Raw genomic sequence first — 461,373 nt, 5'->3', positions numbered from 1 at the left:
CCTGACGATGAGCAGCAGCACCCTGTTCTCCACCCACAACTACCTGGAGGACTGGCGCACCTGCGCCAGCCACGCCCTGGAGGCCGCCCGCCGCACCGGCGACCGCATCGGTGAGGCGGCGATGCTCCAGTCCCTCGGCTCCCTGGAGATCTACCAGAACAGGTACGCGGCGGCGGAGGCCTGGCTGAACCCCGCCCAGCAGCTCTTCGACGAACAGGGCGAGGAGCACGGGCTCGCGCTCGTACGACGAAATCTGGCTCTGTGCGGGCGGTTCCGGGGCGAGTTGGGGCCGGCCCTGCGCCATGCCGAGGAGGCGCTGCGCGGCTTCAGGAAGGTCGGTGATCTGATGTCCGAGAGCTACGTCCTCGGCCTGATGGCGCAGATCGAACTGGAGTCCGGGCGGGTGAGTGAGGGCATCATCCTGAGCGCCGAGGCCGTCTCGATGAGCCGTGCGGCCGGATTCCTCAGGGGCGAGGCGCAGAACACCTACCGGCTGGCCGAGGCCCAGATGCGTAACGGCGAACCCGCCAGGGCGGCGGAGCACTGCCGGACCGCACTGGGGCTGTCCCGCGTCGAAGGCGACACCGTCGGCGAAGTGTTCGCGCTGCGGGGGCTCGGGGAGGCGCTGTGGAGGCAGGAGCTGCTCGACGACGCGCAGAGCTGTCTTCAGGACGCGCTGCGCGTGGCCGAGGACCTGGCCGACCGATTCCTTCAGGCCAGGATCAGGGTGGATCTCGGCGTCATCCTCGTCGCGCGGGGGGACGGGGAGGGCGCGGGGATGCTCGGCCGGGCGCGGGCGGTCTTCACGGATCTCGGCGCCGACGCCTGGCAGCGCCGCGTCGGCCGCCTCGGCGACGCGGCACGGGCCGCGGGCCCCGGCAGCCCCGTACCGGTCGCCGAACTCGCCCGGCTGCTCGACAACTGAGGGGGTGGGCGCGGGACGGGGAACCCGGCATGTGAGCCCGTGTGCCCTGTGTGCCCGTGCTGCCCGTGCAGGCGGGTGTGGACCCGCCTGCCCGCGTGCGGACGAACGCCGGCCCGGTCCGCGACGGGGGCGCGGGCCGGGCCGGCGGGCTTGTGCGAGCGGTTACGACCAGGGCTGCTCGTCCTGCGTCGTGGCGCCGCCTCCCTCGCCGGGGGCGCTCCACGGCTGCTCGGCGGCGATCCGGAAGCCGTCCGGTGTGGCCGGGCCCGTGGTCACGGCGGCTGCCATGCCGGCCAGCAGGAGCGCGGCGGTGCACAGGGCTCCGATGGTGGCGGGAACCGTCTTTGTGGCGAGCATTTCCAACTCCTCGTCAGGCTTTGCGGGTGCGACAGGAGTAACGCTAGGCGCTCCTATTTTTGAAGCGATATCAGTTCAATTTCGAACCGCCCTCAAATGCTTGGAAAAATAGTCGACGAGGTCCGCCTCGTACGGTTCCAGATAGAAATGATCGCCAGGGAAAACGCGATGGGTGAACGACGACGTGGTGAGTTCCGCCCAGGATCTGAGTCCGTCGAGGCCGCATCGCGGATCGCTGATGCCCGCGCAGGCCACGATCGGGGTGTCGAGTGCCACCGGGTGGTGTGGCCTGCCCGTCTCCAGGACCCGGTAGTCCGCTCTCAGGGCCGGCATCAGCAGCTCCCTGAGGTCCGGGTCGTCGAAGACGTCCAGTTGCGTACTGCCCAGCCGCCGGAGCGACTCGATGATCGCCTCGTCCCCGTCATGGTGCACGGTCGTCGGTTCCACGCGGTGTGGCGCCGGCCGGCCCGAGACGACGAGGAGCGCGGGATTCACCCCGTGCTCCGCCGACAGCTTGGCCGCGACGGCGTACGCCACCGCGGATCCCATGCTGTGCCCGAAGAGTGCGAGCGGACGGTCGAGGAGGCCGAGCAGCGCGCCGGTGATCCGCTCCGCGAGTTCGTCCATCGACTCGATGACCGGTTCGGCGATCCGGTCCTGCCGGCCCGGGTAGCGGGCGGCGAGCAGTTCGACGTCCGGTGGCAGCAGCCGCCGCCAGCCCCGGAACATGCTCGCGGTGCCCCCGGCGTGCGGGAAACACGCCAGCCGCAGGGCCGGTTCGGCCGTGCCCCGCAGCCGCCGGAACCAGAGCCCATCACTTCTTTCCGCGGTAATGCCCATAAGAAATCCCCTCCGGCGCCGAATCATAGTGAAATCCTCGAGCCGCAGGCCGTCACCCCCTGCATATCGAAGAAATATAGCCACGCCCGGAATGCTTCGCCCCGAGACCCGACTGATGAGCAGCTGCGGGCGGCCCGTCCGCATCCAGGGAATATGGGGTAATCCGTGGGATCCACAACAGAAGATCGCAGCGGTGGTCAGGCAGCCCCCGGGAAGACCGTCTGGCCGGGACACAGCGGCGTCGGCGGGGTGAGCCTGGCCGTCGAGCGGGCCAGGCCGGCCGAACGCTCGGCGGAGGCCGCTCGCCATGCACTCGCACGGTGGTCGAAGGCCCCGACGCAGGCGTTTCCGTACGCCGAAGTGCTCGCCCACTACCGGGCCGTAGGGCGCAATCACGCCGACGACGACCTGCTCGCCGAGCTGCGTACCGTCGGTGAGAAGCTCACCGTGAGCGCCCCGGCGTACGGGGAGGAGCGGCTGCTCGCGGACTGGCTTCCGATGACGTACGACCGGACGGACGGCGACTACGACTCGTACATCGGGACCGCTGTCTTCGACTCGCTCGTCGAGCAGGCCGGTCCCGGACGCCGGGCCGAGGCCATCGACGGCTTCACCGCGGTGGCCGTCGCCGACCTCGTGGCGATCGAGGCGGAGGCGCTGGCGACCGCGCCCGACGACGTACGCGCCTATGCCCGTACGCGGGCCGCCGCCCGCACGCTCACCCGGATCGCGGACTATCTTCCGCGCGCGGCGGCCGAGTCGGAGGACCTGGCGCAGCTGCGTACGGCGCTGACCGGACAGAGCGCCGCCGACACCCTGGCCGCCGTCGCGAGCAAGGCCGCCCAGTCGACGGCCGAAAGCTTCCCCGTGCTCTACCGGAAGGCTGTGGAGCTCACGCTGATCCCCACCACCCGGCTGCACGACGAGCTGATGTTCATCCGCAGCATCCAGATCTTCGAGGGCATCTACCAGCAGGTCGCCCGCGACGTCGAGGCGGCGGCAGCGGCGCTGGAACTCGGCAACGTGCCGGCCGTCCTCGAACTGCTCGCCGACGGGGCCGCCCGGATCGAGGCCACGCCCATCCTGTACCGCGTCCTGACCGGTATGCCGATCGACTCGTTCGCCATCATCCGCGCCTACACGGACGGCAGGAGCGCCATCCAGTCACGCTGGTACCGGCAGGTGGAGGCCTTCTGCGTGCCCGGGCAGCCGATGCCGACGGGCAAGAGGATCCCGGCCGTGGTCGTCGAAGGGCCCGGCTTGGACGCCACGTTCGCCTCGCGCGCCGCGAGTCTGCCGGCCGACCGCGCGGCACAGGTGGCCGAGGCCATGGAGCGGCTGGACAAGGCGTGGGGGGCGATGAAGCGCAACCACTGGGGGCTCACGCTGAAAATCATCGGCGACGTGCCCGGCACGGGTGGCACGAGCGGTGCCTCCTATCTGAAGACCGCCGCGCAGGTACCGCTCTTCCCGCGCCTGCGCGACGAATCCGGAACCGATGCCCCCGAGGACACCACGTCCGAAGAAGGAGTCAACTGATGGACGACGCACAGCGCCACAACCATGAGCTGCGCCAGAAGATCATGGGGTACATCGTCTCCCGGGCCATCCACGCCGTCTGCGAACTCGGCATACCCGACCTGCTCGGTGACCGCCCGCAGCGCATCGCCGAACTCGCCGCCGGGACCGGCGCCGACCCCGACGCCCTGCACCGGTTCCTCCGCGTCCTCGCGGCCGAGGGCATCCTGAACGAGGAGCAGCCCGGCACCTTCGGGCTGACACCCATGGGCGCCCTCCTCCGTACCGACACCCCCGGCTCCCTCTCCCATCTCTCCAGCCTGATGGCCGGCGAGGCGTACGAGGCCTGGGGAGCCGCGACCCACGCGCTGCGCACCGGACGGCCCGGCTTCGACGAGGTCTACGGCAGTCCGTACTTCGAGTGGCTCGCCGCCCATCCCGAGGCCGCCCGCACCTTCAACGAGGGACAGGCGGGTCTGGTGACCCTGCGCCTCCTGCCGCTCCTGGAATGGGACTGGAGCGCGGTCGGCAGCGTCGTCGACGTCGGCGGCGGCAACGGCACCCTGCTCACCGACCTGCTGCACGGCAACGACCGGCTGAAGGGCGTCGTCTTCGACCTCCCGCACGTCCTCGACGAGGCACGGCAGGCCCTGGCCGACGCCGGACTCGACGGCCGCGCGGACTGCGTCGGCGGCAGCTTCTTCGACGAGGTACCCGCAGGCGGCGACGTCTATGTCCTGGCCCAGATCCTGCACGACTGGGACGACGAGAGCGCGATACGGATCCTGGAGTCCTGCCGCCGGGCCATGGGCGGACAGGGCCGGCTCCTCATCCTGGAACAGGTCGTGCCCGACGACGGGTCCCGGCATCCGGCCGCGCTGCTCGACCTCCACATGCTGGTGCTGCTCGGCGGTCGGGAGCGTACCGAGTCGGAGTGGCGTGCCCTGCTGGACCGGGGCGGTTTCGACACCGCCGACATCCACCGGGGAGCCAGGGCCGCGCTCATCGAAGCCGTCCCTCGCTGAACCCTGGCTCACCCCCGGCCCGGTCCTCGCGCTGGGCCTTTGACCAGGCATTCATCCAGGGGGGACCTAGGTCCCCCCTGGAAAAGGGGGGACAGGCCCAATGATCCCGGAGCGGTCGCAGGACAGACTGATGCCTGCAGGGACCAAGAGGTTCCGAACCGAGGAGGCCCGGATGACGACACCCGCACCGCCCAAGCTCTGGCAGCCGCCACTGCGGGGGCTGGCCCTGGCGGCACAGAAGGTGCCTCAGCTCGCCCTGTTCGTCCTGATGGTGATCTCCCTGGTCTATCTCGGCCTCGGCGTGGGCGTCCTGCTCCTGCCGCTGGTCGTGGCCGCCGTGAGGAAGCTGGCGAACCGGTCCCGGAGGCTGGCCCACGTCTGGTCGGGAGTCAGGATCGCGGAGCCGTACCGTGAACTGCCGCCGGGGGAGCCCGGCTTCTTCGGCCGGTGGCGACGCTGCAGGCAACTCCTCTCCGACCCCGCCACCTGGCGGGACATGCTGTGGACGATCGCCGACCCCGTCGTCGGCACCGTCCTCGCCCTCATGCCGGCGGCGCTGCTCGTCTACGGACTGGAGGGCCTGGTCTTCCCGTTCGTCTGGGACGACCTCGTGTCCGCCGGATACGACGACCACTACGCAGGACTGATCCATGTGCACGGCGAGTCCGGTCTGCGCACCTGGCTGATGCCCCTCGTCGGCATGATGTTCATCGGGCTGGGACTGTGGGCAGGACCCAAGCTGGTCACGGCCCACGGCCGCTTCACCCGCACCCTCCTCGGTCCCCGCCAGAGCGCCGAACTCGCCGCACGCGTAGGTCATTTGACCCGCACCCGGGGCGCCGTCGTCGACAGCCAGGCGGCGGAGCTCCGCAGGATCGAGCGTGACCTCCACGACGGGGCGCAGGCCAGACTCGTCGCGATGGGCATGAACCTCGATGCCGTCGAACAGCTCCTGGACTCCAACCCCGAGGCGGCGCGCGCCCTGTTGATGGAGACCAGGGACTCGTCCTCCAAGGCGCTGAGCGAACTCCGCGACCTCGTACGGGGAATCCATCCACCGGTCCTCTCCGACCGGGGTCTGGGAGACGCCGTGCGGGCCCTGGCGCTGGACAGTCCGCTCCCTGTCGATGTGGTGGTCGACCTGCCCGGCCGGCTGGACGCCCCCGTCGAGTCCGCCGCGTACTTCGCCGTCAGTGAACTGCTCACGAATGTGGCGAAACATGCGAAGGCCGGAAGGGTATGGATCGACATCAGGCACGACCGGGACGCCCTGCGCATCAGCATGACCGACGACGGGGTGGGTGGCGCCGCGGCATCCGCGGGAACGGGGCTGCGCGGAATTGAGAGTCGCATTGCCGCATTCGACGGCATACTTGCCGTGAACAGCCCTCAGGGCGGACCGACGATGGCGACGATGGAGATCCCGTGCGCATTGTTCTCGCCGAAGACCTCTTCCTCCTGAGGGAAGGGCTCGTGCGCCTCCTGACCGCCCATGGATTCGAGATCGCCGCCGCCGTGGACACCGGACCCGCCCTCCTGGACGCCCTGATCGAACACCGGCCGGACATCGCGCTCGTCGACGTACGGCTCCCGCCCACCTTCACCGACGAGGGGCTGCGCGCCGCCATCGAGGCGCGCAGCCGGATCCCGGGCCTCCCGGTGCTCGTGCTCTCGCAGTACGTGGAACAGCTCTACGCCCGTGAGCTGCTGGCGGACGGTTCGGGCGGGGTCGGCTATCTGCTCAAGGACCGCGTCTTCGACAGCCGCCAGTTCATCGACTGCGTACGCCGGGTGGCCGCGGGCGGCAGCGCGATGGACCCCGATGTGGTGGCGAAGCTCCTGGCGGGCAACGCCTCCGACGCCCCCCTGGGCCGGCTCACCGCACGCGAACGCGAAGTTCTCGGACTGGTGGCGGAGGGCCGCTCCAACGCCGCCATCGCCGGGCGGCTCGGTGTCAGCGAGAAGGTCGTCACCAAGCACACATCGAATGTCTTCACGAAACTCGACCTCGTACCGTCCGACGACGACAATCGCCGCGTTCTCGCCGTCCTCGCCTATCTGAATTCCTGACAGCTCTCGCTGTATAGGCGCCGTATAGCCCGCGCGGGCATGCTGCGCCCGATGAGTCATGACCTCATTCGGGGAAATCAGAGAAATCAGAGAAACCAAATGAATGGGCCGGTCGGTCCGACAGGGAGTGTCAGAATCATGCGAGCCGGATCGCCAGAATTCGAAGGAATGGTCGGCAGGCTGCGGCGCCACGCCGACGAGCTTCCCGACCGGGACGCCGTGCTGTTCTTCCGCGGGGCTGCCCAGGACCACGCGCCCGAGCGGCTGGACTACGCCGGCCTGGACCGTGCCGCCCGCTCCACCGCGGCCTGGCTCCAGTCCCGTTGCCGCCCCGGCGACCGCGTCCTGCTGCTGCACCCGCAGGGCCTCGACCTGGTGAAGTCCTTCGTCGCCTGTCTGTACGCGGGGCTCGCCCCGGTCGTCGTCCCGGTGCCGGGCGGCCACGCCCACCAGGCCGAGCGGACCGCCCGGATCGCCGTCGACTGCGCGGCGTCCGTGGTGCTGACCGACAGCGTCAGCCTGCCCGACGTCCAGGCCTGGCTGGACCTGCCCGGAACTCCCGCAGTGGAATACGCCGTGACGGACGAGGGCGACCTCGCCCCGGCCGAGAACTGGACCGACCCGGGCGTCGGTCCCGACGACGTGGCATTCCTGCAATACACCTCCGGATCGACAAGTGATCCGCGCGGAGTGATCGTCAGCCACGCCAACATCGCGCACAACATCGGGGAACTCACCGACGCGCTCGGTTGGGACGCGGACATGCGCTTCTGCGGCTGGGTCCCGATGTTCCACGACATGGGCCTGATCCTGACCGTGCTCTCCCCGCTCTACCTCGGCACCACCACGGTCCTGATGACCGCCACCTCCTTCCTCAAGCGGCCCTCCATGTGGCTCCAGTTGATCGACCGGTACGACGTCCAGATCAGCTGTGCCCCCAACTTCGCCTACGACCTGTGCGTCCGGCGGCTGACCGACGAGCAGATCGCCGGACTCGACCTCTCCCGCTGGGTGTGCGCGGCCAACGGCGCCGAGCCCGTCGACGCCGCCACCATGGAGCGCTTCGCCCGCCGCTTCGCTCCCGCCGGATTCCGCTACGAATCCTTCGCTCCCGCCTACGGACTGGCGGAGACCACCCTCCTGGTCTCCGGAACCCCGACCGGCCGCGCACCCGTGCTGCGCCAGGTCGACCCGGCCGCCCTGGAGAAGCACCGCATGGTGCCGGTCGGGGAGGAGGACTCCGTGACCCTGGCCGGGTCCGGGCAGGTCGCCGGCATGGACGTACGGATCGTGGACCCCGGCTCGCTGGACGAGCTCACCGACGGCTACATCGGCGAGGTGTGGGTGCGGGGCCCCTCCATCACCCAGGGCTACTGGCAGCGCCCCGAGGCCACCGAACGCCTCTTTTGCGCCACCACCACCGACGACGACGGCGGATTCCTGCGGACCGGGGACCTCGGCGCGCTCCTCGACGGGGAACTCTTCATCACCGGCCGGATCAAGGAAATGCTCATCGTCCGGGGCCGCAACCTCTACCCGCACGACATCGAACGCGAGGTCGGCGCACTCGACCCGGCCTTCGAGGGCAGGACCGGCAGCGCCTTCTCCGTCCCGGGCCCGGCGGGTCAGGGCGAGGAGATCGTCGTCGTCCAGGAGATACGGGCCGGGCAGACCGACCCCGGCCGGCTCAGCGGTCTCGCGGCGCACGTCAAGGACACCATGGGCCGCAGCCTCGGCGTGAAGGCCCCGCACGTCGTGCTGGTCAGGCCCGGCCAGGTCCGCCGCACCACCAGCGGAAAGATCCAGCGCTCCCTGATGCGGGAGCTGTACCTGTCCGACCAGCTCACCCCGCTGTACGCCACCGAGAGGCAGGCATGACGACCGACCCGAACACGGTGGACTTCGAAGCCGACGTGAACGCCGCGGACTTCGACGCCGAAGCGACACGTGACTGGCTCATCGAACTCGTCGCCGACTACCTCGAAAGGCCACCGGCGGTCATCCCGCCCGACGCCTCACTGATCTCGATGGGCCTCGACTCCGTCTACGCCGTCGCCCTCTGCGGCGATCTGGAGGACCGCTTCGGTCTGGAGCTCGACGCGGCCCTGGTGTGGGAGCACCCCACGGTCGACGCCCTTGTCAGCCACGTCCGGGCCCAGCTGGCCACCGCGGACACCAACGGTCGTACCTGAGAGAGCAGAGAGATTCGATGACACGGCACATCGCCCCCAGGATCGCGATCGTCGGCGCCGGTATCGGCGGACTGACCGCCGCGCTGGCCCTGACCCGCCGAGGATTCCGGGTGACTGTCCACGAACAGGCCCCCGAACTCCGTGAGGTGGGTGTCGGACTCCATCTGGCCCCCAACGGCAGTCGGATCCTCCACCGTTTCGGCCTCGCGGACGCCCTTCACCAGATGGCCGTACGCCCCGAGGCGCTCGAAGTCCGGCGATGGAGCGACGGAGAGGTCCTCACCCGACGCCCGATGGGTGACGCCTGGGAGACCGAGTTCGGCGGCCCGCACTACACCGTGCACCGCTCCGATCTGCACGCACTGCTCGCCGCCCGGCTCCCGGCGGACTCCCTGCGCCTGGACAGCCGGTGCACCGGTTACGCCGAGGACCTCGACGGCGTGGAACTCCACTTCGCCGACGGATCCACCGCACGGGCGGATCTCGCGATCGGCGCCGACGGCGTCAACTCCCTCATGCGCGCTGCGGTTTCGGGCGGACAGGACCTCCTGGTGCCGACCGGGACCTGCGCGGTGCGCGGGCTCGTCCCCATGGACCGGCTGCCCCGGCTCAACGCCCAGGACATGTACGTGTGGGCCGGTCCCGGCGGTCGCATGCTCACCGCCCCGGTGAGCGCGGGGCAGCAGCTGTCCTTCGTCGCCGTGATCCCCGAGAACGACGAGGAGCAGCGGCGCGAGTCCTGGAGCAGGCCGGCCGAACTGGACCTGGTCGCCAAGGCGTTCCAGGGCTGGGACCCCACCGTGCAGGAGCTGGTCGACGTCGCGGACAAGGCCGGCCACTGGACGCTGTGCGACCGCGAGCCGCTGACCCGCTGGAGCACCGCGCGCACCACGCTCCTCGGTGACGCGGCCCACCCGATGCTTCCGCATCACGGCCAGGGCGCCAGCCAGGCCATCGAGGACGCCGTCGTCCTGGCGGCCTGTCTCGCCGATGCGGGGGAGACCCTGAGTCCGCAGGACATCGCCGCGGCACTGCGGCGGTACGAGACGGTCCGCCTGGCCCACACCACACAGGTCCAGCTGGGCAGCCGCGACAGCGGCTCGCAGCGCCTGGGCGGCGGCCCGGCCGGTCTGCAGGCCCGCAAACAGTCCGGCCAGGAGATGAAGGCGCTCGTCGCCGACACCTCCTGGATCCAACGTCACGACGCGGAGGCGGCGCTCGCCGAACAGCCCGCCGCCTGAACCGCTCCCCTACGCACCACGCGCCCGTGCCCCGCACATCCCACACCCTGGACGAGGAGTCCCCATGTCACGACCGCACCGCTGGGCCGACCGGCTCCTGAAATTACCGGGAGGAAGGAAGGGCAAGTGGCTGACGCTCATCACCTGGCTGATCATCGTCGTCGCGTCCGTGCCCCTCGCCGGACAGCTCTCGGAGATCGAGAAGGACGAGCTGACCATCGAGCTCCCCCGAGGGGCCGAGTCCACCGATGTCGCCGGGCTCGCCGACCGGTTCGCCGACGGCAAGCTCTCCCTCGGCATCGTCGTCTACGTACGGGACAGCGGGCTGACCGCCGAGGACAAGGCCAAGGTGGCCTCCGACATCAAGGAGTTCGCGAGCTTCGCGGCCGGCGAGGTCGGGCCGGCCAGGCCGTCCGACGACGGCAAGGCGCTGACCGCGTTCGTGCCTCTCGACAAGGAGGACAGCACCGCACTCGCGGACAACGCGGAGAAGGTACGGGACCGGGCCACCGCCGACCGGCCGGACGGCCTCGAAGCCAAACTCACCGGCCCGGCGGGCAACTCGCTGGACGCCGCCGACGCCCGGGAGTCGACCGGCCGCGCGCTGACCCTCATCACGGTCCTCGTCGTCGCCGCCCTGCTCCTGATCACGTATCGCAGCGCCATCCTGTGGTTGCTGCCCCTGCTCACCGTCGGCGTCGCGTTCCTCACCACGCAGGCCGTCTCGTACCTCCTCGCCAAGGGCTTCGGGCTCACCGTCGGCGGGGGCAACGAGATCGTCGTGACGGCACTGCTGTTCGGTGTCGGCACCGACTACGCGATGCTGCTGCTGGCCCGCTACCGCGAGGAACTGCGGGTCCACGAGGACCGGCACGAGGCCATGCAGACCGCGGTCCGCAGGGCCGTCCCCGCGATCGCCGCGTCCGCGGCGACCGTCAGCATCGGGCTGCTCTGCCTGACGCAGGCGGACGTCGGCTTCAACTACACGCTCGGCCCTGCCGGGGCCATCGCCATCATCTGCGGTCTCGCCGCGATGACCACGCTCTTCCCGGCCGTCCTGGTGATCCTCGGACGTTGGGTTTTCTGGCCCAATGTGCCGCGCGCCGGAGTGGCCGTGAAGAACGCCAACCACCGCCTGTGGGACCGTGTCGGCGGCAGGATCTCCCGCCGTCCGCGCCTGGTGTGGATCGGCTCCGCCCTGGTCCTCACCGTGCTGGCCCTCGGCTCGCTCGGCCTGAAGACCGGTCTCGACGACGAGCACCTCATCGTCGGCAAGCCCGGCTCGATCGCCGGCCAGGAACTCCTCGCCGACCACTACCCGGCCGGCCAGAGCAGGCCCGCCGAGGTGATCAGCAAGGCCGGGGCCGCACCCGCGGTCGCCGCCGCGCTGAAGGGCATCGACGGGGTTGCCGAGGTCGCCGCACCCGAGAGGTCCACGGACGGCACTCTCGCCAGCACCCGGGCCGTACTGAAGGACAGCCCGGACAGCGCGGCGGCGGCCCGTACGGTCGACCGCATCCGCACCGCCGTGCACGCCGTCCCCGGCGCCGACGCCCAGGTCGGCGGCCCCACCGCGATGGCACAGGAGAAGACCGAGGCGCAGGCCCACGACCGCAAGGTGGTGATCCCACTGGTGCTCGCGGTGGTCTTCCTCATCCTGGTCGTCCTGCTCCGGGCCCTGGTCGCGCCCCTGCTGCTGATGGCGACCGTGGTGCTGTCCTACTTCGCCGCCCTCGGCATCAGCTGGCAGCTGTTCCAGCACGTCCTGGGATTCCCGGCGGTGGACATCCAGGTCATGCTGATCGGCTTCCTGTTCCTGGTGGCACTCGGCGTCGACTACAACATCTTCCTCATCCACCGGATCCGCGAAGAGGTCGGTCACCGCGGCCACCGTGCCGGCGTACTGAGCGGACTCACCTCCACCGGCGGCGTCATCACCAGCGCCGGCGCGGTGCTGGCGGCGACGTTCGCCGCTCTCACCACGGCCCCGCAGGTGGCGTTCATCGAGATCGGCATCGTCGTGGCCATCGGTGTCCTGATCGACACCTTCCTCGTGCGGTCCGTCCTCGTCCCGGCCCTGGCCCTGGACGTCGGCCGTACCTTCTGGTGGCCGGGCCGCCCCGTCGGCACGGACACCGCACCGCCCGCGGCGGGCGAACAGCCCACACCGGCCGCGGTACCCGCGGGCAGCCGAGGCGGTGGCGTATAGCCCGGATATAGCCAAGGGCCGGAAGGTGGGGGCCTGTTCAGCCGGACGACTCCGGCGGGCAGTTCCGCTCAGCCTTCCGGCCCTTCGCGTTCTCCGGTCCGACCGGCGCGGCGGCCGCCCTACCCACCGGGAGCCGCAGCATGCCACCGACCGATCGGACCCTGCCCCTCTCGGCGAGCCAGCAGGCGCTGTGGCTGGCCCACCGGCTGGCGCCCGAGAGCGCCGCCTACACCATCGTGCTGCCGGTACGGCTGCGGGGGCCGCTGGACGGCGACGCGCTCTCCGCGGCCGTTCGCACCGTCGCGGCCAGGCATCCCCTGCTGCGTTCGGTATTCGCGGAAGGGGACGGCGAGGGTGCGGGCGGGGAGCCCTACCGCACCGTGCTCGACAGCCCGGGCCAGGACGTCCTCATCGTCCGGGAGCTGCCGGACGCCACGGACGCGCACCTGCACGCGCTGGCCCGGGAGTGCGCTCAGGCGGCCTTCCGGATCGACGTGGAGCCGCCGTTCCGTGTCACGCTGCTGCGGCGGGACGCGCAGGACGCGATGCTGGTCATTGCCACCCACCACATCGTCAGCGACTACGCCTCGCACCACCTGATCCTGCGCGAGCTCCTCACCCTGCACCGGGAGTTCGCCGACGGCTCCGCCCCGGACCCCGTATCGGCGGGCGCCGGCCCGGACATCCATGCCGAGCAGGTGGCGGCCGAACGACGGCTCCTCTCCTCGGCCCGGGGCGCCCGGGGAGCGACGTACTGGCGCCAGGTGCGCGTCGGCGCACTCCCCGCCGAGCTGCCGACCGACCGGCCGCGCCCCGCCACCCAGGGGTTCCGCGGGGCCACCCATGAACTCCCGTTGCCCGCGGGCACGGTCGAGCGGCTGACGAAGGCCGCACGCTCACTGGACGTCACACCGTTCGCCTTCCTCCTCGGCGTCTTCCAGGCCACGCTCTACCGCCATTCGGGACAGCCGGACGCCCTGGTCGGCTGCCCGATGTCCACCCGCGGCGCGCTCGGAGCGGGCCGCCGGACCGAGGCCGCGGTGGGGTACTTCGTCAACACCGTCCCGGTACGCGGGAGTTTCCGGCCCGGCGACCGCATGCGCGACGCGGTCCTGGCCGCCCAGCGGCAGCTCGTCCAGGGCCTGGCGCACGCCGGACATCCGGGCGCCCTGCTGGCCGCCGCGCCGGCCCGGCGCACGCCGCCGTTCCGTACCGCCGTCACCCTGATCGCCACGGACCGCACGGAGCCGCGGCTCGGCCCCGTACGCGCCGACGGCGAAGGGGACGCCCGGCCGTACGAAGGGCTGACCGTCGCCCGGATCGGAGTCCCGCAGCAGGAGGGGCAGTTCGACCTCATGCTGCGGATCGAGCAGAGCGGAGACACGCTCGACGCGGTCTTCAGCTATGACACCGACCTCTTCGACGCCGGCACCGTCGAGCGGTTCGCCCAGCGTTACGCGCGGCTGCTCGACCGTGCCACGGACGATCCCGGAGCGGAAATAGAAGCCATCGCGCTGGTGGACCGCGCCGACCTCGCGGAGCTGCTGGCCATGGGGTCAGGGACTGTATAGAGCGGCTATAGGGCACGCCTTCATCATTTGTATGCCGGACGATCCGCGGTGGCGAAGGGTAAATCGTGGCAGAAGAACGTCTCAAGGGAATACTCTCGACGATAGGTAATACGCCGCTGGTGGAACTGGAAAGGCTCGTCCCCGGATTCGGCGGCAGGGTATTCGCCAAAATGGAGCGGTTCAACCCGGGCGGCAGCATCAAGGACCGCTCGGCGATCAGCATGCTCCTGGAGGAGATCCGCAACGGCGGGCTCCAGCCCGGCCGTTCGGTCGTGGTCGAGTCCAGCTCCGGGAATCTGGCCATCGGGCTGGCCCAGGTCTGCGGCTACTTCGGCCTCCGCTTCGTCTGTGTCGTGGACGCCAAGACCACCGACCAGAACCTCGCCGTGCTGAAGGCGCTGCACGCCGAGGTCGAGGTGGTCACCGAGGCCGACCCGGTCACCGGCGAGTTCCTGCCGATGCGGCTGCGCCGGGTACGGGAACTCGTGGCCGCGCTGCCGCACTCCTTCTGGCCCAACCAGTACGCCAACCCGCTCAACCCCCGTGCCCACCGCTCGACGATGCGCGAGATCGCGCAGGCGCTCGACGGCCGGGTCGACTACCTGTTCTGCGCGGCGAGCACCACCGGGACGCTGCGAGGCTGCGGGGAGTACATCCGCGAGCACGGCCTCGGCACCAAGGTCGTCGCGGTCGACGCGGTCGGCAGTGTGCTGTTCGGTCCGCCGACCACCACCGAGCGCCGGCTGATCCCGGGCCACGGCGCTTCCGTACGTCCCGCCCTGCTGGACACCAGCACACCGGACGAGATCGTCCACATCACGGACCTGGAGTGCGTGACCGGTTGCCGACGACTGTCCCGGCGCGAATCGATCCTGGCCGGCGGCTCCTCCGGGGCGACCGTCGCCGCGCTGGAGAAGCTCAGCCCGTCCATCGAGGACGGCGCCACCTGTGTGCTGATCTTCCCCGACGGCGGCGACCGCTATCTCGACACGATCTACTCCGACAACTGGGTACGCGAGAACTTCGGTGACGTCACCCATCTCTGGAAGGACAAGGAAGGCCAGGTGGCACAGGAATGCTGATTGTCCGCAAGAGCGAGGTGAGCGGCATTCTCGAAAGCCGCTCCGCCGAACTGATCGACCTGGTGGCGAACGCGTACCGGCTCCATGACGAGGGGCGCACCTCACTCCCGCACTCCACCTTTCTCCGATTTCCCGATGCGCCGGCCAACCGCATCATCGGACTGCCCGCATTCATCGGTGGCGACAGCCCTTCCGCCGGAATGAAATGGATCGCGTCCTTTCCCGGGAACATTCGGACGGGCGTCGACCGCGCGAGCGCGGTGATCGTGCTCAGCTCGCTGCTCAACGGGCACCCGCAGGCGGTGATCGAGGCCTCGCTGATCTCGGCGAAGCGCACCGCGGCCGGCGCGGCGCTCGCAGTCGGACTGCTGCTGCCCGACGATGGCGCGGGCACCACCGGCGTCACGCTCATCGGCTGTGGGGTCATCAACGCGGAGATCCTGCACTTCCTCAGGACCCGTCTGCCCTCGCTGACCGAGGCGACCGTGTACGACCAGGACCCGGTACGGGCCGCCGCCTTCGTCCGCACGGCCGAGGAGAAGGCCCCGGGCATCACCGTGACCGTGGCCCGCGAGCAGGCGCAGGCGCTGGCCGCGCACTCGCTCGTCTCGCTGGCCACCACCTCCGCAGAACCGTATCTGCCGGTCGACGCCTTCCGCCCGGGCTCGACGGTCCTCAACGTCTCGCTGCGGGACATCCGTCCACAGACGCTCCTCGACGCGCAGAACGTCGTCGACGACGCCGACCATGTCTGCCGCGAGCGGACCTCCCCGGATCTGGCCCAACAGCTCTCCGGGAACCGCGACTTCATCGACGCGTCCATCGGGGAACTGGTCGGCGGCGCCACGTCGTTCCGCCGCGACCCCGAACGCACCGTCATCGTCTCGCCGTTCGGCCTCGGTGTGCTCGACCTCGCCGTCGCCCAGCTGGTGTACGAGGAGGCGCAGAAGCAGCAGCTCGGCGTCGCCGTCGACGACTTCCTCACGGCAGCAGAAGCCGCACCCGCAGCGGTACCCGAGGCCTCGGGTCGCTGACCCCGATTCCGCAGACGAGAAGGAGGCCACCGATGGCCGAAGAGCAGAGCGACGACCGGACCTACCTCGTCGTCCACAACGACGAACTCCAGTACTCGATCTGGCTCGCCGACCGGGAACTCCCCGCCGGCTGGCACCGGGAGGGGACCCGCGGCACCCGTGCCGAGTGCCTCGCCCGGATCGAGGAGGTCTGGACCGACATGCGCCCGCTGAGCCTGCGCCGGCGCATGGAAGAGCAGCACAGCGCCGTCTGACACCGGCGCACGCAGGCAGCAGGAGCGGGAGCGACGGCGAGGGGTCGCGGCAGGTATGCGGCGGCCCCTCGCCCGCTGCGCCGGCCCAGAGGTGAAGAGGAGCAGGGGTGGAATCCCAGATGTGGCCGCGGACGTCAGAGACCGACCGTTCCGGTACGGAGCTGTTGCCCGCGCGATTCGAACTGCAGGCGGCCAGGACCCCCGACGCCCTCGCCGTGCTCTCCGGTCGGGACCGGCTCGGTTACGCCGAGCTCGACCGGAGGTCCAACCGTCTCGCACATGCCCTGCGCGACCGCGGTATCGGCCCCGAGGACCTCGTCGCCGTCTGCCTGCCCCGCGGCGTCGGCCTCGTGGTGGCGCTCCTCGCCGTCTGGAAGGCCGGCGCGGCGTACGTACCACTGGATCCCGGGCATCCGCGCGCCCGCCTGGAATGGGTCCTGGGCGACACGGCGGCGCGTGTCGTCATCACCGACGGGCCCACCGCCCGGGGCGCCCTCCGCGACCTGCCCGTCGCCGCCCTGTGCCTGGACGAGGAGCGGGACCGCATCGCCGCGCAGCCCGCGACCGCCCTGCCGGGGCCCGTGTCCCCGGCGGCAGCCGCGTATGTCATCTACACCTCGGGATCCACCGGCCGCCCCAAGGGCGTCCTCGTCGACCATGCGGGCATCGCGAACCGCGTCGGCTGGACCGTCCGCAGACACGGCATCGGCCCGGACGACCGGATCCTCCAGAAGACCACGATGAGCTTCGACGCCGCGGGCTGGGAGATCTTCGCCCCGCTGACGGCGGGCGGCACCGTCGTCATGGCCCCCGAGGGCGCCGAACGCGACCCCGCGCTACTGCTGCGGGCGGTGGCCGAACAGCGCATCACCGTCCTCCAGGTGGTGCCCTCCGTGCTGCGGCTGCTCGCCGACGAGGACGGCTGGGCCCACTGCACGGAACTGCGGCTGCTGTTCTGCGCGGGAGAGCCCCTGCACGCGGACCTCTGCCGACGGCTGCCCGACCGCATCCGCGCCGGAATCTGGAACACCTACGGCCCCACCGAGTGCTCCATCGACGTCACCGCCCACCCCGTCCACCCGGACAGGGAGCAGGGCCCCGTACCCATCGGCCGCCCCATCGACTCCATGCGCGTCCTGGTGCTCGACACGGCCGGGACACCGGTGCCCGTCGGAGTGCCGGGCGAACTGTACGCGGGGGGCCCCGGAGTGGCCCGCGGCTACCTGGGGCGCCCGAGGGCGACCGCCGCGAGCTTCGTCCCCGACCCCTACGGCGCGGCGGGCGAACGGCTGTACCGCACGGGCGACCGGGCCCGCTGGCGCTCGGACGGAGTGCTGGAGTACGTCGGCAGGGTGGACCACCAGGTCAAGATCAACGGCACCCGTGTCGAACCCGGCGAGGCCGAAGCGGCGCTCGCCGCGCACCCCGGTCTCAGCGGTGCGGTCGTCACCCCGTTCAAGGCCCCCGACGGCACCGCGCGACTGGCCGCGCACGTCGTCCCCCGTGCCGAACCCGTGCCCGCCGCCGAACTCCGGGCCTTCCTCCGGGGCAGCCTCACCGAGGCCCTCATCCCCTCCGTCTACGTGACGGTCGACGCCTTCCCGCTCAACGCCAGCGGAAAGGTCGACCGAAGCGCCCTGCCCGACCCCAGTACGGTCGACGACGGGCCGGCGGCGGTCGGGCCCCGCACCGACGACGAGCGGCTCGTCGCCCGCGTCTGGGCCGAACTGCTCGGCACCGGCACGGAAACCGTCGGCGCACACGACGACTTCTTCCGCCTCGGCGGCACCTCGCTCCACATGACCCGGCTGCTCGGCCGTCTCACCGCCGCCACCGGCCGCCGCATCGAACTCCGCGACCTCTTCACCGCCACCACCGTCGCGGAACAGGCCCAGCTGCTCGAACGCGGCGCCCCGACCGACGACGCGGCCACGGTCACGGCGGCCGGCCGGGACGCGCCGCTCCCGCTGTCCTTTGCGCAGGAACGCATCTGGTTCCTGGACCGGATGAACCCGGCGAGCGCCGAATGGGTCACTCCCGTCCTGCTGCGCCTGCCCGCCGGCACCACCGCGGAGGCCGTCCGTACGGCGCTGCGCGCCCTGGCGGACCGGCACGAGATCCTCCGTACGCGGTACGTCACCGAGCACGGCGAACCCCGCCAACTGGCCGACGCCCGCAGCGCGGTGGACTTCCAGGTGTTGGACGCGGGCCCCGAGGGCCCGGCCCCGCACCTGACGGCGCAGCTGGCCCAGGGCTTCGACCTGGAGCAGGGCCCGGTCTGGCGGGCCCGGCTGATCCGCACTCCCGGAGAAGAGGCCCTGCTTGTCCTGACCATCCATCACATCGCCTCGGACGGTTGGTCGTCGGTTCTGCTGGAGAATGACCTCCGCGCGCTCTGCCTGACGCCCGAGGCGGAGCACCTTCCGGAACTTCCCCTGCAGTACGTGGATTTCGCCGTCAGGCAGCGGGAGCAGTCCGGCGACGAGGAGAGCGCGCGACAGCTCGCCCACTGGCGCGAGGCCCTCGACGGACTCGCCCCCCTCGATCTCCCCACGGCCCACCCCCGGCCCGCCGAACGCGACATCAGCGGCTCGGTGGTCGGCTTCCATGTCCCGCACGGCGTGACCAAGCAGGCACTCGCCCTCGGCCAGCACCACGGGGCCACCCCCTTCATGACCCTGCTCACCGCCTTCTCCGCCCTGCTCTCCCGGTACACGGGCAGCGAGGACATCGCGGTCGGCACACCGGTCTCGGGCCGCACCAGGCCCGAGAGCGCCGGGGTCGCGGGCTGCTTCCTCAACAACCTCGTGATCCGCTGCGATCTCGGCGGCGACCCGACGTTCACGGCGGCGCTGGAGCGGATACGGGACACGGTCCTGACCGCCTTCGCCCACCAGGACCTCCCCTTCGAACGCCTCGTGGACGCCTTCGGCGACCGTGACCGCTCACGCACCCCGCTCTACCAGGCCGCCTTCGACCTGCTCGACGAAGGCCAGACCGGATCCGCGCTCAGCGACAGCGACCTGGCTCTCCTCGGTGACAGCTGGCGGACCGCCAAGACGGACCTCACGCTCTTCGTCCACCTGGAGCCGGGCGGCGGGGCGCGCTGCCAGATCGAGTACGCCACGGCGCTCTTCGAGCGGGGCTGGGTGGAGAATCTCGCGGCCGGCTTCGTACGGCTTCTCGACGCCCTGGCGAGCGCCCCGTCCGGACGTATCTCGCAGGCTCCGCTGCTCGGCGCCGCCGAGCAGGCCCTCGTCGCACCTGCCGCCGTGGACGACGCCGGGCAGGCCAGGACGATGCACGAGGTCTTCGAGGAGCAGGCCGCGGCGACCCCCGGTGCGGTGGCCGTCGTCGCGGGTGACACCGAGCTGACGTACGGCGAGCTGAACGCGCGGGCGAACCGGCTGGCCCACCGCCTGAGGGCGCTGGGCGCCGGACCCGAGGCCCTGGTCGGCGTGTGCCTGGAGCGCGGCCCCGAGCTGGTGCCCGCCCTGCTCGGCGTCCTGAAGTCGGGCGCCGCGTACGTTCCGCTGGACCCGGCGCATCCCCTGGATCGCTGGGAGTTCATCCTCGGTGACACGGCGGCCTCTCTCGTGGTCACCACCTCGGAGTTCGCCGAGCGGCTGGGGCGGATCCACTCCGGGACCCTGATCGTCCTCGACGAGGACGCGCCGCAGGAACGGGGTGAGGCGGACGCGGAGCCGTCGAACCCGGCGCCGCTGCCGGCCGGCCCGGACTCGACGGCGTACGTCATCTACACCTCGGGCTCCACCGGGCGCCCGAAGGGCGTGTGCGTGAGCCACACCCAGGTGTGGCGGCTGCACGCCATCGCCCGCAGGCACTACGCGTTCGGCGCGGACGATGTGTGGCCGCTGTTCCACTCCTATGCCTTCGATGTGTCGGTGTGGGAGCTGTGGGGTGCGCTGGCGCACGGTGGGCGGCTGGTGGTGGTGCCGTTCGATGTCGCCCGGTCGCCGGACGACTTCCTCGATCTGCTGGTCCGGCACCGGGTCACGGTGCTCAACCAGACGCCTTCGGCCTTCCGGTCGCTCGTCGGCGCCGCGGGGTCGGGCGACCCGCGGATCGATCAACTGGCCCTGAGGGCAGTGGTGTTCGCCGGGGAGCGGCTGGAGTTCGCCGAGCTGGCTCCGTGGGTGGAGCGGCTGGGTCTCGACCGACCGCAGCTGCTGAACATGTACGGCATCACCGAGACCACGGTCCACTCGACGTACCACCGCATCGCCGAGGACGACCTGACAGCCGGTGGCAACCCAGTCGGGCGCCCGCTCGCCGATCTGCGGATCCATCTGCTCGACCGCCACGGACAGACCGTGCCCGTCGGCGTCACCGGCGAGATCCATGTCGGCGGACCCGGCGTCGCCCGTGGCTACCTGGGGCGGCCGGGACTCACCGCGGAGCGTTTTCTGCCTGATCCGTTCGGTCCGCCCGGCGCGCGCTTCTACCGCAGCGGCGACCTCGCCCGGCGCAATCCGGACGGCACCCTGGACTTCCTGGGCCGTATCGACGACCAGGTGAAGATCCGCGGCTATCGCATCGAACTCGGCGAGATCCAGGCCGCCCTGGCCGATCGGCCGGCCGTCCGCGACGCGGCGGTCGTGGTACGGGAGGACCGGCCGGGCGACCGCCGCCTTGTCGCCTACGTGGTCATGGCGCCCGACGCCTCCGCCGACGGCGGCGAGCTGCGGGCGGCCCTGGCCGACCGCCTGCCGCCGTACATGGTGCCCGCGGCGTTTGTCGTGCTGGACGCCCTGCCGCTGACCGCGAACGGCAAGCTGGACCGGCGGGCCCTGCCCGCACCGGAGCAGCAGAGCCTCCACACGGGCGGGGACTATGTGCACCCCCGCAGCCAGGCCGAAGAGGCCGTCACCGACATCTGGGCCCAGATCCTGCACACCGAGCGGATCGGGGTCCACGACAACTTCTTCGAGCTCGGCGGGAATTCCCTGCTCGCGCTGCGGCTGGTGGCCGCGGTCCAGGAGCAGTTCGACATCGACCTGCCGGTGCGCAAGGTCTTCGACATGCCCTCGGTGGCCCAGCTGGCCGCCGAGGTTGAGACACAGCTCAGAGCGGACATCGCGCGGCTCGACGACGCCGCACTGCTGACGGACCCGATGCTGGCGGAGGAACGAGAGATATGAGCGCCGGAGAGACCGAGAAGTCCGCCACCGCCGTGGAGGCGGCCCGCGAGGAATTGCTGCGGCAGCGGCTCGCCGGGCGCCGCTCGGCTTCCCGCGCGGGTATTCCGCGCGCCGACCGCGAAGGCGCCCTGCCGCTCTCCTTCGGGCAGCAGCAGCTCTGGTTCCTGAGCAGCCTCGACCCGGAGAGCCCCGAGTACCTGGTGCCGGTCCTGCGCCGCCTGCGCGGACCGCTCGACCTCGGCGCCCTCCATGCCGCGTACACCGAGATCGTCGCCCGGCACGAGATCCTGCGCACCCGCTACCGCCTGGAGAACGGCGAACCCGTCCAGGTCGTCGACCCGCCGGGCACCCCGGACCTCCCGGTCACGGACCTCGGCGCGCTGCCCGCGGCCGCACGCGAGCAGAAGGCCGCCGACCTGGCCGCCGAAGCCGCCGCCGCGCCCTTCGATCTGGCGGGCCAGTGGCCGGTCCGCGCCCGGCTGATCCGGCTCGCGGAGGACGATCACCTGCTGGCCGTGGTGTTCCACCACATCGCGTGCGATGCCTGGTCCATCCAGGTGTTCGAGCGTGAACTGGGCGCGCTCTACGGCGCGTTCGCCGCCGGCCGCCCGTCCCCACTGACCGCACTTCCCGTGCAGTACGCCGACTTCGCCGCGTGGCAGCGGAGCCGTATCGCCGGTCCCGAGCTCGACCGCCGCCTCGGCTACTGGCGCGGTCTCCTCGCCGACAGCACACCGGCCGAGCTCCCCACTGTCCGGCCCAGGCCGCCGGTGCGGGACTGGCGGGGCGCTGCCGTACCGCTGGAGCTGCCGGAACCCCTGGCCGCCGGGCTGCGCGGCCTGTCCAAGGAGCACGGCGTCACCCTCTACACGACGCTGCTCGCCGCGTTCCAGGCACTGCTGTCCCGCTACACCGGACGCGACGACGTCGCGGTCGGCACCGTCGTCTCCGAGCGCACCCGCCCCGAACTCCAGAACGTCATCGGCTACGGGATCAACTCCCTGGTGATGCACGGAACCTGGCAGGGCGAGCCGACGTTCACCGAGCTGATCGCCGCCGCGCGGAGCACGGTACTCGGCGCCTTCGACCACCAGGAGGTGCCCTTCGCGCGCCTGGTCGACGAGCTGGCGCCGGCCCGTGACACCTCCCGCACCCCGCTGTTCCAGATCGCCTTCACCCTGCACGAGGCGGCGGACGGCGCGCTGGACCTGCCCGGAGTCGCCACCTCGGTCGTCGAACTCCCCTGGCTCACCGCGAAGTTCGACCTCGCGCTGCAGATCGAGGAGACAGCGGGCGGCAGCCTGCGCGGCCAGCTGGAGTACGCCACCGCGCTTTTCGACCAGCCGTGGATGGACGGCTTCGCCGCATCCTTCCTGCGCCTGCTCGACGGCCTGGTCGCCTCCCCGGACAGCCCCGTCACCCGGCTGCCGCTCCACGGCGAGCGGGAGAGCGCCGTCGTGGCGCCGCCCGCGGTGCGGCCGGCCGGTGACGCGCGGCCTATGCACGAGGTCTTCCAGGACCGGGCGGCCGAGAACCCCGCCGCGGTCGCCGTCGTCGCCGATGACGAGGCACTGTCGTACGGGGAACTCAACGCCCGCGCCAACCGGCTCGCCCACCACCTCAAGGCGCTCGGCGTGGGCACCGAGGATCTGGTCGGCGTCTGCCTCGGACGCGGCAGCCACCTCGTCCCCGCCCTGCTCGGCGTGCTGAAGTCCGGCGCTGCCTACGTTCCGTTGGACCCCTCGCACCCGGTCGACCGGTGGGGGTTCGTCCTCGGCGACACCGGGGCGCCGGTCGTCGTCACCACCTCGGAGTACGCCGAGCGGCTTGCGAGCGTGTACGCGGGGCGGATCGTCGTCCTCGACCGCGACGCGGTCGCGATCGCGGCCGCGTCCGAGGCGAACCCCGCCCCCAGCGCGGCAGGCCCGGACGCGCTGGCCTACGTCATCTACACCTCGGGCTCCACCGGGCGCCCGAAGGGCGTGTGCGTGAGCCACACCCAGGTGTGGCGCCTGCTCGCCGTCGGGGACCGGCACTACGGCTTCCGCACCGACGATGTGTGGCCGCTGTTCCACTCCTATGCCTTCGATGTGTCGGTGTGGGAGCTGTGGGGTGCGCTGGCGCACGGTGGGCGGCTGGTGGTGGTGCCGTTCGATGTCGCCCGGTCGCCGGACGACTTCCTCGATCTGCTGGTCCGGCACCGGGTCACGGTGCTCAACCAGACGCCTTCGGCCTTCCGGTCGCTCGTCGGCGCGGCGGGGTCGGGCGACCCACGGATCGATCAACTGGCCCTGAGGGCAGTGGTGTTCGCGGGGGAGCGGCTGGAGTTCGCCGAGCTGGCTCCGTGGGTGGAGCGGCTGGGTCTCGACCGACCGCAGCTGCTGAACATGTACGGCATCACCGAGACCACGGTCCACTCGACGTACCACCGCATCACCGAGCACGACCTGACGGCGGGCGGCAACCCGGTCGGGCGCCCGCTGGAGGATCTGACCATCTACCTCCTGGACCGCCACGGGCAGGTTACGCCGGCCGGAGTGCCGGGCGAGATCCACGTCGGAGGTCCCGGCGTCACCCGGGGCTATCTCGGCCGCCCCGCGCTCACCGCCGAGCGTTTCGTCCCCGACCCGTTCGGTCCGCCCGGCGCGCGTCTCTACCGCAGCGGCGACCTCGCCCGGCGCAACCCGGACGGCACCCTGGACTTCCTGGGCCGTATCGACGACCAGGTGAAGATCCGCGGCTACCGCATCGAACTCGGGGAGATCCAGGCCGCCCTGGCCGCCCAGCCCGGCGTCCGCGACGCCGCCGTGGTGGTGCGCGACGACGACGCCGTGGGCCGACGGCTGATCGCGTACGTCGTACCGGAGGCCGGACGCGCCCCCGACGGCGGCGCACTCAGGGCCGCCCTGGGGGACCGCCTGCCCTCCTACATGGTCCCCGCAGCGTTCGTCGTGCTGGACGCCCTGCCGCTGACCGCGAACGGCAAGCTGGACCGGCGCGCCCTGCCCGCACCCGAGCAGCACAGTCTCCACACCGGCGGGCAGTACCTCGCACCCCGCAACCCTCTCGAGGAGCAGATCGCCACGGCCTGGTCGCAGGTCCTCGACGGCGACCGGATCGGTGTCCACGACAACTTCTTCGAGCTCGGCGGGGACTCGATCCGTGCGGTGGTGCTGGTGGGTGCGCTGCGGTCGGCGGGTGTGGATGTGTCGGTGCGGGATGTGTTCGAGTTCCGTACGGTTGCCGAGCTGGCGGCGTCGGTGGGTGGTCGTGGGGTGGTGGAGCGGGAGCGGCCGGTGGAGCGGTTCGCGCTGTTGTCGGCCGCGGACCGGGAGCGGGTGCCTGTCGGGGTGTCGGATGCGTATCCGATGTCGCAGGTGCAGCTCGGGATGCTGGTGGAGATGCTGGCCGACGAGGAGCAGCACAGCTATCACAACATCACGCTGTTCCGGATCCGCGACGAGCAGCCGTTCGACGCCGACGCTCTGCGTGACGCGGCGGCGCTGGTCACGAGCCGGCACGAGATGCTGCGTACCTCCTTCGCCGTCTCCGGCTACTCCGTGCCGATGCAGCTCGTCCACGAGCGGGCCGATGTCCCCGTCGAGGTGCGGGATCTGCGGAAGCTGGACGCCGAACGGCAGCAGGCGGAGCTGGAGGCGTACACCGCGAGCGAGCGCGCCGCCGTCTTCGACACCACGCAGGCCCCCATGATCCGGATCTCGGCCCATGTGATCGACGACGGCAGCTGGTGGTTCGGGCTCACCGAATGCCACTCCATCCTGGAGGGCTGGAGCTTCCACTCCCTGCTCATGGAGGTGCTGGCGGCCTACCGCACCCTGCGCGACGGCGATCTGCCCGCGCCCGTCGAACAGCCCGCCGTCCGGTACGCCGACTTCATCGCCGCCGAGCAGCGCTCGCTGGCCTCCGTGGAGGACCGTGCCTACTGGCACGACGTCGTCGACCGCCATGCGACGTTCTCCCTCCCGGCCGCCTGGGCGGGTGACCAGGACAAACCGCGGGAAAACTACCGGGTGCGCATTCCCTACCAGGACCTCGACACCGGTCTGCGCGCGCTGGCCGCCGAGGTCGGTGTCTCGTTGAAGAGCGTGCTGCACGCCGCCCATCTCAAGGTGATGAGCATGCTCACCGACGAGCCCGCCTTCTTCACCGGCCTGGTCTGCAACGCCCGGCCCGAGGCGGAAGGCGCCGACCGGGTCTACGGCATGTACCTCAACAGCCTGCCGTTCGGCTACGACCGCACCGCCGTCACCACCTGGCGCGACCTGGTGCGCCGCACCTTCGACCGCGAGGTCGAGCTCTGGCCGCACCGGCGGTTCCCGATGCCCGCCATCCAGCGCGAGAAGGGCGACGGCGCCCGGTTGCTCGATGTCCGCTTCAGCTACCTGGACTTCCACCAGGTGGACACCGAACTCGTCGACTTCGGCGCGAGCATCGACGACTCACTCACCGAATTCGCCCTCGCCACCCTGGCGGTGGGCGGCCATGTGGTGCTGATGTCGCACACCCACGTCATGACGCGGAAGCATGCCGACCGCCTCGCCGGGATGTACCGGGCGGTGCTCGAAGCGATGGTCGCGGACACCGACGGGGACGCACGCGCGACCTTCCTCCCCGAGGGCGAGCGGGAGCTGCTCGTCGAGGAGTGGAGTGCCACCGCCCCCCCGGTGACCGTCTCCGCGACGGTCCCCGAGCTCTTCGAGTCCTGGGCGGTCCGCACCCCCGACGAGACTGCCGTCACCTACGGCGAGGACCGGCTGACCTACGCCGAGACCGACGCCAGGGCCAACCGGCTCGCCCATGAGCTGCGCGCGCTCGGAGCCGGCCCTGAGTCCGTGATCGGAGTCCTCCTCGACCGCGGTCCGGAGCTGATCGTCTCCCTGCTCGCCGCATGGAAGGCGGGCGCCGCCTATCTGCCGCTGGACCCGGGCCAGCCCGCGGCCCGTACCGCCAGGATGCTGGGCGCCGCGGGCGCCCGGCTCCTGGTGACCGCGACGGCCCACAGCGACCGGCTCGCCGACGCCTTCGAGGGTCACCAGGTCGTCCTGGACCGGCCGGAGGCGTCGGCCTCCATCGACCGTCGCCCCGCCACCCGGCCGGAGGTCTCCGCAGACCTCGACCGGCTGGCCTACGTCATCTACACCTCGGGCTCCACCGGCGTCCCGAAGGGCGTGCAGATCACCCACCGGGGCCTTTCGAACCACATCGGCTGGGCCGCCGACACGCTGGCGGCACGCGGCACCGGAGGCGCCGCCCTCTTCTCCTCCGTCGCCTTCGACCTGGTCGTGCCCAACCTCTGGGCGCCCCTGGTCACCGGCCGCCGGGTGCACATCCTGGCGCAGGACTTCCCGGTCGAGGACCTCGGCCCGCTGCTGCACGAAGCCGGCCCCTTCAGCTTCCTCAAGCTGACCCCCGGCCATCTGGAGATCATCGCGCACCGGCTCGACGACACCCGGGCCAAGGAACTCGCCTCGGTCGTCGTCGTGGCGGGCGAGGCCTTCCCGGGGCGCAGCGCCGACCACTGGCTGCGCCTCCTCGGCCCCGGCCGGCTCATCAACGAGTACGGGCCCACCGAGGCCTCCGTCGGCAGCACCGTCTTCCCCGTCGACGTGGAGCGCCCGGGCGGCGCCGAGACCGTGCCGATCGGCAGCGCCCTCCCCGGCGCGACCCTCTACGTCCTCGACTCCACGCTGTGCCCCGTCCCCGTCGGCGTGCCGGGAGAGCTCTATGTGGGGGGTGCGGGAGTGGCGCGCGGGTACGCGGCCCAGCCGGGCCTCACCGCCGAGCGCTTCGTACCCGACCCGTTCGGACCGCCCGGCGCCCGGCTCTACCGCACGGGCGATCTGACCCGGATGACCGAGGGCGGCGTCGTCGAGTTCCTCGGTCGGATCGACGAGCAGGTGAAGATCCGCGGCTACCGTGTGGAGCTCGGCGAGATCCAGGTCGTCCTGGCCGAACACCCGGCCGTCCAGGAGTGCGTCGTCGTCGCCCACCGTTCGGCGACCGGTGATCCGCGGCTCGTTGCCCACTACGTGCCGGCCGACGGCCGGGCCCCGGCCACGGCGGAACTGGCCGCCCACTGCGGCGCACGGCTGCCCGCCTATATGACGCCCACCGCGTTCCTCGCGCTGGACGCCCTGCCGCTCAACCGCAACGGCAAGGTCGACCGGCGGGCCCTGCCCGCACCCGACGAAGCCTCGTTCGGCCATGGCGAGCGGGCGTACGTCGCACCCCGCAACCCTCTCGAAGAGCTGCTGGCGACCGCCTGGTCGCAGGTCCTGGAAGCCGACCGGATCGGTGTCCACGACAACTTCTTCGAGCTCGGCGGCCACTCGATCCGTGCGGTGGTGCTGGTGGGTGCGCTGCGGTCGGCGGGGGTGGATGTGTCGGTGCGGGATGTGTTCGAGTTCCGTACGGTTGCCGAGCTGGCGGCGTCGGTGGGTGGTCGTGGGGTGGTGGAGCGGGAGCGGCCGGTGGAGCGGTTCGCGCTGTTGTCGGCCGCGGACCGGGAGCGGGTGCCTGTCGGGGTGTCGGATGCGTATCCGATGTCGCAGGTGCAGCTCGGGATGCTGGTGGAGATGCTGGCCGACGAGGAGCAGCACAGCTATCACAACATCACGCTGTTCCGGATCCGCGACGAGCAGCCGTTCGACGCCGACGCTCTGCGTGACGCGGCGGCGCTGGTCACGAGCCGGCACGAGATGCTGCGTACCTCCTTCGCCGTCTCCGGCTACTCCGTGCCGATGCAGCTCGTCCACGAGCGGGCCGATGTCCCTGTCGAGGTGCGGGATCTGCGGAAGCTGGACGCCGAACGGCAGCAGGCGGAGCTGGAGGCGTACACCGCGAGCGAGCGCGCCGCCGTCTTCGACACCACCCGCGCACCCCTCATGCGCATCGGCGCCCTGCTCGAGACCGACCGGAGCTGGCGGCTCACCTTCACCCAGTGCCACGCCATCACCGAGGGCTGGACCTTCCACTCCCTCGTGATGGAGATCCTGGACACCTACCGCACCCTGCGGGACGGAAACCGGCCCGTGTCCGTCGAGCCCCCCGCCGTCCGGTACGCCGACTTCATCGCCGCCGAACAGCGCGCCCTCCAGTCCGCCGACGACCGCGCCTACTGGCACGACCTCGTGGCCCGCCACCCCAAGTTCACCTTTCCCGCCGCCTGGGCGGACACCACCGCGCCGCGCGCGGACTACCAGATCCATGTCCCGCACCGGGACCTGGAGCCGGGGCTGCGCGCACTGGCCGCCGAGGCCGGCGTCTCACTGAAGAGCGTGCTGCACGCCGCCCATCTCAAGGTGATGAGCATGCTCACCGACGAGCCCACCTTCTTCACCGGACTCGTCTACAGCGCCCGGCCCGAACTCGAAGGCGCCGACCGGGTCTACGGCATGCAGCTCAACAGCCTGCCCTTCCCCTTCGAGCGCACCGCCGCCACCTGGCGTGAACTGGTGCGGCAGACCTTCGACCGCGAGGTCGAGCAATGGCAGTACCGGCGCTACCCGATGCCCGCCATCCAGCGCGAAGCGGGAGACGGACAACGGCTCATCGATGTGCTGTTCACCTTCCAGGACTTCGACCAGATGGACACCGACCTCGTCGACACCGACGCCGGTGAGGGCGACGACTCCACCGAATTCGCGCTCGGAGTGCCCACCACCCCCGGCTACTTCACCCTGCGCACCCACACCCACGCACTCTCCCGGCACCACGCCGACCGGCTGGCGGGGATGTACCGGGCCGTGCTGGAGGCGATGGTCGCCGACTCGGACGGAGACGCACGGGCGACCTGTCTGCCACCGGGCGAGCGGGAGTTGCTGCTCGACACCTGGAACGGCGCACCGCTCACGCTCGCCGCGGGCGACGGCTGTGTACACGAGGTCTTCGAGTCATGGGCAGCCCGTACCCCCGAAGCGATCGCCGTCTCGCACGGTGACGAGCGGCTCAGCTACGCCGAGGTGAACACCCGGGCCAACCGGCTCGCCCACCAGTTGCGCGCCCTCGGCGCGGGCCCCGAGTCCGTCGTCGGTGTGCTCCTGGAGCCGGACATCGACCTGTTGCCCGCCCTGCTCGGCGTCATGAAGTCCGGCGCCGCCTATCTGCCCCTCGATCCGACCCAGCCGACGGGCCGCCTCGCCTACATGCTGAGCGACGCGGGCGGGCCCCTCGTCGTGACCCGCAGTGCACACACCGAGGCGGCGGCAGGGGCGCGCGGACTCGTCCTCATCGACACGGACGCCGACACCCTGGCCGGCCTGCCGACCACCGACCCGGAGCCGCTCGCCGGACCCGACAACGCCCTGTACGTCATCTACACCTCGGGCAGTTCGGGGCGGCCCAAGGGCGTCACCCTCACCCACCGCAATCTGCTGCGGCTCTACGCGGCCACGGCCGACCGCATCGACCTGGACTCCTCGCAGGTCTGGGCGCTGCTGCACTCGTACGCCTTCGATGTCTCCGTCTGGGAGATCTGGGGCGCGCTGCTGCACGGCGGCCGGGTGTCCGTGGTGCCACCGGCGGTCGCCCGTGACCCCGAGGCACTGCTCACCCTGCTCGCCGAGCAGCAGGTGACGACGCTCTCGCTGTCACCGGTGGCCTTCCGCGCGCTGATCGCCGCGGCGGGCGGCGACAAGGCGCGCCTGGACGCCCTCGCCCTGCGCACCGTGGTCTTCGGCGGGGACGGCCTCGACGTGTCCGACCTCGCTGAATGGCTGGCCCATCAGGGGCTGGAACGTACCGTGCCGATCCAGGCGTACGGACCCACCGAGACGACCGTCCACGTCACCTTCCGCCGGGTCACGGCCGACGATGTCGCGGCCGGCGGCGCCGTGCCGCTCGGGCGGGCCGTGGACGACACCCGGGTCTACGTCCTGGACGGCGAGGGGCGGCTCGCCCCCGTCGGGGTTCCGGGCGAGCTGTATGTGAGCGGCGCGGGTCTCGCCCGCGGCTACGCGAACCGCCCGGCGCTGACCGCCGAACGCTTCCTGCCCGACCCGTACGGTCCGTCCGGCGCGCGGATGTACCGGACCGGTGACCTGGCGCGCGTACGGCAGGACGGGGAACTGGAGTTCCTGGGCCGCGCCGACGAGCAGCTGAAGATCCGCGGCTATCGCATAGAGCCCGGCGAGATCCAGACGGCGCTGACCGAGCACCCGCGGGTCCGCGAGGCCGTCGTGGTGGCCCGGCAGTCGGAGCGGGGCGACCGCCGCCTGGTCGGCTACGTGGTCCCGGTCGGGGCGGACGCCCCGACCGCCGCCGAATTGGCCGCGCACTGCTCGGAGCGGCTGCCCGCCTACATGGTCCCGTCGTCGTTCGTGCCGATGGCCCGGATCCCGCTCACCGTCAACGGCAAGCTCGACCACGCCGCACTGCCCGCCCCCGACCGCTCCTCCGGCTGGTCGGACCGCGCATTCGTGGCGCCGCGCACCGACGTCGAGCGGCAGCTCACCGAGATCTGGTCCCGGGTGCTCGATGTGGAGAAGGTCGGCATCCGCGACAGCTTCTTCGACCTGGGCGGCGACTCCATCAGTGTGCTCCGGGTGATGGCCGAGGTCCGCGAGGCCGGGCTGCCCGTCACGCTCCGCGCCCTCTACCGGGCCGGGACGATCGAACAGCTCGCCGCGTCACTGGCCACATCCGCTCCCCGCATCCGGCCCGCCCCGAAGGGGGCTGTCGCGGAGGCCATGGAGCTGCACGGAGTACCGGGGGCCAGCCTCGCGGTGCTCCGGGACGGCGAGCTGGTCGCGCTGGAGGCGTACGGGGTGGTGGGCGCCGGTTCCACGGACCGGATCACCCCCGACACCCCGTTCAAGGTGGCGTCGGTGAGCAAGCACATCACCGCACTCGGCGCACTGACGCTGGCCGCCCAGGGTGTCATCGACCTGGACGCCGACATCAACAGCTGTCTCACCGGCTGGCGCGCGCCCTCCTTTGGCGAAGAGGGCCATCAGGGCGGCGTTGTGACGGTACGTCACCTGTTGGCGAATGTGTCCGGGCTCGCCCTGGAACCGGCCCACGACCCCTATCTCCCCGGCGACGCCGTGCCCGGCGTCCTGGACGCGCTGCACGGCCGGCCGCCTGCCCGTACCCCCGCCGTCCGCTTCGAGCACACGCCGGGGAGTGTGTTCCGCAAGAACCGGCTCAACTACCTGATCCTGGAACAGCTGATGACCGAGGTCACCGGCGCCCCCTTCCCCGAACTGATGCGCACCCTGGTCCTTCAACCGCTCGGCATGGTCCGCAGCGCCTACGACTGGGCCCATCACGCGCGCTCCCGCCGCCCCGTGGCCCTCGGTCACGACGCGTCCGGGCAGCCCGTGCCGCCCGGGCTGCCGATCCACCCCTCGGTCGCCGGCGGCGGCCTGTGGACCACAGCCGGCGATCTCGCCCGGGCCGCCGCCGAGATCCGCCGCGCCCACCTCGGGCAGGGCGCCGACCTCCTCACCCAGCCACTCGCCCAGCAGATGCTGACGCCACATCAGGACGCCCTGTACGGACTGTCCACCGTCGTCGACGCCACAGGCGACGACATCGAGTACGGCGCCTTCGGCGAGTTCGAGGGCTACTGGGCGATGAGCCTCACCCGCATCAAGGACGGCGACGGGCTGATCGTGCTCACCAACGGCGACTCAGGCCGCGAGGTCGGCCGCGCGGCCATCGAATCCCACCGGAGCGACTCCTCGTCCTTCGGCGGCCAGTGGTGACCGAGGCCCTCAGGGCCGCCCGTTCACCCGGACCTGCCACAACCGACAGAAGGGATCACCCTATGCCCGACGTACGCCATCTCATCTCCATCGACGATCTGACCGATGAGGACCTGACGTCAATCGTCGCCCGGGGCGCGGACTTCTCCGCGGGCCGCGCCACCGGGGACCGCCCGCTGGCCGGGCTCGTGGCCGGCATCTACTTCGCCAAGACCTCGACCCGTACCCGTACCGCGTTCTCCAGCGGCGCCCTGCGCCTGGGCGCGCAGATCGTCTCGTACGGCCCCAACGATCTCCAGACCAACACCGGCGAGACCACCGAGGACACCGGGCGCGTCCTCGCCGGCATGCTCGACCTGCTGGTTGCCCGCACCGCCGCCGACCCCGCCGAGATGCGCAGCTGGGCGTCGCAGGGCGGAATGTCCGTCGTCAACGCGATGAGCGCCGACGAGCACCCCACCCAGGCGCTGACCGATCTGACCACGCTCCTCGGCCGGTTCGGGCGGATCGAGGGACTGCGCGTGCTGTACGTCGGCGAGGGGAACAACTCCGCGGCGGCCCTGGCGCTCGCCCTGCCGAGGTTCAGGAACATCACCCTGGAGCTGCGCACCCCGCCCGGGTACGGACTCGCCGCCGCGACCCTCGCCCGCGCCCTCGCCACCGCGGAACGCACCGGATCCACCGTCGTGGAGCGGCACGACATGGAGGCGCTCCCCGAGGATTTCGACGCCATCTACACCACCCGGTGGCAGACCACGGGGACCAGCAAGCCCGACCCCGACTGGCGGGAAGTCTTCGCGCCCTTCCAGGTGAACTCCACGCTGTGGAAGGGGAGTCCGGACGCGGTGTTCCTCCATGACCTGCCCGCGCACCGGGGCGAGGAGGTCACCGCCGAGATCCTCGACGGACCGGCGTCGATCGCCTTCCAGCAGGCCGAGAACAAGATGCACAGTGCCATGGCCGTCCTCGAATGGTGCCGCACCGGCCCCGTCGGCAGCCCGGCGACCGGTCTCACGGTGGAGGGCGGCGCGGGAGCCAGGGCCGTGGCCACGGCCGGATGACGGCGCCGCCGGGTGAGCAGGACACCGGGACGGCCGACTCCGCCCCCGTCCAGCCCCTGCGCCGCAACCGCGACTTCGTCCTCCTGTGGGGCGGCGTCGGGGCCACACTGCTCGGCGCCCGCGCCTGCTATGTCGCGTACCCCTTCCTGGTCCTCTGGTACACCGGATCGGCGAGTGACGCCGGACTGGTCGGCTTCGCCGCGCTCCTGCCCAATCTGCTGGTGCAGCTGCCCGCGGGGGCGCTCGTGGACCGCTGGGACCGCAGGCGGCTGATGATCCTCTGCGATCTGGGCTCCCTGCTGGCCACCGCGTCGGTCGCCGTCGCGGTGGCCACCGGCCGGATCGACCTCGGCCATCTGGTGGCCGCCTCCTTCGTCAGCGGCAGCCTGGCCGTCTTCCACCAGCTCGCCGAACGGGCCGCGGTGCGCCACCTCGTACCGCTCGGACAACTGCCCGTCGCCCTCACCCAGAACGAGGCGCGCTGGCGGGCCGCCGGACTGCTGGGGCAGCCCGTCGGCGGGGCGCTGTACACCGTGGCGCGCTGGTCACCCTTCCTCTTCGCGGCCACGGCCCATCTGCTGTCGCTGATCTCGCTCCTGCTGATCAGAAAGCCGTTCCAGGGCCCGCGCGACACCGCACCGCGTCGCCGGCTCGCCGTCGAAGTCGCCGAAGGGTTCACCTGGACCTGGCGGCGTCGGTTCCTCACCACCCTGGTCGGGCTGATCGCCGCGACCAATCTGCTCTTCCAGGGCATCAGCCTCGCGGTGATCCTCATCGTGCGCGACGGCGGAGGCTCGGCCGCGCTCCTGGGAACGATCACCGCTGTCGGCGGGATCGGCGGGACGCTCGGCGCACTCGGCGCGACGTGGTGGACCCGGCGGGCGCCCCTGCGCACCGTGGTCATCGGGAGCATCACCGTCTGGGCCGCCGTCGTTCCCCTGCTGATCGTGGTGCGCGCACCGGTGGTGATCGGTGCCCTCCTCGCCGTCATGGCGTACGCGGGCGGACTCGTCAATGTGGTGGGCGGCGTCTACCAGGTGTCCGTCACCCCCGACGAGATGCAGGGGCGCGTCAGCAGCGTCCTCACCCTGATCGCCTCCGGCGCCGGCGCGCTCGGCGCGCTGGGCAGCGGCTTCCTGCTCGACGGGCTCGGAGTGACCGGCACTCTCGCCGGGATCGCGGGCTGCATGGTGCTCCTCGCCGCAACAGCGCTGGTCACTCCGGCACTTCGGCGCCCCGACCCGGCACCGGGCGAGGACATCTCGGCGGTATAGGCCCGGTATAGCGCCTCTTCCTAGTTTCTGGACCATCAACCTCCTCCCGGCGAAAGGGAATTTCCCATGACTCCGCCCATCGACCGCCGTCAGGCCCTCCGTACCTCCGCCGGGGCCCTCCTGGTGGCCGGCCTCGCCACCGTGGGAACGGCCACCACCGCGTCCGCCGCCCCCGTCCGGCGGAAGTACACGGGAATCCCGGAGATCCCGAACGTCCCGGGCATGAACGGGGACCCCCGATCCAACGAGTTCTGGTACGTGTTCGACCAGGAACTCTGGTACCACCGGACGCCCGAGGTCATCGCCGCCAACGAGAAGCTCGGCGAGGTGCTCGGCGAGGACCCCGAGGTCGCCATCATCCAGGCGTACCTCGCCCACCGCAGCGCGGGCACCTACCCCAGCGGCTTCCGCACGCTCGTCACCCCCCTCAAGGAAGCGCTGACCGTCCTCTCCGACGCCCAGTGGAGCGTCATCGACCGCTACTACCCGCACACCGACCTGGCCAGCCTCACCAAGGCGTTCGCCGACTTCGGGCAGGGCGTCCTCTACGACCCGCGGCTGTCCGAGGGCCAGCGCAGCCACACCATGAACGGCAACCCGCCGGTCGGCTTCCACGCCTGGCACTGCTACCTGCGCGCCATGCAGCTCCTCGGCATCGACTCCCGCCGCTGGGCCGTGATCGACCCGCTGATCGGGCTGTCCTGGGAGATCCAGTCGATCGTCAAGCCGAAGCCCGACGTCATCTACCCGCCGCTCGACGCCAAGGTGCTCCGCCGACTGACCGCGAAGTGGCTCAGCCGCAGCCCCGGCGAGTGCGACACCGCCTTCGAGACCTTCCCGTACCCGCAGGGCGTCAGCTGACCCACCCGACCGCGCTCCGAGAGGCAGAATCATGCGAACGGCACAGACGGAACCGACCGCACCACCTGAGGAGAGGACCGGAGTCTGGCTCATCGGCGCCCGCGGTTCGGTGGCGACGACCGCGGTCGTCGGAGCCGTGGCGATCCGGGCCGGACTGGCCCGGCAGACCGGCTGTGTCGCCGCCCTGCCCCCCTTCGCGGAGCTCGGCCTGCCCGACCTCGGCCGACTGGTCTTCGGCGGTCACGACATCGACGAGACCCCGCTGGTCAAGCGGGCCGAGCAGCTGGCGGACGCGGGAGTCCTGCCGTACGCGCTCCTCGGCCCGCTGGCGGCGGACCTCGCCGAGGCCGACGCCGAGATCCGGCCGGTCGGCGGTGGTGCTGCCGCCGGGCGGCAGGACCTGCTGATCGAGACGCTCGCGGCGGACATCGACTCCTTCCGGCGCCGCGCCGGACTCGACCGTGTCGTGGTCGTCAACGTCGCCACGACCGAACCCCTCGCGGAACCCGACCCGGCCTGCGCCTCGACGGAGGCACTGGACGCGGCGCTCGCGGCGGGGGAGTCACCCCTGCCCTACAGCGCGGTGTACGCCTACGCCGCACTGAAGTCCGGCTGCGCGTATGTCGACTTCACCCCCTCGGCGGGGGCGCGGCTGCCGGCACTCCACGAGTACGCCGTCGCTGCCGGGCTGCCGTATGCGGGCAGCGACGGCAAGACCGGGGAGACCCTCGTCAAGTCCGTCCTGATGCCGATGTTCGCGCGACGGGCCCTCGCCGTGCGCTCCTGGTCCGGCACCAATCTGCTCGGCGGCGGCGACGGAGCGGCACTCGCCGAACCCTCCCGCGCCCGCAGCAAGGTCGAGTCCAAGCGGCGCGTGCTCGACGAAGGGCTCGGCCACCCGGTCGAGGGCGGGGTGCACATCCACCACATCGCCGCGCTCGGCGACTGGAAGACGGCCTGGGACCACATCGTGTTCGACGGGTTCCTCGACGTGCGGATGACGATGCAGTTCACCTGGGAGGGCTGCGACTCGGCGCTCGCGGCGCCGCTCGTCCTCGACCTGGCCCGGTTCATGGCTCTGGCCCACCGCGCGGGAGAGAGCGGGCCCGTGCCCGCCCTCGGCTTCTTCTTCAAGGACCCGGTGGGCTCCACGGTCCACGGCCTGGAGGAACAGTTCACGGCCCTGGTGGACTGGGCACGGGCCGCCGCAGCGGTGCGGGTGTGAGCGGGTACGCGAGGCGGCGCCTGCCCTCCGCGGGAGCCGTCGCCCGGCTGGTACGGGCTCCCGCCGCGCTCACCGTCCCCGGCGATGTGCTGGCGGGGGCCGCGGCCGCGGGAGTGCGGCGCGGGCCCCGGACAGTGGGGCTTGCCGCCTCCTCCGTCTGCCTCTACTGGGCGGGTATGGCGCTCAACGACTACGCCGACCGCGGCCTCGACGCCGTGGAACGCCCCGAGCGCCCGATCCCTTCCGGAGAGGTCTCGCCCGGACAGGCCCTTGCCCTCGCCACCGGTCTCACCGCCGCCGGGATCGGACTCGCCGCGCTCGGCGGGGGACGCGCCGCACTGCCCACCGCCGTATCGCTCGCCGGGGTCGTCTGGGCATACGACCTCGCCCTGAAGTCCACCCCGGCCGGGCCCGCCGCGATGGCGACCGCCCGGGGGCTCGACGTGCTGCTCGGCGGCGCGGGCAGCGGACGGACCCGGGCCGCGCTCCCGGCGGCCCTCACAGTGGCCGCGCACACGTTCGCCGTCACCGTGCTCAGCCGGCGCGAAGTCAGCGGTGCGAGCAGGGCCGTTCCCGCCGCGACGCTCGCCGCGAGCGGGGCGGTCACGGCGGCGGCCGTGGCGTACGGCAACCGGGCCGCGCCGGCACACCGGGCGGTCAGCCGCACCCTGGCCGCCGCCTACCTCAGTACCTGCGGACTCGCCCAGTACAGCGCCGCCCGCACCCCGACCGCCGCGAGCGTACGCCGGGCCGTGGGCGCCGGGATCCACGCCATGATGCCGCTCCAGGCCGCGCTGACCGCGGCGGCCGGCTCCACGGCCGTGGCCCTGCCGGTGGCCGCGGCACTGCCGCTCGCCCGACGACTGGCCCGGAAGGTGTCGCCGACATGACGAGGACCGCGCTGCGCTTCGCGTACGGAACCAACGGCTTCGGCGACCACCGGATCGGCGACGCCCTGCGAGTCCTCGCGGACCTCGGCTACGACGGGGTCTCGTTGACCCTCGACCACCACCACCTCGACCCGTACGCACCGGACGTCGCCGCGCGGACCGCCCGGGTCAGGAAGGTGCTCGACGGTACCGGTCTCGACGTGGTCGTCGAGACCGGCGCCCGGTACCTGCTCGACCCGATGCGCAAGCACCAGCCGACCCTGGTCTCCACCGAGGGCCGCGCCCACCGCGTCGATCTGCTGCGCAGGGCGACCGAGATCGCGGCCGGTCTCGGCGCCACCACCGTCCACCTGTGGAGCGGCGCCGCCCCCGATGACGTCCCGGCCGTACCGGCCGACGAGGCGTGGAAGCGGCTCGCCCAAGGGTGCGCCACCGTGCTGGAGCACGCCGGACGCGCGGGAGTCGACCTGGCTTTCGAACCCGAACCGGGCATGCTGGTCGCCACGTTGCAGGACTACCACCGGCTGGTGGACCTGCTGGGCGGGCACGACCGGTTCCGGCTCACCCTCGACATCGGGCACTGCCGCTGCCTGGAACCGCACCCCGTCGTGGAGTGCGTGCACCGTTCGGCCGACCGGCTCGCCCATGTCCAGATCGAGGACATGCGGCGCGCGGTGCACGAGCACCTTCCCTTCGGGGACGGCGAGATCGACTTCCCGCCGGTTCTGGCCGCACTCGCCGATGCGGGCTACCGCGGCCTGGTGTCGGTGGAACTGCCCCGGCACAGCCACGCAGCGACCCTTCAGGCGCGCCGCAGCATCGCGTTCCTGCGGGAGGCGGCGGCCGCCGCGAGGACCGTACGCCCGCCGGAGCTCGTGTCCACCCCCACCCCCGAACCCCGACTCATGAAGGGCGCGGTACGCCCATGACGCTCTCGGACACCACCACACCCACCGGAGCCGTCCATGACCGGCGCACCGTCCGGGCTCTGCTCGGTGCGCTGGACGCCGCCCTCGACCCGGACCGCCGGGAGCGGCTCGCGCGGGACACCGCGGCCGTCGCCGCCGACCCGGCCGCGCTGGACACCCGGTTCCCCTCGGCCGGCCGCGTCTACGGGCGGCTCCCGCTGCCGGACCGGGCGCTGCCCGACCGCGCGGGCTGGGCCGTCGAGGACGCCGTGCGTGCCGCACTGCTGCTCGCCGTCGCCCCCGACCGCACCGCCACCGAGACCGCCGCCCGGTATGCGCAGGGCGATGCCGCCGAGAGGCGCGGGGTATTGCTGTCCCTGCCCTATCTGCCGCTCGGCGGCGCCGCGGCCTCCCTCACCGACGACGCCCTGCGCAGCAACGACACCCGGCTGATCATCGCCGCACTCGGCCCGTACGCCCGCGCACATCTCGATCAGCACCGCTGGCGCCACGCCGTACTCAAGTGCCTGTTCACCGAGATACCGCTGTCCGTCGTCGCCGGGCTCCACGAGCGCAAGGACGTCGAACTCGCCCGGATGGCGCAGGCGTTCGCCGACGAGCGCCGCGCCGCGGGCCGCCCCGTGCCGGCCGATCTCGTCCTTCTCGTCCCGGACCGCGGCCGCGACCGATAGCCACCACCTACTCGCAGGAGCCCGCACATGCGGATTTTCGACCCGCACATCCATATGACCTCACGGACCACCGACGACTACCGGGCGATGTACGACGCGGGTGTCCGCGTCTTGGTCGAACCCGCGTTCTGGCTCGGCCAGCCCCGTACCTCGCCGGCGAGCTTTAGCGACTACTTCGACGGACTCCTCGGCTGGGAGCCCTACCGCGCCGCCCAGTACGGGATCAGGCACCACTGCACCATAGGCCTCAACCCGAAGGAGGCCAACGACCCCCGCTGCACCCCCGTGCTCGACCTGCTGCCGCGCTTCCTCGCCAAGGACGGCGTCGTCGCCGTCGGTGAGATCGGCTTCGACACCGTCACCCCCGCCGAGGAGCACGCCTTCGCCGCGCAGCTCGCCCTCGCCGTCGAGCACCGGCTGCCCGCACTCGTGCACACCCCGCACCGCGACAAGGCGGGCGGCACCGCCCGGTCGCTGGCCGTCGTGGCGGAATCCGGCATCGACCCGGGCTTCGTCGTGCTGGACCACCTCAACGAACTGACCGTCGGTCACGTTGTCGAAACCGGGTGCTGGATGGGCTTCTCCATCTACCCCGACACCAAGATGACCCCCTCCCGCATGGTCGAGATCCTCCAGCGGTACGGCACCGAACGGATGCTGGTGAACTCCGCGGCGGACTGGGGACACAGCGATCCGCTGCTCACGCGCGCCACCGGCGAGGCGATGCTCGCCGCCGGTTTCGACGAGGCGGACGTGGACCGTGTCCTGTGGCAGAACCCGACCGTCTTCTACGCACAGAGCGGCCGGCTCGACGTCGACGCCGGTGGGTCCGCGGAGAGCGGCGGTACCCCGGCGAACCCGACGTCCCCGGCGGCGGGCCTGTACGCGGGCAACTCCGTTGCCCGGGGCGGCAGCTGAGGACACCGGGACCATGAGACTGTGCCATCGCGACGGGACCGACGTCCATCTCGCCTACTGCACCAATGTGCACCCGGCGGAGGATCTGGCGGGTATCACCGCACAGTTCGACCTGTACGCCCTTCCGGTACGGGAACGCCTCGGCGCCGCCACCCTCGGACTGGGCCTCTGGCTGTCCGACACCACCGCCGCCGCACTTGACACCGACCCGGCCGCCCTCGCCCGCCTCGGCGCCGACCTGGTTGCCCGCGGCCTGGAGACGGTCACCTTCAACGGTTTCCCGTACCGCGGCTTCCACGATCCGGTCGTCAAGCATGCCGTGTACACCCCCGACTGGTCCGACCCGCGCAGACTCGACCACACCCTGCGCCTGGCCCGTATCCTCGCCGCCCTGCTCCCCGACACCGCCACCCACGGCAGCGTCTCCACGCTCCCCTTCGCCTGGCGCACCCCCTGGCCGACGGAACGCCATGACGCCGCCCTGCGCCAACTCGACCTGCTGGCCGCAGGGCTGAAGCAGATCGAGGCCGACACCGGCCGCGTCATCCGGGTCGCCGTCGAACCCGAACCCGGCTGTGTGACCGAGACCGTGCGGCACACGGCCGCCGTCCTCGCCGCCACGGATCCCGAGCGGATCGGGGTGTGCCTCGACGCCTGCCACCTCGCCGTGGCCCACGAGGACCCCGACGAAGCCCTCCGCGCCCTGGCCGTCCACGAGGTCCCGGTGGTCAAGCTCCAGGCGTCCGCCGCCCTGTGCGCCGACCGGCCTCACGACCCCGCAGTCCGGTCCGCCCTGGCCGAGTTCGTCGAACCCCGCTTCCTGCACCAGACCAGGGAGCAGGCGCCCGACGGCTCCGTGCTGGGTCGCGACGACCTCGACGAGGCTCTCGCCGAGGACGGCGGACTGCCCGGCCACCGGCCCTGGCGGGTCCACTACCACGTCCCCCTGCACACCGAGCCGGCGCCGCCGCTCAGCAGCACCCGGCCCGAGCTCCGCACCACCCTCCGCACGCTGTTCGCGGGGGAGCGGGCGCTCACCGGCCATGTCGAGGTGGAGACCTACACCTGGACCGTGCTGCCGGAAGGCCGGCGCCCCGCCGGACCCGATGGCCTGGTCGACGGGATCGCCGCCGAACTGGCATGGACAAAAGCCGAGTTGAACGCACTCGGCCTCACGAGTGCTGAGGAGCACCACTCATGACCGACCGACGCAGAAAGGTCGCCGTGCTGTGCACGGTCGGCCTCACCCCGCGGCTGCTGCCGCACATGCCCCATCTCCGGGCCATCGGCGAACAGGGCTTCGCCGCCGCGCTGGACACGGTCTTCCCGGCCGTCACCGCAACCGTCCAGGCATCCCTGACCACCGGCAGCCTGCCCAACGACCACGGCGCGGTGGCCAACGGCTGGTACCACCGTGACCAGGGCGAGGTGCTCATGTGGCGTCAGCACAACGCCCTCGTCCACGGCGAAAAGGTGTGGCACGCCGCCCGGGAGAGGAACCCGGACCACACCACCGCGTACCTCTGCTGGTGGTGGGCGATGGGCGCCGAGGTCGACACCGTCCTCACCCCGCGCCCCGTCTACCACTACGACGGCCGCAAGCAGCCCGACTGCTACACCGTCCCGGCGGGCCTGCGCGACGAACTAGCCGCACTGCAGGGTGACTTCCCCCTCTTCAACTACTGGGGCCCGACTGCCGGCATCGCCTCGACCAGCTGGATCGCGCAGGCGTCCCGCTACGTCCTGGACCGCCGCAGCCCCGACTTGACCTTCATCTATGTCCCGCACCTCGACTACGACCTCCAGCGCTACGGCCCCGACAGCCCGCAGGCCGTCCGTGCGGCCCGCGAGGCGGACGCCGCGCTCGCACCGCTCCTGGACGACCTGCGGGACCGCGGCACCACCGTGATCGCGCTGAGCGAGTACGGGATCGCCCCGGTGCGCCGACCCGTCGACATCAACCGGGTGCTGCGCCGCGAAGGGCTGCTCTCCGTCTATGTGCAGCGCGGCATGGAGTATCTCGACCCACACACCTCCCGGGCCTTCGCCGTCGCCGACCACCAGGTCGCCCATGTGTATGTCGCCGACCCCTCCGACCTGCCGCGGGTACGGGACACGCTCAAGGCCACCGCGGGTGTCGACACGGTCCTCGACCGCATCCAGCAGGCCGACTTCGGCATCGACCACCCGAACGCGGGCGAGCTCGTGACGGTCGCGGAACCGGACGCCTGGTTCACGTACTACTACTGGCTGGACGACGACCGCGCCCCCGACTTCGCCCGGGGCGTCGAGATCCACCGCAAGCCCGGCTACGACCCGGCCGAGCTGTTCTTCGACCCGGCCGATCCGATGATCAAGGCCAAGGCGGCGCTGACGCTGCTGCGCAAGAAGGCCGGCATGCGGGCCCCGATGACCGTCGTGCCGATCGATCCGCACTGTGTACGGGGGAGCCACGGCCGGCTTCCCGACGACGACCGGGATGCCCCGATGCTGCTGTGCTCGGAGCCCGCAGTGGCTCAACAGCGCTACCACGCCACCGAGGTCAAGCGGCTGATCCTGCGCCTGCACGGCTGGTCCTGACGCGTCACCGACGCCCCTGCTGCCACAGGGGCGTCGGCGAAGTGTCCGCACCGCACACGCGTATGCGCGGCAGACGGCGGTTCGACGAAAAGTCCTAGGAGGCGGCGGGCTCCGATGCGGGCTGCTCCTGGGCGAACAGCCGGACCAGCGACAGGAAGCGGTAGTGCAGTCGCTCGTCGGTGCAGACCCCGCTGACCTCGATCAGCCGGGCGTCGGCCAGCGCCTCGAGAACCCATTCGGCCCGCTCCTCGCACACCCCCAGCACCTCGGCGGCCTCCCGCGCGCTGAGCCCGGCCGCACAGCCTCGTGCCAACTCCCGGAAAGCCCGGCGTGATTCGACGTCGAGCGCGGCGTGCCCGAGCCGCAGGGAGGCCCGCAGATCGTGGCCGCCGAGCCGCAGCTCGCTCAGCCGGTGCTCTTCGGGTGCGAGTCTGGCCACCAGCCGGGAGAGCCGCCAATGGGGGTTGGCCGTCAGCCGGGTCGCGGCGATGCGCAGCGCGAGCGGAAGCCGGTCGCAGAGCTCGACCAGCCGGGCCGCCGCCTCCGGCTCCGCCGCCACCCGGACGGCGCCGACGAGCCGGGCGAGCAACCCGGTCGCCTCGTCCGGGTCCGGCAGCCCGAGGTGGACCAGGCGGATGCCCTCCAGGCCGCTCAGCGGACTGCGCCCGGTGATGATGGTCCGGCACAGCTGCCCGCCCGGCAGCAGGGGTCGGGTCTGCCGGTCGTCCTCCGTGTTGTCGAGGACGACGAGCACACGGCGCCCCGCCAGCCGGCTCCGGTACAGCTGGCTGCGCTCGTCCAGCGAGACCGGCAGATCTCCCTCGGGAGTGCCGAGCGCGTGCAGGAACCAGCCCAGCACCTCATGCGGGTCCTTGGCCCGCCCCCGGGCGTCGCGCAGGTCGACGTAGAGCTGTCCGTCGGGGAAGTGCTCACGGCTCAGCTGGGCGGCATGCACGGCGAGCGCCGACTTCCCGATGCCCGACATGCCGGTGATCACGGCCCGGTGCGGGTGCGCCGCGTGCGGGCGGAGCAGGGCGGTCACTTCGGCGAGCTGTTTCTCGCGGCCGTGGAAGTCGGTGGTGTCCGACGGCAGCATCGCGGGCACGAGTCCGTTCCAGCTGTGGGAGGACGACGACAGGACGGCGGCTCCCGCGGCGGGCCCGCCCAGGTCCCCGGTGAGGATCGCGTCATGCACCGTACGCAGCGCCTGCCCGGGGTCGATCCCGAGTTCCTCGCGCAGCGTGTGCCGTCCGGCGCGGTAGACGGCGAGCGCCTCCGCCTGCCGTTCGCTGCGGTAGAGGGCGGTCATCAGCTGGGCGCGCAGCCGTTCCCGCAGCGGATGGCGGGCCACCAGCGGCGTCAGCTCCGCGATCAGCGCGGCGTGCGAGCCCATGGCGAGGTCGGCCTCGATGCGGCTCTCCAGGGCGGCCATGTAGGCCTCCTCCAGCCGGGGCAGCTCGATCTCGCCGAGGAAGTCGGTGGTGTTGGAGAGGGCCGGCGCGCTCCACAGACTCAGCGCGTCCCGCAGATCCCGGGCGGCCTGCTCGAACCGTCCGCCGCTCAGCGCCCGGGTCCCGATGCCGGCCAGCCGCTCGAACTCCGCCCAGTCGAAACCGGCGGGGCCGATGTCCAGCCAGTAGCCGGGACCGCGTCGTTCCAGCCGGATCCCGGGACCGAGCCGCTTGCGCAGCCGGGAGATGTACGTGTAGATCTGCGCGCTCATGGTCGCGGGTGGCTCCCAGCCCCACAGGAGGGTGCTGAGCCGGTCGTCGGTGACCATATGCCCGCGAGCCAACAACAGGGCGGCGAGGGTGGTGCGTTGTTTGGTGCCGTCGAGCGGGATGTCGGCACCGTCGACGGACGCCTCCACCGGGCCGAGGATGCTGAACTTCATGTGTTTCCCCCGTTCCGAGCCGCGCGCGGAAACGCGACGGCTGTTGTGGGGGACGCTAGAAGGGGGTGGTGTTCACGGATTATCGTTTCGATTTCGCGGCCTGTGGCGGCGAGTGGAACGACCCTTCTCGGCCAACGGCGGTGCCCGCTCCCGACCCGCCCGCACCCTTCGATCCGGGCCGCCGTCGCCGCGGACTCCCGGGCGGGCGTGGCGGATGCTCGCCGAGGACGGGCACACCGGCGGTCTGCCGGCCCGAGGATCCGTCACGCCGTCCCGATGGGCAGCGGGAACCGGACGTGCCCGATCGAAGTGGCGCCCGCACGGGCCGGCTCCGGGGCGGTCACCGCTTCAGGGCGGTCTCCAGCCACTCCAGGACCTCGGGCGTCACCGGGTCGGTGATGTCCGCGAACTCGTCGTGCTTCTTGAGGAACTTGGCCACGTAGGGGCAGACCGGCACGATGCGCTTTCCGGAGGCGCGTACGTCGGTCAGGGCCTGCTCCACGAGGATGGAGGCCAGGCCCTGACCTGCGAAGGCGTCGTCGATCTCGGTGTGAAAGAAGACGCGCTGTCCGTCGCGGTCGCGGTAGGCGGTGAGGCCCGCGCGTTTGCCGTCGACCAGAACCTCGTAGCGGTGCCTGGCGTCGACTCTCTGAACGGTCGGCTCGGATGCATGCTGGGTCATGACGGGCCTTTCGGTGTCGTACGTCACTCAGTGTGCAGGATTCTTGCGTGGTGCGATCCGGGCGTTCGGAAGGCCCGGCGCGGCAAGGCGGCCGCCGTCGTAACCGTCGACACTTCCGAAGCGATCGGAGGCGTTCTCCCACGCTGCCCGCGCTTCGACGATGTCCTCGTGGCTGCGACCGATGAAGTTCCACCACATGACGATCTGTTCCTGGAACGGTGTGCCGCCCAACAGCACCACGCGGGCCCGGCAATCCGTCTCGTTCGTCAGAGTCAGGGAGTCGCCTCCGGTGCCGATGTATCCCAACTCGGCCGGGTGCAGAAGTGTTCCGTCGACGCGGACGTCCCCTTCGTCGACGAGCAGCCCGTGCTCGAAGCCGGGATCCACGCGGAGGCCGGTCGTCGAGCGCGGGTCGAGAACGAGTTCGGCGCCGAGCAAGGGCGTGAAGGTCGGCACCGGAGAGGTGTCACCCGCCAGCGACCCCAGGAACACCCTGATGTCGGCTCCGTCCACCCGGACCCGTCGCGGGACGTAGTGCTGGAAGTCACGTCCGGTGTGCCGGTGTTCTTCGGGCAGGGCCACCCACAACTGGACGCCGTGCAGCGCGGTGGTGCGGGTGGTGGAGACCTCCGAGTGGCTGATGCCGTACCCGCTGGTCATGAGGTTGAGCTCTCCGGGCCGGACGAGCGCGTGGCTGCCGAGGCTGTCGCGGTGCTCGATCTCTCCGCTGAACAGCCAGCTCACGGTCTGCAGACCGGTGTGTGGATGAGGAGCCACGTCCATGCCACCCGTGTCGGCGACGTCGTCGGGGCCGTAGTGGTCGACGAAGCACCAGGCCCCGATCAGCGTCCGCGCCCGCTGCGGCAGCGTGCGCCGTACCGTCATCGCGCGCGGCCCGCCCAACGGGACGTCCCGCGCGGACAGCACATCGACGTGCTGCACGGCAGGCTCACCGTGGCCTGTCGCCCCCCGGCGCCGTTCGACCGGATCCACTTCGACATCACTCACCGTACGCCCCTCTCATCCGAGAATGATTTCACATTCAACTATTATGCCTGATACTAAGTCCATGTCCCCGCACACGCACGGCAGAGGAGCGAGGGCCGGAAGCGGCCTCGGAGGAGTCCACATTGAGTGACACGACAGCAGACCTGGCAAGCCGACGGGTCTACATCGACAAGCAGAGCCCCAAGGCCTATCGCGCACTCGTCGGGACGGCCGACGCGGTCCGCGCGGCCGCCGCCGAGGCGGGAATCGACCGCAGCCTGGTGGAGCTGATCAATCTCCGCGTGTCGCAGATCAACGGCTGCGCGTACTGCCTCAGCGTGCACACCGGGGCCGCGCTGCGCGCCGGCGAGACGACGCAGCGCTTGGGCGTGCTGGCAGCCTGGCGCGACGCCGAACTGTTCACGGTCCGGGAACGCGCGGCACTCGCCCTTGCGGAGGCGACCACCGAACCCGCGAACGCCGTCGAGCAGGAGAGGGCCTACGCCGCGGCCCGCCAGGTCTTCACCGAGGAGGAGATCTCCGCGGTGATCTGGGTGGCCATCACCATCAACGCCTTCAACCGGGTCTCCATCCTGAGCAAGCATCCCGTGCGGGGAATCCCCTCTCAGTGATCCGGCAGGTGCGCCGGACCGAGGACATCGCGCAGTTGGGTGCGGCCCGTGATGCCGAGCTTGGGAAAGATCTTGTGCAGATGAAAGCCGATGGTACGCGGAGACAGATAGAGCCGGGCGCCGATGTCCCGGTTGGTCAGGCCCTCCGCGGCCAGTTGGGCGATCTGGAGCTCCTGCGGCGTCAGGTCGGCCACCGCTTCGGGCGCCGCGGAATCCGCCACGGCCACGCCCGTCGCGCGGAGTTCGGCCGTGGTGCGCTCGATCCAGGGGCGTGCGTCGAGCCGTTCGAAGATCCCGAGGGCGGTGCCGAGAACGGGGCGTGCCTCCGCTGCCCGTCGGCGCCGCCGCAGCCACTCGCCGAAGTCCAGCTGCGCGAGGGCGTGCTCGAAAGGCCATCGGAGGCAGGCCGGGTCGGCGAGCGCCGCACGGAAATGGGGCTCCGCGTCCTCCGAATCGCTCAGCAGGGCCGAGGCACGATGCACGATCGCGTCCAGGCGGGCGGAGCGGGACGCCCCCAGGGTCTTCTCTGCGGCCCGGAGCACGGAGCGGGCGTCGTCCGCCTGGCCGGCGCGGACGGCTGCGGCGGCAAGATCGGCGAGGTGGTACAGGGAAGCGTGGTAGTGCACGGGTGCGGGGTGGAAGTCCTGGGTGAACACGCGCCGGAAGTGCTCGTACGCCGCCTTGTGGTCGCCCTCCGCAAGGGCTGCCATGCCGAGCGCGTGGCAGTGACGCACATACAGGCTGCGGGAATCGAGCAGGTCGATGCCGCGGACGGCATCGCCGGCCTGAGCACGCGCGGCCTCGTGGTCCCCGCGGGCGGCGTGCAGCGTGGCCCGCAGGATCGATGATCCCGTGGTGACGTTGTCCGCGCCTGCCTCTGTCGCCATCCAGAAGGCGTCGTCGGCGGCGGATCGGGCCGCGGTCCAGGCTCCGCTCTCGAACAGTGCGAGGGCGAGGGCCTGCGCGACGGTGCAGTTGGTGCCGGCCGTCGCAGCCCGTCGCAGATGGTCCAGGGCCTGGCCGAGCAGGCGTACGGCCTGGTCGGTCTCGTCCAGGATCCAGGCTGTGGCGCCGAGCATGATGAAGTCGGACAGGGAACCGTCCTGCAGTGTGGTCACTGCATGGGTCAGGCTTTTCAGAGCCTCCTCCCGGTCCGTGAACGGGTGGCTGACCACCTGTGGCCAGAGGCTGTCGACCCTGTTCGACGGCGGCGTGATGAGGCCGCCGATCCGCTGGATTTCGGTCCGGTAGAACGGGGCGCCGGAGTTGTACGCCGGGGTCGATGCCGTTTCCAGCGCGTCCAGAGCCAGGGCAGGCGCCTGTGCGGCCATGGACTCGGCCACGGGCAGCAGAAAGGCCAGGGAGTCGTCGTGCCGGAGCGTCACGGCCAGGGACCACCCGCCGCGCAGGGACGCCTCGCCGAGGAGCTGGGCGTCGTCCGTCAGGGTGTCCACTCGGGCCGCGATCTCACCGACCCACTGCGGATACCCGGCGTACATGGCCGACGCGGCAGCGGCGAGCAGGCGCCTGGCACGCTGATCCGGCTCCGACGTGAGTTCCGCGGCGCGTTCCAGCGCTGTGGCCGCGGCCGCGTATCCGCCGCGACGACGGGAGCGTTCCGCGCTCTCCGCGAGAGCGCCGGCGACCTGTTCGTCCGGGCCGAGCGCGGCTGCGGCGAGATGCCAGGCACGGCGATCGGGTTCCTGTGCGAGCGCGGCGGCGAGCGCCAGGTGGGCCTCGCGGCGCCCGGCGAACGAAGCGGCCTGGTAGATCGCGGAGCGAACCAGCGGATGACGCAGACGCACGTGACCGCCCTCGACGCGCACCAGCCCCGCCTGCTCGGCGGGCCTCCACACCTCCGGCCCGTCCAGGCCGGGCACGGCGTGGAGAACGTCCGAGAGCTGGGTGCTGCCGGCTGCCGCCGCCAGGAGCAGGACCCGGCGTGTGTCGTCCGGCAGGGTGGGCAGGCCGGCGGCGAACAGGTGCTCCAGTTGGGCGGTGAGGGGGAGCGAGTCGATCGAGCCGACTCCGCGGCTGCCCAGGTCCTCGGCGAAGGCTCGCGTGAGCTCGATGAGGGCCAGTGGGTTCCCGGCCGCCTGCCGGAGAATCCGGGACCGGACGCGATCCCGCGGTGGATGCGGCTGCGCGTCCAGGAGGAGCCCCGCGGCGGCTCGGTCCAGGGGGCCTGCGGCCAGATGCGGGAAGTCGCGGTCGAAGCGCGCCGGCACCGCTTCATCCCGTGCGGCGAGCAGCAGGGTGATGCGTTCGCCTTCGAGGCGCCGGGCGATGAACGCGAGTACGTCCAGCGAGCCGACGTCCAGCCACTGTGCGTCGTCGACGGCGATCAGCAACGGTCGTTCCGTCGCCGCGTCCGAGAGCAGCGTCAGCACGCCGACCCTGATCAACAGCGGGTCCGGCACCTGTGAGTCGTCGGTGTCGTCCGTACCGAATGCGCGGAGCAGGGCATCGCGCTGCCGCGGGGGAAGCCGGTCGACGCCGGGGAGTACCGGGCGCAGCAGTTGGTGCACCCCCGCGAAACCGAGGTCCTTCTCGCCTTCGCTGCCGCGTACCCGGAGCACGCGCCGGCCGCCGGCCACGGCGTGCGAGGCCGCCCATTCCACCAGGGCGCTCTTGCCCGCTCCCGGCTCGCCGGTCAGTACGAGCACCTTCGGGCCGTGGTCGTCCTCGGCGTCGATCAGTTGCGCGATCCGCGCCAGTTCACGATCCCTGCCCAGGACCTCCCGCGTGCGTGCCGGGTCGGTGCCGAAGTCCATGCTTTTCCTTGCCGTCCAATCATCCGCCTGCCGAACCGGTGCGGAAGCGAAATGCCTGCTCATCGCTCTGAAGACATCCTGCCAGGACCGATTTCGGCATGACTGGTCACATGACAGAAGCGTCCCTGCCTGCGCCCTGACAGCATCCATTCATGGGCGTGGGACGTGAGAGCTGCCGACCTGTCGTCCAGCGAAATCGGTAGGCCGTGGCGATCGCGTCCATGGTTCGGGGGATCGGAGTGCGATGACGGAATCCGACGTGAAGGGCGCGGCAGCCGCCGGTGAAGGAATCGACCCCGGCGGCCCCGAGTCGATTGCCGCAGTGGTGATCGGCCGGGAGGCGGAGGTCGACCGGATCCTGCGGTCCCTCGACGTACGTGATGGCCTCCCCCAGGCTCTTCTCCTGCTCGGCGAGGCCGGATCCGGCAAGTCCCGGCTGCTCCGGGTTGCCGCGGAGACAGCCGAACGACGCCGCACCCGGGTCCTGTCGGCGCAGGGCTGGGGCTCCGAGGAGCCGCAGGCGTTCTCCACCCTGCATCAGCTGCTCCTGCCGGTGCTCGGCGCGCTCGACGCTCTGCCGGAGCACCAACGGCGGGCGCTTCGCTCCGCTTTCGGGCCGGCCCCGGAGGCCGGACTGCCGGAGATCAAGGCACTGGGCGCCGCGGTCCTGACACTCCTGGGGCACCTCGCGCAGGCACGCCCGGTCCTGCTGACCGTGGACGATCTGCAGGACTGCGATCGCGCGTCCCTGCATGTTCTCTTCTTTGTGACGCGACGCCTGATGAACCAGGCCGTGACCGTGCTGTTCACCGCACGCGGCGAGGCTCCCCCGGCCGGGGTCCCCGCGGATCTTCCCGTCCTGTCGCTCGGCCCGCTGTCGGACCGGGCGTCGGCCCTGCTTCTGGATGCGCAGCCAGGCGCACCCGCGGGAAGGGCCAGGCTGGACCTGCTCCGGCAGGCGGAGGGGAACCCGCTGGCGGTCGTCGAGCTGAGCCGGGCGGCGTACGGCGCAAGTGGGCCGGCAACGGCCGGCGCGGACCCGCGGCAGACCGCGCGGATCCAGCAGATGTTCGCCGCACGACTGGGCGAGCTCCCCGAGGAAACACAGCGCGCCCTGCTGTACGCCGCGGCCTCTTTACAGGAGGACGAACTCGTCACCGTCATGGCCGCATTGGGCGCCCACGACCTCACCGTGTGGGTCCGGGCGGAGGAAGCCGACCTGATCACCATCGCCGACGGCCGTCTCGCGTTCCGCAACCCGCTGATCCGCACCGCGGCATTCCACCGGTACGCCGCGAAGCAGCGGCAGCAGGTCCACCGGGATCTCGCCGCCGCACGAGGCCAGGTCCCCGCGCGTCGGGCCTGGCACCTGGCCGCAGCAGCCATCGGCCCGGAGGAAGCGGTGGCCACGGCCCTGGAGGAAGCCGCCACCCAGGCCGCGCAGACCGGAGACTGCTTCGCCTCGGCGAAGGCACTGGAACAAGCCGCGCGCTTCAGCGCCGGTGTCCACGACCGGGCTCGGCCTCTGGCCGGAGCGCTGGCCGCCGCGAGCGACGTCGGGGACCCGGAATGGGTGCGCGACCTGTACGAACGATTCACCCGGGTGAACCGCGACCCGGAACTGCTGTGCATCGCAGCCTGCGCCATGAGTGGAGCGCTGTCACTGCTCTCGTTCCAGCGGGAGGCCTTCGACCTCCTGCTCGACGTGTGGCAGCGCACGCCGCCGAGCCGTGCAACGACCTCCTTCGCACTGGCCGCGGTCGCCGCGGGGATCTCCCGCCAGTCCGGGCTGCCCGAGCATCGGCTGCGGTTGCCACGACTGCTCGACCACGCGGTCCGGGCAGCTCAGGCCGAGAAGGACCGGTGCGCACAGCAGGACGGGTTCTTCCACGAGCTCTCCGGGCCCGAGGTCCTCGCTTCCCTGGAGGCCGCCGTTTCGGTGGGAATCGATCCTGCCCTGCGGGACGGCAGCGACGCGCTGCGAAGGTTGACCGCCCCTCTCTCCGAACCCCTCGACGGTGCGCGCCGGCTGACCCGTCTGCTGGCGACCGCCTCGGTCGCCCACCACGTCGACGAGTCGGAGCTGTGCGCGGAGAAGTACCGGCAGGCAGGAGCCCTCCGTGGCACGCGGGGAACGCTGGGGCCGCGCGCATGGACGCTCGCGGCCCAGGTGGACACCCTCGTGAGCATCGGGCGGTGGGCCGAGGCCGAGGCGGTGATCGAGGAGGGCCGGTCAGCCGCCGCCGTCCACCGGTTGACCCGTGTCGACATGGACCTCGAAGCCCTGGAGGTGACCCTCCGCGCGCTTCGCGGCGAGACGATGCCGGACATCCCGTTCACCGGGCCCCACTGGCGCTCCGTCAGTCTGGACGAGAACCGGTCCACACACGCCAGGATGCTGCGGGCCTGCGGTCTGACCGCGATCGTCCTCGGGGACGGCGACCGGGCCTTCCGGCACTTGCGGGCGTTGTTCGGGGAGGACGGCTCACCCCTTGATCCCTTCCTGTCACCGCGCTCCATCAGCGAACTGGCTGCCGCCGCCCAGCGCATCGGCCGGCAGCAGGAGGCGGCGCGCATCCTCGGGGACGTACGGGAACGCCAGGGTGCGCGACCGACGACGCGGATGACGCTCCTGATGCATCATGCGGCGGCCCTCGTGAACGAGGATGCCGACCCCGAGCACCACTTCCGGCTGGCCCTGGTCAATCCGGAGGCGGAGAAGTGGCCCCTGGAGCGGGCCCGGGCCCGTCTGCACTACGCGATCTGGCTGCGCAGGCGCAGAAGGCCCCTGGAGGCCCGAGTGCAGCTGACCGCGGCGCTGGAGGTCGCGGCCCGGCTCGACGCCCGGCACCTAGCCGCGTCGGCTCGCGGCGAGCTGCGCGCGACCGGGGTGGCCCAGGCTCCCGCGTCGGCCGATCGCCTGGCCGAACTGACGGCCCAGCAACAGCAGATCGCCCGGCTGGCTGCGAGCGGACTGTCGAACCGCGAGATCGGCGAACGGCTCTTCCTTTCGCCGCGTACCGTGGGCTCGCACCTCTACAACGTCTATCCGAAGCTCGGCATCAGCAGCCGCCACCAACTGCGGGACCTCCTGCACGACAGGTGACGGGCAACGAACCAGAACCCCGAGGGGCCGCGCGAGAGGCGAACCGGATGCAGTCGGACCCCGAGGGGCAAGCGGGCGGAAGGCCCCCGTCGGCCGTGACCCTCGATCCGCTGGTGCAGCGGCTCGTCGACGCGTCCACGGCACCCCCCTTCCTGCACGAGCTGGGACCGGTCGACGGCCGACAGGCGTTGCGGGAATCTCAGATCCACCTGGTCGACGACTTCGAGGTGGACGCCACCTTCCACGTGGCGCCCGTGGGGCCCTCCGGCCTGGTCGGCTTCTGGATCTTCAGGCCGTTGGACCTCACCGGCCCTCTTCCCACGGTGCTCTACGCCCACGGGGGCCGGTGGATGCTGGGAGACGCACAGACCCACGCACGGCTCGTCAGCGAGCTCGTGCGGGGCGCGGGCGTGGCCGCTGTCGTCCCCGAGTACAGCCGTACTCCCGAGGTCCGCTACCCCGTGGCCCTCGAGGAGTGCTACGCGCTGATGACCTGGGTGGTCCGGCAGGCCGGCGCACTCGGGCTCGACGCCGACCGGCTGGCGGTCGGCGGAGACTGCGCCGGCGCCACCGTGGCCACGGCGCTCACGCTGATGGCGAAGTCGCGTGGCGGCCCGAGGGTGCGCGCCCAACTGCTGTACTACCCGCTCACCGACTCCCGCTGCGACAGCCCCTCCCAGCGGCAGTTCGCGACGGGCTATCTGCTCACCCGGGAGGCGCTGCGCTCGTACTGGCAGCAGTACGCCGACGATCCCGGGCAGCGGGACGAGCCGGCCGCGTCCCCCGTGCGTGCGAGCGTCGCGGAGCTCGCCGGGCTGCCACCGGCGCTGGTGATCACGGCGGAGGCCGACGTGACACGGGACGAGGGAGAGCGGTACGCGGACCGGCTGCGTCGGGCCGGCGTCGAGGTGACCTCAGCCCGATTCCTGGGCACGGTCCACGACTTCGTGTCGCTGACCGCGTTGCGCGACAGCCCGCCCACGCGGGCGGCCGTGCTGCTGGGAGGATCCTTCCTTCGCAGCCACCTGAGGTGAGGGCGGCTGCCCGCTGTGCCCGGCCAGGACGGAGTAGGTGGGGCCGGACCAGTCGGCCGACTGATGCGTCCGCCACCTGGGCGAAGGCACGCTGGCCTGTATGCCAACGAGTTTCGGTTCCTTCGCGGGAGACGGTGTCCACGTCCATGACTCCGCCACGCGGCGACGCCCGCGTCGGGTGCTGTGCACGAGCACCGTGCCCCTCAGCGAGAGTATGGACTTCTGGCACGACGCCGTCCTCGCGCAGCTCGTGGGGATGGACATCTCCGCGGAAGGGGGAACGTACGCCGCCACCATGCGTACGGACCACCTCGGCGACCTTCAGATCAGCACGGTCGAGTGCGATCCCGGAGTGGTCCACCGGGCCCCGCGCTTCATCGCCCGCGGCGACGGCCACGAGGTGTTCGTCGCCGTACTCACCCGGGGCCTCGCCCAGGTCGAGCAGGATGACCGCGCCACGGAGCTGCGACCGGGCGATGTCGCGTTCTTCGAGACCATTCGCCCCTTCCGTACACGGTTTCCCCAACGGTTCCAGTTGAAGATCTTCGCCGTGCCGCGAAACCTCCTGGGCCTGGCGGAGGCGGACCTCAGGCAGATCACGGCGAGGTCCATGCGCCCGGAGACCGGGCTGGCGGCCCTGCTCTCGCCGTTCATGTCGCGCCTGGCGGACACGTCCGAGTCGTACTCCCGGTCCGCCGCCGAGCAACTGGCCGGCAGCGCGGTGGACCTGCTGGCCGCGGCGGCGGCGCAGCAACTCGGCGCGGAGCCGACGAGCCTGCCCGGCGCCGACCGCGTCCTGCTGCTGCGCATCCACCGGTTCATCCGCTGGCATCTGGCGGAACCGGACCTCACCCCCGAGGCCGTCGCACGGGCCCATCACATCTCGGTGCGGTATCTGCACCGGCTGTTCGAGGGGGAGGGTACGACCGTCAGCCGTCGGATCCGTGAGCTGCGCATGCAGGAGTGCCGCCGGGAGCTGACGGCCACCGCCTCGCAGGGCGCCGGCGTGGGAAGCGTCGCCCGCCGCTGGGGATTCACCAGCACGTCCCATTTCGGACGGGCCTTTCGCCGGGAGTACGGGACGTCGCCGACCGAGTGGCTGCGACACGAGCAGGGCCGACGCTCCGTCGAGGGGGACGAGTGACATGCCGGTCCGAACGCCGCTGACGGACGGTGCGCCGCCGATGGACCTGTCCACGGAGACCGTCGGGCCCGCGGACAGGGTTCCGGCCTGGAAGCGGGCCCTTTCGCGGACCTACGTCGATCTGGACCTGGTCGTCCGGGAAGACCCGCGGTCCTGGAAGGGGTCCCTCAGGGCGGACCGGCTGGGATCGCTTCAGGTCGCCACCGAGGAGTCGGACCCCGTGAAGGTCCTTCGGACCCCGGAGGGCACGGCGGCGGACGGCCGCGCGTACATGTTCGCCCGCGTCCAGCTGGAGGGTTCGGCGTTGCTGTCCCAGGACGGCCGCGCCGCGCAGCTGCACCCGGGAGTCCTGGCCTTCTACGACGCGAGCCGACCGTTCACCCTTGTCCTGCCGGAGCCGCACCGGGCCCGTGTCCTGATGGTTCCCCGCGCGATGCTGAGGCTGGACGAGGCGGAGATGCGCCGGGTCACCGCGAGGGCGGTCGGCGACACGGCCGACAGACCGTCAGAACTGATTCTGCCGCTCCTGTCCGGGCTGGTGGGGGAGATCGGATCCGCCTCGCCCCAGGTACGCGAGCGACTCGCGCGCACCGTTACGGGTCTGCTCTCCACCCTGGCCGAAGGCCTGGTGGACACGGACGGGCGGCCCGCGGCCGAGGCGGGGCCGGTCACGGTGCTGGACCGGATCAAGGCCTCGGTCGAGTCGCGCCTCGGCGAGCCCGAGCTGTCTCCCCGGATGCTCGCCGACGAGCACCACATCTCCCTGCGCTACCTGCACAAGCTTTTCCACGCGCAGGGCACCACGGTCAGCGGCTGGGTACGCCAACGGCGACTCGAGGCGTGCAGGGCCGAACTGGCCCGTCCCGGCGCGGCCGACCTGACGATCTCGGCTATGGCCGCCCGTTGGGGTTTCATCAGCCCGGCCCACTTCAGCCGCGCCTTCCGCCAGGCCTACGGGGTGTCCCCGACCCAGTGGCGCGCGAGCGCCGGCACGCGGCAGCGGCGAACGGCCGACCGGGACCGTTCGGTCCGAGAGCCTGCCGGGTGACCTCTGATCGGGCGGCCCGCCCTGACTCGCACGCTTCCCGCGTTGCCGAAATGTCCTGGTAGCTCTTTCCCTAAGCTCTCAGCTTCGTTCGAGCAGGGGAGACCCCATCCGAGGACCTTCCACCGCCTTGGAATCGTACGCACCAGACCGCGTCAGCCATCTGATCGAAGGTCACCCGACAGGCTCTGAGGTGTACGACCGGAAACGAGAGCGGGCCCCGGACCACGATCCGGGTGCGGGGCCCGCGCCCCTTCACGACTGCGGCCTGGTCCAGGCGGCGTTCGAGGCCGAGAGGCGATGCCCGGCCACGGAAGTCGCCGTGAGCAGCACCAGCACCAGGCCCAGGGTGGGGGCGAGTCCGGCGTGCCGCAGGAGCACGGCACCGGCGAGGGCGCCGAGGAACATGGCGAGGACGGACAGGATCCGCCGACCGGGCCGGGGAACCGGCCCGGCAGAGGCGGAGTCCGCGGCCAGTCCCGTCAGGGTGAGGGTCAGGACGGTCGTGGTCATGTCGGGGACGCCGAGGCGCCGGGCGACCGCGTTCTGCAGCCCCATGGCGAGGCCGAGAAGCACGATCAGGGTGTACTCGACCGCGGTGGTCACCTTGCCGTGCGAGACCACCGTCGCGACGACGGCCGCAGCCACGAGCGCCGCCTGCAGTGCGGTGGCCGAGGTCAGCAGCCGCCCGCGGTGTGCCGCGAACCGGGTGCCGAATCGCCCTCCCGCCAGCGCGCCGACGAGGAAGGAGGCCAATGAGACGATGGAGGCGAGCGCGGACAGGCCCTCGGCACCCGCGAGGGCGAATCCCAGGAACACCACGTTCCCGGTCATGTTGGCGACGAAGACGTGCCCGAGCCCCAGATAGCTGACGGCGTCGACCAGGCCGGTCACCACCGTCATCATCAGCATGAGCGGCGGCAACGGGCCGTGCCGGTCCCCCGTGGGCGGAGCCAGCGTGCCGGCCACGTCAGTCAGCAGCTTGCGCATACCGAGTTGTTCCTTCCTTGACCGCGGGACGATGCAGTACCACACGGGTGAGCAGTCCGCTCACCGGACCGGCCACGATGGCCACGACCGGGACCCACAGGGGCCAGGGGGCCAGCCCGAGGGCGTGGTCGGCCGACCAGCGGCCTGGACCGGTGAGCGCCAGGACCACGGAGGCGACGACGAGGACCATCGGGTACTCGTAGCCGTCGTTCTGGACCCAGAGCCCGTTGTGCCGTTTGACGGTGCCGGCGACCGTCATCACCCCCATGGCGGCCATCGCCGCCGCAGGTGTGAGCAGACCGGCTGCCAGGAACAGGCCGGCACCGATCTGGCTGCCGCCCGCGGCGAGCGCGGTGAGCCGGCCGCCTCGGAAGCCGTCGTGGCGGAACTCCTCGGTTCCGCCCGCCAAGCCGTTGCCGCCCAGCCGGAAACTGATCTTCTGCACTCCGTGTCCGGCGATGAGGAGACCCACCACCAGCCGGAGGACCAACAGTCCGGTGTCCATTGCGTTCCTGCCCGCTCCTGACGTTCCGTCGATGCCCGGGTGATGAGGTCAGCCGGCAGCGTGAGCGCCGATGACGGCCTGCGCGTAGACGACCCCGAGGCCGTAGGCACCGGCGTGCTCCTTCACGACCTCCGTGACGGGGACGTACGTCTCCGTCCGCGCCCAGTCGCGCTGGAGCTCCAGCAGCACCTGCACCCAGGTCACCGGAATCGCGCCGCCCTGGACCATGCGCTGGATGGCGTGCTCGTGCGCCTGCGGGCTGACACCACCGGACGCGTCCGTGACGACGTAGACCTCGTAGCCCTGGGAGAGGGCGGACAGCGTGGGAAGCACGACGCAGACCTCGGTCCACAGGCCGGCGATGACGATCTTCTTACGACCGGTCGCCTTGACGGCTTCGACGAAGGGGACGTCCTCCCAGGCGTTCATCGAGGTGCGGTCGATGATCTTCTGGTCCGGGAAGACCGCCGCGAGCTGCGGCAGGATCGGGCCCGAGAACGACTCGGCGGCCACGGTGCTCAGCACGACGGGGACGCCGAAGACCTTGGCGGCCTTCGCCAGGCCCACGGTCGAGTTGATGATCGCGGTGCGGTCGCCGCTGGCGGCGGCGAAGAACATCTGCGGCTGGTGGTCCACGAACAGCACCGCGCAGTTGTCGGGGGTCAGCAGGTCGGGGCTGGGGACCGCGGTGACCTCGGAGATGTCGACCATGAGAGAGCCTTTCCATGAGAAATGTGATCGCGGACAGACGTCCGCTGCTGAGAACAACCGTCCGCAGGACGGCGCGAGGTGGGGGGTGGTGTCCCGGGAGGGGCGGCTCGTGAGCGGGCCTCTCCCGGGAGATCAGAGCGAGAAGCAGGGGTCGAAGACCGTGCTCTCGGTATCCGGGGCCAGGCCTCGACGGGCGCGCCACTGCCGGTGCTGCTCGGACTCCGCGACGGCCTGGCCGAGCAACTCGGCCTGGCGGGCGCCCGACGGGCCGATACGCGGCGTGGCCCGGTAGCCGCCGAAGTGCGCGACCGGGCTCCACTCGGGGCTGACCGGCGGCAGCTCTTCGTCGAGGCCCTCGTACTCGGCGGCGGCGTAGACGATCCGGCCGCCGACGACCGTCAGCAGGGATTCGATGTGCGCGATGTCCGGCTCGGGCACGGCGAAGTAGTCCTCGGACAGGACCGCGAGGTCGCCGAGACAGCCCGGGCGCAGGACGCCCTTGACGCCCTCCTCGCCGGTCAGCGCGGCACCGGCTTCGGTGAACATCGACAGCGCCGTCCGCCGGTCCACGCGGTTGTGCGGCGGGCGCACGACCAGGTCGCCGACGGTGCGACCGGTGACCAGCCAGTGCAGTGCGACCCACGGGTTGTACGTGGAGACCCGGGTGGCGTCGGTGCCGGCGCCGACGGTCAGGCCGCGCTCCAGCATGGCCCGGATCGGAGGGGCGTCCGCGGCGGCGCCGGTGCCGTAGCGGCGAACGAACGCCTCACCCTGGAAGGACAGCCGGTTCTGCACGGACATGGCGCCGCCGAGGGCGGCGATGCGATCGAGGCTGTCCGCGGAGACGGTCTCCGCGTGGTCGAACAGCCACCGGTTTCCGGCCGGGAAGAGTCCGTCCGCGGCAAGTTTCTCGAATATCGCGAGATCGCGTCGGATGGTGTCGTCGTAGGTGGCGTGCAGCCGGAATCCCCAGCCGTTCTCCATGAGCAGGCGTACGGCCTTCTCGAACTCTGCCTCATAGCCGGGGGCGAGTTCCGGGCGCGGCTGGGCGAAGTTCTCGAAATCCGCTGCCGCCCAAGTGAGATTCTCACCCGCACCGTTGAGGCGCAGCCATTCGTCCCCGTCCTCGGGGCGGGCCATTTCGATCCAGCGGGCGAGGTCGTCGATTTCCTGTCCGGCGGTCTGCGGGAAAAGATGATAGGCGATGCGCAGCGACAGTTGACCGGCCCTGGCCAGTTCGACGACCGTGCTGTAGTTGTCGGGGAAATTCTGGAATCCCCCCGCCGCGTCGATTGCCGACGTGAGCCCGAACCTGTTCAGTTCCCGCAGGAAATGGCGGGTGGAGGTCTTCTTGTCCTCACCATCCAGCACCGGGGCCTTGGCCAGAGTCGAGTAGAGGATCAGGGCACTCGGGGCGGCCAGCAACATGCCCGTGGGCTCGCCGTCCCGGCCCCGTACGATCTGGCCACCCTTCGGGTCCGGGGTGTCCCTGGTGTATCCGGAGGCCTTGAGCGCCGCCCGGTTGAGCACCGCCGACTGGTACAGGTGCAGAACGAACACCGGGGTGTCCGGCGCGGCGGCGTTCAGCTCGGCGACGGTCGGCAGCCGCCGTTCGGCGAACTGCTCGGCCGACCAACCCCCCACCACCCGCACCCACTGGCCCTTGGGCGTGCGGGCCGCCTGCTCACGCAGCATCGCCAGACCCTGTCGCAGCGTGGGGACGCCGTCCCAGCGCAGCTCCAGCACGTAGTTGAGCCCGCCCCGGATGACGTGCAGGTGGGAGTCGTTGAGGCCGGGGACCACCCGGCGGCCGAGGGCGTCGACCACTCTCGTGGCCGGGCCGACATGGGGAGCCACGTCCCTGTCGTCGCCGACGACCGTGATGACGCCGTCCCGGACGGCGATCGCCTCGGCCTGCGGCCGGACCGGGTCTCCGGTGTGAATCTTCGCGTTGCGAACCACGAGGTCCGCGGCGTTGTCGGTGGCGCTGGGAACCAGCCCACCGACCGGCATCGTGGACACCTTCGACAACCTCCTGCGGGATGAAACAACGTCGATTTCCGTCTACATCGACGTCCGACCTCGGCGGCAGCGACGGGCGCGAGAGAGCCGGGGCACGCCAAATCACTGCGCCCACGCGCCATCAGGCCGAATCCCCGGTGGGCTTTCCGCTCCATGCGCAAGCCCGAACCCCGGCAGCCCGCAACTGCTCTGCCGGCAGGCTATTTCGAGCCGAAGCGCCTGTGTGTCCCGGCAGTGCACTGGAGGCGTTCCGGGAGTGCACTGCCTCGCCCAGGTCTGTTCCGTAATCCCTGGCGGGCGCACGACGACAGCTGCGGCACCTCGCCGCGTTGCCGGAACACCCGAATACACCCAGTATGAGGACGCCCCTCCGCCCTGCGATGCACCCCATCCGACGCCGCGCGCTGATCCACCAGGGACTTCGGGACAGCCCTTGGACCGACCGGCAAGACGTGCACTTCGAGGCCGGCTCCGGTGCGTTGGTGGTCAATCTCCGCCGCCCTCAGGGTTTTAGCGTGGTCAGGGACGGCCCCGCAGATCTATATGTCCGGCCCGGATTCGCCTCGCCGGAGAGACCGGCGCATCACATGAAACTCAGGAGACTCACATGTCCGACGTCGTGGAGCCGGTCCAGCCGGTGCTGGAGCCGGCGGCAGCCGCGTTCGCCGAGGCGACCGCCAATCCGCCCTACCTCTTCGACCTGCCGCCCGCCGAGGGGCGCAAGGCGGTCGACGAGGTGCAGTCCGGCGAGATCGACAAGCCGCAGACCGACGAGGAGTGGATCACTGTCCCGGGCGGTCCGACGGGCAGTGTCCGCGCGCGCATCGTCAGGCCCGCCGGCGTGGAGGGGTCCCTGCCGGTGATCCTCTACATCCACGGCGCCGGCTGGGTGTTCGGCAACGCGCACACCCACGACCGCCTGGTGCGCGAACTCGCCGTCGGCGCCAGCGCCGCCGTGGTCTTCCCCGAGTACGACCTCTCCCCGGAGGTCCGCTACCCGGTCGCCATCGAGCAGAACTACGCGGTCGCCCGATGGGTCGTCCAGCAGGGTACGTCCAAGGGCCTCGACGGCACCCGGCTGGCCGTTGCCGGCGACTCCGTCGGCGGCAACATGACCGCCGCACTGACGCTGATGGCCAAGGAGCGCGGCGACGTACCGCTGGTCCAGCAGGTTCTCTTCTACCCGGTCACCGACGCGAACTTCGACACCGGCTCCTACCACCAGTTCGCCACGGGCTACTTCCTGCGCCGCGACGGCATGCAGTGGTTCTGGGACCAGTACACCACCGACGAGGCCGAACGCGCCCAGATCACCGCCTCCCCGCTGCGGGCCACCACCGAGCAGCTCACCGGGCTGCCGCCGGCCCTGGTCATCACCGGCGAGGCCGACGTACTGCGCGACGAGGGCGAGGCCTACGCCAACAAGCTCCGCGAGGCCGGCGTCCCCGTCACCGCCGTCCGCTTCCAGGGCATCATCCACGACTTCGTCATGCTCAACGCCCTGCGCGAGACCCACGCCGCCCAGGCCGCCATCACGTTGGCCATCAGCGCCCTGCGCACCGCGCTCCACGCCGGCTGACACCGCGCTCCATGCTCATTTCCGAGAACCACCCGACAACAAGGAGAACAACCCGAGCATGACCACAAACCCGACCCCCACAGCCGTTCTCGTGCACGGAGCCTTCGCGGACGCCGCCAGCTGGACCGGGGTCATCGCGGAGCTTCAGAACCACGGCATTCCCGTGGTCGCGCCGCCGAACCCGCTGCGCGGCCTGGTGTCCGACGCCGCGTACATCGCTTCCGTGGCTGCTCAGATCGAGGGTCCGGTAGTGCTTGTCGGCCACTCCTACGGCGGTGCGCTCATCTCTGTGGCAGGCACCGTGGAGAACGTCGTCGGGCTGGTCTACATCGCGGCCTATGTCACCGAAGAGGGCGAGAGCCTCGGCGAGTTGCAGGGCCGCTTCCCGCTCTCGCCGCTCGTCAGCAACCTGAAGGAGATGACATACCCCGTGGAGGGCGCTGAGCCTGCGGTCGAGGTCACCATCAAGGCCGAGGCGTTCGGGGACATCTTTGCCGCCGACGTCCCGGCCGCCGTCACCAAGGTTCTGGCGGTGACGCAACGTCCTCTGGCCGCCTCGGCGTTCACGGAGACCGCCTCGGCCGCCGCGTGGAAGACCAAGCCCTCCTGGGCTCTCGTCGCCGGCGCGGACCAGGCGATCAACCCCGAGGTCGAGCGCTTCGGCGCGAAGCGGGCCGGGGCGACGATCGTCGAGATCGAGGGCGCCTCCCACGCCGTGGCCGTGTCCCGGCCCGAGGAGGTCGCCGAACTGATCCGCGATGCGGTACGCGCGACGAGCTGACGAGGCGACAGGTGGCGTATACGGCCGTGCGGCCGAACTCTCCGGACGGGGAGTTCGGCCGCACGGCCTTCGGTCTTGGCGCAGCGTGAGATCCCGCTGCGGGCTTCTTCACCGGCGCGGCACCGTGACCACCACGACCAGGACTGCCAGTAGCGCGCCGGCGGCGAGGGCAGGGGCCGGGGAGCAAGCGGCCACCAGGATGCCGACCGCGGCGACGGGATACGGAATCCACTCGGCCGCGGTTCTTTGGTGGGGTCGCAGGTGGACGGCCCAGACGGTGATCAGGAAGACGGCCGCGGGGACGGTGACCGCCGCGCCGGCGGCCAACGGCGAGGCGTCCGTCGAACGCGTGACGTGATCGGCGTACGCGGCCAGGCCGGCTCCCTCGGCGGTCGCCGAAGCGAAGATCAGGTAGTGGCCGTAGGCCCAGATGAATCTCCTGCGGTGGGCCCGGTGCGTCGTAGCGAGCAGGGTGTGCGCGGGTCTGGCGAAGTACAGCCACCACATGGCGTAGGCCATGAACAGGCCACCGGCCGCCACCGCGTACAGCGAACCGGTGCCTTGGTGCCGGTCGAAGGCGCCCCGGACGGCGACGGTGGCCGCCGCGACTGACTCCCCGAGGACGATCAGGGTGAAGAGTTCATAGCGCTCGGCAATGTGGCGCGGATGCCATGGGGTCATCCCGGCGGACTGCGCCCACACCGGGACGGAGACCTCGGCGACGATCATCACGACCATGCCCGGCAGCCGCGCCGAGGCCGGGAGACCGAGCAGTCCGACCCACCCGATCTGGCACATCGTCACCCCAACGGCGAAGCGCAGAGTGGTCGGCCGCCGAGCGGGGTCGGACCACGCGGCACGCAGCCACAGGGCGGCCAGCGCCGTGCGCAGCACGACGTATCCGGCCGTGATGACCCGCAGATCACCCTCCTCGAACGCGCTGGGAACACCGGCGGCGAGCACGAGCGACCCGGTGATCTGGACCAACACCGTCAGCCGGTACGGGAGGTCGTCCGGGTCGTAGGCGGATGCGAACCAGGTGAAGTTCATCCACGCCCACCAGATGGTGAAGAAGATCAGCGCGAAGCGCAGGACTCCGGTGGCGTACTCCCCATCGTTCAGCGCCTCGTGCAGACTCCCGGACGCCTGCGCCACCGCGATGACGAAGCACAGGTCGAAGAGGAGTTCCAGCGGGGTGGCGGACCTGTGCGGCTCGCCGGGGTCGCGGCCCGGCATGGTGCGCCATCGCCTGGGTGCCGGGTCGGTGTGGGCGATCGGTGGGCGGTTCAGCGGAGGGCTCCGAGCGCGGCCTCCACCGTCCGGTGGAAGGTGGGATACGTGTACATCATGTGCTGGAGGCGGTCGACGGGTATTTCGGCGTGGACGGCCACGTTCAGCCCGTAGAGCACCTCTCCTCCCGCCGGCCCCGCCGACGTCGCGCCGACCAGTACCCCCCGGTCGGTGTCCTCGACGAGCTTGATGAACCCCTCATTGCCCGGCCCGTGGATCCACCCCCGCGTGGAGGAGGAAAGGGGCAGCACGCCGGTGCGCACCCGCAGCCCCTGCTCCCGTGCCTGACTCTCCGTCAGTCCCACGGCGCCGATCTCCGGGTCGGTGAAGGTGACACGGGGCAGCGCCCGGTAGTCGGCATCGGGACCGGGCCGGCGGAGTATGTCCCGAACCGCGATCTCGGCCTGGTACATCGACACGTGGGTGAAGGCACCCCGGCCGGTGATGTCACCAACCGCCCACAGCCCGTCCGCGGCCCGCATCTGCCCGTCCGTGTGCACGACTCCCGCGGTCGGATCGAGCCCCACCGAGTCGACCGCCAGCGGAGCAAGGTCGGCGTGACGCCCGGCGGCGACCAGCAGTCTTTCGGCACGCAGCGGCTCCCCGCCCCCTTCCAACCGGATGGTGAACGCCGTGCCGTCATGGCCGACCTGCCGCACCCGAGCGCCTGTCAGGACGGTGACCCCGTTCGCCCGCAGAGCCTGCGCCGCCAGCTCCCCAGCCTCCGGCTCCTCCTGTGACAGCAGCCGTTCCTGCCCCTCGATCACCGTGACCACACACGTGAAGCGGGCGAAGACCTGCGCGATTTCGACGCCGATGGCGCCTCCGCCGAGCACGACCATCGACTCCGGCAGCTCCTTGGCCGCCACGGCATCCCGGTTGGTCCAGTACGGCGCTCCCTCGAGGCCTGGCACCGGAGGGATCCGGGGCTTCGTGCCGGTGGCCAGCACGACACCGCGCCGGGCCTCGAAGGTACGGTCGCCGACCGCCACCTGGCGCGGCCCTGTGAGGCGACCTGCTCCCCGGACGAGCCGACCGCCCTTGGCCGCGAGCCGGTCGACCGCGACCTGGTCGTTCCAGCCATCGGTCGCCTCGTTGCGAATACGCCCGGCGACGCGGCCCCAGTCCGGAGTCACGACCACCTCACCGGCGAGAGCAGGGATGCGGCCCGCCTCGGCGAGCAGATTCCCGGCCCGGATCATCATCTTGCTGGGCACGCACGCCCAGTACGGACACTCGCCGCCGACGAGTTCCGCCTCGACCCCGACCACGTCGAGTCCGGCCTCGGCCAGCGTGCCCGCGACGTACTCGCCGCCCGGCCCCAGCCCGACGACCACCACATCCACCTGCTCGCTCGTACTCATGTCTCTCCTCGCTCCCGGCTCAACGGGCGTGGGTTGCCCGGCCGAGGCTAGAGCGGCAGGGCAACCGCCCATGCCTGCCAGTGCACGGGGTCCTGCCCGAGAGCGAACGCCTCGCACATGCGGCGGACACAGTGCGCCGGCAGGTGTCACCACGTGCGCTACCGGTCAATGCGCCCTGCGGCAGGGCACCTAGCGTCACTCGGGTACACGCAGCACGGCATCGCAGGAGGCGGACCATGACCAGCAGTTCCAAGCCCTTGAGCAGCAGCCAGCCGTGGCTGCATCAGAAGGGCGAGGTGATCCAGGAATTCGGCACCGTCAAGCAGTTCCCGATCGGCCTGTCCTACGAGGCGCGGATGTACTCCTGCCAGCGCCTGAACAAGGTTTTGGCGGATACCCAGATCCTCTACGGCCTCTACAAGAAGCATCACTGGCTGATGCGCGGCGCGACCTTCTACCAACTGCACCTGGTCCTGGACAAGCACGCGGGGGAACAGCTCGAACTCGTCGACACCATCGCCGAACGCGTCCAGTCCCTGGGCGGCGTCGCGTTGGGCGACCCCAGGCACGTAGCGGAGATCACGTCGATCCCGCGTCCTCCGGACGGCGTGGAGCAGGTGCCGGCCATGCTGTCACGGCTCCTCGAGGCCCATGAGGCCATTCTCATCGACGCCCACGCCGCCGCTGCAAGGACGGCCGAGCTGGGGGACGACGGCTCCAACGACCTGCTCGTCTCCCAGGTGATCCGCACCGGCGAGCTCCAGGCATGGTTCCTGGCCGAGCACCTGGTCGACACGCCACTGGTCCGCGCCTGAGAGCCTGTCGGACGGAAGCGACGGGGAGACGGCCGCACGCGGCATCCCGCACCGGGCCCGGGACGGACTGGTGACCCGGCCGCCGCGGGGTGGTCCCGCTGCCGAAGGACTGTCCGTCCCCGCCGGGGTGGTCACGGGGATGGGTGCCGCCTCCGGCGGGATCACCCTGCCGGCCGGGTCCGCAGGCGAGGAGCAAATGTTTGCGGAAAGATTCTGCAACGCCTTGCGGTCGTGGTGGCTGCCCTGCTTGACTCGCCTGCCGACAGCCACAGTTGCCGGTCGGCCGGAGAGGAACACCCATGAGCGCCGAGACCGATGTCCTCGTCCTGGGAGGCGCGGGCGTCGACACGATCGTGTACGTGCCGGAGCTGCCCCTCCCGTACGCCGACAGCTACATGATCCGCCCGGGGATCGAGACGCGGGCGGGGCAGACCGGGGACTTCGTCGCGTTGGGGGTGAGCGCCCTGGGCCTGCGCGCGCATCACCTCGACATGATCGGCGACGACCACGCAGGTGACCTGATCCGGGCGCTGCACCGCGACCGTGGCATCGCACTCACCGAGGTTCCGCTGCCCGGCGGTACCAAGCGCGCCGTCAATCTCGTCGGCCCCGACGGGCGACGGTTGTCCCTGTACGACGACAGCCGGTCGCAGGAGGGGGACAGGCTGCCCGCGGCGACGGTCCGGTCCCTGGCCACGGCGAGCCGTCATGCCCATGTCTCGATCACCTACCCGTGCGCCTTCGCTCTTCCCGTGCTGCGGGAGGCCGGAGTGACGATCTCGACCGACCTGCACAACTGGGACGGCGTCAACCCCTACCACGAGCCGTTCGCCCACGAGGCGGACCTCGTCTTCGTCTCCGCCGTCGCCCTGGCCGACCCGGAGCGGACCATGCGACGGGTCGCCGAGCGGGGACGTGCCCAGGTGGTCGTTGCCACGGCCGGAGCCGAGGGCGCCCATCTGCTGGCCGACGGCGAGATGACCCGGATTCCGGCCGTCACGCCCCCGGGGCCGGTGGTGGACTCCAACGGCGCCGGTGACGCCTTTGTGTCCGGCTTCCTCCTCGGGTGGCTGGGCGGCGAACCGCCGCAGCGGTGCGGCCTCTACGGTGCGGTGGCCGGAGCCCACGCCTGCACGGTGGAGTCGACGCGAACCGACCCGATCGGCCGTGACGAACTCCTCGCCCGTGTCGCGGAGTCGGAGGGTGCGAAACGGGGCCACGGGCGGGACCGTCAGTCCCAGGGTGTCTCCGGCGGGCGGGCTGGTGCCGGGCCGAGGGTGGTGGTGCCCGGACTGGAGCGGTGACCGAGACCGGTGCGGTAGGCGTCCATGGCTGCTTCGGTGCGGCCCTCGCTGCGCAGCAGGTCGCCCAGGAGCCGGCAGATGTCGGCGAGGTCGCCCGCCGCTCCGGCACGTTCGAGCAGGGAGAGCGCGGTGACATAGTGCTCCTCGGCGGCCTCGGCGTCACCGGATTCCTCGGCGATCAGGCCGAGCAGTCGATGGGCTCCGCCCGCGTGGACCGCGCCGCGGTCGGGGTGGAGACCGCCGAGCAGGTCGCGCAACAGGGCCGCGGCCTCGTCGGCCTTGCCGCGGCGGCGAAGTACATCGGCGAGCTCCACCTCGACCTGGGAGGTGTAGAGGGCGGCGCGCTTGGAGATCAGCATGGAGTGCGCGGTGCGCAGTTCGCTTTCCGCCTTCTCCAGGTCGTCGTGCTGGGCGTGGACGTAGCCGCGCATCCAGTGGCAGTGGGCGAGTTCGGTGCGCATCTGCAGTTGCTGGTAGAGCTCGGCCGCCTTGGCGAGCGCGGCATCGGCGGCTGCTGCCCGGCCCTCCGCGATGAGGGTGCGGGCCACCGAGCGGTGCATGGAGGCGACCAGCGCGGGATCGGAGACCTGCGGAGCCAGCGCCAGAGCCAGATCGGCGGCCTGCGCGGCGCGGGCGTGCGCTCCCAGGTCCATGTAGGGCGCGATGGAGGCGGTGTAGAGCTGGAGCAGGGCGCCGGGGTCCTGCAGGCCCGAGGTGTTCAGTTCGTCGAGGGCGCTTTCCAGCAGGTAGCAGGAGTAGCGAAGTTCGCCTGCGAGGAAGTGGGCGACCGCCCGGCCGCGTACCGCTCGGGCCCGCTCGGGCAGGGGTGCGTCGGCGAGTTGCTGCTCGGCGGCCCCGAAGTGGGCACGCGCATCGGCGAGTTCACCCGTCTCCAGGGCGCATTCACCCAGGCCGGTGAGGGCAGTGGCCTGTTCGGTCCGCAGGCCGTACTCCTCGGCCCGGGCGAGCAGCCGCTCGTACTCCACGGCCGCATCGGCCGCGTCTCCGGTGGCCAGGATCCGCTGCGCGTCGGCCAGGCGAAGCCGGAGCGCGGTGGCGAGATGGCTGGGGCGCCCGGTGGCGAGCTCCTCGTACGAGACGTCGAGCCGCTCGGCGAGGTGGCGCAGCGCCGCCTCGGAGGGCCGGACCTTTCCGGCCTCCAGGGTGGAGATGTACGCGGCCGTGTAGGAGGGCTCGGCCAGCCGGCGCTGGGTCAGCTCACGCTCCTTGCGGAGCCGCTTCACCCGTTCGCCGATCACGAGAGGGGCGTCCTGGCCCACCGGGCGGTCAGGCCGCTCCGGTACGCCGCGCGCGGGGGTTCCCGCTGCCTCGTCGGCCGCGGCTGCCCGGCCGGTCCCTGACATCGTGCCTGCTCCTCCGCTGTCGGCTGCTCGGTACGGGTGAACGTCCCACGCGGCAGCAAGGACGGATGTGTGCACGGTTCGTTTCCCATGGCCGGATTCTTCGGTGGGATGTGCAAGCGCAACCTTAGGGCTCGCAGAGAATCAACGTGTTGCTTCCGGCGATGCGGCTCGTTGATGTGGTATGGGCATAACGCAGGAGATTCGAGATCAACTGAGTGCGAAGTTCGGGGTGTTGTTCCCGCATCTGGACGAGCGGCAACAGCGTCTGCTGATGGGAGCCGAGGCCCGGCTCCTGGGACACGGCGGGATCCGGGCCGTCGCCCGGGCAGCCGGGGTCAGCGAGGCGACGGTCCGCAAGGGCGTCTATGAGCTGGAGGCTGGCGAAGGGCCCCTGGGGCGGGTCCGCCGGCCCGGCGGCGGACGGAAGAAGGCCGCCGACCTGGACGCGGGACTGCGTCCCGCACTTCTCGCCCTGGTCGAGCCGGACATGCGCGGGGACCCGATGTCGCCGCTGCGGTGGACGACCAAGTCGACCCGGAACCTGGCCGGCGAGCTGACGCTTCAGGGACACAAGGTCAGTGCCGACACGGTCGGTGACCTGCTGCGGGAGGCGGGCTTCAGTCTGCAGGCCAACTCCAAGACCGTCGAGGGCAAGCAGCACCCGGACCGGGACGCCCAGTTCCGCTACATCAACGACCGGGCCAAGGACCACATCAGCTCCGGAGATCCGGTGATCAGCGTGGACAGCAAGAAGAAGGAACTGGTCGGCCAGTACAAGAACGCCGGGCGGGAGTGGCAACCGGGGGGCGAGCCGGTCAAGGTCAAGACGCATGACTTCCTGGACCGGGAGGGGCCCGGCAAGGCGATCCCGTACGGGATCTACGACATCGCGGCGAACACCGGCTGGGTCAGCGTCGGCACCGACCACGACACCGCCGCGTTCGCGGTGGAATCCATCCGCCGCTGGTGGCAGGCCCGCGGCCGACACGATTACCCGCACGCCACACGGCTGCTGATTACCGCCGACGCGGGCGGTTCCAACGGCTACCGCACCCGCGCCTGGAAGAGTGAACTCGCTGCCCTGGCCGCCGAGACCGGCATGGACATCACAGTCTGTCACCTACCGCCGGGCACATCGAAGTGGAATCGGATCGAGCACCGGCTGTTCTCCCACATCTCCATGAACTGGCGCGGCAGGCCCCTGAGCAGCCATGACGTCATCGTGGAGACGATCGCGGCGACCACCACCCGCACCGGACTGACGGTCGAGGCCCGCCTCGACACCGACAGCTACGACACCGGCGTGAAGGTCAGCGATGCCCAGGTCGACGCGCTGGCGATGAGCCGGCACCGCTTCCACGGCGACTGGAACTACACGCTCCATGGCGATGCCTGCCCGCCCCCACGCCAGGGCGCGGGCATGGAGACCGAAGCGCGGTCGCCCGAGCTCCCGAATGACGTTGCCGCCGGCTCGCTCCGTGACCCGGAGCTGACCGGCATGACCGATCCACAACTGGACGTTCTGGTCAGCGCGTTGATCCCAGCACTGGCACGACGACGAGAGCAGACTCGCCGCGAACGCCGGGGCGGTGAGCGCCAACGAGCACGCGGTGCGGGCGCCAAGGACAAGCTCTCCGACGAAGACCGCATCCTGGCCACCGTGCTCAGCCTTCGCAAGATTGGTACCCACGACCTGCTCGCCCAGCTCTTCGGCGTCACCGGGAGCACCCTCACGCGGGCAGTCCAGGAAGTACGGCCCCTCCTGGCCGAGCGCGACCACGCGATCCCGCCTTCAACCGCCAGGTTCCGCACCCCGGCAGACGTGGCCGCCCACCTCGGCAAGTACGGCAGCCGACCCCCATCAGAGATCAAACCAGCATGTTGATTCTCTGCGAGCCCTTACGACCTGGTGCACGACAGCGAGCGGGCTCCCGGCGTCATGCGACTTTGCCTCCGGCGTTGTCGTCGGTCGACGACGCTCCTTCCCCGAGCTCTCAGCTGCGTTCGAGCAGGGGAGGCCCCATCCGCCTCCTCCTTCGCCTTGGATTCGAAGCCGCATGACGCCGCTCGTTCATCCACTCTCCAGCGCGCACCAGGTCGTTATTCATCGGTGGTCGCCCCTGCCAGGGAGCTCCTCTTGATACGGGATTCAAGGGCCCGTCCGGCCCGCTTCCGGCCTGCCGGGCGGCGCGACGGAAATGCGGGAGGATCCCGGAGTCGATGCGGAGACCGCGACCTGTCCGCCCGGCCGTCCACGCATCGGTGGGGACACCGAATGGCGTCGCGCGGGCGCGTACCTCGGGGATTGCGTCCATACTGAAATGGCTACGGCGCGTATCGCCGAGCAGCCGGGCAGCCCCCACCTGTCGCCGACGCACCGGGGTGGATCTCATGGACTCCCCATCCTCCGCGGCACGCCCCGACGGGCCGGCCGGGCGCCCGACGACGTCCCGTGATCGCGCCATCGCCGCGGCCCTGCGCCGCCTGAATCGCCATGTCGACTTCAGCACCTGCACCGCCTATCTGCTGACGGAGGACGACCGGGCGCTGGTGGCCGCGATGATGGTCGACACCACCATGAGTTTCACGGTGCCCTCGGGCATTGCGGCGGACGACAGCAACTTCTCCGCGGCGCGAGCGCATCAGTCGGGGAGGGTGGTGCTGTTCGAGAACTCGGAGCTGCGGGAGCTTACCCGTCGGGTTCCCGCGCTCTTCCTCACCAACCCCTACCCGATGATGGTCGCCTCCGCGCCGGTACGGACCGACCGGCACCGGTTCGGTGCCGTGACCATGCGGTGGGTGCCGCCGAGGCCGGTCGCCGACGAGACGCTGGACTACCTCCGGGTTGTCGCGGAGGACCTGGCTGTCGAGCTGCAGGACCTCGCACAGCAGGGCGTGTCGATGAAGGCGCCGGACCTCCCGCTTTTCATCTCCGCGCTGCCGCACGGCAACGCCCCCACGGAGAGGAGTGGGGGAGCGGAGTCGCCGACCGTCCCCGTGCCGACCAGCAGTATGTTCCTCTACCAGCTGCAACGGCTCGCCGCCGAACTCACGGCCGCGGTGCACATCCGGGACGTACTCGCCGCCGCCGAATCCCAAGTGGTGCGGCCCTTCGGCGGCCGGGCGGTGATGCTGTGCCTCGCCCAGCAGGGGCGGCTGCATGTGATCGGCGCCTCGGGGTTCTCACGCGAGGCGGTTCACCGGGTGGAGGGGACGCTGCTCTCCCGCCACACCCCGGAGACGGACACGATCCGCTCGCTCGAGATCCGGTCGTTCCGGTCCGCCGAGGCACTGCGGGACGCCTATCCGGATGGCGATCCCGACCCGGAGGTCCAGGCCCGCGCCTACCTCCCCCTCGTCTCCAACGGTCGGGCCATGGGCTGCTGCGTCCTGGAATTCCCGGAACCCGCGCGCCCCATCGCGCCCGAGGAACTCGCCGTCCTGGCGATCATGCTGGAGCAGGTGGGCCAGTCCCTGGAGCGGGCCCGCTCGTACGAGATCGAGCACGCGCTCACCCAGACCCTGCAGCGCAGTCTGCTGCCCCGCAGCCTCCCGCATCTGACCGAGGTGGTCGCCACGGCCCGCTATCTCCCGGCGACCGAGGGGGCGGAGGTGGGCGGCGACTGGTACGACATCGTCCCGCTGCCCGGCGGCGGAATCGGCCTGGTCATCGGTGACGTGGAGGGCCACAGCCTGGAGGCGGTGGCGGTCATGGGGCAGCTGCGCAGCGGCGTCCGGGCGTACGCCACCGAGGGGCACGACCCGGCCACCGTGCTCGAACGGAGCAACCGGCTCCTGTCCGGGCTGGACACGGATCTGTACGCCACCTGCTGCTGCGTCTGGCTCGATCTGCAGACCGGGACCGCCGCCACGGCGACCGCGGGCCACCCGAGTCCGCTCCTCGTCGGCGTGGGAGGGCGGAGCATCACCGGACCGCTGCCCGTCGGACCTCCGCTGGGCGTCGACCCACTGGCGCGGTACGAGCAGAGCGATGTGCAGCTGGAGCCGGGCTCGGTACTGGCACTGTTCACCGACGGCCTGCTGGACGCGCGGCTCCTCGGATCGGACGCGGCGATGGCGAAGCTCGGCCGGGTGCTCGCCGACCACAGCGGAGACAACCTGGAGGTACTCGCCGACCGCATTGTCGCGGACCGCCGCGAATGGCGGGTGCTCGCCGACGACGCGGCTCTGCTGCTGGTGCGGTACGAGGGAGCGCAGTCCCAGGGACACCGGCGGACGGCGCGGATGTCGGTACAGCGACACCACCTGCAGGGAGTCGCCCAGGTCAGAGTGTTCCTGCGGGACCTGCTGCGTCAGTGGGACAGGGCGCAGCTGCAGGAAACCCTGGAACTGGTGACGACCGAGGTGGTCACCAACGCACTGATCCACGCCGACAGCGAAGTGGACCTGAGGCTGCGGGAGTACCCGGACCGTATCCGCGTCGAGGTCCGCGACAGTGACCCGCATCCGCCCGTCCCCACGGCGATCGTCGCGGAGGAGGAGACCAATCAGGAGGCCGAGTCCGGGCGCGGACTGCTGATCGTCGACGCGCTCGCCGGCGACTGGGGAAGCTCGCCCGCGGGGCGTGGCAAGACCACCTGGTTCGAGATCGCTCTTCGGGCTGAATGACGAGGTGCCGCCGCGCCGTCCGGCGGCGTTGCGGCTTTACGGCGTCGCGTCGAGGTCGCGGGCGAGGAGTGTGGCCAGTTCCTCGATCGCGGCTTCCGCACCCTCGCCGTCCGCGGCCAGCACCATCGAGTCGCCGTGCTGGGCCCCGAGGGCGAGAACCGAGAGCAGGCTCCGGGCGTCGACCGGGCTCTGGCCGTCCCGGCCGATGGTCACCCTGACCGGTTGCCGGGTGGCTGCCTGGACGAACAGGGAGGCCGGACGGGCGTGCAGTCCGCTGCGGGAGCCGACGGCGACGGTGCGCTGGTGCATGGTGATCTCTCTTCCGTGTGGTGGTGGGAGGCGGAGTCCGTCAGGCGGCGACGGATATCCGGGGTTCGCCGGCCGCCGGGGCGGGCGTCGGCGCGGTCCTGCGCATCCCCTTGAGGAGGACGACCAGGGTGGTCGCGACCGCCGTACCGACGGCGATGGCCAGCAGGTAGAGGAACGGGCTGCCGATGAGCGGCACCACGAAGATGCCACCGTGCGGGGCGCGGAGTGTGCAGCCGAAGGCCATCGACAGTCCACCGGTGACCGCGCCGCCGACCATGGCCGACGGGATCACCCGCAGAGGGTCGGCCGCCGCGAACGGGATCGCGCCCTCGCTGATGAAGGACGCGCCCAGTACCCAGGCCGCCCGGCCGTTCTCCCGCTCGGTCCTGCTGAACAGGCTGCCGCGCACGGTCGTCGCGAGGGCCATGGCCAGCGGCGGCACCATGCCGGCCGCCATGACCGCAGCCATCACCTTGAGGCTGCCGGGCGTCGGGTCGGCCAGGCCGCCGACCGCGAAGGCGTACGCGACCTTGTTGAGCGGACCGCCCATGTCGAAGCACATCATCAGGCCGAGAACGACGCCCAGGATGATCGCGTTCGATCCGGAGAGCCCGTTGAGGCCGTCGGTCAGAGCCCGTTGGAGCGAGGCAATCGGCTTGCCGACGACGATGAACATCAGGAAGCCGACGACGGTCGAGGCGACCAGGGGGATCACCAGCACCGGCATGATGCCGCGCAGCGTGGGATGGACCTTCACCCGTTGGATCGCCATTACCACCGCACCGGCCAGCAGACCCGCGGCGAGACCGCCGAGGAAGCCCGCGTTGATGGTGAGGGCGATGGCACCGCCGACGAAACCGGGGACGAGCGCGGGCCGGTCCGCCATGCCGTACGCGATGTATCCGGCCAGCACCGGCACGAGGAAGGCGAATGCCGCGGTGCCGATCTGGTTGAGCAGAGCGGCCCAGCTGGCGGTCTCGCCCCAGACGAAGTGGTCGGCGACGGACTTGGCGTTGGCGATCTCGTAGCCGCCGATGGCGAACGACAGCGCGATGAGAAGGCCACCGGCGGCGACGAACGGCACCATGTAACTGACGCCGGACATCAGGTAGGTCCGCAGCCGGATCCCGAAGTGCGCGTGGTCGCCGCCGGACGGAGTGCCGTCGTCCTGCGGGCCGGTGCCGTCCGAGACAGTGCTGATCTCGCCGCGCGCTGCCTTCTGCCGGGCTTCGGCGATCAGCTCGGCCGGCCGGTTGATCCCCGCCTTGACCCCGGTGTCGACGAGAGGTTTGCCGTCGAAGCGCGCCTTTTCGCGCACCTCGACGTCGTGGGACCAGATGACCGCGTCGGCGGCGGCGATGACCGCGGGGTCCAGCCGCTCGAAGCCGGCCGAGCCCTGCGTCTCGACGGTGAGTTCCACGCCTTCGGCGCGGGCGGCGGCCTCCAGGGACTGCGCAGCCATGTAGGTGTGGGCGATGCCGGTCGGACATGAGGTGACGGCGACGATCCGGAAGGGTTCGGCGGCGGGGGCGGCCGGGGCGGTTCCTGCGGTCGCTACGGGCTCCTCGGTCGCCGCAGCGTCCGGCGCCGACTCGTCTGCCGCGGCCTCTTCGCCGCGGATCAGGGCAGCGGCCGCACCCGCATCGCGCTCCGCGCGCAGTGCGCCTGTGAACTCCGGGTCCATCAGCCGTCGTGCCAGGCCGGAGAGGATGCTGAGGTGGTCGTCGTCCGCCCCGGCCGGAGCCGCGATCAGGAAGATCAGATCGGCGAGGCCGTCCGCAGCGCCGAAGTCGATGCCACGCTCGCTGCGGCCGAACGCGAGGGTCGGCACGGAGACATGCTCGCTGCGGCAGTGCGGGATGCCGATGCCGCCGTCCAGACCGGTCGGCATCTGTGCCTCACGGGCGGCGACGTCTGCGAGGAAGCCGTCGAGGTCGGTGACGCGGCCGGCCGCGACCATCCGCTCGGCGAGCGACCTGGCGGCGTCGTTCTTCGTCTCGGCGGGAAGATCGAGATCGACCAGTGCCGCGGTGATCAGTTCACTCATCGCGGGGCTCCTTGCTCGGGGACCGTCCTGTGGGCGGTGCGGGGGGACGTGGGGCGGTGCGGGGTCGTTCGCGGAGGCGCGGCGGTCACGGCGCCGGCTCCTTCAGGGGGCGGTCCAGGGGGATGTCGGGGGTCGTGGTGACAGCCGACAGGTCGAGATCGGCGGGGGTCGGCATGACGCTGCCGGGGAGCTGTACGGCCGCTGCCCCATGGGCGACCGCCGCGGCGAGCGCGGCCGGGCCGCTTCCGCCCGCGGCGAGGAAGCCCGCGAGGGAGGCGTCACCCGCTCCGACGTTGCTGCGGACCGACTCCACCCGGGCGGTGCCGAAGTAGGTGCCCGTGCCGTCGACCAGCAGCTGTCCGTCGGCCCCCAGGCTGGCGAGCACGGCTCGGGCACCGCGCTCACGCAGCTCCTCGGCCGCCTTCACGGCGTCGCCCACCGTGGCCAGCGGGCGGCCGACCGCTTCGGCGAGCTCCTCCGCGTTCGGCTTGATCACATCGGGCCGCTCCCGCAGGGCCGCGGTCAGCGCGGCTCCGGAGGTGTCGAGGGCGATGCGGACCCCGGCGCGGTGGCTCCGGGCGACCAGCTCGGCGTACCACTGCGGGGGCAGCCCGCGCGGCAGACTGCCGCAGCAGGCGATCCAGTCCGTGCCCGCCGACCGGATCCGTACCGCTTCCAGCAGGGCCTCCGCCTCGGCGCCGGTGAGCTGCGGACCGACGGCGTTGACCTTGGTGAGTGTCCCGTCGGGCTCGACGAGCGTGACGTTGATACGAGTGCTGGCGACGATCGGGACTCCGGCCGCCTCGATGCCGTGCTCGCCGAGCAGCCGGGTGAGCAGTGCGCCCTCCGGCCCGCCGAGCGGTGCGACGGCGACCGTACGGTGGCCGGCCGCGGCGACCGCGCGCGAGACGTTGATGCCCTTGCCGCCGGGGTCGACACGGTCCGTCGTGGCCCGCAATACGGTGCCGCGGGTGAGCCCGGGCAGCTCGTACGTACGGTCCAGGCTCGGGTTGGGGGTGACGGTGAGGATCATGTACGTACTACTTCCGTGCCCTGGCTCTCGATGGCGAGGGCGTCGTCGGGACCGAGCCCGGTGTCGGTGATGAGCAGATCGACCTGGGCGAGATCACCGAAGCGCGCGAAGTGCTCCTGGCCGAACTTGGCGGAGTCGGCGAGCAGCACGACCCGCCGGGCGGCGGAGATCATGGCGCGCTTGACGGCGGCCTCGGCCAGGTCCGGCGTGGTGAGACCGCCGTTCGGGGAGAAGCCGTTGGTGGCGAGGAAGACGACGTCCGCGTTGACCTCGCGATAGGCGTTCAGCGCCCAGGCGTCGACGGCCGCGCGGGTACGGTGCCGGACCCGGCCGCCGACCAGGTGCAGCGCGATGCCCGGGTGGTCGGCGAGCCGGACGGCGACCGGCAGCGCGTGGGTGACCACGGTGAGGTGGGCGTCCAGCGGGATGACCGCGGCCAGCCGGGCGGCCGTGCTGCCCGCGTCGATGATCACGCTGCCGTCGACGGGGAGTTCGCCGAGCGCGGCGGCCGCGATGCGTTCCTTCTCGTCGATGGCCACCGCATCGCGTTCGGCCAGATCGGGCTCGAAGTCGAGTCGCCCGGCCGGGATCGCACCGCCGTGGACGCGCCGCAGCAGCCCGGCCCGGTCGAGGGCCTTGAGGTCACGCCGCACGGTCTCGGCGGTGACCTGGAACTCCTCGGCCAGGGACACCACGTCGACCCGGCCGCTCTCGCGGGCGAGGCGGAGGATTTCCTGCTGCCGCTCCGGTGCGTACATGTTGTTTTGATTCCGATCCATGCCCGACTGTGTGGTTTCGCCGTCAGGTTACGGCCATGAGGCGGCGATGTAAACAGACTCGGGCAAGAAGTGGGTGCGAACGGGCATGTGCGGGCACGTCCGCGGCCGCCGGCCGGGAGCTCCCCGGTCGGCGGCCGCAGACGCCTTCCCCGTTCGGGCCCGGGTGTGGGTGCGGGTGCGGGTGCCGGCCGACCGGCCCATGGGGGAGCTCCGCAGGGCTGCCTGTGGCCACCGGCTCGCGGCACGGCACGAACGGCAGGGCGGGCGGGACCAGGGCGGCCGGAGCGTCTGGCGCAGGATGCTTGCGGTAACGCTGTACACGGCGGTCCCGGCGCCGTCGGCCATGGCGGTGCGCAGCCCGTCGCCGCGCGGCCCCTCGATGCCGGAGCCCGCGACGGCGATCGGGACGGCGAGGCAGACCGCGCCGCCGATCCGCCGGCGCGGCGCGGGCCATGGTGGAGGCGTTGCCCTGCTCCTTGGCGTCGACAGTGGCGGCGACCCGGATGCCCGTCCACGCAATGCCCTGTCCGATGCCGGAGGCGATCAGCGTGAGTGCGACCGGCGACCGCACCGCACCCGACGTCGGTGGAGATCCCGAGGGCGAGCGCCCGAGGTTCCGGCGGCGCCGACGGGCAGCCCCGTGAGCAGCTCGGTCCGGGGCGCGGGCGGGTGGTGATCCGCTCGCCGATCTGCGTACCCGCGGCGATCGACAGCGACGGCACCAGGAAGGCGGACACGTCTGGAGGGCGGTGAAGTCGTGAACGCTGCGGAAGGGGACGGTCGGGAGGTACGGCAGGGCTCCGAAGGCCCCCTGGGCGGAAGGTGATCGCCATCCCGGCCGCCGGACTGCAGGTTGCGGAACAGGCGCAAGGGCATGCCCCTCCCGGGGCGTCGATCGTATCGATCACCCGGGGCTCCTGGCCGCGGGCGCCGCGGAGGTCCTGCGGACGCCGGTTCCTGCTCCGCCAACTCGGTACGTTCTCGGGTGACTTCACGGCCCGTCCGGCCCTTACTGGTCTCGTACAGGTTCGTCGGCCATACTGCCCGCCGTGGAGCAGCGCATAGATCCGAACACTCAGCCCGCGTACGCCGCAGGGACAGACCCGGCGTACATACCTGGTCTCACGGCCCCCCTCGCCGTCGGGACGCCCGAGGCGGACCAGGAGAAGACCGAGGAGCCGGCGCCCGAGGGTGCCGTCCCTGACGACGCCCTTGCGGAGGGTGCCCCCGAGGGCTCCGCCGCCGATTCAGGCTCGGAGGACGCAAAGGACGGGGAGCAGGAGGAACACGAGAAGGACGAGAAGGGCGAGAACGGGCCCGTATTCGAGGTCAGCGACCGGCGGGGTTCGATCACCGCGGACCGTGACGGCATCCGGTTCCGGCTGGACGACCAGGAGGCCGAGTTCCACTGGGACGAGGTCGGTGCGGTCGAGGTGAAGGTCCCCCGGTTCGGGCGCCGGTTCACCGTCACCGTCCATGTGTCGTCCCGCCGCTGGTTCAACGCCGAGGTCGAGGCGGCCGCCAGAAGCAGTCTCAAGGCGTGGGCGGAAGAACTCGACGTGGTGCTCGACGCCTACTTCGAGGAGTAGCCCGGGGCGGTGGCGAAGGGCCGGCCGGAGGCGCGACCGGATCAACCCCGGCGCGGCCCGGGGCGGCGTACCCGGCCGACGGGGCGGATTGCCCCCGGATCCGGTGCGACGTCACCGAGACGCGGATCTGGGCCGCCCCGTCGTCACGGGCAACATGCCCCGAGCGCTGCAACACGGGTGAGGGACCGACCTCCACGGCCGGCCCCTCACCCGCGATGCGTCCCTACCGGCCGGCGCCGAACCGGGCCATCGGCTCGATGAGTTCATGCTCCTCGTCTGCCGGATGCGGGACCAGCGCATCGGCGAGCAGATCGGATCCCAGAACTCCCGTTCCCACCCCCACCAACCCACCAGCAGGACTCACTCCCGCACGCCACCACTCACTTCGGCTCAGTAAACCGACAGCAGCTCGCAACCCCGTGCAGCACATCGAGTACGTACGGCCAGGCGGCCGCGCCGAGTGCCGCGTCGGCGGCGGGCGAACCGCCGTACAGGAATCGGTCGGACACCGGTGCAGGGCCTTCGCCGGGAAAGCGCGGGCGGTGTCCGGCATCGGCGTGAGTGACCACCCGTACCGGCCGTCCGGCCGTGCGACGCCGGGCGGCCAGCTCCTGGGCGGAGCTCAGGGACGGCCACATCGCATCGTCGCCACCCGCGACGATCAGCAGGTCGGCGGCGGACCGTTCCACCGGGATCGTGGCCGCGTCGACACGGTCGGCGAAGGTTTGCCGACTGCGTTCGTACCAGCCGAGGACGGCGACCGGAGTGCCGTCCGGTTCGGTCTGCGTCCAGCTGTCGTCATAGGGGACGAAGGGCAGCGGCTTGCCCCTCCAGGTCCAGGACGACCGGTACGGGTGAGTCCGACCGTCCCGCCCGGGTCCGACATTGGCCCAGGTCAGCGACGTGGGGGAGAGTGCCACCACGGCATCGGTCCCGGGGTGCAGCACCGAGAGATGCAGCGCAGCCTCCGCGCCCTTGGAGGTGCCCAGCACCCCGATGCGCCGCGCCCCGCGCGACCGGAGCAGCTCGGTCGCGGACACGAACGTCTCCAGCGGGACCTCGCAGATCCCGGGCGGCTGCCCGGCGCCGCCGAACCAGCGGACCGACAGGGCGGTCAGGCCCTCCCGCGCCAGGATCCGGCATCGCTCGTCCTCGATCCGTCCACTGGACCCGGCAAGGACGAGGACACCGGTATCGCCGCCCCGTGCGGGCGCGGCGAGGAACCCCTCGCACGCGCCCCCGCGCACACCGTCGTGCGGAACGGTGAGCGCGCGTTCGATGACGCGCATCCGCCGGTCAGGCGTCGGTGAGAACCACCGAGCGGGTCAGGTGACGGGGGCTGTCCGGGTCGATGCCGGCCGCCTCGGCGCGGGCGATCGCCAGACGCTGTACGCGGACCAGCTCGGCCAGCGGGTCCAGGCCGCTCGCCACCCAGCGGGCGCCGGTCGACGTGACCTGCTCCTCAAGGCCCTCGGGGGCGGGACCGAACACCCAGGTGGCGGTGCCGGTGGTGGCGATGCTGATCGGACCGTGGCGGTACTCCATCGCCGGGTAGGACTCGGTCCAGGAGAGCGACGCCTCCTTCATCTTGAGCGCGGCCTCGTTGGCGAGACCGACCGTCCAGCCCCGGCCGAGGAAGGTGAACTGGGTGCACTCCAGCAGCCCTTCGGGCAGCGGCTCGGCCAGTGCGGTCTCCGCGTCACGGACCACGGCGTCGGTGTGCAGGCCGAGGTGGGCGCGGAGCAGCGTGAGCAGCGTGGTGGCGAACCGGGTCTGCACCACGGACTGCTCGTCGGCGAAGTCGAGGACGACGACATCGTCGGCGGACGTCATCACCGGGGTGTTCGGGTCGGCCGTGATCGCGACGGTGCGGGTGACGCCACGGAGGCGGTCGAGCAGCTCCAGCACCTCGGTCGTCGTGCCCGAGCGGGTGAGCGCCACGACCCGGTCGTAGCTGCGGCCGAAGGGGAACTCCGATGCGGCGAACGCGTCGGACTCGCCCTGTCCGGATTCCTCGCGGAGTGCGGCGTACGCCTGAGCCATGTAGAACGAGGTGCCGCAGCCGACGACGGCGATGCGCTCGCCCGTGGCGGGCAGGGCGGCCGACTGGTTCTGTGCCAGGTCCGCGGCGCGACGCCAGCACTCCGGCTGGCTGGCAGTCTCAATCTCGACAAACGACACTTTTGCACTCCGTATGGGTGTTGGGATGCTCGTTCACGCACGTTATACACGTTCTGCGATCATTATCAAGCATTCTGCTTGCATAGGGCTTGACTGATCGGCGCCTTGTGCGACCCTTGCGCATGTCCGGTGACATTGCCCAAGGGGATGGGCGTTCGAATCCCGGGCCCGTAAGGAGAGTTCACTTGTCCAGGGATGCTCGGTGGGACGCGCTGCTTGAGCTGGTCGGCAAACACGGCCGGGTGGAGGTCGAGGACGCCGCGACGACGCTGGACGTCTCGGCCGCGACCATCCGTCGTGACCTGGACCAGCTCGCCGAGCAGCAGTTGCTCACCCGAACCCGCGGCGGCGCCGTCGCGCACGGAGTCTCGTACGAATTGGCGTTGCGCTACAAGACGGGACGCAACGCCCCGGAGAAGCAGGCCATCGGCCGCGCCGTGTCCGAACTCGTGGCGGTGGGCGAGGTGGTGGGACTGACCGGGGGCACCACGATCACCGAGGTCGCCCGCTCGCTGGCCGTGCGTTCCGACCTCGTCGGTGACACCGGCCCCGGGGCCGGTGGGCAGCCGACCCTGACGGTGGTGACCAATGCCCTCAACATCGCCAACGAGCTGGTGATACGGCCGCAGATCAAGATCGTGGTGACCGGCGGAGTGGCCCGGCCGCAGTCGTACGAGCTCACGGGGCCGCTGGCCAGTGGCGTGCTCGGCGAGATAACGCTGGATGTCGCCGTGCTGGGCGTCAACGCGATCGACACCGAGCGCGGGGCGTACGTCCACCACGAGGGCGAGGCCAGCATCAACCGGCTGCTCGCCGAGCAGGCACAGCGGGTGGTCGTGGCCGCCGACTCCTCGAAGATCGGCAAGCGTGCCTTCGCCCGGGTCTGCGATCTCAGCCAGGTCGACTTCCTGGTCACCGACACCGGCATCACTGACGACGCGAAGGCCCGTTTCACCGAGGCCGGCGTCACGGTCATCGCTGTGTGAAGGTGACGCCGGCCCGTCCGGCGGTGACGCCGTCCCGCGGGATCAGGCGCGGGGCGCGGTCCACTGCTGGTCGGCCCTGCCGGTGCAGTCGCGCAGTTCCACACGGTGCCCGGTCTCGTTGCCGCCCGGGGCGTACAGGCACTGGCCGGTCGCGTCGTTCACGATCGAGCCCTGTGCGCCGTACGTCCAGGTCGTCAGCGGTCCGGGAGCGCCCGCACAGGTCGTGATCGTGACCGGGACCTTCTTGTCGTTCCCCGCCGCCTCGGGCGCGGCGGTCAGGCAGAAGTTGTTCACCAGGCGCAGCGTCCGATCGGCGCCGTGCACCCAGCCCTGATCGGTGCGCCGGTGGCACGTCTCGACGACCGCGGCCCGGTTCTCGTCGGCGGCCAGATCGGCGTCCTCGGCCCATTCGAGCTGGGCGTGGTCCACGCCTTCCACGTCCAGGCAGTTGCCCGCCCGGTCGGTCACCGCGTCCCGGGTGGAGTTGCCGATGCCCAGCACCTGCTCGCCGCCGTCGGGACCGATCGTGCTGGTGACATTGGCGCAGTCGCCGTTGTTCTCGGGCCGGGTGGCCGTGCCGGTGACCTGGGTGTTGTTCAGGCTCGTGGCCTTGGGAAGACCGAAGGCCGCCGCGCTGTAGGGCTGTTGCACACAGGTGGAGCGGGTCATGCTCCACTCGTAGTACTCGACCCAGTCGACCATGCCGGCCGTCTTGATCCCGGTCGCCGGAGTCAGGATGCTGCCCAGCTTGAACGAGGTGTGGGCGGTGGTGTCCTCGACGGTGGCGCCGAACCAGCCGCCGCCCTCCGAGGCCACGTTGAACGTGTAGGTGTGACCGGCCTTCCACGGCACGTTCATCCGGCAGCTGTAACCGGTGCCCTCACCGCCGAAGTCCTGGCACCAGCTGCCCTTGCTGCCGGGCTTGGCCTGGTTCACGTCCCAGACGGAGAAGAGGAACAGTTGGTCCTCGCCCCCGTTGTCCTGCATGCCGATGTAGCCGCCGTTCCCCTGGTTGAAGCCGAACTGATGCGACCAGAAGGTGTGCGAGGTGAAGCCGGGGTCGGCGGTGACCGTGGTACTCCACGTCACGGACGACAGGTCCGGGGTCCCGGCGGGGAAGGTGTAGTGCGTGTATGTGCCGGGGGTGTCCCCCCAGCCGTCCTCATTGGCGTCCGCCGTGGCCGCCGTGGACATTCCGATACCGGCTGCAAGTGCCAGTGCCGCGACGGCACTTCCGGCGATGCGGCTGAGCCGGCCGAAGCCGGACTTGGGCGTGCGAGAGCTCATACGGGCTTAGCCGCCTCTGCTTGAGAATGTTGGGAGCTGTGCTCGTCAGTGCAAGTTCGAGCACGAGGTCGCATCCTGGACCCGTGATGAACCCGCTGGCAAGGGGTTCGGCGATCTCATCGAGGTGCTTACGCGCCCGTTTCGCATCCTCGCCGTGCCCCGCTCCGCACCCCAATGGGGTTGTATCGGGCCTTCTCTAGTACTTTTCGATGTCTATAGATGTTCGTTACCTGTGTGAAATGAACAACTCTTGCCATCGAGGCGCACTGTCGTGAACTATGTGGCTGTCGCCGCGAGGGAGCAGCGGCCGCACCGTCACCGGTGTGTGCCGCAGCCGTGATCGCGGGACACTCCCCCTTGCTCCATCAGCCCTGGAGGTGCCTGTGACGATGGCAGATGCGCCGGTCTCATCCGTGCGGTCGCCGGTGCCGCAGCCCCGTGACCCCGATGACGCGGACTCACCCGCCGGGAAGAAGCGAGCCAAAGGCCGAATACGGCAGCCGCTGCGGTACCGACTGAAGCGGGACAAGGCGCTCCTGCTGTTCTGCCTGCCGGGCGTCCTGTACTTCGTGCTCTTCTTCTATCTGCCGCTCGCGGGCAACGTCATCGCCTTCCAGGACTACCAGCCGTTCCTGGGCTTCAAGCAGAGCCCGTTCGTCGGTCTGGCCAACTTCACGGCGCTGCTTTCCGAGCCGGAGTTCTGGAGCGCGGTCTCCAACACGCTGCAGATCACCGCGATCCAGCTGCTCCTCTACTTCCCGGCCCCGATCGCGCTGGCGCTCCTGCTCAACTCGCTGATCAGCGAGAAGATCAAGCGCTTCATCCAGACGATCGTCTACCTCCCGCACTTCCTGTCGTGGGTGGTCGTCGTCGCGATGTTCAAGCAGGTGCTCGGCGGTGCGGGTTCGGTTACCACGCTCCTGATGGAGCACGGGGTCAACATCGGCAATGTGATGACGGACCCCGGTACCTTCAAGCTGCTGATCACCGCCCAGGCCATCTGGAAGGACTGCGGCTGGGGGACGATCATTTTCCTGGCGTCGATCGCCTCGATCGACATGGGCCAGTACGAGTCCGCCGCCATGGACGGCGCCGGCTGGCTCCGCAGGATCTGGCACATCACCCTGCCGGGTATCCGGCCGGTGATCCTCATGCTCCTGATCCTGCGGCTCGGCGACATCCTCTCGGTGGGATTCGAGCAGATCATCCTGCAGCGCGACGCCGTCGGGAAGGACGCCGCCGAGGTCATGGACACCTATGTCTATTACCACGGGGTCATCGACGGTGACTGGGGGATGAGTACGGCCGCCGGCCTGATGAAGGGCGTCATCGGATTCGCCCTCATCCTCGCCGCCAACAAGCTGGCGCACCGCTTCGGTGAGCAGGGAGTGTACCGATGAGTCAGCAGACCTTTGCGAGCCGGCTGCGCACCGCCGGGTCCGGCCCGCGCGCCACCGCCCGCGGCCGCGCCTCGTCCGGCCGTCCGCCGTGGATGGAGCGTCCGCACTGGTACGGGCAGGGAGCGAAGGCAGCGGCCCTTGTCGTCCTGACCGTGATCGTGCTCTACCCGTTCGTCCTGGCCATCGGCACCAGCCTGGCCGGCCGCGAGGAACTCAACGCCAACGGCGGCTACGTCCTGCTGCCGAAGCACCCGACGCTGGAGGCGTACCGGGTCATCCTCTCCGGCGGGGTCGTCACGCAGGCCGCCGTGGTCTCCATCTTCATCACGCTGATCGGTACCGCGCTCAGCCTGGCGTGCACGGTGCTCATCGCGTACGGCACCTCGCGCCCCGGCACGGTCCTCGGCAAGCCGATCCTGCTGCTGGTACTGGGCACCTTCCTCTTCGCCCCCGGCATCATCCCGACGTACCTGGCGGTCCAGCAGTTCCAACTGCTCGACACCTACGCCTCGCTGATCCTTCCCGTACTTCTCAACGCGTTCAACATCGTGGTCGTCCGCTCCTTCTTCCAGAGCATTCCCGAGGAGCTGTACGACGCCGCGCGGATCGACGGCGCGGGCGAGGTGACCGTCCTCTTCCGGATCGTCCTCCCGCTCTCCAAGGCGGTCCTCGCCGTGGTCGGCCTCTTCTACGCGGTCGGCTACTGGAACAGCTTCTTCAACGCGGTGCTCTACCTCAACGACTCGGGCAAGTTCCCCATCCAGGTGATCCTGCGCTCGTACGTCCTGAACGGTCAGAGCATCAACGCACAGGCCATGGGCGTGCATGCGATTCCGCCCGCGACCTCGCTGCAGATGGCTGTACTGATCATCGCGATCGTGCCCATCTTCTGCGTCTATCCCTTCCTGCAGAAGTTCTTCGTCAAGGGCGTCCTCACCGGGGCGATCAAGGGCTGATCCGCCCGTCGCAGCCCCCTCTCCCCCCGCACGTCACATACTTCAAGGAGCACCATGTCCACCAACTTGTCCAGGCGCGGTTTCATGGGCGCGGCGGGGATCGCCGGTCTGACCGTGGCAGGCCTGTCCTCCCTGACCGCGTGCGGCAGCGGCGCCACCGTCAGCAAGGGTGGCGCCAAGGCGTCCGCCAAGCTGAAACTCCCGACATACGTCGCCGCGCAGACCGCCCCCGCTGACCTCGCGGGCAATGCGGCCGGACTGGACGCCACGTACCTGCGCTACCCGAAGAAGCTCACCAAGTCGGTGGCCAAGGCCCCCGGCGACGGCAGCCGCATCACGGCGCTGACCGAGACCTTCACGACGCCCGCCCCGCCGCAGGCCAAGAACGCCTACTGGCAGGAGCTGAACAAGCGGCTCGGCGCGCAGTTCGACATGACGATAGTCGTCGACCAGGGCGTCGACGCCTACCTCACCAAGTTCAACGCCATGATCGCCAGCGGTGACATCCCCGACCTCGTGTGGTTCCCGCCGAACCAGGGCCTCCAGCACGTTCCCGAACTGCTGGACGCCAAGTTCCACGACCTCACGCCGCACCTGTCCGGGGATGCGGTCAAGAAGTATCCGAACCTGGCCAACCTGCCCACCACCGCGTGGAAGACCGCCGTCATCAACGGCAAGATCCGCGGCGTCACCGTGGCCTACGGCTCCATGGGACAGGTCTACGTCGTCAACCGGGACTTCTGGAAGCCGGTCGGCGGCGCCGAGTTCACCAGCGCCGAGGACTTCCTCGCCAAGGGCAAGGAACTGCTCGACGCCAAGCGCAACAAGTACGTCCTCGAGCCAGCGTACGTGAACCACGTCGGCATGTTCGGACAGTGGTTCGGTGCGCCCGCAAGCTGGCGGCTGGAGGGCGGCAAGCTCACCCACATGTACGAGACCGAGGAGTACCAGGAGGCCCTGGCGTTCGGGGTCAAGGTGGCCAAGGCCGGTCTCTTCTGGCCCGACCCCAACCTCTCCACCACCATGGAGAAGATGGCGCAGGGCTCGCTCGGCGCCTACGTGCAGTCCTTCCCCAGCTTCCTGGTGGACACCAAGACGTATGACTTCCCCTTCGGCATCATCGTGCCGTTCGCCGCCAAGGCCGGCGCGAAGCCGAAGTACAGCATGGGCTACGGCTCGGTCGGCTACACCGCCATCTCCAAGAAGGCTGACGACAAGCGGGTCAAGATGCTGCTGGGAGTCCTCGACTACCTCGCCGCCCCGTTCGGCACCGAGGAGCGTCTCTTCCTCGACAACGGCATCGAGGGCAAGCACTTCACCCGCACTTCCGACGGCGACGTCAAGCTCACCGCGAAGGGCAACGCCGAGGCGGTCACCACCGCCATGCCGCTGGCCTTCCTGGCCAACGGACCTGAGTACGTGTACCTCCCGGGCAACGCGGAGACAGCCGGTCGGATCCACGCCTGGCAGCAGGAACTGCTCAAGATCAACCAGTCGAACCCGACGAGCGGTCACTTCTCCGACACCTACACCCGCAAGTCCGCCTCGCTCACCACGGCCATGAGCGACTGCCAGAAGGACATCATCGCGGGCCGCAAGCCGATCTCCGCCTACAAGGAGGAGCTGCGCAAGTGGCGTTCCGGCGGCGGCGACCAGATGCGTGCCGAGTACGAGGCATCGATCGCCGGTAAGTAGTCTCCGCCCGCACCACCCGTACAGACAGAAGGGACCCCCGTGTCAGACCTGCGACTCGGCGTCATCGGGCTCGGCCTCCGCCGCTCCATCGCGATGTCCGCCCACCACCCCGGACAGGGTTCGGCGATCACCGCCGTCTGCGACCTCGACCCCGAGGTGCGGCAGCGCGAGGCCGAGCGCTTCGGCACCGATGTCGCGGTCGAGGACTACAAACTGCTCCTCGACCGGGACGACCTCGACGCGATCATCATCGCCACCCCGGACGACACCCACGAGGTCATCGCCATCGATGCCCTGCGGGCCGGCAAGGCGGTCTTCGTCGAGAAGCCGCTCGGTATCACCGTGGAGAGCTGCGACAACGTCCTGCGCGCCGCGTACGAGACGGGGACCCGGCTGTACGTCGGTCACAACATGCGCCACATGGGCGTCGTGCGGCTGATGCGCGACATCATCGCCCGCGGTGACATCGGCGAACCGAAGGCCGTGTGGGTGCGGCACTTCGTCGGCTACGGCGGTGACTACTACTTCAAGGACTGGCACGCCGACCGGACCCGCACCACCGGACTGCTGCTCCAGAAGGCCGCACACGACATCGACGTGCTGCACTGGCTGGTCGGCGGCTACACCCGCCGCGTCAACGCCCTCGGCGACCTCCTCGTCTACGGCGACCTGCCGCGCCGCGAGGCGGACACCCCGCGCCCGGACAACTGGCTGCGGGAGTTCGACTGGCCGCCGACGGCTCGCAAGGACCTGCATCACATCGTGGACGTCGAGGACGTCTCGGTGATGAACATGCAGCTCGACAACGGCGTCGTGGCCGCCTACCAGCAGTGCCACTTCACCCCGGACTACTGGCGGAACTACACCGTCATCGGCACCGAGGGCCGGCTGGAGAACTTCGGCGACAGCCCCGGTGACGAGGTCAAGGTCTGGAACACCGGACCCAGCGGATACCGTGCCGAGGCCGACATCACCTACCGGGTGCCGGAGGCCGATGGCTCGCACGGCGGCGGTGACACCCGGATCATGGAGGAGTTCTGCCGGTTCGTCCGCGACGGCGGTGTCACCGACACCTCTCCGGTCGCCGCCCGGATGAGCGTCGCCGCCGGGGTCCTCGCGACCCGCTCGCTGCGTGAGGGCGGTGCACCGTACGACGTGCCGGCCCTCGACCCCGAGCTGATCGCGTACTTCGAACGCGGTCAGGTCCGCTAGTGCTGTGACCAGCAAGCATGGCCGGTCACGGCACTAGTAGACCGTCGCAGCTAATTTTTGGGATAGAGGTGGCGCAGTTTGATGCGTGCGTCGTGGGTGGTGAACTGCCAGTCGACCTGACGTTGGTCGGTGTTGGTGGCGTTCTGCCAGGCTGAGAGTTCGGTGTTGAGGTTGTCGAGGTTGCTGATCCGGCGGTCGAGGCATTGCCGGGTCAGCGCGGAGAGTTCGATCTCGGCGATGTTGAGCCATGACCCGTGTTTGGGCGTGTGGTGGATCTCGAGGCGTTGGGCCAGGGCGAAGGCCTCTTCTGGTTCGAATGCCTCGTACAGTGAGGCGATGCCGTGGGTGTTGAGGTTGTCCATCACCAGCACCACGGCCTTGGCGTCGGGGTAGTCCACGCTCAGTAACTGTTTGACCTGGCCGGCCCAGTCGATCCGGGTCCGCTGGGACAGTGCCTGGACTCGACGCCATCCGCGCAGGGGTTCGGCCCACACGAAGATTGAGCACGTGCCGCGGCGGATGTACTCGCTGTCCTGGCAGGCGTCGTGACCAGGGCGGGCCGGGAGCGGGTCGCGGGCATGGTCGAGGAGTTGGTAGGGCTTCTCGTCCATGCACACCACGGGACGTGCCGGATCGTAGGGCCGGGCATAGACGGCCAGCACGTCTTCCATCCGGGCCGCGAACTCCGCGTTCGCTCGTGGCGGGATGGTCCAGCACTTTCTCAGGTGAGGACGCAGTTCCGTTTTTTTAAGACCCGCCCGATGGTGGAGTGGTCCAGGTCGGGGATGTCCTCGACCAGCGCGACGTGCTTCTCCAGCAGCCGCAGCGACCACCGGGTATAGCCCTGGGGTGGTTGTGAGCACGCCATCGCGATCAGCCGGGCTTCGACCTCACCGGTCACCGGCGAGGGCACCGGCGGGAGGTCGCGCTTCTTCCGAGCAATCGTGGCGTGCACATCGCCACCGGTCTCGGTGAAACGCTTGGCGACCAGCCGCAACGTCTCACCGGAGACGCCGAGCCGGGCCGCGATCACCTCCTTGGTGTCCACCTCACCCACCGAGCTGTCCAGCGCAAGCAGCACCCGCGCACGCATGATCATCGAGGCTCCACGAACACCTGTCGTGGTCACCCGGACCAGATCCTCACGATCCTGCGCGGTCAAACTGACCGGCCGCTTCTTCTGCGAACCCATGACAACAGTCCTATCTGGCAAAGGGGAAGGAATCTGCCAGACACCAACCTCCCAGTCAGGTGCACCATAACTAAGCGGCGACACGCTACTAGGAACACCCGGCCGGAAGCCGTGGGGACCTCCGGCGACAGTGCTGTCAGGCACCGTCGCCGGAGGTCTCTCTGCGTCTGTTTTCAGCCATGCTCGGTGGGTAATCGGCCCCTTCCTGTTTGGCGGCCGCTCGATCGGTCATGGCCGCGAAGCGTGACACCGTCGGGTGAAATGAGACCGAACATCCGGAAGATGTCGTACGGGGGTGAGGGGGTCCGGTCCCGTACCGTCACCGCCGCACCGCGACCGGTGCGAGCGAAGGGCGACTTCGCGCCAAACGGAAACCTCGGTGGCCGAGTTCGAACGCGTTGCCGGATCGCGGTCGGCATAATCGCGTCCATGTCGATCACGGGCGGAGACTTCGTCGAGCTGGGCCGGGACCTGTACGCATGGCTCCCGCCGAAACGGGGCTGGGGCCTCGCGAACTGCGGCCTCCTGACGTCAACGCGTGGCGCGATCTGGATCGACACCCCGTACGACCCCGTGCTCGCCGGCCAGTTCCTGGCGGAGTCCACGAAGCGGCTGCCCGACGGCGCCGCCATCGACCGGGTGATCGTCACCCACGCCAACGGGGACCACTTCTGGGGCGCGGGCGTACTCCCGGACGCGGAGATCATCGCGACCCGCGAGGCCCGGGAGCACATTCACTACGAACCCACCCCGAAGCAGCAGCACGCCCTCGTCCAGGGAAGCGATCCGGCCACCGCGCTCGGTGAGTACCTCAAGCGCCACTTCGGCCCGTTCGACTGGTCACGGACCGAACCCGTGCAGCCGACCACGTACTTCACCGGCGAACTCGAACTGACCCTGGGGGAGTACCCCGTCCAGGTGACGTCTCTGCCACCCGCCCACACCGCGGGCGACCTGATCGTGCACCTGCCCTCGCAGCAGACCGTGTTCAGCGGCGACGTCATCTTCGCCTCCACGCCGGAGCAGCCGGGCGACCACCCGGTGCACTGGGCGGGCCCCCTCTCCCACGTGATCGCCGCCTGCGAACAGGTGCTGGCCACCGGCGCCGAGACCATCGTCCCGGGCCACGGTCCGGTCCTCGACCCGGCCGGCGTGCGCGCGCACATCGGCTACCTCGAACACGTAAGGGAGCGCGCCCACGCCCTCCACGCGGCCGGGGTGCCCGCACTGGAGGCGGCCCGCCGGGTGATCGCCGAGGGGCGCCACCCCGAACTCGGCCTGCCCGAACGCCTTGTGGTGACGATCGGCAGCGAGTACCGGCAGCTCGACGGCTCGGAACTGCCCGGCGTGCTCCAGGTGATGACCGATGTCGCCGTCGTCGCTCAAGAAGTGGAGCAGTCCCGTGGGGCGGCAGACCACGAGGGGTGACACCCGGATCTCCCGCCGCCCGGGCGGGGAGGCCGACCCGACCACAGAAATACGGTGACGGCATGGCATGGATCGTCGCGCTGACAGCCGTCGTCACCGCCGTGGTGGCCGTGGTCCGCTCCCAGAACGCGGCCCGGGACGCCCATGTGGCGTGGGCCCGCGCCGAGCTGGCCGAACGCCAGGCGAAGGCGGCCGATGCCCGTACCGTCGCCCTCACCGACGAGATCCGGCAGCTTGCCCGGAAGCGGATACCCGCCGCCGCACTCGCCCTCTCCCACCCCAGCGCGCCGGTCCCCGGGCTGCGGGAGGCGGCCGAGATCGACGGCGGATCCGCGACTCTCCTGACCGAGGCGGTGCAGGCCGCACGCGCGGCGGTCGTCGAGGAGCGGCAGCGCGTCGACGCGGCCGCACGCGCGGCGATGCGCGGCACCTCCGCCAAGATCCAGTCGCTGCTCAACCAGTCCCAGCAGCTGCTGCACGAACTCCAGCACGAGTACGACGACCCGCGGATCCTGCAGCTGGACTTCCGTAACGAACTGGCGCTGCGCCGTACCCAGGCCACCGCGGTGCTCTGCGACGCCTGGCCGGGGCTGGCCCGGCAGAACTCGCCGCTCGTCGAGATCGTGCTCGGCGCCCAGTCCCGGGTCGCGGGCTACGAACGGATCAAGGTCGCCAACCATCTGCGCGACGAGTGGCTCGCCGTCGTCGCCCGCGCCGCCGAACCGCTCGCGATCGCCCTCGCGGAGCTGCTGGCCAACGCCACCGCCTACTCGCACCCCGACACCGACGTCCAGGTGACGGTCCAGCAGAGTGGCGGCCGCGGCGCCTTCCTGGTGATCGACGACGCGGGCATCGGCATGGACGACGACGCGCTGGAACGAGCCCGAGCCCTGCTGGCGGGCCCGTCCGAAGTCCTCCTGACCGAGCTGGGCGATCCGCCGCAGACCGGCTTCGCCGTCGTCGGCCGGCTGGTCGTGCAGTACGGCTTCAGCTGCCACATCGAGGCGTCACCCTTCGGCGGGATGCGGACGATTCTGAGAGTGCCCGCCCACCTCCTGACGGTGCTGCAGGACGACCCCAGCCTTTCCGTCCTCGCCCCGAAACCGGTGCACGCGCACACTGCGGCGCCGGCCACCGCCGAGCCCTCGGCCCCCGCTGCGGCCGAGCCGGAGCCAGTCGTCGAGGTACGCACCGAGCTGCCCAGCCGGCGCCGCCGAGCGCCCCGCCCGGCAGGGGTACGGTCCACGCCCGCGGCGCCGGTACCCCCGGCCGGCCCGCCGGCGCCCCGTACCCCCGAACAGGCCGAGGCGTCCTGGGCGGCGCTCCAGCAGGGCACCCTCAGCGGCCGAAGCGCCCCCGCCCCGGCCGCCCCACCGGCATCGGAGCACGACGAAGACCCGAACGCCCGGAACGCCAGGAACGACGAAGGAGACGACGAGACGTGAGCAGCACCCCTACCCCCACCACCGGTGACCTCGCATGGGTGCTGACCCCTCTGCTGGAACTGCCCGGAGTGCAGCACGCCGTGGTCGCCACCGGCGACGGGCTCGTCGAAGGAGCCTCGCCCGGCCTGGACCGGGCGTCCGGCGAGCGGGTCGCCGCCATGACCGCCACCCTGCACGCCGCGGCCCGCGCCTTCACCACCGCGTTCACCGATGTCGAGACCCCGCAGCTGGCCCAGACGGTGGTCGAGTCCGACCAGGGCTTCGCCATCGTCGTACCGGCAGGGAAGAACACCACGCTCGCCCTGTTCGCCGAACCCGGGGCCAGGCTGGGCGACATCGCGTACCAGATGCAGGTGCAGGTCAACGCGCTGACCCGGGCGATGAACGCACCCGCCCGCCAACCGGACACCGCCGCCCGGCCATGAGCCCCGGCCCAGAACGCCGCCTGATCCCCGCCTATCTGGTCACCGGTGGCCGGACCCGGCCCACCGGACCCGCACTCGACCGGCTCGCCGTGCTCGTACGCACCGACACGGCCCTGCCGCCGGACACCGGCTCGGAACAGCGCAGGCTGTGCGAGCTGCTGGAACCGGGCGCGCTCACCGTCGTCGAATGCGCGGCCCACCTGGACCTCCCGGTCAGCGCCACCGTCTTCCTGGCCACGGACCTCGCGGCCTCCGGACACCTGCACACCCGACCGCCGATCCCCAGTGCCGGGGGGACCGACCGGTCGCTCGTCGAGAGGCTGCTCGTTGGACTCCGCTCCCTCCACTGACCGGACCGGCATCGGCTATCTGCCGCCTGCCGCCCAGACCCTGATGAAGCTCGTGGTCACGGGTCCCTTCGGCGTGGGCAAGACAACCCTGATCCGTACGCTGTCGGAGATACCCACGCTCCACACCGAAGAGGCGATGACCCAGTCCAGTACCCGGCTGGACGACACCGCCGGGCTGCCGGACAAGACGACCACCACGGTCGCTGTCGACTTCGGCCGGCTGACCGTCCAGGACGACCTGGTGCTCTACATGTTCGGCACCCCTGGACAGGAACGGTTCCTCCCGCTCTGGGAGGACATCGCCCGCGGTGCCCTCGGCGCCCTCGTCCTGGTCGACACCCGCCGGCTCGGCGACTCGTTCGCCGTCATGGACATGGTCGAGGAGCAAGGACTGCCGTACGCCGTCGCCGTCAACCGCTTCCCCGACGCCCCCGCCCACACCGACGAGGTCCTGCGCAAGCACCTCGACCTCCACCCCGACACCCCGTTGCTCCAGTGCGACGCCCGCGAACGCCGCGGCAGCATCGACGCCCTTATCGCCCTCGCCGAGCACGTGCTGACCCGCCTGCCCCAGCCTCAGGACCTGTCATGACGTCCCCCGCCCACTCCGCGCGCCCGGCCCGCTCCGTACAGCCGCCGCAGCCGCTCGCGCTGTACGGCCCCGACTTCGCCGCCGACCCGCACAGCCACTACCGGCAGCTGCGCGCACACGGCCCGCTCGCCCCCGTCCGGATCGCCCCGGGCATCGACGCCCTTCTGGTCACCGACTACCAGGCGGCCGTCGACCTGCTTCGCGACACCCACACCTTCACCAAGGACCCCCGCGCCTGGCAGGCCACCGTCCCCGCCGACTCACCGGTCCTGCCGATGCTCGGCTACCGGCCCACCGCACTCTTCAGCGACGGCGACGTGCATGCCCGCTACCGCGACACGATCAACGACAGCCTGGCCCTGATCGAACCGCACGTCCTGCGGGCCGAGGTCGCCCGGGTCGCCCGGCAGCTCATCCGGGAGTTCGCGGCCACCGGCAGCGGCGACCTCGTCGCCCAGTACGCCCGACGGCTTCCGCTGCACGTCTTCACCACCTGGTTCGGCGTACCGCCCGAGGACAGCGAACGGATCGTCGACGGCATCGGCGGCATGTTCAACTCCGCCGAGGACTCCGCGGCCGCGTACGCCGACCTCGTCACCGTCGTCACCGAGCTGGTCGCCGAACGGCGTGCCCGCCCCGGCCGCGACCTCACCTCGTACTTCCTCGGCCACCCGGCCGGCCTCGACAACGACGAGACTGTGCGTCAGATCACTCTGGTCATGAGCGCGGGCCACGACCCGACGACCAACCTGATCGGTAACGCGCTGCTGCACATGCTCACCGACGCGCGCTACGCCGGCTCGCTGCACGGCGGAGCGATGACGGCCCACGAGGCGATCAACGAAGTCCTGTGGCAGGACCCGCCGCTGGCCAATTTCGCCGCCCACTACCCCCGCCACGACACCGAGTTCCACGGCGTCCGGCTGCGCGCCGGGCAGCTGCTCCTGGTCTCCTTCGCCGGGGCCAACACCCAGTCCCCGCCCGCCCCTTCGGACCCCGGCGTGCGCTCCGGAGGCAGCGCCCATCTGTCCTGGTCGGCGGGGCCGCACCGGTGCCCCGCGAAGCAGCCGGCACTGCTCATCGCGATGACCGCGATCGAGCAGCTGACCAGCCAGCTGTGCGATGCGGAACTGGCTGTTGCGGCGAGTGAACTGATGTGGCGGCCAGGTCCGTTCCACCGCGCGCTGGTGCATCTCCCGGTCCGTTTCACCCCGCTCGACGTGACCGGCGACACGGCGCTCTCGGCCCCGTCGGAGGTGTCGATCAGCCGATGACCCGTGTCGGTGGTACGCCGAACGGGTGAGGGGCGCGAGAATTGCCCGATGAACAGCGAGCGCAGCCGGCGCAACGCCGACCGAAGCACAGACGGGGTGGTCCGGTGAGCAGGTACGACAGGTATGACGTCACGGACGAGCAGTGGGAGGGACTGGCCCAGGTCGTACCGCTGCGCAGCCGCAACGAATGGCCGTCACGGGTCGACCACCGCGCGGTCCCCGACGACCACGAGACCGTCGAACAGCGCCGCATGGTCGTGCTGCGGGTGCAGGTCTTCGCGGACGCGCGCGAGGTGGCCGAGTATCTGGTCGCACAGATCCCGGTCCTGCTCGATCTGACCAGTGCCGAGACCGATGTGGCCAAGCGGATCCTGGACTTCACCAGCGGTGTGGTCTTCGGGCTCGGCAGCGGAATGCACCGCGTCGACCGGAACGTGTTTCTTCTGTCGCCGGCCGGCATGGAGGTCGAAGGGGTCGCGGCCGCGGGCGTCCCCCGATCGTAGGAAGGTCGCGCGGGCGGAACGGTTCACCGGTCGACGGCGTGCGTACGGTCCGCTCATGACTGCACGCTGCCCGGAAAACCCGTGGGCGACCCCAGAGGCATCAGCCGCCCGAGAAGTCCGAACCGAGGCTGTCCGAACCGAACCTCCCCGAAACGGTGCGGTCCGTTCCGCCGGCCCCGTCGTCACCGAACTGCGGCTCTCCGCCTTCGCCGCGCACCGTGGCACCGTCCTCCCGGTGGGCCCGCTCACGCTGTTCGCGGGGGCAGGTGGCAGTGGGAAGTCCAGCGCGCTGCGGGCGTACGAGGCGCTGGCCCGGCTGGGTGCGGGCGACCCGCTCGACGAGGTGTTCCCGGATCCGGCGGCGTACGTACCCGAACGGGCCGGTCCCGACGCCCAGGGCCGCCGCGGCTTCCGGATCGGCTGCACGACGACCGGCCCGGCGGGACCGGTCCGGCTCGACCTCGCCGTGCAGGCCGAGCCCACCCTCCGGATCGTCGGCGAACGGCTGACGGGCGGCGACGAGGCGCTGCTGACCACCGCGCTGCGCGACCCCAGGGGCTCGACCGTCCAGGCGGCCTGGCACACGGCCGGCACCGTCCCGGTGACCCGGGCGCCACTGCCGGACGACCTGCTCGGCACGGCGCTGCTGCCGCTGCGGGTCGCGGGCACGACCGAGGGACAGTTACGGGTCCTCGCCGCCGCCGAACAGATGGTCGTGGCCCTGCGCTCCGTCTTCGTCTGCGAACCGCAGCCGCAGCGGATGCGGGCGCCGGTGCCCGGCGGGGAGGACCGGTTGCGCCGGGACTGCGACAACCTCGCGGCGGTACTGGAACGGACACACACCCAGTGCGCACAGCGGCATGCCCGGCTGGTTGCGGCGGCCGCTGCCGGATGCGCGGGGACGGTGAGGGGGCTGGGTGTCGAGCGGGTCCCGGACGGGTTGCTGCGCGCCGTGGTGGAGCGCGATGGCGGTCACCTCACCCCGGTCGGGCGGCTCGGTGACAGCGAGTTGAGGTATCTGGCGCTGGCCCTGGTCCTGCTCACCGGCCCCGGGGTGCTGGCCATGGACGCCGCGGCGGAGGTGCCGTCGGCCATGCAGACGCTCACCGTCCTGGTCGACGGGCTGGACCGGGACCTGGACGGACGGCAGGTGGCGGAACTGCTGGCCCTGGCCGCGTCGGTCGGCTCGACCGGGCACCTCAGGCTGGTGGGGACGGTCGCCGAGGCGGCCGCCGCACGGGCCCGTGGGACCGCCGGTGCGACGGTGGTAGACCTGGGACCGTGAACGGACTCGATGTACAGACACTGCAGCGACGGCTCGCCGCGTTCGCGGCCGCCCGTGACTGGGAGCAGTACCACACCCCGAAGAACCTGGCGGCGGCGCTCAGCGTCGAGGCGTCCGAACTGGTAGAGATCTTCCAGTGGCTCACGCCGGAGCAGTCCGCGCAGGTGATGGAGGTGCCCGAGACGGCGCATCGGGTGGCGGACGAGGTCGCGGATGTGCTCGCGTATCTGCTGCAGTTCTGCGAGGTGCTGGGCATAGATGCGCTGGCGGCGCTGGCGGAGAAGATCGACAGGAACGAAGCGCGCTTCCCGGTTCCGAAGCCTCCAGAACCTCAAGATCGTCACTCTTCGGAGTGATCGACTTCTCCACAGTCGATTTCGTGTCCACAGATTTCCGAAATCCCCTGGCCTTTCGGTACCGCTCCCTTCACTGTGGGTAATGGATGAGGTGAGCGGGTTTTCGTTCGGACGGGGGCGACGTATGGAAGCGGAGCGGCTCATAGAGGTAAGTCGGCGGGCTCTGGCGCAGAGCCGGGGCGCGCCGTCCATCATGGCGGAGGCCTGGCAGGTCCAGGCGCTGGCCCAGGCGATCGGCGAGCACCTGGCGGCCCACGGGCCGAAGGCGCTGCGGGGTGAGGCACGGGGGCTCGGCGAGATCGGGGGAAGCGGCGGCGGGGCGCCGGACCATCCGGTGGTGCGGACCGGCACGGCGCGGGCCTCGCAGCTTGCCGGGGTTGCCGATCCCCGGGCGGCCCTGACCGGCCTCGGCGCGCTGCTGGGGGAGATGGGGATGGCTCTCGTCGCGGTGGCCTGTGACACCGGCGAGGAGAGCCTCTACTGGCAGTGCATCGAGGCGATCGATGCGGCCGACGAGGCGCTGGACCGGGTGCACGGCATGCTCCGGCTCCTCGTCGAGCAGGACCGGGAGCAGGACCGGCAGCGGGAGCGGGAGGGTGCGTACGGTGTGGTGCGCGGACCGGCGGGCTCGGCGGCGGGCCAGGCGTGACGTGACGGCGCGAGAATGAGGCTGGGGCTGGACCTGCTCCGCGTTCCCTCATGACAGGGCGTGCCGACCTTCGAACGCCACAACACCACAGGTGGGCGCGACACATGCTGCGCCCACCCGTGAGCCGGACGGCTCTGGTCGTCGATGGCGCTCTGGCATGTGGCCGCGGGGACCCCCGGCGCGGTATGCACGCCTGACGCCCTTTCCCGCCCGGTGGTCCTCGTGGCGGCCCATCTGACTGAATGGGCGGATTGTCCGCTGCCGCGACCGAGTGGCGCGCCTTGCTATATAGTCCGCGCCTCGTTCCCCCACGTCAGGCGGGGGGCCAGCAGAGGGGCACGTAGATGAAGAGGCGGGTCGGGCTTGTCGGGGTGGTTGCGCCCCTTTGTTTTGCGGCCGTTGGCTGCTCCGCCGTGGGCGGGGAGGATGCGCAGCCGGCCGCGGTGAAGTCGGCAGCGGCATCCGCATCCGCGGCTGCATCGGAGAAGGCGCCCGTATCGCCCGAGACCCCCGGCGACTTTCTCGACCTCGCCGAGAAGGCCATGGCGGCGCAGCACGGATGGACCTTCGCCGTGCGCGGGAAGGAAGGGCTCACCCTGCAAGGGCAGCAGCCCAGCAATGCGTCCTATACGGCCACCGTGCGGCGCACCAGTGATCCCGAGGCGCTCCAGTCGCATGGGGTCATCATCAGCAGTAAAGGGCAGCGCAAGCCCGAAGAGGTCTTCGTAGTCGGCGGTAAGGGGTACGTGAAGGAGGGCGACGCAGGCACCTGGAAGCACGGGGCCCTCTCTGATCCGGTGATCGCGAACAAGGTCGAGGATCCCGTCGCCGCCGTCCAGACGTTCCGGACCTACCTGAAGCAGGGGGGCGTCACCCTCACCAAGGCGGACAGCCACGGCAAGGTGCGGCTCCAGGTGCGGGTGGCCTCGCCGCGCAAGGTGCCCGAGGTGCAGGACCGTGCCTATGTGAAGTCCGCGGTACGGGAGGCGGAGCCCGTCCTCGACCAGCTCCGAGGGGCCGGCGTGGCGGTGGACAAATCTCAGGTCACCCTGTCCCGGCTGACCGAGACGCTGACGCTGGATGCCAGGACGGGGAAGGTGGCAGCCCACGCGTTCCGGTTCGCCTTCCTGATTCCGAACGGCGGGCAGAACATCACGTACACCCAGGACGTGAGTGAGGAGAACCGCGGAGTGTTCGGCGGCAGCATCGCCCTTCCCCCGGGAGTGAGTTGACGGGTCGGGGTGGCCGCGGACGGGCCGCCGGATTCCGGGGCGGGGGCAGCGCGAACAGCGGACTGCCCCCGCGGCCGAATACACCCGTCACAGGTCGACCGGCGCACTCATCTGCAGGTTGAGGCAACGACCGCGTCGGCCGGCCGGGTCGGTCGACAGGCCCCCACGGCTTACCACTGTGGCTCGCTACGAGAGTTGCGGCATCACGTCGGACGCGATCAATTCCAAGTGGTCCAAGTCGTCAAGGTCCAGCATCTGCAGGTACATCCGCTGTGAGCCGACGGCCCGGAACGCCGAGATGCGCTCGACGACCTCCGCGGGAGACCCGGCAAGACCGTTGGCCTTCAGCTCGTCGACGTCGCGGCCGATGGCTTCCGCCCGGCGCTTCACCTCCGCGTCGGTCTTGCCGACACAGGCGACGAGGGCGTTGGAGTAGACGAGGTCGTCCGCCCTGCGCCCGCAGGCTTCAGCCGCCGCACGCACGCGCTTGAATTGCTGCTCCGTGTCGGCAAGGGACGCAAACGGAATGTTGAACTCGTCGGCGTACTGAGCGGCAAGAGCGGGTGTCCTCCTGGCTCCGTGACCGCCGATCAGGACCGGCACCCTGGCCTGGGCCGGCTTGGGCAGCGCGGGGGAGTCCGAAAGCTGGTAGTACGTCCCGTCGAAGTCGAATCGCTCACCGACGGGGGTGTTCCACAGCCCGGTGACGACCGCGAGCTGCTCCTCCAGGCGTCCGAACTTCTCCTTGGGGAACGGGATGCCGTAGGCCGCATGTTCTTCCGCGTACCAGCCGGAGCCGAGACCCAGCTCCACCCGTCCGCCGGACATCTGGTCGACCTGCGCAACCTGGATCGCGAGGACACCGGGGAGGCGGAAGGTGCCGGCGGTCATGAGGGTCCCGAGGCGGATCCGCGTCGTCTCGCGCGCGAGACCGGCAAGCGTGATCCAGGCGTCAGTAGGTCCTGGGAGGCCGTCCACGGCTCCCATGTGCAGATAGTGATCCGAGCGGAAGAAGGCTCCGTAGTTGAGTTCCTCGGCTGCCTTGGCGACGCGGAGCAGCGTCTCGTAGGTCGCCCCTTGCTGTGGTTCTGTGAAGACACGAAGATCCATGCATCCATCATGCCCGTGGGGTAGTCACGGACTCGCCTCGAACCGCTGTCGCACACGCATCACGGCGTGCGGAGGGCACGGTCCTCAGGCGTACTCAGGCCGTTTCTCCGCGATCACCTCGCTACCCGGAGGAGGACCGCTAGCGTGGGTCATACAGACACCTGCGCGCTCCTCGTCACCGACACGCGGAACGCCCTGATCGCGATCGCGTCCGGCTGTCGTGGTATCCGGGCCTCCTGCGGTTCCCGGCCGACGAGGACCGTGTGGCCGCGACCCACGCACGCACCCGTGCAGGTGGTCGACCGGAGGGAAGTGAGCAGCTGTGCAACCCGCCCGCCCGCTGGCCGCCGCGCTCGCCGAAGGAATCGTCCTCCTCGACGGCGGTCTCTCCAACCAACTGGAGGCGCAGGGCTGCGACCTGTCCGACGAACTGTGGTCGGCCCGCTTGCTGGTCGACGAGCCACGGCAGATCGAGGCCGCGCACCGGGCGTATGTGCTGGCGGGTGCGCAGGTGCTCATCACCTCCGGCTACCAGGCGACGTACGAGGGGTTCGCACGGCGGGGGATCGGCCCGGACCGGGCGACGGAGCTCTTCGCCTCCAGCGTGGAGCTGGCCCGGCGGGCCGGTGCGGCGGCGGACCGGGAGGTCTGGGTCGCCGGCTCCGTCGGTCCGTACGGGGCGATGCTCGCGGACGGCAGCGAGTACCGCGGGCGGTACGGCCTCTCGGTCCGGGAGCTGGAGCGCTTCCACCGGCCCCGGATCGAGGCGCTTGCCGCCGCCGGCCCCGATGTGCTGGCGCTGGAGACGGTGCCGGACACCGATGAGGCCGAGGCGCTGCTGCGGGTGGTCGACGACTACGGGCTGTCGGTCTGGCTCTCGTACAGCGTGGCGGGCGACCGGACCCGGGCGGGGCAGCCGCTGGAGACGGCGTTCGGGCTTGCCGCCGGGCACGACCGGGTGGTGGCCGTGGGGGTGAACTGCTGCGATCCGGCGGACGCGGACCGGGCGGTGGTGACGGCGGCCGAGATGACCGGGAAACCGGTCGTCGTCTACCCGAACAGCGGGGAGCAGTGGGACGCCGAGGGCCGGGGATGGACCGGTGGTGCCACGTTCGACCCTCGCCGCGTGCGGGGCTGGCAGGAGGCCGGTGCGCGGCTGGTCGGCGGTTGCTGCCGGGTCGGTCCCGGACCGATCGCGGAACTGGCCGGGCTGATTGCGGCGGGACGGACGGTCGGGGGGCAGGGAGCGGGTCGGCGCGTGGCACGGACCGTGGGACGGGAGGGGCGACAGAACCTTAGGAACCACGAAAATGCCTGGTCGGGGGCAGTGATCCAGACCATACTCGGACGTGTGTTCCTGACCATCAGTACGACCGGCACCCCTGAGCGCCCCGCGACCGACCTCGGCTTCCTGCTGCACAAGCATCCCGAGAAGGCGCAGACGTTCTCCACCTCCCACGGCACCGCGCATGTCTTCTATCCCGAGGCATCCGCCGAGCGCTGCACGGCCGCCCTGCTGCTGCAGGTGGATCCCGTGGCGCTCGTGCGCCGGGGCAAGGGCAAGGGCCGCGGCGGCGCTCCCGACGCGGCGCTCGCGCAGTACGTCAACGACCGGCCGTACGCGGCGTCCTCACTGCTCTCCGTCGCGATGAGCACCGTGTTCAAGTCCGCTCTGAACGGCGTGTGCCGGGCCCTGCCCGAGCGTGCGGCGACGCCCCTGCCGCTCAGGATCGAGGTGCCCGCGCTCCCGGCGCGCGGTGGCGCGGAGCTCGTGACGAAGCTTTTCGGTCCGCTCGGCTGGACGAGCGTGGACGCGGTGGCCGTACCGCTGGACGAGCAGTTCCCGGAGTGGGGCGACTCGCGGTACGTACGACTGGTGCTGGAGGGCGAGTTGCGGCTCGCGGACGCGCTGCGGCAGCTGTACATCCTGCTGCCGGTGCTCGACGACGCCAAGCACTACTGGGTCGCGCCCGACGAGGTGGACAAGCTGCTGCGGGCCGGTGACGGCTGGCTGGCCGACCACCCGGAGCACAAGCTGATCACCAGCCGCTATCTCTCCCGGCGCTGGGGGCTGACCCGGCAGGCGATGGAACGGCTCGAACTGGTACGGCTCGCCGAGCTGGACGACCTGGCGGTGGAGTCCGTCGACAACGCCGTGGACGAGACGACGGACACCGAGGAGAAGCCGGTGCCGCTCGCCGAGCAGCGGCGGGCAGCGATCGTGGAGGCGCTGCGGACCGCCGGGGCGACCCGGGTGCTTGACCTGGGCTGCGGACAGGGCCAGTTGGTGCAGACACTGCTGAAGGACGTGCGCTTCACGGAGATCGTCGGCGTCGACGTCTCGATGCGCGCCCTGACCATCGCCTCGCGCCGGCTGAAGCTGGACCGGATGGGCGAGCGGCAGGCCGGCCGCGTCACGCTGAGGCAGGGCTCGCTCACGTACACCGACAAGCGGCTGGGCGGGTATGACGCGGCCGTGCTCAGCGAGGTCATCGAGCACCTCGACCTGCCGAGGCTGCCCGCGCTGGAGTACGCGGTGTTCGGCTCGGCCCGGCCGCAGACGGTGCTCGTGACGACGCCGAACGTGGAGTACAACGTCCGCTGGGAGAGCCTCCCCGCCGGGCACGTGCGCCACGGCGACCACCGCTTCGAATGGACCAGGGCCGAGTTCCGGGGCTGGGCGCAGGAAGTGGCGCAGCGGCACGGGTACGGAGTCGGCTTCGTGCCGGTGGGACCCGACGACCCCGAGGTGGGGCCGCCCACACAGATGGCCGTGTTCACGAAGACCGCCGAGGACGACACGAAGAAGAAGGAGGCGAAGGCAGCATGACCGAAAACGACACCGAGAAGAGCACCGACGCGCACCGCACGCTGCCGGTGACCGACCTCTCCCTCGTCGTGCTCATCGGGGCCAGCGGTTCCGGCAAGTCCACGTTCGCGCGCAGGCACTTCAAGCCCACCGAGATCATCTCCTCGGACTTCTGCCGAGGGCTCGTCGCAGACGACGAGAACGACCAGAGCGCGAGCGGTGACGCCTTCGACGTCCTGCACTACATCGCGGGCAAGCGGCTCGCCGCGGGACGGCTGACCGTCGTCGACGCCACCAACGTCCAGGCCGAGAGCCGCAGGCAGCTGGTGCAGCTGGCCCGGACCCACGACGTGCTGCCCATCGCGATCGTCCTCGACCTGCCCGAAGAGGTCTGCCAGGCGCGCAACGCCACCCGCCCCGACCGCGCCGGCATGCCCCGCCACGTCGTCCAGCGCCACCGCCGCGAGCTGCGCCGCTCGCTGCGCGGCCTGGAGCGCGAGGGTTTCCGCAAGGTGCACATCCTGCGAACCGAGGAGGAGGTCGACCACGCCGACGTGGTGCTGGAGCGCCGTTACAACGACCTGCGTCATCTCACCGGGCCTTTCGACATCATCGGTGACATCCACGGCTGCAGCTCCGAGCTGGAGACCCTGCTCGGCAAGCTCGGTTACATCGACGGCGCGCACCCCGAAGGGCGCACGGCGGTCTTCGTCGGCGACCTCGTCGACCGCGGCCCCGACAGCCCCGGCGTGCTGCGCCGCGTCATGTCCATGGTGGCGGCGGGCGACGCCCTGTGCGTGCCGGGGAACCACGAGAACAAACTCGGCCGCTACCTCAAGGGCCGAAAGGTCCAGCACACCCATGGGCTCGCCGAGACCATCGAGCAGCTGGACCGCGAGGACGCCAGGGATCCGGCCTTTCGCGAACAGGTACGGGAGTTCATCGACGGGCTCGTCAGTCACTACGTGCTGGACGAAGGGAAGCTGGTCGTCTGCCACGCCGGGCTGCCCGAGAAGTACCACGGGCGCACTTCCGGACGGGTCCGCTCGCACGCGCTGTACGGGGACACCACCGGCGAGACCGACGAGTTCGGCCTGCCGGTGCGCTACCCGTGGGCGGAGGACTACCGCGGCCGCGCCGCCGTGGTCTACGGCCACACCCCCGTGCCCAGCACATCCTGGGTCAACAACACCCTCTGCCTGGACACGGGCGCGGTCTTCGGCGGGAAGATGACCGCGCTGCGCTGGCCGGAGCGCGAACTCGTCGACGTACCGGCCGAGAAGGTCTGGTACGAGCCCGCGAAACCGCTCGTCACCGAGGCCCCCGGGGGCCGCGAGGGCCGTCCGCTCGACCTGGCCGATGTGCAGGGCCGACGGATCGTGGAGACCCGGCACATGGGCCGCATCTCGGTGCGCGAGGAGAACGCCGCGGCGGCGCTCGAAGTGATGAGCCGGTTCGCCGTCGACCCGCGGCTGCTCGGCTACCTCCCGCCGACGATGGCGCCCACCGCGACCTCCCACGAGGAGGGCTTCCTGGAGCACCCCGCCGAGGCCTTCGCGCAGTACCGGGCCGACGGGGTCGCCCAGGTCGTGTGCGAGGAGAAGCACATGGGCTCGCGGGCGGTGGCCCTGGTCTGCCGTGACGCGGACGCGGCCCGCGAGCGGTTCGGGGTCGAGGGCCCGACCGGGGCGCTGCACACCCGCACCGGACGGCCGTTCCTCGACGACGCCGCCCTGACCGAGGTGATCCTCGGCAGACTGCGCACGGCCGTCGCCGCCGCAGGACTGTGGGAGGAGTGGGACACCGACTGGGTGCTGCTCGACGCCGAGCTGATGCCCTGGTCCCTCAAGGCGGGCGGGCTGCTGCGCTCCCAGTACGCGGCGGTCGGCGCCGCGTCCGGTGCCGTACTCCCCGAGGTCGACGCGGCTCTGGCGGCAGCGGCGGCCCGTGGTGTCGACGTCGCCGACCTGGCCGCCCGTCAGCAGGACCGGACGGCCGACGCGGCGGCGTTCACCGACGCCTACCGTCGCTACTGCTGGTCCACCGAGGGCCTCGACGGGGTGCGGATCGCCCCGTTCCAGATCCTCGCCGTGCGGGGTCGCTCGCTGGCCGCCGTACCGCACGACGAGCAGCTTGCCTGGCTCGACCGGCTGGTGGAGCACGACCCCACCGGCCTGCTCCAGGTCACCCGGCGGCTCGTCGTCGAAACGGGTGACGAGGCATCGGTCCGCGCCGGCATCGACTGGTGGCTGGAGACGACCGGCCGCGGCGGCGAAGGCATGGTCGTCAAACCCCTTGCCGCGCTCGTGCGGGACGAGAAGGGCCGGCTGGTCCAGCCGGGCATCAAGGTGCGCGGCAGGGAGTACCTCCGGATCATCTACGGCCCCGAGTACACGCGTCCGGAAAATCTGGAGCGGCTGCGCTCCAGGTTCCTGGGCCACAAGCGGTCGCTGGCGCTCCGTGAGTACGCGCTCGGTCTCGAGGCCCTGGACCGGCTGGCCGAGGGCGAGCCGCTGTGGCGGGTCCACGAGGCGGTGTTCGCGGTGCTCGCCCTGGAGTCGGAGCCCGTCGACCCGAGGCTCTGACCGCAGCCGGAACGCGCCGGGATGCGATGCCGGACCCGGCATCGCATCCGGTGGCGAGTTCGGTGGCGATTCGCCGGGTGAACGGCGCTCCGCGCGGTGAGGATGGAGGCATGGGATTCCATGTCGACTCCGAGGCCGGGCGGCTGCGCCGCGTCATCCTGCACCGCCCCGATCTGGAACTGAAGCGGCTCACCCCCAGCAACAAGGACGCGCTCCTCTTCGATGACGTGCTGTGGGTGCGCCGCGCCCGGCAGGAGCACGACGGTTTCGCGGACGTCCTGCGCGACCGCGGGGTGGAGGTGCACCTCTTCGGCGATCTGCTGCGTGAGTCCCTGGACATCCCGGTGGCCAAGCGGCTCGTCCTCGACCGGGTCTTCGACGAGAAGGAGTACGGCCCGCTCGCCACCGAACACCTGCGGGCCGCCTTCGAGGAGCTGCCCACCGCCGAGCTGGCCGAGGCGCTGGTCGGCGGGATGACGAAGCGGGAGTTCCTGGAACGGCACAGCGAGCCGACATCCGTCCGCTTCCACGTCATGGACCTGGACGACTTCCTGCTCGGTCCGCTGCCCAACCACCTCTTCACCCGGGACACCTCCGCCTGGATATACGACGGCGTGTCCATCAACGCGATGCGCTGGCCGGCCCGGCAGCGCGAGACCGTCCACTTCGAGGCGATCTACCGCCATCACCCCCTCTTCACCGGCTCCGAGGCGGGAGCCTTCCACCACTGGTCCGAGGGGCAGGACGACTATCCGTCCACCATCGAGGGCGGCGACGTCCTGGTCATCGGGCAGGGCGCCGTCCTGATCGGGATGAGCGAGCGCACCACCCCGCAGGCGGTGGAGATGCTGGCCCGCGGACTCTTCGACGCAGGTTCCGCCCGGACGATCGTGGCGCTCGACATGCCCAAGAGACGGGCGTTCATGCATCTCGACACGGTGATGACGATGGTCGACGGCGATACGTTCACCCAGTACGCGGGGCTGGGCATGCTCCGCTCGTACACCATCGAGCCCGGCAGCGGACCGCGGGAGCTCAAGGTCACCGACCATCCGCCCGAGCACATGCACCGGGCCATCGCGGCGGCTCTGGGGCTGGACTCGATCCGGGTCCTCACGGCCACCCAGGACGTGCACGCGGCCGAGCGCGAGCAGTGGGACGACGGCTGCAATGTGCTGGCCGTCGAGCCGGGCGTCGTCGTCGCGTACGAGCGCAACGCCACCACCAACACGTATCTGCGCAAGCAGGGCATCGAGGTCATAGAGATCCGCGGCAGCGAACTCGGCCGGGGCAGGGGCGGTCCTCGCTGCATGAGCTGCCCCGTGGTCCGCGATGCGGTCTAGTGCTGAGCACGGGGGAGCGTGCGACCGAACGGGGGAACACGGGACCGCGCGGGAGTACGGAAGGCGGCACAGCCGCGCGGGGTCTGTATAGCAATGCGCACTCTCGTATAGACTTCCAGAGAACTGTACGCGCGACCCTCGCCCGACCCAGGAGCAGCCACCATGGCCATAGACCTCGCAGGCCGCCACTTCCTCAAGGAGCTGGACTTCACGGCCGAGGAGTTCCGCGGCCTGATCGACCTGGCCGCCGAGCTCAAGGCGGCCAAGAAGTCGGGTACGGAGGTGCAGCGGCTGCGCGGCAAGAACATCGCGCTGATCTTCGAGAAGACCTCGACCCGCACGCGTTGCGCCTTCGAGGTCGCCGCCGCCGACCAGGGGGCCTCGACCACGTACCTCGACCCCTCGGGTTCGCAGATGGGCCACAAGGAGTCGGTGAAGGACACCGCCCGCGTGCTCGGCCGGATGTTCGACGGCATCGAGTACCGCGGTGACAGCCAGGCGGCCGTCGAGGAGCTCGCGGCGTACGGCGGGGTCCCCGTCTTCAACGGGCTCACCGACGACTGGCACCCGACCCAGATGCTCGCCGATGTCCTCACGATGACCGAGCACAGCGACAAGCCGCTGGAGCGGATCGTCTTCGCCTACCTCGGCGACGCCCGCTTCAACATGGGCAACTCGTACCTGGTCACCGGTGCGCTGCTGGGCATGGACGTCCGGATCGTCGCCCCGAAGTCCTACTGGCCGGCCGAGGGGATCGTCGCGCAGGCCCGCAAGCTCGCCGAGGCCAGCGGTGCGACCGTCACCCTCACCGAGGATGTCGCCGAGGGCGTCCGCGGCGCCGACTTCGTCGCCACCGATGTGTGGGTCTCCATGGGCGAGCCCAAGGAGGTCTGGGCCGAGCGCATCACCGCGCTCGCGCCGTACGCCGTCACCACGGACGTCCTGAACGCCACCGGGAACGCGGATGTGAAGTTCCTGCACTGCCTCCCGGCCTACCACGACCTCGGCACCAAGGTCGCCCGCGAGATCCATGCCGCCCACGGGCTGACCGAGCTGGAAGTCACCGACGAGGTCTTCGAGTCCGCGCACTCGATCGTCTTCGACGAGGCCGAGAACCGGATGCACACGATCAAGGCCGTCCTGGTGGCGACCCTGGCCGCCGGCTGACGGGTCGCCGCCCGAGTTCTGCATGAAAATGCGCCCGATTGGGTGAACATGCAGGCAATTGGTTACTATGGTTGCACTTGGTGGGGTTCGAGCTCGCGGGCTCGAACCCCATCGTTGTGTCTGACGCGTTCCCCCCACGGAGCCGACCGGAGCCCCCTCACCCGCTCCGCGCGCACGCCCCCCACATGCTCCACCAGAGAAGAGATCATCCCCGTGAGTCCGTTCCGCCCGCAGAGCCTGTCGCCCCGGCCGGGACTGCGCATCAAGAGCCCCACCCAGCTGGTCGCCGAATCCGGCGCCGACCTGGAGGGGCACGGCCTCAAGCGCACCATGGGGCTCTTCCAGCTCGTGTGCTTCGGCATCGGCGCCATCGTCGGAACCGGCATCTTCGTCGGCCTCTCCGACAGCGTCGCCGAGGCCGGTCCCGCCGTCGTCGTCTCCTTCGTCCTCGCCGCGATCACCTGCATCTTCACCGCGTTCTCCTTCGCCGAGCTGGGCGGCGCGATCCCGGTCTCCGGCAGCTCCTACTCCTTCGCCTACGCCACCCTCGGCGAACGCACCGCGTTCCTCGTCGGCTGGTGCCTGCTGCTGGAGTACGGCGTGTCGGTCTCCGCCGTCGCGGTCGGCTGGAGCCAGTACGTCAACGAGCTGCTGAACAGCATCGTCGGCTGGCACCTGCCCGCCGCCCTGTCCGCCGGGCCCGGCGACGGCGGCGTGATCAACCTCCCCGCCGTCGTGGTGATCATGATGGCCGCCACCCTCCTGGTGCGCGGCGTCCGGGAGAGCGCGGGCGCCACGGCCGCGATGGCCGTCCTCAAGATCGGCATTCTGATCGCCTTCTGCGCCATCGCGTTCACCGCGTTCGAGGCAGGACACCTCTCACCGTTCGCCACCCACGGCGTGGCCGGGATCACCTCCGGCGCCTCGCTGGCGTTCTTCTCGTACATCGGCTTCGACGCCATCACGACCGCCGGCGAAGAGGTCAAGAACCCCCGCCGGAACATCCCGATCGCGATCATGATCTGCATCGGCGTCGCCACCCTGCTCTACTGCACGGTCGCCCTCACCGCCATCGGGGCACTGGGCCCGGACGCCGTCTCGAACAAGCCGGCCGCGCTCTCGCTGATCGTCGACCAGGTCACCGACTCGACCGTCGGCGGCGGCATCATCGCCTTCGGTGCGGTCGTCGCCATCGCGTCCGTCGTGCTCGCGGTGATGTACGGGCAGACCCGCATCCTGATGTCGATGTCCCGCGACGGCCTGGTCCCGCGGGTCTTCGAACGCGTCTCGCCGCGGACCGCGACGCCCGTCGCCAACACCTGGATCGTGGCCGTCGTCTTTGCCGTTCCGGCGGCCTTCGCCTCCCTCGACGCGGTGGTGAACCTGACCACCATCGGCACGCTCGCCACCATGGTGGCGGTCAATGTCGCGGTGATCGCGCTGCGCCGCAGCCACCCCGGGCTGAAGCGTTCCTTCCGGGTGCCGCTCTACCCGGTCAGCCCGATCCTGGGCGTCGGCTTCTGCCTCTATCTGATGTACGGGACGGGCTGGGCGACCTGGGTGCAGTTCGCGGTCTTCCTGCTGGTCGGCGCGGCGGTGTACGCCTGCTACGGGCGACGCCGGTCCCGGCTGGCCGGTGCGGACCGGGCCTGAGAGCGCCCGCCGGTCACGGCGCTAGTGCTGGGGCTGATGCGACGGCAGGGTGAACCAGACCGCCTTGCCGTGTTCCGTCGTGCGATGGCCGCAGGACGAACTGAGGGTGCGGATGAGCAGCAGGCCCCGGCCGTGCTCCTGCCAGGGGTCCGGTTCGCTGCCCGGACCGGGCCGGGAGAGATCGCCCGGCGGAGCCGGGTCGCGGTCGTGGACCTCCACCTGCCAGCCGGTCTCCAGAATCTCCACCACCAGCTCGATCGGATCGTCGCCGGCGGTGTGCTCCACGGCGTTGGCGACCAGTTCGGCGGTGAGGAGCTCCGCGGTGTCGAGGGAGTCGGCCGAGGCGCCGATGTCCGTCAGCGCCGTACGGATCAGGGCGCGGGCGATCGGCACTGCCGCCGTCGAGTGCGGCAGTGCGATACGCCAGGAGGCGGGGATCGGTGCATCGGGGGGCACAGCAGGATTCCGTTCCGGAGGGCACGACTTTCTGGAGCTCAAGACTTCTCGGTTTCAACCATACGAAGTGCAACGACGCAGACAAGGGGCGGGCGACCGGTACGAATGGGACCTTCGCCACTTCGCCCTCACCGTCGTCCTATTGCGTGCTCGTGACGGGAGTCACGGATAGGTGATAAATTCGAGGGCAGGTAGCAGCCCGACGGCTGAAGGGGACCACCCTCCATGAGCCCGTTTCCCAGCTCCGCGCCGCGCACGGAGCACTGGCGCCATCTGCGGCTGACGACGGACGACGGCGTCGCCACCGTCACCCTGGCCCGCCCCGAGAAACTCAATGCGCTCACCTTCGGCGCCTATGCCGATCTGCGCGATCTCCTTGCCGAGCTGTCGCGCGAACGCTCGGTGCGCGCCCTCGTGCTGGCCGGCGAGGGGCGCGGCTTCTGCTCCGGCGGCGACGTCGACGAGATCATCGGCGCCACCCTGGCGATGGACACCGCGCAGCTGCTCGACTTCAACCGCATGACCGGACAGGTCGTACGGGCGCTGCGTGAGTGCCCCTTCCCCGTCATCGCAGCCGTCCATGGGGTCGCCGCAGGCGCCGGCGCCGTCCTCGCGCTGGCCGCCGACTTCCGTGTCGCCGACCCGTCCGCCCGGTTCGCCTTCCTCTTCACCCGGGTCGGACTCTCCGGCGGCGACATGGGAGCTGCGTATCTGCTGCCGCGCGTCGTCGGTCTCGGCCATGCCACCCGGCTGCTGATGCTCGGCGAGCAGGTCCGCGCCCCCGAGGCGGAACGGATCGGGCTGATCAGTGAGCTGACCGAGGAGGGGCAGGCCGACACACGCGCCGCGGCGCTCGCACACCGCCTCGCCGAAGGACCCGCCCTCGCCCTGGCCCAGACCAAGGCGCTGCTCACCGCCGAACTCGACATGCCGCTCGCCGCCGCCGTCGAGATGGACGCCGCCACCCAGGCGCTGCTGATGCACGGCGACGACTACGCCGAGTTCCACGCCGCGTTCACGGAGAAGCGGCCGCCGAAATGGCAGGGCAGGTAACGCGATGCGGTACGGCATGAGGCGGATCGCCGTCATCGGCGGCGGTCCCGGCGGACTCTACGCCGCGGCGCTCCTCAAGCGCCTGGACCCGGAGCGCTCCATCACCGTCTGGGAGCGCAACGCCCCGGACGACACGTTCGGCTTCGGCGTCGTCCTCTCCGACGAGACGCTCGGCGGCATCGAGCACGCCGACCCCGTGGTGTACCGGGCGCTCCAGGCCGAGTTCGTGCGCTGGGACGACATCGACATCGTCCACCGCGGCCGGACCCAGACATCCGGCGGCCACGGCTTCGCGGCGCTGGGCCGCCGACGGCTCCTGGAGATCCTTCATGAGCGCTGCCAGTCGCTGGGGGTACGGCTCCGCTTTCGCGAAGAGGCCCCGCCCGTCGCCGAACTCGCCGCGACGCACGATCTGGTGATTGCCGCCGACGGGGTGCACAGCGCCACCCGCGAGGCGTACGCCGACACCTTTCGGCCCACCCTCACCGCCCACCGCAACCGCTACATCTGGCTCGCCGCCGACTTCGCCCTCGACGCCTTCCGCTTCGAGATCGCCGAGACCGAACACGGCGTGATGCAGCTGCATGCCTACCCCTTCTCGGCCGGTGCCTCCACCGTCATCGTCGAGATGCGCGAGGAGGTCTGGCGCGCGGCCGGGCTCGACACGATGGACGCCGAAGCCTCGACGGAACGCTGCGCCAAGATCTTCGCCGATGTCCTCGGCGGCCGCCCGCTGCGTTCCAACAACTCCTCCTGGCTCACCTTCCGTACCGTCGTCAACGCCCGCTGGTCGCACGCCAACACCGTCCTCATCGGCGACGCCGCCCACACCGCACACTTCTCCATCGGCTCCGGCACGAAACTCGCCGTCGAGGACGCCCTCGCGCTGGCCGCCTGCATCGAGGAACAGCCCGACCTGCCCGCCGCCCTCTTCGCGTACGAGGCCGAGCGCCGCCCCGTCGTCGAATCGACCCAGCGCGCCGCCGCGGCCAGCCTGCGCTGGTTCGAGGAGCTCGGTACGTACGTCGACCAGGCGCCCCGCCAGTTCGCCTTCAACCTCCTCACCCGTAGCCGGCGCGTCACCCACGACAACCTGCGGCTGCGCGACGCCGGATTCACCGCGGCCGTCGAGGAGGAGTTCGGCTGCGCCCCGGGCACCCCGCCGATGTTCACCCCGTTGCGGCTGCGCGGTCTCGAACTCCGCAACCGTGTCGTCGTCTCGCCGATGGACATGTACTCGGCGGTCGACGGCGTTCCCGGCGACTTCCACCTCGTCCACCTGGGCGCCCGCGCGCTCGGCGGCGCCGGGCTCGTCATGACCGAGATGGTGTGCGTCAGCGCCGAGGGCCGCATCACCCCCGGCTGCGCCGGCCTCTACACCCCCGCACAGGCGGCGGCCTGGACCCGGATCACCGACTTCGTCCACACCTCGGCGCCCGGCACGGCGATCGGCATCCAGCTCGGCCACTCCGGCCGCAAGGGCTCCACCAAGCTGATGTGGGACGGCATCGACCAGCCGCTCGACGCGGGCAACTGGCCCCTGTCCGCCGCCTCCCCGATCCCGTACGCGGAAGGAGTCAACCAGGTCCCGCACGCGCTGGACCGGGCCGGACTCAAGGTCATCCGCGCCCAGTTCGCCGCGGCCGCCCGGCACGCCGTCACCTGCGACTTCGACCTGCTCGAACTCCACTGCGCGCACGGCTACCTGCTCTCCGGCTTCCTCTCGCCGCTCACCAACCGACGCACCGACAGCTACGGTGGACCGCTGTCGAACCGACTTCGCTTCCCCCTCGAAGTCTTCGACGCGGTCCGCGCCGAGTGGCCCGACGACCGGCCCATGACCGTCCGGATCTCCGCCACCGACTGGGCAGACGGCGGCACGACGGCCGAGGACGCCGTCGAGATCGCCCGCGCGTTCGTCGCGCACGGTGCCGACGCCATCGACGTCTCCACCGGCCAGGTCGTCCCCGACGAACGCCCCGAGTACGGCCGCTCGTACCAGACCCCGTACGCCGACCGGATCCGCAACACCCTGGTCGTGCCCGTCATCGCGGTCGGCGCGATCTCATCCTGGGACGACGTCAACTCCCTGCTGCTGGCGGGCCGCGCCGACCTCTGCGCCCTGGCCCGCCCGCACCTCTACGACCCGCACTGGACCCTGCACGCGGCGGCCGAACAGGGTTACGCCGGACCGGGCGCACCCTGGCCGCTCCCGTACCGCGCGGGCAGCCGCACACCCCCGACAGGTCGCACGGACGCACCGAAGCCGCGGCTCACCCTGGGGTGAGCGTCAGACACTCGTGGCGCCGGCACGGATCCGGATGCGGGGAGCCGCGCCAGTGCCCGGTTCTCTCGGCGCTTACCACGTCCGCCGGCACGGTGGCCATCGCCTCCGACACCTCTCGGGTCTCGTCCCCGTACCACCCGCTCGGGGCCTCGTCGTACCGGCGGAGAACCGCGGGGCCGCGGACCGGGGGCGGCCGGAAGGAGTGCAGATCGCGGGTGGCCATATCGATCGTGATGCAGGCGCCGGTATGCCGACCCCGACCCCGACCGATGACCGTCACTCCCTCGTACCCCATGCCGGCGTAGCCACCGATCACGTACACCTTCGAACCGTTCCGGAACGACTTGGTGCCGGGCCGCAGTTCCTGACCGCCCTCCCCGAACCGCCGGAAGCGCACCACATTCGCGGCGATCAGTCGGACCGGCCCGCGGACCTCACCGGACTCGGTCGTCCCTCCTCCGCGCCGGCGTCCCGCGCACTGATCAGCAGCCGGTCCGACACGGGCCGGAACCCGATCCGCTGATACACGCCGTTGCTCGTCGGATTGGCGAGATCCGTGAACAGCACCACCTCGTTCGAGCCCGCCTCCCGCGCCGCCCGGCTGACCTCGGCCGTCACCGCCGCCGCATACCCGCGGCCCCGGTGCTCCGGCGGTGTGTACACGGGCGCCACCCGTACCGAACCCGCGACCTGCAAGGAGACACCGGCCATCGACACCGGGACCCCGCCGATCTCCCAGAGCGTCAGCCTGCCGGCCGCCGTACGCTCGTCCACCATTCGCTCGGCGCGCGCGTTCGGCTGGCCGACGTCTGCGGCGAACGCACGATGCCAGGCAACCAGGAGGGCCCGGTCGGCGGTCGTCGCGGACCTGGGGCCGCCCGGCGGTGCGGGTGAGGGTGGGATCAACTCGCCGAGTCGGTAAAGTCGTTGCTCCTTGTCGACCCGGTGGCCGGGCCACTCGGCGGCCAGCGCATCGGCCGTGGCCCGGTCCGCGTTGACAGTGGTCAGCGGGAACGCGGTGGTCAGCGGACCGACAGCCTCCGGGGCAACGACGCCGAGCAGGGGTGGGTGCGGCGGGGTCTGCACCAGGGTTCCCGCCACCTCACCGTCCGGCCCGCGCCACCAGCCCAGCACCGGGGCGCCGTCGCCGTACGCCTGAGCGCCGCTGCTGCGCAGCGTCGCGGCGATGGTCAGCACCAGGGTGTTCTCGGCGGGCCGACCGGCCAGCCACGCACCGGCCGCCTTCAGGAACACATCGGCATCGTCAGTGAAGGTCCAGGTCATGGTCCATGATGGCCGGTTGGGTCCTTGCCGTGCACACGTTTTACGAGCCGCCCGGCCCGCCCCGTACGAACTGCGCCCCCGCGTCCCGCAACCGGGCGTGCAGCAGCTCGAACACCTCCGCCGACCGGCCCCCGGGCCACTCCTTCGGCAACAGCTCCTCCGGCAGGCCGGGATCGGCGTACGGCAGCTGCCGCCACGAGTCCAGGGCCGCCAGATAGTCGCGGTAGGCCGTCTCGGGATCAGGGGCGCCGGTGCGTGACTCCCAGGCCCGCAGCACCGGTTCGTGCTGCTCCAGGAAGTCCACGTGGAGCCGGGCGATCGCGTCGAGGTCCCACCAGCGCGCCACGGACTCCCGCGTCGCGGCGAAGCCGAGGTGTTCCCCGCGGAACAGGTCCACATACGGGGCGAGTTCCAGCCGCTGCAGCGTGTGCCGAGTCTCGTCGTACAGCGCGGCGGGTGCGATCCACACCCCCGGCGCCGCCGTGCCGAAGCCGAGCCGCGCCAGCCGCGAGCGCAGCAGGTGCCGCTTGTGCCGTTCCGCTTCCGGTACGGAGAAGACGGCGAGCACCCAGCCGTCCTGGAGCGGCGGCGACGGGTGCGCATAGATCCGCCGGTCACCGTCGTCCAGCAGCTGGCGGGCGTCGGACGACAGCGCGTACCCGGCCGCACCGCTCACGGTACGCGCGGGGACGAGCAGCCCGCGCCGCTTCAGCCGGGAGACGGAGGAGCGTACGGACGGGGCGTCGACACCGAGGACGGACAGCAGCCGGATCAGTTCGGCCACCGGCAGCGGTGCATTGCCGGGGGCGCGACCGTACGCGCCGTAGAGGGTGACGATCAGGGATCTGGGGGTGTGCTGCTCGGCCACGTGATCACTCTAGGTCCCGTCCGCCGGTCCGGTCCCCGTCGCTCCGCAGCCGGAACCGCTGCAGTTTGCCGGTGGCGGTCCGGGGGAGCGCCGGCACGAATTCGATGACGCGCGGGCATTTGTGGGGGGCGAGTTCACTTTTCATGTGTGTGCGCAGCTCGTCGGTCGACGCTCCGCCGCCCTCGCGCAGCACCACGTACGCCACCACGATCTGCCCGCGCAGCTCGTCCGGATGCCCGACCACCGCCACCTCGGCGACCTCGGGATGGCGCAGCAGGGCGTCCTCGACCTCGGGACCCGCGATGTTGTACCCGGAGGAGATGATCATGTCGTCGGCTCGCGCGACGTAGTGGAAGTAGCCGTCGCTGTCACGCGTGTACGTGTCGCCGGTGAGGTTCCAGCCGTGCTGTACGTACTCCGACTGGCGGGTGTCGGCGAGATAGCGGCAGCCGACCGGGCCGCGGACGGCGAGCAGCCCCGGCTCCCCGTCGGGCACCGCGCGGCCGTCCCGGTCCAGCACGCGCGCCTCCCAGCCGGGCACGGGAATCCCGGTGGTGCCGGGGCGGATCACGTCGTCGGCGGCGGAGATGAAGATGTGCAGCAGTTCGGTGGCGCCTATGCCGTTGATGATGCGCAGGCCGGTGCGCTCGTACCAGGACTGCCAGGTCGCCACGGGCAGGTTCTCGCCCGCCGACACACAGCGCCGCAGCGCGGCGAGATCGTGCTTGTCGAGGTGGTCGAGCATCACGCGGTAGGCGGTCGGTGCGGGTGAACAGGACCGAGACGCGGTGGGCGGCCAGCGAGGGCAGCAGCTGCCGCGGACCGGCCTGTTCCAGCAGCAGAGCCGACCCCCCGGCCCGCAGCGGGAAGACCACCAGACCGCCGAGCCCGAAGGTGAAGCCGAGCGGCGGACTACCCGCGAACACGTCGTCGGGACAGGGCTGCAGGACGTGGCGGGAGAAGGTGTCGGCGATGGCCAGCACATCGCGGTGGAAGTGCATGCAGCCCTTGGGACGTCCGGTGGTGCCCGAGGTGAACGCGATCAGCGCGACATCGTCCGCGGCCGTGTCCACAGCGCGGTAGGGTCCCGGCCGCCCCTCGGCCAGGTGCAGCAGATCGTCGGGGCCGTCACCTCCGTACACCGTGATCCGCAGCCCCGGTACCCCGGCCTTCACCAGGTCATCGACCGAGCGGATGTCGCACAGCGCATGACCGACCTGGGCCATCGAACAGATGGTGGCGAGCTCCTGGGCCCGCTGCTGGGCCAGTACGGTCACCGCGATCGCGCCCGCCTTCAGCACGGCCAGCCAGCAGGCGGCGAGGTGGGGCGTGGTGGGGCCGCGGAGCAGAACCCGGTTGCCGGGGACGATCCCCAGATCGGAGGTCAGGACATGGGCGATCCGGTCGACCCGGTCCTGGAGGTCCCGGTAGCTCCAGGTTGCGCCCTGGGGCGTATGGAAGGCGGGGCGGTCGGGGCCGAAGCGGGCGACCGTGCCGTCGAGGAGCTCGGCGGCGCAGTTCAGCCGGTCCGGATAGTTCAGCTCGGGGAGGTCGAAGACCAGTTCCGGCCACTGGTCCGGTGGTGGCAGATGTTCCCGGGCAAAGGTGTCGAGGTGCGCTGAGGTCTTCGGGTCCATAACGGATCGCCCCCTTGTCGCCCTTGGAGCGTATCGTTTGAATGACGGTAGTCAACAGTTCGCGATAGGGGACAGGAGAGGCGCCGGTATGACGGCATTCTCACTCGATCCGGCACAGACCGCCTGGTGCGAAGAGCTGCGCGCCCTGGCCGAACAGGAGCTGCGCCCCCTCGCCGAGAAGGGCGAACCGGGGCACGTCAACCGCCCGCTGATCGCCGCCCTCGGTGAACTCGGCCTGCTCGACCGCCTTTTCTCCTCCGGCGCCCTCGACCTCTGCCTGCTGCGCGAGTCCCTCGCCCGCGGCTGCACGGAGGCCGAGACCGCGCTGGCCCTCCAGGGACTCGGCACATACCCGTTGGTCCAGGCGGGTACCCCGGCCCACCGGGCGCGCTGGCTTCCCGAGGTGCGGGCCGGGCGTGCGGTCGCCGCCTTCGCACTGAGCGAGTCCGGCGCCGGCTCCGACGCCGCGGCGCTCGCCCTGGCGGCCGAGCGCGCCCCGGACGGCTGGCGGCTGACCGGTGAGAAGCGCTGGATCTCCAACGCCCCCGAGGCCGACTTCTACACCGTCTTCGCCCGTACGACACCAGGCGCCGGAGCCCGCGGCGTCACCGCGTTCCTCGTCCCTGCCGACCGCCCGGGACTGACCGGCACCGCCCTTGACATGCTCTCCCCGCACCCGATCGGCGCCCTCGCCCTCGACGGCGTGCCGGTCACGCCCGACGATGTGCTCGGCGAACCCGACCGCGGCTTCGGGGTCGCCATGAACTCCCTCAATCTGTTCCGTCCCAGCGTCGGCGCGTTCGCCGTCGGCATGGCCCGCGCCGCCCTCGACGCGACCCTCGCCCACACCGCGCAACGCACGGCGTTCGGTGGTCCGCTGAAGGAGCTGCAGGCCGTTTCCCACCAGGTCGCCGAAATGGCCACCCGCACGGAGGCCGCCCGGCTTCTCGTCTACGCGGCCGCGGCGGCGTACGACGCGGGGGAGCCCGGCGTACCGGGCCGGGCGGCGATGGCGAAGCTGTACGCCACTGAGGCGGCGCAGTACGTCGTCGACACGGCGGTCCAGCTGCACGGCGCCCGCGCGCTGCGCCGCGGCCATCTGCTCGAACACCTCTACCGGGAGGTGCGTGCCCCGCGGATCTACGAGGGCGCCAGCGAGGTCCAGCGCACGATCATCGCCAAGGAGCTGTACGCGGCGGCGACGGAGACAGCGATGGGGGCCGCGCATCGGACGCCGGATTCGCACCGGACGCCGACCGTGAATCAGGAGCCTGCCGTATGAGCCCGATCCACCGGATCAACCCCGCCGAACTGTCCCCGCCCACGGGCTTCTCGCACGCCGTCACGGCCACCGGCAGCCGCCTGGTCCTCCTGGCCGGGCAGACCGCCCTCGACCGGGACGGCAAGGTCATCGGCGCCACGCTGCCCGAGCAGTTCTCGACGGCCCTGACCAATCTGCTCACCGCGCTGCGTGCGGCGGGGGGCTCCCCGGCCGACCTGGCGCGGGTGACCGTCTACGCCACGGATGTCGCCGACTACCGCGCCCACGCCCCCGATCTCGGGCGGATCTGGAAACGGCTGGCCGGCCGCGACTACCCGGCGATGGCAGTCATCGGGGCGGCGAGGCTCTGGGACGAACAGGCACTCGTCGAGCTCGACGGCATCGCCGTACTGCCGTGAACACACCGTGCGGGCGTGACGTGGCGCCACGCCCGCACGGCAAGCGCATCAGTACGGCTGCACCAGCACATGTGCCGCACCCGGGATGCCGACCTTCAGCAGCTCGTCCTCCTCGGGTGTCGTCGCGGCGCCCATCTCCTGCTTGAGCACGGCACGCGACATGGACTGCACCCACATGGCCCGGGGCCGGCGGCGCGCCTCCCAGGTGGCGAGGGCGGCGGGCACATCGACCTCGCCGTCCAGGGACTCGGCGAGCACGGCCGCGTCCTCGACAGCCATCGCCGCACCCTGTGCGATGTGCGGGGTGCTGGCGTGCGCGGCGTCACCGGCCAGGACCACCCGGCCGACGTGCCACGGCTCCTCGACCGTCACCTGGGAGATCCGCGAATACACCACGGAGGCCGGGTCGGTGACCGTGGCGAGCGCCTCGGCGACCGGCCCGGAGAAAGCGGAGAGCCGCTCCGTGAGCTGCTCGTGCGCGCGCTCCGGATCCGGCCGGAAGTCCTCCGCCTCGGCGAACACCGCTCCCAAATACATCAGTTCGTCCGTGATCGGGGTGAGCAGCGCCTTGGCGTCCTTGCCCGCCGCGCCCATCACCACACCCTGCACATGCGGCTGACGGGGCACCGTCACACGCCAGTTGGCGAATCCGGTGTACTCGGGGGTGTAGCGGTCGCCGTACAGCCGCGTCCGCAGCGGCGAGCCGATCCCGTCGAAGCCGACCACCAGGTCCCAGCGGCCGGTGGAGCCGTCGGAGAGCGTGACGTCCACACCGGAGCCGTCGTCGGACAGCTCCGTGATCGTCGTACCGAAGCGGATCGTCGCCCCGGCCGCCGTGGCGGCGGCGCCGAGCACCTGGGCCAGCGCGGGACGCGGGATGCCGTTGTTGGACGGGGCATCACCCATCCGGGGCTGCGGTATCCGGGCGACCGTCCCCCCGGCCGGGTCGGAGATGGTCAGGATCTCCCACTCGAACCCCGCCTTCAGGCAGTCGTCGAGCACCCCGATCCCCCGCATGACGTGCAGGGCGTTGGACGGCTGGATGATGCCGACACCGAGGGCCTCCAACTCGTCGCGGAGCTCGGCCACCTCGACGGTGTGACCGCGCCGGGCGAGGGCGGTGGCGAGGGTGAGTCCGCCGATGCCGCCGCCGTGAATCAGGACGCGCAGGGGTGATGTCATCTCAGTTCTCTCCAGTGCGAGAAGGGTGAAAGGAACGGACCGGTCAACCGACTGCGACGGGCAGCGCCATCAGGTGCCACGTGGCTGAGCGCGCTGAAGAGCCCCAGATCGACCGTGATCAGATCCGTGCAGTAGGTGTACACGGCCTTCTGCTGCATTGTCGCCCTTGTCCACCAGGGAGCGTTGGGCGGGCAGTTGGGTGATCGCCTGGCGGACCTGGGCGACCCCGTCCCTGACCTCCGCCGGGGCGTCGTCGGTGACCACATCGGAGAGCGACTGGAAGGAGTCGATCGCCTTGTCGGTCAGCTCGCGCTGCCGTTCCAGCGTGTCGGTGGCGCCTTCGCGACAGGCTTTGAGCCGGCGCTCCTCCTGCGAGCCCAAGTGAACCGAGCGGGGGCGGTCGGCGCGGCGCGCCGTACGGGTGAAGTGCGACCGGGGATATATCTGTAATTGGTGCCCTTCGCCCGTCATGTCGCGCAGCGGCCCCGGACGCCCTCCGGGACCCTGTGACCACGCTCATCGTCTGCCACTTCGTTCTCGCCGCGTGCGCGCGCCCGCTGGTGCGGCGACTGGGCAGCCGCGCCTTCGTCGTTCTCGCGCTGCCGCCCGCCGCCGCAACGGTGTGGGCGGCCACACAGTGGAACACCGCCGCGTCCGGCGGGTCCGTCACCTCGTCGTGGCCGTGGATGCCGGCGTACGACGTCTCCGTCGACCTGCGCCTGGACGCGCTCGGCGAACTCATGGTGCTCCTCGCGGCCGGGGTCGGCGCGCTCGTCCTGCTGTACTGCGCCTCGTACTTCTCCGACGACACCCCGCAGCTCCCCGCGTTCGCCGGGAACCTGCTCGCCTTCGCTCGCCCTGGTCCTCGCCGACGACCTGATCTCCCTCTATGTGTTCTGGGAACTGACCACGCTCTTCTCCTTCCTGCTGATCGGGCACAGCAGCGAGCTCAAGCACAGCCGCCGGTCCGCGCTCCAGGCCCTCACTGTGACCACGCTCGGCGGTCTCGCCATGCTTGTGGGCTTCCTGATCCTCGGTCAGGCGGCGGGCACCTACCGGATCTCCACGATCGTCGCCGACCCGCCGGGCACGAGCCTCGCCGTCCAGGTGGCCGTGGCGCTGATCCTGTGCGGGGCGCTGTCGAAGTCGGCGATCTGGCCGTTCAGCCTCTGGCTGCCGAACGCCATGGCCGCTCCCACCCCCGTCAGCGCCTATCTGCACGCCGCGGCCATGGTCAAGGCCGGCGTCTACCTGGTGGCCCGGCTGGCCCCCGGCTTCGCCGACGTCCCCGTCTGGCGGCCCGTCGTCATGGTGCTCGGCTGCGCGACCATGCTGCTCGGCGGCTGGCGGGCGCTGCGACTGAACGATCTCAAACTCGTCCTCGCCTACGGCACCGTCAGCCAGCTCGGCTTCCTGACCGTGCTCGCCGGGGTCGGCAACCGGGACGCGGCGCTCTCCGCGGCCGTCATGATCCTGGGGCACGCCCTGTTCAAGGCCCCGCTGTTCCTCGTCACCGGCATCGTCGACCATGCGGCGGGCACCCGTGACCTGCGCAGACTCTCCGGCGTGGGCAGGACACTGCCGCACGTGTGCGCGGTCGCCGTGCTCGCCGCCGCGTCCATGGCCGCGCTGCCCCCGATGCTCGGCTTCGCCGCGAAGGAGGCCGCGTTCGACGCGCTGCTGAGCGGCGACAGCGCGGACCGCTGGGCGCTCGGCGTCACCGTCGCGGGATCCGCGCTGACGGTCGCGTACACCCTGCGGTTCGTCTGGGGCGCGTTCGCCCGCAAGCCCGGGGTCGACTCCACTCCGGTGCACCGGGTCGGCTGGGCGTTCCTCGGGCCGCCCGGCCTGCTGGCCCTCTGCGGTCTGGTGCTCGGACCGGGCGTCGGCTGGACGTACCGGCTGCTCAGTGCGTACGCGGACACGTTCCCCGCACCCGCGCATCCGTACCACCTCGCGCTCTGGCACGGATTCGGTACGGCCCTGCTGCTCTCGGCCGTCGCCGTGGCGGGCGGTGTGGTGCTCTTCGCGGGGCGGACCACGGTGACCCGGCTCTCCCGGCGGATCGCATGGCCGACCGCCGACCGGGTCTTCGGACGTCTGCTGCTCGGCCTGGAACGGATCTCGCTCGACGTCACCGGCTTCGTCCAGCGCGGCTCGCTCTCCGTCTACCTCGCCACCACGCTGCTCGTGATGCTCGCCGGGCAGCTCGCCGTGCTCGGGGTGGACCGGCCCTGGCGCGGTGCTTCGGCGCCGCGCGTCTGGGACGTACCGCTGCAAGGGGCGGTGGCGGCGCTGACCTGTGCGTCCGCGCTGCTCTGTCTCACCGTCAGCCGCCGCATGAAGGCCGTGGTGCTGGCGGGACTGACGGGGTACGGGACCGCGTTGCTCTTCGTCGTCCAGGGCGGCCCGGACCTGGCGCTCACCCAGTTCTGCGTCGAGACCGTGTCGATGATCGTGTTCGTGCTGGTGCTGCGGCGGATGCCGGTGCACTTCGAGGAGGCGGTCAGTACGTGGCGGCGCGCCGTACGCATCCCGGTGGCGCTGGCCGCGGCGGCGACCCTCGGCGTGGTGGTGTGGGTCGCGGCAGCCGCACGCACCGCAGACCCCGCCGGGGCGGCCATGGTCGAGGAGACCGCGCACCACGGGCTCAAGGACGTCGTCGCCACCATCCTGGTCGACCTGCGGGCCTGGGACACGATGGGGGAGTCCGCCGTGCTCGCCGCCGCGGCGATCGGCGTGACGAGCCTGCTCTATCTGCACCGCCGCGCGGACGGATCCGGGCTGCGCGAGGACGTACCCAGGCGTACGGCCTGGTCGCTGACGGCGCCGGGACTGACCGGGGTGCTGCGGGGCGACGAAGGGGCGCCGGAGCGGTCCTGGCTCGCGGCGGGGGCCACGCTCGCCCCCGAACACCGGTCCGTCGTCTTCGAGGTCGTGGCCCGACTGCTGTTCCACCCGATCCTGGTGCTCTCCGTCTATCTGCTGTTCTGCGCCGAGAACATGCCGGGCGGCGGGTTCGTCGCCGGACTCGTCGCCGGACTCGCCCTGATCACCCGCTACTTGGCGGGCGGCCGCTTCGAACTCGCCGAAGCCGCACCGCTGCAGCCCGGACTCTTCACCGGCCTCGGACTGTTCGTCTCCACCGGCGTGGCGCTGCTCGGCCTCGCCGAGGGCACGGTCCTGCACGCGTGGACCTACTACGGCAGACTTCCTGTGATCGGCGCGTACCACCTGGCCACGCCCGTACTCTTCGACTTCGGCGTCTACCTGCTGGTCCTGGGCGTGGTGCTGGACATCGTGCGCGCACTCGGCGCCAAGATCGACCGGCAGATCGAGCGGGCCGCCGCGGAGAAGGCGGCCGCCGCGGCGGGAACGGGACCGGAGCCCGAGGCGGGAGGTGCCGTCCGGTGACGGTCAGCGCCTCGCTCCTCGCCACGGCCGCCGTGCTCTGCGCCGTCGGCGGCATCCTCATGCTCACCCGCCCCCTCACCCGGATCCTGCTCGGCGCGGTGATCGCGGGCAACGGGATCAACCTGCTCGTCATCTCCGCCACCGGAAGGGCGGGGCGGGAACCCCTCCTGTACGGCGTGCCGCTCCGCCAGGTCACCGACCCGCTGCCTCAGGCCATCGCCCTCACCGCGATCGTCATCACCCTCGCCACCACGGCATTCCTTCTCGCGATGGCCTACCGCAGCCATCAGCTGACCGGTACCGACGAGGTCCACGACGACCTGGAGGACCGGCGCATCGCGCTGCGCGCCGAGGTGTTGGGGGAGCGGGACGAACTGCGCGAGCAGTACCGGTCCCTGTCCGAGCGCACACCGGAGGAACGCGCCCGCTACCGGGAGGAGCGGAGGCGTCTCCGGGCCCGGCTGCGCGCCGACCGCGCCCTCCAGGCCCGCGGCCGCGACGCCACCGGAGACCTCTGGCACGACGTGCTGGGCGCGGACCCCGAGGACTACGCCACGAAACGGAACACCGGAACGGACACCGACCGAGGAGACACCGGGTGAACGCACTCGTCCCACTGCCGGTGCTGCTGCCGCTCTGCGCCACCGGCCTGAGTCTCGCCTTCGGCACCCGGCTCAAACAGTTCCAGCGCTTCGTCAGCGTCGCCGTGCTCACCGCCGTGCTCGCGCTCGCCGTCGCCCTGATGATCTCCGCCGACACCCGGGGCCCGCTCAGCGTCCATCTCGGCGACTTCGCCCCGCCGCTCGGCATCACACTGGTCGCCGACCGGCTGTCCGGACTGATGCTGACCGTCTCCTCGGCCATCACCCTCTGCGTTCTGGTCTACTCCATCGGCCAGGGCATGGCCGACCGCGACGAAGAGACACCCGTGGCGGTCTTCCACCCCGCGTATCTGATCCTCGTCGCCGGGGTCTCCTGCACGTTCCTCGCCGGAGACCTCGTCAACCTGTACGTCGGCTTCGAGATCATGCTGGTGGCCAGCTTCGTCCTGCTCACTCTCGGCGGCACCGGCCCCCGCGTCCGGGCCGGTTCCACGTACGTGATCATCTCGCTCTTCTCGTCGATGCTGTTCCTCACGGCCATCGCCATGACGTACGCGGCCACCGGCACCGCCAACTTCGCCCAGCTGGCCGGGCGGCTGGGCGGACTCCCGCTCGGCGTACAGACGCTGATCCAGGCCATGCTGCTGACCGTCTTCGCCATCAAGGCCGCCGTGTTCCCGCTCGCCGCGTGGCTACCCGACTCGTACCCGACCGCACCCGCCCCCGTCACCGCCGTCTTCGCCGGCCTGCTCACCAAGGTCGGCATCTACTGCATGCTGCGAACGGAGACCCTGCTCTTCCCCGGTAACCGGCTCGGCGACCTGCTGATGGCCGCCGCACTCGCCTCGATGGTGATCGGCATCCTGGGAGCCGTCGCCCAGACCGACCTCAAGCGTCTGCTCTCCTTCACCCTCATCAGCCACATCGGTTACATGGTCTTCGGGATCGGTCTCGCCTCCCGCGACGCGTACGGCGGCGCGATCGTCTACGTCGCCCACCACATCACCGTCCAGACGACGCTGTTCCTCGTCGCCGGACTGATCGAGCGCCGCGGCGGCACCACCGAACTCACCCGGATCGGCGGACTCGCCAAGGCCGCCCCGCTGCTCGCCGCCCTCTTCTTCGTGCCCGCCATGAACCTCGCCGGGATCCCGCCGCTCTCCGGCTTCATCGGCAAACTCGGACTGATGCGGGCCGGTGTCGCCGACGGGAGTGTCTGGGCCTGGGTCCTCGTCATCGGCTCCGCGGTGACCAGCCTCCTGACCCTGTACGTGATGGCCAAGGTCTGGAACCTGGCGTTCTGGCGGGCCGCGCCACCCGGCCAGGCGGCGGACGGCACGGTCCTGGAGTCCGACGACGAGAGCGACAACGACGAGGACGCCGACGAGGGCCCGGACCGCATCCCCGGCACCGGCGACGAACCGGTCTTCCCCCGGCACCAGCCCGCCGGCCGCGCGGTGGCCGCCACCCTCCACGGCCATGCCGTCACCACCACGACGAAACTGCCGCGGCTGATGACCGCTGCCACCGCGGCGGCCGTCGCCCTCGGCCTCGCCTTCACCGTGCTCGCCGGACCACTGACCTCGTACACCGATCGCGCGGCCGCCGAACTCCTCGCTCGCACTCCCTACACCGAGGCGGTGCTCGGCCGGTGAAACGCTGGATCACCCTGCCCTACCGGAACGCGGAACTGCCGCCGCTCAGCTGCGAATTCGGCAGCCGTCGCCGGGTGCTCGACCTCCCGCTGATCGTCTGGCTCACCGCCATCTGGGTACTGCTCTGGTCCAGCCTGAACTGGGCCAATGTGCTGACGGGCGTGCTCGTCGCGGTGGCCGTCTGCCTGGCCTTCCCGCTGCCCCGCGTCGACCTGGGGCTCCGGCTGCACCCCTGGGGCATCGTGTTGCTCGTCGGCTATCTGCTCTACGACATGTACACCTCGGGCGTGAAGGTCACCCGGCAGATCTTCGTCGACCATCCGCACCGGGCCGCCGTCATCGCCGTACCGCTGCGCTGCCGCTCCGACCTGATGCTCGCGGCGACCGCCGTCGCCGTGTCGAACGTGCCCGGTGGATCGGTCGTCGAGGTGCGCCGCGCCACGGCCACCGTCTTCCTGCACGTCCTCGACGCCGACCGGCCCGCCGCGCTCGATGCGGCCCGGCGCTCGGTCTGGCGGCTGGAGGAGCTGACCGTACGGGCATTCGGCACCCGCGACGAGATCGCCCGCGTTGCCGAGCCACCCCCGCCGGCGCCGCAGCCCCCTGCCGCGGGAATGACCTCATGAGCGTCCCCGAGACCGTCGACCGGGCGCTCCTCACCGCCGCCGTCGTGCTGATCGTCATCGCCGGAGTGGGGCTCCTCACCCGTGTCTGGCGCGGCCCCTCGATGCTGGACCGCGCGATCTCGCTGGATGTCTGCGCCGCCCTCATCATCGCGGGGCTCGGCGCCAAGTCCGCCTTCGCCCGCGACCCCTTCTACTTCCCGATCATGCTGGTGCTCGCCTTCCTCGGGTTCACCGGATCGGTGGGCATCGCCCGCTTCATCGCCGTACGCGACCGGCCGAAGAAGACGTGACAGCGCAATGAAGGAGGCAAGTGAATCTCTGGCTCCAGATCGCCGACACGGTCGGCGCGGTCCTGGTTCTCATCGGCGCCGCCGTCTGTCTGCTCGGAGTGATCGGCATGCTGCGGCTGCCGGACGTCCTGTCGCGCAGCCACGCCGCGACGAAGCCGCAGAGCCTCGGCATGCTGCTGGTCCTCGCCGGGGTCGCGCTGCGACTGCGCAGCGGCATGGACCTCGCCACGCTCGCACTGATCGGGTTCTTCCAGATGATGACCGGACCGGTCGCCGCGCACCTGGTGGCGCGCTCCGCGTACCGGACCGGCCAGATCGACCACGGCGAGCTGCTCTTCGACGAACTCGACGCCCAGCTGACCGAGGAGAAATGACAGCTCCGGCGGGTCCCGGTCGGCGGGAGTGGCACCTCGTACGGACGCGGGCCCGCGCCGAGACCGTGCGCCCCGAACGCCCCGGACCCGGCCGTCAGTAGGGGGAGCGTCGTACCGAGCTGCGGCCGGCGGCGGACAGCAGAAAACCGATCGCGGTCCCGACGGCGAGACAGACGGCCGCCGAGCCGATCTTGGCGTTCACGGGGACCGATGTGGTGAAGGGCAGCAGCACCATGACGGCAGTGGCGAGGACGACGATGCAGACGAAGTACGGACCCGGCTGCGACGTCGCGACGATCAGCAGATGCAGCAACGCCGTCCCCGCCAGCGCCGCCAGCGCGGCCCCGGCGGCCAGCAGCCCCGTCGAGGCGTCGCCCAGCGCTCCGGCGCTCTTCGGCGCGAAGAGGGGCACGTCCAGGACCCCGCGGACGAGGAACACCCCGACGACGGCGGTGAGCGCGGCGATGACGGCGGTCATGGCGCCGCCCGCCCACAGCCGCGCCGCGTCGACACGGAGCCGGGGTGGTTTCGGGCGGAGGTATCCGGTCCGCTGCTGCGGCTGCCCGTAGCTGTTCTGCGAGTTCCATGCGTCCACGATCGGTTTTCTCCTCTCGGTACACGGACCCCGATCGTGGACCGGGCGCCCGGGGCCGGCGAGCGCACGCGGTCCGTGCGGGTGACGCACTTGAGGATCCCCTGACGTCCACGGGGCGCGGACGGGTCGACAGGGGTGTAAGCAGTAGACATGCGCGTGCGGCACAGAGACAACCGCCTCACCCCGTCCCGGCGGCTGAGCCAGGGACTGCTCGCCGTGCCGATCGCCACCATCGCGACCATCGCGCTGATCGACCTCAACAGCCCGGAGTCCATCCACCTCGGCCCGTTCCTCGTCGCCGCGCCCGCGGTCACCGCCTCCTTCGCCGGTCCCGGCCTGACGGCCGTCGTCGGAGCACTGGCCGTGGCGGCCCAGGTCCTCATAGCGGCTCTGCAGGGCGGCGTCGGGACACCGAACCACGAGGCCCAGATCGCCGCCGTCATCGTGATCTCCATCTTCCTGGTGGTCTTCCGCCATGCCCTCGACCGCCACGAGCAGCAACTGGACCGGGTGCGTTCGGTGGCCGTCATCGCACAACAGGTCCTGCTGCACCCGCTGCCCCACCGGATCGGCCCATTGAGCATCGCGTCCGTGTACATCGCGGCGGAGGAGGAGGCCCAGATCGGCGGTGACCTGTACGCCGCGGTGCCCGCCCCGGGCGGCACCCGCCTGGTGGTCGGCGACGTCCGCGGCAGCGGCCTGCCCGCCGTCGACGACGCCGCGGTGGTGGTGGGGGCGTTCCGCGGGGCGGCGTACGAGAACCTTTCGCTGCCCGGAGCCGTGGCGCACATCGCCAACGCCTCGTACTGGAACATGGCCCAGCTCGCCGAGACGGACCCGGAGTACGACGAATCGTTCGTGACCGCGCTGGTCCTGGACGTCAACGAGGACGACCACTGCGTCCGGCTGGTGAACTGCGGGCATCCCCCTCCGCTGCTGCTCCGCGACGGCCGGGTGCAGACGCTGGAGGTCAGGGAGCCCGCGCTCCCGCTGGGGTTCGGCATCGTGTCGGCGAACGAGTACGAGGTCGAGACCTTCGGCTTCCGCCCCGGCGATCTGCTGCTGCTCTACACCGACGGCGTCATCGAGGCACGCGACCGCAGCGGCGTCTTCTACCCGCTCGCCGACCGGCTCGCCACCTGGAAGGGCACCGGCCCCGACGCCCTCGTCGAGCATCTCCGGACCGACCTGCTGCGGCACGCCGGCGGGCACCTGGGCGACGACGCCGTCCTGATCGCGATCACGAAGGCGTCCGGCCCGGTCAGGGGAGCCGCAGCGAGTAGGTGATCCGATCCAGGTGGTAGTAGTCGGCGACGCATGTGGCCGGCCAGACCTTCCGCCCGTGCTGACGGAACGGTTCCACCATGCCGCCGACCGACAGCGGCATGTACGGGAGAACCCGGTCGCCCTCCGCCGCACGCGCGCGCATCCAACGGTCCTGGCGGTCCCACTTCACCGCCCGGGCGTGCATGTCGCGTTCGAGCTGACCCAGCGGGACGGCGAGCGCGAGGCACACGACGGCACACACCGCCGCACCGGCCGCCTGCACCGCACCGGTGCGCCGCACGCGCAGACCCAGGGCGAGTCCCACCAGCGCGCCGGCCCCGACGAGCTCCGCGACGTACAGCAGCAGGAAGTCGTTCCAGATCCGCGAGGAGGTCATCACGCTCGCGCCGAATGCGGGATACGCGACGACCGTGCAGAGATAGCCGGAGACCAGGAACGCGAGGACACCGGCGCAGGACAGCAGCGGCCAGCGCCTCGGCAGGACCACGCGCCGCCCACCGGGCCCCCTGATGAGCAGCCCCAGCAGGACCCCCGCCGCGACCGCCCCCAGATAGGCCCACGTGGTGAGGAGCGTTCCCAGGATGTGCCCGAAGCCGCGCAGGGACCCGAGAAGCGAGTCGGGCGCGAGGAAGGACAGTCCGTCCGTGTCGAATCGCTCCCGCCGGATCCTCGCGCCCGGCGACGTGTAGAGCACGAGCGTTCCGGTCACGGTCCCCGCCATGCCCGCCAGGCACCACCACCGCACACCGGCACGGCGCCGCCCGGCGAGGATCAGCAGAACGGCCGACAGGACGACGAGCACGACGACGGACGCCTCCTCCGACAGCGTCCCCATGCACAGACCCGTCACGAAAACGGCGACCAGCGCGCAGCGCCTCCCCCTGCGCGACCGGGCCCGGAGCAGCGGAACAGCCGCGGCACAGGCCAGAACCGGCGCCATGGTGTGCGAGACGGACGACGCGGGCCAGTAGAACGTCTTGTACGTGTTGGGCGTCGCGAACAGAAAGACGGCCGTCACCATCGACGCCACGAGCAAGGGGACTCCGCGTGGCGCCGTCACACCGCCCCGGCGCAGCGCCGATACGGTCACCGCCCACAGGATCCCCAGCGTGACCACACCGCTGACCAGCCCGAACCACTGGTGCCCCGCGACGCCGAACGTCCCGTACGCCCAGACCAGAACGGCGTTCGCGATCCGCCCGTTGTCCCCCAGATAGAACTTCCCGACCATCCCGGGGAGCCCCTCGTCCCGCACGACCGGCAGAAAGCACCACTCGTCCGCCCCGGGCCGGACCCACCGCCCGTACCACGCCGCCGCCCCGAGCAGACCGAGTGGCAGGAGACAGAGCGCAGCCGGCCAGAGCGTCCTCCACGCCGGTACGGGACGGGCGTTCGCCGTCCTGCCGGGTGCTGTCCGTACCCGTTCGCTCGACTGCTCCGGAAGGCCTGTCCGTGAGGCACCGGGGGCCGCCTCCCGCGCCGGGCCGGGGGCCGTCATCGTGCTTCTCGAACCGTGGTCATTGCCGCTATCTGATACGGGGAGGCGTGCGGCCCGGTCTCCGTACACGCAGAGCCCACGCACCTTCACCCGAATGGCGGATGCTGAAACCCGTCGCGGCGTCGAGGCTCCGCCCCCGGCCGCTTCCTTCGCGGACTACTGCCGAGTGACGCGGGCCAGCCAGAGAGTCGCCAGCAGGCAGAGCGCGGAGGCGGCGCCGAGCAGCAGCGGCACCGTGCGGATCCCCGACCATTCGATGGTCATGCCGAGCACCGGGCCCGCGGCGACACCGCCCGCCATCGAGGCGGCGATCACCAGTGCCCCGGCTCGACGGGCCTGCGGCGCCGCCCTGTTCAGCCAGGGCAGACCGGTCGGGAAGATCGGGGCGATGAACAGGCCGACGCCCGCGTATGCGTACGGGGCGAACTCCGGTGTCCAGGACAGCAACAGGCAGACCGTCATGCCTGCGCAGGACACAGCGATGAGGGAAGGTGCGGAGAAGCGCAGTGCGAGCGGTGCCACCAGGAATCGGCCGGCCGTCATCATCAGCCAGTAGACGGACGTGGCGGTGGCCGCGGCCCCCGCGCCGAAGCCGACCGTCTCCAGATGGGTGGGCTCCCAGCCGCCGACGCCCGCCTCGATGCCGACATGAAGGACGTACAACACCACAAAGGCGGCGAGTACGGTGCCCAGGCTGCGGTTGCGGATCCGGGCACCGGTGGACACCGGTGGTGCGTGGCCATCCGTCTCCGGTGCGCCGGTGTCCCGCACACCACCCAGGCACAGCAGCAGCGGCAGTGCGACGAGCGCGAAGCCGAGGAAGACGGCCGCGTAGCGCTCGGATCCCACCGCGCCGATCACCGCGGGGCCGAGGACGGCACCCACACCGAAATGGGCGTTGAGGATGTTCAGCATGGCGGTGGAGCGGCGGCCGAAGCCGGTCGCGAAGAGCTGGTTGAGCCCGTAGTCGACCCCACCGAAGCCGAGACCGGCCAGCAGCGCCATGGCGAGCGCCACCGGCCAGTCCGGCGCCATCGCGAAACCCGCGGCGCCGATGGCCATCAGCAGATACGAGCCGCCGAGGGTCCGGCGGTTGCCGATCCGCCCGTTCAAAGACCCGAACAGCAGGGCGCCGGTCACTCCACCCACGAAGTGTGCGCTCAGGGCGAGCCCGGCAGCCGACGGGGTGAGGTCGAATCTCTCGCGCAACGCCGGGATGGCGGGCCCGTAAAGGGCCTGGAGCGCACCGATGAGGACGAAGCCCACGCAGGACGCCACCACGGCGACGCCGCTGAAGACCGGTGTATCGGCGGCCTTCGATCCGGCCGGGCTGCGTTGTCGTGCTGTGCGGTCGGCCATGTCGACTCCCACGGTGCGGCGTTGCACAGGGTCCGGGCGGTGCGGCTCCCGCGTTCTCCGGGCTCGTTATCCGTGGCGGGTCACGGGAGTTCCCTCTCCGCGACAGGGGCGCTGCCGGGTTTGCGTACGACGACCACGCCGCGGGGTTCCAGAACGACTCGCGCCACCGGCCCAGGGGCAGGGCCGCCGGCCGTTCCGGCGAGCAACTCGCCTGACAGCGCGTTCAGTTCCACCGGCTCGTCCGTGCGGTTGACCAGGAACCAGTACGCGGCGGTGCCGGAGCCGCGGACCACCAGCTCGACCCGGCCCCGTACCGCTTCCGGCAGTTCGCTGGACACATCCGCTTCCCCGAGCAGATGCGACAGGACGTCCGGAAGGCCCTCCACGCCCAGCCGGGTGGACACATGGGTGGCCGAGCCCCGGCCCACGCGGCGCCGGGTGAGGGCGGGCCGGCCGGCCAGGTCACCCGTGCGGTAGGAGGACAGCACCTCGACGGCCGGGTCGGTGACGGTGATCCGGTCGGTCCACAGCGTTCCGGCACAGCCGTTGTCGAGCGCGACGCTCTGTCCGTTGGGCAGCGGCGCGAACTCCTCGATCCTGATGCCGAGCAGCTCGCGCAGCGCGCCCGGGTAACCCCCCAGCCAGACGTGGTCGTTCTCGTCGACGACACCCGAGAAGTAGGTGGTCACCAGGTGACCACCGCCCTCGACGTAGCTCGTCAGCTCCTTGGCGAGGGTGCGCGGCACCATGTAGAGGGTCGGTGCGACCACCAGATCGTAACCGTCGAGCGCGGCGCCCCGGTGGATGACGTCGGCCCGCACCCCGAGGCCGAGGAACGCCGAGTACCAGTCGAGTGCCTCCTGCCGGTAGCGCAGCCGGGAAGTCGGGTGGGAGTCCAGCTCGGCGCCCCACCACGACTCCCAGTCGAAGAGGATCGCGGCGCGGGCGGGCAGCCGCGACGACCCGACGACCTCGCGCAGTTCGCCCAGCAGGCTGCCGAGGCCGGCCGCGGCACGGAACACGTCGCTGTCGGCCCCGGCGTGCGGAACCATGGCCGAGTGGTACTTCTCGGCGCCCGCTGCCGACTGGCGCCACTGGAAGAAGCAGACCGCGTCCGCTCCGTGGGCCACATGGAGCAGCGAGTCGCGGGCCAGTGCACCGTCCCGCTTGGCGGTGTTGACGTCCTGCCAGTTGACGGCGCTGGTGGAGTGCTCCATCAGGAACCACGGGTGTCCGCCCGCGATGTTGCCGGTGAGGTTGGCGGAGAAGGACAGTTCGTCCAGGCCCTGCGGCCCCGGGTGGAGGTAGTGGTCGTTGGAGACGAAGTCCACCTCGGCGGCCCAGTCGGCGTAGTGCATGCCCTTGGTTTCGCCCATCACCATGAAGTTGGTGGTCACCGGCACGTCCGGGGTGATCCGGGACAGCAGGTCGCGTTCGGCCCGCAGATAGTCCTTGAGGGCGTCGGAGGAGAACCGTTTGAAGTCGATCTGCTGGGTCGGGTTGGGGTGCGAGGCGGCCAGCCGGGGCGGCAGTATCTGGTCCCAGTCGGAGTAGCGCTGGGACCAGAACGACGTACCCCAGGCGAAGTTGAGCGCATCGAGGGTGCCGTACCGCGCGGTCAGCCAGGTCCTGAAGGCGCGGGCCGCGTCGTCGGAGTAGTCGTAGATGTTGTGGCAGCCAAGTTCGTTGGAGATGTGCCAGGCCGCCAGTGCGGGATGGCCGGCGTAGCGCTCGGCCATGGCGGCGGCCATCTTCAGCGCGTACTCCCGGAACACCGGCGACGTGGGCCGCCAGTGCTGGCGGGCACCTGGCCAGACGGTCTCGCCGACCTCGCTGACCGGCAGGATCTCCGGGTGCAGCGTGGTCAGCCACGGCGGTGGAGAAGCGGTCGCGGTGGCCAGGTCAACGGCTATGCCGCCCGTGTGCAGCAGGTCCATGATCTCGTCGAGCCACTCGAAGTCCCATACGTCCGGGCCCGGTTGGATGCGGGCCCAGGAGAAGATGGCCAGCGACACGATGTTGACACCCGCGTCGCGCATCAGCCGGATGTCTTCGTGCCACACCTCGCGCGGCCACTGTTCCGGGTTGTAGTCGGCGCCGTACGCGAACCGCTGTGTGGGGGTGCCGGCCGGCCAGCGCAGCCAGCGGGGCGAGGGGGCGGGGGTCATCGTGCTCCTTGTGAGGATGGGGGGCGGGCGGCGGGTGGCAGCTCGGCCGCCACCCGCCGCCGGTGCGGCCGACGTCACTTGCCGACGTTGAAGCCCTGTTCGGTGCCGTATGCGCGGGAGGCGTCCTGCCACTGGGTGAGCCCGTCGGCCAGCCGGGTGCCCGAGGAATACGCCTTGCCCACCTTGTCGTTGAAGATGGAGTTCGTGTACGCCTGGAACGGCAGGTACGACCAGTCGTCCGCGACATTGGCCGCCGAATCGGCGAAGACCTTGTTGGCCTGCTGCCCGCCGAAGTAGTCGAACTCGGCGTCCAGGAACTCCTTGGACTTGAGGTCGGCCGTGGTGGCCGGGAACGCGCCGTTCTTGATGCGGGACTTCACACCGGCACCCGCGTCGGCGTACTCAAGGAAGGCGTACGCGAGGTCCTTCTTGCCGCTCTTCTCGGGAATGGCCAGCGAGCTGCCGCCGTTCTCGGCGCTCGCCGGGTCACCAGCCTTCCACTGGGGCAGCGGAGCGGCCCGCCAGGACCCGGCGGCGTCGGGCGCACCAGACACCAGGTTGGCCGGCATCCAGGCGCCGGTGGCAAGGGTGGCGATGGTGCCGTCCGACAGGCCCTTGTACCACTCGTCGCTCCAGCTGCTGACCGGTGCCAGCAGATCGTCGTCGAGGAGCTTCTGCCAGGTCTTGGTGTAGGTGGTGGTCCCCGCGTCGGAGAAGTCGATGGACACGTCCGTGCCCTTGACACCGTAGGGGCGTCCGCCGGCCTGCCAGATCAGGCTGGTGGTGAAACCGGCGTCGCCGGTGTCGTTGGCGATGTAGGCGTGCGGATCGGCCTTGTGCAGCTTCCGGGCCGCTTCGACGTACTCGTCCCATGTGGCCGGCACCTTGATGTGGTGCTTGTCGAAGACCTCCTTGTTGTAGAAGAGCGCCATCGGGCCGGAGTCCATCGGCAGCGCGTAGACCTTGCCGCCGTCCTCGACCGCGTTCCACGGGCCGGGCGAGTAGCTGTTCGCCAGCTTGCCCGCGCCGCGACCGGACAGGTCGGTGAGGGACTTGGCCAGCGAGAACTGACCCAGCGCGTAGTACTCGATCTGGGCGACGTCGGGCACGCCGGAGCCGGCCGAGATCGCGTTCTGGAGCGCTTTGTACTGGTCGTCGCCGGTACCCGCGTTGACCAGCTTGACCTTGACCTTGGGGTGCTCGGCCTCGAAGTCCTTGGCCACCTGCTTCAGGGTGGGCTCCCACGCCCAGACCGTGATCGTGCCGCCCTTTTCGAGCGCTGCCTGCGGGTCGCCCGCGCCGTCGGTGCCGGAGTCGGAGGAACCGCAGGCCGTCAGACCGAGTGCGAGCGTGAGCACGCAGGCCACTCCAGCGGCTCTCGCGGTACGGCGTGCTTTCTTGATCATCTGTGTTGTCTCACTTCGTTGTCGGTGAACAGCCGGGAACGAGAGGGAAGTCGGTGGTGCGGTTCACTCCTTGACGCTTCCGGCGGCCAGTCCCGACTGCCAGTGCCGCTGGAGAAGCAGGAATGCGGCGATCAGCGGGACGATGGTGAGGAGCGATCCGGTGATCACGAGGTTGAAGACGGGTTCACCGCCCGCGGTGGACGCCTGGTCGTTCCAGGAGCTCAGGCCCAGCGTGAGCGGGTACCAGTCCGGATCCTTGATCATGATCAGCGGCAGGAAGTAGTTGTTCCAGGTGGCGACCATGGTGAACAGCAGCACCGTGACGATGCCCGGGGCGAGCAGGGGGAGGCTCACGGTGAAGAAGGTGCGCAGCTCGCTCGCACCGTCGATGCGCGCAGCCTCCAGCAGCTCCACGGGGATCGCGTCGGCGGCGAAGACCCACATGAGATAGAGGCCGAACGGGGAGATCAGCGAGGGGATGATCACGGCCCAGGGCGTATTGGTCAGCCCCATCTGACTGAACATCAGGAATGTCGGGACGGCCAGCGCAGTGCCGGGGACCGCCACCGCACCGATGACCACGGCGAAGATCGCACGCTTGCCCGGGAAGTCGAACTTGGCGAGTGCGTAGCCGCCGAGCACGGCGAGGAACGTCGCTCCGCCCGCGCCCGCCACCACGTAGAGCAGTGTGTTCAGCAGCCACCGGACGAAGACGCCGTCGTCGTACGTCAAGGTGTCGCCGATATTGCTCCACAGCGCGAAATCGTCGTCGAACCACAGGCCGAACGAATGGAGCAGTCCCTGCTGGGTCTTGGTGGCATTGATGGCGAGCCAGATGAGCGGCACCAGTGCGTAGACCAGCATCAGGCCGGTGAGCACGGTGAGCAGGAGGCTGCGCCGGGGCCGACTGTCCGTGGACTTCGCGTGCGGCGTGCGCAACGCCGAGGCCCGGCGCGGGCGGAGGCCCTCCGACGGAGGGGCGGCGGTCGGTGCGGAGGCTCCCATCGTCACGCTTCCTTTCGCATGCCGCGCAGTTGCACGGCGTAGGCGATGATCATGGTGAAGATGCCCATGAGAATCGCCACCGTGGCCGCGTAGTTGTGCTGCTGGCCGGAGAAGGCCAGCGAGTAGGTGTAGAAGTTGGGCGTGAAGTACGTGGTGATCGCGTTGGGCGCCAGGTTCTGCAGGATGCTCGGCTCGTTGAACAGCTGGAAGCTGCCGATGATCGAGAAAATGGTGGCGACGACCAGGGCGCCACGGATGGCGGGAAGCTTGATCGCGGTGATGATCCGGAGCTGTCCGGCGCCGTCGATCTCCGCGGCCTCGTACAGCGAATGCGGGATCACCCGCAGCGCGGCGTAGAAGATCAGCATGTTGTAGCCCATGAATTCCCAGGTCACGATGTTGCCGATGGAGGCGAGGATCAGACCGGGGGAGAGCGGGTCGGGCAGCGAGACACCGAACGTGTCATTGATGTTGCCGACCAGCCCGAAGCGCGTGCCGTACATGAACGCCCACATCAGGGAGGCGACCACGGCGGGCACGGCGTACGGGAGGAAGATCGCGACACGGAAGAAGTTCCTGCCGTGCAGCCGGCCGCTGTCCACGGCCAGGGCGACGAGCAGCGCGAGTCCCAGCATGACCGGCACCTGAATCAGCAGGAAGAGGCTCACCCGGCCGAGGGCCGACCAGAACTGCGGGTCCTGCATCGCGCGGCTGTAGTTGTCCAGGCCGACGAACGAGGTGCCGCCGACGAGCTGGGCGCGGAAGAGGCTCAGGTAGACCGAGTACGCGATCGGCGCCAGGAACACCAGGGCGAAGACCGCGACGAACGGTCCGACGAAACCCCAGCCGACCCATGCTCGCCTGCGGTGGAGCCCCCGGGGCGGCGGGGCTGGGCGGCCCGCCGTGGCAGGCGGTGACAGCGTCGTCATGCGGTTTCCTCGCTGGTCGTACCGGGGGCCTGGAATCAGGCGGAAATGAGCGCAGATGTGCCAGGGCGAGAGGCGGGGGCGATGTGAGATGTTTACGTAAACATCGTGCGGTGAGATGCTTACACTCCTCTCGGAGGGCGTCAAGATTTACGTCGATGTCACTTGACCCGCCGAAGACGAAACGTGAGGCCACGGGTGGACCAGATGATCGGCAGCGCAGGCACGGGCGACCGGGCGGCGGCGTCGGGCCCGGCCGACGGGGCACGGCGGCGGCGGGTGTCCATGGCCGACGTCGCCCGGCGGGCCGGTGTGTCCTCGCAGACCGTCTCCCGGGTCTCCAACGGGCACCCCGGCGTCGTCGACACCACGCGGCGGCAGGTCCTCGCCGCGATGAAGGAGCTCGGCTACCGGCCGAACAGCGCCGCCCGCGCCCTGAAACGGGGCGAGTTCCGCACCATCGGCATCATCACGTTCTCGCTCTCCACCACAGGCAACGTGCGTACCCTCGAAGCCATCGCGACCTCGGCGGCCCAGCACGGCTACGCCACCACCCTTCTCCCCGTGGCGATCCCCACCCAGGACGAGGTCCGCGGAGCCTTCACGCGCCTCGGCGAGCTGGCGGTGGACGCCATCATCGTGATCATGGAGGTTCATCTGCTCGACGCGGCCACCGTGTCACTGCCGCCCAACGTCGGAGTGGTGGTGGCGGACTCGGACGCCGGGGACCGCTACAGCGTCGTCGACACCGATCAGGCCGGCGGCGCCCGGGATGCGGTGCGGCATCTGCTCGACCTCGGCCATGAAACGGTCTGGCATCTGGCGGGCCCCGAGGAGTCGTTCGCCGCGCAGCGCCGGACCGACGCGTGGCGGGCCACGCTTCAGGAGGCCGGCCGGGACGTACCGGCACCGCTGCGCGGTGACTGGTCGGCGGAGTCGGGCTACCGGGCCGGACTCCGTCTCGCCCAGGAGCCGCACTGCACGGCGATCTTCGCGGCCAACGACCAGATGGCGCTGGGGGTGTTGCGGGCGCTGCACGAGTCCGGACGGACCGTACCCGACCAGGTCAGCGTCGTCGGGTTCGACGACATTCCGGACTCCGGCTCGTTCGTACCACCGTTGACGACGGTGCATCAGGACTTCGCCGAGGTGGGCAGACGCTGTGTCGAGGGCGCACTGCGGCAGATCGGATCGGACGCGGAGGAGCGGGGCACGACGTTGGTTCCGACCAGACTGGTGATCCGCCGGAGCACGGCGAAGCCCCCGGCGCCGGCCGGCTGACGCATTCTGCCGCCGACTTGGTGCCAACCGGACGGTCCTCCGGGCGCCAAGCCGGTACGCGAGGGGTCGGGGCAGGCGACAGCCCCATGACCTGCGAGAGTGTTCCGATGCTTCTGAGCCCTGAGAAAACGTTGTTCGTTCGGGGTGCCACCCCCGTGCTCCTGCTTGCTGACGCGCCCATCCACGACGTCCTGCCATTCTTGACCGCACCCGACGGGGTGGTGCCCCGGTGCGAGGGATGGACCATCGTTCCCAAGCTCACCCTGTGTGTCGTGGACGGACCCGGGGAGCACGGACTCGTCGTTCCCGCCCTTGCCGCGCCCGTGTTCGACGGGACTGAAGGAAGCTCCGGGCCGGGTGACATGGCCGACTGGTGCGCGGATGCCGAGCAAGTCGGCGGTGTGATCGTCCTTTCCCTGGACCGGCTGCCCGAAGTGCTCGATTGGGCCCGCCTGTTGGGCTCGGGCACCACCCGCGGCGGCTTCTTGCCAAGCCTGACCTGACCTCATCCATGGCTGCATCCGAAGTCGAGTGGATGTCATGGACGTGAGGTCGCCGCCGGGGAAGTCCAGGACCTTCCACAGCTGTCCCAGGGGGACCGGCCGAACCGACCAAGGAACACGTTCAGAGCGAAGCCGTCGACGTCACCGGGAACAGCCTGGTCCCGGCGCAAAGTCCCAGAGAGCCCCGGGGGCGCATTCGCTTCGTGTGCCCGTTGCTACTTCGGGTGCCCGGGAGAGCGACCGGCACACCGGGTGCGCAACGTCGCAGAGCTGCTGCCTTCCCCGTTGCGATCCATGGGCGCCTCGAAGAGTGACAGCCATCGGGAGACCGCCGACGCCAGGCGGTCGTCGGCGGCAGAAGCCGGCGCGCGTCCGGCAAGCGGTTCCGGGCCACAGCGGCCACCCGTCCCACATGGCACAGGTCGTGGGGGATGGCGTCGGCCCGCCACAGGGCGTTCTCCTCGGAGAGCACGGCCATCCGGTGAAGATCGAGACGAGGGTGTGGTCGAGTCTCGCGGGGTGCGACGAGGGCCGCCACGAAGGAGCGCGCCCACGCGTCGTGGTGGCCCCACTCGCCCTGCGGGTGTTCGGCCACTCGCTTCGGTCCTCCCTGTGTCCTTTGCCATGAGGTAGGTGTCGGTCCGATTCAGGCTGCGGCGACGGATGTCCGGTCGTCGGCTCGTGCGGTGAGGGAGGCGGAGTAGCGGCGCAGGAGCAGGATGGCGGTGGTGGCGAGGCCGGTGAGCAGGCCGAGCCAGATGCCTACGGCTTCGAGGTTCAGCGCGTAGGCGAGGAGCCATGCCGCGGGCAGGCCGAACTATCGGCACGACGGTCACTAAGGGCTACCGACCTCTCCACGTGGGCTCTCGGGGCCAACAGCGGTTGCTGATAGTCGCTGTGGTTGCGGTACTTCTCTGCTGTACTGCTGGCCGAGGGGACGGACCGATGCGGGGTGGTGGAACCGTGAGTGCAGGCAGTCGCGGAGTGCTGGGAGTCGTGGGCACGGCAGCCGATGGAGTCGAGCAACTACGCACCGGCCTGGTCGAGCCGGCGATCGCCCTCGGCTGGCAGGTAGCCGTGACCCTGACCCCGAATGCCGGCCAATGGCTGCGGGCGAACGGTGAACTGGACCGGCTGGAAGCCGTAACTGGCCTGCCAGTCCGGGATACGCCTCGCCTACCGACCGAGGCTCGCCCACACCCGGTCGCCAACTGCTACGTCGTCGCCCCCGCAAGCGCGAACTTCGTTGCCAAGCTCGCGATGGGCATCGCCGACAACCAAGCACTGACGCAAGTGAGCGAGGCGCTCGGCACGATCGACGTTCCCGTCGTGGTGTTCCCGCGGGTCAACGAAGCACACGTACGGCACCCAGCGTGGGACGGGCATGTCGCGGCCCTACGGAAGGCGGACGTAGAGCTCATCCACGGTCCTGACGTCTGGCCGCTCTATGTACCCCGCGAAGGGCCGGCGGTTCGACAGCTGCCCTGGGCCGCGATCATGGAGTCCATCCAGCACGTGACGGCCAGGGCTGCTCGACACCCGCTTTAGGAGTTCTACCAACTGAACGGCCCGCCTGGGCGCCAAACCGATGACACAGCACGGTGAGTGGCCCAAGAGCCGCTCAGGAGCGATCGAGTGCGCTGACGTTGCCGTCAGACACTGCAGTCACCACAACTTGCTGATCGATGAGGCCAAGCGCTTAGAAGGCGCTTGGTGGGTTGGGTGTCATACCCCTGCTGACCTGCTCCTCTTCCCGTGCTTGGCGTCTCGTCGACCGGCCTTCGGCACGCATTCGACAGGCGGCAGAGGCCGGGCTAACAGCGCGTCTCGCAACCTTGGGCGGATAACAAAAGGCGTCCGGTGCGGTGCATCGCAAGGCGGCCGAACAGCGTCGCACTGGGCCGTACTCGGCTGATTGGCCAACGAAGCGAGGTGCCGGTGCCGTGCGTCGCGGGCATCGGAGGTCTTCGACCTGTGATCATGGAGCGTTCGTTGAAGGTCCAGGTCGTGGGGCGCCGCCGTGTGACGCTCGCGGGAACGCGCTGTAGGTGATGTGGTGAACTGGTTGGCCTCGCTGCCGACGGTGGTATTGGTTGTTGGCTGGCTCTTCCTTGCCCTACTGGTCGCGGCCGTGGCGCGGGTCGGCGTCCGGGCGCTCGTACCGGTCGGGGAACAGGATCGGGTGCCCCAGATTGCCATGCCCCTGATGCCTACACTCGGCGCCGCCTTCGCGATCTTTGCGGCACTCTCGCTGGCCAGCGAGGCCAGCTACCTGCGCGCAGCAGAGCAGTTGGTGAGCGACGAGGCGGCCGCAGCCTCCCGCCTGGCGTGGTCGGCGACAAGTCCGCGAGTCCAGTCGGAGCCGATCCATTCGGCACTGCTGGACTACCTGCAGGCCACGCGTGTCAGGGAATGGGAGGGCGCGGCAGCGGCGTCCGGTGACGACCCGGCCACCGCTCACGCGATCGCACGGCTGGAGCGGAGCGTGCGTGCCGAGGCGGCCCGGCCTGAGCTGGGAACCCCGGCGAGCACGGAGCTGCTGGTTTCCCTGGACAGCGTCACCAATAGTCGTCGCGCACGCGTTGCGGCTGCCTCGCGCGACGTACCCGCGCTCTACGTTGTCACGCTTGTGGTCGGCGGACTGGCCTTGATCGTGAACGCCGGCGCACTCACCTTCCGCAGCAGCCTGCGAACGTCACTGCTCGTTCTGGGCGTTGCGAGTGTGGTCGGGCTGAGCCTGGCGTTGCTCTTCGCACTCACCGCGCCCTGGAGTGGACCGCTCACCGTGAGTGGGCATCCACTCGACGTCATCATCGGGGACCTGAAGTCCGGCTTCTTCGAAGGCGGGTCTTAGGCGGTGGGCGGGATCAGTGCGCCGACGGCGAAGCTTGTTCGCGGCCCGGACGACGCCCCACGACGATCTCCAAGATCGACCCTTGGAGGCAGCCTGGCGGGCAACGGATGGCGGATCAATTCGGGTTAACCATCCGAGCCGAGCCACTAGATGCTCCTGGGGCACACCTGGGGGAAGGGGCCCCGGGAACGCCGCGGGATTTGAACCCACGCCCCCTTCGCCCCGAATAAGGTCCGAGCGAGAACTGCACCTGGCATGCCACACATCGGCCCAGGTCAACGCGTTGGCATGAGTTGGTGTGGCACTGCGGGCGGAAGATGCGGGGAGAAGATCTTCTCCCCGATTTCTCCCAGGTGCGCATCATCCGCCTATCGCTCTGCCGTCAGTAGTTTCGATCCACGGCGAGAGCCCGTTTTTCGTCGGCTTCCCCGATGATTGTCACGAAGATTGCCGGTAGCCGATCTTCCTCACGGCGACTATTGTGGATGGTTGTTATTGGAGACCTCCACTCCTAGGACGGCCGGTTTTTTGATGCGCGCTCTGCCGAGTGTGAAGCTCCTGCTGGGAGCGGCGTTCGGCCCTACGAGGTGCTGAAACACCGTTTGTGAACGAGCGCCTGTCTTTCGCTCCGGTAGTCGAAGGGAGAAAGTCATGCGTGGCAAGCGGTACCTCGTCCGGCTCAGCCCACTCCTCATCGCTTCTCTGGCGTTCCCAGCAGGTTTCGCCGCGGAAACGGCCAGCGCCTCACCCCCAGCCGCTGTGGCGGCATCGGCCCCCGCGAAGGCAGCGCCCACGACCATCGACCAACCGCGTTTCCCGGGTCAGCAGCAACAGCAGCAGGGCGGCCTGCCGTGCTTCTTCGATGGGCAGCAACAGCAGCAGGGCGGCCAGCAGCAACAGCAGGGCGGCCTGCCGTGCTTCTTCGATGGGCAGCAACAGCAGCAGGGCGGCTGGCAGCAACAGCAGCAGGGCTAGTTAGAGCGTGCAAGGCGCAGGATTGCCCTTGCTAGTAGCGAATCATGGGGTTGAGCTGCGCACTAGCGTCTAGCAGTGGGCGCGAGAAGACCCCAGTTCCGCTTGGAAACCGGGGTCGAGGGGCTCGCCCTGGGAGCTAGCGTCGGCCTGCCAATCCTGCAGGTCGACCACGTCAAAGACCTGGCCAAGGGCGGGCCCGACGCCCCATGGAACATGATCGCTCTGTGCCCGAACTGCCACGCTCTCAAGACCTACGGCGAGAACAGGGAAAAGCTCCGACACCTCCTCGCAGCTACAGCACGCCGCCTCCACGCGGCGAAGCTCAGCTAGCGCCTAAGCAAGAGGCCCCTGTCTTAAGGTCGTGCGAGGAGGCTGTGCACGACGGGAACGGGTTTCAAGACCGGGCAGCGGGAGTAACTGACGATGCACTGACCTGCGCTTACGCCCGAGGCAGCACCCCGGGCGTCTCGCCTGGCCCACACATGGCCCACGACTGGCCAGTCCAAGTCGATCACGTTCTGGGCCCGGCGTCGCAGGGCGCTGGCAGGTAGCCCACACTCTGAGCTTGGGAAGCTCGGGTGATCTAGGGATAATTGGTCGCTGACCTGCGGCGGAGCAGCTGCAGTGGGCTCTACGTCGATGCGTGGTCGCCCGTGATTCCCCGTGGTTCCCCGCCCAACCTGGCATGCGTGTGGCACGGACGTGGGCGCGATCAGGGCGCGGGCTTAACGGTGTGGCCCAGGGCGACCAACCCGAGCCCGATCACGAACAGGGTCGCGCTGCCGAACCCGAGACAGGCGACGAGCACCGCACCGCCCCCCAAAGTCTGGGTTGTCGGACCCATCCCGCCAGGCGCCCAAGTAGCAGGGCATGGATGCCAAGAACGATGCCTGTGAGGCAGAGCCCACCGACGATCACAATCAGCGGCAGAAGCATTATCGCGAATGACGTTGACACGGTTCCCCCTCCGTACCTCCAAACCCTGTTGGTCAGCTTAGAACTGAGAGAGGAGGGCGAAGACCCGGCGTGGAGCCCCAGCTGTCCGCAATCTTGAAATCCGTCGTGGGGCGAGTCACCGTGGGTTCAAACCCCACACCCACCGCGCACGTTGAAGGCCCCCGGACCAGCAACATCGGTCAGGGGCCTTCGTCATGCGCGGCGCCTGGTGGTGACCGCGATCCCCCGTGAGTTCCCGGTCTTATCGGACATGGGAGGGGCACGGCCACCTTCTGATCCGTAGCTCTATGTGGATCGGCCAGCGACAGCCATTCCGGACTCCTCATGGCCTTGGAGGCACGCTGCGGGTAGGGGTCGGCTGCGGGGGTTGCTGTACTCAGCTGCTGTACGCCTGCCCTGGAAGACGACCCCGCGAAGAGCCGGTCTACTCTCCTCGGATGAGCGACGCCCTTTGTTTCTGCCTCCTCTGCGCTCCGACAGAGTGGGGCGGCCCCGTGTCGGAGGAACGCGACAGCCGCGTAGCCAAGAACGTTGCGGACTTCGGCTGGCACGTCATGGGCGTGGCCGGCGGTGATGCCCCCGGCGATTGGGGCTACTCCATCGGTCTTTGGCACACACTCCGTAGTCCCGAGGTAAGCGTGTTCGGCCTGCCATCGCAGACTGCGATGCGCGTGGCGAACGCTGCTGGGGCAGCGATACGGGATGGCGACCCTCTCCAACCCGACCAGCGCCGGGGAGACGTACTCAACGGCTACGACGTGGCCGTCCGACCCGTCCATCCCAGCTGGTACCACGACTTCTTCGGTGCGGGCATCGACTTCTACCAAACCCCGCCACTGCCCATCACGCAGCTGTTCTGGCCGGACAAAGCAGGCCGGTTCCCCTGGGAAGAGGGAGTGGATGAGCGCTGCCGCACGGGGCAACCACTGCTCTGGATTCCAAAAGACGAGACCACCGGTCCGTGGGCTGCAATCACGTGAGGTCGGTGGACTCTCCATCGTCTGCGCGAGTCACCGTGGGTTGCCGGGCTATCGGGCACGGGTGGGGCACGACGGCACGCAGGCTTTGCGGTTGGTGCTCATCTTTATCAGGTCGATCACGGGGGTCTGTCAACGCCGGCCAACTGGCAGAAGCCCCCGGGCTGGTGGTCTATCCAGGTCCGCCGCTGACCGCTGCTGTCCACGCCTGTTGGTGTCAGACGTTGATGTCAACTGTGGAGTGTGAGCTTGACACGATCGTCGCAGGCCGGTCAGCGAATCACCTACTGTTGCTCGCACCTGCGCGCTTCCCGCCGGTCCCGGGCCTGCCTGTTGTCGTCCTTGATGGCCTGGATCTCTCTCCAGACACGGAGAGCGAAGCAACAAGCCAGTATTGCGACGGCCACGCAGCCGATCACCAACGAAGCAACTGAGGTCGTGTCGCGAAGGGCCACCCACGCCTCGATGCCCAGAAAGATGACACCGAGCTGGGCAAGCCGCCGCTTCATGGGCCTCCTCCACGGTCAGTCTCCTGTCGGAGACCGAGGACGTACATGCTCGCAGGTCGTGCTCCGACGTGAAACCCTCAGACGCTCCCAGCCGACCCCCAGAATCCTTGCCGTGCGCATTCGGTTCGGCCACCTCGGGCGGACGCGAGGAAGCTCAAGCCGTGGCCGCAGGAGCGTGTTTTCGTGGTGCGCGAAGCGCTGTCGGCGCCCTATCGCAAGGTGGTGGACATTGGCGCTGGGTGTGGTCCGCGACAGGGCGAGATTCTCGGGCTGGCGGTCGACGAAGTCGACTTCCTTGCAGGAGTGGTGCACGTCGTGCGGCAGGTGAAGTTGGTCGAGGCGCAGCTGGTGTTCGCTCCGCCCAAGGGCGGAAAGCTCCGCGATGTTCCGCTGCCGGACTCCGTGGCGTTCGCTGTCGCGGAGCACATCACTCAGCGACCGCCGCTCACGGTCACGTTGCCGTGGAAGGCGCCGCACGGGCCGCCGGTCACGGCGCCGCTGCTCTTTTACTCGCGGGAGCGGAAGCCGGTGAACCGGAACTACTTCAACATGCGCGTCTGGAAGCCGGCGCTGGTTGCCGCCGGTGTCATCCCGGCGCGCAAGCCGGGGCAGCGGTTCGCGGAGTCGCGCGAGCACGGGATGCACGCGCTACGGCACTTCTACGCTTCCGTACTGCTGGACGCGGGGGAGAACGTCAAGGCTCTGTCGGAGTACCTTGGCCACGGCGATCCGGGCTTCACCCTGCGGACCTACACCCACCTCATGCCGAACAGCCAGGCGCGAGCGAGGCAGGCCGTCGACAGCGTTTTCCGCGAGGGCGGAGACACCGACGACGGCCCACAGGCGGCCCAGGAGGAAGGAAAGGCATCCTGACCTGCGGCTGAATCAAATGTCGCGGAAGATCTCGATCTGCGCGCCCACCGAGTTGAGCCGTTCCGCCAGCTCCTCGTAACCGCGGTTGATCACATACACATTGCGCAGTACGGAGGTCCCCTCGGCCGCCATCATCGCGAGCAGTACGACCACGGCGGGCCGCAGCGCCGGCGGGCACATCATCTCGGCCGCGCGCCACCGGGTGGGGCCCTCGACCAGGACCCGGTGCGGGTCCAGGAGCTGGAGCCGGCCGCCCAGGCGGTTGAGGTCCGTCAGGTAGATCGCGCGGTTGTCGTAGACCCAGTCGTGGATGAGCGTCTTGCCCTGCGCCGAGGCGGCGATAGCCGCGAAGAACGGCACGTTGTCGATGTTGAGACCGGGGAACGGCATCGGGTGGATCTTGTCGATCGGGGCCTCCAGCTTGGAGGGCCGGACCGTCAGATCGACCAGCCGGGTACGGCCGTTGTCCGCCGGGTACTCCGTCGTGCGGTCGCAGTCGACGCCCATCTCCTCCAGCACCGCGAGCTCGATCTCCAGGAACTCGATCGGTACCCGGCGGATCGTCAGCTCGGACTCCGTCACCACGGCGGCGGCGAGCAGGCTCATCGCCTCGACCGGGTCCTCGGAGGGGGAGTAGTCGACATCCACATCTATGTGCGGGACACCGTGCACGGTCAGCGTCGTCGTACCGACGCCGTCGACCCGTACGCCCAGCGCCTCCAGGAAGAAGCACAGGTCCTGGACCATGTAGTTGGACGAGGCGTTGCGGATGACGGTCGTGCCGTCGTGGCGGGCGGCGGCCAGCAGCGCGTTCTCCGTCACCGTGTCGCCGCGCTCGGTCAGCACGATGGGCCTGTCCGGGGTCACCGAGTGGTCTATCCGGGCGTGGTAGAGACCCTCGGTCGCGGCTATCTCCAGGCCGAACCGGCGCAGCGCGATCATGTGCGGCTCGACGGTCCGGGTGCCGAGGTCGCAGCCGCCCGCGTACGGCAGCTTGAACTGGTCCATGCGATGCAGCAACGGGCCGAGGAACATGATGATGGACCGGGTCCGCCGGGCGGCGTCCGCGTCGATGGCGGCCATGTCGAGCCGGGCCGGCGGGACGATCTCCAGATCGGTGCCGTCGTTGATCCATCGGGTGCGCACACCGATGGAGTTCAGCACTTCGAGGAGACGGTAGACCTCTTCGATCCGGGCGACCCGGCGCAGCACCGTACGGCCCTTGTTGAGCAGCGAGCCGCAGAGCAGTGCCACGCAGGCGTTCTTGCTGGTTTTGACATCGATCGAGCCGGAGAGCCGACGCCCGCCGACGACCCGCAGATGCATCGGCCCGGCGTAGCCGAGCGACACGATCTCACTGTCGAGTGCTTCACCGATACGGGCAATCATCTCAAGGCTGATGTTCTGATTGCCGCGCTCGATGCGGTTCACGGCGCTCTGGCTGGTGGCGAGCGCCTCCGCGAGCTGACTCTGAGTCCAGCCCCGGTGCTGACGCGCGTCACGTATGAGCTTGCCGATGCGTACGAGGTAGTCGTCTGACATGGCGCCAGGTTATCTCAGATATGAGATGAAGATCGGATGGGGGTGTGGCATTCGGGTGACGGGTGTGGTGAGAGCAGGTGAGGAGGGGAAGGGTGGGGGATGGTGGGGGAGGTGGGCGATGACGGTGGCCACGCCGGCCCCGTCTCCGATTCCGGTACCTGCCGGCCGTTCCCATCGTCCACCCGGTGCGGCGGTCCGGCACGCGGGGTGCGTCCGTGCGGGTGGCACCGGAGCGCGCCGCGCATCCGTGCGGGTGTCACACCGCGGACAGCGCGATCCTGCCGTGGCGCGGCGGGTCTCGCCGAGTCGGTGCGCCCCGGCGGGGCGAGCGTCCGTGTCCGCCATCTCGTCCGCCGCGGCAGCGGGATCGCCGACGCTGTGGCGCGCGACTGCGTCGTGGCGCCCTGGTGCGACAGCGGTCGGGCGCAGTCTGTCCGGCGTCCTGCTTCCCGCCCCGCGGGCGTCGGCGCCGCGGCCCGGCGCCCGGGTCATGTGCCGGGCGGGAACGATCGGCTTCCATGGCGCCGAAAACAAAGACCGCCACCGCGTCCTCGAATGAGCCGAAGGCGGCACGCTCGTCTCCGTATTCAAAGAAGTAATAAATATCTGCGGACACGCAGCGCCACCGAGTAATGGGATGCCTTGCGCCCGCAACACTGTGAGGTCCACTCATCCGCGACGTGGAAGGTGCTCACTCCGGGAGAGCGAGGCGCCGATCGGCCGACCAGGAGTGATTGACATTGGAAAAGTCTGAATTGCTTACCGACGTGAACGCCGGCATCGATCACTCTGTGATGAAGAAACTGCCGGAGGTCACCCTGGCCTTCTGGATCATGAAGATCGCCGCGACGACGCTCGGCGAGACGGCCGGCGACCTGTTCGCCCAGACCCTCGGACTCGGCTACTTCCTCACCACGGTCGCGCTGTTCCTGGTCTTCGTTGTCACGCTGGTCGTGCAGCTGAGGTCCACCCACTACAACCCCTTCTTCTACTGGACCGTCATCCTGTCCACCAGCATGGCCGGCACCACGATGTCCGACTTCATGAACCGTGACGCCAGCGCCACATACCTTTCCGGCGGGACCACGTCGCTGGGCTGGGGGCCGCAAGGCCTGGGGCTGGGGTACCCCACAGGAGCCGCGATCCTGATCTCGCTCCTGATTGCCGTCTTCGTCATCTGGAAATTCACCGGGCTGACGTTCTCCATCCGCGACATCGTCACTTTCCGCGGCGAGGCTCTCTTCTGGTCGGCGATTCTCGTCTCGAACACGCTCGGCACTTCCATGGGTGATTTCCTGTCCGACAGCTCCGGACTCGGCTATGCGGGTGGCGCGCTTCTCGTGACCGGGCTGCTCACGGTGCTTCTCGCGCTCATGCGGGTGCCTGTCGTGCCGAACGTCCTGCTGTTCTGGATCGCGTTCGTGCTCACGCGCCCGCTCGGGGCCACTGTCGGCGATTTCCTCACCAAGCCTGTCGCCAAGGGGGGTCTCGACCTCGGGACGATGGGCTCGTCGCTCGCGCTCCTCGCGCTCCTCTTCGGCCTCGTGGCCCATGCCCGTGTGAAGGAGCGGAGGGGCGCCGTGCCACGCGACGAGGTCCTGGCCGAGGACTCCTGAGTGCGGCCGGGAGCCGGGTCGGGCGGCATCGTACGGGCAGCCGGGCATGACCGTTCAGCGGTGATGTACTAGAGTTATCTCGACATCGAGATATCTGCCGAAGGTGCACCGTAGCCACCGAACGGTAAGGGTTACCTAACTAAGCCTTACCTTAGCGGATGGTCGAGGAGCCGTAGGCGGCACCACGCGGCGCCCGCCGTAATGAGGCGCGGCGCGGTGGTACGCGCACATTGATGAAGGAGACTGTCGTGTCGGCGAACAGCTTCGACGCCCGCAGCACGCTGCGCGTGGGCGACGAGTCGTACGAGATCTTCAAGCTGGACAAGGTCGAGGGCTCCGCGCGCCTCCCTTACAGCCTGAAAGTGCTGCTGGAGAACCTGCTCCGCACCGAGGACGGCGCGAACATCACCGCCGACCACATCCGGGCGCTGGGTGGCTGGGACTCCCAGGCCCAGCCCAGCCAGGAGATCCAGTTCACGCCGGCCCGCGTGATCATGCAGGACTTCACCGGTGTTCCGTGTGTCGTGGACCTCGCCACCATGCGTGAGGCCGTGAAGGAGCTCGGCGGCGACCCGGCGAAGATCAACCCCCTCGCGCCGGCCGAGCTGGTCATCGACCACTCCGTCATCGCGGACAAGTTCGGCACCAACGACGCGTTCGCGCAGAACGTCGAGCTGGAGTACGGCCGCAACAAGGAGCGCTACCAGTTCCTGCGCTGGGGCCAGACCGCCTTCGACGAGTTCAAGGTCGTCCCCCCGGGCACCGGCATCGTCCACCAGGTCAACATCGAGCACCTGGCCCGTACGGTCATGGTCCGGGGTGGCCAGGCGTACCCCGACACCCTCGTCGGCACCGACTCGCACACCACCATGGTCAACGGCCTCGGTGTGCTGGGCTGGGGCGTCGGCGGCATCGAGGCCGAGGCCGCGATGCTCGGCCAGCCGGTCTCCATGCTCATCCCGCGCGTCGTCGGCTTCAAGCTGACCGGCGAGCTGAAGCCCGGCACCACCGCCACCGACCTCGTGCTGACCATCACCGAGATGCTCCGCAAGCACGGCGTCGTCGGCAAGTTCGTCGAGTTCTACGGTGAGGGCGTCGCCGCCACCTCCCTCGCGAACCGCGCCACCATCGGCAACATGTCGCCGGAGTTCGGCTCCACCGCCGCGATCTTCCCGATCGACGACGAGACGCTGAAGTACCTGCGCCTGACCGGCCGTGACGAGCAGCAGGTCGCGCTCGTCGAGGCGTACGCCAAGGAGCAGGGCCTCTGGCTCGACCCGGCCGCGGAGCCGGACTTCTCCGAGAAGCTGGAGCTCGACCTCGCCACGGTCGTCCCCTCCATCGCCGGCCCGAAGCGCCCGCAGGACCGCATCGTCCTCGCCAACGCCTCGCAGCAGTTCGCGCAGGACGTCCGCAACTACGTCTCCGAGGACGAGGAGTCCGGCAAGGAGTCCTTCCCGGCCTCCGACTCGCCGGCCTCCTCCAACGGTGTGCCGTCGCGTCCGACCACGGTCACGGCCCCCGACGGAACGACGTACGAGATCGACCACGGCGCCGTCACCGTCGCCGCGATCACGTCCTGCACCAACACCTCGAACCCGTACGTCATGGTCGCCGCGGCGCTCGTGGCCAAGAAGGCGGTCGAGAAGGGCCTGACCCGCAAGCCGTGGGTCAAGACCACCCTCGCCCCGGGCTCCAAGGTCGTCACCGACTACTTCGACAAGGCGGGCCTGACCCCGTACCTCGACAAGGTCGGCTTCAACCTCGTCGGCTACGGCTGCACCACCTGCATCGGCAACTCCGGCCCGCTGCCGGAGGAGGTCTCCAAGGCGGTCAACGAGCACGATCTGGCCGTGACCTCGGTGCTCTCCGGCAACCGTAACTTCGAGGGCCGGATCAACCCCGACGTCAAGATGAACTACCTGGCGTCCCCGCCGCTGGTCGTCGCGTACGCCATCGCCGGTTCGATGAAGGTCGACATCACCAAGGACGCCCTGGGCATCGACCAGGACGGCAAGCCGGTCTACCTCGCGGACATCTGGCCCACCGAGGCCGAGGTCAACGACGTCGTCGCCAACTCCATCGGCGAGGACATGTTCAACAAGTCCTACAAGGACGTCTTCGCGGGCGACGCCCAGTGGCAGGCGCTACCGATCCCGACCGGCAACACCTTCGAGTGGGACCCGCAGTCCACCTACGTGCGCAAGCCCCCTTACTTCGAGGGCATGACGATGGAGACCACCCCGGTCTCCGACATCACCGGCGCCCGCGTGCTGGCGAAGCTGGGCGACTCGGTCACCACCGACCACATCTCCCCGGCCGGTGCGATCAAGGCCGACACCCCGGCCGGCACGTACCTGACGGAGCACGGCGTCGAGCGCCGCGACTTCAACTCGTACGGCTCGCGCCGCGGTAACCACGAGGTCATGATTCGCGGCACGTTCGCGAACATCCGCCTGCGCAACCAGATCGCCCCGGGCACCGAGGGTGGCTACACCCGCGACTTCACCCAGGCAGATGCGCCGGTGTCGTTCATCTACGACGCCTCGCAGAACTACCAGGCCGCCGGCACCCCGCTGGTCATCCTGGCGGGCAAGGAGTACGGCTCCGGCTCGTCCCGCGACTGGGCCGCCAAGGGCACCGCGCTCCTCGGCGTCAAGGCCGTCATCGCCGAGTCGTACGAGCGCATCCACCGCTCGAACCTCATCGGCATGGGCGTCCTCCCGCTCCAGTTCCCGGAGGGCGCGGCCGCCGAGGCCCTCGGCCTCACCGGCGAGGAGACCTTCTCCTTCACCGGCGTGACCGAGCTGAACAACGGCACCACGCCGCGCACGGTGAAGGTCTCCACCGACACCGGTGTGGAGTTCGACGCGGTCGTCCGCATCGACACCCCCGGTGAGGCGGACTACTACCGCAACGGCGGCATCATGCAGTACGTGCTCCGCAGCCTGATCCGCAAGTAGGGTCCGGCAGCAGCAGGAAGGGCCGCATCCCGGTGACGGGGTGCGGCCCTTCGGTGTCACGCGGCGGTGGTGAGCGTGTGAATGCCGTGCAGCTGCGTCATGACGTCCCGCAGCGAGCGGCAGTTGCGCGGCCCCGCACCCGGCGCGGGTCGCGCCGTGCCATGACCGTCCTCCAGCGCGTCGGCCGTCGCCGACAGCGCACGCGTCACCTGCTCCACCTCGGCGGGCGACGGCCGGGGCACGCCGTGCTCGACCCGCAGCGCACACACGGTCGCCGCGTCGACGATGAGTTCGGCGGAGGCCGTCACGGCCGCCCAGTCGCGCTTCTTCCTGCCGTACGGGCCCGGCAGTTCGGCCGCCGCCGTCTCGGCCGCCGCCCGTGCCTCGGCGAGCGCGCGGTACGCGGCGTTCCGCAGGGCCAGACCCTCTGCGCCCGACCTGCGCGGGGCGTGCGCCCCTCCCGGTCCGGCCAGCACATGGTGCAGATACCGCTCCGTGCAGCGCAGGGTGACCGCGTATCGGTGCCCCACCCGCACTCTGGGATCGGCCAGCCGGGGAAGGTGCCCGACGAGCAGCACGATGGCGCAGGCCAGCGAGGTCTCCAGCAGCCGGGCGGGCGCGGCCTCCGTGTCACCTGCCGTGCGGACGAAGGAGAGCACCAGCACCGTGATCACGGCGGTCTGCAGACCGAAGTGCCGGACGGAGAACGGGACCAGCGCGGCGCCCACGACGACCAGCGCCACCGTGGCCGGAGCGCCGAGCCCGCCCCGCCGGCGAGAGCATGCTCCGCCAGGACCGGGACGGCGCGGCGGTGTTCCGCGTACCCGGGGCGGCAGCGCCGTGCAGCGTACGGTCGAAGACGACGGCGGCCTCCAGCAGCGCACAATCGAACGCCGCCCGCTCGACCGAGTCCGACACCGGGCTCGGCAACAGCCCCGCAGGACCGCCGGTCCGCACGGCGGCGGCCAGCCGACGGGGTCCGTCGGCGACCTCGCAGGGGACGGCCCGCCCCTCCCACAGCAGCGCGATGCTCGCTTCGCACAGCGCGACCGCCGCGCCGAAACGTTCGGCGAGTGGATGGCCCGCGGCGCCGCCCCGGCCGGGCCAGGGCAGCAGCCGCATCAGACGCAGCGCCTCGTCCGCCTGCTGCTGCGCGGCGACCAGCCTGCGACGCGCAGCGGCAGCATGCGGTCCGCCGAGCGCGTGGAGCGCGTCCGCCAGGGCGTCGAAGACGGCGGCGACCGCCTCGTGCTCGCCGCTCGACCGTGCGGGCCCGCCGTGCCCGGGAGCCCGCAGGACCAGCCGCAACAGCAGCAGCCAGATCGCGCCGGAGAGGAAGCAGAGGGCCTTGAACCAGGCAGGCCCCGGCATCGGCATCCCCATGCCGATCGTGGTGGTGACCAGCATCTGGAGGGCCGCCGCCGACCACAGCGCACCCACCGCGCTCAGCGCACCGGAGACCCACCCGACCAGGAAGAGCACGGGCACCGCGGCCCAGCGCCCGGCACCGTCGGCAACCAGGGCCCCGACGAGCAGCCCGAGCGATCCGGCCACGGCGGGCAACCCGATGCCCACCATCCCCTTGCGCCGGGTCCCCGGGCGGTCGTTGACCCCGGCGAGCATCGCCCCGAGTGCCGCGAGGACTCCCGGCCCCGGATGTCCCGTGGCGATACCGGCACCGAGCAGCGGCCCCGCGCCGAGCGCGCCGCGCACCATCGCGGTCCGCGGGACAGGGGCCGCACGCCGGCTCACGACGTGGGTGAGCCAGGCGGGTGCGGGCCGTCGGCCGGACCTGACACCTCTACGAGCCGGGACACGCACGGCTGACCTCCTCGTACACCGGCCGGACACAGATCCGGGGCTGTCGGGGCGGGCAACGGCGGCCGCATACGAGCGACCGTAACAGGGTGATTTGTCGATCGGACGACGGTGAGGTTTCAGCGATGTGATCACCGCGCGGCACCGACCGGAAGATGTGCACCCCCGGCTCGGTCCACCACCGCTCATGGGCCTCGGCGAGCCGCGCCGCCGGCTCCGTACGGCCGTGCCCCGTGCGCGACGGCGCGAAGCGGGCGGTGCCCGCGGTTCATGCGTGGGCTCCTTCCCGTCCGAGGGGTGCGGCCTTCGTCCTCGCGGCGGTCCGGGGCGGCAGCTGTACGAGACCGGCGAGCGCCAGGGCCACCAGGACCAGGTAGATCAGCCCGTGCCGGAAGGCGGTCGGCACACCGGCGGCGAGGCTGCCGTAGTAGACGATGCCGACGACGCCGGCCTCGAGCGCCCCGCCCACCTGCTGCGCCGTGGTGAGCGCCCCGGCGGCGGCTCCGGCGTGCTGCGGGTGCTCGCGCCGCGGGTGGTGGCGCGGATCGGCCGGCAGACGACCGGTGGCCGGTGGCGTACGGATCCGGGTGGTGGCCCGCGCGATCACGGAGACGACCGTGTGGCGACCGGCCGAACCTCAGATGTGCCTACTGAACTGCTTCAGAACGCACGGCTCTTGACGCCCTTGATGAAGGACATCCAGCCGGCCGCGCGGAAGACGAGCACCGGGCTGTTCGTGATCTTGCTGTCGCGCACGGGGACGAGGTCCGGAGCGTCGTCGGCCACCTCCACGCAGTTGCCGCCGTCCCCATTGCTGTAGGAGGACTTACGCCAGGTTGCCGTGGTCAGATCAGCTGCGGTAGTCATCGGTCGTATAGTCCTTCGCCGCCGATTCGATCAGGGCCAGGGATGCCTCCGGCGACAGCGCGGCAGCCCTGGCCAGATCGTATGCGGAACGGAACTGGTCCACCACCGCTGATTCCTCGATGAGTTGGCCGCCGTAGGCGCCTTCGGTGTACACGGCAGGTGGAGCATCGGTGAAGTGCATCAGTGTGACCGAGGTATCCAGGAACGGGGGCGCCCCGGCGGAGAACGGAAGCACCTGAGCGACGATGCGCGTGCGTGACCGGTTCTGCTCAGCGAGGTGCGTGAGTTGTTCAGCCATGACGGCGCCTCCGCCCACCAGTACGCGAAGAGCGGCCTCGTGGACAATGACCCACAGGATGGGAGCCGTTGGGGAATCGAGCAGCTGTGCCCGGTCCATTCGGGTCCTGACGTGCCCCTCGATGACGGACGGCGTGGTGAACGGCTGAGCGGCCTGAGTCAGAGCCCGTGCGTACGCCTCGGTCTGCAGAAGTCCCGGCACCACCAAGGACGAATACTCCTCGATCGACCTGGCACGCTCCTGGAGCTCCGCAGCATCGGCGAAGTAGCTTGCCACCTTGGACTTGCGCGCCAGCCGGCACAACCGTTCCAGATGCTCCCCGCTACCGAAAAGCTGGTCGAAGACGCGGGACATGTCGATCTGCGGCCGCCGATTCGCCGACTCGAACTGCCCGATGTAGGAGCCCGAGCAGAACACCTGCTCGCCCAGTTGCTCCTGGGACAGCCCGGCGGCTTCGCGCAGGCGGCGTAACTCGCAGCCGTAGAAGGCTCGCGGATTGGTGTACGGGTCCAGTTCCTTGGGTTGCGGCATGTGGCGGAATGTAGCCGGACACCAGGTCGCCGGACTCGGAAACGACGTGCCGGCCACCCCATCGTGGACGGCCCGGAATGCGATCGTGGATCAGCGGGTTTGCAACCTTCGAAACACGCGGCGCGGACAGTACAGAGAGCGGATGGCACCCATGGGCGAGTTGATCCTTATCCGGCACGGCGAGACCGAGTGGTCCCGGAACGGTCGGCACACGAGCCACACCGATCTGCCCCTGACCGACCTCGGCGAGCGTCAGGCCCGTGCTCTCGTGCCGCTGATCGCCGACCGGAAGATCGGGCTCACCCTGGTCAGCCCGGCCCTGCGCGCCCGGCGCACCGCCGAGCTCGCCGGCCTTGACTCGCCCCGTGTCACACCTGACCTGCGCGAGTGGGACTACGGCGGCTACGAGGGTGTGACCACCGTCGAGATCCACCGGAGCCGGCCCTCGTGGAACCTGTGGACCGATGGCGTCACCCCCGGCCCCGAGGCGCACCCCGGGGAGACGCCGGCTGAGGTGGGCAAGCGCGCCGACCGCGTGCTCACCGAGGTCCGTTCGGCCGCCGAACAGGTGGGGGACGCGGACATCGTTCTCGTTGCGCACTCCCACTTCCTGCGCGTGCTCACCGCCCGCTATCTGAGGCTGGCTCCAGCCGGGGGTGCCATGTTCCAGCTCGTCACGGGGGCCGTCTCGCGGCTCGGCACCGAGCATGGGCAGCCCGTCATCACCGCCCTGAACCTGGCCCTGCCCGAGAGTCTCTTCCACGCCGCCGTCCCGGAGTCGCCCGAGCAGGCCTGAGCACGTCCACGCCCTTCAGTCCATCGCGTCCGTCCCCATGTCGGCACGCATCGCGTCCCGCACCCGGGTCAGCGCCTCCAGCACCTGGGCGGCATGGTGCTCGTACTCCGGCATTCCGTGGAGGAGACCGTCGGCGACCGCGTCGCGCAGGTCACGGACCCGTCGGAAGTACCGAAGCGCAGGTTCGACGACTGCTCGTGGCGCGAAGACCTCGAACTGATAGCGCAGTTCGTAGCAGTCCGTGAAGCAGGCGCGGGCGGACCGGGAGCGCTCCTCCGCGGACCGGGACCTGTCCCGCGCGATCGACCAGAGCTCACTGCGCGCCTTGGCCAGAGCGGACAAGTAGGCGCTGTACAGGTCCCGTCGGCTCGTCCGCCACTCCCGCCTGGTCTCCCGCAGATCCCGGCGACGTTCGATGACCAGCGCCGAGCTGAGGGCGATGACCGCGCCTGCGACCGTGCTGACGACCGTTATCCAGCTCATCGCGGCAGCGTAGGAGAGGGGCGGGCCCCCTGAACAGACCCTCCTGTCGGATCCCGGCGCGCCGGTTCGGCGCTCGTGGCGGCACGTATATTCGGCTGGTACGACACAGCGATCAAGCCTGTGACGTGGGCTTTCGCGGCCCGGAGAACGAGTATGAACCAACGGCGAGGAGCAGGTAGATGACGGCAACCGCGCGCCCGAGCGTGCAGTACGAGGACGACCGGGTGCGGGTCACCCGCTGGGACTTCGAGCCCGGGACGCGTACCGGCCACCATGTCCATGCGTACGACTATGTGGTCGTGCCGGTCGTCGACGGTGTCATCAGTGCCTTCGCGCCCGACGGGTCGGTGACCGAGTCGCAGCTGCGGGCCGGTGAGTCGTACGCCCGCCCGGCCGGTGGTGAGCACGATGTCGTCAATACCGGCAGTGCCTGGCTGGCCTTCGTCGAGATCGAGCTCAAGGGGACATCGGCTGCGGCCGTGTCGTCCTGAGCCGGAGCGCCATGGCCGGGCCGAGGATGCCGTCCTCGTACCTCTTCGGGATCCGTCTTCCTGGGGGATCCGCTGCCGGAGCGACGGTTCCGGTGGCGGATCAGTCTGCGCGCGGCGGCTACCGGTCGGAGGTGACCGTCACCGACACCGGCGATGTGCCGATGCTCGGCTGGATGGTCGGCTGGACGCAGCCGGACGGCCGGCGCGTTGACAGTCTCTGGAACGGTGCAACGACCGTCCAGGGACAGGACGTGATGGTCCACAACGCGGACTGGAACGGATCGCTCGATCCGGGTGAGTCCTCGACCTTCGGATACGTCTCCTCGGGCGGCGAGCCCGATCCGACGACCGAGTTCGTCTGCACGGTGGGATGAACGAACGGCCGGTACCTCAACCGAGGTACCGGCCGTTCACAGGAGTGGAGAGGTCAGGAGATCAGCTCCACCTCCGCCAGCGTCCCCTCACCGTCCGGCACCAGGCGGTAGTGCGCGTACGTTCCCGCCGTGCCCACCGAGAACACCCGGGTCTGCTTGTCCCACGCGAACGACTGCCCGGACCGCTTGTCGAGGTCCTTCCACGTCGTGCCGTCCGTCGAGCCCTGCAGGACCCAGCCCGTCGGCGCCTTCGCCGCGGCGCCCGAGGTCAGCGTGTACTGGACCGCCTTCGTCGCCGACCCGACCGGGAGCTCCACCGCGCCGGTCACCGTCGCCGTCGTGGCCGACGTGTTGTCGAACAGCGCGCCTTCGCCCTTCAGGACGTCCTTCTTCGGCGACGGCACCTTGTCGTCCTGGGTGATCGACGTCGGGGCCGCGTTCTTGCCCGTGCCCCACGCCGACGGCTTGGCGCCCATGTCGAACTCCAGGACGCCGCCCTTGGCGAGCACCTCGTGCGGCAGCGACGTGGACGTCCACTTCTTGCCGTTGACCTTCAGGCCCTGCACGTAGATGTTCTTCGCGCTGTTCTTCGGGGCCTTGATCACGAGGTCGTGGCCGTTCTCCAGGTGGACGGTGGTCTTCGTGAAGAGCGGCGAGCCGATGGCGTACTCGCCACTGCCCATCACCAGGGGGTAGAAGCCGAGCGAGGAGAAGAGGTACCAGGCCGACTGCTCGCCGTTGTCCTCGTCGCCGTGGTAGCCCTGCCCTATCTCACTGCCCGTGTAGAGGCGGCCGAGGACCTCGCGGACCTTCTCCTGGGTCTTCCAGGGCTGCGACGCCGCGTCGTACATGTACGTGACGTGGTGCGCGACCTGGTTGCTGTGGCCGTACATGCCCATCCGTACGTCACGGGCCTCCGTCATCTCGTGGATGACACCGCCGTACGAGCCGACGAATTCGGGACCGGCCGTCTCCGGCGTGGAGAAGTACGTGTCGAGCTTCTTCGCCAGGCCGTCGCGGCCGCCGTACAGGTTGGCCAGACCGCGGCTGTCCTGCGGGGCTGTGAACGCGTAGCCCCAGCCGTTCGTCTCCGTGTAGTCGTAGCCCCAGATCCGCGGGTCGTACCTGTCGGAGGCGACGCGCCAGTCACCCTTGGCGTCCTTGCCCTGGAAGAAGCCCGCCTTGGAGTCGAACAGCTCGACATAATTGCGGGCCCGGTTCAGGAAGTACTCGGACTCCTCCTTGTACCGCTCCTTCTTCGTCTTCTTGTAGAGCGCCTGGCCCATCTGCGCGAGGCCGTAGTCGTTGAGGTAGCCCTCCAGCGACCAGGACAGACCCTCGTGCGTCGACGTGTTCGCGTAACCCGCGAACGGGGACGTCGCCATCCCCTTCCGGCCGACACCCGACATCGGCGGGACCACGGTGGCGTTCTTCAGGGCCGCCTCGTACGCCGCCTCACCGTCGAACTTCACGCCCTTGACGTACGCGTCCGCGAACGCGACGTCCGACGAGGTGCCGGTCATCAGGTCGGCATAGCCGGGGGAGGACCAGCGGGAGATCCAGCCGCCGTCCTTGTACTGCTGGACGAAGCCGTCGACCATCTCGCCGGCCTTCTTCGGCGTGAGGAAGGAGTACGCGGGCCACGTCGTCCGGTACGTGTCCCAGAAGCCGTTGTTGACGTACACCTTGCCGTCGACGATCTTCGCACCCGTGTGGGTGGGCGTGTCGGAGCCGATCTGCGGCGAGAACGGGCTGGCGTACCGGTCCTTGCCGTCGACCTGCTCGAAGCCCGAGTTCGGGTAGAGGTACAGGCGGTACATGCTGGAGTAGAGCGTCGTCAACTGGTCGGCGTTCGCGCCCTCGACCTCCACCCTTCCCAGGATGTCGTCCCAGGCCTGCTGCGCCCGGTCCTCGACGCTGCCGAAGGAGCGGGACGCGGGGATCTCGGCGGCGAGGTTCTGCTTCGCCTGGTCGATGCTGATCAGCGAGGTGGCCAGACGGAGGTTGACCGTACGGTCCTTGCCGGCGTCGAAGCGGAGGTAGCCCGTCACGTCGTCACCGCCGCCGCCCTTGAGCTTGCCGCTCGCCGTGACCGGGGCGTCGAAGACGCCGTAGACGAAGAGCCGGGTGGCGCCGGTGGAGAGGCCGCTCTTCACGTCGGAGAAGCCGGTGAAGGAGCTGGTCCCCGGGTCGAGAGTGAGTCCGCCGTCGTTGGAGATGTTGTCGAAGACGACGGACGCGTCGTCACCGGGATACGTGAACCGCATCCGCGCCGCGTGGTCGGTCGGCGTCATCTCGGCCTTGAGGCCGTTCTCGAACGTCACTCCGTAGTAGTGCGGCTTCGCCGTCTCGTTCTCGTGCTTGAACGGCAACGCGCGCGCCGTGCGGGAGGCGTTCGGGGTGTCCTTGGCCACCGACGGCATCAGCTGGAACGTCTGCCGGTCGCCCATCCACGGGCTCGGCTCATGGCTCGCGCTGAACGCCTGGAGAGTGGGCAGGTTGTCGTCGTTGTTGGCGCGCTGGTAGTCGTACAGCCAGCTCGTCGAAGCGGCGTTGGTGACCGGCGTCCAGAAGTTGAAGCCGTTCGGGACGGCGGTGGCGGGGAAGTTGTTTCCACGCGAGAAGCCGCCGCTGGAGTTGGTGCCCCGTACCGTCGACGCGTAGTCGGACAGGTGAGCCCGGCGCTTCTCCGGGGCCTTCGGGGCGAGCTTGATGTCGTCGATCCAGCCCTGGAACTTCGCCGGGCCCTTGGGGGAGTCGTACGCCACCAGGATCCGGTCGACGGTCTTCCCGGCCGCGACCGTGCCGATGCGCGAGGCGACCTTGTTCCACTGGTTGACGTACAGCCGCTTGGCGTCGGCCTGGCCCTGCGGGGTCAGCGGACCGCCGTGGCTGTCGGTGGCACCCAGATCGCTCAGGTACGTGCCGTCGGTGAACGCGAGGTCGACCGCCACATGCGTGGCCGGGTACGAGAGGTCCGTCTCGCCCATCTGCGGGAAGACGAGGTAGGAGAGCTCGGTGTCCCGGGTGACGGCCGTGTCGACGTCGAAGATCTTGTTGTACGAGTACGCCCGTCCGTCCGCCTTGTGCGTGCCCGCGTAGCGCAGAGCCTTCTTGCCCGTGAAGCCCGCGCCGGCCTTGGCCGTCGGGGAGCCCGACGGGCCGCGGTCGATCTGGCTGCGCATCTCGTCGGGCGCCGGCGTGCTGGTGTTGCCGTCGGAGAACTGGACGTCGGCGAGCTGGGTGATGTTGGAGGCGCCGTTGTTCTTCGTGATGTCCAGGCGGAAGTGCTGGTAGGCCGTGTCGGCCGTGATGTCGTACGACTTCGTCTGGAAGCGCTCGCTGAAGGACTGGTCGGTCCGGGAGTCGAGGTCCTTCCACGTCTTGCCGTCGGCGGAGCCCTGGAGTGTCCAGTTCTTCGGGTCGCGCTCGGCGGCGTCATTGGCCGAGGTGAGTGCGTAGGTCACGACCTTGACCGGTTCGGCGAGATCGAACTCCAGCCAGGCGGTGGGCTCGAAGGCCAGCCACTTGGTGCTGGACTCCCCGTCGACGAGGTTCTCCTTCACCTCACCGCCGCCGGTGTAATCGGCACTGGCGCGGACATCTGTGACCTTATCGGTGACATTGCCCGGTATTCCGGATGAGAAGCCGCCATCGATGCCCGACGACCGCTTCGTCCCGTCAAGCCCCTCCTCCACGGTATTGCGCCAGTCCGGCTGCTTTTCGTCTGCCTCGAACGAGGAGGTGAACGTCTGGTCTGCTGTGGGCCTTTCACCCCTTTCGAGGGAATGTGCCGACTGGGCGGCGGCCGCCGTCGGGGCGGTCACGACCAGGACCAGTGAAGCCGCAATGAGTGCGGCTGTGCGGCTTTGTCTCTTGCGAGAACCGTGTCGGGGCTGCATGCCGAGCCATTCCTCCCGAGGAAGTGCGCGTTGGACAACGTTGTCAGGGTGATGCGCAGGATCCAGTAGGGAGCCAAGTGGCGGGATGTGTCAAGGGTGTTGGGCACGAACGGCCGGGCGAATCGACCGTATTGCGGAAATCGTTACACCCGGACGAGGGCGCACGGGGCCCATGTATCCGCGAGGTCTCAACTCGGGAAAGACTGCCGCTCAAAGCTGCATTCGATCTTGCTCAGTTGGCCGCAAGTGGACTATACCTGTCGGCGTCTGCCCCGCCGTTTTCCGTGCGGGCTGACAAGGGGGGCCGGGGGAACGGTCGAGGGGATGCCACGAGGTGCATCCGCCGCTCGATCTCCCGAATCCCCCACTGCATCCGGCTAGCCTGCAAAATCAGCATGACCCAAGCGCAACTGACCGCGGTGGCGGGGCCCTTCGCCTGAGGCGAATTTCGACGGGCGACCGGTACACACCGCCTGAGTCCTGGAGAAGGCGAGGACTTGAGCATGGGATCCACCTCCGGCCACACGAATGAGGGCCTTGGCCGTCGCGACGTGATCAAGCGGTCTGCCGCACTCGGTCTGATCACCGTTCCGACAATGAGCTTCCTGTCGGCGTGTGCGAGTAGCGACAGCGGCACCGACGACTCGGTCAAGAAGGGCAAGACGAGCGCCAAGAACCCGCTCGGCGTCAATGAGACCGCTGCCCTCGACGTCGTCATCTTCGATGGCGGTTTCGGTCAGCAGTACGCGATCGACGCGGAGAAGAAGTACAACGCGGCCTTCCCGAAGGCCCCGAAGGTCAAGCACACCGCGACCCAGAAGATCCAGTCGCAGCTGCAGCCGCGCTTCAACGGTGGTACCCCGCCGGACCTGATCGACAACTCGGGCGCCGAGCAGATGGACATGGGTGTCCTCGTCGGCAAGAAGCAGCTGCTCGACCTGACGCCGCTGATGGACGCCCCGTCCATCGACGACCCGAGCAAGAAGGTCCGCGACACGCTGCGCCCCGGTGTCCTGGAGATGGGCCAGTTCGACGGCGACCCGGTCTGGATCATGTACTACGCGTACACGGTCTACGGTGTCTGGTACTCGCAGACCGCGCTGGACAACCTCGACGCGCAGTACCCCGAGAACTGGGACGACATGCTCGCCCTCTGCGAGAAGGCGAAGAAGAAGGGCATCGCCGGCTGGACGTACGCCGGTAAGTACCCCTACTACCTGCCGTTCTCGCTCTACCCGTTCATCGCCAAGATCGGTGGCCGGGAGGTTCTCGACAAGATCGACAACCTGGAGCCGAACGCCTGGAAGGACCCCGCGGTCAAGGCGGCGTTCGAGGCGTACTACGAGCTGTACAAGAAGGGGTACATCCTCAAGGGCACCCCGGGCATGACCCACATCCAGTCGCAGACCGCGTGGACCAAGGGCAAGGCGCTCTTCATCCCGAACGGTTCGTGGGTGGAGAACGAGGCGGCGCCCACCACGCCCAAGGACTTCAAGATGATGGTCTCGGCGCCGTCCAGCCTGGACGCGTCCGACAAGATGCCGTTCGGCACCATCTGGGCCTCCGGCGGTGAGCCCTTCGTCGTCCCGGCCAAGGCGAAGAACCCCGAGGGCGGCATGGAGCAGCTGCGCATCATGCTCTCCGAGGAGTCCTCGAAGAACTTCACCAAGCAGGTCAAGTCCCTCAGCGCCTTCAACGGTGGCACCGACGGTCTGACCCTGTCCACGGCCATGCAGGCCGGTGTCGACGCGCTGAAGAAGGCCGGCGACAACGTGGTGAACCCGCGCCTGCAGGACTGGTACGTGAAGCTCCAGAAGGAGCAGATCGGCGTCGCCGGCATCGGCGAGATGATGGCGGGCCGCGCGACCCCGGCCGAGGCCATCAAGAAGATCCAGGCCTTCGCGGACGCGGCGGCCAAGGACCAGTCCATCAAGCACTACAAGCACCAGTGAGCAACCGTCACCAGCGGCGGCACCCGCGGAAAGATCGGGGTCGGTAAACGATGCAGCACGGCAAGTACCGGTTCATTGTGGGGTTCTTGGCAGCCCCACTGGCGTTGTACGCGGTCTTCGTCATTTGGCCGTTCATCCAGTCCATCTACTATTCCTTCACGGACTGGACCGGTCTGAGCCCGGACTTCAAGATGGTCGGCTTCGACAACTACACCAGGATGCTGAAGGACGACATTTTCTGGAAGTCCTTGCAGCACAGCGTGTTGCTTGTGCTGCTGCTGCCGCTGGTGACGCTGGGCCTCGCGCTTTTCTTCGCCTTCATGCTCAATGTCGGCGGCCGGCGGCGGAAGAACGCCACGGTCGCCGGCGTGCGGGGCTCGGGCTTCTACAAGATCGCCTATTTCTTCCCGCAGGTGCTCTCGATCGTGATCGTCGCCCTGCTCTTCCAGTTCGCGTTCAACCCCAGTGACGGGATGCTGAATTCGACCCTGAAGGGCATCGGTCTCGGCTCCATCCAGCCGGACTGGCTGGGCGATCCGAGCCTCGCGCTCATCTGCGTCATGTCGGTGCTGATCTGGTCGACGGTCGGATTCTTCGTCGTCCTGTTCTCCGCCGGAATGGCGTCCATTCCGAAGGACTTCTACGAGGCGGCGCTCCTCGACGGCGCCAACCGCATCACGACGTTCTTCCGGATCACCCTGCCGCTGCTCTGGGACACGGTGCAGTCGGGCTGGGTCTACATGGGAATTCTGGCGCTCGGCGTGGAGGCGTTCACGGCCGTACAGGTCATGACCGTGGGTCCCGGTGGTCCCGACTACTCGACCACGGTCCTGCCGCTGTACGTGTACCAGACGGCCTTCCGTGACGGCCAGGCAGGATACGCAACAACGATCGGTGTCGGACTGCTCATCGTCACCATGGCCTTCGCGGCCATCGTGATGCGACTGGGCCGGCGCGAGCGGCTGGAGTTCTGATGAAGACCACTGACACCCCTCCCGCGCCTGCGGCGGACCGCGTGCCCGTGTCGACGGTGACCGTGCCCGGCGGCAAGAAGGAGAAGAGCAGCGAGGGCTCCGTCCTCAACGTCTTCTCGCACGGTGTGCTGATCATCTGGGCGATCCTGGTCGTCCTGCCGCTGCTCTGGGCGGTGATGGCGTCCTTCAAGACGGACGACTCGATCCTGTCGACGCCGTGGGCGCTGCCCGACAAGCTGCACTTCGAGAACTGGTCGCGCGCCTGGAGCCAGGCGCACATGAGCGATTACTTCTTCAACACGATCGTCGTGGTCGGCGGCTCGCTCATCGGCACGCTGCTGCTCGGTTCCATGGCGGCGTACGTACTGGCGCGGTTCGACTTCCCGGGGAACCGCTTCCTGTACTTCCTCTTCATCGGCGGGATGAGCTTCCCGATCATCCTGGCGCTGGTCCCGCTGTTCTTCGTGATGAACAACATGGGACTGCTGAACACGGTGCACGGACTGATCCTGGTCTACATCGCGTATTCGCTGCCCTTCACCGTCTTCTTCCTCACCTCGTTCTTCCGGACGCTGCCGACCTCGGTGGCGGAAGCGGCGATGCTCGACGGGGCGTCGCACACCCGGACGTTCTTCCAGGTCATGCTGCCGATGGCGAAGCCCGGCCTGATCAGCGTCGGTATCTTCAACTTCCTGGGGCAGTGGAACCAGTACATGCTGCCGACGGTGCTGAACACCGAACCGGATCACCGGGTGCTCTCCCAGGGCCTGGTCGAACTGGCCACCAGTCAGGGATACAAGGGTGACTGGTCCGGCCTCTTCGCCGGTCTGGTGATGGCGATGCTGCCGGTCCTCGCGGCCTACATCATCTTCCAGCGTCAGGTCGTCGCGGGCCTGACCGCGGGAGCCGTGAAGTAGCGGCCCGCCGAACACCGCATGGACGGACGAACCGTCCGTCGGCCCTGTGCCGACGGGCGGTTCGTCCGTTCTTCGTGTCCGCCCAGCGGGGTCTGTCCGCTCATCCGAGGCTCGGACTGCTCAAGGTCTTGACGGGGAGTGCCCCAAAACGCTCAGCTTAGAGTTCACATGTTAGAGAAAACGGTAGGAGTGAGAGAGTCGATGGAGACTCCGGGGTCGCAGACATCTCTGCATCGCGCCAACCTTGAGCGGGTCGTGCGTGCCGTACGTATGGCGGGTTCGCTCACCCAGGCGGAGATCGCCAGAAGCACCGGCCTCTCCGCGGCCACGGTCTCCAATATCGTTCGCGAACTGAAGGACGGCGGCACGGTCGAGGTGACCCCCACCTCGGCGGGCGGCCGCCGGGCCCGCAGCGTCTCCCTGAGCGGTGACGCGGGCATCGTGATCGGCGTCGACTTCGGACATACGCATCTGCGGGTGGCGGTCGGCAACCTTGCCCACCAGGTGCTCGCCGAGGAGTCCGAGCCGCTGGACGTGGACGCCTCATCGGCGGAGGGCTTCGGCCGGGCGGAACAGCTGGTCAAGAGGCTGATCGAGACGACCGGGATCGGCCCGGACAAGGTGATCGGAGTGGGCCTCGGCGTTCCCGGTCCGATCGATGTGGAGTCCGGCACGCTGGGCTCCACGTCGATCCTGCCGGGCTGGACGGGCATCAACCCGAGCGAGGAACTCGCGGCACGGCTCGGCGTGCCGGTGTACGTCGACAACGACGCCAACCTCGGGGCGCTGGGAGAGCTGGTCTGGGGGAGCGGCCGGGGGGTCAAGGACCTCGCGTACATCAAGGTCGCAAGCGGTGTCGGCGCCGGTCTGGTGATCGACGGGAACATCTACCGGGGGCCGGGCGGCACGGCCGGCGAGATCGGCCACATCACGCTCGACGAATCGGGTCCTGTCTGCCGCTGCGGCAACCGCGGATGCCTGGAGACCTTCACGGCCGCGCGGTACGTCCTGCCCCTGCTCCAGCCCAGCCACGGGCCCGATCTCACGATGGAGCGGGTGGTCCAGCTGGCCCGGGAGGGCGATCCGGGCTGCCGCCGGGTGATCGGCGACGTCGGGCGGCACATCGGCAGCGGCGTCGCCAACCTGTGCAACCTGCTCAACCCCAGCCGGGTGGTCCTCGGCGGCTCCCTCGCCGAGGCGGGGGAGCTGGTGCTCGGGCCGATCCGCGACTCGGTGTCGCGCTACGCCATCCCCAGCGCCGCCCGGCAGCTCTCGGTCCTTCCGGGGGCCCTCGGCGGCCGGGCGGAGGTGCTCGGTGCGCTGGCTCTCGTACTGAGTGAAATGGGGGATTCGACCCTTTTGGAGAGCACTCTGCCGGCGGCCACACCTGCCTTCACTTAGATAACGAATGGCACCGTTGTCATCTCGTTAAGAATTTACTCCTTGACGCTGACGTCGCGGCCGAGTTGACTTCCAGCCACCTCGGCCGCAACGCTGCGGCCTCGTCAGGGAGGCACACCCGCAATGAACGCAATGACGCGACGCATCGTCATAGGCACGGCCGCAGTTTCGATGGCCGTCTCCCTCGCAGCCTGTGGCAAGGCGGGCGACGACAAGAAGGGCTCGGCGGACTCGGGCAGCAAGACCAAGATCGGTCTGCTGCTCCCGGAGAACAAGACCGCTCGCTACGAGACGCTGGACAAGCCGCTGTTCATCGAAGCGGTCAAGAAGGACTGCGCGGACTGCGAGGTTGTCTACAACAACGCGGCCGGTGATGTCGGCCAGCAGAAGCAGCAGTTCGAGCAGCAGATAGCCGACGGCATCAAGGTCATCGCGATCTCCTCGGTCGACGCCGAGAAGTCCGCCGCGTGGGTTGCCGACGCACACAAGAAGGGCGTCAAGGTCGTCGCGTACGACCGCGCCATCGTCGGTGCCGACGCCTACGTCAGCCACGACAACGAGAAGATCGGCAAGCTCCAGGGCCAGGCCGTCCTCGACGCCCTCGGCTCCAAGGCGGCCGGCTCCAACCTCGTCATGATCAACGGTGACGAGAAGGACCCGAACGCCGGCCTGTTCAAGAAGGGTGCTCACGAGGCCCTCGACGGCAAGATCAAGATTGCCTACGAGGCGTCCGGCGAGTGGGACCCGAAGATCGCCGGCGAGAAGATGACCGCCGCGATCTCCTCGGTCGGCAAGGGCAAGATCAACGCGGTCTACTCCGCCAACGACGGCATGGCGGGCGGCATCATCACGTCCCTGAGCAACGCCGGCATCAAGGACATCCCGGTGGGTGGCCAGGACGCCGAGCTCCCCGGTATCCAGCGGATCATCGCCGGTACGCAGACCTTCACGATCTACAAGTCGCCGAAGCAGCTCGCCCCGACGGCCGCCCAGTTCGCTGTCAACCTGCTCCAGGGCAAGGACATCGGCGCCTCGGGCAAGACGGACGGCGTTCCCTCCACGCTGCTCGAGCCGACCGTGGTGAACAAGGACAACATCGAGTCCACCGTGGTCAAGGACGGCATCTACCAGGCCTCCGCGATCTGCGTCAAGGACATCGCCGCCAAGTGCACCGCACTGGGCATCAAGTAGTCCCTCCTCGCGCCAGGGCCAACAGGCCCTGGCGCGTACGGGTTTGATCCGCGCCGCACGGCGGAGTCCGCCCGCCCCATGACTGTCCGGCCCCGGCCGGCCCACACCCCGCTGCCGGCCGGGGCCGGACATTCTTCCCCCAGTACTTCCAGTACATCGACGCCGCCCCTCGTGGCGCGGCGTCTCCGCCGGTCAGGCGGCACATCCCCGCCGGTCAGGCGGCGAAGGAGATGGTTCACGTGTCACAGACGCCCGTGCTGGCGTTGCGTGGAGTCTTCAAGCGATTCGGAGCGGTCCAGGTCCTCTCCGGTGTCGATCTCGAAGTCCACGCCGGAGAAGTGGTCGCCCTGGTCGGCGACAACGGTGCAGGAAAGTCCACGCTGGTCAAGACGATCGCCGGCGTGCACCCCATCGATGAGGGCGTCATCGAGTGGGAGGGCGCGAAGGTGGACATCAACCGTCCGCACGACGCCCAGAACCTCGGCGTCGCCACCGTCTACCAGGACCTTGCGCTCTGCGACAACCTGGATGTCGTCGCCAACCTCTTCCTCGGTCGCGAGATCAAGAAGGGTGGCGTCCTCGACGAGGTCGCCATGGAGAAGCGGGCACAGGACCTCCTGTCCACGCTCTCCATCCGTATCCCCAGCGTCCGTATCCCGGTTGCCGCGCTCTCCGGCGGCCAGCGCCAGGTCGTGGCTATCGCCCGTGCCCTGGTCGGCAACCCCAAGATCGTGATCCTGGACGAGCCCACCGCGGCCCTCGGCGTCGAGCAGACCGCACAGGTCCTCGACCTGGTGGAGCGGCTGCGCGAGCAGAACCTCGGCGTCATCCTCATCAGCCACAACATGGCCGATGTGAAGGCTGTCGCCGACAAGGTCGCCGTGCTGCGACTCGGCCACAACAACGGCATCTTCCCTGTGGCGACGACCAGCCACGAAGAAATCATCGCCGCGATCACGGGCGCCACGGACAACGCCGTGACCCGTCGCAAGTCCCGCAGCGCGGAGGCATCCAAGTGAGCAAGATCAGCAAGACTTCGGCCGAGGTCCCGGCCCAGGCAAAGGCCACCGAGGCTCCCGTAGCAGCGGCCGGCGCAGTCAAGGTCGTCGACCCCCGCCTGCTCATCCGTGAGCAGGGCTTCAAGGGCTACTGGACCGAGTTCAAGCGCAAGGTGCGCTCGGGCGAGATCGGCTCGCTGCCTGTCGTGGTGGGCCTGATCGTCATCGGGATCGTCTTCCAGGTCGAGACCGGCAACTTCCTCACCTCGTACAACCTCGACCAGATCACGCTGTACGCGGCGGGCCCCGGCATCATGGCCGTGGGCATCGTCTTCGTACTGCTGCTCGGCGAGATCGACCTCGCGGTCGGTTCCGTCGCGGGTCTCGCGGGTTCGGTGTGGGCCGTGCTCGGCACGGACATGCCCGACTCCCTCGCCATCGTGGTCGGCATCCTGTCCGGCACGGTCATCGGCGCCTTCCACGGCATCGTCTTCGCCAAGATCGGCGTGCCCGCGTTCGTCGTGACGCTGGCAGGCTTCCTGGGCTGGGCCGGTCTGCAGACCTGGGTGATGGGCGACAAGTCCACCATCACCACCCCGCTCGGCAGCTTCGTCCGCGACCTGACCAGCTACTACTTCGCCGACGTCGCCGCCGCCTACGGTCTCGCCGTGGTCGTGATCGTCGCCTTCTACCTCGCGCAGCTGCGCGACTCGAGCCGCCGCAAGGCCGCAGAGCTGCCGCACCGCCCGCAGAGCGAGATCATCCTGCGCACCGTGCTGATCGCCGTCCTGTGCCTCCTCGCTGCGTACGCGTTCAACCAGGAGCAGGGCCTCCCGCTCTCCCTGGTGATCTTCCTCGCGATCCTGGTCATCACCGACTTCGTTCTGCGCCGCACCACCTACGGCCGTCAGATCTTCGCGGTCGGCGGTGGCATCGAGGCAGCGCGTCGTGCCGGTATCAACGTGTCCTGGATCCGCATCTCGGTGTTCATGATCTCCGGCACGCTCGGTGCGGTCGGCGGTCTCTTCCTGGCCTCCGCGACCGGCGGCGCCGACCGTTCGCTCGGTGGCGGCAACCAGCTCATGATGTGCATCGCCGCAGCCGTCATCGGCGGTACGTCCCTGTTCGGCGGACGCGGCAAGGTCTGGTCCGCGCTGCTGGGCATCCTGGTCATCCAGTCGATCGTCCAGGGCCTCAACCAGATGAACCTGTCGTCGAACGCGATCCAGTACATGATCACTGGTGGAGTACTCCTCATCGCCGTGATCATCGACTCGGTCTCGCGCAAGACCCAGAAGACCGCGGGCCGCGCCTGACCGCGGAACCCGCGCCTGTGCCCGGCACCCTTCGTGGTGCCGGGCACCTGCGTGTACGTATGTACGCACGCACCGATCCGCACCTGAAAACACCGCCCGATGACCGGGGCCCCGGACGGAACATTAGACTCAGCGGATCGGTACGCTCGACCAGCTCAAACGCAAGGAGGCACGGGTGGCTCTGCTGACCCGCATCGGTGGACCGCGTGACCTGGACCGGCTCACTCCCGAGCAGCTGGACCAGCTCGCCGAAGAGATCCGGACCTTCCTCGTCGACGCCGTTTCCAAGACCGGTGGCCACCTCGGCCCCAACCTGGGTGTGGTCGAGCTGACCATCGCCCTGCACCGGGTCTTCGATTCGCCGAAGGACAAGGTGCTCTTCGACACCGGCCACCAGAGCTATGTGCACAAACTGCTCACCGGTCGCCAGGACTTCACGAAGCTCAAGAGCAAGGGAGGCCTGTCCGGTTACCCCTCGCGCGCCGAGTCCGAGCACGACATCATCGAGAACTCGCACGCCTCCACCGTCCTCGGCTGGGCCGACGGACTCGCCAAGGCCAACGAGGTACTGAAGAAGGACGACCATGTCGTCGCGGTCATCGGTGACGGCGCTCTCACCGGCGGTATGGCCTGGGAGGCGCTGAACAACATCGCCGCCGCCAAGGACCGCCCGCTCGTCATCGTCGTCAACGACAACGAGCGCTCCTACGCCCCGACCATCGGCGGCCTCGCCAACCACCTCGCCACCCTGCGCACCACGGACGGCTACGAGCGCTTCCTGGCCCGCGGCAAGGACATCCTGGAGCGCACCCCCGTCGTCGGGAAGCCGCTGTACGAGACGCTGCACGGCGCCAAGAAGGGGCTGAAGGACTTCATCGCCCCGCAGGGCATGTTCGAGGACCTCGGTCTGAAGTACGTCGGCCCGATCGACGGTCACGACATCGAAGCCCTGGAGTCCGCGCTGCAGCGGGCCAAGCGCTTCGGCGGCCCGGTCATCGTGCACTGCCTCACCGAGAAGGGCCGCGGCTACACCCCCGCCCTCCTCGACGAGGCCGACCGCTTCCACGCCGTCGGCAAGATCCACCCCGACACCGGCCTCCCCATCGCCACCTCCGGCCTCGACTGGACGTCCGTCTTCGGCGAGGAGATGGTCAAGCTCGGCAAGGAGCGCAAGGACATCGTCGCGATCACCGCGGCCATGCTCCAGCCGGTCGGCCTCACCAAATTCGAGAAGGAATTCCCGGACCGGATCTACGACGTCGGCATTGCCGAGCAGCACGGCGCGGTCTCCGCGGCGGGCCTCGCCACCGGCGGACTGCACCCCGTCTTCGCGGTGTACGCCACGTTCCTCAACCGGGCCTTCGACCAGGTCCTGATGGATGTTGCGCTGCACAAGTGCGGCGTCACGTTCGTCCTGGACCGGGCGGGTATCACCGGCACCGACGGTGCCTCGCACAACGGCATGTGGGACATGTCGATCCTGCAGTGCGTGCCGGGCCTGCGGATCGCGGCTCCGCGCGACGCCGACCAGGTCCGCGCCCAGCTGCGCGAGGCCGTCGAGGTCGACGACGCCCCGACCGTGGTCCGCTTCTCCAAGGGTGCCGTCGGCCCGTCCGTCAAGGCCGTCGGCAAGGTCGGTGGCATGGACGTGCTCCGCAGGGCCGACACGGCCCGCCCGGACGTCGTCCTGATCTCGGTCGGCGCGCTCGCCCCGATGTGCCTGGAGATCGCCGATCTGCTGGACGCCCAGGGCATCACGACGACGGTCGTCGACCCGCGCTGGGTCAAGCCCGTCGACGAGGCCATGGCGCCGCTCGCCGAGCAGCACCGCGTCGTCGTCACCGTCGAGGACAACAGCCGGGCCGGCGGTGTCGGCTCCGCCGTCGCCCAGGCGCTGCGCGACGCCGGAGTCGACGTACCGCTGCGCGACTTCGGTATCCCGCCGCGCTTCCTCGACCACGCCTCCCGCAAGGAGGTCATGGCCGAGATCGGGCTGACCGCGCCGGACATCGCCCGTCAGGTGACCGGGCTCGTCGCCAAGCTGGACGGCCGCTTCGACAGCGGCGCCGACAGCCGCTCCGTGATCGAACCCGCGCGCGACTGACCCGTTCGAGCACGGTCCCCGCGACCGGCGAGCGATACGGCAGATGGGCCGGTCGGCCACCCTGTACGGGTGGTTCGACCGGCCCATCTGCGTGAAATCGCCCGGTGCGGAGCCTCCCGCGACCGATAAGGTCCCAATCATGGCGTACACGACGAGTGCGTGGAGGTACGCCGGTGACTGCCCAGCAGGACACACCACCCAGGAAGGGCGGACTGTTCCGGACCAAGACGGTCGAGCAGTCCATCCTCGATACCGAGGAACCGGAGCACGGGCTCAAGAAGTCACTCTCCGCCCTGGACCTCACGGTCTTCGGGGTGGGTGTCATCATCGGCACCGGCATCTTCGTCCTCACCGGCAAGGTGGCGAAGGAGACCGCGGGACCCGCCACGTCCCTCGCCTTCGTGGCCGCGGGCATCGTCTGCGCCCTGGCCGCGCTCTGTTACGCCGAGTTCGCCTCCACCGTGCCGGTCGCGGGGTCCGCCTACACCTTCTCGTACGCCTCGCTCGGCGAGCTGGTCGCCTGGATCATCGGCTGGGACCTGGTGCTGGAGTTCGCCCTGGGCACGGCGGTGGTGGCGGTCGGATGGTCCGGCTACGTCCGCTCGCTGATGGACAACGTCGGCTGGCACATGCCCGACGTGCTCTCCGGGCCGGATGCGGCACCAGGATTCGGCTTCGATGTTCTGGCCTTCGTCCTGGTGGTCGTCCTGACCGTCATCCTGGTGCTCGGCATGAAGCTCTCCGCCCGGGTCACGACGGTCGTGGTCGCCATCAAGCTGGCCGTTGTCATGATCGTGATCATCGCGGGGCTCTTCTTCATCAAGGCCGCCAACTACTCGCCCTTCATCCCGCCGGCGCAGCCGCAGCCGGCCGGCTCCGGACTGACCGCGCCGCTGATCCAGCTGATCTTCGGTTACGCGCCCACGAACTTCGGCGTCATGGGCATCTTCACCGCAGCCTCCGTCGTCTTCTTCGCCTTTATCGGCTTCGACGTCGTCGCGACGGCCGCCGAGGAGACCAAGCTCCCGCAGCGAGACATGCCACGCGGCATCCTCGCTTCGCTTTTCATCTGCACGGTGCTCTACGTCGCCGTATCGCTGGTGGTCACCGGCATGGAGCACTACACCGAACTGTCGGTGAGCGCCCCCCTGGCCGATGCCTTCAAGGCCCTCGGCCATCCTGTCTACGCGGGGTTCATCAGCTTCGGCGCGGCCGTCGGCCTGACGACGGTGTGCATGATCCTGCTGCTGGGTCAGACCCGGGTGTTCTTCGCGATGAGCCGCGACGGGCTGCTTCCGCGGTTCTTCTCCAAGACGCACCCGAAGTTCGGCACCCCGTACCGCCCGACCATCCTGCTCGGCGTGATCATCGCGATCGTCGCGGGCTTCACCAGCATCAACGAGCTGGCGACACTGGTGAACATCGGCACGCTCTTCGCGTTCGTCGTCGTCGCCCTGGGAGTCGTGGTGCTGCGCCGTACCCGCCCCGATCTGCACCGCGCGTTCCGCACCCCGTGGGTGCCGGTGCTCCCGATCCTCTCGGTGGCCGCGTCGGTGTGGCTGATGCTCAATCTGCCGGCCGAGACGTGGCTCCGGTTCGCCATCTGGATGGCCATCGGCGTGATCATCTACTTCACGTACGGACGCAGTCACAGCCGGATCAACCAGCCCGTCAGCCGGCCATAGTTCACGTGGATCATTCGGCACGCGACGGCGGCACCGGCCGCACCGTACGGGGGCCCACGCACCGCGCCCCGTACGCCTCCACCCGCAGCCGCAGCTCCCGGTCGGCGGTGACGACGACACAGGTGCGGGCTGCCGGACGGGACACGGCATCGGCGACCAGTTCGACGATCCGGTCGTCACCGCTTCCGGGCGCCGCTTCCACCCCGACCCCGGGACGCGATTCGACGCCCCGGGCCGCGCCCTCGACGACCAGGACCAACTCGACGGGACCGGGGAAGCCGTCCAGGCCGTCCGCGGCGAACGGGACCAGCGCATCCCGCAGCCTCTCGGCCGCGCCGCGCCGGTCCCGCCACCATCCGTCCGGTACCGACCCGACCACATTGGCCGCGTCGACGATCACCAGGGTCGGTTCGCTCAACATCCCCGAAGGGTGTCATGCACCGACCACGGCGCTGTCCGTCATCCGCCGGTGGCGGGGGACTTCTTCGCGGACTCCGGGATCGTGGCGTCCTCGCGGATCGCCTTCCACAACGTGTTGGCCTGCGGCTGCACCGCCACGACCCGGTTCGGATCCACCTTGTCGTATGCCACCGGGAGCATGATCGTCTCCATCGAGGCAGGATCGACGCCCTGCATGGAGCGGGCGAACTTCGAGAGCGACGTCAGCGAGGCGAGACCGTCGTCGGTCGTCAGCGACTTGGTCGCCGAGTTGGCGATCTTGTACGTGTTCGTCGGACTGCTCAGCAGATCCTGCGACTTGACCTCGCCCAGCAGCGCGAGGAGGAACTGCTGCTGGAGCCCGATCCGGCCCAGGTCGCTGCCGTCGCCGATGCCGTGCCGGGTGCGGACGTACGCGAGGGACTGGGTGCCATCGAGCTTGTGCGGGCCCGCGGTGAGGTCGAGGCCGGACGACTTGTCGTGGATGTCCTGCGGAACATCGACGGTGACGCCGCCTATCGCGTCGACCAGATCCTTGAACCCGGCGAAGTTGATCTCCAGGTAGTGGTCGATCCGCACCTTGGACATCTTTTCGACGGTCTTGACCACGCAGGCCGGACCGACCTGCGAGTAGACGGAGTTGAACATCACGCGGTTCGCCGACGGTACGACCGAGCCGTCGGCCTTCGTGCACTCGGGCCGGGTGACGAGGGTGTCGCGCGGTATGGACACGGCGACGGCCCTGGTGCGGCCCTCGGGAATGTGCACCACCATCGCGGTGTCGGACCGCGCACCGCTGACGCTGCCGCCGCCGCCCAGCTCCTTGTTCTCGGCACCGGCCCGCGAGTCGGAGCCGAGGACCAGCAGGTTCTGCCCGCTGGTGGGCAGCTTTTCGGGCCGGTCGTCGCCCAGTGCCTTGTTGATGTCGACGCCCTTGATGTTGCCGTCCAGCTTGCTGTACAGCCACCAGATGGTGCCACCGGCGGCGAGGAGCAGCACCAGTACGATACTGAGGGTGATCTTCAGGCCGCGGCGGCGCTTGCGCGGCGCTCCCCTCCGCTTCCGTCCGCCGTCGTGAGAGGGCGGACGACTGTCGAGCGGGCCCGGTGTCATGGCGTCGTGGCTCATCGTGGTCGAGTCCTCAATCTCATTGCCCGGGGTGGGCGGTGAAGTGCGTGGGACTCGGGTGGGGGGCATGACCGGTCCGTGAATGCATGACTGACCGAGCACTATAGAACAGAGAATCGTGCGAATGTATGTCTCGATGCCCGCCATCATGACGTGAGCACCTCGAACTACTATTCGCTCATGACTTGGTTGATCACGGGAGGGGCCGGCTTCATCGGTGCGCATGTGGTGCGCGCCATGCGGGAGGCCGGTGAGTCGGTCGCCGTGTACGACGACCTCTCGACGGGCGACCGGTCGCGGGTTCCCGCGGACGTGCCGTTCGTGCAGGGATCGACACTCGACGCAGCTCAACTGCGGCGAAGCCTGACGGACCTGTCGGTGCACGGCGTGGTCCACCTCGCGGCGAAGAAGCAGGTCGCCGAGTCCATCGAACGCCCCCTGTACTACTACCGGGAGAACGTGCAAGGTCTGCAGACGCTGCTGGAGGCGGTCGCCGACAGCGGCGTGCGTGCCTTCCTGTTCTCGTCCTCGGCGGCCGTCTACGGCATGCCCGATGTGCGGCTTGTGACGGAGGACACTCCATGTGACCCGATCAACCCCTACGGCGAGACCAAGCTGACCGGTGAGTGGATGGTGCGCGCCGCGGGGAAGGCGCACGGCATCGCCACCGCCTCGATGCGGTACTTCAACGTCGCCGGCGCGGCCACACCGCTGCTCGCCGACACGGGCGTGTTCAACCTGGTGCCCATGGTCTTCGAGAAGCTGACGCAGGGCGCGATCCCGGTCGTCTTCGGCGACGACTACGACACCGCTGACGGCACCTGCGTACGCGACTTCATCCATGTCGACGACATCGCCTCGGCACATCTCGCCGCGGCCCGTGCCCTCCTCGACCGGGAGCCGGGCACGGACCTGACGGTCAACATCGGCCGTGGCGAGGGCGTCTCGGTGCGCGAGATGATCGAGCTGATCGGTGAGGTGACGGGGTACGGGGCGAAGGCGGCTCCGGTCTCGGCGCCGCGCAGGGCGGGCGACCCGGCCAGGGTGGTCGCGTCCGCCGACCGGATCCGTGCCGAACTGGGCTGGTCCGCCCGGCACGACGCCCGCCAGATGGTCACGTCCGCATGGGAGGGCTGGTGCCTCAGGCACCCCGCCGCCGGGCGCCCGAACCAGGCGGCTGCTCCCGCTTAAACGATTCTCCGCTTGTTTATGATGTCTCGATCCGGAGCCCGTGCATCGCACGGGCCTGCTTCCAGGGAGGGTGACGAACAGCGATGCGCAGCGCCCCCCTACGCGAATCCAAGCAGCGGAACGAGTCGGCGACCGCGGACGCAGCAACGCTCGCCGACGTTCACGGCGGCCCGTGGCTGCTGACCGGACACGACGGCAGACTGACCGCCTATGTGCACACCGAAGGTGCGGTGCTGAGGTGGACGGAGACCGCTCCCGGTGGCCGACGGTGGGACGGACCCGACGTCCTTCCCGCGAAGGGCATCACCGAGCTCACGGTGGTGCAGGGGCAGAACCGGTACGCCCATCTGCTGGGGCGCCGGGTCCGCCCGCGGGCCGACGGCTGGTCGAACGTGGACATCATGTACGCCACGCAGTACCAGACGGGCCGCCCGCTGACGCAGTGGCGCTCGCTGGGCAATCCGTTCAAGGAGATCGCCCAGGCGGTGGAGGTCGGGGTTCCGGCCGGCGCCGTCACCAGTGACGGCGCGCTGTACGTCTGTGTCCCGACGGGACCCGGAGGAGTTGCCCTGCGCCGCGAGGACAAGCGGGGCCAGTGGCAGCCGTGGAGCCAGCTCCAGGCGGCCGGCGGCACCGACGCACCGGCACCCGCGGCAACCTCGTCCGGCCTGGTGGAGGTGCTCGTCCCCACCCGAACCGCAGCACTCCATCTCCAGCAGACCGAGCCGGGCGGCGCCCTGGTACGCGGCTACGACGTGGGCGCGATTCCCCTGCCGGGATCGGCGACCGCACTGGAGACGGCCCCGGGCCGGCTGACGTACTACTTGACGGACGCGCGGGGTACCGGTGTCGTCGCCTTCCGGGCAGGCAACTGGCCCGTACCGCTGGGCGGCAATCCGGGAGACGGGCGCATCGCCGCGCTCAGGACGACGGTGGACGGCTACGACTGCACGGTGCTCGCGCTCCGCGGCGTCGACGGGACGGTCAACCTCGGCGTCTGTCCGACCGAGGGCGAGCAGGGCGGCGTGTGGTGGACGGGCACCGGGATGCGCTGTGCCGGAGATCCCGCACTGGCTGTGGACGGTTACGGCAGGGCGGTCGTTGCTGCTGTCGGCTCCGACGGCCGTCTGGCCGTCGCACGGCAGCAGGACGGTCAGGGGCTGGCCCTCAGCGACTGGAGGCCGATGTGAGCGCCTCGGGTACGGAGAGGGTGACGATCGTCGTCTCGCGCCACCGGGAGGCCGTGGCGCTGGTCGCGGCCGAGACAGCCGGTGCCGAGATCAGCGTCCTGTGCCTGGCGGAGGACGACAGGGAAGGGCGCGCCACCCTGGACCGGGCGCTCAAGGAAGCGGGACGCCGCGGCTGCCAGGTCGGGGGAGCCCCGAGGACCGTCGGTGCGCAGGAGAGCGGCAGTACGGCCGGGCTGCTGCGGGAGCTGCGTGCGCTCCGCCCGCATCGGGTGCGTCTGCAGGATCCCGATCCGGTCCACATCGGGTACGACGCCGAACGCGACGTCCCCGTGTACGACGTGGATCCCGAGCATGCCGCCGCTGCGCTGACCGCTCTCTCCGCAGTCCGGGACCACCAGTTGGAATCGGGAACCCCGGTCCACGTCACCTGTCATCGTGCTGATGCGGATGAGCAACTCGGCGCGGCATCGGGGCTGCGCTACCCGCAGACGACGCACTGGCTCACCGAGGGATTCGACGGCAGGCTCTCCGCCTTCCTGCCCTCGGCGGCCGGCGTGGTGCGGTGGACCCAGTCCGAACCGGGCGGCGCCGCCTGGCAGGGGCCGGAGCTCCTTCCGGGCCCAAGGCTGATGCCCGGCCTCCGGGTGGTCCGGGATCTCCACGGATTCCCGCATCTCTTCGCGCTGCGCAGGACCCCGCTCAAGGACGGTGGCGACGACATCGCGATCGTGCGGGCCACCCAATACGGCACCGGACGTCCCCTCACCCCCTGGCACTCACTGGGCAGCCCGAATCCGGGCAACCGGTACAGGAGCCGCGCGATCGGGTTTCCGGCGGCCGCGTTCGATGCCACCGGCGGCCTCGTCGTCTTCGCGCGTAACTTCGGGCACGGCGTCAGCTACCGGCAGCAGGGGGCAGACGGCGCCTGGACCCCTTGGCAGCACCTGCGGGGCGTCCGTGTCGCGGACGAGCTCGTCACCGTCACCACCGGACAGGGTGAGGTCGAACTCTTTGCGCGGGCACGGGACTCCGCGGCGGTGGTGCGTTGGTACCGCACGGGACCCGATGGCACCTGGGCCGAGGACCGGGCCGTGCCGTTCTCGCCCCGTCCGGGATCGATGGCGGCCGGACCCGAACCGGGGACGCTTGTCTTCCGCGACCTTCGGACGAACGAACCGTGTCTCTGGTGGCCGGGCGCGACTGCCCCGGTGCCGCTCGGCGGCGCCGACGGTGGCGGACCGGTCACCGGCGCTCGCGGCGTCGAGGTGGACGGCTGGGCGTACTCCCTGCTCATCCGGTCCGGTTCCGGTGGCGCCTGCGCCGTCGGGGCGCATGCCGAGGGCCGGGCGGACGCGGGTGTGTGGTGGAACGAGCTCGGTGGGGAGTCGGTCCTGGTGCCTGCGGCTGTCCGGGATCGTACCGGCTTGGTTACTTTGGCGACGTTCACAGCTGGTGCACAGCTGGCCATTTCTCACCGAGAGTCACTTTCGAGCGGCTTCGACTTCGGTCGCTGGCACACAGCGTGAGATTCGCTTGTCAGTTGTGATCATTTTCTGTCACACCCGCCGGTCTAAACCTGTTCAGTTTTTGATAAAGTCTGCGAATCTTTCATGTGAAGGATCCGGGGGAGTCACATGAACACTTGGGCCCCCTGGACTACGAACGGATGGACGGGGGCCTAGTCGCTGTCGTTCTCGTGACTGAGGGGTTATGGCCAAGCTGTCCTTGCGCGCTGTCCAGAAGCTCACCTGCAAGAAGCGTGACGCCTGGTGGACGGTGATTCTGGTCGACCCGGTCGCAACCCGGGTACTGATCCGGATCGCACGGTTCGGATTCATCACTCCCAACGGGGTGACCTGGGGCGCTCTCTTCGTCGGCCTCGGTTCGGCGGGCTTCTTCCTCCGTGGCGACACGCAGTCCCTGATCATCGGCGCGGCCCTCTATCACGTCAGCTTCATCCTGGACTGCATCGATGGGAAGCTGGCCCGTCTCAAGGGCAACGGCACCGTCTTCGGCGGATGGCTGGACTACGTCTTCGACCGCATCCGAGTGCTGTTCTGCGCGCTCGCCCTGATGGGTGGTCAGTACCTGCGTACCGAGAGCGCCTGGTACCTGATCGCCGCGCTCGTCGTGGTCTTCCTCGACATGCTCCGGTACGTCGACGCCCTCCAGATCTACAAGATGCGCATGTCGATGCGTACGAAGATCGAGAAGGTCAAGGAGGCGGCCCGGCTGGAGGCCGAGCAGGCGCAGACGGTGGCTCCTCAGGAGCCGAAGGTCGTCTTCATGGAGGACCTGCTCCGCGAGAACCCCGGGGTCGAGGCCGAGATCCTCAAGCAGCAGGCCGACGGCGTCGTCGACCTGCACGCCCAGTTCCGCGACCGCTTCCCCTGGTACACCCGGCTGCGCCAGGCACTGTTGCGCAGCCGCGTGCGGCCGCACCTCATCAGCGGCATCGAGTTCCAGATGTTCATCTTCATCGTCGGGCCGCTCATCGGGCAGATCCTCTGGACCACCGCAGCCTCCGCGATCCTTCTCGGCCTCTTCGAACTCGTGATCATGTACAAGTTCTGGCTCTCCACCCGTGACTTCACCCGGGTCATGGAGGAGCTCGCCCCCGCCGCCACCCCGGGGGGCACCGTCGCGAACCATCTGCGTGCCGGCCGGCACCGCCGCGCCGCAGACCTCGACCAGGCGGCCGCCCCTGACCGTGGCGTCGGCGCGATACCCGTGGAGCAGCGCTTCCCGGCCCCCGAGCCGTACGAGGACCCGGGCTTCCAGCCTTACCCGGAACCCCACTTCGACGCCGGTTATCTCTACGGGAGCCCGAGCGACAGCATCTCCGCAGGACCGTCGGCCCCCCATATCCACCCGCCCCGGCCACATGCTGATGTGCACTGGGCGGAGGTCGAAGGGCCCCTGCGATGAACACTCCGGTCGCCTCCCCGCAATACCAGGTCTCCATCGTCATCGGGGCGTTCAACGCAAGTGCCACCCTGGGCCGCGCTCTGGAGTCGGCGTTGCGCCAGACCCATCCGCGGGTCGAGGTGATCGTCGTGGATGACGCCTCCACGGACGGCACGCTCGGCGTCGCCCAGGAGTACGCCGCGCGCGACCCCCGGGTCCGTATCGTCGAACGCACACACAACAGCGGTGGCGTCGGCGCCCCACGCAACAACGGCATCGCGGTGGCCACCGGCCACTACCTGATGTTCCTTGACGCAGACGACGAACTGCCGCACAAGGCCTGCGAGTCACTCCTGGAGTCGGCGCTCGCCACAGGCGCCGACATCACCGCGGGCCGTGCCCTGCGCGTGAACCTCGCCAAGGACGAGATCACGATCTGGCAGCCGCAGCTGTACGGCACCGATCGCACCGTCGAGGGCGGGCTGCGCGTCATGCCCGAGCTCTTCGAGGACCCGATCGCCGCGGCCAAGCTCTACCGGGTCGACTTCCTCCTGGACAACGGCATCCGGTTTCCCGAAGAGGTCTTCTTCGAGGACACCTACTTCTCCACGGTTGCCTGGTACTGCGCGCGGTCCGTCACCCTGATGGCCACCCCCGTGTACCGGTGGATCTGGGAACGGGAGACCGACGCTCCCTCCATCACCAACCGCCGCGGCGAGCTGCGCAGCATCCGCGACCGGGTGCTGGTGCACCAGTACGCCGACGCCTTCCTTATCCACAACGGTGCCGAGGACCTGCTGGCGCACAAGGCGGCGAAGTTCCTCTCGCACGATCTGCGGCTGTACACCCCGGAACTGCGCGCGGGTGACGAAACGTTTCGGAAGGGCTTCGCGGACCTCGTCGCGCCGTATCTACGCACTCTTCCGCCTGGCGTCTACGACCTGTGCGGACCGCTGGAGCGGGTCCGCGCCTTCAGCCTGCTCCACGGTCGCGTCGACCTGGCGCTCACCGTCTCGGACTACACCCAGCGACGCAGCGTGCTCAGCTCCGACCTGGTGGAACGAAACGGCAAGGTCTATTGGTCGGCGGCGCTGCTGGGCCGGCCGCACGCGGAGCGCTTCCTCGATGTCACCGACCTCGATCTGAGCGGCAACAGCCTTTCCGACTCCCGGCTGTTCAACCAGGCCACCCGGGCGGAGATACACGACGGCACGCTCCACGTCAGCGGCTACATCCGTAACCAGTTCGGCCGGGTCGGCCCCAAGGACAGACTGGAACTCACCGCCGTACTGCGCCGCCGCAGCACGAAGGCCGACCACACCTTCGACGTCACCGGGATAGACGTCGACGACGACTTCATCCACTACCACACCACCGTCGACCTGGACGCGACCCTCGGCAAGGCGGGCCGGGCCGGCAACTGGAACCTCTTCGTGCAGATCCGGCACGGCGGGGAGCGGGCCACCACCACGGTCTGCGTGACCGGACTCGACATCGAGCGGGAGCGCTACCGCGGCGACGGAGCGACGTACGAGATCTACGAAACGGTCAGTGGCAATCTCGCCCTGCGTCCCGAGACGGCCGAGCAGCAGGCGACCGACCGACCGCGCGGCACTCCCTGGCTCTGGTGGCAGGACAAGCCGGCCGTAGGGGTCGTGAACCGCAGGTCAGACAAATACGCGGCCGCCCTCGTCGTGCACTGCCACAACGACGAGTACAACCTCTACGAGTTCCTCAGCTCGCTTCTTGCCCAGCGCGAGTTCGCGACGACGCAGGTGATCCTCGTCGATGACGGGTCCACCGACGCGACCGCCGCGCAGCTCGCCGACTTCGCTGCGTTCCACGCCAATACCGAAGTGATCAGCCAGATCGCCCTGGGAGCTCGCTCCAGCTTCGACAACGGTCTGCGGTACGTGAAGGCGCCGTATGTGGCCTTCGCCCGTGCCCAGGACATCCTGGGCGAGAACAGCATTGGCCGGCTGGTCGCCGCCGCCCGCCGGGTCAAGGCCGATGTGGTGGTCGGGGACCAGGACAACTTCCCCGGCGCGCGCAGGTTCGGCGACGAACCGTGGAAACGGTACTTCGAGAAGGACGCCCCCCAGGCGGAACGGCTCGACGACATCCCATACGTGATCTTCTCCACCGAACTGGGCGGCAAGCTGTTCAAGACCTCGCTGCTGCGCCGGCACGGGCTGCGCAGCGGTTACGGCCCCGGCTTCGAGGGTGCCTGGCTCACCGTACCGGCGCTGCTGCACGCCCGTATCGTGACCACCGCACCGACGGCCACCTCCTTCGAACGCGACCCCCAGCGCCGGGACTCGATGTTCGACCTGGCCTGGAACGACCCGGTGAAGACCCAGGAACTGATCCGGCTCTGCCGCCACATCGTCCGGATGACGGAACGCCTGAACGTGCGGGCCGCCCGTCTCGCGATGCGATTCGTGGTCCGTACGATGCAGCCGCATCTGCGCAACATCCACCGGATCATGAGCCGTGCGGAGATCGCCGGGATCTTCCCTGTCCTCGTCGAGATCTATGAGCAGATTCCCGACGACCTGGTCCTCCAGTATGCGACCGCTCCCATGGCACAGCTTCAGCACCACGCCGTGCGGACCGGCAACTACGAGCTGTTCTGCGACCCGTACGCCAAACCGGCCTACCGCCCCGAGCTGCTCATCGACGACGCGGGCATGCACCGGCGCCTGGAGGAGGACCGCACCGAGACCACCCTGCTGCGAGTCGACCGCCAGAAGGCCGTCCTGGAGACCTTTGTCGTCGACGGCGAACACCTCAGGTTCGAGGGCCTGCTGGTCTTCTCGGGCGTCGACATCAGCCGACCGTTCAGCAACCGCATCGAACTCGTGCTGAGCGACGGTGTCGAAGAGGCACCCCTCACCGTCGAGCAGGTCTACCGGCGCGACCGCTGGAGGGCACGCAAGGAACAGGACTGGTACGCGGGCTGGCGCGCCGTCGCCCGCCCGGGAGACCTGACCCGCCTCTCCAACCGCGATCTGACCCTGCGGATGCGTGTCCACGACGGCGAGCGCCGGCACGACATGCCGGTCGAGGCCCGTCAGATGCTGCACCGCTTCAAGGGCGTGCAGCGTTCGGGCCGTGCCCGGGTGCGGATGACCGTCGGCAGCAACGAGACGGTGATCCTGCGCCGGGTCACCGGCCCGCTGCGCAAGGCGCGGTACGCGCTGGGCCGCTTCCGTGAGGAGCTGCGGAACTCGCTGCCCGGCCGTTCCGGCTGGCGCACCCGGCTGCTGTACTGGCTGACGTATCCGAAGCTGCACGGCAAGGATATCTGGATCATCGGTGAGCGCGAGGACACCGCGCAGGACAACTCGTACCACCTGTTCAAGTGGATCAGGGAGAACGAGCCCAGGCGCAAGGTGTACTACGCGATCAACGGAGACGCTGCGGACCGCGAGAAGATCGACCACCTGGGCCAGGTCATCGACCGGCTCTCCTGGAAGTACCGCGCCTACCTGCTCCACGCCACTCGGCTCATCAACGCCTACGACCTGGAGGCGTACCTTGGTTTCCCCGGCCTGTCCAAGCGGGCCTTCCTGCGCGGTTACGGCGATCTGCTGCGCTACAAGCGGGTGTTCTTGCAGCATGGCGTCGTCTACAACGATGTCGTCGGCTCCATCCATGCCCAGGTCACCAACGTCGACATGGTCCTCACCACCGGCCGCAGCGAGCGCGCCTACTACGCGGAGCACTGCGGCTACGGCTACGACCGGGTGGCCGCCACCGGCCTTCCGCGCTACGACGCGCTCAAGCCGGTGCACGGTCCGCGCAAGATCCTGGTCATGCCCACCTGGCGACGCGACATCGTGGCCCCCTCCTACAACAAGGCGGCCAAGCCGGAGATCCCCTTCGCGGCCTCCGAGTACTACCGGTTCTTCTCTGCACTGCTGCGCGACAAGCGGCTGCTGAAGGCGCTCCAGTACTACAACGTGGAGCTGGAGTTCATGCCGCACTACGAGATCAGGCCGTACCTGAAACACTTCCGGATCGACCACCCGTCCATCACGGTCTCCTCGACCGGACGGGACGTCCAGCTGGCCATGCGGGAGTGCTCGATGCTCGTGACCGACTACTCGTCGGTGTTCTTCGACGTCGCGTACATGGGCAAGCCGATCGTCTACACCAACTTCGACGACGAGGCGTTCTACAGCAAGCACTACAAGCGCGGCTACTTCGACCTCGCTCGCGACGGCTTCGGCCCGGCGTGCGGACGCGTCGACCAGGCGGTCGACGAGATCATCGCCTCCATCACCCGCGACTTCGAGGTCGAGCCCGAATTCCGCCGCCGCGCGGAGGAGTTCTTCGTCCTGCGCGACACGAACAACTGCGAGCGGGCCTTCGACGTGATCGATTCGATGGACGCCGCCGCGGGTGGCGATCCAGGCCGGATGTCCACCCCGCTCGTCATGGGGCGGCCCGAAGAGAACCAGCGTGAAAGGGCGTGACGACGTGCGGCATCTGAGGGTCTTCCTGGCTGGCGACTCCAGCGTGACCAGCCGTCCGCGGAGCATGGCACCGATGACCGGCTGGGGCCAGGTGCTCCAGATCTTCATCCAGAACGCCGAGGTGGTGAACGCGGCCCGAGCCGGAGCGAGTTCGCGCAGCTTCGTGGAGCGCGGCCGGCTCGACTGGATCCTGGAGAACATCGCCCCGGGCGATCTGCTGCTGGTCTCGTTCGGTCTGATCGATATGAAGCCCGGCGACGGCCGCTTCACGGAGCCGTTCGGCGACTACCAGTGGTACCTGCGTAAGTACGTGCTGGGCGCGCGGGCACGGGGGGCGCATCCGGTGCTGGTGACCAGTCACGAACGCCGGGTCTTCGACGATCACGGGAACATGCGACGTCCGCTCGGGCTCTACCCGACGGCCATGCGTGAACTTGCCGCGGGCCTGTCCGTACCGCTCATCGACCTCAACGAGTGGAGCGTCAACTGGTGGCGTCAGGCGGGGGCGGAAGGGACCAAGCAACTGTTCCTGTACATGGAGCCGGGCGAGGACCCCAACTTCCTCGAGGGCATCGCAGACAACACCCATCTCCGCGGCCATGGAGCCGTGGAATGCGCCCGGTTCGTGGCGGGGGAGATGTGCGCCCAGGGGGTACTGACCTCGAACCACTTCAGGAACCTCGAAGCGAAGGTCCCTGAGGCGGCCGTGGAGTTTCTCGACGACGAAGTCTTCGAGAAGTTGACCAAGTCTCGGGTGGGCGGTCGCGCCGCATCCGCGGAGATGAGTGAGGCCTTGTTGTGAACGACTGGTATCCACTTGTCCGTGCTTGGGTGACGCACCCCCAGATGCCACAGGTGGGCGGGACGCTCGAACTGTTCGCCGATATCGACCCGGCCCTGCCGGTCACGCCCGGCCAGGAGTTCGGCCTCGCCCTGTCCGTCACGCCAGTCGGCGGCGCCTACCGCACCTACGGCTATCTGCTCGACGACATGCTGGGCGACCACGCGAAGATGGTCCGCCACCAGGGCATGAGTCATCTGACGAACGGGCGGTACGCCACCTACGCGAGCGGCACGGACCCGCGCACGGTGAACTGCCTGGTCCGTATCCATGACGACGCCATCGAAGGAGCGGTGCTGCTGCCACGGGTGATCATTGGTCTGATGACGGCCCAGGGCGACAAGCTCATCCCCTCGACTGCGGTCTCGGACCTCGGGTTCCGGGTGCGACGCCACGTGCTGCGAGGACAGAGCATGGTGCTGCGACAGGGCGGCCGTGCGATGCTGCCTGCCGGCCACAGTCCGGTAGCCGGCCTGCGGTTCATCGGCGTCGGCATCGCCGGGCACGGCCTGCTCACCTGCGGAGCCGACGGGAGTGTCACTTATGAGGCCGACCCGGAGCACCTGGGGTACGACCGATTCGAATTGTGTTACGAGGACGACCGGGGGCACCGGGTGTGGTCGGAAGTGACGGTGCATATCGGAGGCTTCGGAGCCTCGCCCGGAGCGATAGCCGTTCAGCCGTGAATGTGGACCGTTCGGGTTTCCCTGTTCAGTTCAGCGTCACGGTCCCGGCCGGTGCGGAGAACAGGGAACCTCCGGTGCTCATCGATATATGCACCTCGTAATCACCCGGTACCGCGTTCTTCAGTGCAATTCCCTTGTAGCCTGACGTGGCGAAATAGGCGAAGTCATAGTTGCTGAAATCGCCGCGCCGGATGTGTCCGCGGATCGCTGCCGGCTTGCGTGACATGCCGAGTCGGAACGAATAGATGGTCCGGTCGCCACGCAGTACCAGGTAGTAGTTCGCGTGGCCGTGCTCCGCCGCTTCGATGCCATGGATGAAGAAAGTCCCCTCGACATGGAACGTGCGCTCCTTGAGCCAGGTGTTCTCCAGCGAGAAAGCCGTCTCCTGCGAGTACTGTCCGAGGATGGGACGCCGCAGCAGTCGCACCTTCTTCGTATCACCGATGAGCGATATCTCGGTCCCGCCGAAAGGCCGCCGCAGGTCGAAGGGACGGCGCGCGGCCAGCGCGGTACGCCGGTCTATTCCTTCGGCAGGGCTGGCCACTCGTACCGAAAGGTCGTATGCCCCGGCCGGGAGCTCATTCACCAGAATTCCTGAGGGGCTCTCCGGCTCGAATCCACCATTGGGATAGTCGCAGGCGAAGCGGTCGAAGTACAGGCTGTACAGATGCTTGGCCTCGGTGGATGCCAAGGGGAACTCCCAATGGCGGCCACCGGCCCCTTCCGCGACCAGGGTCTTCGTCAGGAAACCTTGCGAGTAAGGAGCTTCCCCCGGGATGAACGCATGCCCGGAAAGAAGCAGTCCGGCGCCGCGGATGTCCTGTTTGTTGAGCACCGCGATCAGTTGGTCGGACTGGCGCAGCTCCGTCAGGTAGATGCTCCGCTCCACCTCGTTGACCTGCGAATTTCCGTTCTCCACAAAGCCCAGCCGGGGCTCAGCGCCCTCGGTGAGGGAGGCCAGGACGCCGGTGACGAGCGGCAGGTTGTATCCGGACACCTCGCCGTGCTGGCGCACCATCGAGGAGTTCGTACGAATGAAGTTGAAGTTGGCGCACCCCCAGAACAGTTGGAGATGCGGATTGATCTCCTTCTCGTACTGTTCGTCGGCTTCGGAGGTGAACAGGTAGATGTTGTGTCCCTGCCCGCCGTACGCATTGAGCAGGCTGGGGATAGCACTGTTCAGCGAGTCGACGTTCTGCTGCGGCATCATTTCGCCGAGCATGTACCGGCCCGTTTCCGCCCGGTCGCGCACATAGTCGCCGATGAGGAACTGAGGTACGACCGTGACAATGTTCCGGTATCCGTACTTCAAACCGAAATAGAGGGCCGCACTTCCGCCCTTCGACACACCCAGCAGGCTGACCTGCTCACGCGTCAGGCCGAGCCCCGACATCGTTCTCTCGATCAGCCCGGCGACTGCCCCCTCGATACCGAAATCCATGTCCCGGCAGAGGTAGTAGCTGTAGTGCCCGTCGAACTCGTCACGGATCCAGAGGATGTTGGCGCGCAGATCGTTCAGTGATTTTCCGGCGAAGTGATAGCCGTTGGGTGCTGCGAAGCCCGAGAAGATGACGATCAGGTGGCGTGCGTCACCCTCTGCCGGGCGAAAGCGGTACTCCACGGGGAACGGACCCGAAGCGTCTGTGGAGGTCACTACACTCCGAGGGTCGATCGCCGCACGATTCGGCACGAGAGGAGGGATTGGTGCAGTCATCGAGATACCCTTGCCTGCTCTGCTGTGATTCCGGACACGCTTCCCGCGGAAGTGCGTTTGAGTGTATCCGTCCACCACTGTGCCAGTCGACCCCGAATTCAGGGTGGCCGCACTGCTCGGGCGATCTGCCGGTTGATAGCATCTGCACCGTCATATGGCGGATTTCTAAAGGTGAATCCAGGCACACATGCACGGCCCCGACCCCGCTCGGTGCCCGGAACAGGGGGCTTCGTGAACGGACGTTGGTCCGTACGAGTTGCGGCACTGGCCCTTGCGCCACTGCTGGCCGGGTGCAGTGCCCGGTCGGCCTCCGACACGGGGAGCAGTGGCCGGGACGGCGATGTACCCACGCATGCCTCGTCCCCGTCCGCCATAGACCCTTCCGCCCAACCTCTGCCCGACGGCGTCTCGTTCACCCAGTCGGTCCGGACGCTGGACGACGGCAGTCCGGTACGGACGAGCGTGCTGACGGTGGCCCAGGACGCAGCCGTGGACGTCGAGGGCGTGCACGGCGCCTCGGTCGCGACCACCGACACCGTCCGCGAGCTGGCACGCCGAGCGGGCGCGGTCGCGGCTGTCAACGGCACCTTCTTCGACTCGGACTCCGTCCGCTACAAGGGCGATCCGCTCGGCCTCTACATGTCCCGCGGCACGCTGCTGAGCGAGGCGGCGGGCGGCCGTACCGCGCTGATCCTTCCGGGCCCCGGAGAACGCCCCCGCATCACCGAGCTGCGCTCCGCCACCCACGTCACCTCCTCCGACGGCTCACGCGCCGTCGTGGACGGCACCGACCGGGTACCGGGCCGGATAGTCGGCTGCGGGGGAGTGGGCGGCGACCGGCTTGCCGGCACCGGCGCGCTGACCACGGACCCGCTCCCGGGGCGGATCTGCGAGGACTCCGACGAGATCGTCGACTTCCCCGCGCAGTGGGGCACAGCGACCCCGCACGCGGGGACGGGAAGCGTCGAGGCCGTCCTCGACGCCCGATCCACGGTGACCGGCGTACGCAGCCCCGCAGGGGGCGTGGTGCCTGACGGCGGCCGGACGCTGGTGGGCATCGGTTCGGGGGCCGACTGGCTGCGTGCGCACGCACGGCCGGGCCGGACTCTCACCGTGTCGTCCGTCCTGACCGACGCGCACGGAGTGCGGGTCGACGTGAACCGGGCCTCGGTCTTCGGGGCGGGCCCGGCGCTGGTCCGATCCGGCCGGATCTGGATCAATGCCGCGATGAACGGAGTCTCCGAGGGAGCGGTGCGCACCCGTTCGCCCCGCACCGTCGCCGGAGTCCGCGCGGACGGCACCCTGCTCCTCGTCGTGTTCGACGGGCGCAGGCCGGGCGTCAGCGAGGGCGTGACTCTGCCCGAGGCGGCGGACTGCCTGCGCTCTCTCGGCGCGGTTGACGCATTGAACCTCGACGGCGGGGGTTCGAGCACGATGGTGGTCAGGGACCGGGTCCGCAACAGCCCGTCGGACCCCGGCCGGACCGACGACCGCCGCCAGCGGAAGGTCTCGAATGCCATCGCGGTCATTCCCCGGAAGGGTCGCTGAGCGTCGCGCGACACGACGAACGGGCCGTACGGAGGTCTCTCCGTACGGCCCGCTGCCGTTGTCGACCAGGTACTACGCGGGAACGCTCGCCACACCCTGCGCCAGGAACTTCTTGCCGTTCACCCGCTCCGAGACGCCCTCACGGTCCAGGTACGGCGTGATGCCGCCCAGGTGGAAGGGCCAGCCCGCACCGGTGATCAGGCAGAGGTCGATGTCCTGGGCCTCGGCGACGACGCCCTCGTCCAGCATCAGACCGATCTCCTGCGCCACCGCGTCCAGGACGCGGTCGCGGACCTGCTCCTCGGACAGGACGACATCGCCCTGCTTGAGGAGCGCGGCGACCTCCGGGTCCAGCTCCGGCCGGCCCGACTCGTACACGTAGAAGCCGCGCTTGCCGGCCTTGACGACCGCCGCGAGGTTCTCGGAGACGGTGAAACGCTCCGGGAAGGCGCGGTTCAGGGTCTCGGAGACATGCAGACCGATGGCCGGGCCGACCAGCTCCAGGAGCACCAGCGGGGACATCGGCAGACCGAGGGGCTCGATGGCCCTCTCGGCGACATCGACCGGGGTGCCCTCGTCGATGACGTTCTGGATCTCGCCCATGAAGCGGGTGAGGATGCGGTTGACGACGAACGCCGGGGCGTCCTTCACCAGTACCGCGGTCTTCTTCAGCTTCCGTGCCACACCGAACGCCGTGGCCAGCGAGGCGTCGTCGGTCTGCTCGCCGCGGACGATCTCCAGCAGCGGGAGGATCGCGACCGGGTTGAAGAAGTGGAAGCCGACGACCCGCTCCGGGTGCTGCAGCTTCGAGGCCATCTCGGTGACCGAGAGGGACGAGGTGTTGGTGGCGAGGATCGCGTGCGCCGGGGCGACCGCCTCGACCTCCGCGAACACCTGCTGCTTGACGCCGATCTCCTCGAAGACGGCCTCGATGATGAAGTCGGCGTCGGAGAAGCCCTCGGCCTTGTCCAGCACACCGGTGACCAGGGCCTTGAGGCGGTTGGCCTTGTCCTGGTTGATCCGGCCCTTGCCGAGCAGCTTCTCGATCTCGGCGTGGACATAGCCCACACCCTTGTCGACGCGCTCCTGGTCGATGTCGGTCAGGACGACCGGCACCTCCAGGCGGCGCAGGAAGAGCAGCGCCAGCTGCGAGGCCATCAGACCGGCGCCGACGACGCCGACCTTGGTGACCGGGCGGGCCAGGGACTTGTCCGGGGCACCGGCCGGGCGCTTGGCACGCTTCTGGACCAGGTTGAAGGCGTAGATCCCGGAGCGCAGCTCGCCGCCCATGATCAGGTCCGCGAGGGCCTGGTCCTCGGCGTCGAAGCCGGCGCTCAGGTCGCCGTCCTTCGCCGCGGCGATGATCTCCAGCGCGCGGTACGCGGCCGGAGCGGCGCCGTGCACCTTGGAGTCGGCGATGGCCTTGCCACGGGCGACGGCCTGGTCCCAGGCGTCACCGCGGTCGATCTCGGGGCGCTCCACCGTGACCGTGCCGTTCAGCACGTTCGCGGTCCAGATCAGCGACTGCTCCAGGAAGTCCGCACCCTCGAAGAGGGCGTCGGCGATCCCGAGCTCGAAGACCTGCTTGCCCCCCAGCTGACGGTTCTGGTTCAGCGAGTTCTCGATGATCACCGAGACAGCGCGGTCGGCACCGATCAGGTTCGGCAGCAGGGCGCAGCCGCCCCAGCCCGGGACCAGACCGAGGAAGACCTCGGGCAGCGAGAACGCCGGCAGCGCCTTGGAGACGGTGCGGTACGAGCAGTGCAGACCGACCTCGACACCGCCGCCCATCGCCGCGCCGTTGTAGTACGCGAACGTCGGGACCGCGAGGCCGGAGAGGCGACGGAAGACGTCGTGGCCGCCCTTGCCGATGGCGAGCGCGTCGTCGTGCTTCTTCAGCAGCTCGACGCCCTTGAGGTCGGCGCCGACCGCGAAGATGAACGGCTTGCCGGTGATACCGATACCGGTGATCGCACCCTCGGCGGCTTCCTTCTCGACCTGGTCGACGGCGGCGTTCAGGTTCGCCAGCGACTGCGGTCCGAAGGTCGTCGGCTTGGTGTGGTCCAGGCCGTTGTCCAGCGTGATGAGGGCGAACCTGCCCGCACCCGCCGGGAGGTCGAGGTGGCGTACGTGCGCCTGCGTGACGACCTCACCCGGGAACAGCTCGGCTGCGCCCTTCAGAAGCTCAGTGGTGGAACTCACTTGTTGCCTCCGTCGAAGTTCGGGTTCTCCCAGATGACCGTCGCGCCCATGCCGAAGCCGACGCACATGGTGGTCAGGCCGTAGCGGACTTCTCGCTGCTCCTCGAACTGGCGGGCCAGCTGCGTCATCAGACGCACACCCGAGGAGGCCAGCGGGTGGCCGTAGGCGATGGCGCCGCCGTACTGGTTGACGCGCGCGTCGTCGTCGGCGATGCCGTAGTGGTCGAGGAAGGCGAGCACCTGGACGGCGAACGCCTCGTTGATCTCGAAGAGACCGATGTCACCGATCGACAGACCGGCCTTGGCGAGGGCCTTCTCGGTCGACGGGATCGGGCCGTAGCCCATGACCTCCGGCTCGACACCCGCGAAGGCGTACGAGACGAGGCGCATCTTGACCGGGAGACCGAGCTCGCGGGCGACGTCCTCGGCGGCGAGCAGCGAGGCGGTGGCGCCGTCGTTGAGACCGGCGGCGTTACCCGCGGTGACGCGGCCGTGCGCACGGAACGGCGTCTTCAGACCGGCCAGGGACTCCAGCGTGGTGCCCGGACGCATCGGCTCGTCGGCGGTGACCAGGCCCCAGCCCGTCTCGCCGGCCTCGGCGTTGGTGCGGCGCACGGAGACCGGCACCAGGTCCTGCTGGATCTTGCCGTTGGCGTACGCCTTGGCGGCCTTCTCCTGGGAGCGGACCGCGTACTCGTCGGCGCGGAACTTGGTGATCTGCGGGTACCGGTCGTGCAGGTTCTCCGCGGTCATGCCCATGAAGAGGGCGGACTCGTCGACCAGCTTCTCCGATACGAAGCGCGGGTTCGGGTCCACGCCCTCGCCCATCGGGTGGCGGCCCATGTGCTCGACACCCCCGGCGACGACGACGTCGTACGCGCCGAAGGCGATCGAACCGGCCGTCGACGTGACGGCGGTCAGGGCGCCCGCACACATGCGGTCGATGGAGTAGCCGGGCACCGACTGCGGCAGACCGGCCAGGATTCCGGCGGTCCGGCCCAGCGTCAGGCCCTGGTCGCCGATCTGCGTGGTCGCGGCGATGGCGACCTCGTCGATACGGGCGGGGTCCAGGTCCGGGTTGCGGCGCAGCAGCTCCCGGATGGCCTTCACGACGAGATCGTCGGCGCGGGTCTCGTGGTAGATGCCCTTCGGGCCCGCCTTGCCGAACGGGGTGCGGACGCCGTCGACGAAGACGACGTCCCGGATGGTACGAGGCACGATGGCTCTCCTCCAGGGTGCGGGATGGCACTGCTGCGGAGCACGCCCCAGAGGCGCGCCGCACCCCCTCATGCTACTTGTGAGTAACCAGACTGCCCACCCCCCACGGCGGGAGCGGCGAAGGTCACATGCGGGCGGGGCGGGCGCGCGGCCGTTGCACCCTCCATTGCCGGACGCGCCGGACGCGCCGGACGCGCCGGACGCGCCGGACGCGCCGGGCAGGCCGGACACGCCGCGCAGGCCGCGCAGGCCGGAAATACCGATCGCCGGGCGGGCTCGCGATGAGCCCGCCCGGCGATGGACGAGACGGCGCGGCCGCGGGCCGCTCAACCTGGCCCGAATTCGACCTAGGAAAACCGCTCAGGCGGCCTCGGCCAGCGCGCGGACCAGCAGCGGCGCCACCTGTTCGACCTGCCAGCGCCGCGCCCCGTACGAGGTGAGCACGTCCTCGACCGCGCCCGGTGTCGGACTCTTCGGCGGCTCCCAGCAGACGCGGCGCACTGTATCCGGCGTGATGAGGTTCTCCTGCGGCATGTGCAGCCGCTCGGCGAGCTCCGACACCGCGGCCCGGGCCGCCGACAGCCGGGCGGCGGCTGCCGGGTCCTTGTCCGCCCAGGAACGCGGCGGCGGCGGGCCCGCGAGAGGCTGGCCCGGCTGAGGGAGCTCGGCTTCGGGCAGCGCCTTGGCCCGGTCGACGGCCGCCTGCCACTGCTCCAGCTGACGCCGTCCCATCCGGTGACCGAAGCCGGGCAGGGCGGTCAGGGCCTGGACATTGGCCGGCAGCGAGAGGGCCGCTTCGACGATCGCCGCGTCGCCGAGCACCTTGCCGGGCGAGATGTCGCGGCGCTGCGCGACCTGGTCGCGGGCGTTCCACAGCTCCCGTACGACCGCCATCTGGCGGCGACGGCGGACCTTGTGCATACCGGACGTGCGGCGCCACGGGTCCTTGCGCGGGGGAGCGGGGGGCGCCGCGGCGATCGCGTTGAACTCCTCCTGCGCCCACTCCAGCTTGCCCTGACGGTCGAGCTCCCCCTCCAGGGCGTTACGCAGATCGATCAGCAGCTCGACATCGAGCGCGGCATAGCGGAGCCAGGGGTCGGGCAACGGGCGGGTGGACCAGTCGACGGCGGAGTGCCCCTTCTCCAGCGCGTAGCCGAGCACGCTCTCGACCATCGCGCCGAGGCCGACCCGCGGGAATCCGGCAAGCCGCCCGGCGAGCTCCGTATCGAAGAGCCCGGTGGGGGTCATCCCTATTTCGCGCAGACAGGGCAGGTCCTGGGTGGCGGCGTGCAGGATCCACTCACTGCCGTGCAGTGCCTCGCCGAGCGACGACAGGTCGGGGCACCCGACCGGGTCGATCAGCGCGCTGCCCGCACCCTCACGGCGCAGCTGCACGAGATAGGCGCGCTGGCCGTAGCGGTAGCCGGAGGCGCGCTCGGCATCGACGGCGACGGGGCCGGTGCCCGCGGCGAAGGCCGCGACCACCCGGGCGAGGGCGTCGTCGGAGGCCACCACCGGGGGAATGCCCTCGCGAGGTTCGAGCAAGGGGATCGGCGCCGGGGCGACGTCGTCCGGGGGAGCGCCCCCGGTGGTTCGCAGTGAAGTGTCTGCTGCGGTCTCTTGGGCGTCGGTCACGTGTCAAGGGTATCTGTGTATGTACGGCGCCCGTCGACGGAACGTTCCGTCGACGGGCGCCGATGAATGTAAACCAGCCGGGTCCGTATCTCGGTACACGCCGGCCGGCGTGCGGGGGTCAGTGGATGATGCCCGTGCGCAGGGCCACGGCGACCATTCCGGCGCGGTCACCGGTGCCGAGCTTGCGGGCGATGCGGGCGAGGTGGCTCTTGACCGTCAGGGCGGAGAGCCCCATGGAGACGCCGATGGCCTTGTTGGACTGGCCCTCGGCAACCAGCCGGAGCACCTCCACCTCGCGGCCGGACAGTTCGCGGTAGCCGCCCGGGTGGCTCGGGGTGCCGGGGGGCCGGCGGTGCATACGGGCGGCATTGGCGCCGATGGGGGCGACGCCGGGTCGGGTCGGGTGGCCGATATTGGTGCGCGTGCCGGTGACGACATAGCCCTTCACGCCGCCCGCGAGGGCGTTGCGTACGGCGCCGATGTCATCGGCGGCCGAGAGGGCGAGGCCGTTCGGCCAGCCTGCGGCTCGGGTTTCGGACAACAGGGTCAGCCCGGAACCGTCGGGCAGATGGACGTCGGCAACACAGATGTCGCGCGGGTTGCCGACGCGGGGACGGGCCTCCGCGATGGACGACGCCTCGATGACGTCACGTACTCCGAGGGCCCACAGGTGGCGGGTGACGGTGGAACGGACGCGGGGGTCGGCCACGACGACCATGGCCGTCGGCTTGTTCGGGCGGTAGGCGACCAGGCTTGCGGGCTGCTCTAGGAGAACGGACACCAGGCCTCCTGGGGAGTGGCGGGACGGCCCGGCTCGGGGATGAAGCCGGGGCGAACCGTGCTTGAAGGGTCATTGACCTCTTCGGCAGCAGACCCGTCCTCCTTTAGAGGAAGATCACGATTTCATGCGTAACAATTCGGGCAAATCGGACGGGCGATCGATTGTACGAAAAGAATGCCGGTAGCTGTGCGAAGGCTGTGACGCAGCGTCACGGACAGGGCCCGGCTGCCGGGACGCGCGTCACGGCCCTGTGCGGAATGCTCCGGCCGCCGGGACGAGTGTGCGGGATCCGGGCTACGGCACCGGCGGCGGGACGCTGCAGGCGGGACGGGGTGTCCGGGGGTACGGCGGCGCGACCGGGCGTACGGGACCGGGGGTGCGGATACGGCGGCGGGACGGGGCGTGCGGGATCCGGCTGCGGAGCGATGGGCCTCGCCGGCGTGGGAAGCCGGGGTGCCGAACCGGCGTGCTGGACCCCCTTCCGGCGGCCGACGGGCCGAACCTGCGTCCTGGATCCGGTGCCGGACCGGCGAGAAGGAAATCGGCACAACGGAATCCGTGCGACACGGAACCGGCGTACGCCGGATCCGCCTCCGCGTCCGCCCTGATCACCCACACGGCGCATCCGGCCTACGCACCCACATGGCGCATCCGGCCCGCGCATCCGGCCCGCGCCGCCGGGGCCGGGCCGCCGGGGCCGGCCCGTGGAGCCCGCCCGCGCAACCCCCGCTACGGCGCCTGCGGCCCGCGCCGCTGGGGCAGTGTCACCACTGCCGCGTCGGCCGGTCCCGACGGCGGCAGACCGGCGATCTGGCACAGCAGATCTCCCCACGCCGCCAGGTGCGCCGCCGTGTCCGGCACCCCGCCACGCCCCTCGCGCGGCGTCCAGGACGCACGGATCTCGATCTGGGTCGCCGGGCGCCGCTCGGCCAGCGCCCCGAAGTAATGGGAACCGGCGCGGGTGACCGTGCCGCCCGCCTCCCCGTACAACAGGCCCCGCGCCTCCAGCGCGCCGGTCAGCCAGGACCAGCACACCTCCGGCAGCAGCGGGTCGGACGCCATCTCCGGCTCCAGCTCGGCGCGTACCAGCGTCACCAGCCGGTATGTGCCCTGCCAGGCGTCATGCCCGGCCGGATCGTGCAGCAGCACGAGGCGGCCGTCGGCGAGATCGTCCTCGCCGTCGACGACCGCCGCCTCCACGGCGTATGCGTGCGGAGCGAGGCGCTGGGGCGGCCGGGTCGGCTCCACTTCCAGCTCGGGGCGGAGCCGCGCGGAGCGCAACGCTTCCACCGCCGACCGGAACGCGGGCGGGACGGAACTGCCCTCCGCACTGTCCTTGCCGTCAGCGCTGTCGGAATGTTCGGAAAATTGTCCCTGAGCCGGAGCCATGCGGGGAAGAGTAGGCGGAACCGGAGCCTCGTGCAGGGAGGGACACCCTGCGGGACTCGGCTCCTTACCGCTTCATGCGAAGATTCTGTGCGTGAGCGCCAACCACAGCCCCTCGGGCCAGCAGACGAAGACCTCCGCCACCCATGAGTCGGCGTTTCTGAAGGCATGCCGCCGCGAGCCCGTGCCGCACACGCCGGTCTGGTTCATGCGTCAGGCGGGGCGCTCACTGCCCGAGTACCTGAAGGTGCGCGAGGGCATCGCGATGCTCGACTCCTGCATGATGCCGGAGCTGGTCACCGAGATCACGCTGCAGCCCGTACGCCGCCACAAGGTCGACGCGGCGATCTACTTCAGCGACATCGTCGTCCCCCTCAAGGCCATCGGGATCGACCTCGACATCAAGCCCGGCATCGGTCCGGTCATCGCGGACCCGATCCGTACCCGGGCCGACCTGGCCCGGCTGCGTGACCTCACGCCGGAGGACGTCCACTACGTCACCGAGGCCATCGGGATGCTCACCGCGGAACTCGGGTCGACGCCGCTCATCGGGTTCGCCGGTGCGCCGTTCACTCTCGCGAGCTACCTCGTGGAGGGCGGCCCGTCCCGCAGCCACGAGCGCACCAAGGCGATGATGTACGGCGAGCCGGAGCTCTGGGCCGAGCTGCTCGACCGGCTGGCCGAGATCACCGGTGCGTTCCTGAAGGTGCAGATCGAGGCGGGCGCCTCGGCCGTGCAGCTCTTCGACTCCTGGGTCGGCGCGCTCGCGCCCGCCGACTACCGCCGCTCCGTGATGCCGGCCTCCGCGAAGGTCTTCGACGCGGTTGCCTCGTACGGTGTCCCGCGCATTCACTTCGGTGTCGGTACCGGTGAACTGCTCGGGCTGATGGGCGAGGCGGGCGCGGATGTCGTCGGCGTCGACTGGCGGGTCCCGATGGACGAGGGTGCGCGCCGGGTCGGACCGGGCAAGGCGCTCCAGGGCAACCTCGACCCGGCGGTGCTGTTCGCGCCGACGGCGACGGTGGAGGCGAAGGCACGCGAGGTGCTGGACGCGGCCGCCGGTCTGGAGGGTCACATCTTCAACCTGGGGCACGGCGTGATGCCGACGACCGACCCGGACGCACTGACCCGGCTCGTCGAGTACGTCCACACGCAGACGGCCCGCTGAACCGGTCACCGAAACGCACGCTGCTCGCCGTGAAACCCTCGGGTGCCACGGCGAGCAGTGCATACGGGGGCGCTACGGGCAGTTGATGGGCGGGTTACCGGAGTTCACCCGGCAGAAGTCGGCACCGGCCCCGCCGTCGACGTGCCGTTCACGGTCGGGCCCGACGAGCGGGGCGATGACGAGTGAGGCGGCGCGGAACGCGCGTGCAGAGTTTCGGATCACGCGATCGATTCAACTCAACGTGTCCGTTGCGTCGCAATCGGTGACCGTGGGGGATCGTCCGTCCGCCCGATGGCGGAGAGTGCCCTACACACCCGCCGCGCGCACGGCCTGGACCGTCTTGCGTGCCGCCACCAGGACCGGGTCCCACACCGGCGAGAACGGCGGGGCGTATCCCAGGTCGAGCGCCGTCATCTGCTCCACCGTCATCCCCGCGGTGAGTGCGACCGCCGCGATGTCGACGCGCTTCGCCGCTCCGTCCCGGCCCACGATCTGTACGCCGAGCAGCCGGCCCGTGCGGTACTCCGCGAGCATCTTCACCGTCATCGGCTGAGCGCCCGGGTAGTAGCCCGCCCGCCCCGTCGACTCGATCGTCGCCGTGACGAACCGCAGCCCCGCCGCGCGGGCGTCCTTCTCCCGCAGCCCCGTCCGGGCGATCTCCAGGTCGCAGACCCTGCTGACCGCCGTCCCGACCACGCCCGGGAATGTCCCGTACCCGCCGCCCGCATTGGAGCCGATGATCTGGCCGTGCTTGTTGGCGTGGGTGCCCAGCGCGATATGCCGGGTGCGGCCCGCCACCAGGTCGAGAACCTCGACGCAGTCACCGCCCGCCCAGATGTTGTCGTGCCCGACGACCCGCATCGAAAGATCGGTGAGCAGACCACCGTGCGGGCCGACCGGGAGGCCGGCCGCGCGGGCCAGCGTCGTCTCCGGTTCGACGCCGATGCCGAGCACCACCACGTCCGCCGGGTAGGTCCCCTCCTCCGTGGCGACCGCGGTGACCCGGCCGTCGGCACCAGTGATGATCTTGCTGACCCGGGCCCGGTTCACGGTCGTGATGCCCAGACCGTCCATCGCGTCATGGACCAGGCGCCCCATGTCGGGGTCGAGCGTCGCCATCGGCTGCTCCCCGCGGTTGAGGACCGTCACCTCGAAGCCGTGCTTCAGCAGCGCCTCCGCCATCTCGACGCCGATGTAACCGGCGCCCACCACGACCGCGCGCCGGCCGGGCGCCCGGTCCAGGGAGTCCAGCAGCGCCTGGCCGTCGTCCAGGGTCTGCACCCCGTGCACCCCGGCCGCGTCCATGCCGGGCAGCGCGGGGCGCACCGGCCGGGCACCGGTCGCGATCACCAGCTTGTCGAAGTCGGCCCAGTACGTCTCGCCGGTCTCCCGGTCCAGCGCGCGCACCCGCTGCCCGGCGACATCGATCTCCGTCACCTCGGTGCGCATCCGCAGATCGATGGCGCGGGCCCGGTGCTCCTCGGGCGTACGGGCGATGAGGTCGTCCCGCTGCTCGACGTCCCCGCCGACCCAGTAGGGGATGCCGCAGGCGGAGTACGAGGTGAAGTGGCCGCGCTCGAAGGCGACGATGCCCATCTCGTCCGGCCCCTTGAGCCTGCGGGCCTGGGACGCGGCGGACATGCCCGCCGCGTCCCCACCGATGACCACCAGTCGCTCCGCTGCCATGCCGGGTCCCTTCGAGCGTCGAGTCCGAAGGGTCCACGCTACGGCCCTCAGGGAGCGGACGGAGTCTCCGGAGGTACGGGGGCGTGCTCGGCCGCCCGGGGCGTGGCCCGCCGGGGGAGTCGGGTGCGCACCAGCCGCCAGAGCAGCAGCAGCGCGGCCGCGGCCGCCAGGAACGGCGCCGCCGCACCCACCGCCATCGCGATCCACTTCACCATGGTCACGAACGCGTGCCAGCCGCCGCCGAGCGCGTCCACGAACCCCGGATCGTCGTCGTCCGCGCCCTGAGCCGCCGACTCCGGCTCGGAGAGGTCGAGGGTGATCGTCGCCAGGGTGGTGCGGTCCTTGAGCGACTCCTGCCGGGCGAGCAGCGACTCCAGCTCTGCCTGGCGATTGCTCAGTTCCCCTTCCAGGGCGACCACATCGGCAATCTTCTCGGCCCGGTCCATCAGTTTCCGGACCCGGGCGACGCTCGCCCGCTGGGTGGCGATCCGGCTCTCCACGTCGACGACCTGATCGGTGACGTCCTTGGCCTCCGACGTACGGGACAGCAGCTTCCCGCCGCCCGCCAGCTTCCGCAGCACGGCGTCGTACTCGGCCTGCGGCACCCGCAGCACCAGGTGCGACGTCTCGCGCAGGTCGTCGATCCGGTCGGTGGACTCGTTCGCCACGAGCCCGCCCGCATCCTCCGCGACCGAACGGGCCGCCGCGGCGGCCTTCGGCACGCTCTTCACCTCCACGGAGAGCGAGGCCTTCCGGATGACATGGGTGGTGGTCAGCGCGGGGGACCCGGTCGACCGAGCCGGGCTGCCGTCGGTGGCACCCCGGTCCGACTTCCCGCCGGCGGAGTCGGCGCGCTCCGCAGGAGCTGCCGCCTTGTTGTCCGCGGAGTCCGCCATGCTCTTGCTGTCAGAGCTGTCGTCGGCGCCGCCGCAGCCGCTCAGCACGAGCAGCGCGGCAAGCATCCCGGCGGCGAGCACCGCGCGCGGACGACGGGTGGACGAACGGCTCGAATGACGCGCTCTCTGCATAACTGCTCCCCCTGGGCGGGTGGTTGATGGTGTCGGTTCGACGTGCGAGACGGGGGTGCGGGTTGCCCTTTACCGGTTTCGAAGCGGTCACGGTCAGGACTCGGAAGAGGTTTGAGAGAGTGGAGGCATGCAGCGTTCAACACACCGCGTGGACACAGGTACGGGTCATGTCGTCGTCATCGGCGGCGGCATCGCCGGACTCGCAGCCGCCCACCGGCTCATCGGCGCAGGACTGAGGGTCACGCTCCTGGAGGCGACCGACCGGCTGGGCGGCAAGCTCATGACCGGTGAGATCGCCGGCACCCGGGTCGATCTGGGTGCGGAGTCGATGCTGGCCAGACGACCCGAGGCGGTCGACCTGGCGCGCGCCGTCGGGCTCGGCGACCGGCTTCAGCCGCCCGCCACCGCCACCGCGTCGGTCTGGACGCGGGGCGATCTGCGGCCGATGCCCAAGGGGCATGTGATGGGTGTCCCGGGCGACCCCGCAGTACTCAGTGGGGTGATCTCCCCGGAGGGTCTCGCCCGCATCGCGCAGGAACGGGACCTCACGCCGACCGCGGTCGGCGACGATGTCGCGGTCGGCGCGTATGTCGCCGACCGGCTGGGCCGCGAGGTCGTCGACCGGCTCGTGGAGCCCCTGCTCGGCGGCGTCTACGCGGGCGACGCCTACCGGATCTCGATGCGCGCCGCCGTGCCGCAGCTCTTCGAGGTGGTCCAGGAGGGCGGCTCGCTGCTCGACGGCGTGCAGCGCATCCAGCGGCAGGCCGCAGCCCGGCAGCAGACCGGCCCGGTCTTCCAGGGCATCGACGGCGGCATCGGCACCCTGCCGGAAGCGGTTGCCGACGCCGTGCGCGCCGGAGGCGGCGAGATCCTCACCGCCACGCCCGTCCTGGGCCTGACCCGTACCGCCGACGGCTGGGACGTCCGCACCGACACCCGGGTGATCGCCGCCGACGGCATCGTCCTCGCAGCCCCCGCCTGGTCCGCGTCGACGCTGCTGGCCGCCGAGTCCCCGACCGCATCCGCCGAGCTCGCGGGCGTCGAGTACGCGTCGATGGCGCTGGTCACCCTGGCGTTCCGGCGCTCCGACGTGGCGGCCATGGGCGCCCTCGACGGGCGCTCCGGCTTCCTGGTACCGCCCGTCGACGGCCGTACGATCAAGGCCTCCACCTTCTCCACCCACAAGTGGCAGTGGGTCGCCGACGCCGCCCCCGACCTGTTCATCCTGCGCACCTCGGTCGGCCGGTACGGCGAGGAGGACCATCTCCACCGCGAGGACACCGAACTCGTCGACGTCTCGCTCCGTGACCTCGCCGACGCCACCGGACTCGCCGCGAAGCCGGTGGACACCGAGGTCACCCGGTGGATCGGCGGCCTGCCCCAGTATCCCGTCGGCCATCTGACCCGGGTCGCCCGGATCCGCGACGAGGTCGCCAAGCTGCCGGGCCTGCGAGTCTGCGGAGCGGTGTACGACGGGGTCGGCATCCCCGCCTGCATCGCCGGCGCCCACCGGGCCGCGGACGAGATCGTCGCGGACATCGCGGGCGGGACCGCGGGAGAGATCATTGCCACTGGGACCCTGGTTCAGGGCACACGGAGCGAGGCGGGACAATAGCCGTATGAGTGCGTCTGAGAAGATTCCGAACGCCGGTAAGAAGGCCAAGGACCTCAACGAGGTCATCCGCTACACGCTGTGGTCCGTCTTCAAGCTGCGCGATGTGCTGCCCGCCGACCGTGCCGGTTACGCCGACGAGGTCCAGGAGCTGTTCGACCAGCTCGCGGCCAAGGACATCACCGTCCGTGGCACCTACGACCTGTCCGGCCTGCGTGCCGACGCCGATGTCATGATCTGGTGGCACGCGGAGACGGCGGACGAGCTGCAGGAGGCGTACAACCTCTTCCGGCGCACCAGGCTGGGCCTGGCGCTGGAGCCGGTCTGGTCGAACATGGCGCTGCACCGCCCCGCCGAGTTCAACAAGTCGCACATCCCGGCGTTCCTCGCCGACGAGACGCCGCGCAACTACATCAGCGTGTACCCCTTCGTGCGCAGCTACGACTGGTACCTGCTGCCCGACGAGGACCGCCGCCGCATGCTCGCGGACCACGGCAAGATGGCCCGCGGCTACCCGGACGTCCGCGCCAACACCGTGGCCTCGTTCTCGCTCGGCGACTACGAGTGGATCCTCGCCTTCGAGGCCGACGAGCTGCACCGCATCGTCGACCTCATGCGTCATCTGCGGGCCTCCGAGGCGCGGATGCACGTCCGCGAGGAGGTCCCCTTCTACACGGGCCGCAGGAGGTCCGTCGCAGACCTGGTGGCCGGGCTCGCGTAGCGAGCGGGCTCCGACCACCCCAACCCGGAAGATCAGACGGCGGGCGCCGGCGCACGGCTGTGCGCTGCCTGCCGCTCCAGCGACACCGGGTTCGGCTTCGGGTTCGCCGAGGGCTTCGGCCTGCGGCGTTCCCGAGACCTGCGGGGAAGCGCACCGCCCTTCCCCGCAGGTCCCCGGCCTGCCTCCGTGTGGGCCGTTCGCATGTTCCCGCGGGGGCACGACGGTCCGTGCCGCCCCGCCGCACGAGCGTTCACCGGCCAGGAACGGCTTCGCCCCGTACCTCGTAGCCGACGGCCGGTGCGCCCGTTCATCGTCGCCGACCGGGCGCACCGTCGCTGTGCCCGCTCGTACGCGTCGGCCGGATCCTTGCTGCCGAAGACGAGATGAGCCATGGATCACCTGTGCGCCGAACCGCGGCGTGTCCGGTTCGGTCCGGTCACCGTTTCTGTCCCCCCGGCCGCCCCGGTCCGGACGAAGCCGAGCTGCCGTGTGACCGGCGCCGCCGCAGGTCCTCGCGGGAAGACTTCGGGACCGCCCCCTGTACACGGCATCGCCCATTCGGAGATCCTCGGTGACTGTGACCGAGAAGAAGAGCGATACAGCGTGGCCCGGGGGCATCAGCGCGATCACCCTGTTCGTCGAGGACCTGGACACGACGAAGCGTTTCTACCGGGAGGTCTTCGGGCTGCCGGTGACCTACGAGGACGACGACTCGGCCGTATTCGGCTTCGCGAACACCCTCATCAACCTGCTGAGGGCCCCTGCCGCGCACGAGCTGATCGAGCCCGCGCGCGTCGCGGCTGCCGACACCGGATCCCGACTCCAGCTCACCCTCACCGTGGACGACGTGGACGCGATGTGCAAGGAGTTGGCCACGCGTGGTGTGACGCTGCTCAACGGACCGATGGACCGGCCCTGGGGCATACGGACCGCCAGCTTCCGCGACCCCGGCGGCCACATCTGGGAAATCGCCGAGTGACCGGGGGAGGCACCGGCGGACATCGAGCGCGAGGTGCTGTTCGCGGCCCCGGCCGGCCACCTCACCGGCCGGGGTGTTCGCGTCAGAGGTGAGGGTCCCGGTGTGCTGTGCGGCCGTCGCCCGTGAGCGCGGCCCGCAGAGCCGGATCGTCGACGGCGCCGACCCCTCGTACGGCGACCGCCGCCAGCACGTCACGGTCCGCGCCGCCCGCCGGGGCGGCGTACGAGTCCAGCAGCCGCTGTCCCGTGGGAGAGGCCCAGGAGTCCCACGGATGGATCTCCAACCGGGCGATGACCAGGCAGCCGAGCGTCATGACGAGCGGCAGTCCGAACCAGACCCACTCGGTCGTCAACGGACCGCCGTGGCCTTGCTCCTGACCGGGCAGCAGCAGCGCCGCACCGGCCATCGCGACCTCCAGCAGCGCCGCGCCGCGCACCATGCGTACCGCCGATGCGAGGTCCGTCCGTTCGCCGCCGGGCAGGGCCAGACCCGCGGCGACGAGCCGGTCGGCGAGGGCGCGCACGGCATCGGCTGCGGCGGTGGCCGCACGTATCGGAGGGATCAGCGACTGCCCCGCCGGCCCGATGGCACGGATCACCGTCCGTTCGACCTCGTCCCGGCCCTCCGGGTCGACGACCGTCGCCCACCCGGTGTGGGCGAGGAACAGGCGCCTGCGCAGATGCATGGTGACGAGCGCGAGATCGGCGACCCGGTGCGGGCCACCGGCCAGGAACGCCGTCTCGTACAAGGTCAGTTCGACATCACCGGGGTCCCGGGCCCGGTCGACGGCTGCGGCGGCGAGGCAGAGCCGGAGGCAGGAGAGAGCCGCCGCACCCGATGCGACCAGCAGCAACAGAACCCAGAGCATGTCCGAGTTCTATGCGAGGCGGGCGGGGGAGCGCCATGGCCTGTTCAGTATTCGGAATTCGGACCCGCGTGCGAGGTGCCGGCGTCAGGAGCTGCTGCTGCAGCTCGACCCCCCGCAGCTGGATCCACTGCTGCTTGAACAACTGCTGCTGGAACAGCCGGAGCCGCCCGACCCGCCGCAACTGGATCCGGAACTGCCACCGCACCCGCTGCCCCCGCCCGGCGTACCGCTGGAGCTCCCGCAGCCGGAGCCGGAACCGCCCGAACCGGCGCACCACACCGTCGCGACGAAGTGGTCGTTGCTGCCGGAGGAGGAGTGAGAGGGCGACATCGGCCGCATCCTGCCGGCCGTCCGCATCCGTGCGGCCGCCGCCAACTGCGCCCGCAGTACGGGATCGGGCAGTGCGCGCAGCCCCAGATTCGCCACGAGGTGGGCGGGTTCGGCGGTGTAGGCATGGGCGGCGCGGTACTGCTCGGCGGCGTGCCGTCCCGCCCTGGTGATCCGGGCGCGGGCGACGCCCGCGCAGATCAGCCCGATCGGAATGCCGACGAACAGGGCGGGCAACACCTTGACGATGAAGGGAAGGGAGAAGTCGAGCTCGTCGGACTCCGCCATGAACTGTGACACCGTCACCGCCAAGGAGGCCGGGATGGCCAGCAGGCAGCCCAGCCCCTGGAACAGGCCCCAGCGGCGCCACTTCACGGTGGCCTCCGGTGCGGCCAGCAGTCCGCGGGCCGCGAGTCCGTCACCGATCTCCTGCACCGCCGGGTGCCGCATCACCGCATCCCGCAGGGTGTGCAGCGCACCGCTGGGGGCGGCGGCGTGTTCCTGGAGAACGGCTCGCTCCACCGGGTCGTGGGCGGTCGGCCGTTGGACGGAGACGATGCCGGGACCGCCGACCGCCAGACGTCCGTCCGTCTGCATGGCGGCGAGTGCGGTGTCCACGACCCTGCCGGGCCCACCGTTCAGGAATGCCACTTCGTAGAGGTCGTGGGCGGGGCCACCGGGGCCGCGCCGGGCCTTCGAGATCCCCACGATCAGGAGGGTCGAGGAGACCGCGACGGCCAGCGTCACCAGCAGGGCGACGATGTTCATTCCGGTCACCTCCCGACGAGCGCGGCGCGGGCGGCCCGTACCAGCCGGGTCGTGCGGCGGGGCGGCCTGGAGGCCGCGCGGTCCTGCCACCAGGTGGTCAGCCGGCGCCGGGCGGCGTCGTCGGTGGGGCGCCCGGCGATCAGCAACTGCTCGGCGAAGTCCAATGCGTCGCGCCGGTATCCGGCGGCCATGGGGCGGGTCCTGGCGTACGCGAGAAAGGCGCGCCGGAAGCCGTCCCCGAGGATTTCGGGCAGCTCGGGCGCTACCTTGGCGACGACATCGGCCCGCTTGGCGGCCAGCGCGCGGCTCTGGACACCGAGGCGGCGGGGGTCGAAGCCCTCGGGGGCGGGGGTACCGGCGACGAGGGCGGAGAGCAGCGCGGTCTGGGCGACGGCGGCGCGGTCGCGGGCGGCATCGGTCGCGGGCCCGGGGGAAGAAGCGGTGAGGTGCCCGGCGGTCCCGATCCGGGCGACACCGTCTCCGGACGTTCCGGCTCCCTGCCCCTGTCCGGGCCCCTTCTTCCCCGCCGCGTCCAGCGTGGCGCGGATGGCCGTCAGTTCGCCCGCCAGCTCCTGCGTGGGCGGGAAGTCGGCGTCGCGCTCCAGCAGTACGCCCGGCGGGTCGACCCGCGAGCGGAGTTCGGCGAGCACGTCGAGGACGGGCCGGGTCACCGGGTGGGCGTGCGTGTCGTGCCAGACGCCGTCCTTCTCGATGCCGCCCGCCACATGCACGTACGCGATCGCCTCCACCGGCAGCTCGTCGAGCGCTCTCGCGGGATCCTCGCCGCGGTTGACGTGGTTGGTGTGCAGGTTGGCCACGTCGATCAGTAGCCGGACCCCGGTGCGTGCGACCAGCTCGGCCAGGAACTGGCCCTCGGTCAGCTCCTCGCCCGGCCAGGCGATCAGCGCCGCGATGTTCTCCAGCGCCAGGGGCACCGGCAGCGAGTCCTGCGCGATCCGGACGTTCTCGCACAGGACGTCCAGCGCGTCCCAGGTCCGCGGCACGGGCAGCAGGTGGCCCGCTTCGAGCCCCGGCGACGCGGTACGTGTTCCCCCGGCCCGTACGAAGGCGATGTGCTCCGTGACCAGGGGTGTGCCCAGCAGCGTGGCCCGCGCGGCAAGGTCCGCGAGCCGGCCGGGGTCGGGGCGGTCGGCCCCGCCGAGCCCCAGCGAGACGCCGTGCGGGACGACGGTCACGCCGCGGGCGCGGAGCCGTACCAGGGAGTCGGGCAGATGGTCGGTGCAGAGGTTCTCCGCGACCGCTTCCACCCAGCCGATCCCCGGCAGTGCCTCCACCGCATCCGCGATCTCCGGCCGCCAGCCGATGCCGATTCCCAGTTCCATGGTGTCCCCCTCCTCCACTACCTGCAGGGGTGATGGCCCCGACGGGCAGCGCGCAATCCGAAGAGGGGGACGTTCAGAGCAGGATTTGAGGTTCCGGCCAGGGGGACCGTTGCGTGGACCGGTGCGGTCCCGCTCAGGGCATCGGCATCGTGGACGGACGCGAGGTGAAGGACTGGTCCCCGGTCGGCTCCGCGGGCACCGGCAGCGGCAGCACCCCGCCCCCGGACGGCGGGGGCGGCCCGGTCGGGCTGGCCGTCGCCGCGCCCGCCGCTTCGCGGGCGATCGCGTCGAAGTCGACGAAGCCGGTGCCCTCCAGCATGGTGATGTGGTCGAGCACGGTCTGGTTGGCGTCGGTCGCCAGCTGACGGATCAGCGAATTGCGGGTGGTGTTCCGGACCTGGGCGATCAGCGCGAAGACCCTGCCGTGCGCGGCCCGCAGCAGATTGGCGAACTTCCGCTCGTAGTCCTCGCCGCTCGCCGCTGTCAGCTCGCGCAGCCATCCCTGCTGCTGCTCGTTCGGCTGGTTCGGCAGTTCCACCCCGAGCTTGGCGGCCACGTCCCGGGCCCGGCGGTCCAGATCCGTGTGCCCGACCACCAGATGATCCCCGGCGGCCTTGACCGCCTCGCTCGGCGCGCGCTGGATGGCCTGCTGCCCGGCGGGCAGTTCCCACAGGCCGGCCAGGCGCACCTTCACGAGGAAGTCCCGGTCGGTCGCGGAGAGCGGTCCCCACTGCGTTGCGACGGACGACGCGTTGAGGTTGGCCTGACCGGTGCCGGAACGGTCGGCGTAGGACCAGACGGGGTAGGCGAGCGCGCCGAGCGTGGCGACAAGTGCCGCGATGATGAGGGCAGTTCCGTTGATGCGTCGCAACAAGGTTTCTCCCGGACCGAGGCGTGACGGCGTCGAATCAACCGTCCGGTTCCAACGACCGGCGACTGACTGGTCGTTCAAGATACTGGTCAGTAGTGCCGGTGACGGCAGTATCGGGAGATACGTATCGGCGCACCGAAGTGTTCAGCGGCGCAGTGCCGGATGGTCGGCGACCACCGTGCAGGATCCCGGGGCGATCTCCGTGAACCCGGCGTCACGCACCACCGGCAGTCCGCTCACGGTGAGTTCCGCCCAGCGGGTGGTGTCCGGGGTGGCGACGGAGAGCGGGAAGCCCGCCTCCCGCCACACCTTGCGCTCCGTATCCGACAGCTCCCACCAGGCGAGCTGCGCACCGTGCCCGGCCTGTGCCATCTCCTTGCCCGCGGACATGTCGAGCTCCGGGTTCAGCCAGAGCACCGGGCCGGACGAGTCGGGTGCGGCGGGCGGCTCGGGGTCGTCCAGGTCCGTCCCCGACACCTGGAGCTTCGCCAACTCCTTCGGCCAGCCGTCCAGCGGAACCGGCGGGAACACCCGCACCTCGGCGCTCTCACCCGTGACCGTGATGCCGGGCAGCGCGGACGCCTTGCGCCACTCCGCGCCGCGCGCCCGCCGCACCACCTTGCGGATCCGGGCGTCCTGCCAGTCGCGCATCACCTGCGCCCACTCGCCCTCGCCGACCGACCGCTCGTCGGAGAGCATGACGAGGACGGCGCGGGCGGCGGTGTGCAGCGCGTCGGTGCGGGCCGGGGGGTCGGTCTTCTCGATGTGCACCACCAGCGGAAGCACGTACTGCGGTGCCTCGTCGCGGCTGGTCGGCTCGGAGTGGAACGGGGAATCCGAGGGAGCCGGGGCGCCGGACGGGGACTGGGGTGCGAAGGTGTCGTTGCTGCTCACTCGTCCCAGTCTGCCAGTCGCCCGGCCCCGGCTCCTTGGCGGAATGAAACGGTCCGGGTGAGGATGCACCGCATGAAGAGCGATCTCTTTTCCAGCGAGAACATGGTCCAGCCAGCAACCGCCCCTGGAATGACCCTGCAGAACGCCAAGTCCATCAAGTACGCCGTCAACGGCGAGATGCACGCCCGCCAGGGATCGATGATCGCCTTCCGGGGCAATCTCCAGTTCGAGCGCAAGGGCCAGGGCCTCGGCGGCATGCTGAAGCGCGCCGTCACCGGCGAGGGGCTGCCGCTGATGGCGGTCCGGGGGCAGGGCGAGGCGTGGTTCGCGCACGAGGCCGCCAACTGCTTCATCGTGGACATGGAGCAGGGCGACGTCCTCACCGTCAACGGCCGCAACGTCCTCTGTTTCGACCCCACCCTCGCGTACGAGATCAAGACCGTGAAGGGCGCCGGGATAGCCGGCGGCGGGCTCTTCAACAGTGTTTTCAGCGGTTACGGCAAGCTCGGCCTGATCTGCGAGGGTCACCCGATCGTGATCCCCGTCACGGCGCAGCAGCCGGTGTACGTCGACACCGACGCGGTCGTCGGCTGGAGCGCCCAGCTCAGCACCTCGCTGCACCGCTCGCAGAGCATCGGCTCGATGATCCGCGGCGGCTCCGGCGAGGCGGTCCAACTGATGCTGCAGGGCGAGGGGTTCGTGATCGTCCGGCCCAGCGAGCTCAAGCCCGAGAAGGCGTCGGCCAACTGAACCTGACAGGAGTGGGCCGACGGTACGGCCTCGGCGGACCATGGGTGCTGCGCGGGGTCGACCTCGACCTGCCCGCACACACCCTGGTCCGGATCGAGGGCGCCAACGGCACGGGAAAGTCGACGCTGTTGAGGCTGATCTCCGGGATCGACGCCCCGACGGAGGGCCGCATCACCGGCCGACGGCCGCGCACGGCGTATGTCCCCGAGCGCTTCCCGGCGGCGCTGCCCTTCACCGCCGCCGGTTACCTCGTCCACCTCGGGCGGATCCACGGTCTGCGGACCCCGGAGGCGACCGGGCGGGCGCAGGAGTGGCTGGCGCGCTTCGGGGCCGCCGGCCACGCCCGTACCCCCCTGTCCGAACTCTCCAAGGGCACCAGCCAGAAGGTCGCCGTCGCCCAGGCGCTGCTCGCCGAACCGGAGCTCCTGGTCCTGGACGAGGCCTGGACCGGCCTGGACACGGCGGCCCGCGGCGAACTGGACCGCGCGGTCGCGGAACGGGTCACGGCCGGGGCCACCGTCGTCTTCGTCGACCACGATCCGCGCCGGCTGGCCGGGGCGGTCGACGTCACCCACCGGATCGAGGGGCACCGGCTCGTCCCTGTGACGGCGGCGGAGACCGGGGACGGGACGGCCGGGCCGCGGGTACGCATCGAGGTCCAAGGCGCGTTCGGGGCCGCCCTTCCCCCGGGGCTGCCCGGCGCACCGGTGCAGGAGCCCCGGACCGACGGAACCGTCCGGCTCACGGTCGCGGCCGTGCACTCCGACGCACTCCTGCGCGCTCTGCTCACAGCCCGCCCGTCCTGGCACATCACACACCTGTCGGCGGCAGCGGCACCCGAACCGGCGCCCCGGACCGAACCGTCAGAGGCCCGGCAGACACGATGACCGCCCTGATCCGCTACCAGGCCGCCCTGTTGCTCCGCTCCCAGCGCTGGCTCGCCCCCGTTCTCCTGTACGCCGTCTTCCTCGCCGTCGGAGTCCAGTCGGGGCAGCCCGTGCTCGACTCGCTCGGTTACGCCGCCGCCGCGCTCCTGCCCGTCACCGCCTGGCTCGTCCAGCTCTGTGCCACCCAGGAACCACCCGCCGCCCGGACCGTCGCCGCCGCGGTGGCGGGGCAGCCGCGGGTCCATCTGGCATCGCTGCTCACCGCAGTGGGCTCTGCCGGACTACTGGGCACGGCGGCCACCGCGATCGTGCTGCTGATCAGCGATCCGGCCAACGCCGACCACACCGTCCGCGTCCCGCTGCTGCCCGCCGCACTCGCCGGGCTGCTCGCCGCCGCCTGCTGCGCGCTGCTGGGAGCGGCGGTCGGCGCCCTGTGCACCCGCCCGGTGGTGCACCGTCGCGGCTGGTCGGTCGCGACCACCGCGCTCGCCGCCCTGCTGTCCCTGGTGACCACCGGATCGCCCGCGAAGTACGCGGTCACGGGACTGGTCACCGGTTCGCTGACCGGAGCGGTACACATCCCCGTCCTGCCCCTGATCTGCGCCGCCGCGGCGGCCTGCGCGGTGGCGGCGGTCGTCTGCAGGCTCACTTCGCTGCGCGGATGAGTAGGCTCCCAGGCATGGACGAGCGCCTGGACGAGCCGTACTGCGAGACGCCCGACACGAGGCCCGTGCCGGCGGATTCCGGTCCCCCGTACGCCGAATGCGTGCTGTGCCGGAAGCCGACCGAGTACCCGGAGTCGGTCAAGGGCATCACGCTCTGCCCGGTCTGCGAATGGCAGGAGGCACAGCGCACGGCCTGCTCCGGCTAGCTGCTGTCGTCAGGGGGTGTGCGGCGTCCGGCCGGCGTCCGGTCGGCTCCCCATCAGCTCGGAGACCTTCACGAAGCGGTACCCGCGCCTGCGCAGTTCCGGTACCACCTGGCCCACGGCCTCGGCCGTGACGGGGGCGGCGCTGCGCGTGCAGTGCATGACGACCAGGGACCCCGGCTTCACTCCGGCCAGCACCTGCTCGGCCACCGCGTTCGCGTTCGTCGCGAACGCGTCGCCGCTGACCACGTCCCACTGCACCGCCGTCACTTTCTCGGACGCCAGCGTGCGCAGCGCCGCATCGTCGTAGCAGCCGCCGGGGAAGCGGAAGTACGGCACCACATGGAGCGCGCCCGTTTTCCGGATCGCCCTGAAGGCCCGCTCCACGTCGGCGCGCATATCGGCCTTGCCCAGGACCGGAAGTCCGTAGCAGGGCGAGGTGAAGGCGTAGTGGCTGTAGGAGTGGTTGGCGATCTCGAAGAGGGGGTCGGTGCCGATGGACCGGGCCTGCGTCGGGTACTCGTCCGCCCACCGCCCCGTCATGAACACGGTTGCGGGCACCTTCAGGCGGCGCAGCAGCGCGATCAGCTCCGGGTTGTCGAAGTGCTCGCCCGCGGCTGCGCGCGGACCCTCGTCGGCTGTCATGTCGGCGTCGAAGGTGAGCGCCACGACCTTGTCCGTGGTGTTCCGCGCGCGTTTGAAGACCGGTGTCAGCCCGGCCCGGTCCGGTGCCATCGTGGGTGGCTGGTTCTCCGCGGGCGTGGGCTTCACGGACGGTGACGGCGGCGGGGTGGCGGACTGTGCCTGCCGGGGGGCGTGGGTGACGTGTGAACCCGCGCTCTTTGACAAGGTGTCAGCACCGCAGCCGATCAGAACAGTGCTCAGAGTGACACTCAAAGTGGCCACTGCGGTCAATTTTCGTACAGAGTTGGTCACTTATGGAAAGTAGTCGATCGTCCCGGGATGAGCCCGGTGCGGCGCTCCTCCGGATCGAATCCGTCCCCGGAATTGCCCGGCCCGTCGAGTCGCGCGCGGCCGTCGAGCAGGAAATCCGCGCGAGGCCGAGCAGCCGCCGCGCGGCCGCGCCTGCGCGCCGCGGACGGGGCCTTCACCGACCGGCAGCGGCCGACGCCCGCTCCGGTACGGGGGCGGCGGACCGCACCGCCCCCGTACCGCTCAGCGCCTCAGAGCCTGTCGGGTGACCTCTGATCGGGCGGCCACGCCCTGGCACGCACGCTTCCCGCGTTGCCGAAATGTCCTAGTAGCTCCTTCCCCAGGCTCTCGGCTTCGTTCGAGCAGGGGAGACCCCATCCGAGGACATCCCGCCGCCTTGGAATCGCACGCACCAGACCGCGTCCGCTATCCGATCGAAGGTCACCCGACAGGCTCTCAGCGCCAAGGACCCGTCACCGCGAATGTCGTCCCCGGTGTGTAGCAGTTCACGAACATCGTCGCGCCGTCCGGCGCGAACGTGACCCCGGCGAACTCGCCCCACTCCGGATTCTCCGCCGTCCCGATGTTCTGCCGGCCGCGCGCCATCGCGTACACCTCGCCGTGCCGCGTCACGCCGAACACATGCTGGGCGCCGTTGCCGTCCTCGCACACCATCAGCCCGCCGTCGGACGTCAGACAGATGTTGTCGGGGGACTCACCGGGCAACTGCACGTCCGTACCCGGACCGAAGACGACCACCAGCGTGAGGCGGCGCCGCTTCGGCTCGTACCGCCACACCTGCCCGAAGTGGTCGGCAGCCGAGCCCGCCGCGCTCTGCGCGAAGCTGGAGACGAAGTAGACCGACGAGCCGCCCCAGTAGCAGCCCTCCAGCTTCTGGGCGTGCGTGATGCCCTTCGGGCCGAAGTCCTGGAACCGGATCGGCGTTCCGGCGGCCTGCGGATCCGGTACGGGAACCCACTCGATCCGGTCGAAGCTCGCACCGGTCTCCTGGATGACCGAGAGGTCGGGGACACCGGGCACCCGCATCGCCTGCAGTTCGCCGCCGGCCCGTAGCGAGCCGGTGCCGCCGAGCGGTTTCTCCGGAAGGAAGCGGTAGAAGAGCCCGAACGGCTTGTCGAACGCGTCCTCCGTCTCGTACACGATCCCGTTGTTCGGATTGATCGCGATCGCCTCGTGCTGGAAGCGGCCCATCGCGGTGAGCGGCACGGCTCCGGTGCGGCGCGGGTCGGCGCCGTCCACTTCGAAGATGAAGCCGTGGTCCTTGGCGTAGCCGTTGGTGCCGGCCCGGTCCTCGGTCTCCTCGCAGGCCAGCCAGGTGTTCCACGGGGTTCGGCCGCCCGCGCAGTTCACCGCCGTGCCGGCGATGGCCACGCGTTCACCGAGGACCGCGCCCCGGCTGTCGAGCTCCAGCGCCGTGCAGCCGCCCTTGCCCATCGGGTCGTAGGTGAGGCCGTCGACGGTCGGGACCGGGATCTTCGCGGTGACCCGGTTCTCGTGGTTGCGGACGAGATGGACGCGGCCTCGGTGGCCGGTGAACGCCGCCATGCCGTCGTGGTTGCTGGGGACCCGGCCCTCGCCGGAGCGGAGCTGGTCGCCCTCCCGGGACAGGACGCGGTAGCGGAACCCCTGCGGCAGATCGAGCAGACCGTCGGGGTCGGGGACCAGCGGACCGTAGCCGCTGTGGCCACGGGCGGCCGCGGTGCCCGCGAAGAGTTCGGAGAAGGCCCCGGCGAAGGCGATCGAGACAGCGGTCGCACCGCTGCCTGCCAGGACCTGGCGTCGTGTTGCGAGTCGTCGAGACGCAGTTGATGACATGAGGCAACTCCCTGCTGGCGGACAGGAGAAGTGACCCGCATGTGTGTACCACGCGTTTCGTCGCGCGGGAACCATGCGGGTCACTGAGCCTCGTGCGCGTCACGGGCCCGCGGGGGCCCGTGGGATCACCCGCGGGGCCGCCCGTGCGGTCAGACGAGCGACGCGGTCAGCGTGATCGTCGTGCCCGTGAGGGCCTGGCTGACCGGGCAGTTCGCCTTGGCGTCCTCGGCGGCCTTGATGAAGCCCGCCTCGTCGAGACCGGGCACCTCGCCCTGCACGGTGAGGTGGATGCCGGTGATGCCGGTGCCGGGCTGGAAAGTGACCTCGGCCTGGGTGTTCAGCCGGGTCGGCGCGTTGCCGGCCGTGGTCAGACCGTTGGACAAGGCCATCGAGAAGCAGCTGGAGTGCGCCGCCGCGATGAGCTCCTCCGGGCTGGTCTTGCCGTTCGCCTTCTCCGCGCGCGACGGCCACGACACCGCGTAGTCCCCGATGCCGGAGGAGTCGAAGGTGACAACGCCCTTGCCCTCGATCAGGTTGCCTTCCCAGACCGTGTGTGCCTGACGCGTGGTTGCCATGCTGGATCCCTTCGGATGGGTGGAGTTACCGCACCCGAACCTACTGCGCCACCAGTCCCTTTGCGTCGCGCGCCAGCGCCGTCAGGCGGGAGATCGCCCGGAAGTACTTCTTCCGGTACCCCCCGTTCAGCATCTCGTCGCTGAACAGCCGGTCGAACGGGAGCCCCGACGCGAGCACCGGGACCTCCCGGTCGTACAACCGGTCGGCGAGCACGACGAGCCGCAGCGCCGTCGACTGGTCCGGCACCGGCTGCACGTCGGTGAGGCAGACCGCCCGGATGCCGTCCGTCAGCGCGCCGTACCGGCTCGGATGGACACGCGCCAGATGGTCGAGCAGCGACGGGAAGTCGTCCAGGCTGGCGCCCTCGGTGGCGTACGCGGCCCTCGTGACCTGCTCGTCGGAGTACGGCGCCGGTGCCTCGGGCAGCCCGCGGTGCCGGTAGTCCTCGCCGTCGATCCGCAGCGGCCGGAAGTGCGAGGACAGCCCCTGGATCTCCCGCAGGAAGTCGGCCGCGGCGAAGCGCCCCTCGCCGAGCTTGCCGGGCAGTGTGTTGGAGGTGGCGGCGAGCGCGACCCCCGCCTCGACCAGCCTGCTGAGCAGCGACGACACCAGAACGGTGTCACCCGGGTCGTCGAGCTCGAACTCGTCGATGCACAGGAGCCGGTGCCCGCTGAGCGTCTGCACGGTCTGCTGGAAGCCCAGCGCGCCCACCAGGTTGGTCAGCTCGACGAAGGTACCGAACGCCTTCAGCGAGGGAGCGGCGGGTGTGGCGTGCCAGAGCGAGGCGAGGAGATGCGTTTTGCCGACGCCGTACCCGCCGTCGAGATAGACACCGCGCGGCCCGGAGGCCGGTGCCGCCTTCCTGCCGAACCGCCACCACCCCTCAGAGGATCCGCTTCGCGCGCTCCCCTTCTTGCCCGCACCCGTCGCGTGCGCCCCGCCGAGCCCGTGCGCGAACTCGTCGAGAACCTTCACCGCGTCGGTCTGGCTGGGCTGGTCGGGATCGGGGACGTACGTGTCGAAGCGCACCGTGTCGAAGCGCGGCGGCGGCACCATCTCGGCGACCAGGCGGTCGGCGGGGACGTGCGGCTCAAGGGCGCACAGGGACAGCGGGGCCGTTTCGGCTATGGGGCTCTGCCCCGGCACGGCGGTGGATGACGACACAGCTCTCAAGCTTAAGCGCCGTGCGAGACTGCACGGATGCGACGCCTCTTCCCTGTGACCGACCCGACACCGGCTGCCGAAGGAGGGGAGTGGAGTCTGGACGAGCTCGCCGACGCCTATGCGTACCCGGCAGGTGACGGCCCCTGGCTGCGCGCCAACATGGTCTCCACACTCGACGGCGCCGCGCAGCACGACGGACGCTCGCAGCCGATCTCGTCCGACACGGACATGCGCATCTTCGGCACGCTGCGCGGGCTGGCCGATGTGGTCGTGGTGGGTGCGGAGACCGTACGGATGGAGGGGTACCGGCCCGCCAGGGCCCGGGACGCCTTCGCCGCGCGGCGGGCGGCGGCCGGGCAGGGACCCGCTCCGGCGATCGCCGTCGTCAGCGGGAGCCTGGACCTGGATTTCTCGCTGCCGCTCTTCGTCTCACCGCTCGTCCCGACCCTCGTGGTCACCGGGGCCGGTGCGCCGCCGGACCGGATCGAGGCGGCCCGGAGCGCGGGGGCCGAGGTGGTGATCGCGGGGGAGGGCTCCCGGGTGGACCCCGCCAGGGTCGTGCGGGAGCTCGCGGACCGCGGGCTGAGGCGGCAGCTGGCGGAGGGCGGGCCCCGGCTGCTCGGTCAGTTCGTGGCCGCCGGGGTGCTGGACGAGCTCTGTCTCACCCTCTCGCCCATGCTGACCGCCGGCGACGCCCAGCGGATCACGGGTGGCCCCTCGGTGGCGGTGCCGGAACGATTCACCCTCGCTTCGATGCTGGAAGAGGCCGGGTTCCTCTTCACTCGGTACCGTCGGATCTGACAATCGGCGGAATTTCCCGTTCCGGTTAGCTTCCGGTGGGCACAATGACTCACGCAGACCCCGTGCGAGTACGGGGAAGGATGGTTTCAGCAGCGGCCGTCGAGGGTCGATGAAGCAGAAGGGCGCCCGAGGTGTTCACCAGCGTTTTGATGATCGAGAAGCCCCTCACTTCCGAGGACGTCGAGTTCGTCACCACCCTGCACGGGGAGGAAGAGACCTCGTTCGTCGTACTGATGCAGCCACGCGGAGACCAGGCCGACGTACTGCTGCGCGCCATCGACGACGTGGCGATCGGCGAGCTGAAGGAAGCCGCCCGCGAGCTCGAGGAGCCGGAGGGCAAGGACGCCAGGCAACCCGCCGAACTGGCACTCGAGGTATCTCTCGCCGCCCTGCGCCAGGCAGGCTCGGAGGCCGTCGGACAGGTGGTCGAGGACCACCCGCTGGACAAGCTGAAGTCCGTCGTCGACGAGGCGGGGGCGGACGAGGTCATCGTGCTGACCGCCCCGCACTACGTGGAGGAGTTCTTCCACCGCGACTGGGCCTCCCGGGCCCGGCACAAGGTCGGCGTACCGGTGCTCAAGCTCTTCGCGCACAGCGAATAGGCTGGGGGCCACTCACAACGACTTCTGGGGAGACACACGCATGGCACCCGGTATTCCTGCCGCCATGGAACGGCCGCACTTCATCGGCATCGGCGGCGCCGGAATGTCGGGCATCGCACAGATCCTCGCCCGGCGCGGCGCGAAGGTCGCGGGCAGCGACGCCAAGGAGTCCGGCACGGCCGAGGCACTGCGGGCGCTGGGTGCGACCGTCCACATCGGGCACGCCGCCGCCCATCTGGCGGACGACGCGTCCTGCGTGGTCGTCTCCAGCGCCATCCGCGCCGACAACCCGGAGCTGCGGCGCGCCGCAGAGCTGTCGATCCCCGTCGTGCACCGCTCCGACGCGCTCGCCTCGCTGATGCAGGGCCTGCGTGCGATCGCCGTCGCGGGCACCCACGGCAAGACGACCACCACGTCGATGCTGGCCGTCGCCCTGTCCGAGCTGGGCCTCGACCCGTCGTACGCCATCGGGGGCGACCTCGCGGGCCCCGGCACGAACGCCAGGCACGGTGAGGGCGACATCTTCGTCGCCGAGGCCGACGAGAGCGACCGCAGCTTCCAGAAGTACGACCCCGAGGTCGCGATCGTCCTCAACGCCGAGCTGGACCACCACGCGAATTACGCCTCGATGGAAGAGATCTACGACTCCTTCGAGACGTTCGTCGGAAAGGTCGTTCCCGGCGGCACCCTGGTCGTCTCCGCCGACCAGTCCGGCGCGGTCGAGCTGACGCGGCGGGTCCGCGACCTGGCGTCGCTCAACATCGTCACGTACGGCGAGTCCGAGACAGCCGACGTACGGGTCCACAAGGTCACCCCGCGCGGTCTGACCAGCGAAGTCACGGTCGTCCTGAACGGCAAGTACCTCACCTTCACGGTGTCCGTCCCCGGCCGCCACTACGCCCTCAACGCGGTCGCCGCTCTCGTCGCCGGTGTCGCGCTGGGCATCCCGGCCCACAACCTGGCCTCCGCCCTCGGCACGTACACCGGCGTCAAGCGCCGCCTCCAGCTCAAGGGCGAGGCGGCGGGAGTCCAGGTCATCGACTCGTACGCACACCACCCCACCGAGATGACCGCCGACCTCGAAGCGATGCGCGGCGCCGCCGCCGACTCGCGCCTCCTGGTCGTCTTCCAGCCCCACCTCTTCTCCCGCACCCAGGAGCTCGGTACGGAGATGGGCCAGGCCCTCGCCCTCGCCGACGCCTCCGTGGTCCTGGACATCTACCCGGCCCGCGAGGACCCGATCCCGGGCATCACCAGCGCCCTGATCATCGACGCGGCGAAGACGGCCGGCGCCGATGTCACCGCAGTCCACGACAAGGCGGCGGTCCCGGAGGTCATCGCGGGAATGGCGAAGCCCGGGGACCTGGTTCTCACCATGGGGGCGGGCGACGTCACAGACCTCGGCCCGCAGATCCTGGACCACCTGTCGAGCTGAGGGAGCGACCGTGTCGTACGACATCGAGAAGCCGGACGAGGAATGGCGCGCGGAGCTGACGCCCGCCGAGTACGCGGTCCTGCGCCAGGCCGGCACCGAACCGGCCTTCGTCGGTGAGTACACCGACACCAGGACGGCCGGCGTCTACTCCTGCCGGGCCTGTGGCGCCGAACTGTTCCGCTCGGACACGAAGTTCGAGTCGCACTGCGGCTGGCCGTCCTTCTTTGATGCACGCAACTCAGACGCGGTGGAACTTGTGTCCGACCATTCACACGGCATGGTCCGCACCGAGGTCCGCTGCGCGAAGTGCGGCTCCCACCTGGGGCATCTCTTCGAAGGCGAGGGCTACCCGACCCCGACGGACCAGCGCTACTGCATCAACTCGATCTCGCTGCGGCTGACGCCGGGCGGGCAGTGACCGTGGTCGACTGACGATGGTCCGGCCGATGCCCGCACAGGGGGCCCTGTGCGGGCATCTTCGCGTTTCATCAAGCCGTGTGTCAGGGGGCGGGAAGAAACGGCGCCAACGTCGCAGCCACCGCAGCGGACCTCAGATAGGGAGCTGCACGGTGGAAGTCGAACGGGGCGATGCTGTCCGTCAGATCGAGATCCACCGACGGGAAGCGTTGCTTGAACGGACGGGGGATCGCGACGATGTCTCCGTGGTCGCTCAGGTTGACCCATCGGCGTACACCGGGCGGGCGTTGCCCGGTGCCGTCTGCCGGGGCCGGTGACAGCCGGTCGAAGACTCCGTGACGCAGGGCCAGCGGGGAGCCGAGTGTCAGGAACAGGTCGATCTCGATCTCCGGGTGGGCGTGGAGGGCCTCGTAGGCGACGACGCTCCCGAGGGAATGGGCGATCACCACGCGGGCCCCCGTGGAGGTGATGGTGCTCGCCACCTCTTCGCGGGCTGCGGCGCGGGCATCGGCGTCATCGAGATAGCGCACCACGTCGCGGAAGAAGGTGGCGATGAACGCGCGGGTCAGGCGGCCGTCGAGACTCAGACTCTCGGAGATCATGGCGACGAGTTGCCGGAGTGGAACGGCCAGCCGACCTTGAGCCGTTGCGGGTGGCGGCAGCTTCAAGTCCAGGGATTCGTCCAGTGATTTGGCCCAGTGAGTAATGCCTTCGGCCAGGTCCGGATGCTCGCGCACCAGAGCTTCGAGGTTGTCGGCACCCTGTGCGACGGGCCTGCCCTGGTGGAGATGGTGGGCGTAGTAGGAGTAGGTGACGGGGAGGTGCTCAGCGGTAGTGCCGAGGCCGACTGCGAGGTCCTTGGCCCAGACTGCCGAGCGCGCGGTGATGATCTCTCCCGGCGGAACGGCGGAGAGGAAGTGGCCCACGCCGTGTACGGCGACCATGGCAGTCATCGGAGGGTCGTCCTTCGGTCAGAGGTTGGCTCCGGGTACGGGAGGCGTCGGCCGTCCGGTGCAAGGTGGACGATGTCGGGACCGACCCCTATGTACAGGGCGCCGTCAGGAGCGACGACGATGGCGAACACGGTGTCGGGGAACCAGAAGACGTCGACCTGGCTGCCGCTTCTCAGGTCCCACAGACGTAGGGAGCGGTCGAGCCCGCCGGTGAAGAGGTGAGGGCGGCCGTCGAGGAGAACCGGTGCCGAGGTGAAGACCGCTCGGGTGTGGCCGTTCAGCGTGAACGTCCGTGTGGCATCGAGAGTGGTTACGCGTACCTCACCTTGGGCGTCACCGCTGGCGACGTAGGTCAGCCCGTCGATGTCCAGGGCGGCGACGGTGTGGACGGCGGTGGGGTGCCGGGTGAGGAGTTGTGGTCGCGGTGCACCCAGGAGGTGTGCGGACCGGACTTTGCCGGAGCCGTACCCAGCGAGGACGTGGGTGGGGGTGGCAGCCAGGCACAGGCATCGCTCAGCCATGGCCGAGGCGTGCACGACGCGTTCCACCTCTCGCGCCCATGACGGGTCAGAGATGTCGCCTTCCGGCAATACCGGTTCGGAGGGTGACAGCAGGGTTCGTTCAGCGCCTTCTGCCCAGGCAGGGTCACTGGAGTCGACGTCCGGTGACGGGGTCGCCCGGTTCACATGGGCGGCGTTCGACATCAAGACCTCGCCGCGGCCGGTTGCGTGGATGACGTAGCTGGTTCCACGTACTTCGGTGGTCGTGATTGCGGACGCGTCTCCAACGCCAAGACCTTCCTCAAGGTCCTCATCCGTCGTGTTCGTGTCCCACAGGGTGACCCCGTTGTATATGCACGAGGCGAGGACGCGCGGGTGTTCGCCGGTTTCTACGAGCGCGATTCCGGTGGCTGCGTCGGGCATCGGGTAGTCCGCCTGGTGCCAGAGGGCGACCCGCCGTTCGATACCACCGTCTGCCAACCACAAGACCATCGTTCCGTCCTTGCTGCACGAGATCAAACGGCCGTCGGGAAGGGCGGCCAGCGCGTTGATGGCGTGGGTGTGACCGGAGTAGCGTTGCGGCACCTCCCGCCTGGAGGCGTCTGTGACACGGACAGTCCCACCATTGCCTGCGGTGAGGATGCGAGTTCGATCGGGCCCGCACACCACGGCGATCCGGGTGATCGCCGTGGTGTGGCTGGCGACCTGCCGTCGGCGGCCGTTACCAAAAGTCGGGTTCAGCCGGGCGACACCGTCTGCGCTCGCACTGAGGATGTACGTGGCGTCGGCCAGTGGCACGGCAGCGAGATCGGTTACGGCGTCGGCATGAGGGTGGTCCTCGTTGAGGAGCTCAAGGCCCTCGTCGGTACCGACCCAAATGATTCCGTCCCGATCTCCTGCCACTGGTTCGGGGCCCTCTCCCAGGTCGAGATAGCGATAGCACGACATCCGTGCAGGGTTGTTGTGCGGTAGATCGACCTCTTCGCCGTCAATGCTCAGGACCTTGACCCAGTCGTCGTAGCAGGCAACGACACAGTCGCCCTTACCGTCGACCGGTACGCGGGACAATTGCCATACACGGCCATTGACGGCCGTCAACTCGGTGGTGGCCAGCGGTTCTCCGGTAGCGATTTCCCAGTAGCGGATCGTCCGGTCCTCTCCCGCGCTGGCCACTGCAGGTATCCCCTCGTACTGCAGGCCCGCCATGGACCAGATCGGCCCGCGATGTGCTTGGGCCGTCCAGAGGAGTTGGCCCGTGGACAGGTCCCACCCCCGCAGTTCGCCGCTGTCGCAGCCGGTCACGGCGAGCTGCGTGCTGTCGTCGACCGCCCCGGCGACCACACCGCCCACCGGAGAGCCTCGGTGATCCAGTTCGAGCGTCGTCGCCGCCGAGTCGAGGTCCCACAATCGGGCTGTGCCGTCCTGTCCGGCGGTAAGCGCGTGGGGCCGCCCGTTCATCTCAAGGGTCTTCAGGTCCCAGATCTTGCCGCGGTGACCGGTCAGTGTCGTCAGGAGGCCGGAGTGGAGCGACCGCCCAGCGGTCCAGAGAATGTGACGTCCTGCATCCCGTGCGAGGTCGGCGGCCAGGCGCCACTGCTGGTGCCGGGCCGCGTCGACGGCGAGGATGTCGCGGCGCTGCTCGGGCGGACTGTCGTGGTGGGCGCCGTACGAGGTCAGATAGACGGCTCCGTGCGGGCCGTGTTCACCGTGGTACAGCTCCTCTGCCAGTGGTGCAGGCGCCGCGTGGACTAGGTAGTCGCCGTCTTCGAGGAGTTCGCCGAGCTTGCCGGCGAGCGCGCTGTGGCGGGCGGCGTGCTGCAGCAGGTACGGCTCCGCGCTTTCCCACCGACGCCGGCCGGAGCTGCTCGTGCCCACGGTTGCGAGGAGGCGCTCCCAGACGGTGGACGCGTCCAGGACGGGGCGTTCGCGGAGGCGGTCGGCAAGACCTTGGTGGAAGAGCCGGTAGAGCGGTGTGCCTTCGCCGTCGACGTTGCGGCGGATGTAGAAGCGCGCGGCCCGCAGCAGTTCATCGGTGGTCGCCCGATCTTCTGCGGACAGTTCTGGTCCGGGGTTCGCCACGTGGGTCAGGAGGTCCTCGGGCATCCCCGCGCCCTCGGCCCAGGCCAGTGCGGCCAGCAACTCGTGAAGGCCGGGCCGGGGATCCCGGCGTAGGTGAAGGTCGAGAACCGCGTCGAGGCTATGGGGTACGGCACCGCCCAGTTCTGCGGCTTGAGCCGTCGTCCCAGGTGGTGTCCCCTGTTCCTGGAGGATCCGCAGGTAGAGCCCGGCGACGAGGAACTCGCCCCACTCGCGTGCCCCTCTCAACAAGGTGTCGGCCAGCGCGTTGCCCAGACCCTCGGCAGTCGGGAGCGAACACCATGGAGCTGTTCCGGGCACCAGTGGACGCAGCACACGTCGTACGAACTGGACCAGGTCCTTGCGGAGCCGTGAGGGCGGCACCCTGTCCAGGTCTGTCAGCCCACCCTGCGCACGCGCCGTTTCGATGAGTGGCCGCGGTGCCGCCTCCGGACGTGTCGCGACGAGCATCCTGCACAGCGGCCTCCGGTCCGTTCGCAGTCCGGAGGCCAGCGGCAGCAGCACGGTGCTCACGAGATCGGCCGGATACTCGGCTTCATCCACTGCGTCCATGACGAGGCAAGGCGGTTCGGGCTCGGCCCGCAGCGCGGTGATGAGCTGGTCCGTCGTCCATGTCGTGGCAGGGTCGGGGGCGTCGAGTCTCCACTGGGCGGCGAGCGAGTCACGAATCTCCTGTACGGTGCGTCGCCGTGCGTGCACGATCGCGAGACCGTCGGTGGCTTCGGGTATGTCGCCCCCTGAGGGTTGCCACAACTGCTCGGTGACCTCGTGAAGTACAGGATGTGCGGCGCACACGAAGGTACCCATCAGAGCGGACTTGCCGACTCCGGGTACGCCGGTGACGACGCGCAACGAGGGTCCCCGGCCTTCGAGCCACCCTGCCAGTTCCCGCAGTTCATCGCTCCGGCCCGTGAAGGACGGGGCTCCGAGGTCACCGAAGGCGCTGTCGGCGCCATGGGCCCGGATCACGAAGTGGCGGGCGTCGGCCACTTCATCGAGAAGCCTGTACACGGCAGGATCCACGCCGGCGATCCGGTGTGTGCGGGCCGGCTCGTATCCAGGATTGGGGAAGAACTTCAGGTGGGGGAGATCCGCACCGACCGGGGCCAGTGGCCGTTCGACGGTTTGCTCGTGCCCGGCCGTGCTCCGGGACTCCACATGGCGGGCTACCTCGCGGCAGAACCTACCGATCGGGATGTACGGCATCGACGCGTCGAGCTTCAGAGCTCCGGAGGCGAATCCGCTGAGTACTTCGTTGACGGCGACACTCAGACGGCCGTCGTAGGCGCTCTGGTCAGAGTGGCAGGCGGCGATCACCCAGACGCGACGGCGTTCCGGCCGGACCAGCGACCGCAGGTGCTCGGTCACCACCGCCCCGGAGTGGCACAGGTCGAGGATGAGAAGAACGGCCGGAACGCCCGTGCCGTCCGCTGCCCGGGCCTCCGCCATGTTGACCCAGCGGGTGAGCGGCTCGGTGAGATGGCCGTCTCCGCCTACTGCCTGTATGTCGTAGCCGTTGCACATGGGCTCCCCATGTGCAAGGAGATGGATGACGGTGAAGTCGGCCTTGCTCCTGACCGCGTGCGTGAGCGCATCCTCCAACGCGGCGGCAGTGGACACGGGGTCGTGTTCGGGCTCCAAGAGAACGTAGCCGTACTGCTTCTCCAGCGTCTCGCGCACCCGTCGCGTGTGCGAGTCCGCAAAGTGGAGCGGTTGCCACGGCGGGGGCGAATCCTCGGCGGGGTCCACGGCCGGTCCTTCGACCCCGACCACCAACGCCTGATGCCGCATTGCACATCCCGCCCCGTCAACTCCCGCGCACGTTCGATGCATTGTGCCAGCTGAAGGCGGCTTCGAGACGGAATCCATCGGAGCTGGATCACTCCGGCCGCTTCGGGCCCTCCACCGCTGGAGAGGTAGGGCCACGGCTGGCTCCGAACGTGAGTTGAACCCCCGTAATACGCGTCATACGATAACGGTATGGCGAAGATGCGGATCAGTATCAGTCTTGAGCAGGAGCAGGCCGAGCGGATCAGGCAGCACGCGGAGCGGGCCGGTTTGGATGTCTCGGCCTATCTGGTACATGCCGCGACGTGGCAGATGGCTGAGAGTGATGCCATAGAGGAGCAGTTCGCCGGGGTGGACGCGCTGATCGCCGGGGCGGAGAGGGAGGCTGGTGAAATGACCGGCGAGTCTGCTGCGGAGCCGGTGGAGCTGACGGAGCAGGAGCGCAGGGAGATCGAGGAGGCCCTCGGTCTGGTTCATGGCCGGGACCGCCAGGGGCGCCGTCCTGGGCACGCCGCGTGAGCGCTCGGGTGCCGGTCTACGACTCCGGCATGCTCATCGCGCTCGCTGACCGCAAGGCGAAGGCGGTGGCGCTCCACGAAGGGCTGCGGACCGCCCCGCACCGGGCGCTGGTCCTCGGGCCGGTTCTCGCGCAGGTGTGGCGGCCGCGTCCGGCGCTGGTGCACTCCCTGTCCGGGGTGCTCAAGGACTGTGTCGTACCGCAGGCCCGTACGTCCGAACCGCCGATGCGCGAGACGAAAGCGGGCCGCCCGGAGTGTCTGGCCTGCGCGACCGGTCCGGATCTGGCCGACTGGCGGCGTATCGGTACCGCCTTGGGGCAGGCGGTGCTGCCGCCGAAGAAGCGACCGGACGCCGTGGATGCATGGGTGGTGCTTGCTGCGGCCCGGCACGGCAGTGCGGTCATTTTCACCAGTGACCCGGACGACATGCGGGCATACCTGGAGGTCCTGGCGCCGACGGACGTGCACATCGTTCCGGTGTGAGTGTGACTGTAGAAGGCTCTTGTGACTCATGGGGTGACAGAGGTGCGGGTGGCCGTCCTTCTACGACCCGAAGGACTCCGACGCGGTCGAACTGATCCAGGACCGCAGCCACGGCATGGTCCGCACCGAGGTCCGCTGCGCCCGCTGCGGCTCGCACCTGGGCCATGTCTTCGAGGGCGAGGGCTACCCCACGCCGACCGACCAGCGGTACTGCATCAACTCGATCTCGCTGCGCCTGGCACCGGACGAGGGCTAGGGGACCCGCAGGCCCGAGTCCTGTCCGGTCGATCTTCGTGGATCAGACTGCGGCGTCCGGTGCGGTGCATCGCAAGGCGGAGGATCGTCCTCGTACTGGGCGTACTTGGGCGACTGAAGACAACGCGGCGAGGTGCCGTGCCGGACGCCGCGGGCCCACGAAGATCGGCCGGACAGGGCCTGGTCTCGACCTTCCTACTCACTGGGTGGCGACCGCTCCGGCCACGGGGCCGCGGGAAGATCCGAGCGCGACCCGTCAGCGACACCGGCGGGCGTTGAGCCGGGCGGCCTGGCGCGTCAGGTAATCGCGCTCGGCGAGGTTGGGTGCCTTGTGGGCCGCCTCGGCGTACAGCCGTGCCGCCAGCGCCAGGTCGCCGCCGCGCTCGTGGAGGTACGCCGCCACCGCGGCGTGGCGGGGCAGTGAGTCGTTCAGCGCCGCGAGCGCCGCCAGCCCGGCGCGCGGTCCGTCGGCCTCGCCGACGGCCACTGCGCGGTTGAGCCGGACGACCGGGCCGTCGGTCAGGCGCGCGAGTTCGTCGTACCACTCGACGATCTGCACCCAGTCGGTCTCCTCGGCGGTGGGCGCGTCGGCGTGGAGTGCCGCGATGGCGGCCTGGGCCTGGAACTCGCCCAGCCGGTCGCGGGCGAGGGCCGCCTGCAGGATCTCGACGCCCTCGGCGATCGAGTCGGTGTCCCACCGGCCGCGGTCCTGCTCGGCGAGCGGCACCAGGCTGCCGTCGGGCGCGGTCCGGGTGGCGCGCCGGGCGTGGTGGAGCAGCATGAGGGCGAGCAGCCCCGCCACCTCGGGGTGGTCGATCGCGGCCGCGAGCTGCCGGGTGAGCCGGATGGACTCGGCGGCGAGGTCGATGTCGCCGGAGTAGCCCTCGTTGAAGACCAGGTAGAGGACGCGCAGCACGGTGGCGACGTTGCCGGGCTGGTCGAACCGCACGCCGGAGACGGTGCGCTTGGCACGGCTGATGCGCTGCGCCATGGTCGCCTCGGGCACCAGGTAGGCCTGGGCGATCTGGCGGGTGGTCAGCCCGCCGACGGCGCGCAGTGTGAGCGCGACCGCGGACGACGGCGTCAGTGACGGGTGGGCGCACAGGAAATAGAGCTGGAGCGTGTCGTCCATCGCGGGCGCGGGCCCGGGCGCCGGCTCCTCGTCGACGAGGTCCTCACGCCGGCGGCGGGCGGCGTCCGCCCGGGTCGCGTCGAGGAACCGGCGCCAGGCCACGGTGACCAGCCAGCCCTTCGGATCCCGCGGAGGGTCGGCCGGCCAGACGCGGACCGCCTCGACCAGCGCGTCCTGCACGGCGTCCTCGGCCGCCGCGAAGTCGGCTCCGCGGCGGACGAGGATCCCGAGCACGCTCGGCGTGAGGCTCCGGAGCAGGGCCTCGTTCATCGGGGAGGTCACTCAGTGATGGTGGGCGGGCAGGCCAGGAACGGGCGCACTTCGAGCCACTCGTGGATCGGCTTGCCGCCCGCACCGGGGGCGGCCGACAGCTCCCCGGCCAGTTCGACGGCGCGCTCGTAGCTGTCGACGTCGATCACCATCCAGCCGGCGATGACGTCCTTGGTCTCGGCGAACGGTCCGTCGGTGACCGGCGGGCGCCCCTCACCGTCGTACCGGACGAACGTCCCCTCGGGGGCGAGCGCCTGACTGTCGACGAACTCGCCCGTCTTCTCGAGCCGGGCCGCGAAGTCGTTCATGTACTGCACGTGCGCCGAGATCTCCTCCGGTGTCCACCGGTCCATGGGCACGTCGTTGACCGCAGTCGGGGCGCCTCGGTAGTGCTTGAGCAGCAAGTACTTGGCCATCGTGTTTCTCCTCGGTGCTGGTGCGACCCATTGTGGTCGCGTTCACCGCGGGGACGGAGCCAGTCACGGGTTCTCGACATCGCCGTCCGAATTCTTTTTGGCTTTCGTCAGGCTCGCTGGAAGTCGGCGAGCCGCGTTCACCCCGTCCCACGGACCCCGACCGACCAGCGGTACCGCATCGACTCGATCTCGCCGCGCCTGGTACCGGACGAGGGCTGACCCCCTCCGAACAGGCGGGGTACGGCTGCGGGAGCAGGTCTGCCCGCCGCCGGTCAGTCGTCCTCGGTGTTCTCGGGGCGCAGCAGCGGGTGGGCGACGCCGGGAAACACCCGTGCCCTGACCACCGGCTCGGCCGCCCCGCCCTGGACCACCGTCTCGGCGACACCCCAGGGGCGGCCGCGCAGGACGACGGTCAGCGTGTACGAGGACGAGCACCCCATGCAGTCGTACCGGTCGGCCCAGGTCTCCACATCCGTGACGCTGCCGGGGTAGCGCGCCACGTGCCGGTGCCGGGCATGGCAGCGGGCGCACGTCTCGCCGGGCTCGCAGGTCCCGCCGCAGGGGCACGGCACGTCGAGCGAGTCCGCCGGGCGCCAGCGCTGCGTGAGGACGGCGTCACGGGTGGCGCCCATGTCCTTCATCGCCTTCAGATTGCGGGCGGCGACGTTGTACGACTCGCCGGTGGCGGCCATCCGGTCGCGGATGACGTCTTTGCGTCCGCGGTTCGTCGTCATCGGTTCCTCATCTGTTCCTACGGGGGTCACGCAGCCCGCAAGGAGGTCCACGAGATCGGCAGGGCTCCACGGTACCCGGCGCCCCGGGCGGTCCGTGCCAGCCGCCCGGCCAGGAGCGGACGCTCAGGACGGGGACGGTTCGGGGGTGAGCGCCTCACGGCCGATCCTGCTGCCCTTGCGGCATCCCACCGATCGACCGTGGTGGCGCTGCCTGCGGCGGCTTGATCGCAAGCCGATGCCGCAGGTGTCCGGACCGCCGGACACAAGATGTACCGGGCAGGCTCTCATGCCCCGTCGCCCGGAACTCCGTACAATTTGATCCCGAACGATATCGTCGATCCAACGCGTCGCAATGGCGTCGAAGGAGTGTGCTTGTGCCCGGCCAACGATCCATCACCGAAGCCGAGAAGCTGGCAGGCGCGAAGCTGGGCGGCATTCCGGTCCGGCACGAGCAGATGGCCGTGGTGGCCAATATCTACCGCGCGGCCTCCGCGGTCCGGCAGCACCTGGAGAACTCGGTGCTGCGCGGCTCCGAGCTGACCTGGACGGCGTTCGTCGTGCTGTGGGTGGTGTGGATCTGGGGCGAGTCCGAGACGCGGCACGTGGCGGAGGAGGCGGGCATCTCCAAGGGGACCCTCACCGGGGTTTCGCGCACTCTGGAGGCGCGGGGGCTGGTGCGGCGGTCCGGGCATCCCACCGATGGGAGGCTGGTGCTGCTCAGCCTCACGGACGAGGGCGAGGAGCTCATGCAACGCGTGTTTCCCCAGTTCAACGAAGAGGAGGCATTTGTCACCGAGCAGCTCAGCGACGAGGAGTGCCGCAGCGTCGCGGACGGGCTGCGGCGGGTCGTGCTCCAGGTCGAGGAGCAGGGCGAGGAGCGTCGCCTCGCCCTGCTGGACGGCGCGGAACCCGCGCCGCGCCGCAGCGGACGCCGCCCCAAGGCGTGAACCAGGGCTCGTGAACCAGGGCTCGTGAACCAAGGCTGAAGCCGGGTCCGCGGGGAGGCCTCACGGTGATGTCAGCGGCGGCCGCGGGCGGCGCGGACGAGGGCGTCGAAGAGCCCCTGCTGGGCCGGGTCCTGGTGGGCGGTGTCCTCGGGGTGCCACTGCACGGCGGCGAACCAGCCGTGCAGGCCCGGGAGTTCGAGGGCTTCCACGGTCCCGTCGACGGCGCGGGCGGCGACCGTGAGGCCGACACCGGTACGGTCCACCCGCTGGTGGTGGTAGCAGGACGCCTCCACCTTCTCGGCCCCGGTGGCCTGCCCCAGGAGCGAGCCGCGCTGGATTGCCACCGGGTGCACGACGTGGCGGTGCTCGCGCTGCGGGCCGCCCATGTCCTGCTCCAGGGTGCCACCCAGGGCGACGTTGACGACCTGCAGGCCGCGGCAGACCGCGAGCGTCGGCAGGCCCGCGTCCAGGGCTTGGCGGGCGACTTCCAGGTCGAAGCCGTCCTGTTCGTCGTCCACGTCGTAGACGCTGTCGTGGGCCTCGCCATCGCTGTAGCGGTGCGGGGCGAGGTCGCCGCCGCCGGGGAGCAGGATGCCGTCGAAGCGGGTGAGCCGGGCGGCCACCTCGGCGGGGTCGGCGGTGCCGCCGGGCGCGTGCGGGTGGATGGTTGCGGGTTCGCCGCCCGCCCGCCACACCGCGTCGACGAGCGCCCGGGCGTTGACCTCGGCGGCGTACCGCAGGGCGGAGGTGGACGCGGAGAAACGGGCCGGAATGGCGATGAGCGGTCTCACAGCTGGATCCAGGTGGTCTTGAGTTCGGTGTACTTCTCCAGGGCGTGCGCGGACTTGTCGCGGCCGTTGCCGGACTGCTTCATCCCGCCGAAGGGCACGGTCAGTTCGCCCTCCTCGTAGCAGTTGACCCAGACCGTCCCGGCCTTCAGGGCGCGGGAGACCCGGTGCGCGGTGGACAGGTCGGACGTCCACAGCCCGGCCGCGAGACCGTACTCGGTGGCGTTGGCGAGCGCGACGGCCTCGTCGAGGTCCTCGAAGGTGAGGACGGACAGCACCGGGCCGAAGATCTCCTCCCGGGCCAGCCGCATGCCGGGGTCCACCCGGTCGAAGACGGTGGGCCGCAGGAAGCTGCCCCCGGACTCGGCCAGTGTGCGGTCGCCGCCGGTCCGCAGCCGGGCGCCCTCGTGGAGGCCGGTCCCGATGTGGTCCCGTACGCGCTCCAGGTGTCCCTCGCCGACCAGCGCGCCCATCTCGGTGGCGGGGTCGAGGGGGTCACCGACGCGCAGTTTCCGCGCGCGCTCCACGATGGCCTCGGTGACGCGTTCGGCGACGGAGGAGTGGACGAGCAGTCGCGAGGGTGCCGTGCACATCTCGCCCTGGTTGAAGAAGATGCCCCAGGCGGCGGTGGCCGCTGCCTTCTCCAGGTCGGGGGCGTCCGGGAGGATGATGTTGGGCGACTTGCCGCCCAACTCCAGCCAGACACGCTTGAGATTGGAGTCGGCGGCGTAGCGCAGGAAGTGCCGTCCCACGGCGGTCGACCCCGTGAAGGCCAGGACGTCCACGTCGGGGTGCAGGCCGATCGCCCGCCCAGCGGTGGGGCCGTCGCCGGTGACGACGTTCAGGACACCCGGCGGCAGTCCGGCCTCGGTTGCGAGGCGGCCCAACAGCAGGGCGGACAGCGGGGAGTTCTCGGAGGGCTTCAGTACGACGGTGCAGCCGGCCGCGAGTGCGGGCGCGACCTTCCAGGAGGCGAGCGTCAGGGGGAAGTTCCACGGCACCACCGCGCCGACGACGCCCGCCGGCTCCCGGGTGACGAGCGCGAGCGCGTCCGGGGCGGTGTGGGGGGACTCGTCGGTCACCTTGTCGGCCAGTTGTCCGTACCAGCGGAAGGTGTTGATCGCGGCGCGCAGCTCGATGGCATACGCGTCCGTGATGGGCTTGCCCATCTCCAGACTGATGGTGAGCGCGAGCCGGTCGCGCTGCTCCTCCAGCAGATCGGCGATCCGCAGCAGCGCCCGGCCGCGGTCGGCGGGCGCCATGCGCGGCCAGGGGCCGGAGTCGAAGGCCCGGCGGGCGGCGGCCACGGCCGCGTCCACCTCCGCGTGGCCTCCGTCGGCGACCTGGGTCAGCACCTGGCCGTTGCGTGGAGAGACGACGGTGTAGCTCCCACCGCCACCGGGTTCGTCGGCGCCGTCGATGTGGTGGACCCCGGACAGTTCCAGCTCCTCGGCTCGGCGCAGCCACTCCTCATGGGTGACATCCAGCATGGGTGGCCTCCAGGTCCCATCCAATACATTTGGGTTCAAACGATATGGCCGAGCGCGGCCCCTCGCAAGGGTTCCCGGGAGGCGGGTTCCACGTATCATTTGGATCCATACGATTGACCGGTCGGGGTGATCCGGCGGGTCCATGGACAGAGGAACGGAGCGCCCATCGTGCGAGCACTCGTCATCAAGCACGACCATGTGACCGAGCCCGGGCGGGTCGGGGACCGCCTCGTCGAGCACGGATACGAACTCACCACCGTGACGGTCGTGCCCGAGTCCCGCCATCACGCGCCGAATGCGGAGTTCGACTTCCCCGACGTCGATGGCTGGGACCTGATCGTGTCCCTCGGCGCCCCCTGGTCGGTCTACGACGACTCGGCCGTCGGCAGCTGGATCGACGGTGAGCTCGCGCTGCTGCGCAAGGCCCACCACCTCGGCATCCCGGTCCTCGGTGTCTGCTTCGGCGCCCAGGCGCTCGCCACCGCCCTCGGTGGCTCGGTGGAAGCCTCCCCGCGGCCCGAGATCGGATGGACGGAGGTCGAGACCGAGGTTCCCGGCCTGGTGCCGCCGGGGCCGTGGTTCCAGTGGCACTACGACCGCTGCGTCCTGCCGCCCGGCGCCGTGGCGCTGGCCCGCAACACCGTGTGCACGCAGGCCTTCCGGGCGGGGCGAACGCTGGGCGTGCAGTTCCACCCCGAGGTCACCCCGGCCATGGTGCGGGGGTGGATCGACCTCGGCGGCGCGGAGCAGTGCGTACGGCACGAAGTCGACCCGGACGAACTGCTCGTACGCAGCCGCGCCATGGAATCCGTCGCCCGTGCCAATGCCCGCTGCCTCGTCGATGGCTTCCTGGACCAGGTGGCCCACGCCGCCGACTGATGTGGGCGTGCTGATGCGCGTCCTGCGGGATGGGGCAGCACCGGCGCTGTACCGACAGCAGTTCACAACCCCCGCGGCGCGCGCCCGGGGCCGTTCGCCGGGGGCGCGCCGCGGGGGAGGGCGGATCAGGCGGTCACGGCCGCCTTGCCGCGCACCCCCCGTGCCGCCACGGCGCCCAGGACCAGGACCGCCGGGACGCTGAGCGCGAGCCAGGTGGCCGTGCCGGGGTCACCGCCGATGAGCGTCGTGAAGTTGGCGAGGATCAGCCAGATGGCGCCCGCGATGCCGAGCGCGCCGAGGGCCGGGGCGATCAGGGTGTTCCAGGGGCGGGTGTCGAGGCGCTCGCGTCGGAAGAAGACGATCACCGAAACCGAGGTCAGGAAATACAGGAGCATGATCCCGAGGACGGCCACTCCGCTGAACCAGGAGAAGAGCGTCAGCACGGGGTCCTTGCCCAGCAGCGCGAACGGGGCGACCAGCACCAGCGCGATCGCGGTCTGTACGGTGCCGGCCGCCCAGGGGGAACGGCGCTGGTTGAGCGCACACAGCTTGCGGGGCAGCAGCCCCTCACGGCTGAGCGAGAACAGGTAGCGGTTGGCCGAGTTGTGGAAGGCGAGGATGCCCGCGAAGAGCGAGGTTGCGAGCAGGATCGGCAGTACGTCGTAAGCCCATCCACCGAACTGGTCGGCGACGGGATTGAAGACGAACGCCGTGGCGTCGCCGCTCTCCAGTGCCTTTCCGGCGGCTGCGGTGGCGTGCGAAGCACCGTAGGAGGAGATGAGCATCCAGGAGGTGAAGGCGAAGAAGCCGGTGACGACGGCGACCGACAGGTAGGTGGCCCGGGGGACGGTCTTGCGCGGTTCGCGCGCCTCCTCGCCGTAGATCGCGGTGGCCTCGAAGCCGAACATCGATGCCACGGCGAACATCATCGCCACTCCGGGAGCCCCCTGCAGGGCAGCCTTCGGAGAGAAGCTCTGGGTGAAGCCGAGCCCTTCGGGGCCGCCGCCCTTGAACAGGGTGACCAGCGCGAAGACGAGCAGGATGCTGAACTCCGCCAGGACGAAGACCGCGAGGACCTTGGCGCCCATCTCGATGCCGGCGGCGCCGAGCGCCTGGACGACCACCATCGTGGCCAACGTCCAGACCCACCACGGCGTGTCCAGGCCCGCGTAGTGCGAGACCAGACCGCTCACCAGCTCCCCGTACAGCCCGTACATGGCGGCCTGGATGGTGCAGTAGGCGAACAGGGCCACGCCCGCGCTGCCGGATCCGGTGGTCCGGCCCAGACCCTTGCCGATGTACGTGTAGAAGGCGCCCGTGTCCACGACATGGCGGCCCATGGCGACGAAGCCGACCGAGAACAGCAGGATCACCAGACCGGCGGCGACGTACGCGGCGGGTACGCCCGCTCCGTTGCCGAGGCCGACGGAGATGGGGGCGGCTCCGGCGATTCCGGTCAGCGGGGCCTGCGCGGAGAGGACGAAGAAGAGGATGCCCAGGACGCCGAGGGCGTTGGGCTTGAGCTTGCCTGCGGTGGGCGCGTCCTGCACGGTCTGTTGCCTTGCGACCGTTTGACTGTCCACTCGGATCACCTGCCGGGGAATGAGGAGAGGGTGGTTTGTTTCAGGCCAAACGAGTTGCCTCATCCTGGGCGGGAACTATCCGTTTGGCAAGGGGTTGAAGTGGATTCCCGCCGCACTGCCGGCTTCTGACGGCGCCGAAAACGAAGCGGCATCGGCGAGGCGGGGCGAGCGAGCCCCTGAAACACACCGCTCCTCACGTGCGGTGCACGCCTCCTCGCGTACGGCGACGGCTGCGGTGCGGAATCGAACGAGGCCCTGGACGCCGAGCGTCCAGGGCCTCGCGAGGTGCCGGTGGGGATCAGACGTCCCTCGCGGCGCCCCCGTCGGTGTCGAGCAGCCGCAGGAGAGCCCTCAGCTCCTCCAGGGCGGCGTCGGTGACCGTCGGCTCGTCGAACACGAGCTGGTGCAGGACGAGGCCGTCCAGAGCGGCGAAGACCAACCGCATCAGCGCCGGGTTCGCATCACCCGGCAGGATGCGGGTGAGCTCGCGCTGGGTGGCCTCGAAGTACTCGTCGTACAGCGCACGCAGCGGTGGCAGCAGCTCGGGCCTGCGGCGGGATTCGAGGAGCAACTCGTACTGGAACACCTGGATGTCCGGATCAGCGGTGACCATCTCCGACAGCCCGGTCGAGAAGTCCGTCACCTTGCCGGTGCCGGGCTCCAGCGCGCTGGAGCTCAGACTGGTGCGTACGGCGTGGGTCAGCGCCTCCTCGATGAGGGCGTCACGCGAGCCGAAGTGGTGGACGACCAGGCCGTGGGTGACCCCGGCCTCCTCCGCGACCGCGCGGTAGGTGAGTTTGCGCAGACCACCGCGGGCCACCACCCGCACGGCGGCGCCGAGCAGGGCTTCGCGGCCCGCGCCGTAGTTCACCCGCTTGCGGGGTTTGGCCCGCTTGCCTTCGCCCTCGTCTTCGGTGGTCTCGGCGGATCCGGTCATGTCAGGGACCCTACCCGCCGGTTGTGGGTGGGTGTACACGCGTCATGCGGTGCTCTCAGCGCTTGGGCGGGCGGACGCCGCGGAACTCCCAGTCGCCGCCGAGCGCGGTGGACAGCACTTCCTCGGACTCGGTGGGCTGGGCGCCGACGTCGGTGCGGATGGGGGTGGGGCCGGCGACGATGTGGTTGGTGAGCCGGCCGAGGCCCTCGACTTCGACCTCGACGACGTCGCCGGGCTGTACGGGGCGGGAGTTGGCCGGGGTGCCGGACAGCAGGACGTCGCCGGGGTGGAGGGTGATCGTGCGGGCGATGTCGGCGACGAGGTAGTGCATGTCCCACTCCATCTCGTCGGTCGAGCCGTCCTGGACGACCTCACCGTTGACGTAGGTGCGCAGATACTTGCCGTGGAAGTCCCAGTCGGTGACGAGACCCGGTCCGAGGGGGCAGAGGGTGTCGGAGCCCTTGACGCGGAGCATGGAGCCGGCGTCGGTGTCGCGGAAATCGTGCAGGCCGTAGTCGTTGGCGACGGTGTAGCCCGCGATGTAGTCGCCCGCCTCGGCCGGGGAGATGTTGCGCGCCGTCCTGCCGATGACGATGGCGACCTCGCCCTCGTAGTTGAGCCATTTGCAGCCCTCGGGGCGGACGACGGCGCCCTTGTGGGAGTTGAGGGCGGAGGTCGGCTTGTGGAAGTAGGTCGGGGTCGGGGTGAGGTCGATCCGGAACTCGTCGACGCGGCTTCGGTGGTTGAGATGGACGGCGACCACCTTCGACGGCACGACCGGCGGCAGGTGCTGGGCGTCGTCGATCTTGACGCGGCGGCCGTCGCCGGCGACGAGCTCGTCTCCGTCACGGAGGGTCTCGACGGCGGCTCCGTCGAGGAGGATGCGGCGGTACTCGGGCATGGCGGGCCTTTCTAGGAGCGGCTGTGCGGGGTGCGCGGGGAGGGAGACACGGGCAGGCCGGTGCCGGTCCAGCCGTCGGCGGGGCGGTCGAACCAGAGGTGAACCTGGCCGGTGCCGATGGAGTTCTCGTACTCGCCGTACTGGCGGCCCTCGGCCGTGCACGCGCCCTCACCGAGCGCGCCGGCCATCATCAGGTAGTGGAAGAACTTCGCCTCGGGCTTGTACTTCCAGAACTCGTTCATGGTGTCGAGGACCTTGTCGTGGCGGCCCTCCTTGAACCAGGCGATGCGCTCGTGGTCGGCCTCGCGGGCCTCGGCGGTGAAGACGTGGGCGGGGTCGCTCGCCTCGTGGTCGCGCAGTTCGCGCAGCGGCCAGAAGGTATGGGAGAGCGCGCCGGAGGCGATGAGGAGCACCCGGCGGCCGGGCGTGGCCGCGATGCCGTCGGCCAGTGCCCGGCCCAGCCGCAGGTGGTCTTCCATGTCGCCGGTCTGGCAGACCCCGATGGTCACCCACTTCTTGTCGGGAAGGCCCTCGCCGAGGAACTTCCAGAGGTTGATGGTGGCGTAGTAGATCGGCAGGTAGGCGTCGTCGATCGCGGTGATCCAGGTGCCGTGCTGGTCGGCGAACTTCTCGATGTTCCGGGCGAGTTCGGGGTCGCCGGGGAAGTCGTACGGCATCCGGCACATGCCGCGCGGCAGTTCCTCGGAGGTGAAGAGCCCGGCGCGGCGCTGCTGGGCGGTGACGACGAACTCGACCGTGGTGGCCCAGTGCGAGTCGAGGACGACGACCGTGTCGTAGGTGTCGCGCTCGAAGACTTCGCGGCGCAGCTGCTGCAGCCCGGTGACGAGGGTGATCTCCTTGCCCTCGTTGAGGTCGAGCCGGTCGGCCTCCGGCAGCACGATGGTGGGGACATGGGCGAGCAGGCCCGCCCCGACGATCTCACCCATGGTTCCGCCATCCCTTCGGTGCGGTGACGGTGTTCTTGAGGTCGCAGTAGAAGTCGAAGCTCCAGGTGCCGCCCTCGCGGCCGACTCCGGACTGGCGGGAGCCGCCGAACGGCGCCTGCAGATCCCGTACGAAGAAGCAGTTGACCCAGACCGTGCCCGCGACGAGCTGCGCGGTGACGCGCTCGGCGCGCTCGTGATCGCCGGTGGCAAGGGTCGCGGCGAGACCGAAGCGGGTGTCGTTGGCCAGCGCGACCGCCTCCTGCTCGGTTGCGAAGGTCTGGAGGGTCAGGACCGGGCCGAAGACCTCCTCCTGGACGACCTCGCTGTCCTGGGCGACGTGGGTGAGCAGGGTCGGTCGGTAGTAGAGGCCGCCGAGGTCTGTGTGGGGTGCGCCGCCGATGGCCGCGCGTGCGCCGGCCGCCAGCGCCCGCTGCACGAAGCCGTCGATCTTCTCCAGTTGGCGGGGGTGGATGTTGGGGCCGAGGTCGGTGGCCTCGTCGCGTGGGTCGCCCTGCTCGAGGGTGGCGGCCTTCTGCGCGAACCGCTTGGTGAACTCGTCGGCGACCGACTCCTCGACGAGGATGCGGGTCGCGGCCAGGCAGACCTGTCCGGCGTTGTCGTACTGCTCCACGGCGAGGTCGACGGCGAGGTCGAGGTCGGCGTCGGCGAAGACCAACAGGGGTGACTTGCCGCCGAGTTCGAAACTGGTGGGCACGAGGTTCGCGGCGGACGCGGCGCCGATGGCCTTCGCGGTCGGTACGGAACCGGTGAAGCTGATCCGGCGTACATCGGGATGGGAGACGAGCGCGTTGCCCGCCTCGGCGCCGTAGCCCTGCACGACGTTGAGCACACCGGCCGGCAGGCCCGCCTCGGCGGCGATGTCCGCGAGGAGCGATGCCGTGAGCGGGGTCCACTCGGCGGGCTTGAGGATGACCGTGTTCCCGGCGGCGAGCGCGGGGGCGATCTTCCAGGTGGCCAGCATCAGTGGGGCGTTCCACGGGGTGATCAGCACGCAGGGGCCGGCCGGGTCCCAGCTGACGCGGTTGGTGTGGCCGCGTGTCTCGAATTCCTCGTGCTCCAGCTTCAGCAGCCAGTCGGCGAAGAAGCGGAAGTTGTGCGCCACGCGCGGCATCACGCCGCGGCGGTGCGAGCGCAGCAGAGCCGCGTTGTCGTGGGTCTCGACGATCGCCAGGTCCTCGATGCGCTTGTCGACACCGTCGGCAATGGCGTGCAGGATGCGGGCCCGCTCGGCGCGCGCGGTGGCGGCCCAGCCGGGGAAGGCGGCCTTCGCGGCGGCGACAGCGGCTGCGGCTTCCGTCGCGGTGCCCCGGGAGATCTCGCCGAGGGCGCTGCCGTCGATGGGCGAGACATCGGTGAAGGTCTCGGCGGAGGCGATGCGCTCGCCGCCGATCCAGTGCCGGGTGTCGACGGTGACCCCGGCCACGGCGAGGGTGTGTTCGGTCATGTCCGGTCTCCAAGTGGTCTGGGGCGTAGAGGGGTTATTCGGCTTCCGAGGTGCCGGACTCCAGCAGCGTGCCGCCGTCCCAGACGACGCCGACCTGGCGGTAGTAGGCGGCGATCGGTTCCCGGATCTCCAGGCGGGCCAGCTCCTCGGTGGGGGCCTCGAACAGTTCGAGATCGGCGTCGCCGGTCCAGGGCTGCCCGGCCTCGAAGGACGCCGCGCCGGTCTCGATCAGCTCGTCGAGCGCGAGCCCCTTGCCCTTCTCGACGGAGGGCAGCCAGCGGTGGTGGGCCATCGGATGGCCGTTGACGAAGCCATTGGTCCCGGACGGCTCGCGCAGGGTGACCACGGCCTGGGCGAGCCGCCGGTCGGCCGCGGCGAGCGTGGCGCCGAAGCGGGCGCCCGCCTCGATCCGCGGGGCAGGCCCGTACGGGTGGGGGCGCGTCTGGTGGATGGAGCCGAGCTTCTTCGGGTAGCCCTGGTGCAGTCCGCGGGCTATCGCGAAGTCCTTGTCGACCCAGATGTACACGCAGCGGGAGTATGTCCGTCCCTTGTAGGAGCAGCGGACGACCGCGAAGGCCTCCTTGTACTGGGAGAGCACCGGGTCGAGCAGCTCCTGCCCGCTGGTCGAGCAGGACTGCCAGTCGGCCCAGATCAGCGCGACGGCACCCGGGTCCTCTTCCGCCAACTCCAGGGGTTCTGGGAGCAGTTCGCGCACGCGGGCGGGATCGGTGCGGTACTCGACGGTGAGCAGGTCGCCGGAGTAGCGCCAGGGCGGCGAGGGGATCAGCGACGAGTCGCCGGTCGCCGTCTTGGGATGGAAGTAACCACGGACACTGGCCATGACAGATGTTCCTTACGAGGTGAGGGCAGGCTGCTTGAGCAGCTGGGCGCGGTAGCGAGCGGCGCCGGTGGTGGCGGCATGGCCGCCGAGGGCGACGACGCCGACCAGGCGGCCGTCGGCGTGGTAGCCGACCAGGACGTCGCCGTCCGGGTCGCCGTCGAGCACCCGGACATCGCCGATGCCGAGCAGCGGGGCGCCGAAGGACTGCAGCCTGAACTCGTGCTGGTCGCTCCAGAAGGTGGGAAGCGGCGCGAAGGGCTCCGCCTCGGCGTCGGCCCCGGTGAGATGGGCGACGAGGCTCTTCGCGGCATGCTTGGCGGTGTCGCCGGGGATCGACCAGTGCTCGACGCGGCGGGGGACGTCGTCGTAGCGGGCGTTGGGGAAGCGGGCGACATCGCCGACCGCGACGACGTACGGGAGATCGCCGACGCGCAGCTGCTCGTCCGTCAGCACACCGTCGCTCAGGTCCAGGCCGTTGCCGTCGAGCCACTCGGTGTTGGCGACCGAGCCGACGGACTCCACGACGACGTCGGCCGCAAGGACCGTCCCGTCGCTCAGGACGACTCCGGTGACCCGGTCCTCGCCCTCGAAGCCCAAGACGCCGGTGCCGAGTGCGAAGCGCACCCCGCGCTCCTCGTGCCGCTTGTGCAGCGCGCGCGCCAGTAGTTCCCCCAGTGGGCGCAGCATCGGCAGCGGTTCGGGGTCGACGACGGTCACCTCGGTGACGCCGAGGCCGACGGCGGTCGCGGCGACCTCGCAGCCGATGAAACCGGCGCCGACCACGACCACGCGTACGCCGGGCCGGGTCAGCTCGTCCCGCAGCCCCTGGGCGTCGGCGAGCGTGCGTACCGTATGGCGGCCGCTGTCAGGTCCGCAGGGGCCGTCGCAGCGCAGCCGTCGTGGCCGCATACCGGTGGCCACGACCAGGCCGTCGAAGGCCAGTTCCGTGCCGTCGTCCAGGACGACGACGCGCTCGGCGAGGCGGGCGGCGGTGACGGAGGTGCCGAGCCGCCACTCCACGTCGGCGGTGCTCGCCCGCGGGGTGAAGGCGAGGGACTCGAAGGGCGCCTTGCCGGCGAGCACCTCCTTGGAGAGCGGGGGCCGGTTGTACGGCATGTGGGGCTCGTCCCCGATGACCGTGATCGTTCCGGTCCAGCCGGCTGCGCGCAGCTGCTCGGCCGCGCGCAGGCCGGCCATTGAGGCGCCGACCACGACGATGCGTTCCGTGGTCATGTCAGTCCTCGATCCGGATGGCCTGCAGCGGACAGACGTCCGCGGCTTCCTCGACCTCGTCGCGCAGCGCGTCGTCCGGGTCACAGACGTAGGCCAGGCGCCCGTTGTCGTCGAGCTGGAAGACGTCGGGGGCCGAGAAGACGCACTGGCCGTGGTCCTGGCATTTGTTCATGTCGACGACGACCTTCATGGCCGGTCCTCCTGGATGTGAGGGGCATCGGGGCGCAGATGGCGGGGGAGGAGGGCCCGGCCCGCGGCCGGGCCCTCGGCCAAAGGGGCCCGAAGAGCCCCCTACTCGTTTGGCTTCAAACAAGATAGGGACGAGTCGGACCCTGGTCAACACCTATCCGGATGGATAAATTCTTTGGTCCAGGCTCTTGCGGGAAGGCGGCGGCAGTCCATACCGTTCGACGCCAAACGACAAGCTCGGGCGCCGCCCCCGCTTCTGGTCCCCGGCTCAGCGCCCCCGCCAGGCCGTCACCGGACCGGCAGGACATCGGGCCGTCGGCCATCACGCCCGTTCACATCCGCCGAGGAGACATCGGTGAGCGCTCAAGACACCCCAGAAGTCCGCCGGCACATGGATCGGCTCGCCGCCGACGGCATCGACGTGGTCCGGGTGACCTACCCCGACCTCATCGGCACCGACCGTGCCCGCGACGTCCTCCTGGACCACCTGCCCTCGGCCTGTGAACACGGACTGGCCTTCTGTCGTGCCGTGTACCACACCAGTCCTCAGGGCGACGTCGTCCCCGTGCCGGGCGGACTGGATGCCGGGCTGCCGGACATCGCCGTACGACCCGACCTGGACGCGGTCCACGTCCTCCCGTGGGAGCCCGGCGTCGCCTGGTGCCTCGGCGACACCACCGACCCCGCCACCGGCGCGCCCAGCCCCGAGTCACCGCGCGACCTGCTGCGCGCTGTCCTGGCCCGATGCGCACAGGCCGGACTGCGCCCCGTCGTCGGCCCCGAGCTGGAGTACTTCCTGCTCGACGGGGCCCCGGGAACGCCGAGTGGCTGGCGCCGCTACGCGCAGGCCGCCACGGGTGTCATCTACACCGCCGGGCTGCGTGCCGACGCCGACAACCATCTGCTGCGCACACTGCGGCAGTTGCGTGACCTCGGAATCGGTGTCGTCACGGGGAACCACGAGTTCGACGCCGGGCAGTTCGAGATCAACCTGACGCACTCCGAGGCCATGGATGCCGCCGACCGCGCCTTCCTCTTCAAGTCGGCGGTCAAGGAGCTGGCCCGTAAGGAGGGGAAGCTCGCGACCTTCATGGCCAAGCCGTTCAACGACGCGGGCGGCTCGGGCTTCCATCTGCACTTCTCGGGCGAGGATGCCCAGGGCCGCAATGTCTTCGACGACCCGTCCGGAGCCTTCGGGCTGTCGGACACCGGGCGCCATGCCATCGCCGGCATCCTGGCTCACGCCCCGGCCCTGGCCGCGCTGCTGAACCCGACCGTGAACTCGTACAAACGGTTCGGACCGGGCACCCTCGCTCCCTGGCTGATCGACTGGGGCCTGGACAACCGCAGTGCCATGGTCCGCATCCCGCCCGAGCGCGGTTCCGGCGCCCGTCTGGAGGTGCGGCTCGGCGACGCCAGTGCCAATCCGTATCTGGCGATCGCCGCCCTCTCCGCCGCCGTACTGCTCGGCGTACGGGAAGGCCAGGAGCCGCCGGCCCCGCTGGAGGGCTACGGCTACGACCCGCGGAAGTCCCAGATGCTGCCGATGAGCCTGCCCGCCGCGCTCGACGCACTGGAGGCCGACGAGGCCCTGATCGAGATCCTCGGCAAGGACTTCACCGAATCCTTCCTCGCCTACAAGCGTGACGAGCTCGACCGCTTCAACCGCCATGTCACCGACTGGGAGTTCACCGAGTACTCCTACCACCTCTGATCGATCCGCACCGCCCACAGGAGCACCGCATGCCGAACCCCTTCGACCCCATGCCCCTCGACGAGGTCGACCTCGCCGACAACGACAACTTCCTGGACGGCGTCACCCCGTGGCGCATGTTCCACACCCTGCGCCACGAGGACCCCGTGCACTGGCAGCCCGAGGAGGCCCCCAACTCCGGCTTCTGGGCCGTCACCCGGCACGAGGACATCGCCACGGTCGACCGCGACGCCGAGACCTTCACCTCGACGAAGTTCGTCAACCTCGAGGAAGTCGACGACGACCAGATCAAGAAGCGCGCCTCGATCCTGGAACTGGACGGCGTCCGCCACCGCGCGATGCGCAGCCTCCTGCAGCGCCAGTTCGGCCAGGGTGTCATCAATCAGTACACCGATTTCCTGCGGGGCCTGACGGCCAAGACTCTTGACACAGCCCTGGCCAAGGGCACCTTCGACTTCGTCGCCGACGTCTCCGCGGACTTCCCCATCAACGTCCTGGCCCGCCTCCTGGACGTACCGCCGGAGGACAACCAGCAGCTCATCGACTGGGGTAACCGGATCATCGGCAACACCGACCCCGACTACGCCGATGTCCTCCTGCACAGCGCGGAGAGCGAGAAGTACCGCGACCTGCCCTTCCGCTCGCCCGCGTCCATCGAGGTCTTCGAGTACGGCCGCGAACTTGCCCGCCGACGCCGCGGCGGCACCGGCACCGACCTGGTCTCCAAAATCGTCAACGAGACCCCACGCGACGGCATCCCGCTGTCCGCGCAGGACTTCGACAACTACTTCCTGCTGCTGGTGGTGGCCGGCAACGAGACCACCCGGCACACCATCTCGCACTCCATGCTCGCGCTGATCCAGCACCCCGAGCAACTGGCCAGGCTCCAGGCCGATCCCTCTCTGATCCCGAACGCGGTCGAGGAGTTCCTGCGCTGGGCGTCGCCCGTCTACCACTTCCGTCGCACCGCGACCCGCGACGTCGAACTCGGTGGCAAGCAGGTCAAGGAGGGCGACAAGGTCGTCATGTGGTACGCCTCCGGCAATCGCGACGAGAAGGTCTTCGGCAACCCCTACGACTTCGACGTCACCCGCGCCGACAACGACCACGTCACCTTCGGCAAGGGCAGCCCCCACCTGTGCCTGGGCAACCTCCTCGCCCGCACCGAGATCCGCATCATGTTCGAGGAGCTCATCCCGCGCCTCGCCGGCATCCGTCTGGCGGGTGACGTGCCACGCGTCCGCTCCAACTTCGTCAACGGCATCAAGAAGCTCCCGGTCGAGGTCACCCTCGCCTGACGGTTCATCGGACGGGCGGGCGGGCCGCACGGCCCGCCCGCCACACCGCCGGAACTCCGGGACGACGGCCTGCCGGGGCCAGCTTCCGCGAACGCTTCCCCCGGGACAACTTCAGGCAGCAAACTCACCCTCATGGCCTTCGTCTTGATCAGTGCACCTTGACCGGAGCACATGATCAGGCAAAGGCCGCCTCAGCGTCCAGAGAATGCCCAGGTGAGAGGCATAGTTCGAGGTGCATTTCGATACCGGTGTGCTGTGACACGGCCGCTGGACAGATTGCCACCGGAGTTGGCCTGGGCGAGGGTCGGTAAGGTAGCGATCTTCGGGCCGCTCAGCTCCCGGAGTCCTAGAGGCGACTGTCAATGAATCTCCGCCCCATGACTGCTCGTTCCGATACCGCGATACACCACGTGTGGCGGCTTCCTGTTGCCGACGCCGTGCGGGGGTACCGAGCCCTCTGGTGGAGCGTCGGGCCCGACGGGCAGCTTGCGGTCCTGTTGGTCCACCGGCGCTACCTTGATCGCAACCGCTACCCCAAGGGGTGGATCGGGCAGAGGCCGGACATCCCGTTCACCGGTGAATTGATCACCATCACAGCGCAGGAGGAACGGCGCACCCTTGTGAAGGACATTCGGATTCGGCCCAGTCACTTGGCCCTGCTCCCGGATTCCCGATTCCTGCTGGTGAGCGGCCGTACGTTCCGGAACGAGACCGAGGGCCCCTGGGCGCCCAACGCTGTGGTGTTCTCCCCAACAGGTACACCTGAGGCCGAGTTCTGCGTCGGTGATGACATTCCCGCCCTGGCCACCGACGTCCACGGAGGCATCTGGACGGCTTACGGCGACGAGGGCATCTACGGCGGCCACCCCGAGTCAGGAGCGGGCCTCGCGGGCTGGGACACCCAGGGCCAGACCTCCTGGGCTCCCAAGGGTCGGCTGCCCGACCACCCACTGGAAGGCTGCACCGCCGCGACCGAGAACGAACAGGTATGGCTCGTCTGGTACTCCGGCAGCAGCAGAGGCGGCACCTTCCTGACACGGATCACTCCGTCCACCGGCGACGTCGCCAGCTACCGCAGCCCCGTCCCCGCCCCGGACGGATTCGCGGTCCGCGGCAACAGGGCAGTACTCACCCGCCGAGACCACAACAAGCGGTCCGTTGAACTCATACGTGCCGAGCTCAACGGCACCACCTGGGTAGCAACCAGCCGCCGTCGGCTGCGGGTGCCCGGTCGAGTCGTCCTGCGCTGCGGCCAAGGCCGCGACGGTTCCCTCTGGCTCCGCGCAGGCAGCACTTGGCTGCGCATGGAAGCATGAACACCCCGACAACATCTCAGAGCCTGTCGGGTGACCTCTGATCGGGCGGCCACGCCCTGGCACGCACGCTTCCCGCGTTGCCGAAATATCCTCGTAGCTCCTTCCCCAAGCTCTCAGCTTCGTTCGAGCAGGGGAGACCCCATCCGAGGACATTCCGCCGCCTTGGAATCGCACGCACCAGACCGCGTCCGCTATCCGATCGAAGGTCACCCGACAGGCTCTCAGCCGGTCTCAACTTCGATGGCACGGTCCAGGTTCGACGTCACAGAACACCGGAGGTTAAAGAACAAGCTCAGTCCACCGGCCCGCCCGCCACATAGATGACCTGGCCGGAGACGAACCCTGCGCCGGGGCTCACGAGGTAGGACGCCGTATGGGCGATGTCCTCCGGCTGACCCACTCTGCCGACCGGAATGGACTGCGCCGCGTTGCGCTGGAACTCCTCGAAGCCGAGGCCCAGCCGACGGGCCGAGGTCCTGGTCATGTCGCTCACCACGAAGCCCGGGGCGATCGCGTTGGCGGTGATCCCGTGCCGGCCGAGCTGCAGGGCGAGTGACTTGGTGAAGCCGAGCAGACCTGCCTTCGCGCTGCCGTAGTCGACACGGGCGGCGTCGCCGACCGCGGAGATGCTCGACATGGTGACGATCCGCCCCCAGCCGGCCGCGATCATATGGGGGGCGACGGCCCGGGTGACGAGGAACGGGCCGCGCAGATTGACCCCCAGGACAGCGTCCCACTGCTCCGTGGTCATCTCCACGAGGTCGGCACGGGGACCGACGCCGGCGTTGTTGACCAGCACCGTCGGGGGGCCCAGCTCTGTGGCGACCCGGGCGACGGCGGCGGTCACCGCCACTTCGTCCGCGACGTCGGCGGCGACCGCCGTCGCGGCCCCGCCGTCGTCCTTGATGGCCTGAACGGTGCCCGCGCAGTCCGCCTCGTCCAGGTCGATCACACCGACCGCCAGGCCGTCGCGGGCCAGCTGCCGGGCCACCGCGGCACCGATGCCGCGTGCTGCGCCGGTGACAATGGCTGTACCTCGCACCTGAGTTGTGTTTGTCATGGGCTCAAGTTCACGACATGGGCGCGCTGCTGCCAACCGAATTGGCCCGGGTCCTTCACGATCGGCTGTGCCAGGCCGGACGGCGGGTGCTCCACCACCGCAGTCGGGTGGCCAACAGTCCCCTGGGCGCGCACCGGGTTGTGATCAATCTGCGGGATTTTCCTTCGCGGCGGGGAATGATCCGGTGCATCATTTTGCGTGACGAGAGTGCAACTGATAGACGCGGACCGGGAGTTCGTCGAGCCGTACGTGCCGATCGGCGAGTGCGGCCCTACCCCGCTCGGCTCCGACAACAGTTCGAGGGCGTGATCTGGAGGCTCAGCGGGGCAGGGAGGACGGTGACGGCCGCCGTGGTGACGGGCGCGGAACTTCTGGGCCCCGCGGCTTACCAGGGGCCGTGGTAGACCAGGCCCAGAGCCAAGGCGGCCGCCGCGGTGGCGAGGAACACGATCCCGCCTATGATGTTGCGGGAGCCCACCCGCAGGTGGGCGATGATTGCGCCGATGAAGTACAGCACGAGGCCGGAGGCGGCGAGGGTTCCCAGGAGCGGCACGGCGAGCCCGGCCAGCAGCCCCACGGTGCCCGCTGCCAGCAGCATGCCCAGCACCGGTACCCACTTCCGGGGCACGCCCTTCATGTCCGCCTGGGTCTTGGGGTATTCGTGGCCGATCAGGTAGGTGACGGCGGCGGCACCGTTGAAGACCGCGCCGAGGATGGTGACCGTGACGTAGGCGGTGAACACGATTTCTCCGTTTCTGTGGGGAATGATGTCGCTGGGCGCTCCGTTGTGGGATGCCGTTCTCCTGGATGGCGAGCCAGCGACTCGATGTGTGACTTCGGTTGGCGGCCGGGCGTGCCAGTGGTCTCGAACGCCTGATAACCGTTGAGTATCACCGCGCGATGGTGCTGTCGGGGGCTGGGATGCTTCCTGTGCGCCGATGATTGTCCCGGGTCGCCCCGGCACGACCCCAAAACGGGCAACCGGCCGTACGCGCTACTCCTGGAGCGCGGATGGTGTTGTGATCAAGGGGCGGCCAGGATGAGGTCTTTGATCCAGATCAACGAGGCGCGCAGGTGCAGGCCGTCGAGGTAGCTGTCTGGGGCCTTGTCGTATCGGTGGCGATGCCTCGCCGGGCCTTGAGCTTGTTGATCAGGCGATCCTCCTCGGCGGCGGCCTTCTCCAAGGCGGTGAGGACATCCTCGCCCAGGTGCATGCCGGCGGCGTCGTGGGTGAGCGCGCGCGGTGGTGGAGTCGACGCTGACCACGGACAGGTGTACCCCGCCCCGCTTCGCAGCCTTTGTGACCAGGCCCTCCAGCAGAGCCTCGAACGCTCCTGCGTCCCGCCACTGCCGGAAGGGGTTGTGCACGGTCGACCAGGCGTCGGACTCCTGTGGCATCTCCCGCCACTGCCCGCCCGTCTTGAATCGCCGGATCACGCCCTCGAACTGCTGCCGCAGCCGCTCGGGGTACGGGCCGTACTCGCCGATCGGCAGGCAGGGCTCGAAGAACTCCCACCCCGCATCCGACAGTTGCACTCGCGTCATACAAGATGATCTACAGGATCACGACCCCGGCACGAGGGCGAATCCACAGATTGATCCCAACTGGATACGCACCCCAGGGCGTGTATCGAAGGTGCCGCCATGTGCCTGAGCTGTGTGTGCGAAGGATGAGCGCAACTCGGTGGCGTCCGGAGTGGAAATCAGGAAGGCTCGCGCGCATGGTTTCGGTAGTGCAGAACGTGGCGATTGACTGTGAGAATGCCTACGAGCTGGCCCGGTTCTGGAGCAGGGTGACTGGCCGTCCACTGCATCCGGAGGGCAAACCGGGTGACCACGAGACTCAGGTGCTGCTGGCGGAGGGCCCAGTGCTGCACTTCAACCAGGTGCCCGAGTCCAAGAAGATCAAAAACCGGATCCATCTGTGTTTGCGCCCTGAGACCTCGCGTGAGCAGGAGGTGGAACGGCTGCTGGGCCTCGGCGCCACCTTTGTCACCGATCACCGGAATCCCGATGGCTCTGGCTGGGCAGTCCTTGCCGACCCCGAAGGCAACGAGTTCTGCGTTCTTCGCAGCGAGTCCGACCGAGCCGCGATGAATTCCTGACGCTCACACGCCATCCATCCTGGCCGGTTTCGTATGACAGCTGGTCACGGCCACTCGTTGATGGCCGCGATGCGAACGGTCGCCTCGTAGCGGACCGGGCCTTCCCGGCCCGATGCGGGGCACACGGATCGCCTTCAGGACGGGCTCGAACTGCGGGGAGTCGCCACGCTGCCCGGCCGTGATCACGATGGGCATGGGTTTCTGTCCCTGCTCGACTGCGAGGTGCAGCTTGGTGGTCAGTCTGCCTCGTGAGCGTCCGAGGCCGTGGTCGTCCGGTTCGGTGGCGATGCCGCCGGGCGGTTCTTTCTGCAGGTCCCCCTTTTGCGTGCCCCGGCGGCGTGCTGGTGGGCCCGGCAGACGGTGGAGTCGACGTTGATGTCCCAGGTGATCAAGTCCTTCGCGTCGGCCTGGGCCTGGAGCTGACAGTGTTCCGCTCCTTGTAGAGGTCAGCGTCGTGGCTGACGGGCCGGCCTCCTGCGGCGCCCTTGTTCTTGCGCTTGGCGGCCTGGTCCAGATCAGCTGCGCGCCTCTTCGGCTGTCGGCGCCGGTGGGCCGCCGGCTGTGATGCGGGCCAGCAGCATGCGGGCTTCCCGAAAACGGGGGTGGTCCGGATGCAGAAACCGCTCGCAATCGGTCAGCGCCTCACGGACTGCCGCTTCTGCCTCGCTTCGGCGCCCCAGACCATGCAGGGCGACGGCCGTGCCTATACGGAGGCTCCCGCTCTGGCTCCGATCCCAACATGGGGCGAACCGGAGCGCCTCGGTGAGCGCTTCGTCGTACCGCCCCTGACCATTCAGGCTGTGCACCAGGCCGCAGTGCAGAGCAGCGACCGTGCTCCCTTCGGCTCGGGGCAGATTCCCCCGGGCGATGGCCTCGGCCTCCTCGTAGCGGGCTTGCCCGCACAAGGCGTCGACCAGGTTGTCCAACACGCACAACTCGATGTCCCACACCGGTGCCAGATGCTTGAGGCGAGTCAGGTCGCGCAGTATGTCCAGCCCCTCAGCCTCCGCCTCTCCGTAGCGCCCCTCGCTGTTGAGGACCAGCATGTGGTTGCTCCGGATCATCAGCAGCAGCGCCCGCCCGGGCCCAGCCATCTCATTCAGCTCTGCCGTGAGAGATTCCAGCTCGGCCAGCACCTGCGCCCCGCGCCCGTGGGCACAGGAGGCCGCCGTGGCCAGGGCCTTGGCGCGCCACGCCACAGCGAGCTTTCGACCTCGCCTGCGCAAACGCCCCGATTCCGCCTCGAGTGCTCTGGCCCCGGCCTCGACCTCCTCGTACTTGCCTTCCCGCCATAGCTGATGGAGGCGCTCCAAGGCGGCCTCTTCCCGCGAGCGGCCCCGTATCATCCGTGCGATCTTCACAGGCCGTGAGGTTACGTGAAGGTGCCCGACCAGGACAGATTCGGCTGACATCGAAGGCAAAGGTGGGGCCCACCGCCTCGAAACGGACGGCGAGCCCCAAAGTGAACGGTATGGACGGTTAGGGCCTGGCTGGGGTTGTGATCTGGATCAGGGAGCGGGGCGTGGGGCATGCGAGCGTGCGTGCCATGCCCCGCGAGCCAAGATCACAACCCGATATGCACCCTAGGACCGCCGCACCCGCGCGGTCAGCCGGTTTCCCAGCCGTCTGCCGAATGTGCCCGGCCTGTTCCAGGCCCGGAACGCCTCCGCCGTGCGGCTGCTCCCCGCATACTCGGCAGCCTTCTCCACCGCCGTCACCTCGCTGCCGGAGAGCCCTCGCACCACCGGACGCAGTACCTCCTCCAGCAGCGCGGCCCGAGTCTCGTTCCAGGCCCGGCCCGCGTGCGGGTGGGCGCTCCAGACAGTGAAACAGTCGGCCACGTATGCCGGGTCGGAGCGCAGCCGGGCCAGGATGTCGCCGTGGCGGGCTGCCCGGCCGTAGGCCGCGATCAGGTCCGCGTCGTCGCTGTGAACGAATGCGTACAGCTCCGCGTCGGGCCGGTCCTGCGCGAGCAGGCTCTGGGCAAGGGCGCCGTAGGCGTGCTCCAGCACAGTGGGCTCCACCGGTTCGGCGCGGGCGCGCAGAGCCCTTGCACGGTCGGGCCAGCCGGGCGCCGACTCACCGGACCTGACGTCGCGGGCGAACTCCAGTAGTTGCAGTGCACCGCGGACCCGTGTGCCGATCTCCTGAGGGAAGCAGCGCAGCAGATCGTGGGCGAGTTCCGCCGCCTCCTCGTCGTCGCAGGGGGCGTGGAGTGCCGCGTCGACGAGCTGGGACCACGTACCGGCCGTCCGGTGCGAGTCCGAGCCGGACTCGCCGAGCAGGAGCCGTGCCTCGCCCGCCGTCGGGGTGGCGTCGCCCCAGATCAGCCCGACGGCGGTGCGCAGGACCAGCGGCTCCGCAAAGGGCGAGAATCCGGCGGCGCGCAGCACCGTGTGCAGCGACATGATGCGGTCGGAGCCCTGCTCCTTCGCGCGGGGCGCCTCGGCGCACATCCGCAGATGCGGCAGTGCCTGTGCGCCGGTGAAGGGGAGGGCAACGCGAGTGAGGAGCTGCTCGGCGGCGGAGGGCGCGCCCAGGGCGAGTTGATCGAGTTCGCCGAGGAGCGCCGTGCGGACGTCGAACTGTTCGTCCAGGAGGTCGAGCAGTGCGGGGGCGCCGGGCGGCGCCGGAGCTGCGAGCAAGGTCCGTGCCATGTGCCGTGCGACGGAGGGGAGCTGGTCCGTGAGATCCATGTCGAGCAGCCGGGCGATCCGGAGCAACTGCACGTGGCGTCCGATGGTCGCTCCACCCGTGGATTCCGTCGCTTCCGAGGTCAGCTCGGCGAGCAGGTCCGGGCCGAGCACGTCGGCCAGTTGCTTCACCGCGGCGGGGTCGGCGAACGCCGAGCGCGGCGGGAGCGCGAGCGCGGCGTCGCTGCGCCGTACCGCCTCCGTCACCAGCAGTGCGGCGATCGGTGCCGTGGTGGTGGCAGGGGCACGTCCTTCGAGCGCTGCCAGCAGCCGGGCCACGGACGCCGACTCGGCGGCGCTGCGGTCGTCGGCCGGTGCCGTGAGCGCGGTGGTCAGCCGGTGCATCTGCTGTTCGTCCAGCGCGTACGGTCGCTGGGCGGCCCAATCAGCCGCTGCGGACCGTCCGTTGGGACCGAGCGTGATGCCCGCGTGCAGAGCGGTGAAGGCGAGTGGTCCTGCGGCGAAGGGTTCACCCGGCAGCGCGGCAGCTGCCCGGAACAGTTCCGGTGCGCGGCTGCGCCAGACCCGGGCGACGGTCTCCGCCCAGGCGTCGTCCACCGGACCGTCCGGAGCGTGGCCGGCGCACGTGTGCACGCGATAGCCCGGGTCGGTCAGCTCGTGTGCGTCGTCCGGGAGTACGCCGATGACCTGGTGCGGTGAGTGCGTCGGGCGGCGGGTGTACGTGGTGAACGTCAGCCGCTGGGCGTGCTCCGGCGGGAGTACGGCTCCGGCCAGCGCGATCCACCGGGCCACGTCCGCGCTCTGCCGCTCCACGAGGACGAGCTGCGCCGACGACGGTTTCTCGCTCACGCGGCGCAGATCGGCGAAGACCGTCGCGAGCCAGGGGCTGCGGGAGACCGCGAAGTCGTTGAGTGCCTCCTGCCCGAAGGCGGCGGACGCGGGCAGGGCGGATATGCGGTCCGGTGTACCGCTGTCCGGTGTGGTCGAAGCCCAGCCCGGCGATCGCCACGCCGTGATCGGGAGCGCGTCGCCGGGCAGGCGCGTGCCGGCCGGAAGGTGCACCGCATGCGCGTGGAAGCGACCGGCTCCGGAACCTCCGAGCGCCACGGTGCGGCTCAGCAGATGGCTGCCGTCGGACAGCTCACTGAAGCTGAACGTCTCGGGAAAGGACCGGAGTTCGACGTTCGTCGGATGATACGGAGCCCCGGCCGGAGGCTCGTAACCGAGCAATTGCTCCGCCTCGGTCAGCACCGGCGTGGGTATGCCGCCACCGACCGCGGTGAACCGTGCGCCGACTCCGTCGTCACCCGCAGAGGCAGAGGTGTAGTGCAACTGCGCGAGGCTCATGGGCCGGCCCTCTTCGTCCTTGCCGCGTACGTCCCCGTGCGCCAGCACACCCCGCCCTCGTCGGCCGTCGTCAGAGACCGGCTGTACGGGCACGGCGACGACCCCGGCGGGAGCGGTCCGCAATCGTGGGAGCGACGCTATCAAGGTGCGGCGGTGCCGCAGGCACCCTGCCGAAACGTGATCTCAGTAACTTCCGCGGAGGTGTTCAGTCCAGCGGCTTCCCTCGCGTCGGCCCGACGAGCGCCCTCAACTCCGGTACGTGATCAGCGCTGGACGGCGTACGCGACGAAGCCGGTCCAGGCGGCGGGGGAGAGGGTGAGCCGGGGGCCTTCTTCGACCTTGGAATCCCGGACGTGGACGGCGTTGGGGCAGGTGGCGACCTCTACGCAGTCGTCTCCGGATCCGCTGCTGTAACTGCTCTTGAACCAGGCCAGGTCTGTGGTACTCATACCGCTCCTCGTGTCCGCTCCAACAGACTCGTGGACTCCTTCAGGGAGAGAGCCTGTGAACGCATCCTGGCATATCGCATCTGGAGCGTGCTGACGACGGCAGGGTCGGAGTGGAGGTGACCGCTCTCCTGCCCCTCGGAGTAGGCGAACCACTTGTGGTCAGGGGTCTCCAACAGTCGGATGGGGCCGTGCAGACCGGCGTGGTGCTCCTGCACCTGCGGCATGATCTGCAACTCGATATTGCGCCGCCGGGCCAGTCCTTCGATGTGGTCGATGAGTTCCCGGGTGACCTCGACTCCGCCGGTGTGTCGTCGGAACAGGTGCTCTTCGAGGATGAAGCTGTACGCGGTGTTGGGGCGTTCCGTCAGCAGAGCCTGCCGTTCGGCGCGGGCAGTCATCCGAGCCTCGATCTGTTCGTCACCCAACGGCGGAAGCTGGTCCCTGAACAGCGCTCTTGCGTATGCCTCGGTCTGCAGCAGGCCGGGAATCAACCGGCATTCGTACGTGTACAGAGTGGCTGCGTCCGCCTCAAGCTGCGCCCAATGGTGGAACCACTTCGCCAGCCCCCGCCGCCGTGACAAGTGTTTTGCCGCCGCCTTGATCACCCCGAACGCTTCCAGCACCTCCTCCGCCCGTTCGACGAACGCGGGCGGTGGGAACCGGCGCCCCTGTTCGATCGAGGCGACCGTCGGCACCGAGTACCGCACCCTCGGGGCGAACTCCTCCTGCGTGAGCCGTGCCCGTTTACGGAAGACCTTGACCACCTCGCCGAACGCCTTCAGAGTGTCCGAGGGCTCCGGCTCCCCGTCCGCGCCCGTCGTGCCGCTCGTGCCACCCGCGCCGTCCGCCATGTTCCGGCCACCTCCCGTGCCCGCCCGTACCGGTTTGCAACGCGCCCATGGTCACGGGCTGTTACGCGTACTGTCCACACTCTGTACTCGTACGCCGACTCAGCGTACGAGTTTCTGACCTGGTGGGACCGTCCTCCCGGCCGTCAGGGTGGGCGCATGGAAGCACTCGCGTCCCCGCAAGCGCCGTTCACCGTGCGTGTGTTCGTGCAGCGATTCAGTTCCACGCCCCGAGGTGCCCGGCTCGCCCGGCAGCTGGCTCTGCACCAACTGGACGAGTGGGGCATCCCGTACGGCGGTGACGCGTCCGAGACGACCGCGCTGATCGTCGCCGAGCTGGCGGCGAACGCGGTGACGCACGGCCGGGTGCCGGGCCGTGACTTCGAGTTGAGGCTCGTCCACGCTCCGGGCGACCGGCGCACGCTCGGCGTCCTGCGGATCGAGGTCACCGACGCCCGGGGCGAGCGGCGCCCGCCGGGGCCGGGGGAGTTGGTGGCGCCGCCGCCCGGTTCCGGCAGCGGGCACGGGCTGATCCTGGTGGAGGCGCTGGCCGACCGGTGGGCGGTGCTGGACCGCGTACCGCTGGGGAAAACGGTCCGTGCCGAGCTGGACCTACCGCACTGACCGGTCCCACCGGCGTAGGGTCGACTGCGCGCCGCCCCTGCCCGTAGGCAACCGAGGAGAGTGCACGCCCCGTGACCGAAAACTCTCACGCAGCCCCGCCGCCGGCCTCAGAAGTCCAGCTCTCCGCAGGGCCGGTGGCGTACCAGGACACCGGTGGTGACGGCCCCGTCGTCGTCCTGCTGCATGGCGTCGCCATGGACGGTTCGCTGTGGCGGCACGTTGTCGCCGATCTGCGCCCCGACTACCGGTGTGTGGTTCCGACCCTGCCGCTCGGCGGCCACCGCCGACCCATGAAGCCGGATGCCGACCTGTCGGTCCTCGGCGTGGCCCGGCTGGTCGCGGAGTTCCTCGATGCGCTCGATCTCACCGATGTCACCCTCGTCATGAACGACTGGGGCGGGGCTCAGGCCCTCGTCGCCGACGGGCGGGATCAGCGGATCGGGAAGCTCGTCATCACCTCCTGCGAGGCGTTCGACAACTTCCCGCCCGGTCTGCCCGGCTCCAATCTGTACGCCTCCGCCAAGGTGCCGGGCGGACTGAATCTCGCGTTCACTCTGCTCAAGCTGAAGCCGATGCGGCGGCTGCCGATGACCTGGGGACGGATGAGCAAGCGACCCGTGCCGGACGGTGTGATGGACGCGTGGTTCCGGCCGCTGTGGACATCGGCGGAGATCCGGCGCGATCTGCGCAGGTATGTGCTCGGAGTGCCGCCCAAGGCGGAACTTCTGCGGTGGGCCGAGAAGTTGCGTGACTTCGACCGGCCCGCGCTCGTCGTCTGGGCGGCCGAGGACAAGGTCATGCCGCCCGAGCACGGACGCAGGCTCGCCGAGCTGCTGCCCAAGGGCGAGCTCGTCGAGATCGCCGACAGTTACACACTCATCCCCGAGGACCAGCCTCAGCAGCTTGCCTCCGCCATCCGGACGTTCCTGCGCAAGCTCTGAAGCGCAGCGGCCGCAGGTGCCCGCGCATCTGTGGGAGATCGCGGGCAGTGGGAGGCGTGGAGCACGATTCAGGCGAAGAGCAGGGGCGGCTCGCACCCGCGTGAGGACCAGGTGAACCCGGCGCAGCTGAACCGGGTCACCTGGTATGCGTCCACCGGATGGACCAAGCCGTACCCGGGGGACGGCCGGATCCTCGCACCCGATGAGGTGCCGGGCCGGGACCCCCGCCGCAGGAGATCGGCGACTGATCGCACCCGCGGTTCCAAGGGGTCGGCCGCCCGTACCGAAGGGCGGCCGACCCCTTCCGCAGGGGCGGGCATGAAGCGGAGCTGCGGCTGCGCTTAAGAAAACCTCGATGGACCTGGGGCGCGGGGTACGGCAGATTTCTCCGTGACGGCGGAGGATGGTGCGCGGCAGCCGATCACCGTGCGTGCTGCCCCCATGCCGTCCCTCTCATCTTCCCCGGGCCGCAGGCTCCCTTCGAGGCTGCCCCCGGCCCGGGGCGTTCACCTCGCACCATGTACAGGGAGCCGCAGCCGTGAAGGCACTCGTGAAGCAGAAGGCCGAGCCCGGACTCTGGCTGATGGACGTTCCCGAGCCGGAGATCGGCCCCTCGGACGTGCTGATCAAGGTCCTCCGCACCGGCATCTGCGGAACCGACCTGCACATCCGCAACTACGACGGCTGGGCTCAGCAGGCCGTGAAGACGCCGCTCGTCCTCGGCCACGAGTTCGTCGGCGAGGTCGCCGCGATCGGTGCCGACGTCGTCGACATCACCGTGGGCGCCCTGGTCAGCGGCGAAGGCCACCTGGTCTGCGGAAAGTGCCGCAACTGTCTGGCCGGACGCCGCCACCTCTGCCGCTCCACCCTCGGGCTCGGCGTCGGCCGGGACGGGGCGTTCGCCGAGTACGTCGCGCTGCCCGCCTCCAACGTGTGGGTGCACCGGGTCCCCGTCGACCTCGACATCGCCGCGATCTTCGACCCGTTCGGCAACGCCGTGCACACCGCGCTGTCCTTCCCGCTGGTCGGCGAGGACGTCCTGATCACCGGCGCCGGCCCGATCGGCATCATGGCCGCCGCCGTCGCCAACCACGCGGGCGCCCGCAACGTCGTCATCACCGACGTCAGCGAGGCCCGGCTCGAACTCGCCCGGAAGGTCGGCGTCAGCCTCGCCCTCAACGTCGCCGAGGAGACCATCGCCGACGGCCAGCGCCACCTCGGCCTGCGCGAGGGCTTCGACATCGGCCTGGAGATGTCCGGCCGCCCCGAGGCCATGCGCGACATGATCGCGAACATGACGCACGGCGGACGGATCGCCATGCTCGGACTGCCGTCCGAGGAGTTCGCCGTCGACTGGTCCCGCGTCGTCACCTCGATGATCACGATCAAGGGCATCTACGGCCGCGAGATGTACGAGACCTGGTACGCCATGTCCGTCCTGCTGGAGGGCGGCCTCGACCTCGCCCCCGTCGTCACCGGACGGTACGGCTACCGCGACTTCGAGGCGGCCTTCGATGACGCGGCGAGCGGGCGCGGCGGCAAGGTCATCCTCAACTGGACCGTCTGACCGACCTCGTACCGGCCCGTACACACCAGGAGACACCCCTCATGTTCGACTCCGTACGCGACGACATGCGCACGACCCTCGATGAGATCAAGGCCGCAGGACTCCACAAGCCCGAGCGCGTGATCGGTACCCCGCAGTCCGCGACCGTCGCCGTCACCGCCGGTGGCCGCCCCGGTGAGGTGCTCAACTTCTGCGCCAACAACTACCTGGGCCTCGCCGACCACCCCGAGGTGATCACCGCCGCCCACGAGGCGCTGGACCGCTGGGGCTACGGGATGGCCTCGGTCCGCTTCATCTGCGGCACGCAGGAGGTCCACAAGGAGCTGGAGCAGCGGCTCTCGTCGTTCCTCGGCCAGGAGGACACGATCCTCTACTCCTCCTGCTTCGACGCCAACGGCGGCGTGTTCGAGACCGTCCTCGGCCCGGAGGACGCGGTCATCTCCGACGCCCTCAACCACGCCTCCATCATCGACGGCATCCGCCTCTCCAAGGCCAAGCGGTTCCGCTACGCCAACCGCGACATGGACGACCTGGAGCAGCAGCTCAAGGAGGCGTCCGGGGCGCGGCGGCGGCTCGTCGTCACCGACGGCGTGTTCTCCATGGACGGGTACGTCGCCCCGCTCCGCGAGATCTGCGACCTGGCCGACCGGTACGACGCCATGGTCATGGTCGACGACTCGCACGCCGTCGGCTTCGTGGGCCCCGGCGGCCGCGGCACGCCCGAACTGCACGACGTCATGGACCGCGTCGACATCATCACCGGCACGCTCGGCAAGGCGCTCGGCGGCGCCTCCGGCGGCTACGTCGCGGCCCGCGCCGAGATCGTCGCACTGCTGCGCCAGCGGTCCCGTCCGTACCTCTTCTCCAACTCCCTCGCCCCGGTCATCGCGGCGGCCTCGCTCAAGGTCATCGACCTGCTGGAGTCCGCCGGTGACCTGCGCGAGCGACTCAACGCCAACACCGCGCTCTTCCGCAACCGGATGACCGAGGAAGGCTTCGACATCCTGCCCGGCGACCACGCCATCGCCCCCGTGATGATCGGGGACGCGGCGAAGGCAGGCCGGATGGCGGAGCTGCTCCTGGAGCGCGGTGTGTACGTGATCGGGTTCTCGTACCCGGTCGTCCCCCAAAACACGGCGCGCATCCGCGTGCAGCTGTCGGCCGCGCACTCCACGGACGACGTGAACCGTGCGGTGGACGCGTTCGTCGACGCGCGGGCCGCGCTCGGCGAGTAGCTCCACGAGCGGGGCGGTCCCAGGTCCCTTACACCCCTCGGGGCCTGGGACAATGGATCACATGATCGATGCACGGCGGCTGCGTATTCTCCGTGCGGTGGCCGACCACCGCACCGTGACTGCGGCAGCCGCCGCGCTCTATCTGACGCCGTCCGCCGTCTCCCAGCAGCTCGCCGCCCTGGAACAGGAGACCGGCCACCGGCTGGTCGACCGCAGCGCCCGCGGCGTACGGCTCACCTCGGCCGGCGAGATCCTGCTGACCCACACCAATGCGGTGCTGGCCCAGCTGGAGCGGGCCGAGGCGGAGCTTGCCGCGTACGGGGCGGGAGACGCCGGTACGGTCACGGTCGCCGCGTTCGCCACCGGCATCGGGCTCGTGCTCGCCCCCGCCATCGCCGAACTGACGCTGACCGCGCCCGGCATCCGGGTCCGGGTGCAGGACGCGGAGGGCGACGCGAGCGTGCCGATGGTGCTCGACCGGCAGGTCGATGTGGCCGTCGCCGTCGAATACCGTGGCGCGCCCGGCGAGGACGACCGGCGGCTGACCCGGGTGCCGCTGTACTCGGAGCCGTTCGACGCCGTGCTGCCGGTGGGGCACCGGCTGGCCGGCCAGGACCAGGTGGCCATCGCGGACCTCGAGAAGGACCCGTGGATCGGCCCGTACCCCGGCAACCCGTGCCACGACGTGGTCGTGCTCTCCTGCGAATTCGCCGGCTTCCAGCCGAGACTGGAGCACTCCTCGGACGACTTCCGCGCGGTGGTGGCACTCGCGGGAGCGGGGGCCGGGGTGGCACTGGTGCCGAGGTCGGCGCTGCGGGGGATGGAACTCGCGGGGGTGGTGGTACGCCCGGTGGAGGGCAGCGCACCGACCCGGCGGGTGTTCGCCGCGGTACGGCAGGGGGCGGAGGGGCATCCCCTGATCCGTCCGGTGCTCGACGCGTTGCGGGCGGCGGCGGGGCGGGTGCTGTAGACATCCTTCAGCCCGTCCGGCGCTTGAGAGGAGCTCACAGCGGCCCCCGGCCGCCCACCGCACCCTCACCGCCTCCTGACGCGGCCACCGGACGCCCCCGGGATCATCACGCCCGCCATCGCGGCCATCAGCACCGCGCCCGCGAGCACGCCGTACCGCACCGGCTCCAGGTACGGCACCGTCCCCGCCGCCGACACCGCGAACGCCGTCAGGGGGACAGCCGCCACCGCCGTGCCGATCGTCAGGCCCGCCACGGCCACCAGCCCCGTCTCCAGGAACAGCATCCGCGTCACCTGGCTGCGCCCCGCCCCCACCAGCCGCAGCAGGCGGAACTCCCGTCGGCGGCCCACCGTGATCAGGGTCAGCGTGCTCACGACCGCCAGCAGCGCGAACCCGCCGATCACCCCGACCCCGATGACGATCAGCGCCTCGTCCTTCTCCGAGGACGACGGCGCGATCCGTACGTCGTCCGCCGTCGCGGCCCGGACCTGCGCACCGGCGTACGGGGCCACCGCGCGGCGTACCGAGGCCGCAGCCGACCCGGCCTCCGAGCGGACCAGGATGCGGGCATCGCGCGCCGCCAACACATGCCCGGTCAGCGCCTCGCGCGGCAGCATGAACTCGCCGAGCCCCATGGCCCGTTCGTACACCGCGACCACTCGCAGCCCCGTCTCCGTACCGTCACCGAGCCGCAGCCGCACCCGGTCGCCGATGCCGACGCCGAGCTCGTCCGCCCGGTCCCTGCCGACCGCGACGGTGGAGCGCCCCGTCAGGGCGGCCAGGTCACCCGATGCGAGGCCCGGAGCGACCGTGCCGGACAGCTCGCCCGCCGTCACACCCAGCACCGGGTAGCGGTCCAGCTTCGGATCGCCCATCTCGCGGTGCGCGAGCAGGACCGACGACCGCAGCACACCCGTCGCAGCCGCCACCCCTGGCGCCCTGCGCACCGCGGCCGCCGCGTCCGCGGGCAGCCCCGCCGGAGCCGTCACCACCAGGTCCGCCCGCAGCGCGGCCTCCGCCTGCCGATCGGCGGCCCGTTCCAGCGTCGCCCCCGCCGTCAGCTGGACGCAGACGAACGCGACCACCAGCACGATCGGTGTGATCGCCGCGCCGAGGCGCCGGTTGTGGGCGGCGGCCGACTTCGCCGCCAGGAACCCGGAGACACCGCCCGCACGCCGCAACGGCGCACCCAGCACCCGCGTCGCCGCCCGCGCAATCCACGGCCCGAGCAGCGCCACCGCGATGACCAGCGACGTCGCCGCACCCGACGCGGCCACCGCGGCCGCCTGACCGCCCTGCGCCATTGCCGCGACCGCAGAACCGACTCCGCCCACGACCAGCAGCATTCCCGCACCGGTCCGCAGCCGGCCCGGCTCACCCGGCTCGGGGGCGCGCGCCGCACTCAGCGCGGCGGCGGGCCGCATCCCGGTGATCGACCGGGCGGCGAGCAGCGAGACCGGACGTGCGGCCCCGGCGACGAACACCGCGGCGGCCACGGCTGCCGCGAGCGGCAGCCACAGCGGCGCGGGCAGCGGCAGCGGATCCGTCGTCACCAGCGACCGCATCAGCAGTCCCAGCGGCACGGCCCCGGCCCCGCCCAGCACCACCGCCGCACCGGCCACCCGGCTCACCTCCCGGCCGACCGCCGACCTCAGCTGCCGAGGCGTCGCGCCGACCGCCCGCAGCAGCGCCAGCTCACCGGAACGCTGGTGGACCGCCTGGGAGACGGTCGTGGAAAGAACGAGAAGCGCCACCATGAGGACCGTGCCCGCGATCGAGCCGAGCAGCGCCAGCAGATCACCGCGGCCGCCCAGCGCGTCCAGGTGCTCGGCCTCCCCGCGTGCGGAGCCGGTGAGGACCCGGATGCCGCGCCCGTTGTCCGTACGGTCGGGCAACGCGTCGCCCAACGAGTCCCGCAGCGCGTCCGAGGAGACGCCGTCCCGCGCGACGATCCCGACCGCGTCGACCGTGCCGGGGTGCCCGGCCAACGCGGTCAGCCGCGCTTCGGTGAAGAAGACGGCCGGGGCGCCCTCGCCCCGGTTGCCCGCCTCCGCGACACCGCTGACGGTGTACGGGCGCGCGGCGCCTTCCGCCTGGAGTTTCACGGTCGAGCCGACCTCGGCCCCGGCGGGCGCCAGCGCCCGGTCGACGACCACCTCGTCCGCACTCCGCGGCGCCCGGCCGGAGGTCAGCTCGTACGGAGTGAGCACCGCCGACGGCCAGGAACGGCCGACCGCACCGGCGCCACCGCCCAGCGTCAGCGGCACCGAGTCGTCCGCGACCGCCGTCGCGACCCCGTCGGCCGCCGCGGCCTTCGCCACCACGGCCCGGTCCAGCCGGGCCCGTTCCGACAGATATGCCGTCGTCGTCCTCGGCTCACTGCCCCACGGCTTCGCCGTGTACGACACCTTCTGGTCGCCCGCCACCACCGCGTCCGCGCCCGCGTACCGCTCCACCGGCGGCTGCGCCAGCAGCAGCGAGCCGAGCACCAGCGCGAACGCGCCGATCAGCGCCGCCGTGGCCGCCGTCGCCGCGAACACCGCGGCCCACGCCCGCCGGTGCGCCGTCAGCGAGCGCCTGGCCAGGAACGCCGACGCGCGCCGCCCCCCGGACCGTGCCCGCACGGTCTCCGCCTTCCGGATCCTCGTGCTCATCGCAGCCGCCCGCCGTCCATCGTCAGTACGGTGTCCGCCCAGCTCGCCGCCACCGGATCATGGGTGACCATGACGACCGTACGGCCGTCGATCCGGACGGCGTCCCGCAGCAGACCGAGGACCAGCGCCGCCGACTCCGGGTCCAGGGACGCCGTCGGCTCGTCCGCGAAGATCACCGCGGGTTCCGTCACCAGCGCGCGGGCCACCGCGACCCGCTGCTGCTGGCCGCCCGAGAGCGTGGTCGGGCTCTCCGCCCCGCGGCCCGCAAGACCCACGCGGGCCAGCAGATCCTGCCCACGGGCCAGCACCCCGGCATCGGCCGGATCCGCTCCCGCGAGCACCAGCGGCAGCACGACGTTCTCCTCGATGGACAGCGACGGCACCAGGTTCAGTGCGTGCGACTGGAAGACGAAGCCCACCCGGTCCCGGCGGAGCCGGGTCGGTGCCGCCTCGCTCAGCGACCCCAGGTCGGTGCCACCGATCCGTACGGTTCCCGAGGTCGGACGGTCCAGCCCCGCCGCGCACTGCAGGAACGTGCTCTTGCCGGACCCGGAAGGGCCGACCACCGCGGTGAAGCTTCCGGCCGGGACCGCGCAGCTGACCGCGTCGAGCGCCACCGTCTCCCGAGCGCCGCCGCGCCGCCCGTAGCGCCGGCTCACCGACTCCAGGCTCAGCGCGGTCGCCCGCATTGCCGTGACCGTGTCCACCGTTGGTTACCTCCGCTGCCGCTTACATACTGCCTGACCTGCATAAACGCTAGGAGCGAACAGGGCTGCGGGGGAGAGTGCGGGCTCCCGGAACGGGGGTGCAGCCAGCTCCACCATGAGCCGGGTACGGGCCCCACTCCGCAGCCGGGCGGGCCCCCGTAACGTGACCTGTCATGAGCACCGATCCCGCCCCGCTGACGGTCGCCATCCGGCGTTCGTGGGATGCCTCGCGCTATCTGTTCATCGGCGTTCCGGTGGCACTGCTCGCCTATGTGTGCGCGTTCCTGGTGGTCGCCGTCCTGATGTTCGCCGCCGTGATCATCGGGCTGCCCGCCCTGCCGGAGGCCGCCAAACTGCTGCGGCGCTTCGCGGACTTCGAACGCCGCCGGTCCGCTGTGCGGCTCGGGGTGCCGTTCCGCCCGGCGCAGTATCTTCCGCTGGACGGCGGGGAACTGTCCGAGCGGGTCCGACGGGTCCTCACCGACCCCGCGACCTGGCGCGACGCGCTCTGGCTGCCGGTCCAGGCGCTCATGGGCAACGTACTCGCCTATCTCACCCTGATCCTGTGGCCGATCGGTCTCCTCGTGGACGGGGCCGCACTGACCGTCGTCCACGCCCTGGACCGGCGCACCGCCGACGAGTACGGCACACCGCTTCCCGAGCGGCAGGGCTGGGTACTGCGCTGGCACCCCGTGCTGGCGGACCTGTCGGCGAGCTGGTCCCGTTCGCTGCTGACCTCGTCGCACTCCGCCGAACTCGCCGACCGGATCGCGCAGCTGACGGAGAGCCGGGCCGGTGCCGTAGAGGCGCACGGCGCCGAACTGCGCCGCATCGAAAGGGATCTGCACGACGGAGCCCAGGCCAGGATCGTCGCCCTGTCGATGCGCATCGGGCTCGCCAAGCAGCTCCTCGACCGTGACCCCGCCGCCGCCCGGCTCCGCCTCGACGAGGCGCATGACGGCGCGGAGGCAGCCCTCGCGGAGCTGCGGCACGTGGTCCGCGGCATCCATCCGCCCGTGCTGACGGACCGTGGACTGGCGGGTGCGGTACGGGCTCTGGCCGCCGATGTCGCCGTCCCCGTCACTGCGGACCTCGACGGTGTCGAGGACGGGCGGCGGCTCCCGGCCGCCATCGAGGCGGCCGCGTATTTCGTGGTCGCCGAGGCGCTCACCAACATCAGCAAGCACAGTGGCGCGACGGCAGCCACCGTCCGGATCGGCAGGGGCCCCGACACCTTGCGCGTGGTCGTCGGGGACGATGGACACGGCGGCGCGGACGAACGCGCCGGCAGCGGCCTGCTGGGGATCAGGCGGCGGGTCGCCGCACTGGACGGCACGACCCGCATCAGCAGCCCCGCCGGAGGGCCGACGGACATCGAAGTGGAGCTGCCGTGCGGATCGTGATCGCCGAGGACAACGCCTTGCTGCGGGAGGGCCTGATCCTGCTGCTCACCGGTTCGGGCCACGAGGTGGTGGCCGACGCGGCCACCGGGCCCGAGATCCTTCCCGCCCTGCTGAAGCACCGGCCGGACGCCGCAGTCCTCGACGTACGGCTGCCGCCGACGTTCCGGGACGAGGGCCTGCGCGCCGCCGTCGCAGCCCGCGCGGAGCTGCCCGAGCTGCCGATCCTCGTCCTGTCCCAGTACGTCGAGGAGACCTACGCCGCCGAGCTGCTTGCCCAGGGCGCCCAGGGCATCGGCTACCTCCTCAAAGACCGGGTGGGCCGGGTCGACCAGTTCCTGGAGGCCCTCGACCGGGTGGCGGCAGGCGGCACGGCCCTCGACCCGGAGGTCGTGACCCAGCTGCTGACCCGCAGGTCGTCCGCCGAACCGCTGCAGAGCCTCACCCCGCGCGAACGCGAGGTGCTGGAACTGATGGCCCAGGGCAAGGCGAACGGCACCATCGCCGCCGAACTGGTCGTCACGGAGAGAGCGGTGAGCAAGCACATCGGCTCGATCTTCGCCAAGCTCGGTCTGGAACCGGACGACGGCACGGTGCACCGGCGGGTACTCGCCGTACTCGCTTACCTGGAGGGCCGGGCGAACCGCTGATCACCCTGCCCGGCCGCCCGGCCCGACGCGTCCGGACCGGCTCCGCGAACGCCTGGACGTCCACGCCCCGGAGCTCGCGGAACTGTGCGTCGAGGCCGACCAGCTCCAGGCCGCGGCCACCGCCGCCCGCTGCACATACATGACCGCCCTCCACAGGTGGATCAAGGCGCCGCTTGGGCCCGACTGGGGGAGGTCGCTCGGGTGGAGTGAACCCGCTTGGTCCTGCGGCGACTTGTCTACCTGTGGTTCGGGCAAACCCCCACAGAGTGCCGCGTCAGGGGGGTGGGGCCGCGCTCAACGGAATGCGGAATGATTTGCTCCGGATTGACGGCGCATCCTGTCCCGCTAACGATCATGGTACGGAAATAGCCAACGATTGACCGAAAGCAGCGCCGCTATTGATCAATGGTTTCCCGGATCTATACCTTCTCGATCATCTCGTTACGCCAACTCCAAGGAAGGCGCATGAGATCTGCACATCTGACTGCCCTGCGTGAGCCCAGCCGTCGCATAGACACCGTTGTGCTCGGTGCCGTCGCGGTGCTCGGCGTTATCGCCGCGCCCGACCAGGCGTCGAGCTGGTCCAGCTCTCTGACGGGCGCTGGTCCGAGCTTCGAGTCCCGTCGCTGGGCCGACAATGGCGGTGACACCAACATCAAGTTCACCGGCTGCTCGGATGATTACAGCAACAAGAGCGTCAGCGGCCTCCTCCGTAAGGACACTCTCGGGCCGGACCCGTACTGCACGAGAGCTTCGTTCACCAACTGCTTCGCCGGCAGTACGTCAACTTCTTCCGGCACGTGGAGCGATCACGGCTCCGGCGACTACTACTTCGCTGTTAAGACGCCCTTGTGGGCGTGCACGTCCGTGTCAAGTCGCTGACCACAACGTACTAAGCGCCTTCCCCTTCCCTCGGGGGGTGCGCCCGCGCTGCGCGGGCGCACCCCCCGAGGGAAGGCCCCTTTTCTGCCCCGAGGGATCCCCTATGCCCCTGCACTACCAGTCCTGCACCTTCCGTTACGGCCGCAGGTCACGTCCGGTCCTCGACCGGCTGGACCTGGCGTTCTCGCCCGGCCACACCGTCCTTCTCGGCCCCAATGGCGCGGGCAAGAGCACCCTGCTCTCCCTCGGCGCCAGCGCCTCGATTTCGCATTCGGGACGCATCCGGTACGGGGAACTTGATCCGGCCAACCGCGCACACATGCGGGCCTACCGAAGCAAGGTTTCCTGGCTGCCGCAACATCCCGGGTTCCTCCCCGGGATGACGTGCAGAGAGCACGTGGCCTATGTGGGCTGGCTCAAGGGCATGCGGGAGCGTGACGCCTGGCACGCCGCGACCGAGGCGATCGAACGCGTCGGTCTCACCGAAAAGATCAACAGCAAAATCAAGACACTGTCCGGTGGCCAGCGGCAGCGGATCGCCCTTGCACAGGCGCTCGTCCATGATGCCGAACTGCTTCTTCTTGACGAGCCAACCGTCGGGCTCGACCCGCATCAGCGGCGTCGGTTCCTCGACTTGCTGATTTCGCTGCGTGGCACGGTCCATGTGATCGTCTCCACTCACGACATCGGTGACCTCGACGAGGCGTTCGACGAGGTTGTGGTCCTTGAATCGGGGAAACCGAGGTTCAGGGGTACGGTCAAGGATTTCGCTGGCCACGCTGCCCCGGACTGTGCGCCAGGTCGACGCCTGGAGAGCGCCTACGCGTCGCTCCTGGAGGCGGCCGAATGATTACCTGGGCAAATCTCCGTGCCTCGGCCGCACCGTGGCTGGTGCTTCCCATCGTGCTGTACGCAGGTCTGTACATCGACGACGCCACCTTCACCGCACCATCGAGGTACGGGGTCGAGTCCGGTGAACTGGCCGCCCACGCCATCGCGGTCATCGCCCCGGCAGTGGCCGCAGCTGCCGCGTGGGAGGCGGGCCGCCACCGCCTGCTGGGCGCTTTGAGCACCACCGGCCAACGCAGCGCGGTAAGGCAGCTCTTGCGGGCTGTTACCCCGGTCCTGTTTCTGCTGCTCGTCCTCGCCGCCGGGGCGCTCGTGATGGCCTACCAGGCGGTGGGCGTGTTGCCCGGCGGGGCCGGGTGGCTCGCTGTAGCGCATCTGATCGTGCTTTCGCTCGGTTGGCTGATCATCGGCTGGTCCCTCGGACTCATCATGCCCAGGAGTATCGCGGCACCCGCTGCCGGAATCGGCTGCTGGGCGTGGCTGTCCATGCCGCACGCGACGTCCAACCCCTGGATGCGTCACCTGGGCGGCTTCATCGACGGGCAGTCGACCGTCACCGATGTGCTCACCCCGGCTGTCTATCTAGTGCCGTGGGGTGTTGTTACTGGCCTGGCCCTCGCGTTCTGGGTTCTGGCCCGGATGCGCCGACGCGCCTGGGCGGTGGCTGTCGCCTTCGCCGTGGCGGCGGTCACCTTCACCGTCGGCCGCGCTTTGGTGATCGACTGGGGATATCAGAACCCCACAAGCCCCCGGAGCGTCGCCATGGCCTGCACCGGTCAAGCGCCGAGGGTATGTGTACCACCGGAGTACGAGCCTTACGCCCAACAGCTGCGGCGAGACGCCCTGGCTCCGGTCAAACGGCTGAAGGATGCTGAAATAACTGTCCCGGAAGAGCTGCGCGTCACCTCCGCGAAGGTTCCGCTCAAGCCGGGCACGTGGCCGTTGAACTGGGCGCTGCCGCCGCGCGGCAATGGCCAGGATCCCGCCCAATATGCTGCAGACCTGGCGGAATCGGCAGTAACCGGGACAGCCGCGCTCGCCGGTGTGGACGACTGCCGACAGCCGGGATCTCCCGCCGCCGCCTGGGCTGCCCTGGTGGTCGGATTGGACGAAAAGGGTGTACAGGCAGCGTTGCCCCCTACGGAATGGGCGGCACTCCAAAAGATCCGCCGGCTTCCCGCCGAAGAGCAGGCCGACTGGTTCACCAAGACAGTCGCGAGCCAAAAGCACTGCAACAAGGCCCTCTCATGAACCGCTATGCGATCACTGTGCGCCATTGGTGGGCCGCTCCTGCGGCGCTCGCTCTGCTCGTCGTGGTGTGCTGGACGGTGGGGGCGAGCGAGGTCCCTGTCCCGAGCCTGGCCAGCGGCATGGGCAGCGCCCAACTCGCCTACTTCACCCCTGTCCTGATCGTCATCGCCGTCATGTACTGCCTGGAACGGCAGCTACATGACGCTGAGACCACAGCGGTCCTACCCGTCCACCGGTTCGATCAGGGCGCCATCATTCTCACTGCGGCCCTCGCGCACGCGGCCGGACCGGTGGTGGGGATGGACATCGCCCGCAACGTCACTCTCCTCCTCGCCCTCGCACTCCTCACACGCCGCCTCGCCAACGAAGCCACGGCAGCGGGAGCAGGGCTGATGTTCCTCATCATCAACCTCATCCTCGGCCGCGCCTACAACCCCGATGGCTACACCACCCACACCTGGTGGGCCATTGCCCTCTACCCCTCGGACAGCATGACTGCGTGGCTGGTTACGGTGGCCCTGTTCGCACTCGCACTCCTGCCGGCATTCTCACGGACTTCAGCTTCTCGTTGATGTCTCAACCACGTGGAATGTGCGGAAGGCGGCCTGCGCCGGCTCTCCTGCGGCGGCATCGGCGTCGCCACCAAGACACGCTCCGCGCCGACGCCGTGGACACGGGCCGGGCTGCACACCGATGACTGAAGTCCGACACCTTCTGGAAGATCCAGGAGACCGAGTACTGGAAGCAGGCAAGACGTCTGCTGGTGGGCGAGCTCGCCGCCCTCAGTCATGTCACCGAACGTAACAGCGACCACTGACATTGATACTCGTAAGTGGGTTCCGGTGGTCGTGGCTCCACCACTGACTGACGCCCTGCTGGGCTGTCCTCCGGTTGTTCTGTCCGGCTGCCGGGACCCGTTCTTCATGGCTCCGGCCAGGTGGAACATGACCTGATAGGAGCTTGGTCAGAAGCCCCCTCAATGTCCTGTCTGCCCCACCCGGCCGGGCGCCACCTCCGGCTAGGAAGGCACCTTCAGCATGACAGCAGCGGGCATGACGGACACAGCGCACGAGACCGTGTACGGAGGAGTCGACTCCCACAAGGACACGATCCACGTGGCGGTCGTCACCGACCACGGTGGCCACGTCACCGACGCCGAGTTCCCGACCACGACCGCCGGCTTCGCCGCGGCGATCGCGTTCCTCAACGCACACGGCACCGTGACCGCCGTCGGAGTGGAGGGAACCTCCTCCTACGGCCTCGGATTCACCCGTGCCGCCCGCCACGCGGGCCTGGCAGTGGTGGAGGTCAACCGGCCCGACAAGGCCGAACGCCGCCGGATCGGCAAGTCCGATCCGATCGACGCCTACGCGGCCGCCCGCGCCGCCCTGTCCGGACGGGCGGCAGCCGCGCCGAAGGATGACACCGTCAGCGGCATACGCGCCCTCCACAACGCAGCCCGGTCCGCGATCAAGGCCCGCACCGCCACCCTGAACCAGATCGGCCACATCCTCATCACCGCCCCGGACGGCATCCGCGCCAAGTACCGTGCCCTGCACGGCAAGACGCAGATCAACGCCCTCGCCCGCCTGCGTCCCACCGGCGACCAGCTGCATGTCGCCGTCCTGACCGCACTGAAGAGCCTCGCCCAGCGCGTCCAGGCCCTCACCACCGAGCACGACGCACTCACCGCGGCACTGGACGCCGCCGTCACCGAGCAGAATCCGGGCCTGCGCGCCGCCTACGGCGTCGGCCCCGACACCGCCGCCCAGCTCCTTGTCACAGCCGGCGGAAACCCTGAACGCCTGCGCACCGAGGCATCCTTCGCAGCCCTGTGCGGCGCCGCCCCCGTACCCGCCTCCAGCGGCAAAACCAACCGCCACCGTCTCTCCCGGGGCGGCGACCGCGCCGCCAACGCCGCTCTCTACCGGATAGCCCTCGTACGGATGGCCAGCGATGGCCGCACCCGCGACTACGTGACCAGGCAGACCGAAGCCGGACGGACCAAGAAAGAGATCATCCGACTCCTCAAACGCGCGATCGCCCGGGAAGTCTTCCGCTGCCTCACCACAGCGGTGGCCGTCCCCGCCATCGCCGACCTGCGACCCGCGCGCCAGGCCAAGAAAATCACCCTCACCGCCGCCGCCCACCACTTCAACGTCTGGCCCGCAGTCATCTCCTGCATCGAACGCGGCACCCGCCGTGACGACACCCTCGCCAACGCCTACCGCGACTGGCTAACCGCCGCTTGACAGCCAATAGGAGCATCAACGCTCCCGCGAGGCGGGAAACCCGAGGTTCACGCGGGCTGGAGCAGGTCCCAGCGGTTGCCGTACAGGTCCTCGAAGACCGCGACCGGGCCGTACGGTTCGTGGCGCGGCTCCTCCAGGAAGCGCACTCCGGCCGCCAGCATCCGTGCGTGGTCGGCCGCGAAGTCCTCCGTGTGCAGGAAGAAGCCGACCCGGCCGCCGGTCTGCGCGCCTACGGAGGCCTGCTGGCCCTCGCCCTTGGCGCGGGCCAGCAGCAGCCCCGTACCCGCCGCGGCGCCGCGCGGGCGGACGACGACCCAGCGGGATCCGTCCCCGCGGTCGGTGTCCTCGACGAGTTCGAAGCCGAGGGCGTCCGTGTAGAAGGAGAGGGCCTCGTCGTAGTCGCGGACGACCAGAGTGACCAGGGCGATGTGGGACATGGCGGTTCCTCGGGGGTGCGGAGCTGGGTCATACGGCAGAGTTATACGTAACACTACCGAGTGTCCTCCCCTGCCGGGACAATGCCCCGCATGCACCTGAGTGACGTCGGCGAACTGTCGGCCCGCGCCCGCCGGCTCGCCACCCCCGGCCATCGCCGCATACTCGGCATCGCGGGGCCGCCCGGAGCCGGGAAGTCCACCCTTGCCGCCCAGCTCGTCGAGGCGCTGGCCGGGCTCGCCGTCCTCGTCCCGATGGACGGCTTCCACCTGGCCCGGGCCGAGCTGGACAGGCTGGGCCGGGCCGACCGCAAGGGCGCCCCCGACACGTTCGACGCCGCGGGGTACGCCGCCCTGCTCAGACGCCTGCGCACGCCCGGGGAGGAGGGGCCCGTCTACGCTCCCGCCTTCGACCGCGCCCTGGAGGAGCCGATCGCCGGGGCCGTTCCCGTACCACCGCGCATCCCGCTCGTCGTCACCGAAGGCAATTACCTGCTCCATGACGACGGCCCCTGGGCACCGGTGCGCGGGCTGCTCGACGAGGTCTGGTTCCTGGACCTCGACCCGGACGTACGGGTGCGCAGGCTCGTCGACCGCCATGTGCGGTTCGGCAAGCCCCGGCCGTACGCGGAGCGCTGGGTGGCCGGGTCCGACGAAACCAATGCCCGGCTCGTCGACCGTGGCCGGGACCGCGCCGACCTCGTCGTACGGCTGCGCCCGACGCCCTGACCCCCCACTCGCGCCGACTGCCGCTGCCGGGCAGGATGCTGTGTGCCGTGTCGCATCGCCAGGAGGTTTCGCATGTCCAGCCCCGAACAGCCCGTGCCGTTCACCGCCGACGACTACCGGGCGAGGATGGAGCGGGCAGCCGAGTCCGCCGCCGAGGCGGGGCTCGCGGGTGTTCTCGTCGCACCGGGCCCGGACCTCGTCCACCTCACCGGCTACCACCCCGTGAACACCGAACGCCTCACCCTCCTCGTCCTCAAGGCGGGCCAGGACCCGGTGCTCGTCGTCCCCACTCTGGAGGCACCGGACGCCGAGGAGGCCGTCGGCTCCCCAGCTCTGACCCTGCGCGACTGGACCGACGGCAAGGACCCGTACGCCGTGACCGCCCCGCTGCTCGACGCGGCCGGCCGGTTCGGGATCAGCGACAACGCCTGGGCGATGCACCTGCTCGGGCTGCAGAATTTCCTCCCCGGCACCTCGTACGTCTCCCTCACCGAGGCCCTGCCGATGCTGCGGGCGGTTAAGGACGCCGCCGAGCTGGAGCGGCTCGCGGCAGCAGGGGCCGCAGCCGACGCCACGTACGAGGAGATCCTGAAGGTCCGCTTCTCCGGCCGCAAGGAGACCGACGTCGCCGCCGATCTCGCCGCGCTGCTCAAGCAGTTCGGGCACTCGCAGGTCGACTTCACCGTCGTCGGCTCCGGGCCCAACGGCGCCAACCCGCACCACGAGGCGGGCGACCGCACCATCGAGCGCGGCGACATGGTGGTGCTGGACTTCGGCGGCCTCAAGCACGGCTACGGCTCCGACACCTCGCGCACGGTCCATGTCGGCGAACCCGGCGCCGAGGAGCAGCGGGTGCACGACATCGTGCGGGAGGCGCAGGAGGCCGGCTGCCGCGCGGTCCGGCCCGGCGTCGCCTGCCAGGAGATCGACCGGGCGGCCCGCGCCGTCATCACCGAGTTCGGCTACGGCGAGCGCTTCATCCACCGGACCGGCCACGGCATCGGCGTCACCACCCATGAGCCCCCGTACATGATCGAGGGCGAGGAGCAGCCGCTGGTGCCCGGGATGTGCTTCTCCGTGGAGCCCGGCATCTATCTGCCGGGCCGGTTCGGCGTCCGTATCGAGGACATCGTGACCGTCACGGAGGACGGCGGGCGTCGGCTCAACACCACCGCGCGCGAGCTGGCGATCGTCGAATAGCCGGACCGGGAGGAGCGTTCAGCCCTGTCATGTCTTTTCGCGGTCCTGCAACGGGACCGCCGGCCTCCGGGCCCGGCATGACGGTTGTCCCCTGTCGAAGGCATGACCTGGGGGTGTTCCCGGGCCCGGGACTCGGAGACGCTGATGAGAGGTCCGGCCACCGTCCGGTCCGGCGCAATGCCGGGCAGTTCGCGGGCGACACGTCTGCATAACGTGGATGCGCGCGTACGACACCACTGCCGAGGCCGGCACCGCCAACTCCCTTTGGGAAGGGTGCGATGTTCGACACCGATGACGTGGACGTCTTCCTCGGCCTGGACGTTGGCAAGACCGCCCATCACGGCCTCACCTCAGCCGGCAAGAAGGTTTTCGACAAGCCGCTGCCCGACAGCGAGCCCAGACTGCGGGCCGTTCGTCGGCGTCAGGGCCGCCGCAGTCCTGCTGACCACCGTCGGCGACGGCACCAACTTCCCCGCCGCCGCCCACCTCGCCTCCTACGCCGGACTCGCCCGTGTATGCCTGAAAGTGGTTCGCGAGGCGGTTCAGGGTCGCGATGCCGACGTGGGGTCGATCGATTCGAGTGGGGGATTGCGATCGAGGGGTCGGTTGGTTTAGTTCTCCTTGATCAGGGGGTCAATCATCTTATGCAGTTTGTTGTCGTCGATTGAACTGAGTGCCCTGGCTGCTATCTTTCCATTTCGGTCCAGAATGACAGTGAATGGAAGGGACTGAGGGTTCAGCGTGCCCTTGGGGAATCCTGACAGGAGCAGTTTTCCAACCGGATCGTACAGGCTCGGGTATGCCATATCGAAGTCGTCTTCAAAGGCCTTGGATAGACTCTTGTTGCCGTCGCGGGCGTTGATGCCAACGAATTCGACACCCTTGGTCTTCATTTCCTTGGCGACCTTGTTGAAGTATGGGGCTTCGGCCCGGCAGGGTGGGCACCACGAACCCAGGGTCATTGCATGATCGAGATCTGTCTGGGTTCGTCACGTGAGACCGAGGGCTCGTAGGGGCCGGTGGTAGTCGCGGCCGGTGTGGCGGAGGGCGGCGGCGATGTTGGTCTGGCCGTCCTGGCGGAAGACGCTGATGGCGAGGTTGCGCAGGGAGGCCATGGCGCGGGGCAGGGTGCCGGTGCGGACCTTGGAGTCGTCCTCGCGGAACGTGCGGTCCCGCACGTGGTGCAGGAGGTTCTCGATACCCCAGTGGCCTCTGATCCAGGTGGCGAGCTCGGTGCAGGTGGCGTCGAAGACGCTCAGGCTGGTGATCAGGTAGACGCGCTCGATGGTCAGCTTCCTGGTGCTCAAGTCGCGTCGCCACCGTACGACTTGGATCGCCTGGCGGGCGCCGGGGTAGTCGAGGTGGCTGAACGCGGCGACCTTGAGCCGGCGGATCTCGTCGCGGTGGTGGGCGTGGTCGCGAGCGCGGTGCCCGAGCGGGATGTCCCGCCAGGGCAGCTTCCTGACCTGGGCGTACAGGCCCGGATGGTTCTTCTTCACGACGGCCACGTAGTGCGCGCCGCGACTGGTCAGATAGGCCCCGTGGTCGTGCTGGGTGTGCAGGGCGTCGGCGGTCACCACCGTGTTCTCCAGCTCGAGACCGTCCAGCAACGGCGCGAAGGAGGGGATCTCGTTGCTCTTGGAAGCGACCTGCCGCTGGGCCAGGACCACGCCGTGGTGGTCCATCGCCGCCAGCAGCTGGATCGCCGCGGCCGTTGCGGTTCGCGATCCGCGGACCACCTTGCCGTCGACCGCGATCACCCGTCGCACCGGCCGTTTCTCCGCCTCCGGCTCGACCGGGGGCGGCGTTCTGGCCTGCAGATACGCGCTGATCGCCGCGTCCAGCGCGTCACCGTCCACACGCTGCAGCAGGCGGCGCACGGTTGCGGCGTGCGGCACCGGCCGCAGACCGGTAAGTGGATCGGCAGCGAAGCCGAGGACGCCCAGCACATGTTGCGGGGCATCCGTGATCCACTCGCTGATCGCGATGAGCGAGCGAGCGCCGGTCAGCACCGCCGAGACGGCTGCGCACAGCAACGCGAGGGCCGGATATCGCAGTCCTCGCGCATCGCGGGGATCGGTAACCAGGATCAGGAATCGCCGCAGGTCAGCGACATCGCTTGAGGTGAGGGGATCAGTCGGGGAGCCCAGTTGCTCCAGTGCGGAAGGGATGGGCGATGATGTTCGGGCAGGCACGGTCTCGCTCGGTTCTCATGGGTCTCGACAACCACATGATCACCAGCACCGTGCCTGCTCTGCTCTCCCGGGCCCCTTGCCCCACAACGGACATGACGCCACGTCACTCACGAGACCGGCGAACCGGACCAATCCCAATCACGCAATGCCCCTGACCACGAACCCCAGGCATTGATCACGACGACCTTGCCTTGGAAGTCGGCGACGTCGAGCTGCTTGCCTTGAAGGGTCTCGCCCTTGATCAGGCCGACAGGCTTCCGCGCTCCATTGGCAACCGTTGAGATGCCGTCCGTGCTCGTTACGTAATTCGTCTGACCGCCGCCTCCGGACTTGCCGCTGCCACAGGCGGACAGAGAGAGCGAGCCAAGAGTGACGATCGCGGTCAGTGCGACGGCACGGGAGACGGGCCTGAGAATCATGTGAAGAGCTTCCCATGAGCTGTGAAGAGGAAGTCCCCTCAGGTCGGGGCTCCCGGCTCCCGCCTCCCGGTCGCGGAAGCGGTGCCGTACGTCGTACGGCAGCGGTCGGGCACCCTCCGACGGTGCAGATGAGGGTGCCACCCGCTTCCGCGGCCCGACAGGCTCTCAGTCGTCGGCGAGCACCACGCACGACTCGGGCGGCAGATGCAGCAGCCCGTCCGCGCCCGGCGTCTCCACCGGCTCCCAGGCGGCCAGCACCCTGCCCCCGCTGTTCCGGTTCCGTCCGACGCCGAGCGGGATCGTGGCCAGCTTCTCGTCGAGGTTGACCGCGATCCGCAGATCGCCCCTGCGATAGGCCAGCCAGCGCGCCTGCTCGTCGAAGGCCGTCTTCACCGATGCCAGATCCGGGTCGGACAGGTCGGGCATGGCGCGGCGCAGTGCGATCAGTTCGCGGTACCAGGCCTGGATGCGGGCGTGCGGCTCACGTTCCGGTTCGGTCCAGTCCAGACAGGAACGGTCACGGGTGGCCGGGTCCTGCGGGTCCGGGATGTCGTCCGCCGCCCAGCCGTGCGCCGCGAACTCCCGACGCCTGCCGCTGCGTACCGCTTCCGCGAGCGCCGGGTCGGTGTGGTCGGTGAAGAACTGCCAGGGGGTTCGGGCGCCCCACTCCTCGCCCATGAACAGCATCGGGGTGAACGGGCCGGTCAGCACGAGCGCCGCCGCGCAGGCCAGCAGCCCGGGGGAGAGGGAGGCGGAGAGCCGGTCGCCGAGTGCCCGGTTGCCGATCTGGTCATGGGTCTGCGCATAGCCGACGAAGCGGGTGGCCGCGGTGCGGGCGATGTCGACGGGGCGGCCGTGGGCGCGGCCGCGGAAGCTGGAATATGTGCCGTTGTGGAAGAAGGCGCTCGTCACGGTCTTGGCGAGGGCGGTCAGCGGAGCGGCGGCGAAATCGGCGTAGTAGCCCTGGGACTCGCCGGTCAGCGCCGTGTGCAGGGCGTGGTGGAAGTCGTCGTTCCACTGGGCGTGCAGCCCGATGCCGCCCGCCGGGCGCGGCGTTGTCGTACGCGGGTCGCAGCGGTCCGACTCGGCGATCAGCGGCAGCGGACGGCCGAGCTCCGCGGCGAGCGCGTCGACCGCCGCGGACAGTTCCTCCAGGAAGGTCAGCGCCCGGTTGTCGGCGAGGGCGTGGACCGCGTCGAGCCGCAGTCCGTCGAGCCGGTAGTCGCGCAGCCAGCCGAGCGCGCTGCCCAGCAGATACGCGCGGACCTCGTCCGATCCCGCGGCGTCGAGGTTGACCGCGGCGCCCCACGGCGTGTGGTGGGTCTCGGTGAAGTACGGGCCGAAGGCGGGCAGGTAGTTGCCGGACGGTCCCAGGTGGTTGTGGACCACGTCGAGGACCACCGCAAGACCGAGCCCGTGCGCCGTGTCGACAAAGCGCTTAAGCCCCTCGGGGCCGCCGTACGGTTCGTGCACGGCCCACAGCGACACCCCTTCGTAACCCCACCCGTGCGTGCCGGGGAACGGGCAGACGGGCATCAGTGACACATGGGTGACGCCCAGCTCGGCGAGGTGCGGCAGCCGCGCCGCGGCGGCGTCGAAGGTGCCCTCCCCGGTGTATGTGCCGACGTGCAGCTCGTACAGGACAGCGCCCGGGAGCCCCCTGCCCGCCCACTCGGTGCGCCAGGCGTACGCCTTCTGGTCGACGACGGCGCTCTCGCCGTCCGGGCCGTCCGGCTGGCGGCGTGAGCGCGGATCGGGCAGCACGGGGCCGTCGTCGAGGACGAAGCCGTACCGGTCCCCGTCCGCGGCCTCCGCCTCGGTCGTCCACCAGCCCATCCGTGCCGGGTCGCGCTCCATCGCCCGCAGCTCACCCGCCAGCCGCAGACCGACCGAATCCGCCTCCGGTGCCCATACCTCGAACAGCATGCGTCGCTCCTCGTCTCCTCGTTCCGGCCCCATGGTCGGCAGAAGTAGGGATCACCGGCCCACGACACTGGATCGAGCCCGTTACTGGCGATTAAGGTCTGGTTCTGATCATTGCCCTGCCAGGTTCTGCTCATTCGTACGGCTGCTGGAGGCCGAGATGACCGTGCCGACGTTCCCGCCGGGATTCCTCTGGGGAGCCTCCGCCTCCGCCTTCCAGACCGAAGGAGCAGTCGACACCGACGGCAAGGGCCCCTCGGGCTGGGACGCATTCGCCGCCCAGCCGGGACGGATCAAGGACGGCGCCGACACCACCCGCGGCACCGGCTTCCACGAGCACTACCGCGAGGACGTCGCCCTGCTGGCCGGCCTCGGCGCCGACGCCTTCCGCTTCTCCGTCAGCTGGCCGCGCGTGGTGCCGGGCGGAAGCGGACCCGTCAACCCGGCCGGGCTCGACTTCTACGACCGGCTCGTCGACGAGCTCTGCGCAAACGGCATCGCCCCGGCCCCCACCCTTTACCACTGGGATACCCCGCTGCCGCTCGACGAGGCGGGCGGCTGGCTCAACCGGGACACCGCCTACCGTTTCGCCGAGTACGCGGGCATCGTCGCCGAACGGCTCGCCGACCGCGTACCCATGTGGATCACCATCAACGAACCCGCCGAAGTCACCATGCTCGGCTACGCACTCGGCGAGCACGCCCCCGGCCGCACGCTCCTCTTCGACGCCCTGCCCGCCGCCCACCACCAGCTCCTCGCCCACGGGCTCGGCGTCCGCGCGCTCCGGGCCGCGGGTGCCACCAACATCGGCATCGCCGTCTCGCACACTCCCGTCTGGACCGCGGGCGAATCCGAAGAGGACCGTCTCGGCGCCGAGTTGTACGACACCATCACCAACTGGATGTTCGCCGATCCGATCGTCGCCGGGCGCTACCCCGACGAGAACGTCGCGGCGATGATGCCGGGATCCGTCGAGGACGACCTCCGGACGATCTCCACGCCGCTCGACTGGTACGGGGTCAACTATTATAATCCCACCCTCGTCGGCGCCCCCAGGGCGGAGGCCCTCGACACCTTCTCCGGATTTGAGATGCCTGCCGAACTTCCCTTCGGAATAAGGGAGATCGAGGGGTACGAGACGACCGACTTCGGCTGGCCCGTCGTCCCCGACGGACTGCGCGAGACCCTTGTGCAGCTGCGTGACCGCTATGGCGACCGGCTTCCACCGCTCTACATCACCGAGAACGGCTGCGCCGTCGACGAGGCCGACACCGACACCCGCCGGATCGCCTTCCTCGAAGGCCACCTGGGCGCGCTGCACACCGCGATCGACCAAGGAGTCGACGTCCGGGGGTACTTCACCTGGTCGCTGACCGACAACATCGAGTGGATCGAGGGGGCCGGCAAGCGCTTCGGGCTCGTCCACATCGACTACGAGACGCTGCGCCGGACGCCCAAGCAGTCGTACGCCTGGTACCGCGACGTCATCCGCAGCCAGAAGGCGGCCGGCACCGCGGACTCAGAGCCTGTCGGGTGACCTCTGATCGGGCGGCCACGCCCTGGCACGCACGCTTCCCGCGTTGCCGAAATATCCTGGTAGCTCCTCCCCCGAGCTCTCAGCTTCGTTCGAGCAGGGGAGACCCCATCCGAGGACCTTCCAGAGCCTTGGAATCGCACGCACCAGACCGCGTCCGCCATCCGATCGAAGGTCACCCGACAGGCTCTCAGCCGACTGACCGGATCAGCCGACCGACCGGATCCGCCACACCAGCACTCCGCCCAGTGCCGTGACCGCGGTGGACGCCAGATACAGCCCCGCATAGCCCCCCGCGTACGCCACGATCGGTGCGGCCAGCGCCGGACCGAGCACCTGGGGCGCGGAGTTGGCGATGTTGATGACCCCCAGGTCCTTCGCCCGGTCCTCGGCCGCCGGCAGGACCTGGGTGATCAGAGCCTGGTCGACCGCCACATAGATTCCGTAGCCCAGCCCGAGCAGCACGGCCGCGCCCATCGCCACCGGCCAGGTGTGCCAGAACGTCAGCAGCAGCGACCCGGCCGCCATCACCATCGAACACGCACTGACCATCATCTTCCGCTTGCCCAGCCGGTCCGAGACGATCCCGCCCGCCACCGCCGTCACCACCACACCGCCGGTGTACAGCAGCGTCAGGTACAGCACACCCAGGTCCGGGTCCGGGTAGTGCACCGCGTCCTTCAGGAAATACAGCAGATAGAGCGTGCCGATCGCATTGCCCAGCTGGACCAGGAACCGGGTCAGCCACGCCCAGCCGAAGTCCGGATGCAGCCGCGGACTCACGAGGAAGTCCTTCAGCCGTACCGCGGCCATCGGCGCTCCCGCCGGACCCGGATCCCGGGTCAGCAGGACGAACGGAAGCGCGCACAGCACCACCAGCCCCGCCAGCAGCAGGTATCCGGCGCCGATCCCGGTCACCACCACCGACACCAGGAGCACCCCGAGAACCAGCCCCAGCGTCTGCGGTATCCCGATGTACCCCGACACCGCCGCCCGCTGCCGCACCGGCACCTGGTCCGGTACCACCGCGTTCGTGCCCGCCAGCATCGCGTTCAGCCCCAGCTGCGCCAGACACCAGCCGAGTGCCACCCCGACGACCGTCGTCTGCGCCGCCGTGACCACCAGACCGGCCGCGCCGACCAGCGCACCACCCACGATCCACGGGCGGCGGCGGCCGAACCGCCCGCCCGTCCGGTCGGACAGCGCACCCGCGAGCGGGTTGGCGACCACGGCGACCAGCGCCCCGACGCCGGTCGCCCAGCCGAGCGCGACCTCCTTGCCGGACGGGGTCAGATCGTCGATCTGCTCGGCGAGCAGAACCTGGATCGGGGTGAGGAAGGCCATGTACAGACCCAGGTTGGCCAGCACCAGACCACTGATCCAGCCGCCGCCCACCCGGGTCCGCGGTTCCGTGCGGGTGTCGTCCACGGTCATCGGCCGCTCGCCATCAGCTCGGTGATAACCCGCAGAGCCTTTCCTTCGGATCAGGCCCGGGGGTGCCCGGATCTTACGAACGGCCCCCTCAATGATCAATACTTCGCGCCATGGTTGCTTCATGGTGGTCCCAGGCCCAGCTGGGGATCTTTGTGCACTGGACACCCGCGTCCGTACCGGGCTGGGCCCCGCCGTACGTTCCCGCCGACGAGCTGCCCCTCGCCGGCCGCCGGACGCCGCTCGGCTGGACCTCGTACGCCGAGTGGTACGAGAACGCGCTCCGCTTCCCCGGCAGCCCCGTCTCCGCCCACCACCGGGCGACCTACGGCACCCGGCCGTACGCCGCCTTCGGCAACGACTTCAACGACGGCCTGGACGGCTGGGACCCGGCGGCCTGGGCCCGCAGTTTCCGTGCTGCCGGCGCCCGCTACGCCGTCCTCGTCACCAAGCACCACGACGGGTTCTGCCTCTGGCCCTCCGAGGTCCACAACCCGCACCGCACCGGCTGGCACACCACCCGCGACGTGGTCGGCGAGTTCGCCGAAGCGGTCCGGGCCGAAGGGCTGCGGTTCGGCGTCTACTACTCCGGCGGGCTCGACTGGACCTTCGACGACCGGCCCATCGGAACCGGCGCGGACACCGTCTCCGCCGTGCCGCGCGGCGACTACCCCGCGTACGCCGACGCGCAGATGCGCGAACTGATACGCCGTTACCGGCCCGACATCCTGTGGAACGACATCGCCTGGCCCGGCTCGCGCACCGACGTCCAGCGACTCATCGAGTACTTCCGCTTCACCGTCCCGCACGGCGTCGTCAACGACCGGCTGTTCCCCTACGCGCCGATGTGGCGCGCCCTCGCCCTGCCGGGCGCCAAGGCCCTGTACGACCGGTGGGAGCGCCGCACGATCGCACAGGGCGAGGGGTTCGTGCCGCGCAAGCCCCCGTACTACGACTTCCGCACCCCGGAGTTCGCCCGCTACACCGGCCCGGACCCGTACGAGATCACCCGGGGCATCGACCACAGCTTCGGCTACAACCGGAACTCCTCACCCGACGCCTTCCTCAGCCGTCCCGCGCTGACCTCACTGGTCACGGAGACCGCGGCCGCGGGCGGCAACCTGCTGCTCAATGTGGGGCCGCGCGGCGAGGATGCGACCATCCCCGCCGAGCAGCAGCTCCGCCTGGACTGGCTGGCGGAGCTCACCCCGAACCTCACACCAGATGGATGCGTTCCTGGGTGACCGGATGGCCGGCCCGGGCGAACGCGGCCGCCATCGGCGCATTGCCCTGATCGGTGGCGCCCGCGATGAACTCGGCGCCCTCGGCGGCCAGGAAGTGCGTGCACTCGACGAGCAGGTCGTACCCGTAGCCGTGGCCCCGCTGCTCGGGTACGACCCCGATGAAGCCGATGCACGGACCGCCCGGGTTGCGGGCGGGCACATGGAGTCCGGCCACCTCGCCCTCGGGCGTGTACGCGAGCTGCCACCAGGAGCGCGGCGAGGGGCACCAGTGGAAGAAGTCGAGCTCCTCCTGCGCCGCCTGCTCCAGTCCGCCGGGTCCCTCGATGGCCCGGCGGGCGTGTGCGTCCAGCGTGACGGAGTGGACCCGGCGTAGCACGTCGAGGATCACCGCGTCGTCCGGCTCCGGCCGGAAGGTGAGCCGGCCGGGCCGCTCGGGCAGCCCGCACTCCGGCGTCCACTGGTACCGGTACCGCTCGACCAGCGGCTTCATCCCGGCCGCGCGGGCGGCGGCGATCCTGGCCTCGGCGGCGGCCGCGACGTCGGGCCGGTCCCGCCAGCCGGCGGGCAGGATCAGCTCGTACTCGGCGTACAGCGGTGACTGCCGCAGAAGTTCGGTGCCCGCCTCGTCCTCGCCGTCGGCGAAGTCGAACCAGTTGAGCGTCACGGGTGCGGTGTCCGCGGGCCCCGACCACCAGGCGGCCCTGGCCACCACGACACCGTCGCGTTCGGCGATCCAGGTCCACTCGGGGCGGTACTCACCGCCCTCGCGCACGGTGGCATAGCTGTGCCCGAAGGCGGCGCGGCCGACGAGACCGGGGTCGCGCAGGGTGCGGAAAAGCTGTGCGTCGCTCTCGGTGAGCGCGCGGATGACCAGATCGGTCATGGAAGAGTCCTCCGGAAGAAGTGATGCGCTCCCGGTCAGACCGAAACCGAAACCGCCCGGCGAACGGGACGGGAGCGCGGGAATGAAGTGGCACACGTACGCACTGTTCTCGCCTCCTTCCTCGGTCTTCGGGCGGGTGGCCACCGTAACCGGCCCTGCGGTGGCCCGTCCACCGGATTACGACCTGGTGCACGACAGAGAGTGGATCAGGTCGTCAGTCCCAGACCATGTTGAACGCGCGCTCGAAATTGACGTACCCCAGGCGCGCGAACGACTTCGCCATCGGCACATTGCCGAGGTCCGTCGCCGCCCGGATCCGCTCCACCCCGTCCTGCGCGGCGAGCACCCGGGTGCCCTCGGTGAGCAGGTCGTCGATGTAGCCGTGACCGCGCTGCGCGGGCAGCACGCCGATGTACGCGATGATCGGGTTGTAGCTGTTGCGGGCCGGGATCACGAACCCGACCGGCTCGCCGCCCGGGAGTTCGGCGATGCGCCACCACTCGCGTGGGGTGCTGTACGCGCCGAGTTCCTCGTCGTAATGCTTCTCCGCCGCCTCGCGGGCGGACAGCCCGGACGCCAGGTCGTCCTGGCCGTGCGCGTCGAGCGTGCCCTCCATCACCGGAGCCATCAGCGCGAGGAGATCCTCGCGCCCGGTCACCGGGCGGAACCGCAGCCGGCCGCTGTCGGCGGGCACCGGAGTGCCGGCCCGCCACTCCAGGCGCAGCCGCTCGACGAGCATCCGCGCGCCGGTGCGCTCCATCACCCGGATCCGTGCCTCGACGAGATCGCGGACCACCGGGTCCTCGCGCCAGTCCGGCGGTACGAAACGGCCGTACTCGGGACGCGGGACACCGGCGGGAAGGACGGCCGCGGCTGCCGCCCGCAGCAGCCGCTGACCCGTCTCGGTGCGCTCGGGCTCGGGCAGTGTGTCGTCGAGGTCGAAGAAGTCGAGCGCGAGGGGTGTGTCGCCGCCCTGGCTCCACCAGGCGACGCGGGAGACCACGCGGTTTCCGCGCAGCGCCACCCACATCCACTCGGGGCGGCGGCGGCCCGTCGCGAGGTCGTCGGCCAGTTCGTGGTCGAGGACGTACGACAGGCGGCAGAAGAGGCCCAGTTCGTCCGGCCCGGTGAGCGGACGGACAGTCAGGGCCGGGGGTACAGCGGTCACAGAGTCTCCTTGGGGCGCGTCCCGCCGTGCGGTGGGCACCGCACGGCACGCGGCGGCAGACAGTAGCAACGTTCCCCGGACACCACCGCGAATATTCGGCCGGTCGGTTCCGTGCTGGTCAGGCGGGCGGCAAGCGGCGTTGTTCTGGACACTCCGGGGCGGTCGCCCCGACAATTGACCGTGTGACGTCGTCCTTCGAGTTCCACACGTATCCCGCGCGGGTGTCCGATGCTCAGCGCGACCGTGTTCTCGGTGTGCTCAGAGAAGGCGCCGCGCAGGGCAGGCTCTCCCACGACACGTTCGTACGGCGCATGGAACTGGCCCTGGCCGCCCGCCGCCCGGAGGAGCTGGCGGCACTCACCGCCGACCTGCGGAGCGAAGGGCGCTGGACGCAGGGGCTGTTCCGGGTGGTCGGCGAGGTGTCCGGGTTCCCGGCCCGGCTGCGCAGGGCCTGGCAGGCCGAGCGGCTGCCGAAACTGCTGCTGCCCGCCCCGAGCCCGTACCCCGTGTTCATCGGACGCGATCCGGCGAACGGGCTGCGGCTCACCCATGAGACCGTCTCGCGCAAGCATGCCGAACTCACCGTGCAGGGCGGCCGCTGGATCCTGCGCGACCTCGGCTCGACCAACGGCACGTGTGTGAACGGGCAGCGGGTGACCGGTGCGGTGTCGGTGCGCGACGGGGACCAGGTGAGCTTCGGCCGGATCACCTTCCGGCTGTCCGCGCCCGCACTCAAGCCGCCCGGGGCGCCGGGGCTTCCCGGGCGTCCGGCCTGAGAGCCTGTCAGGGGCCGCGGCGGCGTTCGCGGAGCTGCTGCGTGCGACGGGCACCCTCACCCGAACGGCCGTGTCTCCGCTGCGCTGAGCTCTGCGCGGTGGTCCCCTTGGTTCATCCGCGCCACACAGCGGCGCACCGAACCCGGGGGGCAAGGATGCAGGCCGACGCGCCCGACGGCATACCCCCGCCCATCTCCGCGCCGGACCGCGGTCGCCGCGTCGCCCGGACCGCGCGTCCCGGCCGGACCGACAGGACCGCCCGGCCCGGCACCGGCCCCAGCCTGCTCGCGCCCGGCGCCGCGCACGATCCGTACCGGCTCTACCGCGTGCTGCGCGAGGAGTACCCGCTCAGCTACGACGCCCCCCTCGGCGCCTGGCTGCTCAGCAGGCACGCCGACGTGTCGACCGCCCTCACGGACCCACGGTTCACTGGCTTCCCGCACGACGGCGCGCCCCGCGGTGGCCCCGCGCCGCGCGGGCTCTGCCACGGCAGCAGGCTCTGCATGCCCCGGCCGCAGGACGTCGCGCGGTCGGCGGCGGCCGCGCCCCGCCACCTCTCCGAGCGGGTCGAACGGACCGCCTACGTCCTTGCGCGCCGCATCGCGGGACGGCAACAGGCCGATCTGGTCGAGGAGTTCTGCCGCTGGCTGCCCGTGGGCGCCGCCGCCCCCGGTGCCTCACCTGACCCGGCGCAGCCGCCCGGTCACCCCATCACCCCCTGCACCAGCCGGACCGGCCTCCGTGAGACGGCGCTCGCCTCCTTCCTCGCCAATCTGCTGGACGAACCCGACCTCCTGGCCGCCCTGCGCATCGAACCCGCCCTCGCCCACCGCGCCTGGAGCGAGTCGCTGCGCCGCGACCCGCCCGTGCAGGTCGTGCTGCGCCGCACCGTCGCCGAGGTGCGGGTCAGCGGCGGCACGCTCCCCGCCGGGGTGCCCGTCGCCTGTCTGATCGGCGCGGCGGGCCGCGACCCCGAGCGGTACGCCGCCCCCGATCTCTTCGACCCCTTCCGGACCGACCAGGACCGGTCCACCGGGGGACCGGAGTCCTGTCCGGCCGTCCTGCTCGGGCGGCTGGAGGCCGAAGAGGGGGTGCGTGCCCTGCTCGACGCCATGCCCCGGCTCCGCTGGGCGGACGGATTCCGTCCGTCCAGTACCGGACTGCTCACCCGCGGCCCGCGGACCCTCCTCGTACGACCCGGCTGAGAGCCATTCGGGCCTCGGCCCCGGGACTGCTCCGCACCCGGGTTCGACGATCAGGCGCGGAGCAGTGCCACCGGTCGTTCGGCGAACAACTCGGCCACCGCTACGGGACCGCCCGGGAACTCCCGTCCCGGCGTGAGCAGATCCGTCCACAGACCGTCGCCCGGCAGCGCCAGCGTCGTCCCGTGCCAGCCGCCCGCTCCGGCCAGCCGCAGCGACAGCCGGGTCACCGCCGTGACGACCTCGCCGGAGCGGCAGAAGGCCAGACAGTGCGCGGCCGCCGGGCCCTGCGCGGTCAGCGGGGTGTACGTCCCCGACTCGCCGAAGAGCTCCGGCCGATTCCGCCGCATCCGCAGTGCCGCCACCGTGAGCGCAGCCTTCTCGCTGACGGGATCCTTCTCGGGCGGGCGGCGGAACGGCTGCCGGTTGTCCGGGTCGACCAGTGCCACGTACTCCTGCTCCGTCCCCTGGTACAGGTCCGGTACCCCTGGCATGGTCAGCTGCACCAGGGCCGCGCCGAGCGCGTTGGCCCGGGTGAAGGGTTCCAGGGAGGCCGCAAACCGCTGCAACGCCTCCCGTGCCGGCCCGGTGCCGGCGGCGGGACCGGCCGCGACGAAGTCCGACACCGCCCGCTCGTACACCGGATCGGGCTCCGTCCAGCTGGTGAACAGACCCGCTTCCCGTACGGCTTTCAACAGCGCGGGCTCCAGACGGCCCGCCAGCTCATCGGCGGGCAGCCCCGCGCAGCCGAACGCCGTCTGCCAGGCCTGCCATGCCAGCTGCGGATCGGGCGCGACCGCCGTCGGAGCTGTCCGCGCCAGCTCCGTCAGCAGCTCCGACCACTGCTGCGGACACTCCGACAGGACCGTGATCCGGGCCCGCACATCCGCGCTGCGCTTGGTGTCGTGCGTGGTCAGCGCGGTGCCGGTGGCGGGCCAGTCGCGCGCCAGCCGGGTGCAGAAGGCGTGGAACTCCTCCGGAGCCACCGCCGGGCACCCGGGATCACCGCCCACCTCGGTCGCCGAGATCAGCGGCACGTACCGGTAGAAGGCCGTGTCCTCGACCGACTTGGCCCGCAGCGCCGACGCGGTCTGCGCGAACCGGGCGCAGAATGCCGCCCGGTCCGGCCCGTCACCGAGCCGCCCCAGCGCCAGGTCCCGCACCACATCGACGGCCGTTGCCTCCTCGGGCACGGAGAACAACGCCCTGGCGTCCCGTACGGCCGCGTCCGGCAGTGCCGCCTCCGCCGCCTCGCTGCAGGGCCCACCCGCCGTGACGTACGGGCGGTAGACCGGGACCCGGACGAGCAGTTCGTCGATGGCGGTGCGCAGCGCCCACGGGGCGCGGTCGCGCAGTGCGGGGTCCTCGGCGCAGATGCGTACGGCGAGACGGGTCAGCAGCGCGGTCTCCGCGGCCAGTTCATGCGTCACCACCCGGTACGCGGCCCGGCGGACCGTCGTCGACCAGTAGCCGCCGCGGTCCCCGGCCGGGCCGGCGAACTCCCGGTACCGGCCGAGCAGCTCGGTGGCGCCCGTCGGATCGGTGAACAGCCCGTCGATCCGGTGCAGCGCGTCGTACCCCGTCGTCCCCGCGACGGCCCAGCCCGCGGGGAGCGGCTCGGTACCGGTGAGGATCTTCTCCACGACCGTCCACCGCCCGCCGGTCGCCTCATCGAGCCGCTCCAGATAGCCGGCGGGGTCGGCGAGCCCGTCGGGATGGTCGATGCGCAGTCCGTCGACGACACCGTCCCGGACCAGTTCGAGGATCTTGCCGTGGGTGGCCGCGAACACCTCGGGGTCCTCCACCCGGACTCCGATGAGGTCCGAGATGGTGAAGAACCGCCGGTAGTTCTGCTCGGTACGGGCCAGGCGCCACCAGCCGAGCCGGTAGTGCTGGGCGTCCAGCAGCTTCGGCAGCGGAAGACCGGCGGTGCCGGCCCGGAGCGGGAACTCCTGCTCGCCGTGGCGCAGCACCTCCCCGTCCACCTGGAACCGTTCCATCTCGTCGCCGATCCGCCGGGCGAGCACCGGCAGCAGCACCCGCCCGTCGCCCGCCGCCCAGTCGATGTCGAACCAGCGGGCGTACGGCGATTCCGGGCCCTCGCGGAGGACCTCCCACAGGGCCCGGTTGTGGCGCGGGAGGGCGGCCATGTGGTTCGGCACGATGTCCAGCACCAGCCCGAGTCCGTGCTCCCGCGCCGTGGCCGCCAGTTGCCGCAGCCCCTCCTCACCACCGAGCTCGGCCCGGACACGGCTGTGGTCGACCACGTCGTAGCCGTGTCTGGAGCCGGGCACGGCTTCGAGGACCGGCGACAGGTGCAGATGGGAGACGCCGAGCGCGGCGAGATACGGCACCGCGTGTCCGGCGGCCGAGAACGGGAAGTCCGGCTGGAGCTGCAGCCGGTACGTGGCGGTGGGCGTCATGCGAACGTACGTACCCAGCCTGGAGCCGACTGTGACACGGCATCCGGCCGATCCATCCGGACGAGGGGTCGTCTGCCTGGGCGTGCTGCCCCGAGGACTACGCCGGCCGCTGCAGCACCGCCATGCTCCGCCCCACCAGCTTCACCCGGTCGCCCGCGGACACCTTCGGACCCGCTCCCGGTTGCACCCCCTCCGGGCGGGCGGTGTCGACCACCACCGACCACTGCCGCCCATGGTTCACCGGTACGGCGAATTCCAGTGTGTCGGCGCTCGCGTTGAACATCAGCAGGAACGAGTCGTCGGAGATCCGCTCGCCCCGCGGTCCCGGCTCCGAGATGGCGTGTCCGTTCAGGAAGACCGTCAGTGCCTTGGCATGCGCCGCCTGCCAGTCCCGCTGTGTCATCTCACTGCCCTCGGGCGTGAACCAGGCGATGTCCGTCAGCTCGTCGTGCGTGCCCTCCACCGGCCGCCCGTGGAAGAACCGGCGGCGCCGGAAGACCGGGTGGTCGCGGCGGAGCCAGACCATCGCCCGGGTGAATTCCAGCAGGCTGCTGCGGGTCTCCCGGTCGTCCCCCTCGTCGTCCTCCGTAGCGGCTTTGCGAGGCTTCGGCCAGTGCACCCACGAAAGCTCGCTGTCCTGGCAGTACGCGTTGTTGTTGCCCCGCTGCGTCCGCGCGAACTCGTCGCCGTGACTCAGCATCGGCACCCCCTGGGACAGCATCAGCGTGGCGACGAAGTTCCGCATCTGCCGCTCGCGCAGCTCCAGCACCTCCGGCTGGTCCGTCTCGCCCTCCGCGCCGCAGTTCCACGACCGGTTGTGGCTCTCGCCGTCCTGGTTGTCCTCGCCGTTCGCGTCGTTGTGCTTGTCGTTGTACGAGACCAGGTCGTGCAGCGTGAAGCCGTCGTGGCAGGTGGCGAAGTTGATCGAGGCGAGTGGGCGTCGGCCGTCGTCCTGGTACAGGTCCGAGGATCCCGTCAGGCGCCCCGCGAACTCGGCGAGGGTCCGCGGTTCGCCCCGCCACAGGTCCCGGACCGTGTCCCGGTACTTGCCGTTCCACTCGGTCCACAGGGGCGGGAAGTTGCCCACCTGATAGCCGCCCTCGCCCACGTCCCACGGCTCGGCGATCAGTTTCACCTGGCTGACCACCGGGTCCTGCTGCACCAGGTCGAAGAAGGACGACAGCCGGTCCACCTCGTGGAACTGCCGGGCCAGGGTGGCCGCGAGATCGAAGCGGAAGCCGTCCACATGCATCTCGGTCACCCAGTACCGCAGCGAGTCCATGATCAGCTGCAGCACGTGCGGGGACCTCATCAGCAGCGAGTTCCCGGTCCCCGTGGTGTCCATGTAGTACTGCTGATCATCCGCGAGGCGGTAGTACGAGGCGTTGTCGAGCCCCCGGAACGAGAGTGTCGGTCCCAGGTGGTTGCCCTCCGCGGTGTGGTTGTAGACCACGTCGAGGATGACCTCGACGCCCGCCTGGTGCAGGGCCCGTACGGCCTGCTTGAACTCGCTCACCTGCTCTCCGCGGTCGCCGCGGGAGGCGTACGCGTTGTGCGGGGCGAAGAAACCGATGGTGTTGTAGCCCCAGTAGTTGGCGAGCCCCGCGTCCACCAGCCGGTGGTCCTGGACGAACTGGTGCACCGGCATCAGCTCGATCGCCGTGACCCCGAGCTCCGTCAGATGCGCGATGACCTCCGGATGCGCCAGCGCCGCGTACGTACCGCGCAGTTCCTTCGGCAGCCCCGGATGGAGCATCGTCAGCCCCTTCACATGGGCCTCGTAGATCACCGTGCGGTGGTAGTCCGTACGGGGGCGCCGGTCGTCGCCCCAGTCGAAGTACGGGTTGACCACCACCGAGCTCATGGTGTGCGGCGCCGAGTCCAGATCGTTGCGCGCGTCGGGCCGGCCGAACGGATAGCCGTACACCGCCTCGCCCCACCGGATCTGCCCGGAGACCGCCCGCGCGTACGGGTCGAGGAGCAGTTTCGCCGAGTTGCAGCGGGCTCCGCGCTGCGGCTCGTACGGCCCGTGCACCCGGAATCCGTACCGCTGACCGGGCATCACCCCGGGCAGATAGGCATGGCGGACGAAAGCATCGGTCTCCCTCAGCTCCACCGCCGTCTCGGAACCGTCGTCGTGCAGCAGGCACAACTCGATTCGGTTGGCGGCCTCGGAGAAGACCGCGAAGTTGGTGCCGACGCCGTCGTACGTGGCGCCGAGGGGATACGCCTGTCCCGGCCAGACCTGCATAGATATGACTCTTTCACTTCTTATCCGGGTGCTGGGGGCACTTGGGACCGACCCGGCCAGATCTTCCCCGAAAGAGTGCCCCGCACCTAGGACGTCGCACGGTCCCGTCGGCCACGTCGGCCGGACCGGTCAACATCGGGCCTCTCCGTGTCGCCCGGAACCGGAATCCGAGAACCTGTCCGGGTCACACGTCCGGAATGCGGCCCCTGACGGGGTGCTCAATCGCTATGAATCAGCTCACTACGGCAGATCTTGCCGCAGGGAACGCGCCTGACACCTGGGGGAGTTGAGAAAGGAGCCTGTCCATCCTGCTGCACCGGCTCCCGCTCCCGGAGTACCCTTCCTTGATCGTTGGTGGGGGAGCGGAAGGCGGTGCGCGGGTGAGCTCGGGAGGGTTCGAGCTGCCCCCAGGTGACCCAGGTCACGAGGGGGAATCCGTCGACGCCCCGCCCGGGGCGGTATCGCTTGCGCAGCCCATGGAGATCGGCGCCGAACTGAGCTGGGGCGCGGACGCCTGGAGCGAGGTCCGGACCCGGGCCCAGCGGGCCGGGCGCGCCTATATTTGGCTGAATCTCGTGGAACAGCGGCTGCGGTCCGTGGTCGCCGCGGTACTGCGGCCGATCTACGAGCCGGTGCACGGCGAGGACTGGGTGGTGGCCGCCGCGGGGCCCGCCGGACAGGAATGGGTGCAGCGCGCGGTCGCCGTGCGCGAGGTCTCCCGCCGCAAGGGCTATCTGCTCGACCCTGCCGACGACAACGTGCTCAGCTTCCTCACGCTCCCGCAGCTGCGGGAGCTGATGATCCAGCACTGGCCGTGCTTCGAGCCGTACTTCGACGACCGGCGCGATGTCGAGCTGGCGCTCGACGAACTGGAGGTCGCCCGCAATGTCGTCTCCCGCAACCGTGCGCTGAACGAGGCGGTCCTCGCCCAGGCCGAGCGCGCCTCGGCGCGTCTCCTGGAGATCCTGGGCAGCGGCGCCGCGGTGCCGTCCGCGGACCGGCTGCCTGTCGACGCCGTCGAGGAACTGGTCGGCGACCGGTACGCGGATGTGGTCTCCGTCCACTCCGACCGGGTCCGGCTGCAGCGCCAGCTGCCCGCCGAGGACCTTTTCGGCGGTTCGCGCCGCCTCGACGCGATCGGCATAGGCCTCAATCTGCTGGTGCAGAACTTCTCCGGCCGCCGGCTGGTCCGGCTCGCCGAATCGGGCTGCCGGATCCGGCTGCTGTTCATCAACCCGGCGAGCAGCGCGGTCAAGCGGCGTGAGCGGGAACTCGGGCTCAAGAAGGGCGAGCTGAGCCGGTCGGTGGAGATGAACATCCTCCACATGCGCCGGGTCCGTTCCAAACTCCGTGATCCGGGCGCGTTCGAGATCCACGTCTTCGACGAGACGCCGCGCTTCACGGCCTATCTGGTGGACGGTGACGGGGCGGACGCGGTGGGCGTCGTCCAGCCCTATCTGCGGCGCGCACGCGGCATGGAGGCGCCTGTGCTGGTGCTGCGAGGCGGGGGCCGGGCGGTGGTCCGGGCGGGTCAGGACAACGAGCACGGGCTCTTCGAGACGTACCGCGAGGAGTTCGAGTCCGTGTGGACGGACTCCCGGCCCGTCTCCTGAGCCCCTCGCCCCGCCTGCCCTACGCGTTGTCAGTGGTGCATGGCAGGGTGGTCATCACCTGGGGGAGAGCACCACGAAGGAGGTACGGGATGAGCTGGCACCGGGAGGCGCTGGTCGGCTTCGACCTGGAGACGACGGGCACGGAGCCTCTGGAGGCCCGGATCGTGACGGCCGCGGTCGTCGGCGTCGGAGGCAGGGACGGGGAGCCGGTGCGGCAGCGCACCTGGCTGGCGGATCCGGGGATCCGGATTCCCGCACAGGCCTCCGCGATCCATGGCATCAGCAGCGAGCGGGCGGCGGCGGAGGGCCGGCCGGTGCGCGAGGTGGCGGACGAGATCGCCGAGACGCTCACGGGCTACTGGCGCCAGGGGGTGCCGGTCGTCGCCTACAACGCCGCCTTCGATCTGACGCTGCTGACGGCGGAGTTGCGCCGGCACGGGCTGCCGTCCCTGAGCGACCGGCTCGGCGGTGCCGGGATCGGTCCGGTCGTCGACCCGTACACGATCGACCGGGCGGTCGACCGCTACCGCAAGGGCAAGCGGACGCTGGAGGCGGTCTGCGTCGAATACGGGGTGGTGCACGGCGGTGCGCATGACGCGGGCGCGGACGCGCTGGCGGCGGTCCGGGTGGCGTACGCGATAGCCGCACGCCACGGCTCGGTCGCCGCGCTGTCAGCGAGCGAACTCCACGAGCGTCAGATCACGTGGTATGCGGACTGGGCAGCCGAGTTCCAATCCTTCCTGCGCCGCAAGGGCACCGCGGACGCGGTGATCGACCCCCACTGGCCCGTACGCGAACCGGCCCAGGTCACCACCTGAGCGCATGCCCGGGGCCAGGGCGAGCGCGCGCCCGCACCGACCGGCAAAGGGAGGGCGGGAGAAGGAGCGGGGTCTGCTGCGTGCAGCTGCAAGGCGGAGGAGGGAGGCAACGCGAAGGGGGCTCCTCCCATGCCACTTCAGGGCTATGGGGGAGTTGTTGACTGACGACAACGCCGCAGATGCGCGTGCCGGGCCCCGCGACGCCGCCCTCCCTTTGCCGGTCGGTCCACCGCCATCGGGATACCTCGTACTTCCGGCGCAGCGCGGCCCGCGGCAGCCGTCACGACTCGATGTAACCCGCACCGTCAAACGTCTCTAGAACGGATACCACCGCACCTCGGGGGCTTCGTCGCGCAAGGACGCGACCCTGCGTCGGAACTCCGCCAGCGCCGCCGGATTCCCCGGCGCATGCTGCGCGACCCACGCGCAACTCGCCGTTTCCCGGGCCCCCCGCAACACCGCACACCCGTCCCACTCACGGACGTCCCACCCGTAGGCGTCCGTGAACCCGTCGTACGCCTCCGCCGCCAGCCCGTACCGGTCCCGGGACAGCGCCAGTACCACCAGATCGTGCTCGCGCAGATCCGTGGAGAACGTCTCCAGGTCCACCAGCACAGGCCCGTCCGGACCGACATGGACATTGCGCGGCAGTGCGTCTCCGTGGATCGGCCCGGGCACCAGATGCGGTACCAGTGCCGCAGCCGCCGTCGCGAATCCGTCCCGCCGTTCGCGCAGATACTGTGCGTCGGCCGGATCGATCGCGTCGCCCGCGAGCCGCAGCCACCGCTCCACCCCGCCGAGCAGCTCACGCCGCGGCAGCGTGAAGCCCTCCGGGGCGGGCAGTGCGTGGACCAGGGTGAGCAGCTGCGCCAGATCCCGCGGCTGGGCAGCACGTACCGCGTCGGGGAGCCGGTACCAGACCGTCACCGGGTGCCCCTCGACCAGCCGCGCCTTCGGCTCAGCCGCCCGCACCGCGGGGACCGACGATCCTGCCAGCCACTCCGCGACGGCCACCTCGCGTTCGGCCCGGGCCAGCAGTTCCGGGTTCTGTACGGCGTTCCGGCCGACCTTGACCACCAGGCCTCCGACGGCGAACACCGCGTTCTCACCCAGCGCGAGCAGCTCCGCGCCGTCGGACAGTCCGGCAGCGGTCAGCACCTCGCGCGCACGCATTTCGTTCATGGATCCAATTTTCGCATCTGTGCAGGCGACCTTGACGAACCGACGACCCGTCAGCACCATGGCGGGGGCCACCTGAGCGGCCAGATCCGGGTGAAACCGATCCAATGACGCAAGGGGGTCGAATTCATGACGTTGGCGAATGCAACGGTACGGTCCGGGCGGCATGGCCCGCCCGGGAGCCCGGAGTCCAGGCACGGTGGAACAGCCCCGCGGATCAACCGCCACTCCGGTACGTGGTTCCTTGTGCTGCCTGCCCTGATCCCGATCCTGATCCTCAGCGTCGGCCCGCTGCTCTACGGCATCGTGCTGGCGTTCACCGACGCCCAGTCCGGCCGTACCCGTTCCACCCAGTGGGTCGGCGGGCTCAACTTCCAGGACCTGCTCCACGACACCCTCTTCTGGGACTCGTTCCGGATCGGCCTCGTCTGGGCGGTCGGCGTCACCGTCCCGCAGTTCGTCCTGGCCCTCGGCCTCGCCCTCCTGCTCAACCAGAACCTGCGGATGCGCTGGCTGGCGCGAGCCCTCGCGATCATTCCGTGGGCCATGCCCGAAGTGGTCGTCGGCATCATGTGGCGGCTGGTCTACAACCCGGACGCCGGCGTCCTCAACGAGACCATCCGCGATCTCGGGCTCGGTGACGGCCGGGACTGGCTGACCGGGCTCGCCACCGCGCTGCCCGCCGTGATCGTCGTCGGCGTCTGGGCGGGCATGCCGCAGACCACCGTCGCGCTTCTGGCCGGGCTCCAGAACACCCCGCACGAACTCCACGAGGCGGCCGCCCTGGACGGTGCGGGTGCCTGGCGCCGGTTCCGTACCGTCACCTGGCCGGCCCTCAGGCCGGTCGCGCTCTCGATCACCGCGCTCAGTTTCATCTGGAACTTCAATTCCTTCGCCCTGGTCTACGTCCTGACCAACGGCGGTCCCGGTGGCCGGACCCGGCTGCCGATGCTCTTCGCGTACGAGGAAGCCTTCCGCTACGGCCAGTTCGGCTATGCCGCGGCGATGGGCTGTGTGATGGTCGCGGTGATCTCCGTGGTCCTCGCCGTCCACCTCGCGGGCCGGCTCAGGGGAGGGGATGACCAGTGAGTCTCCGGACCAGCAGATCCGCCCGCGCGGGACAGTACGTCGCGCTCCTGGGCTACCTCGTCTTCCTGGCGTTCCCGTTTCTCTGGCTGATCTCCACCGCCTTCAAGCCGGCGCGCGAACTGGGTTCCCTGCACCCCACCTGGATCCCGGAGCATCCGACCCTGGACAACTTCCGGCAGGCCTTCGACGAGCAGCCCCTGCTGCAGGCCGCCGCCAACTCGCTGGTCGCCGCGGTCTCCGCCGCCCTGATCGCCGTCGTCGTCGCCACACCCATGGCCTATGTGATGGCCCGGCGGCGCACCGGGCTCACGGCGGCCGCCACCGGCTGGGTCGTCGTCAGCCAGGCGTTCCCCTTCGTCCTGCTGATCATTCCGCTCTTCCTGATCCTCAAGAATCTGCATCTGATCAACACCCTCTGGGGGCTGATCGCGGTGTACGTCGTCTGGGCGCTGCCGTTCGCGCTGTGGATGCTGGTCGGGTACGTCCGCGCCGTACCGCCCGAACTCGAGGAGGCCGCCTCGGTCGACGGCGCCGGAAGACTGCGGACACTCGTCTCGGTCACCGTCCCGCTGCTGGCCCCCGGCGTCGTCGCCACCGCACTCTTCGCGTTCATCACCGCATGGAACGAGTTCTTCTTCGCGCTCGTCCTGCTCAAGACACCGGAGAAGCAGACCTTGCCGGTCGTACTCACCCACTTCCTCGGCGCGGAGGGCGCGGCCGAGCTCGGGCCGCTCGCCGCCGCCGCGTTTCTCGCCACCCTGCCCTCCCTGGTCCTCTTCGCGATCATCCAGCGCCGGATCACCGGGGGCATGCTCGCCGGGGCGGTGAAGAGCTGATGCGGGCACTCGTGCGTACCGCAGCCGCCGCGGCCACCGCACTCGCTCTGCTCCTCACCGGCTGCAGCGGTGCCGGCGGCGGAACGGACAACAGCGGGAAGATCAAGCTCCGCTTCCAGTCGCTGGCCTGGCAGAAGGAGTCCGTCGACGCCAACAAGCAGCTGGTCGAGGAGTGGAACCGGGCCCATCCGGACATCCAGGTCGAGTACGTCCAGGGCAGCTGGGACAGCGTGCACGACCAGTTGCTCACCTCCTTCGAGGGCGACGAGGCACCGGATGTCATCCATGACGCCTCCGACGACCTCGCCGACTTCGCGTACGGCGGCTATCTCGCCGACCTGCGCACACTGCTCCCCAGCCGGCTGGCCGCCGACATCCCGCGGCAGAGCTGGCAGGCCGCAACGTTCGGCGACGGTGTCTATGGGGTGCCGTTCCTCCAGGAACCCCGGGTCCTGATCGCCAACACCAAGATCCTCAAGGCCTCCGGGGTCCGGATCCCGAGTCCCGAAAAGCCCTGGAGCTGGGACGAATTCCGGCAGGTCACCAAGGAACTGACAGGCAAGGGGGAAGGGAAGGCGGCGTACGGAGTCGCCTGGCCGCTCCGGGAACCGGTCTCCGTCACCCTCAACCTCGGAGTCTCCAGCGGCGGCCGGCTCTTCCACCGCGGCGCCGACGGCAAGGTGACCATCCGTCTCGACGAGGGCGACGAGGTCATGCCCGGCACCATCCGCGACCAGGTCAACACCGACCACAGCGCCGCCCGCGCCACGCTCGGCATGGGAGGCTCCGACACCCTCCCGGGGCTGTTCGGCGGCAGGTACGCGATGGTTCCGCTGGGCTTCTCGTACCGTCAGCAGGTCGTCGAGCAGGCCCCGAAGGGCTTCGAGTGGACCGTGCTGCCCGCCCCCGCGGGCAGCGACGGGCTCGCCCAGGGTGTGAGCCCGCAGACCCTTTCCGTCGCCGAGGCCAGCCCGCACAAGAAGGCGGCCGTGGAGTTCATCGACTTCCTGCTGCGCCCGGAGAACATGGTGCGCCTGGCGCAGGGGGACTGGATGCTCCCGACCGGCACGGCGGCGCTCGCGGATCCGGCTCTGCACACGGCCGAGAACGGCTGGGCGACCGGCGCCGCACTCGCGAAGGGGCTGCGTCCGGCGCCCGCCCAGTCGGTGCGCGGCTACCCCGAGTGGAAGGACAAGGTCGCCACGCCCGCACTCCAGGAGTACTACAGCGGGGCGATCGGACGGGACGAACTGAAGAAACGCCTGGTCGACGACGGGAACCGGGTCCTGGCGCGCTATCAGCGCTGACAGGAAAAGGAATCCTGGCTGCACGAGACGTCTCGTCTCGTCTATGGTGTGGGTATGACGGATATCCGGCGTGCCCACATCGCCATGTTCTCCATCGCCGCCCACGGACACGTGAACCCGAGCCTCGAAGTCATCCGGGAACTCGTCGGCCGTGGGCACCGCGTCAGTTATGCCATCCCGCCGTCCTTCGCCGAGAAGGTCGCCGCCACCGGAGCCGAACCGGTGCTCTACACCTCGGTCCTGCCCACCGCACCGGAGGACTGGGGCACCGAGCCGATCGACCACCTGGAGCCGTTCCTCGACGACGCCGTCCAGGCGCTGCCCCAGCTCATCAAGGCCTTCGAGGGGGACGAGCCGGACCTCGTCCTGCACGACATCACCTCCTACCCGGCGCGCGTCCTCGCCCACCGCTGGGGCGTGCCCGCGGTCTCCCTCTCGCCCAACCTGGTCGCCTGGGACGGATACGAGGAGGAGGTCGGCGAGCCGATGACCGCCGAACTGATGCGCAGTGAACGCGGGCGGGCGTACCGCAAGCGGTTTGCGGACTGGCTTGCGGAGAACGGCATCGACCAGCATCCCGACCCGTTCGTCGGCCGACCGCGCCGCTCGGTCGTCCTGATCCCCGAGGTGCTCCAGCCGAACGCGGACAGGGTGGACCGCGAGGTCCACACCTTCGTCGGTGCCTGCCTGGGCGACCGCGCCGACCAGGGGGAGTGGCAGCGGCCCGCGGATGCCGAGAAGGTGCTGCTGGTGTCGCTCGGCTCGGCCTTCACCCAGCAGCCCAGCTTCTACCGCGACTGCATCGAGGCGTTCGGTGACCTGCCCGGCTGGCATGTCGTGCTCCAGATCGGTGCGTTCGTCGACCTCGCCGAACTCGGGGACGTACCCGCGAATGTGGAGGTGCGCTCCTGGGTGCAGCAGCTCTCCGTGCTCAAGCAGGCGGATGCCTTCATCACCCACGCGGGTGCGGGCGGCAGTCAGGAGGGGCTCGCCACCGGCACCCCGATGGTCGCCGTCCCGCAGGCGGTCGATCAGTTCGGCAACGCCGACATGCTGCAGGCGCTGGGCGTCGCCCGTCATCTGCCGAGGGATGAGGTGACGCCGGAGGCGCTGCGCACCGCTGTGCTCGCTCTGACCGGGGACCCGGCGGTGGCGGCGAAGGCGGCGGCGGTACGGGAACGGATGGCGGGGGAGGGCGGCACGCAGCGGGCAGCCGGCCTCATCGAAGCCGAACTGCCCGCCTGAGCAGGGATTATCGGGACTGCCCGGTGAGCGTGCTGTCCTGGGTCTCCCCCGTGGCCTCAACGGCATGGGAGGGAACCGCACCATGGGCCCGGTCGCCGCGCACCCCGTCCGCGACGGCCGACTCGTCGTGTGTCAGGTCCGGCAGCCACCTCAACCACCGCGGCAGGTACCAGTTGCGTTCGTCGAGCAGCACCATGACGGCCGGCAGCAACACCCCGCGAATGATCGTCGCGTCGATCAGCACCGCAGCGGCCAGGCCCACGCCCATCTGCTTCATGGACTGCATCGACAGCGTGCCGAAGATCGCGAACACCGCGACCATGATGACCGCCGCACTGGTCACCACGCCTGCCGTTGTCACCACGCCATGGGCGATCGCGTCCCTGGTCGAACGACCCTGCAGCCGGGCTTCCCGGATCCGGGACACCACGAACACGTGGTAGTCCATCGAGAGCCCGAAGAGGATCACGAACAGGAAGAGCGGCAGCCAGGAGATGATGGCCCCCACCCCTTCCGCACCGACCAGAGAGGCGCCCCAGCCGTGCTGGAAGACGGCGGTCAGGATGCCGTACGCGGCGCCCACCGACAGCAGGTTGAGCACGATGGACGTCACCGCGATCGTCAGTGAACGGAAGCAGAGCAGCATCAATAGGAAGGCGAAGACGACGACGAAGGCGAATACCGGCACCACCGCACCGACGATCTGGTCGTTGAAGTCCTTCGACCCCGCGACCTGACCGGTGATCGGCGCCTCGACGCCGTCGACCTTGCCGAGCGTGTCCGGGCGCACCTGGTCGCGGAGCAGATCCAGGCTCTTGACGGCCCTGCTCTGATCGGATCCGCCGACCAGTGGTACGTCGATGACCGCGATGTTCTCCGCGTCGTGTGTCACCATGTCGACCGGGCCCTTGGAGGCGCCCGACGCGACGGCCTGCTCGCGGAAGTCGGCGAGCGCCTGACGTACCGGAGCGGCGTTGATGTCGTCGGCCTTCACCACGACCCGGGCCGGGTCGGCGCCGCCGGGGAATGCCGCGTTGAGCCGCTCGTACGTCCGCACGATCGGGAGCGAGCTGCCGAACTCCTGGTCCAGGGTGAGGTTCTGGGTGTGCATGCCGACGGCGGGCAGCGCAATCGCGGTGAGCACGCCCGCCGCGATCACCAGCGCCGTCCAGGGGCGGCGCAGCACCGAGTCGAGAACCGCACGCCATACCCGGCTCTCGCCGCTCGCATCGCCCGGTTGCTCGGCCGACGGGTGTGGGCGGTTGTGGTGAGCGGTCGACTTCCGCTGGGTGCCGGCGGACCGCTTGAGGCGGTTGAGGAACGGCACCCGCCCCTTCTCGACCCGCTCGCCGAGCAGCGAGAGCAGGGCGGGAAGGACCGTCACCGAGCCGACCATCGCGACCGCGACGACCATGAGCGAGGCGAGCCCCATCGCCTCGAACTCGGCGAGACCGGTGAAGAGCATGCCCGCCATCGCGACACAGACCGTCACACCGGAGACGATGATCGCGCGCCCGCTGGTTGCCGCAGCGATCATCAGGGCGGTCCGGGCGTCGCGCCCCTTGGCCCGTTCCTCGCGCTCGCGCCGCAGATAGAAGAGGCAGTAGTCGACACCGACGGCCAGACCGACCAGCAGCATCACCGAGTTCGCCGTCTCGCTCATCGGCTGGAGATGGCTGACCACGCCCATCAGCCCCATCGTCGCGATGATCGCCGTGATGGCCAGAGCCACCGGCAGCAGTGCGGCGACGAGGGCCCCGAATGCGATCAGCAGAATGCCCAGGGCGACCGGCACGGCGGACAGTTCGGCCCGCTGGAAGTCGTCGCCAAAGGCGTCATCGAAGGTCTTGCCCATGCTGGCGCTGCCGATCTCCTCGATCACGAGACCGTCGTGCTCGCCCTGGACCTTGTCGACGGCCTTCAGCACCGGTTCGACGCGCGCGCTCGCCGTTTCGGGATCCCCCCGCATCTCGAACTGCACGAGCGCGCTGCGACCGTCGGCCGAGATGGTCTTCATCACGTACGGGGAGGTCACGGCGGTCACTTCACCGGTGGACTGGACCGCCTGCATCACGGCGTCGACGGCCGAGCGGAACTCCGGTGAAGTGGCCTTCACCGAGGGGCTGTCGGCCTGGATGAGCACCGTCTCGCCCGCCGGATCCTTCAGCCCGGCGTCCTCGGTGATCTGCACGGCCCGGCCCACCTCGCCGGACAGCTGATCGCTCTCCTTCACGTCGACGCGGCCGGCCGCCGAGCCGAGTCCCATCGCGAGAACGACGAACAGCACCCATACGGTCACCGCCGCCCATCGGTGCCGTGCGCTCCAGCCGCCGGCCCGGGCGGCGATGCCGCGTACCCGTGGCGCCCCCGTGCGCGCCGAATCCACTGCTCCCATGACGGACCTGCCCCCTCGTGACCGACGTCGGCTCCCTGCCACCGTCGCTGCTCCGAAGTTATGGGCGGAATCGAGTCGTCTCCTCATGCTCCCCGGTGAACCTGCGGGGCCCGTTCTCCACCTTGCGGGCCAGGTGGATCCCTGAGAGGGGCGGTCCAAGGCCCTTACACGTAAAGGCTGTCGGGTGTCTCCCCGTGCTCCGGCATCTCGTTCAGGGCTCCACCGGGTTGTTCAGCATCTCGCCCAGTACTTCAGCCATCGCGGAGCGTTGGTGATTGACGACAACGCCGCGAGGTGCGTGCCCCAGCCGGGCGACGCCGCGAAGCCTACTGCCGGGCACTCCAAGCAGGCTCTCGGTCGGCCTCGATGGGCCCGGCCCGCGTCCTCGCCCACCGCTGAGTGTGCCCGCGGTCTCCCTCTCGCCCAACCCTGTCGTCCGGCACGCGGCGGAGGTCGCCGAGCGGGTGGACGCCGAGCTCATACGGAGGGAGCGCGGGCGGCCACACCACCACCATGCGGGCGTGCCTGCTCGCTGTGGCGTTTCGCCACCGTGCTCTGCCGCTTCATTCCCGTCCGGGGATGGCGCAAGGACCCTGTTCGTAAAGGTCGTTGGCAGGTTGGGTGACCGACTTGAACACGGCCGGCCGGTTCCCTATTACGAAAGGTTGTTGAGTAAGTCACAGCTGCGTGAAGGGGTTGATCTGTGCGCGTCAATGGGTGAGGGTCGAGCCAGCCCCCGGAGATCTTCCGGCCGAGGGCCAATCCCCCCACAAAGAATGACGAGGAGACCCCTCTTCATGGCCATACACAAGCGCGCACGCCGGACCAAGCTCACCCTGGCGATCACCGCCGTGGCTGCAGCCGCCGGAGTCACCCTGTTCGGCACGTCCTTCGCCGGAGCCACGCCCGCCCCGAGGATGGGGACGGTCTACGGCGCCGACGCGGCAACCGCCGTCCAGGGCAGCTACATCGTGATGCTGGACCAGAAGGCCGACAAGGCGAAACTCGCCAAGGAGTACGGCGGCAAGCTGAAGCGCAACTACAGCTCCGCCATCAACGGCTTCTCCGCCAGCGGACTTTCGCGGACGGAGGCCAAGCGGCTCGCGGCCGACCCGGCCGTGTCCAAGGTCGTCCAGAACAAGAAGTTCCACATCGACGCCACCCAGGACAACCCGCCGTCCTGGGGTCTCGATCGGATCGATCAGACCGAGACCGCGGGCGACAACGCGTACACCTACCCGGACAGTGCGGGTGAGGGTGTCACGGCGTACGTCATCGATACCGGTGTCCGGATCACGCACAAGGAGTTCGAGGGCCGGGCCACCTCGGGCTTCGACGCCGTGGACAACGACGACAGCGCCGACGACGGCAACGGCCACGGCACCCACGTGGCCGGCACCATCGCCGGTGCGACGTACGGCGTCGCGAAGAAGGCGAAGATCGTTGCCGTCCGCGTCCTCGACGACTCCGGCTCGGGCACCACCGAGCAGGTCGTCGCCGGCATCGACTGGGTCACCGCGCACCACGAGGGCCCGTCCGTCGCCAACATGAGCCTCGGCGGCAGCGCCGACCCGGCTCTCGACGCAGCGGTCCAGAAGGCCATCGCCTCCGGAGTCACCTTCGCGGTGGCCGCCGGAAACGAGTCCGCCGACGCGGGCGAGGGCTCCCCGGCCCGCGTCCCGGAGGCCATCACGGTCGCCTCGTCCACGGTGGACGACGAGCAGTCGTCGTTCTCCAACTACGGCTCGGTCGTGGACATCTACGCCCCGGGCTCGGACATCACCTCGTCCTGGAACGACAGCGACGACGGGACGAACACCATCTCCGGTACGTCCATGGCGACCCCGCACGTCGTCGGTGCCGCCGCCGTCTATCTCGCCGGACACCCGGATGCCACCCCGGCGGAGGTCGCCACGGCGCTCACCGACGGCGCCACCCCCGACGCGATCTCCGACGCGACGGAGGGCACGCCGAACAAGCTGCTGAAGGTCGTTGAGTAGCAGGCACCACCGAATCGGCGGCCGCCGTGCTCTCCCCCACGGGGCGCGGCGGCCGCGTCGCTCGGACAGACCGTCCTATGGTGTGCCGATGACCACAACCCCGTCGCCAAGCTCGTGGACGTGACACATGCCTGAGCCGTCACCGGGTGTCGCCGCGGCCATCGAGGGCGAGCTCAGCCTCCTCGACCCGCTGGTCCGCGCCTCCACCGAACTCCTCGCCCAGGTACTGCACCCGGAGTACCGCGAGATCGACGCCATCGGCCGCTGCTGGAACCGTGACACGATCACCGCCTTGCTGATCGCCGACGACGCACCTCGGCCCGGACCGCTCACCGCGTCCCGGATACACGGGGTCGAGCTGGCCGACGGACTCGTCCATCTGACCTTCGAGACCGAGTCCAAGGGGCTCCGATCGCACCGCAGTTCGCTGTGGCGGCTGACCGGCCGGAGCTGGCTGCTCTACTTCCACCAGGCGACCCCCTTCGTCGCCGGACCCTCCGACGGCGAGTGAGGGCGTACGAAAGCGCGTGACCGTCCTCAGCCACGGGTGACACGCTGCGCACGCGCCGTCCACCTGCCGTCCGTGCGGGCGATCCGCACCGGATGTCCGAAGCAGTCGCTGACCCGGCCGGTGGTGAGCACCTCGTCGGCCGGACCGGAGGCCACAGAGCGTCCCGCCCGCAGCAGCATCGCATGCGTGGTCGAGGCGGGCAGTTCCTCCAGATGGTGCGTGACCAGGACCGTCGCCAGCTCCGGATGTTCCTCGCGCAAGGCGTCCAGGGCGTCCAGCAGCTGTTCGCGGGCGGCGAGATCCAACCCGGTGGCCGGCTCGTCGAGGAGCAGCAGCCGGGGCTGCGGCATCAGCGCGCGGGCGATGAGCGTACGGCCCCGCTCGCCCTGCGAGAGCGACGGCCAGCGCGAACCGGTCTTCGCCTCCATGCCCAGCATCTTCAGCAACCGGTCGGCCTGCGCCTCCTGTTCGGCGCTCGCGGACCAACGTGGCACCGGCTCGACCGAGTTGGTCAGACCGGTCAGCACCACCTCGCGCACCGACAGCGGTGAGCGCAACGGATGGCGGGGGTTGACGTGCCCCAGCAGGGTCCGCAGCTCCCGCAGGTCGACCCGTCCGATCGTCCGTCCCAGGATCTCCACCGACCCGTCGGTGGGGTGGGTGACCGCGCCGAGCAGCCCGAGCAGCGTGCTTTTCCCGGCGCCGTTGGCGCCGAGCAGGGCCCAGTGCTCACCGCTGCGCACGGTCAGCGAGACCGAGTCGAGCAGGACGTCGCCTTCCCGGACGAGCCGCAAGTCATGGGCCCGGATCACCGGCGTCGGCGCGGCGGGAGAGACAGGGACGGACGCGGAGGTGATGGTCACCGGCGGGTACTCCTTCATGCGGGGGCGAGCGCCTCCAGGCGGCTCATGTCCTCGGTGGACAGCCGGACAGCCGCAGCCCCGAGGTTCTCCGCCAGATGGACGGGCGAACCCGTGCCCGGGGTCGGGCACAGTACGGGCGAGCGGTGCAGCAGCCAGGCGAGGGCGATCTGCCCGCGGGTGGCACCATGCCGTTCGGCGATACCGGCGAGCGCCGCGGCGGACTTACCGGTCAGGGCGCCGTTCGCCAGCGGGAACCAGGGCAGAAAGGCGAGGCCATGGGTCTCGCAGAGTCTCAGCACCGCGTCCGACGAACGGTCGAGAAGATTGAAGCGGTTCTGCACCGAGGCGATCCTGGTCAGGGAGAGGGCCTCCTGCAGCTGGCCGGCGGTGAGGGTGTCCAGGCCGATGAAACGGATCTTACCCTCCTGCCTCAGCGCATCCAGAGCCCCGAGCTGCTCGGCGAGGGGCACGTCCGGATCCAGCCGGTGCAGCTGATAGAGGTCGATCCGTTCGGTCCGGAGCCGCCGCAGACTGGCCTCGCACATCGCCCGCAGCTGTTCGGGGCGCCCCGCGATGTGCCAGGCGCTGTCGCTGGTCCGCACCACGCCGCCCTTGGTGGCGATCACCGGACCGTCGCGGTACGGGTGGAGTGCTTCGGCGACGAGTTCCTCGGCCAGCTCCGGGCCGTAGTTGTCGGCGGTGTCGATCAGGGTCACGCCGTGCTCCACCGCCTGCCGAAGCACCGCGACGGCATCCTGCCGGGTGCCGCGAGGCCCCCAGTAACCCGGGCCTGTCAGCTGGGCCGTGCCGAAACCGAGCCGCCGCACAGGCAGCTCGCCCCCGAGCAGGAACGAATCATCAAAAGCACGCGAAGCATCGGACACAACGGGGAGATTAGTACACTGCCGCGCGATGCCCGTCCCGCGGCACCGAGCGGGAGGCATGAGGCCCTGCAGCTGATGGAGTCCGTGGCTCAGACCCCGGACGGCGCCTCGGCCGAACTGCTCGCGGGAGCGGCCGGGCTGCCCCTGGCGACCACGTACCACCTGCTGGGCAGGCCGGTTCACGGGACTGTCCGGACCGGGCCGACGGGCTCTTCGTCCGTGGCGCCCGCTGCTGCCCGCCTCGGGCAGGGATCGTGGTCCGCGTGCGGGATGGAGAACGTCTGTGGCGCCGTGTGCGTGGGCACAGGGCGTGAGACGTTCCGGTACCGGGCGCCCTGAACGAACTCCCGGGCCCCCGCATAGGATCTGACCGCCACCATGTGACGTACGGCCGCACCGAACGGGAGCAGGAATGCGCTACATCATCGTGGGAGCGGGTGCCGTCGGAGGAGCCATCGGGGGACGTCTGGCAGAGGCCGGCCACGACGTCGTCCTCGTGTCGCGGGGCGTGCAGTACGAGGCATTGCGCGAGGGCGGCCTCCGGCTCACCACGCCGGACGGCCCCCGCACCCACCGCCTCCCCGTCGTCGACCGGCCCGAAGCCGTCGACCTGACCCTCGACGACGTCCTCGTACTCGCAGTGAAGACGCAGGACAGCACCGCCGCGCTCGACGCCTGGAGCGCCCGGCCGGTGGCGGGCGGCGGTACCGCCGGTGAGCAACTGCCCCTGGTCTGCGCACAGAACGGCGTGGAGAGCGAACGCCTCGCGCTGCGGCGATTCCAGCACGTGTACGGGATGTGCGTCTGGCTGCCGGCCACCTTCGTCCGGCCCGGGGAGGTGTCCGCGGCCGGAACCCCGCTGACCGGCATCCTGCACCTCGGGCGCTACCCCGCCGGCACGGACGGGACGGCCGAGCGGATCGCCGCCGACCTGGAGAAGTCGATGCTGCTCGCCCCGGTCGTGCCGGACGTGATGCGCTGGAAGTACGGCAAGCTCCTGTCCAATCTCGCCAACGCGATCGAGGCGGTCACCGGACTGCTCACCGGGGACGACGCCGTCGCCCTGTTCAAGCGCGCGCTCGCCGAGGGGAAGGCGGTCCTGGCGGCCGCCGGTATCGACGCGGTCGGCCAGGAGGAACAGGCGAAGGCGCGGGGCGGCCGGATCCGCTTCGAACCGTTCGACGGCTCTCCGCGCGACGGCGGTTCGTCCTGGCAGAGCCTCAGCCGCGGTACGGGCACGATCGAGGCGGACTACCTCAATGGCGAGATCGCGCTGCTCGGGCGCTTGCACGGGGTGCCCACACCGGTCAACGACATACTGCAGCGCACGGCGAACACGTTCGCGCGTGAGCGGCGGGAGCCCGGATCGATGTCCGTGGCCGAACTCACCACACTGGTCGACGCCACGTCCTGAGCGAGCCGGACGGCCGACGCGGGCCGCTGTCGCATTTCTTCAATACGGGCGACAGCGGCCGGCCGTACCTTCCGTCGCATGAAGACCGAGCACGCCCATATGACCGAATGCGCCGCCGAGGCGGCCCGTATCGCCCGTGGCATCAGCGCCGGACAGCTGACCGCGCCCAGCACTCCCTGCGGTGACTGGGATCTGCGGGAACTGATCAACCACTGGGTGCTCTACACCTCGCACGGCTTGGAGCACCGCGCCCGGCGCACGCCCCTCCCTGATGAGCTCAAGACCCGTGACTTCACCGCCGACGCCGACTGGGCCGAGCAGTACGCGGCGCAGCTGGACCGGGCCGTCGCCGCCTGGTCGGACCCGGCCGTCTGGGAGGGCGAGATCGACCTGGGTCATGCGTCCTCCCCCGCGGCCGAGATCGCCGCGATGCTCATCGAGGAGACGGCTCTGCACAGCTGGGACGTGGCCCGCGCGACCGGTCAGGAACTCGAACTCTCCGACGGGGCGGCCGCGTACGTCCTCGGCGTCATCGACGGGTCCGCCGAGCTCTACCGGCAGTACGGCGGCTTCGCCGACGAGGTCGACGTGCCCGGATCGGCGCCCGTCCTCGCGCGCGCACTGGCCCGCAGCGGACGCGATCCGCAGTGGACCGCGGCCTGAAAGTGGCCCACTGGAAGGGGTGATGATTGGCCCGTGGTCGTACGCCAATGGTTGGCTACGCTCGGGCCATGACCACTCATCGGAATCACGGTACCGACCGGGCCGTCGTCGACTTCTACTTCGACCCCGCCTGCCCGTTCGCCTGGATCACCTCCCGCTGGATGCTGGAGGTGGAGCAGCAGCGCGACATCGAGCTCCGCTTCCACGTCATGAGCCTCCATCTCCACAACACCGGCAATGAACTGCCCGACTGGTACCGGGAACTGGTCGACAAGTCGATCGGTCCGGTGCGGGTCGCGGTCGCCGCGGCGACCGAGCACGGAGACGGCGTGCTCCGGGACCTCTACACCGCCTTCGGTACCCGCATCCACCAGCAGAAGAACGAGGACTTCGACGAGGTGATCGTCGAATCCCTCGCCGAGCTCGGCCTGCCCGCCGAGCTCGCCGCTGCCGCGCACGCGGAGACCTACGACGAAGCACTGCGGCGCAGCCATGACGCGGGCAAGGACCCGGAGGCGGACGGCTATGTCGGCACGCCGACGATCCATGTCGACGGCACGGTGTGGTTCGGCCCGGTGCTGCGCGCAGCACCGCGCGGCGAGGAGGCGGGCAGGCTCTTCGACAGCTTCCGGGTGCTGGCCGGATACCCGGACTTCTTCGAGCTCAAGCGCACCCGCACCGGCAGCCTCGACGTCGGCTGATCCGCGTGATCGGCGGGCTGACCCCCGGCACCTCGTACACGGTCACCGTCGCTGCCGCCCACCGCGGCGGGCGCGGGACCGGCGGTCACGGTCCAGGCGACGACCAAGGCCGGGTGGACCGAAACGGCCGGGCGCCGCGCATCCCGTGCCGCGCCCGGCCGGAGTCGGCCGGACGCGTGGCCCGCACCGCTGTCAGGCCGTGAGCGCCGTCACGCGCTCCACACACGCCTCGTCGTAGCGGCGCAGCAGCAGCCGCGCCAACTCCCGCGAAGGACCGAGCACGTCGGCCAGTACATCCGCCCCCGCCTCCCGGGCGCCCGCGGCGATACGGTCGGGGAGGCGGCCGGGCGCGACGACGTACGGGGCCACGGCGACACGATCGATGCCGGAGGCCCGCAGGGCCCGTACCGCGTCCTCGGTGCGGGGGAACCCCGTGGGAGATGCAGCGGAGGCGAACGCAGGCCGCACGGCGCACCAACCGGTGTGCCGCAGCTCCCGCGCGATTTCAGCGATCACTGCGATCGCCTCCGGGTCTGTGGAGCCCGCCGAGGCCAGGACGAGCCCGGTCGAGCCTCGGTCGCCGGGGGAGACCCCGGCTTCGTACAGCCGCCGTTCCAGGGCGGAGTTCAGCAGCGGCGAAGGGCCGAGCACCTCCGCCTGCCGGATCCGCAGCCGTGGCAGGCGGGTCTGTGCCTCGTGCAGTACACCGGGGATGTCGGTCTTGGCGTGGAAGGCCCGGGTCAGCAGTAGCGGAAGGGCCACCACCTCGCCGGCACCCTCCGCGGCCAGCCGCTCCAGCACCCGTGGCACGGACGGGGCGTTGAATTCCAGGAAGCCGGTCTCCACGCGCAGTCCGGGACGCATCGCCCGGACCCGCGCGGTGAGCGCGTGCACGGTCGCCGCGTGCCGCGGATCGCGGCTGCCGTGGGCGATGACGAGAAGAACGGGGGAGGCCATGACGGTTCTCGGTTCCTGGATCGGTTTCATGGATCAGCGACTGACGAGGAGGCCGCGGCTGCGCAGCACCCACCGTTCCAGCGGGCTGAAGATCAGCAGGTCGATGGCGATGCCGACGATCAGGATCAGGAAGATGGCGAGGAACACCATCGACATGCTGCTGGTCTCGCGGCCCTGCTCCAGCAACTGCCCCAGACCCACGCCCAGATCGGGTGACGAGGCGATGATCTCGGCAGCCATCAGCGAGCGCCAGGAGAACGCCCAGCCCTGCTTCAGACCCGCCAGATAGCCGGGCAGCGAGGCGGGCAGCACGATGTGCCAAGTGCCGCGCAGCCCGGTGGCGCCCAGCGTCTGCCCGGCCCGCAGGTGCAGCGGCGGGATCTGGTCGACACCGGCGACGAGACCGTTGGCGATCGACGGGACGGCGCCCAGCAGGATCACCGCGTACATCATCTTGTCGTCGAGCCCCAGCCAGATCACCGCGGGCGGCACCCACGCCACCGACGGCAGCGACTGGAGACCGGACAGCACCGGGCCGATTGCCGCGCGCACCACCTTCACGCGCGCCACCAGCAGCCCGAGCGGGGTACCGATGACGAGCGCCAGCAGGAAGCCGAGCAGGCCGCGCGAGACACTCGTCCAGATGTAGTCGAGCAGGGTGCCCTGCGCCCAGGCGTTGGTCACCTCGTCCCAGACCTGCGACGGCGACGGCAACTTGTAGTCGTCGGTGACCTTCGCCCAGATGAGGACCTGCCAGACGATGAGCACCAGCGCGACGGCCACGACCGGTGGCAGGACCTTCTGCACCAGCACCTGGCGCACCGGGGTCCGGCTCACCCGCACCGCGTCGAGCGCGTCGAGCCCCGCCTCCAGCCCGGCCAGGTCCTGGGCGGCGTCCTTGACGGAGCCGGACGCGGCGGTGCCGTCCTCGGCGGTGGTGTCAGTGCTGGCCATGTCGGCGGATCTCCCCACGCAGTTGTTCGGTGATCTCGACGGACAGCTCCGCCACCGCGGTGTCCTCGATGCGGCGCGGCTGGTCGATGTCGACCGTCCACTCCCGGGCGATCCGGCCCGGCCGGGACGACAGCAGGACGACCCGCTGGGCGAGCCGGACCGCCTCCCGCACGTTGTGCGTGACGAAGAGGACCGAGACGTTCGTCTCGCGCCAGATCCGGGTCAGCTCGTCGTGCAGTACATCCCGGGTGATGGCGTCGAGAGCGGCGAACGGCTCGTCCATCAGCAGCAGTTGACTGTCCTGGGCGAGCGCGCGGGCCATCGCCACCCGCTGCCGCATGCCGCCCGAGAGTTCGTGCACCCGCTTCCCGTACGCCCCGCCGAGCCGCACGAGTTCGAGCAGCCGCTCCGCCTCCTGGCGGCGGTCGGACTTGGGTACGCCGCGCAGCCTCAGCGCGAGTTCGATGTTCTTGCCCGCGGTCAGCCACGGGAAGAGGGCGTGCTCCTGGAACATCAGGGCCGGCCGCCCGCCGGGAGTCTCGATGGACCCCGCGGTCGGGCGGTCGAGACCCGCCACCAGGTTGAGCAGTGTTGATTTACCGCAGCCGGAAGCTCCCAGGAGGGTGACGAACTCGCCGGGGGCGACATCGAGTGTGATGTCGTCCAGGACGAGCTGCTGTCCCTCCGGTCCGCCGAAGGACTTCGAGACGTGGTCGATACGGGCGGCGTGCCCGACCGCCGTACGGTCCTCGGCCTTGGTGAGCGTGGTGGTCGCCATGGTCGTCACCTCCTGGGAGATCCTGGAACGGTCGGGTGGCTTACTTGACGCCGAGACCGGCGTCGGCGACCTCGGGCTTGCCCGCGGCCTTGAGGATCTTGTTCAGCGGCTTCAGGTCGTAGATGCCCGTCAGGTCCGTCTGCTCCAGCAGGCCCGCCTTCACCGCGTGCTTGGCCTCCGTGTCGAGCGTGGCGGCCAGCGGGTCATCGGTGAACTGGATCGACTTCCACGCCGGGTCGAGGACCTCGGCCGGCAGCTCCTTGCCGGACAACTCCTTGAGCGCCGTGTTGGCGGACGCCTTCGCCTCGTCCGGGTTGGCGTTGATCCACGCGTTGGTGTTGACCGAACCGCGCAGTACCGCCTCGACGACGTCCGGGTGCTCCGTGAGGAACTTCTGCGACACGATGATGTTCGTGATCACGAACTTCTTGTCCGGCCAGAGCGTCGACTCGTCGAGGAGCACCTTCGCGCCCTGGGCGACCAGCTTGGATGCGGTCGGCTCAGGAACCCAGGCGCCGTCGATGGAACCGGACTTGTAGGCGTCCGGGGTCACCTTGTTGTCCGTGCGGACCACGGAGACGTCGCCCTTGCCGCTCTGGGCGTCGACCTTCCAGCCCTTCTCGGAGATCCAGTTGAGGAACGCCACGTCCTGGGTGTTGCCGAGCTGCGGGGTGGCGATCTTCTTGCCCTTGAGGTCGTCCAGGCTCTTGATCTTCTTCGGGTTGACGACCAGCTTCACACCGCCGGACGCCGCACCGCCGATGATCCGCAGGCTCTTGCCCTTGGACTTGGTGAAGCCGTTGATGGAAGGGGAGGGGCCGATGAAGCCGATGTCGATCGAACCGGCGTTGAGCGCCTCGATCTCGGACGGGCCCGCGTTGAACGTCGACGGCTTGACCGTCGTGCCCCCGAGCTCCTTGGCGATGATGCCTTCCTGGATGCCGACCAGGGCGGTGGCGTGCGTGAGGTTCGGGAAGTAGCCGATCTTCACGGTGTCCGCGGAGAGCTTCTTGCCCTCGGCGGAGACGTTCGCCTTCTTGGCGTCGTCGTTCTTCGCCTCGGAGCCGTAGCCGCAGGCGGTGAGCGCGGCGGCGAGCAGCGGCAGAGCGGCGGCAGCGGCGAGGCTGCGGCGCAGAGTGGTACGGGTGGCAGGCACGGGAGGCTTTCCTCTCGTTGGCCCGGTGCTCACGTCCCTCGATCGGTTATGGGGACGCGGCCGGGAAGTCGGCATGTCTTCGTCTGAACTGGCGGTACAGGCGGTGCGGTTGGTGCGAGCGGGCGCGCAGGCAGTGCGCGTACGTCATCGCGCACATCGCGCCACCCCGCCCTGGCCGCTGCCGAGGGCGCCGCTGCCGATGCGGCCGCCCTCCTTCGCGAACGTCGCGTAGATGTCGACAACCATCAGAAGTCCCATTCGGCGTCGTCGTCGGCGGCGTCGGCCTCGGCCTCGGCGGCGAACGAGGCGCCCGCCATGCCGGCCGTCAGCGTGGTGCCGTCCGCCGGGTCGATCAGCAGGAACGAGCCGGTGCGCCGGGAGTCCGCGTACGCGTCCAGCGCGAGCGGCTCCGCGGTACGGACGACGACCCGGCCGATGTCGTTGGCGACGAGCCGGCCGGGCGCCGGGTGCTGCGAGAGGTCGTCCAGCGTCAGCCGTGACGGGATGTCCTTGACGATCGCCTTGACCGTGCGGGTGGTGTGCTTGAGCAGCACCCGCTGGCCGACCACGAGCGGCTGGTCCGCGACGTGGCAGACGGTCGCCTCGACGTCCTGGGTGACGGCCGGCGCGTCGTCGGCCGGTGCGATGAGGTCACCGCGCGAGACGTCGATGTCGTCGGCGAGCCGGATGGTCACCGACTGGGGCGCCCAGGCGATGTCCACGCTCTCGCCGAGCGCGTCGATCCCGGCGATCGTCGACGTGCGGCCCGAAGGCAGGACCGTGACGGCCTCGCCCACGCGGAACGCGCCGGCGGCGATCTGGCCCGCGTAGCCCCGGTAGTCGGGGTGCTCGGCGGTCTGCGGCCGGATCACGTACTGGACGGGGAAGCGTGCGTGGCAGCCGGTGAGGTCGTGGCTGACCGGCACCGTCTCCAGATGTTCGAGGACCGTGGGGCCGCCGTACCAGTCCATGTGTGCGGACGGCTCCACGACGTTGTCTCCGGCGAGCGCGGAGATCGGGACCGCGGTACACCAGTTTTCCTGGGGGTCCCCCCCAGACCCCCAGCCCGGGACGCCGAGCGAGGCGGCGTACGCGGTGAACTCCTCGGCGATGGCGGCGAATACGGGCTCCGCGTAGTCGACCAGGTCCATCTTGTTGACGGCCAGGACCACGTGCGGCACCCGCAGCAGCGCGGCGACGGCGGCGTGCCGGCGGGTCTGCTCGACGACACCGTTGCGGGCGTCCACCAGGACGACGGCCAGCTCGGCCGTCGAGGCCCCCGTCACCATGTTCCGGGTGTACTGCACATGGCCCGGGGTGTCGGCCAGGATGAAACGGCGGCGCGGCGTGGCGAAGTAGCGGTAGGCGACATCGATGGTGATGCCCTGCTCGCGCTCGGCCCGCAGTCCGTCGGTCAGCAGCGCCAGGTCCGGCACCTCCTGGCCCCGGCTGCGCGAGGCGTGCTCGACGGCCTCCAGCTGGTCGGTGAGGACCGACTTGGAGTCGTGCAGAAGGCGTCCGACGAGGGTGGACTTGCCGTCGTCGACGGACCCCGCGGTGGCGAACCGCAGCAGGGTCGTGGTCGACAACTGCTCTGCGTGCTGGGTGAGTGCGGTCATCCTAGAAGTACCCCTCGCGCTTACGGTCTTCCATCGCGGCCTCGGACATCTTGTCGTCGGCGCGCGTCGCACCCCGCTCGGTGAGCCGGGAGGCGGCGATCTCGGTGATCACGGCGGCGAGCGTCGTGGCGTCCGAGTCGACCGCGCCGGTGCAGGACATGTCGCCGACGGTGCGGTAGCGCACCTGCCGGGTCTCGACCCGCTCGCCCTCCTTGGGGCCGCCCCAGTCACCGGCGGTCAGCCACATCCCGGAGCGGTTGAAGACCTCCCGCTCGTGGGCGAAGTAGATCTCCGGAAGCTCGATGCCCTCACGCTCGATGTACTGCCAGACGTCGAGCTCGGTCCAGTTGGAGATCGGGAAGACCCGGACGTGCTCGCCGGGGGCGTGCCGGCCGTTGTACAGCTGCCACAGCTCGGGGCGCTGACGGCGCGGGTCCCACTGGGAGAACTCGTCGCGCAGCGAGAAGACCCGCTCCTTGGCGCGCGCCTTCTCCTCGTCGCGGCGGCCGCCGCCGAACACGGCGTCGAAGCGGTGCTCCTGGATCGCCTCGGTCAGCGGCACGGTCTGCAGTGGGTTGCGGGTGCCGTCGGGGCGCTCGCGGAGTTTCCCGGCGTCGATGTACTCCTGTACGGAGGCGACATGCAGCCGCAGCCCGTGCTCGGCGACCGTGCGGTCGCGGTAGTCGAGGACCTCGGGGAAGTTGTGCCCGGTGTCGACGTGCAGCAGCGTGAACGGCACCGGTGCCGGCGCGAACGCCTTGAGCGCCAGGTGCAGCATCAGGATCGAGTCCTTGCCGCCGGAGAACAGGATCACCGGCCGCTCGAACTCTCCCGCCACCTCACGGAAGATGTGCACCGCCTCGGACTCCAGGGAGTCCAGATGGCTGAGTGCGTACGGATTGTCCGTGCCTTCCGACACAGTCGCGACGGTCGTCACGCTGCACCCCTCTCGCTCAGCAGCGCGTACAGCTCCGCCGCGGACTCCTGCACGGTCTGCTGGTGCGACTCGATCCGCAGGTCCGGCGACTCGGGCGCCTCGTACGGGTCGTCGACCCCGGTGAGGCCGCTGATCTCGCCTGCCGCCTGCTTGGCGTAGAGGCCCTTCACATCGCGTACGGAGCACACCTCGACCGGAGTCGCGACATGCACCTCCAGGTACGCGGTGCCCTCGGCCTGGTGACGCTTGCGTACCGCGTCCCGGCTGTCCGCGTACGGGGCGATGACCGGGACCAGCACCTTCACGCCGTTGGCCGCCAGCAGTTCGGCGACGAAGCCGATCCGCTGGACGTTGGTGTGCCGGTCCTCGCGGGAGAAGCCCAGACCCGCGGAGAGGAACTCCCGGATCTCGTCACCGTCGAGCACCTCCACCCGGTGGCCCTCGCCGCGCAGCCGCCCGGCCAGTTCGTACGCGATGGTGGTCTTGCCGGCGCTCGGCAGACCGGTCAGCCAGATGGTGGCTCCCGTCTCCGTCACGCTCATCGAAGTCTCCTGATCAGTCGTCATCAGTCGTGCAGCCCGCACTCGGTCTTGCCCCGTCCGGCCCAGCGGCCGGCCCGCACGTCCTCGCCCTCCAGCACCCGGCGGGTGCACGGCGCGCAGCCCACGGAGGCGTACCCGTCCATGAGCAGCGGGTTGGTGAGGACTCCGTGCTCCGCGACGTATGCGTCCACGTCGTCCTGCGTCCAGCGGGCGATCGGCGAGATCTTGACCTTCTGCCGCTTCTCGTCCCAGCCGACCACCGGGGTGTTCGCCCGGGTCGGGGACTCGTCGCGGCGCAGTCCGGTGGCCCAGGCCGCATACGAAGTCAGGCCCTCCTCAAGGGGCTTGACCTTCCGCAGCTTGCAGCACAGGTCGGGGTCGCGGTCGTGCAGCTTCGCCCCGTACTCCGCGTCCTGCTCGGCCACGCTCTGACGCGGCGTCAGTGTGATGACGTTGACGTCCATCACGGCGTCCACCGCGTCGCGGGTCCCGATCGTCTCCTCGAAGTGGTACCCGGTGTCGAGGAAGACCACATCGACGCCCGGGAAGGCGCGGGAGGCGAGATGCGCCACGACCGCGTCCTCCATCGAGGAGGTGACGCAGAACCGCTTTCCGAAGGTGTCCGCGGCCCACTGCAGGATCTCCAGCGGGGAGGCTTCCGCCAGCTCGCGGCCCGCCCGCTCGGCTAGGGCCCTGAGGTCATCTGTCTGCTGAGTGCCCGTCATTTCCCCTCCCCTTCAACGTCGTTGCGCAGCAGTCCCCGAGTCAGCAGACCCAAGAACTTGAGCTGGAACGCGCGGTTGCAGGAAGCACATTCCCAGGCTCCGTGCCCGGTCTCGTGCGGACGAAGGTCCTCGTCCCCGCAGTACGGGCAGTGGAACGGTGCGGCGCGTTCGCTCATGACAGCGACTCCGCACCGGCTCGCGCCGCCCAGGTCGCGAACCGCTCGCCGTCCTCGCGCTCCGCCTGGAACCGGCCCAGCAACCGCTCGACGTAGTCGGGCAGCTCGGCGGAAGTGACCTTCAGGCCACGGACCTTGCGGCCGAAGCCGGCCTCCAGGCCCAGTGCGCCACCGAGGTGCACCTGGTAACCCTCGACCTGGTTGCCGTCGGCGTCCAGGACGAGCTGGCCCTTGAGGCCGATGTCCGCGGTCTGGATGCGGGCGCAGGCATTGGGGCAGCCGTTGATGTTGATGGTGAGCGGCTCGTCGAACTCCGGCATGCGGCGCTCCAGTTCGTCGATCAGCGAGGCACCGCGTGCCTTCGTCTCGACGATCGCCAGCTTGCAGAACTCGATGCCGGTGCAGGCCATCGTGCCGCGCCGGAAGGGCGAGGGCTTCACCTGGAAGTCGAGCGCCTCGAGTCCCGCGACCAGGGAGTCCACCTGGTCCTGCTCGACGTCGAGGATGAGCATCTTCTGCTCGACGGTGGTGCGCAGCCGGTCCGAGCCGTGCGCGGCCGCCAGGTCGGCGATCTTGGCCAGCGTGGAGCCGTCCACCCGGCCGACCCGGGGCGCGAACCCGACGTAGAAACGTCCGTCCTGCTGCTGGTGGACACCCACGTGGTCGCGCCAGCGACTGCTCGGCTGCTCGGGGGCGGGCCCGTCGATCAGCGGGCGCTTCAGGTACTCGTCCTCCAGTACCCGGCGGAACTTCGCCGGTCCCCAGTCGGCCATCAGGAACTTCAGACGGGCGCGGGTACGCAGCCGCCGGTAGCCGTAGTCACGGAAGATCCCCACCACACCGGCCCAGACGTCCGGGACCTCGTCCAACGGCACCCAGGCGCCCAGCCGTTCGGCGAGCCGCGGGTTGGTGGAGAGCCCGCCACCGACCCAGACGTCGAAGCCCGGACCGTGCTCCGGGTGGACCACGCCGACGAACGCGATGTCGTTGATCTCGTGGACCACGTCCTGCACCGGTGAGCCGGAGATCGCGGTCTTGAACTTGCGCGGCAGGTTGGAGAATTCCTTGTTGCCGATGTAGCGGTCGTGGATCTCGTCGACCGCGGGCGTGCCGTCGATGATCTCGTCGGCGGCGATCCCCGCCACCGGCGAACCGATGATCACACGCGGGCAGTCGCCGCACGCCTCGGTGGTGGAGAGCCCGACGGCCTCCAGCTTCTCCCAGATCGCCGGAACGTCCTCGATGCGGATCCAGTGCAGCTGGATGTTCTGCCGGTCGGTGATGTCCGCGGTGCCGCGTGCGTACTCCTGCGAGATCTCGCCGATGACGCGCAGCTGCGCGGTGGTCAGCCGGCCGCCGTCGATCCGGACCCGCAGCATGAAGTACTTGTCGTCCAGCTCCTCGGGCTCCAGGATCGCGGTCTTGCCGCCGTCGATCCCGGGCTTGCGCTGGGTGTAGAGACCCCACCAGCGCATGCGCCCACGAAGATCGTTGGGGTCGATCGAGTCGAATCCGCGCTTGGAGTAGATCGTCTCAATGCGTGTCCGCACATTGAGACCGTCGTCGTCCTTCTTGAACTGCTCATTGCCGTTGAGCGGAGTGTGGTGTCCCACGGCCCACTGACCCTCGCCACGGTGGCGTCCGGCCTTGCGGCGGGGCGTGGTGGTCGCAGGCTGTTCCGGGGTGGCGGCCATGACAGTACGTCCTTCGGGACTGCGGGAGGGCGGCTCTGAACTGCACACTCGCGCTGAGGCGCGGCGGTGCGCAGGAGTTGCAGAGAAAGGGGGAACGCGGCGGGTGCTGGGACTCTCAGCTCGCCGGACAGATGGCGCTGGACATGCGGCCGAGGTCGACGTGGCGTCGACTCACCAAGGCAATCCCAGTTCCAGACATGACGGAAGCGTGTCACGCGCATCTCGGAGCAGTCCACCACTATCCATGATGTGGACGAGACTGTCCCGAAAAGTGAGACGATGTGTTGCCGGTCACGCCGGGGCCGAGGCGTTCCGATCCGAATGAGCCGCTAGCTCCCGGTGTGTCCGTACGGGGTCCGGTCGGATCGCCGCCTCCGGGCAACCGCACGCACCCGGCAAACGCGCGGCGATCCGGCGCGGCGGGGCGCAACAGGTGGTCACGGTCCCGGGACGGCCCCGCGGCGCGCACGACGCCGGCCCGACTCCTACCGCTGCGCGCCCGGCCACGGCCCCGGCGTGGCCACGTCCGGCTCCAGCTCCACCTTCGTGTCGAAGAGCCGGAACCCGCGCCGGAGGTAGTTGTCCATCGCGTGCGGGCCGTCCTTGGAGCAGGTGTGCAGCCACACCCGCTTCGTCGGCGTCCGCTCCGGCCAGCGCTCCGCCAGGTCCCAGGCGCGCGCGGCCCCGTAGGCGAGCAGATGGCCGCCGATCCGGCGGCCGCGGAACGCCGGGATCAGTCCGAAGTACATGATCTCGACGACGCCGTCGTCCTGCGGGTCCAGTTCGATGTACCCGGCCGGGGTCCCGTTCTCATACGCCACCCAGGTCTCCGCGCCGGGCCGGTCCAGCGCCTCCTGCCACTGCGCGTACGTCATCGAGAGTCGGTCGGTCCACTGGATGTCGCCTCCGACCGCCGTGTACAGGAACCGGCTGAACTCGGGCAGCGGCACCGCCGACCGTACGATCCGGATGTCGCCCTCGGGGGCTGCGGCGGGCCGCAGGTCGTCGGGGGAGGTCTGTTCCAGGGACCAGACGGTCACCTCGGTGGCGGCAGCTGTGGGTTCCGTGTTGCTCATGGCTGTCAGGGAACCATGCCGTGCAGCTTTGGCCAAAGCCTGCCCCCCGGTGTGGACTGGAGCATTCCGGCTCTCCGGTCACTCCGTCGTACGGGCCCCGACCACCACCGGAGCCGTCGAACGCGGCAGCAGATCGCCCGGATGCTCCGGGTGGATCACCTCCACCTCGACGCCCTCGCCGAAACGGTACGGGCGGTGCGCCAGCACCTCGGCCAGATGGCGCCGCATCCGCGAGATCTCGGCCCGGACCGTCACGGTCCGGGTCGCATCGCCGAAGATGTCCTCCGCCAGCTCGGACGCCGTCCGCCCCTCGCGGTGCAGCGCCAGCGCGTACAGCAGCTCGGCATGGCGCGGTGAGAGCCGCTGGGTCCAGGTGCCGACCGGGCTCACCACATTGACCACGAGACCGCGCGGCCGACTCAGGTCGAGTACCACCCGGCGCGGCGGACCGTCCGACGGGCCGTCCGCCACCTGCACGAGCCAGCCGCTGAGCAGCGGCTCCACCCGGCACATGCCGAGCGACGGCAGCCACACCCGGCCCGGCTGGAGCGACTTCGGCAGCGGCAGCCGGTCCACCGGCGGCATCCCGATGACCGCCGCAAGCCAGCCCTGCGCGTCCACCGCCATCGCCCGGCCGCCCAGCCGGGCGAGCAGCGGCGCGGCCACCGACCGCAGCCGGTCGATCGCGATCAGGTGCCGGGTCCGGATCTCGCTCCCGGCGAGCCGGGCCACCGAACCGACCAGGGCCAGCGTCGTCGGATGGAAGGTGGACGCGGGCCCGCTGATGTCGACGATGCCCATCATCCGGCCGTCCCGCGGGTCACGGACCGGGGCTGCCGCGCACGTCCAGGTGTGCAGGCTGCGGACGAAGTGTTCGGACGAGTGGACCTGCACGGGGGCGCGCCCGGCGAGTGCCGTGCCGATCGCATTCGTGCCCGTGACGGCCTCGGACCAGGCGGCACCCTCCGCCAGGCAGATGCCGTCGGCCCGGCGCAGCACCCCCGGATTGCCCTCCCGCCACAGCACCCGGCCCTCGACATCGGTGACGACCATGATCTGCTGCGCGGCGTCGGCGATGGAGACCAGCCCTTCGCTGAGCAGCGGCATCACCTCACCCAGCGCCGAACTCCGGCGTCGGTGCTCGATCTCGTCCAGATCCAGCAGCACGCTCTCCGTGGACTGCTCCGGATCGATGCCACTGCGCAGCACCCGCTCCCACGAGGCACCGATCTCGGCCCGCGGCGCGACCGGCATCCGGTCGCCCGCCAGCCTCGCCTCCCGGGCCCTGTGGAGAAGGCGCGTGGCCCGGTCCGAGTCCATGGCCGCCAGCCGTGTCAGCTCGGCAGCATGTGTCTCCACTGTCGAAATCCCCCCAGATACGAGACCGTGTCGGCGGCCCACGGGTCCCATCCTGCCGTTGTGGGGTTCCCGATACTGCGCACTCCACACATTGGTTGCAACCCTTTGCAACTCTGGCGGGGACCCACAGGTGCGTACGAGAGTGGCGTAACACCGCACGGCGGAGCCTGTGCCCTGTTGCTCGGTGTGCACAGCATGGAGGGTGGTGCCGTGTCGGCGCAGCATCACCCTCCGTCGCTGTTCCGGGCGGATCAGTGCGCGACGGGCCGCGCTCGCTCCACGATCGACGCCAGGTCCAGACTGTGCGGCAGCGTCCCGAACGCCGCGCCCCAGTCCCCGCCCAGCCGCGACGCGCAGAACGCGTCGGCGACCTCCGGCGGCGCCCAGCGGACCAGTAGCGAACCCTGCAGTACCAGCGCCATCCGTTCGACGAGCCGACGGGCCCGCGCCTCGATCCCGTTCAGATCGGCGAGCTCGGTCAGCATGCCCTTGATCGCCGCGTCCAGCCGGTGATCGGCACCACGCGCCCTGCCGACCTCCTGGAGGAACGCGTTCAGCGCCTGCGGTTCACGCTGCAGCGCCCGCAGGACGTCCAGGGCCTGTACGTTGCCGGAGCCCTCCCAGATCGAGTTGAGCGGCGCCTCGCGCAGCAGCCGCGGCATCCCGGACTCCTCGACGTAACCGTTGCCGCCCAGACACTCCAGCGCCTCGCCCACCATGGGTGTGCACCGCTTCGTCACCCAGTACTTCGCCGTGGGCACCGCGATCCGCAGGAATGCGGCCTCCGCCTCCGTACCGGCGTCGTACGCGGCGGCCAGCCGCAGTGCCAGTACCGTCGCCGCCTCGGACTCCAGCGCCAGATCGGCCAGTACGTTCCGCATCAGCGGCTTCTCGATCAGCACCCCGCCGAACGCGCTGCGGTACGTGCAGTGGTGGACCGCCTGTGCCACCGCCTGCCGCATCAGCGCCGCCGAACCGGTCACGCAGTCCAGCCGGGTCGCCGCCACCATCTCGATGATGGTGCGGACCCCACGTCCCTCCTCGCCGACCCGGCGTGCCCACGTCCCGTCGAACTCGACCTCGCTCGACGCGTTGGACCGGTTGCCCAGCTTGTCCTTGAGGCGCTGGATCGCGAACACGTTGCGGGTGCCGTCGGGCAGCACCCGAGGCAGCAGGAAGCACGTCAGCCCGCCGGGTGCCTGCGCCAGTACCAGGAAGCCGTCGGACATCGGCGCCGAACAGAACCACTTGTGCCCGGTGAGCAGATACTCGCCGTCGGCGGACAGCGGCTCGGCCCGCGTCGTGTTGGACCGCACATCGGTGCCGCCCTGCTTCTCCGTCATGCCCATCCCGAAGAGCACACCGGCCTTCTGCGCGGCGGGTCGGAGCTCCCGCTCGTACACCGACGACGTCAGCCGCGGCTCCCACTCGGCGGCCAGCACCGGATCGGTCCGCAGCGCGGGCACCGCCGCATGCGTCATCGACAGCGGGCAGCCGTGCCCGGCCTCGGCCTGCGTCCACACCAGGAAGCCGGCCGCGCGACGCACATGGCCCCCCGGCCGGCCCCAGGCATCGGTCAGCCGCGCGCCGACCGCGTGCCCCAGCAGCCGGTGATAGGCGGGATGGAACTCCACTTCGTCGATGCGATGCCCGTAACGGTCGTGAGTGCGTAGTTTCGGCGGATACTCGTTTGCCAGCGCACCCCACTCCCGGGCCTGTGCCGACCCCGCGGACCGGCCCAGCTCGGTGAGCTCGTTCCATGCGCCGTCGAGCAGCTCGGGCGCGAGATGCCGCTCCACGGCCTCGGTGAGTGCGCGGTCGGCTGCGAAGACGTCGTAGCCGACCAGCGGCGGGACCTGATTGGACACGGTGTGGGTGGTGGCTGCCATGCCGCTACGGTAAGGATGTGCAGGCAGCAAATGAAACACCCGAGCGGCCACCGGGTCGGCTCCACCGGGCCCGAGTCCTCTACCGCAACGTATCCAAGCGGCAGATGGTCTGGCAGTTGCTCAAGGACACCATCAACTCGTGCATGGAGTACCGCATTCTGGGACTCGCGGCCGAGGCGGCGTTCTTCACCCTGCTGTCCCTGCCGCCGCTGCTGCTCGGACTTATCGGACTGCTCGGTTACGTCGATGAGTGGACGAACACCACCACGGTCGCGTCCATCGAGAGCAACATCCTCAATGCCGCGCAGACGGTCCTGTCCCAGCGGGGCGTCAACGACTTCGCGAAACCGCTCCTGGCGGACGTCACGACCGGTGCCCGGCCCGATGTCATCTCCATCGGTTTCGCGATCGCGCTCTGGTCCGGGTCCCGCGCAGTGAACGTCTTCATCGACACGATCACCGTGATGTACGGCCTCGACGGCCAGCGCGGCATCGTCAAGACGCGGCTGCTCTCCTTCCTGCTGTACATCGTCGCGCTGCTGCTCGGCGCGGTCGTACTGCCGCTGCTGGTGGTGGGCCCCGACCGGGTCGTGGAGTTCATCCCGTGGGGCACGGAAGTCATCAGCGTCCTGTACTGGCCGCTGGTGATCGTGCTGTCGATCGCGTTCCTGACGACGCTCTACCACGTGTCCGTGCCGGTCCGGTCGCCCTGGATGGAGGACGTACCGGGCGCGCTCGTGGCGCTCGCCATGTGGGTGGTCGGCAGCTTCCTGCTGCGGATCTATCTGACCAGTACGGTCGAGGGGCCGACGATCTACGGGTCGCTGGCCGCGCCCATCGCCGTGCTGCTGTGGATCGGCATCTCCGCCTTCGCGGTACTGGTGGGGGCGGCGGTCAACGCCGCCATCGACCGGGTGTGGCCGTCGGTGGCGACGGCGGCGGCACGTGCGGCCAACGACCGGGCGCGGGCCGCCCAGGCCGCGGAGTTGGTGGCGCGGACGCAGGCGGATTGCGACGAGGACGGTGACAGTCCCTATATGCCGTCCGAGTTCCCGGAGCGGTGGTCGCGGTTCCTGCCGCCGGACGATGTGAAGTCCCGGCTGCTGCAGCCGAGGGGCGAGAAGGACATCGCCAAGGACCCGGCCAAGGAGGCGGGGCAGGGGACGAAGGGGTCCCGGGAGTCCCGTTCCTAGTGCCCCTCCCGGCACGCTCTGCCCCGTCGCACCGTCCGGCACGCACTCCCCCAAGGCCTTGAGGGCCAGGGGGACCCCCTTCCGCGTCGGCCAAAAGCCCTGGTAGCTCCTTCCCCAAGCTCTCCCCTCCGTTCGAGCAGGAGACCCCGTCCAAGGGCTTCCGGCCGCCTTGCGATCGCACGCACCGGACGACGCTCCTCATCGGGCAAACATGGCCGTCACGGCACCGGCGGGGACAGCCCTTAGCGTGGAGCCATGGGCGAAACGTACGAGGAGCGGGAGTCCCGGTTCGGCGGGGCGGTCGTCTGGACCCGGCAGGTGCCCGAGGGGCCTGTCCGACCGGTACTGCCCGACGGCTGCATGGACCTGCTCTGGGTCGACGGTCGACTGCTTGTCGCCGGGCCCGACACCCACGCGTACGAGCCCGCCGGGGCGACCGGCGGACGGTTCACCGGCATCCGGTTCGCCCCAGGCACCGCCCCGGCGCTCCTCGGTGTACCGGCGGACGAACTGCGTGACCAGCGGGTCGAGCTCGCCGATCTGTGGCCCGCCGACCAGGTGCGGGTACTCGCCGAGCACATCGCCGATGCCGCCGACCCTGCCGCGGCCCTGGAGTCCGTGGCGCTGCGGCGGGCGGCCGAGACCGGGCCGGCGGACCCGCTGATGCGGTCCGTCGCCGTGCAGCTGGCGCGGGGCCGGTCCGTCGCCGACACCGCGCACAGGGCCGGTCTCGGCGCCCGCCAACTGCACCGCCGTTCCCTGGCGGCCTTCGGCTACGGGCCCAAGACCCTGGCCCGGGTCCTGCGGCTGCAGCGCTCGCTCGCTCTCGTACGGTCCGGAACGCCGTACGCCGAGGCGGCGCTCGCGGCGGGCTGCACCGACCAGGCGCATCTTGCGCGGGAGATGCGCGAACTGGCCGGTACGACCCTGACCGCCTACTGCGAGGCGTTGGCGAACAGCGACACCGCGCAGCCGTCCGGGTCGAGGACCACCGCGTAACGCTGCCCCCACACGGCGTCCCACGGCTTCAGATGACCCCGGTACCCGGCGCCGGTCAGATCGTCGTACACCGCGTCCACCTCCGCGGGACCGTCGCAGCGGAACGCGAGCCCGACCCGGTCGCCGCCCCGCGCACCGGACCACTCGGGGTCGTAGGAGCGGATGACGTCCTCGGTGTCCCACATGAGGCGCTGCCCGCCCGGCAGGGTCACTTCGACATGGGGTGCGGAATCCGCCTCAGCCGGGATGTCGAGCCCGAGCCGGCGGTAGAAGGCGAGCGATGCGGTCAGATCCGCGGTCGTGATGCCGATCGCGTCGAGTCGTGGAGTCATGGTCCGAACGTAGAACGGACACGCACCACGGGTCTTGTACGAATCGGTCATGCCCTCGCCCGGCTGCGTATACCGTCACCGGGATCGGCTGCCTGGCCGCCCTCGGGGGCGCCTGCCTTCTGATCCTGGTCGTCGTCGACCTGATCAACCGGGTGCAGGTGCCGGGTGTCGCGGCCGACCTGCGCTCGGGCGGACCGCGCGCGTTCGCGCCCGCGGTGGTGCACGGGGTGCGGGCGGTCCACAGGAAGTCGGGACGGTCGGCACTCGATCCGACGTTGCCGGAGACGGCGTTCGAGTCCGACATCACCGTCGTCCCCGAGGAGCGCGCGGCGTTCCGGGTGAAGGTCCGGCACCCGCTGGACCTCCAGGACGCCCGTATCCGCCGGTCGGTGGTCGTCGAGTACGACCCGACGCAGCCGTGGCGGGTCGTCGTCCCGGTGCGTGCGCCGCAGCAGTGGGCCGACCGGGCACGCAGCCTGAACCCTTCCGAGCCGGAGGCGGACGAGATCGTCCCGCGCCGGCCGGGCTCAGCGGTTCTCGGGCTCGGCTCGCTGATCGCGGCGGCACTGCTGGGGCTGATACAGCTCGCGGGCTGAGGCTGGAAAACCGGTTGAACCGGCGGCGCTCCGGACGGTCGGATGAGGGGGCTGGCGTCCTCCACGACCGGGAGACCTCCGTGTCCAAGGAGTCGGCTCGGGCCACTGGTGCCCCTCCCCCCGTCGCACCGTCCAGCACGGCCGCTCGCCTATGGGATGTCCGGCCCTGATCCGCCGGACACCTCCTCACGCGTCTCGTGGCCCAGGCAGTCAGCGGGCGCCGTGCCCGGGTCCGCCAGCGCCATGCCGAGCTGGGCGCGTTCGGCGACCCAGCGGGTCGGGCGGTGACGCGGGTCGCCGGTCGTCGTGTGCAGCGACCGGTGCAGCCGTAGCATCCGGTCCGCGCCGATCCGGTCCCCCCAGGCCAGCGGCCCGACCGGATAGCCGAGACCGGTGGTGACGGCGAGATCGATGTCCGCCGGGGTGGCGAGGGAACGCTCGGCGATCGACGCGGCGACGGAGACGATCGAGGCCAGCAGCCGCTGCGCGACCGAACCCGCCGTGTCCCGTACCACCGACACCGCGTACGGCTCGCCGCCGTCCTCCGCCGGCCGCGCCAGCACCGCGCGGGCATCTTGTGCGGCAGCCGGGTCCGCCGCCGGGGTCACGGCCAGTACCCGGCGCTTCCCGACCGCGGCCAGCGGGTCCACGCCGAACGTGCGTCCGGCGGGCAGTCCGTGCGCGGCGACCGCGGCGGCCACCGTCGTACCCCAGACCGGGACCAGCACCAGCGCATCGGCGGACGGCTCCGCACCGCTCTCGACGACGGCGCCCGTCGCGGTCAGCGTCCGCCGCAGTGCGGTCGCGTCCGGCTCCGCCGCGCCCCCGACCACGTACACCGGGCGGTCCGCATCCCCCGTGACCGGCGGCTCCGGAACCGGGGCCGGTGCGTCGGGGCCGTACGCGAACCAGCCGCGCCCGGTCTTGCGGCCGTGCAGCCCCGCAACCACCCGGTTCGGGGTGAGGTAGGACGGGCGGAGCCGGTCCGCGTACCGGAAGCCCTGCCAGATCGAGTCGATGACGGCGGCCGTCACATCCAGACCGGTGAGGTCCATCAGCTCGAACGGACCCATCCGCAGGCCGAGCACGTCCCGCGCGATCCGGTCGATGCCCGCCGGGTCGGCGACCGACTCCTCCAACAGTGCGAGCGCCTCTGTCACCAGGCCGCGACCCGCGTGGTTCACCAGGAAGCCGGGCGTGTCGGCGACCGTCACCGCACGGTGGCCGCAGCCCTCGACGAGCGCGGTGAGCAGCGGCGGGATCTCCGGGCGGGTGGCCGCGCCCGGCACGATCTCGACGATCTTCATCAGCGGCACCGGGTTGAAGAAGTGCAGCCCGGCCAGGCGCGTCGGGTCCTTCAGCTCCGCCGCGATCCGGGTGACCGACAGCGAGGAGGTGTTGGTGGCGAAGACCGTCGAGGCGGGCAGCGCCCGTTCCAGCAGGCCGAAGACCTCCGCCTTGGTGGCGAGGTCCTCCCGTACCGCCTCGATGACCAGCTCGCAGTCCGGTCCGTCCGCCCACGGGTCGTCCAGCGGCACCAGCCGCTCCGCTGTGGCGGCGGACTCCTCGGCGGAGAGCCTGCCCTTCTCCACGGCGCGGTCGAGCATGGACCGCACGAAGTCGACGGCGGCCGTCACCGCCTCCGGGCGTACATCGCACAGCTCGACGGTGTGTCCGGCGCTCGCAGCCCACTGGGCGATACCGCGGCCCATGGCTCCGGCGCCGACGATCCTGATACGCATGGCGGTTGGGGTCCTCTCGGCGGTGCTGTCGGTGGGCGGGACGGCTGAGGCCTGCCCGGAACTCAACGAAGATAGACGCGCTCGGGGTCGATGTCCTCGCGCAGCAGCCGAAGTTCGGCCGCGGTCGGCGGCGGCACGGTCGCCACCGTGTCGGCGACCTCGAGATCCCAGCCGGTGGCCGCCCGTACCTGCTCGACGGTGACGCCCGGGTGGACGGCGACCAGCCGCAGCTCCTCGCCGACGCCCGCGCGGGCCAGGATGCCCAGTTCGGTGATGACCCGGGTGACACCGGCGCCCAGCGGCCTGATGCCTTCGGTCAGCGCGCGGTCGGGCCCCGGGGTGGTGCAGAAGTCGAGCGTTTCGGTGAAGGAACGCGGATTGTGGCGGCGCATCACCACGAAGACCTCACGGGAGTTGGCCATCACCTCGACACCGCCGCCCGAGCCGGGCAGCCGGACCGACGGACTGTCCCAGTCGCCGATCACCGAGGTGTTGAGACTGCCCCACCGGTCGATCTGCGCGGCCCCGAGGAACCCCACGTCGATGTGGCCACCCTGCAGCACACAGCCGAACAGGGCGGGCATCGACAGAACCGCTTCGGCGCCCGTGATCAGGACCGCGTCGGCGATGGTCTCCGGCAGGTGCGAGGGGTGGGCGCCGCAGACTCCCGACTCGTAGACGACCTCGATCTCCGGGGCCACCGTCAGATGCGCGAGTTCGGTGGCGAGCGTCGGCAGGCCGATCCCGGCGAACACGGTGCGGCGCGCGGCCAGTTCGCGGGAGGCGACGACGGAGAGCAGCTCCGACGAGGTGATGGTGTCCGGTGCGGTGCTGGTCATGACCCGTTCCTTCTCGTGTCCCGTTTCCGTACTCACAGCCGGCGTCCGTAGTTCACCGGCCGGCTGAGCGCCTCGCCGACCGCCAGCCCCGCCCAGAACTCCTCGCCGAGCTTGTCGACGTACTCGGCATGGTCGGCGGTGCCGCGCACCCACTCGTCCAGCCACTCCTGGAGCCGTCCCGGATCCTTGCTGATGTGCGACCAGGCCCGGTAGAAGGCGTTGTCGCGGTCGTAGTAACCCTGCGCGAAGGACGGGTGGGCGCCGCGCGGGCAGGCGACGACCGCGTCGACCGCATGGGCGGGGACGAGCGTGCGGTTCGGGTCCGAGCGGATCACCTCGTCGTCGACGATCTCCTCCACGACGACGATCGCCTTGTCCGCCGCGTACACCGCTTCGGCCTGGATGCCGGTCAGGCCCCACATCTGGGTGTTGCCGCTCCGGTCGGCGCGCTGCGCGTGGATGATCGTCACATCCGGGTTGACGGGCGGGACGACATAGATCTGCTCGGCCTCGCCGTCCGGCCCCGGGTAGGGCGAAGTGACCTTCCGGAGACCGCTGTTGACGGACGGCAGATCGCTGCCGCCGTAGCTGCGCAGCGGATAGAACGGCAGCCGTTGGGAACCCGCGAGATAACGGCAGATCATCCCGTAGTGGCTGTACTCCTCGAAGGCGAGTGGTGCCGGGTCGCCGGTCTCGATACGCCGCCGCAGTTCACCGAGCGAACCGGCGGAGGAGTTGCCCACGAAGGACGAGACCAGTCGTGAGACGCAGCCCGCGGCGATCATCTGGTCCACCACGATGTCCGCGGTCATCCGGACGATGGTGAGGTCCCGGCGGCCCTGGCGGATGATCTCGTGGCCCGCGGCGGTCGGGATCAGGTGGGTGAAGCCTTCGAGGCAGACGGTGCCGCCGTCGTGGACGAAGGCGGCGATCGCCGCCTTCATCGACATCGTTTTGTCCCTGCGGTCCGTCGTGGCCACGGTGCTCCTCTGCCGGTGCGTGCGCGTCGTCCCACCGTGTCAGCGGCTATTGATTGCTGTCCAATACCAAATTAAGGTCGCATCGAGACGATCGATTAATGAATCCGGTCCGGAGGCCGGTGAGCGGAGGGCCGGGTATGGAGCTGCGTCATCTGTCCGCCTTTGTCGCCGTGGCCGAGGAGCTGCACTTCGGCCGGGCCGCCAAGCGGCTGCAGATGGCCCAGCCGCCGCTGAGCCAGCAGATCCGCCAGCTGGAGAAGGAGCTGGGTGTCCAGCTCTTCGAGCGCAACACCCGGTCGGTGCGGCTCACCAGTGCGGGGGAGTCCTTCCTCCAGCCGGTGCGGACCGTCCTCGACGACCTCGACACCGCGGTACGGGCCGCGAAGGCCGCCGGGCGCGGCGAGTACGGACGGGTCAGCATCGGCTTCGCGGGCGCCTCCAGTCACGAGACGCTGCCGCTCCTCACGAGGGCCGTGCGCGCCGCCCACCCCGCACTCGAACTGGTCATGAAGGGGCAGACGTACGCCAACGTCGCCCTCGACAGGGTCGCCGACGGATCGCTCGACCTGGGGTTCATCCGGCTGCCGGTGACCCAGCCCGGTGTGGCGTACCGGGTGATCGACGAGGAGGAGCTGGTGTGCGCGCTGCCCTCCGACCACCGGCTCGCCCAGCTGGACAGCGTCCCCATCGGGGTCCTCGCCGCGGAGCCCTTCGTCTCCTTCCCCGCCAACACCGGCTCCACCGTGCGGGACGCGATGGTCGGGGCCTGCGAGGCGGCCGGGTTCAACCCGCGTGTGGTGCAGGAGGCCCCCGACTCGTACACCATCCTGGCGCTCGTCGCCGCGGGCGTCGGTGTGACGCTCACGGTCACCTCCGTCCAGCACATCCAGCAGAACGGGCTCGTCTACCGGCCCCTTGCCGGGCCGCCCATCCGGCTCCAGGCGGCGCTGGCCTGGCGGGCCGACAACCCGTCCGCCGCTCTGCGGGCGGTGCTCGCGGTGGCGGAGGACGCCCTGCCCACACCCGTGCACCGGGTCGCAGCCGATTGAGACGCGCAACGTCTCGAACCAGGGCGAAGTGGATATTGGACCGACTCAGTCGCGAAGTGCGAGGGTCGGCGCACACACCCCTCGCCACCGGAAGGTCCCGCCGTGCCCGAACAGCAGCTCGACATCGTCATCTGTGAACCGCTGCGCACGCCCATCGGCCGCTTCGGCGGGGCATTCGCCCAGCAGACCCCGGCCGCACTCGCGGCACGCGTCATCGCCGAGATCGTCGCCCGCACCGGCGTCGACCCGGCCGCCGTCGGCGAGGTCATCCTGGGCCACGCCTACCCGTCCTCCGAAGCCCCCGCCATAGGCCGGGTCGCCGCCCTCGACGCCGGGCTCCCGGAATCCGTGACCGGTGCGCAGATCGACCGCCGCTGTGGCTCCGGACTGCAGGCCGTGCTCGACGCGGCGATGCAGATCCGGGCCGGCTTCAGCGAGGTCGTGATCGCGGGCGGCGTCGACGTGATGAGCGCCGCCCCGTACTACACGCACGACGGCCGCTGGGGCATCAAGGGCCCCGGGCTGCAGCTCCACGACTCGCTGGCCCGCGGCCGGGTCACCGCGGGAGGCGTCAACCACCCGGTCCCCGGCGGGATGATCGAGACCGCGGAGAACCTGCGGCGGGAGTACGGCATCAGCCGCGCCGACCAGGACGCCCTCGCCCTGCGCTCGCAGCGGCGCGCCGCCCGCGCCGCGGCGGAGGGGCGGTACGACGCGGAGACCGTCCCGGTCACCGTGCGCACCCGCAAGGGTGAGACGACCGTCACCGCGGACGAGCACCCGCGCCCCGACACCACCGCCGAACAGCTCGCCGCGCTGCGGCCGATCATGCTGAAGTCCGACCCGGACGCCACCGTCACCGCGGGGAACGCCAGCGGTCAGAACGACGCGGCCGCCGCCTGTCTGGTGACGAGTGCGGCGACCGCTGAACGCCTCGGGCTGAACCCGCTGGTGCGGCTGGTCTCCTTCGCGCGAGCCGGAGTCCCGGCCGCGACGATGGGCATCGGGCCCGTCCCGGCGACCCGTGCGGCCCTGGCCCGCGCCGGACTCACCCTGGCCGACCTCGACCTGATCGAGCTGAATGAGGCCTTCGCCGCCCAAGTGCTCGCCTGCACGCGTGAACTGGGACTCGGCGACATCGACCACGAGCAGCGGATCAACGTCAACGGCTCCGGAGTCTCCCTGGGACACCCCGTCGGTGCCACCGGCGCCCGTATCCTCGCCACACTGACCCGCGAGCTGCACCGACGCGAGGCCCGGTACGGCCTGGAGACCATGTGCATCGGCGGCGGACAGGGCCTCGCCGCCGTCTTCGAACGCATCGCGGCCTGACGCGCACGCACGGCAGCCGATCGGCAGTGAGACGCACAGCGTCTCACTGCCCCGGCAATTCGGTATTGGACCGCTCTGGGTCCCGGCTGGCACCGTAACCGCCATCACCCACGCCGCCGTCCCCCACTTCCCCACGCGGCAACGGGCGTCTCGGGCGACGCCCCTTCCCTTCCCCCTGCCATCCGCTTGATCAATGACGTTCACGGGAGCCACCATGAGTGCGTCCACCGCCACCGCGCGAGAGCGAACCAGAGCCGCCAACCGGGCCGGATTCGGTGCCTTCATCGGTTCGACCATCGAGTGGTTCGACTTCTACATCTACGGGACCGCGGCAGCGCTCGTCTTCGACAAGGTGTTCTTCCCCGAACTGGACGGGCCGATCGGAACGCTGGTCGCCTTCGCGACCTTCTGGGTCGGCTTCCTCGCCCGCCCCCTCGGCGGCATCATTTTCGGCCACTACGGCGACCGCCTCGGCCGTAAGAAGACCCTGGTCATCACCTTGCTGATGATGGGCATCTCGACCACCGCGATCGGTCTGCTGCCGAGCTACGCCTCCATCGGCGTCGCCGCCCCGATCCTGCTGATCTGCATCCGTATGGTGCAGGGCATCGGCCTCGGCGGCGAGTGGGGCGGCTCCGTCCTGATCGCCTCCGAGCACGCCCCCAAGGGCAAGTCCGTGCTGTACGGGGCTTTCGCCCAACAGGGCTCGCCCGTCGGCAACACGCTCTCCACCCTGAGCTTCCTCGCCATCAGCCAGCTGCCCGACTCGGCGTTCGTCTCCTGGGGCTGGCGTGTGCCGTTCCTCTTCTCCGCCGCCCTCGTCATCGTCGGACTCTTCGTCCGGCTGAAGGTCGCCGAGTCCCCAGCGATGGCGAAGCTCATCGAGAAGAAGGAGGTCGTCAAGGTTCCGCTGACCGAGGTCCTGCGCTCCCACCCCATGCTGATCGTCCTCGGCATCGGCGCCTGCACCATCGGTCTGTCGGCGACGTACTTCAAGTCGACGTTCGCCCTGTCCTGGGCCACCTCGTCGCTCGGCTTCGACCGCAGCTCGTTCCTGACGATCATCCTCGTCGCCAACATCACCCAGATCATCGTGCAGCCCTTCGGTGCGCTCATCGCCACCCGGATGAAGAGCTGGTCCCGCGCGGTGACGGTGATGCTGCTGCCCGAACTGATCCTGATGCCGCTGATGTTCCTGCTGATCCGCACCGAGAACTACGGTCTCGCGATGGTCGGCGTGGCCGTCGCCACCATCCCGCACTGCCTCTACTACGCGGCCCTGGCCGGCATGCTGGCCAGCCGGTTCCCGGCCCACCTCCGCTACACCGGCATCTCCCTCTGCTACCAGCTCTGCGGAACGCTGCTCGGCGGTACGACCCCGATCATCGGCCAGTACCTGCTGAACCGCACCGGCTCGATCACCGCCGTCATCGTCTACGCGATCTTCCAGGTGGCGCTGACCCTGGGCTGCATGCTGCTCCTGCTCAAGCGCCCCAACCACGACGAGCAGGCAACGGGGCCGGTCTCCGTCCCGCGCGCCGCCACCGTCACCGCCTGACCCCCACCCTGCGAGAAGAGATAAGGAGGCCGGCCGCCATGCCGCTGACCGTGAACGGCATCCCGGACATCCTCTCGCTGAGCGGGCGCGACCTCGGGCACTCCGGCTGGAAGGAGATCACCCAGGAGCTGATCGACGCGTACGCGCACGTCTCCGGGGATCACCAGTGGATCCACACCGACGTCGAACGCGCCGCGTCCGGCCCGTACGGACGCACCATCGCCCACGGATACATGGTGCTGAGCTGGGGCATCCCGATGTTCGGTGAACTGCTCCGGGTCGAGGGTGTGGGCCGCGCCCTCAACTATGGCGTCAACCGGGTCCGTTACCCGGCTCCCGTGCCGGTCGGCAGCCGGGTCCGGCTGCATGCCGCGGTCGCCGAGGTGAAGGAGGTCGCGCGCGGCGGCGTACAGATGACCCGGGCCTTCACCTTCGAGCTCGAAGGGTCGCAGAAGCCGGCGTGCGTGGCGGAGTCGTTGACGCACTTCTATCCGTAGTCGCGCCCCCGCCTGTCCGCGGCCGTGACCCCCGCCGGCCGGGCTCCGTCCGAGCCCGGTCGACAGGGGTCGCGGCCACGGCCTCAGGCCACCCGCTCCGTCTCCAGCGGCACCGCCAGATGGTCCCACTCCGCATCCGGGTCCGTGAGCCGGTTCAGCCGTGCCGGTACGTCGAACCCGACCAGCAGCACCACGATCACCGTGCCCGCGAACGTCAGCACGGCCAGTGCCTGGCCCAGGTCCATGCCGGACGCGAGATGCGCCCCGAGCACCGGTGCGACGGCGCCGCCCAGCGCTCCCACGTTGTACGTGAAGCCGAGCGCCGCGCCCCGGCTCCGGGTCGGGAAGTGGCCGCCGATGTAGCGCGGCAGCAGCCCCGAGATACCGAAACTCGTCGCCTGCAGCAGGAAGAGCAGGACGCCGAGCAGCAGCAGATTGTTGTGCACGGCGAAGACCGGATAGACGAAGGCGAGCGATGCCAGCAGCGTCAGGGCGTACGCCTTCTTCGCGCCGATCCGGTCGCCCAGGAAGCCCGCCGTCCAGCAGCCGACCATCGTGCCGAAGCCCGCGAAGTAGAGGACATCGGTGACCTGGTCGGGGGTGTAGCCCAGCTCCGTCTTCAGATACGTGGGCAGCAGCGCCTGGATCGGCCACGAGTACAGGAACGCGAAGAACAGCGTCACGATCATCGACAGATACAGCAGCCAGCTGCGCTTCCCGCCCAGCTGCACGGCGAACGCGGCGAGCGTCAGGCCGGCGAGCACCGACAGCACCGGCACCATCCCCGTACCGGCCGGGGTGAAGATCATGAAGAGGGAGACGGTGGCGAGGACGACGAGCATCGTGTTGACGGTGGCCCGGGCGCGGGTGACGAACAGCGGCCGGAACGGATTGGGTTTGGCGCCCTTGTCCGCGACGGACTCCGCCCACTCCTCGGCCTCCGGGAGCGCCCGGCGCATCCACAGCGCGATCGCGATCGGGATCAGGCCCAGGTAGAACATCCAGCGCCAGCCGAGCGACGGCACGACCCAGTTGTAGACCTGTGCGGCGAGCACCGAGCCGACCGAGAAGCCGGAGATCAGGAAGCCGCTGGCCCGGCTGCGCAGCTTCGCCGGCCAGCTCTCCATGACGTACGTGGAACTGGCGCTGTACTCACCGGCCATGCCCATGCCGATGGCGAGCCGGGCGGCGAACAGGCTGTGGTAGTTCCAGGCGAACCCGCAGGCGAAGGTGCCGAGCGAGTACAGCAGGATCGACAGGATCATGGAGAGCTTGCGCCCGAACCGGTCTCCGATGGCGCCGAGTACCGCACCGCCCAGCCAGCGGGTGATGAACGCACCGGAGATCAGACTGGCCGCCTGCACCGTGCTCAGACCGAAGTCGTCACTGATCTCGGTGAGGACGAGAGTGATCAGCACGAAGTCGAAGCCGTCGAGGACGTACCCGATCCAGGCGGCGAGGAATGACTTCCACTGGGTGGGGCTCACCTCGCGGTACCAGGGGAGCGTGGGGGGTGTGGTGGTCTGCACGGTGTCTCCAGGATGCGGCACGGCACTCGCCCTCGAGTGACCGCCCGCGTGGTGGGGGCTGGTTCAGGGCCGGGCTATGCCCGCCACGAAACGCGTGGTCAGGGCGGTGGGAGCGGTGATGGCGGTGCCGACGACGATGCTGTGGGCACCGCGGCCCAGGGCCTCGGCGGCCTCTTCGGGGGTGTTGATACGGCCTTCGGCGACCACCGGGACGTCGATCGCGGCGGACAGCGCCGCCACCAGGTCGAGATCGGGACCGGTCTGCTTCGGCGTCCCGGGCACATAGCCCGACAGCGTCGTCGAGACGAAGTCCGCGCCCTGGGCGGCTGCGGCGAGGCCCTCGGCGAGCGTCGACACATCGGCCATGACCAGCGCACCGGCCTCGTGGACCGCGGTGACCAGGTCGGCGAAGGCCGACCCGTCGGGGCGCGGCCGGTCGGTGGCGTCGGCGGCGACGACGACGGCGCCCGCCGCGGCGATCGCCAGGGCGTGCCGGACGGTCGGGGTGATGTAGACGCCGATGCCGCCGTCCTTCCAGAGCCCGATGACCGGCAGGTCGACGGCCGCGGCGATCGCGGCTACGACCTCCGGTTCATTGGCCCGGATCGCGGCGGCGCCACCGGCGGCGGCGGACTGCGCGAGCCGGACGAGGGTGCCGGTCTCTCGCATCGGGTCACCGGGAGGTGCTTGACAGGACACGATCAGCTTGCCCTGGAGGGAGGCGGCCAGTTCCTGCGCGGTCATCGGAGAACTCCTGGGTGGTGGAGAGGGAGGGTGGTGGTCAGGGCGGCGGCCCCGAGCACCGCGGCGTCGTGGCCGAACAGCGGCGCGACGGGTGCGAGTCCCCGCAGCGGCGGCATCAGCTCGGCGGCGAACGCCGCGGCGAGCGCATCGCCGTACAGCGAGCCGATCCGGGGGACTCCGCCGCCGATGACGACCCGGTCGGGGCCGAGAGCATTGGCGAGCCCGCCGAGCACCTGGCCGGTGGCGGCCGCGCCGGTGGTGATGGCGTGGACGGCGTCCGCATCGCCCCGCGCGGCCCGCTCGGCAACGGTTTCGAGCCGGTCCACCGAGGTGCCGGTGAGCCGTTCGTAGTGGGCGGTGATGCCGGGGCCCGAGGCGATGACCTCGAGGTGGCCGGTGGCACCGCAGGTGCAGGGCAGCCCCGCTGCCTCGGGGCTCGGCAGATGGCCGAGATGTCCGGCGATGCCCGAGGCGCCGTGCAGCATCCGCCCGTCGACGGCGACCGCGCCGCCCACACCGGTACCGATTGCCGCGAACAGCAATGACGCATGGGCCGAAACCTCCGCGACCAGCGCGGTGAGCTCCGGCCCAGCTGTGGCGCGTACGTCGTTGTCGCAGGCCACCGGCAGTCCGGTACGGTCCGCGAGCCCGGCACCGAGCGCGGTGCCCGCCCAGCCGCGGAGCGAGTCGGTGGCGCTGGTGACCCTGCCGGTACGGGGATCGACGACTCCGGCGGCGGCGATGCCGAGCGCGGTGGCGAGCCGCGCCGGGTCGACCTCGGTGGCCGCCGCCGCGAGCGCGTCGAGCACGGCCGGGGCGCCGTCCCGGGCCGGGGTTGGCCGGGTGTGCCGCGCCAGGACGGTACCGTCCGCGCCGAAGAGCGCGGCGGCGATCTTCGTACCACCGAGGTCGAGCCCGATCACCGGGGCACCGGTGGTCGAGGACGGCGGGCTCTGGCTCATCGGACCGCGGGCAGGCCTGCGGCGCGCAGCCGCTGCGCCACCAGGGCGACCGACTCGTCGCTCAGCTGGATCTGCGGGAACGCGGTGTCGCCGCACGCGATGATCCCGAGCAGCTGCAGCGCGGCCTTGAACGCCCCGAGCGCCGACGAGCTGCGGCCCATGTCCGCCTCCGGGCCGACATCGACCATGGCGAACAGCGCGACGAGCCGCTCCTGCTCCCTCGCGGCGAGCGCCCAGTCTCCGGCCCGCGCGGCGTCGTACAGCCGGACGTACCCGGCCGGGTCGACATTGCCGATGCCCGGCACGACACCGTCGGCGCCGGCCAGCAGCGCCGCGTCCACGGTGAGTTCGGAACCGGTGAGGATGCTGAATTCCGGAGCCGGTCCCTCCCTGCGGCCCTCGCGCCCGCCGAGCTCCACGATCAGCCGGCGCAGCCCGCCCTCGTCGCCACTGCTGTCCTTGAGGCCGGCCAGCGTGCCGTCCTCGGCGAGTTCGCGCACCAGCGCGGAGGAAAGCTTGCTGTGGACGGCGACCGGGATGTCGTAGGCGAACAGTGGCAGATCGACGGCCGCCCGCAGCCGGCGGAAGTGCTGGGCGATCTCCTTGCCGTGGGTGCGGGTGTAGAACGGCGCAGTCGCGACCAGTGCGTCCGCACCGAGGCCGGCGGCGGTCCTGGCGTGCTCGGCGACGCGTGCGGTGGTGGTGTCGATGACACCCGCCAGTACCGGGACGCGGCCGTCGGTCACACGGACGACGGTCTCCAGCGTCGTGGCGCGCTGCTCGTCGGTGAGGTAGGCGACCTCACTGGTGGAACCGAGCGCGAAGAGTCCGTGCACGCCCCCGCCGATGAGGTGCTCGACCAGCTCGGCCAGAGAGGCGGTGTCGACCTCCCCGTGGGAGTCGAGCGGGGTGCAGACCGGCGGGACGACGCCGTGCAGCGGTGCGGTCAGAGACATGGTGAAGGCTCCAGCTTGTCGGTACACCGATCGCGGCCTGTGGCGGCTGCGCAGATCGAGACGTGAGACGTAAGATGTCCTATGTCTGACCTCACCTTAAACAGATGCTCCTGTGACCGGTCAAGGGGCAACAGCACCTCAGGAGGACGTTGTGGCGCGGCCCACCATGGCTCAGGACATAGAACGCCAGGTCAAGGAGCTGATCCTGGAACGCAGACTCGGCCCCGGCGACGCGCTGCCCACCGAGGCCGAGCTGATGGAGATGTTCGGGGTCGGACGTGTCTCCGTGCGCGAGGCCCTGAAGGCGCTCCAGGCCGTCAACGTCGTGGAGATCCGCCGCGGCTTCGGCACGTTCGTCGGCTCGCTCTCCCTCTCGCCGTTCGTCGAGGCGCTCGCCTTCCGCGCGGCCGTCCGGCACCGCCGGGGGGAGCCCGGGCTCACCGAGCTGATGAAGGTGCGGGAGGCGCTGGAGTCGGGGCTGGTCGGAGCCGTCACGGCCGGCATGCCGGAAGAGGATCTGGCCGTGCTGCACGGGCTCGTGGCGAAGATGGAGGCCGAGGCGCGCACCGGACGTGTCGCGCGCTCCACCGATCGCGCGTTCCACCTCGCGCTGTACTCCTCGCTCGACAATCACCTGCTGAGCGAGGTGTTGGACGCGTTCTGGGCGGCCATGGACCGGGTGCGCGAGGATCTCGACGACGGCCACCAGGACCCCGGGGTCACCTGCGCCCAGCACCGCGAGATCGTCGCGGCCGTCGCGGCGGCCGACGGGGAACGAGCGGTGCGGGCGATGCGCACACATTTCGACGGCATCCGCACGCGCCTCCAACGCTGACCGGAGTCGAGTCCACCGGGCGCATCGCGTCCGACGGGCAGAATCAAGCACTCCGGGCGCGTGCGCCCGGCGGGGCGAAATGAAGCCTGCCGGGCACATCGCGCTCGGCAGGGTGCAATCGGGCCGGTCCGGCGATGGGAGGCGGAGCCGAGCCGAAGGCCGCGCAACCCCGTCACCGGGCACACCTCACGCCGAGGCGGTGCTCCCCATCACGGCGGCAACCGCCATCCGCACGGCCCGCCCCGTCACCGCCACCGCGTCGTCCCCCGCCTCGATCGCCGTCGTGGCGGCGTTGACGATCCCCTGGAGCAGCACCGCCGTACGCCGCGGGTCGTCATCCCCCAGCTCCGCCAGCGCACCTGTCAGCGGAGTGAGCAGCTCCCGGTGCGCCTGCGCCGCGCTCTCCCTCACCACGGCCGCATCCCGGACCCCGGCCAGAGCCTGGGCGATCCGGTGCTCGCCGCTGCGTACCAGCTCCAGTTGCGACGTCACATACGCGGCGATCTTCTGCTCCGGCGTGGCGGCGGCCGACATGCCCGCCCTGATGGCGGAGGTCCAGCGCGGCATCGCGTCCTCGACGACCGCGGCGAGCAGTTCGGGGCGGCCGGGGAAGTACTTGTAGACGCTGTTGCGGGCCAGGCCCGTGGCCTTGGCGACCGCCGTGAAGGTCACCGCCTCCGCGTCGCCGCCCTCCAGCAGTGCACGTGCCGCCCGCACCAGGGCCAGCCGCTGCTGGGCGTGGTGCTCGGCGACCGTGGCGGCGCTGATCTTGGGCACCGGCCCAGTTTAGTGCCGTGACCGGCCATGTTTGCCCCTGGCCCTCAAGGACTTGGGGGAGGGCGTGCCGGGCGGTGCGACGGGGCACGGCTTGCCGGGAGGGGCACTGGAAGGCCGACCGGCCGTCAGGGGACCCACTTGGCGACGGTGCGTCGCCATCGTCTATCTTGGCGACGCACCGTCCCTTACATCGATCCTCGAAGGGAACCGCCGTGTTCCTCGCACTGCTGGAGCTGCGCGCAGCCCGTGGCCGCTTTCTGCTCATGGGTTCCGTCGTGGTGCTCGTCGCCGCACTCGTCGGCATCGTCTCCGGCTTCACCACCGGCCTCGGCGACGACACCGTTTCGGCCCTGCGCCGCCTCCCGGCCTCGCACCTGGTGTTCTCCTCCGACGCCCGGTCCGACCAATTCGCCCGTAGCCTCCTCGACGACCGGGCGGCGGCCGCCTGGCACCAGGAAGCCGACGTCGACACGACCCCCCTGGGCGTCTCCATCACCCGCGGCACGACGGACCGCGGCGCCGAGGTCGACCTCGCCGCCTTCGGCGTCGAACCCGGCTCCTTCCTCGCCCCGTCCGTCACCGCGGGCCGGGGCCTCGACCGCACCGCCGCCGACAGCATCGTGATCTCCGCCAAGCTCGCCGACGAGGGGGTACGGGTCGGGGACACCCTCGTCATCGACCGGCTCGGCATCCGGCTGCACGTCACCGGCCTCACCGACCGTTCCAGTTACGGGCATGTTCCGGCCGCCTACGTCCCGTTGACCACCTGGCAGCGCATCCGCTTCAGCACCCCGGGCGCCCCGGCCTCCGCCACCGCCACGATCCCCGACCAGTTCAGCGCCCTGGCCGTACGCGACTCCGGTGGCGGCTCGTTCACCGCCCTCGACCAGCGGCTCTCCACCACGACGCTCACCAAGGAGAAGGCGTACGAGGCGGCCCCCGGCTACACCGGCGAGCGCGTCACGATGAACTCGATCCAGGTCTTCCTCTACCTGATCGCCCCGCTTGTCGTCGGCGCGTTCTTCGCGGTGTGGACCGTGCAGCGCCGGCCCGAACTGGCCCTGCTCCGCGCCCTCGGCGCCTCCCGCAGGCGGCTGCTCGCCCACACCGTGCTCCAGGCCGCGCTGGTCGTCGTCCTCGGCACGGCGGCGGGCGCCGTCCTCGCCGCAGCCGTCGGGCTGCTGGTCGGTGAGCAGGTGCCGTTCAGTCTGCCCGCCGCCACGCTCGCCGTCACCATGTGCACCGTCGCCGCCGTCGGCCTCGCGGGCACCGCCCTGACCCTGCGCCGGGTCACCACCGCCGACCCACTGACCATGCTGGGAGCCAACCGATGAGCCTCGAACTGACCGGCGTCACCGTCGAATTCGGTCGCGCCGATGCCCGGACCACCGTCCTCGACGGCCTCGACGTCACCTTCGAGCCCGGCTGTACGACCGCGCTCGTCGGCCCGTCCGGATCAGGCAAGTCCACCCTGCTCGCCGTCGCGGGCGCCCTGCTGCGGCCCACCGCCGGCCAGGTCCTGCTGGACGGCGAGGACCTGGCGACCCGCACCGACGCACAGCGTGCGGCGATCCGCCGCGAACGGATCGGCTACATGTTCCAGAGCGGCAATCTGCTCTCCGGGCTGCCCGCTGTCGAACAGCTCCTGGCCGCCGTGTACATCAGCGGCAGGCGCCCTCGCGCGTACCGTGCCCGCGCCGAGGAAGCGCTGACCGAGGTCGGCCTCGGCCACCGCCTGCGCCACCGCCCGGAAGAACTCTCCGGCGGCGAACGCCAGCGCGTCGCCCTGGCCCGCGCACTGTTCCTCGCGCCGAAGCTGCTGCTGGTCGACGAACCGACCGCGGCCGTCGACCGCTCACAGGCGGGCGAACTGGCCGCTCTCCTCGCCGACCGCACCCGCCGGGACCGGTGCGTCACCGTCGTCGCGACCCACGATCCGGTGGTGGCGGAGGCAGCCGACCGGATCGTCGACATGGCGGAGCTGACCGGTGCGGCGCGGGCGCCGGTGGCCGGCGGCCGCTGAAGGAGCGCCCGCGTACGTGCTGCCCGGGGACGGGGCAGTGCGTACGCGGGCGCCGCCGCCTATCCGGCGGGCGTGACCGTCACCGTCCGGCTTCCCGAAGCCCGCTTCCCGTCCGTCCGGTAGGTGGCTGTCAGAGTGGCGCTCCCTGAGGCGCCCGCCGCGACCGTGACCGGCACCTTGACGTCGGCTCCCTGGCCCGGCCTGAGGGCGGGCACCGTCACCTGCTGCGCCGTCCAGCCGCCGGGCACGGTCAGGTCGAGCGTGCCCTGGCCGCGCCGTCCGTTCATCCTGTTGACGACCCGGACCGTCACCTCCGCGCTGGTGCCTGCCGTCAGGACCGCGGGCGGAGTGAGGGTGATGTCCGCGCAGGTGCCGGCCAGCCACTTCAGATCGAACGACGCGTACGTGATGTGCTGGTAGTCGGCGCGCTCGTACAGCAGCCCCACCCGGCCGTCCGGCAGCCGCGTCAGCGTCGAGTAGGCGGCGGCGCCCGGATCGACGACCTTCCTGATCGGCCAGGTCTTCCCGTTGTCGCAGGACATCTTCACCGTGAGGTTGCGCCGCGCCGAAGCGTCCTCGGTGTTGCTGAACAGCAGCCAGGACGACTGCGGGTTCGACGCCGGGGCTCCGGGGTTGTAGCGGATGACGGACGCGTTGTTCGCCGGGTCGACCAGGTTGGTGTCCTGGGTGAACGGGGTGTAGTTGACGCCGCCGTCGGTGGAGTAGGCGATCGTGCGGTAGGGCCTGGACCGGTTGTTGAGCATGACCGTGCCGTCGGACAGTTCGACGGTCTTGTTCTCGTCGCCGCCCGGACCGACGGGGTTGCCCATGTTCCAGGTCTCGCCGTGGTCGTCGCTGTACGCACTGACCGCGTAGTTGGCGCCGTTGTTGCGGATCGCGTACTGCTGGATCAGCCGGCCCCGGTAGGTGCCGTGCCGCAGCTGGATTCCCTCGCCGGAAGCCGCGAACATGCCTGCCCAGGCAGGGTTCTTGATCTGCTTGGTGATACGGCGGTGGGTCCACGTCACACCGTCGTCGTCCGAGTAGCTGTAGTCGGCCTGGAGGATGTTCGGGTCGGTCTCGTCATTGCCCGTGCCGGAGCCGAAGAAGCCCTGGTTCACCGAACCCGCGTAGAAGAGGAAGATTCGGCCGGTCGTCCGGTCGGTGAGCAGGCTCGGGTCGCCGTAGCCGTTGGGCGCCGCCTCCTTGCGGACCACCTGCTGTGCCTGCCAGGTGACGCCGCCGTCGGTGCTGCGACGCAGCACGATGCCGATATGGCTCGGCAGGTCGCCGAGGGTGGGGCGGGCGTCGTAGGCGGCGAGCAGGGTGCCCCTGACCGAGGTGGTGAGGGCGGGGATGCGGTAGTAGGGGGAACCCACTCCCGCGACGGTCAGGTCCTGGGAGGTCAGTTCGCCTGCGGCGGGGGCCGCCGCGCCGTGCGCGGTCCCGGTGGTGGTCAGCACCATCAGGGCGGCGGACAGCAGGGCGACGGAGACTCTGCGCTGCATGAACGATTCCTCTTCTCGGTGGGGGGCGGGCGGCCCATTCGGCCGTTCGCCCCGCGAACAGGGAGGGCACCGCGCAGTCCGCGAGCGAGAGACCCGTCCATGGCATGGAGGAGCCCTCGCGGGGTGGTGTGGGGGTGTGGCGTACTGCGCGCCAGGATCAGAGCCAGACAGAAGACGTCTGATGTCCTGTTGGCACACGGACCCTAGGCACCGTCGCGGCACTCGTCAAGGGTCCGCCGGGCCAGGCCCTTCGAGCGGCAGGGCCTGGCTCCGTTCCCCGGTGGGCGTCGGCGCCCCGGTCAGTCCACGGCTGCCGCGTCGCGGGCGCGGGCTTCCGAGATCCGCCGCCTGACCGGCGCGTAGTGCTCGCCCAGCGCCTTCGTGAACCCGTCGATGTCACCGGCCCGCGCGGCGTCCACGATGTTCTGGTGGGCGGCGATCGTCGCCGTCTCGTCGGCATGCGTGAATCCGTCGAGATGCGGCGCGACGATCGCGTACACGTCCCAGAAGGCCATCGACAGCTGGCCGATCAGCTGGTTGCCGAGCGGTGCCACCAGCAGTGCGTGGAACGCCCGGTCGGCTTCCACGAAGCCGTTCCCCTCCTGTGCCCCGGTCGCGCGCATGGTGGCCACCAGGCCTTCCAACGAGTCGAGCTGCTCCGGTGTCAGCAGCGAGACGATCCGGTCGGCCATCCCACGTTCGAAGAGCTCGCGTACGTCGACGAGGTCGGCCATCACCTGGAAGTCGTCGTCGGGGGAGAGCAGCCCGCGGAAGGTCAGGCTCTCCACCAGGGCGGACAGGCTCAGCCGGCCGACGTACGTGCCGTGCCCGTGGCGGACCTCGACGATGTCCAGCGCATTGAGGATCTTGACGGCCTCGCGGACGCTGGAACGGCTGGCGCCGAGCGCCTCGCACAGGGCCGGCTCGGTGGGCAGCGGGTCCCCGGGGCGGAGTCGCTCTTCGAGGATGTAGCGCTTGATGCCCTCGACGACTTCCTGCCGGAGCAGCTGCCGGCCGGGCCTCGTACCGGACATATGTGAACTCCCCACCTCTTGACCCCTCTCCATTGTCAAGCTACGTTCCCACGCTATCAAGGCATCAGACATCTGACGTCTTATGCTTCGGGCTTCGCGATCCTCGTGATCCTGCTTCCGCCCTCGTTCTTTCCCGCCCTTCCGTCCCACCCCCGACGTCCCTGGAGGACCCGTGCCCGAGCTGAGATCAGCCGGTGTCGAGCGCCGCACCTTCCTGCGTTACACCACTGCTGTCGGTGCGGCAGCAGCCATCACGGCGAGCCTTTCCGCATGCGGCGGACCGACTTCGACCACCGACGGTTCGTCGGGCAAGGGCGGCGGCAGCGGCCTCATCGAGGCCGGTCTCTCGTACCCCCTGTCGACCGGCTTCGACCCGATGATCACCTCGGGCGCGACTCCGTACGCCGCCAACATGCACATCTTCGAAGGCCTTGTGGATCTCGACCCGGCAACGCTCGTGGCCCGCCCCGCGCTCGCCACCGAGATGCCGAAGAAGATCAACGCCACGACCTACCGGGCCACGCTCCGCAAGGGCGCCACCTTCCACGACGGATCGCCGGTCACCGCCGACGACGTGGTGTTCAGCTTCGAACGCATCCTGGACCCGAAGAACGCCTCACTCATGGCGCAGTTCGTGCCGTTCATCGACACGGTCGAGGCCGTCGACCCGAGCACGGTCGAGTTCAAGCTCAAGTACGCCTTCGCGCTCTTCCCGTCCCGTATCGCCGTGGCCCGGATCGTCCCGAGGAAGATCGTCGAGCCCGACCCCAAGGCGTTCGACGCCAAGCCGGTCGGCTCCGGGCCGTACGCGTTCGTCTCGGCCACCCGCGAGGACAAGATCGCCTTCGAGGCCTACGACAAGTACAACGGCCCGCACCCGGCCAAGGCCAAGAAGATGATCTGGCGCCTGATGTCGGACCAGTCGGCGCGCGTCAGCGCCATGGAGTCCGGCCGGATCCAGGCCATCGAGGACGTCCCGTACATCGACGTGAAGCGGCTCTCCGGCTCCACGAAGACCGAGTCGGTGCAGTCCTTCGGGCTGCTCTTCCTGATGTTCAACACCGCCGACAAGCGGTTCGCCGACAAGCGGGTGCGCCAGGCGCTGCACTACGCCCTGGACACCGAGAAGATCATCTCCACCGCGATGGTCGGCAACGCCGCGGCGGCCACGGGCTATGTCCCGGCCACCCACCCCGACTACCACAAGGCCGCGACCGTCTACACGCACGACGTGGCCAGGGCGAAGAAACTGCTCGCCGACGCGGGCGTCAAGGACCTGTCCTTCACGGTGCTCACGACCGACACCGGCTGGGTCAAGGACATCGCTCCTCTGCTGAAGGAGAGCTGGGAGGCGGCGGGCGTCGGGGTCACGCTCGACATCGCGCAGTCGCCCGCCCAGTACGCCAAGATCGACAAGGGCGGCTTCGACGTCCTCGTCGCCCCCGGCGACCCGTCCGTCTTCGGCAACGACGCCGATCTGCTGCTGCGCTGGTTCTACTACGGCTTCTGGCCGGAGAGCCGGTACGGCTGGGGCAAGTCCGCCGCGTACAAGCAGGTCAAGCAGCTCCTCGACAAGGCCGCCCAGGCAGTCGACGAGACGAAGCGCAAGGAGCTGTGGGGCCAGGTCACCGACCTCGTCGCCGACGAGGCCGCGCTCTACCCGATCCTGCACCGGAAGCTGCCCACCGCCTGGAACGAGAAGGCCCTGCCCGGCTTCAAGCCGCTGCCCACCACGGGTCTGTCGTTCCTGGACGTCAGCCGCGCCTGACCGCGCGACGCCCGACCGGGCCGGCGGGGGACACGCCGCGCCCGTCTTCCGCCGCCGTGCATCCGTCCGACGGACATCCGGCGACGGAACCCCCACGCCTGATCACCCGGTGCCGAACCACCGCACCCGATCACCCGGTCCGGTCCACCCCAGCCAGGTGGACCGGACCCGGCCGACCAACCACAAGGAACCCGACGATGGTTGCTTTTCTCCGGCTCGCGCTGCGCCGCGTCGCGATGATGCCGGTGATGATCCTCGGCATCGCGCTGCTCGTCTTCGTGGTGCTGCAGTTCTCGCCGGTCGACCCGGCCTTCAACGCGCTCGGGGAGAGCGCCACCCCTGAGGCCCGTGCGGCCTTCGCCGAGGCCAACGGGCTGGACGACCCGCTGCCCGTGCGGTACTTCCACTTCCTCGGACAGCTGCTCCACTTCGACCTCGGCATGACCGTCCCGCCGAGCCAGCCCGTCTTCGACCGGATCACCGCCGCCTTCCCGCTCACCGTGCAGCTGACGTTCCTCGGGCTGATCCTCGCCGTCGTCCTTGCCGCCCTGTTCGGTGTGACCGGCGCGATGTACCGGGACCGCTGGCCCGACCAGCTGTTCCGGGTGCTGTCCATGGCCGGGGTCGCCATCCCGTCCTTCTGGCTCGGGGTGCTGCTCATCCAGCAGTTCGCACTGAACACGCCGGTCTTCCCGACCGGCGGATACACCAACCCCACCGACTCCTTCAGCGGCTGGCTCACCACCATGGCGCTGCCCGCGATCTCGCTCGCCCTCCCGGTGTCCGCCTCGCTCGCCCGTCTCGTGCGGACGTCGATGGTCGCCGAACTCGACCGTGACTACGTCCGTACCGCCCGCGGCAACGGACTTCCGCCACTCCTGGTCGTCCGCTCGGTGCTGCGCAACGCGCTCGTCACCCCGCTGACCGTGCTCGGCATCAAGGTCGGCTACCTGCTCAGCGGCGCCGTCGTCATCGAAGCGATCTTCGACCTGCCGGGCATGGGCAAGCTCATCCTCGAAGGTGTCACCGGCGGCGATGTCGCCCTGGTCCAGGGCACCGTACTGACCATCGCCATCGCGTTCCTGGTGGTCAACGTCATCGTCGACCTGCTCTATCTGCTGGTCAATCCGCGCATCAGGACGGTGTGACATGTTCGCCACGGGCCGACTGGCCAACAGACTGTCCCGACCGGGCATCGCGTTCCGCGCCCTTCCGGTCACCTCCCGCATCGCGCTCGGCGTGCTGCTCGTCGTCATCCTCGGTGCCGTCCTCGCCCCGCTGGTCACCCAGGACCCGCTGACCACCGGGACCCCGGTGCAAGCGCCCAGCGGCGCCCACTGGTTCGGAACCGACCGGGCCGGCCGCGACGTCTTCGCCCGGGTCGTGCACGGCTCCCGCTACTCACTGATCATCGGACTCGGTGCGACCGCCGTCGCCCTGGCCGCCGGCGCCGTCCTCGGTTCGCTCGCCGCGACCTCCCGCAGGCTCGGCGACGAGTCCGTCATGCGCACCCTCGACGTCGTGATGTCGTTCCCGCCGATCGCACTGGCCGCCGTCCTCGTGGCGGTCTTCGGCACCAGCATCCCGGTGATCATCTTCACCATCGCGTTCGTCTACACCCCGTCGCTGGCCCGCGTGGTCCGCGCCAATGTGCTGTCCCAGTACGGCGAGGACTACGTCGCCGCCGAGAAGGTCATCGGCGCCCGCCGCGGCTACATCGTGCTCCGCCATGTCGCCGTCAACTGCATGGCCCCCGTCATGGTGTTCGCCACCGTCATGGTCGCCGAGGCGATCATCTTCGAGGCGAGCCTCTCCTTCATCGGCGCCGGAGTGCAGGACCCCGACCCCAGCTGGGGCAGCGTCCTCGCCTACGGCCGGCAGATTCTCCTGGCCGGCGGCTGGTGGGCCACCTTCTTCCCCGGCCTCGCGCTGCTGATCACCGTCCTCGCGCTCAACATCCTCTCCGAGGGGCTCACCGACGCCTCCGCCGCGCCGAAGAGCACCCGCGCCGCCACCGACCCCACCACGGCCACGGCCCCCGACCCCGTCGAGGCCGCATCCACCGTGGACATCGACGCCGCCCTCACCAAGCTCGCGAACCGCGTCGACGCCACCGAGCCGACCATCACTGCGGTACGTGAGGACGCCGCCGAACTCCTCGTCGTACGCGACCTCGCGATCCGCTTCCCCGACCGCTACGGCGCCATCCCCGTCGTCGACCGACTCGACTTCACCGTCCACGAGGGGGAGACCCTCGGCCTGGTCGGTGAATCCGGCTGCGGCAAGTCCATCACCAGCCTCGCCGTGATGGGGCTCCTCGCCCGCAACGCCGAGGTCAGCGGCGAGATCCTGTACCGCGGCCGGGACCTGCTGAAACTCCCGCCGAAGGAACGCCGCGCCCTGATGGGCCCCGAGATCGCGATGGTCTACCAGGACGCGCTCTCCTCCCTCAACCCGTCCGTACTCGTCGGCACCCAGCTGAAGCAGCTCACCTCGCGCGGCGGCACGAAGACCCCCGCCGAACTCCTCGAACTGGTCGGCCTCGCCCCCGAACGCACCCTGCGCAGCTACCCGCACGAGCTCTCCGGCGGCCAGCGCCAGCGTGTCCTGATCGCCATGGCCCTGTCCCGCAGTCCGCGTCTGCTCATCGCGGACGAGCCGACCACCGCCCTCGACGTCACCGTCCAGGCCCAGGTCGTCGAACTCCTCGTCCGGCTCCGCGACGAGCTCGGCTTCGCCATGGTCCTCGTCTCGCACGACCTCGCGCTCGTCGGTGACCTCGCGCACCGTGTCGCCGTGATGTACGCGGGCCGCCTCGCCGAGATCGGCGCCACCCGCTCCGTGCTCACCGATCCCACCCACCACTACAGCCGTGGCCTCCTGGGCTCGGTCGTCTCCCTGGAAGCGGGCGCCGGCCGGCTGCACCAGATCCGTGGCATCGTCCCCGCTCCGCAGGGCTTCGGCGAGGGCTGCCGCTTCGCCTCGCGCTGCGCCGCAGCCACCGAGCTGTGCCGCACCACCACCCCCGGTCTCACGCGGCGTGGCACCACGAACGACCACGGCTTCGCCTGCCACCACCCGGCGCAGGCCGTACTGCTGGAAGGGAGCGCCCTGTGATCAGGCTCGACGGCGTCCACGTACGCCACAAGGCCCGCAGCGGCGGGATGTTCCGCCGCGACGCGGTGCATGCCCTCACCGACGCCACCCTGGAGGTGGGGCGCGGTGAGATAGTCGGCCTGGTCGGCGAGTCCGGCTGCGGCAAGTCCACCCTCGCCCGGGTGCTGACCGGACTGCAGAAGCCCACCGAGGGCCAGGTCCACTTCCACGGCAGTGACCTGTGGGAGATGTCCGCCGACCGGCGCCGCGATGAATTCGGCTCCGCCGTCGGCGTCGTCTTCCAGGACCCGTCCACCGCCCTCAATCCGCGGCTCACGGTCCGTCAGATCCTGCGCGACCCCCTCGACGTGCACCGGCGCGGTTCGCGCGAGGAGCGCGAGGCACGCGTCGAGGAGCTGCTCGACCTGGTCGGGCTGCCCGGCCACACCCTTGCCGCCCTGCCCGGACAGCTCTCCGGCGGCCAGCGTCAACGTGTCGCCATCGCCCGCGCGCTCGCCCTCGAACCGGAGCTGATCGTCGCGGACGAGCCGACCTCCGCCCTCGACGTCTCCGTCCGCGCCCAGGTCCTCAACCTCCTCGTCGACCTGCGTGAACGCCTGGGCCTCGGCATGGTGTTCATCTCGCACGACATCCAGACCGTGCGCTACCTCGCCGACCGCATCGCTGTCCTCTACCTCGGCCGCATCGTCGAGGAGGGGCGCGCGGCGGATGTAGCGGGCGCCCCCGCGCACCCGTACACCGAGGCACTGCTCTCCGCGACACCCAGCCTGCTGGAGACCACCGAACGGATCGTGCTGACCGGCCCCGTGCCCTCGGCCACCAACCCGCCGTCCGGCTGCCCGTTCCGCACCCGCTGCTGGAAGGCGGACGACGCGTGCGCCACGGTCTTTCCCGCCATGACCCCCGGCAGCGGCGAACACCGCTGGCACTGCGTCCATCCCCAGACCCCCGCGTCCCCCACCGGGGCACCGGCTCCCGTACCGTCCACAAGGAGCACCGCATGACCGCCCGAACCCTCCGCCGCACCGGAGTGATCCCGCCCGTCGTCACCCCGCTCACCGCGGACGGCGAGATCGACCGGCCCTCCCTGGAGCGGGTCGTCGGCCATCTGCTGGACGGCGGGGTCAGCGGACTGTTCGCCCTCGGCAGCTCGGGCGAGACGGCCTATCTGACGCCCGGGCAGCAGGACGAGGTCATCAAGGTCATCACGGCCGCGGCCGCCGGACAGGTCCCGGTCCTCGTCGGTGCGATCGAGACCACAACCAACCGCGCCATCGAGCGGGCCCGCGTCGCCGCGGCGCTCGGAGCCGAGGCGGTCGTCGTCACCGCGCCGTTCTACACCCGCACCCATGACACCGAGATCGACCGGCACTTCCGTGACGTCGCCGCCGCCCTCGACCTGCCGGTCCTCGCGTACGACGTGCCGGTCTGCGTCCACAGCAAGCTCGGTCCGGAACTCCTGCTGGAGCTTGCCGCGGACGGTGTGCTGGCCGGAGTGAAGGACTCCAGCGGTGACGACGGCTCGTTCCGCCGGCTCGCCCTCGGCGCTCGCGAACTACCCGGGTTCTCCGTGCTCACCGGCCATGAGCTGGTTGTCGACGCGATGATGCTCGCCGGCGCCGACGGCTCCGTTCCCGGGCTGGGCAATGTCGACCCGCACGGGTACGTACGTCTTCACGAGGCCGCGGTACGGGGTGACTGGGCCACCGCCAAAGCCGAACAGGACCGCCTTGTCGACCTGTTCGACATCATTCGCGCGGCCCGCCCCGGCACGGCCTCCGCCACCGCCGCCGGCCTCGGTGCGTTCAAGACGGCGCTGATGCTGCGCGGCGTCATCACCACCAATGTGATGAGCCCGCCGATGCGCCGCCTGGACGCCGCGGAGACCGCGAGGATCGCCGCGTGCCTGGACCGCGCCGGGCTGGCCCACCTCTGACGGGCCGTCCCTACGGAAACAGGTCCGGCAGGACAGCCGAAGCCGTCCTACCGGACCTGTCCGCGATCCAGCTGTTACGTCACCTCTGCCCGGCGCGGGCGCGACGCATCAGCACCGTGCCGCCGAGCAGCAGGGCGACGCTCGCTCCGGCCGCCAGGCCGAGGTCGGCGGCCCCGGTGTGGGCCAGCTGCGAGTCGGGGAAGTTCGGGGTGCGCGGCACTGTCGTATCGGTGACGGGCACCGTGGTGGTCGGGGGAACGGTGGTGGTGGGCGGCACGGTGGGGGTGGGGGGCACCGTGACGGGGGGAACGGTGACGGGCGGCACTGTGACGGGGGGAACGGTGACCGGCGGCACTGTGACGGGGGGAACGGTGACCGGCGGCACTGTGACGGGGGGAACGGTGACCGGCGGCACTGTGACGGGGGGAACGGTGACCGGCGGCACCGTGACGGGGGGAACGGTGACCGGCGGCACCGTGGTGGGGGGAACGGTGGTGGGCGGCACGGTCGTTGACGGCCGGTGCCCGTTGGCGCACCCGTTGCCGGACGTGGGGTTCAGCGCACCGACGACATCGACGGAGTTGCCGCAGGCATTGACCGGGATGTCGACAGGAGCCTGGATCAGGTTCCCCGACAGCACTCCGGGGGAGTCGCTGGCGGAACCCTCGGCGCTCGCGCCCCGGGTCCCGCCGTCGCCCCGACCACTGTCGGTGTTCTCGCACTCATTACCGAAGGCCGGGTTCAGCAGCCCGACCACATTGACCGTGTTGCCGCAGAGGTTGACGGGAACGTGCACCGGCACCTGCACGGCATTGCCGGAGCCGACCCCCGGCGAATTGGCGGACGCCCCGTCGGCCGAGGCATCCGCGAACGCGTAGCCGCCCGCCGCGGTCAGGATTCCTGACGCCGCCGCCATGACGATCATGCTTTTACTCAAGGCTTTACGCATTGGTTGCCCTTTCTTAGGACATCGTACGCGGGCGGAATGCCCGCATTTCTCTCACTAGGCGGTGGCAGTAACCGTCAGGGGCTGCACCCCGACGGTTCTCCATGTCCGTGTTCGACAAGCAGTGGTCGCGTCGCGGCGGAATCGGTGAATCTGTGCCGGACGCGCTCCGAAAGTGCGCTTGTCGACAGTCGTAACGATGGGGAATTGGTGAAGGAAACTCGAAAGTCCACGGGAATTGCGTGACCACCCGGACGGATGACGCATGCATGTTCGTCAGCCCCTCGTTCAGGCGGAAATGTGGATTTCCTGACGCGCCTTCGTACGGGCGTCCGTGACGTCCCGGCATTCGGGTGAATAAAGAGAACCAAACGTCCTGCGCCGAGTTGGGCAGGGCGCTCCGACACGGGGCGTCAAGTACGAGAAGGGTTAATCGTGATCAAGAAGGTTCTGGCTACGGGTGCCGTCGCCGCCTCCATTGTCGGTATCTCGGCAACGCTCGCTCCGCAGGCGATGGCCATCGGCAACGACACCGGCACCACGTCGGTCAACGGCAACGGCACCTCGCAGTCCTTCGGCAACTCCGAGACCCGTGGTGACTGGAGCCCGCAGTTCGGTCTGGTCCAGGGCAGCCTGAACAAGCCTTGTGTCGGCCTTCCGGCCAAGGTCAACGCCGGTTCGCTCCTCGGTGTCGTCCCGATCGCGGTCCAGGACGTCAACGTCCTGTCCTCGCCGCAGAACCAGCAGTGCACCGAGAACTCCACCCAGGCCAAGGGTGACGAGCCCCTGTCGCACATCCTGGACAACATCCCGGTGCTCTCCGGCAACGGCGCTTCGAACAGCTGATCCAGCCGCACCGAACTGGCCCGGGCCGCCGGCGTTCCTCCCCCCGCGCGGCCCGGGCCTGCTGCTGCCCGTCGCTCCCTCGGCGCATCGGAGATGCCGGATGATTCCGGCGGTGGCGCCGGGCGATCGGGGTATTGCATCATTCGGGCGGATTTCCGCGAATTCTCTCCTTGAAGAGTTTCGCGCACGGTCTTACATCGTTACGAATTACAGTGGCGGAGTTACGAGCGATCAGGACTGCGCTCGTGCGGCACGAAAGTCGTGACCGCTCCGGACTCCGTCAAAGAAAGGGATGAAAGTGAAGTACACCAAGGTTGCCGCTATCGCCGCCGGAACGCTGATGGCGATCGGTGCCGCTACGCCCGCCTTCGCCGACTCCGGTGCCGATGGTTACGCTCTCAACTCCCCGGGCCTCCTTTCCGGCAACGTCATCCAGGTTCCGATTCACGTTCCGGTCAACGCCTGCGGCAACACCCTGAGCGTGATCGGCCTGCTCAACCCGGCCTTCGGCAACGCTTGCGCCAACAGCTGACCGCTGTCGGCCGAGCCCCGGTGCTCATTGCCGGTTCGCCCCGGATCGCATCTCCTGCGATCCGGGGCGTTCCTCTTTTCTGCGTTCTCCGTTCCGGAGGTACGCGGCACTGCCCGGGTGCGGCGGAACGACCGGAGACATTCCACCGGCCCGGGGCGCGGAGCGCCGGCGGCTGGAGGCTGACACCCGGACAGCTGCGCAGAACGGAGCACCTGACAGTGCACCACTGATTCCGGCCCCGGAACCCCGACAGCACTCGTTCCGGTGATTAGTCATGCAATCGATCGAGTGGTCCGACAGAAAAAGGAGACCGCGCAGTTGCCCGGCCGGAACCGGATCGTTACCCAGGGCGAAAGCGGCAGAGGTCACAGGTAAAGAAGGCTTGTGCGGCGCGGGGACGCGACCGAAACAGATGCCGCCGCAGAAGGGAACACGAAAAGTGAAGTACGCGAAGACAGCTGCGTTCGTTGCCGGTTCCGTGGTTGCTCTCGGAACGGCTGCTCCCGCCTTCGCCGTCACCACCGCCACGGCCCCCGTTTTCAGCCTCGACGGCGGCGTCAACCAGGTGCTGGAGGCGGCGCCGCAGGGTGTCGAGCCGATCGTCGACACCGTCAGCGGCGCCACCGACTCGGTGCAGCAGAAGGGCGCCGTCACCAAGGTCACCGGTCAGGCGTCCGGTGCGGCCCAGGACGCTGCGCCGCTCCTCGGTGGCGTGCCCCTCGGCGGCTGATCCGTCGCAAGGCGGAAGTTCCCCCGCCCACGGGCAGCATTCGCATTTCCCCGCTGTCGATGCCGTGCATATCCGTGAAACTGCATGGCGGTAGCACCGTTCGGGTGAATTGCCACAACTGATCCCGCCGCTGAGAGTTGATCAGAGCGCTCCGGACAGGCGGGCAACAGAGATTCCAGAAGGGCTATTTCGTGATCAAGAAGATTATGGCTTCGGCAGCCGTTGCCGCTTCGGTCGTCGGCGTCTCCGCCGCGATCGCCCCGCAGGCGATGGCCATCGGCAACGACATCGGCACCACGTCCTACAACGGCAACGGTACCGCGCAGTCGTTCGGCAATTCCGCCACCGCTGGTGACTGGAGCCCGCAGTTCGCGCTCCTCCAGGGCTCGCTCAACAAGCCCTGCCTCGCCCTGCCCGCCAAGGCCAACGTCGGTTCGCTCGTCGGCGGCGTCCCGGTCGCGGTCCAGGACGTCAACGTCCTGTCCTCGCCGCAGAACCAGCAGTGCACGGAGAACTCCACGCAGGCCAAGGGCGACGAGGCACTGTCGCACATCCTGGACGACATCCCGGTCCTGTCCGGCAACGGCACCACCAACGGCTGAGCCGTACCGTTCCGGACGCTCTCGCCGGGCCCTCGACGATTCCCCGGACGCTTCGCAGGGGGCGCCGAGTCCGCCTTTCCGCAGCGCGTGACACAGAACTCGCAATATCCGTGGGGCCAGTCCGTCCACGCGGCAGCCGATTCCCGGCGGCCCGGACGCACTGGCCCTTCGTCCTGTCGCCGGGCGGCCGCCCGAACCCCTCGTTGGAGGGGTGTACTGGGCCGGTTGCCGCAGTTGCGGCGGCCGTCACCCATCGAACCGGGTACAGGCGTCCCATGGACCAGTACGACAGCCAACGCCCGTGGGGTCGGCACCGGCACACGGAGGACGACACCCCGATCTACGACCGCCTGCTCGCCGAATGGCAGGCGGCCAGGCGTGACCGGGACCGGGCATCGCGTCCCGAGCCCGGTCCGCCCAGCGCGGACGGACTCGTGCCCGCTGCTCGCACCTCCTGCGAGGACCTCGGTGAATGACCTCGAAGCGTCGAACTCACGCCGGATGGAACCCATTTGAGTGGTGCTGCGGAACCGGCGCCTCCGTAACCGGTTGATCAGTACGTTCCACAACGGAACGCTCTGAAAGGTGAAGCTTGATGAAGAAGATGATGGCCGGCGCAGCAGTGGCCGTGTCCCTGGTCGGTCTGTCGGCCGCCGCGGCCCCCGCGGCGATGGCGATCGGCAACGACCACGGCACCACGTCGGTCAACGGCAACAATGGTCAACAGGCGTTCGGCAACAGCGTCACCCAGGGCGACCACAGTCCGCAGGCACAGCTCGTCCAGGGCTCGCTGAACAAAGCGTGCGTCGGTCTGCCGGCCAAGGCCAACGTGGGTTCGCTCGTCGGCGTGCTGGTGCCCGTCGCGGTCCAGGACGTCAACGTCCTGCACTCGCCGCAGAATCAGCAGTGCGCCGAGAACTCCACGCAGGCCAAGGGTGACGAGGCGCTGTCGCACATCGCGGACGACATCCCGGTGCTGTCGGGCAACGGTTCCCTCAACAGCTGACGCCTCGTGATGTGCGGGCGGCAGGGGCCGAGCCCCGGACCGCCCGCACTCCCGTGTCCGCATGGGACCGCACGCGCCGATGCCCACCACTCCACGGGGGGTGGTGGGCATCGGGCGTACCCGGGCGTACGGGTCAGCCCAGGGAACGCACCGGCAGGACGCAGTGGGCGGAGGTCATGATGACCTCCTCGTCGGCGGCGAAGGAACGCAGCAGTTCCTCGCTCACGGGACGGCCGGGCACCGCTTCCGGCCACGGACGGGTGGCGAACATCGCGTAGGCCTCGCCCTGCTCGTGGGCCGCGGCCAGCCACTGCGGTGGTACGGGGTACTGCGCGGTGAAGTGAGGAAGCGTCAGCACCGCCTGGCCGGCCTGGACAAGGAGCTTGACCGGGAGACCCGGTGTCTCGGCGGCGCGTACGAGACCGGCGCCGACCGGCAGTCCGCTGCGCTCCAGGGCCACACGCAGGGCGGCCTCAACGGCGGCCGGGCCGTCCGACCCGTCGCCCAGCGAGTAGACGAGCAGGAAGGCGACATCATGTCCGCCCTCGGGGTGTTCGCCACTCCACCCGATCAGGGAGAGAGTGCCCAACTGGGCTGGTGTGAACGTGCCGATGGCGGTCCGGGGTGAGGTCATGGTCGGCACCCTAACGGCCGCTGACCGGTCATTGTGCATGCGTATCACCTGATCGAGGGAGATCTGCAGATATCTCCGACATGAGTGCCGGACCGGGCCGGCCGCGAGCCCTCCGCGCGCATCCCCCGGACGGCTGGATCAAAATGTGTTGACGCCGTCGTGCGGTCCCGGGCTATCGTGTGCAGCGTTCCGGACGGCGGACATGAACCGCCGGTGTCGGCCCCGTGCTTGGACCAGGAGGTGAGGACATTGATGACTGTCGCCGCGGTGGGCGCTGCCCACAACCCGAAGAGCATCGTTCTCACTCCCGTGGTCGCCGGCTGACCTTCTCCGTAACTTCTGCGCGCCCGTGTGCGCGTCGCCGGGGCCACCCTTTGAAGGGTTTCCCTTGTCTTTCTCCTCGCTTTCCCCGCTTTCCTCCTTCGTCGGCCCCTCCGCGTCGCATCCGCTGGCACCGTACGGCTGGGACGACGACTGGGCCGCCGAGTTCGCTCCCCACGCCGAACAGGGGCTCCTGCCCGGACGGGTGGTGCGGGTGGACCGCGGTCAGTGCGATGTCGTCACCCCCGACGGCACCGTGCGCGCCGACACCGCGTTCGTGGTGCCGCGCGACCCGATGCGGATCGTCTGCACGGGTGACTGGGTCGCCGTCGACCCCGACGGTGATCCGCAGTTCGTACGGACGCTGCTGCCGCGGCGTACCGCCTTCGTGCGCTCGACGTCGTCGAAGCGGTCCGAGGGGCAGGTCCTCGCCACCAACGTCGACCACATCGCCATCTGCGTCTCGCTCGCCGTGGAGCTCGACCTGGGGCGGGTGGAACGCTTTCTGGCGCTCGCCATGTCCAGCTCCAGCGGTGACGCACTGCTGCGGGACGGGGCGTCCGCTCAGGACGGCGCCGCTCAGCCGCTGGTGGTGCTGACCAAGGCGGACCTGGTGCCGGACGCCGCCACGCTGGCGTACCTCGTCCAGGACATCGGGACCGTCGCCCCCGGTGTGCAGGTGCTGCCCGTCAGCTCCGCCACCGGGGAGGGGCTCGACGTGCTCGGCGCCATCGTCTCCGGCGGTACGAGTGTGCTGCTCGGGGTGTCCGGCGCGGGTAAGTCCACGCTTGCCAACGCCCTGCTCGGCGAAGACGTGATGGCTGTGCAGGCAGCCCGTGACGTCGACGGCAAGGGCCGGCACACCACCACGACCCGCAACCTGCTGGTCCTGCCTTCCGGGGGCGTCCTGATCGACACCCCTGGGCTGCGCGGGGTCGGCCTCTGGGACGCGGAGACCGGTGTCGGGCAGGTGTTCTCGGACGTGGAGGAACTGGCCCGGGAGTGCCGCTTCCACGACTGCAACCATGAGTCCGAGCCCGGCTGCGCAGTACTCGCCGCCATCGAGGACGGCGCGCTGCCCGAGCGGCGCCTGGACAGCTACCGCAAGCTGCTTCGCGAGAACCAGCGCATCGTCGCCAAGACCGATGCCCGGGTACGGTCCGAGATCCGCCGCGACTGGAAGCGCAAGGGGGCCGAGGGCCGGGCGGCCATGGACGCCAAGCGGGGCCGGCTGCGGTAGCTCACGGGGGGGGCGGGTCCACGTCCGAAAACCGCGAGTGCGCCATTGGGGGGTGGCGCACACTGGACGGTGTGATGGACGAACAGACCAGGTACGAGGCGGTGAGCAGCCGCGACGCGCGTTTCGACGGGGAGTTCTTCTTCGCCGTCGAGACCACCGGCATCTACTGCCGGCCGAGCTGCCCCGCCGTCACCCCCAAGCGGAAGAACGTCCGCTTCTACCCGACCGCGGCCGCCGCTCAGGGCCACGGCTTCCGGGCCTGCAGGCGATGCCGCCCGGACGCCGTCCCGGGGTCCGCGGAATGGGACGTACGCGCCGACGTCGTCGGCCGCGCCATGCGGATGATCGGCGACGGCGTGGTCGACCGTGAGGGCGTTCCCGGTCTCGCCCAGCGGCTCGGCTACAGCTCGCGCCAGGTGCAACGGCAGCTCAACGCCGAGCTGGGCGCCGGACCCGTCGCCCTGGCCCGTGCCCAGCGCGCACACACCGCACGGGTGCTGCTCCAGACGACCGGGCTGCCCGTCACCGAGATCGTGTTCGCCTCGGGCTTCGCCAGCGTGCGCCAGTTCAACGACACGATCCGGCAGATCTACGCCCGTACGCCGAGCGCACTGCGGGCCGAGGCCGGGACCGGGCTGGGCGCGGCGGTACAGGAGGCGCGCACGACCGGGGTCCCGCTCCGGCTCGCCCACCGCGGGCCGTACGCCGCCCGTGAGGTCTTCGATCTGCTGGCCGGTGAGACGGTCGCCCGGATCGAGGAGATCAGCGGCGAGCGCGGCGCCCGTACCTACCGTCGCACGCTGCGGCTGCCGTACGGGACGGGCATCGTCGCCGTCGACGAGCGGTCCGCGGGGGCGTGGCTGGACGCCCGGATCCACCTGACCGATCTGCGCGACCTGACGACGGCGGTGCAGCGGCTGCGGCGCCTCTTCGACCTGGACGCCGATCCGTACGCCGTCGACGAGCGACTCGGCGCCGACCCGCTGCTCGCACCGAGCGTCGTCGCCCGCCCGGGGGTGCGGTCGCCGGGGGCGGCGGACCCGGAGGAGTTCGCCGTACGGACGCTGGTGGGCCGGGACACGGCGGAGCGGCTCGTGGAGATGTACGGGAAGGTTCTGGACGTGCCTTGCGGAGGGCTCACGCATGTTTTCCCTGAGCCGGGAGCGCTGGCGGGAGAGGCGGAGGCTCCAGCGCTGCGGGCGCTGGCGGCCGCGCTGGCGGACGGGGACGTACAGCTCGACGCCGGGGCGGACCGCGAGGAGGCCGAGCGTGCGCTGCTGCGGCTGCCGGGGATCGGCCCGGCGGCCGCGGCGCTGATCAGGATGCGGGCGCTCGGTGACCCCGATGTGGATCCGGACGGGCGCCCCGAGGGGGAGCGGTGGCGGCCCTGGCGTTCGTACGCCGTGCGCCACCTGGAGCTTCGGGGACCGTCTTCGGATCATGCCGGATCGGCCTGATCCGAACAGGACAGCCCTCAGGCCTCTTCTCGCGATCGCGCCGGCCTCGTGCACGGAGCTCGCGAAAATGCCGGCCCACAGCGCATGCGCCCCCGGAGCCCAAGCGGCGTCGGTCACCCAGAACTACGGCAGCTTCGGCACGTACCACTGGCAGCACCGGCCCACAGCATGGCCCGCCGCCGACATCTCCGCCCAGCGCCTCGCGCGCCTCCCGGTCCAGGAGATCGTGGTGGCCACCGACGGGTCGACGTCGGCGATCGAGCGTGCGCGCACCATCCTCGCGAACACGTATTCCGACCGCGACATCCCTTGGACCGTCCGCGAGGACCATGCCCAAAGTGGCGCACAGCTCGCCGGATACCGGCAACTGGCCAACGTGGTCGTCCTGGTCAGTTTCCCCATCGCCGGCTGCAGCCTGGCGGTGAGCGTGGCCGGGGGCCTGCGCGACCGCTGCTCAGACGCATCACGGGACCCGAAACGGCACGCAACGAGTAGCAGGAACGACGACGGCTCGGCCCGGCTGACTGCAGCCGGTCCGAGCCGTCCCTCATTCAGGGCCGGGGCCGGACTCAGACCGGCAGGCCCCAGCGCGGCGCGGTGGCGTTCGCGGTGACCGGGCGGATCGTCAGGTCCGGGCGGTCACCCTCGGCCGTGATGAGCGCCGAGTCGCCCTTGCGGAGCTCGATCCGGACCGTGCCGTCCGCCACCTCCTCGTACCGCAGCGGCCGTCCGTGGTGGTCCCGGATCTCGATCGGGCCCTCGATGCCATGGCGTACGACGCAGGGGGCGCCGGCCTCGCTGGTCAGCCGGACCCAGCGGGTGCGGCCCTCCTCCCGTACCGCGCTCAGCAGGAACGCGCCCTGGGTGCGGAAGTCATGGACGGTCAGCTCCCGCCAGGCGGCGGGCAGCGCGGGGAAGACCCTGATCGTGCCGCCCCAGGACTGGCACACCATGTCGTGCAGCGACTGGGCCGCGGAGAGCGGGGTCTCGATGACCGGGCCCGACTCCTTGTACATGGTGTTCGCCTGGATGAACCGGCTCATCAGCTGACCGAGGTACTTCAGCGCGTCCTCGCCCTTGCCGAGGAGGGCCGACATCGAGGCGGCGCCGGTGAAGGTGTAGCCCTGCAGGGCGCCCTCGAAGCCGACCCAGTGGGCGAGGGACTTCTCGATCAGGGCGCGCTCGTCGGCTGTCGCCCCCGTCAGCTCGTACAGCGGGTAGACGGCGAGCATGTGCGAGTAGTGGCGGTGCGACTTCGCGAACGGGACACCGGCGCCGATCATGAACCCGTTGGCGTCGACCGGGTACGGAGCGAGCTTGGCCAGTACCTCCTGCCAGCGCGCGGTCAGTGGGTCGTCGACGCCGAGCTGCTTCGCCGAGTCCAGCAGAGTGCGGCAGCCCCAGCGCAGCAGCATCAGGTCGTAGTTGCAGTCCGGTGCGTTGACGCCGTACTCGGGCGAGAACGTCGCCGGGAGATGCAGCCTGGCGTCCGCACCGGGCGTCAGGAAGTGCAGGTAGTAGTTGACGGCCTTGCGCAGCAACGGGAACAGCGTGTCGCGCAGGATCGACTCGTCCATCGTGTGGCGGTAGGAGAGCCACACGTTGTGCAGCGCCCAGGTCAGGTTGCCGACCTCGGGGGTGGGCGGGTCCTGGCCGGGGATGCCGACTCCGTAGCCGCCGTCGGTCACGGACGCGCCGTTGACGAGCTGCGGGTCGGTGGTACGCGGAATGCCGGCCGAGTCCGCCCGGTAGGGGGCGGCGACCTCGCGGGAGAGCTGGTCCCGGAACTCGCTCAGCGCGCGGGTGACGGCGTCCAGCTCCAGATGGTTGGAGCCGTGGATCAGCCAGTACTCCAGCTGGACATTGAGGTTCCACCAAGTGTTCGGCCACGGGGTGGGCTCCAGCCAGGGACCCGACGTGGCCATCACCGGCGCGTCCTTGCGGGCCGCCGAGGCGGTCTTGTACAGCTGGATCCAGTAGAAGCGCTGCAGCCGGGAGTCCGGCAGGGACAGGAAGCTCTTCCGGTAGAACCGGTCCCACCAGGCGCGGTGGGGCGTGGTGAGCAGACCGTACGGGAGCACGGAAGCGGTGGTGACGGTACGCAGCGCACGGTCGCGGGCCGTCGTCCTCGGGTGGGAGTGCGCGACGGTGACGTACAGCGTGCGACTGTCGCCCCTGGTGCGCTCCCGCCAGGCGGTGACGTGCTGACCGCCCGCCAGCAGCGGCTGGACGGCGGCGGTCGTTTCGCCGTGCTCCTCGATCACGGCGGGCGGGTTGCCGGCGTATCCGTCCGGGAGCGGCTTGAAGGCAGCGCGCGGGCTGATGGCGTCGGCCGGGTGGAAGACCCAGCGGAAGCCCGTCTCGCCCTCGCTCGGGGTGACCTCGACGGCGAGCACATCGCTGGAGGAGTGGACGAAGGCGCGCAGCTTCAGGGTGCCCGCGGATGTGGTGATCGTGCCTTCGAGTTCGGCGGTGCGCAGCCGCATCCACCACTCGATGCCGGTGATGGTGCCCGTCGGTTCCAGGGTGAAGTGGCCGATCGGCAGGCGGGCGAGGCCGAAGAGCGAGCCGAACTCGGGGCGGTGGTCCTGGACCTCGGAGTGCTGGACGTTGAAGCGGACGGCCGTGGTCGTGGCGCCGGGTTCGGCGTAGATGCCGGAGCCGAGGCGGCCGTTGCCCAGGTACGGACCCTCGTACCAGGTCTTGGGCAGTTTCTGCCAGAGGAGGTCGGCGTCGTCGAGGACGGTGCGCCAGCTGTCGTCGGGGGAGTGCACGACGGGGACGGCGGGCGCCGCGGACGGGGTGGTGGCCGGTGCGGACGCCTGGGCGGGGACGGCTGCGCCGCCCACCATCAGCGCGCCGCCGAGGACGGTACCGGTGGCGAGAACAGTTCTTCGGGAGGGGGACGGTGACGAGGGGGCGGTCCCGGGCGTGCGGGAAGGATCCGGTGCAGTGGGCAAGGCGTCTCCTGTCGACTCGTACACAGGCGCATCAATTCATCCGAGCTATTCCTTCACGGAAGGTAAGCAAGGGGTGCCTGGGCGTCAATAGCCCGAGAGAGATCCGATGTGTTTCCGTCTACCTGGACGGAATCCACGCTGGTGGTCATGGGAAAGGGGTCGGGCGGTCAGCCCCGGAGCACCGCTCCCAGCCACGCCCCCGTGACCAGCAGACACGCGAACAGCTCGACGAGTACGGAGTAGCCGGTGGCCCGCATCACCGAACGGAGCGAGGTCCGCGCCGCGCCGCCGCTGCCGAGCCGCAGGCGCTCCGCGCCGTAGATCGCCCCGACGTATCCCAGGATCCCGCCCACCACCGGCACCAGGAAGAAGCCCACGATCCCGGCGATCCCGCCCAGCATCAGCGTCCTGCGCGGCGCCCCGGCCTCGCGCGGGCGGCGCGGGCGCAGCAGCGGTTTCAGTGCCTGGTTGAGCAGCAGGAGTACGGTGGCGCCGATCAGTACGGCCCAGGCGGTCGGGGTCATGTCGGTGAGCGCCCACCACAGCACGGCGGCCCAGACGATCGCCTGGCCGGGCACCCCGGGCACGAGCACGCCGACCAGGCCGAGCAGAATGACCAGGCCAACAGCGATGAGCTGCCACACACCCATCTCACCAGCCTGCCGGAGTCCGGCCGGTCGCGCCCGTCAACAAGGGGCGGGCGGGCGCCGTCGACGCAGCTCAGAGGGGTGATGGGGCAGTCCCGAAGCCGTGGCGGACCGGTCTCGCTCAGGCCGGCGGCGTGCGGGCCACCCAGCCCCGTTCGTACGCGTGCCAGCCCAGCTGCAGCCGTGTCGACACCCCGGTCAGCTCCATCAGGCCCTTCACCCGCCGCTGTACGGTCCGCAGTCCCAGCTCCAGTTGTTTCGCCACGCTCGCGTCCGTCAGGCCGGCCAGCAGCAGCGACAGAATCTCCAGATCGGTCGGATCGGGGCCGACGGGGTCCTCGTGAGCCCAGCCGTTCTCGCCCAGCCGCAACGGCATGGCCTCGCGCCACACCGCCTCGAAGAGGCCCATCAGCGACTCCAGCAGCCCGGAGGCGTGGACGACCAGTGCCGCGGGCTCGGCACCCCGGCCGGTCAGCGGCACCATCGCCAGCGAGGCGTCGGCGACGACCAGCTTGGTCGGCACCCGGTCGACGACCCGGCACTGTTCGTCCCGGCTCAGGGCCGCCGACAGTTCCAGGATTCCGGACGGCAGTGCGAGCACCTCCCGCTCGACCACCACCCGGAAGGACACCCCACGGGTCGCTGCCTGCTCCTCGGACTCGTTGTCCATACCGCTGACGGCAATCGGCTTCCCGGTGACGAGGGCGCACACCTCGCTGGTCGCACCCAGCTGCAACTGGTGGAAGCGGTGCGCCACCGCGCTCGCTCCCGTGACCACCTCGACCAGATCGTGCACGGCCGGCTCGGCCGCATCCGACCGGTACTCCTCGGCGAGCAGCGCCGCCGCCAGTTCCGCCTGTTCCAGTTCGTGGCGCTGCTGGGTCAGCAGCGCGCCCAGGGCGACCCCCGGCGGCGCCGCCACCCACCGCCCGGTGCGAGCGGACGACTGGGCGGCGAGGCCCTGTTGCTCCAGTCGGCGAAGCGCCCGCTCGGTCTCCGACTCCGGAAGTCCCAGCCGGTGTGCGAGGTCGGAGACCTCCGCTGCGCCCACCGCGACGAGCGCGCGATAGGCGGACTCCTGTCTCCCGTCGAGACCTATGGCTCCCAGCACCCTTGGACCCCTCCCCGGACGCGTCAATTCCGCATCGTTCCGCCCTCTTCGGCCGGCCGGTCGTGGCGGAAAGCGGCCACGGCGTAAACCCGCCGTGTACATCATCCCTGCATCGCCCGTCGTCATGCCAATGTGGCGCCCACCGCAGCACCAATAGCCTCCGGAATCAGGCAGCTTGTGTTGTCCTGTTCCGGATTCATCTGGGGAGAGCGATGCGCCCGATATCGCGTACGGCACTGGGGGCGGCGACCGCCGCGGTCCTGGCCGTCACCGTGGTCGCGCCGTCCGTGGCAGCGCCACCGACGGATTCCACATCGAAGAGACCGCTGACCGGCAGCGCGGCAGCCGGTGCCGACGCTGCCGCGAAGGGCGGCAAACCGGTCACCGTCACCCTTGTCACCGGCGACAAGGTCCTGGTGAGCACAGACCGTTCGGGGGCCCCGTCGGCCACCGCACTGCCCCGCGAGGACGGCACCGTACCCCTCGTACAGACCCGGCAGTCCGGCAAGGACCTGTACGTCTACCCGGACACCGCGGCCGAGGCGCTCGCCGCGGGCACGGTCGACGAGGAACTCTTCAACGTCACCGGACTGATCCGCCAGGGCTACGACGACGCGAGCACCACGTCGGTGCCGTTGATCGCGGTCTACGGCCAAAACCTGGCCCGTTCCGCGCCCGTCACCCCGCGCGGCGCGAAGCGCGGGCTCTCCCTCGACGCCATCGACGGCGTCGCGCTCAAGGCGGACAAGGCGAAGGCCGCCGACTTCTGGTCGGACGTCACCAACAACCGCTCGCGCTCGGCCTCCGGTCTGAAGAAGCTCTGGCTCGACCGCAAGGTCCAGGCCACCCTCGACCAGTCGACGAAGCAGATCGGCGCCGACCTCGCCTGGGCCGCCGGATACGACGGCAAGGGCACCAAGGTCGCCGTCCTGGACACCGGTGTCGACGCCGAACACCCCGACCTCAAGGGCCGGATCGCCGCCTCGGAGAACTTCACCGACTCCGACACCACCGACGACCGGCAGGGCCACGGCACCCACACCATCTCCACCGTGGGCGGCACCGGCGCGGCCAGCGACGGCAAGAAGAAGGGCGTCGCACCCGGTGCCGACCTGCTCGCCGGCAAGGTCCTCAACGACAGCGGCTCCGGTGCCGAGTCCTGGATCATCGCCGGCATGCAGTGGGCCGTCGACCAGAAGGCCGATGTCGTCTCCATGAGCCTCGGGAGCCCGACGCCGACCGACTGCACCGACCCGATGAGCGTCGCCGCCGAAGAACTCGCCCAGAGCAAGAACACCTTGTTCGTCATCGCGGCGGGCAACTCCGGCCCGACGCTGAACACCGTCTCCTCCCCGGGCTGCGCCCCGAGCGTGCTGACCGTCGGCGCCGTCGACCGCGACGACTCCACGGCCCAGTTCTCCAGCCGTGGACCCGTGATCGGCTCGCACACCCTCAAGCCCGAGATCGCCGCTCCCGGCGTCGCCATCTCGGCGGCGGCGGCCGGCGGCCGGGGTGTCTCCGCGTACCGGACGATGTCCGGCACATCGATGGCCACCCCGCATGTCGCGGGCGCCGCAGCCATCGTGAAGCAGCGTCACCCGGACTGGACCGCACAGCAGATCAAGGCGGCCCTCGTGTCGTCCGCGAAGAGCGACATCCCGGGTGACGTGCGGGAGACCGGCGGCGGACGCCTCGATGTCAAGGCCGCCATCGACACCACCGTCGTCGGTGCCCCCGCCGTCCAGGGAGGCACGTTCAACTGGCCTCAGGGCAAGTCCGACCGCACCACGGTCGACGTCCCGTACACCAACTCCGGCACCGAGCCGGTGAAGCTGTCGCTGAAGGTCCAGGGCGTCACCGGCAACGACGGCTCGGCCGTCCGCTCCTCCGTCGCGAAGCTCGACGTGAGCAGTGTCACCGTCCCGGCCGGAGCCACCGTCAAGGTCCCGCTGCAGATCGACCCGACCGCGCAGCTGAAGGCCGCCCAGTACGGTGATGTGACCGGGCGTGTGCTGGCCACCGGCGCCGACGGCGTCAAGGTTTCCACCCCGTTCTCGCTGTACGTCGGCGCGGAGACCGTCACCCTGCGGGTGAAGCTGGTCGACCGCACCGGCAAGCCTGCCGCGGGCTCCTCCTCGCTGGACGTCATCGGCACCGACACCGCCACGGGTGAGCGCCGCTTCAACGACGGCTCGGCCGATCAGGTGTACCAGGTGCGCCCCGGCGCCTACTTCGTCTCCAGCTTCGTCATGTCGCCGGACCCGAAGGACGCCACCGGCCGGCTCGTCGAGTCCGTCGGCTACCTGGCACGCCCGCAGCTGAACGTCACCAAGGACACCACCCTGGTGCTCGACGCCCGCAATGCGCATCGGATCCAGGTGAGGACCGAGGACCGCGCGTCCGAGAACCGTTCCACGACCCTCGCCTTCGGCCGCAGCTGGGACGACGTCTGGCTGCACTCGGGCTCCATCACCGGCAGCCGCATCGTCAAGAACTACCTGGTCGACATCCAGGGCAGGGCGAGCGACGGTGACTTCGAGTTCGACAGCGCCTGGCGTGCGTACGCACCGCAGATCGAGAAGCTCTCGGTCGTCGGCGGCGCCGAACTGCACCCGGTGCTCGCGAGCACCGGCTCCGTCAACCTCGACGGTTCCGGCGAGGCCGCGCTCGTCGATGCGGGCACCGGCACCCCCGACGAGCTGAAGGCCGCCGATGTCACGGGCAAGATCGCTCTGGTGAAGGTCGCCGACGGCGGATCCGTGATCACCCCGGCGCGGAACGCCAAGGCCGCCGGGGCAAAGGCGATCATCGTGCACCGGCCGTCCGCGGGCCTCTGGCAGCCGTCCGTGGGCTATGGTTCGGCGCCGCTGCCCTCCCTCGCCATCGAAGCGAGTGAGGCCGCCGACCTGAACGCCGCCCTGGCCGCCGGCCCCGTGAAGCTGAGCTGGAAGGGCACTGCCGCCAGCCCGTTCGTCTACAACCTGAGCTTCCCCGAGACCGGCCCGGTCACCTCGGACCGCACGTACAAGGTCCGTGACAGCGAACTCGGCAGGTCCACCGCCACGTACGAGGCGATGGGTGTCGCGGCGGAATACGTCGATTCGATGGTCTTCGGCCGGCCGTACGGCGGGCGTTACTCCGCATCGTTCGACACCGTCGCCGTCCCGGGCAAGCGCACCGAGTACTACTCGGCGGGCGACACCGCCTGGGAGCGCTACGTCTCCTCCAGCTTCCCCTGGGGCGAGTCCATGGTCGACCCGGCGCACACCTACACGGCCGGCTCGAAGCGCACGGAGAACTGGTACCGGGGGATCGTCGGTCCGTCCACTCCGCGCGACGCCCAGGGCAAGGAAGTGCTCGCCGCCGAGCGTCAGGACAACCTGATCGGCGTCGCCCCGGGCTTCTGGGCCGACAGTGAACACGCCGGTATCCAGGGCTCCTTCGGCGATGTGGGCAACATGAGGCTCACCAGCGGTGGCAAGGTGCTCGGCGAGTCCGGTTGGCCGTCCGGGGTGTTCACCGTCCCGGCCGAGGACGCGGCGTACGAACTCACCATGCAGACCGCCAAGTTCGGTTCGCCCGCTGCCGTGTGGAAGCGGTCCACCCAGACCGAGACCACCTGGAAGTTCCGTTCGAAGCGGGACGAGAACGCGTACTCTCAGGGGATTCCGCTGCTGTTCCCCGGATACGACCTGGCCACGGACGGCATGAAGACCCTGGCGGCGCAGGACGGCCAGAAGATCGGCCTGAGTGCCACGGGCCACGCCGGCTACACGCCCGGCAAGCTGACCGCGGCCAAGGTGTCGTACTCGTACGACGGTGGCACGACCTGGACCGAGGCCACCACCGCGCAGCAGGACGGGCGTTGGACCGCGACCGTGAACCACGCGGGTGCGGCCGGCAAGCCGGTCACGCTGAAGACGGAACTGACGGACGCCAACGGAAACTCCGTCGTCCAGACCGTCGTCGACGCGTACGCGGTGCGCTGACCTCGGCCACACCATGACCGGTCCGCCGGGCGTCCTTCCCGTGGGGGGTGGGGTCGCCCGGCGGACCTCTTTTTTCCTGATGACCCGTTTTCGTACGGCCCGTGCGGTGGACAATAAGGGCATGAGTCAGCAGGGGGAGAGGCCCGCCGCCCACGAGGACGACTGGTGGCGCAAGCTGTACGACGAAACCGCCGCGGACGCCGGGGCGAGCGACGCGGCCGACAGTCTCGACGACCGATTCGACTCGGCGTCGGGGGCGGTGGATCCGGCGGGGCCCGGCGCGGGCATCGCCTTCCCGGAACCGCCCCTTGCGGCGCCCGCCGACGGTCCCCCCGTGCCGCCTCCGCCGCCACCTGCACCTCCGCCTCCGCCTCGGCGTCCGTCGGCACCGGAACCTCCACCTCCGCCGCCCGTGCAATCCGTGCAGGCGCGTGCGCCGTGGGAACCGCCGGCCGGCCCCTCGAGGCCGAGGACATTCGCCACACCGCCGTCCGTTGTCGAAGCGCCGGCCACAGCCTCCGTTCCGCCGCTCCCGAGACGGCCGGTCGCCTCGAAGCCGGCGGCGCCCGAGGCGGGACCGACCACCGTGCTCCCGGCCGCACCGACCCCCGGGACCGCTCCCGAACCCCCTCCCGCCCCCGCGGCGCGCCCGGGCCTCTCGTACGTAGGCGACCGCCCGCCCACCTACGACGCCGAACCGACCGCCCTCCCCGCCACCGTCCCCCAGGAACTGGACGGACTCGTCGCCGACACCGTGCTCGACGGCGCCCGCTACGGGACATACACCCTGCGCGCCGCCTCTGTGCGCGGCGACTCCGCCCGGTTCAGGGGAGAGCCCCGACGCGACGCCCTGCTCACCGTGCGGTTCGGCGCCGCCGAGAACGCCCTCGTGCTCGTCGCGGTCGCCAGTGGCGCCCGTGCCACCGAGAGTGCGCATCTCGCGGCCGCAGACGCCTGCCGCTGGATCGGCGGAGCCGTCGGCCGCAGCCACCCCCGGCTCTCCGAGGACATAAGAGCGGGTCGCCGCGGCGACCTCAAGTCAGGCCTGCACCGCCTCACCGACCGCAGCTACGGCAAGCTCCGCGCCCGCGCCGTCGAGTTGGGGCTCGAACCGGAGGAGTACACCGCGGGGCTGCGGTGTCTGCTGCTGTCGGCCGATCCCGCCTGCCGGACCCGGGTCTTCTTCGGGGTGGGCGGCGGGGGACTCTTCCGGCTGCGGGACGGCGTCTGGCAGGATCTCGAACCGGACGTCCTGGAGACCGGGGCCATGACCGGGCAGGCCGTCGTCGGCTTCGGGTCCGCGCCCCCCGGGAGCGAGCCCGACGGCGACCGGCTGACCATGGACCTGGGCATCGCGACGCCCGCGTCCCCGTACGTCGAGAGCCCGCCACCGCCACCCGCGCAGCCGTTCCGGTTCCGGGCCTCGGTGGGCCGCCCGGGGGACACGCTGCTCCTGTGCAGTACCGGTTTCGCCGAGCCGCTGCGCGGCGAACCCGCCCTCGCCGAGGAACTCGCCGACCGCTGGACGCCCCAGGAGCCGCCCGGCCTGGCGGCTTTCCTCGCGGACACACAGCTCAGGGTGAAGGGGTACGCCGACGACCGTACGAGTGTCGGCGTCTGGGAGGCGTAACCGCGCGTGCCATGGGTTGATGGACTCCTAGCGCGGAGAGGATACGCACCCATGGCCAAGCAGAACGTGTCGGAGCAGTTCGTCGACATTCTCGTCCGGGCGGGCGTCAAGCGCCTGTACGGCGTCGTCGGCGACAGCCTCAACCCGGTCGTCGACGCCATTCGCCGCAACGCGGCCATCGAGTGGATCCAGGTCAGACACGAGGAGACCGCCGCCTTCGCCGCCGGCGCCGAGGCCCAGATCACCGGGACCCTGGCCGCCTGCGCGGGTTCCTGCGGCCCCGGCAATCTGCACCTCATCAACGGCCTCTACGACGCCCACCGCTCGATGGCCCCGGTCCTCGCCCTTGCCTCGCACATCCCTTCGAGCGAGATCGGTCTTGGTTACTTCCAGGAGACCCATCCGGAGCTGCTCTTCCAGGAGTGCAGCCACTACAACGAGATGATCTCCAACCCGCAGCAGATGCCCAGGCTGCTCCAGAGCGCTGTCCAGCACGCGATCGGGCGGGGCGGGGTCAGCGTCGTCTCGATGCCGGGCGACATCGCCTCACAGCCGGCGCCGGAGAAGTCGATCGAGCACGCCCTGGTCACCGCGCGGCCGACGGTCCGACCCGGTGACGAGGAGATCGAGAAGCTCCGCCGGATGGTCGACGAGGCGAAGAGGGTGACGCTGTTCTGCGGCAGCGGCACGGCGGGTGCCCATGCCGAGGTCATGGAGTTCGCCGAGCGGGTGAAGGCCCCCGTCGGTCATGCGCTGCGCGGCAAGGAGTGGATCCAGTACGACAACCCGTACGACGTCGGCATGAGCGGACTGCTCGGCTACGGTGCCGCGTACGAGGCGACCAACGAGTGCGATCTGCTGATCCTGCTCGGCACCGACTTCCCGTACAACGCCTTCCTGCCCACCGATGTGAAGATCGTCCAGGTCGATGTGCGCCCCGAGAACCTGGGCCGCCGCTCCAAGCTGGATCTGGCGATCTGGGGCGATGTCCGTGAGACGCTGCGCTGTCTCACGCCCCAGGTGAAGGCCAAGACCGACCGCAAGTTCCTCGACCGGATGCTCAAGAAGCACGCCGACGCGCTGGAGGGAGTGGTCAAGGCGTACACCCGCAAGGTCGAGAAGCACATCCCGATCCACCCGGAGTACGTCGCCTCGGTGCTCGACGATCTCGCGGACGACGACGCGGTGTTCACCGTCGACACCGGCATGTGCAATGTGTGGGCGGCCCGCTATCTCACCCCCAACGGCAGGCGCCGGGTGATCGGTTCGTTCAGCCACGGCTCGATGGCCAACGCGCTGCCGCAGGCGATCGGCGCCCAGTTCGTCGACCGGAGCCGACAGGTCGTGTCGATGTCCGGCGACGGCGGATTCACCATGCTGATGGGCGACTTCCTCACCCTCGTCCAGTACAACCTTCCGGTGAAGGTGGTCCTGTTCAACAACTCCTCGCTCTCCATGGTCGAGTTGGAGATGCTCGTGGCCGGGCTGCCGTCGTTCGGTACGACCAACAAGAACCCGGACTTCGCGGCGATCGCCCGGGCGGCCGGGGCGTACGGCGTACGGGTGGAGAAGCCCAAGCAGCTCGAAGGCGCCCTCAAGGACGCCTTCAAGCACAAGGGACCGGCCCTGGTCGATGTTGTCACCGACCCCAACGCGCTCTCCATCCCGCCGAAGATCAGCGCGGAGATGGTGACCGGCTTCGCGCTCTCCGCGAGCAAGATCGTGCTGGACGGCGGCGTGGGCCGGATGCTTCAGATGGCCCGCTCCAACCTGCGTAACGTGCCCCGCCCCTGAGAGCCTGTCGAGTGACCTCTGATCGGGCGGCCACGCCCCGGCACGCACGCTTCCCGCGTTGCCGAAATATCCTGGTAGCTCCTTCCCCGAGCTCTCAGCTTCGTTCGAGCAGGGGAGACTCCATCCGAGGACCTTCCAGCGCCTTGGAATCGCACGCACCAGAACGCGTCCGCTATCCGATCGAAGGTCACCCGACAGGCTCTGAGCTGGTCCGGGGCGGGGCGGTCGCTCAGGCCGGGGTCATGCGTACCGTCAGGATCTGGAACGGCCGCAGCGCCAGTACGAGACCGTGCTCATCGGTCGTCGCCTCATGCAGGGGCCGTTCCAGCAGGTCGGTGATCTGCGCCCGCACGACAGGGAATCCGACCCGGAGCGTGGTCTCCGCCCGGCCGCCCGCCGACTCGTACAGCCGGACGACCACATCGCCGCTGTGGTCCTCCGCGAGCTTCACCGACTCCACGGTCACCGCCGGATGCCCGGTGGTGACCAGCGACGGCACGGCCGGGGCCACCGCCGCGCGCAGCGGAAGATTGAGCGCGAGCCCCTCGCGCACCGCGTCCGAGACCTCCGCCCCGGGCGCCAGCGCGTACCGGAACCGATGCGTGCCGAGGTCGGTCTCCGGATCCGGGCTGTGCGGGGCGCGCAGCAGCGTCAGCCGTACGGTCGTGGCGAGCCCCGACCCGTGCGGGGTCCGGGTCACGTCGTGCCCGTAGGTGGAGTCGTTGAGCATCGCGATCCCGTATCCCGGCTCGGCGACCCGCAGCCAGCGGTGCGCACAGATCTCGAAACGCGCCGCGTCCCAGCCGGTGTTGTCGTGTGTTGCGCGGTGGACGTGCCCGAACTGGATCTCGGACGTGGACCGCTCGGCATGCACATCGAGCGGGAACGCGGCCTTGAGGACCTTCTCCGACTCCTGCCAGTCCACCTCGGTGTCGATGTCGATCTGCCTGCTGTCCGCCGACAGCCGGATCTCCTGCACGATTCGCGACGTCCCGAACGAGCGAACCACGCGCACGGCTGCCCGCAGCGGTCCCTCCTCGACCAGCTCGACCGAGTCGGCATCGGTCAGATCGGTGTGGGACCGCCGGTAGTGCCGGTCGATGTCCCAGGCGTCCCAGTGGTTGGGGTGGTCCGGGTGCAGCTGAAGGAGGTTGGCCCGGTGACCGGGGGCGATGACCTCACGCCGTGCACCGAGGTCGCGGACGGAGGCGATCAGGCCGTCGCGGTCGACGGTGAAGCGCAGAAGCCCGTTGTCGAGGACGAATCCGTCGTCCGACGTGCGGCCCGCCGTGACCTCGCGTTCGGGCACCGCCGACCCGTCGAGCAGTCCTGCGCCCAGTCCCGGCGCCTCGGCGAGCACCGCCGTGCGCCAGTCGGCCAGCTGCTGGACATGGGCGCCGGACGGCAGTACCGCGCTCGCCTCCGCGTCCAGCTCCAGCACCTGACGTCGGTCGTACGGGGAGGAGTTGAGCGCCACCAACCCTTCCGCGGCGCCGAGCGCGGTCACCGCATCGGCGACCAGGTCGGCCAGCTCCGCCCGCACCTGTTCGTAGGTGTCGCGGGCCTCGCGGTGCACCCAGGCGATCGATGAGCCGGGCAGGATGTCATGGAACTGATGCAGCAGGACCGTCTTCCACACCCGGTCCAGCGTCTCGTACGGATAGGCGTACCCGGGCGCCCGAAGCGCTGCCGTCGTCGCCCACAACTCGGCCTCCCGCAGCAGGTGTTCACTGCGGCGGTTGCCCTGCTTGGTCTTGGCCTGGGTGGTGTACGTCGCCCGGTGCAGCTCCAGATACAGCTCCCCGGACCAGACCGGGGCCTGCTCGGCGTACTCCTCCTCCGCCGCCGCGAAGAACGCCGACGGCTTCTCGATCGTGACGCGCGGAGAACCCTCCAGGTCGCGGAGCCGGCGCGCCTTCTCCAGCATCTCGCGGGTCGGACCGCCGCCGCCGTCTCCCCAGCCGAACGGCACCAGCGAGCGGGTCGCCCGCCCCTTGTCGGCGAAGTTCCTCTCCGCATGGGCGAGTTCGCGGGCGTGGAAGTGTGCGTTGTACGTGTCGACCGGCGGGAAATGGGTGAAGACCCTGGTCCCGTCGATGCCCTCCCACCAGAAGGTGTGGTGCGGCATCTTGTTGGTCTGGTTCCAGGACAGCTTCTGCGTCAGGAACCACTTCACCCCAGCCAGTTTCGCGAGTTGGGGGAATGCCGCCGTGTAGCCGAAGGAGTCCGGCAGCCAGATCTCCTCCGTCTCCACCCCCAGCTCCTGCTCGAAGAAGCGCTTTCCGTGCACGATCTGCCGCGCCAGCGCCTCACCGCCCGGCATATTGGCATCGGACTCCACCCACATCGAACCGACCGGCGCCCACTGTCCGTCCGCCACCGCCCGCTTGATCCGCTCCCAGATGTGCGGCTGATGGTCACGCACCCAGGCGTACTGCTGGGCCTGCGAGCAGGCGAAGACCAGCTCCGGATAGTCCTGGGCGAGCGCGGTGACATTGGCGAACGTGCGCGAGGCCTTCCGTACCGTCTCGCGCAGCGGCCACAGCCACGCCGAGTCGATGTGTGCATGGCCGGCGGCCGAGATCCGGTGCGCGCTCGCCGACGCCGGGCGGGCGAGTGCCTCGGCGAGCTCGGCCCGGGCTCCGGACGCCGTGCCCGCCACATCATGCAGATCCAGTACGTCGAGCATCCGCTCCAGCGCCCGCAGGATCTCGTGCCGCCGCGACCGGTCGGCGGGAAGTTCGTGCATCAGTTCGGACAACACCTCGATGTCCAGGACGAGATGCCAGACCTCCTCGTCCAGCACGGCGAGATCCGCGGAGGCGAACCGGTACAGGGGCTGGTCGCCCGCCGTGAGGACGTCCCCGAGCGGGGTCGGCGTGAAGCCGTGCTCCAGCACGGCCGGGTTGGCCGCCGCCTCCAGCAGCAAGGAGACCGGCTCACCGCCCGACGCCGCGGTCGCGACCGTCAGATGGCGATTGCGGGGGTGGATGCCCTTGAGCGGTACACCCTCCGTGTCGTAGAGCATCCCCTCCGCCTGGAAGCCCGGCCCCTGACCGGAGAAACCGGGGTCGACGACCACCTCGACATGGCGCCCCGCCCACGCCTCCGGCACCGTGCCCTCAAGCCGGAACCAGCTGGTCGACCAGGGCCTGCCCCACTCCGTGCCGGTCCCGAACGGCTCGTACGTCCCCTTCAGCGCCTCCGTCACCGGCACCGGTTCGCCTGGCGCGTGCCACACGGTGAGGGTGAGCGGGGACCGGTCCGCGTACTGGGCGGGGCGGATGAATTGCTGGAGGGCGCGCTCCAGGCGGCCCTCCACCAGCGTGCGGTCGTCGTGCATCACGGCTCCTCGGGGTCGGCGGTCGCGGGGCGTTCATGGCACCACTTCCCCGGTGACACGAGGGGCACCCCTGACGGGCGACGACATACCGCGGTGGGCACCGGAGGGACCGAGCTCCGGTGCCCACCGCAGGCAGGTCTACCACCGGGTGACACCCGGCGCGTGGAAGCGCCACAGCCGGTCGGTGCTGTTCAGGTCCGGGTCCGGATGCGGGCTGTCCCGGCTGCCGGAACCCTCGTACGTGCCGAGCGTCTGTACGTGTCGAGCGGCGGGGCGAGCGGCGTATTGACCCGAGGGCGGTACGGGTTCGCCCCGTGCCTGCCCATCCGCCGCGGGCGGCGGGGCGGACAAGGGCCGGTCCGGACCCGGCGGCGCGGGCAGCCGTGTCGGGAAGGGGGGCGCAGGTGAGCACGGCTGCGTGATCGTCACCAGGGAGGCCGCCGAAGGTCAGTTGAGCCGCAGGGTGCCCGGCGTGGTCCGTTCCTCGACGATCTGCACCAGCTGGTCGAAGAGGGTGGGACCGCGGCCGGCCAGTGCCTCGTCGAGGGCCCGCTGAAGGGCAGGCCTGTTGGTGGGGTGCGCGCGGCCGATCTGCTGTCGCAGCCGGCGTGCGGTCTCCTCGTGGCCCAGGGCCCGGGCGGAGAGCGCGTGATTGCGCCAGTCGATGACGAAGTCACCGTCGTCCGGCGTTCCCATGCCGCCGCTCAGACAGTCCGCGAAGGCGTCGAGGTTGCGGCCGAAGTAGCCGCCGGGCCCGTTCACCGCTTCGCCGATCACCTGCCAGAACCGCTCCAGGCCGGTGACTTCGGAGCCCTCGATCACATAGGTCACGGTCATGCGCGCAGGGTAACTCCTCGGTGGTCCGGAGATCCGCGCCGCAGGTGGGGGGCTACGGCGCGGATCGGACCGGAGGGGTGGAGCGGACTTACGTGTGCGGGTCGCCGGGACTCAGCAGCCGTGGTCGACGAGATCGAACGTCGCGTAGTGGTCGGCGGTGTAGTAGTCCTCCTGGGACGCCTTGCCCGTCACGATCCGCCGCGCGCCACGGGTCGGGGAGCCCGGGGTGATGACCGTGTACTCGTGGTAATAGCCGGTGTTCCGGCTGGGCAGCACGCCTTCACGGTTCTGGAACACGACCCCGTCCTGCGAGTACGGGAAGGGGCCGCCCGCCTCGATCAGATCGAGGGTGTCGTGCGCCTGGGACGGCAGGTCCGAGTAGCAGATGCTGCCGACCGACGCGGCCGCGGCGGTGGCGGACGCCGTGACCGGGCCGCCGACGAAGAGGACGGACAGGAGGGCGGCGGCGCCGCCGAGCATGGTGATCCGTGGGGGGATTCGCATGTCCACCATGATGACGCGCGTAGACATGGTCACGTCAACGCCAACACGTGTGAATTTTTTGGAAGTTAACCGGACCGGCGTGAATGTGACAGCCGAGTGTCCGCGAATCCGGGGTGCGCCCGCCCCCCTGTGCACATATTGATGAGTCGACAAGCGTGACAGCCCCTGTGCGGGGCATGCATCCCGGGAGGAAGTTTCGACGAGAAGGGGGCGATCGACTGTGCACGCGGGGGAGACGATGGAGCGTCAGCACGATGTTCAGCTGCGCCGCAGACTGGCTCGCACCGACCTGTCGGCCGTGGCCGAAGTGAGGTGTGCGCTAAGGGAGTTCCTGCGATATCGATGGCGGGAGGACTCCGCCGAAGTGGCGGAACTCCTCCTCAGCGAACTGGTGACCAACGCGCTGGTCCACACGGATCACGGAGCGGTCGTCACCGTGAACGTGACGCCGGCGACGTTACGCGTCGAAGTCCGGGACTTCGTCACCGGACTGCCCATGTCGTACGTACCGAACGCCGACGACGGTACGCACGGCAGGGGATTGGTCCTGGTGCATGCTCTCGCGGACGCATGGGGGGTGACGGCGCACGCGCTGGGCAAGGTGGTCTGGTTCGAGCTGGAAGGTGAAGGGCGCGCCTGAGAGCCTGTCGGGTGACCTCTGATCGGGCGGCCACGCCCTGGCGCGCACGCTTCCCGCGTTGCCGAAATGTGGCTCTCCTGCCGTATGTGTGGGTCATCGGGTTGCGAGTTGACGGCCGGGGAGGGTGGGTTTGTCTCCTGCGAGGGTGAGCATGACGAGGGCGATGATGGCGTCGGCGGAGTGGAAGCCGAAGCCGCGGCGGATGATCAGGCGGGTCTTGGTGTTCGTGGATTCGATCAGCCCGTTACTCATCCCCGTGATCAACGCGGCCCGGATGGCGTCGTAGTGCCGGACGATTCGGCGTTGGAGACCAACGAAGGCATCGATGCGGCAGCGTCGGGCCCAGCCGATCCATCGGTCCAGTGCCGTGAGGGCCGCGGTGGGACGGGTCTTGGCCAGGGTGAACACCATCCGCAGGGCCTCCTTGAGGCGCCAGGCGCGGTGCAGGCGGGGGTCGGTGGCTTGGATCCAGGCGAGTTTGGCGATCTGCCGGTCGGTGAGGTCGGCCTCGTTCTTCCACAGCGCGAAGCGGGAGTCCTTCAACGCCCGGGCCCGTTCGCGGTCGTCGGCTTCGCGGCGGGCGCGGTTCCAGGAGGCCCGGCGCTCGGTGTCCAGGGCGTCGGTGGCCCAGGCGACGATGTGAAAGGGGTCCATGACACGCACGGCGCCGGGGACGCGTTCGGCGAGGACGTCGGCGATCCAGCTCGCACCGTCGGCGCTGATGTGAGTGAGCCGCGGGGCGCGTTGCTCTCCCAGGGTGTCGAAGAAGCGGTGCAGGACGTCCTTGCCGTGACCGTCGGCCATCCACACCACCTTCGCGGTGTCGTGGTCGACCACCACGGTCATGTACTTCTGACCCTTGCGGTAAGAGATCTCGTCGATCCCGATCCGGCGCAGACCGGACAGCCGGTCACGATCACGGTCGCGGTCGGTGACGTGCCGCTCGACGATGGCCCCGACCGTCCGCCACGAGGTCCGCATCAGCGCGGCCGTCGCGGACTTGGAACATTCGGCAGCCATCCAGGCCGTCTGCTGGTCGAAGCCTCGGGTGTGTCCCGCACCGTGCCTCGCCCAGGGCATCGATGTCACCGTCGGCCCGTGCACCCGGCAATCCACCCGGGGCGCGTCGGCCTCCAGGAACACCTTCACCACCCCGTGGTCCAGATCCCGCCAGCGGCGCCGGCCCCGCCCGGCGTCGTACCGGACCGCGGGTCTGCGACAGATCCCGCATCGCTGCCGACGTCGCGCGTCGGACCGTACCGACACGATCACACACTGTTCGGACCCGTCCCAGCGGACACCCTCGACCACGGCGTTTTCGACCGTCAGGGTCCGCTTCCATATGCTGAAGGTAGACACGCCGTTTCCTTGCAAGATCAAGCTTGTGACTAGACACCTCAAGCCTTGCAGGAAGCGGCGTGTTTCATGTATCACCGCAGGTCACAGCACCCACACATACGGCAGGAGAGCCCGAAATGTCCTGGTAGCTCCTTCCCCAGGCTCTCGGCTTCGCTCGAGCAGGGGAGACCCCATCCGAGGACATCCCGCCGCCTTGGAATCGCACGCACCAGACCGCGTCCGCTATCCGATCGAAGGTCACCCGACAGGCTCTGAGCGACCGCGTCGTGACCTCGTCCGAACGGGTGGTTGCGCGGACGTCCGTCCGTACAACCACCCGGGGCACTCAGCCGAACTGCTGCTCCAGATCCTTGAGTTTCTGCTCCAGCGAGTCGAGCCGGGGCAGAGTCTGGGTGTCGTCCTCGGCGGTGAGATCGACGGTCCTCGGGTCACTCGTGCTCCGGTCCGAGGCGACCTTCGAGCTCGTGCCGTTCACGGCTTGCAGGGATGGTCGGGGGCGCAGAGGCAGCTGTCCCGGCTCCGCTATGGCAGGCTCCACGACGGACTGCGAGGAGCCCGTGGCCGGGGCGATGGACTGGACGTCGACCTGGGTGCCGCCCCGGGCCACCCGACTCCAGGCGCGGTTCTGCCGGTTCAGCGCCTTGATGTGGGCCCGGTCCAGCTTCTCCTGGTCCTTCCTGCGGAGACGGTTCTGCTCCTTCTCCCGCCGGTCCTCGCGCACCTCGTCGACCGCCTCGTCCAGCGTGCGTACGCCTTCGAGGAGCATCAACGACCAGGCGCCGAAGGTCTCCCGGGGTGCGCGCAGCCACCGTACGATCCGGATCTGCGGCAACGGGCGGGGTACCAGGCCCTGTTCGCGCAGGGCCGCACGACGGGTCTGCTTCAACGCCCGGTCGAAGAGCACCGCCGCCGAAAGCGACATCCCCGCGAAGAACTGAGGGGCGCCCGCGTGGTCGATGCCGCGCGGCGCGTGCACCCAGTTGAACCAGGCCGCCGCGCCGGCGAAGGCCCACACCAGCAGACGCGAGCCGAGCGCCGCGTCACCGTGACTGGCCTCGCGCACCGCGAGCACGGAACAGAACATCGCGGCCCCGTCGAGGCCGAACGGGACGAGGTACTCCCAGCCGCCGGCGAGACCGAGGTTCTGCCGGCCGAAGCCGACCAGCCCGTGAAAGGAGAGCGCGGCGGCGACCGCCGCGCAGCAGAACAGCAGTACGTACGAGGCGGTGGCGTAGAGCGCCTCCTTGCGCCTGCGGCGTTCCTCACTGCGTTCCCAGCTGTCGTCGGCCGCGGACGAGTCGGCGGCGCGCTTCCCGCGCGCGACCATCGCCACCGCCGCCGTGACCCCCACGAGCAGCACAGCGCTCGGCAGGAGCCAGTTCAGCGATATGTCGGTCAGTCTCATGCGCGGTCCCTTGCGTCGCGTTAGGAGTTTCGGGCGCCATGGTGGCGGAATTCCCAACGGACCCAGGGGGTTTCGGGGCAAGAGAACGCCATTGGGGCGGCGGCGTATACGGATAGGCTCACTCTTGTCGAACTTCCGTACCCGGCAAGCGAGTTGCGTTCGAATTGCGTCACTCGTGCGACGGTGCGAGTCAGGGGGTGGGCGTCAGTTTCCGCACCCGGTCGGTGTCGCACGTACGCGGACAGGTGACGCAGGTGTCCTCGGGCCGCAGCGTGTAGAAGAGGCAGCAACTGGCGCGGTCGCGCGTCGGCAGCGACTCGCCGTTCGGTCCGGTCAGTTCACGGAAGCCCGCCGCGCCGACGTACGGCTTCGTGGCGCCGGGCAGGAGCGCCTCCAGCTCGGCCATTGCCCGCCGATCCTCACCGAGCAGATGGGCGATGTACCAGAGGCCTTCGACGATCTCGTCCGTCGCCATGCCCCACAGCGCCCTCCTGCCGCGGCGCATCCGGGGCCCGAAGCCGTCGAGCACCGGGCCGAGGTGTTCGGCCACCGCCGCAAGCACCTCGGCCCGCAGAGCGGCCTCGTCCGCCACCACCCGGGCACCCGGAAGTGCGGCCGCCGGGTCGTCCGGCAGGCACGCGAACTCCCTCACGCGTACGGTCAGATGACCCAGGGCCCGCTGGAACGCGACGTCCTCGACGGGGATCCGCGGCACCCTGCGGTGCAGGAACCACGGCACGGTCACCAACAGGCAGGCGGGCCAGGCGTAGCGGTGCAGTCCGAAGCTGGCGACCACGTCGGGGCGGGCCTGCTGTCCGTAGTCCCGCAGCACCTGCGCGTTGTCCCAGGCGAGAAACGTGTCCAGGGCCGCGCCGCCGGCCGCGAGCTCGTCCGCACCCACCCAGCCGGCGCCGGAAGGGGTCGCCTCGCCGTCCCCGAGGGCCTCGGCACGCAGCCCGGGGAAGACCTCGGTGAGGCGGGCGTACGCGTCCGCCACGGCGGACAGCGAGGCGCCGGGGAGCAGGGTGGGGAGGGTCATGCAGGGACCACCGAATCGCGATCGTTTGCAGGTAAGCCTTACCTTACCCGAACTGATCGGTGTTTGAACTGCGGCCTCGTCCGCTTATGGTGCACAACGGGCATGGCGCACGCGAGCCGGCCCATGGCAGGCCGAGGAGGTCCGGGTGGAGCAGGGCAGAGCGCGTGAGCAGGCGCGGGCGCCGTACACGTCCGCCGCGTCCTCGTCCGCGACCACGCCGCCTTCGGTACCGCCCGCCCGGATGCCGGAACAGGCGCGCGGCAATCAGCCGTGTGCCGAGCCGGCCGGTGCGGAGCCGGTGCGTGGCGAGCACACCCACAGCGAGCCGCCCGCACCCCGCGTCGTGGTGCAACGACACTCCGTGCGCGGCCAGATCCTGGACGCCCTGCGCGCCGCTCTCGTCGACGGCGAGCTGCTGCCCGGGCAGGTCTACTCCGCCCCGGTGCTCGGCGCCCGCTTCGGCGTGTCGGCGACGCCGGTCCGCGAGGCGATGCAGCAGCTGGCCATCGAGGGCGCCGTCGAGGTCGTGCCGAACCGCGGCTTCCGGGTTGCCGAGCGCGGCCCGCAGGAGCTCGCCGAGCTGGCCGAGGTGCGCGCCCTGATCGAGGTGCCCGTCATGCTGCGGCTGGCCCGCACCGTGGAGCAGGCCCACTGGGCCGCCCTGCGCCCGCTGGCCGAGGCCACCGTCGCGGCCGCCGCGGTCGGGGACCGGGCGAGCTACGCCGACTCCGACCGCGCCTTCCACCGTGCGGTCCTCACGCTCGCCGGCAACGAGCAGCTCGTGAGGGTTGCCGACGATCTGCACCGGCGCTCCCAGTGGCCCCTGGAGAACAACCCGGCCACGCGCCGCGCCGATCTGCTCGCCGACGCCGCGGAGCACACCGCGCTGCTCGACGCGCTGATCGCCCAGGATCTCGCCGTCGTGCAGTCGCTCGTACGCGAACACTTCGCGGGCGCGGACCGCTGACAGCACGGTCGGGGCTGCCGTCACCCCCAGGGACCGCTGTGGCTACCCTGTGCCTCTCATCACATGATCGTTCTTGAGGGGGCTGGATGGTACGGAACCGGGGGCCGTGGGCGGTGTCCTGGCTGGTGGTGACGGTACTGGGACTGGTGCCGGCAACGGCGGGCTGTTCGTACGACTCCGAGTCCGGGACGTCCACCAGGAAGCCTTCCGGGACGCCGACTGCCGCGACGCCGTCGGCGAGCGCGAGCCCCGACCGCACACCTTCTGCGCCCGCCGGGCCTTCGCCGACGCGCACCGCACCTTCGGCTTCCGCTCCGGTCGCGGTCTCCGTGCCGCCGACGAGGAGGCCCGCACCGCCGAAGTCGCCGGTGACACCGCCCCGGCGCGACAGCAGCGGGCAGGACGGAAAGCCCGCCGCCGCGGCGCCGCAGAACCCGAACCGTGGCACGAACCCGCCGCCCGCGCCGCCGCGTCCGACGCCGACCCCCGAGTGGAGCGACGCGGGATGGCAGCCCGGTGATCCGGTCGAGGACCGTACCTGACGGTCCTCCGCGGCGGCCCCGTGCTCACGGCCTCCCCCGCGGCAGGGAGTGGGGGAGGCCGTCAGTTCGCCTCGGCCGTTCCGGGGGTCGGCGGCTCCAGGTGCGGGGCCAGCCAGGTCGGTACGCCGCCCAGGAGGCGGAAGAGACGCCCCGCCTCGGCGCGCAGCCGCGCCGCCGCCTCCGGTTCCGGTTCGGTGTCCGCCAGAGCGATGAGCGCGGGGGCCGTGCCGACCAGATAGCCCAACTCCTCCCTTATCCGCAGCGACTCGGCGAACCCGTGCCGGGCCTCGGCCAGTTCGCCCTCGCGCAGCGACAGCAGCGCCAGGTGACGCCAGGTCGAGGAGAGCAGCAGCTCGTCGCCCTGGGCCGTCGCGCCGGCGTGCGCCCTGCGGTACGCGGCACGTGCGGCCTGCGGCGAGTCGGCGATGTTCTGCGCGATCAGGCCGCGGCGGAAGTCGAGCAGCGGGCGGCCCGGGGCCGCGGGGGAGAGGAGAGCGGCGGACCGGCTCAGCGCGACCCGGGCCTCGTCGGCCCGGTCCCGTACCCCGAGAAGGGTCGACGCGTATGCCAGATGGCCGCGTTCGCAGGCGGCGGCGCCGCGCTCGGCGTCGTCCTGGGCGAGGGCCTCGGCGGTGCGCAGGGCGTCCTCGGCGTCGGTCCAGCCGTCGCCGGTGTACAGACAGCGTTCGGTCAGCAGAGCCGTCCGCTGAAGTGCCGCGGCCGGATCGGTCGTGGCGTCGCGTTCGAGCAGAGCGGCGGCGTCCGCCCAGCAGGCGCGTGACCGCAGCCGCCATACCGCTGTCTGGAGCGGCGGATCGTCATCTGCTGTCGTTCCGGAACCAGACATGGCGGTATGCGCCACATTGCCCTCCCCGAGCGCGCCATTGAGCTGTTGAGGACCTGTCCTCGAACCGGGGCCCGACCCGGGTTCGAAGACAGGAACTGAGTCTGGCGGCATCTCAGCACGGAATGGCACGCCGGGCCAAGGGGTCAGGTGAATGAATTCACAATCGGCCGGTCGTGGGGAGGGCTGTGGTAGACGCGTGGAGTCAGCTCATACGCAGGGCGAGGAAGAAATCGAGCTTGTCCTCGAGGCGCGAAAGGTCACGCCCCGTCAACTGCTCGATTCGCCCGACCCGGTAGCGCAAGGTGTTGACGTGCAGATGCAGCCGGGCCGCGCAGCGGGTCCAGGAACCGTCGCAGTCCAGGAACGCTTCCAGGGTCGGGATCAGTTCGGCCCGGTGGCGCCGGTCGTAGTCGCGCAGTGGGTCGAGCAGCCGTGCGGTGAACGCGCGGCGCACATCGTCCGGGACGAACGGCAGCAGCAGGACGTGCGAGGCCAACTCGTGGTGGCCGGCCGCGCAGACCCGGCCCGGACGGGCCGCCGCCACCCGGCGGGCGTGCCGGGCCTCCTCCAGGGCGCCGCGCAGCCCCTCGTGGGAGTGCACGGCGGCGCTGACACCCAGTGTCAGACGGCCGTCGTCGGCGAGGCCTGCGGAGAGCGGTTCGCGGACGGCGGCGAGCAGTGCGTCGGCGTGCAGCGCCGGGTCGTCCTTGGCGCCGGCCGCGGCGTCCCCGGCGTCCGGGGTCTCGGCGTCCCCGAGCTCCGGCACCGGCGCGGCGACGGCGGGCAGCGGTACGAGAGCGATCGCCTCGTCGCCCGTGTGCGCGACCGCGATCCGGTCGGCGGAGTCGGGGCCGGTGACCGCCGGGTCGACCAGGATCTCCTCCAGCAGCGCCTGGGCGGCCGGGCCGCCCGCGATGGCGGCTGTGCCCGCGCCGCCCGTGGAGCCCGGCGTGCCCTCCACGTCCCAGTCGACCCGGGCGACGACGACCTGCCAGTGCGGGGCAGTGCCGAGACCGGGCAGCAGGACCGGGGCGGCGACCCGCAGCCTGGCCGCGATCTCGGTGGGCGCGGCACCAGTCTGGACCAGCTCCAGGACCTCCTGGGCGAGCCTGCGGCGTACCGTGCGGGCCGCGTCGCGCCGGTCCCGTTCGACCGCGATCAGCTGGGTGACGCCCTGGAGCAGATCCAGCCGGGCAGCCGGCCAGTCGCTCGCGTCGGCCTCCACCGCGAGCAGCCAGTCGGAGAGGACCGACTCGCGGACATCGCGGGACGCGGAGGCGGCGCCCTTGCCGGTGTTCCGGATCGGGAACAGCGAATAAGTGGCTCCGTCGACCGTGGCCCGGTGCGGGCCCCGGCGGCCGGTGCGAGTGGCGGCCAGATGCCGGCCGGCCAGCACCGCGCCGACCGGGCCGGGCAGCGGCGCACCGGCGCCCGCGATCTGCCGGCCGGTGGGGGAGAGCACCCAGGCGTGCAGGTCCAGGTCCGAGCCGAGCAGATCGAGGACCACCTCCGGGCCGCCGCCGGCCGGACCCGAGGTCATCAGCCTGCGGTGCCGGTCCACGACCGCCGCCAGGTCGCCCGCCCGCTCGCCCGACACCTGGCGCACCACATGCTCGGTGATCGTTGCGAACGCGACGGTCTCATGGACGGCGAAGAGGGGCAGCCGGTGCCGCGCGCACGCCTCGATCAGATCGTCGGGGATGGTGCCGAGCTCCGCCTCGCCGGCCGCGAGTCCGGCGACCCCGGCGCCCGCCAGGATCCGCACGAACGGCTCCGAGTCCGCCGCGTCCCGGCGCCACGCCAGGCCCGTCAGGACCAGCTCCCCGCCGGCCAGGTAGCGGCTCGGGTCCCGCAGGTCGGTGGTCATGACGCCGCGGACGGACCGGTCGAGCTCGTCCTCGCCACCGAGCAGCCGCAGGCCCAGCGCATCGGTTTCCAGCAGTGCGCGCAGCCGCATCTCGTTGCCGCCGATCTCTTTCGTTGGTGCGGGTGAAAACTGGGTATTGCGGTGAGGTTACTGATCCCCGCCATTCGTTCGAATCTACAAGACGAGGACGGCGACCAGCCAACTCCTTCATGGTTTCGGTGACTGCACCGTGTGGAGTCCCGGTTGTGTACTGGGCCACACACCGCGTTAACAGCACATGAACAAGCCAATCGAGGGCCGGCCGTCCCCAGCCCCGGCGAACGACCCGAATGAGAAGAAGAGAGCCACTCATGGACTTCCTTCGCCCCGCCAGCTGGGAGGAGGCGCTCGCCGCCAAGGCCGAGCATCCGACGGCTGTGCCCATTGCAGGCGGCACCGATGTGATGGTCGAGATCAACTTCGACCATCGGCGGCCCGAGTACCTCCTGGACCTGAACCGCATCGGTGAGCTGTCCGAGTGGGAGGTGGGCCAGGAGAACGTGCGGCTCGGCGCCTCCGTGCCGTACAGCCACATCATGGAGCACCTGCGGGCCGAGCTGCCCGGTCTGGCGCTCGCCTCGCACACCGTCGCATCCCCGCAGATCCGCAACCGCGGCGGCGTCGGCGGCAACCTGGGTACCGCGTCGCCCGCCGGGGACGCCCACCCGGCCCTGCTCGCCGCGGGCGCCGAGGTCGAGGCCGAGTCCGTACGCGGAACCCGGATGATCCCGATCGACGCCTTCTACACCGGTGTCAAGCGCAACGCCCTCGAACCGGACGAGCTGATCCGGGCCGTGCACATCAAGAAGGCCGACGGGCCGCAGCAGTACTCCAAGGTCGGCACCCGCAACGCGATGGTCATCGCCGTGTGCGCCTTCGGCCTGGCCCTGCACCCGGAGACCCGCACGGTCCGTACCGGCATCGGTTCCGCCGCCCCGACACCCGTCCGGGCGAAGGCGGCCGAGGAATTTCTGAACGCCGCGCTCGAAGAGGGCGGGTTCTGGGACAGCCGCACGATCATCACACCGTCCATCGCCGCGCAGTTCGCCACGCTCGCCGCCGGCGCCTGCAACCCGATCGACGATGTGCGCGGCACCGCGAGCTACCGCAGGCACGCGGTGGGAATCATGGCCCGCCGCACCCTCGGCTGGACCTGGGAGTCGTACCGCGGCAACGGCCGCAGCACCGAAGGAGCTGCCTGATCATGCGCGTCAATTTCACGGTCAACGGCCGTCAGCAGGAGGCCGACGACGTCTGGGAGGGCGAGTCCCTCCTCTACGTGCTGCGTGAGCGGATGGGCCTGCCCGGCTCCAAGAACGCCTGCGAGCAGGGCGAATGCGGCTCCTGCACGGTCCGCCTGGACGGCGTCCCGGTCTGTTCCTGTCTGGTCGCCGCAGGTCAGGTGGAGGGCCGCGAGGTCGTCACCGTGGAGGGCCTCGCCGACTTCGCCGCCCACCGCTCCGAGGCGCACCCCGGCAGCGGCTGCGTCTCCGGCACCTGCGGGACCACGCTCGACCGGGCCCGCCGGTGGGAGGCCAGGCCGACCGAAGAGCAGCCCCGGGACACCGGTGAACTCTCCCCGATCCAGCAGGCGTTCATCGACGCGGGCGCCGTCCAGTGCGGCTTCTGCACCCCCGGCCTGCTGGTCGCCGCCGATGAGCTGCTGGAGCGCAACCCGGAGCCGTCCGACGCGGACATCCGCGAGGCGCTCTCCGGCAACCTCTGCCGCTGCACCGGCTACGAGAAGATCCTCGACGCGGTCCGCCTCGCGGCCGCCCGCGCGGAAGAAACGGTCTGACGATGGGCGTTACCGGCTCCCCCACCAACATTCACCAGGGCACCCGCACCAGGGGCGGCATCGGCGAGTCCACGCTCCGCCCCGACGGCATCCTGAAGGTCACCGGCGAGTTCGCGTACTCCTCGGACATGTGGCACGAGGACATGCTCTGGGGCCACACGCTGCGCTCCACGGTCGCGCACGCCGAGATCGTCTCGATCGACACCTCCGAGGCGCTCGCCACCTCCGGCGTCCATGCCGTGCTCACCTACGACGACCTGCCGACCTCGGTGAAGAACTACGGCCTGGAGATCCAGGACACTCCCGTTCTCGCCCACGGCAAGGTCCGTCACCACGGCGAACCGGTGGCGCTCGTCGCCGCCGACCACCCGGAGACGGCCCGCCGCGCCGCCGCGAAGATCAGGATCGATTACCGCGAGCTGCCCGTCATCACCGACGAGGCCTCCGCCACCGCACCCGACGCGATCCTCGTCCACGAGGGCCGGAGCGACCACCACGCCGGGCACGTCCCGCACCCGAACATCGTCCACCGCCAGCCCATCGTGCGCGGTGACGCGGACGCCGCCGCGGCCCGTGCCGATGTGATCGTCAGGGGCGAGTACGTCTTCGGCATGCAGGACCAGGCCTTCCTCGGCCCCGAGTCCGGCCTGGCGGTCCCCGCCGAGGACGGCGGTGTCGATCTGTACGTCGCCACGCAGTGGCTGCACTCCGACCTCCGCCAGATCGCCCCCGTCCTCGGCCTGCCCGAGGACAAGGTCCGCATGACGCTCTCCGGCGTCGGCGGCGCCTTCGGCGGCCGCGAGGACCTGTCGATGCAGATCCACGCCTGCCTGCTGGCGCTCCGTACCGGCAAGCCGGTCAAGATCGTCTACAACCGGTTCGAGTCCTTCTTCGGACACGTCCACCGCCACCCCGCGAAGCTCTGGTACGAGCACGGTGCGACCCGCGACGGCAAACTCACCCACATGAAGTGCCGCATCGTGCTGGACGGCGGCGCCTACGCCTCCGCCTCCCCGGCCGTCGTCGGCAACGCCTCCTCGCTCTCCGTCGGCCCGTACGTCATCGACGACGTCGACATCGAAGCGATCGCGCTCTACACCAACAACCCACCGTGCGGCGCCATGCGCGGCTTCGGCGCGGTCCAGGCGTGCTTCGCGTACGAGGCGCAGATGGACAAGCTCGCCGCCGAACTGGGTATGGATCCCGTCGAGTTCAGGCAGCTCAACGCCATGGAGCAGGGCACCCTCCTGCCGACCGGGCAGGTCGTCGACTCACCGGCCCCGGTCGCCGAGCTGCTGCGCCGGGTCAAGGCCCGGCCGCTGCCGCCCGAGCGCCAGTGGGAGGTCGCCGGCGAGGAGGCCGACGTGCGGGCCCTGCCCGGAGGTCTGTCCAACACCACCCACGGCGAAGGCGTCGTACGCGGCATCGGCTACGCGGTCGGCCTCAAGAACGTCGGCTTCTCCGAGGGCTTCGACGACTACTCGACCGCCCGGGTCCGCATGGAGATCGTCGGCGGCGAACCGGTCGTCACCGTGCACACCGCGATGGCGGAGGTCGGGCAGGGCGGCGTCACCGTCCACGCCCAGATCGCCCGCACCGAACTCGGCGTCGCCCAGGTCACCATCCACCCGGCCGACACCCAGGTCGGCTCGGCCGGATCCACCTCGGCCTCCCGGCAGACATACGTCACCGGTGGCGCCGTGAAGCACTCCTGCGAGGCCGTCCGCGAGAAGGTCCTGGAGATCGGCCGCCGCAAGTTCGGTACGTACCACCCCGCCTGGGCCACCGCCGAGCTGCTCCTCGAGGACGGCAAGGTCGTCACCGACGGCGGCGAGGTGCTGGCCGATCTGGCCGACGTACTGGAGGACGAGGCGGTCGACATCGAGCTGGAGTGGCGCCACCGGCCCACCGAGGCGTTCGACCTGCGCACCGGCCAGGGCAACGGCCACGTCCAGTACTCCTTCGCCGCGCACCGCGCGGTCGTCGAGGTCGACACCGAACTCGGCCTGGTCAAGGTCATCGAACTGGCCTGCGCCCAGGACGTCGGCAAGGCCCTCAACCCGCTGTCCGTCGAAGGACAGATCCAGGGCGGCACCACCCAGGGACTGGGTGTCGCCGTCATGGAGGAGATCATCGTCGACCCGAAGACCGCGAAGGTGCGCAACCCGTCCTTCACGGACTACCTGATCCCCACCATCCTCGACACGCCGACCATCCCCGTCGATGTGCTCGAACTCGCCGACGACCACGCCCCGTACGGGCTCCGTGGCATCGGCGAGGCCCCGACCCTGTCGTCGACCCCGGCCGTCCTCGCGGCGATCCGGAACGCGACGGGTCTGGAGCTGAACAGGACGCCGGTGCGCCCCGAGCACCTCACCGGTACCTGACCGACAGCTCCCGCGGAACTCTCCGGGCGGTGCGTGCCTCCCAGGTACGTCACACGTCCGCCGCCCGCGCCACCCGGAGACCTCGCGTACCGCACCGCTCGCGGTCCGCGACCCCACCGAGCGGTACCGCATCCGCGGTACCGCATCCGCGGTACCGCTCGGCCGGAAACACCCGCAGTACCCGCACATCCACTTGCATCAACAGTTCGTCTCGGGCCGTCCCCCGGGTCGTGCAGCCAAGCAGTCATCCCAAATCCCGCATCACGAGTCTCCATCGCGGGTGCCCCTGTGAACCTTGGGAGTCAGGCATCATGACCCAGCAGTCAGTGGAGCCCAGGACCACCGCGGAGGAGGCGGGCCCCGGCTCGCGCATCCCCGCCGGCAGATCCTGGCTCGACCGGTACTTTCACATATCCGAGCGTGGATCCACGGTCGCGCGCGAAGTGCGCGGCGGCGTCACGACCTTCATGGCCATGGCGTACATCCTCCTGCTCAACCCGCTCATCCTCGGCGGCAAGGACGTCGAAGGACATCTGCTCAGTCGGCCGGGACTGATCACCGCCACGGCGCTCGCCGCGGCCGCGACCACCCTGCTGATGGGCTTCGTCGGCAAGGTGCCCCTCGCGCTCGCGGCCGGGCTCAGTGTCTCCGGCGTTCTCTCGTCGCAGGTCGCGCCCGAAATGACCTGGCCGCAGGCCATGGGCATGTGCGTGATGTACGGCCTGGTGATCTGCCTCCTGGTGGTCACCGGTCTGCGTGAGCTGATCATGAATGCGATCCCGCTCGCGCTGAAGCACGGCATCACGATGGGCATCGGCCTGTTCATCGCCCTGATCGGCCTCGTCAAGGCCGGATTCGTGCACGAGAACCCGGCTCCCGGCGGCGGTCCCGTCTCCCTCGGCCTGACCGGTGAACTGGCCGGCTGGCCGGTGCTGATCTTCTGCGTGACCCTGCTGCTGATCTTCATGCTGCAGGCGCGCAACATCCCCGGCGCGATCCTCATCGGCATCGTCGTCGGCACCCTGATCGCCATGGTCATCAACACGGTCGGCGACATCGACTCCAAGGCCTGGTACAGCGGTGCGCCGGAGCTCAAGGGCAGCGCGGTCTCCTCGCCGGACTTCTCGCTCTTCGGAAACGTCGATTTCGGCGGCTGGGGCGACGTCGGCGCGATGACTGTCGGCTTCATCGTCTTCACCCTCGTGCTGGCCGGCTTCTTCGACGCGATGGCCACCATCATCGGCGTCGGCACGGAGGCCGGGCTCGCCGACGACAAGGGCCGGATGCCCGGCCTGTCCAAGGCGCTGTTCATCGACGGCGCAGGCGGTGCGATCGGCGGCGTCGCCGGAGGCTCCGGTCAGACCGTGTTCGTCGAGTCGGCGACCGGCGTCGGCGAAGGTGCCCGCACCGGCCTAGCCTCCGTCGTCACCGGACTCTTCTTCGCGGCCTGTCTCTTCTTCACCCCGCTCACCGCGATCGTGCCCGCCGAGGTGGCTTCCGCCGCCCTGGTCGTCATCGGAGCGATGATGATGCAGAACGCCCGTCATGTGGACTGGAGCGATCGCGCCGTCGCGATCCCGGTCTTCCTGACCGTGGTCCTGATGCCCTTCACCTACACCATCACCACCGGTGTCGCAGCCGGTGTCATCTCCTACGTGGCCATCAAGGCGGCCCAGGGCAGGGCCCGGGAGATCGGCGGCTTCATGTGGGGGCTCACGGTGATCTTCGTCATCTACTTCGCCCTGCACCCGATCGAGAACTGGCTGGGCGTCAACTGACCCCCCGCCCCTCCACACCTCGCCAAAGGAGACACGCCATGCTGGACATCGCCGAAGAGCTTCACCGGTGGGTCGGGCAGGGACGCGAGTTCGCCGTCGCCACGGTCGTGGCGGTCGGCGGGAGCGCGCCCCGACAGCCGGGAGCCGCCCTCGCCGTCGACCGCGACGGCAACGCGATCGGTTCGGTCTCCGGCGGGTGTGTGGAGGGTGCGGTGTACGAGTTGTGCCAACAGGCCCTCGATGACGGCATCACCGTACGGGAGCAGTTCGGATACAGCGACGAGGACGCCTTCGCGGTCGGTCTGACCTGCGGTGGCATCATCGACATCCTGGTGACACCGGTCCGTGCGGACGATCCCGCACGCCCGGTGTTCGCCGCCGCGCTCGCCGCCGCGGCGGCAGGGCGGGCGGCGGCGGTGGTACGGATCACAGACGGCCCCGCCGAACTCCTCGGCCGCCCCCAACTCGTCCACCCCGACGGTTCGTACGAGGGTGGGCTCGGCGGACATCCGGAGCTGGACCGCACCGCCGCGGCCGAGGCCCGCGCCATGCTGGACGCGGGCCGCACCGGCCCCGTGACCATCGGCGCGGAGGGCTCACGCTGCGGCCGTCCCCTCGCCCTGCTCGTCGAATCGAGCGTCCCGCCGCCCAGGATGATCGTCTTCGGGGCCATCGACTTCGCCGCCGCCCTGGTCAGGGCCGGCACATTCCTCGGCTACCACGTCACCGTGTGCGACGCCCGCCCCGTCTTCGCCACAGCGGCCCGCTTCCCCGACGCCGACGAGATCGTCGTCGACTGGCCGCACCGCTACCTCGCGGCGACGGCCGTCGACGCGCGCACCGTGCTCTGCGTGCTCACCCATGACGCCAAGTTCGATGTTCCGCTGCTGGAAATGGCGTTGAAGCTCCCGGTCGCGTACATCGGAGCGATGGGTTCGCGCCGCACCCATCTGGAACGCAACGACCGGCTGCGCGCGGTCGGCGTCACCGAACTCGAACTGGCCCGGCTGCACTCGCCGATCGGCCTCGACCTCGGAGCACGCACCCCCGAGGAGACCGCGCTCTCCATCGCCGCCGAGATCGTCGCCGACCGGCGCGGCGGCAGCGGCGTACCGCTCACCGGCGCACACACCCCGATCCACCACGAGGGCGGGCGGCCGGCGGCGGGCCGCATCTCCTCGGTGGCCTGACCCGCCGCCCGAACGTTTGCGGCCCCCGCTCCGTCACAGGAGCGAGAAAAGAAGCTGGAAATGGACCGATGGAGCGGAGCCGAGTCCCCGGACCGTGGACCGACCCGTGCGCAACCACCGGGCACCCGGTGCGTTCGGGCGGTACTCGCCCTCGACGGCATGCCCCGGGAACGGCAACCGCCCGCCGAACACTGCGAAGAACACCGGTCGCTCGCACGGGACGCCGCCCAGGGCCTGGTCACTCTGCCCCCGACGCAGCGGCAAATGCTGACGCCGCGCGCCGGCGCCGACCTCACCCTTCGGGACACGGCACCGTCTCGTGGACCCCGCGGCGGAACCCGGCTCCGTCCGCTGGGGAAAGCGCGCATCTGCTGCTCGTCGTCCACGAGTTCCGCGGCCTTTTCGCGAGTTCGTTCCGAGGGAACGACATCGCGGCGACGCGGGCGGCGATCGAGCCCCACCTCGGGGAATCCGAAGGCCGGGAGTGCGGGCTCACCGGAACGTGGCGCGAAGCCGGCATGTGAGCACGGTCCGCCGGACGCCTGGCCGGGTCAAAGTGCGGAAAACAGTGGTTAGTTGGGGATCTCCACCGGAATTCCTGGAAGGGCGGGATGCCGCCACGGCGGCATCCCGCCAGAAATAGACGCAGACGTGGGTGCGAATGTGCCGGTAGATCAACCCCATGACATTCACAGCCTCCTCCGCTTCCGGCCGGGCGAGACCCGCGCGTGCGGGACGCAGGGCCTTGCTCATAGCGACCTCGGTCGCTCTCGTGAGTGGCGCCCTGCTGCCCGCGGCAGGTTCCGCATCGGCAGCCCAGGCCGCACCCGAGCCCGCCGGCCACTCCCGGACCCCCGTCCACCAGTACGACATCACCCTGGTCACCGGTGATGTCGTCCACTACACCGATGGCGTCGGCAAGCAGGACACCGTCACCGTGGACCGACCCGACGGAGCGGTCGGCGGTGTGCATGTACAGCAGGCCGGCGACGACATCTACGTGCTGCCCGACGAGGCGAACGCGCTCATCGCCGCCGGGAAGCTGGACCGCCGGCTGTTCAGTGTCTCGACCCTCGCCACGATGGGCTACGACGACAAGAAGACCGGCGGCATCCCGCTGATCGCCACCTACCCGGCGAGCAAGGCCCGTTCGCTGCCCGCCACGCCCCGCGGTGCCGAGACGGTCCGCCGGCTCGACAGCATCCACGGTGTGGCGCTGAAGGCCGACAAGGACACCACTCGCTCCTTCTGGAACGACATCGCGCGTACGCCCACCGCCCGGTCGCTGGACAACGGCATTGCCAAGCTGTGGCTCGACGGCCGTGTCGAGGCCTCGCTGAAGGACTCGGTTCCGCAGGTGAACGCCCCACAGGCCTGGGCCGAGGGGTACGACGGCAAGGGCACCAAGGTCGCCGTACTCGACACCGGCATCGACCCGACCCACCCGGACGTCAAGGACCGCATCCTCGAGTCCAAGAGCTTCGTGCCCGGCCAGGAAGTCCTCGACAAGAATGGCCACGGCACCCACGTCGCCTCCACCATCGCGGGCTCCGGCGCCGCGTCGGACGGCGTCAACAAGGGGGTGGCCCCGGGTGCGGACCTGATCATCGGCAAGGTTCTCGGCAACGAGGGCTCCGGTGAGGACTCCGGGATCATCGCCGCCATGGAGTGGGCGAAGGCCGAAGGCGCCGACGTCGTCTCCATGAGCCTCGGCTCCAGCATCCCGGACGACGGCACCGATCCGATGTCGCAAGCGGTCGACACCCTCTCGGCGGACGGCGGTCCGCTGTTCGTGATCGCCGCCGGCAACGCGTACGGTGCGGGCACCATCGGTTCGCCCGGCTCTGCCGACAAGGCGCTCACCGTCGCCGCCGTCGACAAGCAGGACGCTCGCGCGGCTTTCTCCTCCATGGGTCCGCTGACCCGGTCGTACGGGCTGAAGCCCGATCTGTCCGCCCCCGGAGTGAACATCAACGCCGCCGCCTCGCAGGCGGTCCCCGGCATCAGCGGCATGTACCAGCAGATGTCCGGTACCTCGATGGCGACCCCGCACGTCGCGGGGGCCGCGGCGATCCTGAAGCAGCGTCACCCCGACTGGTCCGGTCAGCGCATCAAGGACGCGCTGATGACCTCGTCGAAGCGGCTGCCCGACTACACCCCGTACGAGCAGGGCACCGGCCGGCTCGACGTGAAGGCGGCGATCGACACGACGATCGAGGCCACCGGTTCCGTCCCGGTCGCCTCGTACGACTGGCCGCACAGCGCCTCCGACCCGGTCGCCGAGCGGAAGATCACGTACCGCAACACCGGTACCGAGGACGTCACGCTGAAGCTGGCCACCGACACGGACTCGGCCGCGTACACGCTCTCCACGTCCGAACTGACCGTCCCGGCCGGTTCCACCGCCGACGCCGTCCTCTCGCTGGACCCGGCGAAGGTTCCGAGCAACACCACGTTCTCCGGTCAGGTCATCGCCAAGGACGCGGCGGGTACGACCGTCGCCCACACCGGCTTCGCCCTGAACAAGGAGCAGGAGCTCTACGACCTCACGCTCAAGCTCCGTGACCGCGCGGGCGAGCCGATGGACGGCTACGTCGTCCTCGGCCTGCTGGGTGACGAGAACCTGAACGTCGTCGCGGTGTCCGGTGACACCACGCTGCGGCTGCCCCCGGGCAACTACACCGCCTGGTCGGCCGCCGACATCGCCGGTGACCGCGCCGACTCGAAGGCCATCGCCTTCCTCGCGGCCCCCGAGACGATCCTCGACAAGCCGACCACGATCACTCTCGACGCCTCCAAGGCCCACAAGGTCAGCGTGAAGACGCCGAAGGAGACCGAGACCCGGCAGCTGCGGTACGACATGGCACGCACCGCACCGAACGGCATCGTCCAGCGCGACGCGTACCAGATCCCGCTGACGTACGACCAGCTGTGGGCAAGCCCCACCAAGAAGGTCACCCAGGGCAGCTTCAGTTTCCTGACCCGCTGGCGTCAGGGCGAGAAGCAGGTCGACCTGTCGGTCGACGGCCGTGATGTGCCGGTCGTCGTGCAGGGCGGTTCGCCCGTGGCCGAGGACAGCAGCCAGGACCTGACCGGTGTCTTCGCGGGCAACGGTGCCGAGGCCGACTACCGGGGCCTGGACGTCAAGGGCAAGGCCGTCGTGGTCCGCCGCAGCGAAGCGGTCTCCGCGGCCGAGCGGCTCACCCACGCGCTTGCCGCGGGCGCCAAGGCGCTCTTCGTCGTCAACGAGGGTCGCGGTGTGGCGATGGAGTGGTACACCGAGTACGGCACCACGACCACCATCCCGGTCGCCTCGGTCCAGCAGCTGGCCGGCGAGTCCCTGATCAAGGCGGCCACGCGGGGCGAGAAGCTCACCATGACCCAGCGCAGGTTCGCCCGGTACCTGTACGACCTGGTCGACCGCCACAACGGCACCGTCCCGGACCGCTCGCTCGCGTTCGCCCCGACGACCTCCCAGCTGGCGAAGGTGGAGAACACCTTCTACGGCCACAAGGCCGTGCTCGGCGGGGGCTACCGCTACGACATTCCGGACTACGGTTTCGGCATCGGCTTCACGGAGTACGAGAAGTTCCCCGGCACCCGCGACGAGTGGGTCACCCCGCTTCCGGGCGCCTCCTTCTGGTACGAGGACCACTCGGTCTTCAACGCCACGGAGACCGGCTTCGCGCACGAGATGCGCAGCGGCGACATGGACTACACGGCGGGTCGCACCTACCCCGCCCAGTGGTTCGCGCCGATCAGCCGCCCGCGTCTGGGCACCGGCTACTGGGGTCCGTTCCGTTCCGTCTACAACGACATACAGTTCAACTTCACCCCGTGGACGGACTCGGGTGCGGGCCACTCGGGCGCCATGCCCGAGGACGAGTACGACACCACCACCACCGGCTTCTACCAGGGCGACACATTGATCAAGAAGGTCGCAGGCCGGGCCGGATTCGCCTGGGACGTGTCGCCGGAGAAGCTGCCGTACCGCTTCGTCCTCGACTCCACCCGCGACGGCGACGTGTGGAAGACATCCACCCGCACGCACACCGAGTGGAACTTCGTCTCGGGCCAGATGGACCAGAACGGTCCCTGGCAGGCCGACCTCCCGCTGCTTCAGCTGGACTACAAGGTCGACACCGACCTCGCCGGTGACGTCGAGGCCGGCAAGTTGACCGAGGTCGGTCTCTCCTCCGGCACGCAGGAGTGGCTCGACGGCGCGGTGAAGGCCAAGAAGGCGTCGCTGTCGGTCAGTTACGACGACGGCAGGACGTGGAGTGCGACGGAGCTGCGCAGGACCTCCGAGGGCAACTGGACCGCGACGTTCAAGACGCCCAAGAAGGCCGGGGGCTTCGTCTCCCTCAAGGCGCACGCCGAGGACGGGAACGGGCTCGGCATCGACCAGGAGATCATCCGGGCGTTCGGTCTGAAGTGACCTGCTGCCCGGCCCGACCTGCTGACAGCACCTCCTGAGACTGCTCGGCAGGGCTTCCACGAGGTGGCTCCGCACTCCCCGACAGGGGTGTGGAGCCATCTCTTCCCATGCCTTCGGGCACCTCACCGGCAGGGGGCCGGTGTGCCCGTCGTACTGGCGGCAGCCGGCAGTCAGGTGCCGTCGGGACCATGGGGTTGGATGGGCCAGGTGACGTTCCGAGAAGCCGCGCAGCCCGTGTCCGAAACATCCGTCCTCCGGGACCTGTCGACCCGGCTGGCCTCTTACACCACCGTATCGACGCGCCTCTCCCTCCTCAGCGACGAACGGCTCGACCGGCTGGTCGCCGGGGCGGTCCCGACCGGCACGGGAATCGGGGGCACCACGGCCGTGCTGGACGTCGACGGGGTGAAGACGTTCGTCAAGCGGGTCCCGTTGACCGCGTTGGAGTTGCGGCCGGAGAACGTCCGGTCCACGGCGAACCTCTTCGGGCTGCCGACCTTCTATCAGTACGGCCTGGGATCGTCCGGGTTCGGGGCGTGGCGCGAACTCGCCGTGCACACCATGACCACCAACTGGGTGCTCGGCGGCGATAGTCCCGCCTTCCCGCTGATGTACCACTGGCGGGTGTTGTCCAAATCTCCAGCCGGATCTCATGCGTTCGACGACTTCGGTGGACTGGAGGACGCGGTCGACCACTGGGACGGCTCACCGGCCGTACGCAACCGACTGGAGGCCATCCGCGACTCCACGGCCGGAATAGTCCTGTTTCTGGAGTACGTCCCGCAGACCCTCGGCACCTGGCTGGTCGACCAGGACGACCCCGCCGAGTCCCTCCGCGTGGACGCGGAACTCGCGGACACCGCGGATTTCATGCGGGCCCGCGGTCTTGTCCACTTCGACGCCCACTTCGGCAACATCCTGACGGACGGTCGGCAGCTGTACTTCGCCGACTTCGGTCTGGCCCTCAGTGACCGCTTCGAACTCGCGCCGCAGGAAGTGGGCTTCCTCGATCGGCACCGGAGCTACGACCGGGCGCAGGTGGCCGCCCAGATGGTCTGGTACCACCTCGCGGAACGACTCCGCGGGACTCAGGACGACACCGATTTCGTCCGCGACTGGGCCGAGGGCATCCGGCCCAGGGACACCACCGGCCCCCTGTCAGACCTCCTCACCCGGCACGCGCCGACGGCCCTCCTACTGCGTGGGTTCCGTCAGCGCATGATGGGCGGGAGCAAGACGGTGCCCTATCCGGCGGACGAACTCGAAGCGTGTCTCCGGGCGGGGGACCTCACCGGCGGCCGCCGCCGACCGTGAGGATGGCCCTCGGCCCCCTCGACGCGCTCGTGTGCTCCATGCGGCCGGCCCGCGACCACGCGTACGTGCTGCTGCTGCGCATGGTCCAGCGCCTCCACCGGGCCGGGCAGGTGTGGCCCGCCGGCGAGTCCCTGCCCGCCATGCCCATGTGGGGCCCATACGCCCCCATCGACCGCACCGCCACCCCCGCTGACGTCGTCCAGGACTACAACGCGGGCGTGCTCTCTGGAGACCACCGTGCGCGTGCTCCAGGACGCCGGATACCCGATCGAGGACATTGCCGAGGGGATCGACGCATCCAGCGCCGCTCCTTCGACCGAGCCGCACACCTCTCGCACACCCCGGTGCCGGCTCAGAGCCTGTCGGGTGACCTCTGATCGGGCGGCCACGCCCTGGCACGCACGCTTCCCGCGTTGCCGAAATGTCCTAGTAGCTCCTTCCCCGAGCTCTCAGCTTCGCTCGAGCAGGGGAGACACCGTCCGAGGACATCCCGCCGCCTTGGAATCGCACGCACCAGACCGCGTCCGCTATCCGATCGAAGGTCACCCGACAGGCTCTCAGATGGTGACGGTGCGATGAGCCAGTCGGCCTCTGACGCGCGTAGTGGCAGGTTCTGGTCAAAGACTTTCCAAGCGCCGGACGTCTCGTCCCGCTCGTGATCGGGTCTCCTGCGACGGCTGTATCAACGCCCGTTTGGGAGGCCCTGGTGTCAGCACCAACACGTAAAAGACGATGGCTCACGATCTGCGCCATCACCGCATCCGCCGCACTCGTCGCGATACCCGCAGGCGCCGCGTCCGGCGGGGACAGCAGCCCCTTCGGGGCCCGTGCACTCGCGCAACTCGCCGCCGGGCGCGCGCAGTCGGTGGGTGGAATCACCTCCAAGGTGAAGGCGGAGGACGCCGATGGCGGCAATGAGGCCGACGAGATCGCCGAGGGCGCCGACCAGTACGCCGAGGCCCGGACCTCACCCGGCGTCGTCGCGCCGGGCGCGTACGGCGCCGCCTGGAGCAGCCTGAACAACCTGTCGAGTACCGGTGGCAGTTGGCGCAACGTCACCGATCTGCCGTACAACTCCGACGACTCGCGCTACCGCGACTACGACTCCAACTCCAGTGGTGGTTCGGGCTATGTGACCGGCCGCCTGGCGGCGATGGCCGCCGACGACCACGGTTACGTCTACGCGGGCAGCGCGGGCGGCGGGGTATGGCGGTCCCGGAGCGGCGGCGGGCACTGGAAGCCGATCAGCGACAAGCTGCCGGCGCAGTCCACCGGGGCGCTCGCGCTGGACGGCGGGGGCCGGCTGTGGCTGGGCACCGGCGAGGCGAGCACCAACGCGGACGCCTACCTCGGCAGCGGCGTCTACGTCCTGTCGAACCCGCACCACGGCACCTTCTTCTCCCGCAGCCGGGTCGGCGGCGACGAGTTGGAGAGCACCACCGTCCACGAGCTGCGCTTCGGCGGCGGCAAGGTGTGGGCGGCGACCAGCAGGGGTGTGTGGAGCCACTCCACGAAGAAGCTCGGCGGCGCTTGGAAGCTGGAGTTCGCACCCAACCCCGACTATCTGCCGGGTGGTTCGCTGGCGGGTGACCCCGCCGCCGCGTACAAGAACATCGCCAACGACATCGCGATCGACCCCAAGGACCCCTCGAAGGTGGTCCTGGCGGTCGGCTGGCGCAGCGGTGACGACTACAACGGCTTCTACACCAAGGTGAACGGCACCTGGACGCGGATCACCAGCGGTCTGGGCGATCTGCCGTCCGACGCGGACAACGTCGGCAACGTCACCTTCGCCCGCTCCGCCGACGGCTCGCGCTACTACGCGATCGACCAGTCGCCGGAGCAGCTGAACACCAACCCGGACAGCGGCCTGGAGGGTATCTACGTATCCAAGTCCGGTTCTCCTACCGGTCCCTGGACGAAGATCGCCGACTACAGGGGTCTCGCCGCCGACGGCTCGGCGCTGACTTCGAGCGGCTACATGCCCGGGGTCCAGGCCTGGTACAACCAGTTCCTGACCGTCGATCCGGCCGACGCCGAGCATGTGTACACGGGCCTGGAGGAGGTCTACGAGACGAAGGACGGCGGCAGTAGCTGGTCGACCGTCGGCCCGTACTGGAACTTCGGCTTCTCCTGCTGGAGCATCGACCCCACCAAGCAGACGGGTGACTGCAACCAGACCACCCACTCCGACCAGCACGGCGTCGCGATCGGCAGCTACCACGGCAAGAGCTTTGTGTACGTGGGCAACGACGGCGGCGCCTACAAGCGGCCCGTCAACGGCAAACAGGACGCCGAGGGCCACGCCACCGACTGGATCTCGCTCAACGACGGGACCATCGACACCCTCCAGTACTTCTCGGTCGGCATCGGCAAGGACCTGGCCCATGGCGGCGTCTCCGTGACTGGCGGCCTGCAGGACAACGGCCAGTCGGTCCTGCGCAGCAACGACACGGTGATGGGATCCAACTTCGGCGGTGACGGCGGCGACACCCTCACCGACCCGGCCAACGGCTGCAACATCGCTGAGGAGTACGTCTACCTCGCGATCCAGGTGACGCAGAACTGCACGGTCAACGACGGCTCCTGGGTCAACGATTCCAGCAAGATCACCTCGTACTCCGTCGCCCCGGCCGACAACGCCACCGGGGAGGCCCGCTTCATCGCCCCGCTCGCCGCGGACGCGAAGAACAGCTCGACCTGGATCGCGGGTGGCCGGCACGTGTGGGTGCAGACCCACGGCTACGCCATCCGCAGCGGCGACGAGTGGACCAGTGTCCACGATCTCGGTGCCGGCCACACCGCCACCGCCGTTGCCGCCTCGGGTGGCAAGGTGTACGCGGCCTGGTGCGGCCCCTGCAATAACCAGGGCTTCACCCGCGGCATCGCCGTCGGCAACGCGGACGGCACCGGCTGGCAGGACATCGTCCTCCCGGCCAAGGGCACGGCCGGCACGGTGCCCAACCGCTACCTCAGCAGTTTCGCCATCGACCCCAAGAACGCTGACCACGTCTACCTCACCGTCAACGGCTTCTCCCGGCAGTGGACCGAAGGGCCCGGCGCCGGCGTCGGCCATGTCTTCGAGTCCACCGACGGCGGCACCACCTGGAGGGACATCTCGGCGAACCTCCCCGATGTGCCGGCGGACTCCGCGGTCGTCACACCGGGCGGTGGCCTTGCCGTCGGCACGGACCTCGGTGTCGTCTACCGGGCGCCGGGCCGTACGACGTGGCAGCGCGTCGGCTCCCTCCCGGCGGTCGCCGTGCTTCAGCTGAGGCTCAGCCCGAACGGCAAGACCCTCTACGCGGCCACCCACGGCCGTGGCATCTACACCATCGGCATACGCAACCTCAGCTGAGCCACACACCATCAGGAGGGGGGAACCCGGATCCGGCTTCGGACTCCGGGGTCACCCCTCCTTCGGGTACGGCACCACGCTGATCCTCAACGTGAAGGCCGCCCATGCCGCGCCCGCCACGTCCGGCGCCTTCGCCAGCACGGTGACTGTGGCCGCACCCGCCCACACCCCGGCGCACCACGGCGACGCTTGGCCGGTACCGTCCGCGTCGACCCGCCACCCCGAAGCCGGCACGAGAACGGGCGCGGAGCTGTGCACAATCGTCCGCCGCCAGTCGTCCATACGCGGCCGCAGCACCAGGGCCACCACCGTCCTGGGCCCCTGCTCGCCGGCCCACCTGTCGACAGGTCCGACGGGGCTACCGGAGGTACCTGCCGCGCCGCCGCCCGCCGACCCACTGCACGCCGTCAGCACGATCACACCGGCGACCGCCAACCACCCGGCCCAGCAACGCGTCCCGCCACCTCCGGACCAATTCGCCCGTCCCATCGACCGTGAACGCCGCGCAGAGCAGCACCGGGGCCGCGGCCAGGGCAAAACACGCCGCGAGCGGCAGATGCCCCAACACCAGACCGACCACGGCTGTTCCGCCCGAGGACCCGGCATTGACGGCGGTGTTGACCCATGCGCCGGCCTGCGTACGGCTGCCCGCGCCGACGGACTCGTCCGCGATCAGATACGCCGTGGTCAGGGCCGGGGCGACGAACAGTCCGGCGACGGCGACCGTGCCGACCAGCACGTACAGGTTCGGCGACAGCCCGGCCGCGAGCAGGGACAGCCCCAGGGCGACGGCAAGTGCCGCCAGTCGCAGCCGACTCGACGCGCGCCACGAGACGGCGCCGTAGGCCAGACCGCCGACCGCGCTCCCCGCGGAGAGCGCCGCCAGCACCCAGGCGGCGGCCGCATCCTGGTCCTGCCGGTCGGTGAAGGCCACAGCCAGCAGATCCAGCGCCCCCAGGCACAGCCCCACCCCGGCCGCCACCGCCACCGCGTGCCGCAACCCGGCCAGGCCGGGCAGTCGTTTGCCGGACGGTGCCGCAGGCAGTGGCTTCGTCGCCGGAGCGCGGACGACCGTACCGTGTACGGCAGGAGAGGCCACCAGGGCCGACGCTCCGACCAGCACCAGCGCGGCACTGACCGCCACGCCGGCCGCGGGTTCGGTGAACTTCACCAGCAGACCCACCAGCAACGGCCCGGTGACGAAGAGGAGTTCCTCGGCCACGCCGTCCAGGCTGTAGGCGCGCTGGAGCAGCTCCCGGTCGGGCATGAGGCTGCTCCACAGGGTCCGCATCACGGGCCCCAGCGGTGGTGCGCAGGCGCCGGCGATCACGGCCAACGCCCCCAGCAAGAACCCCGACGCACCGGGCCGCCAGGTGACGTGGGCCAGGATGGAGAGGAGCAGCGCATACGCGATGGCCATGGGCGGCAGTGCGTGCCGTGGCCCGTACCGGTCGATCAGCGCGGCACGGGCGGGGGAGAGGACGACGCTCGTCGCCCCGAACAGGGCCATGACGGCGCCTGCCACGGAGTACGAACCGGTGGAGCCCTTGACCGCCAGCATCAGGGAGAGGGAGACCATCCCGTACGACAGTCGTCCCAGCAGCGCGGCACCGAAGGTGCGGGAGGCATGACGGGTGCGCAGGACCGTTGCGTACGAGGGAGCGCGAGAGGGCGTGGGCGAAGGCGAAGGCATGAGGATCGTTCCTCGGGAAGGCAGCGCGGACCTGTCGCGCTGTGTGCTTAACGGGACACCGGAGCGCCGCGCCCGGCGTGACGGGCGCGGTCAGTGCGGGGTCCTACGCACAGAGGAGGAACATGCGCGCAAATCTAGCAGGAGGCCGGCGAGCGGCACATGGCTCGGCCGACGCCCGGCGGCCCCACGGCCGTCGCGCCGGCTCACCCGGCGTTCGCACCGAACCCGTTCCGCTCCGCCCACGCGGTGAGTGCCATGGCGATCGCCTCCGGCTGGTCCTCCGGTGCCAGGTGACCGGCCGGACCGCAGTGCACGGTCTCCAGGCTCGCGATGTTCGCCGCGCACCACGCCGCCATCTCCTCCCCGATCATCAGCGTCGGTGAGGTGTCGAAGGTCAGCAGCAGCTTCGGTACGTCGGTGCTCCGTGCCAGCCAGTCGTCGTACTCCTTGATGCGGGCGACCACATCGGACGGCGCGCCGTCGAGCGGCATCGCCCGCGACCACTCCAGCAGCGGGCGTCGGCTCCCGGGGGTCGGGTACGGCGCGCGGTACACCGCCAGGTCCTCGTCGCTCAGTGCGGTCAGCACGGTTCGGCCGAAGGCCTGCTCGATGAAGACGTTCTGTTCGAGCACCAGTGACTCGCCGACCCCGGGCGTACGGAACGCCTCGAAGCGGGACCGCGCTGCGGCCGGGAACTCGGCCCAGGACATCGGCCGCACGATCGTCTCCATGAACGCGAGTCCGCGGGTCCGGCCCGGGTGACGGGCCGCCCGGTCGAAGGCGAGCGCGCCTCCCCAGTCGATGCCGACCAGTACGGCGCGGTCGAGCCCGAGGGCGTCGAACCAGGCGTCGAGATACCGGGCGTGATCGGCGAATCCGTACGGGATGTCGGGCTTGCCCGAGCGGCCCATGCCGATGAGGTCGGGGGCGAGCAGCCGGGCGGGCGCGCCGATCCGGGGCAGGATATTGCGCCAGAGATGGGAGGAGGCCGGGTTGCCGTGGAGGAAGACGAAGGGGATTCCGGTCGGATTGCCTGTCTCTTCGTAGTGCACCGTCGAGTCGAGGACATTCAGGGTCGGCACGGTCGGCCACCTTCACATTTCGTTGGTGAGGCTAACGTTTATGATACTAACGTTTACGGCGCTCATGAAGCTACATCGTTAGGGTCACTAACGCAACAGGTATGATCGGGTCATGAGCAAGAAGGCGGACACGGGCGCCGACGACATGACGGACGGCAGCGGCGACCGGGCGACAGCGGCCGGACTGCGAGGCCTGCCGAGCCGGCTGCTGGGGCTGACCGCGGCGCAGGCCGACCGTCTGGTCGGCGAGGGGCTGGCCGGTGCGGACGCGCGGAAATGGCACTACGCCGTACTCGTCGCCCTGCAGGAATCAGGTCCGGCCAGCCAGGCCACGCTGAGCCGGCGCACCGGCATCTACCGCAGCGACCTGGTCGCCGTCATCAATGAACTCGCCGAACGCGGCCATGTCGATCGCGCACCGGACCCCGCCGACCGGCGGCGCAACGTCATCACGATCACCACGCAGGGCCGCCGCCACGCGCAGCGGCTCGACAAGCTGCTGGCGGGCGTGCAGGACCAGCTGCTCGCACCGCTCTCCCCGGCCGAACGCGCCCAACTGACAAGCCTGTTGGCGCGGATCCTGGACCACCATGCTCAGACGGCGCGGCGGGCGTCAGGCGGACCGACCACCTGACGCACTCTCCAGGATCTCCCCGGCGGTCCGTCGCAGCCGGGGCAGGAACCGGCCGACCTCCGCGCCGCGGCGCAGGAGGTCGTCGGTGGACGTGATGCCGAGATCGGCGACGGCGGCGCGGAAGGCCGGCATGCGCGCGGCGTGCAGCCCGGGCGCGTCCGCGGCCAGGACGGTGTGGCAGCGGGCGAAGGTTGCGATGATCCAGAAGACCGCTTCACGGTGGTCGCCCCGGTCGACGAGCAGCCGGCTTCCGTCGACGGCGATCGGCCGCGCCTGCACGGTGAGGTCGCTGCTGAAGAAGAACGGCGTCCTCGCGACCGCGGCCGTGGCATCGAAGGTACGGGTCAGTTCGGACAGGTGCTGCCGGACAGTGGGGGCGGAGAGCTGTGCGCAGCCCAGGAGTTCCAGGAGTTCCGGGTAGAGCGACGGATGCCCGTACTCGGTCAGTACCTCGCGGGCGGCGAGGTAGCGCAGCCGCACGGTGGGATTGCGCAGTGCGGCGACCAGCAGGACGTGGGTGGTCACCCCGGTGGGGAACAGCCAGCCGGTCACCTGCTCGTGGAACGGCGCGGAGGTGTCGAACGCGGCGAGCCGGGACTCGATGCGGTGGAGGGCGTCCTCGCACCGGCGGCGGACCCATGGCCGTTCGGCGAACCGTGGTGAGACGGCTGCGTGCAGGGCACGCAGCCGGCCGGTGGGGTCGGCGATGACCGTGTCATGACGGAAGCTGCCCGCCAGATGGTACGAGGCGAGGACCTCGTCCGCCGAGGCGAGATCCGCCCACGCCACGTAGGTGATCTCCAGCAGGGCGCCCCGGGAGCGGAGCTTGCCGGGTTTGACCGGCGGTTCGTCCCCGGCGAGGACGACGACGATGTCGACATCGGAGGACGGTGACAGCTCGGCGTCGTCCGGCAGTCCGACGGTGGATCCGCTGAAGTACGCACCGCGGAAGCCGGGTTCGGGGCGGGCGTGCTCGGCGACCCATCGGGTCGCGGCGGATCGTGCCGCTCCGACTTTCACCACGGTCCTCCTCGACGGCGTCCGGTGCCGGGAGCAGTCAACACGGTCGGCAGGGCGTTGTCAGTGTCCGCTGGTACCTATGGGTACATGAACACCGATCTTGCCCACCCCGCTGAACTGGCGGCACTCCGCGCAGCCTTCGAGGCCGACGCCCCTCTCGGCTGGGACCGGGTGCATGCCTTCGAGGCGGAGCACGGCATCGTCCTGCCGGAGCCGTACCGCACCTTCGTCGCGGAGATCTCCGACGGCTCGTACACGGGGCCGCCGGACTACGGCCTGATGCCGCTGGCCGAGCAGCCGGACGACGGCAGGGAGGCCGACGGCGAGCGGTGCCTGGCCGAGCCGTTCCCGTTGACGGAGGCATGGGTGTGGGAGGAGGACGACCGCCCGGAGGAGGAGCTCGAACCGCTCCTCGACCAGGTCTTCGGTCATGGCTCGATCGTCCTGGGCACCGATGGCTGCGGCATGGACTGGCACCTCGTTGTCACCGGACCCCATCCCTCTTCTTCGGAGGGAATCCCCGCCTTCAGGCGGGGAGGGAATCCGGTCCTGAACCCTGCGGCGCGGAGCGCCGCGGTTTCGCTCCGGAGTGCCTCGCCCGCGGAGCCGTGCTCAGTCGGGCCGCTTCTGGTTCTCGATGTAGTCCTTGACCACGTGGAGGGGTGCGCCGGCGCATGACCCCGCGAAGTAGGAGCCGGACCAGAAGCGGCCGTGCATGATGGCCTGGTTGACGTGGCCGGTGAACTCCTCTCTTCGCAGCGTGTCAGTATCTCGTCGTTGAAGACGGTCCGCCGGTACCTGGTGACGAACACCAATTGCGTGTGGAGGTGGTGGACGACGTGACAGCCGCGCCGTACGTCGGGGTTTGGTTCCCAACGTGGTGACATGAACCAATGTTACGGTTAAGGTCGATTCGAGTCGGAGGGGGTGGGCTGAATGATCCGTGCGTACACGTTCCTCCTGCGGCCCACCGCCCGGCAGGAACAAGCGCTCGGTGAGATGCTGCGCGATCACTGCTCGCTCTACAACGGCGCGTTGCAAGAGCGTCGTGACGCCTACCGGCACGCCTCGAAGACGACGGTCCGATACGGGCAGCAGTCGGTGCAGCTCAAGGAGATCCGGGCATGCGACCCGGAGCGTCAGGGCCGTTGGTCGTTCTCCAGCCAGCAGGCGACGCTGCGGCGTCTGGACAAGGCGTTCGCGGCGTTCTTCCGCCGTGTCAAGGCCGGTGAGAAGCCGGGCTATCCGCGTTTTCGTGGACTTGGCCGGTTCGACACGGTGGAGTTCCCCAGGGACGGAGACGGCTGCCGTTGGGATGCCACCGCGCACGACCCGGTCACGCGGGTGCGCCTGCAAGGTGTCGGGCACGTCAAGGTGCACCAGCACCGGCCGGTGGTCGGCCATGTCAAGACGGTCTCGGTCAAGCGTGAGGGCAAGCGCTGGTATGTGATCCTGACCGCTGAGCGGCCCCGGCCCGAGCCGCTGCCCGCGACCGGCAGCGTGGTCGGCATCGACCTGGGCATTGCCAACTTCCTCGCTCAGCTCGAACGGCGAGTTCGTGCCCAACCCGCGTCACGGGCGAAAGGCCGCAGCGAAGCTCGAAGCAGCTCAGCAGGCACTGAGCAGGTGCAAGCGCGGAAGCAAGCGCCGCCGCAAGACCGTGGAGAAGGTCGCTACCCTGCACCGCAAGGTGCGCCGCCAACGGCTCGACCACGCCCACAAGACCGCGCTCGACCTCGTACGCGAACACGACCTCATCGCGCACGAAGACCTCAAGATCCGCAACATGAGCAAGGCCCCCGAACCGAAGCCCGACCCCGACAAGCCGGGCAGCTTCCTGCCCAACGGGGCCGCGGCCAAGGCCGGGCTGAACCGCTCGATATCGGATGCCGGATGGGGGGTGTTCCTCGCGATCCTGAACGCAAAGGCTGAGAGTGCCGGGCGGGAAGTGATGGCCGTGGACCCTCGCAACACCTCCCGGCGATGCCCCGAATGCGGGCATACCACCAAGGAGAACCGGCCCACACAGGAGACGTTCCACTGCGTCTCGTGCGGCCACAGCGCGCACGCGGACACCGTCGGTGCTCTCAACGTCCTACGGGCCGGGCTGGTCCGTCGCGAAGCCCAACCGGCATAGCGAGAAGCCACCCCGTTCACGGGGTGGAGGAGTCACCGCGGTCACATCTGGCACATCACCGGTGAGGGGGCCCTGCCGTTCGGTGCCGAGTTCGGCTTCACCACCGGTGAACCGGGATTCGCGGGATGGGTGGCGCACTGGGCCGCGAACAAGCCGTGGTTCGATGCTCCGGATGACGAGTCCGGCGCTGCGTAGAGCGCGTGCCGGGCGGCGTCAGGCTGTTCCTGCTCCGCGACCGGGCGGGCCGGTGACCCCGGCGGCACGTGGCAGGCGGGGCGCACGGGCCGGGAGTCAGGACGCGGACGGTGCCATTTCGGGTGCGGCGGAAGGCTCGCCTGCAGCAGCAGATGCGGACGGGCGGTGCGGCGCGGATTCCGCGCCGCACCGCCCGTACCGGCGTCTGCTGCCGTTCTGCCTGGTCAGCGTCCTGCCTGCAGCGCCGCCCAGGTGCCGCTGCCGACGATCCCGTCGACCGTCAGCCCGTGGCCGCTCTGATAGGTGCGTACCGCCGTCACCGTGTCCGGGCCGAAGCTCCCGTCGGCGTCCACGGTCGTGCCGAGCGCCGCGGTCAGCGAGCGCTGGAGCCGCTTCACGGCCGCGCCCGTGCCCCCCTGCTTCAGCGTCGGCACGGTCCCGGCCGACAGCAGCGCCGTCCAGGTCCTCGCGCCGACGACGCCGTCGGCGCGCAGTCCGCGGGCCGTCTGGAACTTCTTGACCGCGGCCAGTGTGCCCGGGCCGAAGCTTCCGTCCACTGCGCCTGCGTCGAAGCCCTGCGCGGTCAGCAACTTCTGCACCGCCGTGACCTGGGCGCCCGTCGATCCGCTCTGCTGGGTGGCGTACGAGGCGAAACTCAGCCCGTCACTGCTGCTGCTGCCGCCGCTGTCGTCGCCCCCGACGTAGCGCATGTAGCGGGCCCAGTCCCAGTACGGGCCCGGGTCGGTGTGGTCGTTGCCCGCTGCCTCGCTGTGGCCGATGATGTGCGCCCGGTCCTTCGGGATGCCGTACCTGTCGCACAGGGCGCTGGTGAGGGCGGCCGAGGAGCGGTACATCGTGTCCGTGAACCAGGAAGGGTCGTCGATGAACCCCTCGTGCTCGATGCCGAGCGCCGAGGCGTTCGAGCCCCGGGCGTGGTACGCGGTGTCGCTGTTGCGGACCATCTGGGTGATCTGCCCGTCGGAGGATCGGATCACGTAATGGGCGCTCACCTCGGCCGTGGGGTCCTGGAACCAGTTGATCGAGCCCGAGTACGAGCCCTGCGTGACATGGATGATCACCTTGCTGATCGGCGCCGACCGGCCCTTGGTGAAGTTGTTCGGGTCGGCCGGGACCCACAGTGCCGACGGGTAGTCGGGGCTCTGGGTGCGTACCCCGCTGTCGGAGAAGGTGCCCTTCTCCGGGGCCACCGGGCGGGCGGTCACCGAGACCCGCTCGCCGCCGGGGACGGTGGTGACGATCCCGTTCTTGAGGAACGTGTAGACGGCGTCGGCATAGAGGGCGGCGGCGCGGCCCGTCGTGCCGCTGTACCGCGCCACGGCCGGGTACCAGGCGTCGATGTCATCGCGCTCGTCGCCGTCGAGGCCGATGCGGTCCGCGTACGCGCGCAGCACGGCCGCGCCGCCGAGGATGTTGGCCGCGGTGTCCCGACGGAGCTTCGACAGCGGCGTGCCGGTGAGTGCGGCCGCCGTTTCCAGCGTGTGGTTCCCGGGGTTGCTGACGAGGTGCATCACGCCGTACCCGTTCGCCTGGCTGGGGCGCCCGGCGTGGCCGTCGAGGTGCGTCTCGCTGTAGCCGACGGCGGCGAGCAGATCGCGCGGTACGTCGAACTCCCGTGCCGCCTGCGCGAACGCCTGGTTCATGGAGTGGCGGGCGGAGACCGGAGGGGGTGCGGCGAAGACCGGCGTGCCGGTCGCGGCGAGCGCGGTGGCGGTGAGGGCCGCCAGCACGGATGCGCGGCCCCTCGTGTGGGCTGCGGCGCGTCTGGGCATACCTGCTCCTGCTGTGTGGGGGAGAACGAACGGCCCCCGGACCCGAGTGGGGTGGGTCGAGGGCCGCGAAGCGGGCTCAGGCTATCCATGCGTCCAGGGCATGAAAATCATTTACCTGCGTGTCGAACTCCCTTTCACTCCAACGCGGTTGACCGGTGAGCAGCAAGCCGCCCGGCGACCGTGCAACCGGTCGCCGAGCAGCCTGACTTGGCGTCAGATATGTGCCGCGCCTCGCGCTCGCTCCGCGACGAGCTGCAGCGCGACATCGATGATCAGGTCTTCCTGACCGCCGACATACCCTGCCTCGCCCACCCTTCACAGGATCTCGTGCGCCGGGACGCCGTACCGCTCGCCGGCCCGTTCCGCATGCAGCAGGAAGCTGGAGTACACCCCGGCGTACCCCTGCGTGATCGCCGCCCGGTCGGTGTACGACAGCCGCGGGATGAACGGCCGGGCGACCTTCTCGGCGGCCAGCACCTTCTGGGTGTCCACCCTGGTGGATACGCCCATCTGCGCCGGCACCGGCACCAGGATCTCGGTCGGCGAATTGCCCGCGCCCGCGCCCAGCGCGCACAGGGTGCCGTCGATCTGTCGGGCCCCCGCCTCGTACGCCGCCAGGGAGTTCGCCGCACCCAGGGCCAGGTTCTGGTGGGCGTGGATGCCGACCCGGGCGTCCGTACCGAGCTCGGCGACCAGCGCCGCCACCCGGTCCCGGCCCTGGTTCGGAAGCAGAGCACCAGCCCAGTCGACGACGTACACGCACTGGCATCCCGCGTCCGCCATGATCCGCGCCTGCCGGGCCGGCACCTCCGGCGTCACCCGGTGCGACAGCATCAGGAAGCCGATCGTCTCGGTGGCGCATCGCGTGACTGCCGTCGCGCGGCGTCGAGATACGGGGCGTATTCGGGCGTTCCGGCAACGCAGCGAGGTGCCGTAGCTCCTTCGTGCGCCCGCCAGGGACGACGGGACAGCCCTTGGGTCAGACGCTACGGGAGAGCTCCTCGGCGGCGGCCAGCATGCCGGTGACCGAGGCGCGCGCCACCTCTTCCCGGGTGGTGATCAGGTTGACGCACAGCTGCATCGCCGGATCGGCCGAACGCAGCGGCACGGCCACCCCGAAGGCACCCGGCTCCACCCGGCCGAACGTCATGGCGTACCCGCGCTCGCGCACCTCGGCGAGCTCGGCCGAATCGTCCGGCGACGGCGCCCGGAACGAGGCCAGCGCCAGACCGGCCGCGCAGACCCCGATCGGGTTGCGGCTGCCGACCCGGTAGGAGAGGTGGTAGTCCACCGACTGCGGCTCCGCCACCGCCACCGCCACCGCGTCGTCACCCTCCGCGGCGATCAGCGCGACCGTGGCCCTCAGTTCGTCGGCGGTCCGCCGCAGCACGGGCAGCGACGCCTCCCGGATCCCGGCCGCATAGCCACGCGCCAGCGCGGCGGTGCCGGACCCCGCCCGGTAGCGGCCGTCCGCGCCCCGGAACATCAGTCGGAACTCCGCCAGGGTGGTCAGGATGCGGTACGCGATGGTGCGCTGCACGCCCAGGCGGTCCGCCACGTCCTGCACCGCGAGTCCGTGCGGCGTCCCGGCCACCAGCCCGAGCGTGGTCAGACCCCGGGCCAGAGTCTGGGACCCGGTGGTGCGGGAGGAGGTCTTGTCGGGAACCGGGTTGTCGCTCACCCGGCAATCCTAGGGCGTGTGCGCACCGCGCCGTCGTCCGCCGGAAGGCCGCCGCCGCTGTCGGCCGGGCCCGTCCCGGCGGGCGCGGGGTCGATCGTTCCCGGTTCCTACCAGCGGTCGCGGTGGATGACGTCGGCCACCGGGCGCCGCCGCACCGGCCCGAAGTTGCCCTGCGGCCACCCCACCGGAATCGCGGCGAAGGTCTGCATGTCCTCCGGGATGCCGAGGGCTTCCTTCCACTCCTGCTCCAGCATCAGATGCCAGATGGTGATGTTCGCCGCGAGCCCCAGCCCTCGCGCGGCCAACAGGATGTTCTGCACGCCCGGGTAGACGCAGGAACCCTCGGCGAGCGCCTGGAACCGCGTCTGCGTGTTCATCATGTGCTCGGTCCCCGCCGGACCGAGCGCCTGCGCGTAGGCCACCAGTCCCTCCTCCTCGATCCGCGGCTCCGGGAACCGGTAACAGGGGACGATCAGCGCGGGCGTGTCGGCGAAGTGGTCACGCTGGTACTCGATCGCGGCGACCATCCGGCCGTACGCGGCGTCGTCCATGCCCTTCGGCGCGTATTTCCCGGTGGTCGCCAGATAGGCGTCCACACACCGCTTCCACAAGGGCGTCAGACGGGCCATCACCTTCCTGTCCGTCACCACCACGTACTCGTAACACTGCATGTTGCCGCCGCTGGGACCCCAGACGGCCGCCTGTACGAGCTGCTCCAGCGTCTCCTCCGGCACGGGATCCGGCTTGAGGCGTCGCATGGCGCGCATGGTGGACATCGTTGCGAAGAGGGCGGGTCCGTCGGTCGCGGACTCGACGGTCTGAACCGTTTCGATGGTCATGATCGCGGAGTGTACGGGCGAAGCTCCCGCAGGGGGAGGCCCGTTGGCCGGGGCCGTCCGGCTCCCGTCCGTGCGGAACCGGGGGATCTCACCGTCGTCAACGGCGCCGCCGGCAGCGTCGCCACCGACCTCGGCCCACACGGCCCGAGCCGAGCCGGTCTTCGCCGGCGAGCACGGCACGGTGAGTACGCCCTCGCAGCAGAGGGAGTTCGGCGCCACCATGGAAGCCGGCCGGTTCCTCACCATCGGTGAGTCCGACCACTGGGCCGTCCTGGAACGCCCCGACGACGCGGCGGATCTCGTGGCCCGCTTCTGCACCGACCACCTCCCCCGCACCGCCCCGGTCCTCGCCGTACTGCAGCCCCGGCAACGGGCCGAACACGGTGCGGCGATCACCTGATCCGCCCCGGGTCATCGGATCGGCCGCGGACATCCGTCAGGCTGATCGCAGGGCGTGCGAAGGTCCCCGCCAGGACCCGGCGTTGGCGTTCCGTCAAAGGCGTGAGGAAGACCACCGCGTCGGGCCGGGTCTCCTCGCGGGTCGCGGCAACGTCGCGGACCTGTCCGTAGCTCATGAGGGTCCGGGAGCAGTACGGCAGGCGCATCTTCTTCGCGCCGCCGGCAGAGAAGCCTCGGCGCCGCACGGACTGCGCCACCACCCGCGCACCCCGCGCCGTCAGCTCGGCAGCGGCCGCGTCCACGAGCGGGGTGAAATCCTTCCGCTTGGCGGAGAAACACCCGACGACCACCATCCTGGCCCCAGCGACATCCAGCGGTGCGGCAGGCCGAACAGCTCCCGCCGCTCGCGCACGTCGGCGGGGCCGGTGATCCCGTCCGAGCTTCCGGTACAGGCCCACACCGTAGACGCACCGATACCCGCGGCGAGCCGGGAGCAGGCCGGCTAGGCCGTCGGGATCCATACGCGCATGGCTCCGGCCCCCCGGTTCGCCCATACCGCGTACGGCACCGCGGTCAGCTCACCAGCCGTCACCACTGTGACGCCGCCCAGCAGTTCGGGGCGGTGCCCGGCCCTGAGCGGGGTCTCCCGGTCGAGGGCCACCGTGTCCAGGCGCCGGGTCTGGTCGGCGGACTCCAGGCAGTACACGACGGGCCCGCGCTCGATCGCGACGCAGCCGCGCACCGCGTCGACGCGCGGGTCGGGGTGGGTCAGTCGCGGTTCCATCGGCAGATCGAGCACGACGGTCTCGCCCCGCTGCCAGTCGCGGCGCACCCGCAGCCAGCCCGCCTCGGCAGCGACGGGCGCACCGTCCAGCGTGGCGCCGGAACACCAGGCGGGGATGCGCAGGGAGAGCGTCCAGGTGCCGGGCCGGACGGCGGTCACGGCGATGCGCCCGTCCCACGGGTAGTCGGTCCGCACCGACACGGGCCCGTACGTCCCCGTCGCGTACTGGTGCAGCTGTACGCCCTCCCGGTCGGCGCCGGTGCTCGCGACGTAGTGCGGGAGCGAGGCCAGCAGTCGCATCACGTTCGGCGGGCAGCAGGCGCACCGGAACCAAGGGGTGCGGCGAGCGGACTGGTCGTCGCGGTGGCCCTCGTACCCCTCCCGGACCTGGAGCGGGTTGACATACAGCCAGCTGTCTCCGTCGAGCCCCGCCCCGGCGAGGAATCCGTTGAAGAGCGTGCGCTCGATCAGATCCGAGTAGCGGGCCTCGCCGGTGAGCAGCGCCAGCCGCCAGCTCCACTGGATGGATGCGATGGCGGCGCATGTTTCGGCGTACGCGCGGTGCGGCGGCAGTTCGTACGGATCGCCGAACGACTCCAGCTCGTGCCGGGCGCCGAGCCCGCCCGTGAGGTACGTCTTCGTCGCGACCATGGCGTCCCACAGCCGCACGGACGCGTCCCGCAGGCTGCGGTCGCCGGTCTCCGCGGCGAGATCGGTGGCACCCGCCAGGAGGTAGAGCTGGCGGACCGCGTGCCCGGTGACGGTCTCGGCCTCGCGTACAGGGGTGTGGTCCTGCCAGTAGGCGGCCCCGGGGAAGCTCTTCTCGCCGTCGCCGAGGAGTCCGTGCCCGCGCCGCTCCACGAAGTACGCGGCGAGGTCCAGCCAGCGTCGTTCACCGGTCTCCCGGTGGAGTTCGACGAGCGCGGTCTCGATCCCCGGGTGCCCGCAGACGCCGTCGACGCGCCGGTCCGTACCGAATACGGAGTCGATGTGGGCGGCGAACCTCTCCGCAACGGCGAGGAGTTCGCGTCCGCCCGTGGAACGGTGGTGGGCCACGGCCGCCTGGATGAGGTGCCCGGCGCAGTAGAGCTCATGGCCCCAGTCCAGCTCCTGCCACCGCAGCCCGGGGCGGGCGACCTGGTAGTACGTCTGCAGATAGCCGTCCGGGTCCTGGGCCGCGCCGAGCAGCGCGGTCAGCCGGTCCACATCGGAGGCGAGCCGGCCGTCTCCCGTCGCGTCGGGGTCGGCCAGTTGCCAGGACGCCGCCTCCAGCCACTTGTGGACGTCGGAGTCCTGGAACGGGAAGTCCCCGGTGAAGTCGCCGTCCCCGGTCGCCGCCGCGCGCAGGTTCCCCAGGTTTCCGGCCTCTTCGAGCCTGCGGGGCCCCTGCGGGATGCTCACCTCCGCGTTGGTACGGCGACGGGCGGCCCAGAAGCCGCCGCTGATCCGGGCAGGGGTGACGGGATGCAGCACGGTGTGCGCGGTGCTGCTCGGGCGTATCGGTCCGGCGCTCATGGGCGGGGACGATAGCGATACGACCGGTCGAACAGAGGGGGGCCGCCCGTCGACCGGGCGACCCCCCTCGGGCTGTACGGGATCAGTTCTGTGCGTTCACGTCCACGCGCACGATCTGCGGGTCGTGGTCGCTCGCCTGGTCGGCGAACTCCGCGTTGATGTGCACCACGTCGTAGTCGAAGCGGAGCACGCCGGGGCTGGTCAGGATGTGGTCCAGCGTCTGCGAGTTGCCCTCGTACACATAGCTGTACTGCTCACCCACCGGCAGCGTGGTGATCAGCGGCTTGAGCACCTTGCCGTCGGTCAGTGCGTCCATCGTCGGCGAGAACGCGAAGTCGTTGAGGTCCCCGAGGGTGATGACCCGCGCCGACTTGTCCGCCGTCAGCAGCGACTTGACGAAGGTGTTGACCTCCGCCGCCTGCTTGACGCGCTTCGTCTCCGAGCTGCGCTTCGGCTCCTGGTAGCGACCGTGCAGGGGCTGGTCGCCACCCTTGGAGGCGAAGTGGTTGCCGATGACGAACACCGTCTTCCCGTGGAAGCGGAACTCGCCGACCAGGGGCTTGCGGCTGTCCGCCCACGCGTCGCTGGCCGGAGCGATGCGGCCGGGCGATGCCGAGAGAGTGACGCTGTTCTTCGTCTTCACCACGGTCACGGGGGTGGTCGCATCGCCGCCCGCGCGGTCCACGAAGTCGACGCGCTCGGGGTTGTAGAGGAAGACGTTACGGATGTTGCCGCCGGGCTCGCCGCCGTCCTTGTTGTTCTCGGGGGCGATGTAGCGCCATGCGTACTTCGGGCCGCCCGCCTTGACGATCGCGTCGGTGAACCGCTTGAGCGTCGCCTCGGAGCCGACCGTGCCGTCGTTCACCGCACCGTTGTCGTCCTGGATCTCCTCCAGCGACACGATGTCGGGGGAGGAGAGGTTGACCGCGACGCCCGCGGCGAGGGTGTCGAACTTGGCCTGCTCGTCGTTCGCGTCCAGGTTCTCCACGTTGTACGTGGCGACCGCGAGCTCCTTGTCCTTCTGCTTCCGGGTGACCTCGCGCTTCAGGTGGTGGTCGGTGAGCGTGCCCAGCTCGGTCGCCTGGAGGTTGTAGCCGCCGAAGGAGGCGTAGTCCATGACGCCGGTGGTGGTGCCGGACAGCTCGTCGCCGACGTTCGCGACGGGGAAGGGGCGGGTGGTGTCCAGCGACATCACCTTGATGCGACCGGTGTTCTGGTCGGTGTACGAGGAGTAGAGCGTGCCGCCGCGCTGCGTCGGGTTCTCGTTCGGCTTGACCGTCACCCAGACCTCGTCGTACGCGGTCGTCGCACCCGTGACCCGGGCGTCGGCGATCTGCACACGGGTACCTTCGAGCGACTCGTACAGGTCGAGCGCGTACGTCGTCGGGTCGAGGGCCAGCGCGTCGACCGAACCGCCGCTTGCCGAGGGGGCATATGTGTTCGGCACGGACGCCGCGTCGAGCACGACCGGCGCGGGCAGCGCGTTGCCCGACGACAGGACCGTGACCCTGGGGGCGGTGATCTCGGTGATCGACTGGGTGGTGGTCGACGGGTAGTACTCGTCCACCTTGCCGCTGACCAGCACGGAGTCGCCCACGGCGACGGACGGTGCGGTGGAGCCGGTGAAGACGAAGACACCTTCGCTGGTCCGGGGGTCCGCGTCCGGCGTGGCGTCCTGGATCCAGAAGCCGCGCGAACCGCTGGTCCGCACGCCGGTGACGATGCCGGGGACGCCGGTCACCGACTGGCCGTTCAGCGGCGAGACGCGGGTGGTGCCCTGGATGTCGTGCACCCGCACGGTGCCGGGCTCGGTCGGGTTGCCGGGGTCGCCCGGGCTCGTTCCGCCGGACGTCTCACCGGCCGCGTTGACCGGTGTCGGGGCGCCCGCGGTCAGGTCGGCGGCATTGTTGTCGGTGTCGGCGAGCGACGTACCGCGCGCCACGGAGGCGGTGGCGGAGGCGCCCGCAGCCGGGCCACTGCCCTCCCGCACGACCGCGGAGCCGTAGCCGACGAGGTCCACGATGCGGGTGTCGGCGGCGCAGTCGGCCGCGGTCTTGCAGGTCAGCGGGGTGGTTCCGGAGACGAGGGCGACGGTGCCGCTGGCCGCGGCCATCGCCACGGTGCCGGTCGCGTCCGGGGTGGGCAGGGCGACGGTGCCGCCGGTGCCCGCGGCCTGGGCGACCAGGTAGCGGCCGCCGGGCGCGACGGACCCGGTCAGCGCGGAGACCTGCCAGAGCGAACCTGCCGACGGCGTGCCGGGCAGGTACTGGACGCTGAAGCCCGAGAGGTCGTACGCGGCCGAGCCGGCATTGGCCAGTTCGACGAAGTCGCGAGTGAGCGTCGCACCCGAGTTGCCCCCGCCCCCGTACACCTCGGAGATCACGGCGGTCGAGGACGGGGCCGCGAATGCGGCAGGCAGCGCGGTCGCCGAGAGGGTCACGGCGACCGCGCCGGCCAACAGGATGGAACGGGGTTTGGATATGTGCACGGTGAGCTGCCCCTCAAAGTGTGATGAGGGGCCACAAGCTATGCGCGTAGACCTGGCTGTGACAAGACATCAGAGGTTAATTCCGGAAAACGCTCCGACGACCCCCGGGTTCGCGCTCGGACTACGGCCGGACCGCGAGTTCACTGACCCTGAAGTGGCCGAGGACGGTGCCGAACGCGAAGTGCCGGCCGGTGTACGGTCCGGGGTCGCGGTAGTTGAAGCGCACTCGCCGGCGTTCCAGAGGTTGTGCAGGCCGGAGGCCCGGCCGGGTCGCTGCTCAGCAGGCAACCAAAAGGTTGCCTATGGTGAGGTGGGACCGGGACGACAGAGAGGCGGTGGGAGGGGTGGCGGCGATGGATGCGATATTCAAGGCGCTCGCCGACCCCAGTCGTCGACAGCTCCTCGACCGGCTCAACGCGCGCGGCGGGCAGACACTGCGCGAGCTGAGCGAAGGGCTGGCCATGAGCCGGCAGGCCGTGAGCAAGCATCTGGCGGTCCTGGAGTCCGCCGTGTTGGTCTCCACCTCCCGCAGGGGCCGGGAGAAGCTCCATTACCTCAACCCGGTGCCCATCCAGGAAGTGGCCGACCGCTGGATCGGCCGGTACGAACGCGGCCGGATGACCGCGCTCTGCCGTCTCAAGGAAGCTCTGGAAGGACAACCGGTCATGGGCAAGCCCGAGTTCGTTTACGTCACCTACATCTAGACCACCGCCGAGAAGCTCTACCAGGCGCTGATCGACCCCGAGTTCATCAAGATCTACATGGGGGGTTACGGCCCCGAGTCGACCTGGGAGGTCGGCGCGCCGGTCCGCTGGAAGATGGACCCGGACGGCGAGTTCGAGGAGGTCGGCCAGCGGGTCCTGGAGGCGGAACCCGGCAAGCGGCTCTCGTACACCTGGCACACCCTGCAGCCCATGCACCGCGTGATGTTCGGCTTCGCCTCGGACGAGGAATGGGAGAAGGCTGTCCAGGAGCGGTCGAAGGTCACCTTCGACATCGAGCCCGCCGAGGAGCCTGAGATGGGCATCAAGCTCACCATCACCCACGACGGATTCGACAGCCCGGACAGCAGGATGCTGGAAGGCGTCAGCGACGGCTGGATCATGATCCTCTCGACGCTCAAGACGCTGCTGGAGGGCGGCAGGTTCGTCTCCGACCCGGATCAGTAGGTCGGGTCCTCCGGACCGGCTGTCGGTGCGGCGTGCTTGGATGCGGGCTGTCGAGGAGGAGGGGAAGCATGACACGTACGACGCCGCCGCGCCCTTGGGATGTGGCCTCGGTCTTTCCGGCGCTGGCGGGCATGGCACGGACGGCCACCCGGCTTCATCCGTCCCCGGGCGATCCCACGGTGCACGAGAGCTCGGTGGGCGGGCCGTTGCTGTGGCCGGCCGACGAGGCCTGGCCGGTCTGCGCCGACGACCATCACCCGCACCGGCTCACGACGTTGGAGGACGTGCGCACACTCCGCCGCATCCTCACGCAGGCGTGGCAGCGGCCCAGGCCGCCGCGGACGAATCTGCTCACCCCTGACGAGCAGACGGTGGTGGACCGGATCCACGCCGGACACGACCCGGCGCTGCTCCCGGCGGAGCCCCTGCCGCTCATCGCGCTGGCGCAACTCTACGCCCGGGATGTTTCCGACCTGCCCTGTCCCGACGGCACGGACATGCTGCAGGTGCTGTGGTGCCCGTTCACGGAGATCGAGGACTCGCCGTCGGCCGTGCACCTGAGGTGGCGGCAGTCCGGCAGCGTGCGGGACGTCCTCGCCCACCCGCCCGCGCCGGACTTCGTCGGCCTCGACGACTACGTACCTGCCCCGTGCGTCCTGCACCCCGAGCGGGTCGTCGAGTATCCGGCGGCCCATGAGCTGGACCATGCGCTGACCGAGCGCATATACGCGTGGGAGAAGGAGCAGCAACAGGGTGAGGGGCAGGGGCTGAGCTACCGGGGCGATCTGTCGGTCGCCCCGGGCTGGAAGGTCGGCGGCTGGTCCGCCCCCTGGACCTTCTGCGGCCCGATGGAGGTCCGCTGCGACTGCGGCGCCCCGGTCGCACCCCTCCTCACCGTCGACAGCAGCGAATGGGACGGCGAGAGCACGGGCTGGCGTCCTGTCGAGGACAGGGACGACACGGGCCGGCTGCCGTATCCCGACTGGGACTGCCCCACGATGGTGACCGTCGGCCGTGGGTACACACTCCAGGTCTACCGGTGCACCGTCTCGTACGGTCATCCGCCCGTCACGACCCTGCAGTAGTCCTGTCGCTGCGGGCGCTCGGGTGGATCAGCTCCCGGTGCGCTCGGCGATCAGGACCTCCAGGCCGTCCAGGATGCGGTCAAGACCGAACTCCAGAGCCTGGTCCTGTCCTTGGGTTCCGGAGCCGACCGAGGAGGCCGTCGCCGCGGCCAGGTGCGGGTAGTCCGCGCCGTGGTCCAGCAGCACCGTGCCGAGCGCGGCCAGGAGCTGGGCCTCCGGTGCGCTGGAAGGGGCGGCCGCCCGGCTCTGGAGCGCGATGCCCCGAACATGGCTGGTGAGCAGCACCACCGCGTCCATGCGCTCCGCGCCCGTGAGCCCGGTGCCGTCCAGCGCGGAGAGGGCCCGCTCCATCCAGCCGAGTTCCTTCGGGCCCATCAGGCGCGGGCCGACCGTCGCCTCCAGTAGCCAGGGGTGACGGCGGAGCATCTCGACCAGGCCGTACGACCAAGCCGTCAGGCGCGCCCGCCAGTCACCCTCCCCGCCCTCCGGTGCGTCATCCAGCGCCGTTTCCACCATGACGGCGATCAGTTCCGCCTTGCCGGGCAGGTATCGGTAGAGCGACATCTTCGTCTTGCCGAGCTGCTCCGCGACCCGCTGCATGGACACGGCTCCGAGGCCTTCCGCGTCCGCGATCCCGGTGCCGGTACGGGCGATGCCGTCCAGGGTGAGTGCGGGCTTGGGTCCGCGCCGGGGCTGTGGTCCGGGTCCCCAGAGCAGGCGCACCAGGTTTGTCGGGTCGTCCGTCACCGCTGTCTCCTTGCCAGGACCAGAAACTGTGTCTATCGTACACAACAAAAAATAGCGTCCTTAGGACGCAATTTCCGTGGATCAACGTCCCCCGACACAGGAGCACCTGTCATGTCCCAGAAGGTTCTGATCTCCGGTGCGAGCATCGCGGGCCCCGCGCTCGCCCATTGGCTCGGTGAGTACGGTTTCGACGTCACCGTCGTCGAGATCGCCCCGGCCCTCCGTGAGGGCGGACAGGCCGTCGACTTCCGCGGCGCGACCCATCTGACCGTCCTGGAGCGCATGGGCATCCTCGACGAGCTCCGGCGGCTGCGGACCGGCGGCAGCCCCATGCGCTTCGTCGACGAGGCCGGCAGGCTCCGGCTCGAACTGCCCGCAGACTTCGCGGGCGGAGACATCGAGGTCCTGCGCGGCGACCTCGCCCGCGTCCTGTACGAGCACAGCCTGCCCCGCGCCCGGTACCTCTTCGGGGAATCGATCGCCGCGCTGCACGAGGACGAGGACGGCGTGCGTGTCACCTTCCGCGGCGGCGCGACCCGCACCTTCGACCTCGTCATCGGTGCCGACGGGCTGCACTCCAACGTCAGGCGCCTCGCCTTCGGCCCCGAGGACGCGTACGTGCGCCACCTCGGCCACTACGCCGCCACCTGGAGCCTGCCCAACTACGCCGGCTTCGGCTTCGGCGAGGGCTCCATCGGCTGCAACACCCCGGGGCGTCTCGCCTCCGCCGGCACCGACAACCGCAACCCCGACACCGCTCGCGCCTTCTTCGTCTTCGCCGCCGACCGGCTGGACCACGACCGGCACGACCAGCAGGCGCAGAAGGCCCTCATCGCGGAGGCGTTCGCCGGAATCGGCTGGGACGTGCCCCGGCTGCTCGCCACCCTGGAGGACGCCGACGACCTGTACTTCGACTCCATCAGCCGCGCCGACCTGGACACCTGGTCCCGGGGCCGCATCGCCCTCCTCGGTGACGCCGCCTGTGGAGCCACCATCGGCGGCATGGGCACCGGGACCGCGATCGTCGCCGCGTATGTGCTCGCGGGGGAACTGGCCGCCCATCACGGCGACCACGCCACCGCCTTCGCCCGCTACGAGAGCCTGCTGCGCACCTACGCGCAGGGCTGCCAGAAGAGCGGTGACCGGACCGGCCCCTTCCTCGCCCCCGGCTCCGCGTTCGCGCTGCGCCTGCGCAACTGGATGCTCAGCCGTGCGTTCGTCCTCAACTGGATGCTGGAAGAAGGAAGGAAGGTCACGAACATCGAACTTCCCGACTACCGCGCGCACCGGAAATCCGCGCCGTTCACGCGCTGAAGGGGCCTGTCATACGGCTGCAACACGCGGGCAACACCCTCCTTCAAGGGTGTCCATGATGCGGGCAACGGTTTGACCGGGTTACGTCATTCCGGCTACGTTGCGCCACATGCAGCGATCCGCACACCTGACGACGCGAGGTCATGTCGACCTCAAGCGTGTGTGCTCCGCCGCGTGTCATCGGGCCTGAGAGCACGGCGCCCGCGCGAGCGGCCGCAGGGGTGGATGGACGCCCCGGGGCCGGCCCACGGATCTTCGCAGGGCGTTTCTCTCTCCACGGGAGACGTAGACCAACGCTGACCAACCGTCAGCAGAGGTCTGTCACGCCCTCCTTCGAGGAGTGCACGCATCGCGTCACCTGCCATCGAGGACCTGGAAGACACGTGAAGAGTCTGTCTGCGCCCGCCCGCCGCCCCACCCCCCTTCTCCGCTCCGACATGCCGCGCTCCGCACCCGCCCGCCGCGTCTCCGGCACCGGGTCCGTACTGGGCGCGATCCTCGACCACGGCCCGGTCGCCAGGTCCACCGTGGCCCGGCTCACCGGTCTGTCGCCCGCCTCCGTCACGGGCCACGTCGGCCAGTTGCTGGCCCGCGGACTGGTCAGGGAGAGCGCGGAGACCTCCGGCCCCCGGGGGCTCGGCCGGCCCCATATCCCCGTCGAGATCGACACCGGCCGGTACCTGGTGGCCGGGGCGCACATCGCCGTTGCCCACTCCACCCTCTCCCTGATGGACCTGCGGGGCAGAGTCGTCGCCGAGGACCGGCAGCCGCACCGGACCCTGGACCCGCGCCGGATGCTCGACGACCTCGCCGCACGCCTTCCCCGGCTGGTGTCCGCCAGGGCGGCGGGGCGGACCGTTCTCGCTCTGGGTGTCGCCACCGGGCACCGGGTCGACCCCGTCGCCGGGGTGATCGTGGAGCATCCGCTGCTCGGCTGGCGTGAGGTGCCGGTACGGGACATCCTCTCCGCCGCGACCGGGCTGCCCGTTCATGTCGACAGCCACTCCCGGGCGTTGGCGCGGGCGGAGCAGCTGTTCGGCGAGGCGTCCACCCGGACCAGCACCGTCCTGCTGTTCATCGGTGCGGTCGTGGACGCCGCCTTCGCCACCGAGGGCGGCATGCACCGCGGGCCGCGCTCCGGAGCGGGCAGCGTCGCCCATCTGCCGCTCGGGGCAGGGGGATCCGACGGTGGGGAACCCTGCGTGTGCGGGCGGTCCGGCTGTCTCCAGTCCGAGGTGTCGGAGCGGGCGATGGTACGACGCGCGGCCGAACAGGGCCTGCCGGTCGGCTCGTTCCCCGAACTGCTCGACCAGGCGCTCGCCGGGGAACCGCGGGCGGTGACGCTGTTCCGGCGCCGGGCCCGGCTGGTGGGCCGGGCCGCGGCCCTGCTCCTCGACATGGTCGACCCCGAGGTGCTCGTCGTGGTCGAACCGGGGGTGGGCCGGATTCCGGAGTGCCTGGCCGATCTCCGCGCCGAAGTGGCCGAACGCTCCTGGGTCTGCGACGACCCGGAGCGCGCGGTGGTGCCGTCCAGCTTCACCGGCTCCGTCCTGGCCACCGCAGGTGGCGCGGTGGCGCTGGGGGCACTGTACGGGGACCCGCTCGGCCCGTGGTCCGCACTGCCCGCGGTGTCGTAACAGGCCCCGGACACCCGACTTAATTCAGGAAGTTGCATTGTTGACCGGGCCGGAGCGCGGACGCAATGATGGATTCATGACCAGCCAGCAGCGGAATTCTCGGTACGCGCCCCCAGCGGCGCGCTATCGCCGCGCGGCCACGCCGGTGCGTATTGCTGCCCGGCGATTCCGTTGTCGCCCCTGTCCGGGTAGCCGATAACCACTCGCTTCATTGTCCGATCGGTCGCGCACCGGTGTGCGCCGCCTCGATTCGGCCTGCATATCTCGTGTCCGACGGATTCCTCCTGCCGTCATTTCGTTCCGCCCTGCAATCTCGGGAGAGACGTTGACTGTCACTGTGCCCTCATACCCTGCGAGTACCGCCGCGGGAATTGCCCCTGACCGATTCAAACAGGCCTTCCGTCGCTTTCCGGCCGGCGTGGTCGTCGTCACCGCCGACGCCGGTCGCGGCCCCGTCGGATTCACCGCCACCTCGCTCACCTCGCTGTCGCTCGACCCGCCGCTGGTCTCCTTCGGTATCGGGACCAGCACCTCGTCCTGGCCCCACGTCGAGCGGTCCGCGGGCGCCGTCGTCAACTTCCTCGGCGCCGAACAGCAGGCGCTGGCAACGACGTTCGCCACCAGCGGCATCGACCGGTTCGCCGCACCCACCCAATGGCGTCGGCTACCGGAGGGCGAACCCGTGCTCGACGGGGTGGCCGGCTGGCTGCGGCTGGAGACCGAGCGGATCGTTCCGGCCGGCGACCACCGGATCGTCATCGCACGGGTCGTGGACTCCTGGCTCGACGAGGGGCGCAGCCCGCTCCTGTTCCACGACGGCGCCTACCACTCGCTCCGAAACCGCCGACGACCGACGACGAACACCGACACCCCCTCATGACCACTGATCGGAAATTCACCATGTCACGCCATGACATACGCAATGCGGTCGGCCGCCGGTCGTTCCTCGCCCTCACCGGCGGGGCGATTCTGGGCCTCGCCGCCTGCTCTCCGCAGGCAAAGGAGGTCGCCAGTGCGGAGGCGGCCGGAAAGCTGCCCTCGGGCGCACCACCACCCGGCACCAAACTGTCGATAGCGGTGCGTACCACGCGCCTTCAACTGGGTCCCGCCGGATTGCGGAAGGATCTGGCATTCACCGTCTCGCAGTGGCCCAATCTGAACGCGGGGCCCGACATCATCCAAGGATTCCGGGCGCACTCCATCGACTTGGCGGTCAATGCCGGAATTCCGCCGATCCAGGCCCGCTCCATCGGTGTCGGAGCGAAGATTGTCGCGGTGCAGGTACGGAACCACCCCTCCTACGTCTTCGCGACCGCCCCCGGCTCCGACATCAGGACGGTGGCGGACTTCCGCGGCAAGAAGATCGGCTTCTCCCAGGGGCAGGCACAGGGCGTGGTCGTTCTGCGGGCGCTGAAGAAGGCGGGCCTGCGCAACAGCGATGTCGAGCTGGTCGCGCTGCCCAGTACCCAGTTCCTGACCGCCCTGCAGTCCAAGCAGGTCGATGTGGCCCCGCTGGGCGAACCGACGCTGACCAAGTACCTCAGCCAGTACGGCAAGGACGGCGCCCGCGGTGTGACCACCGATGTGGTGGACCTGCTCACCGTCCTGTGGGCACCGGACGAGGTGCTGAACGACGAGGCGAAGGCGGCAGCCGTCCGCACGTTCATCCCTCTGTGGTCCCGCGGCCTGGTGTGGGCGTGGGAGAACAGCGACCAGTGGATCGACACCTACTACGTCAAGGACCAGGGCGTCACCAAGGAGGACGGCAGGCGCATCGTCGCCTCCCTCCACCAACCGCAGTTCCCGGTGAGCTGGGACAAGGCGATCGAGTGGGAGCAGGAGACCGCCGATCTGATGGCCGAGGGCGGCTTCGTGCCGAAGCAGGACGTCGCCGAGCTGTTCGACCGCCGCTTCGAGGGGCTGGCGGCGAAGGCCGTACCGGCCCGGTACCGGGAGCCGTCATGACCGAGCTGCTGTCGCAGGCGCGCACAGCGGACCATCCGCCGTCCGGGACCGCCGCACCGGAGGCCCCGGCTCGGCCGCGCAGGGGTGCCCCGGTCCCCGCGGCCGGGGCGGCCGCCGCCCCCGCCCGCACCACCCGCAGGCGGCTCGGCCCCGGCTGCTCCCTCCCCTTCGGCCGGCTGATCGGCCCGGTGCTGGTGGTCGCCGTGTGGTGGGGAGCCTCTGCCGTCGGCTACCTCGATCCCCGGATCCTGTCCGGACCCGGCGCCGTGCTGTCCACCGCCACGGACCTGATCCAGAGCGGCCGCCTCCAGGACAATGTGCTGATCTCGCTCCAGCGGGCAGGTCTTGGCCTCTTCTTCGGGGTGGCCGCCGGGGTGATCCTGGCCGTGGCCGCCGGACTGAGCCGCACCGGCGAGTACCTTCTGGACGGGCCGCTGCAGATCAAGCGCGCCATCCCGTCCCTGGCGATGCTCCCGCTGCTGATCCTCTGGCTCGGCATCGGCGAGCAGATGAAGGTCACCGTGATCGCGCTCGGCGTCGCGGTGAACATGTACATCAACACGTACTCCTCGCTGACCGGCATCGACAACAGGTATGTCGAGCTCGCCGAGGGACTCGACCTGAGCCGCCCGCAGTTCGTCCGCAAGGTCGTCGTCCCCGGCTCGCTGCCCGGCTTCTTCGTCGGACTGCGGCTCGGCGTCACCGCGTCCTGGCTCGGCCTGATCGTCGTCGAGCAGATCAATGCCACCAGCGGCATCGGCTACATGATGTTCCAGGCCCAGCAGTACGCCCAGTCCGACGTGATCATCGTGGGGCTGGTGGCCTACGGGCTTTTCGGCTTCGCCTCGGACGCGGTGGTACGCGCAGTCGAGAGGAGGGTCCTGTCGTGGCGACGCACACTGGCGGGCTGACCGGCACCCACGAAGAGGCCGCAACCGGCACCGGCACGGCCACCGCGGTACGGCCGGCGGCGGTTCGGACCCGGAAGCTGGTACGCCGATTCGGCGACCGGAACGTACTCAAGGAACTCGATCTGACCCTGGCTCAGGGTGAGTTCACCGCTCTCCTCGGCCGCAGTGGCTCCGGCAAGTCCACCCTCCTGCGAGCCGTCGCCCGCCTCGACCACACCGTCGAGGGCTCCGGCGAACTCACCGTCCCCGACCGGGTCTCCCTCTCCTTCCAGGACTCCCGGCTGCTGCCTTGGCTCCGCGTACTCGACAACGTCGTCCTCGGTCTGCGCGGACCCCAGGCGCACGAACGCGGACTGATCGCACTCGCCGAGGTCGGTCTGGAGGGCCGCGACCGGTCCTGGCCCCATGAACTGTCCGGCGGCGAACAGCAACGGGCCGCCCTGGCCCGCGCCCTCGTCCGTGAACCCGAACTCCTGCTGGCCGACGAACCGTTCGGCGCACTGGACGCCCTGACCCGGATCAGGATGCACGGACTGCTCCGCGAGCTGTACGAGCGTCACCGCCCCGCCGTGCTGCTGGTCACCCATGACGTCGACGAAGCCGTCGAGCTCGCCGACCGGGTGCTGGTCCTGGAGGACGGCCTGATCTCCGTCGACCTCGCGGTCGACCTGCCGGGCCCACGGTCCCGGCGCGACCCCCGGTTCCAGGAGTACCGCGACACACTGCTCACCGCGCTCGGCGTGACGCAGCCCCACACCCCGTACGAGGAGAAGGAAACCCATGTCCCGCACGCCTGACCGCAAGCCGCTCCACCTCAACGCCTTCCTGATGTCCACCGGCCACCACGAGGCCTCCTGGCGCCTCCCGGAGAGCCCGGCCGAGGCGAACGCGGACGTCGAGCACTACAAGAACCTCGCCCGGATCGCCGAACGCGGCCGACTCGACTCGCTGTTCCTCGCCGACAGCCCCGTCCTGATGGGCGATCCGGGGCGGCGGCCCGCCGCCAAGCTGGAACCCACCGTCCTGCTGACCGCGCTCGCCGGGGCCACCGAGCACATCGGCCTCATCGCCACTGCCTCGACCAGTTACAACGAGCCGTACAACCTGGCCCGCAGGTTCGCCTCACTGGACCACGTCTCGGGTGGTCGGGCCGGCTGGAACATCGTCACCACGGCGGGCGCCGACGCAGCCCGTAACTTCGGCCTCGACGACACCCCGCTGCACCGCGACCGCTACCGCCGGGCCGGCGAGTTCGTGGAGGTGTCCACCAAGCTCTGGGACAGCTGGGCGGACGACGCCGTGATCGCCGACAAGGAACGCGGCGTGCACGCCGTGGCCGAGCGGGTCCGCCGGATCGACCACACCGGGGAGTTCTTCCGGGTCGACGGGCCGCTCAACGTCCAACGCCCCCCGCAGGGATACCCGCTGCTCGTGCAGGCCGGATCCAGCGAGGACGGCAAGGACTTCGCGGCTCGCTACGCGGAGGCCGTGTTCACCGCCCAGCAGACCCTGGAGGAGGGCATCGCCTTCTACAAGGACGTCAAGCAGCGCGCCGAAGCCATCGGCCGCAACCCGGGCGGCATCAAGATCCTGCCCGGCATCGTGCCCGTCATCGGTGACACCGAGGCCGAGGCCCTGGCCCTGGACGCCGAGCTGGAGGCGCTCATCGTCCCCGAGTACGCGAAGCGCCAGCTCGCCCAGCGGTTGAGGATCGCCCCGGACGACCTCGACCTCGACGCGGAACTGCCCGAGGACATCCCCACCGAGGACGAGATCGAGGGGGCGAAGAGCCGCTACACCCTCATCGTGGAGCTCGCCAGGCGCGAGAAGCTGACCGTTCGACAGCTGATCGGGCGGCTCGGCGGCGGGCGCGGACACCGCACCTTCGCCGGAACGGCCGAACAGGTCGCCGACACCATCGAGCACTGGTACGACAGTGGCGCGGCGGACGGCTTCAACATCATGCCCGCTGTTCTCCCCTCCGGCCTCGAGGTCTTCGTGGACCGGGTGGTGCCGATCCTCCAGGAACGGGGCCTGTTCCGTACCGAGTACACGGCAAGCACGCTCCGCGGTCACTACGGGCTGCCGCGCCCCGCCAACCGGCTCTTCGGGACCGTCGACCGGAGCGAGGGGCACATCGGCATCGACCTGGCGGAGGCCCGGTGACGGACCGTCCGCCGGGCGCCGCCACCCAGCAGTCACTGTCCGGCTGGGCGCGGCAGCTGGGTGGGCCACTGCCTGCGCCACCGCACCGACCCGTTGCTCGCCATCGGCGCCGTCCGGCTCGGAGCGAGCTTCACCCGGCTCCGACGCTCCGGCCGGCTATGCCCCGGTGTGCGGTACGACCTCCGTAACGACGCGGCCTCCGCCGCGGACCGGACGTGGTGCCGCGGGAAGCACATGTGTTCAGCGGAACCGTCCACGATGCGAGCGCATACGGACACCCGGACACCACCGACACCGAGGTGGAGGCGGCGGTCCGAGCGGTCGGCGCCCACGAGATGGTCGCCGGGCTCAGACCGAGCCACCTCCAGCCGGTGGCGGAGCGCGGCCGCAACCTCTCCGCGCGGGACGCCGGGTACCACCCGGCCGCGCTCACCGACCCCTCGCTGCGTCGCCGTTCGACCACGCCCGCGTAGCGCCGGTCACGCTCCGGGGACCCGGTCCAGGAAGCCGCTGACCGAGGTGATGCGCCCGTCGTCGTCGAGGGTGACGACGTCGGACCCGGCGGCGGGCGTCGAGCCGTCGGCGGTGGAGACCAGGTCCCAGCTGAAGCGGACGATGTCGTGGTGTCCTTCGGGGGCGCCGGTCAGCTTGAACTCGAAGCCGGGGAACTGCTGATGGGCACCGCTGATCACGGCCACCAGCTCGTCGTGGCCCCGCACGGAGGCCAGCGGGTCGGTGTACGTGGCTCCTTCGGTGAAGGCGGCGGCGACGGCCTTCGCCAGTTCCTCGGGGGTGGCCGCGTTCCAGGCGGTGAAGTAGCGCTGAACGGCGTCCTTGTATGCGGTCATCGTGCTGTCCTTCCGGTCACGGTCCCGGCCCTGCGGCCGGGCTCCTGTACGGCTTGTGAGGAACACGATGTCCGACGTGCGAAGAAGCGTCGATTACCTCCCGGGTCATGACCGGATGCCCCGGCGGCGTGCGGCGCTCAGGACGCCGTCCGGCCCAGGAACCCCATGAGAATCGCGTTGAGTTCCTCGGCGTGCGTCCATCCGATGTTGTGCGGGCCGCCCGGGATCTCGACGAGACGGCTGTTCTTGATCAGGCCGGGCAGTCGCCGCCCGCAGGAGTCGATGGGCAGGATGCGGTCCGCGTCGCCCTGGACGATCAGCGTCTCCACGTCGATCTTGGGCAGGTCGTCGCGGAAGTCCGTCAGCCAGGCCGGCACGCAGGCCAGCGTGGAGTGGGCCGACGCACCGGCGGCCACCGTCCACTGGAGCTGCAGCGCCTGCTCACTGATCCGGGTGCCACCGAGCTTGTCGACGTTGTTGAAGTCGTGGAGGAAGGTCGTCAGATATGCGGGACGGTCCGAGGCGATGGCGCTCATGATGCTGTCGAAGACGCTCTGGTCGACCCCCTCGGGGTTGTCCCCGGTCTTCAGGAGGAACGGCGGGATCGGGGCGATCAGTGCCGCCCGGTCGACCCGCGCGGATCCGTAATTGCCCAGATAACGGACGACCTCGCCGGTGCCCATGGAGAACCCGACCAGGATGGTGTTCTGCAGGTCGAGCTTCTCCATGACGGCGTTGAGATCCGTGGCGAGAGTGTCGTAGTCGTACCCCGTGGTGGGCTGCGAGGAGCGGCCGAAGCCGCGCCGGTCGTACGTGATCACCCGGTACCCGGCGCGCAGCAGGACCGGGAGCTGCTTCTCCCAGGATGCGCCGCTCAGCGGGAACCCGTGGATCAGGACGACGGGCTGCCCCGTCCCGTGGTCCTCGTAGTACACATGGATGCCGGCGGAGTTCTCCTCGCCAACGGTGATGTACGGCATGGCTCTCCCATCGCACGGCCCGGTCCGGTCGTGGTCCGGGCTTCTGGGGCCTCATTTCGGAGCGTGCCCGGCTCGCCGGGTCCTGCCCGCACTCCCGATGGCGCGCCTGGTCCGAAAGAGAGGTCCTAGCCCATTACGCCCCGATTCGGTGGTCCGCGCACTGTCGGCGGCCCTGAGCGGGTTCCTCGCACGGTTTCATGGGATTTTCACGGAGCGCCTCTACGGTGGGCGTCGTGACCGAGATGAGCCCTCCCGGCTGGCATACGGACCCCGGGTATACAGGAACAGGCCCTGTCCAGGAACGCTGGTGGGACGGAAGTCAGTGGACGGATCAGCTCCGGACGCCGCCCGCGGCCGTCCGGCGCCGTCGGATCCGGATCGGTGTCGGCGTCACCGCAGGCGTGGTGGTGCTGGCCGCGATCGCGGGTGGCGCCATCCTGCTGACTGATGGATCCCACAGCTCCGAGAACACCTCCCGTGGTGCCGTGTCGCCGGCGCCCAGTGCCCCCGGGGGACAGAACGGCCAGGGCGGTTCCGGTGGTCCCGGTGGCCGGAGTCCGGCGCCCGACCAGCAGCAACCGCCGTCCGAGGAGGGGTATGCCACGGACGCGAGCAGTGGCATCAGCCTGCCGGTGCCCGACGGCTGGACCGGTCAGTCGGCCCTGATCGGTGCCTCGGTGAGCACGGGGTCGTACACGTGCCCGGCGGACGCCTCGCAGAAGTGCGAGCGCGGAGGGGCGTTCGTCGCCCCGGCCCAGGCACTGAAGATCACGGCGAAGACGGCGGAGGCGGCGGCGAAGGCGGACATCTCCGTCAACGCCACGTCGTCTTACGGCGGCAAGGCCTACGGCGCCATCACCTCGCACGAGCAGCTCAAGTCCGAGGCGGTCACCGTCGCGGGCCGGAAGGGCTATCTGGTGCGCTGGAAGGTGGTCACGAAGAAGGGAGACGACGGCTACGTCCAGTCGCTGGCCTTTGCCTCCCCTCGCTCCGCGGACATGCTGGTTGTCGTACGGTCCGGCTTCGACGCCAGCCCCAAGGCGCCCGCGCTCTCGGTGATGGACGAGATCACCGAGGGGATCAAGGCGGCGGCCGTGACGGGCTCGGGATCCGGGCAGACCGCCTGAAGCGACTCGGCGGGAACCGGCCCCCGGGAATCCTTCCCCGGGCCGGTTCCGCGTGTCGGGCGGGCGTCGCAGGGGCAGGCGGCCGTATGCGAGGAGCCGTCATGGCGACCCGATGTCAATGTCGCCGCCATGCGCTGATCGACCGCACGGACACCTATGGGCGGACGAGGCCGGATGGGCGTCATCCGGGGCCGTCCGGAACCCGCACTCTCTCCGTCGTGCCGGACTCAGCGGGCTCTGGGCCGAACAGGTGAGTCGGAGCAGGGTCACGCCGCCACCGCGTGCGCCGTCCGCCATCTCTGCGGCCGATCGCCGTCGCGCTGTTCGCCGGCCACCCAGACTTCGACCTCGTCGGCCCGCGATGGGACCCGGACGCCCGACCCCAGGGCCCGGTACGGGGCGTCACGTCACGCGGGTGCTGCGCCGCGGCGGTGCGGCGTGCCCTGAGGCCAGCGGCGAACGCGCCAGTTCGATGCAGCCCAGCGCGATGAGAAGCAGGGCGACCAGCTCCGGCAGCAGCCACCAGCCCGTGCGCAGTTCCTCGCCGAACAGCGTCACCCCGTACAGGATGCTGATCAGAGCGTCGCCCAGTGTCAGCATCGGTTGGACGGCGACCAGGGTGCCCGCCTGGAGTGCGTTCTGCAGCAGGAACAGCGCACCCACTCCGGCGGCGGCGGTGGCGTACAGCTGCCAGGACGTCATGAGCGCGGTCACCCCGCCGTCATCGAGCCGCCCCATGGCGTCCTTCATCAGTGCGGCGGTGAGCGAGTACCCGCATGCGGCGGCGAGCCCGAGCAGCGCCGCCCGGGGGTTTCCGCGGGTGCTCATCGCGCCCGTGATCAGCGCGGCCTCGAAGATCCCCGTCACGATCAGCGCCGGGACCCAGACCGCGCCGTGCACCGACGTGCTGCCGCCGCCCGGAGCGGCGGAGGCCATGCCGAGGGCCAGCCCCACGGTCACGGCAGCCACGCCGTACCAGACTCCGTGCGGTACCCGGACCCGCATCACGAACCCGGCCAGCAGCAGCGTCGCCGGGAGTTCGATGACGAAGATCGGCTGGACCACCGAGATCGGGCCGGTGGCCAGCGCGACGGCCTGGCAGACGGCGGCGACGATCACCAGCCCGATCCCGGCCAGCCACACCTTCTGGCGCAGCAGATGACCGATCAGCGAGAGGTGCATCGTCTGCGTGTCGGGTACGGCGAGGGCGGCACGGCGTTGCAGCACGGACGCGGCGCCGTTGCTGAGTGCGGTCAGGATGGCGAACAGGACGCTGATCACCCGTCCATGATGCGGGCGGCCCACGCGTAATCCGGGGTCCTGCCGCCCTGCGGTGCGGCGGCCGAGGGAAGGAGAGAGAGAATGTATTGCGGACGGAAGTTGTCCGCGTGTCCGCGTACCGTGCCGTTCATGGCCGCGAAGACGAACCCTGCCGCACGAGCCGGATCCGCCCAGTCCCCGCTGCTCACGCCCCGCGCACTGGGCCGGGCCACCCTGGAGCGCCAACTGCTCCTGCGCCGGAGCCCGATGTCCGCGATGGAAGCCGTCAGGCATCTCGTCGGGCTCCAGGCGCAGAACACCAAGCCGCCGTACTACCAGCTCTTCGCCCGGCTCGAAGGCTTTGACCCGGCCGAGCTCTCCGCGCTGATGGGGTCCCGCGAGGTGGTCCGCATCGTCACCCTCCGATCCACCATCCACACCCACACCGCCGACGACGCACTGACCCTGCGTCCGCTGGTCCAGCCGGCCCGCAGCCGGGAGCTGAAGATGTTCCGGAAGGGACTCGGCGGGGTGGACCTGGACCGGCTCGCGGCGATCGGCAGAGAGCTCGTCGAGGAGCGCCCGCGTACCCCGAAGGAACTGCGCGAGGCACTCCTCGCGCAGTGGCCGGGCGCCGACCCGCAAGCCCTGACCGTGGCCGCCCGCTGCACTCTGCCCTTGGTCCAGGTCACCCCGCGCGGGCTCTGGGGCCGGAGCGGACAGGTCGCGCTGACCACCGCCGAGCACTGGCTCGGCCGGCCGTCGGAGCCGACACCCGCACCCGACGCGACCGTGCTGCGTTACCTCGGCGCCTTCGGACCCGCCTCCGTGAAGGACATGCAGACGTGGGCCGGACTGACCCGGCTGCAGGAGGTCTTCGAACGGCTTCGGCCGCGGCTGATCACCTTCCGCGACGAGCACGGCGTGGAACTCTTCGACCTGCCGGACGCCCCGCGTCCCGACCCGGACACCCCCGCCCCACCGCGCTTCCTGCCGGAGTTCGACAACGTCCTGCTCGGCCATGCGGACCGTACGCGCGTCATCCCGCCGCGGTTCAAAGGGCGCAACGGGAACGGCAACCAGGCATACGGAGCCGTGCTCGTCGACGGCCTCCTCGCGGCGATCTGGCGGTACGGCGCGCCCGGGCAGAAGCCCGGCGGCCAGGGGACCGTCACCGTGCAGGCGCTGGGCAGGCTGAGCCCGGCGGAGCGCGAAGCCGTCACGGGAGAGGGGCTGCGGATGCTCGCCACGATGGGGCCCGCGGACCCGGCCGCGCACGACATCCGGTTCGCCCCCTTCGTCGACTTCGGGGACTGACCGGGAGCGGGGCTCAGTCGGCGCGGCCCGTTGCCGCCACCGTCACGCCCAGACCGATCATCGCGAAGCCACCCGCCCCGCCGATCATCGACAGCCGCCTGTCCGACCGGGCGAACCAGCTCCGGGCCGCCGACGCGCCGAGCCCCCAGAGGGTGTCCGTCACCAGCCCGATCGCGATCGGCACCAGCCCCAACAGCAGCATCTGCGCCGGGAGATGACCGGTCGACGGGTCCACGAACTGGGGGAGTACCGCGGCGAAGAAGGCGATGCCCTTGGGGTTGGTGACGCCGACGACCACACCGTCCATCACCGTCCGCAGATCACCGCGCGCGGGCCGCTCCGGCGACACCTCGACAGCCCCCGGCCTCAGCTCCTTGCGGTGCCGGAACGCCTGCACCCCCAGGAGGACCAGATACGCCGCACCCGCCAGCTTCACGGTCATGAAGACCACCACCGAGCGTTCGACCAGCGAACCGATGCCCAGCGCGACCGCCACCACCAGGACGTACGAACCGGCGACATTGCCCAGCACCGTGGCCAGCGCGACGCGGCGGCCGTGGGCCAGGGCCCGGCCGATCACGAAGAGGACGCTCGGCCCCGGGATCACGATCACCAGCAGGGACATCGCCGCGAAGACAAGATATTGATGCGTGGACACCATGTCCGTCACCCCCTGGTCCCCGACCGTACGGCAGAGACCCCGGCGGACGTCAGGCGCGCGCCTACGGCAGGAGCCCCGCCCGGCGCGCCGCCACGACCGCTTCCAGCCGGGTGTGCGCCCCCAGCTTCCGCATCGCCGCGCGCAGATACCCCTTCACCGTCTCCGGCCGCAGCCCGAGCCGGTCGGCCGCCACCGCGTTCGTCGCGCCCGCGGCCACACAGGCGAGGACATCGATCTCGCGCGGCGCCAGCTGCACCCCGCGGGCGCCCGGCACCGATGTCCCGGACGCCGAGGCCAGCAGCCCGCACACCGAGAGGAGTTCCTCGCGAAGCGCCGGGTCGGCCACCTTCGGGACCAGCGCGCGCAGCTCGCGGTGCGCCTCGCGGACGTCCTCCCACGCACCCGGCGCCGCCCGCGGGTCCGTCACCTGGTCCCGGGTGACGGCCAGGAGCTGCTGCACCTCGTCGCGCACGGCGAGCGCCTGTTCCACGTCGCGGGCCGCTGCGACGGCCGCGTCGAACGTTCGGTCCCCGAGGGTGAGGGGCTCACGCAGCGCCCCGTACAGCACGCCTCGCACCTTGCGGCGTACGACGACGGGCACCGCGACCACCGAGCGCAGCCCCTCCGCGGCGACCGCGGTGTCGTACTCGTGGCTGATGTGCCGCGACGACGGGTAGTCGGTCACCGCGCACGGCCGGCACAGGGCGATCGACTTGCCGCCGAGTCCGCTGCCCGCAGTGATGACAAGGCCGCGCAGCGCCGTGGTCTGCGCCCCGTTCAGCTCCGCGATCCGGGCGTGACGCGCATCCGACAACAATCCGCCGAACGCCACGGGCAGCCCGCTCGCCCGGCGCAACCGCAGTAGGGCCGCTTGCATCTCGACCGCATCGACCGGCTCCGGCACGCTGTCGCCTCTCTGCCCCGCCCGCGTCACCCCCGTTCGGGGGTGGTGAGACCTGGGCCACCGTTTACATGATGTTAAGGGACCGGTCCGGTCCGCAATAAGGAGGGCACATGTCGGCAACCAGCGCGACGGAAACGTTCCGGGCCGCCCGGGACTTTCTGCTGCAGCATCGCGAGGACTATGCGACGGCGTACGAGGGCTTCCGCTGGCCCCGGGCCGACCGTTTCAACTGGGCGCTGGACTGGTTCGACGTCATCGCGGAGAACAACGACCGCACCGCCCTGCACATCGTGGAGGAGGACGGCCGCCGCACCGAGGTGTCCTTCGCTGCGATGTCCGCCCGCTCCAACCGGGCCGCGAACTGGCTCCGCGCCCAAGGGGTACGCGCAGGCGACCGGATCCTCGTCATGCTCGGCAACCAGGTCGAACTGTGGGAGACGGCCCTCGCCGCGATGAAGCTGCGCGCCGTCGTCATCCCCGCCACCCCGCTCCTCGGCCCCGTCGACCTGCGCGACCGGGTGGAGCGCGGCCGGGTCCGGCATGTGATCGTGCGGGACGCGGACGCCGTCAAGTTCGACGAGGTGCCCGGCGACTACACCCGGATCGCCGTCGGCGAGGACGTACCGGGCTGGCTCCCGTACACCGGCGCCGACGAGCAGCCGGAGAGCTTCGAGACGGACCGGGAGACCGACGCCGACGAGCCGCTGATGCTGTACTTCACCTCCGGCACGACCGCCAGCCCCAAGCTGGTCGAGCACACCCATGTCTCGTACCCCGTGGGTCACTTGTCGACGATGTACTGGATCGGTCTCAAGCCCGGGGACGTCCACCTCAACATCTCGTCACCGGGCTGGGCCAAGCACGCCTGGTCGAACCTCTTCGCGCCGTGGAGCGCCGAGGCCACCGTCTTCATCTTCAACTACACCCGGTTCGACGCGGGCCGCCTGATGGCCGAAATGGACCGCTCGGGCGTCACCAGCTTCTGTGCCCCGCCCACCGTCTGGCGGATGCTGATCCAGGCCGACCTCTCCCAGCTGAACACCCCGCCGCGCGAGGTCGTCGCCGCCGGAGAGCCACTGAACCCCGAGGTCATCGAGACGGTCCGGCGCGAGTGGGGCGTCACGATCCGGGACGGCTTCGGCCAGACCGAGACCGCCGTCCAGGTCGCCAATACCCCCGGCCAGGTACTGAAGGCCGGTTCGATGGGACGGCCCAGTCCCGGCTTCAAGGTCGAGCTCCTCGACCCGGTCACCGGTGAGCCCGGTGCGACCGAGGGCGAGATCTCCCTCGACCTGTCGTACCGCCCGGTCGGCCTGATGACCGGCTACCACGGTGACCCGGACCGTACCGCCGAGGCGATGGCCGGCGGCTACTACCGCACCGGCGACATCGGCTCCCGCGACGAGGACGGCTACATCACCTATGTCGGCCGCGCCGACGATGTGTTCAAGGCGTCCGACTACAAGATCTCGCCGTTCGAGCTGGAGAGCGCGCTGCTGGAGCACGAGGCGGTCGCCGAGGCCGCGGTCGTGCCCGCTCCGGACCCGGTCCGGCTCGCCGTCCCGAAGGCGTATGTCGTCCTGGCGGAGGGCTGGGAGCCCGGCCCGGACACGGCGAAGGTGCTGTTCGCGCACTCACGGGCGGTCCTCGCCCCGTACAAGCGGATTCGCCGGCTGGAGTTCGCCGAGCTGCCGAAGACCGTCTCCGGGAAGATCCGCCGGATCGAGCTGCGCGAGCGCACGGCCCAGGGCACCGGCACCGAATACGACGAGGGGGATCTGCGATGACCGGACGGACCGGGCTGTCCTACGCCCACGGCACCGGCACCACCGCTCTGCTCGGCGACACGATCGGGCGCAATCTCGACCGTGCGATCGAGGCGTACCCGGAGCGTGAGGCGCTGGTCGACGTCGTCTCGGGGCGGCGCTGGACGTACACCGAATTCGGCGCGGCGGTCGACGAGCTGGCGCGCGGGCTGATGGGCTCCGGGGTGGCCAGGGGCGACCGCGTCGGAATCTGGGCGATCAACTGCCCCGAGTGGGTGCTCGTCCAGTACGCCACCGCCCGCATCGGCGCGATCATGGTCAACATCAACCCGGCCTACCGGGCGCACGAGGTCCAGTACGTGCTCGGCCAGGCAGGGATCTCGATCCTGATCTCGTCGCTCGCCCACCGCACCAGCGACTACCGCGCCCTCGTCGGCCAGGTCCGGACGGAGTGCCCCGCCCTGCGGTCCGTGCACTACATCGGCGATCCGTCCTGGGACGAGCTGACGGCAGCGGCCGGATCGGTCACGGCCGAGCAACTGGCCGCACGGGAAGCCGAGTTGTCCTGCGACGACCCGATCAACATCCAGTACACCTCGGGCACGACCGGCTTCCCCAAGGGAGCCACTCTCTCCCACCACAACATCCTCAACAACGGCTACTTCGTCGGGGAGTTGGTCGCCTACACCGAGCAGGACCGGGTCTGCCTGCCCGTCCCCTTCTACCACTGCTTCGGCATGGTGATGGGCAACCTCGGCATCACTTCGCACGGCGCCTGCATCGTGATCCCGGCTCCCGCCTTCGAGCCCGCCGCCGTCCTCGCCGCCGTCCAGCAGGAGCGCTGCACCTCCCTCTACGGCGTTCCCACCATGTTCATCGCCGAGCTCAACCTCCCCGACTTCGCCGCGTACGATCTCTCCTCGCTGCGCACCGGGATCATGGCCGGATCGCCCTGCCCGGTCGAGGTCATGAAGCGGGTCGTCGCCGAGATGCACATGGACGAGGTGTCCATCTGTTACGGCATGACGGAGACCTCTCCGGTCTCCACCCAGACCCGCCGCGACGACGACCTGGAGCGCCGCACCGGCACGGTCGGCCGCGTCATGCCGCACATCGAGGTGAAGGTCGTCGACCCGGCCACCGGCGTGACCGTGGAACGCGGGGAGGCGGGCGAGCTCTGCACCCGTGGCTACAGCGTGATGCTCGGCTACTGGGAGCAGCCCGAGCGGACCGCCGAGGTGATCGACGCGGGGCGCTGGATGCACACCGGCGACCTCGCGGTGATGCGCGAGGACGGCTACGTACAGATAGTCGGCCGGATCAAGGACATGATCATCCGCGGTGGCGAGAACGTGTATCCGCGGGAGATCGAGGAATTCCTCTACGGCCACCCGAAGGTCGCGGACGTGCAGGTGGTGGGCGTGCCGGACGCCACGTACGGCGAGGAGATCCTGGCCTGTGTCATCCCCAGGGACCCGGCGGACCCGCCGAGCCTGGACGAGGTCACGGAGTACTGCCGCGAGCAGCTTGCGCACTACAAGATCCCGCGGAGGCTGCAGATCCTGGAGGCCTTCCCGATGACGGTCAGCGGGAAGGTCCGGAAGATCGAACTGCGGGAGAGCTACGGATAGTCGGTGAGGCGGGAGGCGGGAGGCGGTGCCCGGGGCGCGGTCAGGCGGCTTCGATGATGTCGCCGGCAGCGCCGCGGGTCGCCGCCGCCCACTCGATGAGCAGTACCTCGTACGCCGCGGACTCCACGGACGACCAGTCCTGCCCGGCTCGCGCGTCCACCAGCGCACGGATCGCCTCGTTCGCCTCGACGGCGGACGGGTGTGTCGGCTGTGCGGCGCGCAGCGGGTCGGAAGAGGGGGAGTGCCGTGGAATTAAGACCATGCGCGCTATCTTACGGCCGCCCACTGACACAGCCCGAACAATTGTGGCCCCAGGCGCGAACGTGACCGATTGCACTCGCTGTCGCCGACCTGTTCCGCTCCGGGGTCAGAGGGTTTGACGCCGGGTCAGAGTTCGCGTCGCATGCAGACCCTGGGCCAGCGGTCCAGGCCGTGTTCCGCCTCCTCCGCCCTGATCTTCCGCAGCCCGTCGGTGAGTTCGGACTCCGCGAGCGTACGGAAGCCGAGGCGCGTGTAGTACGGCGCGTTCCACGGGACATGGGAGAACGTCGTCAGGGTGAGGGCGACGAGCCGCCGGTCGCCCGCCCAGTCGGCCAGGTGGTCGATGAGCGCGCGGCCCACGCCGCGCCGGGCGGCGGACGGATGGACCGAGACCTGCTCGACATGGGCCGCGTCGTCGACCTCGTCGGCGATCAGATAGCCGACGGGGAGGTCGTCGGATGCGATGGCCACCCAGGCGCGGCCGGCCCTGCGGTAGTCGTCCAGGAGGCCGAGGGGTGGCGGGTCGTCGTCCGAGACGGCGGACATGCCGAGGGTGCGGAACGGTTCGCCGGCGGCGCGTTCGATGTCCTGGAGCAGCGGGAGATCGGAGCGGCGTGCGGGACGGATGCGCATGCCGTCAGTATGGGGTCGGCGGCCGGTGCGGGGGCAGGGGCCCCGGATTGCCGGCCCGCGGTTCCGGGGCCGGCCGGGCGTGGTCCCGGGGTGCGGGTGTGGTGCGTCAGCGTGAGGATCGGGGTACGGGTGGTGGCCCGGTAGCGTCCCGGCCCTGTGGCCGGTTCTCCCTTCCGGCGCTTCCTGGACCCCCCCCGGCCCAGCCGCCAGGGGCTGGAGGTAGGGGTGCCGCGGTCCCTGTGGGCGGGGGCGTGCAGCTTGCGTGCGCCTGACCGGTCCTGTGAACCGCGCGTACGGGGGCGCCCGTTCAAGCCTTGTCCCGCGCTCTCGGTGTCCGCGCGGTCCGGCACACGCCACGCCTGCCGCGCACGGCGCACCGGGGAAGCGGGCAGCAGACGTCAGGATCACGACATCCGGAAGGCCGGGGCCTCGTGGTGGAGCCGGGGCCGGGGATTGGGCTCGCTCTCGCGCGGCCCGGTACCTCGTGGACGGGGGCCGGACCGCGTAGGGCTCCCTGGCGGACGGTCAAGCACGACAAACGCCCGCCAAGGGTGATGCTGCTGGTACCGAGGGGGCGTGTGGAGGCGTTTGTCGATTCCCGCGCGACCCCAATGTCATCTGTGGCGCATGCAACCGATTCGCTACCTTCTGTAGCGAGCTGATTGCGCATGGCGACATTGGGGTCGACGTGTGCGGCAGCGGGATCGGAGAAATGAACGTGAAATCTTGCAAGCGGTGGGCTGTGGGCCTGGGGGCCGTCGCGATCAGTGCCGCGCTGGTGTCGGGCTCATTCAGCCCGGCCGTCGCCAGCGACCCCGCGGGGGCAGCCCGACGGTCCGTCGTCGCCAAGCAGCTGACCCTGAGACTGGCCGCCGCTCCGGGCCAGGTCGCCAACGTACGGGGAGCGGCCCAGGGCAACGGCGTCCCGATCATCCAGTACCCGTGGTCCGCTGCGGTCAACGAGCGCTGGGAAGCGAATGCGGTCGCGGGCGGCTACTACCGGTTCAAGTCCGTCAGCAGCGGCAAGTGCCTCAACGTCAGCGGAGGCGGCAGCGCCAACGGCACCCCGGTCATCCAGTACACCTGCAGCAACTCCGACAACGCACTGTGGAGGCTCGAACCCGAGGGCATCGGCTACCAGATCGTCGTCAAGTCCAGCGACAAGTGCCTCAACGTCGCGGGGGGAGTAGGCGCCGGACGCCCCCTCGTCCAGTACGACTGCACCGCCCAAGGTGCGAGCAACGACGTCTGGCTGCCCGTCTGGGAACCCAACGACCTCTGAGTCCTCGCGGGGGTCCGTGGAGCAGGCGTTGACACCGTGTGGCTGGGTTCTCCTTCGGGGGCCCAGCCACGTCCGGTCGTGGACAGCGGACGACCCACAGCGCGAGGATCTGGCACGGCACGCCGCTGGTCGCACGGATCGATCCGTCGGGCGGTCGACGGGGCACCACGGGCGACCGCGTACCGGCTACCTCGGTGACGTGCCTGCCGGGCTGCCGATCCGGCTCTCCCAGTTCTCGCCGGCGGCCGCCGGGGGCCAACTGTGTGACCTGCCCAGCTCCACGGGAAGGGGAGTACCACTGCCTCGGCTTGCCGTGCCTATCGTGAAAAGACACACCAGCGGCGGCGTCGAGGCGGGGCAGACGTGACGGAACCGGAGATCGATTACGCAGCGGTGTTCCAGGCCCTGCCCGGTGCGGTGGCGCTGCTGACCCCGCAGCTGGTCTACGTGGACGTCAACGAAGAGTTCTTGCGCGTGCTGGGCCGCAGTCGCAGCCAAGTCATCGGTTGCGACATGCGCGACGATTTTGCCCACAGCCCGAACGACCCCGGCGCGGCCGTGGCGCGCAACATCGAGGCGTCACTACGGCGGGTTACGGAAACCGGTGAGCGCGACACCATGGAGGTGCAGCGCTACGACATGGAGGATCCCGACCGGCCCTGGGCGCCGAGCGAGCGCTACTTGACCATGATCAACATTCCCGTCTTCGGCTCGGACGGGCGGGTGGCGTTGCTGATGCACCGCGTGGAGGATGTCACCGAGCTCATCCGCGCCCGCGTGGTCGCGCTGAGTCTGCAGGAGGCGATGCTGCCCGCTCTCCGCCCGGTCGGGCGCCACCCGGCGGCCGCACGCTACCGGCCCGCCGTCGACGCGCTGGACGTGTGCGGTGACTGGTACGACCTGGTCGAACTGCCCGGCGACCGCATCACGGTCGCTGTCGGCGACGTCGTCGGCCACGGCCTGTCTGCGGCTCAGGTCATGGGGCAACTGCGCAGCGCGCTCAGCGCCGCCTCCCGTGTCACCGAAAGCCCCGCCCGTGCCCTGGAAGTCCTCGGGCTGTACGCCCGCTCGGTCGACGGCGCCGAGAACACCACCGTGGCCAGCACGTTCATCGACTGGAACACCCACACCATCACCTACAGCAGCGCGGGCCACCCTCCGCCGGCCCTCCTGCACGGGGACGGAACCGTCGAGTTCCTGGACCAGGCCACCGACCCCCCGCTCGGAGCCCGCCCCGAACCGGCCCCCCGGCCCCAGGCCACCGCGTCCTTCACCGAGGGGTGCGTCCTCGCGCTGTACACCGACGGCCTGATCGAGCGCCGCCGCGAAGACATCGACACCGGTCTCGCACGGCTCGCCCGCTCCCTGGCCGACCACCGGACAGCCGACCCCGAAACCCTCGCGGACGCCCTGCTGGCCGACCTGCTCCCGCTCGGCGGCGTCACCGACGACACCGCCCTGGTCGTCGTGCAGCTTTGACCCGGCCGCCGTGTCCGCAGCGGCGTGCTCCAGCTGCCTTGAGCACGAGGGTTGTTGACAGCTGTGGGTCTTGAGAAGCAGTTGCTCGAGCAACGCCGGGGATTTCCCCGAGCCTCGGCGGCGATCGCGTTGCGTACCCGCTCGTCCAGCGGCCTCTTCGGGCGGACGGCGATATTGTGCGGACGCCCTCAGGCCCCCGTGGAGAGCAGCTCGTCCGCCGGACCGTTCACCGGCTGCGGGGTCCCGGTGAGGTCCATCACGAAGAGCGGGACACCGAGCCCGTCGGCGCGCGCCGCGGCGTCCTGCGCATACCCCGCCAGCGAGAAGAAGACGCCGGTCACCGATGTGTTGAGGGCGTTCAGCCAGAGACATTCGACGTCGCGCCGCGTGCTCGGCCGGGTGGTCGAGTCGACCTGGGCGATCAGTCCGGCGGCGCGCAGATCGATCCGGGACGAGGGCCGCTCCGTCGGCATGACGACGTCGCCGTAGCCCAGCCACCGCAGATACATAGCGGCGGCCGTGACCGCGTCGCGGCCGGTGCGGATCGGCATCGGCCGGAACGGCGGGCGGGGGGCAGGCGCCGTGCGCGGCAGCGGGATGTGAGACGGCCGGACCCCGTCCGCAGGGTCGGCGCCGGCCGCCGTGACCGGTTTGACCGGGATCCGCAGCACCGTCCCGCACGGGCAGCACAGCTCCGGCTGCGGCCACTGGTCATGGCGTCCGCAGGCGCGGCAGCGCACGGTCACCCAGTCGTCGTTCCAGGTGCGGTGCGTGATCGGCTCGGGCACGGCGCCGCGCAGCATCGGGGCGGCGGTGGGGGACCCGCACGGGCACGGGTAGACCGGTGTGAGGTACGCGTGCTCGCGGTGGCAGGCCGGGCAGCGTACCGGCACGGACTCCACCATGGCCTCCCTCCGGCACGGCTGCCGCCCCCGGTGCCTGTCTTCGGGCGCATCGCTCCATGGCCGTCACCGTCCGACCGTGCCCCGTGCCCCGTGCCCCCCATGCTCCACCACGAGTGGGGCGTGGGGGAGCGACTTGGAGGATTCGCGGCTGTTCCGGCACCGCGTGGCAGCGGGCCCGGCTCCCTCTCTTGACGGTCGACCAAGGGCCGCCTAGATTGCTTCCGTATAGCAGAAGTGAAGTTCCGTAATGCGGAATTGGTGCTCTCAGGTGGCGCGACAGAGCCCGACTCCACCAGGTCCGAGCAGGAGTACTCAAATGCCTCGAATGACCGCTGCCCGAGCGGCAGTTGAGATCCTCAAGCTGGAAGGCGTCACCCACGCGTTCGGCGTGCCGGGAGCGGCGATCAACCCCTTCTACGCAGCGCTCAAGGCCGGTGGTGGCATCGACCACACCCTGGCCCGCCATGTCGAGGGCGCGTCCCACATGGCCGAGGGCTACACCCGGAGCAGGGCCGGCAACATCGGCGTCTGCATCGGTACGTCGGGACCCGCCGGTACGGACATGATCACCGGGCTCTACTCGGCGATCGCCGACTCCATCCCGATTCTCTGCATCACCGGCCAGGCGCCGGTGGCCAAGCTCCACAAGGAGGACTTCCAGGCCGTCGACATCGCGTCGATCGCCAAGCCGGTGACCAAGGCCGCGACGACCGTCCTGGAGGCGGCGCAGGTGCCCGGCGTCTTCCAGCAGGCCTTCCACCTGATGCGCTCGGGCCGCCCGGGTCCGGTCCTCATCGACCTGCCCATCGACGTCCAGCTGACCGAGATCGAGTTCGACCCGGAGACGTACCAGCCGCTGCCCGTCTACAAGCCGGCCGCGTCCCGCGCCCAGATCGAGAAGGCGATCGATTTCCTGCTCGCCGCCGAGCGCCCGGTGATCGTCGCCGGTGGCGGCATCATCAACGCCGACGCCTCCGAACTCCTCGTCGAGTTCGCCGAGCTGACCGGTACCCCGGTCATCCCGACGCTGATGGGCTGGGGCATCCTCGCCGACGACCACGAGCTCAACGCCGGGATGGTCGGCCTCCAGACCTCGCACCGCTACGGCAACGCGAACTTCCTGGAGTCGGACTTCGTCCTCGGCATAGGCAACCGCTGGGCCAACCGCCACACCGGCGACCTGGCCGTCTACACCAAGGGCCGGAAGTTCGTCCACGTCGACATCGAGCCCACCCAGCTCGGCAAGATCTTCCCGCCGGACCTCGGTATCGCCTCGGACGCCAGGGCCGCGCTGGAACTCTTCGTCGAGGTGGCCAAGGAGCTCAAGGCCGCGGGCAGGCTGCCGGACCGCAGCGCCTGGGCCGCCTCCACTCAGGAGCGCAGGGCGAAGCTGCAGCGCCGCACCCACTTCGACCAAGTGCCGCTGAAGCCGCAGCGGGTGTACGAGGAGATGAACCGGGCCTTCGGACCGGAGACCCGCTACGTCACCACGATCGGCCTCTCCCAGATCGCCGGCGCGCAGATGCTGCACGTCTACCGGCCGCGCCACTGGATCAACTGCGGCCAGGCCGGCCCGCTCGGCTGGACCATCCCCGCCGCGCTGGGTGTCGCCACCGCCGACCCCGAGGGCCAGGTCGTCGCGCTCTCCGGGGACTACGACTTCCAGTTCATGCTGGAGGAACTGGCGGTCGGCGCGCAGCACAACATCCCGTACGTCCATGTCCTGGTGAACAATTCCTACCTGGGACTGATCCGCCAGGCACAGCGCAACCTGGACATCAACTTCCAGGTCAACCTGGAGTTCGAGAACATCAACTCTCCGGAGCTGGGTGTCTACGGCGTCGACCATGTCAAGGTCGTCGAGGGGCTGGGTTGCAAGGCGATCCGGGTCACCGAGCCGGACAAGCTTCTGCCCGCGTTCGAGCAGGCCAAGAAACTGGCCGCCGAGTTCCGCGTCCCGGTGGTCGTCGAGGCGATCCTGGAGCGCATCACCAACATCTCGATGAGCGGCGCCGGGATCGACGCCGTGAACGAGTGGGAGGACATCGCCACCGAGCCGGGCCACGCCCCGACGGCGATCCGCCCGTTCGTGGCGAGCTGACGCACCACTCCTCGGTACGTCTCCCAGGTGGGGGCGGATCACCGGAACCCGGTGATCCGCCCCCACTGCCCGTCCTGGCCGGGGCGAACCCGGCCGACGCCCCTACCCGTAGTACTTGAGAGCTACGCGGAAGGTGCCCTCCACGGGTGGACGCCGACCACGCGGTCTGCTCCCTAGCTTCTGTACCGGAAGCACGACGGACATCCGGTACGGAAGGACCACCCACCTATGGCGCCCCGCCAGCCCAGGAGCCGCCCGCGTACGCGCCGCCTCTTCACGAGCCGCCCGCGCGGCGCCCGTACCCTCCTCGCCGCCCTCGTCATCGCCGCGGTCGCCCTGCCCGTCTCGGGTGCGGCACGCCCCTCCGCCGTCCCGGCGCCCGCCCCCGCCGCCCTCGACCCGCTGCGCGCGACCCCCGCAGCCCTGGCCGCGCGATATGCCGTCAACCGAGGCTCCATCCAGGCGGCCGAACGGATGTCCACCGGCCACGGCGACCGGAAGCGGGCCGCCGCACTGCGCGAACTGGCCGACCCGGAACGCCACTTCCTCTCCTTCGACGGCCGCGACGGCGGACGCAGCGTCGAGGTCTTCGGTGATCTGTCCACGGCACACCGGATCGCGGTGCTGGTCCCGGGTGCGGGCATCGGTCTCGACAAGTACTGGCGGTTGCGGGCCGGCGGTGTCGCGCTCCAGCGGGAGCTCGGCGACGGATCGGCGGTCATCGGCTGGCTCGGGTACGCAACGCCGGCCACGGTGAGCCCGGAATCGGCGACCCCCGGCCTGGCCGAGCATGCCGCCCCCGAACTGCGCGCATTCCTAGACGAGTTGAAGAGGTCCAAGCCGTCCGCCCGGATCACGCTGCTCTGTCACTCCTACGGCTCCGTCGTCTGCGCCGAGGCCGCGTCCGGTCTGAAGGTCTCGGACATCGTCCTGTACGGCAGTCCCGGTACCGGCACGCACAACGTCGCAGCGCTGCACACCCCGGCCACCGTCTGGGCCGGCCGGGGCGGCAGTGACTGGGTTGCCCACGTACCGCACGCACAGCTCCGACTTCCGTTCGTCACCTTCGGGTTCGGGGCCGATCCGGTCTCGCCCGAGTTCGGTGCCCGGCACTTCGCGGCGGGCGATGGCGGCCACAGCGACTACCTGAAGCCCGGCTCCTTATCCCTGAAGAACCTCGCCCGGATCGCCTCCGGTCGGACCCCTGCCGAGGAGGGCCGTCATGCGTGAACTCGTCCGGCGGATCGATGCAGCCACCCCGCCCGACCGCGACCGGGCCGTCGACGCCCTGCGCGCCCTCGCCATCCTGGGCGTGGTGCTCGGCCACTGGCTGGTCACCGCCCTGATCGCCGACACCGGCACGGTGCGCGCCGCCAGCCCCCTCCAGCACATGCCCGAACTGATCCCGGTCTCCTGGCTGTTCCAGACCCTCGCGGTCTTCTTCCTCGTCGGCGGACAGGTGGCCACGAAGAGCTACGCCTCCGCCCGCGCCCGCGGCACCACGTACGGGCAGTGGCTCGGCGCCCGGACGCTCCGGCTGTTCCGGCCGGTCGCCGCCGTGCTGGTGGTGTGGACCGTGATCGCGGGCACACTGCTCGCCTCCGGGGTGGGCACGGAGACCGTGCACGCACTGCTCAAGCTGGTGCTGTCGCCGCTCTGGTTCCTGCTCGTCTTCGCGGCGCTGACCGCGGTCACTCCACTGGTCTCCAGGCTCCATCCGCTCTGGCCGCTCGCTGTGGTGCTCCATGTCGACCTGATCCGGTTCGGGCTGGGCGGACCCGCCTGGCTCGGCTGGATCAATGTGGCGGCCGGCTGGCTGGTCCCCTACTGCCTGGGTGCGACCTGGGCCCGCGGCGGCCTGCAGAGCCGGGCGACCGGATGGGCGCTGCTGCTCGTCGGGTCCCTCGCCACCGCCGGACTCGTCCTGTGGGCCGGCTACCCCGCGTCCATGGTCGGGGTGCCGGGCAGCAGGATCTCCAACCTCGACCCGCCCACCCTCGCGGCCGTCGCCTTCGGTCTCGCCCAGTGCGGTGCGGCCCGGCTGGTGCTCGGTCCGCTGCGGCGGGTCCTGCGCCGCCCCGCGGCCTGGGCGGCGGTGGCGCTGGTCAACCTCTCCGCGATGACGATATTCCTCTGGCACCAGACCGCGATGATGGCGGTCACCGCCGTCGGCCTGCTCGCGGGAGAGGCGCTGCCCGGACTGCACACTGTGCCCAGGGATTCGGGCTGGGTGTTCGCCCGTCTGGCGTGGCTGCCGGTGTTCGCCGTGGCGCTGCTGGTCTGCTGGGCGGCGTTCCGTAAGTACGAGGAGGGTCGCCCCCGACGCGAGAAGGGCCGGATCGTCCTCGAGAACCGTCCCACCAGGACCTCGATGATGCGCCGGGCACTTTAAGAGAGGAGCTCACAAAATGGGAGTCCGATCAGCTCGCGGCGTCGGATGCGGTGCATCGCATGGCGGAGAGTCGTCCGCATACGGGATGTATTCGGACGTTTTGACGACTCGGCGAGGCGCCGTAGCTGTTGTCGTGTGCCCGTCAGGGGTGACGGGACAGTCCATAGGGTGGTCCGGATGACGTGGAAACCGGTGGGGGACAAGGAGCGGGTGAAGGCCGCCCTGCGGAGGGCGCCTCGCGTCCTGTTCGAGGATCTGACGGCGCCCGCCGACCCGCTGCCGGACATGGGCCAGCCCGGATGGCCTGTCTGGCGGCCGGTGTTCGGGATGCTGCTGGTCATCTGCGCGACCTTCCTCACCGTGTTTTACGTGAACGAGATGAGTCCGGGGGACGGCGGCGGCATCCCCAAGTACGGCGTGCTGGGCTTCGCCCAGGGGGCGGCGCTCGTCGCCGTGATGTTCCGCCCGGTATCGGCCTGGTGGGCGTCGACCGTCCTCATGGTCGTCACCGCGTGGCTCTCCGAGCCCGATATGAGCCGTGACCAGTTGTTCCCATGGAGCGTTCCAGGGCTCGCGCTCCAGTGCGGGGCGCTCTTCCTGCTGGCGCTGCGGGTCCCGCCCCGCCGCGCGGCCGGGGCGCTGGTGATCACTCTCCTCGCCGGACTGTCCTGCACCGTCTTCACCACCACGCCGCACCACTACGTCATCTACCGCTCCACTCCGGTCCTGATCGCCGCCGTGGTGTTCGGCGCCTCGCTGCGCGGTCTGCGGGTGGCCCGCACCCAACTCGTCGTCCAGGAAGAGCTCACCGCCGGTGAGCGGGCCCGGCGTACCCTCCTGGAGGAGCGCAACCGGATCGCCCGCGAGCTGCACGACGTGGTCGCCCACCACATGTCGGTGATCTCCATCCAGGCGCAGGTCGCCCCGCACCTGGTCGAGAACCCGTCCGACGAGCTCCGGGAGAACCTCGCGGGCATCCGGCAGAATGCCGTCGAGGCGCTCACCGAGCTGCGCCATGTGCTCGGCGTGCTCCGCTCCGAGGACGCCTTGTCACAAGGGGTGAGGCACACCCCGCAGCCCACCCTCGACCGGCTCGACGAACTGGTCGCCAATGTGCGCGCCGCCGGGCTCACGGTCACCACCGCCACCACCGGTGCGCGCCCGCTGCCGCCCGGTGTCGGGCTGTCGGCCTTCCGGATCATCCAGGAGGCGCTCAGCAACGCGATGAGGCACGCCCCCGGCGCGCGGGTGCGGGTGGAGACGGCCTACGGGACGACCGGGCTGACGGTCCGCGTCACCAATACCGCGCCCGACGCGGCGCCCGCGCGCTCGCAGTCCATGGGACACGGACTGCTGGGGATGGGCGAACGCGCTGCCATGCTGGGCGGCGAACTCGCGGCCGGGGCAACCCCGGACGGCGGCTACGAGGTCACGGCTATCCTGCCGGTGAGCGCCCCTGCCCTGGCCGCCGAACCTGCCGAGGAAACCCCGTGACGACCATTCGCGTACTCATCGCCGACGACCAGATGATGGTTCGTCAGGGTTTCACGGTGCTGCTCAACGCCGAGCCCGGCATCGAGGTCGTCGGTCAGGCGGTGGACGGCCTCGACGCCGTCGCCAAGGTCGCCGAACTCGCCCCGGACGTCGTCCTCATGGATGTGAGGATGCCGGTGCTCGGCGGTATCGAGGCGACCCGCCGCATCACCTCACCGCCCGATGCCCGGGTCAAGGTGCTCATCCTGACCACCTTCGATCTCGACGAGTACGTGTACGAGGCGTTGCGCGCCGGCGCGTCCGGCTTTCTCCTCAAGGACGCATCGGTCGAGGAACTGGCCCGTGCGGTCAGGGTGGTGGCGGCCGGTGACGCGCTGCTCGCCCCGAACATCACCAAGCGGCTGATCGTGGAGTTCTCCCGGGTGACCGCCGCCCCCCGGGCCCCGCTGAAGGACCGTATCGGTGATCTGACGGAACGCGAGACCGAGGTGCTGTCCCTGATCGCACAGGGTCTGTCGAACGCGGAGATAGCCCAGTTGCTGGTGGTGGCGGAGCAGACCGCGAAGACCCATGTGAGCCGGATACTGGCCAAGCTGGGGCTGCGCGACCGGACGCAGGCGGCGGTCTTCGCGTACGAGACGGGCCTGGTGCGACCGGCCGGCTACTGACGTGCAGGCGAAAGGGCGGAGGCACGGGATCGCCGTACCCCCGCCCGGCGTGGTGACCGCCCGACGGCGCGAGGCCGGCGCGACCGTTTCGTTCGCGCCGCCGGGCGGAGTTCTGCAGGCACTGGGAGGCCGGTGGTTGCGCCGGGACCGCGGCGGCGGGCGATGGGCGGCCGGGTCCGCTCTCTCTCAGGTCGAGAGCGGACCCGGCTGCCTTCACCACCGCACTGGCTCGCACGCCGCCGCGGTCCTCGGTCACGCCCGTCCCGCCGGACACCCCTCAGGGCCGGCCGGACGGACAGCGCAGGAGAGATGACCTCCCGTCACATCTCTTGCGCGGTCTTGGTGTTCCAGGGGCGCGCTAGTCCTCGCGCAGGGCGCGGACCGCTTCCTCGACGCGCTTGCCGTAGTCGGCGTCGGCGGCGTGGAAGTGGGCGAGGTTCTTCTCGATCACGTCGTCGCGGGTGACCTGGGAGAGGCCTCCGGCGATGTTGGCGACCAGGCGGCTCTTCTCGTCCTCGGACATCAGCCGGTAGAGCTCGCCCGCCTGGAAGAAGTCGTCGTCCTTGGTGTGGGCGGGCGCCGCGTGGGTGCCGGTCCAGCCGTGGATCGCCACCGGAGCGGAAAGCGCCGCGTCGGTCTGGGCGGGGCCCGCATACGAGTTGGGCTCGTAGTTCTTGTCGTGGCGCGCACCGTTGCGGGTGGCGTGCAGACCGTCACGGCCGTAGTTGTCGACGACAGCCGTCCGCGGCGCATTCACCGGGAGGTGGGTGTGGTTGACGCCCAGCCGGTAGCGGTGCGCGTCGGCGTAGGCGAACAGGCGGCCCTGGAGCATCTTGTCCGGGGAGGGGCCGATGCCGGGCACGAAGTTGTTCGGGGAGAACGCGGCCTGCTCGACCTCGGCGAACACATTGTCCGGGTTGCGGTCCAGGACCAGCCGGCCCACGCGCTGCAGCGGGTAGTCGCTGTGCGGCCACACCTTGGTGAGGTCGAACGGGTTGAAGCGGTAGTCGGCGGCCTCGGCGGCCGGCATGACCTGCACGTACAGGGTCCAGGACGGGTTCACGCCCCGCTCGATGGCCTGCAGCAGGTCCGTCTGGTGCGAGGTGCTGTCCTTGCCTGCGAGCTCGGCGGCCTGCTCGCTGGAGAGGGAGCGCACGCCCTGGTTCGTCTTGAAGTGGTACTTGACGAAGAAGGCGTCGCCCGCGGCGTTCGTCCACTGGTACGTGTGCGAGCCGTAGCCGTTCATGTGGCGGTACGAGGCAGGAATGCCCCGGTCGCCCATCAGCCAGGTCACCTGGTGCGTCGCCTCGGGGGCGTGGGCCCAGAAGTCCCAGACGTTGTCCGGCTCCTGACGGCCGGTGAACGGGTCACGCTTCTGCGAGTGGATGAAGTCGGGGAACTTGATCGGGTCCTTGATGAAGAAGACCGGGGTGTTGTTGCCGACCAGGTCGTAATTGCCCTCGTCCGTGTAGAACTTGAGGGCGAAGCCGCGCGGGTCGCGTACGGCGTCGGCGCCGCCGAGCGAGTCGGCGACCGTCGAGAACCGGATGAACGTCTCGGTGCGCTTGCCGACGGCGGAGAGGAAGTCGGCCCGGGTGAAGCCGGTGACGTCGTCGGTCACCTCGAAGTAGCCGTACGCGCCGGAACCGCGGGCGTGGACCACGCGCTCCGGGATGCGCTCCCGGTTGAAGTGCGCCAGCTTCTCCAGAAGGTGCTGGTCCTGGAGGAGGATCGGGCCACCGACGCCGGCGGTGGCGGAGTTCTGGTTGTCGGCGACCGGGGCGCCTGACTCGGTCGTAAGCACACGCTGCGTCATGGTGTCGGGGCGACCTTCCGTACGGGAGCTGCTGAACTGCGACGCCCTGGGGGCTCCAGGAGCGTAGGTACGCTCCGAACCAGACGTCAACAGTTTGTTGAAATTGGGGGTGAGGTGTTCCGGATGGTGCCGACGCCTGGGCGCGACAGGACAGGTGTCAGCGCCGACACCATCCGGAAGTCTGCGGGGCGGTCGGTCAGGCCTGGACGGGCCGACCCGAGAGGCGCTCGACCGCGAGCAGCAGGGCCGAGTGGTCCAGGCCGCCGTCGCCCTGCGCGCGGAGCGAGGCGACGAGCTGGGCGACGACGGCGCCGACGGGGAGCGCGGCACCGACATTACGGGCGGCGTCCGTGACGATGCCCATGTCCTTGTGGTGCAGATCGATCCGGAAGCCCGGCGCGAAGTCGCGCCCCAGGAAGTTGTCCTTCTTGCGGGTCAGCACGGTCGAGCCGGCCAGTCCGCCGTTCAGCACGTCGAGCGCCGCCGCGAGGTCGACCCCGGACTTCTCCAGGAAGACGACGGCTTCGGCGCAGGCCTGGATGTTGACCGCGACGATCAGCTGGTTGGCGGCCTTTACCGTCTGGCCGGAGCCGTGCGGGCCGCAGAGCACGATCGTCTTGCCGAGAGCCCGCAGGATCGGCTGTGCGGTGTCGAAGTCGGCCTGCTCGCCGCCGACCATGATCGACAGCACGGCTTCGATCGCGCCGGCCTCGCCACCGGAGACCGGGGCGTCCAGGACCCGGATGCCCTTCTCCTTCGCGTTCTTCGCGAGGTCCACGGAGGTCTGCGGGGTGATCGAGGACATGTCGATCAGCAGGGCGCCCGACTTGGCGTTCGCCAGGATGCCCTCGGGGCCGTACGCGATGGCCTCGACGTGCGGGGACGCGGGCACCATCGTGATGACGACATCGGCGTCCCGGACCGCCTCGGCGATCGAACCCGCGCCGTGCCCGCCGGCGGCGGCCAGCCGGTCGATCTTGTCCTGCTCCAGGGTGTATCCGGTGACGTCGTAACCGGCCTTGATCAGGTTCTCGGACATGGGGGAGCCCATGATGCCGAGTCCGATCCACGCAACCTTGGGGAGGTTGTTGCTCATGAGAGGGTGCCTTCCTGAAAACGTGTGTACGAGGGGGAGCCCGACGGCCTCAGCGGGCCGCTCGGGCCTCGGCCGGGAGCCATGCGAAGGACTCGGCGCTCGGCTGGTCGCCGGGCTTGTACTCCAGGCCGACCCAGCCGTCGTAACCGGCCTTCGTCAGCTCGTCGAGGAGCTGCTCCAGTGGCAGGGAGCCGGTGCCGGGCGCGCCGCGCCCCGGGTTGTCGGCGATCTGGACGTGACCGGTCCGGTCGGCGTACGCGGAGATGACCTGGCTCAGGTCCTCGCCGTTCATCGACAGGTGGTAAAGGTCCAGCAGGAACTTCGCATTGCCGAGCCCCGTCGCGGCGTTGACCTTGTCGACGACCTCGATTCCGGCCGGTGCGCTCACCAGCGGGTAGCGCGGCGACTCCGGCTCGTTCAAGGTCTCGATCAGCAGGACCGCCCCGATCCGGTCCGCCGCGCGGGCGGCCAGGACCAGGTTCTCGAGAGCGAGCTCGTCCTGCACGGCCGGGTCCACGCCGTCGACGCGATTGCCGTAGAGCGCGTTGAGCGCCTTGCAGCCGACCGAGGCGGCGAAGCCGGCCGCCACCTCGATATTGGCGCGGAAGCGGTCCGACTCCGGGCCGGGCACGGAGAGCGCGCCGCGGTCGGGTCCGGGCAGCTGTCCGGCGTAGAAGTTCAGCCCCACCAGCTGCGTGCCCGCGTCGTCGAGCGCCTTCTTGAGGGCGTCGAGTTCGCTCTGCGGCGGGGTGGGGGTCTCGATCCAGGGCCACCACAGCTCGACCGCCGTGAAGCCCGCCGCGGCGGCGGCAGCAGGGCGCTCCAGGAGCGGGAGTTCCGTGAAGAGGATCGAAAGGTTCACATCGAAGCGCTGGTCCGGCCAGGTCTTCTGCGAATCGAGAGAGGCCATGAGGGTCAGGCGCTCCTTCCGTATTGCGGAAGTTAGTTTCTGCTTAACGGAAGATTGCCCGGGGGGTGGATGGGCTGTCAAGGGGGTGACCGGAATTCGGGCCGGCGCTCCTCCTGGGGACTTGCACCTCGACCGCCGGAGGGGGGCCGCCGACGACTCGCTGGGGGGAGCGCACTGCCCTGGTCGCCCACACGGCCCCGGCCGGGACGGACCTCACGCCATCGGATCGTCACCGCCCCCGACGGCGGTCATGTCCTCGCCGTCGACCTGGGCAACGACACCGTGCACACCTACCGGCTCGATCTGCGCCGGGGCGCGCTCCACCAGGTCTTGTACGCGCTCCTGCGCCCGGGTGCAGGAGCGCGCCACCCGACCTTCCACCCCGGCGGCCGTTTCGCCCATCTCGCCTGCGAGGTCGACAACGCCGTCGTCGTCTGCGGTGACGACGCCGCGACCGGCACCCTCACCCCGGGGACCCCGAAGGTCACCGGAACGGGCCCGGGCACCAGCTGTCCCGCCCAGTTCCTGGCCGCCGGCGATGGCCGTTTCGGCTACCTCGCCAACCGCGGGCACAACAGCCTGACCCGCTACGCCGTCGAGGGCGACGGGACAGCGCTGCGGCTGATCGACACGGTGCCGGTGGGCGGCGACTTCCTCCGGCGCATCGCCTTCTCGTCGGACAGGGGCCGCTCTTCGCCGCCAGCCAGAGGTCCGGGACGGTGACGGTCTTCGCGGTCGACCGGGCCGACGGCGGGCTGCGCCGCACCGGTACCCCGTTCGCCGCTCCGGCGGCCGTCTGCGTGCTGCCGCTCGGGTCCCGGCGCGGCTGGTCCGAACGAGAATCCCCAGTGGTCCGTTAGGGTCGGGGCCGAGCCGCGGGCCCCCGGGTGCGGCGAGCACATGATGGAGGCACAGTGCGCTTGAGAGTGGAGTTCACCACCGAGCCATTCGATCTCGACGAGGCGCCCGCCCACGCGGTGGTGGCCCGCGAGGTGATCCAGACGGCCGAGCTGGACGCCGTGGATGTCGGCCCCTTCGGCAATACGGCGGAGGGTGGCGCCGACGCGGTGCTCACCGCGGTGGACTCCCTGCTGCGCAAGGCCCTGGAGTCCGGTGCCACCCGGGTATCGCTCCAGGTCAACGTCATCGGGGAGGACTCGAAGTGACCGAACCCGCGGACCACCCCCTCGTCACCGCGGTCAAGCCGCTCGTCGACGCGATGGGCGCCGAGCTGGTCGGGCCCGAGGACGCCCTGACCGACGACGTGGTGCTGGCCTGGGAGGGCGAGGACGTCATAGCCGTGCGGCTGCCGCAGCTCTCGGACTCGCTCGACCACATCCTGGCCGCCATGGAGCGGCGGCACGGCATGCCACTGGCCGAGCTGGACCGTAGGACCAAACAGTCGGTCGTACGGACCCTGGAGGCACGGGGTGCCTTCTCGGTGCGGCATGGCGTGGAGACGGTGGCGGGGGCGCTGGGGGTCAGCCGCTTCACCGTCTACAACTATCTGAATCGGGAAAATGCCGCCAAAGGTGAGTAGTTGAGCGAAGGCCGCGGAAGTATGCGGAAGGCCGTCGCCCGGATCGTCGGGCGACGGCCTTTGACGTTCGCGGAATTTCAACAAAGTGTTGACGTGGTGTTGTGGAGAGCGTTAGCTATCCGCAGCCCGACCAACGCACAGCGAAAAAAGCCACGGAGGCTCCCGTGACTCTGAGCTCCACACCGGGCCTCGCCCGGTTCAATACTCTGGCGGACGACGAGGCCACCACCGCGTTGCACGAGGTGTGTGCCAGTGCGGCATGGGGAAGAGCGATCCTCTCCCGGCGCCCCTACGCCACCGCAGAAGCCCTTCTCGCCACCAGTGATGCCGCCATGGCCGAGCTGACCCGCGAAGATCTGGCCGACGCGATGGCCGGTCACCCCCCGATCGGCCGCCCGGCCCCCGGGGACCCGACCTCCTCACGCGAACAGCGGGGGATGGCCGACGCCACCGAGGAGCTCAAGGCCGAGATGCTCGAACTGAACCTGGCCTACCAGGAGCGGTTCGGACATGTCTTCCTGATCTGCGCCACCGGTGCCACCGGAGAGCAGATGCGCGACGCGGTGAAGTCCCGGATCGGGAACTCGCCCGAGCAGGAGCGCGAGATCGTGCGCACCGAGCTGGGCAAGATCAACCGCATCCGGCTGACCCGCCTCGTAACCGAAGGAGAGTGACGGTCTTGAGCACCGACACCACCGCATCGGTGTCCACGCACATCCTGGACACCAGCATCGGCCGCCCTGCCGCAGCCGTCGCCGTCACGCTCGCCGCCCGCAGTGGCAGCGACGCGCCGTGGGTGACGCTCGGCGGCTCCGCGACCGACGCGGACGGGCGATGCAGGGACCTGCCGGCGCTGCCGGAGGGCACCACCCATGTACGTCTCGACTTCGAGACCGAGGCGTACTTCTTCAACAAGCAAGCCGAGGCGCAGCAGGACGCCCCCCGCGTAAGGGACAGCGGTGCGTTCTTCCCGGAAGTGGCGATCACCTTCGCCGTCGTACCGGGCGAGCACTATCACGTACCGCTGCTGCTCAACCCGTTCGGCTACTCCGTATACCGAGGGAGCTAGCAGACATGCCCACGATTCTCGGCCAGAACCAGTACGGCAAAGCAGAGAACCGCGTCGTCAAGATCACGCGGGATGGCGAAACCCACCACATCAAGGACCTGAACGTCTCGGTCGCCCTCTCCGGCGACATGGACGACGTCCACTACTCCGGCTCCAACGCCAACGTCCTGCCGACCGACACCACCAAGAACACGGTGTACGCGTTCGCCAAGGAGTACGGCATCGAGTCCGCCGAGCAGTTCGGCATCCACCTCGCCCGCCACTTCGTGACGTCGCAGGAGCCGATCCATCGGGCGCGCATCCGTATCCAGGAGTATTCCTGGGAGCGCATCGCCACCTCGGACAACAACTCCAAGTTCATTGGCTCGGACGAGGTCAACCACTCCTTCGCCCGCAAGGGCCAGGAGCTGCGCACCACCCAGATCACCTACGACGGTGAGAACTGGCAGGTCATCTCGGGACTCAAGGACCTCACGGTCATGAACACCACCAACTCGGAGTTCTGGGGTTACGTCAAGGACAAGTACACGACGCTCAAGGAGGCGTACGACCGCATCCTGTGCACCGACGTCGCTGCCGCCTGGCGCTACAACTGGACCAGCGACGACGACCGGATGCCCAACTGGGAGAAGTCGTACGAGCAGGCCAAGAAGCACATCCTGCAGGCCTTCGCCGAGACGTACTCCCTCTCGCTGCAGCAGACCCTGTACCAGATGGGGTCGAGGGTGATCAACAGCCGCAGCGAGATCGACGAGATCCGCTTCTCCCTGCCGAACAACCACCACTTCCTGGTGGACCTGGAGCCCTTCGGTCTCAAGAACGAGACCGCTGACGGCGCTGTCTACTTTGCGGCCGACCGCCCGTACGGACTCATCGAGGCCACCGTGCTGCGGGACGGTATCGAGCCGCAGATCCCGGTCGACATGACCAACCTCTGACGCGGCCCTGAGCCGGTCCCCGCCCGCCGACGGGCGGGGACCGGCCGACCCGGAGGGAAACCCCATGGCACAGCCTGCAACGGGCCCGGCAGCAGACGGCCCCTGTACCGCACCACCGGAGAACTCCGTCCATCCGGTGGACGAAAGGCTTTCCCCCTCGCGGCTCGTCCCCGCCGCGCTCCAGCACATCGCCGCCATGTATGCGGGCGTCGTCACCCCTCCGCTCATCATCGGCCAGGCCGCCGGCCTGGACCCGGCCGGAATGACCCGGCTGATCGCGGCCAGTCTGCTGATCGCCGGACTCGCCACCCTCCTGCAGACGCTCGGCATCGGCGGCGTCGCGGGAAACCGGCTGCCGTTCGTCAACGCCGCGTCCTCCGCCGGCATCGCCCCGATGCTCGCCATCGCCGAGACCAGCGCCCCCGGCCACCAACTCCCGGCGATCTACGGGGCGGTGCTCGTCGCCGGAGCCTTCTGTCTGGCCGTCGGACCGTTCTTCGGGCGGCTGCTCCGCTTCTTCCCGCCGCTCGTCACCGGCGTCGTCATCACCCTCATCGGCGTCACCCTGATGCCGGTCCCGGTCTCCTGGGCGCAGGGCGGTGACAAGGAAGCCGCCGACTTCGGCGCCATGAAGTACTTGGCGCTGGCCGCCTTCACCCTTGCCGTCATCCTGCTGATCCAGCGATTCGGGCGCGGTTTCGTCAAACAAGTCGCCCTGCTCTTCGGCCTGTTGATCGGAACGCTCGCCGCGATCCCGTTCGGGCTGGCCGACTTCTCCGCGCTGAGGTCCGCACCGCTCGCAGCCCTGCCCGCACCCTTCGCCTTCGGTGCACCCGAGTTCAAGCCCGCCGCGATCCTGTCCCTCTGCATCGTCATGCTGGTCCTGATGACGGAGTCCTCGGCCGGCATGCTGGCGCTCGGCGAGATCTGCGACCGGCGCACCGACGGGCGGACCATCACCCGCGGCCTGCGCACCGACGGCATCGCCACCCTGCTCGGCCCGGTCTTCGGCGGCTTCCCGACGAGCGCGTTCGCGCAGAACGTCGGCGTGGTGTCGCTGACGAAGGTACGAAGCCGCTACGTCGTCGCCGCGGCGGGCGGAGCACTGATCGTCCTGGGCGCCTTCCCCGTCCTCGGCGCGGTCGTCTCCCTCGTCCCGATGCCCGTGCTCGGTGGCGCCGGAATCGTCCTGTTCGGCTCGATCGCCGTCAGCGGCATCCGTACGCTCTCCGAGGCCGGACTCGACGACAGCTCCAACATCATTCTGGTCGCCGTGGCGCTCGGCGCGGGCGTCATCCCGCTCGCCGCGCCCGCCTTCTACGCCGGATTTCCGTCCTGGGCGCAGACCGTGCTGGGCTCCGGGATCAGTGCGGGAGCGCTCGTCGCGGTCCTGCTCAACCTGTTCTTCCACCATCTCGGCACCCACAGCCGCACGGCTGTGGCACTCAAATCCTCCTAGGGTCCTGCCGTGCCCACCTCATCACAGAGAGAAGAAGGAAGCGCCATGGCAGCCCCTGATCGTGTGGAACGCATCGTCATCGAGAACTGTTCGATCGCGACCGTCGACGCCGACGACACCGAGTACGCCTCGGGCCATGTCGTCGTCGCGGGCAACCGCATCGAGTACGTAGGCGCCGGCCGGGCCCCCGAGGGGCTGGAGAACGTCGTGCGACGCATCGACGGCGCCGGGCACCTCGTCACCCCCGGCCTGATCAACACCCACCACCACTTCTACCAGTGGATCACCCGGGGCCTGGCCACCGACCACAACCTCTTCGACTGGCTGGTCACCCTCTACCCGACCTGGGCGTGCATCGACGAGCCGATGGTCCGCGCCGCGGCGCAGGGCTCGCTCGCGATGATGGCCCGCGGCGGTGTCACCACCGCCATGGACCACCACTACGTCTACCCGCAGGGCTCCGGCGACCTGTCCGGCGCCATCATCGGAGCCGCCCGCGACATGGGCGTACGGTTCACCCTCGCCCGCGGCTCCATGGACCGCAGCCGGAAGGACGGCGGGCTGCCGCCGGACTTCGCCGTCGAGACGCTCGACGGTGCGCTCGCCGGCACCGAGGCGACCATCGACGCTCACCACGACGGCTCCTTCGACTCCATGACGCAGATCGCCGTCGCACCCTGCTCGCCCTTCTCCATCTCCACCGAACTGCTCCGCCAGGGAGCCGAGCTGGCCCGCCGCCGCGGGGTCCGGATGCACACCCACGGCTCGGAGACCGTGGAGGAGGAGAAGTTCTGCCACGAGCTGTTCGGGATGGGCCCGACCGACTACTTCGAGTCGACGGGCTGGCTCGGCGACGACGTATGGATGGCCCACTGCGTCCATATGAACGACTCCGACATCGCGGCGTTCGCCCGCACCGGCACCGGCGTCGCGCACTGCCCGTCCTCCAACGCCCGCCTGGCGGCAGGCATCGCCAGGGTCCCCGACATGCTGGCCGCGGGTGTCCCCGTCGGGCTCGGTGTCGACGGCACCGCCTCCAACGAGTCCGGTGAACTCCACACCGAGCTGCGCAACGCCCTCCTCATCAACCGCCTCGGCGCCCACCGCGAGAAGGCACTGAATGCCCGTCAGGCCCTGCGTCTGGGAACGTACGGTGGCGCCCAGGTCCTCGGCCGCGCGGACCAGATCGGCTCACTGGAGGTCGGCAAGCTCGCCGACCTGGTGCTCTGGAAGCTGGACACGCTCGCGCACGCCTCCATCGCCGACCCGGTCACCGCGCTCGTCTTCGGCGCCGCCGCCCCCGTCACCCTCTCCCTCGTCGACGGGAAGACGGTCGTCGAGGGCAACCACCTGACCACGGTGGACGAGGACGCCATCGCCCGCGCCACCCGCGACGAGGCTCGCCGTCTCGCGCAGATCGCCGCCGGGGCCTGACGGCTCTGGGGCACCTCCCCCCGGAACGGCCGGCCGGAGGGGGACGGCCCTCGGCCGGCCGCTGTGGACCCGAGCGGGGTCCACGGCAGCCGGGTCGGCGAACACGCACTCAGAAGTGCGCGTTCGCCGGCCCGGTGACCCAAGCTGCCGCACCAGCTGCACGACCTGCACCACCTGCACCACCTCCCTGACACCCACGTCGCCTTGACGTGCACCCGACCGGAGGAACCGCCGTGGCAGCACAGCCCAGGTTTCGCAACGAAGCAGTCGCAGTTCCCGACCAGCAGCCCGTACCGGACGACCCGCAGATCTCCGGCGGCAAGCATCCGGTCGACCAGACCCTCCCCCCACTGAAGATGTTCACCAGCGGACTGCAGCATGTGGCCGCGATGTACGCGGGAGTCGTGGCCCCGCCCATGATCGTGGGACCCGCCGTGGGACTCACGGCCAAGGAGACCGCCTTCCTGATGGGGGCGAGCCTCTTCACCGCGGGCATCGCCACCCTCCTCCAGACCCTCGGCTTCTGGCGCATCGGCGCCCGGCTGCCGTTCGTCAACGGCGTCTCGTTCGCCGGGGTGACGCCGATGATCGCGATCGGCAAGGATCGCGGGCACGACGGCATCGCCGTCATCTTCGGTGCGATCCTCGTCGCCAGTCTCCTCGGCTTCGTACTCGCCCCCTACTTCTGCAAGCTGGTGCGCTTCTTCCCGCCCGTCGTCACCGGGACCGTCATCACCCTGATCGGCGTCTCGTTGCTGCCGGTCGCCTTCAACTGGTCCCAGGGCGGCAACGCGACGGCCGACGGCTACGGGTCGACGACCAATATCTCCATGGCCGCCGTCACCCTGGTCATCGTCCTCGCCCTGCGCAAACTGCTGCGCGGCTTCCTGCAGCAGATCGCGATCCTGCTCGGTCTGGTCGCCGGCACCCTGATCGCGATCCCGGTCGGCATCACCGACTTCGGCGCGATCAGGGATGCCGACCTGATCGGCTTCCCGACCCCGTTCCACTTCGGGGCACCGCAGTTCGAGATGGCCGCCATCGTCTCGATGTGCATCGTGATGCTCGTCTGCATGACCGAGTCCACCGCCGACATGCTGGCCCTCGGCAAGATCGTCGGCCGGCCGGCGGACGAGCGGACCATCGAGGGCGGTCTGCGCGCCGACACCCTCGGCAGCGCCGTCAGCCCGCTCTTCAACGGCTTCATGTGCAGCGCCTTCGCGCAGAACATCGGCCTGGTCGCGATGACCAAGGTGCGCAGCCGGTTCGTCGTCGCCGCGGGTGGCGTCATCCTGATCGTGCTCGGTCTGGTCCCCGTGGCCGCGTCCGTCATCGCGCTCGTCCCACTGCCGGTGCTCGGCGGTGCGGGCATCGTGCTCTTCGGCTCGGTCGCCGCGAGCGGCATCCAGACGCTGGCCACCGCCGCCCTGGAGAAGGGGGAGAACGCGCTCATCGTCGCGGCCGCCGTCGGTATCGGCCTGATCCCGATCGCCGCGCCGGAGTTCTACCACGCGTTCCCGAAGGACCTCCTCGTCGTGCTGGACTCGGGGATCTCCACCGGGTGCGTCGTGGCGATCGTCCTCAACCTGGCCTTCAACCACCTGGGCAGGAAGCCGGA

General features: G+C 70.2%; 377 protein-coding genes and 18 pseudogenes (2 of these 395 cut by a window edge). 227 read left to right on the top strand and 168 right to left on the bottom strand.

From position 1 onward, the window contains the following. Positions 1-925 carry the end of an AfsR/SARP family transcriptional regulator gene (locus tag OG395_RS18045; RefSeq protein ID WP_327243888.1) on the top strand. 2,045 nt of this gene lie to the left of the window's left edge, so only the last 925 of its 2,970 coding nucleotides appear in the window; its start codon lies beyond the left edge, outside the window; its stop codon occupies positions 923-925. A 162-nt stretch (positions 926-1,087) separates the two neighbouring features. Here OG395_RS18045 and OG395_RS18040 read toward each other — a convergent pair whose 3' ends face one another. Together OG395_RS18040 and OG395_RS18035 are read right to left on the bottom strand one after the other, a co-directional pair. Continuing rightward, positions 1,088-1,282 (bottom strand): hypothetical protein, encoded by a 195-nt coding sequence (locus tag OG395_RS18040; protein ID WP_327243887.1) that lies wholly within the window; start codon positions 1,280-1,282, stop codon positions 1,088-1,090. 75 nt (positions 1,283-1,357) lie between these two features. After that, on the bottom strand, positions 1,358-2,122 hold the full coding sequence (locus OG395_RS18035; RefSeq protein WP_327243886.1) for a thioesterase II family protein: 765 nt from the start codon (positions 2,120-2,122) through the stop codon (positions 1,358-1,360). Positions 2,123-2,287: 165 nt separating this feature from the next. Between OG395_RS18035 and OG395_RS18030 the strand changes: the two genes are divergently transcribed. The 24 genes from OG395_RS18030 to OG395_RS17915 all read left to right on the top strand — a co-directional run bounded on the left by OG395_RS18030 (position 2,288) and on the right by OG395_RS17915 (position 42,616). Next, entirely contained in the window at positions 2,288-3,661 is a 1,374-nt protein-coding gene (locus OG395_RS18030) for a hypothetical protein (RefSeq protein ID WP_327243885.1), read from the top strand. After that, on the top strand, positions 3,661-4,665 hold the full coding sequence (locus OG395_RS18025; protein WP_327243884.1) for a methyltransferase: 1,005 nt from the start codon (positions 3,661-3,663) through the stop codon (positions 4,663-4,665). The genes OG395_RS18030 and OG395_RS18025 overlap by 1 nt, the downstream gene beginning before the upstream one ends. Positions 4,666-4,837: 172 nt before the next feature. Continuing rightward, positions 4,838-6,127, top strand: a complete 1,290-nt coding sequence (locus OG395_RS18020) for a sensor histidine kinase (RefSeq protein WP_327243883.1) — start codon at positions 4,838-4,840, stop codon at positions 6,125-6,127. Continuing rightward, positions 6,091-6,735, top strand: a complete 645-nt coding sequence (locus OG395_RS18015) for a response regulator transcription factor (RefSeq protein ID WP_327243882.1) — start codon at positions 6,091-6,093, stop codon at positions 6,733-6,735. The genes OG395_RS18020 and OG395_RS18015 overlap by 37 nt, the downstream gene beginning before the upstream one ends. Before the next feature lie 138 nt (positions 6,736-6,873). Continuing rightward, entirely contained in the window at positions 6,874-8,613 is a 1,740-nt protein-coding gene (locus tag OG395_RS18010) for a fatty acyl-AMP ligase (protein WP_327243881.1), read from the top strand. After that, positions 8,610-8,927 (top strand): acyl carrier protein, encoded by a 318-nt coding sequence (locus tag OG395_RS18005; RefSeq protein WP_327243880.1) that lies wholly within the window; start codon positions 8,610-8,612, stop codon positions 8,925-8,927. Before OG395_RS18010 ends, OG395_RS18005 begins: the two co-directional genes overlap by 4 nt. 17 nt (positions 8,928-8,944) lie before the next feature. Next, entirely contained in the window at positions 8,945-10,168 is a 1,224-nt protein-coding gene (locus tag OG395_RS18000) for an FAD-dependent monooxygenase (protein ID WP_327243879.1), read from the top strand. Between the two features lie 64 nt (positions 10,169-10,232). Further along, entirely contained in the window at positions 10,233-12,377 is a 2,145-nt protein-coding gene (locus OG395_RS17995; RefSeq protein WP_327243878.1) for an MMPL family transporter, read from the top strand. A 140-nt stretch (positions 12,378-12,517) separates the two neighbouring features. Continuing rightward, the gene (locus OG395_RS17990; RefSeq protein WP_327243877.1) at positions 12,518-13,948 is read left to right on the top strand and encodes a condensation domain-containing protein; all 1,431 of its coding nucleotides are present in this window, start codon (positions 12,518-12,520) and stop codon (positions 13,946-13,948) included. A gap of 101 nt (positions 13,949-14,049) precedes the next feature. Next, the gene (sbnA, locus tag OG395_RS17985) at positions 14,050-15,030 is read left to right on the top strand and encodes a 2,3-diaminopropionate biosynthesis protein SbnA (protein WP_266990398.1); all 981 of its coding nucleotides are present in this window, start codon (positions 14,050-14,052) and stop codon (positions 15,028-15,030) included. Further along, a complete protein-coding gene (gene sbnB / locus OG395_RS17980) occupies positions 15,024-16,064 on the top strand; it encodes a 2,3-diaminopropionate biosynthesis protein SbnB (RefSeq protein ID WP_327243876.1) in 1,041 nt (346 codons plus the stop codon). The genes sbnA and sbnB overlap by 7 nt, the downstream gene beginning before the upstream one ends. Positions 16,065-16,096: 32 nt before the next feature. Next, positions 16,097-16,318 (top strand): MbtH family protein, encoded by a 222-nt coding sequence (locus OG395_RS17975; RefSeq protein WP_327243875.1) that lies wholly within the window; start codon positions 16,097-16,099, stop codon positions 16,316-16,318. A gap of 107 nt (positions 16,319-16,425) precedes the next feature. After that, positions 16,426-21,480, top strand: a complete 5,055-nt coding sequence (locus tag OG395_RS17970; RefSeq protein WP_327243874.1) for a non-ribosomal peptide synthetase — start codon at positions 16,426-16,428, stop codon at positions 21,478-21,480. After that, the gene (locus OG395_RS17965) at positions 21,477-32,207 is read left to right on the top strand and encodes a non-ribosomal peptide synthetase (protein ID WP_327243873.1); all 10,731 of its coding nucleotides are present in this window, start codon (positions 21,477-21,479) and stop codon (positions 32,205-32,207) included. Before OG395_RS17970 ends, OG395_RS17965 begins: the two co-directional genes overlap by 4 nt. A 62-nt stretch (positions 32,208-32,269) precedes the next feature. After that, entirely contained in the window at positions 32,270-33,268 is a 999-nt protein-coding gene (locus OG395_RS17960; RefSeq protein WP_327243872.1) for an ornithine carbamoyltransferase, read from the top strand. Continuing rightward, positions 33,265-34,542: an MFS transporter gene (locus OG395_RS17955; protein WP_327243871.1), complete on the top strand. Its 1,278-nt coding sequence runs from the start codon at positions 33,265-33,267 to the stop codon at positions 34,540-34,542. The genes OG395_RS17960 and OG395_RS17955 overlap by 4 nt, the downstream gene beginning before the upstream one ends. A 66-nt stretch (positions 34,543-34,608) precedes the next feature. Beyond that, positions 34,609-35,403 (top strand): hypothetical protein, encoded by a 795-nt coding sequence (locus tag OG395_RS17950; RefSeq protein WP_327243870.1) that lies wholly within the window; start codon positions 34,609-34,611, stop codon positions 35,401-35,403. 31 nt (positions 35,404-35,434) lie between these two features. Then, entirely contained in the window at positions 35,435-36,628 is a 1,194-nt protein-coding gene (locus OG395_RS17945; protein ID WP_327243869.1) for an inositol-3-phosphate synthase, read from the top strand. Next, positions 36,625-37,518 carry an SCO3242 family prenyltransferase gene (locus OG395_RS17940; RefSeq protein ID WP_327243868.1) on the top strand — a complete coding sequence of 298 codons (894 nt, stop codon included), beginning with the start codon at positions 36,625-36,627 and terminating at the stop codon, positions 37,516-37,518. The genes OG395_RS17945 and OG395_RS17940 overlap by 4 nt, the downstream gene beginning before the upstream one ends. After that, positions 37,515-38,447, top strand: a complete 933-nt coding sequence (locus OG395_RS17935; protein ID WP_327243867.1) for a sugar phosphate isomerase/epimerase family protein — start codon at positions 37,515-37,517, stop codon at positions 38,445-38,447. The genes OG395_RS17940 and OG395_RS17935 overlap by 4 nt, the downstream gene beginning before the upstream one ends. Then, positions 38,444-39,118, top strand: a complete 675-nt coding sequence (locus tag OG395_RS17930) for an EboA domain-containing protein (RefSeq protein ID WP_327243866.1) — start codon at positions 38,444-38,446, stop codon at positions 39,116-39,118. Before OG395_RS17935 ends, OG395_RS17930 begins: the two co-directional genes overlap by 4 nt. A gap of 27 nt (positions 39,119-39,145) precedes the next feature. Continuing rightward, complete coding sequence (locus OG395_RS17925; RefSeq protein ID WP_327243865.1) at positions 39,146-40,036, top strand: TatD family hydrolase; 891 nt, start codon at positions 39,146-39,148, stop codon at positions 40,034-40,036. Between the two features lie 13 nt (positions 40,037-40,049). Continuing rightward, positions 40,050-41,237, top strand: a complete 1,188-nt coding sequence (gene eboE, locus OG395_RS17920) for a metabolite traffic protein EboE (protein ID WP_327243864.1) — start codon at positions 40,050-40,052, stop codon at positions 41,235-41,237. After that, the gene (locus OG395_RS17915; protein WP_327243863.1) at positions 41,234-42,616 is read left to right on the top strand and encodes an alkaline phosphatase family protein; all 1,383 of its coding nucleotides are present in this window, start codon (positions 41,234-41,236) and stop codon (positions 42,614-42,616) included. Before eboE ends, OG395_RS17915 begins: the two co-directional genes overlap by 4 nt. 94 nt (positions 42,617-42,710) lie before the next feature. Here the strand turns inward: OG395_RS17915 and OG395_RS17910 are convergent, their stop codons facing one another. From OG395_RS17910 to OG395_RS17900, 3 genes are all read right to left on the bottom strand, one after another. Then, entirely contained in the window at positions 42,711-44,510 is a 1,800-nt protein-coding gene (locus OG395_RS17910) for an AfsR/SARP family transcriptional regulator (RefSeq protein ID WP_327243862.1), read from the bottom strand. Positions 44,511-44,850: 340 nt separating this feature from the next. Beyond that, positions 44,851-45,192, bottom strand: coding sequence for a GNAT family N-acetyltransferase (locus tag OG395_RS17905; protein ID WP_327243861.1), 342 nt, complete (start codon positions 45,190-45,192; stop codon positions 44,851-44,853). A 27-nt stretch (positions 45,193-45,219) separates the two neighbouring features. Further along, positions 45,220-46,200 carry a pirin family protein gene (locus OG395_RS17900; RefSeq protein ID WP_327243860.1) on the bottom strand — a complete coding sequence of 327 codons (981 nt, stop codon included), beginning with the start codon at positions 46,198-46,200 and terminating at the stop codon, positions 45,220-45,222. A 122-nt stretch (positions 46,201-46,322) separates the two neighbouring features. On the opposite strand from OG395_RS17900, the gene OG395_RS17895 reads away from it, so the two are divergent. Next, complete coding sequence (locus OG395_RS17895; protein ID WP_327243859.1) at positions 46,323-46,811, top strand: carboxymuconolactone decarboxylase family protein; 489 nt, start codon at positions 46,323-46,325, stop codon at positions 46,809-46,811. Here the strand turns inward: OG395_RS17895 and OG395_RS17890 are convergent. After that, positions 46,805-49,585, bottom strand: a complete 2,781-nt coding sequence (locus tag OG395_RS17890; RefSeq protein WP_327243858.1) for a helix-turn-helix transcriptional regulator — start codon at positions 49,583-49,585, stop codon at positions 46,805-46,807. The genes OG395_RS17895 and OG395_RS17890 overlap by 7 nt on opposite strands. Positions 49,586-49,829: 244 nt before the next feature. Between OG395_RS17890 and OG395_RS17885 the strand changes: the two genes are divergently transcribed. The 4 genes from OG395_RS17885 (at position 49,830) to OG395_RS17870 (ending at position 55,917) form a co-directional block, all read left to right on the top strand. Continuing rightward, positions 49,830-52,691, top strand: a complete 2,862-nt coding sequence (locus OG395_RS17885) for an ATP-binding protein (RefSeq protein ID WP_327243857.1) — start codon at positions 49,830-49,832, stop codon at positions 52,689-52,691. 95 nt (positions 52,692-52,786) lie between these two features. Beyond that, positions 52,787-53,725, top strand: coding sequence for an alpha/beta hydrolase (locus tag OG395_RS17880; protein WP_327243856.1), 939 nt, complete (start codon positions 52,787-52,789; stop codon positions 53,723-53,725). A 100-nt stretch (positions 53,726-53,825) separates the two neighbouring features. After that, the gene (locus OG395_RS17875) at positions 53,826-54,869 is read left to right on the top strand and encodes a helix-turn-helix domain-containing protein (RefSeq protein WP_327243855.1); all 1,044 of its coding nucleotides are present in this window, start codon (positions 53,826-53,828) and stop codon (positions 54,867-54,869) included. 1 nt (position 54,870) lies between these two features. Next, positions 54,871-55,917, top strand: coding sequence for a helix-turn-helix domain-containing protein (locus tag OG395_RS17870; RefSeq protein ID WP_327243854.1), 1,047 nt, complete (start codon positions 54,871-54,873; stop codon positions 55,915-55,917). A 252-nt stretch (positions 55,918-56,169) separates the two neighbouring features. Here OG395_RS17870 and OG395_RS17865 read toward each other — a convergent pair whose 3' ends face one another. The 4 genes from OG395_RS17865 to OG395_RS17850 all read right to left on the bottom strand — a co-directional run bounded on the left by OG395_RS17865 (position 56,170) and on the right by OG395_RS17850 (position 60,133). Next, a complete protein-coding gene (locus tag OG395_RS17865) occupies positions 56,170-56,904 on the bottom strand; it encodes a YoaK family protein (RefSeq protein WP_327243853.1) in 735 nt (244 codons plus the stop codon). Continuing rightward, complete coding sequence (locus tag OG395_RS17860; protein WP_327243852.1) at positions 56,885-57,409, bottom strand: DoxX family protein; 525 nt, start codon at positions 57,407-57,409, stop codon at positions 56,885-56,887. Before OG395_RS17860 ends, OG395_RS17865 begins: the two co-directional genes overlap by 20 nt. A gap of 48 nt (positions 57,410-57,457) precedes the next feature. Further along, complete coding sequence (locus OG395_RS17855) at positions 57,458-58,120, bottom strand: hydrolase (protein WP_327243851.1); 663 nt, start codon at positions 58,118-58,120, stop codon at positions 57,458-57,460. A 132-nt stretch (positions 58,121-58,252) separates the two neighbouring features. Continuing rightward, positions 58,253-60,133 carry an amidohydrolase gene (locus OG395_RS17850; protein ID WP_327249374.1) on the bottom strand — a complete coding sequence of 627 codons (1,881 nt, stop codon included), beginning with the start codon at positions 60,131-60,133 and terminating at the stop codon, positions 58,253-58,255. Positions 60,134-60,749: 616 nt separating this feature from the next. Here OG395_RS17850 and OG395_RS17845 point away from each other — a divergent pair. Next, entirely contained in the window at positions 60,750-61,721 is a 972-nt protein-coding gene (locus tag OG395_RS17845) for an alpha/beta hydrolase (protein WP_327243850.1), read from the top strand. A 58-nt stretch (positions 61,722-61,779) separates the two neighbouring features. After that, positions 61,780-62,502 (top strand): alpha/beta fold hydrolase, encoded by a 723-nt coding sequence (locus tag OG395_RS17840; protein ID WP_327243849.1) that lies wholly within the window; start codon positions 61,780-61,782, stop codon positions 62,500-62,502. 108 nt (positions 62,503-62,610) lie between these two features. Here the strand turns inward: OG395_RS17840 and OG395_RS17835 are convergent, their stop codons facing one another. Together OG395_RS17835 and OG395_RS17830 are read right to left on the bottom strand one after the other, a co-directional pair. After that, positions 62,611-63,738 (bottom strand): low temperature requirement protein A, encoded by a 1,128-nt coding sequence (locus OG395_RS17835; RefSeq protein ID WP_327243848.1) that lies wholly within the window; start codon positions 63,736-63,738, stop codon positions 62,611-62,613. 50 nt (positions 63,739-63,788) lie between these two features. Continuing rightward, on the bottom strand, positions 63,789-65,156 hold the full coding sequence (locus tag OG395_RS17830; protein ID WP_327243847.1) for a dihydrolipoyl dehydrogenase family protein: 1,368 nt from the start codon (positions 65,154-65,156) through the stop codon (positions 63,789-63,791). A gap of 236 nt (positions 65,157-65,392) precedes the next feature. Between OG395_RS17830 and OG395_RS17825 the strand changes: the two genes are divergently transcribed. Together OG395_RS17825 and OG395_RS17820 are read left to right on the top strand one after the other, a co-directional pair. Next, on the top strand, positions 65,393-65,971 hold the full coding sequence (locus tag OG395_RS17825) for a Dps family protein (RefSeq protein ID WP_327243846.1): 579 nt from the start codon (positions 65,393-65,395) through the stop codon (positions 65,969-65,971). A 299-nt stretch (positions 65,972-66,270) separates the two neighbouring features. Further along, positions 66,271-67,275: an adenosine kinase gene (locus OG395_RS17820; protein ID WP_327243845.1), complete on the top strand. Its 1,005-nt coding sequence runs from the start codon at positions 66,271-66,273 to the stop codon at positions 67,273-67,275. Here the strand turns inward: OG395_RS17820 and OG395_RS17815 are convergent. Further along, the gene (locus OG395_RS17815) at positions 67,203-68,639 is read right to left on the bottom strand and encodes a helix-turn-helix transcriptional regulator (RefSeq protein ID WP_327243844.1); all 1,437 of its coding nucleotides are present in this window, start codon (positions 68,637-68,639) and stop codon (positions 67,203-67,205) included. The two genes, OG395_RS17820 and OG395_RS17815, sit on opposite strands and share 73 nt — an antisense overlap. 181 nt (positions 68,640-68,820) lie before the next feature. Here OG395_RS17815 and OG395_RS17810 point away from each other — a divergent pair, with 181 nt between their 5' ends. Further along, positions 68,821-70,524 carry an ISAzo13 family transposase gene (locus OG395_RS17810; protein WP_327242291.1) on the top strand — a complete coding sequence of 568 codons (1,704 nt, stop codon included), beginning with the start codon at positions 68,821-68,823 and terminating at the stop codon, positions 70,522-70,524. A 506-nt stretch (positions 70,525-71,030) separates the two neighbouring features. Further along, positions 71,031-73,268: an ATP-binding SpoIIE family protein phosphatase gene (locus OG395_RS17805; protein WP_327243843.1), complete on the top strand. Its 2,238-nt coding sequence runs from the start codon at positions 71,031-71,033 to the stop codon at positions 73,266-73,268. 36 nt (positions 73,269-73,304) lie between these two features. Here the strand turns inward: OG395_RS17805 and OG395_RS17800 are convergent, their stop codons facing one another. The 4 genes from OG395_RS17800 to OG395_RS17785 form a co-directional block, all read right to left on the bottom strand. Continuing rightward, entirely contained in the window at positions 73,305-73,577 is a 273-nt protein-coding gene (locus OG395_RS17800) for an HPr family phosphocarrier protein (protein WP_266980443.1), read from the bottom strand. Between the two features lie 40 nt (positions 73,578-73,617). Then, a complete protein-coding gene (locus OG395_RS17795; RefSeq protein ID WP_327243842.1) occupies positions 73,618-75,624 on the bottom strand; it encodes a PTS fructose transporter subunit IIABC in 2,007 nt (668 codons plus the stop codon). Between the two features lie 85 nt (positions 75,625-75,709). Continuing rightward, entirely contained in the window at positions 75,710-76,657 is a 948-nt protein-coding gene (gene pfkB, locus OG395_RS17790; RefSeq protein WP_327243841.1) for a 1-phosphofructokinase, read from the bottom strand. Continuing rightward, on the bottom strand, positions 76,654-77,415 hold the full coding sequence (locus OG395_RS17785; RefSeq protein WP_327249373.1) for a DeoR/GlpR family DNA-binding transcription regulator: 762 nt from the start codon (positions 77,413-77,415) through the stop codon (positions 76,654-76,656). The genes pfkB and OG395_RS17785 overlap by 4 nt, the downstream gene beginning before the upstream one ends. Before the next feature lie 1,070 nt (positions 77,416-78,485). Between OG395_RS17785 and OG395_RS17780 the strand changes: the two genes are divergently transcribed. Continuing rightward, the gene (locus tag OG395_RS17780) at positions 78,486-79,025 is read left to right on the top strand and encodes a hypothetical protein (RefSeq protein ID WP_327243840.1); all 540 of its coding nucleotides are present in this window, start codon (positions 78,486-78,488) and stop codon (positions 79,023-79,025) included. 380 nt (positions 79,026-79,405) lie between these two features. On the opposite strand, the gene OG395_RS17775 is transcribed toward OG395_RS17780, so the two are convergent. Next, positions 79,406-80,314 (bottom strand): acyl-CoA thioester hydrolase/BAAT C-terminal domain-containing protein, encoded by a 909-nt coding sequence (locus OG395_RS17775; protein WP_327243839.1) that lies wholly within the window; start codon positions 80,312-80,314, stop codon positions 79,406-79,408. A gap of 7 nt (positions 80,315-80,321) precedes the next feature. Further along, positions 80,322-81,206, bottom strand: coding sequence for an SIS domain-containing protein (locus OG395_RS17770; protein ID WP_327243838.1), 885 nt, complete (start codon positions 81,204-81,206; stop codon positions 80,322-80,324). Positions 81,207-81,391: 185 nt separating this feature from the next. On the opposite strand from OG395_RS17770, the gene OG395_RS17765 reads away from it, so the two are divergent. Next, entirely contained in the window at positions 81,392-82,192 is an 801-nt protein-coding gene (locus OG395_RS17765; RefSeq protein ID WP_327243837.1) for a DeoR/GlpR family DNA-binding transcription regulator, read from the top strand. Between the two features lie 42 nt (positions 82,193-82,234). Here the strand turns inward: OG395_RS17765 and OG395_RS17760 are convergent, their stop codons facing one another. Then, positions 82,235-83,479 (bottom strand): DUF3472 domain-containing protein, encoded by a 1,245-nt coding sequence (locus OG395_RS17760; protein WP_327243836.1) that lies wholly within the window; start codon positions 83,477-83,479, stop codon positions 82,235-82,237. Between the two features lie 389 nt (positions 83,480-83,868). Between OG395_RS17760 and OG395_RS17755 the strand changes: the two genes are divergently transcribed. The 4 genes from OG395_RS17755 to OG395_RS17740 are packed head-to-tail and all read left to right on the top strand — an operon-like array spanning position 83,869 to position 88,742. Further along, positions 83,869-84,879, top strand: a complete 1,011-nt coding sequence (locus OG395_RS17755; protein WP_384037165.1) for an ABC transporter permease — start codon at positions 83,869-83,871, stop codon at positions 84,877-84,879. Next, positions 84,876-85,835 (top strand): carbohydrate ABC transporter permease, encoded by a 960-nt coding sequence (locus OG395_RS17750; protein WP_030979240.1) that lies wholly within the window; start codon positions 84,876-84,878, stop codon positions 85,833-85,835. Before OG395_RS17755 ends, OG395_RS17750 begins: the two co-directional genes overlap by 4 nt. A 54-nt stretch (positions 85,836-85,889) precedes the next feature. Further along, positions 85,890-87,530, top strand: coding sequence for a hypothetical protein (locus OG395_RS17745; protein ID WP_327243835.1), 1,641 nt, complete (start codon positions 85,890-85,892; stop codon positions 87,528-87,530). 39 nt (positions 87,531-87,569) lie between these two features. After that, positions 87,570-88,742, top strand: coding sequence for a Gfo/Idh/MocA family protein (locus OG395_RS17740; protein WP_327243834.1), 1,173 nt, complete (start codon positions 87,570-87,572; stop codon positions 88,740-88,742). 50 nt (positions 88,743-88,792) lie between these two features. Here OG395_RS17740 and OG395_RS17735 read toward each other — a convergent pair whose 3' ends face one another. Both OG395_RS17735 and OG395_RS17730 read right to left on the bottom strand, forming a co-directional pair. Then, the gene (locus OG395_RS17735) at positions 88,793-89,575 is read right to left on the bottom strand and encodes an IS630 family transposase (protein ID WP_327243833.1); all 783 of its coding nucleotides are present in this window, start codon (positions 89,573-89,575) and stop codon (positions 88,793-88,795) included. Beyond that, positions 89,464-89,934 (bottom strand): helix-turn-helix domain-containing protein, encoded by a 471-nt coding sequence (locus OG395_RS17730; protein ID WP_327242201.1) that lies wholly within the window; start codon positions 89,932-89,934, stop codon positions 89,464-89,466. Before OG395_RS17730 ends, OG395_RS17735 begins: the two co-directional genes overlap by 112 nt. A 429-nt stretch (positions 89,935-90,363) precedes the next feature. On the opposite strand from OG395_RS17730, the gene OG395_RS17725 reads away from it, so the two are divergent. The 11 genes from OG395_RS17725 (at position 90,364) to OG395_RS17675 (ending at position 99,473) form a co-directional block, all read left to right on the top strand. After that, positions 90,364-91,362 (top strand): MBL fold metallo-hydrolase, encoded by a 999-nt coding sequence (locus tag OG395_RS17725; protein ID WP_327243832.1) that lies wholly within the window; start codon positions 90,364-90,366, stop codon positions 91,360-91,362. A gap of 62 nt (positions 91,363-91,424) precedes the next feature. Further along, complete coding sequence (locus OG395_RS17720; RefSeq protein WP_327243831.1) at positions 91,425-92,807, top strand: ATP-binding protein; 1,383 nt, start codon at positions 91,425-91,427, stop codon at positions 92,805-92,807. After that, complete coding sequence (locus tag OG395_RS17715) at positions 92,804-93,232, top strand: roadblock/LC7 domain-containing protein (protein ID WP_327243830.1); 429 nt, start codon at positions 92,804-92,806, stop codon at positions 93,230-93,232. Before OG395_RS17720 ends, OG395_RS17715 begins: the two co-directional genes overlap by 4 nt. Further along, the gene (locus OG395_RS17710) at positions 93,229-93,582 is read left to right on the top strand and encodes a DUF742 domain-containing protein (protein WP_327243829.1); all 354 of its coding nucleotides are present in this window, start codon (positions 93,229-93,231) and stop codon (positions 93,580-93,582) included. Before OG395_RS17715 ends, OG395_RS17710 begins: the two co-directional genes overlap by 4 nt. After that, positions 93,560-94,174, top strand: coding sequence for a GTP-binding protein (locus OG395_RS17705; RefSeq protein ID WP_327243828.1), 615 nt, complete (start codon positions 93,560-93,562; stop codon positions 94,172-94,174). The genes OG395_RS17710 and OG395_RS17705 overlap by 23 nt, the downstream gene beginning before the upstream one ends. Next, the gene (locus tag OG395_RS17700; RefSeq protein WP_327243827.1) at positions 94,171-95,448 is read left to right on the top strand and encodes a cytochrome P450; all 1,278 of its coding nucleotides are present in this window, start codon (positions 94,171-94,173) and stop codon (positions 95,446-95,448) included. The genes OG395_RS17705 and OG395_RS17700 overlap by 4 nt, the downstream gene beginning before the upstream one ends. A 104-nt stretch (positions 95,449-95,552) precedes the next feature. Then, positions 95,553-95,951, top strand: a complete 399-nt coding sequence (locus tag OG395_RS17695; protein ID WP_266980409.1) for a cell division protein SepF — start codon at positions 95,553-95,555, stop codon at positions 95,949-95,951. Positions 95,952-96,006: 55 nt separating this feature from the next. Further along, entirely contained in the window at positions 96,007-97,236 is a 1,230-nt protein-coding gene (locus tag OG395_RS17690; protein WP_327243826.1) for an AAA family ATPase, read from the top strand. Further along, entirely contained in the window at positions 97,233-97,592 is a 360-nt protein-coding gene (locus OG395_RS17685; protein WP_266980405.1) for a nucleotide pyrophosphohydrolase, read from the top strand. Before OG395_RS17690 ends, OG395_RS17685 begins: the two co-directional genes overlap by 4 nt. A gap of 124 nt (positions 97,593-97,716) precedes the next feature. After that, complete coding sequence (locus OG395_RS17680; RefSeq protein ID WP_327243825.1) at positions 97,717-98,241, top strand: DUF6099 family protein; 525 nt, start codon at positions 97,717-97,719, stop codon at positions 98,239-98,241. A 413-nt stretch (positions 98,242-98,654) separates the two neighbouring features. After that, positions 98,655-99,473: a hypothetical protein gene (locus OG395_RS17675; protein WP_327243824.1), complete on the top strand. Its 819-nt coding sequence runs from the start codon at positions 98,655-98,657 to the stop codon at positions 99,471-99,473. Between the two features lie 186 nt (positions 99,474-99,659). Here OG395_RS17675 and OG395_RS17670 read toward each other — a convergent pair whose 3' ends face one another. Beyond that, the gene (locus tag OG395_RS17670) at positions 99,660-100,583 is read right to left on the bottom strand and encodes an LLM class F420-dependent oxidoreductase (RefSeq protein ID WP_327243823.1); all 924 of its coding nucleotides are present in this window, start codon (positions 100,581-100,583) and stop codon (positions 99,660-99,662) included. A gap of 322 nt (positions 100,584-100,905) precedes the next feature. Here OG395_RS17670 and mmuM point away from each other — a divergent pair. From mmuM to OG395_RS17640, 6 genes and pseudogenes are all read left to right on the top strand, one after another. Beyond that, positions 100,906-101,781: pseudogene (gene mmuM, locus OG395_RS17665) on the top strand (homocysteine S-methyltransferase); the annotation flags it as partial. 153 nt (positions 101,782-101,934) lie between these two features. Next, positions 101,935-103,413, top strand: coding sequence for a 3' terminal RNA ribose 2'-O-methyltransferase Hen1 (locus OG395_RS17660; RefSeq protein WP_327249371.1), 1,479 nt, complete (start codon positions 101,935-101,937; stop codon positions 103,411-103,413). Then, a complete protein-coding gene (locus tag OG395_RS17655) occupies positions 103,410-105,977 on the top strand; it encodes a polynucleotide kinase-phosphatase (protein ID WP_327243822.1) in 2,568 nt (855 codons plus the stop codon). The genes OG395_RS17660 and OG395_RS17655 overlap by 4 nt, the downstream gene beginning before the upstream one ends. Positions 105,978-106,087: 110 nt before the next feature. Continuing rightward, on the top strand, positions 106,088-107,320 hold the full coding sequence (locus tag OG395_RS17650) for an arginine deiminase (protein ID WP_266980394.1): 1,233 nt from the start codon (positions 106,088-106,090) through the stop codon (positions 107,318-107,320). 162 nt (positions 107,321-107,482) lie between these two features. Further along, a complete protein-coding gene (argF, locus tag OG395_RS17645; protein WP_327243821.1) occupies positions 107,483-108,487 on the top strand; it encodes an ornithine carbamoyltransferase in 1,005 nt (334 codons plus the stop codon). A gap of 204 nt (positions 108,488-108,691) precedes the next feature. Further along, positions 108,692-110,140, top strand: a complete 1,449-nt coding sequence (locus OG395_RS17640) for an amino acid permease (protein WP_376335796.1) — start codon at positions 108,692-108,694, stop codon at positions 110,138-110,140. Between the two features lie 21 nt (positions 110,141-110,161). Here OG395_RS17640 and OG395_RS17635 read toward each other — a convergent pair whose 3' ends face one another. Next, positions 110,162-110,596: an ATP-binding protein gene (locus tag OG395_RS17635; RefSeq protein ID WP_327243819.1), complete on the bottom strand. Its 435-nt coding sequence runs from the start codon at positions 110,594-110,596 to the stop codon at positions 110,162-110,164. 225 nt (positions 110,597-110,821) lie between these two features. Here OG395_RS17635 and OG395_RS17630 point away from each other — a divergent pair, with 225 nt between their 5' ends. Beyond that, positions 110,822-111,649 (top strand): enoyl-CoA hydratase family protein, encoded by an 828-nt coding sequence (locus OG395_RS17630; RefSeq protein ID WP_327243818.1) that lies wholly within the window; start codon positions 110,822-110,824, stop codon positions 111,647-111,649. A gap of 4 nt (positions 111,650-111,653) precedes the next feature. Further along, positions 111,654-113,936, top strand: coding sequence for a bifunctional salicylyl-CoA 5-hydroxylase/oxidoreductase (locus tag OG395_RS17625; protein ID WP_327243817.1), 2,283 nt, complete (start codon positions 111,654-111,656; stop codon positions 113,934-113,936). Here the strand turns inward: OG395_RS17625 and OG395_RS17620 are convergent. The 4 genes and pseudogenes from OG395_RS17620 to OG395_RS17605 form a co-directional block, all read right to left on the bottom strand. Then, entirely contained in the window at positions 113,923-114,336 is a 414-nt protein-coding gene (locus OG395_RS17620; RefSeq protein WP_327243816.1) for a hypothetical protein, read from the bottom strand. The genes OG395_RS17625 and OG395_RS17620 overlap by 14 nt on opposite strands. An 11-nt stretch (positions 114,337-114,347) precedes the next feature. Then, complete coding sequence (locus OG395_RS17615) at positions 114,348-115,220, bottom strand: GNAT family N-acetyltransferase (protein ID WP_327243815.1); 873 nt, start codon at positions 115,218-115,220, stop codon at positions 114,348-114,350. A 40-nt stretch (positions 115,221-115,260) separates the two neighbouring features. Beyond that, the gene (locus tag OG395_RS17610; protein ID WP_327243814.1) at positions 115,261-116,088 is read right to left on the bottom strand and encodes a PaaX family transcriptional regulator; all 828 of its coding nucleotides are present in this window, start codon (positions 116,086-116,088) and stop codon (positions 115,261-115,263) included. A gap of 4 nt (positions 116,089-116,092) precedes the next feature. Next, positions 116,093-117,725, bottom strand: a pseudogene (locus OG395_RS17605) (AMP-binding protein). Positions 117,726-117,813: 88 nt separating this feature from the next. On the opposite strand from OG395_RS17605, the gene OG395_RS17600 reads away from it, so the two are divergent. Both OG395_RS17600 and OG395_RS17595 read left to right on the top strand, forming a co-directional pair. Then, positions 117,814-119,007: an acyl-CoA dehydrogenase family protein gene (locus OG395_RS17600; protein ID WP_327243813.1), complete on the top strand. Its 1,194-nt coding sequence runs from the start codon at positions 117,814-117,816 to the stop codon at positions 119,005-119,007. Beyond that, positions 119,004-119,405 carry a RidA family protein gene (locus OG395_RS17595; RefSeq protein ID WP_327243812.1) on the top strand — a complete coding sequence of 134 codons (402 nt, stop codon included), beginning with the start codon at positions 119,004-119,006 and terminating at the stop codon, positions 119,403-119,405. Before OG395_RS17600 ends, OG395_RS17595 begins: the two co-directional genes overlap by 4 nt. A gap of 48 nt (positions 119,406-119,453) precedes the next feature. On the opposite strand, the gene OG395_RS17590 is transcribed toward OG395_RS17595, so the two are convergent. Together OG395_RS17590 and OG395_RS17585 are read right to left on the bottom strand one after the other, a co-directional pair. Further along, positions 119,454-120,587 carry an FAD-dependent monooxygenase gene (locus tag OG395_RS17590; RefSeq protein ID WP_327243811.1) on the bottom strand — a complete coding sequence of 378 codons (1,134 nt, stop codon included), beginning with the start codon at positions 120,585-120,587 and terminating at the stop codon, positions 119,454-119,456. A 69-nt stretch (positions 120,588-120,656) separates the two neighbouring features. Beyond that, entirely contained in the window at positions 120,657-120,968 is a 312-nt protein-coding gene (locus OG395_RS17585; RefSeq protein WP_327243810.1) for a nitrate- and nitrite sensing domain-containing protein, read from the bottom strand. A gap of 125 nt (positions 120,969-121,093) precedes the next feature. Between OG395_RS17585 and OG395_RS17580 the strand changes: the two are divergent. From OG395_RS17580 to mnhG, 6 genes and pseudogenes are all read left to right on the top strand, one after another. After that, positions 121,094-124,001, top strand: a pseudogene (locus tag OG395_RS17580) (Na+/H+ antiporter subunit A). Then, positions 123,998-124,603 carry a Na(+)/H(+) antiporter subunit C gene (locus OG395_RS17575; protein ID WP_327243809.1) on the top strand — a complete coding sequence of 202 codons (606 nt, stop codon included), beginning with the start codon at positions 123,998-124,000 and terminating at the stop codon, positions 124,601-124,603. The pseudogene OG395_RS17580 and the gene OG395_RS17575 overlap by 4 nt, the downstream one beginning before the upstream one ends. Next, a complete protein-coding gene (locus OG395_RS17570; RefSeq protein WP_327243808.1) occupies positions 124,600-126,258 on the top strand; it encodes a Na+/H+ antiporter subunit D in 1,659 nt (552 codons plus the stop codon). The genes OG395_RS17575 and OG395_RS17570 overlap by 4 nt, the downstream gene beginning before the upstream one ends. Continuing rightward, positions 126,255-126,884, top strand: coding sequence for a Na+/H+ antiporter subunit E (locus tag OG395_RS17565; protein WP_327243807.1), 630 nt, complete (start codon positions 126,255-126,257; stop codon positions 126,882-126,884). The genes OG395_RS17570 and OG395_RS17565 overlap by 4 nt, the downstream gene beginning before the upstream one ends. Further along, positions 126,881-127,174 (top strand): monovalent cation/H+ antiporter complex subunit F, encoded by a 294-nt coding sequence (locus OG395_RS17560; protein ID WP_327243806.1) that lies wholly within the window; start codon positions 126,881-126,883, stop codon positions 127,172-127,174. Before OG395_RS17565 ends, OG395_RS17560 begins: the two co-directional genes overlap by 4 nt. Positions 127,175-127,194: 20 nt before the next feature. Beyond that, positions 127,195-127,548 (top strand): monovalent cation/H(+) antiporter subunit G, encoded by a 354-nt coding sequence (gene mnhG / locus OG395_RS17555; protein ID WP_327243805.1) that lies wholly within the window; start codon positions 127,195-127,197, stop codon positions 127,546-127,548. 94 nt (positions 127,549-127,642) lie between these two features. Here the strand turns inward: mnhG and OG395_RS17550 are convergent, their stop codons facing one another. Then, a complete protein-coding gene (locus tag OG395_RS17550) occupies positions 127,643-128,143 on the bottom strand; it encodes a DUF6069 family protein (protein WP_327243804.1) in 501 nt (166 codons plus the stop codon). Positions 128,144-128,293: 150 nt separating this feature from the next. On the opposite strand from OG395_RS17550, the gene OG395_RS17545 reads away from it, so the two are divergent. After that, positions 128,294-129,430, top strand: coding sequence for a PP2C family protein-serine/threonine phosphatase (locus OG395_RS17545; RefSeq protein ID WP_327243803.1), 1,137 nt, complete (start codon positions 128,294-128,296; stop codon positions 129,428-129,430). On the opposite strand, the gene OG395_RS17540 is transcribed toward OG395_RS17545, so the two are convergent. The 6 genes from OG395_RS17540 to OG395_RS17515 all read right to left on the bottom strand — a co-directional run bounded on the left by OG395_RS17540 (position 129,405) and on the right by OG395_RS17515 (position 137,795). After that, on the bottom strand, positions 129,405-130,928 hold the full coding sequence (locus tag OG395_RS17540) for a DUF6056 family protein (RefSeq protein WP_327243802.1): 1,524 nt from the start codon (positions 130,926-130,928) through the stop codon (positions 129,405-129,407). The genes OG395_RS17545 and OG395_RS17540 overlap by 26 nt on opposite strands. A gap of 156 nt (positions 130,929-131,084) precedes the next feature. Continuing rightward, positions 131,085-132,287, bottom strand: coding sequence for an MFS transporter (locus tag OG395_RS17535; RefSeq protein WP_327243801.1), 1,203 nt, complete (start codon positions 132,285-132,287; stop codon positions 131,085-131,087). Positions 132,288-132,367: 80 nt separating this feature from the next. Then, positions 132,368-134,455 carry a beta-galactosidase gene (locus OG395_RS17530; RefSeq protein WP_327243800.1) on the bottom strand — a complete coding sequence of 696 codons (2,088 nt, stop codon included), beginning with the start codon at positions 134,453-134,455 and terminating at the stop codon, positions 132,368-132,370. A 74-nt stretch (positions 134,456-134,529) separates the two neighbouring features. Then, positions 134,530-135,861: an ABC transporter substrate-binding protein gene (locus OG395_RS17525; protein WP_327243799.1), complete on the bottom strand. Its 1,332-nt coding sequence runs from the start codon at positions 135,859-135,861 to the stop codon at positions 134,530-134,532. A 63-nt stretch (positions 135,862-135,924) separates the two neighbouring features. Next, complete coding sequence (locus tag OG395_RS17520; protein ID WP_327243798.1) at positions 135,925-136,866, bottom strand: carbohydrate ABC transporter permease; 942 nt, start codon at positions 136,864-136,866, stop codon at positions 135,925-135,927. 2 nt (positions 136,867-136,868) lie between these two features. Continuing rightward, positions 136,869-137,795, bottom strand: a complete 927-nt coding sequence (locus OG395_RS17515) for a carbohydrate ABC transporter permease (protein ID WP_327243797.1) — start codon at positions 137,793-137,795, stop codon at positions 136,869-136,871. A 282-nt stretch (positions 137,796-138,077) separates the two neighbouring features. Here OG395_RS17515 and OG395_RS17510 point away from each other — a divergent pair, with 282 nt between their 5' ends. From OG395_RS17510 to OG395_RS17480, 7 genes are all read left to right on the top strand, one after another. Then, positions 138,078-139,073, top strand: coding sequence for a LacI family DNA-binding transcriptional regulator (locus tag OG395_RS17510; RefSeq protein WP_327249370.1), 996 nt, complete (start codon positions 138,078-138,080; stop codon positions 139,071-139,073). 200 nt (positions 139,074-139,273) lie between these two features. After that, the gene (locus tag OG395_RS17505; protein WP_327243796.1) at positions 139,274-139,576 is read left to right on the top strand and encodes a hypothetical protein; all 303 of its coding nucleotides are present in this window, start codon (positions 139,274-139,276) and stop codon (positions 139,574-139,576) included. A 963-nt stretch (positions 139,577-140,539) separates the two neighbouring features. Then, positions 140,540-141,124 carry a flavoprotein gene (locus OG395_RS17500; protein WP_327243795.1) on the top strand — a complete coding sequence of 195 codons (585 nt, stop codon included), beginning with the start codon at positions 140,540-140,542 and terminating at the stop codon, positions 141,122-141,124. Between the two features lie 508 nt (positions 141,125-141,632). Then, positions 141,633-142,430, top strand: a complete 798-nt coding sequence (locus OG395_RS17495) for a bestrophin-like domain (RefSeq protein ID WP_327243794.1) — start codon at positions 141,633-141,635, stop codon at positions 142,428-142,430. A 651-nt stretch (positions 142,431-143,081) separates the two neighbouring features. Beyond that, positions 143,082-143,405 carry a hypothetical protein gene (locus OG395_RS17490; RefSeq protein ID WP_327243793.1) on the top strand — a complete coding sequence of 108 codons (324 nt, stop codon included), beginning with the start codon at positions 143,082-143,084 and terminating at the stop codon, positions 143,403-143,405. A 75-nt stretch (positions 143,406-143,480) separates the two neighbouring features. Then, positions 143,481-143,735 carry an HNH endonuclease signature motif containing protein gene (locus tag OG395_RS17485; RefSeq protein ID WP_442818572.1) on the top strand — a complete coding sequence of 85 codons (255 nt, stop codon included), beginning with the start codon at positions 143,481-143,483 and terminating at the stop codon, positions 143,733-143,735. A gap of 1,064 nt (positions 143,736-144,799) precedes the next feature. Continuing rightward, entirely contained in the window at positions 144,800-145,342 is a 543-nt protein-coding gene (locus OG395_RS17480; RefSeq protein WP_327243792.1) for a DUF4262 domain-containing protein, read from the top strand. A gap of 281 nt (positions 145,343-145,623) precedes the next feature. Here OG395_RS17480 and OG395_RS17475 read toward each other — a convergent pair whose 3' ends face one another. After that, positions 145,624-145,848, bottom strand: coding sequence for a hypothetical protein (locus tag OG395_RS17475; RefSeq protein ID WP_327243791.1), 225 nt, complete (start codon positions 145,846-145,848; stop codon positions 145,624-145,626). Positions 145,849-145,947: 99 nt separating this feature from the next. Here OG395_RS17475 and OG395_RS17470 point away from each other — a divergent pair. Then, positions 145,948-146,721: pseudogene (locus tag OG395_RS17470) on the top strand (tyrosine-type recombinase/integrase); the annotation flags it as partial. Between the two features lie 12 nt (positions 146,722-146,733). Here the strand turns inward: OG395_RS17470 and OG395_RS17465 are convergent. Next, positions 146,734-148,263, bottom strand: coding sequence for a helix-turn-helix domain-containing protein (locus OG395_RS17465; RefSeq protein WP_327243790.1), 1,530 nt, complete (start codon positions 148,261-148,263; stop codon positions 146,734-146,736). Between the two features lie 794 nt (positions 148,264-149,057). Here OG395_RS17465 and OG395_RS17460 point away from each other — a divergent pair. Together OG395_RS17460 and acnA are read left to right on the top strand one after the other, a co-directional pair. Further along, positions 149,058-149,879 (top strand): COG4705 family protein, encoded by an 822-nt coding sequence (locus OG395_RS17460; RefSeq protein WP_327243789.1) that lies wholly within the window; start codon positions 149,058-149,060, stop codon positions 149,877-149,879. Positions 149,880-150,127: 248 nt separating this feature from the next. Further along, positions 150,128-152,842, top strand: coding sequence for an aconitate hydratase AcnA (gene acnA, locus OG395_RS17455; protein ID WP_327243788.1), 2,715 nt, complete (start codon positions 150,128-150,130; stop codon positions 152,840-152,842). A gap of 56 nt (positions 152,843-152,898) precedes the next feature. Here acnA and OG395_RS17450 read toward each other — a convergent pair whose 3' ends face one another. The 5 genes from OG395_RS17450 to OG395_RS17430 all read right to left on the bottom strand — a co-directional run bounded on the left by OG395_RS17450 (position 152,899) and on the right by OG395_RS17430 (position 156,356). Next, positions 152,899-153,516, bottom strand: coding sequence for a hypothetical protein (locus OG395_RS17450; RefSeq protein WP_327243787.1), 618 nt, complete (start codon positions 153,514-153,516; stop codon positions 152,899-152,901). Next, a complete protein-coding gene (locus OG395_RS17445; protein WP_327243786.1) occupies positions 153,473-154,594 on the bottom strand; it encodes a hypothetical protein in 1,122 nt (373 codons plus the stop codon). The genes OG395_RS17450 and OG395_RS17445 overlap by 44 nt, the downstream gene beginning before the upstream one ends. 334 nt (positions 154,595-154,928) lie before the next feature. Beyond that, complete coding sequence (locus OG395_RS17440) at positions 154,929-155,267, bottom strand: hypothetical protein (protein ID WP_327243785.1); 339 nt, start codon at positions 155,265-155,267, stop codon at positions 154,929-154,931. Between the two features lie 53 nt (positions 155,268-155,320). After that, a complete protein-coding gene (locus OG395_RS17435; RefSeq protein ID WP_327243784.1) occupies positions 155,321-155,527 on the bottom strand; it encodes a DUF397 domain-containing protein in 207 nt (68 codons plus the stop codon). Further along, positions 155,511-156,356, bottom strand: coding sequence for a helix-turn-helix domain-containing protein (locus OG395_RS17430; protein ID WP_327243783.1), 846 nt, complete (start codon positions 156,354-156,356; stop codon positions 155,511-155,513). The genes OG395_RS17435 and OG395_RS17430 overlap by 17 nt, the downstream gene beginning before the upstream one ends. A 151-nt stretch (positions 156,357-156,507) precedes the next feature. On the opposite strand from OG395_RS17430, the gene OG395_RS17425 reads away from it, so the two are divergent. Continuing rightward, positions 156,508-157,152, top strand: a complete 645-nt coding sequence (locus tag OG395_RS17425) for a histidine phosphatase family protein (RefSeq protein ID WP_327249369.1) — start codon at positions 156,508-156,510, stop codon at positions 157,150-157,152. A gap of 15 nt (positions 157,153-157,167) precedes the next feature. On the opposite strand, the gene OG395_RS17420 is transcribed toward OG395_RS17425, so the two are convergent. Continuing rightward, complete coding sequence (locus OG395_RS17420; RefSeq protein ID WP_327243782.1) at positions 157,168-157,635, bottom strand: hypothetical protein; 468 nt, start codon at positions 157,633-157,635, stop codon at positions 157,168-157,170. Between the two features lie 179 nt (positions 157,636-157,814). On the opposite strand from OG395_RS17420, the gene OG395_RS17415 reads away from it, so the two are divergent. Next, entirely contained in the window at positions 157,815-158,126 is a 312-nt protein-coding gene (locus OG395_RS17415; RefSeq protein ID WP_327243781.1) for a cupin domain-containing protein, read from the top strand. Positions 158,127-158,239: 113 nt separating this feature from the next. Beyond that, positions 158,240-158,500: pseudogene (locus OG395_RS17410) on the top strand (cellulose binding domain-containing protein); the annotation flags it as partial. A gap of 53 nt (positions 158,501-158,553) precedes the next feature. On the opposite strand, the gene OG395_RS17405 reads toward OG395_RS17410, so the two are convergent. Beyond that, positions 158,554-162,402 (bottom strand): GH92 family glycosyl hydrolase, encoded by a 3,849-nt coding sequence (locus tag OG395_RS17405; RefSeq protein ID WP_327243780.1) that lies wholly within the window; start codon positions 162,400-162,402, stop codon positions 158,554-158,556. 503 nt (positions 162,403-162,905) lie between these two features. Between OG395_RS17405 and ngcE the strand changes: the two genes are divergently transcribed. The 9 genes from ngcE (at position 162,906) to OG395_RS17360 (ending at position 174,940) form a co-directional block, all read left to right on the top strand. Beyond that, positions 162,906-164,354 (top strand): N-acetylglucosamine/diacetylchitobiose ABC transporter substrate-binding protein, encoded by a 1,449-nt coding sequence (ngcE, locus tag OG395_RS17400; RefSeq protein WP_327243779.1) that lies wholly within the window; start codon positions 162,906-162,908, stop codon positions 164,352-164,354. Between the two features lie 50 nt (positions 164,355-164,404). After that, entirely contained in the window at positions 164,405-165,328 is a 924-nt protein-coding gene (locus tag OG395_RS17395) for a carbohydrate ABC transporter permease (RefSeq protein ID WP_266980285.1), read from the top strand. Further along, a complete protein-coding gene (locus OG395_RS17390) occupies positions 165,328-166,245 on the top strand; it encodes a carbohydrate ABC transporter permease (RefSeq protein ID WP_327243778.1) in 918 nt (305 codons plus the stop codon). Before OG395_RS17395 ends, OG395_RS17390 begins: the two co-directional genes overlap by 1 nt. A gap of 201 nt (positions 166,246-166,446) precedes the next feature. After that, positions 166,447-167,646, top strand: coding sequence for an ROK family transcriptional regulator (locus OG395_RS17385; RefSeq protein ID WP_327243777.1), 1,200 nt, complete (start codon positions 166,447-166,449; stop codon positions 167,644-167,646). A gap of 123 nt (positions 167,647-167,769) precedes the next feature. Further along, positions 167,770-168,837, top strand: a complete 1,068-nt coding sequence (locus OG395_RS17380) for a sugar ABC transporter substrate-binding protein (protein ID WP_383373737.1) — start codon at positions 167,770-167,772, stop codon at positions 168,835-168,837. A gap of 230 nt (positions 168,838-169,067) precedes the next feature. Further along, positions 169,068-169,856 (top strand): ATP-binding cassette domain-containing protein, encoded by a 789-nt coding sequence (locus tag OG395_RS17375; protein ID WP_030979331.1) that lies wholly within the window; start codon positions 169,068-169,070, stop codon positions 169,854-169,856. After that, positions 169,853-171,151 carry a sugar ABC transporter permease gene (locus tag OG395_RS17370; RefSeq protein ID WP_327243776.1) on the top strand — a complete coding sequence of 433 codons (1,299 nt, stop codon included), beginning with the start codon at positions 169,853-169,855 and terminating at the stop codon, positions 171,149-171,151. The genes OG395_RS17375 and OG395_RS17370 overlap by 4 nt, the downstream gene beginning before the upstream one ends. A 175-nt stretch (positions 171,152-171,326) precedes the next feature. Further along, entirely contained in the window at positions 171,327-173,255 is a 1,929-nt protein-coding gene (dxs, locus tag OG395_RS17365; RefSeq protein WP_327243775.1) for a 1-deoxy-D-xylulose-5-phosphate synthase, read from the top strand. A 173-nt stretch (positions 173,256-173,428) separates the two neighbouring features. Further along, the gene (locus tag OG395_RS17360; RefSeq protein ID WP_327243774.1) at positions 173,429-174,940 is read left to right on the top strand and encodes an amino acid permease; all 1,512 of its coding nucleotides are present in this window, start codon (positions 173,429-173,431) and stop codon (positions 174,938-174,940) included. Positions 174,941-174,950: 10 nt separating this feature from the next. Here the strand turns inward: OG395_RS17360 and OG395_RS17355 are convergent, their stop codons facing one another. Both OG395_RS17355 and OG395_RS17350 read right to left on the bottom strand, forming a co-directional pair. Beyond that, positions 174,951-175,361, bottom strand: a complete 411-nt coding sequence (locus OG395_RS17355; protein ID WP_327243773.1) for an NTP pyrophosphohydrolase — start codon at positions 175,359-175,361, stop codon at positions 174,951-174,953. A gap of 38 nt (positions 175,362-175,399) precedes the next feature. Then, positions 175,400-176,506 (bottom strand): LCP family protein, encoded by a 1,107-nt coding sequence (locus OG395_RS17350; RefSeq protein ID WP_327243772.1) that lies wholly within the window; start codon positions 176,504-176,506, stop codon positions 175,400-175,402. Between the two features lie 180 nt (positions 176,507-176,686). Between OG395_RS17350 and galE the strand changes: the two genes are divergently transcribed. The 7 genes from galE (at position 176,687) to OG395_RS17315 (ending at position 187,802) form a co-directional block, all read left to right on the top strand. Further along, positions 176,687-177,697 (top strand): UDP-glucose 4-epimerase GalE, encoded by a 1,011-nt coding sequence (gene galE, locus OG395_RS17345; RefSeq protein WP_327243771.1) that lies wholly within the window; start codon positions 176,687-176,689, stop codon positions 177,695-177,697. 83 nt (positions 177,698-177,780) lie between these two features. Next, positions 177,781-178,887 (top strand): hypothetical protein, encoded by a 1,107-nt coding sequence (locus tag OG395_RS17340; RefSeq protein ID WP_327243770.1) that lies wholly within the window; start codon positions 177,781-177,783, stop codon positions 178,885-178,887. Then, on the top strand, positions 178,884-180,413 hold the full coding sequence (locus OG395_RS17335; protein ID WP_327243769.1) for a hypothetical protein: 1,530 nt from the start codon (positions 178,884-178,886) through the stop codon (positions 180,411-180,413). The genes OG395_RS17340 and OG395_RS17335 overlap by 4 nt, the downstream gene beginning before the upstream one ends. Positions 180,414-180,597: 184 nt before the next feature. Continuing rightward, positions 180,598-181,815, top strand: coding sequence for a CDP-alcohol phosphatidyltransferase family protein (locus OG395_RS17330; protein ID WP_327243768.1), 1,218 nt, complete (start codon positions 180,598-180,600; stop codon positions 181,813-181,815). Continuing rightward, positions 181,812-186,275 (top strand): bifunctional glycosyltransferase/CDP-glycerol:glycerophosphate glycerophosphotransferase, encoded by a 4,464-nt coding sequence (locus OG395_RS17325; RefSeq protein ID WP_327243767.1) that lies wholly within the window; start codon positions 181,812-181,814, stop codon positions 186,273-186,275. The genes OG395_RS17330 and OG395_RS17325 overlap by 4 nt, the downstream gene beginning before the upstream one ends. A 73-nt stretch (positions 186,276-186,348) precedes the next feature. Then, positions 186,349-187,077: a rhamnogalacturonan acetylesterase gene (locus OG395_RS17320; protein WP_327243766.1), complete on the top strand. Its 729-nt coding sequence runs from the start codon at positions 186,349-186,351 to the stop codon at positions 187,075-187,077. Between the two features lie 29 nt (positions 187,078-187,106). Next, positions 187,107-187,802, top strand: a complete 696-nt coding sequence (locus OG395_RS17315; RefSeq protein ID WP_327243765.1) for a hypothetical protein — start codon at positions 187,107-187,109, stop codon at positions 187,800-187,802. 25 nt (positions 187,803-187,827) lie between these two features. Here the strand turns inward: OG395_RS17315 and OG395_RS17310 are convergent, their stop codons facing one another. Next, the gene (locus tag OG395_RS17310; RefSeq protein WP_327243764.1) at positions 187,828-189,456 is read right to left on the bottom strand and encodes a hypothetical protein; all 1,629 of its coding nucleotides are present in this window, start codon (positions 189,454-189,456) and stop codon (positions 187,828-187,830) included. A gap of 291 nt (positions 189,457-189,747) precedes the next feature. On the opposite strand from OG395_RS17310, the gene OG395_RS17305 reads away from it, so the two are divergent. Next, on the top strand, positions 189,748-191,064 hold the full coding sequence (locus OG395_RS17305) for a phosphodiester glycosidase family protein (RefSeq protein ID WP_327243763.1): 1,317 nt from the start codon (positions 189,748-189,750) through the stop codon (positions 191,062-191,064). A 72-nt stretch (positions 191,065-191,136) separates the two neighbouring features. Here OG395_RS17305 and OG395_RS17300 read toward each other — a convergent pair whose 3' ends face one another. The 5 genes from OG395_RS17300 to OG395_RS17280 all read right to left on the bottom strand — a co-directional run bounded on the left by OG395_RS17300 (position 191,137) and on the right by OG395_RS17280 (position 198,288). After that, positions 191,137-193,266, bottom strand: coding sequence for a 3-hydroxyacyl-CoA dehydrogenase NAD-binding domain-containing protein (locus OG395_RS17300; protein WP_327243762.1), 2,130 nt, complete (start codon positions 193,264-193,266; stop codon positions 191,137-191,139). Beyond that, positions 193,263-194,483, bottom strand: a complete 1,221-nt coding sequence (locus OG395_RS17295; RefSeq protein WP_327243761.1) for a thiolase family protein — start codon at positions 194,481-194,483, stop codon at positions 193,263-193,265. The genes OG395_RS17300 and OG395_RS17295 overlap by 4 nt, the downstream gene beginning before the upstream one ends. A 360-nt stretch (positions 194,484-194,843) precedes the next feature. Continuing rightward, entirely contained in the window at positions 194,844-196,118 is a 1,275-nt protein-coding gene (locus OG395_RS17290; protein ID WP_327243760.1) for a ribonuclease D, read from the bottom strand. A gap of 118 nt (positions 196,119-196,236) precedes the next feature. Beyond that, positions 196,237-196,899, bottom strand: coding sequence for a helix-turn-helix transcriptional regulator (locus OG395_RS17285; protein WP_024488613.1), 663 nt, complete (start codon positions 196,897-196,899; stop codon positions 196,237-196,239). 729 nt (positions 196,900-197,628) lie between these two features. Then, positions 197,629-198,288, bottom strand: coding sequence for a DUF3000 domain-containing protein (locus OG395_RS17280; RefSeq protein ID WP_327243759.1), 660 nt, complete (start codon positions 198,286-198,288; stop codon positions 197,629-197,631). A 91-nt stretch (positions 198,289-198,379) separates the two neighbouring features. On the opposite strand from OG395_RS17280, the gene hemE reads away from it, so the two are divergent. Further along, a complete protein-coding gene (gene hemE / locus OG395_RS17275; protein ID WP_327243758.1) occupies positions 198,380-199,453 on the top strand; it encodes a uroporphyrinogen decarboxylase in 1,074 nt (357 codons plus the stop codon). Between the two features lie 72 nt (positions 199,454-199,525). Here hemE and OG395_RS17270 read toward each other — a convergent pair whose 3' ends face one another. The 3 genes from OG395_RS17270 to OG395_RS17260 form a co-directional block, all read right to left on the bottom strand. Further along, positions 199,526-199,675, bottom strand: coding sequence for a hypothetical protein (locus OG395_RS17270; protein WP_327243757.1), 150 nt, complete (start codon positions 199,673-199,675; stop codon positions 199,526-199,528). Between the two features lie 84 nt (positions 199,676-199,759). After that, positions 199,760-201,139 carry an FAD-dependent oxidoreductase gene (locus OG395_RS17265; RefSeq protein WP_327243756.1) on the bottom strand — a complete coding sequence of 460 codons (1,380 nt, stop codon included), beginning with the start codon at positions 201,137-201,139 and terminating at the stop codon, positions 199,760-199,762. Between the two features lie 47 nt (positions 201,140-201,186). Next, positions 201,187-202,167, bottom strand: a complete 981-nt coding sequence (locus OG395_RS17260) for a DUF4349 domain-containing protein (RefSeq protein WP_327243755.1) — start codon at positions 202,165-202,167, stop codon at positions 201,187-201,189. Positions 202,168-202,294: 127 nt separating this feature from the next. Between OG395_RS17260 and hemG the strand changes: the two genes are divergently transcribed. The 3 genes from hemG (at position 202,295) to OG395_RS17245 (ending at position 205,479) form a co-directional block, all read left to right on the top strand. Continuing rightward, entirely contained in the window at positions 202,295-203,782 is a 1,488-nt protein-coding gene (gene hemG, locus OG395_RS17255; RefSeq protein ID WP_327243754.1) for a protoporphyrinogen oxidase, read from the top strand. A 4-nt stretch (positions 203,783-203,786) separates the two neighbouring features. After that, positions 203,787-204,500: a hydrogen peroxide-dependent heme synthase gene (hemQ, locus tag OG395_RS17250; RefSeq protein WP_327243753.1), complete on the top strand. Its 714-nt coding sequence runs from the start codon at positions 203,787-203,789 to the stop codon at positions 204,498-204,500. A 571-nt stretch (positions 204,501-205,071) separates the two neighbouring features. Next, on the top strand, positions 205,072-205,479 hold the full coding sequence (locus OG395_RS17245; protein WP_327243752.1) for a VOC family protein: 408 nt from the start codon (positions 205,072-205,074) through the stop codon (positions 205,477-205,479). A gap of 82 nt (positions 205,480-205,561) precedes the next feature. Here the strand turns inward: OG395_RS17245 and OG395_RS17240 are convergent, their stop codons facing one another. The 5 genes from OG395_RS17240 to OG395_RS17220 all read right to left on the bottom strand — a co-directional run bounded on the left by OG395_RS17240 (position 205,562) and on the right by OG395_RS17220 (position 210,550). After that, on the bottom strand, positions 205,562-206,347 hold the full coding sequence (locus OG395_RS17240; RefSeq protein ID WP_327243751.1) for a TIGR04222 domain-containing membrane protein: 786 nt from the start codon (positions 206,345-206,347) through the stop codon (positions 205,562-205,564). A gap of 84 nt (positions 206,348-206,431) precedes the next feature. Beyond that, on the bottom strand, positions 206,432-207,442 hold the full coding sequence (locus OG395_RS17235) for a TIGR04222 domain-containing membrane protein (RefSeq protein ID WP_327243750.1): 1,011 nt from the start codon (positions 207,440-207,442) through the stop codon (positions 206,432-206,434). 5 nt (positions 207,443-207,447) lie between these two features. Then, on the bottom strand, positions 207,448-208,785 hold the full coding sequence (locus OG395_RS17230) for a multinuclear nonheme iron-dependent oxidase (RefSeq protein ID WP_327243749.1): 1,338 nt from the start codon (positions 208,783-208,785) through the stop codon (positions 207,448-207,450). Positions 208,786-208,918: 133 nt separating this feature from the next. Next, complete coding sequence (locus tag OG395_RS17225; RefSeq protein ID WP_327249367.1) at positions 208,919-209,656, bottom strand: DUF4142 domain-containing protein; 738 nt, start codon at positions 209,654-209,656, stop codon at positions 208,919-208,921. Positions 209,657-209,800: 144 nt separating this feature from the next. After that, complete coding sequence (locus OG395_RS17220) at positions 209,801-210,550, bottom strand: peptidyl-tRNA hydrolase (RefSeq protein WP_327243748.1); 750 nt, start codon at positions 210,548-210,550, stop codon at positions 209,801-209,803. A 72-nt stretch (positions 210,551-210,622) separates the two neighbouring features. On the opposite strand from OG395_RS17220, the gene OG395_RS17215 reads away from it, so the two are divergent. From OG395_RS17215 to OG395_RS17200, 4 genes are read left to right on the top strand one after another with little or no spacing between them, the layout of a single operon-like run. Beyond that, on the top strand, positions 210,623-211,300 hold the full coding sequence (locus tag OG395_RS17215) for an AIM24 family protein (RefSeq protein ID WP_326792857.1): 678 nt from the start codon (positions 210,623-210,625) through the stop codon (positions 211,298-211,300). Positions 211,301-211,344: 44 nt separating this feature from the next. Then, positions 211,345-212,187: an ATP-binding cassette domain-containing protein gene (locus OG395_RS17210; protein WP_442818759.1), complete on the top strand. Its 843-nt coding sequence runs from the start codon at positions 211,345-211,347 to the stop codon at positions 212,185-212,187. After that, a complete protein-coding gene (locus tag OG395_RS17205) occupies positions 212,184-212,852 on the top strand; it encodes an ABC transporter (protein WP_327243747.1) in 669 nt (222 codons plus the stop codon). Before OG395_RS17210 ends, OG395_RS17205 begins: the two co-directional genes overlap by 4 nt. Before the next feature lie 14 nt (positions 212,853-212,866). Beyond that, the gene (locus tag OG395_RS17200) at positions 212,867-213,058 is read left to right on the top strand and encodes a hypothetical protein (protein ID WP_266980225.1); all 192 of its coding nucleotides are present in this window, start codon (positions 212,867-212,869) and stop codon (positions 213,056-213,058) included. Between the two features lie 9 nt (positions 213,059-213,067). Here OG395_RS17200 and OG395_RS17195 read toward each other — a convergent pair whose 3' ends face one another. From OG395_RS17195 to zapE, 4 genes are all read right to left on the bottom strand, one after another. Then, positions 213,068-213,970 carry a polysaccharide deacetylase family protein gene (locus tag OG395_RS17195; protein WP_442818758.1) on the bottom strand — a complete coding sequence of 301 codons (903 nt, stop codon included), beginning with the start codon at positions 213,968-213,970 and terminating at the stop codon, positions 213,068-213,070. Positions 213,971-214,444: 474 nt separating this feature from the next. Further along, positions 214,445-215,824, bottom strand: a complete 1,380-nt coding sequence (locus OG395_RS17190; protein ID WP_327243745.1) for an alkaline phosphatase PhoX — start codon at positions 215,822-215,824, stop codon at positions 214,445-214,447. 149 nt (positions 215,825-215,973) lie between these two features. Next, positions 215,974-216,399 carry an OsmC family protein gene (locus tag OG395_RS17185; RefSeq protein WP_326792858.1) on the bottom strand — a complete coding sequence of 142 codons (426 nt, stop codon included), beginning with the start codon at positions 216,397-216,399 and terminating at the stop codon, positions 215,974-215,976. 40 nt (positions 216,400-216,439) lie between these two features. After that, positions 216,440-217,564 (bottom strand): cell division protein ZapE, encoded by a 1,125-nt coding sequence (zapE, locus tag OG395_RS17180; protein ID WP_327243744.1) that lies wholly within the window; start codon positions 217,562-217,564, stop codon positions 216,440-216,442. Positions 217,565-217,600: 36 nt separating this feature from the next. Between zapE and OG395_RS17175 the strand changes: the two genes are divergently transcribed. The 4 genes from OG395_RS17175 to msrB all read left to right on the top strand — a co-directional run bounded on the left by OG395_RS17175 (position 217,601) and on the right by msrB (position 220,820). Continuing rightward, the gene (locus tag OG395_RS17175; RefSeq protein WP_327243743.1) at positions 217,601-218,365 is read left to right on the top strand and encodes a pyrimidine reductase family protein; all 765 of its coding nucleotides are present in this window, start codon (positions 217,601-217,603) and stop codon (positions 218,363-218,365) included. Positions 218,366-218,514: 149 nt separating this feature from the next. Continuing rightward, a complete protein-coding gene (locus OG395_RS17170; RefSeq protein ID WP_266980219.1) occupies positions 218,515-218,967 on the top strand; it encodes an indole-3-glycerol phosphate synthase in 453 nt (150 codons plus the stop codon). Positions 218,968-219,007: 40 nt separating this feature from the next. Further along, positions 219,008-220,402, top strand: coding sequence for a UDP-N-acetylmuramate--L-alanine ligase (murC, locus tag OG395_RS17165; protein WP_327243742.1), 1,395 nt, complete (start codon positions 219,008-219,010; stop codon positions 220,400-220,402). Positions 220,403-220,412: 10 nt separating this feature from the next. After that, on the top strand, positions 220,413-220,820 hold the full coding sequence (gene msrB, locus OG395_RS17160; protein ID WP_327243741.1) for a peptide-methionine (R)-S-oxide reductase MsrB: 408 nt from the start codon (positions 220,413-220,415) through the stop codon (positions 220,818-220,820). Between the two features lie 82 nt (positions 220,821-220,902). Here msrB and OG395_RS17155 read toward each other — a convergent pair whose 3' ends face one another. Then, entirely contained in the window at positions 220,903-221,772 is an 870-nt protein-coding gene (locus tag OG395_RS17155) for a hypothetical protein (protein ID WP_327243740.1), read from the bottom strand. Further along, positions 221,769-226,118 carry a hypothetical protein gene (locus OG395_RS17150; protein WP_327243739.1) on the bottom strand — a complete coding sequence of 1,450 codons (4,350 nt, stop codon included), beginning with the start codon at positions 226,116-226,118 and terminating at the stop codon, positions 221,769-221,771. Before OG395_RS17150 ends, OG395_RS17155 begins: the two co-directional genes overlap by 4 nt. 231 nt (positions 226,119-226,349) lie before the next feature. Here OG395_RS17150 and OG395_RS17145 point away from each other — a divergent pair, with 231 nt between their 5' ends. The 3 genes and pseudogenes from OG395_RS17145 to OG395_RS17135 all read left to right on the top strand — a co-directional run. After that, positions 226,350-226,676, top strand: a complete 327-nt coding sequence (locus OG395_RS17145; RefSeq protein WP_327243738.1) for a ribbon-helix-helix protein, CopG family — start codon at positions 226,350-226,352, stop codon at positions 226,674-226,676. Then, positions 226,673-227,158: a hypothetical protein gene (locus tag OG395_RS17140; RefSeq protein ID WP_327243737.1), complete on the top strand. Its 486-nt coding sequence runs from the start codon at positions 226,673-226,675 to the stop codon at positions 227,156-227,158. Before OG395_RS17145 ends, OG395_RS17140 begins: the two co-directional genes overlap by 4 nt. 43 nt (positions 227,159-227,201) lie before the next feature. Next, positions 227,202-227,414: pseudogene (locus OG395_RS17135) on the top strand (peptide-methionine (R)-S-oxide reductase); the annotation flags it as partial. Between the two features lie 255 nt (positions 227,415-227,669). Here OG395_RS17135 and OG395_RS17130 read toward each other — a convergent pair. From OG395_RS17130 to OG395_RS17120, 3 genes are all read right to left on the bottom strand, one after another. Continuing rightward, positions 227,670-228,815 (bottom strand): RNA polymerase sigma factor, encoded by a 1,146-nt coding sequence (locus tag OG395_RS17130; protein ID WP_327249365.1) that lies wholly within the window; start codon positions 228,813-228,815, stop codon positions 227,670-227,672. Positions 228,816-228,823: 8 nt separating this feature from the next. Next, entirely contained in the window at positions 228,824-229,231 is a 408-nt protein-coding gene (locus OG395_RS17125; RefSeq protein ID WP_327243736.1) for a YciI family protein, read from the bottom strand. A 272-nt stretch (positions 229,232-229,503) separates the two neighbouring features. Then, positions 229,504-229,965 (bottom strand): hypothetical protein, encoded by a 462-nt coding sequence (locus tag OG395_RS17120; RefSeq protein WP_327243735.1) that lies wholly within the window; start codon positions 229,963-229,965, stop codon positions 229,504-229,506. A 374-nt stretch (positions 229,966-230,339) separates the two neighbouring features. Here OG395_RS17120 and OG395_RS17115 point away from each other — a divergent pair, with 374 nt between their 5' ends. Continuing rightward, the gene (locus OG395_RS17115; protein WP_327243734.1) at positions 230,340-230,912 is read left to right on the top strand and encodes a MarR family winged helix-turn-helix transcriptional regulator; all 573 of its coding nucleotides are present in this window, start codon (positions 230,340-230,342) and stop codon (positions 230,910-230,912) included. Between the two features lie 71 nt (positions 230,913-230,983). Here the strand turns inward: OG395_RS17115 and OG395_RS17110 are convergent, their stop codons facing one another. Beyond that, positions 230,984-231,715 (bottom strand): gamma-glutamyl-gamma-aminobutyrate hydrolase family protein, encoded by a 732-nt coding sequence (locus OG395_RS17110; RefSeq protein WP_442818757.1) that lies wholly within the window; start codon positions 231,713-231,715, stop codon positions 230,984-230,986. After that, positions 231,700-233,190 carry an aldehyde dehydrogenase gene (locus OG395_RS17105; RefSeq protein ID WP_327243732.1) on the bottom strand — a complete coding sequence of 497 codons (1,491 nt, stop codon included), beginning with the start codon at positions 233,188-233,190 and terminating at the stop codon, positions 231,700-231,702. Before OG395_RS17105 ends, OG395_RS17110 begins: the two co-directional genes overlap by 16 nt. A gap of 168 nt (positions 233,191-233,358) precedes the next feature. Between OG395_RS17105 and OG395_RS17100 the strand changes: the two genes are divergently transcribed. Continuing rightward, complete coding sequence (locus OG395_RS17100) at positions 233,359-234,069, top strand: type 1 glutamine amidotransferase (protein ID WP_327243731.1); 711 nt, start codon at positions 233,359-233,361, stop codon at positions 234,067-234,069. A 125-nt stretch (positions 234,070-234,194) separates the two neighbouring features. Here the strand turns inward: OG395_RS17100 and OG395_RS17095 are convergent, their stop codons facing one another. From OG395_RS17095 to OG395_RS17060, 8 genes are all read right to left on the bottom strand, one after another. After that, a complete protein-coding gene (locus tag OG395_RS17095; protein WP_327243730.1) occupies positions 234,195-235,652 on the bottom strand; it encodes an APC family permease in 1,458 nt (485 codons plus the stop codon). A 298-nt stretch (positions 235,653-235,950) separates the two neighbouring features. Beyond that, positions 235,951-236,589: a TetR/AcrR family transcriptional regulator gene (locus OG395_RS17090; RefSeq protein ID WP_327243729.1), complete on the bottom strand. Its 639-nt coding sequence runs from the start codon at positions 236,587-236,589 to the stop codon at positions 235,951-235,953. Between the two features lie 55 nt (positions 236,590-236,644). Then, positions 236,645-237,490, bottom strand: coding sequence for a fumarylacetoacetate hydrolase family protein (locus OG395_RS17085; protein ID WP_327243728.1), 846 nt, complete (start codon positions 237,488-237,490; stop codon positions 236,645-236,647). 11 nt (positions 237,491-237,501) lie between these two features. Next, positions 237,502-238,437: a 3,4-dihydroxyphenylacetate 2,3-dioxygenase gene (locus tag OG395_RS17080; RefSeq protein ID WP_327243727.1), complete on the bottom strand. Its 936-nt coding sequence runs from the start codon at positions 238,435-238,437 to the stop codon at positions 237,502-237,504. Then, positions 238,430-239,902: an aldehyde dehydrogenase gene (locus tag OG395_RS17075; protein WP_327243726.1), complete on the bottom strand. Its 1,473-nt coding sequence runs from the start codon at positions 239,900-239,902 to the stop codon at positions 238,430-238,432. The genes OG395_RS17080 and OG395_RS17075 overlap by 8 nt, the downstream gene beginning before the upstream one ends. Positions 239,903-239,936: 34 nt before the next feature. Then, positions 239,937-240,743, bottom strand: a complete 807-nt coding sequence (locus tag OG395_RS17070) for an acetoacetate decarboxylase family protein (protein WP_327243725.1) — start codon at positions 240,741-240,743, stop codon at positions 239,937-239,939. Positions 240,744-240,755: 12 nt separating this feature from the next. Further along, positions 240,756-241,976 (bottom strand): NAD(P)/FAD-dependent oxidoreductase, encoded by a 1,221-nt coding sequence (locus tag OG395_RS17065; protein WP_327243724.1) that lies wholly within the window; start codon positions 241,974-241,976, stop codon positions 240,756-240,758. 1 nt (position 241,977) lies between these two features. After that, positions 241,978-242,166, bottom strand: coding sequence for a ferredoxin (locus OG395_RS17060; protein ID WP_327243723.1), 189 nt, complete (start codon positions 242,164-242,166; stop codon positions 241,978-241,980). A gap of 354 nt (positions 242,167-242,520) precedes the next feature. Between OG395_RS17060 and OG395_RS17055 the strand changes: the two genes are divergently transcribed. From OG395_RS17055 to OG395_RS17045, 3 genes are all read left to right on the top strand, one after another. Next, the gene (locus OG395_RS17055) at positions 242,521-243,879 is read left to right on the top strand and encodes a glutamine synthetase family protein (RefSeq protein ID WP_327243722.1); all 1,359 of its coding nucleotides are present in this window, start codon (positions 242,521-242,523) and stop codon (positions 243,877-243,879) included. 29 nt (positions 243,880-243,908) lie between these two features. Next, entirely contained in the window at positions 243,909-245,177 is a 1,269-nt protein-coding gene (locus OG395_RS17050) for a cytochrome P450 (protein ID WP_327243721.1), read from the top strand. Between the two features lie 377 nt (positions 245,178-245,554). After that, a complete protein-coding gene (locus OG395_RS17045; protein ID WP_327243720.1) occupies positions 245,555-246,493 on the top strand; it encodes a hypothetical protein in 939 nt (312 codons plus the stop codon). A 292-nt stretch (positions 246,494-246,785) separates the two neighbouring features. Here the strand turns inward: OG395_RS17045 and OG395_RS17040 are convergent, their stop codons facing one another. The 3 genes from OG395_RS17040 to OG395_RS17030 form a co-directional block, all read right to left on the bottom strand. Further along, a complete protein-coding gene (locus tag OG395_RS17040) occupies positions 246,786-247,553 on the bottom strand; it encodes an SDR family NAD(P)-dependent oxidoreductase (protein ID WP_327243719.1) in 768 nt (255 codons plus the stop codon). A 385-nt stretch (positions 247,554-247,938) separates the two neighbouring features. Then, a complete protein-coding gene (locus OG395_RS17035) occupies positions 247,939-248,295 on the bottom strand; it encodes a DoxX family protein (protein ID WP_327243718.1) in 357 nt (118 codons plus the stop codon). 281 nt (positions 248,296-248,576) lie between these two features. Further along, complete coding sequence (locus tag OG395_RS17030) at positions 248,577-249,098, bottom strand: transposase (protein WP_442818571.1); 522 nt, start codon at positions 249,096-249,098, stop codon at positions 248,577-248,579. A 176-nt stretch (positions 249,099-249,274) separates the two neighbouring features. Here OG395_RS17030 and OG395_RS17025 point away from each other — a divergent pair, with 176 nt between their 5' ends. Then, positions 249,275-249,658 (top strand): VOC family protein, encoded by a 384-nt coding sequence (locus OG395_RS17025; protein WP_327243717.1) that lies wholly within the window; start codon positions 249,275-249,277, stop codon positions 249,656-249,658. A gap of 222 nt (positions 249,659-249,880) precedes the next feature. Here the strand turns inward: OG395_RS17025 and OG395_RS58380 are convergent. From OG395_RS58380 to OG395_RS17000, 6 genes and pseudogenes are all read right to left on the bottom strand, one after another. Further along, a pseudogene (locus OG395_RS58380) lies at positions 249,881-250,080 on the bottom strand (IS5 family transposase); the annotation flags it as partial. Further along, a pseudogene (locus tag OG395_RS58375) lies at positions 250,080-250,169 on the bottom strand (IS5/IS1182 family transposase); the annotation flags it as partial. The pseudogenes OG395_RS58375 and OG395_RS58380, both read right to left, overlap by 1 nt. A gap of 4 nt (positions 250,170-250,173) precedes the next feature. Then, positions 250,174-250,971, bottom strand: coding sequence for a tetratricopeptide repeat protein (locus tag OG395_RS17015; RefSeq protein WP_327243716.1), 798 nt, complete (start codon positions 250,969-250,971; stop codon positions 250,174-250,176). Positions 250,972-251,241: 270 nt separating this feature from the next. After that, a complete protein-coding gene (locus tag OG395_RS17010; protein WP_327249364.1) occupies positions 251,242-253,659 on the bottom strand; it encodes a GTPase-associated protein 1-related protein in 2,418 nt (805 codons plus the stop codon). Between the two features lie 263 nt (positions 253,660-253,922). Beyond that, on the bottom strand, positions 253,923-254,108 hold the full coding sequence (locus OG395_RS17005; RefSeq protein ID WP_327243715.1) for a DUF397 domain-containing protein: 186 nt from the start codon (positions 254,106-254,108) through the stop codon (positions 253,923-253,925). Beyond that, entirely contained in the window at positions 254,105-254,959 is an 855-nt protein-coding gene (locus OG395_RS17000; RefSeq protein ID WP_327243714.1) for a helix-turn-helix domain-containing protein, read from the bottom strand. The genes OG395_RS17005 and OG395_RS17000 overlap by 4 nt, the downstream gene beginning before the upstream one ends. Positions 254,960-255,115: 156 nt before the next feature. On the opposite strand from OG395_RS17000, the gene OG395_RS16995 reads away from it, so the two are divergent. The 5 genes from OG395_RS16995 (at position 255,116) to OG395_RS16975 (ending at position 260,293) form a co-directional block, all read left to right on the top strand. Beyond that, entirely contained in the window at positions 255,116-255,580 is a 465-nt protein-coding gene (locus OG395_RS16995) for an ATP-binding protein (protein ID WP_327243713.1), read from the top strand. A 71-nt stretch (positions 255,581-255,651) separates the two neighbouring features. Next, complete coding sequence (locus OG395_RS16990) at positions 255,652-256,521, top strand: alpha/beta fold hydrolase (protein WP_327243712.1); 870 nt, start codon at positions 255,652-255,654, stop codon at positions 256,519-256,521. A 538-nt stretch (positions 256,522-257,059) separates the two neighbouring features. Beyond that, entirely contained in the window at positions 257,060-258,088 is a 1,029-nt protein-coding gene (gene tdh, locus OG395_RS16985) for an L-threonine 3-dehydrogenase (RefSeq protein ID WP_327243711.1), read from the top strand. Positions 258,089-258,129: 41 nt separating this feature from the next. Then, positions 258,130-259,323, top strand: a complete 1,194-nt coding sequence (locus OG395_RS16980; RefSeq protein ID WP_327243710.1) for a glycine C-acetyltransferase — start codon at positions 258,130-258,132, stop codon at positions 259,321-259,323. A 61-nt stretch (positions 259,324-259,384) separates the two neighbouring features. Beyond that, positions 259,385-260,293 (top strand): LysR family transcriptional regulator, encoded by a 909-nt coding sequence (locus OG395_RS16975; protein WP_326792872.1) that lies wholly within the window; start codon positions 259,385-259,387, stop codon positions 260,291-260,293. Positions 260,294-260,358: 65 nt separating this feature from the next. Here OG395_RS16975 and OG395_RS16970 read toward each other — a convergent pair whose 3' ends face one another. Together OG395_RS16970 and OG395_RS16965 are read right to left on the bottom strand one after the other, a co-directional pair. Next, positions 260,359-262,947 carry an ABC transporter permease gene (locus OG395_RS16970; protein ID WP_327243709.1) on the bottom strand — a complete coding sequence of 863 codons (2,589 nt, stop codon included), beginning with the start codon at positions 262,945-262,947 and terminating at the stop codon, positions 260,359-260,361. After that, positions 262,944-263,636, bottom strand: coding sequence for an ABC transporter ATP-binding protein (locus OG395_RS16965; RefSeq protein WP_327249363.1), 693 nt, complete (start codon positions 263,634-263,636; stop codon positions 262,944-262,946). The genes OG395_RS16970 and OG395_RS16965 overlap by 4 nt, the downstream gene beginning before the upstream one ends. A gap of 191 nt (positions 263,637-263,827) precedes the next feature. Here OG395_RS16965 and OG395_RS16960 point away from each other — a divergent pair, with 191 nt between their 5' ends. The 7 genes from OG395_RS16960 to OG395_RS16930 all read left to right on the top strand — a co-directional run bounded on the left by OG395_RS16960 (position 263,828) and on the right by OG395_RS16930 (position 270,938). Beyond that, complete coding sequence (locus tag OG395_RS16960) at positions 263,828-265,057, top strand: sensor histidine kinase (protein WP_327243708.1); 1,230 nt, start codon at positions 263,828-263,830, stop codon at positions 265,055-265,057. Beyond that, a complete protein-coding gene (locus OG395_RS16955; protein WP_266980154.1) occupies positions 265,045-265,704 on the top strand; it encodes a LuxR C-terminal-related transcriptional regulator in 660 nt (219 codons plus the stop codon). The genes OG395_RS16960 and OG395_RS16955 overlap by 13 nt, the downstream gene beginning before the upstream one ends. A 465-nt stretch (positions 265,705-266,169) precedes the next feature. After that, on the top strand, positions 266,170-266,586 hold the full coding sequence (locus OG395_RS16950) for a hypothetical protein (protein ID WP_327243707.1): 417 nt from the start codon (positions 266,170-266,172) through the stop codon (positions 266,584-266,586). A 103-nt stretch (positions 266,587-266,689) separates the two neighbouring features. After that, entirely contained in the window at positions 266,690-267,436 is a 747-nt protein-coding gene (locus tag OG395_RS16945; protein WP_266980150.1) for an ABC transporter ATP-binding protein, read from the top strand. Next, the gene (locus OG395_RS16940) at positions 267,433-268,686 is read left to right on the top strand and encodes a DUF7224 domain-containing protein (protein WP_327243706.1); all 1,254 of its coding nucleotides are present in this window, start codon (positions 267,433-267,435) and stop codon (positions 268,684-268,686) included. Before OG395_RS16945 ends, OG395_RS16940 begins: the two co-directional genes overlap by 4 nt. Beyond that, on the top strand, positions 268,683-269,258 hold the full coding sequence (locus tag OG395_RS16935) for a hypothetical protein (RefSeq protein ID WP_327243705.1): 576 nt from the start codon (positions 268,683-268,685) through the stop codon (positions 269,256-269,258). Before OG395_RS16940 ends, OG395_RS16935 begins: the two co-directional genes overlap by 4 nt. Positions 269,259-269,738: 480 nt before the next feature. Further along, positions 269,739-270,938 carry an IS110 family transposase gene (locus OG395_RS16930; RefSeq protein WP_327243526.1) on the top strand — a complete coding sequence of 400 codons (1,200 nt, stop codon included), beginning with the start codon at positions 269,739-269,741 and terminating at the stop codon, positions 270,936-270,938. A 47-nt stretch (positions 270,939-270,985) separates the two neighbouring features. On the opposite strand, the gene OG395_RS16925 is transcribed toward OG395_RS16930, so the two are convergent. After that, positions 270,986-271,375: a VOC family protein gene (locus OG395_RS16925; protein WP_327243704.1), complete on the bottom strand. Its 390-nt coding sequence runs from the start codon at positions 271,373-271,375 to the stop codon at positions 270,986-270,988. A 90-nt stretch (positions 271,376-271,465) separates the two neighbouring features. Here OG395_RS16925 and OG395_RS16920 point away from each other — a divergent pair, with 90 nt between their 5' ends. From OG395_RS16920 to OG395_RS58370, 4 genes and pseudogenes are all read left to right on the top strand, one after another. Next, positions 271,466-272,101, top strand: coding sequence for a nucleoside/nucleotide kinase family protein (locus OG395_RS16920; protein WP_327243703.1), 636 nt, complete (start codon positions 271,466-271,468; stop codon positions 272,099-272,101). A gap of 72 nt (positions 272,102-272,173) precedes the next feature. Beyond that, positions 272,174-273,301, top strand: coding sequence for an aminopeptidase P family protein (locus OG395_RS16915; RefSeq protein ID WP_327243702.1), 1,128 nt, complete (start codon positions 272,174-272,176; stop codon positions 273,299-273,301). Positions 273,302-273,579: 278 nt separating this feature from the next. After that, positions 273,580-273,714: pseudogene (locus tag OG395_RS16910) on the top strand (IS110 family transposase); the annotation flags it as partial. Then, a pseudogene (locus OG395_RS58370) lies at positions 273,710-273,817 on the top strand (transposase); the annotation flags it as partial. The pseudogenes OG395_RS16910 and OG395_RS58370, both read left to right, overlap by 5 nt. A 95-nt stretch (positions 273,818-273,912) precedes the next feature. Here the strand turns inward: OG395_RS58370 and OG395_RS16900 are convergent. The 4 genes and pseudogenes from OG395_RS16900 to treZ form a co-directional block, all read right to left on the bottom strand. Then, positions 273,913-274,254 (bottom strand): annotated as a pseudogene (locus OG395_RS16900) (TlpA family protein disulfide reductase); the annotation flags it as partial. A 36-nt stretch (positions 274,255-274,290) separates the two neighbouring features. Continuing rightward, on the bottom strand, positions 274,291-275,496 hold the full coding sequence (locus OG395_RS16895; protein WP_442818522.1) for an ISAs1 family transposase: 1,206 nt from the start codon (positions 275,494-275,496) through the stop codon (positions 274,291-274,293). A 107-nt stretch (positions 275,497-275,603) separates the two neighbouring features. After that, entirely contained in the window at positions 275,604-275,915 is a 312-nt protein-coding gene (locus OG395_RS16890; RefSeq protein WP_327243701.1) for a hypothetical protein, read from the bottom strand. Between the two features lie 165 nt (positions 275,916-276,080). Continuing rightward, the gene (gene treZ, locus OG395_RS16885; protein ID WP_327243700.1) at positions 276,081-277,841 is read right to left on the bottom strand and encodes a malto-oligosyltrehalose trehalohydrolase; all 1,761 of its coding nucleotides are present in this window, start codon (positions 277,839-277,841) and stop codon (positions 276,081-276,083) included. A 157-nt stretch (positions 277,842-277,998) separates the two neighbouring features. On the opposite strand from treZ, the gene OG395_RS16880 reads away from it, so the two are divergent. Next, positions 277,999-279,375, top strand: coding sequence for a GH1 family beta-glucosidase (locus OG395_RS16880; RefSeq protein ID WP_327243699.1), 1,377 nt, complete (start codon positions 277,999-278,001; stop codon positions 279,373-279,375). Between the two features lie 204 nt (positions 279,376-279,579). On the opposite strand, the gene OG395_RS16875 is transcribed toward OG395_RS16880, so the two are convergent. Continuing rightward, positions 279,580-280,806 carry an MFS transporter gene (locus OG395_RS16875; RefSeq protein ID WP_327243698.1) on the bottom strand — a complete coding sequence of 409 codons (1,227 nt, stop codon included), beginning with the start codon at positions 280,804-280,806 and terminating at the stop codon, positions 279,580-279,582. 110 nt (positions 280,807-280,916) lie between these two features. Between OG395_RS16875 and OG395_RS16870 the strand changes: the two genes are divergently transcribed. Continuing rightward, positions 280,917-282,047 carry an alpha-L-fucosidase gene (locus tag OG395_RS16870; protein WP_327243697.1) on the top strand — a complete coding sequence of 377 codons (1,131 nt, stop codon included), beginning with the start codon at positions 280,917-280,919 and terminating at the stop codon, positions 282,045-282,047. On the opposite strand, the gene OG395_RS16865 is transcribed toward OG395_RS16870, so the two are convergent. Together OG395_RS16865 and OG395_RS16860 are read right to left on the bottom strand one after the other, a co-directional pair. Then, a complete protein-coding gene (locus OG395_RS16865; RefSeq protein WP_327243696.1) occupies positions 282,019-282,930 on the bottom strand; it encodes a GNAT family N-acetyltransferase in 912 nt (303 codons plus the stop codon). The genes OG395_RS16870 and OG395_RS16865 overlap by 29 nt on opposite strands. 214 nt (positions 282,931-283,144) lie before the next feature. Further along, a complete protein-coding gene (locus OG395_RS16860) occupies positions 283,145-284,098 on the bottom strand; it encodes a GNAT family N-acetyltransferase (protein ID WP_327243695.1) in 954 nt (317 codons plus the stop codon). A 182-nt stretch (positions 284,099-284,280) separates the two neighbouring features. Between OG395_RS16860 and OG395_RS16855 the strand changes: the two genes are divergently transcribed. Together OG395_RS16855 and OG395_RS16850 are read left to right on the top strand one after the other, a co-directional pair. Beyond that, a complete protein-coding gene (locus OG395_RS16855; RefSeq protein WP_266980132.1) occupies positions 284,281-284,874 on the top strand; it encodes a DUF1707 and FHA domain-containing protein in 594 nt (197 codons plus the stop codon). A 155-nt stretch (positions 284,875-285,029) separates the two neighbouring features. Continuing rightward, positions 285,030-286,079, top strand: a complete 1,050-nt coding sequence (locus OG395_RS16850; RefSeq protein ID WP_327243694.1) for a cytochrome P450 — start codon at positions 285,030-285,032, stop codon at positions 286,077-286,079. 50 nt (positions 286,080-286,129) lie between these two features. On the opposite strand, the gene treY is transcribed toward OG395_RS16850, so the two are convergent. Together treY and glgX are read right to left on the bottom strand one after the other, a co-directional pair. Continuing rightward, the gene (gene treY, locus OG395_RS16845; protein WP_327243693.1) at positions 286,130-288,499 is read right to left on the bottom strand and encodes a malto-oligosyltrehalose synthase; all 2,370 of its coding nucleotides are present in this window, start codon (positions 288,497-288,499) and stop codon (positions 286,130-286,132) included. Positions 288,500-288,596: 97 nt separating this feature from the next. Then, the gene (glgX, locus tag OG395_RS16840; RefSeq protein WP_327243692.1) at positions 288,597-290,750 is read right to left on the bottom strand and encodes a glycogen debranching protein GlgX; all 2,154 of its coding nucleotides are present in this window, start codon (positions 290,748-290,750) and stop codon (positions 288,597-288,599) included. A 380-nt stretch (positions 290,751-291,130) separates the two neighbouring features. On the opposite strand from glgX, the gene OG395_RS16835 reads away from it, so the two are divergent. Together OG395_RS16835 and OG395_RS16830 are read left to right on the top strand one after the other, a co-directional pair. Continuing rightward, the gene (locus tag OG395_RS16835) at positions 291,131-292,363 is read left to right on the top strand and encodes an SAV2148 family HEPN domain-containing protein (protein ID WP_327243691.1); all 1,233 of its coding nucleotides are present in this window, start codon (positions 291,131-291,133) and stop codon (positions 292,361-292,363) included. Positions 292,364-292,452: 89 nt separating this feature from the next. Beyond that, positions 292,453-293,181 (top strand): 3'-5' exonuclease, encoded by a 729-nt coding sequence (locus OG395_RS16830; protein ID WP_327243690.1) that lies wholly within the window; start codon positions 292,453-292,455, stop codon positions 293,179-293,181. Positions 293,182-293,496: 315 nt separating this feature from the next. Here OG395_RS16830 and OG395_RS16825 read toward each other — a convergent pair whose 3' ends face one another. After that, positions 293,497-294,363 (bottom strand): phosphotransferase enzyme family protein, encoded by an 867-nt coding sequence (locus tag OG395_RS16825; RefSeq protein WP_327243689.1) that lies wholly within the window; start codon positions 294,361-294,363, stop codon positions 293,497-293,499. A 126-nt stretch (positions 294,364-294,489) separates the two neighbouring features. On the opposite strand from OG395_RS16825, the gene OG395_RS16820 reads away from it, so the two are divergent. The 4 genes from OG395_RS16820 to mgt are packed head-to-tail and all read left to right on the top strand — an operon-like array spanning position 294,490 to position 298,837. Further along, positions 294,490-295,449 carry a carbohydrate ABC transporter permease gene (locus tag OG395_RS16820; RefSeq protein WP_327243688.1) on the top strand — a complete coding sequence of 320 codons (960 nt, stop codon included), beginning with the start codon at positions 294,490-294,492 and terminating at the stop codon, positions 295,447-295,449. Continuing rightward, entirely contained in the window at positions 295,446-296,285 is an 840-nt protein-coding gene (locus OG395_RS16815) for a carbohydrate ABC transporter permease (RefSeq protein WP_327243687.1), read from the top strand. The genes OG395_RS16820 and OG395_RS16815 overlap by 4 nt, the downstream gene beginning before the upstream one ends. Further along, entirely contained in the window at positions 296,285-297,592 is a 1,308-nt protein-coding gene (locus OG395_RS16810) for an ABC transporter substrate-binding protein (RefSeq protein ID WP_327243686.1), read from the top strand. The genes OG395_RS16815 and OG395_RS16810 overlap by 1 nt, the downstream gene beginning before the upstream one ends. A gap of 54 nt (positions 297,593-297,646) precedes the next feature. Continuing rightward, a complete protein-coding gene (gene mgt / locus OG395_RS16805; protein ID WP_327243685.1) occupies positions 297,647-298,837 on the top strand; it encodes a macrolide-inactivating glycosyltransferase in 1,191 nt (396 codons plus the stop codon). A 7-nt stretch (positions 298,838-298,844) separates the two neighbouring features. Here mgt and OG395_RS16800 read toward each other — a convergent pair whose 3' ends face one another. Then, positions 298,845-301,232, bottom strand: a complete 2,388-nt coding sequence (locus tag OG395_RS16800) for an MMPL family transporter (protein ID WP_327243684.1) — start codon at positions 301,230-301,232, stop codon at positions 298,845-298,847. 797 nt (positions 301,233-302,029) lie between these two features. On the opposite strand from OG395_RS16800, the gene OG395_RS16795 reads away from it, so the two are divergent. Both OG395_RS16795 and OG395_RS16790 read left to right on the top strand, forming a co-directional pair. Continuing rightward, positions 302,030-303,232, top strand: a complete 1,203-nt coding sequence (locus OG395_RS16795) for a S8 family peptidase (RefSeq protein WP_327243683.1) — start codon at positions 302,030-302,032, stop codon at positions 303,230-303,232. A 127-nt stretch (positions 303,233-303,359) separates the two neighbouring features. Next, positions 303,360-303,743 carry a nuclear transport factor 2 family protein gene (locus OG395_RS16790; RefSeq protein ID WP_327243682.1) on the top strand — a complete coding sequence of 128 codons (384 nt, stop codon included), beginning with the start codon at positions 303,360-303,362 and terminating at the stop codon, positions 303,741-303,743. A 26-nt stretch (positions 303,744-303,769) separates the two neighbouring features. Here OG395_RS16790 and OG395_RS16785 read toward each other — a convergent pair whose 3' ends face one another. Both OG395_RS16785 and OG395_RS16780 read right to left on the bottom strand, forming a co-directional pair. Further along, the gene (locus OG395_RS16785; protein ID WP_327243681.1) at positions 303,770-304,606 is read right to left on the bottom strand and encodes an ABC transporter ATP-binding protein; all 837 of its coding nucleotides are present in this window, start codon (positions 304,604-304,606) and stop codon (positions 303,770-303,772) included. 14 nt (positions 304,607-304,620) lie between these two features. Further along, positions 304,621-305,490 carry an aldo/keto reductase gene (locus OG395_RS16780; RefSeq protein WP_327243680.1) on the bottom strand — a complete coding sequence of 290 codons (870 nt, stop codon included), beginning with the start codon at positions 305,488-305,490 and terminating at the stop codon, positions 304,621-304,623. Positions 305,491-305,574: 84 nt separating this feature from the next. On the opposite strand from OG395_RS16780, the gene OG395_RS16775 reads away from it, so the two are divergent. The 4 genes from OG395_RS16775 (at position 305,575) to OG395_RS16760 (ending at position 308,268) form a co-directional block, all read left to right on the top strand. After that, positions 305,575-305,829, top strand: a complete 255-nt coding sequence (locus tag OG395_RS16775; RefSeq protein WP_327243679.1) for a hypothetical protein — start codon at positions 305,575-305,577, stop codon at positions 305,827-305,829. Positions 305,830-305,902: 73 nt separating this feature from the next. Further along, positions 305,903-306,904, top strand: a complete 1,002-nt coding sequence (locus OG395_RS16770) for a ketopantoate reductase family protein (protein WP_327243678.1) — start codon at positions 305,903-305,905, stop codon at positions 306,902-306,904. Positions 306,905-306,982: 78 nt separating this feature from the next. Further along, complete coding sequence (locus OG395_RS16765) at positions 306,983-307,567, top strand: TIGR03086 family metal-binding protein (RefSeq protein ID WP_327243677.1); 585 nt, start codon at positions 306,983-306,985, stop codon at positions 307,565-307,567. Positions 307,568-307,635: 68 nt separating this feature from the next. Next, on the top strand, positions 307,636-308,268 hold the full coding sequence (locus OG395_RS16760; RefSeq protein WP_327243676.1) for a mycothiol-dependent nitroreductase Rv2466c family protein: 633 nt from the start codon (positions 307,636-307,638) through the stop codon (positions 308,266-308,268). A 192-nt stretch (positions 308,269-308,460) separates the two neighbouring features. Here OG395_RS16760 and OG395_RS16755 read toward each other — a convergent pair whose 3' ends face one another. From OG395_RS16755 to OG395_RS16690, 14 genes are all read right to left on the bottom strand, one after another. Next, positions 308,461-309,225, bottom strand: a complete 765-nt coding sequence (locus OG395_RS16755; protein ID WP_327243675.1) for a sirohydrochlorin chelatase — start codon at positions 309,223-309,225, stop codon at positions 308,461-308,463. A 33-nt stretch (positions 309,226-309,258) separates the two neighbouring features. Beyond that, entirely contained in the window at positions 309,259-310,179 is a 921-nt protein-coding gene (locus OG395_RS16750; RefSeq protein WP_327243674.1) for an ABC transporter permease, read from the bottom strand. Then, the gene (locus OG395_RS16745) at positions 310,166-310,957 is read right to left on the bottom strand and encodes an ABC transporter ATP-binding protein (protein ID WP_266980099.1); all 792 of its coding nucleotides are present in this window, start codon (positions 310,955-310,957) and stop codon (positions 310,166-310,168) included. Before OG395_RS16745 ends, OG395_RS16750 begins: the two co-directional genes overlap by 14 nt. Positions 310,958-310,997: 40 nt before the next feature. Continuing rightward, a complete protein-coding gene (locus OG395_RS16740) occupies positions 310,998-312,113 on the bottom strand; it encodes an ABC transporter substrate-binding protein (protein WP_327243673.1) in 1,116 nt (371 codons plus the stop codon). Between the two features lie 245 nt (positions 312,114-312,358). Further along, a complete protein-coding gene (locus OG395_RS16735; protein ID WP_327243672.1) occupies positions 312,359-313,732 on the bottom strand; it encodes a sulfate adenylyltransferase subunit 1 in 1,374 nt (457 codons plus the stop codon). A 1-nt stretch (position 313,733) separates the two neighbouring features. Next, positions 313,734-314,669, bottom strand: a complete 936-nt coding sequence (gene cysD / locus OG395_RS16730) for a sulfate adenylyltransferase subunit CysD (RefSeq protein WP_266980093.1) — start codon at positions 314,667-314,669, stop codon at positions 313,734-313,736. Further along, complete coding sequence (gene cysC / locus OG395_RS16725) at positions 314,666-315,211, bottom strand: adenylyl-sulfate kinase (RefSeq protein WP_030917145.1); 546 nt, start codon at positions 315,209-315,211, stop codon at positions 314,666-314,668. Before cysC ends, cysD begins: the two co-directional genes overlap by 4 nt. Before the next feature lie 23 nt (positions 315,212-315,234). Next, positions 315,235-315,936: a phosphoadenylyl-sulfate reductase gene (locus tag OG395_RS16720; RefSeq protein ID WP_327243671.1), complete on the bottom strand. Its 702-nt coding sequence runs from the start codon at positions 315,934-315,936 to the stop codon at positions 315,235-315,237. After that, the gene (locus tag OG395_RS16715) at positions 315,933-316,112 is read right to left on the bottom strand and encodes a hypothetical protein (RefSeq protein WP_327243670.1); all 180 of its coding nucleotides are present in this window, start codon (positions 316,110-316,112) and stop codon (positions 315,933-315,935) included. The genes OG395_RS16720 and OG395_RS16715 overlap by 4 nt, the downstream gene beginning before the upstream one ends. Then, positions 316,109-317,806, bottom strand: coding sequence for a nitrite/sulfite reductase (locus OG395_RS16710; protein ID WP_327243669.1), 1,698 nt, complete (start codon positions 317,804-317,806; stop codon positions 316,109-316,111). The genes OG395_RS16715 and OG395_RS16710 overlap by 4 nt, the downstream gene beginning before the upstream one ends. A gap of 115 nt (positions 317,807-317,921) precedes the next feature. After that, a complete protein-coding gene (locus OG395_RS16705; protein ID WP_309486338.1) occupies positions 317,922-318,005 on the bottom strand; it encodes a putative leader peptide in 84 nt (27 codons plus the stop codon). 286 nt (positions 318,006-318,291) lie between these two features. After that, positions 318,292-318,882: a GNAT family N-acetyltransferase gene (locus OG395_RS16700; RefSeq protein WP_327243668.1), complete on the bottom strand. Its 591-nt coding sequence runs from the start codon at positions 318,880-318,882 to the stop codon at positions 318,292-318,294. Between the two features lie 78 nt (positions 318,883-318,960). Beyond that, the gene (locus tag OG395_RS16695; protein ID WP_327249362.1) at positions 318,961-320,202 is read right to left on the bottom strand and encodes a helix-turn-helix domain-containing protein; all 1,242 of its coding nucleotides are present in this window, start codon (positions 320,200-320,202) and stop codon (positions 318,961-318,963) included. Between the two features lie 290 nt (positions 320,203-320,492). Next, positions 320,493-322,130: an acyl-CoA dehydrogenase family protein gene (locus tag OG395_RS16690; protein ID WP_327243667.1), complete on the bottom strand. Its 1,638-nt coding sequence runs from the start codon at positions 322,128-322,130 to the stop codon at positions 320,493-320,495. Between the two features lie 17 nt (positions 322,131-322,147). Here OG395_RS16690 and OG395_RS16685 point away from each other — a divergent pair, with 17 nt between their 5' ends. Further along, complete coding sequence (locus OG395_RS16685; protein WP_327243666.1) at positions 322,148-323,323, top strand: YihY/virulence factor BrkB family protein; 1,176 nt, start codon at positions 322,148-322,150, stop codon at positions 323,321-323,323. A 255-nt stretch (positions 323,324-323,578) separates the two neighbouring features. After that, positions 323,579-324,322: a DUF6597 domain-containing transcriptional factor gene (locus tag OG395_RS16680; RefSeq protein ID WP_327243665.1), complete on the top strand. Its 744-nt coding sequence runs from the start codon at positions 323,579-323,581 to the stop codon at positions 324,320-324,322. Here the strand turns inward: OG395_RS16680 and OG395_RS16675 are convergent. Next, positions 324,259-324,705, bottom strand: coding sequence for a VOC family protein (locus OG395_RS16675; protein ID WP_327243664.1), 447 nt, complete (start codon positions 324,703-324,705; stop codon positions 324,259-324,261). The genes OG395_RS16680 and OG395_RS16675 overlap by 64 nt on opposite strands. Before the next feature lie 101 nt (positions 324,706-324,806). Between OG395_RS16675 and OG395_RS16670 the strand changes: the two genes are divergently transcribed. Next, positions 324,807-325,250, top strand: coding sequence for a hypothetical protein (locus OG395_RS16670; RefSeq protein ID WP_327243663.1), 444 nt, complete (start codon positions 324,807-324,809; stop codon positions 325,248-325,250). A gap of 149 nt (positions 325,251-325,399) precedes the next feature. On the opposite strand, the gene OG395_RS16665 is transcribed toward OG395_RS16670, so the two are convergent. From OG395_RS16665 to OG395_RS16655, 3 genes are all read right to left on the bottom strand, one after another. Next, positions 325,400-326,992 (bottom strand): 3-hydroxyacyl-CoA dehydrogenase, encoded by a 1,593-nt coding sequence (locus tag OG395_RS16665; RefSeq protein WP_327243662.1) that lies wholly within the window; start codon positions 326,990-326,992, stop codon positions 325,400-325,402. Between the two features lie 62 nt (positions 326,993-327,054). Continuing rightward, positions 327,055-327,831: a CoA-transferase subunit beta gene (locus OG395_RS16660; protein ID WP_327243661.1), complete on the bottom strand. Its 777-nt coding sequence runs from the start codon at positions 327,829-327,831 to the stop codon at positions 327,055-327,057. A 32-nt stretch (positions 327,832-327,863) separates the two neighbouring features. After that, positions 327,864-328,781: a CoA transferase subunit A gene (locus tag OG395_RS16655; protein ID WP_327249361.1), complete on the bottom strand. Its 918-nt coding sequence runs from the start codon at positions 328,779-328,781 to the stop codon at positions 327,864-327,866. 167 nt (positions 328,782-328,948) lie between these two features. On the opposite strand from OG395_RS16655, the gene OG395_RS16650 reads away from it, so the two are divergent. The 4 genes from OG395_RS16650 to OG395_RS16635 all read left to right on the top strand — a co-directional run bounded on the left by OG395_RS16650 (position 328,949) and on the right by OG395_RS16635 (position 333,247). Then, positions 328,949-329,860, top strand: a complete 912-nt coding sequence (locus OG395_RS16650; RefSeq protein WP_327243660.1) for a LysR family transcriptional regulator — start codon at positions 328,949-328,951, stop codon at positions 329,858-329,860. 102 nt (positions 329,861-329,962) lie between these two features. Then, positions 329,963-331,192 carry an acetyl-CoA C-acetyltransferase gene (locus OG395_RS16645; protein ID WP_327243659.1) on the top strand — a complete coding sequence of 410 codons (1,230 nt, stop codon included), beginning with the start codon at positions 329,963-329,965 and terminating at the stop codon, positions 331,190-331,192. A 214-nt stretch (positions 331,193-331,406) separates the two neighbouring features. Beyond that, a complete protein-coding gene (locus OG395_RS16640; RefSeq protein ID WP_327243658.1) occupies positions 331,407-332,750 on the top strand; it encodes an MFS transporter in 1,344 nt (447 codons plus the stop codon). A gap of 38 nt (positions 332,751-332,788) precedes the next feature. Then, entirely contained in the window at positions 332,789-333,247 is a 459-nt protein-coding gene (locus tag OG395_RS16635) for a MaoC family dehydratase (protein ID WP_327243657.1), read from the top strand. Between the two features lie 83 nt (positions 333,248-333,330). Here the strand turns inward: OG395_RS16635 and OG395_RS16630 are convergent, their stop codons facing one another. From OG395_RS16630 to OG395_RS16615, 4 genes are all read right to left on the bottom strand, one after another. Continuing rightward, a complete protein-coding gene (locus OG395_RS16630; RefSeq protein ID WP_327243656.1) occupies positions 333,331-334,776 on the bottom strand; it encodes a sialate:H+ symport family MFS transporter in 1,446 nt (481 codons plus the stop codon). Positions 334,777-334,839: 63 nt separating this feature from the next. Beyond that, positions 334,840-335,520 (bottom strand): N-acetylmannosamine-6-phosphate 2-epimerase, encoded by a 681-nt coding sequence (locus OG395_RS16625; RefSeq protein WP_327243655.1) that lies wholly within the window; start codon positions 335,518-335,520, stop codon positions 334,840-334,842. Then, positions 335,517-336,482, bottom strand: coding sequence for an ROK family protein (locus OG395_RS16620; RefSeq protein ID WP_327243654.1), 966 nt, complete (start codon positions 336,480-336,482; stop codon positions 335,517-335,519). Before OG395_RS16620 ends, OG395_RS16625 begins: the two co-directional genes overlap by 4 nt. Next, positions 336,479-337,438: a dihydrodipicolinate synthase family protein gene (locus tag OG395_RS16615; protein ID WP_327243653.1), complete on the bottom strand. Its 960-nt coding sequence runs from the start codon at positions 337,436-337,438 to the stop codon at positions 336,479-336,481. Before OG395_RS16615 ends, OG395_RS16620 begins: the two co-directional genes overlap by 4 nt. Before the next feature lie 151 nt (positions 337,439-337,589). Between OG395_RS16615 and OG395_RS16610 the strand changes: the two genes are divergently transcribed. Further along, positions 337,590-338,273 carry a FadR/GntR family transcriptional regulator gene (locus OG395_RS16610; protein ID WP_327243652.1) on the top strand — a complete coding sequence of 228 codons (684 nt, stop codon included), beginning with the start codon at positions 337,590-337,592 and terminating at the stop codon, positions 338,271-338,273. A 186-nt stretch (positions 338,274-338,459) separates the two neighbouring features. Here the strand turns inward: OG395_RS16610 and OG395_RS16605 are convergent, their stop codons facing one another. Then, positions 338,460-339,050 carry a TetR/AcrR family transcriptional regulator gene (locus tag OG395_RS16605; protein WP_327243651.1) on the bottom strand — a complete coding sequence of 197 codons (591 nt, stop codon included), beginning with the start codon at positions 339,048-339,050 and terminating at the stop codon, positions 338,460-338,462. A 212-nt stretch (positions 339,051-339,262) separates the two neighbouring features. On the opposite strand from OG395_RS16605, the gene OG395_RS16600 reads away from it, so the two are divergent. Together OG395_RS16600 and OG395_RS16595 are read left to right on the top strand one after the other, a co-directional pair. Then, positions 339,263-340,384: an ABC transporter permease gene (locus OG395_RS16600; protein ID WP_327243650.1), complete on the top strand. Its 1,122-nt coding sequence runs from the start codon at positions 339,263-339,265 to the stop codon at positions 340,382-340,384. Beyond that, positions 340,381-341,073 (top strand): ABC transporter ATP-binding protein, encoded by a 693-nt coding sequence (locus OG395_RS16595; protein ID WP_327243649.1) that lies wholly within the window; start codon positions 340,381-340,383, stop codon positions 341,071-341,073. The genes OG395_RS16600 and OG395_RS16595 overlap by 4 nt, the downstream gene beginning before the upstream one ends. 59 nt (positions 341,074-341,132) lie before the next feature. Here the strand turns inward: OG395_RS16595 and OG395_RS16590 are convergent, their stop codons facing one another. Both OG395_RS16590 and OG395_RS16585 read right to left on the bottom strand, forming a co-directional pair. Then, positions 341,133-342,581 carry a sialidase family protein gene (locus tag OG395_RS16590; protein WP_327243648.1) on the bottom strand — a complete coding sequence of 483 codons (1,449 nt, stop codon included), beginning with the start codon at positions 342,579-342,581 and terminating at the stop codon, positions 341,133-341,135. Between the two features lie 299 nt (positions 342,582-342,880). Next, positions 342,881-343,615 (bottom strand): FadR/GntR family transcriptional regulator, encoded by a 735-nt coding sequence (locus tag OG395_RS16585; RefSeq protein ID WP_266980045.1) that lies wholly within the window; start codon positions 343,613-343,615, stop codon positions 342,881-342,883. Between the two features lie 172 nt (positions 343,616-343,787). Here OG395_RS16585 and OG395_RS16580 point away from each other — a divergent pair, with 172 nt between their 5' ends. The 5 genes from OG395_RS16580 to OG395_RS16560 all read left to right on the top strand — a co-directional run bounded on the left by OG395_RS16580 (position 343,788) and on the right by OG395_RS16560 (position 350,436). Continuing rightward, complete coding sequence (locus tag OG395_RS16580; RefSeq protein ID WP_327243647.1) at positions 343,788-345,383, top strand: ABC transporter substrate-binding protein; 1,596 nt, start codon at positions 343,788-343,790, stop codon at positions 345,381-345,383. Between the two features lie 197 nt (positions 345,384-345,580). Further along, positions 345,581-346,531 (top strand): ABC transporter permease, encoded by a 951-nt coding sequence (locus OG395_RS16575; protein WP_327243646.1) that lies wholly within the window; start codon positions 345,581-345,583, stop codon positions 346,529-346,531. Between the two features lies 1 nt (position 346,532). After that, positions 346,533-348,500: a dipeptide/oligopeptide/nickel ABC transporter permease/ATP-binding protein gene (locus OG395_RS16570; RefSeq protein WP_327243645.1), complete on the top strand. Its 1,968-nt coding sequence runs from the start codon at positions 346,533-346,535 to the stop codon at positions 348,498-348,500. Next, on the top strand, positions 348,497-349,504 hold the full coding sequence (locus OG395_RS16565; protein WP_327243644.1) for an ABC transporter ATP-binding protein: 1,008 nt from the start codon (positions 348,497-348,499) through the stop codon (positions 349,502-349,504). The genes OG395_RS16570 and OG395_RS16565 overlap by 4 nt, the downstream gene beginning before the upstream one ends. Beyond that, positions 349,501-350,436 (top strand): dihydrodipicolinate synthase family protein, encoded by a 936-nt coding sequence (locus OG395_RS16560; protein ID WP_327243643.1) that lies wholly within the window; start codon positions 349,501-349,503, stop codon positions 350,434-350,436. The genes OG395_RS16565 and OG395_RS16560 overlap by 4 nt, the downstream gene beginning before the upstream one ends. Positions 350,437-350,515: 79 nt before the next feature. On the opposite strand, the gene OG395_RS16555 is transcribed toward OG395_RS16560, so the two are convergent. Further along, a complete protein-coding gene (locus tag OG395_RS16555) occupies positions 350,516-351,361 on the bottom strand; it encodes a chaplin (protein ID WP_327243642.1) in 846 nt (281 codons plus the stop codon). A gap of 456 nt (positions 351,362-351,817) precedes the next feature. Here OG395_RS16555 and OG395_RS16550 point away from each other — a divergent pair, with 456 nt between their 5' ends. The 6 genes from OG395_RS16550 to OG395_RS16525 all read left to right on the top strand — a co-directional run bounded on the left by OG395_RS16550 (position 351,818) and on the right by OG395_RS16525 (position 355,098). After that, positions 351,818-352,228 (top strand): rodlin, encoded by a 411-nt coding sequence (locus OG395_RS16550; protein ID WP_266980035.1) that lies wholly within the window; start codon positions 351,818-351,820, stop codon positions 352,226-352,228. Positions 352,229-352,526: 298 nt separating this feature from the next. Next, positions 352,527-352,760 carry a chaplin gene (locus OG395_RS16545; RefSeq protein ID WP_327243641.1) on the top strand — a complete coding sequence of 78 codons (234 nt, stop codon included), beginning with the start codon at positions 352,527-352,529 and terminating at the stop codon, positions 352,758-352,760. Between the two features lie 439 nt (positions 352,761-353,199). Further along, on the top strand, positions 353,200-353,490 hold the full coding sequence (locus tag OG395_RS16540; protein ID WP_327243640.1) for a hypothetical protein: 291 nt from the start codon (positions 353,200-353,202) through the stop codon (positions 353,488-353,490). Between the two features lie 191 nt (positions 353,491-353,681). Continuing rightward, positions 353,682-354,092 (top strand): rodlin, encoded by a 411-nt coding sequence (locus tag OG395_RS16535; protein ID WP_327243639.1) that lies wholly within the window; start codon positions 353,682-353,684, stop codon positions 354,090-354,092. A 275-nt stretch (positions 354,093-354,367) separates the two neighbouring features. Further along, positions 354,368-354,568 carry a hypothetical protein gene (locus tag OG395_RS16530; protein WP_327243638.1) on the top strand — a complete coding sequence of 67 codons (201 nt, stop codon included), beginning with the start codon at positions 354,368-354,370 and terminating at the stop codon, positions 354,566-354,568. A gap of 119 nt (positions 354,569-354,687) precedes the next feature. Continuing rightward, a complete protein-coding gene (locus tag OG395_RS16525; RefSeq protein WP_327243637.1) occupies positions 354,688-355,098 on the top strand; it encodes a rodlin in 411 nt (136 codons plus the stop codon). A 133-nt stretch (positions 355,099-355,231) separates the two neighbouring features. Here OG395_RS16525 and OG395_RS16520 read toward each other — a convergent pair whose 3' ends face one another. Next, the gene (locus OG395_RS16520; protein WP_327243636.1) at positions 355,232-355,732 is read right to left on the bottom strand and encodes a DUF5949 family protein; all 501 of its coding nucleotides are present in this window, start codon (positions 355,730-355,732) and stop codon (positions 355,232-355,234) included. A gap of 388 nt (positions 355,733-356,120) precedes the next feature. On the opposite strand from OG395_RS16520, the gene rsgA reads away from it, so the two are divergent. The 3 genes from rsgA to OG395_RS16505 all read left to right on the top strand — a co-directional run bounded on the left by rsgA (position 356,121) and on the right by OG395_RS16505 (position 359,363). After that, on the top strand, positions 356,121-357,293 hold the full coding sequence (gene rsgA, locus OG395_RS16515; protein WP_327243635.1) for a ribosome small subunit-dependent GTPase A: 1,173 nt from the start codon (positions 356,121-356,123) through the stop codon (positions 357,291-357,293). A 74-nt stretch (positions 357,294-357,367) separates the two neighbouring features. Continuing rightward, positions 357,368-358,750 (top strand): DNA-3-methyladenine glycosylase 2 family protein, encoded by a 1,383-nt coding sequence (locus OG395_RS16510; RefSeq protein WP_327249360.1) that lies wholly within the window; start codon positions 357,368-357,370, stop codon positions 358,748-358,750. A 67-nt stretch (positions 358,751-358,817) separates the two neighbouring features. Next, positions 358,818-359,363: a hypothetical protein gene (locus OG395_RS16505; RefSeq protein WP_327243634.1), complete on the top strand. Its 546-nt coding sequence runs from the start codon at positions 358,818-358,820 to the stop codon at positions 359,361-359,363. Here the strand turns inward: OG395_RS16505 and OG395_RS16500 are convergent. The 3 genes from OG395_RS16500 to OG395_RS16490 form a co-directional block, all read right to left on the bottom strand. Beyond that, positions 359,320-361,602 carry a glycosyl hydrolase family 95 catalytic domain-containing protein gene (locus OG395_RS16500; RefSeq protein WP_327249359.1) on the bottom strand — a complete coding sequence of 761 codons (2,283 nt, stop codon included), beginning with the start codon at positions 361,600-361,602 and terminating at the stop codon, positions 359,320-359,322. The genes OG395_RS16505 and OG395_RS16500 overlap by 44 nt on opposite strands. A gap of 275 nt (positions 361,603-361,877) precedes the next feature. After that, on the bottom strand, positions 361,878-362,360 hold the full coding sequence (locus OG395_RS16495) for a DUF456 domain-containing protein (RefSeq protein WP_327243633.1): 483 nt from the start codon (positions 362,358-362,360) through the stop codon (positions 361,878-361,880). A 118-nt stretch (positions 362,361-362,478) separates the two neighbouring features. After that, positions 362,479-363,468: a helix-turn-helix domain-containing protein gene (locus OG395_RS16490; protein ID WP_327243632.1), complete on the bottom strand. Its 990-nt coding sequence runs from the start codon at positions 363,466-363,468 to the stop codon at positions 362,479-362,481. 212 nt (positions 363,469-363,680) lie between these two features. On the opposite strand from OG395_RS16490, the gene OG395_RS16485 reads away from it, so the two are divergent. From OG395_RS16485 to OG395_RS16475, 3 genes are all read left to right on the top strand, one after another. Then, positions 363,681-367,457, top strand: coding sequence for a S8 family serine peptidase (locus OG395_RS16485; protein WP_327243631.1), 3,777 nt, complete (start codon positions 363,681-363,683; stop codon positions 367,455-367,457). 121 nt (positions 367,458-367,578) lie between these two features. Next, on the top strand, positions 367,579-369,087 hold the full coding sequence (locus OG395_RS16480) for a protein phosphatase 2C domain-containing protein (RefSeq protein WP_327243630.1): 1,509 nt from the start codon (positions 367,579-367,581) through the stop codon (positions 369,085-369,087). A 51-nt stretch (positions 369,088-369,138) separates the two neighbouring features. Next, positions 369,139-370,881, top strand: a complete 1,743-nt coding sequence (locus tag OG395_RS16475; protein ID WP_327243629.1) for a pyruvate dehydrogenase — start codon at positions 369,139-369,141, stop codon at positions 370,879-370,881. A gap of 229 nt (positions 370,882-371,110) precedes the next feature. On the opposite strand, the gene OG395_RS16470 is transcribed toward OG395_RS16475, so the two are convergent. The 3 genes from OG395_RS16470 to OG395_RS16460 all read right to left on the bottom strand — a co-directional run bounded on the left by OG395_RS16470 (position 371,111) and on the right by OG395_RS16460 (position 375,565). Beyond that, on the bottom strand, positions 371,111-374,224 hold the full coding sequence (locus OG395_RS16470) for an alpha-mannosidase (protein WP_327243628.1): 3,114 nt from the start codon (positions 374,222-374,224) through the stop codon (positions 371,111-371,113). A gap of 447 nt (positions 374,225-374,671) precedes the next feature. After that, on the bottom strand, positions 374,672-375,061 hold the full coding sequence (locus tag OG395_RS16465; RefSeq protein ID WP_327243627.1) for a barstar family protein: 390 nt from the start codon (positions 375,059-375,061) through the stop codon (positions 374,672-374,674). Between the two features lie 111 nt (positions 375,062-375,172). Next, entirely contained in the window at positions 375,173-375,565 is a 393-nt protein-coding gene (locus tag OG395_RS16460) for a ribonuclease domain-containing protein (protein ID WP_327243626.1), read from the bottom strand. 238 nt (positions 375,566-375,803) lie between these two features. On the opposite strand from OG395_RS16460, the gene OG395_RS16455 reads away from it, so the two are divergent. Further along, complete coding sequence (locus OG395_RS16455; RefSeq protein ID WP_327243625.1) at positions 375,804-376,205, top strand: ATP-binding protein; 402 nt, start codon at positions 375,804-375,806, stop codon at positions 376,203-376,205. A 93-nt stretch (positions 376,206-376,298) separates the two neighbouring features. On the opposite strand, the gene OG395_RS16450 is transcribed toward OG395_RS16455, so the two are convergent. From OG395_RS16450 to OG395_RS16440, 3 genes are all read right to left on the bottom strand, one after another. Further along, a complete protein-coding gene (locus tag OG395_RS16450) occupies positions 376,299-377,564 on the bottom strand; it encodes an ISL3 family transposase (RefSeq protein WP_327241463.1) in 1,266 nt (421 codons plus the stop codon). 325 nt (positions 377,565-377,889) lie between these two features. Then, on the bottom strand, positions 377,890-378,969 hold the full coding sequence (locus OG395_RS16445; RefSeq protein ID WP_327243624.1) for a DUF2637 domain-containing protein: 1,080 nt from the start codon (positions 378,967-378,969) through the stop codon (positions 377,890-377,892). A gap of 190 nt (positions 378,970-379,159) precedes the next feature. Beyond that, positions 379,160-380,008: a (2Fe-2S)-binding protein gene (locus tag OG395_RS16440; RefSeq protein ID WP_327243623.1), complete on the bottom strand. Its 849-nt coding sequence runs from the start codon at positions 380,006-380,008 to the stop codon at positions 379,160-379,162. Positions 380,009-380,153: 145 nt separating this feature from the next. Between OG395_RS16440 and OG395_RS16435 the strand changes: the two genes are divergently transcribed. Both OG395_RS16435 and OG395_RS16430 read left to right on the top strand, forming a co-directional pair. After that, complete coding sequence (locus OG395_RS16435) at positions 380,154-380,975, top strand: GntR family transcriptional regulator (RefSeq protein ID WP_327243622.1); 822 nt, start codon at positions 380,154-380,156, stop codon at positions 380,973-380,975. A gap of 106 nt (positions 380,976-381,081) precedes the next feature. Beyond that, positions 381,082-381,495 carry a hypothetical protein gene (locus OG395_RS16430; protein WP_327243621.1) on the top strand — a complete coding sequence of 138 codons (414 nt, stop codon included), beginning with the start codon at positions 381,082-381,084 and terminating at the stop codon, positions 381,493-381,495. Positions 381,496-381,578: 83 nt separating this feature from the next. Here the strand turns inward: OG395_RS16430 and OG395_RS16425 are convergent, their stop codons facing one another. Together OG395_RS16425 and OG395_RS16420 are read right to left on the bottom strand one after the other, a co-directional pair. Beyond that, positions 381,579-382,364 carry a hypothetical protein gene (locus OG395_RS16425; RefSeq protein WP_327243620.1) on the bottom strand — a complete coding sequence of 262 codons (786 nt, stop codon included), beginning with the start codon at positions 382,362-382,364 and terminating at the stop codon, positions 381,579-381,581. A 202-nt stretch (positions 382,365-382,566) separates the two neighbouring features. Beyond that, positions 382,567-384,321, bottom strand: coding sequence for a PucR family transcriptional regulator ligand-binding domain-containing protein (locus OG395_RS16420; protein WP_327243619.1), 1,755 nt, complete (start codon positions 384,319-384,321; stop codon positions 382,567-382,569). Positions 384,322-384,581: 260 nt separating this feature from the next. Between OG395_RS16420 and OG395_RS16415 the strand changes: the two genes are divergently transcribed. The 9 genes from OG395_RS16415 to OG395_RS16375 all read left to right on the top strand — a co-directional run bounded on the left by OG395_RS16415 (position 384,582) and on the right by OG395_RS16375 (position 400,533). Then, the gene (locus OG395_RS16415) at positions 384,582-385,472 is read left to right on the top strand and encodes an FAD binding domain-containing protein (protein WP_266979980.1); all 891 of its coding nucleotides are present in this window, start codon (positions 384,582-384,584) and stop codon (positions 385,470-385,472) included. 2 nt (positions 385,473-385,474) lie between these two features. Then, positions 385,475-386,068 (top strand): (2Fe-2S)-binding protein, encoded by a 594-nt coding sequence (locus OG395_RS16410; protein WP_327243618.1) that lies wholly within the window; start codon positions 385,475-385,477, stop codon positions 386,066-386,068. A gap of 2 nt (positions 386,069-386,070) precedes the next feature. Then, entirely contained in the window at positions 386,071-388,455 is a 2,385-nt protein-coding gene (gene pucD / locus OG395_RS16405) for a xanthine dehydrogenase subunit D (RefSeq protein ID WP_327243617.1), read from the top strand. A 311-nt stretch (positions 388,456-388,766) separates the two neighbouring features. Continuing rightward, a complete protein-coding gene (locus tag OG395_RS16400; RefSeq protein WP_327243616.1) occupies positions 388,767-390,233 on the top strand; it encodes an NCS2 family permease in 1,467 nt (488 codons plus the stop codon). A gap of 38 nt (positions 390,234-390,271) precedes the next feature. Next, positions 390,272-391,423 carry an XdhC/CoxI family protein gene (locus OG395_RS16395; RefSeq protein WP_327243615.1) on the top strand — a complete coding sequence of 384 codons (1,152 nt, stop codon included), beginning with the start codon at positions 390,272-390,274 and terminating at the stop codon, positions 391,421-391,423. 682 nt (positions 391,424-392,105) lie between these two features. Next, positions 392,106-395,861, top strand: coding sequence for a S8 family peptidase (locus OG395_RS16390; protein WP_327243614.1), 3,756 nt, complete (start codon positions 392,106-392,108; stop codon positions 395,859-395,861). A 234-nt stretch (positions 395,862-396,095) separates the two neighbouring features. Then, positions 396,096-397,175 (top strand): protein kinase family protein, encoded by a 1,080-nt coding sequence (locus OG395_RS16385; protein WP_327243613.1) that lies wholly within the window; start codon positions 396,096-396,098, stop codon positions 397,173-397,175. A gap of 2 nt (positions 397,176-397,177) precedes the next feature. Further along, a complete protein-coding gene (locus OG395_RS16380) occupies positions 397,178-397,552 on the top strand; it encodes a hypothetical protein (protein ID WP_327243612.1) in 375 nt (124 codons plus the stop codon). A 329-nt stretch (positions 397,553-397,881) separates the two neighbouring features. After that, positions 397,882-400,533 (top strand): glycosyl hydrolase, encoded by a 2,652-nt coding sequence (locus OG395_RS16375; protein ID WP_327243611.1) that lies wholly within the window; start codon positions 397,882-397,884, stop codon positions 400,531-400,533. Positions 400,534-400,584: 51 nt separating this feature from the next. Here OG395_RS16375 and OG395_RS16370 read toward each other — a convergent pair whose 3' ends face one another. The 3 genes from OG395_RS16370 to OG395_RS16360 form a co-directional block, all read right to left on the bottom strand. Next, entirely contained in the window at positions 400,585-400,830 is a 246-nt protein-coding gene (locus OG395_RS16370; protein WP_327243610.1) for an acetyl-CoA synthetase, read from the bottom strand. Between the two features lie 61 nt (positions 400,831-400,891). Then, entirely contained in the window at positions 400,892-402,226 is a 1,335-nt protein-coding gene (locus tag OG395_RS16365) for an MFS transporter (RefSeq protein WP_327243609.1), read from the bottom strand. A 203-nt stretch (positions 402,227-402,429) separates the two neighbouring features. After that, on the bottom strand, positions 402,430-403,308 hold the full coding sequence (locus OG395_RS16360) for a haloalkane dehalogenase (RefSeq protein WP_327243608.1): 879 nt from the start codon (positions 403,306-403,308) through the stop codon (positions 402,430-402,432). 112 nt (positions 403,309-403,420) lie between these two features. Between OG395_RS16360 and OG395_RS16355 the strand changes: the two genes are divergently transcribed. Beyond that, on the top strand, positions 403,421-403,942 hold the full coding sequence (locus OG395_RS16355; RefSeq protein ID WP_442818570.1) for a MarR family winged helix-turn-helix transcriptional regulator: 522 nt from the start codon (positions 403,421-403,423) through the stop codon (positions 403,940-403,942). On the opposite strand, the gene OG395_RS16350 is transcribed toward OG395_RS16355, so the two are convergent. Then, a complete protein-coding gene (locus OG395_RS16350) occupies positions 403,922-404,962 on the bottom strand; it encodes a hypothetical protein (protein ID WP_327243607.1) in 1,041 nt (346 codons plus the stop codon). The two genes, OG395_RS16355 and OG395_RS16350, sit on opposite strands and share 21 nt — an antisense overlap. Positions 404,963-405,049: 87 nt before the next feature. Here OG395_RS16350 and OG395_RS16345 point away from each other — a divergent pair, with 87 nt between their 5' ends. After that, the gene (locus OG395_RS16345; protein WP_442818569.1) at positions 405,050-405,640 is read left to right on the top strand and encodes an SMI1/KNR4 family protein; all 591 of its coding nucleotides are present in this window, start codon (positions 405,050-405,052) and stop codon (positions 405,638-405,640) included. On the opposite strand, the pseudogene OG395_RS58365 reads toward OG395_RS16345, so the two are convergent. Continuing rightward, positions 405,575-405,849, bottom strand: a pseudogene (locus OG395_RS58365) (transposase). The gene OG395_RS16345 and the pseudogene OG395_RS58365 overlap by 66 nt on opposite strands. Before the next feature lie 49 nt (positions 405,850-405,898). Here OG395_RS58365 and OG395_RS16335 point away from each other — a divergent pair. Together OG395_RS16335 and OG395_RS16330 are read left to right on the top strand one after the other, a co-directional pair. Continuing rightward, positions 405,899-407,099: pseudogene (locus OG395_RS16335) on the top strand (RNA-guided endonuclease InsQ/TnpB family protein). A 33-nt stretch (positions 407,100-407,132) separates the two neighbouring features. Beyond that, positions 407,133-407,294, top strand: a pseudogene (locus OG395_RS16330) (SMI1/KNR4 family protein); the annotation flags it as partial. A 224-nt stretch (positions 407,295-407,518) separates the two neighbouring features. On the opposite strand, the gene OG395_RS16325 reads toward OG395_RS16330, so the two are convergent. The 4 genes and pseudogenes from OG395_RS16325 to OG395_RS16310 form a co-directional block, all read right to left on the bottom strand. Further along, entirely contained in the window at positions 407,519-409,084 is a 1,566-nt protein-coding gene (locus OG395_RS16325) for a peptidoglycan-binding protein (protein ID WP_327243606.1), read from the bottom strand. Positions 409,085-409,297: 213 nt separating this feature from the next. Beyond that, positions 409,298-410,008, bottom strand: a pseudogene (locus OG395_RS16320) (hypothetical protein). 55 nt (positions 410,009-410,063) lie between these two features. Then, a complete protein-coding gene (locus tag OG395_RS16315; RefSeq protein WP_327243605.1) occupies positions 410,064-410,765 on the bottom strand; it encodes an IclR family transcriptional regulator in 702 nt (233 codons plus the stop codon). Between the two features lie 107 nt (positions 410,766-410,872). Continuing rightward, positions 410,873-411,604 carry a nitroreductase family protein gene (locus OG395_RS16310; RefSeq protein WP_327243604.1) on the bottom strand — a complete coding sequence of 244 codons (732 nt, stop codon included), beginning with the start codon at positions 411,602-411,604 and terminating at the stop codon, positions 410,873-410,875. 181 nt (positions 411,605-411,785) lie between these two features. Here OG395_RS16310 and OG395_RS58360 point away from each other — a divergent pair, with 181 nt between their 5' ends. Further along, positions 411,786-412,004 carry a hypothetical protein gene (locus OG395_RS58360; RefSeq protein WP_442818568.1) on the top strand — a complete coding sequence of 73 codons (219 nt, stop codon included), beginning with the start codon at positions 411,786-411,788 and terminating at the stop codon, positions 412,002-412,004. On the opposite strand, the gene OG395_RS16300 is transcribed toward OG395_RS58360, so the two are convergent. From OG395_RS16300 to OG395_RS16290, 3 genes are all read right to left on the bottom strand, one after another. Continuing rightward, the gene (locus OG395_RS16300; RefSeq protein ID WP_327243603.1) at positions 411,997-412,356 is read right to left on the bottom strand and encodes a hypothetical protein; all 360 of its coding nucleotides are present in this window, start codon (positions 412,354-412,356) and stop codon (positions 411,997-411,999) included. The genes OG395_RS58360 and OG395_RS16300 overlap by 8 nt on opposite strands. Before the next feature lie 149 nt (positions 412,357-412,505). After that, positions 412,506-414,302, bottom strand: a complete 1,797-nt coding sequence (locus OG395_RS16295; protein ID WP_327243602.1) for a glycoside hydrolase family 127 protein — start codon at positions 414,300-414,302, stop codon at positions 412,506-412,508. Between the two features lie 82 nt (positions 414,303-414,384). Then, positions 414,385-416,790, bottom strand: a complete 2,406-nt coding sequence (locus OG395_RS16290; RefSeq protein ID WP_327243601.1) for an endonuclease/exonuclease/phosphatase family protein — start codon at positions 416,788-416,790, stop codon at positions 414,385-414,387. A gap of 353 nt (positions 416,791-417,143) precedes the next feature. On the opposite strand from OG395_RS16290, the pseudogene OG395_RS16285 reads away from it, so the two are divergent. Both OG395_RS16285 and OG395_RS16280 read left to right on the top strand, forming a co-directional pair. Further along, positions 417,144-417,959: pseudogene (locus OG395_RS16285) on the top strand (ArsR/SmtB family transcription factor). 68 nt (positions 417,960-418,027) lie between these two features. Next, complete coding sequence (locus tag OG395_RS16280) at positions 418,028-419,044, top strand: hypothetical protein (protein ID WP_327243600.1); 1,017 nt, start codon at positions 418,028-418,030, stop codon at positions 419,042-419,044. A 27-nt stretch (positions 419,045-419,071) separates the two neighbouring features. Here the strand turns inward: OG395_RS16280 and OG395_RS16275 are convergent, their stop codons facing one another. Beyond that, positions 419,072-419,791 (bottom strand): TetR/AcrR family transcriptional regulator, encoded by a 720-nt coding sequence (locus tag OG395_RS16275; RefSeq protein ID WP_327243599.1) that lies wholly within the window; start codon positions 419,789-419,791, stop codon positions 419,072-419,074. Between the two features lie 111 nt (positions 419,792-419,902). Here OG395_RS16275 and OG395_RS16270 point away from each other — a divergent pair, with 111 nt between their 5' ends. The 8 genes and pseudogenes from OG395_RS16270 to OG395_RS16235 form a co-directional block, all read left to right on the top strand. Beyond that, positions 419,903-421,105, top strand: a complete 1,203-nt coding sequence (locus tag OG395_RS16270) for an FAD-dependent monooxygenase (RefSeq protein WP_327243598.1) — start codon at positions 419,903-419,905, stop codon at positions 421,103-421,105. 383 nt (positions 421,106-421,488) lie between these two features. After that, entirely contained in the window at positions 421,489-422,742 is a 1,254-nt protein-coding gene (locus OG395_RS16265) for an ROK family transcriptional regulator (protein ID WP_327243597.1), read from the top strand. A 325-nt stretch (positions 422,743-423,067) separates the two neighbouring features. After that, positions 423,068-423,622 (top strand): flavin reductase family protein, encoded by a 555-nt coding sequence (locus OG395_RS16260; RefSeq protein WP_327243596.1) that lies wholly within the window; start codon positions 423,068-423,070, stop codon positions 423,620-423,622. Between the two features lie 20 nt (positions 423,623-423,642). Then, complete coding sequence (locus OG395_RS16255; RefSeq protein ID WP_327243595.1) at positions 423,643-424,707, top strand: ABC transporter substrate-binding protein; 1,065 nt, start codon at positions 423,643-423,645, stop codon at positions 424,705-424,707. Further along, positions 424,704-425,618 (top strand): ABC transporter permease, encoded by a 915-nt coding sequence (locus OG395_RS16250; RefSeq protein ID WP_327243594.1) that lies wholly within the window; start codon positions 424,704-424,706, stop codon positions 425,616-425,618. The genes OG395_RS16255 and OG395_RS16250 overlap by 4 nt, the downstream gene beginning before the upstream one ends. After that, complete coding sequence (locus OG395_RS16245; RefSeq protein ID WP_442818567.1) at positions 425,594-426,415, top strand: ABC transporter ATP-binding protein; 822 nt, start codon at positions 425,594-425,596, stop codon at positions 426,413-426,415. The genes OG395_RS16250 and OG395_RS16245 overlap by 25 nt, the downstream gene beginning before the upstream one ends. Beyond that, positions 426,399-427,784: an LLM class flavin-dependent oxidoreductase gene (locus OG395_RS16240; RefSeq protein WP_327243593.1), complete on the top strand. Its 1,386-nt coding sequence runs from the start codon at positions 426,399-426,401 to the stop codon at positions 427,782-427,784. Before OG395_RS16245 ends, OG395_RS16240 begins: the two co-directional genes overlap by 17 nt. 200 nt (positions 427,785-427,984) lie before the next feature. Further along, positions 427,985-428,185, top strand: a pseudogene (locus OG395_RS16235) (hypothetical protein); the annotation flags it as partial. Between the two features lie 78 nt (positions 428,186-428,263). On the opposite strand, the gene OG395_RS16230 reads toward OG395_RS16235, so the two are convergent. Next, on the bottom strand, positions 428,264-428,632 hold the full coding sequence (locus OG395_RS16230) for a nuclear transport factor 2 family protein (RefSeq protein ID WP_327243592.1): 369 nt from the start codon (positions 428,630-428,632) through the stop codon (positions 428,264-428,266). 137 nt (positions 428,633-428,769) lie between these two features. After that, a complete protein-coding gene (locus OG395_RS16225; RefSeq protein WP_327243591.1) occupies positions 428,770-429,612 on the bottom strand; it encodes an alpha/beta fold hydrolase in 843 nt (280 codons plus the stop codon). Positions 429,613-429,845: 233 nt separating this feature from the next. Between OG395_RS16225 and OG395_RS16220 the strand changes: the two genes are divergently transcribed. After that, positions 429,846-430,739: a DUF2510 domain-containing protein gene (locus OG395_RS16220; RefSeq protein ID WP_327243590.1), complete on the top strand. Its 894-nt coding sequence runs from the start codon at positions 429,846-429,848 to the stop codon at positions 430,737-430,739. A 402-nt stretch (positions 430,740-431,141) separates the two neighbouring features. Here the strand turns inward: OG395_RS16220 and OG395_RS16215 are convergent, their stop codons facing one another. Further along, on the bottom strand, positions 431,142-432,020 hold the full coding sequence (locus tag OG395_RS16215; protein ID WP_327243589.1) for a DMT family transporter: 879 nt from the start codon (positions 432,018-432,020) through the stop codon (positions 431,142-431,144). Positions 432,021-432,149: 129 nt separating this feature from the next. On the opposite strand from OG395_RS16215, the gene OG395_RS16210 reads away from it, so the two are divergent. Beyond that, a complete protein-coding gene (locus tag OG395_RS16210; protein ID WP_327243588.1) occupies positions 432,150-433,316 on the top strand; it encodes a winged helix DNA-binding domain-containing protein in 1,167 nt (388 codons plus the stop codon). 13 nt (positions 433,317-433,329) lie between these two features. On the opposite strand, the gene OG395_RS16205 is transcribed toward OG395_RS16210, so the two are convergent. Together OG395_RS16205 and OG395_RS16200 are read right to left on the bottom strand one after the other, a co-directional pair. After that, a complete protein-coding gene (locus OG395_RS16205; RefSeq protein WP_327243587.1) occupies positions 433,330-433,977 on the bottom strand; it encodes a LysE family translocator in 648 nt (215 codons plus the stop codon). A 61-nt stretch (positions 433,978-434,038) separates the two neighbouring features. Further along, positions 434,039-434,881, bottom strand: a complete 843-nt coding sequence (locus tag OG395_RS16200) for a helix-turn-helix transcriptional regulator (protein WP_327243586.1) — start codon at positions 434,879-434,881, stop codon at positions 434,039-434,041. Between the two features lie 110 nt (positions 434,882-434,991). On the opposite strand from OG395_RS16200, the gene OG395_RS16195 reads away from it, so the two are divergent. Both OG395_RS16195 and OG395_RS16190 read left to right on the top strand, forming a co-directional pair. Then, complete coding sequence (locus tag OG395_RS16195; protein WP_327243585.1) at positions 434,992-436,668, top strand: AMP-binding protein; 1,677 nt, start codon at positions 434,992-434,994, stop codon at positions 436,666-436,668. Then, positions 436,665-438,278, top strand: a complete 1,614-nt coding sequence (locus OG395_RS16190) for an AMP-binding protein (protein ID WP_327243584.1) — start codon at positions 436,665-436,667, stop codon at positions 438,276-438,278. Before OG395_RS16195 ends, OG395_RS16190 begins: the two co-directional genes overlap by 4 nt. Before the next feature lie 40 nt (positions 438,279-438,318). Here OG395_RS16190 and OG395_RS16185 read toward each other — a convergent pair whose 3' ends face one another. Together OG395_RS16185 and OG395_RS16180 are read right to left on the bottom strand one after the other, a co-directional pair. Further along, on the bottom strand, positions 438,319-438,540 hold the full coding sequence (locus OG395_RS16185) for a hypothetical protein (RefSeq protein ID WP_327243583.1): 222 nt from the start codon (positions 438,538-438,540) through the stop codon (positions 438,319-438,321). A 125-nt stretch (positions 438,541-438,665) separates the two neighbouring features. Continuing rightward, entirely contained in the window at positions 438,666-439,172 is a 507-nt protein-coding gene (locus OG395_RS16180; RefSeq protein ID WP_327243582.1) for a GNAT family N-acetyltransferase, read from the bottom strand. 712 nt (positions 439,173-439,884) lie between these two features. Between OG395_RS16180 and OG395_RS16175 the strand changes: the two genes are divergently transcribed. Further along, positions 439,885-440,454, top strand: a complete 570-nt coding sequence (locus tag OG395_RS16175) for an RICIN domain-containing protein (protein WP_327243581.1) — start codon at positions 439,885-439,887, stop codon at positions 440,452-440,454. 363 nt (positions 440,455-440,817) lie between these two features. Continuing rightward, the gene (locus OG395_RS16170; protein WP_327243580.1) at positions 440,818-441,933 is read left to right on the top strand and encodes a PP2C family protein-serine/threonine phosphatase; all 1,116 of its coding nucleotides are present in this window, start codon (positions 440,818-440,820) and stop codon (positions 441,931-441,933) included. 188 nt (positions 441,934-442,121) lie between these two features. Here OG395_RS16170 and OG395_RS16165 read toward each other — a convergent pair whose 3' ends face one another. After that, positions 442,122-442,835: a hypothetical protein gene (locus OG395_RS16165; protein WP_327249356.1), complete on the bottom strand. Its 714-nt coding sequence runs from the start codon at positions 442,833-442,835 to the stop codon at positions 442,122-442,124. A 319-nt stretch (positions 442,836-443,154) separates the two neighbouring features. On the opposite strand from OG395_RS16165, the gene gcl reads away from it, so the two are divergent. The 5 genes from gcl (at position 443,155) to OG395_RS16140 (ending at position 449,493) form a co-directional block, all read left to right on the top strand. Further along, positions 443,155-444,939 carry a glyoxylate carboligase gene (gene gcl / locus OG395_RS16160; protein WP_327243579.1) on the top strand — a complete coding sequence of 595 codons (1,785 nt, stop codon included), beginning with the start codon at positions 443,155-443,157 and terminating at the stop codon, positions 444,937-444,939. Positions 444,940-445,167: 228 nt separating this feature from the next. Next, on the top strand, positions 445,168-446,169 hold the full coding sequence (locus tag OG395_RS16155; protein ID WP_327243578.1) for an alpha/beta hydrolase: 1,002 nt from the start codon (positions 445,168-445,170) through the stop codon (positions 446,167-446,169). After that, positions 446,162-447,331 (top strand): acyltransferase family protein, encoded by a 1,170-nt coding sequence (locus OG395_RS16150; protein ID WP_327243577.1) that lies wholly within the window; start codon positions 446,162-446,164, stop codon positions 447,329-447,331. Before OG395_RS16155 ends, OG395_RS16150 begins: the two co-directional genes overlap by 8 nt. Before the next feature lie 177 nt (positions 447,332-447,508). Next, on the top strand, positions 447,509-448,825 hold the full coding sequence (locus OG395_RS16145; RefSeq protein ID WP_327243576.1) for a sensor histidine kinase: 1,317 nt from the start codon (positions 447,509-447,511) through the stop codon (positions 448,823-448,825). Continuing rightward, complete coding sequence (locus tag OG395_RS16140) at positions 448,822-449,493, top strand: response regulator transcription factor (RefSeq protein WP_327243575.1); 672 nt, start codon at positions 448,822-448,824, stop codon at positions 449,491-449,493. The genes OG395_RS16145 and OG395_RS16140 overlap by 4 nt, the downstream gene beginning before the upstream one ends. A 358-nt stretch (positions 449,494-449,851) precedes the next feature. On the opposite strand, the gene OG395_RS16135 is transcribed toward OG395_RS16140, so the two are convergent. The 3 genes from OG395_RS16135 to OG395_RS16125 form a co-directional block, all read right to left on the bottom strand. Then, positions 449,852-451,309 carry a catalase gene (locus OG395_RS16135; protein WP_327243574.1) on the bottom strand — a complete coding sequence of 486 codons (1,458 nt, stop codon included), beginning with the start codon at positions 451,307-451,309 and terminating at the stop codon, positions 449,852-449,854. Between the two features lie 196 nt (positions 451,310-451,505). Continuing rightward, complete coding sequence (locus OG395_RS16130) at positions 451,506-452,405, bottom strand: 2-hydroxy-3-oxopropionate reductase (protein WP_327243573.1); 900 nt, start codon at positions 452,403-452,405, stop codon at positions 451,506-451,508. A gap of 49 nt (positions 452,406-452,454) precedes the next feature. Next, positions 452,455-453,315, bottom strand: coding sequence for a TIM barrel protein (locus tag OG395_RS16125; protein WP_327243572.1), 861 nt, complete (start codon positions 453,313-453,315; stop codon positions 452,455-452,457). A gap of 187 nt (positions 453,316-453,502) precedes the next feature. Here OG395_RS16125 and OG395_RS16120 point away from each other — a divergent pair. The 9 genes and pseudogenes from OG395_RS16120 to OG395_RS16080 all read left to right on the top strand — a co-directional run. Then, positions 453,503-454,175: pseudogene (locus OG395_RS16120) on the top strand (lactonase family protein); the annotation flags it as partial. 54 nt (positions 454,176-454,229) lie between these two features. Beyond that, positions 454,230-454,481, top strand: a complete 252-nt coding sequence (locus OG395_RS16115; RefSeq protein ID WP_037692010.1) for a hypothetical protein — start codon at positions 454,230-454,232, stop codon at positions 454,479-454,481. Beyond that, positions 454,478-454,855, top strand: a complete 378-nt coding sequence (locus OG395_RS16110; protein WP_327243571.1) for a helix-turn-helix domain-containing protein — start codon at positions 454,478-454,480, stop codon at positions 454,853-454,855. The genes OG395_RS16115 and OG395_RS16110 overlap by 4 nt, the downstream gene beginning before the upstream one ends. A 164-nt stretch (positions 454,856-455,019) precedes the next feature. After that, a complete protein-coding gene (gene uraD, locus OG395_RS16105; RefSeq protein WP_327243570.1) occupies positions 455,020-455,529 on the top strand; it encodes a 2-oxo-4-hydroxy-4-carboxy-5-ureidoimidazoline decarboxylase in 510 nt (169 codons plus the stop codon). Positions 455,530-455,534: 5 nt separating this feature from the next. Then, on the top strand, positions 455,535-455,924 hold the full coding sequence (gene uraH / locus OG395_RS16100) for a hydroxyisourate hydrolase (protein WP_327243569.1): 390 nt from the start codon (positions 455,535-455,537) through the stop codon (positions 455,922-455,924). 5 nt (positions 455,925-455,929) lie between these two features. After that, a complete protein-coding gene (pucL, locus tag OG395_RS16095) occupies positions 455,930-456,862 on the top strand; it encodes a factor-independent urate hydroxylase (protein ID WP_327243568.1) in 933 nt (310 codons plus the stop codon). Positions 456,863-456,926: 64 nt separating this feature from the next. Further along, positions 456,927-458,321, top strand: a complete 1,395-nt coding sequence (locus OG395_RS16090) for a nucleobase:cation symporter-2 family protein (protein WP_327243567.1) — start codon at positions 456,927-456,929, stop codon at positions 458,319-458,321. 45 nt (positions 458,322-458,366) lie between these two features. Then, positions 458,367-459,755 (top strand): 8-oxoguanine deaminase, encoded by a 1,389-nt coding sequence (locus OG395_RS16085; protein ID WP_327243566.1) that lies wholly within the window; start codon positions 458,367-458,369, stop codon positions 459,753-459,755. A gap of 233 nt (positions 459,756-459,988) precedes the next feature. Beyond that, positions 459,989-461,373: the 5' portion of a nucleobase:cation symporter-2 family protein gene (locus tag OG395_RS16080; RefSeq protein WP_327243565.1), read on the top strand. The gene runs 58 nt beyond the window's last position; only the first 1,385 of its 1,443 coding nucleotides appear in the window; the start codon lies at positions 459,989-459,991; its stop codon lies beyond the right edge, outside the window.

Source organism: Streptomyces sp. NBC_01320, from assembly GCF_035974375.1.
Taxonomy (GTDB): Bacteria; Actinomycetota; Actinomycetes; order Streptomycetales; family Streptomycetaceae; genus Streptomyces; species Streptomyces yanii.
The sequence above is the reverse complement of the archived record's forward strand: the minus strand, read 5'-3'. Positions and strand labels throughout refer to the sequence as shown.

Coding starts and splice junctions, on each gene's coding strand:
- OG395_RS18040 (WP_327243887.1), bottom strand. CDS start 1,282: ATGCTCGCCACAAAGACGGTTCCCGCCACCATCGGAGCCCTGTGCACC.
- OG395_RS18035 (WP_327243886.1), bottom strand. CDS start 2,122: ATGGGCATTACCGCGGAAAGAAGTGATGGGCTCTGGTTCCGGCGGCTG.
- OG395_RS18025 (WP_327243884.1), top strand. CDS start 3,661: ATGGACGACGCACAGCGCCACAACCATGAGCTGCGCCAGAAGATCATG.
- OG395_RS18020 (WP_327243883.1), top strand. CDS start 4,838: ATGACGACACCCGCACCGCCCAAGCTCTGGCAGCCGCCACTGCGGGGG.
- OG395_RS18010 (WP_327243881.1), top strand. CDS start 6,874: ATGCGAGCCGGATCGCCAGAATTCGAAGGAATGGTCGGCAGGCTGCGG.
- OG395_RS18005 (WP_327243880.1), top strand. CDS start 8,610: ATGACGACCGACCCGAACACGGTGGACTTCGAAGCCGACGTGAACGCC.
- OG395_RS18000 (WP_327243879.1), top strand. CDS start 8,945: ATGACACGGCACATCGCCCCCAGGATCGCGATCGTCGGCGCCGGTATC.
- OG395_RS17995 (WP_327243878.1), top strand. CDS start 10,233: ATGTCACGACCGCACCGCTGGGCCGACCGGCTCCTGAAATTACCGGGA.
- OG395_RS17990 (WP_327243877.1), top strand. CDS start 12,518: ATGCCACCGACCGATCGGACCCTGCCCCTCTCGGCGAGCCAGCAGGCG.
- sbnB (WP_327243876.1), top strand. CDS start 15,024: ATGCTGATTGTCCGCAAGAGCGAGGTGAGCGGCATTCTCGAAAGCCGC.
- OG395_RS17975 (WP_327243875.1), top strand. CDS start 16,097: ATGGCCGAAGAGCAGAGCGACGACCGGACCTACCTCGTCGTCCACAAC.
- OG395_RS17965 (WP_327243873.1), top strand. CDS start 21,477: ATGAGCGCCGGAGAGACCGAGAAGTCCGCCACCGCCGTGGAGGCGGCC.
- OG395_RS17960 (WP_327243872.1), top strand. CDS start 32,270: ATGCCCGACGTACGCCATCTCATCTCCATCGACGATCTGACCGATGAG.
- OG395_RS17955 (WP_327243871.1), top strand. CDS start 33,265: ATGACGGCGCCGCCGGGTGAGCAGGACACCGGGACGGCCGACTCCGCC.
- OG395_RS17950 (WP_327243870.1), top strand. CDS start 34,609: ATGACTCCGCCCATCGACCGCCGTCAGGCCCTCCGTACCTCCGCCGGG.
- OG395_RS17945 (WP_327243869.1), top strand. CDS start 35,435: ATGCGAACGGCACAGACGGAACCGACCGCACCACCTGAGGAGAGGACC.
- OG395_RS17935 (WP_327243867.1), top strand. CDS start 37,515: ATGACGAGGACCGCGCTGCGCTTCGCGTACGGAACCAACGGCTTCGGC.
- OG395_RS17930 (WP_327243866.1), top strand. CDS start 38,444: ATGACGCTCTCGGACACCACCACACCCACCGGAGCCGTCCATGACCGG.
- OG395_RS17925 (WP_327243865.1), top strand. CDS start 39,146: ATGCGGATTTTCGACCCGCACATCCATATGACCTCACGGACCACCGAC.
- eboE (WP_327243864.1), top strand. CDS start 40,050: ATGAGACTGTGCCATCGCGACGGGACCGACGTCCATCTCGCCTACTGC.
- OG395_RS17915 (WP_327243863.1), top strand. CDS start 41,234: ATGACCGACCGACGCAGAAAGGTCGCCGTGCTGTGCACGGTCGGCCTC.
- OG395_RS17910 (WP_327243862.1), bottom strand. CDS start 44,510: ATGAAGTTCAGCATCCTCGGCCCGGTGGAGGCGTCCGTCGACGGTGCC.
- OG395_RS17905 (WP_327243861.1), bottom strand. CDS start 45,192: ATGACCCAGCATGCATCCGAGCCGACCGTTCAGAGAGTCGACGCCAGG.
- OG395_RS17890 (WP_327243858.1), bottom strand. CDS start 49,585: ATGGACTTCGGCACCGACCCGGCACGCACGCGGGAGGTCCTGGGCAGG.
- OG395_RS17885 (WP_327243857.1), top strand. CDS start 49,830: ATGACGGAATCCGACGTGAAGGGCGCGGCAGCCGCCGGTGAAGGAATC.
- OG395_RS17875 (WP_327243855.1), top strand. CDS start 53,826: ATGCCAACGAGTTTCGGTTCCTTCGCGGGAGACGGTGTCCACGTCCAT.
- OG395_RS17870 (WP_327243854.1), top strand. CDS start 54,871: ATGCCGGTCCGAACGCCGCTGACGGACGGTGCGCCGCCGATGGACCTG.
- OG395_RS17865 (WP_327243853.1), bottom strand. CDS start 56,904: ATGCGCAAGCTGCTGACTGACGTGGCCGGCACGCTGGCTCCGCCCACG.
- OG395_RS17860 (WP_327243852.1), bottom strand. CDS start 57,409: ATGGACACCGGACTGTTGGTCCTCCGGCTGGTGGTGGGTCTCCTCATC.
- OG395_RS17855 (WP_327243851.1), bottom strand. CDS start 58,120: ATGGTCGACATCTCCGAGGTCACCGCGGTCCCCAGCCCCGACCTGCTG.
- OG395_RS17850 (WP_327249374.1), bottom strand. CDS start 60,133: ATGCCGGTCGGTGGGCTGGTTCCCAGCGCCACCGACAACGCCGCGGAC.
- OG395_RS17845 (WP_327243850.1), top strand. CDS start 60,750: ATGTCCGACGTCGTGGAGCCGGTCCAGCCGGTGCTGGAGCCGGCGGCA.
- OG395_RS17840 (WP_327243849.1), top strand. CDS start 61,780: ATGACCACAAACCCGACCCCCACAGCCGTTCTCGTGCACGGAGCCTTC.
- OG395_RS17835 (WP_327243848.1), bottom strand. CDS start 63,738: ATGCCGGGCCGCGACCCCGGCGAGCCGCACAGGTCCGCCACCCCGCTG.
- OG395_RS17830 (WP_327243847.1), bottom strand. CDS start 65,156: ATGAGTACGAGCGAGCAGGTGGATGTGGTGGTCGTCGGGCTGGGGCCG.
- OG395_RS17825 (WP_327243846.1), top strand. CDS start 65,393: ATGACCAGCAGTTCCAAGCCCTTGAGCAGCAGCCAGCCGTGGCTGCAT.
- OG395_RS17820 (WP_327243845.1), top strand. CDS start 66,271: ATGAGCGCCGAGACCGATGTCCTCGTCCTGGGAGGCGCGGGCGTCGAC.
- OG395_RS17815 (WP_327243844.1), bottom strand. CDS start 68,639: ATGTCAGGGACCGGCCGGGCAGCCGCGGCCGACGAGGCAGCGGGAACC.
- OG395_RS17810 (WP_327242291.1), top strand. CDS start 68,821: ATGGGCATAACGCAGGAGATTCGAGATCAACTGAGTGCGAAGTTCGGG.
- OG395_RS17805 (WP_327243843.1), top strand. CDS start 71,031: ATGGACTCCCCATCCTCCGCGGCACGCCCCGACGGGCCGGCCGGGCGC.
- OG395_RS17800 (WP_266980443.1), bottom strand. CDS start 73,577: ATGCACCAGCGCACCGTCGCCGTCGGCTCCCGCAGCGGACTGCACGCC.
- OG395_RS17795 (WP_327243842.1), bottom strand. CDS start 75,624: ATGAGTGAACTGATCACCGCGGCACTGGTCGATCTCGATCTTCCCGCC.
- pfkB (WP_327243841.1), bottom strand. CDS start 76,657: ATGATCCTCACCGTCACCCCCAACCCGAGCCTGGACCGTACGTACGAG.
- OG395_RS17785 (WP_327249373.1), bottom strand. CDS start 77,415: ATGTACGCACCGGAGCGGCAGCAGGAAATCCTCCGCCTCGCCCGCGAG.
- OG395_RS17775 (WP_327243839.1), bottom strand. CDS start 80,314: ATGCGCGTCATCGAACGCGCGCTCACCGTTCCGCACGACGGTGTGCGC.
- OG395_RS17760 (WP_327243836.1), bottom strand. CDS start 83,479: ATGAGCTCTCGCACGCCCAAGTCCGGCTTCGGCCGGCTCAGCCGCATC.
- OG395_RS17755 (WP_384037165.1), top strand. CDS start 83,869: ATGGCAGATGCGCCGGTCTCATCCGTGCGGTCGCCGGTGCCGCAGCCC.
- OG395_RS17750 (WP_030979240.1), top strand. CDS start 84,876: ATGAGTCAGCAGACCTTTGCGAGCCGGCTGCGCACCGCCGGGTCCGGC.
- OG395_RS17745 (WP_327243835.1), top strand. CDS start 85,890: ATGTCCACCAACTTGTCCAGGCGCGGTTTCATGGGCGCGGCGGGGATC.
- OG395_RS17730 (WP_327242201.1), bottom strand. CDS start 89,934: ATGGGTTCGCAGAAGAAGCGGCCGGTCAGTTTGACCGCGCAGGATCGT.
- OG395_RS17725 (WP_327243832.1), top strand. CDS start 90,364: ATGTCGATCACGGGCGGAGACTTCGTCGAGCTGGGCCGGGACCTGTAC.
- OG395_RS17720 (WP_327243831.1), top strand. CDS start 91,425: ATGGCATGGATCGTCGCGCTGACAGCCGTCGTCACCGCCGTGGTGGCC.
- OG395_RS17710 (WP_327243829.1), top strand. CDS start 93,229: ATGAGCCCCGGCCCAGAACGCCGCCTGATCCCCGCCTATCTGGTCACC.
- OG395_RS17700 (WP_327243827.1), top strand. CDS start 94,171: ATGACGTCCCCCGCCCACTCCGCGCGCCCGGCCCGCTCCGTACAGCCG.
- OG395_RS17690 (WP_327243826.1), top strand. CDS start 96,007: ATGACTGCACGCTGCCCGGAAAACCCGTGGGCGACCCCAGAGGCATCA.
- OG395_RS17680 (WP_327243825.1), top strand. CDS start 97,717: ATGGAAGCGGAGCGGCTCATAGAGGTAAGTCGGCGGGCTCTGGCGCAG.
- OG395_RS17670 (WP_327243823.1), bottom strand. CDS start 100,583: ATGGATCTTCGTGTCTTCACAGAACCACAGCAAGGGGCGACCTACGAG.
- OG395_RS17655 (WP_327243822.1), top strand. CDS start 103,410: ATGACCGAAAACGACACCGAGAAGAGCACCGACGCGCACCGCACGCTG.
- OG395_RS17650 (WP_266980394.1), top strand. CDS start 106,088: ATGGGATTCCATGTCGACTCCGAGGCCGGGCGGCTGCGCCGCGTCATC.
- argF (WP_327243821.1), top strand. CDS start 107,483: ATGGCCATAGACCTCGCAGGCCGCCACTTCCTCAAGGAGCTGGACTTC.
- OG395_RS17630 (WP_327243818.1), top strand. CDS start 110,822: ATGAGCCCGTTTCCCAGCTCCGCGCCGCGCACGGAGCACTGGCGCCAT.
- OG395_RS17625 (WP_327243817.1), top strand. CDS start 111,654: ATGCGGTACGGCATGAGGCGGATCGCCGTCATCGGCGGCGGTCCCGGC.
- OG395_RS17615 (WP_327243815.1), bottom strand. CDS start 115,220: ATGACCTGGACCTTCACTGACGATGCCGATGTGTTCCTGAAGGCGGCC.
- OG395_RS17600 (WP_327243813.1), top strand. CDS start 117,814: ATGACGGCATTCTCACTCGATCCGGCACAGACCGCCTGGTGCGAAGAG.
- OG395_RS17595 (WP_327243812.1), top strand. CDS start 119,004: ATGAGCCCGATCCACCGGATCAACCCCGCCGAACTGTCCCCGCCCACG.
- OG395_RS17590 (WP_327243811.1), bottom strand. CDS start 120,587: ATGACATCACCCCTGCGCGTCCTGATTCACGGCGGCGGCATCGGCGGA.
- OG395_RS17560 (WP_327243806.1), top strand. CDS start 126,881: ATGAGCGTCCCCGAGACCGTCGACCGGGCGCTCCTCACCGCCGCCGTC.
- OG395_RS17545 (WP_327243803.1), top strand. CDS start 128,294: ATGCGCGTGCGGCACAGAGACAACCGCCTCACCCCGTCCCGGCGGCTG.
- OG395_RS17540 (WP_327243802.1), bottom strand. CDS start 130,928: ATGACGGCCCCCGGCCCGGCGCGGGAGGCGGCCCCCGGTGCCTCACGG.
- OG395_RS17535 (WP_327243801.1), bottom strand. CDS start 132,287: ATGGCCGACCGCACAGCACGACAACGCAGCCCGGCCGGATCGAAGGCC.
- OG395_RS17530 (WP_327243800.1), bottom strand. CDS start 134,455: ATGACCCCCGCCCCCTCGCCCCGCTGGCTGCGCTGGCCGGCCGGCACC.
- OG395_RS17525 (WP_327243799.1), bottom strand. CDS start 135,861: ATGATCAAGAAAGCACGCCGTACCGCGAGAGCCGCTGGAGTGGCCTGC.
- OG395_RS17520 (WP_327243798.1), bottom strand. CDS start 136,866: ATGGGAGCCTCCGCACCGACCGCCGCCCCTCCGTCGGAGGGCCTCCGC.
- OG395_RS17515 (WP_327243797.1), bottom strand. CDS start 137,795: ATGACGACGCTGTCACCGCCTGCCACGGCGGGCCGCCCAGCCCCGCCG.
- OG395_RS17510 (WP_327249370.1), top strand. CDS start 138,078: ATGGCCGACGTCGCCCGGCGGGCCGGTGTGTCCTCGCAGACCGTCTCC.
- OG395_RS17490 (WP_327243793.1), top strand. CDS start 143,082: ATGCGTGGCAAGCGGTACCTCGTCCGGCTCAGCCCACTCCTCATCGCT.
- OG395_RS17480 (WP_327243792.1), top strand. CDS start 144,800: ATGAGCGACGCCCTTTGTTTCTGCCTCCTCTGCGCTCCGACAGAGTGG.
- OG395_RS17475 (WP_327243791.1), bottom strand. CDS start 145,848: ATGAAGCGGCGGCTTGCCCAGCTCGGTGTCATCTTTCTGGGCATCGAG.
- OG395_RS17465 (WP_327243790.1), bottom strand. CDS start 148,263: ATGTCAGACGACTACCTCGTACGCATCGGCAAGCTCATACGTGACGCG.
- OG395_RS17460 (WP_327243789.1), top strand. CDS start 149,058: ATGAAGAAACTGCCGGAGGTCACCCTGGCCTTCTGGATCATGAAGATC.
- OG395_RS17435 (WP_327243784.1), bottom strand. CDS start 155,527: ATGACTACCGCAGCTGATCTGACCACGGCAACCTGGCGTAAGTCCTCC.
- OG395_RS17430 (WP_327243783.1), bottom strand. CDS start 156,356: ATGCCGCAACCCAAGGAACTGGACCCGTACACCAATCCGCGAGCCTTC.
- OG395_RS17425 (WP_327249369.1), top strand. CDS start 156,508: ATGGGCGAGTTGATCCTTATCCGGCACGGCGAGACCGAGTGGTCCCGG.
- OG395_RS17420 (WP_327243782.1), bottom strand. CDS start 157,635: ATGAGCTGGATAACGGTCGTCAGCACGGTCGCAGGCGCGGTCATCGCC.
- OG395_RS17415 (WP_327243781.1), top strand. CDS start 157,815: ATGACGGCAACCGCGCGCCCGAGCGTGCAGTACGAGGACGACCGGGTG.
- OG395_RS17405 (WP_327243780.1), bottom strand. CDS start 162,402: ATGCAGCCCCGACACGGTTCTCGCAAGAGACAAAGCCGCACAGCCGCA.
- ngcE (WP_327243779.1), top strand. CDS start 162,906: ATGGGATCCACCTCCGGCCACACGAATGAGGGCCTTGGCCGTCGCGAC.
- OG395_RS17395 (WP_266980285.1), top strand. CDS start 164,405: ATGCAGCACGGCAAGTACCGGTTCATTGTGGGGTTCTTGGCAGCCCCA.
- OG395_RS17390 (WP_327243778.1), top strand. CDS start 165,328: ATGAAGACCACTGACACCCCTCCCGCGCCTGCGGCGGACCGCGTGCCC.
- OG395_RS17385 (WP_327243777.1), top strand. CDS start 166,447: ATGGAGACTCCGGGGTCGCAGACATCTCTGCATCGCGCCAACCTTGAG.
- OG395_RS17380 (WP_383373737.1), top strand. CDS start 167,770: ATGAACGCAATGACGCGACGCATCGTCATAGGCACGGCCGCAGTTTCG.
- OG395_RS17375 (WP_030979331.1), top strand. CDS start 169,068: ATGGTTCACGTGTCACAGACGCCCGTGCTGGCGTTGCGTGGAGTCTTC.
- OG395_RS17355 (WP_327243773.1), bottom strand. CDS start 175,361: ATGTTGAGCGAACCGACCCTGGTGATCGTCGACGCGGCCAATGTGGTC.
- OG395_RS17350 (WP_327243772.1), bottom strand. CDS start 176,506: ATGAGCCACGACGCCATGACACCGGGCCCGCTCGACAGTCGTCCGCCC.
- galE (WP_327243771.1), top strand. CDS start 176,687: ATGACTTGGTTGATCACGGGAGGGGCCGGCTTCATCGGTGCGCATGTG.
- OG395_RS17340 (WP_327243770.1), top strand. CDS start 177,781: ATGCGCAGCGCCCCCCTACGCGAATCCAAGCAGCGGAACGAGTCGGCG.
- OG395_RS17330 (WP_327243768.1), top strand. CDS start 180,598: ATGGCCAAGCTGTCCTTGCGCGCTGTCCAGAAGCTCACCTGCAAGAAG.
- OG395_RS17325 (WP_327243767.1), top strand. CDS start 181,812: ATGAACACTCCGGTCGCCTCCCCGCAATACCAGGTCTCCATCGTCATC.
- OG395_RS17320 (WP_327243766.1), top strand. CDS start 186,349: ATGACCGGCTGGGGCCAGGTGCTCCAGATCTTCATCCAGAACGCCGAG.
- OG395_RS17280 (WP_327243759.1), bottom strand. CDS start 198,288: ATGGCTCCGGCTCAGGGACAATTTTCCGAACATTCCGACAGCGCTGAC.
- OG395_RS17265 (WP_327243756.1), bottom strand. CDS start 201,139: ATGGCAGCGGAGCGACTGGTGGTCATCGGTGGGGACGCGGCGGGCATG.
- OG395_RS17260 (WP_327243755.1), bottom strand. CDS start 202,167: ATGCAGAGAGCGCGTCATTCGAGCCGTTCGTCCACCCGTCGTCCGCGC.
- hemG (WP_327243754.1), top strand. CDS start 202,295: ATGCAGCGTTCAACACACCGCGTGGACACAGGTACGGGTCATGTCGTC.
- hemQ (WP_327243753.1), top strand. CDS start 203,787: ATGAGTGCGTCTGAGAAGATTCCGAACGCCGGTAAGAAGGCCAAGGAC.
- OG395_RS17240 (WP_327243751.1), bottom strand. CDS start 206,347: ATGCTCTGGGTTCTGTTGCTGCTGGTCGCATCGGGTGCGGCGGCTCTC.
- OG395_RS17235 (WP_327243750.1), bottom strand. CDS start 207,442: ATGAACATCGTCGCCCTGCTGGTGACGCTGGCCGTCGCGGTCTCCTCG.
- OG395_RS17230 (WP_327243749.1), bottom strand. CDS start 208,785: ATGGAACTGGGAATCGGCATCGGCTGGCGGCCGGAGATCGCGGATGCG.
- OG395_RS17215 (WP_326792857.1), top strand. CDS start 210,623: ATGAAGAGCGATCTCTTTTCCAGCGAGAACATGGTCCAGCCAGCAACC.
- OG395_RS17205 (WP_327243747.1), top strand. CDS start 212,184: ATGACCGCCCTGATCCGCTACCAGGCCGCCCTGTTGCTCCGCTCCCAG.
- OG395_RS17200 (WP_266980225.1), top strand. CDS start 212,867: ATGGACGAGCGCCTGGACGAGCCGTACTGCGAGACGCCCGACACGAGG.
- OG395_RS17190 (WP_327243745.1), bottom strand. CDS start 215,824: ATGTCATCAACTGCGTCTCGACGACTCGCAACACGACGCCAGGTCCTG.
- OG395_RS17185 (WP_326792858.1), bottom strand. CDS start 216,399: ATGGCAACCACGCGTCAGGCACACACGGTCTGGGAAGGCAACCTGATC.
- OG395_RS17175 (WP_327243743.1), top strand. CDS start 217,601: ATGCGACGCCTCTTCCCTGTGACCGACCCGACACCGGCTGCCGAAGGA.
- OG395_RS17170 (WP_266980219.1), top strand. CDS start 218,515: ATGATCGAGAAGCCCCTCACTTCCGAGGACGTCGAGTTCGTCACCACC.
- murC (WP_327243742.1), top strand. CDS start 219,008: ATGGCACCCGGTATTCCTGCCGCCATGGAACGGCCGCACTTCATCGGC.
- OG395_RS17155 (WP_327243740.1), bottom strand. CDS start 221,772: ATGACTGCCATGGTCGCCGTACACGGCGTGGGCCACTTCCTCTCCGCC.
- OG395_RS17145 (WP_327243738.1), top strand. CDS start 226,350: ATGGCGAAGATGCGGATCAGTATCAGTCTTGAGCAGGAGCAGGCCGAG.
- OG395_RS17130 (WP_327249365.1), bottom strand. CDS start 228,815: ATGAACGAGGCCCTGCTCCGGAGCCTCACGCCGAGCGTGCTCGGGATC.
- OG395_RS17125 (WP_327243736.1), bottom strand. CDS start 229,231: ATGGCCAAGTACTTGCTGCTCAAGCACTACCGAGGCGCCCCGACTGCG.
- OG395_RS17120 (WP_327243735.1), bottom strand. CDS start 229,965: ATGACGACGAACCGCGGACGCAAAGACGTCATCCGCGACCGGATGGCC.
- OG395_RS17105 (WP_327243732.1), bottom strand. CDS start 233,190: ATGCTGGATGTCACCCATGAGGAGTGGCTGCGCCGAGCCGAGGAGCTG.
- OG395_RS17090 (WP_327243729.1), bottom strand. CDS start 236,589: ATGACCGGATCCGCCGAGACCACCGAAGACGAGGGCGAAGGCAAGCGG.
- OG395_RS17085 (WP_327243728.1), bottom strand. CDS start 237,490: ATGCCCGAGTACCGCCGCATCCTCCTCGACGGAGCCGCCGTCGAGACC.
- OG395_RS17080 (WP_327243727.1), bottom strand. CDS start 238,437: ATGGGTGAGATCGTCGGGGCGGGCCTGCTCGCCCATGTCCCCACCATC.
- OG395_RS17075 (WP_327243726.1), bottom strand. CDS start 239,902: ATGACCGAACACACCCTCGCCGTGGCCGGGGTCACCGTCGACACCCGG.
- OG395_RS17070 (WP_327243725.1), bottom strand. CDS start 240,743: ATGGCCAGTGTCCGTGGTTACTTCCATCCCAAGACGGCGACCGGCGAC.
- OG395_RS17065 (WP_327243724.1), bottom strand. CDS start 241,976: ATGACCACGGAACGCATCGTCGTGGTCGGCGCCTCAATGGCCGGCCTG.
- OG395_RS17060 (WP_327243723.1), bottom strand. CDS start 242,166: ATGAAGGTCGTCGTCGACATGAACAAATGCCAGGACCACGGCCAGTGC.
- OG395_RS17050 (WP_327243721.1), top strand. CDS start 243,909: ATGCCGAACCCCTTCGACCCCATGCCCCTCGACGAGGTCGACCTCGCC.
- OG395_RS17045 (WP_327243720.1), top strand. CDS start 245,555: ATGACTGCTCGTTCCGATACCGCGATACACCACGTGTGGCGGCTTCCT.
- OG395_RS17040 (WP_327243719.1), bottom strand. CDS start 247,553: ATGACAAACACAACTCAGGTGCGAGGTACAGCCATTGTCACCGGCGCA.
- OG395_RS17030 (WP_442818571.1), bottom strand. CDS start 249,098: ATGACGCGAGTGCAACTGTCGGATGCGGGGTGGGAGTTCTTCGAGCCC.
- OG395_RS17025 (WP_327243717.1), top strand. CDS start 249,275: ATGGTTTCGGTAGTGCAGAACGTGGCGATTGACTGTGAGAATGCCTAC.
- OG395_RS17010 (WP_327249364.1), bottom strand. CDS start 253,659: ATGAGCCTCGCGCAGTTGCACTACACCTCTGCCTCTGCGGGTGACGAC.
- OG395_RS17005 (WP_327243715.1), bottom strand. CDS start 254,108: ATGAGTACCACAGACCTGGCCTGGTTCAAGAGCAGTTACAGCAGCGGA.
- OG395_RS17000 (WP_327243714.1), bottom strand. CDS start 254,959: ATGGCGGACGGCGCGGGTGGCACGAGCGGCACGACGGGCGCGGACGGG.
- OG395_RS16995 (WP_327243713.1), top strand. CDS start 255,116: ATGGAAGCACTCGCGTCCCCGCAAGCGCCGTTCACCGTGCGTGTGTTC.
- OG395_RS16980 (WP_327243710.1), top strand. CDS start 258,130: ATGTTCGACTCCGTACGCGACGACATGCGCACGACCCTCGATGAGATC.
- OG395_RS16975 (WP_326792872.1), top strand. CDS start 259,385: ATGATCGATGCACGGCGGCTGCGTATTCTCCGTGCGGTGGCCGACCAC.
- OG395_RS16970 (WP_327243709.1), bottom strand. CDS start 262,947: ATGAGCACGAGGATCCGGAAGGCGGAGACCGTGCGGGCACGGTCCGGG.
- OG395_RS16965 (WP_327249363.1), bottom strand. CDS start 263,636: ATGCGGGCGACCGCGCTGAGCCTGGAGTCGGTGAGCCGGCGCTACGGG.
- OG395_RS16960 (WP_327243708.1), top strand. CDS start 263,828: ATGAGCACCGATCCCGCCCCGCTGACGGTCGCCATCCGGCGTTCGTGG.
- OG395_RS16950 (WP_327243707.1), top strand. CDS start 266,170: ATGAGATCTGCACATCTGACTGCCCTGCGTGAGCCCAGCCGTCGCATA.
- OG395_RS16945 (WP_266980150.1), top strand. CDS start 266,690: ATGCCCCTGCACTACCAGTCCTGCACCTTCCGTTACGGCCGCAGGTCA.
- OG395_RS16940 (WP_327243706.1), top strand. CDS start 267,433: ATGATTACCTGGGCAAATCTCCGTGCCTCGGCCGCACCGTGGCTGGTG.
- OG395_RS16935 (WP_327243705.1), top strand. CDS start 268,683: ATGAACCGCTATGCGATCACTGTGCGCCATTGGTGGGCCGCTCCTGCG.
- OG395_RS16930 (WP_327243526.1), top strand. CDS start 269,739: ATGACGGACACAGCGCACGAGACCGTGTACGGAGGAGTCGACTCCCAC.
- OG395_RS16925 (WP_327243704.1), bottom strand. CDS start 271,375: ATGTCCCACATCGCCCTGGTCACTCTGGTCGTCCGCGACTACGACGAG.
- OG395_RS16920 (WP_327243703.1), top strand. CDS start 271,466: ATGCACCTGAGTGACGTCGGCGAACTGTCGGCCCGCGCCCGCCGGCTC.
- OG395_RS16915 (WP_327243702.1), top strand. CDS start 272,174: ATGTCCAGCCCCGAACAGCCCGTGCCGTTCACCGCCGACGACTACCGG.
- OG395_RS16890 (WP_327243701.1), bottom strand. CDS start 275,915: ATGATTCTCAGGCCCGTCTCCCGTGCCGTCGCACTGACCGCGATCGTC.
- treZ (WP_327243700.1), bottom strand. CDS start 277,841: ATGCTGTTCGAGGTATGGGCACCGGAGGCGGATTCGGTCGGTCTGCGG.
- OG395_RS16880 (WP_327243699.1), top strand. CDS start 277,999: ATGACCGTGCCGACGTTCCCGCCGGGATTCCTCTGGGGAGCCTCCGCC.
- OG395_RS16875 (WP_327243698.1), bottom strand. CDS start 280,806: ATGACCGTGGACGACACCCGCACGGAACCGCGGACCCGGGTGGGCGGC.
- OG395_RS16870 (WP_327243697.1), top strand. CDS start 280,917: ATGGTTGCTTCATGGTGGTCCCAGGCCCAGCTGGGGATCTTTGTGCAC.
- OG395_RS16865 (WP_327243696.1), bottom strand. CDS start 282,930: ATGACCGATCTGGTCATCCGCGCGCTCACCGAGAGCGACGCACAGCTT.
- OG395_RS16850 (WP_327243694.1), top strand. CDS start 285,030: ATGCAGGCCGACGCGCCCGACGGCATACCCCCGCCCATCTCCGCGCCG.
- treY (WP_327243693.1), bottom strand. CDS start 288,499: ATGACGCCCACCGCCACGTACCGGCTGCAGCTCCAGCCGGACTTCCCG.
- glgX (WP_327243692.1), bottom strand. CDS start 290,750: ATGCAGGTCTGGCCGGGACAGGCGTATCCCCTCGGCGCCACGTACGAC.
- OG395_RS16830 (WP_327243690.1), top strand. CDS start 292,453: ATGAGCTGGCACCGGGAGGCGCTGGTCGGCTTCGACCTGGAGACGACG.
- OG395_RS16825 (WP_327243689.1), bottom strand. CDS start 294,363: ATGAACGAAATGCGTGCGCGCGAGGTGCTGACCGCTGCCGGACTGTCC.
- OG395_RS16820 (WP_327243688.1), top strand. CDS start 294,490: ATGACGTTGGCGAATGCAACGGTACGGTCCGGGCGGCATGGCCCGCCC.
- OG395_RS16810 (WP_327243686.1), top strand. CDS start 296,285: ATGCGGGCACTCGTGCGTACCGCAGCCGCCGCGGCCACCGCACTCGCT.
- mgt (WP_327243685.1), top strand. CDS start 297,647: ATGACGGATATCCGGCGTGCCCACATCGCCATGTTCTCCATCGCCGCC.
- OG395_RS16800 (WP_327243684.1), bottom strand. CDS start 301,232: ATGGGAGCAGTGGATTCGGCGCGCACGGGGGCGCCACGGGTACGCGGC.
- OG395_RS16795 (WP_327243683.1), top strand. CDS start 302,030: ATGGCCATACACAAGCGCGCACGCCGGACCAAGCTCACCCTGGCGATC.
- OG395_RS16790 (WP_327243682.1), top strand. CDS start 303,360: ATGCCTGAGCCGTCACCGGGTGTCGCCGCGGCCATCGAGGGCGAGCTC.
- OG395_RS16770 (WP_327243678.1), top strand. CDS start 305,903: ATGCGCTACATCATCGTGGGAGCGGGTGCCGTCGGAGGAGCCATCGGG.
- OG395_RS16765 (WP_327243677.1), top strand. CDS start 306,983: ATGAAGACCGAGCACGCCCATATGACCGAATGCGCCGCCGAGGCGGCC.
- OG395_RS16760 (WP_327243676.1), top strand. CDS start 307,636: ATGACCACTCATCGGAATCACGGTACCGACCGGGCCGTCGTCGACTTC.
- OG395_RS16755 (WP_327243675.1), bottom strand. CDS start 309,225: ATGGCCTCCCCCGTTCTTCTCGTCATCGCCCACGGCAGCCGCGATCCG.
- OG395_RS16750 (WP_327243674.1), bottom strand. CDS start 310,179: ATGGCCAGCACTGACACCACCGCCGAGGACGGCACCGCCGCGTCCGGC.
- OG395_RS16745 (WP_266980099.1), bottom strand. CDS start 310,957: ATGGCGACCACCACGCTCACCAAGGCCGAGGACCGTACGGCGGTCGGG.
- OG395_RS16735 (WP_327243672.1), bottom strand. CDS start 313,732: ATGACCGCACTCACCCAGCACGCAGAGCAGTTGTCGACCACGACCCTG.
- cysC (WP_030917145.1), bottom strand. CDS start 315,211: ATGAGCGTGACGGAGACGGGAGCCACCATCTGGCTGACCGGTCTGCCG.
- OG395_RS16720 (WP_327243671.1), bottom strand. CDS start 315,936: ATGACGGGCACTCAGCAGACAGATGACCTCAGGGCCCTAGCCGAGCGG.
- OG395_RS16715 (WP_327243670.1), bottom strand. CDS start 316,112: ATGAGCGAACGCGCCGCACCGTTCCACTGCCCGTACTGCGGGGACGAG.
- OG395_RS16710 (WP_327243669.1), bottom strand. CDS start 317,806: ATGGCCGCCACCCCGGAACAGCCTGCGACCACCACGCCCCGCCGCAAG.
- OG395_RS16705 (WP_309486338.1), bottom strand. CDS start 318,005: ATGTCTGGAACTGGGATTGCCTTGGTGAGTCGACGCCACGTCGACCTC.
- OG395_RS16700 (WP_327243668.1), bottom strand. CDS start 318,882: ATGAGCAACACGGAACCCACAGCTGCCGCCACCGAGGTGACCGTCTGG.
- OG395_RS16695 (WP_327249362.1), bottom strand. CDS start 320,202: ATGGACTCGGACCGGGCCACGCGCCTTCTCCACAGGGCCCGGGAGGCG.
- OG395_RS16690 (WP_327243667.1), bottom strand. CDS start 322,130: ATGGCAGCCACCACCCACACCGTGTCCAATCAGGTCCCGCCGCTGGTC.
- OG395_RS16680 (WP_327243665.1), top strand. CDS start 323,579: ATGGGCGAAACGTACGAGGAGCGGGAGTCCCGGTTCGGCGGGGCGGTC.
- OG395_RS16675 (WP_327243664.1), bottom strand. CDS start 324,705: ATGACCGATTCGTACAAGACCCGTGGTGCGTGTCCGTTCTACGTTCGG.
- OG395_RS16665 (WP_327243662.1), bottom strand. CDS start 326,992: ATGCGTATCAGGATCGTCGGCGCCGGAGCCATGGGCCGCGGTATCGCC.
- OG395_RS16660 (WP_327243661.1), bottom strand. CDS start 327,831: ATGACCAGCACCGCACCGGACACCATCACCTCGTCGGAGCTGCTCTCC.
- OG395_RS16655 (WP_327249361.1), bottom strand. CDS start 328,781: ATGTCGATGAAGGCGGCGATCGCCGCCTTCGTCCACGACGGCGGCACC.
- OG395_RS16650 (WP_327243660.1), top strand. CDS start 328,949: ATGGAGCTGCGTCATCTGTCCGCCTTTGTCGCCGTGGCCGAGGAGCTG.
- OG395_RS16640 (WP_327243658.1), top strand. CDS start 331,407: ATGAGTGCGTCCACCGCCACCGCGCGAGAGCGAACCAGAGCCGCCAAC.
- OG395_RS16635 (WP_327243657.1), top strand. CDS start 332,789: ATGCCGCTGACCGTGAACGGCATCCCGGACATCCTCTCGCTGAGCGGG.
- OG395_RS16625 (WP_327243655.1), bottom strand. CDS start 335,520: ATGACCGCGCAGGAACTGGCCGCCTCCCTCCAGGGCAAGCTGATCGTG.
- OG395_RS16620 (WP_327243654.1), bottom strand. CDS start 336,482: ATGAGCCAGAGCCCGCCGTCCTCGACCACCGGTGCCCCGGTGATCGGG.
- OG395_RS16615 (WP_327243653.1), bottom strand. CDS start 337,438: ATGTCTCTGACCGCACCGCTGCACGGCGTCGTCCCGCCGGTCTGCACC.
- OG395_RS16595 (WP_327243649.1), top strand. CDS start 340,381: ATGAGCCTCGAACTGACCGGCGTCACCGTCGAATTCGGTCGCGCCGAT.
- OG395_RS16590 (WP_327243648.1), bottom strand. CDS start 342,581: ATGCAGCGCAGAGTCTCCGTCGCCCTGCTGTCCGCCGCCCTGATGGTG.
- OG395_RS16585 (WP_266980045.1), bottom strand. CDS start 343,615: ATGTCCGGTACGAGGCCCGGCCGGCAGCTGCTCCGGCAGGAAGTCGTC.
- OG395_RS16575 (WP_327243646.1), top strand. CDS start 345,581: ATGGTTGCTTTTCTCCGGCTCGCGCTGCGCCGCGTCGCGATGATGCCG.
- OG395_RS16570 (WP_327243645.1), top strand. CDS start 346,533: ATGTTCGCCACGGGCCGACTGGCCAACAGACTGTCCCGACCGGGCATC.
- OG395_RS16560 (WP_327243643.1), top strand. CDS start 349,501: ATGACCGCCCGAACCCTCCGCCGCACCGGAGTGATCCCGCCCGTCGTC.
- OG395_RS16555 (WP_327243642.1), bottom strand. CDS start 351,361: ATGATCGTCATGGCGGCGGCGTCAGGAATCCTGACCGCGGCGGGCGGC.
- OG395_RS16530 (WP_327243638.1), top strand. CDS start 354,368: ATGGACCAGTACGACAGCCAACGCCCGTGGGGTCGGCACCGGCACACG.
- OG395_RS16525 (WP_327243637.1), top strand. CDS start 354,688: ATGAAGAAGATGATGGCCGGCGCAGCAGTGGCCGTGTCCCTGGTCGGT.
- OG395_RS16520 (WP_327243636.1), bottom strand. CDS start 355,732: ATGACCTCACCCCGGACCGCCATCGGCACGTTCACACCAGCCCAGTTG.
- OG395_RS16510 (WP_327249360.1), top strand. CDS start 357,368: ATGGACGAACAGACCAGGTACGAGGCGGTGAGCAGCCGCGACGCGCGT.
- OG395_RS16505 (WP_327243634.1), top strand. CDS start 358,818: ATGCCGGCCCACAGCGCATGCGCCCCCGGAGCCCAAGCGGCGTCGGTC.
- OG395_RS16500 (WP_327249359.1), bottom strand. CDS start 361,602: ATGGTGGGCGGCGCAGCCGTCCCCGCCCAGGCGTCCGCACCGGCCACC.
- OG395_RS16495 (WP_327243633.1), bottom strand. CDS start 362,360: ATGGGTGTGTGGCAGCTCATCGCTGTTGGCCTGGTCATTCTGCTCGGC.
- OG395_RS16485 (WP_327243631.1), top strand. CDS start 363,681: ATGCGCCCGATATCGCGTACGGCACTGGGGGCGGCGACCGCCGCGGTC.
- OG395_RS16480 (WP_327243630.1), top strand. CDS start 367,579: ATGAGTCAGCAGGGGGAGAGGCCCGCCGCCCACGAGGACGACTGGTGG.
- OG395_RS16475 (WP_327243629.1), top strand. CDS start 369,139: ATGGCCAAGCAGAACGTGTCGGAGCAGTTCGTCGACATTCTCGTCCGG.
- OG395_RS16470 (WP_327243628.1), bottom strand. CDS start 374,224: ATGCACGACGACCGCACGCTGGTGGAGGGCCGCCTGGAGCGCGCCCTC.
- OG395_RS16465 (WP_327243627.1), bottom strand. CDS start 375,061: ATGACCGTGACCTATGTGATCGAGGGCTCCGAAGTCACCGGCCTGGAG.
- OG395_RS16460 (WP_327243626.1), bottom strand. CDS start 375,565: ATGCGAATCCCCCCACGGATCACCATGCTCGGCGGCGCCGCCGCCCTC.
- OG395_RS16455 (WP_327243625.1), top strand. CDS start 375,804: ATGGAGCGTCAGCACGATGTTCAGCTGCGCCGCAGACTGGCTCGCACC.
- OG395_RS16445 (WP_327243624.1), bottom strand. CDS start 378,969: ATGAGACTGACCGACATATCGCTGAACTGGCTCCTGCCGAGCGCTGTG.
- OG395_RS16440 (WP_327243623.1), bottom strand. CDS start 380,008: ATGACCCTCCCCACCCTGCTCCCCGGCGCCTCGCTGTCCGCCGTGGCG.
- OG395_RS16425 (WP_327243620.1), bottom strand. CDS start 382,364: ATGTCTGGTTCCGGAACGACAGCAGATGACGATCCGCCGCTCCAGACA.
- OG395_RS16420 (WP_327243619.1), bottom strand. CDS start 384,321: ATGCGGCTGCGCGCACTGCTGGAAACCGATGCGCTGGGCCTGCGGCTG.
- OG395_RS16415 (WP_266979980.1), top strand. CDS start 384,582: ATGGACTTCCTTCGCCCCGCCAGCTGGGAGGAGGCGCTCGCCGCCAAG.
- OG395_RS16410 (WP_327243618.1), top strand. CDS start 385,475: ATGCGCGTCAATTTCACGGTCAACGGCCGTCAGCAGGAGGCCGACGAC.
- pucD (WP_327243617.1), top strand. CDS start 386,071: ATGGGCGTTACCGGCTCCCCCACCAACATTCACCAGGGCACCCGCACC.
- OG395_RS16400 (WP_327243616.1), top strand. CDS start 388,767: ATGACCCAGCAGTCAGTGGAGCCCAGGACCACCGCGGAGGAGGCGGGC.
- OG395_RS16395 (WP_327243615.1), top strand. CDS start 390,272: ATGCTGGACATCGCCGAAGAGCTTCACCGGTGGGTCGGGCAGGGACGC.
- OG395_RS16390 (WP_327243614.1), top strand. CDS start 392,106: ATGACATTCACAGCCTCCTCCGCTTCCGGCCGGGCGAGACCCGCGCGT.
- OG395_RS16380 (WP_327243612.1), top strand. CDS start 397,178: ATGGCCCTCGGCCCCCTCGACGCGCTCGTGTGCTCCATGCGGCCGGCC.
- OG395_RS16365 (WP_327243609.1), bottom strand. CDS start 402,226: ATGCCTTCGCCTTCGCCCACGCCCTCTCGCGCTCCCTCGTACGCAACG.
- OG395_RS16355 (WP_442818570.1), top strand. CDS start 403,421: ATGAGCAAGAAGGCGGACACGGGCGCCGACGACATGACGGACGGCAGC.
- OG395_RS16345 (WP_442818569.1), top strand. CDS start 405,050: ATGAACACCGATCTTGCCCACCCCGCTGAACTGGCGGCACTCCGCGCA.
- OG395_RS16325 (WP_327243606.1), bottom strand. CDS start 409,084: ATGCCCAGACGCGCCGCAGCCCACACGAGGGGCCGCGCATCCGTGCTG.
- OG395_RS16310 (WP_327243604.1), bottom strand. CDS start 411,604: ATGACCATCGAAACGGTTCAGACCGTCGAGTCCGCGACCGACGGACCC.
- OG395_RS16300 (WP_327243603.1), bottom strand. CDS start 412,356: ATGGTGGTCGTCGGGTGTTTCTCCGCCAAGCGGAAGGATTTCACCCCG.
- OG395_RS16295 (WP_327243602.1), bottom strand. CDS start 414,302: ATGAGCGCCGGACCGATACGCCCGAGCAGCACCGCGCACACCGTGCTG.
- OG395_RS16280 (WP_327243600.1), top strand. CDS start 418,028: ATGACACGTACGACGCCGCCGCGCCCTTGGGATGTGGCCTCGGTCTTT.
- OG395_RS16270 (WP_327243598.1), top strand. CDS start 419,903: ATGTCCCAGAAGGTTCTGATCTCCGGTGCGAGCATCGCGGGCCCCGCG.
- OG395_RS16255 (WP_327243595.1), top strand. CDS start 423,643: ATGTCACGCCATGACATACGCAATGCGGTCGGCCGCCGGTCGTTCCTC.
- OG395_RS16250 (WP_327243594.1), top strand. CDS start 424,704: ATGACCGAGCTGCTGTCGCAGGCGCGCACAGCGGACCATCCGCCGTCC.
- OG395_RS16240 (WP_327243593.1), top strand. CDS start 426,399: ATGTCCCGCACGCCTGACCGCAAGCCGCTCCACCTCAACGCCTTCCTG.
- OG395_RS16230 (WP_327243592.1), bottom strand. CDS start 428,632: ATGACCGCATACAAGGACGCCGTTCAGCGCTACTTCACCGCCTGGAAC.
- OG395_RS16225 (WP_327243591.1), bottom strand. CDS start 429,612: ATGCCGTACATCACCGTTGGCGAGGAGAACTCCGCCGGCATCCATGTG.
- OG395_RS16210 (WP_327243588.1), top strand. CDS start 432,150: ATGGCCGCGAAGACGAACCCTGCCGCACGAGCCGGATCCGCCCAGTCC.
- OG395_RS16205 (WP_327243587.1), bottom strand. CDS start 433,977: ATGGTGTCCACGCATCAATATCTTGTCTTCGCGGCGATGTCCCTGCTG.
- OG395_RS16195 (WP_327243585.1), top strand. CDS start 434,992: ATGTCGGCAACCAGCGCGACGGAAACGTTCCGGGCCGCCCGGGACTTT.
- OG395_RS16190 (WP_327243584.1), top strand. CDS start 436,665: ATGACCGGACGGACCGGGCTGTCCTACGCCCACGGCACCGGCACCACC.
- OG395_RS16185 (WP_327243583.1), bottom strand. CDS start 438,540: ATGGTCTTAATTCCACGGCACTCCCCCTCTTCCGACCCGCTGCGCGCC.
- OG395_RS16180 (WP_327243582.1), bottom strand. CDS start 439,172: ATGCGCATCCGTCCCGCACGCCGCTCCGATCTCCCGCTGCTCCAGGAC.
- OG395_RS16175 (WP_327243581.1), top strand. CDS start 439,885: ATGAACGTGAAATCTTGCAAGCGGTGGGCTGTGGGCCTGGGGGCCGTC.
- gcl (WP_327243579.1), top strand. CDS start 443,155: ATGCCTCGAATGACCGCTGCCCGAGCGGCAGTTGAGATCCTCAAGCTG.
- OG395_RS16155 (WP_327243578.1), top strand. CDS start 445,168: ATGGCGCCCCGCCAGCCCAGGAGCCGCCCGCGTACGCGCCGCCTCTTC.
- OG395_RS16150 (WP_327243577.1), top strand. CDS start 446,162: ATGCGTGAACTCGTCCGGCGGATCGATGCAGCCACCCCGCCCGACCGC.
- OG395_RS16145 (WP_327243576.1), top strand. CDS start 447,509: ATGACGTGGAAACCGGTGGGGGACAAGGAGCGGGTGAAGGCCGCCCTG.
- OG395_RS16135 (WP_327243574.1), bottom strand. CDS start 451,309: ATGACGCAGCGTGTGCTTACGACCGAGTCAGGCGCCCCGGTCGCCGAC.
- OG395_RS16130 (WP_327243573.1), bottom strand. CDS start 452,405: ATGAGCAACAACCTCCCCAAGGTTGCGTGGATCGGACTCGGCATCATG.
- OG395_RS16125 (WP_327243572.1), bottom strand. CDS start 453,315: ATGGCCTCTCTCGATTCGCAGAAGACCTGGCCGGACCAGCGCTTCGAT.
- pucL (WP_327243568.1), top strand. CDS start 455,930: ATGCCCACGATTCTCGGCCAGAACCAGTACGGCAAAGCAGAGAACCGC.
- OG395_RS16090 (WP_327243567.1), top strand. CDS start 456,927: ATGGCACAGCCTGCAACGGGCCCGGCAGCAGACGGCCCCTGTACCGCA.
- OG395_RS16085 (WP_327243566.1), top strand. CDS start 458,367: ATGGCAGCCCCTGATCGTGTGGAACGCATCGTCATCGAGAACTGTTCG.